This is a genomic window from Actinocrispum wychmicini (assembly GCF_004345645.1).
Lineage (GTDB): Bacteria > Actinomycetota > Actinomycetes > Mycobacteriales > Pseudonocardiaceae > Kibdelosporangium > Kibdelosporangium wychmicini.
In genome coordinates, this window is sequence record NZ_SLWS01000006.1 from 229,613 (window position 1) to 685,978 (window position 456,366).

Sequence of the window (456,366 nt, forward strand, 5' to 3'; positions counted from 1 at the left end):
GTTCCATGGCGATATACGTACTGTCCTCGAGTCCGTATTTCCGCCACCAGCCGCGCTCTTTCGCGCGTTCCCACAGCCGCGCGTACGCCGCGCAGTCGTAGGACGACGCGCCGTACAGCGCCAGGATCGCCATCAGCTCGTGGTACCCAGGCAGTTGGCCGTTCTCGATCCGGCTGAGTTTCTGCAGCCTGAGGTGGAGTTTCTCGCCCGCCTCCTCCTGGGTGAGGCCGGCTCGCTCCCGCTCGTTACGCAGCCTGCGGACCAACTGCCGGCCGTAGTAGTTCGGTTTTCCAGGTATTCCCATTGGCAACGCTCCACAGTAGTGACCTGGAACCCCATGATAAGCATGGAATTAGTCGCTGGGACTCCGAAAAATCAGGCCGCTTCCATTTTCACTTTCGCGTCCCAACGATGTGCACGAATGCGCACCGGAACAGTTTCACCGCGCGCCTCCGCGGCGAACACCTCAGCGCGGGCACGGCGCCACCACACGGCTGTCCGCCAGATCCCCAAAGCCATCAGGGCGGCCGGCACGACGAGCGCGAGCCGGAACGAAGCACCCCAGCCCAGCGCCAAGCCGATACCGAGGGCCGCGACCGTGGTGGCGAAGAAGCCGCCGACGTTGACCACACCGCTGGCGGTGCCGACCCGGTGCAGCGGGTTGAAGTCCCGGGCGATGCTGAAACCGATGGCGGACAACGGCAGGCCGAGCGACATCAGTCCGAACACGACAGTCAGCAGCGCGGTAGGCATTCGGCCGGGCCACAGCAACAGCAGTGCCCACAGGCCGACCGCGAACATCAGGAACGCGGCGACCAGGATCATCCTGATCGCCGGCCGGGCCCCGATCACGCCGCCGATCAACGGACCGCTGACGATCATCACGATCACCATGACACCGAGGACCGAACTGGCCGTCTCGGCCGACAACCCCTGTGCCTGAACGAGATACGGAAAGCCCCACAGCAGGCTCAGCACCGTCGGCGCGGCCATGGTGGCGAAATGCACCCAGAAACCCAGGCGGGACGCGGGAATCCGCAATGTGGCGCGCACGTTCCTCGCCACGTCGGTGAGTCGCACGGGTGCGGACCGTGGCGCCGGCCCGGCAGGGGTGTCCCGCAGGCGCAACGTGAGGAGCGTGTACGCGGCCGTCGCCAGGCCGGTGACCAGGAAAGTCGCCGTCCAGCCGGCTTCGTGCAGCAGCAGGGTCAACGGGACCGTGGCCACGAGGTTGCCCAGGCCGCCCAGCGCGGCGGTGAGCGAGACGACGAGCGAGTAGCGACGAGCGGAGAAGTACGCGGATGCCAGGCGCAGCAAGCTGATGAACGTCATCGCGTCCCCGAACCCAAGCACCGCACGCGCCAACAAACCCAACGGGTACGAGGAAGCGATCGCGAACAGCACCTGGCCGACGCCCATGGTGAACGCCGCGGCGGTGAGAATCTTGCGCGGGCCGAAGCGGTCGACCAACAGACCGGTGGGCACCTGCATCGCCGAGTAGACAAGGAGTTGCAGAACTGTGAACGTACCTAACGCGGCCGGCCCGACGCCGAAGCGACGAGTCGCCTCGAGGCTCGCGACCCCGAGTGAACCGCGGTGGAAGACCGCCGCCATGTAGACGACCACTGCCGTACCCCACATCAACCACGCCTGTCTACCGGCGCGCACACGCACCCCTCTCCAAGATCAATTACTGAGCAACGCTAACGAAAAGCCATGCTAACGAACCGCCCCCACCACTGCCCACCTGCCGGAACGCGTCCGACTGACGACTGCGACCAGTCTCACAACCAGGAACGCGCTCAGCCCGGCCCAGATCCCGACCAGCCCCCACCCGAACAGGTACGCCGCCCAGATCAGCGGAAGGAAACCGGCAAAAGCCGCCAACAGCGTGGAGTTGCGCATGAACGCCGCGTCCCCGGCGCCGACCAGCACGCCGTCCAGCGCGAACACCACACCGCAGATCGGTTGCAGCGCAACGAAGAACCACCACGCGTGCGGCACCTCGGCCAACACCGCCGGATCGGTCGTGAACGCGTGCGGCAGCACACCGGCCAGCAGGGCGAACACCACGCCGAGCGCGGATCCGAAGATCAGCCCGTACCCGGCGACCTGCCACGCCACCGAACGCGCGTGCCTTTCATCCGACGCCCCGAGCGACTCCCCCACGAGCGACTGCGCGGCGATCGCGAGCGAGTCAAGCACCAGCCCGAGGAAATTCCACAGCTGCAACACGATCTGGTGCGCGCCAACGGTCGCTGTCGACATGTGCGCGGCGACGGTCGTCGCGGAGATGTGGCTCGCCTGGAACGCGATACCCCGCAGCAACAGGTCGCGTCCCATGCTGAGTTGCGCGCGCATCTTCGACGGCGACGGCCGCAGCGACACCTGCTCGGCCATCAGGGCCCGGATGAACATCGCCGCCGAGATCACCTGCGCCACCACGTTCGCGATCGCGGAACCAGTCAGCCCCCAGCCGACCACGTGCACCAGGATCGGGCACAGCAGCGCGGAGATCCCGTTGCCCGCCAGCACATAGCGCAACGGCCGCGCGGTGTCCTGCACGCCCCGCATCCACCCGTTGCCGGCCATCGTGATCAACACCAGCGGCCAGCCGAACAACCCGATCCGCAACCAGCCGACAGTGGCGTCCGCCACTTCGCTCGACCCCGCGAGCAGATCCGCCACCGGCCGCGCCGCGACCTGCCCGACGACGACCAGCGCCATCCCCACGACGACCGCCAGCCACGTCGCCTGCACTCCCTCGGCCACCGCCTCCGTCCGGCGTCCCGCGCCGTAGAGCCGGGCGGCGGTCGCGGTCGTGCCGTACGACAGGAACGTCAGCAGGTTGCTGACCTGGGACATCAGCACCACGGCGACCGACAGCCCGGCCAGCGGCACCGCGCCGAGATGCCCGACGACAGCCGTGTCGACCAGCAGGTACAGCGGCTCGGCGGCCAACACGACCAGCGCCGGCACGGCCAACGACAGCAAGCGGCGCAGCGGCGTCACCGGCGTCCCCCTAGGTAAGGTACGAACAGTGGTTTAACCCCTGACACGATAGATGTAAGGACCGCAGATGGACAATGCCGATTACCTCGACGTGGCGGTTCGGCTGGCCAACGCCGACCTGACCGACGTCTCCACGCTGCAAGAGGCCCTTTACGCGGAGCCGTGGTGGGCCGGCCGGGTCACCGCCCACGACCTCGTCTGCCTCCGGACGGTCGCGACCAGCCTGCGAGCGGTCCTGGCTGCCGCCGTCGCACGGGACGTCGCGGCCGTCGAGAACGCCGTGAACACGCTGCTCGAAAACCACCCGCTGCGGCCGCGGTTGTCCTCCGGCCATGATGACGAGCCGAACTGGCACATCCACGTGGCCGACACCGCCCAGCCGCCCGCCACCGAGGTCGCGGCCGCCGCGGCCTGGGGCATCGCGCAGGGCATCGTCCGCCTCGGCCTGGACCGGTGGGGCCAGTGCGCGGACCCGACATGCGGCACGTACTTCGTGGACACGTCGACCAACAAGGCCAAACGCTTCTGCTCGGCCCGCTGCGCCAACCGCGTGCACGTCGCCGCCCACAGGTCACGGCAGCGAGGCGCCTGAGCGACACTAGAGGGGTGAGTGACCTTGATGGTGCCGTCGAACTGCTGCGCGCGGCGACCGACGTGACCCTGCTGGCCCATGTCCACCCCGACGCCGACGCCCTCGGCAGCGCGCTCGCGCTCGGCCTGGCGTTGCATCGCCGGGGCGCGACCGTGCGGGTGTCGTTCGGAGAACCGGACGAGGTGCCGGAGACGTTGCGCCCCTTGGATTTCGCCGGTCTGCTGGTGCCCGCGGCCGAGGTCCCGGAGCACGCGCCGCTGCTGGTCGCGTTGGACACCGGCAGCGTGCAGCGGCTGGGGCGGCTCGGCACCCGTGTCGCGAGCACGATCGACGCCGGCGGGCAGGTCCTGGTGGTCGACCACCACGCCTCGAACACGCGTTACGGCACGCATCACGTTGTCGACGAGCATGCCGTTGCCACGGCCGCGCTCGTGGCGGAGTTGCTCGACCAACTGGGTGTGGAACTGGACGCGCAGATCGCGCAGTGCCTGTACGCCGGCATCGTCACCGACACCGGCGGATTCCGTCGAGCCACACCGGAAACCCACCAACTCGCCGCACGACTGCTTGCGGCCGGCGTGGACCCGGACAAGACCACGCGACGGCTCATGGACGAGCACCCGTTCGCGTTCCTGCCGATGCTCTCGACGGTGTTGGGGCGGGCCGTTCTGGACGGGGACGCCGTCGGCGGACGCGGGCTCGTGTACACGTACGTGACGCAGGAGGACGCCAAGGACGTGCGTCCCGAGGAAGTCGAGGCGGTCGTGGACTTCGTGCGGACCACGCACGAAGCCGAAGTCGCGGCCGTGGTCAAGGAGATCGGGCCGCAGCGGTGGTCCGTGTCGCTCCGCTCGGTGTCCGATGTGGACGTTCAGGCGGTGGCGGTCGCCCTGGGCGGCGGCGGGCACCGGCGCGCCGCCGGGTACACGGCCGAGGGACCGGTCGAGCCTATCCTCGCGGCGTTGCGTAAAGCGTTGTCCCGCTAGGCGATGCGTTCGCCGACGAACGCGAGCATCTCGGGCAGGATCCGTCGCCAGTAGGCGTCCTCGTGGGCGCCGGAGGTGATGGCCGTGCGCGCCGGGTGGGTCTGGGCGATCAGGCTGTGGGCGGCTTCGAGGGTGGGATCCTCGGTGCCGCACCACACCCCCAACGGTGTTTCCGTGATGAGATCGGTGTGCCGCAACGGCTCCTCGTCCTCCCACCGCTGCTCGGACGCGAAGCGGGTCCCCCGCTTCTGCACGTCCGCCCAGTTCGGGAACAACGAAGGGCTGGCGACGGCCACGGCCTTCAGCGACGGACGGCGCCGCGCGAAGCACAACGCCCCGAAGGCACCCATGGAGATACCCATCGCCGCGTCCAACTGCCCGAGCTCCTCGGTAAGCATCCGCTGGGGGTCGTCGCCGTTGTACTCCACCCAGTAGTTGTTCCCGCCGTCCACCGAGACGACCGCGAACGGCTGCACGCCCGCGCGCACCGCGGCCGTGAGGAACTGGGGCATGCCGAGGCTCACCATCCAGTTGGCATCGCCGCCATAGCCGTGCAACGCCACGCATTTCGGCAACTTCTCCGCAGTGAAGCCGTCCGGCGCCATGGTGACGACGTTGACCAACGCGCCACGCGCCTTCGAGGCGAGCCGTGTGGTGGCCGTCGGACCGGCGGGCACATCCGGGATCTTGCCGACCGGCCCGGTCAGGCCGAGAAACCGCCGGGCCCGCGGCCCGCCAGGCAGGACATCGGTGAGCACACCCACGCCGGCCAAGCCGAGCACACCCACCCCGACCCCGCCGAACAAAACCGTCCGTCGCGTAACCCCCATGGCGCGAGCGTACCGATCACGACACAGGCGGAGGCAGCGGGCGCGTGGGTACGGGTGTGGACACCACGATCGAACTGGTTGTCTGCCCATAGAGGAGGAACCGGTCCAGGATGCCCTCCAGGTCGCCGATGGTCGGACTGTGCACCTTCAGCACGAAACAGTCCTCGCCGGTGATCCGGTAGCACTCGACCACCTGCGGTGTCTCCCGCGCGGTCCTGGCGATCTTGTGCAGCTGACCGGGACCGGGCCGGACGCGGACCAACGCGGTCACCGGCATGCCCAGCGCCGCCGGGTCGACGTCCATCCGGAACCCGGTGATCACCCCGGCGGCCTCCATGCGCTGCACCCGTTCGGTCACCGCGGGCGCCGACATCCCGACCCGGCGGGCCAGTTCGGACATGGACATCCGGGCGTCCTCGTGCAGTTCGGCCAGCAGCCGCAGGTTCACGGAATCCAGGACATTCCGGTCCGTTGACCTTGAATCTGTAGGCATCCAGCGTCTCCTGCCTGCGAAAGGCCATTCCCTCTTCGCCTGTGACCGTGAAACATACAGGCATGCGATACATCCGGCTGGGTTCGACCGGTCTGCACGTCTCCCGCGTCTGCCTCGGCATGATGAGCTACGGCTCCACCGTGTCCCGCGAATGGACCCTGGACGAGGACGCCGCCTTCCCGATCGTGCGCCGGGCCGTGGACGCCGGCATCACGTACTTCGACACGTCGACATCAACAGTTTAACTCCATGCGGATCTTGCCGTTCGCACCGGTTTTGACCAGGGAAGACTCGACCACAACGCTGCTTCCCCGCCGACACCGAGGGGGCCGCGTGGCCGTCAGGGCTCGCTGGCCAATGTCGTACTGACGGATGCTGACTCGATGACCCCGAACACCGCGCGCTGTTCCACGGTGACGTGATGCATTCCGGCGGTTGATGGCCAGCTGATCAGAAGTGACATGGCTTCTGTCCCTGTACGGCGGTCCGTGCCACGACGTCGCAGGCTCGCAGCGGGTAGCGTCTTGCGCGTGAGCGCTGAGCAGACTGGCACGGAACTGACCCGTTGGACCATCCACAACGAGCGCCTGGTCGACGACACGCGCAAGATGCGCGTGAGCATCGCTCAAGTTGAACTTCCTGACGGTGTCACCTTCGAGCAATGGGTACTACGCACACCTAAGGCTGCAATGATGGCCATTGTCGACGATCAGAACCGCGTCCTTATGATGTGGCGCCATAGGTTCATCATTGACAAGTGGGCCTGGGAATTGCCAGGCGGTTGGGTAGATCCAAACGACCCCGACCCTGAAGCTACAGCCGTGCGCGAAGTTGAGGAAGAAACCGGTTGGCGCCCAAAGTCAGTGCAGAGGATTGGCTCGTTCCAGCCGATGGTCGGGACCGCCGATGCTGAGAATGTTATCTTTCTCGGGATGGGAGCGGAATACGTTGGAACACCTCAAGATATCAACGAAGCAGAGCGTATAGCCTGGATTGAGCTGGGCACTGTTCGCAACAGAATAGCAAAGGGTGAAATCGTGGGAGCGGCGTCTCAGATCGCTCTCCTTCATCTTCTCGCCTTCGACGTGCGCTAGACGTTACGACGTGGGAGTTGGAATTCCACGGTCCGACATCTTGCGGAACAGGGTTTGAACGATGTCACTGTTCCGGTGCTCTGCAAGGCGCTGTCCCAAGTCAGCTAGATTATAGATTACCCGAACAGATCGAACCGATTCGGCCATCTGAACAGCTTGTTCCCCTATGAAGCACGCCTCTTCAACACGGCCTTGTTCGGCCACGATCGATGCGAGCAAAATAGTGTTGAACAGTCGGCCCCGTTCATAGCCGTCGTTCATCTCCAGGGACCGCCGAGCAAATCCTTCCGCATCGCGGGTCAATCCCAGATCCCGGAGAGTATGAGCAAATTTTGCCGATAGGTATGCGGCATCGAAGTAGCCCAACCATGCCGGGGATTCCTGGCCAGCGATACGGCTGAAGTGGTTCTCAGCATCCCTCAGTGCGCTTATACTGCCTTTTCTGTCTTTCTGTAGAGCCAGACCATGAGCTTCCATTGCTGCCGTTTCTGACTGGAGTGCCCACAGACCCGACCGCTTCGCACTTTGACGGGCAGCCATTGCGAGATCCACAGCCGAGCCCGCCCCGTGGACACGGTCCTGGGCCTTGATGTTCGGACTTAGAAACTCGTTGGTCTGGCTAAAGAAGGCCGCGTGATGACTCATCGCCGCCTGCATTTCGGCAGTCAGTGCATCGTCCTGGGCATCGTTGCACAACCGAAGGGCCTTTCTGAGATAGGATGCGCCGTCTGCCAGGTGCCCTGTGTCATAGGACATCCAGCCTGCCAATTGGTACAGCTCAGCCGACGCGCACAGCAACTGGGCTTCTGTTTTAGATCGACCCCGGCCGTTACGAAGTAGAGGCTCCGCCGTCGATTCTAGATATGACCGTGCCGCGGCCCTGACATGGCCATGTCCACCGCCGTGACGGTTGTCGATAGTCCGAAAAGCCTTTGTCATCTCCCGAACGATCTCGACGTCCGCGTTACCGACAGTGTTTGGCGACGCCGTAGCCTGACGTCGACTTTCGCTACCAGTCAAAAGCGATCCACCAACGACACCCACACCTGTCGTAGTCACTACCTTGAGGAATCCCCTACGCCGCACTTCATCTCCTTCTTCGCGATGGGATGACGGCAGAATAGGGTCATCGTCAACAGACTGATATGCATCGTGAGATTCGATGGTAAGAGTGAACCACAGGCAGCGCTGTGGTATATGCAGGGCCTTGGCCCATCCGTCGACCTTTACAAGGTCATCCGCGAGTGAGTGGCGGCGCTCGATCCGGCTGACTTGCCCCTGGGTGATGCCCAACCAACGAGCTACGTCAGACTGCCTCACGTCTGGCCCGCAGGCCCTCCTATAGGCACGCAGCACGCGGCCGAAGTCGCGCGTAGCGAACGCCGCGTACAGCTCCTCCACATCCCAGAAGGAGTCCGGAAGGACTGGCGCGGTTGCCATGTGCCGGCGTCGGACGCATCGGACACACAGCGCAGACCGGTTGTCAGCCGCCAACCTTGAGCTGCATCCCCGGCACTGCCGCCTCGCCGTCTTCGTCGTCATCAAAGTCGCCCTCTGTAGCTCGCCGACGTACAGAGTGTACTCAGACAGCTGCGGTGCTCGAAGCCACAATATGTATGCATGCATATGTACGCGCAAGGTATGCATCCGTGCCGTATGCCGAGTGGCGAACCTCCGAGAAACTTGCGTACCTAGCCAAAGATCAACCGAGCGACGGTTGAGCGACACCGCAACAGCGAAGTGGGTTCGAGAATAGTCATGACCACCAGCATCGGAATTCAGCTACTCCTAGACATGCTCGCCGAACGAGGCTGGAACTTCTGGTCGTCGGCACCAAATTCCGCCCGTCAGATCTGGGCAGCGACGAAACGGTGGGAAGCAATGTCGGACGTCGTCGCAATATTTTCCGACACTGAAAAGCGTGAGGCCATTGCGTATCGTGCGCCGACACTCTACGACGACGACCCATTTATGCCCGCCTTTGTGGCGTGGTCCTATTTGGGAGATCCAGACTGGACGGTTCGAGCAGTTCTGGGACTGCCGCCGCCGGGTAGAGATACTCGGCATGTTGAGATCCTGCCGAGTCCGCCAGCGTGCAGCGATCTAAACGAACTGAGTCCTACGCAACGGTCACACCTGCACCCAAAATAGATGGATCGACGGAGTTGACCCGGTATCTACCTATCGTCGCTGGCGATCTATTTTACGACGACCAAGGCCGTCCAACGTTCGTTCTAATGCATCGCCTCCGAGACGGCATCCAGCGATTGTAGAGAGGTTCGACGACGGCCGTAAACGGCTTCGCAATAGTCGGGATGGTGGCGCCATGGATTCGAGCGGGGTGGAGTTCAAGACGAATATCGCTTTCGCCGGCCTGACGGCTGCGGGAAAGACGACACACTCCCGCCTGTTGGCGGAAGATCTGGGGTACGACTACGTCTCAGCGACCGATATCCTCTTGGAGATCTTGGGTATCGCCGACTCTGGAGACCAGATTTGGTTTACCCATTTGGATGAGATTCATTCTGCCCGAGATGACGAGGCTGTAGACACGGAACTGGAGAACAGACTCCTCGAAATGGTTCGCACACGGCAGCGAACTGTCTTTGATACGTGGGCACTCGCGTGGATCGGCCCTGCCCCATTGGTGCGAATATGGATTGAGTCCGATATCGCCTCGCGGGCGCGAAAGTGTGTGGTTTCCGAAAGGGCGAACCGGTTCAACGAAGAACAGTGTAGGCAGTTGATCCACAACAAGGACATCTATAACCGCGAGATCTTTCAACGGCGGCACGGCTTCGACTTGTTTCGCGACCGTAGTCGATACGACGCGATCCTGTGTAACAGCCATCTAATTCCGGAGGCCACGGAAGAAGCCGCGGCTACCGGAATTGAATCGTTTGCCCCTGTGGTCCTTTCCGTCGCGACGTCTTTGTTGGGCCGTGACAGGGTCGGCCTGCAAGCAACCTGCCGGCGATACCCGGGAGAGGTTTTAGGCGTTGCCGCCTGACGTGCGACGACCGTAATACGTGTCACGCTCTGCACCAGGAGGTCACCATTTACAGCCTGCTTCACTGCCACTTCGAGTCTGCTCTTCGAGCGTTGGCCTATTTTAAGCCGTACCAGCTACATCACATCCACAGCATTTACGCTACGTCCACGTATCGAACCGCGACACCTCCCGCGCGTCTCAACTTGCTGTGGCGCCAGGTGTTGAGGTTCACAGACAACGAACGCATCTTCAGTGAGGCGACTTTCCGCGGAGTCGTCCAGCGCATGTTGGACGACTTGGCAGCCTCTCGCGTTGAACACGTGGACCTTCGCATAGGGCCGTCTGTCGGACGGTGGAGATGGATGCGATCAGTGCGGGACGGTCTTGACGTGTTCAAAGATGAACTGAGCGGCAGGAAGGATCTGTCCGTCGCGTTTCTCGCGGGAATCAACTTCACGAAATCGCCGGACCAGTTGGAAACTATCTTTGCCACCCTGCGCAATGACGGCGAGCTGGTGGACCGTCTCGCGGGCCTCGATCTGAACTTCCTCCCCGAGGACCTTCCGAAGTTCGAGCACCACCTGAGCGAACTGTTGGACCTTCAAGCCAACGGCCTCAAGATCAATGTGCACCTGGGCGAGCTGTTCCACAACGATGTATCGCGCTATGTCGTGTCACGTCTTACCCCTAACCGGGTCGGACACGGTGTGCTCCTGCTCGACGACCAGTGGCTAGTGGACTTTGTCAAGGCCAATGACATCTGCTTGGACATGTGCCCAACCAGCAACACCAAACTCGGAGTCGCCGACTGGGATCTGGAAAGCCCGGCTAGCCGCGCCTTACAGCTCGGAATCCCTGTCTCGATTAACACCGACGATCCGCTGCTTTTCGGCACGGATATCGAGACGGAACTAAGAAAGGCGCAGCTCAAGGACGAACAGCTCGAAGCCGTGATCGCCGACAGCAGAAAGTATCGCTATGGAGCTTCATAAAGTCAATCTGGAGGTTCTGTACGGAATTCCGTGTGTTGGCAAGTCGACTATGGCCATCAACCTGGCGCACCAGCGAGGAATCAGGACGGTGATCACCACGGACTACGTTCGTGAAGTGCAACGAATGTACGTGCCGCGCAATGAGGCTCCGGCCCTGGCAATGGTGACACACGATGCGTGGCAGCTGTTTGGGCCACCAACGCGAAGCAATGTAGAACGCGGTTTCCTCGATCATGTACAGCACGTCTTGCCCGGAGTTAAGGCCGTCGCGGCAAAGGTCGTGAAAGACGGTCTCGACGCGGTCATGGAAGGCGCGCACTTCCACAGCGCTGTCATCAACGAGTTACGAGACGGCTGCCCAAACGCACAGGTGTCCCCCAGGCTACTGGCGGTCGACTCCGCGGCGGAGCTTTTACGGCGAATCGCAAGCAAGGAATCGCGCCGCGTCTCGAACGCGCCAAAGAAGCAGTGGTCTGACCATGTCGACGTGATGATGCTCATTCAGGACTTCCTGATCGACGACGCGGAAAGCCAACACATACCAGTCATCACCGAACAAGAGTGGAGTCGGCAATGGGTCCCGGTGTGACCGCGTTCCACGACCTGGATCATGTCGTTCTCAAGGACGGCCGCATCTGTCGAGTGGTAGGAAATCTGAACGAGCCAGGCATGCTCCTCGGTTACAACGTGTACTCGCCGAGCGACGATGGCGATAGGTCATACAAAGGTGTGCGATACAGAAAGAACTTCATCGAAGACGAGCGTCTACCGGAAGACGCCATGGACGTATACGAGCTTCTGCCGACGGCCGACGTCCTCGAACACCACGAGCCCATCGAGTCCGCTCACCTGAAGAGCAGCACATTCGGAGGCACGATCTGGTTCGATCTGTACGGCAAGCTGGTCGACATATTCGGGATCAACAGTGTTGGCATTTTCGGATCGGCAATGTTTGGGCTGCACCTGACGCCCTCAGGGAAAGTTCGAAAAGATGTTGACTTCGTAATCCAGGGTCAAGACGAGGTAGGCGTTCTTCGGAAGCGGCTACCCCAGATTCGGGACGACTTGGGTTTCGCGCCAGTCTCTGTGGAGCGGCAGCGTCGACAGAGCGTGCGATACGAGAAGGTTTTTCGAAACTCGGAGAACTCGCTTGAGGCGATTATCTCGCGCCGCTGGTCTGGTTTGCAACTAACTGAAGATGTTGTAACGACAATCCGATTCCGCGATCCGAAGATCTTGATTCCGATTGGATTGGTCGGCCGATCGAGTGAAAGTTGCAGGGACGTTGTGATGTCCGGCCGTGTCACGCATGCTGACGACAGTAATATGTTCCCTCGGCGATTCACGCTTCACACGGACCATGGAATGCGGGACATCTACACATTCTGGTGGAAGTTCAGTACCCCGGTACGGGACGGCGACCAGGTGACCGTACGTGGTAGCCTTCTGACGCTCGAAGGCCGACCCGTTATCCGCTTGAGCAACTTTGTAAATCATTGGCTCAAGATCCTCTGAGAATATCTGCACGAAAGGTTGATTTGGTGATTGACAGCATTGCGCTCATCACGGGCAACGAGGGTAAGGCCAGAGAGTACGCAAGCCTACTGGGCATAGACGTGACCCCCATCAAGGCGGACCTCATCGAGATCCAGCAACTGGACGTCGTCGAGGTCGTGCGGCGGAAGGCCGCCGACGCCTACTCGAAGATCCAGCGGCCTGTGCTGGTCGACGACACCGGACTCACGCTGAAGGCGTGGAACGGTCTTCCCGGCGCACTGGTCGCCTGGTTCCTCGAAGCCATCGGACCCGAGGGCATCTTGGCAATGGCTACAACCGTCACCGATCGCCGTGCGAGCGTCACCACAGCACTCGGCTACGCCGACGCCGACGGGGTCCAGGTGTTCACTGGGCACCTGGACGGCGAGCTGACCACGGAGCGACTGGGCGAAGGTGGTTTCGGCTATGACTCGATCTTCCGCCCGGACGGGCTCGATCTGACGTTCGCCGAGATGTCGAGCGAGCAGAAGAACGATGTCTCACATCGTCGTCTGGCTGTCGACAACATGAAGAGCGCTCTCGGCATCGGGACGTCCTGACTCTTCAGCGCACCCTCGACAAACGGCTGAGGGCGCGCACCCGCCAAGTGAGCGCAACATGACGAAGGCCCCGCCAGCTCGACTGAGCCGGCGGGGCCTTCGTTGTTCAGGACGCTACTCGTCGATGTCGAACAGCAACAGAATCACGATCACCGCGAGGACGATGATCCCCGGAGGCGCTCAGAGTGGGGCCAGTACGCCCCACCAGGACCAGTCAAGTTGGCCCAAGAGCTTCAAGACGACGGGCACAGCGGTGAAAAACGAGATCACCGCTACCGGACGCTTGTGGTTCATCGTCTCCTTCGTCAGTAGTCGGCTCCGTACAGCGATCCCCAACTGCGCAGGCCGATCTCGTGGTCGGTGTCGATGTGGACCGCCCCCATGCGCTCTGCCATCAGGCGGGCGATGTCGCGAGCGCCCCTCTCCGCGTGCCGCTCGGGGAGCGACGCGATCACTTCGTCGTGGATGGGTAGCCGAAGGTAGGGCGTGTATCCGGCTTTGTGGAGGCGGAGCAGTCCGCGGCAGGTGACGTCGCGGCTGGTGGATTGGATTTCGTAGTTGAGTGCCGAGTAGGCGCGGGCCGGGTCGACCGGTAGCCGTCTGCCGGTCGGTGTGGTGATGTACCCGTGCCGAGCGGCGGTGTGCTGGAGCTTGCGGGAGCGGGCACCGACACCTGGGTAGCGCTTGTCGAACGCCTCCACCACGGCCTTAGCGGTAGCTAAGGGAATCCCGGCTTGTTCGCTGACGGTCTTCGCGCCGCCGCCGAACACGCGGGCGAAGTTGGTCATCTTGCCGGCCTTGTACTCCTTAGTGTCCTTAAGCACCTCGGGGCCGAACGCGGCCCTCGCGGTGAGCAGGTGAAGGTTGGCGTCCTCGGCGAACGCCTTGATCATCGTCCGATCCCCGGACAATGCCGCTAAGACCCTGAGCTCCTGGCCTTTGTAGTCCACCGAGGCGACGCGATGGCCGTCCTCGGCCACGAAGCACCTGCGGATCAGGTAGTCCCCGGCGGGCAGGGTCTGCGCTGGGATGCCGGTGATGCTCATCCGGGCAGTGCGTGCTCGGAGGCTGTTGATCGAGGCGTGGCACCGTCCGGCCGGGTCCATGCCGGCCAGGAATCCGTCCACCCAGGTGGTGCGCCATTTGCGGGCCTTCTTGGCGTCCTGGACTGCCAGGGCGAACTCATCGCCCTGTGCGGCCAGGGTGGCCAACAGTGTCTTGTCGACCTGTCGCCTGCCGGTCGGTGTCCGGCCGGTGATCTCGACTCCGCGGTGTTCCAGGATGTCCGCGACTTGTTCGGTGGAGTTGACGTTGTCGCAGCCGAACCGCTTCGCGATCTCGGTCGCGGCCATCTCCTCCCCGGCCAGCCGGGCGGACAACTCCATCGTGTAGTCGACGTCCAGCAGAAACCCCGTCCGCTCCATGTAAGAGCAGACCTCCGCGATCCGGTGCTCGAAGTCGATGAGCGGCCGGGCCGAGTGCGGCACGAGCGGTGCGAGGAGTTGAGCCAGCCGGGCGGTCAGGATGGTGTCCATCCCGGCGTACAGGGTGTACTCAAGGTCCTTGATGTCCACCTTGGACCAGATCCGGGCCTTAGTGGTCTTGTATTCCTTAGCCAGCCTGGCCATCAGACCCTTAACCCCGTCGGCCACTTCGGGATCGATGTGGTGGCGAGTGAGGGCTTCCAGGCCGTGACCAATGCCGCCTTCGTCCTGGCCCCGAGGGTCAACCAGATGCGCCAGGATCTTGGTGTCCCGGACCTTGGGCCACAGCTCTTCCATAGGGATGCCCAGATGGCGCTCAATGACTTGCAGGTCATACGGGGCGTTGTGGATGACGAGCCGCCCGAGGCCGCGAAGCGCGCGGCGAGCGTCTTCCTGGATCTGCCCGCCACGCTCGACGGGCAGCACCCACGCTTCGCGGGGCGTACCGAACTGTACGAGCCTGAGCTTGTGCGTGGCGCTGTAGATGTCCAGGCCGGTGGTCTCGGTGTCGACCGCGAGTGCCCTAAGGTGCCGGCGGACGAAGTCCCGGAACCCGCTGAGGTCGTCGTCACCTTGGACGACGTTGATCGTGACCTGGTCTCCGGCCACGGTGTGGTGGTGTTGTTGCATCCACCTCTCTCCCTGCCTTGTCGGCAGCGGCCGGCGAGTCGGTTAGGGGTGGTAGATGTGGCGGACGATCCGGGACACCGTGGCGGCGTTGATGCCGAACTCGGCGCCGATGTCGGCCTGGGTCTCGCCGCGCTCGGCCAGTTCTCGAATCTGAGCCACCTGGTCCGCCGTAAGCTTCCGGCCGTTGTTCCCGGCCTGGGTCGACTGGTGGGCCCGTACGGCCGCGTACTTGGCGCGTAGGTCTTCGAGTTGGCGGCGCAGGTCGGCGATGATCTCGCTGGGGTGGGATTCCGCGACCAGGGCCATGTCAGTCCACCTCGGTGACGGAGTAGTAGGAGATCGAGTTCAGTGGGATGACAACCTTGGTGGCGGTGTCGAGCCGGACGACGAGCACATCGGCGAACTCTTCGATCTGGGCGTTGATGTGATGCATCTTCTCGCCCCGGTGAAAGAACACTTCGACTTCGTACATGCGTGTGCTGGTCCCCCTTGGTGGGGCGGGGGTTACCCGCCCCGAAGCGTCTAATCTCGACATTCGTGTCTACTTCCGGTTGTTGGCCCACTCGCGGTCGCATACCTTCTCCGGGCAGTCGAACGCACCCCAGTTCTTGCCGGTCTTCTCGGAGAACCCGGACGTGTAGCGCCGTTGTCCGTGTTCGCAGTACCGCTTTTCCCCGTTCGGGGCCTCGTTAGCCCCGACAGGCTTACCGGCCTGTCGCTGGCCGGAACTGGAGCTGGAACCGCCCGAGCTGCGCTGTTGGGCCGGGCCATAGCTGCGATGTAAGAACTTCGCGGCGCTGACGGTCAGCTCGACGAGCTGCTTCACGGCGTCGGTGTCGCCGAGCTGGTCTGCGGCGTCGTGTACGTCGGTGCCGTCGATGGTGATCCACGGCGCGTCGTACCCGGCCCCGGCCTTGAGCGTGACCCGGACCTTGTGCTCACCGGCCGCCGTGACCGCCGTCGTGGTGACCGTGGTGGTGTCGTCCTGCGGACGGTCGTGGGGTTGATCGGGTGCGTCGTGTTCGGCGAATGGATCAAAGGTCATTCAGGGATCTCCTTCACAGGACGTCGATGGACGGAAGGGCACGGAGACGTTGTTGGGCATCACGGCGGGTGACCCACGCGGCACGGCCGTTGGACATCGCCTGCCGGGCACCAGGCCCGTCATGGCCGGGTGCGGCCTGGGAACGCACGTTGCGGTTCATCAACTCGGTGAGCGTGTCGATGGCGCGGGTGATCCGCATACGTTCGGCGCCGTCGCCGGGCTCCTGGCCGTTCAGAAACCGGGCGGTGAGCGCGGCCTGGTAGCGCTTGTTGAGTGCTGGCCACGCGGCGCGGAGGTCGGCCGTACCCGCGTCGAAGCTGTCGCGGGGATCGTCGTGCAGTGCCCCGCGATGCAGCAGGCCGCGGACCTCACCCGGGCCGTAGCGGTAGTGACCGCTGAACAGCTCATACTCGGTGCGGTAGTGCGCGGCGATGTGCTGGCCGATCTTGCGGAGCACCGTGCGCCGGGCGGCCGGGTCCATCGCGATGACGTTCTCGACGTAGTTGTCAGCCAGTAGGGCCAAGCTGATTTCCTGGATCGCGTCGTCGATGTCGATGGTGCCTTGCCAGGCGGACGCGGTGATGCGTGCCGCTTTCTCAATGTCTGGGTAGATCTCGGTCAGGTCAGGCTGCGTCACGTCTGTGTGTTCCCCCTGGTTTGATCCGAAGTGGATAAACACGGCCGTCCACTACAAACCGGTTGCTGATCGCGATGGCATTGACTTGTACGTGCTTGTCGGTGGCGTGCACGATGCCGAAACCCATCTGCCAGTTGGCGGTAGCGCCGTTGAGGTAACCGGCTTTCCGGGTATCCATCAGGTGCCCAACCTCGAACCCGGTCAGCGTCCGGCTGACTCGGCCGTCGTATCCCGTGGCGTGGTGCCCGATCCCTAACCGGTGGGTGTGGCCCATGACCACGCTGCGCCCGAACCGTTTCGCCGCCCCCAGTGCGGTGTTGCCGGCGACCTGGCTTAGCGCGATCTTGCCGAGGTGGCCATGGGTCATCACCCAGCCCGGAGCCACGTCATAGAAGTCCGGCAACAGCCGGATGCCGAACCCGTCGAAGTCCAACAGCGATGGCAGGGTGAACGCGCCGGAATCGGCTAGCGCGGGCGCGTACTTAGCCAGGTAGGTCCGCGGCCTAAGGTCGTGGTTACCCTCGATCACCCCGACCGGGCCGCTGTAGGCGTCCCTCAATGGATGTAAGAAGTTCTTCTTGGCGTAGTCCGAGTCCGCGAAGACCGACCCTTCGTACTCGGCCGCCGAGCCCTTGGACCAGCGCGAGGGTTGTGGGTAGTCCATGAGGTCGCCGATGTGCACGACCTCGTCAGGTTGGTAGTCCCCGATGAACCGAATCAGGCCCGCGACTGCGGGCCGGTGTTCGTAGGGGATCTGGGTGTCGGAGATGACCACGATGCGCCTGGTCTGGGCGGGTAAGTCCCCCGGTGTCACGTCATCCTTTCTCGTAAAGCTGCCCGCCCGTGGCTGACCACGAGCGAGTTCACGTCCTGCCCGTCCGGCATGCCCACAGCGGTAGCGTTGGGCAACTCGGCGAGCAGCTTGTGGGCGAACATCCGCCCGGCCTTGTCCCCGTCGTGCCAGACCCACACTCGGGCGTAGCCCAGTAGTGGTTCCCGGAAGTGCGGGCGCCAGGCGTCCGCGCCGGGGATGCCGATGGTGGGGATGCCGCACAGGGTGGCGGTGATGGCGTCGATCTCGCCCTCGGCGATGCCGATCTCGTCGTCGTTGCCGACGATGGCGAGCGTGTTGAACAAGCGTGGTGGATCGCCGGGCAGGCTCATGTACTTGCCGTGATCGGTGTGCTCGCATCCCACGCGCAGGCAACGAAAACGCATGGTGGCTACCGACCACTGTCCATCCAGTGTGGACCTTAGGTACGGGATGGCAAGCATCCCCCGGTAGGGCTCATGCCCGGGTAGTGGGTCAGCGACGTATCCAAGGCGGAACTTCGCGGTCAGCTCCGCGACGCTCGGACCGAGGAGTCCGCGGTTCGCCAAATGCTCGTCGGCCGGGCTTCCGGCCAGAGCCGCGTGATACCGGCTCGTAGCTTCGGCCAAGGATTTCCTTCGCGCGGGCGACAGCCGCGCCATAAGCTAACCCCTCCTCTGTCCTGATAAGACTGATCACGTCCCCCTTGCGTCCGCAGCCGTGACAAGCGATGGCGCCCTTGGTGTAGCTGACCGACGCGGACGGCCTGCTCTCCGCGTGAAACGGGCACAGGCACTTGATCCACGCCTGCCCTCGGTCTTCGGGCGGTTCCCAGTCGGGGTAGTAGTGCCGCACCACGCGCACGATCGGCGCGGCCAAGGACGATGGCTCAGTCATGACCATCGCTTCCGCTCAGCATCCGCCGGGCTGGCGGATCGGTCAGATATACGATGGCCCGCTCGAACGCGCTGACGTCGTCGCGCAGATGCCCGAGGACGTCACGGTTACACGGCTTGCACAGCAGGCCACGGACTTCCCCGGTGGCGTGGTTGTGATCCACGGCCAGGCGTTTGCCTCGGCCGGTTGCTCGCTGGCAGATGGCACACCTACCGCCCTGCAAGGTGTACAGCGCCGCGTACTGCTCGGCGGTAATGCCGTAGGTGGCCTGGATGTGCCGTCCGTGCGCGGCCTGTCGGCGGGCCGCCAGTACCTGGCGGTGGTGTGTGGCGCACCGCGGCCCCGGGTGCGGTGCCGGACGGCGAGAACCCGCAGGGCAGTCTTTACATTGTCGTCTTATTCCTTCCCTCCCTTCGGTTAGCTCCGATCGCGGATCAGCATCCGGTCGGTGTCGAAATCCAGCTCTACAAAAGACAATCCGGACGCGTCCATCCGACCGCCCCGGTTCTTCACCGTGCTGACGGCAAGGGTGTCCGGGCCGTAGTCGTCCATCCGGCGGTGCAAGGTCAGCACCAGCTCGGGAACACGTGCGATCTGGCCCTTCACCCCGCTGAGCGGGATGGGCTTGTCCGAGTCGTTGTACGGGCCGGTGACGTGGTGCAGGCCGATCACACAGGCTTCGGTGTTGCGGGCCATGGTGTGCAGGTAGTCCATCAGGCCCTCCAGGCCGGCGAACGGGTCCCCGTCGTCCTCGCCCATCCCGGACCGCACGTTGGTCACGTTGTCCACGATGATCAGGTCCGGGTAGTCGCCGTAGACCTCTTCATAGGCTTCGATCGATGTCTCGATCCGATCTAAGGTCGGGCTGGCTTCGTAGTTCAGCCGGATCGGCAGGCCGGTCAACGCTGCCGTGACCTCGCCCAACCGGTCGCCGAGCACCAGCTCGGCCGCACTCGACAGCGGCATGCCCGTAAGGATCGAGACTGACCGGGTGAGCTGAACGAACGCGTCACTGTCGGCCGAGAAGTACAGGCAGGTCGCCCGCGACCGCAACGCCAGAGTGAGCGTGAACGCCGACTTGCCGGTCCCCGGTCCGGCCGCCACGAGCACGAGCTGCCCCCGCAAGAACCGGGTCCCCGCGTCGTTCAGAGTCTGGAACACCACGGGAAGCGGCTCACCGGCCGCGCCCCGCATCCGCCGAGACTGCAACAAACTATGCATCCGGATGCCCTTAGCTGGCGACTGCGGCCAGGTGGTTGATGATCCGCTCACGCAGCCACGGCAGGCTGGCCACCCGCACCCGAGTGCGGTAGTCCACATGCTTGCGACCCCGGCCGTCGACGAACGCCGTGTTCGGTGGCACCTCGAAGTGGTTCGCGCACCACTGATACGGCCGGTACCCGGTCTGCCCGTGCCGCTCGTCGGTCTTCAGGTCGATCAACAGGGCCATGTCCACCAGCAGCTGGAGAAGGTGGTTGCGGCCCAAGCCGCCCGTCACCGGCCGCAGTACCTTCGCGGCCTCCTCCATGCTGTAAGAGTTGGCCGCCTCGCACACCTGCTGACCGAACTCCACCAACGGCCGGTCCGCCTCCCGCGCCGCCTCCAACTCCGTGTTGACTACCTGGAGCGCCAGCCGCTGTTCCCGCTCGGACTTCGCGATCTGCGCGACCTCGATCAACTTATCCAGCACAGTGTCCGGGTCGCTCAAATCCAGCACAGCCGCCGAACCCGGCGCGATGTAGGCGCCCCCGGTCTTACGGATCGTCGGCAACACCTCGGCGGTCACCCAGTCCTGGAACCGCGCCGCGCCCTCGACCTTGCTCCGCATGATCAACCGGTACAGCCCTGGCTCGTTGATCACGGTCATCGTCTGCGTCCCGGAGGGTGTCGCGAATCGCGACACCCCCTTCTGACCTGGGAGAACGTGCTTAACTAACGCGTCGCGACCGTTCTTGTACCCCAACACACGACACGCCTCGGCCGCGACGAACCACGGCTGATTGTCCTGGAGCACCACGCGGATCTCGGTGTTATCGAAGTTGAAGATCTCGATCTCACTCACGTTTCATCCTCCGTTGAAATTCTCGGTGTCAGGACGCGTCCGGGCACAGCTCGGCTCGACGCGTCACGATGGAATCTGCCCGTGGCAGAAGAAACCCCGCTACCGGCGCTGTCCGGCGCCGGAATCTGCAAGGGGCGACGGTGATAGGACGCGGCTCCCCGGAGCCGCCGTCACCTGGTGATCAAGAAGTCCGCGGAGTCCTGCTGCGGATTGTCATATCGCGGCGAAGGTGCAGGCGAACGCGACCGGGCACATCTGGCACGCCTCGCCAGGGTCCGGGTCAAACCGCTGCGCGCGGACCGCTTCGTCCATGGCGCCGTAGGTGTCCACAAGCCGTTGCCGCGACCACGGTTTCAGCGGATACGGCACGGTCGGCTTTCCCTGGCGGCCCATCCAGTAGTCCCCGGAGTCCACCCGCACGCCGTAGGTGGCGCGCAGCGCCTCGGCGTAGGTCCCGAGCTGGAACCCATCACCGGGCAACCTGCCGGACTTGATGTCCCGTACCACGATGCCGCGCGTCGGATGCTTGACTACGCCGTCGATGAAGCCTTTGACCCGGACGCCGTCCAGGTCGATCTCGAAAGCGATCTCCACAGCCGGCCGACCCTCCGGCGTGCGCCATATCCGTTCGTCGGCGTGCTCGCGGTAGTACTCGACATACCGGCGTACCTGCTCTGCCCCGAGCCCGAACCGGCGTTCAATGTCCTCGCTACCGGCATACCGACCGCTGGGAAACCAGTAACCGAAGTTGGGCGTTTCCTCGGACAACCGGTTCACGTGCTTCTCGTAGCTCTGCCGGTAAGCAGTCGCCACGTCATCCTCGGGGGCCTGTCGATTGGACAGCTCCCAGAATTCTGCCGCTTCGTGCACCGCCAGCCCCTGCGCCAACCAGGCCGCCGGCCGCTGCCACACTCGCGCGACACGATGCAGGTAGTACCGGTACGGACAGTCCGCGTACTCCTTGACCTGACTTACCGACCGGTGTTGGACAGCCATCGTGCGCTCTCTCCAGGCCGACGTTGCCTCGGAATGCGTGGCTGTGCACAGTCGTGCGGCAGATCCGGGCATTGCTCATACACTCTCACCAGTGACAGTTCTGCCTGTCTAAACAGCATGCTGGGGTCACGCACAACATGACTAGATAATTCGATCGTGCAATAGGATTCCAGTAGTCTCCGAATTGGCGAAAACGTCCCCCCGTCCGCTGCCACCTGGACGCTCCGACGGATCTCAACCGAGCCGTCATGATCTGACATATCCAGGATCACGGTAAAGTACGGTCTACATAGAACTGCAACACGATGTCTGGACAAGTGTATTCCTTCTGACACATGTCATGCGTCAATAATCGGATCTACTGCGGGCATACGCCAAATCTCCCGCCCTTCATCTGTCATCACCGTGTACCGGTTAACTCTCAGAATCAGATCGGCGTCGCCCTCTTCCCGCGGTAGGTATCCCCACCCCCCTGCTTTGTTACTTGATGGTGGTATCTCCGGATCGAAAACTATCACTACATTGTCATCTCGAAGTCGCTTGTAGAACGACACAACGCGAGCGAGTTTGTCTCGGGACATTCCTTCGCCGCCGGTCGCGATGTACTCGCCGTGAAGAACTACCTGTCGATAATGAGAAGTCTCCTTGAACTGAGACGCCATGTCCGGCCACGGGAAGTTTTCTTGCACGGCCTGACGTGGCGTTTTGACCCGGTTCGGCGCATCCTTCGCGAGGGCGCTTACGGTTTGCTTTGATATGTTGTGTTCGATCGCTATCTGGGTTTGAGTCAAGCCTTCCGCAAGCAGTTTGCCGACGATTTCCGACGTGAGATCAGTTTTCCGTGGGCGTCCTCGGCCCCGTTTCTTCTCTGCCTGGATTTCCGAGTCAACGCTTTCGTTTGTCACGTGCATCACCTCACGGGGGAGGATAACACTGGGCACGTGCACAACAGGATGGATTGACAAGGCTAAGCTCCGTGTGATTAAGCGGGCCGCAAGGCTCAATCCCGTGTACTGCGGGGACTGTCTGCGGTCAGGGACTACTTCGCCCTGGCGGAGAAGGACGGTGCCTTCTTGGCTACTGCTCGCCGAGCGGGTGCGGCCGGCGTCTTGCTGCTGGCTGGCTTCGCCGCGGCGCTGGAGCTGGTGGCTTGAGCGGTCGCCGGGCGGATCGAGGCCGCGGCGGTCTTCCTGGCCGTGGTCGCCGTGACCGCGCTGGCGTCCGGTTTTGGGGTATCAACGGCCTTGGCGGCCGGTGAGGTGGGCAGCCGGCTCTGTTCCCACGCGGTGATCGCCAGGCCGGAGACGCGGCCTCGGTCGGAGACCTCCATGCCGTTGGCCTTCGCCCACTCCCGGATCTGCTTGAGCGTCTCCTTGCCGTACCCGCTGGCGGTGCCGGGCTTGTCTGCCGGGCGCTTGGCACCGACCTTGACCGCGCCGTTTGTCCCGGCGCGGCGGGCGGCGGCCACGAAGTCTCCTAGGAAGGCCCGCAGCTGGGCGGCGTTGCCGGCGGTCAGGTCGATCTCGAAGTTCTGCCCGTCCAGGGCGAAGGACAGGGTCTCGTCGGCCTCGCTGTTGCCGTCCAGGTCGTCCACGAGCACAATCCGGGTAGCCATTCTTCCTCAAACCTTCCTGTGAATGATTTTCCTAATGCCGGTAAGTTGGCACGGCGAACACACGTCCGCGGACGTGCGTCACCGAATCAACACACAATCTTCACAGCCGTGAAAATCTGCTAGTGCGGCACCTGTGACGCCCCTCAAAAGAGCCGATGATCCCTCCCGGCCATCCTGTCTACTCCCCGGTATACCCCGGTGCCACATTTTTCGGTCACATCACTCCAAATGGAGTAATCAGCAAATTTTCACCGCTGTGAAGATCTGCGCTGTCGCCGGACCAAACCTTTCCGCCATCTGGAGCACAATCGAGCCATCGGCACAGCGTGGCGCCACGATCAGATTCCCAAGGTACGGCCTGAAAAACCACCACCCACGCGGATCGGGGAGCGCCGAACAACTGTTCAACCGAACACGTGACGTACATCACGTACAGCTTGTGTCTTTTTTGGACGGTTGAACGGAGCCCGCTAGAACACGCCGTTCTCCGCAGCAGCTCGACGCTCGGTCCCCGTCGACACCAGCGGCGCGAACGCCACGATCGCTTTCTCGACAGTGGCGGCACGTTCCTCGGCAAGAACGTCGACTATCTGTTGGTCCCCCCAACACTCGACCACCACATCCCACCCGCCGACGGTGTAGCGCTCCTTCGCGTGCGCCCCGACCGCGGTGACCAACAGCATCAGGTTCGTGGTCATGCCCGCGTGGTCTTCGCGCCGCTCGCCGGCCTCGGCTAGCAGCCGAACATGGACACCGCGTTCCTCCTGGATCACGACCCGGTAGTAGCCCGGCCCACGATCGTCGGCCATCCACTCGTCGTGCAGCAGGCCGGCCGCGTCCCGTCCCCACGACGGCCCAAACCTCTCCACGTCCGCACTGGTCAGTTCCCGCGTCCGGCGGACCTTCCGAAGGCCGTCCTCCGGCACGTACTCGAAGACCACCACTGTCACCATGTCTTTCCTCTCTGTGATTGTTCCGCGAGCGGACACCGAACGGCACGAAACCTTTCGTGCCCAACGGAATCAGCTACGCCCCGCGCTGTGGCGAGTCGTTCGGCTAGGTCAACGGGGTATCGAGGCCAACGATCTCGACATCGGAGATTTCGTTCTCCAAGATTTCGACCGTTTCCCAGCGAAGCGCGTCGTTCCAGAGACTCCCATCGTTGTCCAGGTAGCGGCACAACTCGTCCGGGTCTGACTCGCACAGCTGTACGGACTCGTCATCGATCTCCACATCAATCACGAACTCATGCTGAATCTCTTCGGTTACCCTCATTCGGACTCTGCGAGTGGGCATCGTTCACCTCGATCAAAGGTCGGTTGTGTGTTCAGGTTTGCGCTGTGCGCTCACCGCGCTTGCCCATGCCTTTCATGGGCAAGACGGAGAACCCGCAGGGCGGTTAGAACGGAGGGGTGAAGGGGCTGAACAGGTCGGCTGGAAGCCAGATGGCACCGGCCAGGTTGCCCGGATCGGGGGTGATCTCCTCGACATCCCGACGGCCGGGCAGGGTCCTGCCGACGTACCGCAGGTACAGCAGGGAGCGACCGTGGTGGTTGGTTCTGTGTCCCTCGACCGCATAGACCGAGTAGGTGCCGTCGGAACCTTGAACCTGTGCGATGACGAGTCCGTACCGGGTCACCGAACCGACTCCGGTTCGGCGGTGTCGCTGGTGCCCGTGGTGGGTTCCCACGGGTCCAGCTCCAGCCAGCAGGCGGTCAGGTCGGCTGAGCAGTACCGTTCCCAATGTCCTCGCTGGGCCGGTACCCCGGCGGCGGGCACGCAAGCCGCCAGGGCAGTCACCAGGGCCAGGGCGGATGTTCGTAGGACGGTGCTTCGTGTGCGCGCCTTCATCAGTCTTGCCTTTCTGTTGTTGACGTGACACGGCGCGGCACAGCTGATGCTCACCGAATCAAGCCAACACGAAAGGATGTCTCTGACACTTGCCGAATGGATTCCGCCGGACGCAACACTCGGTTGCGTGCGACGGGAACCATTCAGTTCAACCGGTCGACAGTGATAGCGCCGGGGCTTAGATCAGCCCGAGGTCCTTAAGGTGGCTAACCACGAACGCTTCAACGTCCGAGACGTTACGATCATCGGATCGCATCACGGTCTTGAGGATGATGCACTCATTCGGAAATACCTCATTTGAGAGGCGGTCAATAGGGTAGCCGTAGGTGTTCCCAATTTTCAAGGGCTTATGAAACCGGCGGGGATGCTCATGCTTCGAGGCCATAACCAGCCCTCGGTAAAAAGCGGGGTGCGCGAGGGTGAACATAATCATCGCCGGGTCTAACGCGTCGGCAGCATCCTTGACCTTAACCACCTGACGGATTGTTTCCGATGTCCCCTTGGAGCCCTTACTTTGAGAATCCGTGAACACCTCTGTTCTAATGCCGATGCGTTCGAGCGCGTACACTAGCGCAACAATAGACTTGCCGCGCTCGATCATGTCCATTGCGGAAATGTCGTAAGAGGCTCCGATGTTGACCGCGAGGGAGATAACTCTCCCCATTCTAGGAGTCGGTACTAGGTGATGCGACACCATATTCTCAGGTTCTCCCGACAGGAACCGGGCAACGTCTACGTCAGACCCTTGAACGTCGTAGTGAGACTGCCAATCAGGCACGTCATACGATCGCTGTACTGTTGCCAACGCGTCTGCGGCGACGTTGAGCGTGGCGTCTAGTTGCTCCTCCCAACCAAGACGCGCGAGTTCAAATAGGTGCTCAATAGAACGAACGTCACCGCCGAAGAATTCGGGCATGCTTTCGATAAGCCCCAGATTGGTGGCATATCGGTGAGCCTGAACCGTAGTAAGCAAGTCCGCGACCGAATCGAATTCAAGGCGCGAATGATCACCTTCAACGATATTTCGCATGTCAACTCTCTTTCAGATTCACGTCTTCAAAGCCAGGCAAGGGGCCGAAGTCCTTGCCTGACGTTGACGACGTCATCCGTTGATCTTGTTCCACTCGGTATCGCCCATGCCGCGCCGGACGCGCGCTTGCACGGTCGACTCCCAGGACCGGCCAGCGGCCAGCAATCGGCACATGCCGACCGACGCACGCGGCGAGATCACCACGGGCATGCTGTGCGCCTCTGCGTTCGCACGTAGCCTTCGCACGAAGGTCAACACTCGCTCAACCTGGTCGGTTTCAAGGCCGGTCGAGTGGCACAGCTCGTTCTCTAGCGTCTCGTCTACCTCGATCGTTTCGACTGAGAACCGGTCCAGGGTCGCCGCGTCGATAGCTTGCCGGCCGACGTATGACCGCGTGGCGCCGCGCCCGTAGGTGTTGGCGCTCGCAATGGCCCGGAAGTCCTTGTGCCGCTTGACCATTTGGTCCGGGAACGCCATGTGCCCGTTGGCCAGAGCAGCGTTGACGACGGCCAGCACGGACGGGTGTGCGTTGTCCATTTCGTCGAAGTGGAACAGCCCGCCGTGCTCGTAAGCCTCACGGAACAGGCTAGGGACGTAGTCGCCCGTTGCTTGCATGTATCCGAGGAGCTGAGACGCGGGAGTCTGGGGGCTCAGGCTGATCGAGTACGACTTAAGCCCTAAGCCCTCCGCTGCCTGTTCAGCAATGGTCGACTTACCCGTTCCTGCCGGGCCGACCATCAGCACGTGCTCACCCGCCATCAGCGACGTGATCACGTCGCTGAGCTTGTGATGCGTGGCACCCGTGAACTCTTTGCGTTCGCTGTTGACGCGCTCTACCACGGTGCGCGTCGGGAACACGACATTGGCAACGGCTTCTTTCACCATTGCTTCGATCTCTGCCCGGTCGACCTGGGGCGTCAACGCTCCCACCAACATGCCCAATGCTGCTTGGACATCCTGAGATACTGGAGCATTCACGGGAGTAGCCTCTTTCTCGTCTTCGTCGGTCGGGCCGTCAAGGTACACATCTCCCATCGAATCACCGGAGCCATCCGTGTTCCGGCAATTGTGACGGCTGCCGTCTTTCTCAATGAGGACAAAGCCGCCGGTTGTGTCGCAACGGTCGCAATGCTTGTGGTACGCCCGTTCGGTGTCGTGTGCCCAATACAGATCCGACCGGCCGCACCAACGGCACGGCTTACGCACCGTCCGTGTCGAATGCTTGACCAGGGTCATAGGTCTTCTCCTAGAGGTTAAGCGGGTAGCTGAGTAGCCATGGCGACCGTGCGGGCAGATACCCGCACGGCACCAAAGCGGCTAAGCTTGAATCGGGGGCTAGTGCGCGTGGTCTGCCCAGTTGCGGCAATTCCTGCACGTCACCCGTTCATCTGAGTGCATGCCCATTTCCTCCGCCGCGTCATCGGCAGTCAGAGCAGTAAATAGGTATTCGCGGTTCGCGACATCCTGGTGTTGAATCTCCGCGCGTCGCACCGCCTCAAGAAACCAGTCCCGCTCACGACCCTCGCAGCCTGCCATCCACCTAAACGACGGGGCCTCGCTCAGCAATTGATTGAGTGCCACAAAATGTCCCATCGTGTGATATATGATGATGTGCTGAACAAGCTCTAACAAAGTTCCTCTTTCGTTGTTTGGTCTCTCAGAACCGCACACAGGGTCTCCTGTGTGCGGGTACTCAAAGTCCAAACTCGCGTTACCGCTGTTAAGCAAGTTTCTTGCTGGTCTATCCGCGAATACCGTCCGCTCACCCCTAACGGGGGTCATTGCACCTCGTTCATGTCGCTCACCTGGCTCACCGGAATCGTCGCGTGACTCGTATTCGCCATCTGTTTTTGGCGTAGGTAATCCACTGTTTAGTTCTCAAGGATCGAATTGGGTGGCCGAAGTCCGCGAGTTCGGGAACGAACCGTTCGGGGTATCGCCTGTCCCTGTCAGCCGCCCTGTGAACCCGGCTGGCCTGACACGAATAAAGTTACAGCCGCGTGGCGCAGTTGTCCAGAAAAACTTCATACGCTGTGACTGGCGCCACACTGTCGATGTGAAGGCGCTGGTCGCGGTGTTCCCGCGCCTGTCAGGGTGGTCCGAGCTACGGCCGCAGATGTGACCGTGGTCACTCACGTGTGACGGGGTTGCTGGCGCAACTCCCCGTTCTTTAGGGGGAGGGACTGAAAGTCCCTCCCTACTAAGGACGGCCGGTAGGCCGTCCCAAGGGCCGTTCAACGGCCCCAGGAACTAGAGGCCGCTACGGCGGCCAGAGAGCGAACCGTGAGGTTCGCCTGCCACTGGCGTGGCAGTTGACCCCCAAGGGGAGACAGCAAGCCGAGTGGCAGAGCGCGCTTAAGGCGCGCCTCGAACTACTACCTAGCTAGGACGGCCTACAGCCGTCCCTAGTAGGGCAGTACCCCTCAAAGGGGTACTGCAAATAGGGGGACCCAAGTTTTGAGCTGGACAAGCTCAAGCCGAAAGGGCCGTCTCCCTACCGGGTGGACGGCCCTACGGCTAGCAGTCCTCAAGCGGGACAGGTTCACCTGTCAGATACAGGGACCAGGCTGCACTACCCACGCCACAGAGGTAGACCACCTACAGCCGGGGGATAACCACTGGTTAGAGAACCTACGGGCGGTGTGCGGTACCTGTCACGGCGAGAAGAGCGCTAGCGAGGGTAACCGCGCTAAGGCGCGGTTACGGGCACTACGGCGTAGGCCGGCAGACAGACACCCTGGGAATACCGGCACAGGGAAAGACACACCCCCGGGCAGGCAACACAGGGGGTAGGGGTGCAGGAGTAGGCGCGTGCTTAGGCACGCGCACTTCCGGATTAGGCGTGAGAGCGCAGAGCTAGGAATGCGCTTAGCCGCATTCTGACCTTAGGCAATGGGAATTCGAATAGCGCTACCCCAGGGGGATAACCCCCACTCGGGGTCTCGTAGATCGCGGCGTATAGCGGTCCTGCGGGAATGTACGGGTTTTCAGGCCGTTGAGCCGTTGTCGGAGGTCGCGCACTGGCCCGTGGTGATCTTCGATCGGCCGGCGGTATGATGCTGTACGTGTCTGACACGGATGCTCCGCTGCCTCAGTCGATGTTCCGACGCTACCTTGATCCGCTCGCGGCGACGATCACTGAGTCGTACGCGCTGAACCATGCGTTGAGCGCGAATAGCGCTGTCCTCGACGCTGTCGTGGATAACGCTCGGCGGGCCGGAGTCCCCGTTCCTACGCTGATAATGATTCTCAAGACATACGGAAGCGAGTACCTCTTGGAGGCACCCGCAGCGACGGCGATGGTTCTCTCGGCGCGGCCGTTAGCTCCATCTCGCCTTGTCAGCCACACTGCGACGTTGGTCAAGGTACTCGACGAACAAACGAAGATCATGGCGCGAATGAGCTACTTGAACCATGTTGCTCACGCCATGCTGAACAACGCACGTAGCGCCGGTATTGCAGACTATCTGCTGTACGATTTCATTGAAGAGTTGCACCAGTTCGTCGGTCCGAACCCAGACTGGGACAGTCTCCATCCGGTCAATTTCCAGGGGCTTGAAGCAGAACATCGCAGACGCGTTCGGTTTCGCGCGAAGGAGATCCGTCCGGCATAGTGCGTACCTTGCTGCGGATTTCTTGGCCGGACTCCAGGATGGCCATTATTTGTCCTCGTCCTCGTCGTAATCCTCCTCAGTACCTGAGCCGATCTCGATCCGTATTTCCGTGACCAATCCGCGGTTGAGGACGTGCGACGGGCAGGGCACCTTCACGGCCGGCGAGTCCGTTGTGAGGCCGAATGAAGATCAGACCTAGCACGAAGCACTTCCGCGACCTTGCCGGCCGCGGTCCTGTCGAGTGCACGCATGTGCTCCTTGTGCCGAAGGAACTGCACCCAGGCGTAGATCAGTAGTCCCAGGACCCCGAGCACCAACACGACGGGCCACGGAGCGCCGAACGGCGCCGAGATCAATGCTGGTGCTCCGGCGAAGCCGAGTTCAGGCCAACGCATGCCGCAAGTGCAGCACGTCGACTTAACCGATCGTGACCTACGCGCCAGTAATTAAGGTGCAACCACCCGAATGTCGCCTGAGCCGCGACGTAAAGTTCGTTCACAGAAGTTCTTGCGATGCGGACCCGATCAAGCGCCGAGCGTCGCTCACCTGCGTGTATGCCTCGTGGTGCGTCTCCTCACGGCTCTACAACGCAATGGGCATGCCGCCGCACAGCGACGCGAGTTGCTGGCATCCTCTACGCGGAGGGCTGGCGTTCCACAGTTCGCGTCACTGATCAGCTTGTCCCTGCTTGGGCAGTCTGGCCTCGTCAAGGCCCCTGTGCCGCGATGGGCAGAGTGGAAGGATGGGCGCCCCTGGATGAGGGGCGCCCACGAGATCATGTCGTACTCTTCCTGTGCTGCGGCGAGTTGCTACGTCGCTCTCGCATCAGTGACAAGGTCTGACGGACCATGTAGTGCGGCATCAGTGCGATGGCCAACGCCAGCAGCATTGCGGCTGCTCCTGCGACGAACAGAAGCAGCGCGCACGCGCAGGCAGTCTGGGTAGGGCTTCGAACTACTGCCCGGACTGTCTGCCACAACTCGCTTCGTCGTTCAAGCATCAATCACCTCCCAAGATCGAAAAAGCCGGGCCTCGATCCACAGATGGACGAGGCCCGGCTGGCGGACTTCGGCCAGAAAGTACCGGGGTTGTCAAGTCGCCTGCTTGTGGTCACGGTGGTCGACTCGATCGGCCGATGGGACCAGCCTGCTGGTTGCACTGTCGTGAAGCCCAGAGGGAGACCGTCTGCAAGCGTCTGCAATCCAGCCTCGGGCTGGCGATCAACGAGCCTGACCGCGACAGCAACGACATCGATCACGACAGGGGCTCCTCGGCATTAGGGTATGTCCCCGGTTCGAGTGGTCTACTCTGTATACGGCCTTCCAATCGGGCTGGCACGCGATAGTGAAATAGGCTTCCGTATCGGTTCAGAAGTGCGTTTAGGCAGGCCACGGCACTTGTGCGGTCGCCCAACACCAGCACGGCTGCCTCGGACCTGTAGACGATGCTGGCCAACCGCGCACGCGCGAGCTGGGTGCAGGTGATCAGCACGTTTGCCTGAGACCACCGCCAGCTCGGTGGACAATTGGAGCGCCTTCGGCGAAGCCACGCTGCGGAAATGGCCGGCCTGATCTTGGGGGGTGGACTGCACCTGCTCGACAGGGCGCCACCCGCGGCACCGGCTGAGCGGAACGTACTCCCGGCACGCAAGTGCGGTTCCACATCCGTTCTGGCAAGACGTTGATGACGCAGACACTGGAGGTGATCACGACGGGTACCAGAGGCCCCGTACCTAAGCGAAGTGATCAACGAGTCCGCCGTAACAAGGATGAAGGCGGCACTGTGGAGAAGCTCCCGGCCGTCGGGTCGGTGGAGATCCCGGATCTGGACATCGAGGACCCGCACCCGCTGATCGTCGACTTCTACGCGTCGTTGAGGGACTCGGCGCAGTCGCAGTTCTACGAGCCGTCGGACTGGCAGTTCGCCCGGTTCACGCTGCACTTCGCGAACAAGCTGATCCAGTCGGCCCGGCCGTCGAGTCAGATGCTGGCCGCGGTCAACGCGGCGCTCACCGAACTGCTTGTCAGCGAGGGCGCACGGCGTCGAGTCCGGCTGGAGATCGAGCGGGAGCAGACCACGGCCACCGTGATCGATGTGGCCGAGATGTTCCGCCAGCAGATGGCGCAGTAGCTCATGGGGTGTGAGGCGTTGCCCAGCGCTGGTTTATCGCAGGAAGTCGGGCAGCCATTTCCTGTGAGGGCGTGTGTACAGCGGGTTGCCGCCGGCTGAAATGACACTGCCGCCATGGTCGCGTACGTAGCGAACTCCTTCCCATGTGTCAAACTGGAAGCAGATTCCCGGCCTTCTAAGGTCGCCAATGAATGACAGTTCCTCTGCGAAATACTCCGTTGCTTGCTTTATCGTCGTTGGCTGAGTGGTGGGCTCCAAGACGGGTATCTTCATATACTTATCAGAGATGTCGGTAATCTCCAGAGCGATGTTATACACCGGATGCCCGCTCGTGTTTACGTAACGAATGTCAGCTCCTTCGTCTTCCTCGTGCGGTGCGAGCCAGATGGAGATCCCGTTCATCTTCTCCTCTGCCAGTTGCTCTCGCGCAGCCGATACTTGATCTTGCATACTTTGCGTTTGACTCTCCATCTCCACAAGCTGCTGTGTTTGAGTCCGGTATGCCGCCATTGCCGCGCGCGCCGCTCGCCACGCGGCAAGAAACGCAAACGTAGCTATTAGAAGACCGAGGATACCGGTTGCGGCGGACCACCATTCCGGCCTCGTTGCGGCATGTTTGATGGCGTCCCAGATTTTGTCCCAGTTCATGCGACTGACGTCCTCCCCTTGTCCTCGCTATCGATGTGCAGGAGTGGCACCCGCTGTTCAAACGCCTGGAGCGGTGGTCATGGCACCAAGGTAACCGAGTGTCTGTAGCCGGAAGCGCAGCATCCAGTCGTAGTCCATTCTGAAAATTGATCTAGGAGTCGCATGCGGGACAATCTCCTGCTGCCCGCTCCCAGTCACGTCATTGGCCCGACCTGGCGGCGGCTGCGCGCGGGCGGCTGGTTCGAGCCTGAGCGCACCCTGGGGTGGGGCGTCATCAATTGGCTTGCCGAGAACGTCCTTCAGCCGGGCGGTCCTCGCGCGGGCAAGCCGTTTCTGCCGACGTTCGAGCAAGCTAGGTTTCTGATCTGGTGGTACGCGGTGGACGACCGCGGCCGGTTCGTCTACCGGTCCGGTCTGCTTCGCCGGCTCAAAGGCTGGGGCAAGGACCCGCTGGCCGCGGCGATGAGCTTGGCGGAGTTGTGCGGCCCGGTCGCGTTCTCCCACTGGGACAACGGAAACCCGGTCGGCAAGCTAAGGGATTCCGCGTGGGTTCAGGTCGCCGCCGTCAGCCAGGACCAGACAAGGAACACGTTCAGCCTGTTTCCGGCGATGGCGTCGAAGAAGCTCCGCGAGGACTGCGGGCTGGAGATCAACCGCACGATCATCTACGCGAAGTCGGGCGGGATGATCGAGGGCGTCACGTCTTCGCCGTTGTCCTTAGAAGGCAAGCGGCCGACGTTCGTGGTCCTCAACGAGATCCAGTGGTGGGTGGAGGCGAACAACGGTCACGCGATGTACAGCGTGATCGAGGGCAACGTGACCAAGTCCGCCGACGGCATCGCCCGGTACCTGGGGATCTGCAACGCACACGTGCCCGGTCAGGAATCGGTCGGCGAACGCCTCTGGGACTCCTACCAAGCCGTCCAAGCCGGTCAGGCGATCGACACCGGCATCCTCTACGACGCCGTCGAAGCACCCGCCGGCACACCCGTCTCCGAGATCCCCAACCCGGACATCGACCCGGAAGGGTTCGAGGCCGGGATCGAGGCGCTACGCCGTGGGCTTGAGGTCGCTCGGGGTGATGCGGTGTGGCTGAACATCGACACCATCGTGGCGTCCATTCTGGACATCAACAACCCGGTGTCGGAATCCCGCCGCAAGTTCCTCAACCAGATCAACGCCTCCGAGGATGCCTGGATCGCCCCGCACGAGTGGGACCGCAACCAGGCGGATGTCCAACTGGAGGCCGGGCAGCGGATCACGCTCGGGTTCGACGGGTCCAAGTCCCACGACTGGACCGCATTGGTGGCCTGCCGGATCGAGGACGCCGCGCTGTTCCCGCTGAAGGTCTGGGACCCCGAGTCCTACGGCGGGGAGATCCCGCGCGAGGACGTCAACGCGATGGTCGAGTGGGCGTTCTCCCGGTTCGACGTCGTTGGGTTCCGCGCGGATGTGCGGGAGTTCGAGGCGTACGTGGACCAGTGGTCCCGCACCTTCGGCCGCAAGCTCAAGGTCAAGGCGGCGCCGAACAGCCCGGTCGCGTTCGACATGCGCGGCCAGCAGAAACGGTTCGCCTTGGACTGCGAGCGGTTCCTGGACGCGGTCCTGGAAGGCGGCCTGTGCCACAACGGCGCCGTCGTGCTGCGTCAGCACGTGCTCAACGCCCACCGCCACCCGACCAACTTCGATGCGATCTCCATCCGCAAAGCGTCCAAGGACTCCTCTCGCAAGATCGACGCCGCGGTGTGCTCGGTGCTCGCGTTCGGTGCTCGTTACGACTTCCTGATGTCCAACAAGAACCGTTCAGGGCGCGCAGTCATCTTCAAATAACACAGGAAGGCAGTGGTATTCCGGTGACGACCCCGATCCTGTTGGACCACATCCAGCAACTCGTGGCCGACTTCGGGTCATCCCAAACCGGCCTCGCGGACAACGTCCTCTACTACGAGTCCCAGAAGCGACCGATCTCAGTCGGCGTGTCGACCCCGCCGGAGATGCGGGACCTGTTGGCCCAGATCGGCTGGTGCCGCGTCTACGTCGACTCGGTGGAGGAACGCTTGGACATTGAGGGCTTCCGGATGGCCGGCGAGCCTAAGGCCGATACCCGGTTGTGGGAGTGGTGGCAGTCCAACCGCTTGGACGAGGTGTCCAGCTACGCCCACACCGAAGCCCTGATCCACGGCCGCGCCTACATCGTCGTCTCGGCACCCGACCCGAGCGACCCGTTAGCCGACGCTACCGTCCCAGTGATCCAGGTCGAGTCACCCAGCACGATGTGGGCCGACATCGACTACCGCACCCACCGGGTCAAGCGCGCGGTCCGCGTGATCAAGGGCGACAGCCCCTTTGGGCCGCCGGTCCCGGACTACGTGACGATCTACCTACCGGACTCCACCACCGGCCTGCTGCAAGGCGGCGCGGACGGGTGGACGGTCGACTTCCACGCCAGCCACAACCTCGGCGTGGTTCCCGTGGTGCCGTTGTTGAACCGGTCGCGGTTGACCGAGCGCTACGGTCGCTCGGAGATCACGCCCGAGCTGCGGTCGGTGACCGACGCGGCGGCCCGGACGATGATGAACATGCAGGCCACCGCCGAGCTGATGGCGGTCCCGCAACGGCTGCTGTTCGGGATCAAGCCCGAGGAAATCGCCGACGACCCCACGAACAAGCGGAAGGTGTTCGAGGCGTACATCGCGCGGATTCTGGCGTTCGAGGACCCGGAGGGCAAAGCCCAACAGTTCACCGCGGCCGAGCTACGGAACTTCACCGAAGTCATGCAGGAACTGGCCAAACAGGCCGCCACCTACACCGGTTTGCCGCCGCAGTATCTGGCGTTCGCCAGCGACAACCCCGCCTCCGCCGAGGCCATCCGGTCGGCGGAAAGCCGCCTGGTCAAGAAGGCCGAGCGTAAGCAACGGATCTTCGGCGGCCCCTGGGAACAGGCCATGCGGATCGCCCTGCTGGTCATGGACGGGAATATTCCCCGCGACGCCCGCCGGATGGAAGTGCTCTGGCGCGACCCCGCCACCCCGACGTTCGCCGCTAAGGCGGACGCGGTGGTCAAGCTGGCCACCGCCAGCACCCCGGACGGGCGGCCGATCATCCCGGTCGAACGCGCCCGGATCGATCTCGGCTACAGCGCCGAGGAACGCCGCCAGATGGAAACCTGGGACAAAGACAACCCCGTCACCCAGCTCGCCGCGCTGACCCGCCCAGCCGCGCCCCGCTTCAGTGACACCCCCGACGATGAGCCGGCGGCGGAGGCCGCGTGACCGCCGAGGACTACGCCCTGGCGCAGGCGGTGATCACCGCGGCCCTGGTGGCGACGGTGTTGCGCCTGCTCAAGTTCTTCCGGCTACCGGGTCTGTCGCTGCGGGATTGGTTCACGCTGCTGGACCTGCTGTTCCCCTATGTGGAGGAGGCCCGGACCCGGTCGGCGGAGTTGGCCCGCCGGTTCTACGACCAGCAACGCCAGCTCCACCGTCCGGACCAGCCGCGTCATGACCTGTTCCTCGCGGGGTACCGGCCGGACTGGTTCCGCGAAGCCATGGAACCGGCCCGGCAGGCGATGACCCGGGCCGGCGCGTCGGAGTCCGCGGTGGCCGAGGTGGCGTTGCGGGCCGCGACCCAGGTGGAGAACGGTGGCCGCCGCACCCAGCTGCGGGCCGTGGACTCCGACCCCGTCGTGGTCGGCTGGGCGCGGGTCGCGACCGGCCGGGAAACCTGTGCGTTCTGCCTGATGCTGGTCTCCCGTGGCCCGGTCTACGTCTCGGCCGAGGGCGCCGGACTGGACACCGACGACACCACCGCCCACGACCTGATCGCCACAGGCGACAAGGCCGCGCTGGACGAGTTGATGACCCGATGGCACCCCGGATGCGACTGCAAAGTCGTGCCGGTGTTCAACCGCGCCGACTGGCCCGGCCGGGACGCCTTCTTGCGTGCCCGCCGGATCTGGGCCGAGCACACCCAAGGCCACACCGGGACAGCGAAGCTCAACGCCTTCCGCCGCGCCCTCGACAGCGGCACGGTCGACATCCCCGCGATGTCCTTAGCCGCTTAACACTGAGCGGCTAAGCCCTTTCCATCCCCTTAAGTGTCCCAGGTGGACGCTCTCACCCGACCTGCCCAGGAGGTAAGGCACATGACTGACACCCCTACTCCCGCCGCCCCGGCCACCGTTGTTCCCGCCACCGTGGCCGTTCCGGCACCGGTAAGCGAGCCACAGGCGGTTGACCAGCTCCCGGAATGGGCGCGCACCGCGCTGACGAAAGCCAACAGCGAGGCGGCGAAGTACCGCACCGAACGCAACGACGCGGTCAACACCGTCAAGACCGACCTGACGGCCGCGTTCGAAACCCAGCTGGCGCAGGTCACCGCCGCCCACGAGGCGACCAAGGCCGACCTCGCGAAGGCAGCTGTGGACATGCTCAAGGTGCAGGCCGCGCTCACCGCCGACGTCCCGGCGGCGTCCGCGCTGGAGTTCGCGTCCCTGCTTCAGGGCAACACGCCGGAAGAGATCACAGCGCACGCCGCGAAGGTCAAAGCCCTGTTCGGCGGCGTGAGCGCCGCCCCGGCCCGCACGCCCGCGGTGGACCTGTCCCCGTCCGGCGACAACAACCCGTTGGCGCTCAACGGTGACCCGCTCCTGGAGAGCCTGAAGAACAAGCTCGGCATCTAACACACGACCGAAAGGCGCCCGTCACACGTGGCTATCACCGCCCCCACCAAAACCACCGATACCCAGTTCGCTGGGTTCCTGCGCCCGGAGCTGTCCGCGCCGATCTTCGAAGAGGCGTACAAGGTCTCCGTCGTGCAGCAGCTCGTGCAACAGGTCCCGCTCGGCATCAATGGCCAGGCCATCCCGGTCGTGACCGGCAAGATGAGCGCCGGATGGGTCACCGAAGGCGGCCAGAAGCCCGCCAGCAACGCCGCCGTCGGCCTGAAGACCATCGAACCGAAGAAGATCGCCGCCATCGCGGTCGTGTCCGCCGAAGTCGTGCGGGCCAACCCCGCGAACTACATGAACCTGCTCCGCCCGCAGATCGGCGAGGCGTTCGCGCTCGCGTTCGACGCGGCTGCACTCTACGACCGTGGCCCGGACGGCACTGCCGGTGGCGGCCCGTTCAGCACGTGGCTGTCCCAGACCACCAAGGCCGTGGACCTCGACAAGGAAGACCTCGCTGCGGCCAAGCCCCGCACCGTGCACTCCAACGTGGTCGCCGGCCTGCGGGTCCTGGTCGACCGTGGCAAGAAGCTCACCGGGTTCGCCCTGGACGACAGCACGGAGCCGCTGTTCCTGGACGCGACCGACCGCAACGGCAGGCCGATCTACATCGAAACACCGCTGACCGAGACCACCCAGGCCGCCGCCCGCCCAGGCCGGCTGATCAACCGCCCGTCCTACATGAACGAGCTGGTGGCCGAGCCGGTCCCCGCCACCGTCAACACCAAGTACACCGTGGCGTTCGGCGGCAACTGGCGACAGGCCGCCTGGGGTGTGGTCGGCGGGATCTCCTACGACGTGTCCACCGAGGCCACCGTCACGATCAACGGCCAGCTCACCTCGCTGTGGGAGAAGAACCTGGTCGCGATCCGCGCCGAGGCCGAATACGGGTTCCTGGTCAACGACCCGGAGGCGTTCGTGCGCTACCAGTACACCACCCCGGCGGCCTGATGGCCGCCCGCGATCATTACCAGCCGCCGGAGACGGTCCGTGCCCTGCTGCCCAACGGCATCGAGGTCACCGTCTCCGCCGAGCAGGCCCGCCTCTGTCACTACCCGCTCGTCACCGAGCCAGCCGACACCGCAGACGAGCGGTCGGAGACCGATCCGCCGACTCCGGCTGACGTTCGTGCCTGGGCACAAGCCACCGGCGTGGACTGCCCGGACAAGGGCCGCATCCCCGACCGTGTGATGCAGGCATACCGCGACGCGCACCAGCATTAACAGGGCAGGGGGCGCCGGCACGAGTGCACCGGGACTGTGGCATCAGCACGAACACCCGCGCTCCCCACCCGGCGCCCAACGCAACAGGCTGCTCCCCAGGCGACACCCAACCAACCGCCGACCGGGTGACGCAGTTCTTGCAAAACCGTTACGCACCAACCACTTCAGGCCATTCGGCCGCATTGCAAGTTGCAGACCACATGTTGCGTTTCGGCGGCAGGCGCGCCACCGCCCATTGTCAGACCAGGCTCGCAACAGCCCAGATCAGTCCACCCACCAGCACTCACCGGGGAGGTGACCGAGGTTGGCTTACGCCGTCGCGGCCGATGTTGAATTCCGGCTGGGCCGGGACCTGGATGAGAGCGAACATCGGGTAGTGACCGCCCGGCTGGCGGACGCCGAGCTGCTGATCGCCGACCGCGTCCCGGACCTCGCCGAGCGCGTCACCACGGGGGTGTTGCCGAAGGCGATCGTGGTCATGGTCGAGTCCGACATGGTGCTCCGCCTGATCCGCAACCCCGAGGGCTACACCCAAGAGTCGGACGGCAACTACTCCTACATGATCTCCAGCCAGGTCGCCTCCGGGCGACTGGAGGTCACCGACACCGAATGGCGCCTACTCGGCGTGCGGCGCGGCGCGTTCACCCTCACGCCCTACCTCCAACACCCCACCCGGGAAACGGACTCCTGGACATGAGCCTGCTCGACCGCGCCCACGAACACATCCTCGTGTTCCTCGAAGAGACCACTGTGGACTCTGATGGGAACATCATGACCCGCCCAGCTAAGACCGGTATCCCGGCGAGGGCGATGATCCAGTTACTCGCGCAGTCGGGGACCTCCGCGCGGCGTTCGGAACAAGACAACGAAGGTTTCGAGTCCGAAGAGGTCTACCGACTGCGCTTCCCCCGGTCGTTTCCTTATGTCCTGTCCGCGCAGGCGCGGATCGAGTGGCGCGGGCAGTACTGGGCGATCGTCGGCGAGGCCCGCCGCTACAACGGCTCCGCACGCACCCGGCATCTCGACTACACCATCCGCAGGACCTAACCATGGCTGAGCGGCGCTACAGCAACCGCACGATCAACAGCATCGTCGCCCACCTCGATGGCGTGACTGACGCGGTACACCACCGCGGCACGATCATCGCCGCCCGCGCGGAAACGTTCCTGGACATGCATCGCGACAGCGGGCACGCCGAGATCGACCTCACCCGCCATCAGGTCGACACGCTGGTGTCCCTGGTGGACGAAGCCGCACTCAGTATCGAGTTCGGGCACATCCACAACAAAACCGGCCGTTACGTCCACGGCCTGTACATCGTCACCCGGGCCGCCCACTAACCCCGCGTGGAAGGAGACCGGCGAGTGGTGCAGCGCACCATGCCCCGCATCCAAGAAGTCCTCCTGCCCGTCCTGCGGGCCGCCCTGCCCGGGGTGATGGTCATGTCCTGGATGCCGGATGTCGACCATCGGACCTTCCCGAGCCTGAACATCCGCCGCCTGGGCGGCCTACCTCGGGACGTGCGCCGGCTGGATCTACCGGTCATCGAGATGACCGCCTACACCCGAGACGGTCTGATCGCCTGCGAGAACCTGTATCTCGACGCCAGGACCGTACTCTGGGACATGGTCCGCAATCAAACCCTGACACCGCAAGGTTATTTGCACTCGTACTACGAAACGATGGGGCCAACCCAGTTCGATTCCCCGTGGGATGACACGTGGCGGGTGCAGGGCCTCATCCAACTCGGCCTCCGACCACCCCGCTAAGGGAGACAACAGCAGCTTATGACGATCAACGACAACGCCGTGCTCACCGCTAGTAGGGGTTTCATCTTCACCGCTCCCGCTGGCACGGCCGCGCCGACTGCGGCGGTGATCGATGCGTTCACGCCCACCACCACCCTGTCCGGCTGGATCAGCGTCGGGCACACCAGCGAGAAAGACCTGCCGGAGTTCGGGTTTGACGGTGGCGGCAGCGAAGTCCGTGGCACCTGGGCCAACAAAGCCCTGCGATCGGTGGAAACCGAAACCCCTGTGGACTTCGTGAACTTCACCTTGCAACAGTTCGACGGCCACGCGTTGGAGCTGTACTACGGTGTCCAGAACGCGTCCACCGAACCGGGGGTGTTCGCGGTCCGCCGCACCGCCACCAAACTGCCCAACCAGGCCCTGCTGATCGTGGTTGTCGACGGCCCCACGTCGATCGCGTTCTATGCCGGGAAGACCACCATCCGCCGCCAAGACGCGGTCGCGTTGGCGACCGATGAGTTCGGCAACCTGCCGGTGCGGGCCACGATCCTGGACGACGGCACCGCGGACCTGCTGCGCTGGATCAGCCTGGACACCGGGATCAACCCGCCCCCAGCGGGCTTCACCACGACTGATGAGAGGGCTTCTGTCTAGTGTCCAACCTGTACACGCTCGCTGACATGCGGGCGGATCTCGACCGTGAGTTCGCCCCGCTGGAGCTGGACCTGGGGTCTGGTCGGGTGGTGTTGCGGAACTTGATGCGGATCAACGACAACGACCGCATCTGTGTTCTTCAGGCGTTGCAGCAGCTTGAAGACATCGACACCGACGAGAACGAGACCAACCTCAACGACGTCACCCTGCTGAGCGAGTCGGTCGAGTTCATCCTGCGGACGGTGACCGCTGATGGTCGTGGTGACGCTCTCATCACCGCGTTGGGTGGGGACATGCTGCTCGGGATGAAGATCATCCAGATGTGGTCGGAGGCGACTCAGGCCCCGGAAGCGCCGGGCTCGCCTGCCTGATCGACCAGGCGGGCGAGGAAATCCTCGCTGACCTCCAGCACTACTACCACGTCGACCTGCGGGACGTATTCGTCGAGGGCTCCGGGCTAACCGCGCGGCGAGCCTTAGCGTTGGTGCGGCAGTTACCGCCGGAGTCCGCGACCGCCGGCATGTTGCGGGGCGGCCCGGAGTTCCGGGGCTGGGGGCCGGATCGGTATCTGACCGCGTTGCTGATCGACGCGGTGCAGGCCAACACGTACGCGTTCATCGCCGCGAACTCGAAACGCAAACCCCCACCACCCCACCCGATCGAACGCCCCGATAGCCGGCCGCCACGGCGTGGGGGTGGGTTCGCCGCGATGGCCGCCGATCGGATCGCCGCTGTGCGCCGCGCCAAACAGAAGGGCAGCAACCCGACATGACTGGTCCTCGGGCGCGGGTAGTCGACCGTGTCTCGGTGCGGGTACTGCCCGACACCAGCAAGTTCGCCAGCGAGCTGCGGGCACAGTTGGCGCGGATCACCCGGGGGATGGACGTCCGGATTCCGGTCAAGGTCGACACGAAAGGCGTGGCCGCCGCCGCGGCCCGAATTAAGGCCGAGTTGCCGCGTGACCCGTGGGACATCACGCCGAACTTCACCCTGGACCTCGGGCCGACCGAGCGGCTGATCGCCCGCATCATCACCGGCCTGCACGGGGCGACTGAGCAGGCTAAGCGGTTCGCCCAAGGCGGTAAGGAAGCCGCCGGACATCTGCTCACGGTAGCTAAGCGGTCGGTCAACGTCCGTCAGCATTGGCGCGGTATCGGCGCCGGCATCACCAGCGCGGCCGGTCGGCTACGCGACATCAAAGCCGACGGGTTCTACCGCAACTTCCTGCGCGTCGGGGACGCCATCGCGGGCGCCACCTCGAAACTGTTCCGGTTCGGTGTTGCCGCTGGCCACGCCCTCGGCCGGTTGGGCAGCGGCGCGGCGACCGGCGCGAAGAACGCGCTCGCCGGGATCGCCGCCGCCATCGGCAAGGTGACCTCCGCGCTGGGCAACCTCGGCCGGACCGGGCTGATCGCCCTCGCAGTGTTCGGCTTAGCCGCACCAGCCATCGGCGCGATCGCCACCCTCCTGGCTGGGTTGCCGTCGCTGGGGGCGGCGGCCGGCGCCGGGTTCGCCGCGGTCGCGTTAGGCATGGACGGCATCAAGAAAGCCGCCTCCCAACTGCGCCCCCAGGTCGACAGCCTCAAAGCCTCACTGTCGAAGACCTTCGAGAAGGGCCTCACGCCCGTCTTCAAGGAACTCGGCGCGGTATTTCCCGTGCTGGACAAAGGCTTAAACCAGGTCGCGGGCGGCCTGATCGTGATGGCCAAGAGCTTCACCGACGTGGTGACCTCCAAACAGGGCCTCACCCAGATCCAGTCCATCCTGAACAACACCGGCAAGTTCTTCCAGAATCTGGCGCCGATGGTCCGCGACGGCACCAGCGCGTTCCTCACCCTCGCCGACGCAGGCGCGAAACAGTTCGGGCTGCTCGCGGGGGTACTCAACACCTTCGCCGCGGACTTCCGCGCCGCCGTTGAGCGGGTCACCTCGGATGGCAGCTTCGCGTCCGGCATGCAGGGCCTGGCCGCTGTCGTGGGCTCGGTCCTGACCCTGTTCGTCCGACTGTTCGAAGCCGGCGTGCGGGTGATGGGCCAGGTCGGCGGCCCGATCGCCACCCTGATCACCTCACTCGGTGACGCGCTGATCGCCCTCATGCCCACGCTGGCGTCGATCACCACCCTGTTCGCGACCGTACTGACAGTGGCGCTAGACGCACTCACCCCAATGATCGAAGCACTCACCCCCTCCTTCCAACAGCTCGCCGACGCGGTGGGCACCATGCTGGTCGGGGCCATCCAAGCGGTCCGCCCGGTGCTGGTGCCGCTCGCCCACACCCTCGGCCCGCTCCTGGTAGCCGCGGTCCAAGCGGTGACACCGGTACTCCTCGCCTTAGCGCGGATTCTCACCGACCTCCTGGTGATGGCGCTGAAAGCAGTCCAGCCGATCCTGCCACCCCTGATCGAGTTCCTGACCCAGCTGGGTCAGCTCATCGGCAAGTTCCTCCTGGACGCGTTCACCACACTCCAGCCGTTGCTCCAACTGTTCTTTGACTTCCTGGCCCAGTTGTTCACCGCCCTGCAACCCCTGCTGCCCGCGTTGACCCAACTCGCGACACAAGTGCTCCAGGGCCTACTGGACATCCTCACCCCGCTACTGCCGCCCTTGATGCAACTGGCCCAGCTGGTGTTCCCCGCGATCATCAGCATCGTCCAGGCCGTGATACCGGTGATCACCCAGGTCCTGTCCGTGCTGGGCGAACTGATCCCCGCGGTGGTCAAGATCGCCGAAGTACTCGTCCCGATCTTCCAAGGCATCTTCGACATCGTCCAACGCGTCTGGCCGGGCATCCAGGACATCATCGAAGGCGCGATGCGCGCGATCAAGGGCGTGATCGACCTGGTGATGGGCATCATCACCGGAGACTGGTCCCGCGCCTGGGACGGCATCAAATCGATCCTGTCCGGCGCCTGGGAGTTGCTTAAGGGTGGGGTGAAGCTGGGGATTGACGCGGTTGTGGCGTTGTTTGTTGATCTGCCGGGCGCGATCCTGCGCGCCCTGGGCAACCTCGGGGGCCTGCTGCTGGAAGCCGGCAAGGCGATCCTGCAAGGACTCTGGGACGGCATCAAATGGGTCTGGAACAAGGTCATGGACTTCTTCAGCAGCATCGGCAGCTGGATCGCTGACCACAAAGGACCCCTGTCCTACGACAAGCGACTGTTGATCCCTGCCGGTAAGGCCATCATGCAGGGCCTCGCTGCCGGGCTGTCGGACGGGTTCGACGACGTGCAGCGGCTGGTATCCGGGATGAGCGAACGGCTCACCGGCTCGTTCGCCGGAAGCCAGTGGGGTGCTGACTGGGCACACGGCATCGAGGACGGCATGCCTAAGGCGCTGCGTGCGCTGGACAAGGCCGCGTCCGCCGGGTCGATCTCAGCTCAATGGCAGGCCCAGATCAACAACGACCCCCAGTTCGGCGACATCGGCGACCGGGTGGCCGCCGCCTTAGCCGGCTGGAGCGTCCAACTCGACGGCACCGGCCTGGCCCGCCTGGTGAACAAGTCCAACCTGAGGAAAGCGAGACGAGGCTAAGTGAGTACGTGGTACCTCGGCCCAGACGGCGACCTACGCGCCCTGCCCGTCCCGGAACGCGACCCCAGCATGGACGTGGTCCGCTACGGCGGTATCCATCAGGCCCTGTCCGGCGCGCGCACGATGGACGTCACCGGCCACCGCACCGAATACGGCTTCGCCTACCGACTGTTGGAGGCCGAGGAGTACGCCTGGCTGGAGGCCCTGGCCTCCAGCCACATCCCCGGCCCCCTTAGGTTGCTCACCCCGTTCAAACGCAACCGGCTCACTGCCCAAGCCGCCTCACTCATCCCGGCTAGTGGGGTGTCGGTCGGGGCCAGCCTGCCGGGCTTGTGGAACTGGGAACCCGACTGGCCAGCTGCCGCGCCCGGCTCGCGGTCCCTGCGCTGGACCTCCTACCCGGCCGGCGCCGTGCTCCGGCTGGATGCCGACCGGCGATGCCCGGTCCTGCCAGACGAATCGATCACCGCATCGCTGTACGCCCGCACCGATACCGGCACGGTGGCCGTGGAGGTCACCACGACCGCCTACGACCGGACAGGCACCGTCCTGGGGGACAACAGCCACGACGACACCGTCCCCACCGACTGGTATCGGATGGCGTTCTCCTGGACGCCCCCACCCGGCACGGCCACCGTCGACGTCACGCTCACCATCCCCGCCGGGCCGGTACCGATCCGGCTGGCCGCCGCCCAACTCGAACCCGGTGACGCGGCCACCGACTGGCAACACGGCGGCGGAGCACCGCTCGTCCTGGTCGACCAACTCACCACCACCTCCCCGCGGTTTCCCCTCGTGGACTGCACCTTGACCTTATTGGAGGCTTAGCACTCGTGTTCCTCGACGGTGGCGACGCGGCCGAGGCCGCGATCACCAGCCGGGAACGGCACTTCCACATCCGCATCGAGGTCGACTGGGACAAAGACGGCCGCTACACCCACCCCCTGTCCGACCTCTCCGGCTATGTCTCGACGGTGACCACGGATCGCAGCCTGCGCGGATCAGCCCCCGAAGAGCTGATGCTGATCGAAGGTGCCAGCGCCGCCGAACTGTCCCTCACCGTCTCCGGGGAGTATCAAGGATTGTCGTTCACCGGGGTGTTCTCCCCGTACAACGGGCTCTCCCCGTTCTACCTCAAAGACCCCATCGGCGCCGAGATCCGCTATTCGATCGGCATCGAGACCACCACAGGAACCGTGTGGTACCAGCAGTTCGTCGGCAACATCCGCACCATCACCCCCGACCGCGCCGACGCCACCGTGGAGATCACCGCCCTCGATCGGGTGGAGAAGCTCCGCCGCCCGATCCAGTTACCGCCGTGGGCGATGAGCGAAGAACACCTCTCCTACGGCGAGATCGACTCCCAACTCATCCGATCCCACTGGGTGATCGATCACTGCCTGCGGCTGTGCGACACGTCAGTCTCCCCGTATCGGCCCACCTACCGGGAAGAAACCGGCCTACCGCCGGACTGGGTGGAAGGACCCCAGTTCTTCCTCACCGGCAACGGCTCCTACCTGCCCACAGTGGGCTGGTTGGACAACCTCAACGCCGACAGCTTCCCCGCCGGCACCGACACCATGTACAGCCCGACCGGGCTGATCAACGGCAACGCCCCACCCGACACCGCCCGGCCGCTCGCGTTCGCCGGCCTCGGGATGCCGATCGGGCAACTCTACGGCGACGGCAGCCAGCAAGGCATCATCCGCTACTGGTGCGCCGACCGCGACGGCATCCAGTCCTACGCCACCCACTACGCCGGATTCGTGCTCAACACCAACGGCCCCAACGCGCGAGCCTACCGGTCGATCGCCGAACACAACGTGATGGAGATCGTAGTCGGCGACCGCATGTGGCTGGTCATCACCATCAACACCGGCAGTGTCCGCGCCCGGGTCATCAGCAACGGCGCCACCGCCCTGGTCACCCCCTGGATTCCCATCCCGGTCGACAACCGGCCCGGCCACCTGATCTTCGTCCAATGGGACAACTCCGGCACCACCGGCGGCCGGATCTACCTCTCCGCCAGTGAGAACAGCAACGGCGGACTGGTCTCCTACGGCGGCCCGGTCAGCAACCCGGCCCGCGACGACATCAAGGGCCGGATCACCATCGGCCAGGCCCTCAGCCTCAGTGACGTGTTTTACGCCAGCCGCAACTACTACGGCGCCGGGATCAATCCGGCCGAAGCCGTCCGCGGCGCCGCCTACGTCGCCGTGCTGGACCAAGGGCTCAATCGGTTCTCCCACGTGCCCAACCACCAGTTCCGGGACGCCTGGGACATCATCACCGACATCGCCGCCGCCGAGTACGGCAGCGTGTTCTGGGACGAACACGGCGCGTTTCGGTTCCTGAACTACCGCACCATCCTGGCTAAGCAGACCAGCGTCGTCCGGACTCTGACCTTGGACGATGTGGAGGGCCTTCAGGTCACCAACAGCTTGGACTCGGTCCGCAACATCTACACCGTCCAAGCCCGACGCAAACGCGCCATCCTCACCCGGGTGTTCGAGGCGACCGACCCGAACGAGTTCTACGTCCCGGGCCGGACCTCGAAGGTGTTCCGGATCTGGAGTGAGGACGTCCTCTCACCCATCACGTTCCTTGTACCGCGGTACACCACGATCCCGGACACTGTCGTTCCGCAATGGACGGATGGTGTGGACCTCGGGTTCGTCGCCCAATGGTTCAAACAAGGGGCCTGGAAAGAAGACAACACCATGGCCGGCGGCGGCCTGGACATCTCCGTCTACTTCAACGCCCTGGGCTACCTCACTGTGCGAATCTTCAACGGGTGGGACGAGCCCGCACGGCTGGCCACCAACGCCGGACAGGCCGCGTTCCGGTTCAACGGCACCCTCATTCACGACTTCGACACCGTCCCAATGCAGACCCGAGACCAGGCCTCGATCAACGCTTACGGCGCCCGCAACCTGGAACTCACGGGGGACTGGTACCAGGACTCGTCAGCCACGAGTCAGATGCTGGCGATGATGCTGCGCCGCACCAGCAAACCCATCCCCGCCACCGACGCCATCACCATCGCCGGAGACCCCAGACTCCAGCTGGCCGACTGCGTCCAGGTCCGCGACCCGGACGGGCTCGGCGAGAGCGTCAACCTCCAGATCTACGGCATCCGCCGCGAATTCGACCACGACAAGGGCCTGACCGACACCCTCACCGTCGAAATGCTCAAACCACCCGGCGTCGGGCAATGGGACAGCAGACAGTACGGACGGTGGGACACCACCTTCACCTGGAGCTAAGACAGCTTATGGCCAACGTGCCCATGACCGACGCCGTGTTCAGCCAACCCGCCTCCTCAGCGGAATACAACAAGGTCACCGCCAACGTCCGCGACCTGGACACCCGGGCCAAGAACCTGGAAGCCGTCACCACCAACAGCACCACGGGTAATACCGCGCTCGGCAACCGGATCTCCACCGTGGAGACCAAAGCGAACACAGTGGACACTCGAACTACGGACACCACGTCCGGCAACGCCGCCCTCAACACCCGGCTCGGCACAGTCGAAACCAACATCGGCACCAGGGGCAGCAACGGCACCGTGTACGCCGAAATCACCGCGGTGAAGAGCCAGGTCTTAGCGTTCGCTAAGCCCACCACGGCATCGGACACCGCCCTCTACGGCGACGTCATCAGCTCTCACACCCGCGCGGAATGCTGGTGGGGCGAAGCCATCGGCAACGGCTTCCTCACCGTCCAAGCCACCCGCTCACCCAAAACCTTCACCGCCACCGACCTCAGGTTCTGCGTCCCCACCGCAGCAGGCGGGACCGGAACCTTCGACCTCAAGCTCTACACCGGCACCGCCCTCACCAACCTCACCGAGCGGGCCGCTATCAGCGGCCCCGGGCTCGTCACCACAGCCGGCGTGAAACACCAGGCGATCAACCTCGCCATCAGCGAAGGCGACTACATCGCCATCGCCATTCTGTGCACCGGGTTCAACCCGAGCCCGAAGTTCTCGTCCACCGCAACCAGCAGCGGCGCACAACTGCTCATCGCAGACGGCAGCGCCTACTCGGTGTTCAAAAGCGGCCAAGCCGCACCGATCCCCAGCACGATCAACACCCTTGATGCGGGCTGGACCCGTGCGAACCAACAGTTCTGGTTCGCCCTCGCGTAGCTCACATCACCAAGCACGGCCCCGAGCACACCGGCTCGGGGCCTTTCTTATGTCCACACAAGGAGAGAAATCCTTTGGCTACAAGCCAAAACGGATGGCCTGCATCCCCCAACCCTAGCGCCATCGGCATCGCTGCGTTCAGCGTTGCTGGCATCCCGTTCCCCGGAGGCGTCAAGTCCGGAGACGTGGCCACGGTCCTCGGCTATGTCGCCGAGCAGTTCCACAACCGGGTCGAACCGCTCATCACGCCGGGCTGCTGGGGCTACAACTACCGACCCATCTCCGGCGGCAACTCCCTGTCCAACCACAGTTCCGGCACGGCGATCGATCTATCCGCCCCCCGGCATCCCCTCGGACAGCGCGGTACGTTCTCCGGCGCCCAGGTCGCCGAGATCCACCGCATCCTCGCCGAAGTCGACAACACGGTCCGCTGGGGCGGCGACTACACCGGCCGGGTCGACGAGATGCACATGGAGATCAACGCCGACGCCGGGCACGTCGCCACGGTCGCGACCCGCATCCGGGGAGGCGGTGACGGCCCCACCCCTCAGCCCCCCGGCCCCGGACACCACCAGACCCTCTCCCGAGGCTCCACCGGGGCCGACGTCGCACTCGTCCAGCGCTACCTCGGCATCACCGCCGACGGCATCTTCGGACCCGCCACTGACACCGCCGTCCGCACCTACCAACACAACCAGGGACTCACCGCGGACGGAATCGTCGGCCCTGCTACTTGGGCTCGCATCGACTCCGGCCTTGGCCATCCCAGTACTGATCCTGGCAGCGATCCTGCGCCTACGCGCCCGACACTCCGCACGGGCAGCACCGGACCGGCTGTCCGCGACCTGCAAACCCGGCTCAACACCAGCTACCCGGCCTACTCCCACCTCCTCGTGGACGGGGACTTCGGCCCCGCCACCGAACAAGTTGTCCGGGAGTTCCAACGCCGAGCCGGACTCACCGTCGACGGCATCGTCGGCCCCCACACCTGGGCGGGTCTCGGCTTCTGACCGAGCACCCCAATCCACCACCACGGAAGGAAGAACCGGCTTGTTCTCTACTGCCTACCTCAAGGACCTCGCCGAACGCGCCCTCAGCTCGTTCGCCGGAGGCATCCTGACCATCCTCGGCGGCGACGCCGTCAACGCCTGGAACATCGACTACAAGGCCGCGCTCGGCGTCGGCCTCGGCGCCGCCATCGTCTCCACCCTCAAGGGCCTGACCGCCAAGGGCGTCGGCGACTCCGACACCGCCGCGTTCCTCCCCGCGCACCGCGACTGACCAGTGCACTGATGCGGTAGCCTTCCTCTCCCGGCGGCAGGACCACGGGCAGTCAACGTTATCTCCACGGGTACCGCGGTCAGCCCGAACGCCAAAGCCACCAGGAACGTTCCCCCGTGCGTACGGGGAGACCCAGCCCCTCACCGGCTCTCTTGAGTTCTAGGGGTCGTCGCAACACCCCAGCTCAAGGGGTGCGATGGGCTACGAGATTCGGGCCGACCGTAAGCCGCAGGGACGGAAGAAGTTGACCCGGGAACGGGCCGCATACTTCCAGCTCATGCAGCAGGGCTACAGCAACAGAGAGGCATGCCGGATCGTGGGCGTCAACCCGCGCACCGGCAAGGTATGGCGCAACGGCCGCCACGCCCATAAGGGCCTGCCGAAGGCGAGTCCCCCGATCCATCGGGAGCCGTCTTCGCCAGGCCCTGGCCGCTATTTGTGCGAGTCCGAGCGCATCCACATCGCCGACCGGCGGCGGGAGAAGGCCACGATCCGGCAGATCGCGACGGAGCTGGGCCGCAGCCCGTCGACGATCAGCCGGGAACTGCGCCGCAACGCCCACCCCGACAGCGGCGACTATCGTCCGCACGCCGCCCAGGCCCGCGCCGACGCGCGGCGCCCGCGCCCCAAGAACAGCAAGATCGCCACCCAGCCCGAGCTGCACCGGGCCATCCAGGACGGCCTGGACCGCAAGTGGAGCCCAGAGCAAATCGTGCGACGCTTGCACCGGGACTTTCCCGACCGCCCGGAGCTGCACGTGGTTCACGAGACGATCTACCAGGCGCTCTACGTCCAAGGCCGCGGCGAGTTGCGCCGCGAGCTGACCCGGGCCTTGCGTACCGGTCGCGCCATGCGCAGACCGCGCCGCCAAGCCCAGCAGCGCACGCCCCGGATGGCCGCCCCGATGGTCATGATCAGCGAACGTCCCGCCGAGGCTGCAGATCGGGCGGTGCCCGGCCACTGGGAAGGCGACCTGATCATTGGCAAGGACAACCGCTCCGCCATCGGCACTCTGGTCGAGCGCGCCACCCGCTATGTGATGCTGGTGCACCTGCCGCTCGGTCGCACACCCGATCTGGTCCGGGACGCCCTCATCGACACCATCGGCCGCCTGCCCCTACATCTACGCCGGTCGCTGACCTGGGACCAGGGCAGCGAGATGCACCTCCACCACGAGTTCACCCTGGCCGCCGACATCCAGGTCTACTTCTGCGACCCGCACTCACCCTGGCAACGCGGCAGCAACGAAAACACCAACGGCCTGCTCCGCCAGTACTTCCCCAAGAGCACCGACCTCTCCGTCCACAGCCGCGACCACCTCGACACCGTCGCCGCCGAACTCAACGGCCGCCCACGCAAAACGCTCGGCTGGGATACCCCAGCCGAGCGCTTCGCTAGGCTCCTGACCGAAGCCAGTTGACCAGTTGTGTTGCCACGACCCCTGGAATCCGCCTCTCTCGGTGGGGGGCTTTTCGTATTTCGTAGAACTACCACGTTGATGTGGTCCGGTGAAGCGTAGTATGGCAAGCGGTGCGAGGCAAAGATCATCAAACTGTGGAGACACTTGGTGGCTGAAGACGTATACAGTGCCCAAGAAATCTATGCGAAATATTTTGCAGATTGGGCTAACGGCGAGACTTTTGGAGGGCCATCGGCCTCGGCGCCGGCTGACTCTGATCACATGGACGCAGCTAAATTGAGCTACTTCGCTCATGCGCACCCATTGACCGATGCGGAAAGGAGGCGACCGCACCCTCTGATCCTTAGAAGAGGCAAAGAATTTCGCCCGATGCTTCTAGCGTCCGGCAAGAAGTCTGCGCGTCGATCGTTTAAGTCTAGACTGCTCCGTCGCTTACTGCCGGGAAATAAGGCACGGCACACTACCTCCATTGTAACGTCAAAATATGCGCCGTTAGTTGATCGCGTCACCTCTGATGTTAACACAATCCTCAACTATCTAGGCCCCCCGCCAGAGCCTCACGGTAGTCTACAGGTGGACAACCCGAATCCTGTTCCGGCAGGTGTGTCATGACAGCGCCTCAACGCCGCAAGAGTACCTCATGGGAGGATCTAACGCCTTGGGATAAGGCTGCCGAATGGTATTCAAAGGCGCCGCAGATCGCCGAGGAAATCATGACGCTTGCAAAGCAGCAGGCAGAACACCGCTGGAAAATGGACCTGGCTCGCGCCGAACACGAGCGGAAGATGGACGTCCGCGTTTGGATCACCCAAATTGTTGCATTGGCCGTCGGGCTGGTTAATGTCATCCTGCTCGCACTCGTTGCATGGCACTACGCAGACACCGGAAATGTTGTCCCGGGATTAACAGTATTCGGAGCTGGCGCAGGATTGACCGCTGGAGCGTACGGAGTCGGCAAGATGCTCGGTAACCGGGCCGCCAGGAACAAAACCACCACTCGGGCATAGTCGGTCTGTGATGGTGACTGGCTCCAGACATAACGAAGCCCCTCACCAGCCACCCAGTGAGGGGCTTTCGTGCTGTGCAGGACTATCCGACTGATTCCCGGTTCTGCCGCGCGTGCTCGTCCTGCGCTCGCATGTACTCGCCTACATCAATCCCCGGATCGATGGACCCGAGAATGTCATGCAGGTCCGACAGCTCGTAGCTCCATTCCGGAGCCTGCGACCCACCCTTGACGGTGACCAACACGCCATGGTCGAGCAGGTAGATGTTCTGCTCCTCCGTGTTCAGGCTGTCCCAGTAATCGCGGAACGTCTGCCCAGTGCCCACCAGCCGGTAGGTAGACGGGCGTACCGGCTTTGCCTCCAGCACCGCTTCCCGCTCGGCGAGCCGCTCAATCTGGTGCTCCAGCCGCTCACGCTGCGTCGTCCCCTGCTTGTATGCGGGCTTGGTCAACAAGCCGGTCAGATCGTCCAACGTGACCTGGACCTGTTCCAACTCATCGGAGTGGTCCTCACCCGGTTCGTACACGCGCTCGCAGCGCTCAATGTCTCCGAACTCGCCCAGCAGAAGGTCGAGCAGGAACGCTTCCGCCAACTCGCGTCGAATGTTCGGGTTCCCGCACGACGCGCCCGACGAGTACGACTTGCACCGGTAGTAGGGGTATGTCCGGCCCATGTTGATGTACATGTTCAGGCCACACACCCCGCACTTGAGCACACCCAACAGCAGAGCGTTCGACTTCTTGCTTGGGCCGCGCTTCTTGTTCATCTCCTCCAGCTTCGTCTGAAGCCGCTGGAACGTCACCGGATCAATGATCGGCTGAGCACGCAGCACCGGGCGATCCTGCGCGTCCCGCACAATCTCCGGCTTGTCATAGACCTTCTTGCCGTCCTGATCCACCCCCAGCACATCCCGCCGCATCTGATACCCCATCAGTGCGGGACTCTTGAGCATCAACACCAGATTGCCTACCTGCCACGCGATGCCCTTCGGCTTACGCGGCTTACCCTGCTTGTCCTTCAACGTGATCCGATGATGATCATCAGGAGTCATGATCTTCCGTGCGGTCAAATCCTTCACGATCGCCATCGGCCGAACACTGTCCTCCACAATCCGCCGCACCACCTCCTGAGCGAGCGGAGCCATCACCGGATCATGCTCAAGCCGCTTCTGCCCCACATGCCGACAAGCCACACCCGCATCGGCACACACCCAACACGTGTCCGTGATCAGCACCGGCCGATACCCAAACGACGGCGTCCCACCCCGATACCGGCCGTCATCAATGAAGTCCGCGTGCATCGACGTCGTCCGCTCGCTGGTCGCCTGCGACTCCATCTCCGCCACCCACGCAATCAAGATCGCGATGATGTACCCGATCGCAGTGGACGTATCGAAATGCTCCTCCGTCGCGGACGCCAGGTGCTTACCGTCCTTCTTCGCCCAGTTCAACAAGTCATTCAGGTCCGACACCGAGCGGACGATCCGGTCCAATCGCCAGAACACGATCACGTCGAACTCGTCCGCCCGATGCTTCAGCCAGGACCCCAACTCCGCCCGGTCGAACGGCGCGGTAGTCCGCGCCGAGACGTCCAAGTCCTCGGCCACCCCGACCTCGATCCAGCCCTTCGCCGCCACATACTGACGGCACTCCTTGAGCTGCCGCTCCGGCGAAGTCGTGTCATCCGTCAACCGCGACAACCGCACCGCGATCAACACCCGCAGCGGCCTACCCGTGTCCGTGACCGCCTTCACCAACCTGCGTGTACGTGGTCTCCCCATGATGTTGCTATCCTCCCTGGTCAGAGCCTACGCCGACGCGGCGCGGAGATCACTCCGCCGGTGGAGTGAATCCGTAGATACCGACACCGCCGACATGTACTCGGTCGGCGCCAGCGAGTCGGTCACCGGGCGGCTGCTGGCCAAGCTGTTCCCCCGCCGGGACGACTACGTGCTCGCCACCAAGGTCTACTTCCCGATGGGCCCGGGACCGAACGACAAAGGCTTGTCCCGCAAGCACATCATGGCCGCCATCGACGCCTCGCTGACCCGCCTCGGCACCGACCACGTCGACCTCTACCAGATCCACCGGTTCGACCCCGACACCCCGTGGGAAGAGACGATGGGCGCGTTGCACGACATCGTGCGCGCGGGCAAAGCCAGGTACATCGGGGCGTCCAGCATGTACGCCTGGCAGTTCGCCCAGGCGCAGCACATCGCCGACACCCACGGCTGGACCAGGTTCGTGGCCATGCAGAACCACTACAACCTGATCTACCGCGAGGAAGAACGCGAAATGATCCCGCTGTGCCTGGACCAAGGCGTGGGCCTGGTGCCGTGGAGTCCGTTGGCACGCGGGCAACTCGCCCGAACCGGCGACACCTTGAGGGCCGGCACCGACCCCATCGCGTCGATGATGTACGACCCGCACGCCGCACAGGACGCACCAGTCATCGAAGCCCTGCGGGCCGTCGCGGCCGGACGCGGCGTGCCACCGGCCCAGATCGCCCTGGCCTGGCTACTGGGCAAACCCGGCGTCACAGCACCGATCATCGGCGCCACCAAACCGAACCACATCGACGACGCCATCGCCGCCGAGGACCTCACCCTGACCGAAGCCGAGATCACCACGCTGGAAGCCCAGTACCGGCCCCACCCGGTACTGGGCCACCAGTGACCTAGTCCTCCAGCTCAGGCTCGCGGGGCGCGCGGTAGGGGTCCGCTTCGCCCGCGGGCTTGGCGCCGTTGGCGATCCGGGCCACTTCCTCGTCCGCCTCCTTGGCTTTCGCCAGCAGGTCGTCGATGTGCTTGGCCGTCTCGGGCACGGTGTCCGCGACGAACGTCAACGTGGGGGTGAAGCGGACACCGGTGCCCTGGCCCACCAGTGACCGCAACACACCTTTGGCGCTCTCCAGGGCGGCGGCCGCGCCCTTGACATCCGGCGGGACGTTCAGCGCCTCACCGAAGACCGTGTAGAACAACGTCGCGTCCTGCAGGTCCCCCGTGAGCTTCACGTCGGTGATCGTCACCAGCGTCAGCCGGGGGTCCTTGACCTCGTGTTCCAGTGCGGACGCCACGATCTGCTTGATCCGCTTCGCAAGCTTGCGGGCGCGGGCCGGATCGGCCACGGCGCTCCCTCCTTCAATGTGATTCAGTCGTCCTCGGGACCGACCAGGCGGTGCCGCGCGGACAACAGTTGCAGCTCAGGGCGACCGGCGACGAGCCGTTCGCAGCTGTCGAGCAGGTCGCGGACGTGCTCGGCGTCCTGGGCGACCACGGCGACCCCGATCAGGGCACGCCGGTGCAGGTCCATGTGCCCCGCCTCGGCCACGCTCACCTCGAACTTGCGGCGCAGCTCGGCGATCACCGGCCGGACCGCGGACCGCTTCTCCTTCAACGAATGGACGTCACCGAGCAGGACGTCCAGCTCCAGCGCACCGACATACAACGGGCATCACCGGGGTGGGTAGTAGTTCGAGATCTCCCCGGCCGGGGTTGGCGGGTCCTGAAGACCGGCCAACCCCGGCTGGGAGGTGGGTCAGGCGCGCGGCTTCTCGCGCATCTCGTACGTCTCGACCAGGTCGTCGACTCGGATGTCGCCGTACGAGCCAAGGGTCAGACCACACTCGTAGCCCTCGCGGACCTCGGTGGCGTCGTCCTTGAACCGGCGCAGCGAGCTGATCGGCAGGTTCTCCGCGATCACCTTGCTGTCCCGCAGCAACCGGGCCTTGGCGTTGCGCCGGATCTCGCCGGACATCACCAGGCAACCCGCGATCGTGCCGAACTTGGAGGACTTGAAGACCTCGCGGACCTCCGCGCGACCCAGCTCGACCTCTTCGTACTCCGGCTTGAGCATGCCCTTCAGCGCCTGCTCGATCTCGTCGATCGCCTGGTAGATCACCGAGTAGTAGCGGATGTCGATACCCTCGCGGTTGGCCTGCTCGGCCACCTTCGCCTCGGCCCGCACGTTGAAGCCGAGGATGATCGCGCTGGACGCGATCGCCAGGTCGACGTTCGCCTTGGTGATGCCACCGACACCGCGGTCGATCACCCGCAGCTGGACCTCGTCACCGACCACGATCTTCAGCAGCGCGTCCTCGAGGGCCTCGACGGTACCCGAGTTGTCGCCCTTGATGATCAGGGTCAGCTCGCCGGTCTCCTTCAGCGCGGAGTCCAGGTCCTCCAAGGAGTACCGCTTGAACTTCGCGGCGTTCTGCGCGTTGCGGGTCCGGGCCTGGCGGCGTTCGGCGATCTGCCGGGCCACCCGGTCCTCGTCCACCACCAGGAACGTGTCACCGGCACCGGGCACCGACGTGAAGCCGATGACCTGCACCGGACGCGACGGCAGCGCCACCGTGACGTCGTCGTTGTACTCGTCCACCATGCGGCGCACGCGGCCGTACGCGTCGCCGGCGACGATCGAGTCACCGACGCGCAGCGAACCGCGCTGCACCAGCACTGTGGCGACCGGACCACGGCCGCGGTCCAGGTGCGCCTCGATCGCGACGCCCTGGGCCTCCATCTTCGGGTTGGCCCGCAGGTCCAGCGCCGCGTCCGCGGTCAGCAGGATCGCCTCGAGCAGACCGTCGATGTTGATGTTCTGCTTGGCCGAGATGTCCACGAACATGGTGTCGCCGCCGTACTCCTCGGCGACCAGGCCGTACTCGGTGAGCTGCTGGCGGATCTTGGCGGGGTTGGCCCCCTCCTTGTCGATCTTGTTCACCGCGACCACGATCGGCACGTTCGCCGCCTGGGCGTGGTTGATCGCCTCCACCGTCTGCGGCATCACACCGTCGTCCGCCGCCACCACGATCACCGCGATGTCGGTGGCCTGCGCACCACGGGCCCGCATGGCGGTGAACGCCTCGTGACCCGGGGTGTCGATGAAGGTGATCAGCCGCTCGTTGCCCTCCAGCTCGGTCTTCACCTGGTAGGCGCCGATGTGCTGGGTGATGCCGCCGGCCTCGCCCTCGGCCACGTTCGCCTTGCGGATGGTGTCCAACAGGCGGGTCTTACCGTGGTCGACGTGACCCATGACGGTCACGACCGGGGGCCGTGCCTCCAGCGCCTCCTCGCCACCGGTGGACTCGCCGTAGGTGATGTCGAAGGACTCGAGCAGCTCGCGGTCCTCCTCCTCCGGGCTGACCACCTGCACCTTGTAGTTCATCTCGGTGCCGAGCAGCTCCAGCACGTCCTCGGAGACGGACTGGGTGGCCGTGACCATCTCACCGAGGTGGAACAGCACCTGCACCAGCGAGGCCGGGTTGGCGTTGATCTTCTCGGCGAAGTCGGTCAGCGAGGCACCGCGCGGCAGCCGGATGGTCTCCCCGCTGCCCTTCGGCAACCGGACACCGCCGACGCTCGGCGCCTGCATGTTGTCCATGTACTCCTGGCGCTTCTGGCGCTTGGACTTGCGGCCACGCCGCGACGGGCCACCGGGACGGCCGAACGCGCCCGCGGCACCGCCGCGGCCACCGGCACCCGGACGGCCACCGCCACCACCACCGCCACCACGGAAGCCGCCACCGCCGGCCGGGGCACCGCCACCGCCACCGCCGGGACCGCCGCCACCGGGACGGAAGCCGCCGCCACCGCCACCACCGCCACCGCCCGAGCGGAAGCCGCCACCGCCGCCCCCACCGGGACGACCGCCACCACCGCCGCCACCGGGACGGCCACCGCCGCCACCGCCACCGGGACCACCACGACCGCCACCAGGGCCGCCGCCGGGACCACCACGGCCGCCGCCACCGCCACCGGGACCGCCACCACCCGGCCGCTGCGGCCGGGGCGGCATCATGCCGGGGTTCGGGCGCGGCGGCATGTTGCCGGGGCTCGGCCGCGTACCGGAGGGACGGTCACGGCCCTCGCCGCGTGGCGCGCGCTCGGGACGGTCACCGCCGGGACGGGAGCCGCGCTCGCCGCGGTCCGGCCGGTCCCCACCGCCGGGGCGAGGACCCTGCGGACGCGACGGCGTTCCGCCGCCGACACCGAACGGGTTGTTGCCGGGCCGCGGCGCGCGCGGGCCGGGCTTGGGCGCCTGCGGGCGCGGCGGGACCACGGCGCCGCCACCCTGCTGGCCGCCGCCCTGGGCGGGCGGCTTCGAGCCGCCGGGCCGCGGGCCCTGCTTGGTCGACGGACTGTCCGTCCTGGCCGCGGCCGGCTTCTGCGCCTGGGGGTTCGACCGGTCGGAGCCCTGTCCGGGGGCCTGGGCCGCCGGCTGCTGCTGCCGGTCCGGCTGCTGACGTTGCTGTTGCTGTTGCGGCTGCGGATTGGGCCGCGGGCCGGGGCGCGGGCCACTACCGGCTGGCTTCGGCGCCGAGAACGGCGTCGAAGGCGCGCCGGCCGGCGCGGTCGGGGCCGTCGCGGCGGCCGCCGGAACCTGCGGCTGTGACTGGGCCGGCTTGCTGGACTCGGCCGGCCTGGGCACCTCTACCGGCGCGGGGGTCTGCGGCTTCTGCTGCTGGACGGGGGCCGGCTTCGCCGGCGGGCCGGGACGCGGACCCGGTCGGGCACCACCGGGCTTGCCGCCCCGGGCGTCGCCCTGCTTGGGGTACGAGTCCCGCAAGCGGCGCGCCACTGGCGCCTCCACGGTGGAGGACGCCGACTTCACGTACTCGCCGAGATCGGCGAGCTTCGTGAGAACTTCCTTGCTCGTGACACCGAGCTCTTTCGCGAGCTCGTGCACGCGGGCCTTGCCTGCCACTGCTCTCCTCACTGGGGGAGGCCGGGCGGCATGGTGTCCCGCTCGACCTCGGCTTACCGTCGCACGTTCATGGCTTCAGCTTCACGGCTGACTCATGACGGGTCGACCTGCTTCCTGTGTCCCGGCGAGACCAGGATCGAAGTCCTGGCCTTGTCTCGGCTGGGCGTCTGCACGCCCGATCACGGACCGCACCTCGTCGACGTCGAGCGGTCCCGGCACCCGAAGGGCCCGGGGGAACGCCCGCCGCTTCTCGGCGGAGTCCAGGCACGTGGGAGTGGGGTGCAACCAGGCGCCCCGTCCAACGTGCCGCCGTCGCGGATCGGGAACGAGCTTCCCGCTGGCGACGACCACGCGCAGCAATTCCTCGGCCGAGCATCGAGTACGACAGCCCACGCACGTCCTGACCGGGCCTTGCCCTTCCGGGGGGCCCTCTCGACGTGCGGGAACCGGTCCTCGACGACGACCTGCCAAGATTCTACCTGTACCGCCTGCTCGGCCGAACCCTATGCCGGGGTCGGAGCGCTCGTTGTGCTCTCGTTGTCACTTCGGATGTCGATCCGCCACCCGGTCAGGCGCGCGGCCAGCCGCGCGTTCTGACCTTCCTTGCCGATCGCCAGCGAGAGCTGAAAGTCCGGCACGACAACGCGTGCGGTCTTCGCGCGCTCGTCGACCACACGCACCGAAACGACCTTGGCCGGCGACAGCGCGTTGCCCACGAACGTTGCTGGATCCTCGGAGAAATCGATGATATCGATCTTCTCGCCGGCAAGCTCGCTCATTACGTTTCGGACACGGGCGCCCATCGGGCCGATGCACGCGCCCTTGGCGTTCACCCCGGCGACCGTGGACCGCACCGCGATCTTCGACCGGTGCCCGGCCTCCCGCGCGACCGCCGGGATCTCCACCGTGCCGTCGGCGATCTCCGGGACCTCCAGCGCGAACAGCCGGCGCACCAGGTTCGGGTGCGTCCGCGACAACGTGATCTGCGGGCCCCGCGCGCCGCGCGTGACGCCCAGGACGTAGCACTTGATCCGCACGCCGTGCTCGTACCGCTCGCCCGGCACCTGCTCGACCGACGGCAGCACGCCCTCGGTGTCACCCACTTGGACCACGACCATGCCCCGCGAGTTCGCCCGCGCGTCCCGCTGCACCACACCGGCGACGATCTCGCCCTCCTTGGCGGAGAACTCGCCGAACGTCTTCTCGTGCTCCGCGTCGCGCAGCCGCTGCAGGATCACCTGCCTGGCGGTGGTCGCCGCGATCCGGCCGAAGCCCTCGGGGGTGTCGTCCCACTCCTCGACCACCTCGCCGGCCGGCCCGAGCTGCTGCGCCAGCACCCGGACCAGCCCGCTCCGGCGGTCGATGTCGATCTTGGCGTGCGGCACGTGCCCGTCGGTGTGCTTGTAGGCGGTGAGCAGCGCGGTCTCGATCGCCTCGATCACCGTCTCGAAGGGAATGTCCTTGTCGCGCTCGATCGCCCGGAGCGCGGCGATGTCGACGTTCATCGGGTCCCCTCCTGGCCGCCGCCCAGCCGGGCCAGCTCCTCCGGCGGTGGTTGCTTGAACTCGATCTCGACCACGGCGTGCGCCACCTCCGCGAACGGCACCTGCCGCAGCTGGTCGCCGACCAGCAGCTGGACACCCTGCTCGTCGGCCGCACCGACCCGGCCGGTGAACGTCTCCTCGGCGGTGCGCACCTTCACCAGCCGCAGCCGGTTGCGGCGCCAGTGCCGCGGCTTGGTCAACGGCCGGTCCGTCCCCGGCGAGGTGACCTCCAGGGTGTACGGGCCGCCCAGCACGTGGTCGTGCTCGTCGAGCACGCCGGCGATCGCCCGGCTCACGTCGGCCACCTCGTCCAGCCCGATACTGGCGCCTGCGCCCGCCGCGTCCGCTGTGTCGACTGCGACCTTGACCAGGTTGCGCCGGCCGGCCCGCTGGACGTCGAGCTGCTCGAGCTCGAAGCCGGCGGCGGCCACGGCGTCCCGCACGACTGGCTCCAGCGCCGCGGAGAGATCACCCTGCTGGTTCGCCACGGGCATGGGCTCCTGTTCTCGATCTTGGCCGACTGTGTACCGCCCAGCGTATCTCGTCGACCGGATCGCGCCTGCCACGCCGACCCGGTCCTGGCAGGATGGCCCGCTGTGAGTCCTGTGTCCCGCCGCCGCCTGCTCGCCGCGCTGCCGGTCGCGGCTGTCGCCGTGCCGTTGGCTACCGCGTGTACGGCCGAGCCCAAGCCGCCGCCCCCGCCCGACCCGTTGGCGGCATTGGCCGAGCAGGCACGCAAGGACGCCGCCGCGGCGACCGCGCTGGCCCAGTCGTCGCCGGACGTGGCCGCGCCCGTGGGCGAGGTCGCCAAGGCCCGCGCCGCGCACGCACAGGCCCTCCAGGCCGAAGTGGACCGGGAGAACCCACCGAAGCCCAGTTCGGGCGCTCCCCCGCCGACCTCCGGCACGCCCACGCCGCCACCCGCCGCCACCAAGGCGACCCTCGTCGAGGCGCTCAAGGCCGCCGAGCAGAAGACCGCCGAGCTCGTGCCAACCGTGCCGCGTTACCGCGCCGGTCTGCTCGGTTCGGTCGCCGCGTCGTGCGCGACCCTGCGGGAGGTGCTGGCCTGATGCCCCAGCCGTCCTCGCCACCGGCGACCCCCACACCCAAGGCCGTCCCGGGCGACTCCGTGGACGCCCTGCAGAAAGCGCTCGGCGCCGAGCACACGGCCGTGTGGGTGTACGAACTGGTGAGCGCGTTCCTGCCGGCCTCGTTCAACAACGCGTTGGCACAGGGCGCGACCACGCATCGCGCGCAGCGCGACACGACCGAGCGGGCGCTCACCGCGAGCAACGCGACGCCGCAGGCAGCGGAACCCGCGTACCTGACGCCGAAACCCGTTACGGATCAGGCGTCGAGCCTCGCGTTGCTCGTGTCCGTCGAGTCGGACGCAGCCGTGGCGTGGCGGTCGGTGCTGGAGAACACCGACGACGCCGACCTACGCAGGACCGCGCTCGGCGTACTGAGCGGCTCAGCTGTACGGGCGACGCGTTGGCGCAAGTCCGCTGGGGCGAGCCCGTTGGCGCCGCCCATGCCCGGTCAGCCCGGCTGACGCAGCTCGTCGCCCAGCCGCAGCGCGTCGTTGGCGACGTCGTCGAGCGCCTGCTTGTCCGCGTCCTTGCTGCCGGACTCGTAGTTCGCCTCGACGATGACCACCGTCGCGTCCTGCACCCTGGCCGCGAACCCGTTGGACAGGTTCGACAGGGTGCCGACCTTGACCTTCTTGTCCCGCACCAGATCGGCGACGTTGCCGGTGTCGTCCTGCTCGGTCAGCGACTTGAGGTCCTGCGCGTCCTGCGCGGTCGGCATCACCACCACCGCCACCGACGCGAACGCCGTCTTGCCGTTCACCGGCGCCGAGTACAGCTGGCGGACAAGCGAGGTGCAGTTCTTGGTCTTGAAGAACGTCTGCACCTTCCGGTACGAGTGCTCGACGCAGTTGCTGTCGCGCACCGGGCCGGACAGCTCGGTGGACTTGGTGAAGACGTACTTGCCGGCCGGTGGCTTGTTCTTGCCGGACGCGCCCGCGCCGGCCGAGTCGGGCGAGCCGCCGCCCTGCTGGATCAGCCACCACAACATGCCCGACACGACCGCCACCAGCAGCAGGCCGAGCCCCTTGAGGAGGTACTCGCGCCGCTTGTCCCGCTGGCCGTCGGGCCGCGGCCGAGGACCACGCTGGGGCATCGGCCGGCCGGGCACCGGCGGGATGCGCGTGGTCTGGTCCGGCCCTGGCGGGGGGTACTGGCCGGGACGGTAGGGATCCGACACGGGATGCAAGGTACCCACTCGGTCAGCCCCGTAGTGCCGCCAGTACCAGTTCGATATCCTCGGCGGTGTTGTAGAGATGCCCCGAAATCCGCACCCGACCTGCGCGAACACTGCTGCGGACGCCGGCCGCGGCGAGTTTTTCCGCGGCGTTCGGGACATCCAGCGTGGCGATGGCCGACCCGCGCGGCGCCTGGCCGAGCGCCACCAGCAGCCCGTCAACCAGCCCGACGCAGTGGTCCCGAACCGCGAGCATGTCCAGGGACGCCAGCCACGGCAGGACGATCCCAGCGACGTAGTGCGAGAACCACGCCGGCGACAGGTCCAACCGGCGCGCGTCCCCGGCCAGCCGCAACGGAAGCCCGTAGATCGACGTCCAGATGTCCTCGCCCGCGTACCAGTTCGCCGCCTGCGGAACTGTGCGCTCCAACGCCTCCGGGCTGAGCGCGAGCCACGCGGCGCCGCGCGGCGACATCAGCCATTTGTAGCAAGCACCGACCACCCAGTCGGCCCAACCGAGTTCGAGCGGCATCCAGCCGGCGGCCTGGGTGACGTCCAGCAGCACCCGCTTCCCGCTCGCCCGCAGCGCTTCGAGATCGACGACGCCGCCGTCGGACGACTGCACCACGCTGACCGCCACCAGGTCATAATCGTCCACTTTAGACAGAAGATCGGCTTCCTCGGTCACGGTCACGCCGCGGTTACCCTGAGCCGCGAACGGGAAAGTCAGACTTGTGAACTCGCCCGGCACGGTCACCACCCGCGTACCGTCCGGCACGCTCGCCGCGACCAGGCCCACCAGTTGCGAAACGCTGCCGCCCGCGGCGACATGCCCTTCGCCGACGCCGACAAGCGCACCCCACGCCTTGCGCGCGAGCCGGACATCGCCGTCGAAGTCCGTCGCCGAGGCCCCACCGGTCCGCCATCGGTTGACCACTTCGACCAGACTGTCCGCGACAGTAGCCGGCGGGACACCGACAGTGGCCGTGTTCAGATATCCGGGCGACAGGTCGAAGGAATGTCCGAAAGCGGTGCGCACGACACCGACGTTACCTAGGAGCGGCATGCACAGCGCGGAGATTGTGATCAGGACCGGCGCGCGGGCCGTGGTGCACGACCTGACCGACGAGTGCCGGCGGTTCCTCGCCGACGCGAAGGCCGCCGACGGACTGCTGCACGTATGGGTTCCACACGCGACCGCCGGGCTGGCGGTGATCGAAACCGGCGCGGGCAGCGACGACGACCTGCTGACCGCGTTGGGCGACCTGCTGCCCGCCGACGACCGCTGGCACCACCGGCACGGCTCCGCCGGACACGGCCGCGACCACGTACTGCCCGCGTTCCTGCCGCCGTACGCGAGTATTCCCGTGCTGCGCGGGCGGATGACGCTCGGCACGTGGCAGTCCGTCTGCCTGGTCGACACCAATGTGGACAATCCACAACGGACTGTTCGGTTCAGCTACCTGGCCGGCTGAATCACCCGGGCCGCGCCGCACTGAGATGTGCGAACGTTGTGCGCGAACCGTCACCATGAGCTACCGTGGTGGTGTGGTTCTGCGACGGTCGAAGAGACTGCTGATCACGATCGGCGCCGTCGCGGCGTTGCTCGCGGCCGGCGGGATCTCGGCTGCCTCGCTGGTCAACCGGCACGCGCCGGCCGAACCGGAGCCCCGGATCGTCGAGGCCGCGCCGCCGATGGCCCCGGACACGCACACCGTCACCAACCCCGCCGCGAAGCTCTCGTTCGACGTGACCGCCGACTGGGAGCCCGCCGACGACGATGAGACGCTCACCACATCCAACGGCGTCGAACTCGACCATCTCGTCGACTGGGGCCCGTACACCTGCCAGGGCGCGGAATACGGCCGCGCGTTCGCCGGCACCGGCGTCGCGCCGAACGACCACAAGGCCGCCCCCGGGCGGATAGCGGCGGACCTCGCCGCGGCCGTCGCGGCGGACCAGTACAGCGACGGGCACCAGACAGCGGCCGTGAACGTGGCCAAACCGCAACCGTTGACCGTCGACGGCGCACAGGGCGCGACCGTGCACGCGGAGGCGACCCTGATCCGCTCCGGCGACCCGTGCGCGGGCGTCAAGGGCACGATCACGGTCATCGCGTTGCCCACGTCGGCCGGCGTCTCGGTGTTCGTGATCGGCGCGGACCTGACCCCCGGGCCACAGCAACCCACGCCGCTCCTCCAGGCCGACCGGGTATCCACGATCGCGGACTCGTTGCACGTCACGCACTGATCGTCAGGCGCGGAACCCGGTCGGGGCGCATCCGCACCAGCACCCCTAACCTCCGCAGGCATGGTGAACTTGCTGTCCGTCGGCCGCTCGACAGCAGATCCGGCCCTGGACGACTGGTACGTCGACGGCTCCTCCCTGGCCCGATGGATGTCCCGGTTCGAGTGCGAGGGTCCGATTCCCCGCGGCGACGGCGTCCTCGCCACGCGCCATCCCGACGACCTGCGCGCCCTGCTCGGCCGGCCCGTACCAAGCCATCTCCCGAGCCGCCTGGAGGACTGCGGCCTGCCCTCCGGAAGGGTGCCGCTGTACAGCTGCTCGCGATGCGGCGCCCCCGAGTGCGGCGTCTTCGCCGTCCGGGTGACATATGACAGGGCAACCGCCCCGGCCACGGTCCACTGGACCGACTTCGCCTGGGAGTCCGACAGCGACCCGGCGCCCGGACCGTCACCGGACTACGCCACACTCCCGACGATCAAGTTCGACCTCGTGCGGTACGAGACCGTGCTCCGTCAGTTGCTGCACTGACACCGGACCGACCTTGGGTGTGGAGTCAGCATGACCGGTCAGGTGAACGAAGATCAGCGCGTTCGTCGCCCGGAAGGTTGAATCCATGACCGACGGTTAGTGCCCATACCGGATGTCAGGTTCCTCTAACGTTCGTGTCAGCTCATTCACAGGTTTGTCTCACCTGTTCGGGATCTTGCGGCTACATGTATTCCACTGCCATCCTCGTATTAGCAACATTCGCCAACAAATTCGCCGTCGACTCCGTATCGAATCGAGCTCGCAGATCGGCGCAAAATTCTGTTCACGGTATAGGTCCGCCTGTATTCCGATGATGTCTATAGGAGTTCCCATATGCGAAAGATTGCAGCATTTGCCGCCATTGTCGCGACATCGACGGTTCTGCCGCTCGCCGCGCAGCCGGCTGTCGCCGCATCGGAGACGACGACCAGAGTCGGGACCAGCGCACCCGCATGCGTCAAGATCCGAGCCTGGGACGACGGCGCTTACAGCTACCAGAGGGCGACCAACACCTGCGGTCGACAAATGACAGTTCGACTGGTGTGGACAGTGGCGACGACCCATTGTGAGACCCTCGAAAACGGAGAGTCCATGACCTGGCAGGTGTTGCGGCCCGCGTGGGGACACGGAGCCGAAATGTGCTCCGAAAATTGACAGAAGATGCCGCGTGCGGAGAGCAGCTGACCTACGTCTGTCGGGCCTGCCTCTCCGCACGCGGTTTCTTCGGCCGAGACGTCGATATCCGTAATGGCGGGCGGCGATGTTTGGCCAGGACTCTGCGCACCCTGATCTTGGCGGCGGGGTGAAGGCGCCTTGTTGGCTGGACTGGTTCGGGCCGCTGCTTGAACCGGAAGCGGCCAGCGGGCCGTTCGCCAGTCCACCCGGTGCCCTGGAGCGGGAACGTCACGATACCGTCCCCCCGTGGTGTACCCAGGAAACGGCCAGCAGCCCCCGCAGGACTGGGGGCAGCAACCCGGCTACCAAGGTCTCGGGCTCTACCAGCAGGGCGGCCCGCCACCGCGCAAACCCAGGAACTGGGTGATGATCTTCTCGATCATCGCGATCGTGCTGATCGTCGGCGCGGTCGTGACGATCGTGTTGCTCAACCGGGACAACGGCACACCGGCCGCGGACAACCCGCCGCCCAGCACACCGAGGAGCAGCGGCAGCGCGCCGAAGCCGCCCACGTCCTCGTCGATCCCCAAGACCAGCGGCCAGCCCGGGGACGCCCTGCAGCCCCGCAACACCGGCTGGACCGTGATCAAGAACGACAAGGCGAAGTTCATCTACGAGGTGCCGCCGTCGTGGAAGCCGGTGCCCGGCGCCACCTTGTCCAGCAAGGCCATGCCGGACGCCACGCTGTACTTCCCGGCCAGTGTCGGCGACTACCAGTGCCAGGGCGCCAACTACAGCCGTGGCGGCCTCGGCGGCGGAACCGTCGCCAGGGCCGACCCGACGGATGTGGCCATCAGCATCGCCAAGGCGTACGGCGCCGAGTTCTACACGAGCGGCAACGGGGTCGTCACCACCGGCACACCCAGGACCGTCAAGTCCGTCCTGGGCACGGACGGCAAGCCGCAGCTCGGCGTCCAGGTGGACGCGACCATCGCCGCCACCGGCAACGAGTGCTTCGCGAGCAAGGGCAAGGTCTCCGTGCTGGTGATCGACAACGGCGGGAGCACGCTCCAGTTCCTGGTGGTGAACGGCGACGTGGAAGGCGGCCCGGCCACCCCGCCGCCACCGGCCGACGCGGACCTGCAGAAGATCGTCGACAGCGCCCGCGAGTACTAACGCCGCGCACGGACAAATGCGACGACGCCGCCGACGACCAGGACGGCGGCGGGCAGGATCAGGTTCGCCACCGCGGTCAGTCGCTCGTCGGGCCGGGGAGTGGTGAACGGGAAGAAGTGCGCCAGCCCTTGAAGGTTGGCGTGCACGGCGGCGATCAGGAACACCGCGCCCACCACACCGAGCCACCGGCTGCGCTCCGCCAGGGCGAGCACCAGCAGCGCGACCGCGATGATCACCAGCGCGACGAGTCCGTTGGCCATGTGCACTCCGAGGGTCGCGAAGGCGATCATCGCCAGCAGAGTGCCGACGAACACGCTCGCCGTGCGCAGTCCCCGCCACCGAAAGCCGGCGAACACCACGACGGCGCCCGTCGCGACCGAGCCGGCGAGGATCCACAGGGTGACGCCGGGCGTCTCGTACAGCCTGCCGGCCGCGTGCGACGTCTTCCACATGATCTGGCTGCCGACCACGAACGCGGCCACCGCAGCACCACCGGCGGCCAGGTGGTCGCTCACGCTGCCCGCCTGCCTGCGGTACCACCACGCGGTCGCCGCGAAGCCGAGCAGCAGCGCGATCACCCAGTACCACTCGACCATCACCGGGTAGCGCAGCCGGTACACCCACGGCAGGGCGAACGCCGGGAAGGGCCCGATGTCCTGGTACGCCGTCATGTGCGGGTCGCCGGCGGCGGACACGTAGAACACCGGTGCGACGAGCACGAGGAGGCCAAGGACCAGCAGCGGAAACGCGTATCCGCGGCGCAGCGCGGTCTTCTCGCCGAGGAGCTCGGCCGGGCGGTCTGGCATGTCTTCCCCCGAGGAGTGATCGCGTCCCGGACAGATTTTCATTGCCAAGGAACATGTCAAGCGTCACGCGACACGCCGAAGAGGTCGCCCGATCGTGTCACTATGAGCGAATGGGTAACAGAACGCTCATACTGTGGGACATCGACCTGACCCTGGTCGACCTCGCCGGCATCGGCCGCGAGTGGTACACCACCGCGTTGGCCAACGCCATGGGCCTGTCCCTGTCGCACCTGCCGGCATTCCCCGGACGCACCGAACGGGCGATCACCTCCGAGTTGCTGACCGCCCACGGCGCCGCCGCCACCGAGGAGGAGATCCAGCTGATCTTCACCGAGCTGATCGCGATCGCCCAGGCCGAACGCGACCTGCTGGGCGGCCGCGGGCGCGTGCTGCCCGGCGTCGCCGAGGTCGTCGCCGCACTGGGCGAACGCGACGACGTGGTGCAGAGCCTGGTCACCGGCAACCTGGCTGAGGTCGCGGACGTGAAACTGGCCCCGTTCGGCCTGCTCGACCACATCGACCTGGAGATCGGCGGCTACGGCTCGCTGTCCACCGACCGCCACGACCTCGTCTCCGCCGCCATGCGCCTGGCCGCGGCGAAACACGGCCACACCTTCGATCCCTCCTCGGTGGTGGTCATCGGGGACACGCCACACGACGTCAGCGCGGCGTTGCACCACGGCGCCGTCGCCATCGGCGTCGCGACCGGACGGCACAGCTTCACCCACCTCAAAGAGGCCGGTGCGCACGCGGTGTTCCGTGACCTGTCGGACACCGAGCAGGTCCTTTCCACCGTTCTCAACCGCCGACCGCAGGACGGCCACTAGTCTGTTTGCCGTGAGCACACCGTCTGGGGGCTACCAGGGACTCGGTTTCTACAGCGACGACAAGCCGCCGAAGAAGAACACCGGTCTGCTGATGGCGATCGCCGTCGCGGCAGTCGTCCTCCTCGCCATGGTCGCGACCGTACTGATCGTGGGCGTGCAGAACAGCACGCCCGGCCAGGCGGTGGCCGACCCCGGCGCGAAGCCGAGGGCGAACAGCGGCAGCTCCAGCCCGTCCTCCCGGGACCCGTTGCAGCCCAAGGCCAGCGGCGCGCCGATGGTGCCGGGCTGGACACCGATCCCGATCAACGACGGCAAGGACATCAACACCACCAAGGCGTATGACGTGCCGCCGAAGTGGGAGCCGCTGAACTTCCCGGCGATCTTCGGCAACGGGACGGAGAAGACCACCGTCTACATCCCCGCCCTCTACATGAAGGGCTACTGCGAGGGCAAGTCCACCACGTTCCGGTCGATGGCCGGCCTGATGCTGGTGCCCAACAAGGGCGACGCGAAGGACCAGGCCACCGGCGCGGCCACGAAACTGGCCAACGCCGTCTACACCACCGACGCCGGCGCCAAGCCCACAGTGGACACCACCGCCCCGACCCCGGTGAAGATCGACAACGGCAAGGACGGCCTGGCGGTCACCGCGCACGTGTCCGGCATCGCCCCCGGCCCCAACGACAAGTGCAACGCGTCGACGTCGGTGATCATGCTGGTGATCCTGCCCGGCAAGGCGCCGGACGACCCCAGCCTGGTGATGACCGCCTGGGCGGACCAGGGCTTCCCGGAGGCGACGCCAGAGGGTGACCTGCAGAAGATCGTGACGAGCATCCACCCGGCGAACTGAACCTTTCCTGCTGTGGCAGGAGGGCCGGGTGGTCCTCCGGATTGATGTCGTGGCGGCGGGCGTGTGCCTACGGTCGGGTGCATGTCGGGTCATGTAATGGTTTCGTTCAAGCGTCGGGTGTGGGTGCCGATTGCCACGGCTGTGGCGGTCGTCGCCGCGACGGCAGCACCGGCCACCGCGGCACAAGGTGGCCTCCTGGATCGGGCGTTGGCGGCGGTGCACGCGGCCGGGATGCCCGGCGTCTACGCCGAGGTTCGAGACGGCAGGCGGACGTGGCAGGGCGCGTCGGGAGTGGCCGACACGGCCACGGGAAGGCCGGTGCGGCCGGATTTCGAGCACCGGGCGGGCAGCACCACCAAGACGTTCGTCGCCACGGGTGTGTTGCAACAGGTCGCAGCGGGCCGGATCGATCTGGACGCGCCGATCGCGCGTTATCTGCCCGGCCTGGTGAAGGACGAACGGGGCCGGAAGGTCACCGTGCGGATGCTGCTCAACCACACCAGCCGGATCGCCGACTACGTCAGCATCGGCGGGCTGTGGGCCACCACGGACGACATCTACCGGACCCGGCTGACCAGCTACGCGCCGGAACGGCTCGCTGAGATCGGGCTGAACCTGCCGCCGCTGCCGGGCGAGCCCGGCAGCGAGCATTCCTACTCCAACACGAACTACGCCATCCTCGGCCTGCTGCTGGCGAAGGTCACCGGGCAACCGGTCCGGGACTACCTGACGCGGAACGTGATCCGCGCGGCCGGAATCGGCCGCACCACGTACTTTCCCGGCAACGACCCGGTGATCCGTGGCCCGCACTCCCGCGCCTACGACAGCATGTACGGCACCTGGAACCCGCCCAAGGACTTCTCCGTCACCAACATGTCCTGGGCCGGCACGGCCGGGGAGATCGTGTCCACCGTCGACGACCTGAACCGGTTCTACCGGGCCCTGTTGCAGGGCCGGCTGCTGCCGCCCGCGCTGCTGGCCGAGATGAAGAAGCCCGGTACCGCCGACACGACGTACGGGCTGGGTATCTTCTCGCTGCCGATCCCCGGCTGCGGCACGTTCTGGGGACACGACGGGGGCGCGTTCGGCATGGGCACCTACGCGTTCAGCACCGAGGACGGCACCCGCCAGATCGCGATCGGCATCAACATGCACAAGTACCAGCAGATCGGCCCCGACGGGCAGATCCAGCAACACGCGATCGACCGCGCGATCGGCGGCCTGATCCGAGCAGGGCTATGTCCCAGCTCGCCAGCCACCGAGCTCCCCCTGGATGGTGTGCGGGGCTGACCCCGCACACCATCCGTGGGTCAGCCCTGGACGAGCGTCTTGATGTGGGCGACGGCCGAGTCGACCTCGATGTCCGTCCGGTCGCCGGTCCGCCGGTCCTTCACCTCGACGACGCCGTTGGCCAGGCCACGGCCGACCACCACGATCGTCGGCACGCCGACCAGTTCCGCGTCCGCGAACTTCACGCCCGGCGAGGACGTCCGGTCGTCCAACAGCACCGACACGCCGGCACTGTCCAGCTCCGCCGCCAGCTTCTCAGCGCCCTGCCGGATGCTGTCGTCCTTGCCCGCCATCACGATGTGCACGTCGAACGGGCTGACCGCGCGCGGCCACACCAGACCCTTGTCGTCGTGGTACTGCTCGGCGATCACGGCGACCGCGCGGGACACACCCACGCCGTACGAGCCCATGGTGATCCGGATCGGCTTCGAGTCCGGGCCGAGCGCGTCCAGGCCGAAGGCGTCCGCGTACTTGCGGCCCAGCTGGAAGATGTGGCCGATCTCGATGCCGCGCGCCGCGACCAGGGTGCCGGTGCCGTCCGGGGCCGGGTCGCCCTCCCGGACCTCGGCCGCCTCGATCGTGCCGTCCGGCGTGAAGTCCCGGCCGCACACCAGGTCCACCACGTGATGGTCGGCCTTGTCCGCGCCGGTCACCCATGCCGTGCCCCGGACCACGCGGGGGTCGACCAGGTAGCGCACGCCGTTGGCGGCCAGCGCGCCCGGCCCGATGTATCCCTTGACCAGGAACGGGTTCGCGGCGAAGTCACTGTCCTCCAGCAACGCCACCTCGGCCGGTTCGAGCGACGCCTCAAGGCGTTTCATGTCGACCTCGCGGTCGCCCGGCAGGCCCACCCCCAGCAGCGTCCACTCCTTGGCGCCGGGCTGGCGGGTCTTGAGCAGGACGTTCTTCAACGTGTCCGCGGCCGTGAACTTCCGGCCGAGGTCCGCGGCGTTGAGGAAGTCCACAAGGGACTCGATGGTCGGCGTGTTGGGCGTGTGGTGGATCTGCGCGTCGGCCTTGTCCGCAATGGACTGCTCCGGGGGCGCCGGGGTGACGACCGCTTCCACGTTGGCCGCGTAGTCCGAGCCGGTGCTACGGACGTACGTGTCCTCACCCGACTCCGCGACGGCCAGGAACTCCTCCGAGGCCGACCCGCCCATCGCCCCGGACGTCGCCTTGACGATCACGTACTCCATGCCGAGCCGGTCGAACAGCTTGATGTACGCGTCCCGGTGCAGCTGGTACGACCGGGCCAGACCCGCATCGTCCAGGTCGAACGTGTACGAGTCCTTCATCACGAACTCGCGGCCGCGCAGGATCCCGGCCCGCGGCCGCGCCTCGTCCCGGTACTTCGTCTGGATCTGGTAGAGGATGACCGGATAGTCCTTGTACGAGCTGAACTCGCCCTTCACGGTCAGCGCGAAGAGCTCCTCATGGGTGGGGCCGAGCAGGTAGTCGGCCCCTTTCCGGTCCTTGAGCCGGAACAGGTTCGGGCCGTACTCGGTCCACCGGTTGGTGGTCTCGTAGGGCTCACGCGGCAGCAGCGCGGGGAACTGGATCTCCTGCGCGCCGATCGCGTCCATCTCCTCGCGCACGATGTTCTCGACCTTGCGCAGCACCCGCATGCCCAACGGCAGCCACGAGTAACCGCCCGGGGCCACCCGGCGGACGTAGCCGGCGCGTACCAGCAGCTTGTGGCTGGGTACCTCGGCGTCCGCCGGATCCTCACGCAAGGTGCGCAGGAACAACGACGACATCCTGGTGATCACGGCGTTCACATCCTCATGGCTGGTGTGCCCCAAGAGGGTAATGAACGCCGCCGTCGCTCTTCCAACCGGTTAAACGACCCGCTCGTTGCCGCCGTCGATCGGCACCTGCGCGCCGGTGGTGCACGCGAACGTGTCCGAGCACAGCTCGGCGACCAGCCGGGCCACCGCCGAACTGGTCACCTCCACGCCCAACAGGTTGCGGCGCTTGTACTCCTCGATCAGCACGCCGTAGTGCGACGCCCGCTGCTCGATCAGCTCCCGCGTCCAGATCCCGGTGTCGAAGACGGCGTCCGGATGGACCATGTTCACCCGGATGCGGTCCTTGGCCCACTCCAGCGCCGCCACCCTGGCCAGCTGGGTCACCGCCGCCTTGGACGCCGAGTACGCGACCGCCCCCGGGCCGGGCGCCGGCACGTTCTTGGAGGAGATGACGACCACCCGGCCGCCTTTCGGCGAGTGCTTCAACAGCGGGTGGACCTGGGTGAACAGCTCGGCGACCGCGTCGGAGTTCACCGCCATGGTCTTGCGCCAGGCCGCCGCGGACAGCTCGGCCACCGGCATGCTGCCCGGGAACACCCCGGCCGACGGGACGACGATGTCGACCCCGCCGAACCGTTCCACCCCCTGCCGGATCGCCGCCGCCATCGCCTTCGGGTCGGTGACGTCCGCCTGCAGCCCCAGGTAGTCCGTGGTGGACTCGGACGCGGTCAGGTCGATGCCGACCACGCTCGCGCCCCTGGCCCGCAGCACGTCCGCGCACGCCTTGCCGATGCCGGACGCGGCGCCGGTGACCAGCGCGACCTCGCCGGCGAACTCGGGCGGCTCGCCGGCCAGCTTGAGCTTCGCCTGCTCCAGGTCCCAGTACTCGACCGCGAAGATGTCCTCCGGCGGCAGCGCCCGGTACGTCCCGACCGCCTCGGCCCGCTCGATGATCTTGATGGTGTGCAGGTAGATGTCCCGCGCGATGTCCGCGTCCCGGGCCCGCCGGCCGACCGTGAGCATGCCCAGTTCGGTGTCCAGCATCACCCGTGGCGCCGGGTCGAGCATGGTCAGCCCGGGAGTGGCGTTCGCCCGGAAGTACTGCTTGTAGTCGGCCATGTAACCGGTGGCGCCCCGGCCGATCAGCGGAATCCGCTTGGTCCGGATCACGTGGTCCGGGGTGGCCGGGCCGCGGCCGGCCACGTCGGCCAGGTCCGCCCGGCCGACGAACGACATCACCGCCGGGGTGGTGTGCCGGCTGACGATCATCGGCGCGCCCGCGGCCTCGGAGATCCGGGAGCGGATCTTGGCAAGCACGATCGCGGGCACCTCGGGCACCCTCGCCTCACCCGGCGTGTACTCGCCCAGATACTCCTCCGCCAGGGTGACCAGCTCGATGTGCCGGTCGTACGCCTGCTTGGCGTCGGTGCCGAACGTGACCAGGCCATGGTTCATCAGCACCATGCCCACCGTGTTCTCGGTGACGTGCCGCGGGTACAGGTCCACGACCTTGCGCGCCAGCTGGAACCCGGGCATGACGTACGGGATCACCACGACCTTGTCGCCGAAGACCTCTTGGACCAGCGGCTTCTCCAGGTTGGACAACGCGATCACGGCGTCCGCGTGGCTGTGCAGGATCGCCGCGTGCGGCAACGCGGCGTGCAGCAACGTCTCCACGCTCGGGTCCGGCGCCTTCGCGTCCAGCAACGCACACCGCAGCTCGTTCATCATGGCGCTGTCCGGCAGCTCCTCCACGTCCAGCAGCGCACGCAGCCGGGCCAACCGCAGCGGCGCGAACCCCGGGCGCTCGATGTCCGCGAGATCCCAGCCGCTTCCCTTGACGTACAACACTTCCACCGGGTCGCCGGTGACGTCGTCGACGACCACCTTCACCGAGGTGTTGCCGCCGCCGTGCAGCACCAGGTCCGGTTCGCCGCCCAGCAGCCGGGATCCGTGGACGCACTGGTCGAGTGGGTCGGTCGTGGTTTCAGCCCAACGGTTTTCCATGGATGATCCGTTCGTCGGTGACGATGGCGGTGACCAGGTCCGCCGGTGTCACGTCGAATGCGAGGTTCAGGGCCGGGGTGCCGGCCGGCGGGTCGATCTCGGCGGCGTCCCGGATCTCGATGTGCACGCTGTCGCCGTCCGGGGTGGCCATGTCGATCGTGGACTCCGGCGCGGCCACCACGAACGGAATCCCCTTGCGGGCCGCGGCGAGCGCCAGCGGGTACGTGCCGATCTTGTTGACCACGTCCCCGTTCGCGGTGATCCGGTCCGCGCCGACGACCACCGCGTCGACCATCCCGCGCGCCACCACCGTCGGCCCCGCGGAGTCGACCACCACGGTGTGCTCAACGCCCATCTGCTTGAGTTCCCAGGCCGTCAGGCGAGAGCCCTGAAGGAGAGGACGTGTCTCGTCCAGGAACACCCGGCCCAGGGCGTTGCGTTCCTGCAGGGCGCGCACGACCCCGAGAGCGGTGCCCCACTCGACGCACGCGAGCGCGCCCGCGTTGCAGTGCGTGTGCACGTTGACCCGTGGCCCGATCCGCTCGACGAGCCACTCCGCGCCGCGCTTGCCCAACGCGCTGTTGCGGCGAACGTCGTCCTCCAGGACGAACACCGCCTCCGCCACCACCGCTTCGACGCCGTGCTCCAGCTTGGCCAGCACCCGGTCGACACCCCAGGCCAAATTCACCGCGGTTGGACGCGCCGTCCGCAGCAAGGCGGCCTCCGCCCGGACGTCACCGCCGTTCACAGCCGACAACGCGACCCCCAGCGCACCGGCGACGCCGAGCGCCGGAGCACCCCGGATGGCGAGCCGTCTGATGGCGTCCACCAGGTCTTTCACCGTGTTGATGGACAGCGTGACCACGTCGCCGGGCAGCCGGGTCTGGTCGATCGCCACGACCCGCGCGTCGACCCAGTCGATGGTCCGCATGCCCCATGTGTAGCCGACTCGGCCGGTTTTGTCGGTGTGTGTCGTTAACGTTCGCGCCATGACACTCTCACTGGCGATGGTCACCATCGACTGCGCGGAACCGCGGGAGCTGGCGAAGTTCTGGACCGCCGCGCTGAACGCCCAGGTCGAGCAGGACTACGACGGCTTCTTCATGATCCTCACCCGGGCCGACGGCCCGGCCCTCGGCCTGCAGAAGGTGGCCGAGGACCTCACCGGAAAGAACAGAGTGCACATGGACCTGCACACCGCGGACCGGCACGCCGAGGTCGCCCGGCTGACCGAACTGGGGGCGACGGTCGTGGACGAGCAGAAGGTGCCCGGCATGGCCTGGACCGTCCTGAGCGACCCGGCCGGCAACGTCTTCTGTGTGGGCCAGCCCGGCGGCTGAGACACGGATCACGGCTGGTTCCAGGCTTGACTACAATCACTGTCCGTGCTCGTGCTGCTTCCGCCGTCGGAGACCAAGGCCGAGGGCGGCAGCGGACCGGCCCTTGACCTCGCCGCCCTGTCGTTCCCGGATCTCGACCCGGTCCGGGAGAAGCTCGTCTCGGCCCTGGTCGACCTGGCCGCCGACGTGCCCGCTTCACTGGCCGCGCTCGGCCTGTCCGAGCGTCAGTCCGACGAGGTGCGGCGCAACACGGAACTTCGTCAGTCGCCGACCGTGCCGGCGCTATCGCGGTACACAGGTGTGCTGTACGACGCTCTGGACGTGGCGGGGATGAAGCGGGCGGAGCGTGGTCGTGCCGGTGGGCGGCTGGCGGTCGCGTCCGCGCTGTTCGGGCTGGTGCGTCCGGACGACCTGGTGCCGTCGTACCGGCTGTCGGCGTCGAGCGCGGTGCCCGGCGTGGGGCCGTTGGGGGCGTTGTGGCGGCCCGCACTCGGGCCTGTCCTGGCTGGTCTGGACGGGTTGGTCGTGGACCTGCGGTCGGGTCCGTACGCGGCGCTGGCGAAGATCCCGGACGCGGTGACCGTCCAGGTGGTGTCCGAGCAGGTCGGCGGGCGCCGGCAGGCGGTGACCCACTTCAACAAGGCCCACAAGGGGAAACTCGCGCGAGCGCTGGCCACCGCGCCCCGCGAACCCGGCAATCTTGCCGGAATAGTCCGAATCGCCACGAAAGCCGGTCTTCGGCTGGAGCGGACGTCGGACCGCGGGTTCGAACTGGTGGTGTGACGTTCGCCAAGTCACGACGCGGCCCCGCAGGTCAAAACCAATATGCGAGATGCGGTAAACTGATCCAGTACCGCGAGATTCACTCGTGTGTGCTCCCCATCCAGCGGCGTACTTGGTCCCCGGACCGGAGCGCCGGGCTCGTCCGGCCGGAACCACCTGCTCGGGACGTGCCATTTTCCGAGAGGTTTTCGTGCTACCCACGTTCGACCAGCTGGGCCTGCCCCAGCCGCTACTCAACGCCCTGTCCCAGGCCGGCATCGCCGAACCGTTCCCCATCCAGGCAGCCACCCTGCCCGACGCGCTCGCCGGCAAGGACGTCCTCGGCCGCGCGCAGACCGGCTCCGGCAAGACGCTCGCGTTCGGACTCGCGCTGCTGTCCCGGCTCGACGGTGGCCGCGCCAAGCCGAAGCGCCCGCGCGCGCTGATCCTCGTGCCAACGCGTGAACTGGCCATGCAGGTGAGCGACGTGCTGTCGCCGCTGGCCCGCTCGCTCGGCTTGTGGTGCCGGGCCGCCGTCGGCGGGATGTCGTTCGTCAAGCAGGCCGAGGCGCTGCGCCGAGGCGTCGACCTGCTGATCGCGACGCCCGGCCGGTTGTCCGACCACGTCCGGCAAGGCACGTGCGTGCTCGACGACGTGCTGTACTCCGCGATCGACGAAGCCGACCAGATGGCGGACATGGGGTTCCTGCCGCAGGTCCGCGAGATCATGGACCTGACCGACCCGAACGGCCAGCGGCTGCTCTTCTCGGCCACTCTGGACGGCGACGTCGACCAGCTGATCAAGCAGTACATGACGAGCCCGGTCACCCACTCGGTCGCGCCCGCAACCGCCAGCGTGACCACAATGGACCACCACGTCCTGCTGGTGTCCCGTGAGGACAAACCAGCGGTGGTGGCCGAGGTCGCGGCCCGCGAAGGCCGCACGATCATGTTCGTCCGCACCAAGCACCACGTGGACCGCCTGGCCACCCGCCTGCGCTCGATCGGCATCAACGCCGGCGCGCTGCACGGCGGCAAGGCGCAGGGTGCCCGCACCCGCGTCCTCGGCGAGTTCAAGGACGGCCACACCCCGGTGCTGGTCGCGACCGACGTCGCCGCCCGCGGCATCCACGTCGACGACGTGAGCCTCGTCGTCCACGTCGACCCCCCGGCCGACCCCAAGGACTACCTGCACCGCGCCGGCCGCACCGCCCGCGCCGGCCAGTCCGGCACAGTGATCACCCTGATCACCCACGACCAGCGGCACAGCGTCCGCCGCCTGACCGACCGCGCCGGCGTCCGCGCCCACAACGTCCGGGTCCGCCCAGGCGACGCGGAACTGATCCGCATCACCGGCGCCCGAACCCCCAGCGGCGAACCAGTCCCCGAGCGCCCAGTACCCGCCGCCCGCCCCAAAGCCCGCACCGGCGGCTACAAAGGCCGAAAGTTCGGCAACACCAACGCAAAGCGCGACGGCGGCAAATTCGGCGGCCCCAAGCGCGACGGCGGCAACCGTTCCTTCCGCGGCAAGCGCGAAGGCGGCCGCTCAGAACACGCCACCCACCGCTGAGTCCGTTGGCTGGCCTCGGCACACCACCGAGGCCAGCCAGCGCGACCAACCCGATCTGTGCTAACCTTTAAGTGCGCTGGCCACTAGGCCATCGAAGTGGACCCGGCAGCCCCTCGGACGGTGGGCGGGCCGGGTTCTGCGCTATCCGGGGTCAGAGAGTTCGCACACCGACGACCATTTCCCTAACTCGTTGACGCCAGGGATCGCCACGCTGCCAGCACCACGCGATCGCATCAGGGATGGCAAGCAGCGGTTCTTCGTGCGTGCGAAGGTGCTCATACCGCAGTTTCACGCAGTTCACCTCATGAATCCGCGCGTACAGAACTCGATTGTCCATGTCGACAATCGAGTCGTCACGTTCCAGAACCAACATTCGGGCGTCCTGAATCACCAAATCCGTGACAAGCTCGCGTAGACACGCTTCTCGTTGCCGTCGTCGAGGTAGCGCCGATCCATCGTAGATCGTCGCCAACGGCGAGAACTCGGCGATGCGGTCAAGGATCATCTTTCGTCGCCCGTCGTTCTCCTGGATGAAGTGGATCCGACGCTGTCCTGGCATCACCAGCCCACGAATGGCGCGCCGAGCCGCGGCGAGATCGGCAGGGTGCACAGCAGCCGCGGTGAGCAGTACGCCTCTCGCCTTTGTCTCGTCCACGAACACGTGTGCGGACATCCGCCCATTATGTCGATCACCACCGACAGTCCCGATTGGACTACTCCTTGATAACCGGTGGCGATCAAGTCGGTCGCGAGGTTCACTCTGCGGTGTGGGCAAGGGAGGTCTGGAATTCTCGTGGCCGGCCGAGGTGGCTGGGCACGTTGGTGGAGTGTGGCGGTGCAGTGGGGTGGTGCCGTTGGCTTTGCCTGGGCCTGGGGTTGACGTGCTGCGGTTCCCTGATCGGTCTTGGTGGTTGTCCGGGCCGGAAACCGTTGCCAGGCAAGGCTTTGTGGTAGGTACGTTGGTTGGGGTTCGGTTGCTTCCTGGGGCTTGTCCCGTGGTGTTCGGGGTCGCCGCAGATGAGGTGCCGTTGGCGGGCATGCCGCTCGCTCAGGAGGATTTGCGGGAGGCGGTCAAGGGTTGCGGGAACCCGGACGACCGGGTTCTGCGGGTGGTACGGGCGATGCGCACGAAGCCGAATGAGTCGGTGCGGTGGCACGCGGGTGAGGTGGGGTTGTCGGAGCGGCAGTTGCGGCGGCGGTTCGCGGTCGCGGTGGGGTTGGGGCCCAAGGTGTACCTGCGGATGGTCAGGTTGCACGCCGCGATGGCGATTGCCCGTCGGCAGTCACGGCCTGAGTGGGCGGACATCGCGGTCCGGTGCGGTTTCTACGACCAGCCGCACATGCTCGCCGAGTTCAACCGGGCGGTGGGGATGTCCTGTGGCCGTTTCCTCCAATCCGAGCGGGCGGCGGCGTAGCAAGGTCTCCAGGTGTGTACTTCTCAGAAGCCTTGGGCGCGTGGATCGCGACCCGGTACGCGGATGTCGACCGGGTACTGACCGACCACGTCACGTTCTCCTCCGACGAACTCCGTTACAGCGCACAGGAAATCCCGCACCGAGACAACCCCGTGCTCAGCAGCCTCGTGGCGACGGACCCACCCAGGCATCACGAGTTGCGCCGGATCGTGAGTCAGGTGTTCACACCGAGGGCGGTGGCGAATGTTGACATTGAGACCACTGTGCGCGGCCTGCTGGACCGGGTCGGGGACGAGGCCGACGTTGTCGACGGGATCGCGTATCCGATGTCCGTGACCACCATCGCCGGGCTGCTCGGGGTGCCCGCGGACCCGGACTTCATCCGCTGGACCGAGGCGATCACGTCGTTCGCCGGGGTGTTCACCGAGGACGACACCAGGAAAGCCGAGTTCCACCGGGCACGCGCCGAGATGACCGACTACTTCCGCGCCGAACTCGCCCGGCCGCGGGGCAGCGACATCATCGGCACCCTCGCCAGATCCGGACTGGGCGGGGACGAGCTGGTCGACTTCTGCTCATTGCTGCTCATCAACGGCCACGAGACCACCAAGACCCTGCTCGTCAACGCCGTCATGAGCCTGTACGGGGGCGACCGGCGAACTGCGGGCCGATCCGGACCTCCTGCCGGGCGCGATCGAAGAGGTCCTCCGGTGCCACCCGCCGGCCGGCGGCACCGACCGGTTCACCACCGCGTCAACCACGTTCGGCGAGCATGAGATCCCGGCCGGACAACGAGTGGTCGCCCTGATCACCAAGGCCAACCGGGATCCGTCCGTGTTCACCGACCCCGATCGGTTCGACATCCGCCGGAACCCGAACCCGCACCTGTCCTTCGGCCACGGCGTCCATTTCTGCCTCGGCGCGCACCTGGCCCGCAGGGAGGTACGGATCGCCTTGCGAGCCATGCTCGACCGGCTGCCCGGACCGTGGCGCATCGCCGACGTCCGAACCGAGGAGACACCGGTCGGCACCGACGTCCACCAGCTGAAGATCACCTGGGGTTAGGGCGTGAGCCCGGCGACCGGGCCGATCACGATCACAGCGGGCGGCCGGATCCCGGCCGACGCCACATCGTCGGCCACATTGTCCAAAGTGGACCGCACGATCCGCTGGGTGCGGGTGGTGCCCTCCTGGACCACGGCGACCGGAGTGCCCGCCGGGCGGCCGCCGGCCAGCAGGGCGTCGGCGAACGCGGCGATCCGCTCGACCCCCATCATCAGCACGATCGTGCCGGTCAACCGGGCCAGTGCCGACCAGTCCACAAGGGACGCTTCGGAGTCGGGTGCCACGTGGCCGGAGACCACGACCACCTCGTGCGCTACCCCGCGGTGCGTCACTGGAACCCCGGCGACGGCGGGAGCGCCGAACGCGGAGGTCACGCCGGGCACCACGGTCACCGGGACGCCGGCCTGGGCGCACGCGATCAGCTCCTCGAAGCCGCGACCGAACACGTACGGGTCGCCGCCCTTCAGCCGGACCACGAACTTGCCCGCCAACGCGTCGGACACCAACCGGTTGTTGATGAACTCCTGGCTGGCCGCGCGGCCGTACGGGATCTTGGCGGCGTCCACCACTTCCACCTGTGGCGCCAGGGACTCCAGCAGCTCGCGGGGGGCGAGACGGTCGGCCACCACCACGTCCGCCCGTGCCAGCAGGCGGCGACCACGGACTGTGATCAGCTCGGGGTCGCCGGGGCCACCCCCGACCAGGGCCACCCCAGGCAACGGCGACGGTTCCCGCTGGTCAGAGACACGCCCCTCGCGCAGCGCGTCCAGGATCGCGTCCCGGACCGCGCCCGACCGCCGGTACTCCCCGCCCGCGAGCACTCCCACGAGCAGCCCGTCATGGTCGCCGACAGCTGGGGTCACGGCCGTGCCCTCGGTGCCCGCGTCGGCACGGACACAGAACACCCGGGTCCGCTCGGCCTCGCCGGACACCTCGGCGTTGACCGCCGGGTCGGACGCGCAACTCACCACGTACCAGGCGTCGGCGAGGTCACCGTCCTGGTAGGGACGTTGGTGCCACACGATCTCGCCGTTGTCGGCCATGGCCTGGACGGCCGGAGTGGCCTCCGGAGCGACAACCTCGACCAGGGCTCCGGCGGACACCAGGCGCGGCAGGCGCCGCTGCGCCACCGTGCCCGCGCCCACGACGACGACCCGACGCCCTGCCAGCGAGAGACCTGCGAGGTAGTGGAGCTCGCCAGAAGAATTGGACACCGTCACCCGGACAGCATGCCCTCTCCCGCACCGGCCGGTCTCTTCGACTTGGTCACACCCACGGGTTAATGTGCGTCCGTGACGGAGTACGAGGTGCGCACGCTGGACCTTGCCGACGCCAAGGTCGCCACGCTGGTCCGGCTGCCCGCCGACCAGGCGACCAAAGGCGCGATCCTGTACGTGCACGGGTTCGCGGACTACTTCTTCCAGCGACACGTCGCCGAGCACTTCACCGCGCGCGGCTACGACTTCTACGCCGTCGACCTGCGGCACTACGGCCGTTCCCTGCGCGACGGCGACACGCCGAACTTCGTCACGGACATCGGGGAGCACTTCGAGGAGCTCGACGCGGCGGTCGACAAGATCCACGAGGACGGGCACACCAAGCTCGTGGTGATGGCGCACTCCACCGGCGGGCTGATCACGCCGCTGTGGCTGGACGCCCGCAAGGATCTCCAGGTCGACGCGCTCGTGCTCAACAGCCCGTGGTTCGAGCTCGCCGAACCGGCCGCGGCCCGCACGGTCGGCACCGCCTTGATCAAAGCCGTGGGCAAGTTCGCGCCGAAGCTGAAGCTCCGCGACGGTCTCGGGTCGGTGTACGGGCAGACCATCCACCGGGACCACCACGGCGAATGGGACTTCGATCTGCGGATGAAGCCGCTGGCGGCGTTCCCGGTGCTGGCCGGCTGGCTGCGGGCGATCCGAATTGGACACGCGAAGCTCCAACGCGGACTGAATGTCACCGTCCCGGTGCTCGTCCTGCACTCCAACCGGAGCCTGCTGCACGCCAAGGCGTGGTCGCGGGAGGCGATGGCCGCGGACACCGTGCTGGACGTCGCTGACATGGTCAAGTACGCGCCGCGGCTCGGCCCGGACGTCACAGTCGTGGAGATCCAGGACGGGCTGCACGACTTGTTCCTGTCCGCCGAACCCGTCAGGGCCAAGGCGTTGGCCGAGGTGGACACCTGGCTTGAGGCGCACGAGACCCACTGAACCCGCGCAAGCGCTTGCGCACACGCGCGCGTTTCCCGACAGTGTTTTCGTTGACCACGCCAGGCAAGCCCTATGCGAATCGGCCGGGCGATGCGACGATCGGTGCCAGGGACAAGAAAGTACTGCTGACGCGTACTTGTTTGGCCTACTGGAGGGTCCATTGCTGGAAGCCGCTCGCGTCACCAAGCGCTTCGCCGGCGTAACCGCCTTGCGTGGCGTGGATTTCCTGTTGGAGCGCGGCCAGGTGCACGCGCTCGTGGGCGAGCACGGCGCGGGAAAGTCCACTCTGGTCAAGGTGCTCACCGGGGTGTACAAACCGGACGAAGGCCTGGTTTTCCACAAGGGCAAGCCGGTTCACTTCACCGGGCCGGCGGACGCGTTGGCACACGGCATCAGCACGCTGTACCAGGAGCCCGCCCTGGTCGACTCGATGTCGGTGGCCGCCAACCTCTATCTCGGCCGGGAGCCGCGAAACCGGTTGAGGTTGGTCAGTTTCCGGCAGATGTACGCGAACGCCACGCGACTGCTCGACTCCTTGGGCATCGAAGTCGACCCACGCGCCAAACTCCGTTCCCTCACACCGAGTACGCGGAAGATGGTCGCTGTCGCCCGGACCGTCGACACCGAGGACGGCCTGGTGATCCTCGACGAGCCAACGTCCTCATTGGAATCCTGTTGGGTCGAGCGGGTGCACGGCGTCATTCGGCGGCTGCACGAGCGCGACGTGTCGATCCTGTACGTCACCCACCAGACGGCCGAGGCATACGAGGTCTGCGACACGGTTACACTGATGCGTGCCGGCCAGATTGTCCACACTGGACCGATCTCGGGCGGCCGCCCCGAGCCCACGGGTTAGTTGGTCAGACCAGACCAACCGTGATAAGCTGACGGCATGAGCGTGCAGGTGAACATCTACGAGGCGAAGACACGCCTGTCCCAGCTGGTCGACCAGGCGGTCGACGGCGAGGACGTGATCATCGCACGCAACGGTACCCCCGTAGCCAGGCTGGTCCCGTTCCAGCGTCCAGCCGCCCGCCGCCAGCCCGGCGCCTTACGGGGCAAGATCTGGATGGCTCCCGACTTCGACGAGACACCAGAAGACCTGATAGACCTGTTCTACGACGGAGACCCGGCCAATCCAGCATGAAGCTCCTACTCGACACCCATGCGCTGTTGTGGTGGTTCGACGGTGGCGACGACCTGTCACCCGAGGCCAAGGACGCCATCGGTGAACCGACCAACAGCACTGTCGTATCCACAGCGACCCTCTGGGAGATCTCGATCAAGCAGTCGCTGGGCAAACTGCGCATCGACGGCGACCTTCGACAACACATGCGGGACCAGTACTTCGAAGAGCTGCCGGTCGTCGGCGATCACGCGGTGGCTGTGCGGGATCTGCCCTTGCACCACAAGGACCCCTTCGACCGCTTGCTGATCGCACAGGCCCGAGTCGAAGGACTGATACTCGTCACCGCGGATCAGGCGATCGCCGCTTACGACGTGCCTGTGCTCGCGGCTCGTTGACTCAGCGTTTGCGCAGGCGCAGTGAGGTCCAACTGCCGTCCGCGGTCCAGCCGCCGTCGACGGGCAGGGCCACACCGTTGACGAAACCGGACAACGCCGGGTCGGCCAGGAACGCGACGGCCGAAGCGATGTCGTCGGGCGCGGCGAAGCGGCCCATCGGGTTCTGGCCGGTGATGTCGTCGTCGGTGTAGCCGCCGGAGGCCTGGTCGGCTTCGTCCATCTCGGTCTTCACCCAGCCTGGGCAGACCGCGTTCACCCGCACACCCCGCCCGCCCCACTCCGCGGCGAGGGTTCGGGTCAGGCCGATCAGGCCGTGTTTGCTGGTGTTGTAGGCGGCGCGGTCGGCGATTCCCTGTAGGCCCGCGATGGACGCGATGTTCACGATCGCGCCTGTGCCCGCCGTGAGCATGTCCCGGCCGAACTCCTGGCTGAGCAGGAACGGTCCGGTGAGGTTCACCTCCAGGACCCGCCGCCACTGGTCCACCGACGTGGACTCGGCCGGCCGCAGCAGCGACACACCCGCGTTGTTGACCAGCACGTCGACCCGGCCGAACCGGTCCCGCACCTGCTGGGCCAGCGCGGTGACGTCGGCCGGCGAACTCACGTCGGCCACCACGGACAGCGCGACTGGATCCGTGACCTCCTGGAGATCGACGGCCACGACGGCGTACCCACGGGACGTGAGCATGGCCGCCACGGACCGGCCGATCCCTTGGGCGGCACCGGTGATCACGGCGACGGGGGTCACGTGAACGGGATCAACTCGAAGGTGACGGCCGGCTGGCCGCCGAACCGTTCGCCGTTCTTGACGGCGTTGTCGCGGATGATCGCGTCCGCGTCGGTCATCGGGCCTCCGCCGAGGCCGTCGAGATACGCGCGATGGGCCTGCAACGACTTGACTCCACGGTCCAAACTGGACGGTGAGACGCCGGCGGCGTGGGTCGGGCCCGACGCTCCGCAGACCGCCACCCAGCGGACCCCGTTCCACGGCTCCAGTCCCAGGTCGCGGAAGATCCACCGGTTCCCGGCGTCGCCGACCGCGTCCACCAGTGCCAGCCCCAGGTTGCGGTGGTCCGGGCTGTTGCGGTAGCCGCCGCCCCAGGTGTCCTCGAAGTTCAGCGTGACGATCAGCTCGGGCCGGTGCCGGCGGATCGCGCCGGCCAGGTCGCGGCGCAGCCGCGGGCTGTGCTCGATCACGCCGTCCATGTGGTCCAGGAACTCCACCGCGGACACGCCGACGATCGAGGCCGCCTCGATCTGTTCCCGTTCCCGCAGCGGCCCGCACTTCTCCGGCGGGACGCTGTCGATGCCGGCCTCGCCGCGGGTGGCCAGCACGTACGCCACGGACTTCCCGGCGGAGGTCCACTCCGCGACCGCCGCGGACGCACCGTATTCCAGGTCGTCCGGGTGTGCGACGACGCCGAGCGCGCGCTCCCAGTCGGACGGTAGAGGCTCCAGGTCAGCCATGATCACACTCTACGCCCGCGCTGCGGCTGGGCCCGCGTCGTTTTCTTCGCCGCGGTCCTGGCCGGCTGTTTCCCACCGGTCTTCGCGGGTGTCGGCTTCTTCGCCTGTGCTGTCACGGTTTTCTTCGGCATCGAACTCGCGGCGGCCGCCTTCTTCGCCGGATCCGCGACTACCGTGACCTTCTTCGGTTTAGGCTCGGGCTGGGTGGGGACAGGCGTCTCGACCGGCTTCTCGACGGCACGCTTGGTCCACGTGGACCGGTTGCGGGACCAGCGAACCACGCTGCCCTCCGACACGGTTTTACGCGTCGCCGCGGTCTGCGTCCGACCTGCTGGACGCAGGACGCCGCCAACAATGAACAACGTGTGCCGCCACAACCGGTGCTGCTTCACGGTGGCGACCAGGTCGCCCACCGTGGTCCGCACCACGGTCTCGTCCGGCCAGGTCACCTTGTACGCCGCGACAACCGGGGTCTCGTCGTCGTAACCGCCGCCGCGCAAGGCTTCCACCAGTTCACCCGCGCGGGCCGCCGGGACGAGCACGGCCATGGTCGTACCGAACTGCGCGTACTGTTTGATCTGGTCCAGATCCGGCATCCCGGTGGTCTCCTGGCCCGCGCTGATCACCGAGTCGGCGACGTCGGGCTCGGTGAGTGCCGCACCGACCGACACGGCCGCCGCGGAAACCGGTGACACGCCCGCGATCACCTCGGCCGTCAGACCGATCCGCGCGCACACGTCCAACTGGGCGCGCAGCCCGCCCCACGTCGCCAGATCGCCGCCGTGCAGCCGGACCACGCGCAGCTTGTCCCGGACCGCGCGCCGGTAGATCTCGACGAGATCGTCCTCGGCGTGCCGGGCCGTGTCGACGAGTTCCGCGCCGGCTTTGGTGTTCTCGCGCACCCAGACGCCGTCGACGACGCTCGGCGTCCACAGCACCACGTCGGCGTCACCGATGCGGCGAGCGCCTCGTACCGTGATCAGGTCCGGCGCACCCGGACCTGCTCCGACAAAGCTGATTCCCGCACTCACTCATCGACCGTACTGTGTCGACCACCGACCCCCTACGGGGGCCCACCCCCACCGGGAGGTGTAGCACCTCCCTTGCGCGCCCCACGGGTTCGCGATGCGACACTCCAGGGCGTGACTTCCACTGGCGACCGGGTCTTCGACTGGATCGACGCGCGGGCTGACGAACGCCGCCGCGCGGGCTTGACCAGGCAGTTACGGCCACGACCGGCGGACAGCACGCTGCTCGACCTGGCCGGCAACGACTACCTCGGGCTGTCCAAGGACAAGCGGGTGAGCGGTGCGGCGGCCGCCGCGGCACTGCGGTGGGGCGCCGGGTCGACCGGGTCACGGTTGGTCACCGGCACCACCGAGCTGCACACCGAACTGGAGCACGCGCTGGCCACTTTCTGTGGCGCGCAAGCGGCTCTGGTGTTCTCGTCCGGGTTCGCGGCGAACCTCGGGGTGATCACGGCACTGTCCGGAAAAGGTTCGGCAATCGTTACCGACGCCTACATCCACGCGTCCCTGATCGACGGTTGCCGGCTGTCCCGCGCGGACATCGCGGTGGTCGGGCATTCGGACCCGGCGGCGGCCAAGCGCGCGCTGGAGACGCGCCGGACCGAGCACGCCCTGCTGGTCACCGACTCGGTGTTCTCAGTGGACGGAGACCTGGCCCCGCTGCGGGAGTTCGCGCAGGCGTGCCAGGAGCACAACGCGGGCCTTGTGGTGGACGACGCGCACGGCTTCGGCGTGCTCGGCGAGGGCGGCCGGGGCGCGGTCGCCGACGCCGGACTGATCAAGGAGCCGAACGTCGTCACCACGATGACGTTGTCGAAAGCCCTTGGTGCGCAAGGAGGTGCCGTTCTCGGACCACGCCGGGTGATCAAGCACCTGGTGGAGACCGCGCGGAGTTTCATCTTCGACACCGGACTGGCGCCCGCCAGCGCCGCGGCCGCGCTGACCGCGTTGAACGTCCTCAAGGAGGAGCCGGAACGGGCCGAGCGGGTCCGTGCGGTGGCGATGACGTTCGCGACCCAGCTGAAGGCCGCCGGCTGTCAGGTGTCCAAGCCGGACGCGGCCGTGATCGCGGTCCGGGCGCCCTCCCCCGAGGCGGCGGTGACCTGGGCGGACGAGTGCCGGACGGCCGGTGTCTGGGTCGGCTGCTTCCGGCCGCCGTCGGTGCCCGACAAGGTCTCCCGACTGCGGATCACGGTCCGGGCCGACCTCACCGACGCCGAGGTCGACCGCGCCCTCGACGTGATCACGCGGTGCGCGCCGCCCGGCGCATCGTGATGTGCGGGATGTCGTCCTCGTCCCGGTACTCCTCGCCTTCGGCGACGTATCCGAACCGCTCGTAGAACGCGCGGGCGTACGTCTGGGCGTCCAGGACGCTGGGGGCGTCGCCGAGGTCGGCGACAGCAGCGGCCATCACCTCCTGCCCCAGACCGGACCCACGGGCCGTCAGCGCGGTGCACACTCGGCCGATCCGCAGCTCGCCGTCGGGTTCCGTCAGCACGCGCAGGTAGGCGAGCACACGGTCATCCTTGGCGAGCCAGTAGTGGATCGTGCCGGGCTCCAGGTCGCGGCCGTCCACGTCCAGGTAGGCCGCTTTCTGTTCGACGACGAAAACCTCGGCCCGCAGCTGGAGCACGGACTGCAACTCGCCCGCGGTCAGCTGCGGGCCGCGTACCTTTCCGGATCTCACCCGGCCAAAACTAGGGGACGGGCGTGGGTTTGATCTGCTGGGCCAGCTCCTTGGCGTAGGCGACCACCCTGGTGTACACGCCTGGCTTGTTCGGCAGGCCGCAGCCCTCGCCCCACGAGGAGACGCCGATCAGCTTGCCGCCGGCCACCATCGGGCCGCCGGAGTCGCCCTGGCAGCCGTCGATCCCCCCTTGGGGGTATCCCGCGCAGACCATCGCCGCCGGGTTGTACTTGGCGAACGACTGCTTGCAGTCCTGGTCGCTGACCACCGGCACCGTGGCCTTGAGCAGGTACTGGGAGGTCACCCCGCCCGACGCCGTCCGGCCCCAGCCGAGGATCGTCGCCGGGGTCTCCGGTTCGTAGAGGACCTCGTCCTGCTCCGTGGCCAGCGGGATGGTGCGGTAGCCGACGCGCTTGGCGAGCGTCAGGACGGCCACGTCCTCGCCGACCAACGCGTCCGTGTAGCGCGGGTGCACCCAGATGTTCTTCACCGGCACGGAGACGCCCGTGGTGGTCGCCTGCTTGTCATCCCGGCCAGCGACGACGAAAACGCCTTCGGGCTGCTGGCCTTTGGCGCAGTGCGCGGCCGTGACGACCTTGTCGGGGGCGACCAGGGTGCCGCCGCAGAACTGGAAGTTGTCCGGCGTGGTCAGGAACACCGCGAACGGATAGTCCGTCGTGCTGGCCTTGGTGCCGCCGACGATGGCCACTGACGAGGATGCCGGCACCGCCGCCGCGGTCAACGCGATCGCCACCCCGACCACGCTGACCAGCAGTTTTCTTATTCGCATGCCGACTCCCTCCCGGCTGGACACTGACGTCGCCTACGTTAGGTCATGAGCGCTCTACGCGGTGTCACTGAACCGGGTGGTCTTGGGCCGTGATTAGCTGTCATCGTGCGGCGGTGGCTGATGGTCTTGCTTGTGCTCGCGGGCTGCAGCGCGCCCGTGTCCACATCCGACCCGACCGCGCCGGCGATGCCGCCCTCACCTGCGACACCTGGGACGACGCCGGTGGCGTCCACCGCGCAGGCCCCGCCGGCGAAGAACGTCTGGCAGGTCGGCCGGACCCCGCTACCCCGGCGGCCGGACGGGTTCGGGAAGGTCCTGCCCACCCCACCCGAACTGGTGAATCGGTCATTGCCGACAAAGGACACTCTTCCGCCCCCACCGGACGACCGGTACGCCGCGACGGTCACCCCGGTCCCCGCGGACGTTCTCGCACGCAGTACATGGCAGCCGAACTGTCCGGTCGGCAAGGACGACCTGCGCTACCTGACGATGTCGTTCTGGGGCTTCGACGGCCACGCGCACACCGGCGAGATGATCGTGAACACCAAGGTGGCCAAGCCGGTCACGGACGTGTTCGGCAAGCTCTTCCAGGCGAAGTTCCCGCTTGAGGAGATGCGCGTGACCACAAAGGACGACCTGGACGCGCCACCGACAGGCGACGGCAACGCCACGAGCGCGTTCTCCTGCCGGCCGGCGCGCGGCGAGACGACCTGGTCGGCGCACGCCTCCGGCCTGGCGGTCGACATCAACCCGTTCTGCAACCCGTACACCAAGGGCGACCTGGTCCTGCCCGAGCTGGCGTCGGCCTACCTGGACCGCGGCAACGCCCGGCCCGGCATGATCCGGCCCGGTGACGTCGTCGACCGGGCCTTCACCGCCATCGGCTGGTCCTGGGGAGGTCGCTGGACCTCCCCCAAGGACCTGATGCACTTCTCCCAGACAGGGACTTGAAAACCCTGGCTACTTCGATGAACCGTTGTCGCCGTTGCTGTCCTCGTCCGACGGCGGCTGGTCGCCGCCACCGCTGCCCCCACGGCCGCGGAAGCCGCTGAACACGCGGTCGGCCGCGCCGGACAACGCGCTGCCCACGTCGCTGAGCACCTTCACCAGCGGGTCGGTCGAGTTGGTGAACGACTCCTTGTAGGACTTGCCGGCCGCGGCCATGTCCTCCTTGATCGGGTTCTCGTCGTCCTGCGCGTCCCGGCGCTTGTAGTCGCCGGCGAGGATCGCCCGGTACTCCTCGGACGCCGCCCACTTCTGCAGCTGCGAGGCACGCACGACCGCGAACGGGTGCGACTTCTGCTCCACGGCGAGCAGCTTGATGATGCTGTCGCGGATGTCTTCGACTTCCTCGTACTCCTTGGCCTGCTCCAGGAAGGACGGGATGTCGATCTGCGAGAGGTCCGTCGCGCCGGCGAGGTACATGTGGGCGCGCAGCGCGGCCGCCGGGTCCTGACTGACGAGCAGGCCGGCCCGGTCGCAGCTCAGCTCGGACTTGCGCTGCCATTCGTAGAGCGCCGCGATCACGGCGCGCAGCCCGATCACGCCCATCGGCACCCACGCCACCGAACGCTGCAACTGCAGCAGCCGGCTGAGCAGGGTGAGCAGCACGGCGTGGCCGGACAGCACGTGGCCCTGCTCGTGGCCGATGATGAACCGGAGCGCCTCGGTGTCCAGCGCTTCGACCAGGCCGGACGTGAGCACGATGAAGGGTTCGTCGATCCCGATGGTGTGCGCGTTCGGGAACGGGTCGCGGGCCACGTACAGCTTGGGCAGCTTCGGCAGGTCCAGGATCTCCGCGGATTCCTTGTGCAGCCGGTTGATCACCGGGAACTGGGTCTCGCTGACCCGGACGTAGGACGCGACCGCGACCAGCCGCTCGGCGCGTTCGTTGAACAACGAGTTCAATGTCTTGAGAACGTCACCCACACCGGGTACGGCACGCAGCGTGGCCATCGCGCCCTTGTCCGCTGGGTGTTCGTAGGCGCGCGGGCTGATGCCCGGGAACCGGACACGTGGCGCCGACTGTTGGACGTCTGATTCAGTCACGGCTGGAAACCCTCTCCCTGTGGTTAAGGCCAACCTACGCCGAAACGGACGGCCGAGGGGCGGCTTGGCCGGCACACCCGGTAAAGACCAGGGTTGTCCCTGACCGCAGACTAGGGAAACTCTCGAACCCCGGAGGTTGATCATGAGTTTGGAACGTCCCGTGGCGCCCGATCCCTACGAGCTGCTGCCCGCGGTCGGATCGTTCACGGTGACATCGACCGACGTGACCGCGGCGGAACTCCTGCCCGACGCACAGCTGTACGAGGGCGGCAACACCTCGCCGCGGCTGAGCTGGTCCGGATTCCCCGCGGCGACCAAGAGCTTCGTGGTCACGTGCTTCGACCCGGACGCGCCCACCCCGTCCGGTTTCTGGCACTGGCTGGCGGTGGACATCCCCGCGTCCGTCACGGAACTGGCGACGGACGCCGGATCGGGTGACGCCACGTTGCCCGAAGGGGCCTTCCACACCCGCAACGACTTCGGCCAGGCCAAGTTCGACGGGGCCGCGCCGCCGCAGGGCGACCACCCGCACCGGTACTACTTCGTGGTGCACGCGGTGGACCAGGAGAAACTCGGCGTTGACGAGACCGCGTCGGCCGCGTTCGTCAGCTTCAACCTGGTGTTCCACACCCTGGCCCGAGCCATCCTCACCCCCATCTACCAGCACTGAGCGGAACATTCCCGGAGCCGGTGCGGTTGATCCATGTCGTGCGGAACTTCGACCTGGTCATCATCGGCACCGGCTCCGGCAACTCCATCCTCGACCCGCGGTTCGCCGGCTGGGACGTGGCGGTCGTGGAGAAGGGCACGTTCGGCGGCACCTGCCTGAACGTGGGCTGCATCCCGACGAAGATGTTCGTGCACACCGCGGACGTGGCCGCCACCCCGGCGGGCAGCTCACGGCTGGGTGTGGACGAGCACGTGGACCGGGTGCGGTGGCCGGACATCCGGGACCGGATCTTCGGCCGGATCGACCCGATCGCCGCAGGCGGCCGGGAGTACCGGGTCAACAACGCCGACAACAAGAACGTGACCGTGTACGAGGGCGAAGGCCGGTTCACCGCGCCGAAGACCCTCCTGGTCACGCTGCCGGACGGCACCCAGGAGACGGTCACCGCCGACAAGTTCGTGCTCGCCGCGGGCGGGCGCCCGGTCATCCCGGACGTGCCCGGCCTGGCCGACGTCGGCTTCCACACCAGCGACACGATCATGCGGCTGGCCGAACTGCCGCGCCGGCTCACCATCATGGGCAGCGGATTCATCGCCGCCGAGTTCGCCCACGTCTTCTCCTCGTTCGGCGTCGAGGTGACCGTCGTCGCCCGCTCCGGAGCGCTGCTCCGCTCTGAGGACGACGCAGTGAGCGCGCGGTTCACCGAGTTGGCGTCGGCCAAGTGGGACGTGCGGCTGGATCGCAAGACCGTTCGGGCGGACCGGGACGGGGACGTCATCCGGGTGCATCTGGAGGGTCCGGGCGGCGCCGAGACGGTCGAGTCGGACGTGCTGCTCGTGGCGGTCGGCCGGACCCCGAACTCGGACCTGCTCGACGTGACCGCCGGCGGGATCACCACGGCGCCGAGCGGGCACGTGCTCGTCGACGACTACCAGCAGACCGTGGTCGACGGCGTGTACGCGTTGGGAGACATCAGTTCCCCGTACGAGTTGAAGCACGTGGCCAACCACGAGGCCCGGATCGTGCAGCACAACCTGCTGAACCCGAACGCCCGGCGGGCGGCCGACCACAGGTTCGTGCCGCACGCGGTGTTCACGTCCCCGCAGATCGCGGCGGTCGGGCTGACCGAGCGCGAACTGAAGGCCGCCGGAACGCGCTATGTGTCGGCCGTCCAGGACTACGCGGGCATCGCGTACGGCTGGGCGATGGAGGACACCACCGGGTTCGTCAAGCTGCTCGCCGATCCCGGCACCGGCCTGCTGCTCGGCGCGCACGTCATCGGCCCGCAGGCGTCGACCGTGATCCAGCCGTTGATCCAGGCGATGAGCTTCGGCCTGGACGCCCACCGGATGGCCGGCGGCCAGTACTGGATCCACCCCGGCATGCCGGAGGTCGTGGAGAACGCGCTGCTCAACCTGACACTCGACTGACAAGCTCAACCTCGCGTCGCGCTCGGGCGTATACGCCGCGTGACTGTCGAGGAGAGCACTCCGGAGCAGAGCGAAGTCGAGCAGCCCGACAAGAAGGAGGTCCCGCGGCGCAAGCGCATCTGGCGCCGCGTTCGCAGAACCTGCTATGTCCTGGTGTTCCTGGCCGTCGCGGTCCCGGTGACCGCGTTCGTGATCTGCTACTCGATGTGGGACGTGCCCGACCCGGCCGACGTCGCGGCCGGCCAGAACCAGACCATCACGCTGTACTACTCGGACGGCACGACCGAGCTCGGCCGCATCATCCCGGCCAGCGGCAACCGGACTTCCGTGCGGTTCCAGGACATCCCGGAGCACGTGCAGCACGCGGTGCTGGCCGCGGAGGACAAGTCGTTCTGGGACAACGACGGCTTCAACCTGGCCGGGATCGTGCGCTCGGCGTGGAACAACCTGACCGGGTTCACCGGCGGCGGGTCCACGATCACCCAGCAGTACATCAAGAAGGCGACCGGCGACGACAAGCACTCGCTCGGCCGCAAATGGCGTGAGCTGGTGTTGGCCAAGAAGATGTCGGACACGTACACCAAGCAGGACCTGCTGACCGCGTACCTGAACACCGTCTACTTCGGACGCGGCGCGAACGGGATCCAGGCCGCCGCCCGCGCGTACTTCGGCAAGGACGTGCAGCAGGTCAACGTCGCCGAAGCGGCTTTGCTGGCGGGCGTGATCCAGCGGCCCACGTACTGGGACCCGGATGTGGACCGGGACAACGCCGAACGCAGGTGGAACTTCGTGCTCGACCAGATGGTCGACGACGGCTGGCTGACCAGGGCGGACCGGGCGGCCACCAAGTTCCCGGCGACCCTGCCGCGCGACGCCGGCCAGAGCAGCGCGGAGTTGCAGATCCAGAACCAGGTGCTGGCCGAGTTGGAGGAACGTGCCGACCTGCCGCGCGACGAAGGCCACCAGATCGGGTACAAGGTGGTCACGACGATCGACCGCGCCACGCAACAGAGCACGGAACGGGCCACGGACGCGGTGATGGCCGGTCAGCCCGACTACCTGCGGACCGCGGTGGTGTCCGTCGACCCGAACACGGGTGGGGTGGTCGCGTACAGCGGCGGCGGAAACGGCCGTGGCCTGGACTACGCGCAGACCTTGCAGGAACCGGGGACGACGTTCGGGCCGTTCGTCGGGGTGGCGGCGATGCTCGACGGGATGCGGCCCGATCAACCGGTGAACGGCTGGTCACCGCAGACGATCGGCGGGATCCCGATGCAGAACCCGGCAGGCGTCACGTGTTCGCCGTGCTCGTTACGTAAAGCCATGGCCAAGCCGGTGAACACGGCCATCGCGTCGGTCGCGCTGCGGACCGGCACCCAGAAGGTCGTCGACGCCGCCGTGCAGCTCGGCATCCCGCAGGAGTTGCACGGAAAGCCCACCATGACGGCGAAACCCGGCGACGAGCCGGACACCAGGATCGCGCTCGGCATGGGCAGCACGTTCGTCCGCCCGATCGACCTGGCGACCGCGTACGCGACACTCGCCGCGGACGGGGTGAGGACGTCGACGCATTTCGTGAAACGCGTCGAGGACGGCGCGGGCAATGTCCGTTACCGGGAACAGCTTTCGTCGCAACAGGCGATCCCGCCGAAGGTCGCGTGGTCGGTCACGGACGCGTTGTCCGAGGCCGGCGACGAGGCTCACGTGAAGGCGGCGATCCGGCCGGGCACACGCCCGTACGGCGACGCGGGGGCGAACGCGAAAGCCTGGCTGGCCGGCTACACCCGAAACCTGGCGACGGTCGTCTGGATGGGGTCCGACCAGCTGAAGCCGATCAGGAACAAGGACGGCAAGGACATCACACCGCTGGCCGAGCCGGCCGCCATCTGGCGCGCGACCATGGCTGGCTATGCGGAGGTCAGCGGGCGGTGACCTGGTCGATGGCCCGGTAGATCCGTTTGTCCGAGACGGGATACGCCGTCTTGATGGACTGCGCGAAGTAGCTGAGCCGCAGCTCTTCGATCATCCAGCGGATCTTCCGGGTCTCCGGCCCCGGCGGCAGCTCCCGGTACGCGGCCCAGACCTCCTGTACGTCCTGGGTCCACTCGAAGTCCCGGTCGGGTCGTTCCGGCAGCTTGTCCAGCCGCAGTTCGATCCCCTGCAGGTAACGCACCACCTGCGGCAACTGGTCGAACCCGGTTGCCGTGACGAACCCCCGGTACACCAACCGACCCAGCTGGGTCCGTACGTCCCGCAACGACGGCTCCAGCCGCGGACCGCCCATTGTGGACAGCCGGGTGCGGACCGCGTTGGCCGCGCTGAGAGCTCGCTGCACGTGGTTGACCACGTCCAACGTGGTCGGGTTCAGCTCGGCCCTGACCTTGTCCCGCAGTGTCCCGAACGCGGCCGCGTCCCAGGCCGGCCCGCCGCAGTCGATGATGATCTTGTCGATCGCGGCCGCTATGCAGTCGTCGAACAGGTCCTGCATGTCCTTGTGCGGATTCGTCGACAGCGCCAGCTTCGCACTGTTGGTCATCCGCCCGAGTACGTACTTCAACGGCGACGGCATCCCGATCAGCAGCAGTCTCCGGGTGCCCTTCCACATCGACACGCGCTGCTCGGCGGCGGTCTCGAACATCCGGACGTCGACAGTGTCGCCGGCATCCACCAGCGCCGGGTACGCGGTCACCGTGAACCCGTGCTGTTCCTGCCGGAGTGTCTTCGGCAACGTCCCGATGTCCCAGGTGCGCAGGCCCTGCCGTTCGATCTGGCCGGCCGCCTCGGACAACGTCTCCCGCATCTTCGGCTGCAACTGCCGTTTCAGGTCGGCCAGGTCCTTGCCCTCGGCCAACGGTTTGCGGCCCTCGTCGACCACCCGGTAGGTCATCCGCAGGTGGTCCGGGATCTTGGTGGGATCCCAGTCGTCGCGGGCGATCACCACCCCGGACAGGGCTCTGATCTCCTGTTCCACGACGTCCAGCAGAGACCGCTCGCCGAGGTCCGCGATCCGGTGCAGGATCGCCTTCGCCCAGTCCGGCGCCGGCACGAAGTTCCGCCGAATCTGCTTCGGCAGGGACTTCAGCAACGCGGTGACGATCTCCTCGCGCAGTCCGGGGACCTGCCAGGCGAAATTGTCCGCGGTGACCTGGTTCAGCACGGGCAACGGGATGTGCGCGGTGACGCCGTCGTCCTTCGTCCCTGGCTCGAACTGGTAGGACAGCCGCATGGTGAGGTCCTCGCGCTGCCAGTTGTCCGGGTAGGCCGCCTCGGTGACGTTCTGCGCGTTCGCGTTGACCAGCAGCTCGGTGGGGAACGTCAGCAGGTCCGGCTGGGTGTGCCGGGCTTTCTTCCACCACGTGTCGAAGTGCCGGGCCGAGACCGCTTCGGCCGGGACGCGCTTGTCGTAGAAGTCGAACAGGGTCCCCTCGTCGACGAGCAGGTCCCGCCGCCGGGCCCGGTTCTCCAGCTCGGCCACCTCGGTGAGGAGTTGCCGGTTGCTGTGGAAGAACTTGTGCCGGGTGTCCCAGTCGCCTTCCACCAGCGCGTGCCGGATGAACAGGTCCCGGGACAGCTCCGGGTCGACCCGGCTGAAGTTGACCTTCCGTTGGGTGACAACGGGAATCCCGTAGAGCGTGACCCGTTCGGTCGCCATGGCCGCGCCCTGCTTGCGCTCCCAGTGCGGCTCGCTGTAGATCCGTTTGACCAGGTGCGACGCCAGCGGTTCGACCCAGTCCGGCTCGATCCGGGCCGCCATCCGGCCCCACAGCCGGGACGTCTCCACCAGCTCCGCCGCCATCACCCACTGCGGCGGCTTCTTGAACAGCGCCGAGCCGGGGAAGATCGAGAACCGGGCACCGCGGGCGCCGGCGTAGTCCTGCTTCTGCGGATCACGCAGCCCGATGTGGGACAGCAGGCCGGCCAGCAGCGACTGGTGGATCCGGACCGCGTCGATGTCGCCGGGCTCGTTCAGCGGGACACCCAGGTTCTTGGCGATCTGGCGCAGCTGCGAGTAGATGTCCTGCCACTCACGGACCCGCAGGTAGTTCAGGAACTCCGCCTTGCACAGCCGGCGGAACCGGTTGCCGGACAGCTCCTTCTGCTGCTGGCGCAGGTACTCCCACAGGTTCAGGAACGACACGAAGTCCGATGTCTTGTCGGCGAAGCGGGCGTGCGCCTGCTGGGCCTGCTCCTGCTTGTCCGCCGGGCGTTCCCGTGGGTCCTGAATGGACAGTGCGGCGGCGATCACCATCACCTCGTGCACACAGCCGTTGCCGTCGGCCGCCAGCACCATCCGCGCCAGCCGTGGGTCGACCGGCAGCTGGGCCAGTTTGCGACCGAGCGCGGTCAGGCCGTTCTCGCCGAGCGCGCCGAGTTCGTGCAGCAGGTTCACGCCGTCGGCGATGTTCCGCTTGTCCGGCGGGTCGATGAACGGGAACGCGGCGATGTCGCCGAGACCGGCCGCGGTCATCTGCAGGATCACCGACGCGAGGTTGGTCCGCAGGATCTCCGGGTCGGTGAACTCGGGTCTGGCGTCGAAGTCGTCCTCGGTGTAGAGCCGGACGCAGGTGCCTTCGGAGACACGCCCACAGCGGCCCTTGCGCTGGTTCGCCGACGCCTGCGACACGGCCTCGATGGGCAGCCGCTGCACTTTCAGCCGGTGGGAGTACCGGGAGATCCGGGCCGTCCCCGGGTCGATCACGTACTTGATGCCGGGCACGGTCAACGACGTCTCGGCCACGTTGGTGGCCAGCACGATCCGCCGGCCGCGATGCGACTGGAACACCCGGTGCTGCTCGGCGAACGACAGCCGCGCGTACAACGGCATGATCTCGGTGTTCTTCAGCTCCGCCTTCGCCAGGGCGTCGGCGGTGTCCCGGATCTCCCGTTCGCCGCTGAGGAACACCAGGATGTCGCCGGGCCCTTCGGCGGACAGCTCGGCCACCGCGTCGATGATCGCCTGCGTCTGGTCGCGGTCCTCGTCGCCGTCCGGGTCGTCCGGGTCCACCACCGGCCGGTACCGGACCTCGACCGGGTACGTGCGGCCGGACACCTCCACCACCGGGGCGTCGTCGAAGTGCCGGGAGAACCGTTCCGGGTCGATGGTGGCCGAGGTGATGATCACCTTCAGGTCCGGCCGGCGCGGCAGCAGCTGCTTGAGGTACCCGAGGATGAAGTCGATGTTGAGGCTGCGTTCGTGCGCCTCGTCGATGATCAACGTGTCGTACTGCGACAGGGACCGGTCCGACTGGATCTCGGCCAGCAGGATGCCGTCGGTCATCAGTTTGACCAGGGTCCGGTCGCTCGCCTGGTCGGTGAACCGGACCTTGTAGCCGATCGCCTCGCCCAACGGGGTGTCGAGCTCCTCGGCGACCCGTTCGGCGACCGTCCGGGCCGCCAGCCGGCGCGGCTGGGTGTGCCCGATCGTGCCGCGGATCCCCCGGCCCAGCTCCAGGCAGATCTTGGGCAGCTGGGTGGTCTTGCCGGAGCCGGTCTCGCCGGCGACGATCACCACCTGGTGGTCCCGGATCGCCGCGAGGATGTCGTCCTTGCGCTGGCTCACCGGCAGCTCGGCCGGATAGCTGATCCTGGGTACGGCCGCCCGCCGCGCGACAACCCGCAGTTCGGCGGCTGTGATGTCGGCGGCGATCCGGTCGGCGACCGCCTGCTGCTCCGCTGGTTTCCGGACTTTTCGGGCACCGTCGAGGCGGCGCCGCAACCGTCGTTCGTCCCGCAGGGTCAGCGCGGGCAGCCGGTCAGCCAGGTCTTTTAGTGGGGTTCCCATCTCGACTACCAGGATAATGAACCCCCGTGATTACTACCCACGTATTAAAGCCGGAGGGCGGTACGCGAAACCCGCATCGGGATGGCACTCTGTTCAGTCGATGAATTCATCGCCATGACGAGACGACAGACGTAGGGTGTTCGGTGGTCTGAACATCCACGTGGGGAGAGGATGACACCGTGCCGTTGGCCACGACCCGGCGTGCCGGCCTTGTCGACCAGGTGATCGACCAGATGCGATCCGCGATCACCACGGGCGAGTGGCGGGTCGGCGAGCGGATCCCCACCGAACCCGAACTGGTCACCGCCCTCGGCGTCGGCCGCAACACCGTCCGCGAGGCCGTCCGCGCCCTCGCGCACGCGGGCCTCCTGGAGGTCCGCCAAGGCGACGGCACATTCGTGCGCGCCACCAGCGAGCTCTCCGGGGCGGTGAAACGGCTCGTCGGCTCCGAGCTCCGGGATGTCCTGGAGGTCCGCCGGACCCTCGAAGTGGAGGGCGCCCGCCTGGCCGCCTCGGCCCGCACCGAGTTCGAGCTGGACGAGCTGAACCGGCTGATCGAAGCACGCGACGAGGCACGGGCCGCCAAGCAGTGGGATCGGTTCGTCCAGATCGACGCCGACTTCCATCACCTGATCGTGGTCGCCTCCCGCAACAAGCTGCTCGCCGAGCTGCACGCCGGCCTGACCGAGGCGATCAAGGCCAGCATCGAGATCCTGGACAACACCCCGGCGCACGCCGGCAAGATCAACCACCGCGGCCTGCTCTCGGCGATCCAGGACAAGGACGCGGACCGGGCGGTCAAAGAAGCCGGCGGCTTCCTCGCGGAGGCCCTGAGCTACCTGGACGACCACCCCGAGTGAACGACCATGCGCGTGAGTACTTTTGTGAGTGCTAGCTCGCAAAAGTACTCACGACGTCCTGGTGTCAGGGAAGGGTGAGGATCTCCGCGCCGGACTCGGTCACCACGATCGTGTGCTCGAACTGGGCGGTCCACTTCTTGTCCTTCGTGGTGACCGTCCAGCCGTCGGACCACATGTCGTAGTCGATGCCGCCGAGGGTGATCATCGGCTCGATCGTGAACGTCATGCCGGTCTCGATCTCGGTGGTCACGGTCGGCTCGTCGTAGTGCAGGATCACCAGGCCGCTGTGGAACGAGCGGCCGATTCCGTGGCCGGTGAAGTCGCGGACCACGCCATAGTCGAAGCGCTTGGCGTACGCCTCGATGACCCGGCCGATCACGTTCAACGCGCGGCCGGGGCGCACCGCCTTGATCGCGCGCATCGTGGCCTCGTGGGTGCGGTCGACGAGTTGACGGGCTTCGTCGGAGACTTCACCGGCGAGGAAGGTCGCGTTGCAGTCGCCGTGGACGCCGCCGATGAACGCCGTCACGTCGATGTTCACGATGTCGCCGTCCTCGATCACGGTCGAGTCGGGGATGCCGTGGCAGATCACCTCGTTCAGCGAGGTGCAGCAGGACTTGGGGAAGCCGCGGTAGCCGAGGGTGGACGGGTAGGCGCCGTTGTCGAGCAGGAACTCGTGCACGACCGCGTCCACGTCGTCGGTGGTGGCGCCCGGTTTCACGGCCTTGCCGCCCTCCTGGAGGGCTCGGGCAGCGATCCGGCTGGCCACCCGCATGGTCTCGATCGTCTCAGCGGTCTGCACGTATGTGGGCTCGGTGTTGCGCGCCGGGGCCGGCTTGCCAACGTACTCAGGACGGGCGATCGTGACAGGGACCTGGCGACGCGGCGATTGTTCACCGGGAGTCAGTGGGGCACGCATACCCATCACATTACGACGTGCCCTGCAGGAACCTGGTGGAAGCGTCCACCGCGACGCCCGAGTTGCCCGCGTCGACGACGAGCACCGCGAACGCCAGATCACCCATATATCCGGCAAACCACCCATGTGAGTGTGTCCCGTCACCGAACTGGGCGGTGCCTGTCTTGCCGCGCACGTCAGGAAGTTTGCCCAGGGTCTGTGCGGAGTTGGTGGTCACGACCTCGCGCATCATCTGGCGCAGCGCGTCGACCACGGCCGGCGGGACGGCGGACGGGGCGGCGTCGACCTTGGTCTCCTCGCCGCGGACCAGGGTCGGCTTCGGCAGTGTGCCGCTTGCCACAGTCGACGCCATCATCGCCAGACCGAACGGCGACGCCAGGACTTTGCCCTGGCCGAAGCCGTCCTCGGCGCGCTCGGTGGTGTCGGTCGCGGGCGGCACGGAGCCGGTGACCGTGGTGATGCCCGGGATCGTGTAGTCCAGGCCGATCCCGAACTGCTTGGCCGCGTTGGCCAGCGCGTCCGGCGGCAACTCGGAGGCCAGTTTGGCGAAGCTCGTGTTGCAGGAGAAGGCGTACGCCGAGTGCAACGGGATGACACCTTTGTCGAACTCGTTGAAGTTGGGGACCACCCGTGAGCCGATGGTGATCGTTCCCGGGCACGGCACCGGGGTGTCCGCGGTGACGTTCCCGCCTTGCAGGCCGGCGGCCGCGGTGACGGTCTTGAACGTCGACCCGGGTGGGAACCGGCCGGTCAACGCGATCGCGCCCTGCGCGTCGGCCGGCTTGTTCTGGGCGACCGCGAGGATCTCGCCGGTGGACGGCTGGATCGCGACCAGGGCGGCGGCCTGCGGCAGCGAGTCGATCGCCGCCTCCGCGGACGACTGGACCTTGGTGCTCAGTGTCACGTGCGCGGCTGTGCCCGCCACCATGTCCTTGGTGAACAGGTCCGCGACCTCGCCACCGGCCGCGTTCAGCGACACCACCCGGAACCCGGGCTTGCCGGAGATCTGGCCCTCCACCTGTTTGCGGACAGTCGGCAGCACCTGTTCGGCCATGTTCTTGGTCACCGGCAGCAGCCGCGTCGCGGCCAGGAACCGAACCCCGGGCAGCTGGTAGATCGCGGCCTTGACCACCTGGTAGTCCGCGTCCCGCAACGAGACCACGGTGTACGGCTGGTTGCGGGCCTTCGCGACCCCGTCCGTGATCGACTGCGCGGTGATGGACGGGTCGAACTGGTTCACCGCGCCGGCGATGGCCGCCGCGACCGCGGCCACGTCCCCGGCCTTCGCCGGGTCCAGGATCACCGACACGACCTTGGTCGACGCCACCAGCGGACTGCCGTCGCGGTCCAGGATCGGCGCCATCGACGCCTCCACGTCCCGCACCCCGACCGTCTGCTGCGCACCGAGCTTGGGATGGACGACCGCGGGCGTCCAGTGCACCTTCCAGGTGTCAGCCCCGTTGTTGCTGTCGCGGCGCATCTCCAGCTCGCCCTGGTACGTCCAGTGCCGGTCCTGGCCGAGGTCCCAGTCCGCGCTGAACCGCACCTTGGTGGCGTCACCGGCCGGGTCCGAACCGTCCACCCGCATGGTCACCGCGGCCGGCTTCAACGAGCCACGGACGTTGTCGAGTAACGGTTTCGCCGAGTCGCCCGCGTCGGTCCTGCCAGCCGCGCCCGCGGTGTCGCCGCCGGCGAACGCGGACAGGAACTGCCCCGCGAAGTCCGCCGCGTCCGGCCCCGAGCAGGCGGCCAGTGGCAACACCAGCAAGATCACCGCGATGATCCCTTTTCGGTTCACCCGGCGCAGTCTGTCAGAACAAAACCGTGGCGTATCGGCCGACTTGGGTGAAGCCGATCCGGCTGTAGGCGGCCCTGGCCGGGGAGTTGTACGAGTTGACGTACAGGCTCGCGGTCCGGCCCATCGCGTTGACCAGCCGGTCCACCACGGCCGCGGTGCCGGCCGTGCCCAGACCGCGGCCACGCCGGTCCGGATGCACCCACACGCCCTGGATCTGCCCGACGGACCGCGACAGGGCGCCGATCTCGGCCTTGAACACCACGTCGCCGCCGTCGAACCGGGCGAACGCCCGGCCGCCGGCGATCAGCTCGGCCACCCGCGCCCGGTAGCCGGCGCCGCCGTCGCCGAGCCGCGGGTCCACGCCGACCTCCTCGATGAACATGGCGATCGCGGCCGGCAGGTACCGGTCCAGCTCGTCCGGCCGCACCGGCCGCACCAGCGGGTCCGCCCTGACCTTCGCCGGCCCGGCGATGGACATCAGCGGCTGGTCCGCGCGCACCTCCCGGGGCGGGCCCCACTCGGCCGCCAGCTCGGCCCACATGCCCAGCACCTGGTCGGCCGGCCCGACCAGGGACGAGCACGTCCGGCGCCGGCGAAGGGCCCGGTCGGCGAAGCACCGGAGGGCGGCCTTGTTGCCGCGCAACGGAATCAGGTTCGGCCCGACATAGCACAGCCCGTCCAGCCGGCCGTTGCGCATCGGGCGGACGTCCGCGCCCCACAGCTCGCCGCCCAGCCGCCACGCGTCCAGTCCAGCGGCCTCGACGCGGGCCGCGACCATGCAGCAGGCGACCGGGTCCGCGGCCAGCACAGCACGGACCGCCATCCCGTCTCGTTCGTCGAGTAACCGCGCGGAGGCCAACCGAAGCACCTACTAAGCGTGCCAGATGAAACACGAAATCGAGGAATGCTACCCAGGGGTCGATGTCCTTTGAGTACCGCTCGGCCGGGGCGGCGGTGACCTCAGCGGCGAATCCTCACGAAACCGACACGACCGGGGCGCCGTCGCCGTCCATGGTCTCGGCGATCCGCATGGCCTCCTCGATCAGGGTCTCCACGATCTGGTGCTCCGGCACGGTCTTGATCACCTTGCCGTGCACGAAGATCTGGCCCTTGCCGTTGCCGGACGCCACCCCGAGGTCCGCCTCACGCGCCTCGCCCGGCCCGTTCACCACACAGCCCATCACCGCGACCCGCAGCGGCACCTCCATGCCCTCCAGGCCCGCGGTCACCTCGTCGGCCAGCTTGTACACGTCCACCTGGGCGCGCCCGCACGACGGGCACGACACGATCTCCAGCTTGCGCGGCCGCAGGTTCAACGACTGCAGGATCTGCGCGCCGACCTTGACCTCCTCCACCGGCGGCGCGGACAGCGACACCCGGATCGTGTCCCCGATGCCCTGCCGCAGCAGCGCGCCGAACGCCACCGCCGACTTCACCGTGCCCTGGAACGCCGGGCCGGCCTCGGTCACCCCGAGGTGCAGCGGGTAGTCGCACGACTCCGCGAGCAGCTCGTACGCCCGGATCATCACCACCGGGTCGTTGTGCTTCACCGAGATCTTGATGTCGTGGAAGTCATGCTCGGCGAACAGTGACGCTTCCCACAGCGCCGACTCGACCAGCGCCTCGGGGGTCGCCTTGCCGTACTTGGCCAGCAGCCGCGGGTCCAGCGACCCGGCGTTCACGCCGATCCGGATCGGGGTGCCGTGGTCCTTGGCCGCGGCCGCGATCTCGCGAACCTTGTCGTCGAACTTCTTGATGTTGCCCGGGTTCACCCGGACCGCCGCGCAGCCGGCCTCGATCGCGGCGAACACGTACTTCGGCTGGAAGTGGATGTCGGCGATCACCGGGATCTGCGACTTGCGCGCGATCGCCGGCAGCGCCTCGGCGTCGTCCTGGGACGGGCAGGCCACCCGCACGATGTCACAGCCGGCCGCGGTCAGCTCCGCGATCTGCTGCAGGGTGGCGTTCACGTCCGCGGTGACCGTCGTGGTCATCGACTGCACCGAGATCGGGAACTCGCTGCCCACACCGACCGCGCCCACCATGAGCTGGCGGGTCTTGCGCCGCTCCGACAGCGTGGGCGGCGGCAGCGACGGCATGCCGAGCAGCACTTCGCCGCTGGTCATCTCGAACTCCTCCGGTTCTAGTTCAGCCTGATCGGGTTGACGATGTCCGCGGTGATCGTGAGCAGCATCACCGCGCCGCCGAGGACCACCACCACCATGGTGACGGCCATCAGCTTCGAGTAGTCCACAGGGCCACCCGCGGGCTTGCCGCGCATCCGACGCAGCGCGTTGCGGATCTTCTCGTAGACGATCACCGCGATGTGACCGCCGTCGAGGGGCAGCAACGGCAGCAGGTTGAACACACCGATGAAGAAGTTCAGGCTCGCCAACAGCAGCAGAACCAGGTTCCACAGGCCACGTTCGACCGCTTCGCCGCCGAGTCTACTCGCGCCGACGACGCTGACCGGCGTGTCCAGGTCCCGCTGGCCGCCGCCGATGGCCTTGATCAACGCGGGGATGCGCTGCGGGAACCGCAGCAGGCCGTCCCAGGTCTTGGCGAACATCTCCCCGGTGAACGACACCGCGCCACCGATCCCGGTCCAGGCGTTGTACTCGAAGTTCGCCTGCCGGAGCACGCCGATCGCGCCCTGCGCCTTGAGCGTCTTGGAGCCGTCCGGGTTGGTGACGTACCGCTGCACGGTGGGGATGTTGACGGTGACTGTCCGTTCCTGGCCGGCCGCGGTGAGCACCGTGAGCTGCTGCGGGCCGGACAGCTTCTGCACGGACGCGACGAGTTCGTCCCAGGTCGGTGTCGGGGTGCTGTTGACCGCCGTGATCTGGTCACCCGGCTGCAGGCCGGCGGCCTTCGCCGGGGACGCCGGGTCGTTCGGGCCGCACGGCGGACGGGCCGAGTCGATGTTCGGGCCGTCGCTGATCACACACGGCTGGACGTCGCTCAGCACCGGCTTGTTCAGCAGGTTCGGCAGGCCCATGGTGACCGCCATCAGGTAGAGCACCAGGAAGCCGAGCAGGAAGTGGGTGATCGACCCGGCGGCCATCACGATCACCCGCTTCCACGCCGGGTACTTCCACATCGAGCGGGGCTCCTCGTCCGGCGTGACCTCGTCCAACGCGGTCATGCCGGCGATGTCGCAGAACCCGCCCGCCGGGATCGCCTTGAGGCCGTACTCGGTCTCGCCACGGCGGAACGAGAAGATCTTCGGGCCGAAACCGATGTAGTACCGGCGCACCTTCATGCCGAACCACTTGGCGGTGAACATGTGCCCGGCCTCGTGCAGCGCGACCGACAGGCCGATGCCGAGCGCGAACAGCACGACCCCGATGATGAAGACCACGCTCAGTTCCTTCCCAGACGTTCGCGGGCTCGCGCCCGTGCCCAGTCCTCAGCGGCGAGGACCTCGGCGACACCACCCGGCGCGGCCCGCCACTCGTCCGCTTCGGCCAGTACCCGTTCCACAGTGTCCACGATCGACGTGAACTTCACCCCTCCGTCGACGAACGCGGCCACCGCCTCCTCGTTCGCGGCGTTGTAGATCGCCGGGTGGCAGCCACCGGTCTCGCCCACCGCCTTGGCCAGCCGGACCGCGGGGAACGTGTCCTGGTCGAGCGGCTCGAACGTCCATGCGGCCGGCTCATCGAACCGGACCGGCCGCGCGCTGTCGGCCAACCGGTCCGGCCAGCCGAGGGCCAGCGAGATGGGCAGCCGCATGTCCGGCGGGCTGGCCTGGGCCAACGTCGACCCGTCGGTGAACGTCACCATCGAGTGGATCACCGACTGCGGGTGCACGACCACGTCGATCCGGTCATACGGGACGTCGAACAGCAGGTGCGCCTCGATCACCTCAAGGCCCTTGTTGACCAGGGTGGCCGAGTTGATCGTGATGACCGGGCCCATCTGCCAGGTCGGGTGCGCCATCGCGGCGGCCGGGGTGACGTCTTCGAGGTCCGCGGCCCGCCGGCCGCGGAACGGGCCCCCGGACGCGGTGATGACCAGCCGGTCGACCTCCTCGGCCCGACCACCCAGCAGGCACTGCGCGATCGCCGAGTGCTCGGAGTCGACGGGCACGATCTGCCCCGGCTTGGCCGCCTCGAGCACCAGCGACCCGCCGGCGATCAGGGACTCCTTGTTGGCCAGCGCCAGCCGTGCCCCGGTGGAGAGGGCACGCAGCGTCGGCTCCAGGCCCCGCGAGCCGGTGATCCCGTTGAGGATCACGTCCGCGGGGACCGCGTCGATGAGTTCGAGGACCGCGTCCGGTCCGGTGAACGTGGCCGCGCCGCGCGGGGCGGCGGTGTTGGCGACGGTGAACCGCTGCGCCTGGCGGGCGAGCAGTTCCGGGTCCGACCCGCCCGCCGCGAGGCCCACGACCTGGAACTTGTCCGGGTTGGCCGCGATCACGTCGAGCGCCTGGGTCCCGATCGACCCGGTCGAACCGAGCAGCAGCACAGTGCGAATGTTGTCCGACATCACGAACCATTCTCTTCCGACCGCGCCCGGCCACTCCGCCCGGGTGCTGGACTGTGTGGGACCATGGGTCTCGTTGATCCATGAGCGAGGAGGGACCGTGGCGAAGACGGACAAGCCCCCGGCACAAACCGTCGACCCGCAGGACGAGCCGTCGGCCGAGTGGGGCTGGCACGGCAGCTTCCCCAAAGGCACCCGGATCGCCGGCTGGTTCGTGGCCGCCGCCATGTTCCTCATGCTGATCGGGAACCACAAGAGCCGCACCGAGGACGTCTGGCTGATCGGCATCGGCGCCGGCCTGATCCTGCTGCTGGTGATCGACCAGATCCGCAGCCGCACCAACTGGCGCCGCTGAGTCAGCGTTTGGGGACGAACTCGTAGAGGATCCTCGTCCCGAAGGGCGCCAGCAGAAGGTCCTGGCCGACCATGCCCATCGCGGACACCGGGAACCCGGTCGAGAAGAGGCCGGTCGCGTTCGCCGCGGTGCCGTACCCCTTGGCGAACCGCGTGTTCTCCACATCGCTCTGCAGGTCACGGGGGCCTGGGTAGCCGCTGACCTGCAGTGTCCTGGTGCCGCCGGTGTGGCTGTCCACGCGGACCACGACGGGTGCGGAAACCCCGCTTGACATCGCGTGCACCAGGACGTCGTCGCCGGCGGCGGCCAACTGGCGGCGACCCAGTTCGACCGGGCCCCGGCCGACCAGGTCGATGTCCGCGGTGACAGTGGGGATGGTCAGGGGCACCTTGCCGTGTCCGTCGAGGATCACCAGGCCGCCTTGGGACGAACTGGCCGCGAAACGCCCGCCGGTCAGTCCGGCCACGCCGGCGCCGGGAGCGAGTGGAGTGCCGATCGGGAACACTGTTGTGTCAAGGATTTTGCCGTCGGCCAACCCGTTGATCCGCCAGACCTGGCCGTGCGCGCTGTCGAGCAGCACAGGGGTGGGGCCCTCGAAGCTGACCGCGTCGAACCTGGCCGCGTTCCAGACACCCATGGGGTTGGCGAAGAAGTTGCCGTTGCGGTCCCTGACCTTGGTGCTGTCGACGTCGAGGGGCGCCTTGATGGCCCGCAGGTCGACCGCGCGGCCGGTGCTCAACTGCACGATCCGGACCGGGCGGGCCAGCGTTCCGCCCTTTGTGGACGACGAGTTGGCCGGGACGAGCCACGCCTGGTCGCCGTTCACCACGATCGCGCTGACCGCGCCGAGCGTGTCCCTGCCCTGCAGGCGGAGTTTCTGGGAGAGGTCACCAGCGACCGGGTCGTCGTTCGTGGAGAACGGGGCCAGCGTGGGATCCCACACCACCTCCACGACCCCGTCGGTGCGGATCCGGACGATCCGCAGCGTCCTCCCCCACGGCGCGGTGCTGTCGTCGGCGTCGCGCGGGTTGACGTCCGCGGGGTACTTGCGGGACACCAGGTAGACCGTGCCGTCGTTGAGGGTGGTGAGCGCCTCCACGTGGCCGATGCTGGTCTCCGGGCCGGGCGCGGGTGACGTCGGCAGGCCAGCGCCGCCGGTGCCGGCCACCATGCGGACCGTGCCGCGTTGCTCCTCGGCGAGCGGCGCCGCCACAGTTGGCCTGCAGCGGGCTTTTTCGCCGTACTTCGTGGCGATCACGCCGGCCAGCGCCGCGAGGTCCTCGTCCCGGGACTGCCGGCGCTGGTCGTACCCGGTGATGTCGAGTCCGATTTGGACAGGACGGTTCCCACACGTGATGGCGAGCGAGACCGACGGCGCCGTGTCCGTTCCGGTCCGCAACGGGTTCGGCAGCGCGGACCGCGCGGACCGGTCCTTGGCCACCTGGATCGCCGCGTTGACCCGGGCCGCCACACCCGGCTGGTCCACGTCGACCCGCAGCGACGCCACCGTCTGCCGGCCGGCATCCTCGCTGGCCATGACCTCACACTGACCGCGGTCGAAACCCAACTCGCCGAGCGAACTCAGCCGGTCCTCGGCCCGCGCGGTGACGTGCGCCAACGACTGGGCCGGCAGCAGGGAACAGATCTCCGGCCCCTGCCCGGTCACAGGATCGTCGTTCACCGGCTGGTGGCCGCTCCGCTCGGGTCCCGTGCACGAGACCAGGCCGATCAGCGCCAGTCCGCAGACACCCACCCGTTTGCGCACGTCACCCATGGTCGTGCAGGAGTCCTCGGTGGACCGTCGATTATGCCTCGCCCGCAAGTCCCATCATCCGGACACCGTTGCGTGGATGCGCATCCACGCATGGACTTGACGGGTCCTGTTTCGCAGTCCAAGACGGGAATCCCACCATGTCCGTGACCGACGAACTGCTTGCCAACAACGCGAACTACGCGCAGAGCTTCACCGGGCCCCTTCCTCTTCCGCCGGCGAAACACGTCGCCGTGGTCGCCTGCATGGACGCCCGAATCAACGTCTACGGCGTCCTCGGCCTGGGCGAAGGCGAGGCCCACGTGATCCGCAACGCCGGTGGCGTGGTCACCGAGGACGAGATCCGGTCCCTGGCGATCAGCCAGCGCCTGCTCGGCACCAAGGAGATCATCCTGATCCACCACACCGACTGCGGAATGCTCACCTTCACCGACGACGACTTCAAGCACTCGATCCAGCGGGACACCGGCGTCAAACCGGCCTGGGCCGCCGAGGCGTTCAGCGACCTGGACGAGGACGTCCGCCAGTCCATCGCCCGAATCCGAAACAGCCCCTTCGTTCCGGTGAAGGACTCCATCCGCGGCTTCGTCTTCGACGTGGCGACCGGAAAGCTCAACGAAGTCGTCTGACCCACCCGAGCCGGCCGTCCCACCCAGGCGGCCGGCTCACCACTCCCGACCGTCCTACGACTCGGACCTGTCTGCCCACGGATCGCGCAAAGCGATACCAGCGTCGACGAAGTCGTTGGTGTTCCGCGTCGCCAGGCAGGCGGCGAAGCGTCGGCAGATCGCGGCGATCTGCGCGTCGGCCATGCTGATCGGGCGGCCCTGCTGCGCACGCGCCGCAGCGATCTCGCCGTAGTAGCCGGCCGCTGCACCGTCGAACGGCAAGATTTGATCTTGGAAGTCCTCGGTCAGCAGTTCCGAGACCTTGACCGCGAGCGTGGTTTTGCGTTGGCTGTCCGGAAGTCGAGCGACGTCATACGCGAGTTCCGCGGCCGTGACGGACGTTATGAAGACCTCGTCCGCAGGGTACCGATCGACCCAGCGGACCACGTTGTCGTCCGGGTCCCGCCGCATCAGTTCGGAGATGACGTCGGTGTCGAGAACGATCACTCGGGAAACTCCACCGCTCGGGCCTGCTCCACTCGCCGGGGCGGCTCAAAGTCCGGGTGGTCGGCGTCAGCGAACCGCTGCCGAATCCTCGACCCCATCCCTAGACCGGACGTCGGTTTGGTCAGCACCAAGGCAAGGATCGCGCGTACCTCAGCCTCCATCGAGCGGCCGTGCTCGGCGGCGCGGACCCTGAGCTTGGCCTTCAACCCCTCATCGAAGTCGCGGATGGTCAGGACCGCCACATTCCACCTCCGATGCTGTCATTGCAGTCAATGCTAGCAGATGGAGTGCGCGTCGCCGCCGTCAGAGTCCGAGCACTCGACGCAGTCCCGCGTCCACGTCACGCATCAACACCATCGGGACGTCACTCACGCGCTCCGACAGTTCGTCCTTGTTCAGCGTGACCAGCGCGGTCACGTTGACGACCGAGTCGCGAGGCAGTCCTGTCGCGGACGCGGGCAAGAAGACGTTTCCAGGCGCGGTGGCCAGCTTCGTGTTGGACGTGACAACGGCAACCAGCACCGTCGTCAACCGGCTGGCGTTGTAGGGATCGGCCTGCACGACGATCACCGGGCGACGCTTGGCCGGCCGCGACCCTTCAGACTCGCCGAGATCCGCCCAGTGGATGCTGCCGCGTTTGATCACCACTCGTCGTCCGTCGACTCCAGCTTCCGCCGGCCCGCTACGACCGCGGCCGTCGCCGAGTCGTCATCGTCGCCGATGATGTCGAGCGCGGCGTTGATCTCATCGGTCAGCGACTCTTGTTCCAAATGCTCCAAGTAGAAACGCGCCGCACGAGCGTAAAACTCCGAACGCGTGACACCCAAACATTTCGCACTACGCTCTACCTGGGCAAACGTCTCGTCAGGCACAGATATAGCTGTCTTCACACCACGAGTATAACCCGGTATTACCCGGGACTCCAGTCTGTCAGCCCTCAGCGGCGAGCTGGCCGCAGGCCGCGGCGATCTCCCGACCACGGGTGTCACGCACCGTGCACGCCACCCCAGCCGCGTTCACCCGACGCACGAACTCATCCTCAACCGGCTTCGGCGACGCGTCCCACTCCGACCCCGGCGTCGGATTCAACGGAATCACGTTGACGTGCGCGAACTGCCCCAAATGCCGACGCAACAACTTGCCCAGCAGATCCGCCCGCCACGGCTGGTCATTCACATCCCGGATCAACGCGTACTCGATCGACACCCGCCGACCCGTCCTGTTGGCGTACCCCCGCGCCGCCTCCAACACCTCGACGACCTTCCACCGGGTGTTCACCGGCACCAACGTGTCCCGCAACTCATCATCCGGCGTGTGCAACGACACCGCCAATCGCACCTGCAAACCCTCCTCGGTCAACTTGCGGATCGCCGGCACCAGACCCACCGTCGACACCGTGACCGAACGCTGCGAAATACCCAAACCATCCGGCGCGGGATCACAGATCCGATGAACCGCCGCCAACACCCGGTTGTAGTTCGCGAGCGGTTCACCCCCGGCAACAGACTTACAACACGTCGCTTACCAACGTTCCCGCAGGTCAGAGGTCATCGGTGCTATCCCTCCGCCGCGAGTTGCCCACACGCCGCCGCGATCTCCTGTCCACGGGTGTCCCGGACCGTGCACGCCACCCCAGCGGCGTTCACCCGACGCACGAACTCGTCCTCGACTGGCTTCGGCGACGCGTCCCACTTTGACCCCGGAGTCGGGTTCAGCGGGATCACGTTCACGTGCGCCAGCGGTCCCAGGTGGCGGCGCAGCAGTCTCCCGAGCAGGTCCGCGCGCCACGGCTGGTCGTTGATATCGCGGATCAGCGCGTACTCGATCGACACCCGCCGACCCGTCTTGTCCGCGTAACCACGCGCCGCATCCAGTACCTCGGCGACCTTCCACCGGGTGTTCACCGGCACCAACGTGTCCCGCAACTCGTCATCCGGGGTGTGCAACGACACCGCCAACCGAACCTGCAAACCCTCCTCAGTCAACTTGCGGATAGCCGGCACCAGCCCCACTGTCGACACCGTTATCGACCGCTGGGAGATCCCCAAACCATCCGGCGCCGGGTCGCAAATGCGGTGAATTGCTTTCACCACTCTGACGTAGTTGGCAAGTGGTTCCCCCATGCCCATCAGGACGATGTTTGATAGTCGGCTAGGTCCGCCCGCCAGCTCGCCATCTCTAACGGCAACTGCTCCCAGTCGAACCTGCTCAACGATCTCTGCGGTCGACAGGTTCCTGGTAAGGCCACCTTGGCCGGTCGCGCAAAATGGGCAGGCCATGCCGCAACCAGCTTGGCTTGAGATACACAGCGTCGACCGGTCTGGGTAGCGCATCAACACACTTTCGATCAACGTGTGATCGTGTGCGCGCAGCAGCGTCTTCTGTGTCGCGCCGTTGTCACAACTAACCTTGCGCACCACCGTAAACAATGGGGGCATGAGGTCCGCAACGAGACGATCACGTTGCACTGCGGGAATATCGGTCATCGCGGCGGGGTCCGCGGTGAGCCTGGTGAAGTAGTGGTTGGACAGCTGGTTGGCGCGGAACGGCTTCTCACCGAGTTCCGCGACAGCCGCCCGGCGCTCGGCGACGGACAGGTCAGCGAGGTGGCGCGGCGGCAGGCCGCGCTTGGGTGCGTCGAACACGAGCGGAAGCGAAGTCATAACCCGCCTAGTGTCCCACGTCCGGAGTGCCACGGCGGGGTCCCACCTGTTCCCGCTCGTATGCTGGAGCCGTGCTGGCTCCTTGCAGGCTCAGGCTGAGCCTCCTCAGGTCTCACGTTCCGCTGAGACGGCACGTTCCAGGTGGGTTTATGCGAGAGCGTGACTAGCGCTGTCACTGGCCGTGTCGTCTGTGGTACGACAGGTCATATGAGAGCCCGCAAGGTTTCAGGTTGCGACAAGGACAACTGCCCGGCGGTGTACATCACCGATCAGGGCACAGTGCTTGCCCAGGGCATGCCGGTGACTCAGGTCGAAGGCGTGGCGACAGGTCCAGGCGAACTCGTCGTCGAGCTGCCGATAGACGTGCTCCGTGATGCAGTTCGGCGGCTTGATGCCGAAGGAGCCTCGGCGTGACCGTGATCAGCGGGGCAGAAATGGCGGCTCTGTTCGACGGATACCAGCGCACAGCTTGGCGGTTCGAGGCTCAACCGGTGTACACAATGCCCGATGAGCGGGCAAGCTTTACGCGGTTTCTGGCCGGCGAGCCGAAGCCAAGCGGTCACAACGAGGACTGGCACCTGACCGTGCGGTCCTACGTGACTTTAGGAAAGAAGATCGGTCGTGTACGGATCGTTCGCCAGCCGCTGACCGACTATCAGCGTTACCAGCTCGCTTGGGGAATTCCAGGCAATATCGACGCCGGGGAGGACATCCGGATCCTCGATGTTACGGGCGGCGATCTAGGCTTGCCTACGCAAGACTTCTGGATGTTCGATGAGTCGATAGTGGTTCACCTGAACTTTAATACTGACGGCACGTTTCGCGAGCGAGATCGAGTAGACAGCTCAAACTTGAGCACATATCTCGCTTGGCGGGACGTGGCAATGAAAAACTCAGTGTCATTCGCCGAATATGCTCGACCCTGACCGGCAGGACCAAGAGCGCAAAGACCTCGGTCTGGCTCTTCGAAAGCTTCGCAAGGCGGCCGGCCTCGGGGGCGAGAGGCTGGCCGCTCGCTGTGGCCTGTCGCAGTCGAAGATTAGTCGCATTGAACGAGGGAGAACACTGCCATCAGTCCTCGATGTTCAGCGCATATTGAATGCTCTCGACGTACCGGAGGACGTTGCCAAGTCGCTGCTGGATCTGACGCGAGTCGCGAACGTGCACTACAAGTCATACCGCGCCTACGCTCAGGTCGGACTCTGGCAGACGCAGCGGCAGATCAAGGCGCTTACCGAGTCATCCACTGTAGTGCGTCAGTTTCTTCCTGCCATCCCATGCGGTCTCATTCAAACTGAGGACTATGCGCGACAGGTCCTCACGCCAGCAATCCCGGGCGACATCAGTTGGGACGTTGAGCTAGCTGTCAGGGCGCGCATGGAAAGCCAGTCCACTTTGCTGGAAAAGTCGCGAAGGTTTACGTTTCTGCTGACCGAGCAGGCCGTCCGATGGCCGCGAGCGGATAGGGACGTAATGGCCCGTCAGTGCACACACATGGCCGAAATATCCGGTCGCCCCAACACTGATGTGGCGGTCATTCCCAACCGAGGTAGAATTTCAGCCTCGCCTCTTCATTTCTTCGTGATCTACGACGAGCGACTAGTAACTGTGGAGCTATTCTCCGGCAGCATTGTCCTTCGAGATCCCAAGGACATTTCTTACCATCTGAGCCTGTTTGACTATTTTCTCGATCACTCTCTGACCGGTGACGACGCTACCAGGTTTCTAGAGTCGATGGCGGATGAATTTATGCACGGGCAAGACTAGAACGGGTTTATGCGAAAGCGTGACTAAAGCTCGCGCTTATCCTCCCTCGTTCCCTACGTTGGATGTACGGCCGCACTGGGCGACATTCCCCCCGGCCTGTCCGGTGCGGCTATCCAATGCTGATGGGGAAGAGGGTTTTCGATGCGGAGATCGCTCGCTTTGCTGTTTGTCGCTGCCCTGACTTTGCTGTCGGGATGCGGCCTACTCGGCGGAGCGTCGCCTGACGCGGCCCCGAACGACAAGGTGGAGAGGTCCATCATCCGGGTTGGGCAGTTGAAACTCACCGATGCCTTGCCGCTCAACATCGCGATCGACAAGGGCTACTTCAAGGCCGAGGGCTTGGATGTGGTTCTGTCGGTGGTGGGCAGGGGCTCGGAGAGCTTCGACAAGCTCCAGGCGGGTGATCTGGACTTCGGCCTGATGTCGTACCCGAACGCCCTGATCCCGCAGGCCAAGCACGTCGCAGAGTTGACGGTCGTCGCGGACGCGGCCGAGACCACCGAGGGATACGTCCTGTGTGTGGTGAGGAAAGACAGCCCGATCAGGGACCCTCGCCAGTTGGTGGGCAAGAAGATCGCTATCTCGTCGCCGAAGGGGATCAGCGAGTTGGCGATGACCGATCAGCTGGCCGGCCTGGGCATCACCGCGGACCAGGTGAAGTTCCCAAGCATCCCGATCACCGACATGCCCGGCGTGCTCGCCAGTGGGGCCGTCGACGCGGCGGTCATCAGCGAGCCCGTGCTGACCCAGGCCGTGAAGCGGGACGGCTTGAGCACCGTGCTCGCGCCGTTCTCCGGACCAACAGCCAACTTCCCATGGTCGGGATGGGTGGCGATGAAGAAGTTCACCGACGCCAACCCGAAGACGACCGACGCCTTCCGACGCGCGTTACTGCGTGGGGTCGCGGATGCCAACTCCGACCGGGGCCTGGTAGAGAAGGCCGCGGTGAAGAACCTCGGCGTCGATGATCAGACCGCCGCGCTGATGATCCTGCCGGTCTATCCCCGCAACACCGCCCCGGACCCGTTGCAACGGGTGGCTGACCTGTTGGCCAAGTACGGGCAGATCCCGAGGCGCGCGAACAGCACCTCGTTGGCGGCCGAGCTGGACATGCACGCGATGCTCCCGCCACCGCTTACCCCGACCTCCTGGGCAACGACCAACAGCAGGTAGACGGCTCATCGTCCGCATCGCCCATCCCCTGCCAGGAAACGCGAATGAACACTCATGAAGACCGCGTCATGTCGGCACGGCTGGGCGGGCTGCACTCCGACGTTCATCGGTTCGTGCTGAGCACCGTTGAGGCAGATCACCACGGCATGCGGTGGCCTCATGGCCGCAACGAACAGCAACTCCTCGCCACGCGCCTGATCGAAGTCGGACTGATGCTCCTGGGCCACGCGACGAGGCTGCCTGACGTCGAACGCGCGTCAGTCTGTCTGCCGGACGTCATTCCAGGGCCAGTCCACGAAGCCCCTAAGACCACGGCGCTCCCATGATCTTCCAGTGGCTGCCGATCGTCGGCCTCGGTGGGTTGGTGTTGTTCGTGGCTGTCCAGTGCGTCGTGGCCTGGCGTCAGGCCGTTCACACGGCACGTAGGGCCGCGAGCGTTGCGGCGCTGCACATTGCGGCCCGCCAGTACGTAGCTAGTGCTCACGAGGGAGGTGATCGAAATGGCTGATACGCCTGTGGTGGTTGAACGAGTCCCCGCTGTGCAGAACCGGACGGAGTTCAACTTGTCCGACGGAGCAGATGGTGACTCCGGCGAGACGAACGATGGCGGCCGGGGATACGACGACTGATCGCTACGGTGCCCCGGGGTACTGCTCTCGGGGCACCTTCCCGTTTTCAGGAAGGGTCTGATGGATCACAGGCTTATCCACCAACTGTGTCGAGCGTTCGACTGGAGCGGGTCGGACGAGGTGGGCAAGGAATTCGTTCGTGGCGAGTTGGACGACCCCAGTCTGCCTGCCCGGATTCTCACGCCGCAGCGCATGCTGGATCTGATCATGAGGCGCAGCCTCGCGCCGCATCGGTTCCGGTGCGTGATCGACGGCGAGGACATCCACCCGCAACGCTACATCCGGATGAACAGCACTCGGCGCGGCCACAGTGTTCCGGTCGCCGACATGGACCGCATCGGGCGTCTGGTGGAGTCCGGATGCACGCTCATCCTTGATCAGGCCAACTTCTATGACCCCACGCTGGAGGTTGTCTGTCGCGCCCTTCAGTGGTGGTCAGGCCAATCGCTCCAGGTCAATCTCTATCTCACGACCGGGACGGCCGAGGGATTCGAGTTGCATTGGGACGATCACGACGTGATCGTGGTGCAGTTGGCCGGCGAGAAGACGTGGGAAGTCCGCGGCCAGTCGCGGCAGGCACCACTGTTTCGGGACGCGGAGCCGAACTTCGAGCCGAGCGACGAGATCGTCTGGACCGGTGTGCTGCGCGAAGGCGAAGCGATGTGTATCCCCCGCGGCTACTGGCACCGGGCAACACGCAACGACCTCGGCCAAGGATTCAGCCTGCACGCCAGCTTCGGCCTGCACAAGCGATCCGGAGCGGACTGGCTGGCCTGGATCGCTGACGAATCCCGGAGCGACGAGCTGTTCCGCATCGATCTCACACGGTCGCTTCACCCGCTCGTCCGCGAGAGGCAAGAAGACCGCCTCAACGCCGCGGCATGCCAGCTCATCGGTAACAGGCCGGTCACCGACTTTCTGTCGTCCCGGGCGCGATTGTGTGCACCCAGCCGGCACGTCAACACACTCGGCACTTTCGGGCGACCTACGGCGGTGGTGTGCATCACCGAGTATCCGCCCGAAATGGACAGTGACGAGAAAACTATCACCGTGGCGGCTGCCGCTCGACGCGTCACGATCGACAAGAACCTGTTGCCCGCGGTGGAGATGCTGCTGTCCGGCCACCCGGTGCGGCTGGAGGATATCGAGCTGAAGACCGGGATCGATCCTCGGTCACTCGCGTCCACGTTCCTGGATGAGGACATCTGCGCCGAGGCCACCCCGGAGCTGTTGGCCGGCTATGAGGGGCTAGTGAGCTGATCGATGATGCGCTGTGCGTGGATCTTCGACGGTTCCACAAAGTCGTCGGCATAGCCGGCCGGGGCCGTCAAGATCTCCGCACAGCGCATCAGTTGGCACAGCAGACCAGAGCGAGAGTCCAGGTCGGCACCGCGCTCGCGGTAGATGCGATCCGCCAGCGCGGGCACGAGCAGCGAGTTGTGCCACAACGAGGCCGCGTCCCAACCGCGCGGCGCAACACCCCAGTCCTCCCAGTCGAGGATGCAGAATTCCGGAGCGGTGAGGTTTTGCCAATAAAAGTCGCCGTGCGCCGTGGCCCACTCATCGACCGTCGTATCCAGCCCGCGGAACATTGCCGTGATGCCGTCATCGATACGTTGCTGCCGAACCGCCACACGCGTCGTTTCCTGCGTACTCAACGCGTCGAGCGACTCGTCAAGTCGCTGCCACCATACTGCCGACAGGTCCGGCGCCTCGCGCAGGACGCCCCACGGGATCACACTCTTGGCGGGGATGAACTCGGTCTCGTCGGCACGCCACACTCGGTCGTTGGCGCGATCAACCCACGACACAGCCTGATGCCACTCCGGTCTGGCAACACCGCGAAGGATCACGGACCTTTCCACACCATCGTTGCCGCGTCGCACGAATCGCGACATGGGTTGCTGTTCGACGCGAACCCACGTGTCCCGATGTGTACGGAATCCAACCGACCGGCGCTTACGGACTTCCGTCTGCCGATCGAAACGCACCTCAAGAGCGCGGCCGACTCGTTCGATCTCCGAGGACGCGTCGTACTTCCTCAAGTCCAAGGACATACGAAAAGGCTACATGCTGAGGGCCACAACAAAAAGGCCCCCGCAGCTCACTGAGCTGCGAGGGCCTTGTTACTCTGGATTCTGTCAGGCTGGCTAACGATCAGTCTTTGAATGAGCCATCAGTGCGGTATCGGTGCTTGCCGAGCACATGCTTGCACTGTGGGCAGGTACGCCTGACGAACTTGAACATCCATAGCCACCAGGTGACCAATAACCCTCGGCCGAGCCTGACCATCAGTGATCTGGTGCAGGCCACGCAATCGCGGCACCCCGCCACACCTACCCCCTCCAGACATGAGCAATGTTCACAATGTGGATCTTTGTCACCGTACCGGACGTTCGTTGACGTGCCTGTCCCACTTCATTGCCTAGAACTCCGCACCATAGAGCGATCCCCAACTACGAAGGCCGACCTCGTGGTCGGTGTCGATGTGCACGGGTCCTATGTGTTCGGCCATGAGCCGGGCGATCTCGCCAGCTCCCCACTCCGCCCGCGCCGCCGGGAGCGACGCGATCACTTCGTCGTGGATGGGCAGCCGGAGGTAGGGCGTGTAGCCGGCCTTGTGCAGCCGGAGCAGTCCACGGCAGGTGACGTCCCGGCTGGTGGACTGGATCTCGTAGTTAAGCGCGGAGTACGCGCGGGCCGGGTCGACTGGCAGCCGCCTGCCGGCCGGCGTGGTGATGTACCCCCGCCTGGCGGCAGAGTGCTGAAGCTTGCGCGACCGGGCCGCCACGCCCGGGTAGCGCTTGTCGAACGCCTCCACCACTGCCTTGGCGATAGCTAAGGGAATCCCGGCTTGTTCGCTGACCGTCTTCGCGCCGCCGCCGAACACGCGGGCGAAGTTGGTCATCTTGCCCGCCTTGTACTCCTTGGTGTCCTTAAGCACCTCGGGGCCGAACGCGGCCCTGGCGGTCATCAGGTGCAGGTTGGCGTCTTCGGCGAACGCCTTGATCATCGTCCGGTCCCCGGACAACGCCGCTAAGACCCTGAGCTCCTGGCCTTTGTAGTCCACCGAGGCGACGCGGTGGCCGTGCTCGGCCAGGAAGCACCTGCGGATCAGGTAGTCCCCGGCGGGCAGGGTCTGTGCGGGGATGCCGGTGATGCTCATCCGCGCGGTGCGGGCACGCAACGAGTTGATGGAGGCGTGGCACCGCCCAGCCGGGTCCATGCCGGCGAGGAACCCGTCCACCCATGTGGTGCGCCATTTGCGGGCCTTCTTGGCGTCCTGGACCGCGAGGGCGAACTCGTCGCCCTGAGCGGCCAGGGTGGCGAGCAACCTCTTGTCCACCTGCCGCCGCCCGGTCGGGGTCCGGCCGGTGATCTCGACTCCCCGGTGCTCCAGGACATCAGCGACCTGTTCGGTGGAGTTGACGTTGTCGCACCCCAGCCGTTTCGCGATCTCGACCGCGGCCATCTCCTCGCCGGCCAGCCGGGCGGACAGATCGAGGGTGTAGTCGACGTCCAGGAGGAACCCGGTGCGTTCCATGTAGGAGCAGACTTCGGCGATCTGGTGCTCGAAGGCGATGAGCGGCCGGGCCGAGTGCGGCACGAGCGAGGTAAGGATCTGAGTTAGGCGGGCGGTGAGGATGGTGTCCATCCCCGCGTACAGGGTGTACTCGGGATCGGCGATGTCCACCGCGGACCAGATCTTCGCCTTGGTGGTCTTGTACTTCTTGGCCAGCCGGCTCATCAGGCCCTTGACCTCGTCGGCCACCACAGGGTCGACGTGGTGGCGGGTCAGGGCCTCCAGACCGTGGCCGATGCCCCCTTCGTCTTGGCCCCTCGGGTCGACCAGGTGGGCCAGGATCTTCGTGTCCCGGACCTTGGGCCACAGCTCTTCCATGCGGATGCCAAGGTGCCGTTGGGCGACTTGTAGGTCGTACGGGGCGTTGTGGATGACGAGCTGCCCGAGGCCGCGCAGGGCGCGGCGCGTGTCTTCCTGGATCTGCCCGCCGTGTTCGACGGGCAGCACCCACGCTTCGCGGGTCGTGCCGAACTGGATGAGCCTGAGCTTGTGAGTGGCGCTGTAGATGTCTAAGCCGGTGGTTTCGGTGTCGACCGCGAGTGCCCTGAGGTGCTGGCGGACGAAGTCCCGGAACCCGGTGAGGTCTGCGTCACTCTGGACGACGTTGATCGTGACCTGGTTTCCGGCCACGGTGTGGTGGTGTTGCTGCATCCACCTCTCTCCCTGCCTTGTCGGCAGCGGCCGGCGAGTCGGTTAGGGGTGGTAGATGTGCCGGACGATCCGGGATACCGTCGCGGCGTTGATGCCGAACTCGGCGCCGATGTCGGCCTGGGTCTCGCCGCGCTCGGCCAGGTCCCGGATCTCGGCCACCTGCTCTGGGGTGAGTTTCCGGCCGTTGCTCCCAGCCTGGGTCGACTGGTGAGCCCGTACGGCCGCGTACTTGGCGCGTAGGTCTTCGAGTTGGCGGCGCAGGTCGGCGATGATCTCGCTGGGGTGGGATTCCGCGACCAGGGCCATGGTTACTGAACCTCCGTGGTCACGTAGTAGGAAATCGAGGTCAGCGGGATCACGACCCGGGTAGCCGTGTCGGGCCGGATGACGACAACATCCGCGAACTCGTCGACCTGAGCGTTGATGTGGTGCATCTTCTCGCCACGGTGAAAGATGACTTCGACTTCGTACATAGGTCTGTTGGTCCCCCTTGGTGGGGCGGGGGCTACCCGCCCCGAAGCGTCTGATCTGGACATTCGTGTCTACTTCCGGTTGTTGGCCCACTCGCGGTCGCAGACCTTCTCGGGGCAGTCGAACGCGCCCCAGTTCTTGCCGGTCTTCTCGGAGAATCCGGACTTGTAGAGCCGTTGGCCGTGTTCGCAGTACCGCTTTTCCCCGTTCGGGGCCTCGTTAGCCCCGGCAGGCTTACCGGCCTGTCGCTGGCCGGAACCGGAGCTGGAACCGGCCGAGCTGCGCTGTTGGGCCGGGCCGTAGCTGCGGTGTAAGAACTTCGCGGCGCTGACGGTCAGCTCGACGAGCTGCTTCACGCCGTCGGTATCGCCGAGCTGGTCGGCGGCGTCGTGTACGTCGGTGCCGTCGATGGTGATCCACGGTGCGTCGTAGCCGGCCCCGGCCTTGAGCGTGACCCGGACCTTGTGCTCGCCGGCCGCCGTGACCGCCGTCGTGGTGACCGTGGTGGTGTCGTCCTGTGGGCGGTCGTGGGGTTGGTCGGGTGCGTCGTGTTCGGCGAATGGATCAAAGGTCATTCAGGGATCTCCTTCACAGGACGTCGATGGACGGAAGGGCGCGCGGACGGTGGTGTGCGCCACGGTGGGTGACCCGTGCGGCACGGCTGTTGGACATCGCCTGCCGGGCGCCAGGCCCGTCATGGCCGCGTGCGGCGTGGGAACGCACGTTGCGGTTCATCAACTCGGTGAGGGTGTCGATGGCGCGGGTGATTCGCATCCGTTCGGCGCTGTCGCCGGGGTCCTGGCCGTTGAGGAACCGGGCGGTGAGCGCGGCCTGGTAGCGGTTGTTGAGTGCGGGCCACGCGGAGCGGAGGTCGGCCGTGCCCGCGTCGAAGCTGTCCTGGTCGTCGTGTAGCGCCCCGTGATGCAGCAGGCCGCGGACCTCACCGGGGCCGTAGCGGTAGTTGCCGCTGTGAACCTCATACTCGGTGCGGTAGCGGGTGGCGATGTGCTGGCCGATCTTGCGGAGCACCGTGTGCCGGGCGGCCGGGTCCATCGCGATGACGTTCTCGACGTAGTTGTCAGCCAGCAGAGCCAGGCTGATTTCCTGGATGGCGTCGTCGATGTCGATGGTTCCTTGCCAGCCGGACGCGGTGATGCGTGCGGCTTTCTCGATGTCTGGATAGATGGTGGTCAGGTCAGGCTGCGTCACGTCTGTGTGTTCCCCCTGGTTTGGTCCGAAGTGGATAGATCTGACCGTCCACGGCAAACCGGTTGCTGATCGCGATGGCGTCGACTTGGACGTGGTTGCTGGTGGCGTGCACGATGCCGAAACCCATCTGCCAGTTGGCGGTGGCGCCGTTGAGGTATCCGGCTTTCCGGGTGTCCATCAGGTGCCCGACCTCGAACCCGGTCAGGGTCCGGCTGACCTTGCCGTCGTAGCCGGTGGTGTGGTGCCCGATTCCTAGCCGGTGGGTGTGGCCCATGATCACGCTGCGCCCGAACTTCTTCGCCGCCCCCAGGGCGGTGTTGCCGGCGACTTGGCTTAACGCGATCTTGCCGAGGTGGCCGTGGGTCATCACCCATCCCGAGGCCACGTCGTAGAAGTCCGGCAACAGCCGGATGCCGAACCCGTCGAAGTCCAACAGCGACGGCAGGGTGAACGCCCCAGACTCGGCTAAGGCGGGCGCGTATTTGGCCAGGTAGGTCCTCGGCCTGAGGTCGTGGTTGCCCTCGATCACCCCGACCGAGCCGCTGTAGGCGTCCCTCAGCGGTTGTAAGAAGTTCTTCTTGGCGTAGTCAGAGTCCGCGAAGACCGAGCCTTCGTATTCGGCCGCGGAGCCTTTGGACCAGCGTGAGGGTTGTGGGTAGTCCATGAGATCGCCGATGTGCACGACCTCGTCAGGTTGGTAGTCCCCAATAAACCGGATCAATGCGGTAACCGCTGGCCGGTGTTCGTAGGGGATCTGGGTATCGGAGATGACCACGATGCGCCTGGTCTGGGCGGGTAAGTCCCCCGGTGTCACGTCATCCTTTCTCGTAAAGCTGCCCGCCCGTGGCTGACCACGAGCGAGTTCACGTCCTGTCCATCGGGCATGCCGACGCCTACGGCGTTGGGCAGCTCGGCCAGGAGCTTGTGGGCGAACATCCGCCCGGCCTTGTCCCCGTCGTGCATGACCCACACTCGGGCGTAGCCCAACAGCGGTTCCCGGAAATGCCTGCGCCAGGCGTCCGCTCCGGGGACCCCGACGGTGGGGATGCCGCATAGGGTGGCGGTGATGGCGTCGATCTCGCCTTCGGCGATGCCGATCTCGTCGTCGTTTCCGACGAGGGCGAGCGTGTTGAACAGCCTTGGTGGGTCGCCGGGCAAGCTCATGTACTTGCCGTGATCGGTGTGCTCGCATCCCTCGCGCAGGCACCGGAACCGCATGGTGGCTACCGACCACTGTCCATCTAGTGTGGACCTGAGGTACGGGATGGCGAGCATCCCTCGGTAGGGCTCATGCCCGGGTAGTGGGTCAGCGACGTAGCCAAGGCGGAACTTCGCGGTCTCGTCCTTGACGCTCGGCCCGAGGAGTCCTCGGTTCGCCAAATGCTCGTCTGCCGGGCTTCCGGCTAGTGCCGCGTGGTACCGGCTGGTAGCTTCGGCCAAGGATTTCCTTCGCGCGGGCGACAGCCGCGCCATAAGCTAACCTCTCCTCTGTCCTGATAAGACTGATCACGTCCCCTTTCCGTCCGCAGCCGTGACAGGCGATGGCGCCCTTGGTGTAGCTGACCGACGCCGACGGCCTGCTCTCCGCGTGGAACGGGCACAGGCACTTGATCCACGCCTGCCCTCGGTCTTCAGGCGGTTCCCAGTCGGGGTAGTAGTGCCGCACCACGCGCACGATCGGCGCGGCCAAGGACGATGGTTCAGTCATGACCATCGCTTCCGTTCAGCATCCGCAGGGCTGGCGGATCGGTCAGATACGCGATGGCCCGCTCGAACGCGCTGACGTCGTCGCGCAAGTGCCCGAGGACGTCACGGTTACACGGCTTGCACAGCAGGCCACGGACTTCCCCGGTAGCATGGTTGTGGTCCACGGCCAGGCGTTTGCCTCGGCCGGTCGCTCGCCGGCAGATGGCACACCTACCGCCTTGCAGGGTGTACAGGGCCGCGTACTGCTCGGCGGTGATGCCATAGGTGGCCTGGATGTGCCGTCCGTGCGCGGCCTGTCGGCGGGCCGCCAGGATCTGGCGGTGGTGTGTGGCGCACCGCGGCCCCGGGTGCGGTGCCGGACGGCGAGAACCCCCAGGGCAGTCCTTACATCGTCGTCTTATCCCTTCCCTCCCTTCATCAGGCGGCTCGGTCGCGGATCAGCATCCGATCGGTGTCGAAGTCAAGTTCCACAAAGGACATGCCGGACGCGTCCATCCGGCCGCCCCGGTTCTTGACGGTGCTCACCGCGAGGGTGTCCGGGCCGTAGTCGTCCGCCCGGCGATGCATGGTCAACACCAGCTCAGGGACACGTGCGATCTGGCCTTTCACCCCCGACAGCGGGATGGGCTTGTCCGAGTCGTTGTACGGGCCGGTGACGTGGTGCAGGCCGATCACACAGGCTTCGGTGTTGCGGGCCATGGTGTGCAGGTAGTCCATCAGGCCCTCCAGGCCGGCGAACGGGTCGCCGTCGTCCTCGCTCATCCCGGATCGCACGTTGGTGACGTTGTCCACGATGATCAGATCCGGGTAGTCGCCGTAGACCTCTTCATAGGCTTCGATCGAGGTCTCGATCCGATCTAGCGTCGGGCTGGCTTCGTAGTTCAGCCGGATCGGCAGGCCGGTCAACGCTGTCGTGACCTCGCTCAACCGGTCGCTCAGCACCAGCTCGGCCGCGCTCGCCAGCGGCATGCCCGTGAGGATCGACACTGACCGGGTGAGTTGGACGAACGCGTCACTGTCGGCCGAGAAGTACAGGCAGGTCGCCCGCGACCTGAGCGCCAAGGTCAGCGTGAACGCCGACTTGCCGGTCCCCGGCCCGGCCGCCACAAGCACGAGCTGACCCCGCAGGAACCGGGTCCCCGCGTCGTTCAGAGTCTGGAACACCACCGGGAGCGGCTCACCGGCCGCGCCCCGCATCCGCCGCGACTGCAACAAACTATGCACCTAAGCGCCCTTAGCTGGCCACGGCGGCCAAGTGGTGGATGATCCGCTCACGCAGCCACGGCAGGCTGGCCACCCGCACCCGAGTGCGATAGTCCACATGCTTGCGGCCCCGGCCATCGACGAACGCCGTGTTGGGCGGCACCTCGAAATGTTTCGCACACCACTGGTAGGGCCGATACCCACTCTGGCCGTGCCGCTCATCGGTCTTCAGGTCGATCAACAGCGCCATGTCGACCAGCAGCTGGAGAAGGTGGTTGCGGCCCAGGCCGCCGGTCACCGGCCGCAGTACCTTCGCGGCCTCCTCCATGCTGTAGCTGTTGGCCGCCTCGCACACCTGCTGACCGAACGCCACCAGCGGCCGGTCTGCCTCCCGCGCCGCCTCCAACTCGGCGTTCGTCGCCGCGAGCGCGAGGCGCTGTTCCCGCTCGGCCTTCGCGATCTGCGCGACCTCGATCAACTTGTCCAAGACGGTGTCCGGGTCGCTCAGGTCCAGCTCGGCCGGCGAACCGGGGGCGATGTAGGCGCCGCCGGTCTTGCGGATCGTCGGCAACACCTCGTGCGTCACCCACCGCTTGAAGACCTTCGCCTCCGGGCGCTGGCTGTGCAGGACCAGTGAGTACAGCCCCGCCTCGCTGACCAGAGTGGCGGACTGGCGAAGGTTCCCCGCCCGGGGTGCGAAGATCACGCCCTCGGGCTGACCTGCGGAAACAGAGTCACTTGTGATGACGACTCGCTCGTCCTCGTCGAGGTACCTCGTCGTGTCTGCCGCCTTGCGGTAGCCGAGGACCGTGGACACGTCAGCCGCGACGAACCACGGTTCTCCCTCCCTCAGCACCACCCGGACGTCGTTGCCGTTGAAGTTGAAGATCTCAATCTTGCTCATGTTTCATCCTCCGTTGAATTTGCATCGGATCAGGACGCGGCCGGGCACAGCTCGGCTCGGCGCGTCACGATGGGATCTGCCCCGTGGGCAGAGGAAACCCCGCGACCAACGCTCTGCGGCGTCGGATCAGCGAGGAGGTGACGGGACGCGGCTCCACGAAGCCGCCATCCACCTGATGAACAAAGGGGGTCCGCGGACGTCCGCCGCGAACGGCTATACGGCGGCGAAGGTGCAGGCGAACGCGACCGGGCACATCTGACACGCCTGGCCAGGGTCTGGGTCAAACCGCTGCGCGCGGACTGCCTCGTCCATGACGCCGTAGGTGTCCACGAGCCGTTCCCGCGACCAGAACGTCAGCGGATAGGGGACGGTGGGTTTGCCTTGGCGGCCCATCCAGTAGTCCCCGGACTCCACCCGCACGCCGTAGGTCGCGCGCAGCGCCTCGGCGTAGGTCCCAAGCTGAAACCCGTCACCCGGCAGTCGACCGGACTTGATGTCCCGCACCACGACCCCGCGCGTGGGGTGCTCCAGCACCCCGTCGATGAAGCCCTTAACCCGGACCCCGTCCAGGTCTATCTCGAACGCCAACTCCACCGCCGGCCGACCCTCCGGCGTGGTCCAGATCCGCTCCTGCGCGTGCTCGCGGTAGTACTCGACATACCGCCGCACCTGCTCGGCCCCGAGCCCGAACCGACGTTCGATGTCCTCGCCCCCGGCATACCGGCCACTGGCGAACCAGTAGCGGTGATTCGGGGTGTCCTCCGACAGCCGGTTCACGTGCGTCTCGTAGCTCAGCCGGTACGTGGCCAGCACCTCATCCTCAGGTGTCTGCCGGTCGGACAGCTCCCAAAACTCCGCCGCTTCGTGCACAGCTAACCCTTGCGCCAACCACGCCGCCGGCCGCTGCCACACCCGCGCAACCCGATGCAGGTAGTACCGGTACGGACAGTCCGCATACTCCTTGACCTGGCTTACCGACCGGTGTTGGACAACCATGAGGTTCCCACCTCCTCCGGCAGTCGCTGCCGGGGAACGGGACTGTAGTGACAGACATGCGGAAACGACGGACAGTGCTCGTAGAGCCACACTACGGAACGCTCAACCGCTCCTCTGAACATCTTCAGGTCTTCTTGCTTGTACGAGGCGATCGACTGGTAGCACGTGGTCGACAAAATGTGTTGAACTGGCCGGTAAATCCCCCAATCCATTCTGACGTGGACGCTACGGCAGATCTCTAAAATACGAGGTCCGTTGTCATCTAAGCTTGTAATCGATGCACTCAAAAAGGGAATTCTGTCAACAACGGCAACGCAAGTTACGGACAAATCCAGTTCCTTTGCAAGTGCGCCCCCAGCACGCAGTTATGGTCTATCGTCTGGCATGCTCCAGATAACCTCTGCCTCATCTGGAATCGCCAGGTGCGTGTACTCGTTCAGCCTGATGAGAAGTTCGCCATCACTAGGCAGTCGCGGCACGGTCGCCCAGCCGCCGTACTTGTTGTGGGCGTCTGGCGGTATCTCCGGGTCGAACACGACAACCAGGTTCCGCTCGTGCAGCTTGTCCAGGAAGGACCTGAGGCGCTCACGCTGGTTTTCAGTCAGCCGATCAGATCCCAACTCAACCCATTTGAGATACTCGGCGATTCTTCGATAGATGGCGGCTTCCTTGAATTTCGAATCCATGTTAGGCCATGGAAAGTTGTCCTCGACGGCCTCCCTTGGTGTTCTGACTCGATGCGCGGCGGACCGTGCAAGGTTGCTGATGGTCCCCTTGGAAACTCCATATCTTTCGGCTATGGCGGTTTGAGTTTCACCTCCAGCAATCAGCTCGTTCACTATCTCGGGAGTGAGGTCCGTTTTTCGTGGCCGTCCACGGCCTCGTTTCGTTTCGGTCTGGATTCCCGAGTCAATGTTTTCGCTTGTCACGTGCATCACCTCACGGGTGAGGATATCACTGGGCACGTGTACAAAAGGATGGATTGACAGGGCCAAGCTCCGTGTGGTTATCAGGTCCGCAGGGCCGAATCCCGCACGATACGGGGGCCGTTCGCGGTCGGGGGGCTACTTCGCCTTGGCGGAGAAGGACGGCGCGGCCTTCTTGGCTGCCGTACGCCGAGCCGGGGCGGCTGGCGTCTTGCTGCTGGCCGGCTTCGCCGTGGCGGCCTTCTTGGCGGCCTGGGCGGTCGCCGGGCGGATCGAGGCGGCGGCGGTCTTCTTGGCCACGGTCGCCGTGACCGGCCTCGTAGCCGGTTTGGGGTAGCAGGGGCCTTCGCGGCGGGCGAGGTTGTCACGTTGCGCTGCTCCCACGCGGTGATCACCAGGCCGGAGAGGCGCCCCCGGGCGGAGACCGTCATGCCTTCGGTCTTCGCCCACTCGCGGATCTGCTGGAGCGTGTCCTTGTCGTACCCGCTGGCGGTGCTGCCCTGGCCCACCGGGCGCTTGGTGCCCACCTTGACAGCGCTGTTCGGGCCGACCCGGCGGCCGGCGTTCACGAAGTCGCCCAGGACGGTTCGCAGCCGGGCGGCGCTGCCAGTGGTGAGGTCGATCTCGAAGCTCTGCCCGTCCAGGGCGAAGTACAGGGTCTCAGCGGCCTCGCTGACCCCGTCCAGGTCATCAATCAGAACGATCCGTGTAGCCATTGTGGTCCATACCTTTCCGTGCATACCTATTTGGGCTCGTGAATGGACACGGCGAGCACACGCCTCCGGGCGTGCGCCACCGAAACAATTCACCGAGTCCCACCCGTGAAACGGCTGGCGTCGTGCCCCGACGCCTCCCCTGAAAAGAGCCGATCATCCCTCCCGGCCGTCCTGTCTACTCCCCGATAGCGGCCAGTGCCACCTTTTTCGATCACATCACTCCATACGGAGTAGTAAAATGTCCTTTACAGTTGGACAGGTCGACACTGAGTTCACTCAAGCCTCTCCACCGTTCGGACGAACATACTCCCGTCCACGTAGCGGAGTCGCCGGTAGTGGCACGCCTGAAGATCTAGCGTTGCACCTGCACAACCATCCTCTGTGCGAGCGCCTACCACACTCCGCCGCTGGTTCACCCGCCGAACACGATCTGACCATCTCGTACAGTTGAACGCCGCCGAAACCTGGCCGGCAATAGACGTTTCCTGTTTTCCTTTCACCGGCCGCGAAACAATGCCACCACCTACGACAGGTGGCCAGTCACCCGCGTTCCGTACACGATTGTGGATTTTCTGTGTGCAGCCCCGACCTCAAGCCTTTCGGTAGTCACGCAGACACCGAACGACACGAACCCTTTCGTGCCGACCGGGCACCGCTAGAACGCACTGTTCTCCGCGCCGGCCTGGCGCCCCGCCCACACCGACACCAGCGACGCGAACACCGCGATCGCTTCCTCCACAGTGGTGACACGTTCCTCGGCAAGAACGTCTACTATCTGCCGGTCTTCCCAACACTCGACCACCACGTCCCACCCACCGACGACGGTGTAGTGCTGCTTCGCGTGCGCCCTGACCGCGGTGACCAACAGCGTCAGGCTCGTGGTCATGCCTCCGGGGTCTTCGCGTCGTTCGCCGGCCTCGGCCAGCAGCCGGACGTGCACGCCGCGTTCCTCCTGCATCCTCACTCGGTAGTAGCCCGGTCCACGGTCCTCGACCATCCACTGGTCGTGCAGCAGGCCGGCTGCGTCCCGCCCCCAGGACGGCCCAAACCTTCCCATGTCCGCACTGGTGAGATCCCGCGTCCGGCGGACATCCCGTAGGCCGTCCTCCGACAGGTACTCGAAGATCACAACTGTGATCATGTCTTTCCTCTCTGTGGTTTGTTCCGGCGAGCGGACACCGAAGCGGCACGAAACCCTTTCGTGCCAAACGGAATCAGCTACGCCCCGCTGTGGCGAGTCGTTCGGCTAGGTCAGCGGGGTTTGCGCTGTGTGCTCACCGCGCTTGCCCATGCCTTTCATGGGCAAGACGGAGAACCCGCAGGGCGGTTAGAACGGAGGGGTGAAGGGGCTGAACAGTTCGGCTGGAAGCCAGATGGCACCGGCCAGGTTGCCCGGATCGGGGGTGATCTCCTCGACATCCCGACGGCCGGGCAGGGTCCTGCCGACGTACCGCAGGTACAGCAGGGAGCGACCGTGGTCGTTGGTTCTGTGTCCCTCGACCGCATAGACCGAGTAGGTGCCGTCGGACCCTCGAACCTGCGCGATGACGAGTCCGTACCGTGTCACCGGACCGACTCCGGTTCGGCGGTGTCGCTGGTGCCCGTGGTGGGTTCCCACGGGTCCAGCTCCAGCCAGCAGGCGGTCAGGTCTGCTGAGCAGTACCGTTCCCAATGTCCTCGTTGGACCGGTGTCCCGGCGGCGGGCACGCAAGCCGCCAGGGCAGTCGCCAGGGCCAGGGCGGATGTTCGCAGGACAGTGCTTCGTGTGCGCGCCTTCATCAGTCTTACCTTTCTGTTGTTGACGTGACACGGCGCGGCACAGCTGATGCTCACCGAATCAAGCCAACACGAAAGGATGTCTCTCACGCCCGCCGAACAGGTTCCGCCGGACGCAACACGCGGCTGCGTGCGACGGAAACCATTCAGGCCAACCTGTCAACGGCGATTGCGGAACGGCTTAGATCAGTCCGAGGTCCTTAAGATGCTTAACCACGAAGGCTTCCACGTTGGACACGCTGTGATCACCAGAACGCATCACTGTCGAGAGGATGATGCACCCTTCAGGGAACACGTCGTTCGCTAAGCTCTTCAGTGGGATGCCGTAGGCGCTGCCGACTTTCAGCGAATCCTGAATCCGGGCGGGGTGTTCATGCATTGCGGTCAAAAGCATTCCCCGGAGGAACGCCGGATGAGCGTAGGCGAACATGACCATGGCCGGATCAAGCGCGTCGGCAGCGTCCTTGATCTTAACCATTTCACGGGCCGTTTCACGTCCGCTTCCCATACTCTTGGCCTGAGCGTCCGTATACAACTCGGTCCTTAGCCCGATTCTTTCGAGCGCATACACTAGCGAGACAACAGACTTGCCACGCTTAATCATGTCTTCTGTGGAAACGTCGTACGTCGCTCCAATATTCATCGCGAGGGAAACAACCCGTCCTGTCCTCGGAGTCTCGACAAGATGGTACGAGATCATATTTTCGGGTTCCCCGGACAGGTACCGGGAGACATCAACATCAGCCCCGCCAATATCGTAGCGCGACTGCCACAGTGGGACGTCATACGATCGCTCCACGGTCGCTACTGTCTCTTCTGCGACTCTCAGCGTGTCGTCTAACTGTACCTCCCAGCCGATACAAGCAAGCTCAAACAGGTGATCAACAGATCTGATATCTCCGAAGTATTCCGGTCGGCTATCGATCTCACGATCGTAAAGCACTTCTCGGTGACGTCGGACTACGGCAAGTAGGTCCGCGATCGAATCGAATTCAAGCCGGGAGTGATTACCATTAACGATGTGGCGCATGTCCAGTCTTTCTTTCGAGTGGCGTCGTCAAAGCCGAGCAAGGGCTTAGGGTTAAGGGTCATGTCCTTGCCTGACTTTGACGACGTCATCCGTTGATCTTGTTCCATTCGGTATCGCCCATGCCGCGCCGGACGCGCGCTTGCACGGCCGACTCCCAAGACCGGCCAGCGGCCAACAACCGGCACATACCGACCGACGCGCGGGGGGAAATCACCACGGGCATGCTGTGCGCCTCAGCGTTCGCGCGAAGCCCCCGAACGAACGTCAGCACCTGCTCAACCTGGTCGATCTCCAGCCCGGTCGAGTGGCACAGCTCGTTCTCCAGCGTCTCGTCGACCTCGATCGTTTCGACCGAGAACCGATCCAACGTCGCCGCGTCGATAGCCTGCCGACCCACGTAGGACCGCGTGGCGCCACGCCCGTAGGTGTTGGCGCTGGCAACGGCCCGGAAGTCCGGGTGACGCTTGACCATCTGGTCCGGGAACGCCATGTGCCCGTTGGCCAAAGCGGCGTTCATGACTGCCAGCACGGACGGGTGTGCGTTGTCCATCTCATCGAAGTGGAACAGCCCGCCGTGCTCGTACGCCTCACGGAACAAGCTGGGCACGTAGTCACCCGTTGCCTGCATGTACCCGAGCAACTGAGATGCGGGGGTCTGGGGGCTCAGGCTGATCGAATAGGACTTCAGCCCTAAGCCTTCCGCCGCCTGCTCAGCAATGGTCGACTTACCCGTTCCGGCCGGGCCGACCATCAGCACGTGCTCACCCGCCATCAGCGAGATGATCACGTCGCCGAGCTTGTGATGCGTGGCACCCGTGAACTCTTTGCGTTCACCGTTGGCACGCTCTACCACGGTGCGGGTCGGGAAAACGACGTTGGCGACGGCTTCCTTCACCATCGCTTCGATCTCGGCCCGGTCGACCTGTGGGGTGAGTGCTCCCACGAGCATGCCCAATGCTGTCTGAACGTCCGGCGACACGGGAGCGGGCACGGAAGGGGCCTCTCTGTCTTCATCTTCGGTCGGGCCGTCAAGTTCCATGTCCGGTGCCGGGTCCCCGGTGCCGTCAGTGGTGTTGCGGCAATTGTGGCGGCTACCGTCGCGCTCGATGAGCACGAACGATCCGGTGACTTCGCACCGGGGACAAGCCTTGTGATAGATCCGGTCGGTGTCGTGTGCCCAATACAGGTCGGACCGGCCGCACGAACGGCAGGGCTTACGCACAGTCCGTTCCGAGTGCTTGACCAGAACCATTGTCTCTATTCTCCTAGCGCGGTGGTGGCAGGTGTGGTTTCTCAGAGCCGTACACAAGACGAGTTGTGTACGGGTACTCAAAAACCAAACTGATTAGTGGGTGTGGTCTGCCCAGTTGCGGCAATTCCTGCATGTCACCCGTTCATCTGAGTGCATGCCCATTTCCTCCGCTGCGTCATCGGCGGTCAGAGCGGTAAACAGGTATTCGCGGTTCGCGACATCCTGGTGTTGAATCTCCGCGCGTCGCACTGCCTCAAGAAACCAGTCCCGCTCACGACCCTCGCAGCCTGCCATCCACCTAAACGACGGCGCCTCACTCAGTAGTTGATTGAGTGCCACAAAGTGGCCCATCGTGTGATATATGATGATGTGCTGAACAAGCTCTAACAAGGTTCCTCTTTCGTTGTTTGGTCTCTCAGAACCGCACACAGGAATCCTGTGTGCGGGTACTCAAAGTCCAAACTCGCGTTACCGCTGTTAAGCAAGGTTTTCTTGCTGGTCTATCCGCGAATACCGTCCGCTCACCCCCTCGCGGGGGTCATCGCACCTCGTTCATGTCGCTCACCCGGAAACCCGGAATCCTCGCGTGACACGTATTCGCCATCTCGTTTTTGGCGTAGGCAAATCCACTATGGAATTCTCAAAGAACGAATGTGGGTGGCCGGGTCCGCGCGACTCACGTGCTGAGCACTGACTGCGCCTTCGGGTTGCCGCCTGTTCCCTGTCCGCCGGTTCGCGATGACCCGCTCGGCCTGACACGAGAAACTTAACATCCGTCGTCGACGGGTGTCTAGAAAAACATTCAGCCATGTGACGGGGGTCACGTGATGCAGCTGGACCTGCTGGTCACGGCGTTGCCGCACTCGCTAGGGCGGTTCGAGCTACGGCCGCAAATGTGACCGTGGTCACTCACGTGTGACGGGGTTGCTGGCGCAACTCCCCGTTCTTTAGGGGAGGGACTGAAAGTCCCTCCCTACTAAGGACGGCCGGTAGGCCGTCCCTCAAAGGGCCGTTCAACGGCCCCATGAACTAGGGCCGCTACGGCGGCCACAGAGCGAACCGTGAGGTTCGCCTGCCACTGGCGTGGCAGTCGACCCCCAAGGGGAGACGGACAAGCCGAGTGGCGGAGCGCGCTTAGGGCGCGCCTCGAACTACCTACCTAGCTAGACGGCCTACTGCCGTCCCTACTAGGGCAGTGCCTCAAGGGCACTGCCAATAAGGGGACCCAAGTTTTGAGCTGGACAAGCTCAAGCCGGAAAAGCCGTCTCCCTGCCGGGTGGACGGCCCTACGGCTAGCAGTCCTCAAGCGGGACAGGTTCACCTGTCAGATACAGGGACCCGACTGCACTACCCACGCCACCGAGGTAGACCACCTAGTGGCCGGTGAGGATCACCGGCTAGAGAACCTACGGGCAGTGTGCAGTGTGTGTCACGGCGAGAAGAGCGCACAGGAGGGTAACCGCGCTAAGGCGCGGCTTAGGGCATTACGGCGCAGACCGGCAGACAGACACCCGGGAATACGAGCACAGGGAAAAGACACTCCCCCGGGTAGGCAACACAGGGGGTAGGGGTGCAGGAGTAGGCGCGTGCTTAGGGCACGCGCTTCCGGCATTACACGCTTGCGCGCACAGCTAGGAATGCACTAGATTCACGGGTGTTGGTTGACAAACTAAATAGAATTTCTCGCCCCTAGGGGGATAACCCCCACCCGGGGTTTACAGATCGCGGCGTATAGCGGCCCTGCGGCTATGTACGGGTTTCCAAGCCGTTGGTCCTGTCATCGGCCGCTCTGGCGACGGCCTTCACGTCGTGTGATTTCCCGCATGACTTCGGGGACGCGTTGACGTACAACTTGTTCAAGCGCCGTTTGGTTCTCCAGATGTGTCAAGTACCCAAGCCAGCCGCAGACGATAAGAACCAGGACGCCAAGCACGAACACCGCCGGCCAGGGTGCTCCAGCGAGGGCGCCGATCGCCGGAGTTCCGGAAAAGATCACCCTTGTCGCTCGCATACGCCTAGTAAATCTGATCGACTCCGTGTCGGCCTCCGTGCCACTACGGATGCGCTACGTATGAACTACGTGTGCCGATAGCGTGATCTATCAGGTCAATTCATCGACGGCCGGCGAGTCCGTCGTGTGGCTGAATGAGGCTCTGACCTCGCGCGGAGCACCTTGGCCGCGTCGCCGTCCGTGATCGTTTCCAAGGCCCGCATGTGCTCCACGTGCCGGAGGTATTGCACCCAGCCGTAGACGAGTAGTCCCGTGAGCCCCAGGACCATCACCGCGGGCCATGGAGCGCCGAAGGGCGCCGCGACCGCTGCTGGTGCCCCGGTGGCACCGAGTTCAGGCCAACGCATGCGGCCAGTATGGCCGCCCAACCGAGTCCGGACGATCAATCGGGTAGGTACATATTTGGGTAACCATTTCGGGTAAGCCATTTGGACTACATCGCGTCTCAGGTCGGCTCGTCAGCGTATGTCTGCTGGCTCATGTCGTACATCTACTTGGTTCGCCTTCGTCAGTTCGCGTTCGGCCGGTGGCGTCGATCATGAACTACTTGTCGGTCACGACGAACCGCTTCACCCACCACTAGCCGTGGTGGGGTCGGCGGTCAGATGTGGACTGGACAGCGGTAGAAGCGGACGAGTCGTCGATGGATCTCGCGCGGAGCACCTCCGCGACCATGCTGTCCGCGGTCTTCTTCAGCGCCTCTAAGTGCTCCACGTGCCGGAGGTACTGCACCCAGCCGTAGACGATCAATCCCAAGATCCCAAGAACCACCACTGCGGGCCACGGAGCGCCGAACGGCGCTGCGATCGCCGCTGGTGCTCCTGTGGCACCGAGTTCAGGCCAACGCATGTGAGGGAGTAGAGCAGACCGGCTGCCTCTTACGCGGCTAGACATCGCCCCGCATAATCTGCGAATAGCCTATGCGGGCGTATGTGCAGGTAGGCGCAACGTATGCGCATAAATTCGCATAGATATGCGCATAGCGCAGTTCGTCACGATGCGTTTCGCAACATCAGAAGTCAGTCATAGGGGGCATAGATGGGCTCGCGCGGCCCCGTACCGAAGCGAAGTGATCAACGCGTCCGCCGTAACAAGGATGAGACCGGCACGGTGGAGAAGCTTCCGGTCGTGGGCCAGGTGGCGGTCCCGGCTCTGGACATCGAGGACCCGCACCCGCTGATTGTGGACTTCTACAGCTCGCTGAAGGACTCGGCGCAAGCCCAGTTCTACGAGCCCAGCGATTGGCAGTTCGCGCGGTTCACGCTGCACTTCGCGAACAAGCTGATCCAGTCGGCCCGGCCGTCGAGTCAGATGCTGGCCGCGGTGAACGCGGCACTGACCGAGCTGCTTGTCAGCGAGGGTGCTCGGCGGCGGGTGCGTCTGGAGATCGAGCGCGAGCAGACCACGGCCACCGTGATCGACGTGGCCGAGATGTTCCGCCAGCAGTTGGCTGAGTAACCACTAGGGCCACAGGTCTGGCCGGGTTCCGAGCCGCGCCGCATAGGCGTGTCGTCTCCCCGGCTGGGCCTGTTCTCACGTAGCTCCTGTCGCCCGAGGATCGTCCGGATCGATCATGTCAGACTCCACAACTGGACTGATCTCCGTGAGCGCCTCTTGCGCCTCCCGATGCAGGTCAGTATCCGCTCGTTGAGCAGGTGAATATGCTTGAAGAAGTCGGGCAGCATCTTCACCATCGATAGGACGTACGCCTTCGCGTCGCTCCTTCAGATCCTGGCGAAATGTTTGCCACTCCATAACCATTCGCATCAGTTTGTGCAGACCGATCAACGCGCCAAGGCCGACAGTTATTGGCTGGGAGTTCGCGGCGAGTTGAACCAGCACTGTTTCCCAGGGGCTAGCCATTGAAGTGCGGACAATTGCGATGCGCTCCTGAAGGGTTGGGCGGAGTAAGTAGTCCCATCGTTCGCGCCCTTCAAGGCCCCCTGTGTCTAGGAGTGCTTCCGGCGGCTTTATTGCGACGCAATATCGCTGCAACGCACCTAGAGCGTCAACCTGCCTCTGAAAGTATGCATATTCGGGCACCTGACCTAGGTCAATAGCTACATACAGGAGTTGTGCGGCTGTTTGAACCCCTGGCGCAGTCGTCATGGCGGTCAAGATAGCCGATTTCGTGCACGGGATGTGCGACGTTCGGGTGGTGGTAGTCCATTGCCACAATTGATCAAGGAGCAACATGCAGGACGATCTCCTGCTGCGCGCTCCCAGTCACGTCATCGGCCCGACCTGGCGTCGGCTGCGCGCGGGTGGCTGGCACCTGCCCGAGCGGTCTCTTGGGTGGGGTGTCATCAACTGGCTTGCCGCGAACGTGCTGCAACCGGGCGGCCCGCGGGCGGGTAAACCGTTTCTGCCGACGTTGGAGCAGGCCCGGTTTCTGGTCTGGTGGTACGCGGTCGACGAGCGCGGCCGGTTCGTCTACCGCTCGGGTTTGTTACGCCGGCTGAAGGGCTGGGGTAAGGACCCGCTCGCTGCGGCGATGAGCTTGGTCGAGTTATGCGGCCCGGTCGCGTTCTCCCACTGGGACAACGGCACGCCGGTCGGGAAGCTGCGTGATTCGGCGTGGATTCAGATTGCCGCGGTCTCCCAGGACCAGACCCGCAACACCTTCAGCCTGTTCCCCGCGATGGCGTCCAAGCGCCTGCGGGAAGCGTACGGGCTGGAGATCAACCGCACGATCATCTACTCGAAGTCCGGCGGGATGATCGAGGGTGTTACGTCCTCGCCGTTGGCGTTGGAGGGTAAGCGGCCGACGTTCGTGGTGAAGAACGAGACGCAGTGGTGGATCGAGGCTAACGCCGGGCACACGATGTCCGAGGTCATCGCGGGCAATGTGGACAAGGCCGCCTACGGCGGATGCCGATCCCTCTCCATCTGCAACGCGCACGTTCCCGGGCAGGACTCCGACGCCGAACGCGACTACGACGTCTACCAAGCGGTGCAGGCCGGGCAGGCGCTCGACACCGGGTTCTTGTACGACTCGATCGAGGCCCCGGCCGACACTCCCGTGTCGGAGATCCTCTCACCGGCCGAGGACCCGGAAGGCCACGAGGCCGGGATCGCCGCGCTACGGGCGGGGCTGGAGGTCGCGCGTGGTGACGCGGTCTGGCTGGACCTGGACACGATCGTCGCCTCGATCTTGGACATCAAGCGTCCGCTGACCGAGTCGCGCCGGAAGTTCCTGAACCAGGTCAATGCGGCCGAGGACGCGTGGATTGCTCCGTATGAGTGGGACCGCATCCAGTCGGATGTTCAGCTCGCGGCCGGCGAGCGGGTCACGCTTGGGTTCGACGGGTCGAAGTCCCGCGACCACACGGCGCTGGTGGCCTGCCGCGTCTCGGATGGGGCGTTGTTCTCGCTGAAGGTGTGGAACCCCGAGCTGTACGGCGGTGAGGTCCCGCGCGACGACGTGGACGCCACGGTCCGCTGGGCGTTCAGTCGGTTCGAGGTGGTGGCGTTCCGCGCGGATGTCAAGGAGTTCGAGTCCTACGTGGACTCATGGACTCGGTTGTATCACCGCACGCTCAAGGTGAAGGCGACGCCGGGGCATCCGATCGCGTTCGATATGCGCGGCAACATCAAACGCTTCGCGCTGGACTGTGAACGGTTCCTGGACGCGGTCCTGGAAGGCGAACTGGCCCATGACGGCGCGGCGGTGCTGCGCCAGCACGTGCTCAACGCGCACCGGCACCCGACCACGTATGACGCGATCTCGATTCGCAAAGCCAGCAAGGACAGCTCGCGGAAGATCGACGCCGCGGTCTGTGCGGTGCTGGCCTTCGGTGCCCGACAGGACTTCCTGATCTCCAAGAAGAATCGCAGTGGAAAGGCAGTGGTATTCCGGTGACGACCCCGACTCGTCTGCTGGATCACGTCCAGCAACTTGTGGCCGACTTCGGGTCGGCGCAGACCGGCCTGGCCGACAACGTCCTGTACTACGAGGCGCAGAAGCGCCCGACCTCCATCGGGGTGTCCACTCCGCCGGAGATGCGCGACCTGTTGGCCCAGATCGGCTGGTGCCGGGTCTACCTGGACTCGCTCGAAGAGCGGCTGGATATCGAGGGGTTCCGGATGGCCGGCCAGCCGAAGGCCGATACCCGGTTGTGGGAGTGGTGGCAGTCCAACCGCCTGGACGAGGTCTCCAGCTACGCGCACACCGAAGCCCTGATCCATGGCCGCGCCTACATCGTCGTCTCGGCACCCGACCCGGACGACCCGTTAGCTGACGCTAGCGTTCCGGTGATCCAGGTCGAGTCGCCCAGCACGATGTGGGCGGACATCGACTACCGGACCCACCGGGTAAAGCGCGCGGTCCGGGTCATCAAGGGAGACAGCCCCTTTGGGCCGCCGGTTCCGGACTACGTCACGATCTACCTGCCGGACTCCACCACCGGCCTGCTCCAGGGCGGGGCCTATGGGTGGACGGTGGACTTCCACGTCGACCACAACCTCGGCGTGGTCCCGGTGGTGCCGTTGTTGAACCGGTCGCGGTTGACCGAACGCTACGGCCGCTCGGAGATCACGCCCGAGCTGCGGTCGGTGACCGACGCTGCGGCCCGGACGATGATGAACATGCAGGCGACCGCGGAGTTGATGGCGGTCCCGCAGAGGCTTCTGTTCGGGATCAAGCCGGACGAGATCGCCGATGACCCCAAGGACAAGCGGAAGGTGTTCGAGGCGTACATCGCCCGGATTCTGGCGTTCGAGGACCCGGAGGGCAAAGCCCAACAGTTCACCGCCGCCGAGCTAAGGAACTTCACCGAAGTCATGCAGGAGCTCGCCAAGCAGGCCGCCACGTACACGGGCCTGCCGCCGCAGTATCTGGCGTTCGCCAGCGACAACCCCGCCTCGGCGGAAGCCATCCGGTCGTCGGAAAGCCGCCTGGTGAAGAAGGCCGAACGCAAACAGCGGATCTTCGGCGGCCCGTGGGAGCAGGCGATGCGGATCGCCCTGCTGGTGATGGACGGGACTATTCCCCGCGACGCGCGGCGGATGGAAGTGCTCTGGCGCGACCCGGCTACCCCGACGTTCGCGGCGAAGGCGGACGCGGTGGTCAAGCTGGCTACCGCCAGCACGCCGGACGGGCGGCCGATCATCCCGGTCGAACGCGCCCGGATCGATCTCGGCTACAGCGCCGAGGAACGCCGCCAGATGGAGACCTGGGACAAAGACAACCCCGTCACCCAGCTCGCCGCACTGACCCGCCCGGCCGCGCCCCGCTTCAGCGACACCCCCAACGACGATCAGCCGGTGCCGGAGGCCGCGTGACCGCCGAGGACTACGCCCTGGCCCAGGCAGTGATCACCGCCGCCCTAGTGGCGACGGTGCAGCGCCTGCTCACGTTCTTCCGGATACCGGGCCTCTCGCTGCGGGACTGGTTCACACTGCTGGACCTGCTGTACCCGTACGTGGAGGAGGCCCGGACCCGGTCCGCAGAGCTTGCCCGCCGGTTCTACGACCAGCAACGCAACCAGCACCACCCTGACGAGCCGCGTCACGATCTGTTCCTCGCGGAGTACCGGCCGGACTGGTTCCGCGAAGCGATGGAGCCGGTTCGGACGGCGTTGAGCAGGCCCGGCGCGTCGCAGTCCGCGGTCGCCGAGGTGGCGTTGCGGGCCGCGACCCAGGTGGAGAACGGCGGACGCCGCACCCAGCTGCGTGCCGTGGACTCCGACCCCGCAGTGGTCGGGTGGGCGCGGGTGGCGACCGGTCGGGAAACGTGTGCGTTTTGCCTGATGCTGGTGTCCCGTGGCCCGGTGTATGTCTCGGCCGAGGGCGCCGGGCTGGACACCGATGACACCAGCGCCCACGACCTGATCGCCGCAGGCGACAAGGCCGCGTTGGACGAGGTGATGACCCGATGGCACCCCGGCTGTGACTGCAAAGTGGTCCCGGTGTTCAACCGCGCCGACTGGCCGGGCCGGGACGCCTTCGTGCATGCCCGCCGGATCTGGGCCGAGCACACCCAAGGCCACACCGGGACAGCGAAGCTCAACGCGTTCCGCCGCGCACTCGACAGCGGCATCGTCGACATCCCGGCGATGTCCTTAGCCGCTTAGCGGCTTAGCCCTCTTCTCCATCCCCCTTAAGTGTCCCAGGTGGACGCTTAACCTCGACCTGCCCAGAAGGCAAGGCACATGACCGACACCCCCACCCCCGCCGTCACCGCTCCGGCCGCCGCTGTTCCCGCCACCGTGGCCGGTCCGGCTCCGGTAAGCGAGCCGCAGGCGGTGGACCAGCTCCCGGAATGGGCGCGTACCGCGCTGACGAAGGCCAACAGCGAGGCCGCGCGGTACCGCACCGAACGCAACGACGCGGTCAACGCCACGAAGGCCGACCTGACGGCCGCGTTCGAGACCCAGCTGGCGCAGGTGACCGCCGCACACGAGGCGACCAGGGCCGACCTGGCGAAGGCCGCGGTGGACATGCTCAAGGTGCAGGCCGCGCTCGCCGCCGACGTCCCAGCGGCGTCCGCGTTGGAGTTCGCGTCCCTGCTCCAGGGCAACACGCCGGAAGAGATCACCGCGCATGCCGCGAAGGTCAAGGCCCTGTTCGGTGGCGTGACCGCCGCCGCGGCCCGTACGCCTGCGGTGGATCTGTCCCCGTCTGGCGACAACAACCCGTTGGCGCTCAACGGGGATCCGCTCCTGGAGAGCCTGAAGAACAAGCTCGGCATCTAACCCACCACCGAAAGGCGCCCGTCACACGTGGCTATCACCAACCCCACCAAAACCACCGATACCCAGTTCGCTGGGTTCCTGCGCCCGGAGCTGTCCGCGCCGATCTTCGAAGAGGCGTACAAGGTCTCCGTCGTGCAGCAGCTTGTCCAGCAGGTGCCCCTGGGTATCAACGGCCAGGCCATCCCGGTCGTGACCGGCAAGATGAGCGCCGGCTGGGTCACCGAAGGCGGGCAGAAGCCCGCCAGCAACGCCGCCGTCGGGTTGAAGACCATCGAGCCCAAGAAGATCGCAGCCATCGCTGTGGTCTCCGCCGAGGTTGTCCGCGCCAACCCCGCGAACTACATGAACCTCTTGCGCCCGCAGATCGGGGAGGCGTTTGCGCTCGCGTTCGACGCGGCTGCACTGTATGACCGTGGCCCGGACGGCACTGCGGGTGGCGGCCCGTTCAGCACGTGGCTGTCCCAGACCACCAAGGCCGTGGACCTGGACAAGGAAGACCTCGCGGCGGCGAAGCCCCGCACCGTGCATTCCAACGTGGTCGCCGGCCTGCGGGTCCTGGTCGACCGTGGCAAGAAGCTCACCGGGTTCGCGTTGGACGACAGCACCGAGCCGCTGTTCTTGGACGCCACGGACAAGAACGGGCGTCCGATCTACATCGAGACCCCGTTGACCGAGACCACCCAGGCCGCCGCCCGGCCCGGCCGGTTGATCAACCGCCCCAGCTTCATGAACGAGCTGGTGGCCGAGCCGGTCCCCGCTACCGTTAACACCAAGTACACGGTGGCGTTCGGCGGCAACTGGCGTCAGGCCGCCTGGGGTGTGGTCGGCGGCATCTCCTACGACGTGTCCACCGAAGCCACCGTCACGATCAACGGCCAGCTCACCTCGCTGTGGGAGAAGAACCTGGTCGCGATCCGCGCCGAGGCCGAATACGGGTTCCTCGTCAACGACCCCGAGGCGTTCGTGAAGTACCAGTACACCACCCCGGCGGCCTGATGGCCGCCCGCGACCACTACCAGCCGCCGGAAACGGTCCGCGCCCTGCTGCCCAACGGCATCGAGGTCACCGTCTCCGCCGAGCAGGCCCGCCTCTGTCACTACCCGATCGTGTCCGAAACGGCCGACACCGAAGGCGAGCAGCCGGAGACCGATCCGCCGACTCCGGCTGACGTTCGTGCCTGGGCACAAGCCACCGGGATGGACTGCCCGGACAAGGGCCGGATTCCCGAACGCGTGACACAGGCGTACCGCGACGCCCACAGCAACTAACCAGGAAGGAACAGGGTGGCCTTCGCAGTCGCGAAAGACGTCCAGGACCGCCTGACCCGTGACCTGGACGAGAACGAGGCCCGGATCGTCACCACTCGCCTGGCCGACGCCGAGCTACTGATCACCGACAAGATCCCCGACCTCACCGATCGCGTCGCCACCGGGGTGCTCTCGAAAAAGACCGTGGTCATGGTCGAGTCCGACATGGTGCTGCGGCTGATCCGCAACCCCGAGGGCTACACCCAAGAGTCGGACGGGAACTACTCCTACATGATCTCCAGCCAGGTCGCCTCCGGGCGACTGGAGGTCACCGACACCGAATGGCACCTACTGGGCGTGCGGCGCGGCGCGTTCACCCTCACGCCCTACCAGCAACACCCTGTGCGGGAAACGGACACGTGGACATGAGCCTGCTCGACCGCGCCCACGAAGACATCCTCGTATTCCCCGAAGAGACCACAGTGGACTCCGACGGGAACATCATGACCCGCCCCTCACAGACCGGTATCCCCGCGCGGGCGGTGATTCAGATGCTGGCGCAGTCAGGGACTTCGGCGCGACGTTCGGAACAAGACAACGAAGGTTTCGAGTCCGAAGAGGTCTACCGACTGCGCTTCCCCCGATCCTTCCCCTATGTGTTGTCCGCGCAGGCGCGGATCGAGTGGCGCGGCCAGTACTGGGCCATCGTCGGCGAGGCCCGCCGCTACAACGGCTCCGCCCGCACCCGGCACATGGACTACACCATCCGCAGGACCTAACCATGGCTGAGCGGCGCTACAGCAACCGCACCATCAACAGCATCATCGCCCACCTCGATGGCGTGACTGACGCGGTACACCACCGAGGCACGATCATTCGTGTTCGGGCCGAGGCGTTGTTGGAGACACACCGCGACAGCGGGCACGCCGAGATCGACATCACCCGCCACCAGGTCGACACCTTGGTGTCGTTGGTGGACGAAGCCGCCCTCAGTATCGAGTTCGGGCACATCCACAACAAGACCGGCCGCTACGTCCACGGCCTGTACATCATCACCCGGGCCGCCCACTAGCCCAGGGAGGGAGGTATCAGGCTCATGGTGCAGCGCACCATGCCCCGCATCCAAGAAGTCCTTCTACCCGTCCTGAGGGCCGCCCTGCCCGGGGTGATGGTCATGTCCTGGATGCCAGACGTCGACCACCGCACCTTCCCCAGCCTGAACATCCGCCGTCTGGGCGGTCTGCCCCGGGACGTGCGCCGGCTGGACCTGCCGGTCATCGAGATGACCGCCTACACCCGAGACGGCCTGATCGCCTGCGAGAACCTGTATCTCGACGCCCGCACCGTCATCTGGGACATGGTCCACCAGCAAACCGTGACACCCCAAGGGTATCTGCACAGCTTCTACGAAACGATGGGACCAACCCAGTTCGATTCCCCGTGGGATGACACGTGGCGGGTGCAGGGCCTCATCCAACTCGGCCTCCGACCACCCCGAGGAGACACCAGCAGCTCATGACGATCAACGACAACGCTGTGTTGACCGCCAGTAGGGGCTTCATCTTCACCGCCCCCGCCGGCACCGCTGCCCCGACCGCGGCGGTGATCGACGCGTTCACGCCCACCACCACCCTGTCCGGCTGGATCAGCGTCGGGCACACCAGCGAGAAAGACCTACCGGAGTTCGGGTTCGACGGTGGCGGCAGCGAAGTCCGCGGCACCTGGGCCAACAAAGCCCTGCGATCGGTCGAGACCGAGACCCCCGTGGACTTCGTCAACTTCACCCTGCAACAGTTCGACAGCCACGCGTTGGAGCTGTACTACGGCGTACAGAACGCGTCCACCGAACCCGGTGTGTTCGCGGTCCGCCGCACCGCCACCAAAATGCCCAACCAGGCCCTATTGATCGTGGTCGTCGACGGACCCACGTCGATCGCGTTCTACGCCGGCAAAACCACCATCCGCCGCCAAGACGCCGTCGCGTTAGCCACCGACGAGTTCGGCAACCTGCCGGTTCGGGCCACGATCCTGGACGACGGCACCGCGGACCTGATCCGGTGGATCAGCTTGGACACCGGCATCAATCCAGTGCCACCAACTCAGGCGTGATAGCTGCTCCAAGACACTACAACGCCTCGTCTTCAGCAGAGCTATCGTCACCGATGTCCTCAACACTAGGCAGATCCTGGACCTGGCTATCCTCGATGCCGACCTGCGAAGATTCATCGACGGTGTCCGCAGGCGGGAGGTTGGCTCCCCGTTCCTTGAACGGAGCGGTCAGGATCGTGACGATTGCTGAGGCCAAGCCCTGGATCACGCTTACGACAAACTCAGCTAGGGCCTGGATGATGAGTTCACGGGGCGTGGAGGGATCTGCGCCCCGAAGTGCAACGTAAAGAAGTGCCACTAGCGTGGTGCAGACAATCAGAAGCGCCAACCAGTCCATGCATGGACAGTACTGGGCAGACTTCGACCTATAAGTCGACGCTACGCAGTTCGACAGGTCTTGTCAACCGCTTATCGTCCCAGCCGGGCACTCCAGCGAATACCGGATTTCGGCGGGGTGTCTTTTTGTCCTAATTGCACCTTCTTAGCTACACAAAACCGCAGGTCGCAACCGTTTGTGAAATGAATCACTATTCGACTTGGGTTTGATGATTTGATCAAGGAAAACTATTCACAGCGGAGATCACCAACGAAAGGTCCGCGTTGAAGTCGAACTTGTACAGCCTTGCCGATCTGCGAACAGACCTTGATCGCGAGTTCGCCCCGCTGGAACTGGACCTGGGGTCCGGTCGGGTGGTGTTGCGGAACTTGATGCGGATCAACGACAACGACCGCACCTGTGTGCTTCAGGCGTTGCAGCAGCTTGAAGACATCGACACCGACGAGAACGAGACCAACCTCAACGACGTCACCCTGCTGGCCGAGTCGGTCGAGTTCATCCTGCGGACCGTGACCGCTGATGGTCGCGGTGACGCCCTGATCACCGCGTTGGGTGGGGACATGCTGCTCGGGATGAAGATCATCGAGAAGTGGTCGGAGGCGACCCAGGCCCCGGAAGCGCCAGTCTCGCCGGCCTGATCGACAAGGCGGGCGAGGAAATCCTCGCTGATCTCCAGCACTACTACCAGGTCGACCTGCGGGACGTGCTCGTCGAGGGCTCCGGGCTGACTGCGCGGCGGGCCTTAGCGTTGGTGCGGCAGTTGCCGCCGGAGTCCGCGACCGCCGCCATGTTGCGCGGCGGCCCGGAGTTCCGGGGCTGGGGGCCGGACCGGTACCTGACCGCGCTGCTGATCGACGCGGTGCAAGCCAACACGTACGCGTTCATCGCCGCGAACTCGAAACGCAAACCCCCACCACCCCACCCGATCGAACGCCCCGATAACCGGCCGCAACGGCGTGGGGGTGGGTTCGCCGCGATGGCCGCCGATCGGATCGCCGCTGTAAGGCGCGCTAAGCAACAGGAAGGGCAGTAACCCGACATGACCGGTCCTCGGGCGCGGGTGGTCGACCGCGTCTCTGTGCGGGTATTGCCCGACACCAGCAAGTTCGCCGCCGAGCTGCGGGCGCAGTTGACCAGGATCACCCGGGGGATGGACGTCCGGATTCCGGTCAAGGTCGACACCAAGGGTGTGGCCGCTGCCGCGGCGAAGATCAAGGCCGAGTTGCCGCGCGATCCGTGGGACATCACGCCGAACTTCACCCTGGACCTCGGGCCGACCGAGCGCCTGATCGCCCGCATCATCACCGGCCTGCACGGGGCGACTGAGCAGGCTAAGCGGTTCGCTCAAGGCGGTAAGGAAGCCGCCGGACATCTGCTGACGGTGGCTAAGCGGTCGGTCAACATCCGTCAGCACTGGCGCGGTATCGGCGCCGGGATCACCAGCGCGGCCGGTCGGCTACGGGACGTCAAGGCCGACGGGTTTTACCGCAACTTCCTGCGGGTCGGGGACGCCATTGCGGGCGCCACCTCGAAACTGTTCCGGTTCGCCGCTGCCGCTGGCCACGCCCTCGGCCGGTTGGGCAGCGGCGCGGCGACCGGCGCCAAGAACGCGCTCGCCGGGATCGCCGCCGCCATCGGCAAGGTGACCTCCGCGCTGGGCAACCTCGGCCGGACCGGGCTCATCGCCCTCGCGGTGTTCGGCTTAGCCGCGCCAGCCGTCGGTGCGATCGCCACCCTCCTGGCTGGGTTGCCGTCGCTGGGGGCGGCGGCCGGCGCCGGGTTCGCCGCGGTCGCGTTGGGGATGGACGGCATCAAGAAAGCCGCCTCCCAGCTCCGCCCGCAAGTCGACAGCCTCAAAGCCTCACTATCCGCAACCTTCCAAAAGGGCTTGACCCCGGTCTTCAAGGAACTCGGCGCGGTGTTTCCCGTGCTGGACAAAGGCTTAACCACCGTCGCGGGCGGCCTGATCGTGATGGCCAAAAGCTTCACCGACGTGGTGACCTCCACACAGGGCCTCACCCAAATCCAGTCCATCCTGAACAACACCGGCAAGTTCTTCCGCGACCTCGCCCCGATGGTCCGCGATGGCACCAGCGCGTTCCTCACCCTCGCCGACGCCGGTGCGAAACAGTTCGGGCTGCTCGCGGGGGTACTCAACACCTTCGCCGCGGACTTCCGCGCTGCGGTCGAACGGGTTACGTCGGATGGCAGCTTCGCGTCCGGCATGCAGGGCCTGGCCGCTGTCGTGGGCTCGGTCCTGGCCCTGTTCGTCCGACTGTTCGAGGCCGGCGTGCGGGTGATGGGCCAGGTCGGCGGCCCGATCGCCACCCTGATCACCTCACTCGGTGACGCGCTGATCGCCCTCATGCCCGCCTTGGTGTCGATCACCACCCTGTTCGCGACCGTGCTGACAGTGGCGCTGGACGCGCTCACCCCGATGATCGAAGCACTCACCCCGTCCTTCCAACAGCTCGCCGACGCGGTGGGCACCCTGCTGGTCGGGGCGATCGAGGCGGTCCGGCCGGTGCTGGTGCCGCTCGCCCACACCCTCGGCCCGCTCCTGGTGGCCGCGGTCCAAGCGGTGACACCGGTACTGGTCGCCTTGGCGCGGATTCTCACCGACCTCCTGGTGATGGCGCTGAAAGCAGTCCAGCCGATCCTGCCACCCCTGATCGAGTTCCTGACCCAGCTGGGTCAGCTTATCGGCAAGTTCCTCCTGGACGCGTTCACCAAACTCCAGCCGTTGCTCCAACTGTTCTTTGACTTCCTGGCCCAGTTGTTCACCGCCCTGCAACCCCTGCTGCCCGCGTTGACCCAACTCGCCACGCAAGTGCTGCAGGGGCTACTGGACATCCTCACCCCGCTGCTGCCGCCCTTGATGCAACTGGCCCAGCTGGTGTTCCCCGCGATCATCAGCATCGTCCAGGCCGTGATACCGGTGATCACCCAGGTCCTGTCCGTGCTGGGCGAACTGATCCCCGCGGTGGTCAAGATCGCCGAAGTACTCGTCCCGATCTTCCAAGGGATCTTCGACATCGTCCAACGCGTCTGGCCGGGCATCAAGGACATCATCGAGGGCGCGATGCACGCGATCAAAGGCGTGATCGACCTGGTGATGGGCATCATCACCGGGGACTGGTCGCGCGCCTGGGACGGCATCAAATCGATTCTGTCCGGCGCCTGGGAGTTGCTTAAGGGTGGGGTGAAGCTAGGGATTGACGCGGTTGTGGCGTTGTTTGTTGATCTGCCGGGCGCGATCCTGCGCGCCTTGGGCGACCTCGGGGGCCTGCTGCTGGAAGCCGGCAAGGCGATCCTGCAAGGACTCTGGGACGGCATCAAATGGGTCTGGAACAAGGTCATGGACTTCTTCAGCAGCATCGGCAGCTGGATCGCTGACCACAAAGGACCCCTGTCCTACGACAAGCGGCTGTTGATCCCTGCCGGTAAGGCCATCATGCAGGGCCTCGCTGACGGGCTGTCGGACGGGTTCGACGACGTGCAACGCCTCGTGTCCGGCATGAGCGGACAGCTGGCCGGGTCGTTCACCACAAGCAGCCGGTGGGGCGCTGACTGGGCACACGGCATCGAAGACAGCATGCCCCCGGCGCTCCGTGCGCTGGACAAGGTCGCGTCCACCGGGTCGATCTCAGCCCAATGGCAGGCCCAGATCAACAACGACCCCCAATTCGGCGACATCGGCGACCGCGTGGCCGCCGCCTTAGCCGGCTGGAGCGTCCAGCTCGACGGCACCGGCCTGGCCCGCCTGGTGAACAAGTCCAACCTGAGGAAAGCGAGACGAGGCTAGGTGAGTACGTGGTATCTCGGCCCAGACGGCGACCTGCGCGCCCTGCCGGTGCCGGAACGCGACCCCAGCATGGACGTGGTCCGCTACGGCGGCATCCACCAGGCCCTGTCCGGCGCGCGAACCATGGACGTCACCGGCCACCGCACCGAATACAGCTTCGCCTACCGGCTGCTGGACGCCGAGGAGTACGCCTGGCTGGAAGCCCTGGCATCCAGCCACATCCCCGGCCCCCTGAGGTTGCTCACCCCGTTCAAACGCAACCGGCTCACTGCCCAAGCCGCCTCACTAATCCCGGCTAGTGGTGGGTCGGTGGGGGCCAGTCTGCCGGGCTTGTGGAACTGGGAACCCGACTGGCCGGCTACCGCGCCCGGCGCGCGGTCCCTGCGCTGGACCTCCTACCCAGCCGGCGCCGTGCTCCGGCTGGATGCCGACCGGCGATGCCCCGTCCTGCCAGACGAATCGATCACCGCGTCCCTCTACGCCCGCACCGATACCGGCACGGTGGCCGTGGAACTCACCACGACCGCCTACGACCGGACAGGCACCATCCTGGGGGACAACAGCCACGACGACACCGTGCCCACCGACTGGTACCGCATGGCGTTCTCCTGGACGCCCCCACCCGGCACAGCCACCGTCGACGTCACGCTCACCATCCCTACCGGGCCGGTGCCGATCCGGCTGGCCGCCGCCCAACTCGAACCCGGTGACGTGGCCACCGACTGGCAGCACGGCGGAGGGGCACCACGCGTACTGATCGACCAACTCACCACCACCTCCCCGCGATTTCCGCTAGTGGACTGCACCTTGACCTTATTGGAGGCTTAGCACCCGTGTTCCTCGACGGTGGCGACCCGGCCGAGGCCGCGATCACCAGCCGGGAACGGCACTTCCACATCCGCATCGAAGTCGACTGGGACAAAGACGGCCGCTACACCCACCCCCTGTCCAACCTCTCCGCCTACGTCTCAACCGTGACCACGGATCGCAGCCTGCGCGGATCAGCCCCCGAAGAACTGATGCTGATCGAAGGCGCCAGCGCCGCCGAACTCACGCTCACCCTGGCCGGCGAGTATCAAGGATTGTCGTTCACCGGGGTGTTCTCCCCGTACAACGGCTTGTCCCCGTTCTACCTGAAAGACCCCATCGGGGCCGAGATCCGCTATTCGATCGGCATCGAGACCGCCACAGGAACCGTGTGGTACCAGCAGTTCATCGGCAACATCCGCACCATCACCCCCGACCGCGCCGACGCCACCGTGGAGATCACCGCCCTCGATCGGGTGGAGAAGCTCCGCCGGCCGATCCAGCTGCCGCCGTGGGCGATGAGCGAAGAACACCTGTCCTACGGCGAGATCGACTCCCAGCTGATCCGATCGCACTGGGTGATCGATCACTGTCTGCGGCTGTGCGACACGTCGGTCTCCCCGTACCGGCCCACCTACCGGGAAGAAACCGGGCTCCCGCCGGACTGGGTGGAAGGACCCCAGTTCTTCCTCACCGGCAACGGCTCCTACCTGCCCACAGTGGGTTGGCTGGACAACCTCAACGCCGACAGCTTCCCCGCCGGGACCGACACCATGTACAGCCCGACCGGGCTGATCAACGGCAACGCCCCACCCGACACGGCCCGGCCGCTCGCGTTCGCCGGGCTCGGGATGCCGATCGGGCAACTCTACGGCGACGGTAGCCAGCAGGGCATCATCCGCTACTGGTGCGCCGACCGCGACGGCATCCAGTCCTACGCCACGCACTACGCCGGATTCGTGCTGAACACCAACGGCCCCAACGCGCGAGCCTACCGGTCGATCGCCGAACACAACGCCCTGGAGATCGTGGTCGGCGACCGCATCTGGCTGGTCATCACCATCAACACCGGCAGCGTGCGCGCCCGGGTCATCAGCAACGGCGCCACCGCCCTGGTCACCCCCTGGATCCCCATCCCGGTCGACAACCGGCCCGGTCACCTGATCTTCGTCCAGTGGGACAACTCCGGCACCACCGGTGGCCGGATCTACATCTCTGCCAGTGAGAACAGCAACGGCGGACTCGTCTCCTACGGCGGCCCGGTCAGCAACCCGGCCCGCGACGACATCAAAGGCCGGATCACCATCGGCCAAGCGCTGAGCCTGTCCGACGTGTTCTACGCCAGCCGCAACTACTACGGCGCCGGGATCAACCGGGCCGAAGCCGTCCGCGGCGCCGCCTACGTCGCCGTGCTGGACCAGGGTGTGAACCGGTTCTCCCACGTGCCCAACCACCAGTTCCGGGACGCCTGGGACATCATCACCGACATCGCCGCCGCCGAGTACGGCAGCGTGTTCTGGGACGAACAAGGCGTCTTCCGGTTCTACAACTACCGCACCATCCAGGCTAAGCAAGCCAGCATCGTACGGACGCTGACCTTGGACGATGTGGAGGGCCTTCAGGTCACCAACAGCTTGGACTCAGTCCGCAACATCTACACCGTCCAAGCCCGACGCAAACGCGCCATCCTGACCAGGGTGTTCGAGGCGACCGACCCGAACGAGTTCTACGTTCCGGGCCGGACCTCGAAGGTGTTCCGGATCTGGAGCGAAGACGTCCTGTCCCCGATCACGTTCCTCGTGCCCAGGTACACCACCATCCCGGACACTGTTGTTCCGCAATGGACAGACGGTGTGGACCTCGGGTTCGTCGCCCAATGGTTCAAACAAGGAGCCTGGAAGGAAGACAACACCATGGCCGGCGGCGGCCTGGACATCTCTGTCTACTTCAACGCCCTGGGCTACCTCACCGTGCGGATCGGAAACGGGTGGGACGAGCCCGCCCGGCTGGCCACCAACGGCGGACAGGCCGCGTTCCGGTTCAACGGCACGAGGATTCACGACTTCGACACCGTCCCGATGCAGACCCGCGACCAGGCATCGATCAACGCCTACGGCGCCCGCAACCTCGAACTCACGGGGGACTGGTACCAGGACTCCACGACCGCCAGTCAGATGCTGGCGATGATGCTGCGCCGCACCAGCAAACCCATCCCCGCCACCGACGCCATCACCATCGCCGGAGACCCGCGCTTACAGCTAGCCGACTGCGTCCAGGTCCGCGACCCGGACGGGCTCGGCGAGACCATCAACCTCCAGATCTACGGCATCCGCCGCGAGTTCAACAACGACCGCGGCCTGACCGACACCCTCACCGTCGAAATGCTCAAACCACCCGGCGTCGGGCAATGGGACAGCAGACAGTACGGACGGTGGGACACCACCTTCACCTGGAGCTAACAGCTTATGGTCAACGTGCCCATGACCGACGCGGTGTTCAGCCAACCCGCCTCCTCGCTGGAATACAACAAGGTCACCGCCAACGTCCGCGACCTCGACACCCGTACCAGAACCGTGGAAGCCGCCACCACCAACAGCACCACCGGCAACGCCGCCTTGAGCAACCGACTGGCCACAGTGGAAACCAAAGCCACCACCCTGGACATCCGGACCACGGACACCACCTCCGGCAACGCCGCCCTCAACACCCGACTCGGCACGGTAGAGACCAACCTCGGCAGCCGCGGCAGCAGCAACCCCGCCTACGCCGAGATCACCGCCCTGAAGACCCAGGTCGCAGCATTCGCTAAGCCCACCACGGCATCCGACACCGCCCTCTACGGCGACGTCATCAACTCCCGCCCTCGCGGCGACTGCTGGTGGGCCGAACCCATCAGCAACGGCACCCTCACCGTCCAAGCCACCCGCTCACCCAAAACCTTCACCGCCACCGACCTCAGGTTCTGCGTCCCCACAGCAGCAGGCGGGACCGGAACCTTCGACCTCAAGCTCTACACCGGCACCACGCTCACCGGCCTCACCGAACGCGCCGCCATCAACGGCGCCGGGTTTGTCACTGCGGCTGGCATGAAGCACCAGGCGATCAACCTCGCGATCAGCGAAGGCGACTACATCGCCATCGCGATCCTGTGCACCGGGTTCAGCCCCAGCCCGAAGTTCTCATCCACCGCCACCAGCAGCGGCGCACAACTGCTGATCAGTGAGACCAACGCCTACTCGGTGTTCAAAAGCGGCCAAGCCGCACCGATCCCCAACACGATCAACACCTCGGACGCGTCCTGGAGCCGCGCGAACCAACAGTTCTGGTTCGCCGTCGCCTAGGTGAATAACACACCAGGCGATGATAACGGTACAACCGTCATCGTGCTACGTGAGCGCTATGGTCTCAGCAATCCGCTCCTAGGAGCGGCCTTACGTATGCTTCTTGAACCCAGTGTCCTTCGCTCAACCTGCGGTAACCGTTTACCACGTCCTTCTCCGCAGGAATCTCAGCGTCACGCCGGAGCGAGCCGATTCTCTCCGATTGAGCGCTCGGCTCCGTTCTGACCACCAGGACGTCGGCCGCAACTATCACACGACAGGTCCGATCGGGCGGCGGCGTCGATGTGGATAGCTCAGGAGGTGCGGGGCCAGCCGGTGGTGTATCGCCAGGTCCGAGCTTGCGCCATTCCGTGTGAATATCCGAGTAGTCCCCGAAGTCGAACGTTAGTATGCCGTCGGACGGAAGGCGCAGCATCAAAGCGTAAGTATACGTGTTGCAGTTTGCATCGAAACGGAATGCCTTGCTTTCAGCAGGATGGACTTGGCCGGCACACTTCTTCCACTTTCCGTCCTGGTATATATTTGTTTCTGTCGTACCATTCGGATATACCTTTAGATCTCCCCAATGACCGCTTCCGAGATCTGTCCGTTCCCAGTTGCCGATCAGCGGAGAGAGCGGATTTGACGTCCACGCGACTATGGCGACTCCTAGCCCTATAACGAGAGCCGCCACTGCGCTGATGATTAGCAGCTTTCTGCGAAATGGCCACGGCTTGGAGACTCGCCGACCATGGTAGTTCACGCCACCGTAGATAGTTCCGGCTTGAATAACCTGTTCGACCCGGCCGCTGGCAATGCGATTGTGGATCTCTGGAGCTGCCCCATCGTTGCTATCGCCGTTCGAAGCATTGCTCATGACGTCCCCGTCGCATACATGTGTGGTCAAGAGGATATTATAGGCGACGATGCAAGTGTGGCCGCTACCCCTTCCGGGTAACGACTGTGCTGAGCAGATGAGATGCGGTCTTATCAGCTCTTGCGCTGATCTGGCGAGGCTGGCGGCCATAAACCTAGCCAGCGATTCCGTCTCCTTTTGTGGCCTGATAGATCGTCGCTCCGGATCTCAGTCCACATGTTCCACATCTCTCCATTTGCCACCGCTCTAGTCGTCCAACTGGTGACAAAACGAGACCACGCAGCTTTGTGCTGCTCTAATAATCTGGAGAAACCCTTGGCCACAAGCCAAAACGGATGGCCCGCATCACCCAACCCCAGCTCCATCGACATCGCCGCGTTCAGCGTCGCCGGTATCCCGTTCCCTGGAGGCGTCAAGTCCGGAGACGTGGCAACGGTGCTCGGCTACGTCGCCGAGCAGTTCCACAACCGGGTCGAACAGCTGATCACGCCGGGCTGCTGGGGCTACAACTACCGGCCCATCTCCGGCGGCAACTCCCTGTCCAACCACAGTTCCGGCACGGCGATCGATTTATCCGCGCCCCGGCATCCCCTGGGCCAGCGCGGTACGTTCTCCGGCGCCCAGGTCGCCGAGATCCACCGCATCCTCGCCGAAGTCGACAACACGGTCCGCTGGGGCGGCGACTACACCGGCCGGGTCGACGAGATGCACATGGAGATCAACACCGACCCTGGTCGAGTCGCCACGGTCGCGGCCCGTATCCGGGGAGGCGGTGATGGCCCCACCCCTCAGCCCCCCGGCCCCGGACACCACCGGACCCTCTCCCGAGGCTCCACCGGGGCCGACGTCGCACTCGTCCAGCGCTACCTCGGCATCGCCGCCGACGGCATCTTCGGACCAGCCACTGACGCCGCCGTCCGCACCTACCAACACAACCAGGGACTCACCGCGGACGGAATCGTCGGCCCTGCTACTTGGGCTCGTATCGACTCCGGCCTTGGCCATCCCGGTACTGATCCTGGCAGCGATCCTGCGCCTACGCGCCCGACGCTCCGCAAGGGCAGCACCGGACCAGCTGTCCGCGAACTGCAAACCCGGCTTAACACCAGCTACCCGGCCTACTCCCACCTCGTCGCGGACGGAGACTTCGGACCCGCCACCGAGCAGGTTGTCCGGGAGTTCCAACGCCGCGCCGGCCTCACTGTCGACGGCATCGTCGGCCCCCACACCTGGGCCCGCGTCGGGTTCTGACCGAGGCGGCCACAACCCCATCTTATCGAAAGGAATACCCAGCTTGTTCTCTGCTGCCTACCTCAAGGACCTCGCCGAACGCGCGCTTAGCTCGTTCGCCGGAGGCGTCCTGACCGTCCTCGGAGGCGACGCCGTCAACGTCTGGAACGTCGACTACAAGATGGCGCTCGGCGTCGGCATCGGCGCCGCTCTGGTGTCCGCGCTTAAGGGCCTGGCCGCTAAGGGTGTCGGTGACTCCGACACCGCCGCGTTCCTCAGCGCCCGGCGCGACTGACCCTGAACACCACCAAGCCCCTCACCGGATCGCCTCCGGTGAGGGCATTTCGTATTTTCAAGAACTAGACCGAAAGCAACCCGCCTCAGGTGTACTATGCGCAGAAGTGAAAAGCGATCATGAGTGTCGCGGAGATGCATAGTGGCAGACGATCAAGATGAGAGCGATCGCGGTCAGGCGAGGAACGATACCGGACCTTATGTTCCGCGCGCCCACGATGAGCGGTTGGCGGCGCTACTGAGTCAGGTCCTGGCGAATATGTCTGACGCCGAGCATTATCGAATCGTACGAAAAATGCTAGAGAGCGTAACTCGCCCCGGCGCTGAGCAGCTACACGTTGACTTTCAAGGCAATAATTACGACTTCTTTATTGGAAGTCGAGGGGACGATTCAGCGACCGTTTGGTTTCGCGACAAGAGCGCACTGATGGCCTTTGCTTTGTCTGTTGCGAGGCAAACTCCCTCGCATGCAGCAACACCCCCTCCAGATAAAGTAGCTCACCGTGTTGTGAAACTTAAATGGCTTCGCCGCTTACTGCTCGGTGAACGTGCCCAGTATTCGCGGGCCATTGTTGAATCACATCCGGGGGAGTCGATTGACAATGCAACCACAGACGTCAACACAATCCTCAACTACCTAGGCCCGCCGCCCGAACCGATAGGCCGCAGGTCGGGCGAGTCTAACCCCCTTCCGGCAGGTGTGTCATGACAGCGCCCAAACAACGCAAGAACACCTCCTGGGAGGACCTCACTCCATGGGATAAGGCTGCGGAGTGGTACTCGGTTGCTCCAGAGATTGCGGAACAAGTAATGGCGCTCGCGAAGCGTCATGCTGAGCATCAATGGGCGATGGACCAAAAGCGCGCTGAGCATGAACAGCGGATGGACGTTCGAGTCTGGGTGACTCAGCTTGCCGCGCTCGCCATTGGCCTAATCAACGTCCTGGTTCTGGCTATTGTCGCATGGCATTACGCCGACACGGGGAACGTTGTTCCCGGGCTGACCGTGTTCGGAGCAGGCGCAGGTCTGACCGCAGGTGCATACGGCGTCGGTAAGATGCTAGGAAATCGGGCCGCCAGTAAGAAGGGCAGCGCTCAAACGTAGTCTGTGATATTGACTGCCCGAACACCACGAGCCCCTCATCGAACCCTCCAGTGAGGTGCTTTTGTACGTTCGGGCCGTTGGCATGCAACGCCTCAATGGCACCGAAACTATTGCGCCGCCTTGGCCAGTCGTTCTTTGACATCTTCGGGAACTTGAACTTCCCAAACATCTTTGTCGTGGATGACGAACCGGACTCCAGCATCGACGAGGAGTTTCCGCCGGGCCACAATATCCTCACTCGTCTCGCGCCAGGCTTGGGCGTACGTTTCCCCGGTCAGACAGTACTCCCATCCCGCCGCTCGTTGTGGCAATGCTCCAAGGGAAGCCTTCGAGTTTACAAGCGACTGCATTCGCTCAAAGTAACGCTTCTCGTCCTCCTCGGTTCTAATGAATCCCAGGTCACTCTCGCGCTCAAGTCGAGCAATACTAGCCTTAACTTTGTTCAACTCCTCAGTGTGATCCTCGCCCGGCACAAATGTTCTTTGCAGAACTGGAAGATCGCCACAGAGGGTCAGGAACTCTTGTTCCAAGATCGATTCAACGTCCTCCGACTTCATTCCGACCAACGGACATGGGCGTGGGCGGCGCGCGCACCGATAGTAACGATACACATTCTCCACACCGTCCCGCTTCCGCGTCCTCGTAGTGACAAAATGCGTTGCACTAGAACCACACTTCCCGCAGTAGCTAACACCTAGAAGAGGATTCGCGCCATGTATACGGTTCGGTTCCCCTCGGCGCCTTTCCGCGACCGCCTCCTGAATCCTTACCCAAGTGTGATCGTCGAAAGTTGGTTCAGCAATCTGCAACGGCATACCGTTAGACCCAATGACCGGCTGCTCGCCACTCATCTTAATGCCCTGAGTTGCCGGGGACGTAAGAAATTTGATAGTATCACTTACATTCCACTCTGTCCCCCTCCGGTCGTCAGGGTTCCTGTGCCGATCCACATTGGTGACATACCGCTGACCAGTCAACCAGACGGTAATACCGTTGAAGCTATCTTTCTTAGCCTCATTACTCGGCCCGATTGTCCATGCTGTCAGGTCGACATCATCAGCCCCCAACAGCCGGCAAGCCGCAAGAAAAATCATCCGCTTCCGGTCCACATCGGTCGTGATCGCCTTGCCTTTACCCGACGGATGAGCGACTATTTTGAAGCCTTCAGGCGCTGGGCCACCTGGCCAACGATCCATTTCCCGCAGGATTGAATGCGCATTCAAAGCACGTGTCTTGTGTTGGGTTAGCTCCCATTTCGCGAACATGCTCCCGATCAGCAAGAACATCTCGGCGAGCATGCGCGCCATAGGATCAGCGTCGGGCCGATAGTCCAGAACGATCCCCTGCTCCGCCAAAACCATTATCTTCTGGTTCTTCGCGCACCAATCGGCAAGGGCAATGGCGTCACGGGGGTCGCGAAACCCCCTATCCAGGTTCGACCAGACAATCATGTCCCATTCGTGGCCGCGCTCCTCCATGTTCAGCCAGTCTTTGAGGTCCGGCCTGTCGAACGGGCTGACCTGCGCCGAGACATCCAGGTCTTCAAACGTGTCGACGACCGTCGCACCCAGGGATGTGGCCTTCTGGTAACCGATTTCCTTCTGCGCCAAGTGCGACACCTTGGCAGAGGACTTGTGGCGTCGGTTCTCCCGCTTGACTGACACACGCGACCCGACGATCGCACGTAACCCCAGTTCGCTCATAGTTGTAAGTCTACCGGAAGTGGTTCGCCCATACCCATGAACACGATGTTCGACAGCCGCCCGGGGCCGCCGGACAGTTCGCCGTCCCGCATCGCCGCAGCGGCGAGCCGGACCTGGTCCACGATCTCCGCCGTGGACATGTTCCGCCGCAGCCCGCCCTGGCCGGTCGCACAGAACGGGCAGGCCATGCCGCAGCCCGCCTGGCTGGACACGCACAGCGTGGTCCGGTCCGGGTAGCGCATCAGGACACTTTCGACCAGGGTCCCGTCGTGGGCACGCCAGAGGGTCTTGCGGGTCGTTCCGTCGTCACACTGGACGTGCCGGACGACCTGCAGCAGGGGCGGCAGCAGCGAGGCCGCGAGGCGGTCGCGAGTCTCCGCCGGGATGTCCGTCATCGCGGCCGGGTCGGCCGTGAGCCTGGTGAAGTAGTGGTTGGACAGCTGGTTGGCGCGGAACGGTTTCTCACCGAGTTCCGCGACAGCCGCCCGGCGCTCGGCGACGGACAGGTCAGCGAGGTGGCGCGGCGGCAGGCCGCGCTTGGGTGCGTCGAACACGAGCGGAAGCGAAGTCATAACCTGCCTAGTGTCCCACGTCTGGAAAGTTCACCCGTCGGAGAACGCGCCGCCCGAACGACGGTAAGGACATGACGGAACCACGGGCCCGCTCGGACCCCGCCTTCGACCTCCTCGGCCTGTACGAGGAGGCGTTGCCCGAGGTCTACGGGTACCTGGTGGCCCGGTGCGGGAGCCGTGAGCTCGCCGAGGAGCTGACCTCGGAAACGTTCCTCGGCGCGGTCAGCGCGTGCCGCCGCCCGGACGGCGCGAACGTGAGCGTGCCCTGGCTGATCGGTGTCGCGCGGCACAAGCTCGCCGACCACTGGCGCCGCCTGGAACGCGAAGAGCGTGGGCTGCGGCTGATCCACGAGCCGGAGTCGAGCGACCCGTGGAACGAGGAGGTCGACGCGTTGGTCGCCCGGCAGGTGCTGGACAAGCTGGGCGCCCACCATCGGGCGGCGTTGACCTTGCGCTACGTCGACGGACTGAGGGTGTCCGACGTCGCGCGACACCTGGGCCGGACCGTGCACGCCACCGAGGCGTTGCTGGTCCGCGCCCGAACGGCGTTCCGCAAGGCGTACCCCGCGAAGGAGGGCAGTGATGACTGATCCACTCGACGCCCTCCGCCGGCCGGTAGAGCCGGTCACACCGGACCCGCGGTTCGCGGCCGAACTGCGCGACAAGCTGCGTCGCGCGATCCTGACGGGAGAGGACATGACCACCATCACTGCCGCCGAACTGCGGTTGCACACGATGACGCCGTACCTGGCGGTGACCGACGCACGCGCCGCCCTCGACTTCTACGTCGACGTGTTCGGCGCCGTCCGACGGTCGGACCCGATCGTGATGGCCGACGGCCGCATCGGGCACGCCGAGCTGGCCATCGGCGACTCGGTCCTGATGCTCGCCGACGAGTACCCCGAGATCAGGCACGTCCCGGGCGGCTCGATCCGGATCGAGGTCCAGGACGCCCAGGCGGTCGTGGACCGGGCCGTGGCGCGGGGCGCCGACCTGATCAGCCCGGTCGCCCGCACGCAGTACAACCACGGCGGCACGATCCGCGACCCGTACGGCAACCGCTGGCTCGTCGCGCAGGCTCCGCCCCGGGCGGAGCCGCCGGCCAAGCACGGCGAGGTCGGGTACTACACGTTCAACGTGCCGGACCCGGACGCCGCCAAGGAGTTCTACGGCGCCGTGCTGGGCTGGGAGTTCACGCCCGGCCGGCTCGAGGGCAACTGGCACGTCCAGGGCAGCGGCCTGATGGGTGGCGTGTCCGGCACGGGCGGTCAGCAGGGCTGGAAGGTGATGTTCGCCGTCGACGACCTGCCCGAGGCGATGGCGTCGGTGCGCACCCACGGCGGCCAGGTCGGCGCGCCCGAGGACCACCCGTACGGTAGGACCGTGGACTGCGTCGACAACCAGGGCTTCGAGTTCTGGCTGTGGCAACAGACCTGAGTAGGTTGCGGCCGGCTCGCCCACGGTGTTGTGTGAGCCGGTCATTCACCTACCAGGAGGGCAAGACGTGCTGAGACTGGTTCGGTTGGCCGTGGTGACGGGTGTGGCGGCGGGGACGGTGCTGGTCGGTGGCACCGCCATGGCCGACACACCGCCGAAGACCACCCACGGCCCCTGCAAGTACACCGCGACACCGGATGACCCCGCGGTACGTCCCGTGCCGCTGCCGCCGGACCCACGCCACACCCCGGACCGGGGCACGGTGCGCGTGGACGTCCGCACCAACCAGGGCCGGATCCCGCTGACCCTCGACCGGGCCAAGGCGCCCTGCACTGTGCAGAGCTTCATCCACCTGGCCGAGCACGGGTTCTACAACAAGACCATCTGCCACCGCCTGACCACCTACCCCACGCTCAAGGTCCTGCAGTGCGGCGACCCGAGCGGCACGGGTGAAGGCGGACCGGGCTACAAGTACAAGGACGAGCTGCCCGTCGGCCTGCCCCCGGCGCCGACCGACCCGACCGGCGAGCGGAAGGTGTACGCGCGCGGCGTGCTGGCGATGGCCAACGCCGGCCCGGCCACCAACGGAAGCCAGTTCTTCCTGGTGTACTCGAACTCCGCACTGCGTCCCAACTACACGATCTTCGGCACGGTCGGCGACACCGGACTGTCCACACTGGACAAGGTGGCGGCCGGCGGCGTGGCCCCACCGGACACCACCGACGGAAAGCCCGCACTCCCCGTCGACATCCGCCGGGTCACCGCTTTCTGCTGGTAACGGGTTCACAAGGTCCGCCCAACGAGTGAATCCCGTGCGAAGGGCCCACTCGCACGGGATTCACCCCCACAGATCCCAGTCCCCACCCACATCACCGATAGACTGGCCTGGGGCCGTCCCCCCGGTGAGGGTGGGGGCGAGCCGTTTACAAAGGACGGCGGACGGTGGGTTCCTGGTCGAGTGGGCTGACCGAGAACGTCTGGGCCGGGGCGGTCACGTTCGCCCAGCGTTGCACGGCCTTCGTCGCCGCGTCACGTTCCGCCGGGACCAGGGCGGCGATGTTCGCGCCGTGGTTGGCTCCTGGGGCGATGTACTTGTAGGAGTCGTGGTGGCTGGGGAAGAACGGTTCGGCGCCCCACGGGTCGTCGGAGCCGTAGACGAACAGCATCTGGCTGGACTGGGTGCGGACCCAGAAGTCCACGTCCAGCATGGGGAACGGGTTGTGCCGGGAGCGTAGGTCGGGCGGCAGGTTGGAGTTGGCCGCGTAGAACTGCCGTGGCGGGTAGTGGGTGAGGCCGCGCAAGTAGTCGAAGCGGGGGGACGGCCAGCCCAGTTGGGTGGCGGCCTGGTAGTAGTACGGCTCGAACGGCAGGACGCCCTGGTCGGTGTAAAAGGACCAGTCGTCGATCTGGTTGATGAAGTCGTAGATCGCCTGGGTGGACGCGGTCTTCGCGGGCACGGTCGGGCAGTCGGACTGGTGGGAGTACTGCCAGAACGCCCATTCGGTGTCCAGGACGGTCATTTCGAAGGCCTTGTCGACGTTGCCGAGGACCTGGGTGAACGTCCGTCCGTTGGCCGCGGCCCATGCGGCGTACATCGGTACCAGTTCCGACCGCCGACGCAACGCCTCGGCCTGCACGTCTTCCAGCGCCTGTCGGCAGGAGGCGTCGCCGACCGATGCGAAGAACCGGTCGTACGCGCTGTCTTCGTTGTTGATCACATCGTTGGGGGCGACGTACGCGACCGAGCCGTCGATGTCACGCGGGTAGAACCGGCGGTGGTAGACCGTGGCCATGCCGCCCTTGCTGGCGCCGGTGGAGATCCACTTGCCGTGGTAGATCTTCCGCATCGCCTGGATCAGCGTGTGGTGGTCGGTGGCGGCCTGCCAGATGTCCAGGTCGTGCCAGTTCGCCGGGTCCGGCCGGGACGGCAGGAAGAACCGCTGTTCGGTGGAGATCTGGTTGCCGTCGATCAACCGCGTGGGCTCGGACCGGAACGGCGCCGTCGACACGTTGTACCCGCTGGTGTGCAGGACCATCGGCCGGTCGACCGACTTGTGCAGCAGTTGGAACCGCTGCTGGAAGGTGGGGCCGTTCGGGTGTCTGTGGTCGACGGGCTGGGTGAAGCTGAGGACGAAGAACCGGTAGCCGGCGGGCGGTGTCGGCGACTCGGAGATCACGGTCAGGCCGGGCACCTGCTTGAGTTGGGCGAGAATGTCGCCCTCCGCCTGGGCGGGCACCGCGCCCAGCCCGACCGTCAACACCAACGCCAAGCCCGCGACCAGGGCTTGCCTGATTCGATGGAACACGCCGACTCTCCTCCCGCTGCGAGACATGCGAGTCTGGCGCACTCCCGTGCCGCCCGGTAGCTACGGAAGTTTCATGGCGTTGCGAGCGCTTCCGTGGGCGCGAGCCGACTGGCCCGGATCGCCGGGTACAGGCCGGCGATCACACCGATCACCGAAGTCGCCAGCACGCCGCCACCGGACGCCCAGGCGGGCACGACCGAGGGCCAGTCCTGGTACGCCGCATAGGACATCGTCACCACGACCCCGAGCAGCACCCCGCCGAGCCCGCCCAACGCGGACAGCAGCAGCGACTCGGCCAGGAACTGCGCGCGGACCTGGCCGCGGGTGGCGCCGAGGGATCGCCGCAGGCCGATCTCGGCCCGTCGTTCGAGCACCGAGATGACCATGGTGTTGGCCACGCCGACGCCGCCGACGAGCAACGCCACCGCGCCCAGTCCCAGCAGCAGGCCGTTGAGGGTCTGGTCGGTCGCCTGCTTGGCCGCGAGGGCGTCCGACGGCCGCGACACCGAGACCTCGTTGGGGTTCTCCGGGTTCGCGGTCGCCGCGAGCACGGACTGCACGGCCGACACGGAGTCCTCGCGGGCGCGCGTGTAAACCGTTGTGGCGTACCCGTCGAAGCCGAGCTGCTGTTCGGCCAACGGCCAGCCGACCAGGGCGGCCGTGTCCAGCTCGGGCGCGAGCGGCACGGGGTTCAGCACGCCGACGACCGTGAACCACTGGCCGCCGAGGTAGATCCGCTGCTCAGGGCCGGCGGCCCCGACGCCGAGCCGGTCCGCGGTCGTGCGGCCCAGTACGACGGCTGGATAGCGGTCATTGGCCGCGTTCAGGAACGCGCCGCTGGCGACGGTCGCGCCGACCGTGCCCGGCAGGTCCGTGCGGGACGCGAGGACGGCGATCCCGCCGGACTGGCCGGTCGGGACGCGATCGTTGCGGTACACCTTGGCGTTCATCACCTTCCCGGTCGCCGTGGTGGACGTGACCGGGCCGATCCGGCCGATCATGCCGATGGCCTCGTCCGGCAGGTGGGTGGGCTGGCCGAACAGGCTCTGTCCTGGGCCGACGGTCAGCAGGTTCGTGCCCAGCGCGGCCAGTTGGCGGTCCAGGTCGGCCCGGCTGGACGTGGAGATCCCGACCACAGCGATCATCGCGGCGATCCCGATGGCGATGCCCAGTGCCGACAGGAACACGCGCAACGGCCGGGCCCGCAGGCCCGCCACGCCGACACGCAGGACGTCCCGGGCGCTCAGCCGGGACGGACGCAGCCGCTCAGCCATGGGTGATCCGCCCGTCCCGCATGTGCACCTGCCGTGGCAGGTCCGCAGCGATGTCCCTGTCGTGCGTGATGATCACGACCGTCGTCCCGGCCGCGTGCAGTTCACGCAGCAACGCGATCACCCCGGTGCCCGACCGGGTGTCGAGGTTGCCGGTCGGCTCGTCGGCCAGCAGCAACGGCGGCTCCCCCACCACGGCCCGTGCGATGGCGACCCGCTGCCGTTCACCGCCGGACATCTCGTGCGGCCGGTGCTCCAGCCGGTGCTCCAGGCCGACCCGGGCCAACGCCGCCTTCGCCCGCCGACGCCGTTCCCGCAGGGCGACTCCGGCGTACAGCAGCCCGTCGGCCACATTGTCCACTGCGGACACACCGGCGGCGAGGTGGAACTGTTGGAACACGAACCCGAGCGCACGGGCCCGCAACGCGGACAGTTCCTTGTCGGACAACGAATGCACGTCGTATCCGTCGACGTGGACCGACCCGGTGGTCGGCCGGTCCAGGGTGCCGATCATGTTCAGCATGGTCGACTTCCCCGACCCGGACGGCCCGACGATCCCGACCAATTCGCCGCGCCCGATGCCCAGCGTCACACCTTGCAGTGCAGATACCCCACCAGAGTATTCACGGCTCACGCCACGCAGCTCCACGACTGGGTTCACCGCGGCACCCCCACGACGATCCCCACGCTGACGCCCGTCCCGCTGATCTCGACCTGGCCGTTCGCGAACATCCCGGTCTTGACCTGGACGTAATGTGTGCCCGACCCGTCGACAACCTGCACTCCGTACCCGCCCTCGGCGAGCGCGACCAGGGCACCGACGGGCACCGCGAACACGTTCTCCCGCTTGTCGGACACCAAAGTTATGTCCACGGGCGCCGCGTCCAGCTTGCCCGCGGCGGCCTGGTCGGCGAGCGCGACGACGACCTGGATGGTCGACGTCGGCGACTGCCCCTGTTGCGCGGGCTTCGCTGTGGCGACACTGCCGACCGACGTCACCGTGCCAGCCACGTTCTTGCCGTCCGGAAGGGTGACGGTCGCCGTGACACCCTGGCTGACCAGGTGCTGCTTCGCCACGTCCAGGTCCACGGTGACCGTCCGGGTGGTGCCCGTGTACGTGAGCACCTGCCCGTTCGCCGGGCCGCCGACCTGCGCCTTCAGCTCCACGACACGCGCGTCACCCGGCACGACGGCGACGTCGGCCGGCTGGACGACACCGGTCTCGTCCCGGCCGAGGTCCTTCTGCCACTTCCGCACTGCGGTCGCCGTCGACGAGGTGAAGTCGTCGTCGACGGTGAAACCGGTGTAGCCCAACGCCTTCAGGTTCTCCTCGAGTTCCCGGACGTCGTTGCCCGTGGTGCCCGACTTCAACGCGCGGTACGGCGGAACCGACCCGTACAGCGTCGGCACCGGGTGATCGTCCACCGAGTACATGGTCTTGCCGCGGGTCACTATGTCACCGGCCGCAGGCAGCCACGTCACCGTGCCCGAACCGGACCGCAGTACCGGGGTGGATGTGCCGTACCCCAAGGTCCCGGACACTTTCTCGGTGCTGGTGAGCGTGGTCTGCGTGACTTTCGCGGTGCCCGGCGGCAGACCGGCGGCCGGTGGCGGCGCCGGCTCGCTCCCGCCGAGACCGAACGCCGCCACACCCCCGGCGCCCACCACGACGACCGCCGCGGCGACTCCGATCGCCAACCGTGCTTGTCGTGAGGTCGCTCGTTTGGATGTCACTGTCCGGGCCGTCCCGGGATCTTGTCCTTGCACGCCTTGAACGCCTTCTGGACCGCCGGGTTGTCGCGGTCGATGTTCTTCATCTGGTCAAGGCCGAGCGACGGGCTGTTCGGGTCCGGGTCCGGCACGTCCATACCGTGGTCGCGCAGGCACTGGGTGAACCCGCGCAACTGGTCCAGCATCTTCGAGTCTATTTTGGACAAGTCGCCGCCGTACGGCAGGAACTTCTGGCACGCCTCGGCGGCCGTCTTGAACGCCTGGCTGTCCCGGTCGATCTTGGCGAGGTCGCCCATCTGGCCGTTCGGGTCGGGGTCGGGGATGTCCACGCCGTGGTCACGCATGCACTGCGCATACTGCCTGCCGTCGCCGGACTGGGACGCGCTTGCCGACGTGCTCGCCACCGACGCGCCGCCGGCCGACGCGACACCGTCCGCCGGTTTGTCCGAGCCGCACGCGGTGACCAACACGAGGACTGCGCCTAGAGCTAGGAGGATTCGCATGGCGGCAGTCGACCAGCCGGCCGATAACCCGGGCATAACCTCAGGCGTTTACGCGCGGGTTATGGCCAGGTCGTCGATGATGGACACCGTGCGTGTACTTGTGGTCGAAGACGAGCCGATCATGGCGGACGCGATCGCCGAATGGCTCCGCCGGGAGACGTTCGCGGTCGATGTCGTACTGGACGGTGACGCCGCGTTGGAACGCTTGGCCGTCAACGACTATGACGTGTTGGTGCTCGACAGGGACATCCCTGTGGTGCACGGCGACGATGTGTGCCGTGCGGTCGTCGAGTCCGGCGCGGCCACGCGTGTGCTGATGTTGACGGCCGCGTCCGCGGTACGGGATCGCGTGCAGGGGCTGAGCCTCGGCGCGGACGACTACCTGTCCAAGCCCTTCGCGTTCGCCGAACTGTCCGCGCGCGTGCACGCCCTGGTGCGCAGGGCCCGTCCCGCGGCACCGCCCGTGCTGGAGCGTGCCGGGCTGCGGATCGATCCGGCGCGCCGGGAGGTCAGCCGGGACGGGCACTGGATCCTGTTGGCCAACAAGGAGTTCGCGCTGTTGACCGAGCTGGTGCTGGCCGGGGGCGCGGTAGTGTCGGCCGAGCAGCTGCTGGAGAAGGTCTGGGACGAGCACATCGACCCGTTCACCAACGTCCTGCGGGTGACCATGATGAAGCTGCGCCGCAAGCTCGGCGACCCCCCGATCGTGGAGACGGTCGCCGGCGTCGGATACCGCATCCGATGAGGGGCCGGACCATCCGGGCCCGGCTCACCGCGATCTACGGCGGCCTGTTCTTCCTGGCCGGCGCGGTGCTGATGGCCCTGACGTACCTGCTGGTCTGGCAGATCCTGAACCGCAGCATGCCGAAGATGCCGGACCCCCAGGCACTGCAGACCATGCTGGCCAGGCTGAAGATCACGTTCGGCGGCAACCAGGAGCAGGTCGACACCCTGTACAACGTCATCCGTGACGCCCAGGAGCAGCAACGTTCCGACGTGCTGAACGGGCTGTTGGTACAGGGTGCGGTCGCGTTGGTGGGGGTCGGCGCCGTCGCCGTGGCGCTCGGATGGCTGCTGGCCGGACGCGCGCTGCGGCCCGTCCACCAGGTCACCGAGACCGCGAAACGGATCGCGGGTTCCGGGCGTGGCCTGCACGAACGCATCGATCTCGGTGGCCAACGCAACGAGATGACCGAGTTGGCCACCACGTTCAACGCCATGCTCGAACGGCTCGACAACTCGTTCGACGGCCAGACCCGGTTCATCGCCAACGCGTCCCACGAGATGCGCACGCCGCTCGCGGTCAAACGGGCCCTGATCGAGGTCACCATCAGCCGCCCGGACACGTCCACCGACGCCAAACGGCTCGGCGAGTCGCTGCTGGAGGTCAACGCGCGGCACGAGCGGCTGATCGACGGCCTGCTCACGCTGGCCGACAGCGAGAACGAGCTGACCGAGCACAGCGAGGTCGACCTCGCCGACATCGCCGAGAACGTGCTCGACCAGCTGGCCGGGCCCGCGCGGGACGCCGGTGTGGAGGTCCGCGCCGCCACCCTCGGGCCGTCGCCCGTGGTCGGTGACCCGGTCCTGCTGGAACGGCTGACCCAGAACCTGGTGGAGAACGCGATCCGGCACAACCGTCCGTCCGGCTGGCTCTCGGTGCGCACCGGCCTGGGCACGTTGACCGTCAGCAACACCGGCCCGGTCGTGCGGGTCTACGAGGTCGAAACCCTGTTCCAGCCGTTCCGCCGGCTGGACCGGGAGCGGGTGGCCGGCGAACGCGGGTTCGGCCTCGGCCTGTCCATCGCCCGCGCGGTGAGCCGGGCCCACGGTGGCGACATCACCGCCGTTCCTCGTCCCGACGGGGGTCTGGAGGTGACCGTCACACTGCCTTCGGGATAGATCTCGATACATGAAGGTTGCATCGCGATGCTTTCCGATATATCGTCGACACATCGGGTCGACGGTCGACCTGATCTACTCGAAGGAGCAACACCATGAGTTACGGAATCTTTGAACAGCGACGCTTCGGCCCCGAGCAGCGCCGAGGGCGCCGCGGACCCTTCCCCGGCGGCTTCGAGGACGCCTGGCCCCGTGGCCGCGGCATGGGCCGCGGGCGCGGCGGACCTGGCCATCGCGGGCGACGCGGCGACGTACGGGCGGCGATCCTCGCCCTGCTGGTCGAGCGCCCGATGCACGGCTACGAGATCATCCAGGAGATCGGCGAACGCAGCGGCGGCCTCTGGCGGCCCAGCCCCGGCTCGGTGTACCCGAACCTGCAGCTGCTCAGCGACGAAGGCCTGGTCACGTCGACCGGCGAGGGCACGGGCAGCCGGCGCGCGTTCGAGCTGACCGAGGCGGGCCGGACCGAGGCGGCCAAGCAGGAGACCCCACCGTGGGAGCAGGTCGCCGGTCAGTTCGACCCGCAGGACGTCGAACTGCGCACCGCGATCACCCAACTGGCCTCCGCGGTCCAGCAGGTCGCCCAGGCGGCCACCGCCGGCCAGAAGGCCCGCACGATCGAAACCCTCAACGAAACCCGCCGGGTGATCTACTCGATCCTCGGCTCCACGGAGTGACCAGGCGAACGGGCCGGCCCGGGGACACTCCCTGTCGCCGGCCTCGACCCCGGGGCCAGCGAACCAGACCAGCCCGCTGATGCGGCAGGTCGGTTCCTGGTCGCTGGGTCCCCGGTCACTGGGTTCCTGGTCGCTCGGTCGACGCTGCTCGGTCAACGCTGTTGGCGGCTGCGGCGGAATTGTCGGTCCCCTGCCGTAACGTTGATTTCAGGGGACCCCCAGGCGGGGACCCTCGTCGCGGCGTGGCAGCGGACTGGTTTGGAAGCGAGTGGCCTGGAAGCGGAGTTGCCCCGCGCCGGAACGCCAGAGGTCCGGGCCCCGCCTAGGACTCGTTCATCACCTCGATGAACCGCATCGCCAGCGGCTCGGCGGGCACCGTCTCCCCGGCCTCGAACCGCGCGACGGCGAGCGGCGGCAGCCCGGCCGCGGCCGCGAGCCGGTCCTGGGTCCATCCCCGTTCCTGGCGGGTGATCCGCACCAGCCGCACCAGATCCTCGGTGTCATGCGGGTGCTCCGCCTGGGCCGACTTGTACCAGTCGCCACGTCCGGTCACGATCAACACCCCTTGCCGTCCACACTGCCGCCGACGGCTCCACACTATCCTCAACCGGCCGCGAGCATCAGTTCGCCCACGTGGTCCCGGATCTCCGCGTCCTCGATGTCGTCGAACTGCTCGCTCACCGACACCTCGAAGCTGCAGCTCAACGGGTGCGCCGCGGGCGCGACCCGGCCGAACAGCCGGATCCCGGTCTTCTCGGCGAGCAGGGTCGCGTGGTCGAGCACCCGGTCCGGGTCAGCCGCCATGTGCACGTGGAACAGCGGTGTCTGCGGCGGTTCGGGCACGACCCGCACCCCGGGGATGCCGCCGAGCACAGCCGCCAGTGACCTGGCCCGTTGGTAGAACTCCGGCATCCGCGGCAACACCTCGTCCAGCCCACGTTCGCCGGCCAGCGCCATCGGCCAGGCGGACGACGTGTTGCCGCCGAGCCGGTCCCGCCAGATCCGGGCGTGCTCGACGAACTCGGTGTCGCCGGCCAGCAACGCGCCGGAGATCCCGAGTAGTCCTTTGTAGAGGGACACGTACACGCTGTCGAACAGGGCCGCGATCTCCGCGTGCGATCGCCGGTAGTACGGCTGTGCCTCCCACAGCCTGGCACCGTCCAGATGGGACGCGACGCGGTGCTCGCGGGTCCAGTCGACCTGCGCGACCAGGTCCTCCCATTCGGGCAGCCGGCCGCCGATGTCCCGCTGCGGTAACTCCAGCAGCAGCGCGGCGACCGGCTCCGCGACCGCTTCCAGATCGGTCAACTGAATGAGCGAGTAGCGGTCGCACACTGGCAGGCCGGTGAGGCCGTGCACGATCGCGTATCCCTTTCGCTCGTGTTGTTCCAGGTGGCACAGCGGGTGGAACGCGATCGTGCGGATGCCGCGCCGGTCGGCGTGGATGCGCATGGCGACCTGCTGGGCCATGGCCCCGGACGGGAACATCGCGGCGGCGGGTTTGCCCAGCAGGTCAGCGATCCGTCGCTCCAGCCGGGGCACCGCGCAGGCCCGTGACTCGTCCTCGCGCACCCGTTCCCGTAGCTGGTCGAGTACTACGGCCGGCCGGTGCCGTCGCGTCAACGCGAGGGACGTGGAACGGGGTGCGTCATCGATGGCCATGCTCCGACCCTACCCACCGCTTTGGACTAGACCACTTGGTTTACGACGGGTGCGCACCCGGTACCCGACGGCGAAGCTCACCCCCTGGACCTGGCTGATCGCCCTGCGCGCGACCGGCGCGGAGAACTCGATGCGCAGCACGGCTTCCAGGTTCGCGCGGGAGTCGAACCGCCACGTCGTGGTCACCGGGCGGGACTCGAAACCCTGCTCGGCGAAGAACGTTTCGATCTTCGCCGGTTCGTACTGCGGCAGATCAGCGCGCAGCCACGGACCGTACGGCTCGCTCGTCCCGTCCAGGTCGACGATCGCGAGCACACCACCGGGCCGCAGCACCCGGTCAGCCTCGTGCAGCCCCGGTTCGCAGCCAGGGCCGAAGAAGTACGCGGTCCGCGCGTGAACCACGTCCACACTCGCGTCCGGCAACGGCAACCGCTGAGCGGAACCGGACAGCACATCAACCGACGACGTCTCACCGATCCGCTGCCGCGCCCGCCGCACCAGTGGCTGATGTGGCTCAACCCCAACGACAGCGCGCGCGGACTCGGCGAACCGGGCCAAATGGAACCCATCTCCGCAGCCCACGTCGACCACGTCCAAACCCGACCAGTCACAGCGTTCCCGCAGGACACGCCATATCTCCCCGTCGACGTCCTGCGCCTGGTTCTCCACCTCGTACAGGTCAGGCCAGTGCCAGATGTTCGGGCTCGGCACCACGTCGTCCGGACGTATCGGCGCACGCAGAGCGGCCCGCGCACGGGACACGAGGCCGGGCAACCAGGTCAGCGACACGCAAACAGCAAACCACAAGGCGCAGTTCAGGCGTATCGTCCGCCCGTGGGCTTCGTCAAAGCCCGTCCCCACCGGAGGTCGCCATGCAGTTCGGCACACCCTGTTGGATCGATCTCGCCACTACTGACCCGAAAGCCAGCAGGGATTTCTACGGCGGCCTGTTCGGCTGGCAGTACCGGGCGAACACCTCAGGCGGCTACGTCACGGCCCTCGCCGACGACGTCCCAGCCGCTGGCTTCTACCGCGCACCCGACACCGAGACCAACAACGCGTGGACGCTTTACCTGGCCGTCCGGGACGGCAGGCGAACCGCCGAGCGCGTGGTCCAGCTCGGCGGCCGGATCGTCATGCCACCACAGCGGTTCGACAGCCAGGGCAGCCTGCTCGTGGCCGCCGACCCGGCCGGCGCCACGGTCGGCTTCTGGCAGCCCGACGGCGGCTGGCCCTTCGCCACCGGCACCAGGGGCGAGTTCCGCTGGGCCGAACTGAACACGTGGGACGGCGACGCCGCCGACAAGTTCTACGTCGACCTGTTCGGTTACCAGCTGGAGCAGATCGGTGACGGCATCGAGTTCGACTACACCACGTGGACGCTGCCGGGCGCCCGCACCCCGGTGCTCGGCCGGATGACGTTCGGGTCGGACTTCCCGCCGGGGAGCGTCCCGCACTGGATGGTCCACTTCGAAGTCGGCGAAGCCCTCGGCACGGACGAGGCCGCCGTGCTCGCCGTGCGGCTCGGCGGGCGGCTGCTGTCCGAACCGGCGAACTCGCCGTTCGGCCGGTTCTCGGTCGTGGAGGACCCGTCCGGCACGGCGTTCACCCTGATCGACACGTCCAACCGGTACACGCCGCACGCGCCGACCGAGGACGAACTGGGCAGCGCCAACGACGACCCGTATGACGACTAGACGGGTACGAAAAGACGCAGCAGCAACCAGGACACGACGGCGGACGGCAGCAACGAGTCCATCCTGTCCATGACGCCGCCGTGTCCCGGCAGCAGGGTGCCCATGTCCTTGATGCCGAGGTCGCGCTTGATCAACGACTCGACGAGATCGCCGAGCGTGGACACCAGCACGATCGCGGCGCCGAACAACGCGCCCTGCCACCACTGGGCGTGCAGCATCAACGTCAACGACAGCCAGCCGCCGACGACACCGGCGACCATCGACCCGGAGAAGCCCTCCCAGGACTTCTTCGGGCTGATCGTCGGCGCCATCGGGTGCTTTCCGAACAGCACACCGGCGGCGTACCCACCAGTGTCCGAAGCGACCACCGCGATCAGGAAGCACAGCACCCGCGCGACACCGTCGTGCGGGACCACGAGCATCGCCGCGAACGACGCGAACATCGGCACGTACGCGGCGGTGAACACGGACGCCGAGATGTCCCGCAGATAGCCTTCCGTGCCGCCACGGAACCGCCACAACAAGCACGCCAGAATCGTGACGACAAAAGCCGACAGCACGCCGTTGCGTTCGAACGGCCACGCCAGCCACACCATCGCCTGGCCGCCCAGGAGCACCGGCCAGAACGCGACCCGGATGTTCGCACTGCGGCGCAGCGTGGTCGTCAGCTCGTAGGTGGCACCGCCGGCCGCGAGCGCCACGATGCCGATGAAGATCTCCCTGACCGTCACCAGCGACACGATCACCGCGGCACCCAGCGCCAGCCCCACCGCGATGGCGGCGGGCAGGTTCCGGCCGGCCCGGGACTTCTTGTCCCCGGCCGGCTCGCCCATATCGGTGCTGTGGGGATCTTCGCCGGAACTCACGTTCCGCTTCGTCGGCCCGGACCTAGACCTCAAGAAGCTCGGCTTCCTTGTGCTTCACCAGTTCGTCCACCTGAGCCACATAACGGTCGGTCACGTGCTGGAGTTCCTTCTCCGCGCGGGCCACGTCGTCCTCGCCCGCCTCGCCGTCCTTGGCGATCCGGTGCAGCTCCTCGTTGGCCTTGCGGCGGATGTTGCGGATCGAGATCTTGGCGTCCTCGCCCTTGTGCTTGGCGGTCTTCACCATCTCCTTGCGGCGTTCCTCGGACAGCTGCGGGATCACGATCCGGATGATCGACCCGTCGTTGCTCGGGTTCACGCCAAGGTCCGAGTCCCTGATCGCCTTCTCGATCGCGTTGAGCTGGGTGGCGTCGTACGGCTTGACGATCGCCATCCGCGCCTCCGGGATGTTGATGCCGGCCAGCTGGTTCAACGGCGTAGGCGAACCGTAGTAGTCGACGACGATGCGGGAGAACATGGTCGGAGTGGCCCGTCCGGTGCGCACCGCGGCGAGGTCCTCCTTGGCGACATGCACCGCCTTTTCCATCTTCTCCTCGGCGTCGAGGAGTGTCTCGTCGATCACGGCTTCTCCTTGGTTCTCGGCTCTGCTCAGACCGTACTCGCGGGGGTGCTCACCAGGGTGCCGATCCTCTCACCACGGACCGCGCGGGCGATGTTGCCCTCGGTCAGCAGGTTGAACACGACGATCGGCATGTTGTTGTCCATGCAGAGGCTGAACGCGGTCGTGTCGGCCACCCGCAGGTCCTTCTCCAGCGCCTCACGATGCGTGATGTGCTCGAACATGGTCGCTTCCGGGTGCGTCTTCGGGTCGGCGGTGTAGACCCCGTCGACGGCCTTGGCCATCAGCACGACCTCACAGCCGATCTCCAGCGCGCGCTGCGCGGCGGTGGTGTCGGTGGAGAAGTACGGCATGCCCGTGCCGCCGCCGAAGATCACCACGCGGCCCTTCTCCAGGTGCCGCATCGCGCGCCGCGGGATGTACGCCTCGGCGACCTGGCTCATCGTGATCGCGGTCTGCACCCTGGTCTCGATGCCCTGCGTCTTCTCCAGGAAGTCCTGCAGCGCCAGGCAGTTCATCACGGTGCCCAACATCGCCATGTAGTCGGCCCTGGCCCGGTCCATGCCGCGCTGCTGCAACTCGGCGCCCCGGAAGAAGTTGCCGCCCCCGATCACCACGGCCACCTGGGTCCCCGCGCGGACCACCTCGGCGATCTGCCGGGCGACCGTCTGCACGACGTTGGGGTCGACGCCAACGCCGCCCCCACCGAACATCTCGCCGCCGAGCTTGAGCAGCACTCTCCGGAACGGCTTCGGGAAGTTGCCTTCGGTCACATCTCCTCCTGGCGGCCTGGGGACTTGCGGATACGCGAAGGCGGGGTCACGGGCGTCGTACCGACGTCCGTGACCCCGCCCGTCAAGCTGTCATCGCTGCGTTGTGGTGGCTGAGGCCTGGATCAGGCCTGGCCGACCTCGAAGCGGGCGAACCGGGTGACCGTGACACCTGCCTCGTCCAGCTGGGCCTTGACGGTCTTCTTCGAGTCCGTGACCGACGGCTGGTCCAGCAGCACGACGTCCTTGAAGAAGCCGTTCACCCGACCCTCGACGATCTTGGGCAGCGCGGCGTCCGGCTTGCCTTCCTCACGCGCGGTCTCCTCGGCGATCCGGCGCTCGTTGGCCACCAGGTCCTCGGGCACGTCGTCGCGGGTCAGGTACCGGGCCTTCAGCGCGGCGACCTGCATCGCGGCGCCACGGGCGGCCTCGGCGTTCTCGCCGTTGTACTCGACCAGCACGCCCACGGCCGGCGGCAGGTCGACGGACCGGCGGTGCAGGTAGGTCGCGACCGGGCCGTCCAGCACGACCACCTTGGCCAGCTCGAGCTTCTCACCGATCTTGGCCGACAGCGCCTGCACGGCCGCCTCGACCGTCTGGCCGTCCAAGTCGGCGGCCTTGAGGACCTCCACGTCGGCCGGCTTGACGGCCTGGGCGACCCGCAGGATCCGGTTGGCCAGCTCCTGGAAGTCCAGGTTCTTGGCGACGAAGTCGGTCTCACAGCGCAGTTCGACCATCACGCCGCCGTCCGCGGCAACCAGGCCGTTGGCGGTGGCCCGCTCAGCCCGCTTGCCCACGTCCTTGGCGCCCTTGATGCGCAGGAACTCGACGGCCTTGTCGAAGTCGCCATCGGACTCTTCCAGGGCCTTCTTGCAGTCCATCATGCCGGAGCCGGTGAGCTTACGCAGCCGCGCGACGTCCGCGGCGGTGTAGTTCGCCATCGTGCGTTATTCCGTCCTTGTCAAGTGTGCGGCCGGTACCCGCCCCTGATGGTCGGCGGGTACCGGAATCTTGGCGTCGGGTCAGGACTCGGGCTGCGCCGGGGTGTCCCCGGCGTCCGCGGACGCGCTGACCAGCAGGTCGCGCTCCCACTCCGGCAGCGGCTCCTCGGCGGCACCCGGCTCGGGCTTGTCGTCACCCTCGACCGCGGCGCCGTTGCGACCGGACCGGGCGATCAGGCCGGCGGCGGCGGCCTCCGCGACGACCTTGGTCAGCAGCGCCGCCGACCGGATGGCGTCGTCGTTGCCCGGGATCGGGTAGTCCACCTCGTCCGGGTCGCAGTTCGTGTCCAGGATCGCCACCACCGGGATGTTCAGCTTGCGCGCCTCACCGACCGCGATGTGCTCCTTCTTGGTGTCCACGATCCAGATGGCGCTCGGCACCTTGGACATGTCGCGGATACCGCCGAGGGTGCGCTCCAGCTTGTCCTTCTCCCGGGTCAGCATCAGGATCTCCTTCTTGGTGAGACCCTGGAAGCCGCCGGTCTGCTCCATCGACTCGAGTTCCTTGAGCCGCTGGAGGCGCTTGTGGACGGTGGAGAAGTTGGTCAGCATGCCGCCGAGCCACCGTTGGTTGACGAAGGGCATGCCAACCCGCAGCGCCTCGTTGGCGATGGCCTCCTGCGCCTGCTTCTTGGTGCCCACGAACAGGATCGACCCACCGTGCGCGACCGTCTCCTTGACGAACTCGAAGGCCCGGTCGATGTAGGTCAGCGTCTGCTGCAGGTCGATGATGTAGATGCCGTTGCGCTCGGTGAGGATGAATCGCTTCATCTTCGGGTTCCAGCGGCGGGTCTGGTGCCCGAAGTGCACGCCGGAGTTGAGCAACTGCCTCATGGTGACGACGGCCATGGCCGGATTCGCACCTCTTCTGTCCTGGCATGCCGGCCGGTGTGGTCAGGCACGCGAATCGGTTTGCCGCGGTGAGCCGGGTGGTCCACCGCCCTGGTGCCGTACCGGCGCCCGAACCCACAACAGAAACTCGTCGTGAGACCGGCGGGCGTCGTCACCGGTCCGTGAGGCCGGTTCGTACTGGCACGCGAAGTCGTCCCGTGAATCCACGGGCCGCGTGAGCAGTGTACGCCGACCCACCGACAATCCCCGCATCGCGGGACCGGGTCAACCCCCACTTATCCACATCCCCCACAGTTGTCCACAGCAAGCCAGAAGGGACTTCCGGATCATCGAACGCCTGGGCAAGCTGAAATCATGACCCCATTCCCCCAGCTCATCGCCCTGGCCCTCCTCCTTACAGCCCCCACCGCCCCCCAACCGAACACAACGCCGCCGGCCAGCACCCCATGGTCCCCGCCCACAGCGCACCTCGCCAGTTCACCGCGATCCACCTGGCCCCACCCACCCGCAGCCCACAGCCCACCCGCATCCCCGCCCACGAACACCACTCGCCTAACGCCAATCACCCCCACCCCGCCGCCAATCACCCACATCCCGCCGAACCCACCCACCGTCATCGCCGAGCCCAAATCGCCGTCCTTCTCCCCACCGTCCTTCTCCCCACCGTCAATCGAGCCACGCGTCCTCACATCACCCAATCCCGCCAAACCGCCCACCAACACGTCCCCACCACCCCACCTCGCCAGATCACCCAACGACCCATTCCCACCACCAGCCCAGCCACACCGCCTCGCGCTACACGGGCTCGCCAAACCGCCCGCCGACACATCCCCACCACCCCAGCCACATCCCGCCACGCCACGCCATCTCACCCAACCACCTGCCAACAGCACCCAACCCCCAACCCAGCCACCCTCACTCCCACCACCCCACCTCGCCGAATCACCCACCAACCCATCCCCACCACCAGCCCAATCACACTCCGCCTCACCACCCCATCTCCCCAGACCACCCACCGCTGGCTTCCCTCGTGCGCCGTCGGTCCGGTCGCGTTTCTCCTGGCCGCTGTCTCCTCCGCACCCCGTTGTCCGTCCGTTCATCCCGCCCCTTGGTCCCTATGGGCCTGGACATCGTGGGGTCGATCTCGGCGGCGTGGCCGATCAGGTGGTACTCGCCGCCGGAGATGGGATCGTGGTGTTCGCCGGCATGGTGGTGGACAGGCCGTTGGTGTCCGTAGAGCACTCGGGCGGGCTGCGAACCGTCTACGAGCCTGTGTCACCGGTGGTGGTGAGAGGACAGACCGTCCGGCAGGGTGACGTGATCGGCCATCTCGTGCCAGGCCATGGGCAATGCCGAACCGCCTGCCTGCACTGGGGCGCGCGGCGAGGCGGCGAGTATGTGGATCCGTTGCGGTTGTTGGCCCTTGGGCATGTACGGCTGTTGCCGTCAGGCGTCGGACTGCTCCACCAGTTTGGCTCGCAGGCGCAGCACCGCGCGGGTGTGCAGCTGGCAGACGCGCGATTCCGTCACGCCGAGGACCTTGCCGATCTCGGCGAGCGTCAGGTTCTCGAAGTAGTACAGCGTCACGACGATCCGGTCCCGCTCGTTGAGCTGCTCGATCGCGCCGGCCAGCTGGCGCCGGTTGTCGAGGTCGACCAGGGTGGCGACGGGATCCTCAGCACCTTCGTCCGGCAGGGTTTCGGCGAGCGATGCCGTGCCCCGACCGGCCGCGACCAGCTCGTCCAGGGCGACCACGCTGGTGAGCTGCAGCTGGGCGTAGAGGTCGTGCAGGTCGTCGAGGGTCATGTCGAGCTCGGCGGCCAGTTCACGGTCGCTGGGCTGGCGCTGCAGGCGGGCGCCGAGGCGTTCGAGGGCACGCTCGACCTCGCGGGCCCGGCCACGGACCGATCGCGGCACCCAGTCCTGGGACCGCAGGTCGTCCAGGATGGCGCCACGGATGCGCTGCATGGCGTACGTCTCGAACTTCAGGCCACGCTCGGGCTCGAACTTCTCGATCGCGTCGACCAGGCCGAAGATGCCGGACTGCACCAGGTCACCGACGTCGACGTGGGCGGGCAGGCCGGTGCCGACGCGGCCGGCGACGTACTTGACCAGCGGCGCGTAGTGCAGCACGAGCCGGTCCCGCAGGCGCTGTTCGCGCTCCTTGCCGTACTCGCGCCACAAGGCGACGATGCCGGCTTCGACATCGTCCGCGGTCCGGTGGTCGCCCGGCAGCACTCCGTCGGGCTGGCCAGCCCCGTAAGGCGCAGCCCACCCGTTCGTGGGCCGCGCTTCGGGCTCGGGTACGGCCACAGTGCGAGAACCTCTCCCTGCGTTGTCCGATCTCGTTGGATCGGGGGTCACCTGATCCAGCCTGGAGCCGCGCGACATGCCGTCCAGCTTAGGAGCTTTCCGTGTTCATCTCGCCCCCTAGTGTTGGCAAATTGTCACGGCGCGTCGCGTCGTACCGATGGCCGGTACACGTTTACCACTACGACCTGGGATGAGCCTGGTCGTGCACACTCCGTAGCCGCTCAACGGTCACGTGTGTATACAGCTGTGTCGTGGCCAGAGTGGCGTGACCGAGCAACTCCTGGACGCTGCGTAGGTCCGCGCCTCCCTCAAGCAGATGCGTCGCCGCGGTGTGCCGCAAGCCGTGCGGACTCAGGTCGGGCGCCCCGGGCACCGCCATGAGCGCCTGGTGCACGATCCGCCGGACGCTGCCGGGCTGCAGGCGGCCGCCACGCACCCCGAGCAACAGCGCCGGTGGCGACTTGTCGTTCACCAACTCCGGGCGTCCCTCGGCGAGCCAGTCGAGCACGGCTCGTTGGGCGGGCGCGCCGAAAGGCACTGTCCTTTCCTTGTCACCCTTACCGACCACGCGCAGAACTCGCCGGTCGGTGTCCACGTCGTCGACGTCCAGGCCACACAGTTCGGAGACTCGGATCCCAGTCGCGTACAACAGCTCCACGACCGCCCGATCCCGCATTGCTACGGGATTACGTTCGGTGGCCCCGGATTCCGCGGCCCGCATCAGGTCGTCGGCCTGGTCACGCCGCAGCACCGAAGGCAGCTTCCGGTGCGGTCGGGGGGCGACAAGCCGCGCGCCCGGGTCGGTCGCGATGTGCCCACGTCGGTAGGCCCACGCGGTGAACGTCCGCGCCGCGGCCGACCGACGCGCCAAAGTCGTCCGCCCGGTTCCGGCCGACCGCTGGCCAGCCAGCCAGGCCCGCAGCCCCGGCAGGTCAAGCTCGTGCCTTTCCTGCTCGCCAGTCCCCAGTACGTCCAGACCACGCACGTAACCGAGGAGGGAGACCGCGTCACCCACATAGGCACGCACTGTGTGCGGGGACAACCCACGCTCAGACCGCAGATGCCGCTCATAGGCATCCACGATGTCCCCGTCGGGTGGCGGCAGGGCGGCCCTCACCTTGAGAAGGTCAACCCGGTGGCGGCGGGAACTCGGTGACACAAAGGACAACGCTGCGCGGTCGGGTGAACGGGGTCAAGCACCGCCACACCCCAACTTCGCCGGCCGACGACCGAGCAGCCAGTCAGCCTGCCTCGATCCGTCTCGTTAGCGCCCGAAAGGAGGAAAAATAAGTCCAAAACAACCCATCACCAGATGTCCAACTGGACACCCAGCCGGCAACCGAGCTCCCATCGCGGCCCGAGCGCGACGCTTGGGCGGACAGGGGGCGGCCCACCAAAGCTGTCCCACGGTCCCGCGCACAGGTTGGACAACACCCAACGATTGATTCCCTCACGGCGACCTACCATTGCAGTTTACCACACTACAAAAACAGGTGGATGCGAGGGCCAAACCCTTATACGACGCCCCCGGCGCATTGCCGATGTAGCTTTCATGGCGTCACATGCCTCAAAAAGGGAAGAGAATGAAACGTCTTCTAGCGATGGCGTTGATCGCAGTCGCGGCTCCTTTCGTCGTTCCGGTGACCGCCTCGGCCACCACCGGAAGTCCGGAGGCCGCGCTCGCGGCACAGGGCGGCGGAATCCGGGAGAGCGCCGGCGGCTTCCTTGACGACTGGGGTGGATGTCGCTGCGACGGTGACCAGATCCGGGTTTACAACAGTGCCCACCCAACAACAACGAGAAGTGGTGGTTGGAGACGGTCGGCAAGGCCGCGGACCACAACTACTACATTCACCTGGCCGGCACAAGCAAATGCCTGGACATTCCCGGCGGAACACTGAAAGTCGGGCAACCACTACAGCTGTGGGAGTGCAACGGCTGGAACAAGGCTCAACTGTTCCACATCTTTCCGCGCGGAAGCTCCAGTGACCTGACGTATCGGATCATGGGCAACTGGGGCGGGACCGACGGCCCAGACCTGTGTGTGGACGTCTGGCATCCCGCCAACAACGGTGACCAGGTCAGGTTGTGGAGCTGCGGCCACAGCGACGAGTACTACCACCAGTACTGGGTCTTTTAGAACTGGCACCGCGGGGCTCGGTGCCCTGCACCCATTCAGAAGCGAACGTCCGTACTCACGCGCCCAACCGCACCGGCTGCGCCGGAACACCGAAGGCGACCAGCACGCCCAGCAGGTTGAGCAGGTCGCGAGGTGAGAACAGGTCAGGACCGCCATAACCGGCGATGTCCCGCAATGACCACCAGCGCCACCCGGTGATCCATCCTTGGGCCAGTTCCACATCCGTCATCAACCCGCGGGGCGTGAACGACGAGGTCCGTACCAGGAAGTAGTCGTTCACGACCCCGTCATAGCCGGCGACATACTTCGACCCAGTGGCCTCCTGGCTCCACACGTGCGGCCCCAGGTCACTGATCGTCAACCCGATCTCGTCCCGCAACTCGCGTGACAACGCATCCATCGGTGTCTCACCCGACTCGACACCACCCCCAGGAGTCGCCCACACCACAGCCGTCTTCAACCGGTGCCGCCCCAGCAAGACGCGATCAGCCTCATCAAGAACAACGGCACGCACCGAGTGACGAATATTCGACCCAACCACCCGATCACCATAGCCAAAGCCCTGTCCAAGCTCGCGGAACCCGACACAAGGCCACGACAGCAATACCTCATCGGGTGGATCACCACGCCAATGCTGACGGTCGCAAGCCCCTTTTCCCGGCGGCCACCCACAGCGGTTCACCCCATCGAGTGAGAGCCGGATCCCCCAAGCACTTACAGGTGTAGCCGTAGGCCTCGCGGACTACTCACAGTCGACCCGCCTCCTCAACGAGAGACCTGTGCCGTCGGCGATGTCGACAGATCGACGCCCAACCCGCCCCGGGCAGCATCAAAACAGTGGCATCAAACAGACGGACACGTCACGCCACCCCGACCCAGCCAGCGGACCAACGCCCATGTCCCCAGCCAAGTCCAGCGGACCAACGCTCAACACCCTGACACAGCCAGCAGACCGACGCCTCACGCCCCAGCAAACCCGGCGCACCAACGCCTCACGTCCTGGCAAGTCCGGCCCACCAACGCCCACACCGCCGTCAAGCAAATGGATGCCGTGTGCGCCGATAGGTTGGAGGGTGGCCGCGGCAGACCGTGTCGTCTCCGCTGATGCCGGTGCCCTGTGACAGGGTCTACCGGGCCGCTCTTGGCCCGAACCCAGCGGAGTCAACGACCGTACGTCGCCGTGTCCGGCGCCAGCCAGAGCTCACGTGATTCGAGCCAGTGCCCAACGCGCTCGACAGTGCCGCCCGAACTATGGCGCCGATCGAGTCACTGGGGCGGCCGAACGGCCATGCCAACCAAACGGCCACGCCAGCCAAACGGCCATGGCAGCCAAACAGCCATGGCAGCCGAGCCGCCGTCTTGATCGGACCACCATGCCAGCCCACCCACCACGCCGGCAGTTGCCCGATGCCGGCTGTAGCACGGTGCCAGCCGGACAACGGTGCCAGCCGGGCCACGGTGCCGATCGAGCCGCCGTGCCAGTCCGACCATCGCCCCGGTCGAACCGTCGTGCCAACCCAAGCACCGTCCCAATCGGGCCACCATGCCCGGTCCACCATCGACCCGGCCCGGCCACGGTGCTGTCGAATCGCTATCCATGACGCGACTGTCATGCCATTCGAACCGCTGTGCGGGTCGAACGATCGTCCCAATCGAACCGGCATGCCCAGCCCAACCGCCACGCAAGCCGAGCCACCATGCCAGTCCAACCGCCACGCCAGCCCAATCGCGACGCCAACCCAACCACCATGCCAACCCAGCCGCTACGCCAGCCCAACCGCCACGCCAACCGAGCCGCTAGGTCAGCCGGACTGCCATGCTCGGCCCGGCTGCTACGTCAGGCGAACTGCCCGACGCCCAGCAGCCCTGCCGCTATGCCCGCCGGACGGCCTCCACGCCCAGCCTCCACGCCCAGCCTGGCCGTTGTGCCGGTCGAGCCGTCGGGCTGTGTCGGCTGCTCGTTGGGCTATGGAGCTGGAGTCTCGGGGAGTTGAGCAGTTGATCTGGGCCAGTCATCCCGTCCTGGGGCGGTGGCCTTGGCGTTGCTCTGGTTCCTTGGGCGATGGTCGCGTTGGGGTTGTGGTGGTGAGGACGTTCAGGTTGGGGCCGGTTGTTGGTTGTTTGTCTGCTGTGTTTGGGGTGTGGGTGGTGCTTTTGTTGGGTTGTGGTTGGCTTTGGTTCGTCGCCAGCCGGTTTCGGGTCTGTCTGCCAGGCCGAGGAGTTCCAGGGCTGGGAGGACTGCTCGGACTCTGGTCAGGGCCACGCCGGACAGTTCGGCGATCCGTTCGGCGGACTGCTCGATGCGTGGTTCGAGGGCCTCGTGGACTCGGAGGGCGTCGCCTTCCAGGCTGTCTGTGGGGCGGGATTCCGTTGTCGGCTTTGGTGCGAGGTCGTCGCCGAACTGGCCGACTGCCTCGATGACGTGGGCGGCTGTGCAGACTGTTGTCGCCAGGCCGTCGCGGAGGAGTTCGTGGCACCCGGCGGACATCGCGGACGTCACCGGGCCGGGGACGGCCATCAGCACGCTCCCCAGGGCAGCGGCGGACGACGCTGTGTTACGTGCGCCGCTGCGTACTCCTGCCTCGACGACGACCGTGCCCGCGCTCAGAGCTGCGATCAGCCGATTCCGCACAAGGAACCGGTGCCTGGCAGGCTGGGTTCCCGGCGGGTACTCGCTGACGACCAGGCCTCGGCCGGTGATCCGGTCGAGCAACTGGGTGTGGCCCGCCGGATAGCTCTGGTCAATTCCGCACGCCAAGACCGCGAGTGTTCTCCCCTCGGCGTTCAAGGCACCTCGATGGGCGCAGCCGTCGATTCCATACGCCGCACCAGACACAACGGTCATCCCGTTGCGTGCCAACTCATAGGCCAAGTCCGTGGCGACATGCTCCCCGTACCCGGTGGCCGCCCGTGCGCCCACAACCGACACAGCCCGCTCCAACAGCTCGCTCAGCAACGCCTTCCCGCGAACCCACAGTCCCAATGGCGGACACGCCCACCGAAGCCCACGCCCGGCCGCGTTCGCCAACGGCAGCAAAGCCCACGCCGGCCATTCCGCGTCTCCAGGAACTACCAACCGCCCGCCGACTCGTCGGGCCGCCGCCAGATCTTCAGCAGCCTTGTCAACAAGACGTCGGGAAGAGGTCGCTTCAAGAACGGCGTCCGGCACGTCGCCAGACCGAATCATCCGAGCGGCCTCAACGGCCCCTACATGGCCAACGAGATCCACAACAGCGGGAGCAGGTGGCTCGGCCACCCTGACCAAGTACGCCCACGCGAGGCGCTCCTCCTCACACCCGGACATCACGCCACCCTGAACCTGTCGTACCGAGCACGCAAAACTGTCCATGTTGGACAATGGAACGATTCGAAGACGCAGCTGTGGGTGGCGCCGCAGAAGCGGTTTCGGCAGACCCGGACGCAGCGCGAGTGGCTGGGCTTGAGGCTTGACAGTCACGTCGATCGGCAGGGTTGTGGCGACCGGGATACGCGCCTGACCCAGCGAGCCGCCGCAAAGCGTGCAGGTGAGCGAGGAACTTGCTGGCGCCCTGGAAGCGCACTTCCGCCCGCAGAGGCTCTGCGCGTGTTCCCGAGCGGTGTGCGGCGAACCCAGCCAGGGCCGTAGGCATCCCGTAGATCAAGGCCATCACAGGACCCGCCAGGTCGGTGATCGCGAACAGGACCGCCGGCAGGCAGAACATCAGCCATCGTGTCGGTAGCGGCATGTCCTGAACCAGTCGCCACCAGGCGAAGCCACAGTTCGGCATGTGCCGACGTTGGCCAACGGCGCGACCAGCCCGCGTACGAAGTTCAGCAGCAACTCTGCCACTACGGTGGGCAGTGCGTGCGCGAACATCAGCCTGCGATCGCTGAGGCTCACCACCAGGCTGGCCTCCAACTACGGCGGAGTACGCAGGGCCGGGACCATCGATCGCAGTCCGCCGGGCGCGGACAGCAGGATCAACACACCGACCGCGCCCTCTCACTCGGTGCCGCACGGGCCTACCAACCGCCGGGTAAGTCAGCCCTTGGCGACCCTGCGCCGGGCTGTACCGGGTGGCCACCGGTGGCGGTCCTAGCGGTAGCGGACGGTGCAGGTAGGTGATGGGGACAAAACTGTCGGGCAGGTGTTCGTCGATCGTGGCCCGGTCGGAGAACTGGGACATGTCACGAATTTCAGCCAGGTCGCTCGCTGGATGGATGTAGGTGGTTCGGGCGAGGTCGCGGTGGCGTTCCACATCGATCACGTCGCACACGCGGTCTAGGCAGGATCGCACTACTCTCCGAGCGAACTCCATGATCGTGCGCCAGGCCGCGCGGATGCGCGAACAGCTCGGCAACGCATGCCGGCCTCGACTTCGCGGACCACGCCTCAGTGAACTGCTCTTTCGAGGAACTGCGGCTTTCTGTCCACTTTGGAAGGTCGCGTTGGGGAGGCGAGGGCCAATGTCGAAGATCTCGAACACAGCGAGGGAGGCGATTGCTCCGGCCCTCGGATGGAACGCGATGGCAAATGTGATGACGCGTGGCACTCGGGAGATGTGGTACGGGTCATTGAAGCGACTGTGGCTGAACATTGGGAGTTGTCCGTTCGTGGGTACAGGCAGATGGAATTGCTGGGCTTGACGCCGGCGTGCATGGCGCGACGAGGTCATTGGTCGGTCGGCGCACCAATGTGTTGGAGGCTGTCTGCTTGGATGGGCCTGTCAAACAGTGAAGGTCGTGGCGGGTGTGAACCTCAGCCGTGTCATGTCGCCCGTTCCGGGCGCATGGACCGCAAGTGTGGCAACTACACTGTTGGCTGGCTCACGCTCGCCGAGCGGCAGCGAGGCGCCGAACGCTGAGTCCGCGCACCGTCTCGTGGACAGGCAGCGGTTCCAGTGGGTGATCGAGCAGGACGACTTCCCTCGGCAGAGGTGGAGGTCAGACCTTGCATCGGCCGTCCAAACACCTGGGCTGCAACGTGCTGACGCGTTCCTGACCGGCGGTGCTTGGTCGGGCGGCTCCAGGGCGCCACAGTGCTGGCCTGCAGGTCAGTCACCATGGTGCCGCCGTCCGTAGCGCTGGTCCAGCCGCATGCACTCGTCGCCCGGCATGCGCCCGGCCGCACGCTGAGCGTCTATTCCACAAAGCTCACAGTGGAGTTGGCCGGTGACACGCCGCCCGTTCGACTTTCGAGGGCACAAGCGGTTGCCACACCGGTGAAAGGACCAGTCTTGACAAGGGGGCCACGACACCTCGGCCTCCTCCTCCCCGATGCGGCAGATGGTGCGGGTCAACGGGCACTGGGCCGGTCTCGATCCGGAGCGCTGCGGGGACTGCAGGCAGCAGGCTGCGGTGGTCGCCGGGTTCACTGGCTGGTTGGGTTTGCGGCGTCGTTGTGCTTTGGTCATGGGATTCCGGCTTCCGGGTGGATGGTTCGCGAGGTCCTGGCGTTCTGGGCTACCAGTCACGCGGTGGACGGCGACAGGTCTGTTACCTGAGGTGGATGGGCCGCAGGGGCCCGTTGGTCGCGAGGGAGGCAGTTGTAGGTCGTCAAGCTGCTCGCCGGTCACGGAAGTCGAGGGCCGCTGCGACGTGGTCGGCGTCGGGTTTTTCCAGACCTGCCAAATCCGCGAGTGTCCAAGCAACTCGGAGACAGCGATCCGCCCCCCGTGCCGTGACGGCTCCGGTGCTCAGACCTCGGTCCAGGAGCGCCGTTGCTTGACGGGGCAGGGCGAGTTCTCGGCGTAGGTAGGGGCCGGGCACTTCCGCGTTGGTCGTCCAGCCCTGGGTGGACCACCGGTCGCGGGCACGCTGCCTTGCTTGACGCACTCGGGTACGGACCGTGCTTGTCGGTTCCGGCCTTGAGTCGTCCGTTATGGACATTCGGGTGATGGGCCGCATCCGCACCCTCAGGTCGACCCGGTCCATCAACGGACCGGACAGACGCGTGATGTAACGGCGACGGGCCGCTGGGGTACACGTGCAGTCAGTGTCCCGGGGTGGCGCGCAGGGGCAGGGGTTGGTCGCGAGGATGAGTTGGAACCTGGCGGGGTAGGTGACGACGCCGTCTCTTCGGCCGAGGCGGATCTCGCCGTCTTCCAAGGCTTCCCGCAGGGCGTCCAGCCGGTCCGGGGCGAACTCGCAGGCCTCGTCCAGCAGGAGGACGCCGCGGTGGGCTTTGCTGATCACACCGGGTTTGGCGATGCCCGTTCCGCCTCCGACGAGGGCCGCTCTGGACGCGGTGTGGTGGGGTGCGATGAAGGGTGGGATGGTCACGAGCGGAGACTCGGTGCGGAGCATGCCGGCGACGGAGTGGATCGCCGTCACTTCGAGGGCCTGGTCCTGGGTCAGCGGTGGGAGCAGGCCGGGCAGGCGGCGGGCGAGCATGGTCTTTCCCGTTCCTGGTGGGCCGATCAGCAACAGGTTGTGGCCGCCCGCGGCGGCGACCTCCAGTGCCCACCGCGCGTCCGGTTGGCCGAGCACGTCGGCAAGGTCCGGCGCGACCGGTTCGGGCGGGGGCACGGCGGGGTCCGGTGCGGTCAGGCCGTTGTCTTCGCCGCGCAGCCATCGGGTGACTTCGGCGAGGGTGTCCGCGCCGAGCACCTCGATTCCGCTGACCAGCGCGGCCTCCGGCAGGGTCGCCTTCGGCACGACGGCACGGCTCAGGCCGATCCGGCGGGCGGCGAGCAACGCCGGGAGCACACCCCGGACCTCCCGGATCCGGCCGTCCAACGCCAGTTCACCGACCAGCACGGTGTTGCCCAACAGGTCGTCGGGGACGATCTCGGCAGCGGCGAGGACGGCGCACGCGAGCGCCAAGTCGTAGCCGGAGCCCCCTTTCGGCAGGGTGGCGGGTGACAGCGCAAGCGTGACGGCCTGGTCCGGCCATTCCTCGTCACTGTTCCGCACCGCCGCGCGCACTCTTTCTTTGGCCTCGTTGAGCGCCGTGTCCGGCAGGCCGACGATCTGGGTTCGTGGCCGTCCGCCGCCGATGTCCGCCTCGATCTCGACCGGCACACCGTCCACTCCGAACAGTGCGACCGACCAGGTGTGTGCCAGCCGCATCAGAAAGCCCCTTTCCAGTGCCGGATCCGGGGTGTGGTGTTCGGCGGCCAGACGATCGACATGATGTCGCCCCTGATCGGCACCCAGGGAACTTTGAAGTGCGCCAGCCAGTGCGTGGCGACGAGCCGGACACGTCTGGCCTTCTCGTCGTCCACGGCTTCGGCCGGGGTGCCGAAGCCGCCGCCGCTTCGGGTCTTCACCTCGCAGGCGACCAGGACTCGGGCGCTGTCGTCGGTCAGCAGGATGTCCACTTCGCCTTCTCGGCAACGCCAGTTGCGGATCAGGAACTTCAGTCCGTGTCGGGTCAGGTAGTCGACTGCCAGGTCTTCGCCTCGCTTGCCCAGTTCGTGTCGCGGGTTCGCTGGTCGGGTCGTCATCGTGCGCCTCCTCGGTCGCGTCGTTGGGGTTGCTGGTTCGAGCTTGTGGGGTGGGGGGCGAGTGGGCCAGCGGGTGGGTTTTGGTTGTGGACAGGTCGGGGGGATGTGGACAACTCGGCCGTTGTCGATCTTGAAATGGCGGGAATGTCGGTGGGGTGTGTTAACGGGCCGCGCACGATGGGTGTGCCTGAACGCCGGAACCCACTAGGGTGCTTCCGGACCCCCAGACTGGCCCACCGGCGCTGAAGGGAACGAAGTGAAGCCCGTCGAGGTGCACTACACGATCGAGGGCCCGCACGACGCCCCAGTCGTCCTCCTCTCCGGCTCGATCGGCAGTTCGACCGACATGTGGCTGCCGCAGCGCGAGGCGCTGGCCGACGAGTACCGAGTGATCAGCTGCGACCACCGCGGGCACGGCAAGTCACCCGTTCCGCCCGGGCCGTACAGCGTGGCGGAGATGGCGACCGACGTGTTGGCGCTGCTGGACCGGCTGGACGTCGAGAAGGCGCACTTCTGTGGGCTGTCGCTGGGCGGCGCGATCGGCATGTGGCTCGGCCGCTACCACCCGCACCGGATCGACCAGCTCGTGCTCGCGTGCACCTCGGCGAACTTCGGACCGAAGGAGATGTGGGCGGACCGGATCGACCTGGCGCGCAAGGAAGGCATGGAGTGGATCGCGGGCCTCAGCATGCCTCGCTGGCTCACCCAGGGCTTCATCGACCAGGAGCCGCAGACCGCCGAGCGGGTCCGGACGATGCTCGCGAGCACCCCGCTCGACGGGTACACCGGCGCGTGCGAGGCCATCGGTGACTGGGATTTCGCCGACAAGCTCCCCGACCTGCCCACGCCGACCCTGGTGATCGCCGGGTCCGAGGATCCGTCGACCCCACCGGAACACGCGCGCGAGATCGCGGCGCTGGTGCCGAGGTCCCGGATGGTGGTGCTCGACGGCGCCGCGCACCTGGCGAACGTGCAACGGGCGCCGGAGTTCACCGACCTGCTACGGGCCCACCTGCTTGGTTGAGGCCGCCGGGGTGGCTCAGAGGCCGTCCTCGGGCAGGCGTAGCTCGGGTTTGTCCAGTTCCTCCACGTTGACGTCCTTGAAGGTGATCACGCGGACGTTCTTGACGAACCGGGCGGGGCGGTACATGTCCCACACCCATGCGTCCGACATGCGCACTTCGAAGTACACCTCGCCGTCCGCGTCCCTGATCTGCACGTCGACCGAGTTGGCGAGATAGAAACGCCGTTCCGTCTCCACCACGTAGGAGAACTGGCCGACGATGTCGCGGTACTCCCGGTAGAGCTGCAGCTCCATCTCGGTCTCGTACTTCTCGAGATCCTCCGCACTCATCCGACCCGAGCTCCTCCTCGTCCCGATTCCGCCCCTTGCCGAGGGGAGCCCCCATTGTGAACCACGTCGACAGCCGCCACACTCAGCGCCACCCGGCGCGGCGGGCGCAGGCCGTGCTTGATGCCCGCGGACGCCACGTTCGAGTACGACCAACGGTGGACCGCACTGGGGCCGTGCTCACCCAGCGCCTCATGGTGCCTGCCGGTGATGTAGCCCTTGTGCTCGTCGAAACCGTAGATCGGTAGCTCGTCGTGCAACTCACCCATTATCCGGTCCCTGGTCACCTTGGCCAGCACGGACGCCGCTGCGATACACGCCACATGTAGGTCGCCCTTGATCACCGCGACGGTGGGCGCGGTCATGCCGGGGATCCGGAAACCGTCCGTGAGCACGTATCCGGGCTGGATCCGCATGCGGGCGACGGCTCGGCGCATGCCCTCCAGGTTGGCGTACCCCACCCCTCGAGAATCCACCTCATCGGGTGGAATCACGACTACTGAGTGATCCAGGGCACGGGCGAGCACGATGTCGTACATCCGGTCCCGCGCCGTCGGCGTCATCAGTTTCGAGTCGGTGAGGTCCTCGAACCTGGCCGCGTCACCGGGTTTCAGTACGCAGGACGCGACCACCAGGGGGCCCGCGCACGCGCCTCGGCCGGCTTCGTCGACTCCGGCGACCGGGCCGAGGCCACGTCGTTCGAGTGCGCCCTGCATCGCCCAGGTCCCGCCGTCACGCCGGACGGGAACGCGCGGCGGGCGCAGGCTCGTGGAGACCGGCACGGCTACTTCCGATCGGATCCCTTGAGACGTACGGTCACTGCCCTGCCGGCGCGGCGACCGACCCAGAACACCGGATACGCCAGCAGCACGCCACCGCCGACCGGGATACCTTCCTGCCACGCGGGCGCGGCGGCCAGCGTCTGCGGGTTCGGGTCGGTGATGCCGCCCCAGCGACCAGGCGGGAGCACGATGATCTGCGCCTTGCCGATCACGTTGTCGATCGGTACGACCCCGCTGTAGTTCGGCACGTCGCTCAGGCCACCGCCGCCCTGGAAGCGGGAGTCCGACGAGTTGTTGCGGTTGTCCCCCATCACCCAGAGGTTGCCCGGCGGCACCGTGACCTCGGCGAACGCCTGGCGCTCGTTGGGCCCGCCGCCCTCCCAGTAGACGTACGGCTCCTTGAGCGGCTTGTCGTTGACGTAGACCGTGCCGTTCGCGTCGCCCCGGACCTTCTGCCCGGGAGTGGCGATGACGCGCTTGACGAAGTCCTTCTCGTCCGGCGGGGCGAGGCCGATGACCGAACCCAGCTGCTCGAAAAACCGGACAAAGGCGTTGGTCGAACGATCGGTGCTGAATTCGTTCTGTACCCACGGTTCCGGCCCCTTGAACACGACGACGTCGCCAGGCTCCGGGTCGGTGAAGTAATAGGTGACTTTTTCCACCAGGATGCGGTCGCCATTACACCCGGGGCAGCCGTGCAACGTCTGCTCCATCGAGCCGGACGGGATCACGTACACCCGGGCGAGGAACTGCTGGATCAGGAAGACCAGGACCAACGCGACCCCGATCAGGATCGGCAGTTCCTTCCAGAAGGACATCTTCTTCTTTTTGGGCTTACCCGTTTCCGTTTCGTCCGAAGAGTCCGGAGCGGGCTTGCCACGCCGGGACTCATAAATCCCCGGCTCGCGTTGCTCTTCGGACTTTCCGGATTCAACCGGACCAGTCACTTCTTCCGGACGCTCCGGATCATCCCCGGGTGCGTTCGAGTGCACGGGATTAACCACGTGGTCAGGTTACCGGCAGCCGCTGATGATCGTCTCAGGCGCCCGACGGCGTTTCGCGCTTCTCCTTGATCTTGGCCGCCTTGCCGCGCAGTTCGCGCAGGTAGTACAGCTTGGCCCGGCGGACGTCACCGCGCTTGGCCACCTCGATCTTGGCGATGTTCGGGGAGTGCACCGGGAAGGTGCGCTCGACGCCCACGTTGTACGAGATCTTGCGGACCGTGAAGGTCTCCCGGATGCCACCGCCCTGCCGGCGGATGACCACACCCAGGAACTCCTGGACCCGGGAGCGCGAGCCCTCGATGACGCGGACGTGGACATTCACGGTGTCGCCCGGCCGGAAGTCCGGGATGTCGGAACGCAGCGACTGGGCGTCCAGTGCATCCAGGGTGTTCATCGGTGTCCGTCCTCGTCATCGGGAGTGCTGTACGTGGTCCCGGCAGGCACGACCGCAACCGGGTGCCGACCTGGGAGGGGGCTTTGTGCGCGCCAGGGCATCACGCCCGTGACGGCAACAACTGGGTAAGTATGACAGGTCGTCAGGGCGGAGGCGAAATCGGCCCTGCCCGCAGCTGGTCGAGCAGCTTGCGGTCGTGTTTGTCGAGCGCGCCTTCGGGCAGCTGTTCCAGCAGGTCAGGGCGCCGGAAGAAGGTGCGTTCCAGTGCCCGGTCGCGGCGCCAGCGGTCGATCGCGGCGTGGTTGCCGGACCGGAGGACGTCGGGCACCGGGAAGTCGCGCCACACCTCGGGACGCGTGTAGCTCGGGCCTTCGAGCAGGCCGTCGGAGAACGAGTCCTGTTGCGCCGACGCCGGATTGCCCAGCACACCGGGCAACAGTCGGGCGATGGCCTCGACCATGACGAGCACGGCGACCTCGCCGCCGACGAGCACGTAGTCCCCGATGGACACCTCGTCGACGGGCATCCGCTGGGCGGCGTCGTCGATCACGCGCTGGTCGATGCCCTCGTACCGGCCGCACGCGAACACGAGCCACGGCTCGGTGGCGTACTGCCTGGCCGTCTCCTGGGTGAACGGCCGACCCGCGGGACTCGGCACGACCAGGCGCGGCGTTCCCGAGCCGCACACGGTGTCCAGGGCGTCGCCCCACACCTGAGGTTTCATGACCATGCCCGGACCGCCGCCGTACGGGCTGTCGTCGACGGCCTTGTGCACGTCATGCGTCCAGTCACGCAGGTCGTGGACGTCGACGCCGATCAGGCCGCGGTCGATGGCCTTGCCGAGCAGCGCTGCCCGCAGCGGCGCGAGGTACTCGGGGAAGATCGTGACGACGTCGATCCGCATGGTCAGTCCAGCAGTCCCTCGGGCGGATCCACGACCACGCGCCGGCCCGGGATGTCCACCTCGGGCACGATCTCGCGGACGAACGGCACCAGGACCTCCCCGCCGCCGGCCCGGTCGACGGCCAGCAGCTCGCCGCCGGGGCTGTGCAGGACCTCGCGGACCACGCCGATCTCGGTGCCGTCGACGAGGAACGCGGTCAGTCCTTCGAGTTCGTGGTCGTAGAACTCGTCCGGATCGTCGGACGGCGGCAGGGAATCGGTGTCCGCTAGCAACAGCGCACCCCGCAGAGCCTCTGCTTCGGTACGGCCAGGGATCTCGTCGAAACGGACGAGCAGGCGCTCGCCGTGCGCGCGTACGGCGGTGAGCGTCAACGGTCGAGAGCTGCCGTCGCGCAGCCGTGCGGCCACGACAGCACCGAGAGCGAAACGCTCCTCAGGTGAGTCCGTGCGCACATCCACGGCGAGTTCGCCGCGAATGCCATGCGCCTTGGCCACACGGCCGACGACGACGTCCATCTCAGTGGTCGGTGTCCACCACGTCCACGCGAACGCCACGGCCGCCGATGCCTGCCATGACTGTGCGCAGGGCGGTGGCCGTACGCCCGCCCCGACCGATCACCTTGCCGAGATCGTCGGGGTGGACGTGGACCTCCAGGGTGCGGCCCCGGCGCGTGGTCACCAGCTCCACCCGGACCTCGTCCGGGTGGTCGACGATGCCTCGCACCAGGTGCTCCAGCGAGTCCGCGAGGAAGCTCACGCGTCTTCCTTGGCGCCCTCGTCCGGCTTGGCCGCGGCCTCGTCGGCCTTGGCGTCACCCTTCTTGCCGCTCCTGCGCTTCGGCGTGGTGGCCTCGGTGACGGGCTCCTCACCGGCGGCGGCCAGCGCGGCCGCGAACAGCTCCGCCTTGTCCGCCTTGGGCTCCTTGGTCTTCAGGGTGCCCTCGGCGCCCGGCAGGCCCTTGAACTTCTGCCAGTCACCGGTGATCTCGAACAGGTGCTGGACCGGCTCGGTCGGCTGCGCGCCCACGCCCAGCCAGTACTGGGCCCGCTCGGAGTCGACCTCGATCAGGCTCGGCTCCTGCTTCGGGTGGTACCGGCCGATGGTCTCGATGGCCTTGCCACTGCGGCGGGTGCGTGAGTCGGCGACGACGATGCGGTAGAACGGCGCACGGATCTTTCCGAGACGCTGCAGCTTGATCTTGACTGCCACGGGTTGTGGACTCCTTGACGTACTGGTTCTCCAGGGTGGATCTCGCGCGACCCGAGTGGGGGCACCGGGAGCGAGGCCCGAATGGCAGCCATGGCGTGGTGAGAGGGTCCAGCCACAGCGGACAGCCAAGTATTCTGCCAGACGGGACGACCGGGGTCGAAATCGCCCCTGCCGCGCGGTCAGGAAAACGCTGTGACTGTGATTCCGGCCTCATCGAGCGCGTTACGTACCGCCTGTGCGTGCTGTACCGCGCCGGGGGTGTCGCCGTGCAGGCACAGCGAGCCCACTTCGACCTTCAGCACGGTGCCGTCCACGGCCACGATCTCCCCGTCCGACGCCAGCCGTATGGCCCGTTCGACCACGGCGTCCGTGTCGGTGAGCAAGGCGTTGGGCTCGCGGCGGGACACCAGGGTGCCTTGAGGCGTGTAGCCACGGTCAGCGAAGGCCTCCCCGACGGTGCGCAGGCCTTCCGCCGCGGCTGCCTTGACGAACTCCGAGCCGGGCAGTCCGAGTACGGGCAGGTCGCCGAACGCCGTCACACCGGCGACCACGGCGGCGGCCTGCTCGCGGTGGTGGACGATCGCGTTGTACAGGGCGCCATGCGGCTTCACGTACGCCACGCGCGTGCCCGCGGCGACGGCGAACGCCTGCAGGGCGCCGATCTGGTAGAGCACGTCGTCGGCCAGTTCGACCGGGTCCACGTCGATGAAGCGGCGGCCGAAGCCGGCCAGGTCGCGGTACGAGACCTGGGCGCCGACGGCGACCCCTTCGGCGGCGGCCAGCTCACACACCCGGCGCATGGTGCGGGGGTCGCCGGCGTGGAAGCCGCACGCCACGTTCGCGGACGTCACCACGCCCAGCAACGCCGCGTCGTCGCCGAGTTTCCAGACGCCGAAGCCTTCGCCGAGGTCGCTGTTGAGGTCCATCAGGCCGACATCACTCCCAGGGAGATCAGCAACACCGTCAACGCGGGCAGGAAGTTGTTCACCTGGTGCGCCACCACGCTCGCGCCGAGGCGGCCGGTGAACAGCCGGGCCAGGCCGATCGGGATGCCGATCACGATCAGCAGGGACGTCCGCAGCGGTTCGAGGTGGCTGACCGCGAACACCGCCGTGCTCAGGCCGAACACCGCCCACCGGCCCCACTGGAGGCGTTCCAGCGCGCCCCAGAGCAGGCCCCGGAAGATGATCTCCTCGCAGACCGGGCCGACCAGCCAGGCGTACACGAACATGATGATCGCCGCGGACGCGGGCAGGGAATGGCTGTCGACCAGGGCGCTGAACGCCGAGGTGGCGTTGTCCTTCCCGACGATCTTGGTCCAGACCACGGCGGCGAGCGTGGTGGACACCAGGCCGATCAGGCCGAACTTCAGCCCGACCTTGAAGTCCGCACGGTTGTAGGACCAGCGCAGGTCGATCTTGGGTCCGTTGCCGCGCAGCCGGGTGATCAGCAGGGCCGCACCGGCCGCGATCATCACCGGCAGGATCGAGCCGATGACGATGGTCAACGCCGTCGGCGGCCGGTCGGACGAACTGGGCTGGACAAGCGCGCCGATGAACGCCGCCGAAAGCAGCAACACCGCTTCTACCAGCAGAAAAGCGCCAATTCCCCATCGGTGGGTTCCAGGAGGAGGCGGCGCTTCGGCATGGTCGGTGGGCTCCGCTGGCATGGTCTCGGGCTCCCGTGGCGGTGGTTTCCTCACGGGCGTCCTCCGGCGGTGACTGGCCGCGCCGGAGTGCGCGACCTCGTTTGGAGACTACGGTGTGTATGGGCGTGTCACAGCTCGGTTCGGCGTGTCAGCCCACAATTCGCCCCCGCAGCATGATCAGCGAAGGTCTGCGCAGGACACCGAGGTCATGCCGCGGGTCCGTGGGGTAGGCGACGATGTCGGCCGCGGAGCCGTCCTCGATGCCGGAGTAGCCGAGCCAGCCGCGGGCTGCCCAGGATCCGGCGGCCAACGCCTGTTCCGGGGTCATGCCGACGCGGTGCAGCGCCTCGATCTCGTCGACCAGCCGGCCGTGCTCGATGCCGCCGCCGGCGTCAGTGCCCGCGTAGACCGTCACCCCCGCTTCGATCGCCATACGGACGGTATCGGCCACGTTCGCGTGCAACTGGAGCATGTGCGCGGCGTAGACCGGGTATTTCTCGGCTCCCGCGGCCAACTGCGGGAAGGTCTCGATGTTGATGAGCGTGGGGACGAGCGCGGTCCCGGCCGCGGCCATTGTGGACGCCGTGTCGGCGGTCAGCCCGGTGCCGTGCTCGATGCAGTCGATACCGGCGGCGACCAGGCCTGGGATGGCGTCCTCGCCGAAGACGTGCGCGGTGACCCTGGCGCCCGCGTCGTGCGCGACCTTCACGGCTTGGGCCAGCGCGTCGTCCGGCCAGATCGGGGCCAGGTCGCCGACCGACCGGTCGATCCAGTCGCCGACGAGCTTCACCCAGCCGTCGCCGGCCTCCGCCTGCTCGGCCACCGCGGCCGGCAGGTCGGCGGGGTCCTCGATCTCGACGCCGAGATACCGGATGTACCGCTTCGGCCGGGTGATGTGCCGGCCGGCCCGGACGATCCTGGGCAGGTCCAGGCGTTCCTGCAGGGGTGTGGTGTCGATCGGCACGCCACAGTCGCGGACCAGCAACGCGCCCGTGTCGCGGTCCACCAACGCCTGCTCGGCGGCTTCGGCGAGGGTGGGGTCGCCGGACGGTGAGATGCCGATGTGGCAGTGCGCGTCCACCAGCCCCGGCACCAGGAACCCGCCGTCCACCACGGTCTCCGCGTTCGGCACCGGGGTGACCCGGATCCGGCCGTTGACCACCCACAGGTCGCGGGCCTCGTCGCCGGGGAGCACCACACCCCGCAGGTGCAGTGCGGTCACTTGCCCTTCTTGGGGAACTTCAGCTTGGCCGGGTCGAACCCGGGCGGCAGCTGGTCGAGGCCGGCCAGGCCGGGCGGCAGCTCGTTCAGGCCGGGCGGCATCTTGGACAGGTCCGGGGCGGCGCCGGCGGGGAAGCCGGGCAGCGCGGGCAACGTGTTGCGGCCCTTGACCTTCTGGCCCTTCTTGCGGGCGGCCTTCTTGGCCTTGCGGCTCATCCCGCCGCCACCGCCGCCGAAGCCGAACCGGCCAGCCATCTGCTGCATCATCTTGCGCGCGTCGAAGAACCGGTTCACCAGGTCGTTGACCTCGGCGACCCGGACACCGGAGCCGGTGGCGATCCGGGCCCGGCGGGACGCGTTGATGATCTTGGGGTCGGCCCGTTCGGCCGGGGTCATGCCGCGGATGATCGCCTGCAGCCGGTCCAGGTGCTTGTCGTCGATGTTGGCGGCGGCCTCCTTCATCTGCGCGCCGCCGGGCAGCATGCCGAGCAGGTTCCCGATCGGGCCCATCTTGCGGACCGCGAGCATCTGCTCGAGGAAGTCCTCCAGGGTCAGCTGGCCCGCGGTGAGCTTCTCCGCGGCCTGCTGCGCCTGCTGCTGGTCGAAGACCTGCTCGGCCTGCTCGATCAGGGTGAGCACGTCGCCCATGCCGAGGATCCGGCTGGCCATCCGGTCCGGGTGGAAGGCGTCGAAGTCCTCGAGCTTCTCGCCGTTGGACGCGAACAGGATCGGCTGGCCGGTGACCTCACGGACCGACAGCGCGGCGCCACCGCGCGCGTCGCCGTCGAGCTTGGTGAGCACGACGCCGGAGAAGCCGACGCCGTCGCGGAACGCCTCGGCCGTGGTGACCGCGTCCTGGCCGATCATGGCGTCGACCACGAACAGCACTTCGTCCGGCTGCACGGCGTCACGGATGTCCGCGGCCTGCCGCATCAGCTCCTGGTCGACACCCAGCCGGCCGGCGGTGTCGACGATCACGATGTCGTGCTGGGCGTGCTTGGCCTCTTCGATCGCGCGGCGGGCCACGTCGACCGGGTCACCGACGCCGTTGCCCGGTTCGGGCGCGAACACCTGGACACCGGCGCGTTCCCCGACGACCTGCAACTGGGTGACGGCGTTCGGTCGCTGCAGGTCACAGGCCACCAGCAGCGGGGCGTGGCTCTGCTTGCGCAGCCACAGCGCCAGCTTGCCGGCGAGCGTCGTCTTGCCGGAACCCTGCAGGCCGGCGAGCATGATCACGGTCGGTGGCTGTTTGGCGAACCGCAGCCTGCGGGTCTCGCCGCCGAGGATGGCGACGAGCTCCTCGTTGACGATCTTGACGACCTGCTGCGCCGGGTTGAGCGCGCCGGACACCTCGGCGCCCTTGGCCCGCTCCTTGACCTGCGCGATGAAGGCGCGCACCACGGGCAGCGCGACGTCGGCCTCGAGCAGCGCGATCCGGATCTCCCGCGCGGTCGCGTCGATGTCCGCGTCGGTCAGGCGACCCTTGCCACGCAGGTTCTGCAGGACCGATGTGAGCCGGTCGGAAAGCGTGTCGAACACGGGTACAGCACTCCAGGCTTGTCGTCGGACTTGACCCTCAGACCTCCAGAGTAGTCGGGGTCCGCCTGTGGTGTATGGACGCCTAAGAGACGCCCGGATTGGCCCTACCCCTCGATGGGCCGTTCCGGGCGGCTCCTGGTCCGAGCAGGCACCACAGCGGCAACCGCCCGACCCCCCGATCCGGACGGTCTCCCTCCTTGCCGCGTTCCCTCTCGTACGCCTCACAGCCTGCCGGTGACCTGGGGTGTTCCGGCAGCGTGAAGGCCCCTGAATGCGGGTGAGTGGATCTACTCAGACCAGGGCGGCGGCAAGTACGGCGTCCGCGACCGCCGTGCGGTCCGCAGTGGAGAGGGGGCCGCCGTCGGCCGCGCGCACGCAGAACGAGTCCACCGCCGTCGCGCCCAAGGTGGCCGCGCGCAGCCACTGGACGTCCGCACCGGACCGTTCCAACGCATCAGCGACGCGGTACAGCAGGCCGATGCGGTCCGCGGCTCTCAGTTCCATGACGACGGCGCCGGGGTAGTCCTTGCCTGCCTCGTCGTCGAACCACAGCACGCGTGGCTCAGGCGCGTCTTCGGGACGGTTGCCGTAGTCGCGCTCCTTCGCGGCCAGACGGTCCGACAACGGCAACGCGTCCGACAACGCCAGCCCGAGTTGCTCACGCAGCAACGCGGCGTCAGGCAACGACCCGAAGCGGGGTGACGCCGTGAACACTTCGACCGCGACGCCCGCGTGCGAGTCGCCTGTGGCGGCGTGCACCTCCAGGGAGTGCAGGGCGAGTACGCCGGCGGCGCGGGACAGCAGTCCTGGACGGTCGCGCGCGAACACCGAGATCGTCACGACCCGGCCGGACGACTCCACGATGACGTCGTGTTTCCCGGACACGGCAACGGCTTCCGCCCGCAGCCGGTACGGGGAGTCCAGGGGGTCGGGGCGGGCGATGGGTTCGCCGGCCATGGCTTGGCGGCTGTAGCGGACCAGGTCGGCGATGAGCGCGGCCTTCCATTCGGTCCACACGCCCGGCCCGGTGGCCAGGGAGTCGGCTTCGGCCAACGCGTGCAGCAGCTCCAGCAGGACCGGGTCGCCGCCGAGGGTGTCGGCGACGCGGACGACCGTGGCCTCGTCCGTCACGTCCCGGCGGGTCGCGGTGTCGGGCAGCAGCAGGTGGTGGCGGACCATCGCGGACAGCGTGTCGACGTCCGGTTTGGACAGTCCGAGCCGGTCGCCGACCTGGGTGGCCAGCGCGGCGCCGACCTCGGAGTGGTCCGCGCGCCTGCCTTTGCCGATGTCGTGCAGCAACGCCCCGAGCAGCAACAGGTCCGGCCGGGCCACCCGGGTGGTCAGCCGGCCGGCGAGTGCCGTGGTCTGCACCAGGTGCCGGTCCACGGTCCACTTGTGCGCGGCGTCCCGGGGCGGCAGGTCGCGGACCGCGCCCCATTCCGGGAACAGCCGCGCCCACAGGCCGCTGCGGTCCAGGGCTTCGATCACGTCCACGATGCCCTCGCCTGCGCCCAGCAGGGCGATCAGCTCGTCACGGGCATGCGCGGGCCACGGCGCGCGCGGTTCGGGCGCGGTCTCCGCGAGCCTGATGAGCGTCGCGGGTGCGATGGAGTGCCCTGTGCGGGCGGCGGCTGCCGCGACCCGCAGCAACAACGCGGGGTCGCGGTGGGGCTCGGCATCGCGCGCCAACGTCACCTCGTTGCCGTGCAGGACAACGCCTTCGTCGAGCGGACGTCGTTCCGGGCCGCGCCGCAGTCGGCTGAGCACCCCGCGCGGCGCGTCGGACACAACGGTTCGTATGGCGACATCAAGGGCGTACGCGATGGCACGGCCGGCGCCTGACAACGCACGGGCGAGGTCGAACCGATCGCCCCGGTCGAGCGCGGCGGCGACCTCGTCGGCGTCTTGGGCGCGCAGGATGTCGTTGGACCGACGGACCAGCCGCCGCAGCTCGGTCCGCACGTCCAGCAACAACCGGTGGGCGTTGCGCAACTCCTCCCCCGGCCGGTCGACGAGCTGGGCCACAGCCATCGCCCGCAACAAACCCATGTCCCGCAGGCCACCGCGGCCGTGCTTGAGGTCCGGCTCGACCCAGTGCGCGACTTCACCGCTGCGCTGCCAGCGAATCCGCGCGTCCTCCGCCAACGCGGGCAGACGTTTGCGCGCGCCGACGCGCCAGCGTTCCCGCGCCAGGGCACCGAGCCGGTCGGACACCGACGGGTCGCCCGCGATGTGCCGCAGGTCAAGCAGGCCGACCGCGGTACGGAGATCGTGGGACGCCACGTCCAGGGCCTCGCCGACGGTCCGCACCGAGTGGTCGAGGCCGATCCCGGAGTTCCACAGTGGATACCAGAGCTGGTCGGCCAGCCCGGCCACGCCGGCCCGGCCCTCGTGCACGAGCAGCAGGTCGAGGTCGGCGTACGGCACTAGCTCGCGCCTGCCGAGGCCGCCGACCGCGACCAGCGCGACGCCCTGGTCGGTGCCTGTTCCGGCCTGTGTCGCGTGCGCGGCCAGCCAGAACTCGTGCAGGTCGGCCAACGCGTCGCGGAGCGCGTCGGGCGCGAGCCGGCGCTGGCCCGTGACCGGTCCGAGCAACCGGTCACGGGCCTGCACCAGATCCGCCGCGGACGACGGTCCTCCTGGTGTCGTCACAGTAGAGTCGTCACAGTGCGTCGGTGCCGCGTTCCCCGGTGCGCACCCGGACAATGGTCTCGACCGGCGTGACCCACACCTTGCCGTCACCGATCTTGCCGGTGCGCGCCGCCTCCACGACCGCGTCGACCACCTTGTCCACCGCCGCGTCGTCGGTGAGCACCTCGATCCGGACCTTCTGCACGAAGTCCACGGCGTACTCGGCACCCCGGTAGACCTCGGTGTGCCCCTTCTGCCGGCCGTAGCCGCGGACCTCGGTGACCGTCATGCCGAGCACACCGAGCTGCTCCAGGGACGCCTTCACGTCGTCGAGCGTGAACGGCTTGATGATCGCGGTGACGAGTTTCATGCCTTGGTCCCCTCAAGAGCGGAGTGTGCGCCGGTCGGCCGGCTGGCGTTCCCGGTCAGGCCGCCGCTGGTGCCCAGCCCGCCGAAGTCGTACGCGCTCTCGGCGTGCAGCGCCTCGTCGACGCCGGCGACCTCGTCCTCCTTGGCCACCCGGAACCCGATGGTGATCTTGATCAGGAACCCGAGGACGAGCGTGATCACGAACGAGTAGCCCAGCACGGCGAACGCGGCCACGGCCTGTTTGCCCAGCTGGTCGAAGCCGCCGCCGTAGAACAGGCCGTTGGCGCCGGCGGAGTTGACCTCGGTGGTGGCGAAGAAGCCGATCAGCAGGGTGCCGGTGAGGCCGCCGACCAGGTGCACGCCGACGACGTCGAGCGAGTCGTCCAGGCCGAGCTTGAACTTCAGGCTGACCGCGAGGGCGCACAGGACGCCGGCGATGAGACCGATCGCGACCGCGCCGATCGGGTTGACGAAACCGGCGGCGGGGGTGATCGCGACCAGGCCGGCGACCGCGCCGGACGCGGCGCCCAGCGTGGTCGGCTTGCCGAACTTGAGCTGTTCGACCAGCAGCCAGCCGAGTACGGCGGCGGCCGTCGCGACCGTGGTCGTGGTGAACGCGACCGACGCGAGCGAGCCGGCGGTCAGCGCGGAGCCGGCGTTGAAGCCGTACCAGCCGAACCACAGCAGACTGGCGCCCAACAGCACGAAGGGGACGTTGTGCGGGCGGCCGGTGTCCTTGGGCCAGCCGACGCGTTTGCCGAGCACGATCGCCAGCGCGAGACCCGCGGCACCGGCGTTGATGTGCACCGCGGTGCCGCCGGCGAAGTCAAGTGCCTTGAGGTTGTTGGCGATCCAACCACCGACAGTGGTGTCACTGGAGAACGCGAACACCCAGTGGGCGACAGGGAAGTACACGATGGTGGCCCAGAGCGCCACGAACAGCATCCATGCCCAGAACCGCGTGCGGTCGGCGATCGCACCCGAGATCAGGGCCACCGTGATGATGGCGAACATCAGCTGGAACATCACGAACGCGAGCTCGGGATACTGGTGGCCGACCGGGTCGGCCTGGGTGGGCCCGGTGCCGAGCGCCGAGGTCACCGTGCCGGACAGCCCGGCCTTCGAGGTGTTGCCCACCAGGCCGCCGAAGGCGTCGTCGCCGAACGACAGGGAATAGCCGTAGAGCACCCACAGGACCCCCACCACGCCGAGCGCGACGAAGTTCATCATGAGCATGTTCAAGACGCTCTTCGAGCGGACCATGCCGCCGTAGAAGAACGCGAGCCCTGGTGTCATCAGCATCACCAGGGCGGCACTAACCAGGATCCAGGCTGTGTCTCCTGCGTTCACATCGTCCTCCCGTGAGTGTCGAGCGCAGGCAGCATCGGGAAGAGGTGTTTCCTGGGATCGCGCGCCAGGTTTCACGGCCGTGAACTGTGCGGCACGGTAAGTAACGGCCGTGTTACCCCGCTGGTCAGCGCGAGACGGGTGACATGCCGGACATATTGCTTTATCGAACTGCCGCCGACCTGGGGTGACCGGGTAGTTTCGGTGTGCGATGAGCACCGCCGAAGGCAACCGGGAAGCCGCCGGCCCCGTGACATTCCCACGGGTGCCGTTGGTCGCTCTGCGCTGCCCACTGTGCACCACAGAGTTCACATTGGATGATCGCGCGCTGTGTTGCTCGACCGGACACAGCTTCGACATCGCCAAGCAGGGGTACGTGAACCTGCTCGGCTCGGGCACGGGTGACAGCAAGGAGATGGTGGCCGCCCGCGCGGAGTTCCTCGCGGCCGGGCACTACGCGCCGTTGGCGTCCCTGGTCGCCAGCGAGGCAGCGCGGGACCTGCGCCGTGACGCGTTGGTCGTGGACGCTGGCTGCGGCACCGGGTACTACCTCGGATCGGTGCTTTCGCGAGCTCCGGCCGTCTCCGGGCTCGGGTTGGACTCGTCGGTCTACGCCGTGCGGCGGGCGGCGCGGACCGGGGTCGGCGCGGTGGTGTGGGACCTGTGGAAGCCGTGGCCGCTGGCGTCCGGCTCGACGGACGTGATCCTGACTGTCTTCGCGCCCCGCAACCCGGCCGAGTACCACCGGGTGCTGCGCCACGGGGGGACGTTGCTCGTGGTCACCCCGTCCTCGTCGCACCTGGCGGAACTGCGGCGGTACGTGGACATCCTGGGCATCGAGGAGGACAAGCTAGGCCGGCTGGACGCGTCGCTGACCGACTTCGTCCTGGCGCGCCGGCACGACTGCGAGATCGAGCTGACCTTGTCGCCCAGGGACGTGCACCGGATCGTCCACATGGGACCCAGCGCGCACCACGTCCGGCCGATCGACGTCCAGGAGCCGGTGACGGTCACGGCGGCGTTCGTCGTGTCGGTGTATCGCCATGTCTGAGGTCCCGGCGCGGCTGATCGAGGACCGGGCGTGGCTGGACGCACAGTTGGCGTCGACCGCGAAGCTGTATCCGTTGGCCACCCGGGCGACGCTGGGCGTGCTGTGGTGGTACTCGGCCAGCATGGTGTTGTTGGGGCCCGCAGTGTCCGGCCAGGATCCGGCGCTGTCGGCGGTCACGATGGTGACGCGCCCGGACGGCCTGCTCGCCGACGCCAGGTCTACACCGTACACAGGGCTGGTCGGGCCACGGCTGCGGGCGATGTTGACGTCGTGCGTGGCCGCGGTGTCAGCCGTGAGCGGCGCACGGGAGCGGACGTTGTGGGCGATCGCGACGGATTCGCTGGCGAACCGGATGCTGTGGGCAGGGCGCTCCGCGGAGGCCGCGGAGTTCGCCGCCGCGGTGCCTGAGCTGCCGGCGCCCAGGTATGTGGCGGTGCGCGGGCGGCAGTTCGTGCGGCGGGTGTCGTGTTGCCTGATCTACCAGGGGACCAACGCGGACAAATGCGTGAGCTGCCCCCGGCAGACCCCCGCCGACCGGATGGCGCGGTTGGTCCAGCAACTGGGATGAACTCCCGGTCACGGCTACGGTGGGCAAGTGACTGAGCGGAGTTGGGGATTTCGCACGCGGGCGTTGCACGCCGGCGGGGCGCCGGACCCGGCGACCGGAGCGCGGGCCGTGCCGATCTACCAGTCCACGAGCTTCGTGTTCGAGGACACGGCCGACGCCGCGAACCTGTTCGCGCTGCAGAAGTACGGCAACGTCTACAGCCGGATCGGCAACCCGACGGTGGCCGCGTTCGAGGAACGGCTGGCCAGCCTCGAAGGCGGTATCGGTGGGGTCGCGACCGCGAGTGGGCAGGCCGCGGAGTTCCTGACGTTCACCGCGTTGGCCGAGGCCGGCGACCACATTGTGTCCGCGAGCGGGTTGTACGGCGGGACCGTGACCCAGCTCGACGGGACACTGCGCAGGCTCGGCGTTTCGACGACGTTCGTCGACGGCGACGACGTGGACGCGTACGCCGCCGCGATCACCGACCGGACGAAGTTGATCTACACCGAGGTGGTCGGCAACCCGTCGGGGAGCATCGCGGACCTGGCCGGGCTCGCGGATCTCGCCAGAGCGCACGGGATTCCCCTGGTGGTGGACGGCACGTTGGCCACGCCGTACCTGTGCCGGCCGTTGGAGCACGGCGCGGACATCGTGGTGCATTCGGCGACGAAGTTCCTTGGCGGGCACGGCACGACGCTCGGCGGTGTGGTGGTCGAGTCCGGGCGGTTCGACTGGGGGAACGGGAATTTCCCGCGGATGACTGAGGAGGTCCCCAGCTACGGCGGCCTGCGGTACTGGGAGAACTTCGGCGAGTACGCGTTCTGCACGCGGCTGCGGGCCGAACAGCTCAGGGACATCGGCGCGGTCCTGTCCCCGCACTCGGCTTTCCTTCTGCTGCAAGGCGTCGAGACGCTGCCGCAGCGGATGGACGAGCACGTCGCGAACGCGCGGACCGTAGCCGAGTGGCTGGCGGCGGACGACCGCGTCGCGTGGGTCGGCTACGCGGGCCTGCCCGACCATCCCCACCATCAACGCGCCCAGCGCTATCTCCCACAGGGGCCCGGCGCGGTGTTCTCGTTCGGCGTCAAGGGCGGCCGCGCGGCCGGGCAGCGGTTCGTCGAGTCGGTGAACCTGTTGAGCCACTTGGCGAACGTGGGCGACGCGCGCAGCCTCGTGATCCATCCCGCGTCCACCACCCACCAGCAGCTGTCCGAGACGCAGCTGGCGGCCGCCGGGGTCGGCCCGGACCTGATCCGCCTGTCGATCGGCCTTGAGGACGTCGACGACATCCTCTGGGACATCGACCAGGCGCTCGCCGAGGCGGTGAAGCAATGACCTGGACCGGTCCGTCCGCGGCGCGCCGCCGCGAGATCCTGCTGGACACCAAGAACGTGGCGGTGGTCGGCGCCTCCGCCAACACCGCCCGGCCGAGCTACTTCGTGGCCACGTACCTGTTGTCGTCCACGCGGTACCAGATCTACTTCGTCAACCCCAGGCTGGACTCGTTGCTGGGCGAACCGGTCTACCCGTCGTTGCGGGACCTGCCGAAGCCACCGGACCTGGTGTCGGTGTTCCGCAAGCACGACGACCTGCCCGCGGTGGCGGAGGAGGTCATCGACGCGGGCGCCCGAACCCTGTGGCTGCAACTGGGTCTGTGGCACGAGCCGGTCGCGGAACGAGGCGAGGCGGCCGGTCTGAACGTGGTGATGAACCGGTGCGTGAAGATCGAGCACGCCCGGTTCGCCGGCGGCCTGCACCTCGCCGGCTTCGACACCGGCGTGGTCTCGTCGCGCAGGAACACGTTCCGTTAGGTCGTGGTGTCCGTCCAGCGGTCGGCCAGCTGTCGCCGGCCGCGGTCGGTCAGCGTGCCCCACAGACGCAGCCGAGCCATGCCACCGTCCGGGTACACGTCCAGCCGGGCCGCCGAGGCCGGGATGTCCGATGACACCAGGAAAAGGTGCCGGGTGTCCGGCTGGAGGCGTTCGCGGGACAGCAGTTCGCCGCCGAGGACGGACACGCTCGCCCAGCCGGGCGCGTTTCCCTTGAAGTGACTGGTGTCCAGTTCGATCAGGCGCACCACACCCTCGGCCGCCAAGCGGACGGACACCCAGTCGTTGCCGTCGTCCCTGCGGCGCGCGGTCTCCCAGCCCTCGCCCATCACCGCGGCCGGGCCGGGCGCGATCAGGTTGTTCGGCGACGAGTAGAACCTGTTGCTGCAGTCGGCGATCGACGCGCCGTTCGCCAGGGCGGCCAGGTCGATCCGGCCGAAGTCCAGGAACGTGGGGTCGGGCACGGGCGAGCCGTGCACCCGCAGCCGGGCGACGCCGCCGTCCGGGTAGATCGTCAGGCGGACGTGCGTGAACCGCCGGGAACCGGTGACGGCGAACGCGTTCCGGGTGTCACCGGCCAACGGCGACTTCGCCAGGACGGTCTCCCAGCCGGTCAGTTCCTCGGGCGCCGGATAACCGACCGCAGCACAGGCCTCGACCGACGCGAAAGGCGGGTAGTTGCCTTTGAAGAACGCGGTATCGACGACGATCCCGGTGATGACGCCGGGCATGCCGAGCCTGATGATCGCCTGGTCCACGCCCGCAGTGCGGCGCCGCCGGGTCTCCCAGCCGTCGTACACCTGGCCCTTGTGGCCGAAGGTGTACGGCTGGAACGCCGGGTCCTCGGGTTTGACCAGGTTCTCCCGTTCGGCGAAGAGTTCGTCGTTCGCCCAGACCACGGCCCCGCCGAAGCGTCTGGACGCCAGGTCGGGATCCTGCTCCCAGCTCATGCGTCCTCCCGGCCGAGCAGGTCGCCGTGCAGTTCGTCGCCGGTCACCCGGATGCCGCGCAGCCAGGTGGTGATCACCCGGCCGGCGAGCGGGACACCGTGATAGGCGCTCACCGGGTTGCGGTGGTGCAACTGGTCCGCCTGCACCACGAACGCCTCGTCCGGCGCGAACACGCAGAAGTCGGCGTCGTAGCCGGGTTCGATCCGGCCCTTGTGCCGCATGCCGGCGACCTGGGCGGGCCGGTGGGCCATCCAGTTGACGACGTCGACCACGGTGTGCCCGCGGCGGCGCGCCTGCGTCCACACCGCGGGCAGGCCGACCTGCAGGCCGGAGATGCCGCCCCAGGCCTCGCCGAAGTCACCGGTGTCGAAGCGCTTCAGCTCGCGGGTGGACGGTGAGTGGTCACTCACCACGTAGTCGATCACGCCGTCCGCGAGGGCCCGCCACAACGCCTCGCGGTTGGTGGCCTCCCGGATCGGCGGGCAGCACTTGAACTGGGTGGCGCCGTCCGGGATCTCCTCGGCGACGAACGTGAGGTAGTGCGGGCACGTCTCCGCGGTGATCCGGACGCCGTCCGCCTTGGCCTGCGCGATCATCGGGATGGCGTCCGCGGAGGACAGGTGCAGGATGTGCGCGCGGGCTCCGGTGCGTTTGGCCAGGTCGATCACCCGGGTGATCGCCGCGTTCTCCGCGGCCCGTGGCCGGGAGGCCAGGAAGTCCGCGTACTTGCGACCGCGGGCGTTCTTCACCGCGTGCCCGTCTTCGGCGTGCACGATCATCAGGCCGTCGAACTTGCGGATCTCCCGCAGCGCGGCCTCGAACTCGCTGAACGACAGGTGGCCGAACTCGTCCACACCCGAGTGCAGCAGGAAGCTCTTGAAGCCGAACACCCCGGCCTCGTGCAGGTCGCGCAGGTCGGCCAGGTTGCCGGGGACGGCGCCGCCCCAGAACCCGACATCCACGTGTAAGCGGCCCTCCGCGGCCTTGCGCTTCACTTCGAGGGCGTCGGCGTCCACGGTCGGCGGCAGGCTGTTGAGCGGCATGTCGACCAAGGTGGTGACGCCGCCCGCCGCGGCCGCTCGGGTGGCCGTGCGGAACGTCTCCCATTCGGTCCGGCCGGGGTCGTTCACGTGCACATGGGTGTCCACCAGGCCGGGCAGCAGCACTTGGTGCAGGCCGAGTTCGATCACCCGCTCCGCGTCGAGATCACTGTTCAGGGGCTCGACGGCGACGATGCGCCCCTCCCGCACGCCTACGGTCCCCTCGACCTCACCGGCCGGAGTGATCATCCTGCGGGCCCGGAACACCAGGTCCAGCACTTGCCACCCTCTTTCCGCTATACGAAATACAATTTCCGCAAAGGCAAGCTAATGTTGGGCGGTGCACGCCGTCAACCTGAACCGGTTCAACTCGGCTCCCGCGGACGACCTACGACCACTGCTCGCAGATTGTCTCTCGGTGCCACGCTGGGTCGACACGGTGCTCACCGAGCGACCGTATGCCTCCAGGGAAGCGTTTATCGAATCGGCCGGCGCGCTCGCCGCCGACCTGACCGCCGACGAGATCCACGCGGCCATGGCCGGCCACCCCCGGATCGGCGAACGCCGGACCGGAGACCGGTTCTCCAGCGCCGAACAGTCCGGCGTCGACGCCTCGCTGGCCGACCGGCTGCGCACCGCGAACGAGCGGTACGAGCAGCGGTTCGGGCACATCTACCTGGTGTTCGCGTCCGGTCGGAGTGGCGAGGAACTCCTGGCGATCCTCCAGTCCCGGCTGGACAACGACCCATCGGCCGAGCTGCGCGTGGTGAACGCCGAGTTGGCCAAGATCACAATCCTGCGACTGCGGAAGCTGGTTACCGATGAGTAGTTGCGTGACGACGCACGTGCTGGACGCGGCGGCCGGCAAACCGGCGGCGGACGTGCCCGTGCGTCTGGAGGCTGCGGACGGCACCGTGCTGGCCACCGGGGCGACCGACGCGGACGGTCGGGCGAAGGACCTGGGGCCGGCCGAGTTGCCGGCCGGGGTGTACCGGCTCATCTTCGACACGGGCGCGTACCACGGGCCCGAGGCGTTCTACCCAGAGATCGTGGTGTGCTTCCAGATCGCCGCGCCCGGGGTACATCATCACGTGCCGGTGCTGCTCAGCCCGTTCGCCTACTCGACGTACCGAGGGAGTTGACACGTGTCGTCGTTCCACCTGGGTCCCAACCAGTACGGCAAAGCCGAGGTGCGGCTGGTGACGGTCACCCGGGAGGGGGACACCCATCACCTGAAGGACCTAACGGTCAGCACCGCGCTGCGCGGGGCGCTCGAAGACACGCACCTGACCGGTGACAACAGCGCGGTCGTGGCCACCGACACCCAGAAGAACACTGTTTTCGCGTTCGCCAAAGAAGCCCCGGTCGGCGAGATCGAGGACTTCGCGCTGCGCCTCGGCCGGCACTTCGTCGACGGGTTCGACCAGATCACCGGCGCGCGGATCCTGATCGACGAACACGGCTGGGAGCGGATCCACGTCAACCGGCACCCCCACCACCACGCCTTCGCCCGCGGCTCGGGCGAACGGCGGACCACGGCCGTCACCGTCGACGGCGACCGGCACTGGGTGGTGTCCGGGCTGACCGACCTGGTGGTGCTGAAGACCACCGGGTCGGAGTTCCACGGCTACCCGAACGACAAGTACACGACCCTGCCGGAGACCACGGACCGGATCCTGGCCACCGCCGTGACCGCCCGCTGGCGGTACCAGGGCACGGACATCGAGTGGACGAAGAGCTTCCTGGAGATCCGCCGGCTGATGTTGGAGACGTTCGCCGAGACGCACAGCCTGTCGTTGCAGCAGACTCTGTACGCCATGGGCGCGGCGGTGCTGGCGGAACGCCATGAGGTCGCGGAGATCCGGCTGTCCATGCCGAACAAACACCATTTCCTGGTGGACCTGTCCCCGTTCGGCCTGGCGAACGACAACGAGGTCTTCCACGCCGCCGACCGTCCGTACGGCCTGCTCGAGGGCAGCGTGGTCCGCGACGACGCTCCGGATCCAGGTCTCGCGTGGTAGCTCTTTCCGGGGGCGTTGATTCATCCTTCGGAGTGATTTGCGCGTAGCCCCTCGGGCGACAGGGTGAGGTCGCCATTCGAGGAGGAATACGTTGTCACGATTGAAAACACTGTTCATGGCGGGCGTGGTCGGGGCCTCTCTCGTTGTCGCGGCACCGACCGCGAACGCGGCCGCTGTGTCGTTCACCCTGCCGAGTCCCACCGGCCAGTTCCCGGTGGGCACGACGTCACTGCACCTGGTCGACTCCGGCCGCGCCGACCCGTGGAAACCGGACCGCAGGCGGGAACTCATGGTCAGCCTGTGGTACCCGGCGCGGGACACCGCTCGCTTTCCGTTGGCACACTGGACGACCCCGGGAGTGGTGCCTTACCTGGAGAACCTGGGTCTCGGGATTCCCAAGGGCACTGTGGACTGGACCAGCCCGCTGACCGCCGCGCACGTCGACGCGCCCGCCGACGGCCGGCGACCGGTGGTGCTGTACTCGCCGGGATACGGCGGGCCTCGGTTCACCGCGACGGCACAGGCTCAGGACCTGGCTTCGCACGGGTACGTCGTGGTCACCATCGACCCCACGTTCGAGACCGCGGTGGAGTTCCCGGGCGGGCGGGTGGAGCAGCCGGAGCCACAGGACGGGTCGCCGGAGACCACGAAGAAGGCACTCGACGCCCGCGTCGCCGACGCCCGGTTCGTGCTGGACGCCCTCTGCCGCCGGACCCCGGACGCCGACGGACGCCCGCTGCCTCGCGGGCTCAACCTGGACCTGGGCCGGGTCGGCATGTTCGGGCACTCGTTCGGCGGCTTCACCACCGGCGAGACCATGTACCGCGACCGGCGGATCGCCGCGGGCATGAACCTCGACGGGGGCATGCAGACCAGCACGGACCCGTACATCCCGGGCGAGGTCACCAAGCACGGCCTGAACCGGCCGTTCCTGCTGATGGGCAACTCCACCAACAACCACAGCCACACCAACCCGGCGTTCGACCGGTCCTGGGCGGACTTCTGGGCCGTCCAGCGCGGCTGGAAACGGGACGTCCAACTGCCCGGCTCGGCCCACTACAGCTTCACGGACGTGCAGGTGATCCTGCCGCAACTGGCCGCCCAGTTGGGAATCCCGGTGAGCACGTGGGCCCAGGTGATCGGCACCGGTGACCCGGCCACCGCACTGCGCACCCAGAACGCCACGATCCGCGCCTTCTTCGACCGGTTCATCCTCGCCGCCGCACCGACCTTCCAAGCGAACGACGGAAGTCCCCATCCAGTTCCCTAGCCGCACAAACCCAGTTCGCCAGCAGCGAACAACGCTACCGTGGCCCAGGTTCGCCGCCGGGCCCAGGTTCTGGACTACCTGGGCCCGGGGGTCGCCGGGACCCAAGTCCGGGTCCCGGTTCCCGCTCCGGAGGCCTCGGATCCGGTGCCGGGTGCGTCGGTTACCTTGACAAAGCCCAGGTTTCCTGCATCGGGCTCAGGTCGGGCCCGGCGGCACCTGGGCCCGTCGGGTTTCTGCCGCCAACCACTCTGCCGCCGTCCATTATGGCGCCAGGGCTGCTACGCCGCTGGCGCCGGGACTGCTACGCCGCTGGGGGCTCGGCGACGTGTTCCGGCCGGACCGGGATCCGGTTCAGCGCGAGGCCGGTGGCCGCTCGGATCGCCGCGACGATCGCAGGTGTCGCGGAGAGCGTCGCCGACTCACCGGCCCCGCGTAGGCCGTAAGGGGCGTGCGGGTCTGGGTTCTCCACGATGTCGATCACCATCGGCGGCATGTCCAGCAGGGTCGGGATCAGGTAGTCGGTGAAGGACGGGTTGCGGATCTTCCCGTCCGCCACCAGGATCTCCTCCATCACCGCCAGGCCGAGGCTCTGGGCCGTGGCGCCGTGGATCTGCCCTTCGACGCCCTGCGGGTTGATGGCCTTGCCGACATCCTGGGCGCACGCCAGCTCGACCACTTTCACCAGGCCCAGCTCGACGTCCACGTCCACGACCGCGCGGTGGGCGGAGAACGCGTACTGCACGTGCGCCTGGCCCTGGCCGGTCTCGGGATCCAGCGGGTACGTCGGCCGGTGCCGCCATTCCACGGTGTGCTCGATCGGATCTCCGAGGTTCTCGACAAAGCCGCCGAGCTTCTGCATGATCAGCCGGCACGCGGCCTGCACAGCACCGCCGGTGACGTAGGTCTGGCGGGACGCGGACGTGGAACCGCCGTCGCCGACCGCGGTGTCCATCGGCAGGACCGTCACGTTGTCCACGCCAAGTTCGGTCCGGGCGATCTGCTGCAACACCGTGACAAGGCCTTGGCCGACCTCGGCCGCGGCGGTGTGCACCAGGGCGACTGGTTCGCCGTTCAACCGCTCCAGCCGAACCCGCGCGGTCGAGTAGTCGTCGAATCCCGCGGAGAAACCCACGTTCTTGATGGCGACGCCGTACCCGACGCCACGAAACACACCCTCGCCGTGGGTTGTGTTCGAGACACCGCCGGGCATGTCGGTCAGGTCGTCCGACGGGGGCGCGGGCAACGGTTTCGACCGCACCAGTTCGAGCAGGTCGGCCACCGGCGCCGGCGCGTCGACCACCTGGCCGGTGGGCATCACACTGCCCATGGTCATCGCGTTGCGCTGCCGAAAGTCCACCGGGTCCATGCCGAGAGCCGCGGCCACCTTGTCCATTTGGGACTCGTACGCGAAAGCCGCCTGCACAGCACCGAAACCGCGCATCGCGCCACACGGCGGGTTGTTGGTGTAGACACCCCAACAATCCACGGCAACGTTCGGCACGTTGTACGGTCCGACACCCAACGTCGACGCGTTGATCACGACCGCGCCGGTGCTCGACGCATACGCGCCACCGTCCAGGTAGATCCGCGCCTTCACGGACACGAGCCGACCATCGCGAGTGGCGCGGTGCTCGTAGTACATCCGCGCCGGATGGCGGTGCACATGCCCGTAGAAGGACTCCTCCCGGTTGTAGACCATCTTCACCGGCCTGCCCGTGCGCAACGCCAACATGCAGGCATGGATCTGCATGGACAGGTCCTCACGACCCCCGAACGCACCGCCCACACCGGACAACGTCAGCCGCACCCGGTCCACCGGCAGCCCCAACGCGACCGCGACCTGGCGTTGATCCACATGCAACCACTGGGTCGCGACATAGAGATCGATCGAGCCGTCCTCGGCCGGCACAGCCAACCCCGACTCCGGCCCAAGAAACGCCTGATCCTGCATGCCAACCTCGTAGAAACCGGACACCACGACGTCGGCCCGGGCAGCGTCGGCCCCGGCGGCGCCCGTGCCGACCTGGGCTGAGTCCGTGCCGGCTGCGCCGACCTGCACCGGGTCCGTGCCGGCTGGGGCGGCCTGGGCCGGGGCGGTGTTGGCGTCGGCGTCCTCGTGCTGTGGGCCGCGCCTGATCCGCACGTGCCGGACCACGTTCCCGCCGGGATGCAGTGGCTCGGCCTGGCCGTGGGCGGCTTTCTCGGTGTCCACGACCGGCGTCAACACGGTGTAGTCGACTTTGATCCGCTTGGCGGCCCGTCGGGCCGTCTCGGGGTGGTCCGCGGCGACCAGGGCGAGCGGTTCGCCCTGGTACCGCACGACTTCTGAGGCCAACACCGGCTGGTCGGGGTGTTCGAGGCCGTAGGCGTTCGTGCCTGGCACGTCCTCGTGGGTGAGGACGGCGTACACCCCGGGCACGGTTAGGGCGTCGCTGATGTCGATGGAGGTGATCCGGGCGTACGGGTGTGGGCTGCGTAAGGTCGCGCCCCACAGCATGTCCTCGTGCCACAGGTCTGACGAGTACGCGAACTCGCCCCGAACCTTCAACGCGCCGTCCGGGCGTTGCGCGCTGGTACCGATCCCGGCGCGCGTGCCGACCGCCTCGCGCGTACCGACGCCTGTACTGGTGCCGATGGCCACGCTGGCGCCGACGCCCGCGCTGGCCGCTGGTTGGGGCGTCATCGGCTGTACTCCGTCCAGGCCCAGGCCAGCGTGCGTTGGGCCAGGACGGCCAGTGCGTGCTGTCGGTAGGCGGCGGTGCCTCGGACGTCGTCGATGGGAGAGGCAGCCGCCGCGACGAGGTCACCGAATCGCCGCTGCACCGACTTTTCAAGCGAACGACGGGAATCCCAATCCAGTTCCCTAGCCGCGAATTCCTCGGCCAATTTTGCTCGACGGGGGGTGGGTGCGGCCGATCCGATGGCGGCGCCCACGCGGCGTTCGGCGGGGTGCAGCGCGAGGCTGACCGAGCAAACCGCTATCACCATTGCGTTTCGCGTCCCGACTTTGGAGAACTGCTGTGGACCGGTCGCCTTGGGCACGGTCACCGACACGATCAGCTCGTCGGCGGCGAGTGCGTTTCGCTTGACTCCAAGGTAGAACTCGTGTATCGGGATGGTTCGCGGCCCTCGAACCGACGCCACGTTGACCGCGGCGTCACAGGCCAGCAGCACTGGATGTGTGTCGCCGGCGGGGGAAGCGGCGCCGAGGTTGCCGCCGACTGTTCCCCGGTTGCGGATCTGCGGCGAGCCCACGGTCCGGGATGCCATGGCCAGTCCGGGCAGCATCGACCCCAGCTCGGCGATCACCCGGGTGTACGGCAGGCCCGCGCCGAACGTGACTGTGGTGTCGGACGTGGACCATTCCGTCAGCGCGGGGATCCGGGTGAGGTCGAGCAGGGCTTCGGGGCGGCTGTGGTCGAAGTTCAGCTCGACCATCACGTCCGTGCCGCCGGCGATCGGCACGGCGGCCGGGTTCGCCGCTTTCATGTCCAGTGCCTCGGCCAGGTCAGCCGGTCGCAGAAAGTCCACAGGCCACCTCCAAATCTTCAGCATGCCCTAACGCAGGTGATATGCGCGCAGGTCGTCCAAATGCAGTCCGGTCGCTTGGGTGACCTCTTCGGCGGTCGCCGCGCCACAGTCGACTGCTCGCAACAGTGACGCCGAAAGCGCTTGCGCGGTCGCCGGTTCGTCGAGAATCCCGCCGTCGGCGCGCGCCGCGTAGGTGGCCAGTCGCCGCGCGTCACCCGCGAGGCTTTCCCGGTAGTACCCGTACACAGCGGCATATCGGGTGACCAGTTGGGCGGGATGCAAGTCCCACCCCTGAAAGAAACCGTGCTCCAACGACCGGCGCACCAGTCCGTAGTGGACCTGCCACGCCCTGAGCACGGCCGCGGTGTCCCCGACTGGCAGCACGTTGCTTGACCCGTCCGACAGGCGGACTCCTGTGCCGGCGGCGGACACCTGCATCACGTGTCGCGCGAAGTCGCAGGCGTGGTGAGCGAGGTGTTGCTGGCCGGCACCGAGACCGCAGGCAGCTGTGTAGTCGTACGTACCGAAATGCAGCCCGACCACGCGTGGTCCTCCGGCCGCGATGAGCCGCGGGATCGCGAGCATCCCGTCCGCGTCCACAATGGCCTGCGTGGTCTCGACCTGGATCTCGAAGGTCAACGGCCAGCCGGCCCGCTGCTCGACGACTTCCAGGAGGTCGGCGAACACCGAAACTTGCTCCGCCGAGGTGACCTTGGGGAACGTGATCACGAACCCGGGCGGCGGCTCGCCCAGCGCGCTCAGGAAGATGTCCAGGGTCCGGATTCCGCGCCGGGTCAGTGCCGGGGTGTCGAAGGACTTGATCCGCAGGCCGGACGCGAACGGCGCGATCCCGTCGGCGTGCCAGCGCGTCAGGTGCCCGGCGGCGCGTTCGGCGTCCTCGTCCTCGGTGTCCGGGGCGCCGTAACCGTCCTCGAAGTCGATGCGGAGGTCCTCGACCGGCTCGGTCCGCAACTTCGCCCGGACTCGTTCGGCCAGGTCGGGCCCTAGATCGAAGCCGTGTTCGTCGAACGCCCGCAGGGCTTGCTCACCCCACTGGACCGGGGTCCGCGGGCCGACCTGGTTCGCGGGCACGTAACACGTGTGCACCGGCTGGCGGCCGCCGCGACCGCCCGGGTAGCGGGCCGCCCGCCGGCGGTCCACTTCGGACAGTCGGGCGGTCAGCGTGGCGACCGTCGGCCCGTCGAGGATCACGTGATCTTCTCGTACGCCGGCACAGTGAGGAAGTCCACGAAGTTCTCGTCCAGGGCGACCTGGTCGAACAGCTCCGCGGCCTGGTCGAGACGCGCCAGGCCGGTCAGGTCCCGCTTGGTCTCGCCGAGGACCTCGCGGACCAGTTCGGCCGTGACGGTCTTGCCGTCGTCGAGTACGACCGAGTTACGCACCCACTGCCAGACCTGGGCGCGGGAGATCTCGGCGGTGGCGGCGTCCTCCATCAGGTTGTGGATGGCCGCGGCGCCGTTCCCACTCAGCCAGGACGCGATGTACCGGACACCCACGTCCACCGCGGCCCGCAGCCCGGCGGCTGTCGCGCTGCCTGGCGTCGCGGCGACGTCCAGCAGGTCGTCCGCGCTGACCTTTACGTCGTCACGGGTGCGTTCCAGCTGGTTGGGCCGGTCGCCGAGGACGCCGTCGAAGACCTCCCTGCAGACTGGCACGAGGTCGGGATGCGCCACCCAGGACCCGTCGAACCCGTCGCTGGCCTCGCGGCTCTTGTCGGCCCGGACCTTGTCCAACGCCTGCGCGGTGACCTCAGGGTCGCGGCGGTTGGGGATGAACGCGGCCATCCCGCCCATGGCGAACGCGCCGCGCTTGTGGCACGTGTGCACGAGCAGTTCGGTGTACGCGCGCATGAAGGGCGCGGTCATGGTCACCGCGTTGCGGTCCGGCAGAACGAACCGGGCGCCCGCGTCCCGGAAGTACTTGATCAGGCTGAACAGGTAGTCCCAGCGGCCCGCGTTCAGGCCGGACGCGTGGTCGCGCAGCTCGTAGAGGATCTCCTCCATCTCGAACGCGGCCGGGATCGTCTCGATCAGCACGGTCGCGCGGACCGTGCCGTACGGGATGCCCAGTTCCGCCTGCGCGTGCGTGAACACGTCGTTCCAGAGCCGGGCCTCCAGGTGGCTTTCCATCTTCGGCAGGTAGAAGTACGGCCCGCTGCCCTTGTCCAGCAACGCCCGCGCGTTGTGGAAGAAGTACAGGCCGAAGTCGACCAGCGCGCCCACCGCGGGCCGGCCTTCGAACTCCAGGTGCCGTTCGTCCAGGTGCCAGCCGCGGGGACGCATCACGATCACCGCCGGCTCGCCCTTGAGCGAGTACTCCTTGTCCGGCGTGCTGAGCGAGATCGTGCCGCGGACGGCGTCGTACAGGTTGGCCTGGCCGCCGATCACGTTGTCCCAGTGCGGGGTGTTGGCGTCCTCCAGGTCGGCCAGCCACACCTTGGCGCCCGAGTTGAGGGCGTTGATCGCCATCTTGCGTTCGGTCGGGCCGGTGATCTCCACGCGGCGGTCCGCCAGGTCCGCGGGTGCTTCGGCGACCCGCCAGTCGCCCGCGCGGACCGCTTCGGTGTCGGGCAGGAAGTCCAGCCAGCCGGTTCGGGCCGCTTCCGCGCGTCTGGTCGCCCGCGCCGCGAGCAGCTCGTCCCGTCGGGTTCCGAACGCGCGATGCAGGCCGGCGACGAACGCCACGGCCTCGGGCGTCAGGATCCGATCCTTCTCGGACAAGAGTGGCTCCTCTCTTCTCGCTTTACGGACTATAATTTTTGGATAGCGGAACTTCAATGTGGAAAGGGGCACAGGTGGCCCAGTCGACGAGTGGCGGCGTGCAGTCCCTGCAGCGCGCGTTCGACCTGTTGGAAGGCCTGGCGGACGCGGGCGGCGAAGCGAGCCTCTCCGAGCTGGCCAGCTCGTCCGGCCTGCCGATGCCCACGATCCACCGGCTGATCCGCACCCTGGTCAGCCTCGGTTACGTCCGCCAGCACACCAACCGCCGCTACGCGCTGGGCTCCCGGCTGATCCGGCTGGGCGAGAACGCCGGCCGCCAGTTCGGCACCTGGACCCGGCCGCTCTTGGCCGAGCTGGTCGAAGAGGTCGGCGAGACGGCGAACCTGGCGGTGCTGGAGAACGACGAGGTGGTGTACGTCGCCCAGGTCCCGTCCCGGCACTCGATGCGCATGTTCACCGAGGTCGGCCGCAGGCTGCTGCCGCACGGCACGGGTGTGGGCAAAGCGATGCTCGCCACCCTGCCCGCCCAGGAGGTGCGGGAGTTACTGCGCCGGACCGGGATGCCCGCGTACACCCCGAACACCTATGGGGACCCGGAGAAACTGCTGCCGCACCTCGCGGAGATCGCGCGACGCGGGTACGCGCTGGACGAGAGCGAGCAGGAGATCGGCGTCCGGTGCATCGCGGTCCCGATCTTCGGCACGGCCACCCCGGCGGCGATCTCCGTGTCCGGCCCGGAAACCCGGCTGACCGACGAGGTGGTCGAGCGAGTGGCGCCAATCGTCCGTCGAGTGGCCGAGGCGGTCAGCGAGACCCTGCGGTCCGGGTAGCGCTCACGTCAAGAAAAGCTATTCAATGACCGACGGCGGAACAATTTGGTCGTCCTCGAACACATTGCTTTCTCCGGCCGAGGGACTCGCCTTGTTCGCGCGACCGGCCGAGCCGCCGAGTATCGCGGGCGCGGTCGTCTGGTCGTCGAGAAAAACGTCCTGGTCGCCGACCAGGAAAGCAGCCGACTGGTGCACATAGTCCGCCATGTACATGTTGTGCAACGTCGCCATGGCCTTGAGGCACATGGAAATCTCGTCGCCACCTGACATCCCGGAGGCATGCGCGGCCCAGGTGCCCAAATCGTGCGAGGTGCCGGCCAGCTCCGCGTAATGGGGATCCACGGACATTCACATCCTTCGACAGGCTCGAACCCGAGGTCCATGTATGCCTCGATCAACGGGCCCGCAAAGAGCATTGTTCCCGCCCGGCACATGCCGGCCACCGATCACCCGAACGGACCAACCACAGATAGGTATCCCTTGCTAAAGATTCGTCGGTGTACGTACATTTCGGTAGCGTCGAAAACGATCAAGGAGGCGCATTGATGGACGCTGTTTCCACTGTGGTGACCGGAAGCCTGGTGCTGGCCGAGGCAGGGCACAACGACATGGTGTGGGGCCACCTCGCGGTCCGTGACCCGGACGGGCGCGGCGTGTGGATGAAGGCTCCCGGGTGGGGCCTGGACGAGGTCGAGCCGGACCGGGTGGTCCTGGTGCACTGGGACGGCACGTCGCCGCACGGCAAGGTCCACATCGAGTACCCGATCCACACCGAGATCATGAAAGCCCGCCCGGAGGTGACGGTCACCATCCACACCCACGCGTCCTCTGTGAACGCCTTCAGCGCGCTCGGAGTCCCTTTGCGCCCGCTGAGTCACGACGCGACGGTCTTCGCCGAACACGGCCTCCCGCGCTACACAGCTACCGCCAACCTCGTACGCACAGCGGAACTCGGCCGCGCGTTAGCCGACGACCTGGGCCAAGCGCGCGCCTGCCTGATGCCGCAACACGGTCTGGTGGCCGTCGGCACGGATGTGGCGCACGCGGTGATGACCACGATCCTTCTCAGCCGCGCGTGCGAGATCCAGCTGACCGCCCAAGCCGCCGGCGAGCTCCAGCACTGGACCGACGACGAGGAAGCCGTGGAGAAAGGCCGATTCGTCTGGGCGGACAGCCAACTCCAGGCCGGCTGGCGTTACTGGACCCGCCGGATTCCCGGAACCGCCGCTGTCACTGGTTGACGCCGAGGAGCGCGTCGACGAAGGCGCCGGGTTCGAAGGGGGCGAGGTCGTCGGCGCCTTCGCCGAGGCCGACCAGTTTCACCGGCACGCCGAGCTCACGCTGCACCTGGAACACGATGCCGCCCTTGGCCGTGCCGTCCAGTTTGGTCAGCACGACGCCGGTGACGTCGACGACGTCGCTGAACACGCGGGCCTGGGTGAGGCCGTTCTGTCCGGTGGTGGCGTCCAGGACCAGGAGGACCTCGTCGACCTTGGTCTGCTTCTCCACCACTCGTTTCACCTTGCCGAGTTCGTCCATCAGGCCGGCCTTGGTGTGCAGACGACCGGCCGTGTCCACCAGGACCGCGTCGACTTTGGCTTCGATGCCACGCTTCACTGCGTCGAAGGCGACGGCCGCCGGGTCGGCGCCTTCCTTGCCGCGGACGACTTCGGCGCCGACTCGGCCGGCCCAGGTGGCGAGTTGTTCGGCGGCCGCCGCACGGAAGGTGTCGGCCGCGCCCAGCAGGACGGTTCGGCCGTCGGCGACGAGCACTCGGGCGAGTTTGCCTGTGGTGGTGGTCTTGCCGGTCCCGTTCACGCCGGCGATCAGCACGACGGCCGGCACCCTGGCGTCGCCTTCGCCGTGCGGGAGGGCGCGGACCGCGCGGTCCATCGACGGGTGAAGCGCGTCGACCAACACCGCGCGCAGCACCGCGCGCGCGTCGTCCGCGCTTCGCACACCGCGGGACGAGATCTGGTCACGCAGCTTCTCGATGATCTCCAACGTGGTGGCGGTCCCGAGGTCCGCCATGAGCAGGGTGTCCTCCACCTCGGTCCAGGAGTCCTCGTCCAGGTCGCCGCCGCCCAGCAGGCCCAGCAGGCTCTGGCCGAACGCCGACCGGGACCGCGCCAACCGGCCACGCAACCGCTCCAGACGCCCCGAGGTCGGGTCGATCGGCTCGGGCTCCGGCTCGGGCTGAATCGACTCCGGGAGCGGAATGTCGACGATGTCCCGCTTCTCCGAGTCGCGGGGCACCGCCGCGTCGTCGCCGACGCCGGGCTGGCCGTCGACCTCGGTACGTTCCCCCGCCGGATGCTCAGGGGCCCCGCCCGGGGCCAGGCTGATGCCGCCACCCGCCTGGTAGCCGCCGCCCTTGGGCAGCTCCTCGCCCGTCTTCGAGTCGGTGAGGCGCACGCGACGGCGGCGCGCCAGCACGACGCCGGTGGTCAGCGCGACGGCCAACACGACCAGAACGGCCACGAGGATCACGATCAGAGTGGTGGACACCGCCACATCCTCCCACCCGCGGAACGGACAAGCTTCAACCGTATTCGAATCGGTTAGGTCAAGAATTCACCTCAGGTGTTGCGTAACGCCGCTGTGTGGAATAGACCACACCTTTATGAGTTCGACTCGGGTCATTGGCCTCATTTCGGGCACGTCGGTGGACGCCATCGACGTGGCCGTCGCCGACCTGTGGCTCGACCGTGACACAGTCCACCTGGTCCCCTTGGGACACACCGAGGTCGCTTACCCCACGGACGTCCGGCAGGAAGTCCTCGCCGCGCTCCCGCCACGGCCGGCCACGGCCGAGCAGATGTGCAAGCTCGACACCTGGATCGGCCAGGCGTTCGCGACCGCCGCCGGCACTGCGCTCACCGAGATCGCCCCGGACGCGGACCTGGTCGCGTCTCTCGGCCAGACCGTCTACCACTGGGTGGACGGCACGACCTGCTTGGGCACGCTGCAACTGGGACAGCCGGCGTGGATCGCGGAACGGACCGGCCTACCCGTGGTCTCCGACCTGCGCGCCCGGGACGTCGCCGCGGGCGGCCACGGCGCTCCCCTCGCCGGCCTGTTCGACCAGCTCTGGCTGGGCGACGGCATCGCGCTCAACATCGGTGGGATCGCGAACATCACCTCGGTCGTCGACAGCCAGGCGTACGACACCGGCCCCGGCAACGCCTTGCTGGACCTCGCCGCGGACATGGTCACGGGCAAGCCGTACGACGAGGACGGCGCGTTGGCGAAGGCCGGGACCGTCCGCCAGGACCTGCTCGACGTGCTGCTGGCCGACCCGTACTACGCCCAGCTCCCGCCGAAGTCCACCGGCAAGGAGCACTTCAACGCCGAATACCTGGGCGAGGCCCTCGGCCGGGTGCCCCCCGTGGACGGTCCGGACCTGTTGGCGACCCTGGTCGAACTGACCGCGTGCACCATCGCGAACGCGTGCGTGCGGCACGATGCGGCGCGGGTCGTCGCGTCCGGCGGCGGGGTCCGCAACCCGGCGCTGATGGCCGCGCTCGCCACCCGGCTCGACGTCGACCTGGTCACCAGTGACAGCCTCGGCATCCCCAGTGACGCCAAGGAGGCGTACCTGACCGCGCTGCTCGGTTTCCTGACGTGGCACGGGATTCCGGCCGACCCGCCGACCGGCGCCCGCGGGCCCCGCCTGCTCGGCAGCATCACGCCCGGGCATGGTCCGCTGCGGCTGCCCGAACCGGCGACGACGAACGTGACCAAGATGGAAGTGGCAACTGGAGGGGCCCGTGCGGACACTTGATATAGCGATCATCATCATCTACTTAGCGGCGATGCCGTTGATCGGTGTGCTCGTCGGCCGCAAGCAGAAGTCCGCTTCGGACTACTTCGTCGGCGAACGAAGCCTGCCGTGGTTCGCTGTGACGCTGTCCGTGGTGGCCACGGAGACGTCCACGCTGACCGTGATCAGCACGCCAGGTCTGGTGTTCGGCAACGCCTTCACGTTCCTGTCGCTCGCGCTCGGCTACATCGTCGGCCGCACCATCGCCGCGTTCGTGCTGCTGCCGCAGTACTTCAAGGGCAACATGGTCAGCGCGTACGGGTTCCTCGGCAAACGGTTCGGCAAGGGCCTGCAGGGCACGGCATCGCTCACGTTCATCGTCACCAGGCTGCTCGCCGAAGGTGTCCGCCTGTTCGCCGGCGCCATCCCGATCAAGATCATTCTCGATCATTTCGGGGTGAGCATGAGCTACCCGGCGATCGTGGTCATCCTGACCGCGCTCACCCTGCTGTACGCGTACGTCGGCGGGATCAAGGCGGTGGTCTGGGTGGACGTCATCCAGCTGTCGCTGTACCTCGGCGGGGCGATCGCCGCGATCATCGTGCTGGCCAACAAGCTGCCGGACGGCTGGCTGTCGATGGCGCGCGCGGACGGCAAGCTCGACCTCTGGAATCTCAGCCTGCACATCTGGACGTCGCCGTACATGTTGATCACCGGCATCGTCGGCGGCGCGGTGTTCTCGATGGCGTCGCACGGCTCCGACCAGCTGATCGCGCAGCGCCTGCTGGCCACCAAGAGCCTGCGCGACGGGCAGAAGGCCCTGATCGGCAGCGGGATCATCGTGTTCGTCCAGTTCACGCTGTTCCTGGTGGTCGGCGCGATGCTGTGGGTCTTCGACGGCCGCAAGACCGTGACCCAGTTGGGGATGCAGAGCGCGGACGACGTGTTCTCCAGGTTCATCATCGACGACCTGCCGGTGGGCATCTCCGGCCTGCTCATCGCCGGGGTGCTCGCGTCCACGATGGGCGCGTTGGCGTCGGCGCTCAACGCGCTGTCCACGTCCACGGTCGCCGACCTGTACCAGAAGTTCACGAAACGGAACGCCAGCGACTCCAAGCTGCTCCGGCACGGTCGCGTGTGGACACTCGTGTGGGCGGTGGTGTTCGCGGTCTTCGCGTCGATGTTCTCCAGCACCAAGAACTCGGTGATCGAACTCGGCCTGGCGATCGTCGGCTACACCTACGGCGCGCTGCTTGGCGCGTTCGTGCTCGGCCTGGTCGTCCGCAGGGCACGTCAGGCCGACGCGATCGTCGCGTTCGTCGCCACGGTCGCGGTCATGGCGTTCGTCATCCTCGGCCTGAAGTTCTCCAAGACCACCGGCGCGTTCATCGGCGTGGACTTCTCCAAGGCGGCCGGGGACAACGTGGCACTGGCCTTCCCGTGGTACCCGCTGCTCGGGGTGCTGATCACGTTGGTGGTGGGCGGCCTGATGTCGTTGCGGCACCCGAGCCCGCCGCCGCCCGAGGAGGCGGCCGAGGAGGAAGCCGTCGCCAAGGTCGCGTAGGTCCCCCGCCGGGTGGGGGTCCCCGGATCCCCACCCACTTGTCAGGTGAGGCGCCTATTGTGGGGCGATGACGAGCACGCGGGCACCGCGTCGGCACTACGGCGGCAGGTCGGACGCGCAGCGCAGGGCCGAACGGCACGAGCGGCTGATGGAGGCCGGTCTGGAGCTGTTCGGTTCGGAGGGCTACGCGGCCACGTCCATCGAGCGGCTGTGCGCGACCGCGAGCGTCTCGACGCGGAACTTCTACGAGGAGTTCCCGGGCCGGGAGGCGTTGCTCATCGCGTTGCACGAACGGATCACCCAGTTGGCCCTGCAGAGCGCCTTCGCCGCACTCGTCGGCTACGAGGAGAAGCCGCTGGCCGAACGGATCGGCCGGATGGTCCGCGCGTACATCACCACCACGTCGGGTGATCCGAAGTGGACACGGCTGGCGTACGTGGAAGTGGTCGGGGTCAGCGCGGCCGTGGAGCAACACCGGCTGATGTGGCGGGAGCGGATCGTCGAGTTCCTGGTCCAGGAGGCCAACCGCGCGGTCGACCGCGGCGAGGCCGGCGCCCGGGACTTCCACCTCACCGCGGTCGCGTTCATCGGCGCGGTGAACGAACTCGTCTACTACTGGTCCATGCACGACCGCAACACGCCGCTGGACGACCTGTGCGAGGAGCTGACCCGGCTGGCGGTCGCCGCGATCACTGGCCCTTCCTGAGCGTCAGCAGCACCTCGACGTCGCCGTGGTCCTCGGTGGTGATGCCGGGGATGTTCGGCTTCGAGATCCCGTAGTCCGCGAACGCCACCGGGATCTTGGTCTGTGCCTGCAAGGTGTCGTTGCCGCGCTGCACGGTCAGGTCCACGGTCACCGAATTGGTCTTGCCGTGCAGGGTGAACTGGCCGGGCACCTTGACGGTCACGGTCTGCCCGGTCGACGGCACGGTGCCGAAGTCGACCGGCGCGGTCAGCGCGAATGTCGCCGTGGGGAACTGGGCCACCGACAGCAGCTCGTCTCGAAACGTTTCATCCCGGCCGCTCTTGTCGGACTTGACGGACGCCATGTCCACCGTGACCGTGCCGCCGGTGATCTTCGTGCCGGCGATCGCGACCGTGCCGGTGACCTTGCCGGTCCGGCCGACCGCGGTGGTGTCCTGGCCGAACAGGATCTCCTTGACCCGGTATCCGGCCTGCGACCCGTCGGCGACCGCCCATGTCCCGTCGAGGAGGACCGCCTCCCCGGAGCCCTGAGCGGTGTTGTTCAACGCCAGTTCCTGGGCGGGCGCGGCGCTCAGGACGTGGATGTAGAACCATGGCACGCCGAAGAACCCGCCGGCCACCAGTACGATCCCGCCGACCAGCCAGAGCTTCCAGTGTCGCTTGAAACGGCCCATGCCCCTTCGTACGCCACTGGTCACGCTGAGGTTCATCACCCGCGGCGGATCGACAGGGTGTCGACAGGAATTAGGGTTTTCGCCGGTAGCTCACGAGCTGGGGCCCGACCTGGAAGCCGAGCCGGCCGAACATCCCCGCTGACGCGAGATTGTCGTCGTCCACCACGGCGACGGCCTGGCGTTTGGCCCCGTTGCGTGCGTCCAGCTCGCGTAACAGGCCGCGGACGACCATTCCACCGACGCCGACACATCGCATGTCCGGTTCGACGGCCACATAGTCGACCAGATACTCGTTGTGCCGCGCGTATCCCGCGGCGAACCCGGCGAGCCTGCCTTCGCCCTGCCGGAGTACCACCACGGTGTGGTCGCCGTCGAGCAGCTGCCTGGTGGATCTGGTCCGGTCGGCGAAGGCTTGTTCGTACAGGGCGCCGACCTGCGCGTGCAGGCCGGGGTCGAGCAGTTCCACCTTGTCCACGTCCTGGGTGAGCAGTGATCTCAGCTCGGCTCCGGCCAGAACGAACAGCTTGGTCGGCCGGGTGGCGGCGAACCCGTGCCGCCGGGCGAAGTCCGCGAGCTGCCGGTGCTGGACGTGCCCGAACAGGTCGAGATCCTCGACGCCGGCGAGCTTGGGCAGCTCCCGGACGCAGTCGAAAAGGTTGTCCGCGTTGGTGTCCCATGCCTGTGGAGCCGCCGGATGGCCACTGGGTACGTCCACGAACGGCCCGTACAGCCAGCCGCGCCCCAACTCCGCGTTCACGTCGGCACTCAGCACACCCCGCAACGCGCCGCTCGACCCGACCGCGACCGCGGCCCCGGAATGCCAGTCGGGCCGGAACCCGGATATCTCGTCGGTGATCTCGGCGACAGTCATGCCGTGGAAGCCGATGTGATGAGCTGGGTCTGCCTGCAAACGCGCGACCAGCTCTGCGACGGCCGGAATGTCGGCGCGCGTAGCCGGACGGATCTTTGTCATGACCGAATCCTGAACTTCTGTTCGCCCGCGCGCGACTGGTTTACCTATTAATGAATGAAGATTCATGTATTATCGTGGTCATGTACGAGACCCACCATGACCTGGAGGAACTCCAGCGGCTCCTCGATGAGAGCTACGCGGGAGCGGGTACCCACCTACGATCGATCACCACCCCGGAGCGGCGGCTGGACGCGGCCGGCGTGGTCTCCCACACAAAGGGCGTCCGGGTGCTGCACCTGGCGACCGTGACCGCGCGGGCCGAACCCAGGGTGAGCCCGGTCGACAGCTTGTTCTACCGCGGCCACTTCTACTTCGGCTCGTCCCCGGAGTCGATGAAGTTCCGGCACATCCGCCAGCGGCCACAGGTGAGCGGCACGGTGACCGCCGGCGAGGAGCTGGCGATCACCGTGCACGGAGTCGCGGTACAGATCGACACGGCCGCCCCCGACCAACGAGGCCTACGGGACTACATCGTGGAAACCTACGGAGCGGCTTGGTGGGACGAATGGGGAGCGGGCGCGCCCTACGCCCGGATCGACCCCACCAAGATGTTCACGTACTTCGTGCCGCCCCGGAATAATGCGTAGGACGGTGCCAACGCGCAAGGGAGAAACCCACTGTGACCTGGGAACAGCGACTGGCGGACGCATGGGCGTCGATCGACGACCACGCCGAGGCGGAGTTCGTCGCGTTGATCGAGCGGGTCACGGCCGAACTGCCCGACGGCGATCCGATCAGGACATTCGAACGCGCCGCGTCACTCGACTCGACGGGCCATTCGGACCTCGCGGTGCCGATGTACCGGCAAGCGCTCGACCAAGGTCTGACCGGGGAACGGCGGCGGCGGGCGGTGATCCAGATGGCCAGCTCACTCAGGAACCTCGGCCGTTCCGCGGAAAGCGTCGAGTTGTTGGAACACGAGGTGACCGTGGCCAACGACCACCTCGACGACGCCGTGAAAGTGGTGCTCGCCTTGGCGTTGACGGATGTCGGGCGGGAACGCGAAGCCGTGTCGATCGCAGTTGGCGCACTGGCCAAGCACCTTCCGCGCTATCAGCGCTCGATGGCGAACTACGCGCGACTGTTGCTGGAAGAGGACCGTTAGACCTCTTTGCTCAGGCGCTGCGAAATCACCTGGGTGACGCCGTCGCCGCGCATGCTCACGCCGTAGAGGGCGTCCGCGATCTCCATGGTCGGCTTCTGGTGCGTGATGATGATCAGCTGGGAGGTCGCGCGCAGCTCTTGGAGCAGGCCGATCAGGCGGCGCATGTTGGTGTCGTCCAGTGCCGCCTCGACCTCGTCCATCACGTAGAAGGGCGAGGGGCGGGCCCGGAAGATCGCCACCAGCATGGCCACCGCCACCAGGGACTTCTCGCCGCCGGACAGCAGGGACAGGCGCTTGATCTTCTTGCCTGGCGGGCGGGCTTCCACGTCGACGCCGGTGACGAGCATGTCGTTCGGCTCGGTCAGGATCATCCGGCCCTCGCCGCCCGGGAACAGGGTGTTGAAGACGATCTCGAACTCGCGGGCCACGTCCTCGTAGGCGGACGTGAAGACCTCCAGGATCTTGTCGTCCACCTCCTTCACGACCGTGAGCAGGTCGCGGCGGGTGGCTTTGAGGTCCTCCAGTTGGGTGGACAGGAACTTGTAGCGTTCCTCCAGCGCGGCGAACTCCTCCAGGGCCAACGGGTTCACCTTGCCCAGCAGGGACAGGTCCCGCTCGGCTTTCTTGGCGCGGCGCTGCTGGGTGTCGCGGTCGTACGGTGACGACGGCGGCCGGATCACGTCCTCGCCGCGTTCCTTCGCCGCCTCGTACTCGGCGATCTCGTTGGGGGGCGCGGGAACCAGGCGGTCCGGGCCGTACTCGGCCACCAGATCGTCCAGGCCCATCCCGAAGTCCTCGGCGATCTTGGTCTCCAGCTGCTCGATCCGCAGCCGCTGTTCGGCCCGCAGCACCTCGTCGCGGTGCACGGCGTCGGTGAGCTTCTCCAGTTCGTTGGACAGTTCCCGGACACGTCCGCGAACCTCCAGCAACGCCGACTCCCGGTGCGACCGTCGGGACGCCACCTCGTCACGGACCGTGGCGGCCCGGCTCAGCGACACGTCGATGCGTTCGATGGCGTACTCGCCGCCACGAACCACCGCGTCGGCCACGAGCTTGCCGCGCTGACGGGCTTCCCGCGCCCGCTCGAACCGTTCGCGCGCTTCACGTTCCTGACGCGCCGCGCGCCGCAGCCCCTCCGCCTTACCCGCGACGGCCCGTGCGCGCTCCTCAGCGGTACGCAACGCGAGACGTGTGTCCATTTCCTGCTGGCGCGCGGTGTTCAGGGACGCCACGGCTTCGTCGCGCACGCGCGAGTCGGGTTCGTCGTCCAGCGGCTGTTCCTGGGCGCCGACCAGGCGTTCTTCCAGTTCGGCGAGCTTGGTGAGCTGCTCCTCACGGGCCTGCTCGATCTTGGCCCGCTGGATCCGGACGCGTTCCACTTCGGCTTCGGCGGTCTTGGCGGCCTGACGCATCCGCGCGATCCGCTCACCGGAGCGGGCCTTGCGGACCTTGGCCTCGCTCAACGCCTCCTTGGCGGCGTTGACCTCCTCCCGCCGCGCCTCCTGCTCGGCGCGCGCACCCGCAAGCGCCCCAACGGATTCCGCCAGTCCTCGCTCGACCATCACGAGCTGGTCGTTGGCCTCGTCGACCGCGGCCTGCACCTCGATCACGCTCTCGCTGCGGCCCGAACCGCCCACGGCCCAGTCCGCGCCGAGTAGGTCGCCGTCGGTCGTGACGGCCCGCAGCGACGGGTCCATCGCCACGATTTGCCTTGCCGCGGCCAGGTTTTCGACCACCACGACCCGGTCGAGGGCTCGGTCGAGGGCGGGCCGCAGCGCGTCCGGGCAGCGAACCCGGTCGGCCGCCCACGACGCCCCGGGCGGCAACCCCGGCCAGCCCGATCGGTCCACAGTGGACCCGAGGGAGCCGATCAGCAGACCGGCCCGGCCGGCGTCGTTGTCCCGCAACAAAGACAGCGCGGTCACCGCGTCGTCGCCGCCGGCGACCGCCACCGCGTCCGCGATCGGCCCGAGCGCGGCGGCCATCGCCACCTCGGCACCGGGCGAAACGGTGAGCAGCGCGGCGACCGACCCGAGCAGTCCAGGCAGCCGATGGCCGGCCGCGAGCAGCGCGCCGGCGCCGTCCTTTCGGTTGAGCCCCAACGAAAGCGCGTCGACTCGGGCCCGCCACGAGGCGATCTCCCGTTCCGCCTTGCGCTCGGCCGTGACCAGCTCGTTCACCCGGGCCTTGGCCTGTTCCTCGGCCGCGACCGCGTGTCGGTGCCGGTCGTGCAACGCCTCGTCGTCGGAGTCCTCGACCCCGGTCTCGACCTCGGTGTCGACCAGCTCGCCCGCGGCGACCGCCAGCCGGTCCTCGGCCTCGGCCAACGTGGTGGACAGCCGTTCGATCTCCTCGGCGGTCGCGCTGTTCTTGCTGCGCAACGCCTCCACCTGGCCGGCGAGCCTGGCCAGGCCCTCCCGGCGGTCGGCGATCGCCCGGACCGCCGCGAGGTGCGCCTTCTCCGCCGCGGCGACCGCGTTCTCCAGCTCGGACCGGCGCGCCAACGCCTCGGACAGCGCCTCGCGGGCGATCTCCACACCTTCGGCCAGCTCGACCTCAAGCTCGGCGGCCTCCTCCGCCTCGGCGTCCAGCGCTTCGGGGTCACGCCCCTGAGACGGCCGTTCGCCCTGGTCGGACAAGTGCCGGGCGCGTTCGGCGGCCAACCGGACCGTGCCGCGCAGCCGTTCCGCCAACGCGGACAGCCGGTACCAGGCGTCCTGCGCGGCGGTCAGCGCGGGCGCGTCCTCGGCCAGCGACGCTTCGAGTTCGTTCTGCTCGGCCTGCGCGAACTGCAACGCCCGCTCGGTCTCGCCGCGCTTGGCCCGCGCGGTCGCCTCGTCCTGTTCTTCCTTGGCCAGTTCGTAACGCTGGGTCACCAAATCGTCGGCGATCAGCCGCAGCCGCGCGTCCCGCAGCTCCATCTGCACGACCTGGGCGCGCCGGGCGATCTCCGCCTGCTTGCCCAGCGGCTTGAGCTGGCGGCGCAACTCGGCGGTCAGGTCGGTCAGCCGGGTCAGGTTGGCCTGCATCGCGTCCAGCTTCCGCAGCGCCTTCTCCTTGCGCTTACGGTGCTTGAGAACGCCCGCGGCCTCCTCGATGAACGCCCGGCGGCCCTCCGGCTTGGACTCCAGGATGGCGCCCAGCTGGCCCTGGCCGACGATGACGTGCATCTCCCGGCCGATACCGGAGTCCGACAGCAGTTCCTGCACGTCCATCAGCCGGCAGCTGGACCCGTTGATCTCGTACTCGCTGGCGCCGTCCCGGAAGATCCGGCGGGTGATCGACACCTCGGTGTAGTCGATCGGCAGGGCGCCGTCGGTGTTGTCGATGGTCAGCGTCACCTCGGCGCGGCCGAGCGGCTGGCGCTGGCCGGCGCCCGCGAAGATGACGTCCTCCATCTTGCCGCCGCGCAGCGACTTCGCGCCCTGCTCACCCATCACCCAGCTCAGCGCGTCCAGCACGTTCGACTTGCCGGACCCGTTCGGCCCGACGACACAGGTGATCCCTGGTTCGAAGCGAAGTGTGGTCGCCGAGGCGAAGGACTTGAAGCCCTTCAGCGTCAGGCTCTTGAGGTGCACGAACGCCAGACCTCTCGGGTATGTCACGACTCGGTATCTCGCCGAGGGTACCCGGCCGGCATGAGGAACCCACGGAGCCCGAGGGGTGAGTCACTCAGGAGGCGTGGATCCCCACAAGCAGCGCGCCACCCGCGACGACCTCGACCCGTTCGATGTCACTCAGCTGGATGGACGTGCTGCCTGGCGCGGACCTGATGGCCGTGTAGTTGCCCGCCGCCCACTGGCCGGCGATCTCGCTGCTGCCGTCCCGGCCGTAGACGATCATGTGGCAGAGCTTGCGGCCCTCCGGCACGGCCTCCATGGAAAGGCGCAGCTCAGTGCCCCAGCCGCGCTTGGTCAGCTCGACCCGGCCGAACACCCCGGTGGTGGGGTCGACCGCGGTCCACGCCACGGGCGACGCCTGGATCGCCGGCGCGGGCGTGTCGTCGTGCATGACCACGAAGCCACCGCCGGCCAGCAACACGACGGCCGCGGCGGCGACGATGGCCGCCCGGGACCGGCGCAGCCAGCCCGGCCGGGCAGGCGGCGGTTCGGACAGGTTGGACAAGTTAGACGGATCAGGCAGCTCGGACATGTCGGGCATCGGCCCGGCCAGCGCGATCTCGGCCGGCAGCTCGATCGGCCAGTCCGGCAGGTCACCCTCGGTCTCGATGGCCTGGTAGTCGGCCGGCGACAGGCGTTGCAGCAGCCCCGGCAGGGGCGCCAGCCGGACGAGTTCCGACTTGCAGTGCGCGCAGCTCGCGATGTGGTCCTCGAACTGCGACCGTTCGGTCGGGTCAAGCGCGCCAAGCAAGTAGGCACCGAGCGAGACGGTTCGGCGGCACATCAAGGCTCGGTCACCCCCCGTTCCTCCAGAGCGTCGCGCAACGCGCGCAGCGCGTAGAACGACCGTGACTTCACCGTGCCCGGCGGGATGCCGAGCACGGTCGCGGCCTCGGCAACGGTCCGCCTGCGGAAGAACAGCTCCCCGATCACCGTGCGGTGCTCCTTGCTCAGCGCGCGCATGGCCTCGGCGATCTGCCAGCTCTGCAGGACCCTGTCGAAGTCGTCGTCGACGCGGGGGATGTCCTGGCTGGGCATCGGCACCTCCGTGACTCGCGCGCCCTGCCGGCGGTAGCCGGAGACGATCAGGTTCCGGGTGACCGTGTACAGCCACGGCCCGGCCTGATCCACACTCAACGTGTGAGCGTTGCGCCACGCGCGCAACAGCGTCTCCTGCACCACGTCTTCCGCCCGCTGGTAGTCACCACCAACTGACCGCAGGGCATATGCCATGAGCGGTCGCCGGTATTTGTCGTAGAGCTCGCGAACCAACGCTTCACGTTGCTCGGGGGTGCTCCCCACGCGGTCTATTACGCCCCTCCACCCGGCCCGGTTCAATCCGCCCGGACTACTTCTCCAAAAATCCGGTCATCCCACCACGCGCCTCGGACCAGCGCTCCACCACGGTCTCGACCTGGCCAGGGCCCTCGCCGCCGCGCAACGCCGCCAACAGCCGCTCGCACGCCGCCCGCGGCCCCTCGGCGACCACCTCCACCCGGCCGTCGGGCATGTTGCGGGCACTGCCGACCAGCTTCAACGCGAGCGCCCGGCCGCGGGTCCACCAGCGGAAACCGACGCCCTGGACGTCGCCGCGCACCCATGCCGTAAGACGGGCCGAAGGCTCATGCATACCCTGATCATCGCAGTGCGGGATCGGCCGAACGGAAGTGCCGCCGGAGAGTGGTGGTACGTTTCCTGGCCGTGACCGCCCGCCCGGCCGGTCGGGGCCGGGTGGCAGCCGACGACGAGGAGCCCCTCGATGGCCGAAGACATGGCCGGGGACTATGACCGCATCGACATCTCCGAACTCGGTTCCGGTGAGCCGGACGAGCGCTCCGGTGCCCGGCGGGCGCCGTACGCGTTGCTCGCCGCCGCCGGGGTCGGTGTGGCCACGGCGTGTGCCGCGCTCGCCAGCTTCGCCGTGACCGCCAACGGCGCGTCCACCCCGAGCCCCGCCCCGCCGTTGGTCACCCAAGTGAACAACTCCCACCAGAGTTCTTCGTCGGGCACGGGAACGAGCGATTCGGCCGCCCCGCAGCAGACCGGGGACAGCAGCGCGCCTCCGGACGCGTCGAAGAGCAGCAACCCACCCGTCTCGGGGCGCGACTCGCAGCACCCGGGCACGCCCACCCCCGGCGGCCCGCAGCAGCCGGGCAATCCCGGTGGCGGCAACACACCGCCGCCCGGCGGTGGGGGTGGCGGCAACCCGCCGGCGTCCAGCAGCAACTCTTCCTCGCCATCGAGTTCGTCGTCGAGTTCCTCCTCGAACCCGACGACGAGCAGCAGCGTGTCCACTCCGCCCACGTCGACCACCAAATAGCGGTCCGTGAGTGGCGCCGAATGCCGGCACGCATGCTGAGCTGTGAAGACGAAAATAAGTACCCCGTTAGGGGTTTGAAGATCACCCGTTGGTGGTACGTTGCCCCACCGTGAGTGACACGCGCCCCCGACGCGCCACGATCAAGGCCAGCCTGGTCGCGCTGACCGCCGGAGCCATCATCGCCGGTGTGGCCACCATGCTGAACCAGGCCACCACCGAGCGCCGCGGCCTCGAAGTGCCCACGGTGGAGGGTTACAACGCCGCCAACAACCAGGCGAGACAGGCCGGTTCGGGCACTGCCACAGCGGACGCGACGGCCCTCTCCGGGGCTGGCGGGGCCAGTTCGTCCACCAGCGCCACATCGTCGAGCAGCGCCTCGTCGTCCTCGTCGGCCAGCTCGACACCCGCGTCCACGTCCTCGCAGACGTCCGAGCAGCCGGCTCCGCCGCCCCCACCACCGCCACCGCCGGCCACCACGCCGCAGGCGCCGCCGAGCTCGCCGAACGCCGGCGAGGCCGCGAAGGTCGTGCAGCTGGTCAACCAGGAGCGCCAGGACGCCGGATGCGACGCCCTGAAAGTGGACAGCCGGCTGACCAACGCGGCCCAGGCGCACAGCACCGATATGGCCCAGCGGAACTATTTCGACCACACCACACCCGAAGGCGTGACATTCGACCAGCGAATCCGCGCGGCCGGTTACCAACAGCCCGCGGCGGAGAACATCGCCAAAGGCCAGCGGTCCGCCGACGCGGTCATGAACTCGTGGATGAACTCGTCCGGACACCGGCGCAACATCCTGAACTGCGCCTACAGCACGATTGGCGTCGGTCTGGACACCAACGGCTGGCTGTGGACCCAGGATTTCGGTTTCTGATCACTCGGTGAAACCCCAGGCCTCCAGGGCCCGACCGACGAAATCACCGCCCAGGTCATTGACCTCGTCCGCGCGACCCCGCCGTCGGGCGGGCAGCTCCTCGTCCTCGTCCGCGGCTATGACCTGGCCGTTCTCGGCCGACGGGTACCGCCATTCGGCGCCGCACCCGTTGGGGCAGGGGTGCTCCAGGTCGCGGAGCACCCCGTCCGGGCAGGGTTGCCGCCACCGCAGCACACCCTCGCCCTGGCACATCGGGCACTCACTTGGGGACCTGGCCGACACCGCCACAGGCTCGACAATAGTCCTTGCGATTGGGTGCCATTCCTGACCCGAGGCAGACTGGACACTCATTCACTTCGCACACCCTCTTCGTCGCCGCTGGCGAACGACCACTCCGACACCTGAAAGAGTCTCGGGATGGTCTGGTCCACCGCAACAAAGACCGCCCGATTGAGTGAACCCCCGCAACCGATCCGTTACGAACTCCACCCACTGTGGTTGCTGGACCGGAAGTAGTCCACCACCGGGCGGCCGACTGGCCGGCCCTCGTACTGTGTGGACAGAACAACCGATGATCGCATTTCGCCGTGCTGGTTGATCCGTTCGAGGAACCCCTCGAAGTGTTCGAGGGACGCGGTCCGCACCTTGAGCATCGAGCAGTGGTCGCCGCTGAGCTTGTGGATCTCGACCACCTCCGGGTAGTCCTCGGCGGTGCTCGTCTTGAGCAGGCACTTGTTCAGCTGGCAGCGCAACTCGACGAACGCGGTGATCGGGTGGCCGGCCCGGCGCGGGTCGACCGCGGCCCGGTACCCGGTGATCACGCCGCTCTCCTCCATCCGGCGCACCCGCTCGGCCACGGCCGGCGCGGACAAGTTCACCCGCCGGCCCAACTCCTTGAACGACAGCCGGCCGTCGTCCTGCAACAGGTCGAGGATGCGCCAGTCCAGGTCGTCGAGCGGCCTTTCCGAATGCAAGGTCATCGCCCTGATTCTCCGTTCGTTGTGCCGGTCACCGGCGTCGAATTGCGTTCATCGACCCTTCGCCGCAGCTTACGACCTGCATACCATCGATGACCATGACACTGGGGACAGCCACACCGCGGACAGCGGGCCGCCGACGCGCCATGGGCGCGTTGTTCACGACCGTCGCCCTGATGAACACGTCGACCACGCTGGCCACCACGGCCGGCACGCTGATCGCGGCCCAGATCGGCCCGGCGGCGTGGAGCGGGCTGCCCAGTGCGGCCAGCGTGTTCGGCACCGCGGTCGGCGCCCTGCTCGCCGGCCGCCTCACCGCCCGTCGCGGCCGTCGGCACGCGTTGCTGACCGGATACAGCCTCGGCGCGGTCGGCGCGCTCATCGCGTTCGCCGGCGCAGCGACCAGCTCGCTGGCACTGCTGCTGCTCGGACAGGCCATGCTCGGTGTGGGCAACGGCGCCGCGCAACTGTCCCGCTATCTCGCCGCGGACCTGTACCCGTTGGAACGCAAGGGGTTCGCGTTGTCGGCCGTGATCTGGGCGGGCACTGTCGGCGCGTTGACCGGGCCGCTGCTGATCGCACCGGCCGCTTCGGTCGCGCAGTCGTTGGGGCTGGTGGATCTCAGCGGGCCCACCCTGTTCGCCGCGATCGCGGTCGCGGCAGCCGCGCTCGCCGCGTTCCTGCTGCCGCCGGACGAGGCCCCCGAACAGCGCCCGACCGAAGGCTGGGCGGTGTTCCGCAAGCCCCAGTTGCGGCTGCCGCTGGCGGCCATGATCGTCGGGCAGGTCGTCATGGTCGGCGTCATGACGATGACGCCGCCCCAACTGCACCACCTCGGCCACAGTCTCGACACGGTCGGCTGGATCCTCAGCGCGCACATCTTCGGCATGTTCGCGCTGTCCCCCTTGACCGGACGGTTCGCCGACCGGTTCGGCGGGCGCGTCACGATCGCCTGCGGCATCGTCGTCCTGGCCATCGCGACCGGGCTGGCGTTCGCGTATCCCGAGTCGCACACGTCCGGCCTGCCGATCTCGCTGTTCCTGCTGGGCTACGGCTGGAACCTGATGTTCGTCGGCGGCAGCAGCCTGCTCAGCCGCATCCTGCCGACCGGCTCACAGGGCGCAGTGGACGCCGTGGTGTGGGGCTCGTCCGTGTTCGGCAGCGTCGGCGCCGGCCAACTGTTCGGTTACGGCGGCTACTCACTGGTGGCCGCCGTCGCCGGGGTGCTGGCCGTCCTGCCGGTGTTCGCGTTCGCGAGCAGGCGTCCTAAATCCGGTACCAGTTGACGAACCACGACGCGACGCTCGACTGGTTGGTGGCCCAGATGTCGCCGCCTGACTCGACCGCGACGATCATCGTGCCGTTGGCGGCGAGCCACAGCGCGGGCTCGCCGGACGCGGCCGGTCCGCCGTCGGTGGCGATCACGTCACCGGTGGAGAACCCCGAAGTGGGCGTGGACTGGCCGAAGATCCCGATCTGACCGCCGGTGGTCCGGGCGACGATCTGCACGGTGCCGTTGTTCGCCGGCGACTTCACCACCGCCGGCCGGCCGGTCAGCCCGCCGTAGAGGCTGACCTGGTACCAGGTCCGGAACCACTGGGCGACGGCCGGCTGGTTGGTCGCCTGGACGTTCCCGCCGGTGTCCACCGCGGCGACCACCATGGTCCCGTTGGCGGCCAGCCCGACCGCGGGATCACCGGCGAACGTGGGGCCGTCGCCGAAGACCACCGCGCCCGCCGAGAACCCGGAGTCCGGTGTGGACTGTCCGAACACCTGGATGTGGCCGTCCGTCGTCCGCGCGAACACGTTGAGCGTGCCGCCGACCCCGGGGGACAGCACAGCGGCCGGCGTGCCGGTGAACCCACCGGCGGCACTGAGTTTCGTCCACGGTTCGAACCACGTGCCGGGCGCGGTCTGCCTGGCCGCCCAGACGTTCCCGGTGGTGTCCACCGCGGTGACGAGCATGCCGCCGTTGGCCGCCAGCGTGACCGCCGGGTCGCCGGCGAAGGTCGGTCCACCGCCGATCACGACCCCGGGCGAGAACGCGGACGTCGGGCTGGACTGGCCGAACACCTTGATATTCCCGTCGGTCGTCCGCGCGAACGCCTGGACTGTCCTGCCGTTCGCGGGCGACAAGGCCGAAGCTGGCACACCGGTCACCCCGGCGTCGCCGTCCAGCCGGTACCACGGGACGAAACCGCCGTCGGTCTGCTGCTGGTTGGTGCCCATCAGCTTCCCGTCCCGGACCGTGAACATCACCAGGGTTTCGTTGGCCGCGCGGACCGTGGTCGACCCGGTGACGGGCAACGTGCTGGTGAAGTCGAAGCCACCCGAGCCGACCTGGTACACCGCGAAGCCGTTCTGGACGCTCTGGTAGCCGGCGGTGGCGACCGGGTTGGCCGGGTCGACCGGGACCTGGACGGTGGCCGTGCTCCCGACAGGAACCTGGACGTGCAACGAGAACGACGTGCCCGAGCGGTTCCAGTCGCTGACGGCCGGTCCGTGCGGCGTATGGAACGTGCTCGTGGCGTGCGGCAGGCCGCCGACCACGGCCGGCTTGATCACCAGCTTGTCACCCGCGACCGCGTCCGGCGCCGTCCGGACGCCGCCGAGCCCCGAACTGAACCAGCCCTCGATCGCCCCGAGCATCAAGTGGTCCTGGGAGTCCGGAGTGTCCGGGCCGGTCCAGCGTTCGGTCAACGACGTCGCGCCATGCGTCACCTGGTAGCCGTAACTGGGGCTGGCTGTCTGGATCAGGAGGTCGTACAGGACGTCGTCCCGGCCGCCGTCGCTCAGCACCCGGATCAGCGCGGTCAGCGCGATCTCGCCGACCGTCAAGTGGTTGCGTGCCTGGGCGATCCCGTTGACCAAGTGGGTGAACACGGCCTGCCGGGACGCGTCCGGCACGATCCCCATGTCGAGCGCCAAGGCGTCGGCCGCCTGGCTGCCCCTGTCGTATGTGTCGCCGTGCGCGAAGGTCCGGTTGATGGCGTCGCCGATCGACCCTGCCAGGGCGTTGTACGAGTTCGCGGACTGGTTGTCGCCCAGGACCGCGCTGATCTTCGCGAGCGTCCGGGCAACCTCGTGGTACGCGTAGTTGATGGTCAGCTGGCCGGAAGTGGCGCCGGAGTTGACCTCGAACCAGTCACCGAGCGAGTCACCATCGGTCAGCAGCGAACCGCCACCGGCGCGATTCTGCAAGTACGACAAGTACTTCCGCATCTGCGGATACAACGCGGCGAGCGTGTCGCGGTCACCGTACGTCTGATACAGCTGCCACGCGGTCAGTACGAGGGTGCTGCCCCAGTTCGGGTCGTCGCGGAACGCACCGGAGAACACCGTGTACTCGGGCGTGATGTCCGGGACGAGCCCGGAGTCGAGCTGGCTGTCGGCGACCGTCCGGAGGAACTGCCGGAAGTAGGCGGCCACGTCGTAGTCGCGACTGATCGCGTCGAAGACCAGGTGGTCCTGTTCCACCCAGCCGAGCTTCTCCCGGGCCGGGGTGTCCGTCGGGACACCGAACAGGTTGTTCTGGTACGCCTGATGGACGATCCGGTGGACCGAGTTGACGAGCTGGTTGGCGGAGTCGAACGTGCCTGCCTGCGGGTTGGCCGTGCTCAACTCGATGCCGGTGACATCCGGCGGCGCAGCCAGACCGGTCACCTCCAGGTAGCGGAACCCGTGATACGTGAACCTCGGGTGCCACACCTCGGTTCCGTTGCCCGCCAAGGTGTACGTGTCCCACACGTGCCACTGGTAGGCGAACGTCCGCTGGTCGACCGAGCCGTCGGCGGCCAACAGCTCGCCCGGCCGCATGGTGACCCGCGTCCCCGCTGGGCCGCTCACCGAGAGCTGCTCCCAGCCGGCGAAGTTCGTGCCCAAGTCGACTACGTAGTCCCCGTCGCGCCGCTTGGTGACGCTCACCGGGCGCAGCGTGCCGACCGGCTGCACCGGCGGCGCCATCTGGGCGCTCAACACGGTCTGCGGGCTCGGCGCGGCGGACGCGACCGCCGTCGGCCACCCGTTGCTGGGGCCGTTCGGCTTGTCCCAGCCGGATTGGGCCATCCGGGCGTCGTACTCCTCGCCGCCGTACCAGTTGGCGAAGACAGTCGGTCCGGGCGCGGTCCGCCACGAGGTGTCCGAGTTGACCCGGGCCGTGCCGCCGTCGGCGTACGTGATCTCCAGCTGGGCCAGCAGCCGCGGGGTGGCCATGGTGTCGTCGAACTTCTTCCAGCGGTCACCGGTGTTGCCCGCCATGTCGGCGATTCCGTTGGCCAGCGTGACACCTATTGTGTGGTCGCCTTGGCCGAGCTGAGCCGTCACGTCGTAGGTCGTGTAAATGACGCGTTTGCGGAAGTCCGTGTTCGGCGGTTGAAGCACCGCGGAAGTGACGCCCTGACCGTCGATGCTCACGTCGTACACGCCGACGCCGGTCATGTACAGCCGTGCGCTGCGCACCGGTCGGCCGACGTTGAACTGTTTGGCGAACTGGGGCGCTGAGGCGAGGGACGACGGCGTCGTCTGGTCGGTCACGGTCCAGGCAGTCGAGAACGGGCCGCCGTTGGCGTACTGGATCTGGTAGTCCACCGGGAAGTTCGGAATGTAGCCGTCGGCCGTGGTGATGCCGGTCCGCGGATACAGCAGCACCTCGTCGAACCGTTGCTGCTGGCCGAGATCGAGCTCGACCCAGGCCGAGTGGTTCGGGTCGGTGTACTCCCTGCTGGTGTATCCGTACGGCGGCTGGTCGGCCGTGAGCCGGCCGTCGGTCACGTACTCCGGCGCCCACTGCCCTGGCGCCACATAGCTTTCCGACACCTTCACCGACTTGCCCAGCGCCAGGTCCGTCCGGCCGCTGGCGCTGTCGCCCACCGCCATCTCCGCCAACTGCAGCCGGGACACCGGGTTGGCGAAGGCGTCCTCCTTGAGAGGCAGACCAAGCCGCGTCACGTTCAACCGGACCCAGCGAGCGTTCTGCGCGGGGAACCGGACCACCACCGGTGACGCGGGCGACGCGATCCACTGCGCGGACCAGTCCGCCTGGCCCAGCAGCCCCATCTCCCAGTGCGCCACCGGGCTCCACCCGGTCACCTGGCCGTTCGCGTCCCACACCCGGACGTGCCAGAACACCTGCTGGCGGGACGTCAGCGCGGGCCCGCCGTACGGCACACCCACCGACACCGACGAGGCCACCCGGCCGCTGTCCCACAGGTCCGGCGAACCCAGACCGTCCGCCGTGGTCGCCGCCTGGACCTGGTAGCCGGTCTGCGTCTGGTTCCGGCCGGCCGCCGACATTTCCCAGCTCAGCTTCGGGTGCTGGTCATCGATCCCGGTCGGGTCGGTGAGGTAGTCCACCCGCGGCGCCGCCACGCCGATATCCGACGCGGCCGACGCGCTCGGACCGGTGACCAAACCTGCGAAAACGACAGCACAAAGCCAAATTCGTCGCATGCGAGGCCCCCTCAGGATCTCACCACCGAGAGTAGCGCGCCGACAGCCGACCGTCGACCGATGAGTTTTCCGGCCGGCGGCTGTCCAACCTGACATGACGACGACAACCGTGACCTCGGCCGACGGAACCAAGATCGCCTACGACCGGGCAGGCACCGGGCCGGCGCTGGTGTTGATAGACGGCGCCTGCTGCTACCGGCACTTCGGTCCGCAGGTACCCCTCGCGGCCGTGCTCGCGACGGACTTCACTGTGTACACGTACGACCGCCGAGGCCGCGGCGAAAGCACCGACACCTTGCCGTACTCGGTGCAACGCGAGGTCGAGGACATCGAAGCGGTCATCCAGGAAGCCGGCGGCTCGGCCTTCCTCTACGGCCATTCCTCCGGTGCCTTGCTCGCCGCGCAGTCGCATCGGCTGTCCGTGCCGAAGATGGTGTTGTTCGAGCCGCCGGTAGGGGACGGCGGATTCGCCTCGTTCCCACCGGAGTTCGTCACCCAGTTGGGTGCCCTCGTCGACGAAGGCAAACGCGGCGACGCGGTGGAGATGTTCAACCGTGCCATCGGCGTGCCGGACGAGGTGATGGACGGCATGATGCGGCCGGTGTGGCCGGCCCTGGAAGCGCTCGCCCACACCCTGCTGTACGACTGCGCGATCGTGGCAGCGACCGACTTCGACGTGGTGCGGTCCGTCCAGGCCGAGACCCTGGTGCTCAGCAGCCACACCACCGGTGCGGACATGGCCGCCCGGTCCGCCGCGGTCGCCGAGAACCTGCCGAACGGCACGCACCGGGCGCTGGCCGGCGAGTGGCACGGCGTGGCCCCGGAGGACCTCGCCAAGGTGCTGATCGAGTTCTACCAGGGGTAACTGCTATGCCGTTTCGAAGCGGTAGCCCATGCCGGGCTCGGTCAGCAGGTGCCGTGGGTGCGACGGCTGGGGTTCGAGTTTCCGGCGCAGCTGCGCCAGGTACACCCTGAGGTAGTGGGTCTCGGCCGCGTAGGCCGGGCCCCACACCTCCTGCAGCAGCTGCTTCTGCGCCACCAGCCGGCCCTTGTTGCGGACCAGCACCTCCAGGACACCCCACTCGGTCGGGGTCAGGTGCACCTCGGCGCCTTCCTTCAGCACCTTCTTGGCCGCCAGGTCCACGGTGAACGAGCCGGTCTCGACGACCGCCTCCTCCTCGCCCGGGCCGGCCACGGTCGACCGGCGCACCGCCGCCCGCAGCCGGGCCAGCAGCTCGTCCATGCCGAACGGCTTGGTGACGTAGTCGTCCGCGCCCACGTCCAACGCCTCCACCTTGTCGCCGGAGTCGGTGCGGGCGGACAGCACGATGATCGGGACCGTGGTCCAGCCGCGCAGGCCGGCGATCACGTCCGTGCCGTCGATGTCCGGCAGGCCCAGGTCGAGCACGACCACGTCCGGCTTGCCCTCGGCGGCCGCGCGCAGGGCCGCCGCGCCGTCGTGCGCGGTGATCACCTGATAGCCACGCGCGGACAGGTTGATTCGCAGCGCGCGGACGATCTGCGGCTCGTCGTCCACCACCAGGACCTTGGTCATACCTTCGCCTCCGGAAGTGAGATCACGACTGTCAGGCCGCCGCCGGGAGTGTCCTCGGCGCGGATCGTGCCGCCCATGGCCTCGGTGAAGCCCTTCGCCACCGACAGGCCGAGGCCGACACCGGGCGTGTTGTCCCGGTCGCCGAGGCGCTGGAACGGCGCGAACACCGCGGTCGACGTGCCCTTCGGCAGGCCGCGGCCGTGGTCCACCACCCACAGCTCGACCCGGTCGCCGTACGCGCTCGCCCGCAGGGCCACCGCCGGCTCGTCCACGCTCACCCGCCCATCACCGTCCACATCGACCTTCCGGCTCGGTACGACCACGCCGTGCCGCAACGCGTTGTCCACCACATTAGCCACTACCCGCTCCAACAGGCCGACATCGGCACGCACCAACGGCAGTCCTTCGTCCACGTCGACCGCGACCCCGGCGTCGTTGTCCACACCGGACAGGGCGCGCGCCACCACCTCGTAGTAGCCCACCGGCTTCAGGTTCGGCTCGACCGCGCCGGTGGCCAGCCGGGACGAGTCCAGCAGGTTGTCCACCAGGCCGGCCAGCCGGTCGGCCGACTCCTCCACGGTCGCCAGCAGCTCGGCGGTGTCCTCTTCGGACAGCTTCAGGTCGGGTGCGCGCAGGCTGCCGACCGCGGCTTTGATCGAGGTCAACGGCGTCCGCAGGTCATGTCCGACGGCCGACAGCAGGGCCGTCCGCAGCTCGGTCGTCTCGGCCCGGCGCTGCGCCTTCATCGTCTGCGCGGCCATCCGCTGCTGCCGCAACGCGAGCAGCGCCTGGCCGGCGGCGGCTTCGAGGACACGCCGGTCGTGTGCGGGCAAAGCCTTGCCACGCAACGCCAAGTGCACGTCCGTGGTCACCGGCACGTCGACGTCGGCCTCGTCCGGCTCGTCGCACGGGGAGTCGCCGACGCACGCGACCCGGTGCCACGTGCCGTCCTCCTTTTCCAGCAACGCCACGGACGTCAGCCCGAAGTTCTCCTTGACCTTGGCCAGCAGCCGGTCCAACGGTTCGATGTGGGTCAGCACGGTCCGCGAGTACGACGCCAGCAGCGCGGCCTCGGTCCGGGCCCGCGCGGCCAGTTCCGCCCGGCGGGCGGCCCGGTCGACCACCACCGCGACCATGACCGCCACGACGACCATCGCGACCAACGTGACGACGTTCTGCTGCGCGTCGACCGTGAGCGTGAAGAACGGCTCGGTGAAGAAGAAGTTCAGCAGCAGCGCGCACAGCACGGACGCGAACACCGCCGGGCCGAGCCCGCCGACCAGGGCGACCACGATGATGGCCAGGAAGTAGTCGATGACGTTGGTCGACAGGATCAGGCTCTGCCGCAGCAACGCGCCGACCGCGGTCGCCACCGCCGGCAGCATGATCGCGAGGGACCAGCCGACGATCCGGCGCTGCCGGGACAGCGGGCTGCGCGCGAACTTCGCCCGCAGCCGGCCACCGGACTCCTCGTGGGTGACCATGTGCACGTCGATCGGCCCGGACTGCTGCACCACGGACGCGCCGATGCCCTCGTCGAACACCCGCGCCAGCCGCGACCGGCGGGACGTGCCGAGCACGAGCTGGGTGGCGTTGGCGCCGCGGGCGAAGTCGAGCATCGCGGTCGGGACGTCGTCACCGACCACGGTGTGCCAGGTCGCGCCCACGTCGTCGGTGAGCTTGCGGAGCTTGCTGAACGCGTCCGGCCCGACCCCCGCGAGCCCGTCGCCGCGCAGCACGTGCAGCACCATCAGCTCGGCGCCGGAGCGGGTCGCGATCCGGCTGGCGCGGCGGAGCAGTGTCTCGCTCTCCTTGCCGCCGGTGATCGCCACGACGACCCGTTCGCGGGCCTCCCACGTGTCGGTGATCTCCTTCTCCGCGCGGTAGCGCTGCAGGGCGACGTCCACCTGGTCGGCCACCCACAGCAGGGCCAGCTCGCGCAGCGCGGTGAGGTTGCCCGGCCGGAAGTAGTTGCCCAGTGCGGCGTCGATCCGGTGGGCCGGGTAGACGTTGCCGTGCGCGAGGCGGCGGCGCAGCGCCTCCGGGGTGATGTCGATCAGCTCGATCTGCTCGGCCCGGCGGACCACCTCGTCCGGGACGGTCTCCAGCTGCCGGGCGCCGGTGATCCGCTCCACCACGTCGTTGAGCGACTCCAGGTGCTGCACGTTGACCGTGGACAGCACGTCGATCCCGGCGGACAGCAGCTCCTCCACGTCCTGCCAGCGCTTGGCGTTGCGGGAGCCGGGGACGTTCGTGTGGGCCAGCTCGTCGACCACGGCCAGTTCGGGCTTGCGGGCCAGGACCGCGTCCACGTCGAGCTCCTCGAACTCCTGGCCCCGGTACTCCATGCGCGTGCGCGGGACCGCCTCCAGGCCGGTGATCAACGCGGCGGTCTTGGCCCGGCCGTGCGTCTCGACCAGCCCGACCACCACGTCGGTGCCCCGCTCCAGGCGGCGGTGGGCCTCGCCGAGCATGGCGAAGGTCTTGCCGACACCCGGGGCCGCACCGAGGTAGATCCGCAGCTCGCCGCGGCGGCGCTTGTAGTCCACGTCCCTAGTGTGCGCCAGCGGGGCACTCACGCCCGCTCGGCGCGGTTGACGTTGCGCACACTCGTGTCCTGTCCCTCGACCGGGTAATCCGGATCACACCGGCTACCACGGATGTCCCCGCCGCGACAGAGCTGTTCCACCCTCACTGCCGAGGCCCGCAGGTGAGGGTGCATCGCCCCACCGCCGATCGGGGCGGCCCTGACGTGCTCTTGATGCCGGGAAACGCCGCTTTGACGGGTTCTTGATCCACCGCTCGACCAGAGATCCCTTGCCGAAATTAGATGCATTAGCTATTAATATTGTTACACGGAGGGTACTTGGGAGGTAACACATGTGCGGGATCACTGGATGGGTGTCGTACGACCGGGACCTGACCCGCGAGCAACCGACCATCGACGCGATGACCGAGACCATGTCCTGCCGCGGCCCGGACGCCGCCGGCACATGGGTCGCCCGGGATGCCGCGCTGGGACACCGGCGACTCGCCGTCATCGACATCCCGGGCGGAACGCAGCCCATGTCCGTGTCCACGCCACAGGGCGACGTGGCCATGGTCTACAGCGGCGAGGCGTACAACTTCACCGAGCTACGCGCGGAACTGGAGGCGCGCGGCGAAAGGTTCACCACCAGCAGCGACACCGAAGTGGTGCTCCGCGGCTACCTGCAGTGGGGCGAGGCGGTGGCGGACCGGCTCAACGGCATGTACGCGTTCGCCATCTGGGACGCGCGCACCCACAAGCTCGTGATGATCCGGGACCGGATGGGCATCAAGCCCTTCTACTTCCACCCCACCGCCGACGGCGTGCTGTTCGGCTCCGAACCCAAGGCCATCCTGGCCAATCCCCTGGTCAAGGCCATCGTGGACATCGACGGGTTCCGCGAGATGGCCGGGTTCATCAAGACCCCCGGCCACGCGTTCTACAAGGGCATGAAGGAGGTCGTGCCCGGCACGATCGTGACGGTCACCAAGGAGGGCATCCGCGAGCGCACCTACTGGCGGCTGGAGACCAAACAGCACACCGACGACCTGGAGACCACGGTCAGCCGGGTCCGGGAACTGCTCGACGACATCGTCCGGCGGCAGCTCGTGTCGGACGTGCCCGAGTGCGTGCTGCTGTCCGGCGGCCTGGACTCCAGCGCGATCACCGCCCTGTCCGCCGCCCAGCTGGACATCCCGGTGCGCAGCTTCGCCGTGGACTTCGTCGGCCAGACCGAGAACTTCCAGCCCGACGACGTGCGCGCCACCCCGGACACGCCGTACGTGCACGACGTGGCCGAGCACGTCAAGACCGACCACAGCGACATCGTGCTCGACCACAGGGAACTGGCCGACCCGGACGTCCGCCGCAAGGTCATCACCGCCCGGGACATGCCGACCGGCATGGGCGACATGGACGCGTCGCTCTACCTGCTGTTCAAGGCGATCCGCGCGGAGTCGACCGTGGCGCTGTCCGGGGAGTCGGCGGACGAGATCTTCGGCGGCTACAAGCAGTTCCACGACCCGGAGGTCCAGCTCGCGGACAACTGGCCGTGGATCGAGATGTTCCGCAAGACCGACATGACCGGCCTGGACAGCCCGGACAGCGGCTGGAACCGGCTGGACCTGCCCGGGTACTGGCGGGAGAAGTACACCGCGGCGGTGGCCGAGGTCGACCGGCTGGACACCGAGGACGACTTCACCCACCGGATGCGGGTCAACTCGTACCTGCACCTGACCCGGTTCGTGCGGATGCTGCTGGACCGCAAGGACAGGATGTCGATGGCGGTCGGGCTGGAGGTCCGGGTGCCGTTCTGCGACCACCGGCTCGTGGAGTACGTGTACAACACGCCGTGGTCGATGAAGACGTACGACGGCAGGGAGAAGAGCCTGCTGCGCGGCGCGGCCAAGGACGTACTGCCGGAGTCGGTGGTGCGCCGGGTGAAGAGCCCGTATCCGTCCACACAGGACCCCGCGTACGGCAAGGAGATCCAACGGCAGGTCCGGGATCTGCTCGCCGAGGGGAACCACCGGGTGTTCGACCTGACCGACCGAAAGTGGGCCCAGTCGCTGGCCACCGTCGACGAGGTGACAGGGCGTGACCGTGGCGCCCTGGAGCGGATCCTCAACATGGCGGTGTGGCTGGACATCTACCGGCCCGAAATGGTGTCCTAGCGTCAAACCGGACGTGGAGGGCAAAATGACATCCGAGCAGCAGGCGTTCGACATCGTGATCGCGCTGCACCGGTTGCTCAGGACCCTCCGGCACGCGGTCCGCAACACCAGCCTGCAACCCACGCAGGTCCTGGTGCTGTCCCAACTGGTGGGGTACGGCCCGATGCGTGTCGGCGAACTGGCCGCGCGGGTGCCGTGCTCCCAGCCGACCGCCACGGTGGCCGTGACCAGCCTGGAGTCGACCGGTTACGTCCGCAGGGAACCTGACCCCGCGGACGGCCGGGCGATCCGGGTGGTCGCCACCGACGAGGGCCGCGAGGTGCTGATCTCCCTCGCCCAGGGTGAGGCGCGCGAACTCGTGGCCCGGCTGGACCTGCTGGACCCGGCTGACCTGGCCGATCTCGACCGGCTGGCGCCGCTCCTCACCAAACTAGCGACGCCGATGGAGTCACTGACTCGGGACGCGCGGGCGAGGCTGACAACGGGGACATGAGAACGACGAGCGGTTCATGAACGCCTCGCGGCGGATGATGCCGCCGCACCGGTTACAGGGATTGCCTTCCTGGCCGTACGCGTTCAGGGACCGGTCGAAGTAGCCGGACTGGCCGTTCACGTTCACGTACAGCTCGTCGAAGGACGTCCCGCCGAGTTCGAGGGCCTCGTTCATCACGTCGGTGGCGTGCTGCAGCACCTCGGCGGCCTTCGCCGGGCTGAGCTTGTCGGTCGGCCGGGCCCAGTGCAGCTTGGCCCGCCAGAGTGCCTCGTCGGCGTAGATGTTGCCGATCCCGGACACCAGGGTCTGGTCCAGCAGGGCCCGTTTCACGTCGGTGTGCTTGCGGCGTAACGCTTTCACCACCGCGACCGGGTCGAAGGCCGGGTCCATCGGGTCGCGGGCGATGTGCGCGACCGGGACCGGCAGCAGCACCGTGTCCACCGTGACCATTTCGGACAGTGCCAGGCCGCCGAACGTGCGCTGGTCCACGAACCGCAACTCCGGGCCCTTGTCCTTGAACCGGAACCGGATCCGCAGGTGCTTCTCGTCCTCGTACCCCTTCGGGCGGACGAGCATCTGGCCGCTCATGCCGAGGTGCGCGAGCATGGCCTCGCCGTTGTCCAGCTCCACCCACAGGTACTTGCCGCGCCGGCTGACCGCGTCGATCCGCGCACCCTTGAGCCGGGCCGCGAAGTCCAACCCGCCCAGCTCATGCCGACGGACCGCGCGCGGATGCAGGACTTCGACGTCGGTGATGGTCCGACCGGACGCGTGCGCCGCCAGCCCCCGGCGGACGACCTCGACCTCAGGTAGTTCCGGCATCGTCCTGCTCGGACAGCTCACGGTAGGCCGCCTCGGCGGCCTTCTGCTCGGCTTCCTTCTTGGTACGCCCGTCCCCGCTGCCGTAGCTGCGGCCGGCGACCACCACGGTCGCGCTGAACTCCTTGCGGTGGTCCGGGCCCTCCTCCTCGACCCGGTACTCCGGCACACCCAGCCCGGCCGACGCGCACAGCTCCTGCAGGCTCGTCTTCCAGTCCAGGCCGGCACCCCGCCGCGGCGCCTCGTCCAGCAGCTGGTCGAACAGCTTGTGCACGACCAACCGGGCGACGTCGATGCCTTCCTGCAGGTACACGGCACCGATCACGGCTTCGAGCGTGTCCGCGAGGATGCTCGCCTTGTCCCGGCCACCGGTCAGCTCCTCGCCCTTGCCCAGCAGCAGGTGCGAGCCGAGGCCACCCGCGCCGAGGTTGCGCGCGACCCGGGCCAGGGCGTGCATGTTCACCACGCTGGCCCGCAGCCGCGCGAGCTGGCCTTCCGGCAGATCGCTGTGTGTCCGGTACAGGTGGTCGGTGATCACCATGCCGAGAACCGAGTCGCCCAGGAACTCCAGCCGCTCGTTCGGCGGCAGGCCACCGTTCTCGTACGCGTACGACCGGTGGGTGAGCGCCAGATGAAGCAACTCAGGGTCCAGGTGGACATCGAGCGCCGCAAGCAGCGAACTGGGATCTCCCGCGCCGTTCCGGCCGCTCCTACCCGCCATCGCCCTCTGAGCCTCCGCGTTTTCGATCAAGCAGGCTGGGTGACCTGACGGCCGTTGTACTGGCCGCACGCCGGGCACGCGACATGCTGGGGCTTGGGCTGGCGGCACGCGCGGTTGGAGCACGGCTCCAGCGGAACCGCGGTGGTCTTCCACTGGGCGCGGCGCGAGCGCGTGTTCGAGCGCGACATCTTCCGCTTGGGGACGGCCACGGCTAGTTCTCCTCAGGTCGGTCACTGGATTCGCCGAACCGCTCACGCAACGCGGCCCAGCGGGCATCGATTTTCTCATGCCCGTGGTCCGAGCCAATCTCGGCCCACTTGGCACCACACTCGGGGCACAGCCCGGGGCAGTCCGGACGGCACAGCGGAACCTGCGGCAGCGTGAGCACAACGGCGTCACGCACCACCGGCTCCAGGTCGATCCGGTCGTCGACCAGCCGAGGCACCTCGTCCTCGTCCGTCGTCTCCTCGGTGGCGCTGTTCGGATAGGCGAACAACTCCGTCAGCTCCACCTCGACCCGCCCGTCCAGCGGGTCCAGGCACCGTGCGCACTCCCCCCTGGTGGGCGCGCTCGCGGTCCCGGACACCAACACGCCCTCGACCACCGACTCGAGCAGGACGTCCACGTCCACCTCAGCGCCGACCGGCACCTCGACGACATCGGCGATCCCCAGCGGGACATCCACCGGGACCGTCCGTCGGACCGCACGGCTGCTGCCGGGACGACGACCGAGCTCACGGGTGTCGATCACCCACGGGCTGGTGGCGTTCCGGGTGGCGGCCTGCCGGTTTTCGGACATGTCTGAACCTGACAAGTAGGTCGGGCGGGAAAGGTCAACCCGACAAGAGTACGTGACAAGCACCTGCTGACAAAAATCGGGCCGGCTCGGGGCCGGAAAGTCAACGCTGGTGCTGTTCCTCGTAGTCGAACGGGGTCTGGCCGTTGACCGGCATGTGCGGGATGTGCGGGTTGGCTGCCTGCATACCGGTGGCCTGGGCCGCCCGCAGGTGCGAACGGCCCTTGCCCACGGTCCGCAGGGTGTGCGCGAGGAGTTCCTCGAACTCGGCCAGTTTCCCGTCCACGTACGCGTCGCACTCGGTGCGCTGGCGGTCGGCCTCGGCGCGCGCGGCCTCCACGATCCTGTTGGACTCCACGTGCGCCGCGTGCACGACCTCGGTCTGCGACACCATGCGGGCCTGCTCGATCCGGCCGTCCTCCACCGCGTGCTCGTACGACTCACGGCCCGCCTGCAGCATCCGGTCGGCTTCGTCGCGGGCCCGGCCCACGAGGTCCTCGTACTCGGCGCGGCCCTTGGCCACCTCACGGTCGGCGGTCTGCTCGGCCTCCGAGACCAACCGGTGGGCCCGGGCCTGCGCGTCGGCCAGGATCCGCTCGGCCTCCGTCTCGGCCTGCGCCAGGGTGTTCTCCGCGTCCGAGTTGGCCTTGCTGACCGTGGTGCTCGCCTCGTGCTCGGCCTTGCCGATCAGCTCGTCCTTCTGGTCCAACACGTCCTGGGCGTCGTCCAGTTCGGCCGGCAGCGCGTCCCGCACCTCGTCGAGCAGCTCGAGGGCGTCGCCGCGCGGCACGATGCAGTTGGAGGTCATCGGGACCCCCCGCGCCTCCTCCAGGATCGTGACCAGCTCGTCGAGAGCCTCGAACACCCGATACACCTTGACTCTCCCTCGCGCCGACACCTCTCCAGTGCCCATTTTGCCGGTTCGGGCCCGACCGGCGCGGGACGTGGCACGGGCGTGTCCCAGGTCAGGCGTTGACGTTGACCAGCCGGAAGCTCGCGTAGTGGTCCGCGGTGTAGAAGAACTCGCCCCGGCTGCCAGTGATGACCCGGCGGGCCCCCCGGGTCGAGCTGCCCGGCGTGATCACGGTGTACTCGTGGTAGTAGCCGGTGGAGCAGGTCGGCAGGATCCGCTCCCGGTTCTGGAACACCTGGCCGTCCTGCGGGAACGGGAACGGCCCGCCCGCCTCGATCAGGTCCACGGTGTCGGTGGCCTGCGCGGGCAGGGCGGACAGGTTGACCCGGGAGAACCCGGAAGTGTTGCCGCACGCGGCATGGATGGCCGCGACGCCGGCGGACGCCGGGACGGACACCCCGACCAGGCCGATCACCACGGCGAACAGGATCTTCACTGCACGTAATGTGATGTTGGTCATTGACTGACGGTAGCTCGAAAGTGTGACCGACGGGTGAATCCGACGTGGCAGGGTGACAGCGTGACGATTGAGATCCGCCGTGCTCGAGCCGACGACGTATCCACCATCGTGGAACTGATCGCCAACGACCAACTCGGCGCCCGGCGCGAACAGCCGGGCGACCCCCGGTACCTGGCGGCGTTCGAGGAGATCGACACCGACCCGAACCAGTTCCTCGCCGTGGTCGACCGCGACGGCGAAGTCGTCGGCACGCTCCAGCTCACCGTCACCCCGGGACTGTCCCGCAAAGGCATGAGGCGGGCCACCATCGAAGCCGTCCGGATCCGGGCCGACCAACGCGGCGAAGGCCTCGGCCAGCGCCTGATCGAGTGGGCCGTCGACCAGGCCCGCGAGCGAGGCTGCGGGCTCGTACAGCTGACCACCGACGCCAGCCGCGACGACGCCCACCGGTTCTACCAACGACTCGGCTTCACCCCCAGCCACGTGGGCATGAAACGCCGGCTCTAGGCAGTCTCGGCCAACCGTTGCAGCAGTCGCTGGTGGATCTGCGGTGGGAGCAGGTGGGACACGTCGCCGCCGTACTTGGCGACCTCCTTGACCAGTGAGCTGGACAGGAAGCTGTACGCCGGGCTGGTCGGCATGAACAGCGTGTCGATCCCGGACAGCTGCTGGTTCATCTGGGCCATCTGCAGCTCGTAGTCGAAGTCGCTGATCGCGCGCATGCCCTTCACGATCGCGCGGATGCCGTTCTTCTCGCAGTACTGGACCAGTAAGCCGTACCAGGAGTCCACCCGGACGTTCGGCCGGTGCGCGGTGACGTCCCGCAGCATCTCGACCCGTTCCTCCACAGTGAACAGGGTGGACTTGTTCTTGTTGATCATGACCGCGATGACGACCTCGTCGAAGACCTCGGCCGCGCGTTCGATGATGTCGAGGTGCCCGTTGGTGACCGGGTCGTAGGAGCCTGGGTAGACCGCCCGCCGCATGGCCGAAACCTAGCAGGCCCAGCGCCTCCGACCACGAAACTCGTGGCTTGGGTCACTCTTCGGGATGACGGGCCCAGTGCAGGGCCGTGTCGCCGTATTTCTTGACCCGCAACGGTTGCAGGGGCCCCGGCCAGACCGGGTCGGCCGACCGGACCGACCGTTCCACAACGACCATCGCCCCGGGTCGCGTCCACGCCGTCAACGCTTCGAGCACCGCGTCGACGTCCTCGTCCGCGTACGGCGGATCGGCCAGGACCACGTCATACCGGGACGATGTGCCGGCCTCCAGGACGGTCCGGACCCGGCCGGGCACGACCTCGGCGCCGGGGATGCCGATGGCGGCGACGTTCTTGCGGAGCACGGTCAGCGCGGTGCGGTCGGACTCCACGAAGGTGACCTTCGTGGCGCCGCGGGACAGGGCTTCGAGGCCCAGCGCACCGGACCCGGCGTAGAGGTCGAGGACGTCGGCGCCGTCGAGGTCCATCGCGGACTCAAGGGCGTTGAACAGGGCCTCGCGGACCCGTTCGGATGTCGGTCGGGTGCCCTTGGGTGGCACGACCAGCCGGCGGCCGCCGGCCGTGCCCGCCACGATCCTCGTCACCCGGTCATCGTTTCACCAGCACCGTCCCACGGCCGCGGCGACCGCGCGCCCGATTCCGGTACCGCCACCTGTGACCACAGCAGTCAATGTCATAGGGGCATAATTTTGGGCAACCGGAACATTCGGTCAAGCTTTCACACAGGGGAACGTGATCTCGGCCAACATCCACCGCCCAACCGGTTTGTCAACCGCTGAGAGAGCGTAACGTGGCTCTTCCGTCGTATTTCGAACTCCGGGAGAATGGGTGTCGCAAGCCTCCGTCCGACAGGCCGAGATCGCGATCGAGCAGAAGCACGTGGACGTCGTCTACGCGCGCCTGGCCGACATGCGGGTCGAGGCCGAACAGATGCGCGACCGCGGTGACCAGCTCGCGCACGGCGCTCGGACCGAGGCCGTGTTCGAGCAGGCGTCCATGCTCTACGAGCGGGACGTGATGGTCCGGTACGCCAACCGGATCCTGCAGACGCTGGACTCCGAGCACGAGGGCCTGGTGTTCGGCCGGCTCGACGACACCACGGGCGAGGTCCTGTACGTGGGCCGGCTCGGCATCCGGGACGCGGACTTCGAGAACCTGGTCACCGACTGGCGCGCGCCCGCCGCGGCCGCGTTCTACCAGGCCACCGCCGAGCAGCCGATGGACGTGGTGCGCCGGCGGGTGATCCGGTCGTCCGGGCAGCAGGTCATCGAGATCGACGACGACCTGCTGATGCCCGGGTCGCAGCCGGCGAGCATGCCCGTCGTCGGCGAGGGCGCCCTGATGGCGACGCTGAACCGGGCCCGTGGCGACGCCATGCGCGACATCGTGTCGACCATCCAGAAGGAGCAGGACGAGGCCATCCGGGCGCCGTGGCGGGGTGTCACGGAGATCACCGGCGGCCCCGGCACCGGCAAGACGGCCGTGGCCCTGCACCGGGTCGCGTACCTGCTCTACCGGGACCGCAAACGTTTGGGCAGCGCGGGTGTCCTGGTGCTGGGGCCGTCGACCGCATTCACGTCGTACATCTCCCGGGTACTTCCTTCGATGGGTGAGGACAGCGTCGAACTGCGGTCGCTCGGCGGCTTATTGGACGGCATCGAGGCGGCCAGGATCGACCCGGCGCCGATCGCGGCCGTCAAGGGCTCGCTGCGGATGCGCCGGGTGCTGAAGAAGGCCCTGCGGGACAGCCCGCCGGGCGCGCCGACCGAGATGCGGATCATGTACCGCGGCGAGGTGCTGAAGCTGGACGCGCAGGACCTGGCCAAGGTCCGCCGCCAGGTGCACGGTCTCGGCCGGCTGCCCAACCGGTCCCGGGTGGACGCGGCGGAGGCGTTGCTGGAGGCGTTGTGGCGCAAGGCCGAGTCCTACGAGGGCTTCCACGTCAAACGCCAGGACCTGCTCGTGGACCTGGGCGAACGGATCGACTTCCACCGGTTCGTGGTGGTCTGGTGGCCGGTGCTGACCGCGACCGACGTGCTGCGCTGGCTCGGTGAACGGTCCCGCCTGGCGCACGCGGCCGGGCAGACGCTGTCCGCGCGCGAGATCGACCAGCTGTCGGCCTCGTGGCGCGCGGACGGCTGGTCGGTGGCGGACGTGGCCTTGCTGGACGAGTTGCGGACGTTGATCGGGCCGCCGCCGAAGCGCCGCCACCGCCGGGCCGTCGAGGACTCGTACGAGCCGGGCCGGCGCCGGCCGGAGAACTACGAGGACTATTCCCACATCGTGGTCGACGAGTCGCAGGACCTGTCGCCGATGCAGTGGCGGATGGTGGCGCGCCGCGGCCAGTACGCGAGCTGGACCCTGGTCGGCGACCCGGTGCAGAGCACCTGGCCGGACCCGGCCGAGGCGGCCCAGGCCCGGGATTCCGCGCTGGGCAAGCGAACCACGCGCCGCCGGTTCGCGCTGCGGACCAACTACCGCAACTCGGCGGAGATCTTCGAGCTGGCCGCCCGGGTCGTCCGTGACGTCGCCTCGGACTCCGAGCTGCCGCGCGCGGTGCGGGAGACCGGGATCAAGCCGCAGATCTCCGTGGTGGCCGACGCCTCGATGCCCGGCGCGATCCGGGACGCCGCCCGGGAACTGCTCGGCCAGGTGGACGGGACGGTCGGCGTGATCGGGTCGATGACGAGCATCGCGAAGATCACCGAGTGGGTCACGGACGTGGATCCCGAGCGGCTACGTGTGGTCGACGCGATCGAGGCGAAGGGCCTTGAGTACGACGCCGTGGTGTTGGTCGAACCGGGCGAGATCGTGGCTGAGTCGTTGACCGGGCCGCGCGCGTTGTACGTCGCGCTGACCCGGGCAACTCAGCGGCTCACGGTGTTGACTACCGACCCCGCGTGGCCAGAAGGGTGACGGCCTCCTGTTCGAGGGCAAGGCATTCGTCCACGACGTCCGCCATGCCCGCGAACAGGTCCGGGTCGGCGGGGTGCGGTGACTCCGCCGCCAACGCGTCGAGCCGTTGGGTCAGCTCACGGATCTCCGGCTCGGCTTCGCGGCCACGGCTGAACATCAACGCGAGCCGCTCCTCGGCGAGGTCGGCGTACGGCAGTTCGGAAACGGAGTTCAGCGCGAGCGCCGCCAACGCCGACCACCGCGCGCCTGACTCACGGAACAACGCAGCGGCGTCCGTGAGGTGATCGCCCAGTAGCGGCGCCGCCTCAGCGAGGAAGTCCGCGTAGACCGGGCGGGTCGCGCCGGGCGCGGTGTACTCCAGTTCGAGGCATTCGTAGATCCGCCGCATGCCGTGCGCGAACGGGACCGGTGCGCCGAACCTTTTGGCCCAGCCGTCCTTCTTCCTGGTGTCCCGCAGCTGAGCGGCGAACTTCGCCATCCCGGAGAAGCCGAAGTTCACGTCGAAACTGTTGCCCAGCACCGGACCTGTCAGGTGGTCCACGGTCATCTCGATCGCCGACCGGATCGCCCGGGGAAGATCGACCTGGCCGGCCTCGCCGATCACCAGGGCGTGATGCCTGCCTTTGCGGTACGCCGACCAGGCACCGTTGAAGTCCTCGACGGACAGTGCGTACAACCCGGAATCGTCGACGTACACGGTGTCGCCGTCGATCCCAGCCACCGCGACGACGTACGGGTCCATGCCGAATCCCGGTTCCAAGCCGTGCCACGGCAGCCTGCTGCGGTCCACAGTGGCCAGAACCGGGCGGTCCGCGGGCAACGGCCGGGGCTTCCCGCTGTGCTTCTCCACAACGGACACATTGAGCCTGGTCAACGCCTCCATCGCCCACGGCGCCGGGTGGTGCTGGGCGACAACGGTGAGCAGCGGCGGCATGTCCTTGTACTCGAAGACCGCGTACATGAACCCGATCCCACCGGCGAGCCCGGCGATCATCGCCTCGCTGTAAGCCACCCCCTGCGCCGCCAGCGCGTGCGCCACCAAGGACGACTCACGGTGTTTCCGCGCGCCGAACGTCCGGTAGCCAGGCACCAGTCCCGCCGGCAGTGTCGTGGGGCGGCCGGCCAGGACGTGCATCCGGGCGGTCGTGTAGCTCTCGCCGGTCACGGCCATCCGGTCACGGACGAGTTTCTTGAGCTTCTTCCGGTCGGTCATCGCTCTCCCAGGACGGCCACCCGCCGCCGTAGCCCACGCCGGCACCGGTCCGTCCACGAGGTCGTGCCGAACAAAGATCACCCGCGATGACAACGGCCACCTTCGCCTCCGCGTCGCCGGGCGGCGTGGGCGCCCAGTCAGAAGGTCAGGCCCGCGAGCGAGCCGTCCCGACTGTGTCATACCGCCCCCTACGGGGCCACCCACCCCCGCCAAATCGCGTCGCGCGGAACCGACCGGTTTGTTAACAATGGGGCATGCTCCCTGAGTACGACAAAGTGGTCCGGACGTTCATCCAGGACGGTCACCTGGTGCGTTTCCCGGCCAGACGCGGGCGCAGAAGGCTCCTCCTCGAACTCATCGCCTCGTCCTTCGAACCCGGCCGCCGCTTCCCGGAACGCGAAGTGAACGTCGTCCTGCGCGCCTGGTGCGCCGGCGGCCAAGCGGACTACGTGACCCTCCGCCGCTACCTGGTCGACGAGGGCCTGCTCAGCCGGGAACACGGCGAGTACTGGCGAACCGGCGGCTGGGTCCCTGTCACCCCGTGAGCCTGGTGATCACGGCCTCCAGGATGGGAGTGAGCAGACGGAGCCTGTGTGGGTCTGTGGTGGCGCATTCGGTGATTCCCGCGCCCACCACCGGGACCGGGATCGCCTGGATCGCGGCGGCGACCTCGGCGACGCTCAGGCCGTCGGGCTCCGGGTAGCAGGCGCCGTCGAACTCGGTCGGCTCAAGGACATCCAGGTCGACGTGCACGTACGCGCACTCCCCCGTCGTCCCCACCAGGGCGAGCGCGGCCCGTTCACCGTCGTCGATCGACCGGGCGCCAACCAGAACGGCGTGCCGCAAGGCGGGTTTGGCCGCGAACGACGGGTCGCCCTCACCGAACAGCGCCCGCAGGGCCATGCCGTGGAACGCCCCGGAGGGTGACGTCGATGGAGTGTTGAGGTCCGGGTGGGCGTCGAACCAGTGGACGCCAAGGCCCTCGCCGTGCCGGAACCGGGCCACCCCGATCGGGGCGACCTCCACCGCGCAGTCGCCGCCGATGGTCAGCACGGACCCCTCCGGGGCTTCCAGCGCCTCAAGTTGGGCGGATCGGTTCGCGATCAGCTCGACGCGGTTGGCGATCCCGTCCACCACTGGGGAAGTCGTCGACGCCACCGACACCACATACGGCTTGACGTAGGCGATGTCCCCGGCGAGTTGCGCCAAGGCCAAGCAGGCGTCGGGAAGAAGCCTGGAACGTTCCACAACGGCGCCCTGGCGTTGTGGAACCGCGTGGATCTGCATGGTCACACGGTCGCATTCTTCCGGCGGATCAGCGAGAGCACCAACCAGACAAGCCCACCGACGAACACCACGCCGCCGGCCAGGACCAGCTTGTCGAACGACGCCTCCTGGTACGGCGCGCCGGCAAGGCCCGCGTCGGTGAACGCGGTCGTCGGGGCGAGCACGGTGTTGTTCACCGCCACCACAATCCCCCGGATGTCCGTCAGGGGAACGCCGCCGTTGCCCGGCGAGTCGGTGTACAGCCGGGAGTCACGGGAGTTGCCCCGCCAGTCGCCGGCCACGAAGACCTTGCCGGTGTCCACCTTGGTGGTGAACACCATGGCGGCCGTGCGGCCAGCATCCACTGTCTCACTCAACCCCCCGAATTCGAGTGGAGGTTACCCGAGCACCAGCAGCAGGTCACCGCCTTCGACCTGCTGGACCGAGCCGATCGCGAGCCGATGCACCCGGCCGCCCTTCGGCGCGGTGATCGCCGCTTCCATCTTCATGGCCTCGATGGTCGCCACGGTCGCGCCGGCTTCGACTTCGTCCCCTTCGGACACGGCCAGGGTGACCACGCCGGCGAACGGCGCCGGGATCTGGTTGGGGTTGCCGCGTTCGGCTTTCTCCGCGACCGGGAGGTTGGAGGCGATGGAGCGGTCGCGGACGGGGATGGGCCGCAGTTGGCCGTTGAGGGTGGCCATCACGGTCCGCATGCCGCGTTCGTCCGCGTCGCCGACGGCTTCCAGCTCGATCAGCAGCCGGACGCCTTTCTCCAGGTCGACCGGGTACTCGAAGCCGGGCCGCAGGCCGTAGAAGAAGTCCTTGCTGGCCAGGACGGACGTGTCGCCGTACTGGGCGCGGTGGGCTTCGTACTCCTTGGTGGGGCCGGGGAACAGCAGCCGGTTGAGGGTCGGCCGTGGGTCGGCCGCGAGGGCCGCTTTGTCCTCGTCGCTCAGTTCCGCCACGCCTTTGGGGGCCGCGCGGCCGCGCAGGGCCTTGGTGCGGAACGGTTCCGGCCAGCCGCCGGGCGGGTCGCCGAGTTCGCCGTACAGGAAGCCGATCACCGAGTCGGGCACGTCGAACCGGCCCGGGTCGGACTCGAACTCCTTGGGGTCGACACCCGCGCCCACCAGGTGCAGGGCCAGGTCGCCGACGACCTTGGACGACGGCGTCACCTTCACCAGGCGGCCCAGCATCCGGTCGGCGGCCGCGTACATCGTCTCGATGTCCTCGAACCGGTCGCCCAGGCCCAACGCCTTGGCCTGGGTGCGCAGGTTCGACAGCTGGCCGCCGGGGATCTCGTGGGTGTACACGCGGCCGGTCGGCGCGGGCAGGCCGGCTTCGAACGGGTAGTACACGCGCCGCACGGTCTCCCAGTACGGCTCCAGGTCGGCCACGGCCTGCAGGTTCAACCCGGTGTCACGCTCGGAGTGGTCCGTCGCCGCCACGATCGCGGACAGCGACGGCTGGGACGTCGTGCCGGACAACGAAGCCGCTGCGCCGTCCACGGCGTCCACACCGGACTGGATCGCGGCCAGGTACGTCGCCAGCTGCCCGCCGGCCGTGTCGTGGGTGTGCAGGTGGACGGGCAGGTCGAACTCCTTGCGCAGCGCGGTGATCAGCCGGCGCGCGGCCGGCGGGCGCAACAACCCCGCCATGTCCTTGACCGCGAGCACGTGCGCGCCCGCGCCGACGATCTGCTCGGCCAGCTTCAGGTAGTAGTCCAATGTGTACAGCTGCTCGGCCGGGTTGGCGAGGTCGGCGGTGTAACACAGCGCGACTTCCGCCACGGCCGTACCAGTTTCCCGGACCGCCTCGATCGCCGGGCGCATCTGCTCCACGTCGTTCAACGCGTCGAAGATCCGGAAGATGTCAATGCCGGTCTTCGTGGCCTCCTGCACGAACGCGTGCGTCACGGACTCCGGATACGGCGTGTAGCCAACGGTGTTACGGCCGCGCAGCAGCATCTGCAGGCAGATGTTCGGGATGCTCTCCCGGAGTTTGGCCAGCCGCACCCACGGGTCCTCGGCCAGGAACCGCAGGGCGACGTCGTAGGTCGCGCCGCCCCAGCACTCCACGGACAGCAGCTCCGGCGTGGTGTGGGCGACGTACGGCGCCACCGACAGCAGGTCCTTGGTCCGTACCCGGGTCGCCAGCAGGGACTGGTGGGCGTCGCGGAACGTGGTGTCGGTGACGCCGACCTGCTTGGACTCCCGCATCCACCGCGCGAACCCGTCCGGTCCCAACTCGGTCAGCCGCTGCTTGGAGCCAGCCGGTGGCTCGCCGTTCAACTCGACGGCCGGCAGCTTCTCCACCGGATCCACGAACTTCGGCCGTTCGCCGTTCGGCTTGTTCACCGTCACGTCCGCCAGGTACGTCAGCAGGCGGGTGCCGCGGTCGGCGGAGTGCCGGGCGGTCAACAGGTGCGGCCGCTGCTCGATGAAGCCGGTGGTGATCCGGCCGGCCCGAAAGTCCGGGTCGTCCAGCACGGCCTGCAGGAACGGGATGTTCGTGGCCACCCCGCGGATCCGGAACTCGGCCACCGCCCGGCGGGCCCGCGCGACCGCGGTCGCCAGGTCACGGCCGCGGCACGTGAGCTTGACGAGCATGGAGTCGAAGTGGGCGCTGATCTCGGTGCCGGCGAAGGCCGTGCCGCCGTCCAACCGGATGCCCGCGCCGCCCGGGGACCGGTACGCGCTGATCATGCCCGTGTCCGGGCGGAACCCGTTGGCGGGATCCTCGGTGGTGATCCGGCACTGCATGGCGAACCCGCGCAGCCGCACGGTCTCCTGGCTCAGCCCGAGGTCCGCGAGGGTCTCGCCGGCCGCGATCCGCAGCTGCGACTGGACCAGGTCCACATCGGTCACCTCCTCGGTGACGGTGTGCTCGACCTGGATCCGCGGGTTCATCTCGATGAAGACGTGCTTGCCGGCCGGGTCCAGGAGGAACTCGACGGTGCCGGCGTTGCGGTACCCGATGTGCCTGGCGAACCTGACGGCGTCGTCGCAGATGCGCTGGCGCAACTCCGGCGGCAGGTTCGGGGCGGGCGCCAGCTCGATCACCTTCTGGTGCCGGCGCTGCATCGAACAGTCGCGCTCGAACAGGTGGATGACCTCGCCGGTGCCGTCCGCGAGGATCTGCACCTCGATGTGCCGCGGGTCGACCACGGCCTGTTCCAGGAACACCGTCGAGTCACCGAAGGCCGACTCGGCCTCGCGCATCGCCGCCTCGATCGACTCACGCAACGCGGACGGCTGCTGCACGCGCCGCATACCGCGTCCGCCACCGCCGGCGACGGCCTTGACGAACACCGGGAACCCGACCTGCTCGGCCGCGGCCACCAGTTCGTCCACATCGGACGAAGGGGCGGACGAGCCGAGCACCGGCAGCCCGGCCTCGCGGGCCGCGGCCACCGCCCGAGCCTTGTTCCCGGTCAGCTCAAGGACCCCGGTGGTCGGGCCGACGAACGTGATCCCGGCCGCGGCGCACGCCCTGGACAGCTCCGGGTTCTCCGACAGGAAGCCGTACCCGGGGTAGACCGCGTCCGCGCCGCTGCGCTTGGCGGCCTTGACGATCTCCTCGACCGACAGGTACGCCCGGACCGGGTGGCCGGGCGCACCGATCTGGTAGGACTCGTCCGCCTTGAGCCGGTGCAGCGAGTTGCGGTCCTCGTACGGGAAGACAGCCACGGTCCCGGCGCCGAGCTCGTAGCCGGCCCGAAACGCCCTGATCGCGATCTCACCGCGGTTGGCGACGAGTACCTTGCGGAACATGGCCCGGATCCCTCCTGGTCAGTCACACCGTCCGGGGAACGCTACCGGCCCGTGGCCACGGGGGCACGGTCGCAGGTGACGGACATCATCCGGCGTGTTCAGGCTTCAGGCGGAGTCCAGCAGCCCCAGTCCGCGGGCGTTGGTCAGGGCTTGTGGCCGGTTGCGGGCGCCGAGCTTGGAGAACAGCTGGCGTTGTTCGCTCTGCACTGTCTTCACGGCGATGCCGAGGGCCTGCGCGGTCTGCCGAACGGACTCGCCGCGCGCGATCGAATCCAGGATGTCACGCTCCCGCCTGGTGAGATTCTGTGGAGTGTCACCGTTGCGGCCGGTCGGTTGCCCGGGCAGGCGCATGCCCAGCCGGCCGACCTCGGCCGTGGCCTGTGTCCGGCTCTGCACCTCCAGCTTGGCGAAGATCCGGCGCTTGTGGTTGGTGACGGTGTGCGGGCTGATGCCCAGTTCCTGGGCGATCTCCGCGGCCGAGCAGCCGGCGCAGATCAGCGCGAGGATCTCCATCTCCCGCACGCTCAGCCCGTGTCCGGACGTGGCAGGGCGCCAGCAGTCCTCGCCGTCCTTCAGCGCGTCACGCAGGCCCGCGACGCCGTAGCGGGTGCTGACCAGCCTGTGCACGCCGGCCCGATGGAGATACGTCAGGCTCCGGGCGTCCAACGCCCGGTGGAGACCGACCAGGTGAGGTTGCGGACGAACCGCCCGTAATTCCCCCACGAGTTCGAGCTCCTCGGATCCGGCGGAGGCCAGCTCCACCACTGCCATGTCCGGTGCGCGCAGTACGCACAGCCGCAGCAGGCCGTCATTCGTCGCCGCCGCGCCCGCGATCTCGTAGCCCGGCAGTGACGCTATCCAGTTAGCCAGTGCATCCCTAAGCAGGCCGTCCGCACAGCAGAGGACGACCTTGTAACTCCGGTTCGGATCCGACCAACGTGAATCCGACATATGGCAGCCCACTTCCTGCCACGCCGCGCAGGGGGTGAACCCAGCGTAAGGGACCAACTCCACACAGGTCTGAACCCATTAGGGCTAATTCACATGTACCAGACGATTGGGCGGTATGTGGTGTACCGGTCAACCAGTATGTAGTCAAGCTACCTACCAGACAGTGGAACACCTGCGCGGACGCTACTCCAGGCGCCGTTGGGCCATCTGGCCCAAGATCGTCCGCGGCCGGACGGCCTACCTCACAGTTCGCACGAACGAGGGATTCACTATGGTGGGAGGATGGCTGTCGCCGACGAGTCGCAGAAACCTCAGTCCGCACACTTCGACATCGTCCTGCGCGGGTACAACCAGCGGCAGGTCAACGAACGGGTCACCCGTCTCGGCTACGACCTCAAGAACGCGGCGAAGAGCCGCGACGAGGCGATGGCCCGGGTCGCCGAGCTGACCAAGGCGTTGAACTACGCCCAGCAGGAGCTGACCGACACCAAGGCCCGCCTGGAACGGATGGCGACCAACCCGAACAGCGCGACGGCCATGACCGAACGCGTCCGGGAGATGATGCGCCTCGCCGACGAAGAAGCGACCGAACTGCGCCGCGACGGCGAAACCCACGTCGCCGGCATCAAGGCCGACGCGGACAAATACGCCACCAGCACCCGCTTCGACGCGGAGAAGTACGCGGTCAGCATCCGGGAGGAAGCGGACAAATACGGCGCAAAGGTCCGAACTGAGGCGGACACCTACCTCGCCGACCAGAAAGCCCAAGCCGACTCGCTCGAGACAGAGCTGAAAGCGGCCCACGACACCCGCACCGCGGACCTGGACAACCGCCGCCAAGAACTCGAAGAGAAATACACCAAACACAACGACGAACTGGACGCCGAATACGACGCCCTGCGGACAAAGCTGACCGCCGAGCACACCCAGCTGATGACGGAAGCCCAAGCCGAAGCGGCAAAACTGCGGCGAACCGCCGAAGAAGCCGCAGCCGCCCTTGAGACAACAGCGGCCGAGGAACGCACAGCCCGCGACACAGCAGCCGCCACCAAACTGGAAACCGCGGCAAAAGAAGCCGCCAAAACCCTGGCCGCCACCCAAACCGAAGCAGAAAAGACAGCGGCCAAAACCAAAGCCGAAGCGGAAGAAATAGCAACGGAAATCCTCGCCACCGCCGAAGCAAAGCAAACAAAAGCGGACAACGAAACAAAGCGCCTCCTCGAACTCCGCGACCAGATAGCCGAACGCCTGGCAGCAACAAACGCAGCGGTCCAGGAAGCGATAAAGCACTTCGAAAGCGACGAAGAAGCCCAAGCCGAGTAACACCCAAGTCAATCACCCAACAACCCGACAAGGGCAGCAGAGATGGGTGAGCGGCTGACGGGCTAGCGGACAGCAGACGGGCGACCAGAGGGCCAGCCGGGCGGGTGAGCCGCTAGTCAGCGGGCGAGCGACCAGCAAGCGATCCGCCGACGGATGAGCCACCCGACGGGCGGGATGCTGGCAGGTTAGCGACCAGCAGGCGGTCGGGCGGCTGGCTCGCGAGCCATCGGCGAGTGATCCGCCGATAGGGCAAGCCACCAGCGAACGCCATCGAGGGGCGGGCCGCCAGGCAGCGGGCAACTGGCGGGGTGAGCCAACAGCGGGCGAGCCACCGATGGGCGAGCGGCTGGCAGGCGAGCGCCCGGGCGGGCGTCAGCCGGGCGGGCGGGCGTCAGGATGGCGAGCCATCGGCGAGTGATCCGCCGACCGGGCAAGCCACCAGCGAACACGCCATCGGCAGGGTAGCCAACAGCGGGCGAACCCACCGGGCAGCGAGCAGCCGGCGGGCTGAGTAGCCGACAGATGAGCAGCCAGCAGGCGAACCACCGACCGGCGCGCGGGCAGACGACCGGCAGCTCGCGGGCGACCGGCCGGCCAGCGGACGAGTGGCTGGCCGGTGGACGAGTGGCTGGCCGGTGGACGGACGGCTGGCCGATGGACGGGCCGCTGGGCAGGCGAGCAGCTGGCCGGTGGGCGGGCGAGCGAGCCATGGGCGGGGCGCGCCCATCGGGCGGGCGAGCAGCTGGCGAGGGTGAGCGCCGGCAGGCGACCGACCAGCGGCGAGCGGTTGGTCGGTGCACGGCTGGTGGCGAGTGGATGTTGCCGAACGCAATTGCCCACCCGGCAACCCACTAATCGCCCGCCAATCGCCCACTGATCCGAGCGTCAGCGACAAATATCCCGGCTTCGTGCCCTCTCTCCCGGCCGACCTGTGCTTTGCAAACCATGGGTGTCAAGGGGTCCGCCTACGGAAACCGACCCCGGTACCAAATGATACGGACCCCTTGACACCCATGGTTCCCCTTGGGCAGGTTGGCCGGGAGAGAGGGCGCGCCCCACCCTCTCCTGGTCGATCAGCCGCGCGGCGAGCGCATTCTTTCCACAGTCAGGCCTTCTGCAAATACTCAGCCCGTTCAGAATCCACCAGATTAGCAGCCATCCCCGCCAACCCAGGATAGTCCGTCAACTCGGAATCCTCCGTGACCAGCTCCTGGGCAATAACCCGAGCAGCCGCGATAACGTCCTCGTCCCGCAACAAAGACAGCATTTTCAACTGTGAGCGCCGGCCTGACTGGGTGGCGCCGAGAATGTCGCCTTCCCGGCGGATCTCCAGGTCGAGCCGGGCCAGTTCGAAGCCGTCCACAGTGGACGCGACAGCATCGAGGCGTTCGCGGGTGCTGGTGCCGTCGAGGGCTTCGCTGACCAGGAGGCAGAGGCCGGGGGCGGTGCCTCGGCCGACTCGGCCGCGCAGTTGGTGGAGTTGGGAGACGCCGAAGCGGTCCGCGTCCATGATCACCATCATGGTGGCGTTGGGGACGTTCACGCCGACTTCGACGACTGTGGTGGCGACGAGTACGTCCACCTCGCCCGCGGCGAAGGCGCGCATGGTGGTGTCCTTCTCGTCGGCCGGTTGTTTGCCGTGCAGGACCGCGAGGCGGAGGCCGGACAGTGGGCCGGCGGCGAGTTGGGGCGCGATCTCCTCGACCGCGAGGGGGGCGCGGCGGCCGTCGTCGTCCGGCGGTGGCTCTTCGTCTGCCTCCTCGGCGCCGGCCTCACCGATCCGTGGGCACACCACGTATGCCTGATGCCCCTTGGCGACCTCTTCGCGCAGACGCTGCCAGGCGCGGTCGAGCCACTGGGGTTTCTCCGCGACAGGCACCACGTTCGTCGCGATCGGGGAACGCCCCTGTGGGAGTTCACGCAGCGACGACGTCTCCAAGTCGCCGTACACCGTCATGGCGACTGTGCGCGGGATCGGTGTCGCCGTCATCACGAGCACATGCGGGCTGGCGCCGTCCGCGGCCCGAGTACGCAGAGCGTCCCGTTGCTCCACACCGAACCGGTGCTGTTCGTCGACGACCACGAAACCCAGGTCCGCGAACTGCACCTTGTCCTGGATCAACGCGTGCGTCCCCACCACGATCCCGGCCGCGCCGCTGGCCGCGTCCAACAGCGCCTGCTTACGCGGCGCCGCGGGCAACGACCCGGTCAGGAGGGTCAGCCGGGTCGCGTGGTCCGCGCCGCCCAGCTCACCGGCTTGGGCCAGGTCGCCGAGCATTTCCCGGAGCGAACGGGCGTGCTGCGCGGCCAGCACCTCGGTGGGCGCGAGCATCGCGGCCTGCCGGCCCGAGTCGACCACCTGGAGCATCGCCCGCAGCGCCACGATCGTCTTGCCGCTGCCCACCTCGCCCTGCAGCAACCGGTTCATCGGATGGCTGCCGGACAGGTCCGCCGCGATCGCCGCGCCCACTTCCTGCTGGCCGGCGGTCAGCTGGAACGGCAGTCGCTGGTCGAAGCCGTCCAGGATCCCGCCCTCTTTCGGCGGGCACGCGGGCGCCGGCCGGACCGACGACGAGTGGCGACGCAACGACAACGCCAACTGCACGGTCAACGCCTCGTCCCACTTCAACCGCTTACGGGCCGCAGTGATCTGGTCCCAGCCGTCCGGCATGTGGATCGCGCGCAGCGCGGGCTCCAGCCCCAGCAGGCCCATCTTCTGCCGCAGCCGCTCGGGCAACGGGTCCTCGGCGCCGTCCCACATCGACAGGACCTGCTTGACGCAGTTGGCGATCTGCCACGTCGGCAGCTTCTGCGCGGCCGGGTAGACCGGGACCATCCTGCGCATCACGTCGTCGACCGAGTCGGTCTCGTCGTCGAACAGCTCGATGTCCGGGTTGGTCAGCTGCAGCTTCCGGTTGAACATGCCGACCTTGCCGGCGAACAGCCCGCGCTTGCCCACCACGAGCTTGTCCTTGTACTTGCCCTGCTGGTTGAACAGGGCCAGGGACAGCACCCGCTGGCCGTCGGTGATCTCCACCTCGGTCCGGGTGCCGCGCCGGGTCTTCATCCGGATCGAGGTGACCTTCCGGATCTCGGCCATCACGGTGACGTGCTCACCGATCTCCAGGCCGGCGATGCTGGTCAGGTCGCCGCGTTCCATGTACCGGCGTGGATAGTGCCGCAGCAGGTCGCCGACCGTGTGCAGGTCAAGGGAGCCGGCCAACGCGTCGGCCGACTTCTTGCCCAGCAACGGCACCAGACCGTCCTCAAACGAAGCCATTGTGGTGCACACTATCGACCAGCACCGACAGGCTTACTCCACCCCGAGCATCAGCACCGAATCGCGCTGGCCACCTCGGTAGGCCACGAACTCGACCGCTGGGTGGGCGGCGCGCAGGTGCTTCTCCAGGGCGTCGGCCAGGTCTTCGGGGGCGTCCGCGCCGAGCAGGGCCGTGACCAGTTCGCCGCCGACCGACAGCATCCGGTCGACGACCGCGTACGCACCCGTGACGACCTTGTCCGGGGTGGTCGGGCCTTGTTCGATGCGCATCACCTCGCCGTCGGCGAAGCCCAACAGGTCACCGGCGCGGCACGGGCCGATCCACGTGATCGCGTCCGCGTCCGCCACGACCAGTTCGCCTCTGCGGGTCGCCGCGGACGCCTCGGCCATCGCCACCACGTCGTCCCCGGCTCGTCGGGCGGGGTCGTGGACGGCGAGGGCGGCGAGCGCCTGGACCGGCGACACGCACGGGACGACCACGACGTCCTGGCCGCCGGCGACCGCCCTGGTGGCGGCCTCGTCGGCGATCCCGACCAGGCTGTCGTCGCCTGGCAGCACCGTGACGTGCGCGGCCCCGGTGGAGGTGATCAGATTCAGCAGGTCCCATACGTCCGGTTCGTCGTCATCGCCGGCCTCCAGAACCAGGGCGCCCTCGGTCCGGAACAGGTGCGCGATGCCGGCACCACGGGCGGGGATCACGACCACGCGGTTGCGCCGGAACCGGGACGGCACACCTTCCGCGTCGGCGAACCTGGCGACCATGATCCGGTGCGGCCGTCCGGTCTCCACACCCGCCTCGATCGCCGCGCCCACGTCGTTGCAGTGCACATGCACGGTCCACAGCCCGTCGCCGTCGCCCACCACGGACACGCAGTCGCCGAGCCGGCTCAGCGTGTCCCGCAGCGCGCCGGTCTTCGAGTCGGTCGTCGAGTCCAGCAGGTACATGACCTCGTAGCCGAACTCCGTGGACCCGGCCTCGCGCGCGGCCACCGGCGACGACACGGTGTTCGAGTACGGCACGACCGGCTCGTCGCGTTCGTTCACGACCGTGACCAGGGACTCCAGCAACACGAGGACGCCACGGCCGCCCGCGTCCACCACGCCTGCTTCGGCCAGCACGTCCAACTGCTGCGGCGTCAACGCCAACGCGTCCGCGGCTGCCCTCGCCGCCGCGGCCGTGACCTCGTGCAGCACGTTGCTCCGCGTCTTACGCGCGGCGGCGGCCGACGCCGTCAGGACTGTCAGCATGGTTCCCGCGCGCGGTTCCGCGACCGCCTCAGCAGCGAGTTCAGCGGCTCTGACCAGGGCTTTTCCCACGTCGACCGGGCCGGCTTCGACGACGTCACGCAACGTCTCGGCCAGGCCCCGGAGCATCTGGGACACGATCACCCCGGAATTGCCCCGAGCGCCCGCAAGCGCTCCCTTTGCCAGAACGGTCAGCGCCGCGCCCGCTTCGGAACGTTCGTCCACCGGGGCGCGCAGCAGCGACTCCAGGGCCGCGCGCATCGTGCCGAGCAGGTTGGATCCCGTGTCGCCGTCGGGCACAGGGAAGACGTTGATGCCGTCGATGGCCTCGCGCTGGGCGTCGAGAGACCGTACGCTCACCGCCGCCCACCGGCGGATCGCGGCGGCGTCCAGGGCCTGCAGCACGGGTCCGCTCCTCTCGTCATGACGGCTCGCGCGAGGGTAACCGGGGCCGGTTTGTCTCCGCCGGACACCACCCGTTACCCTGACATGGTTGCCCGGCCGGCCCGGGTGTGACTGTTGGCTGGGATGTGTCCCGCCGGCAAATCATCATGGAAAGGACACTGACGTGGCTGCTGTCTGCGACGTCTGCGGTAAGGGGCCGGGCTTCGGCAAGTCGGTCTCGTACTCGCACCGGCGTACCAACCGCCGGTGGAACCCGAACATCCAGACCGTGCACGCCAAGGTCGGCGTCTCTCAGCGCAAGCGGCTGAACGTGTGCACCTCCTGCCTGAAGGCGGGCAAGGTCGTTCGCGGCTGACGTGATTTTCGCCGACGGCCCGGGTGACTCAGCTCGCCCGGGCCGTTTGGCGTGCCCTCGTCGCGGCGTGACGGCCGTGGCATAGTGGCGTGGTGGATACGCTGGGGGCGTTGGCGCACCGCGGTGGCCTGCTGGTTCAACGGCCGGAGTTGTCGGTCGGGGTCGTGCAGGCCGTGTCCCGCACGTCCGGCCTGACCATCGAACTGCTCGCGCGACAGCCGTTGGACCGTCGTGACGCCGTCGAACGGCAGCGTGACATCCGCGCGGGCCAGCGATCCCAGCCGGCGCCCCGGCGGCTGCTGCCCGACTTCGACGAAGGCGAAGGACTGCGGGTCGGCTGGCTCGACCGGCCGGACCACGCGCAGTGGGTGTTCTCGACGCGCGGCGAATCCAGCAGCGGCGACCACTACGAGGGCACGGACGGTCCGAGCACACGGGCACAGTTCGAGCTGCCGCCGACGTTCGACGAAGTGGACTTGGTACTCGCCTGGCCCGAGATCGGTTTCGCGGAGACCGTCACCAGGTTGTCGCTGCCGGACCGGGCCACGGTCGCGGGAGCCACGGTCTCTGTCTGGCAGGCGCCGGTGAACACCACGCCGGTGCCACGGTCGGCGAACCAGCGAACCGCCGACATGCGCGACGAACGACCACACATCGAGGCAGGCAGCATTGTCGCGCAACCGCGGGTTCTGCATCGCGGCCGGGACGCGGTCGTCGTACTCACCCGGCTGACCGAGATCGACTCGCTCCTGTCGTTGGAGCTGGTGAGCATCGCCAGGAACAGCCTGGTCAGTTGGCCCGATCCCGGTGCCACACTCGCGGTTCTCGCCGGCGACGACGTCGTGGAGCTGTCCAGCGGCAACGGCGAAAGCACCGGCGGCAACGGAAGGTTCCACGGCCGGTGCGAGTTCGTCGTCGAGCGACCGGCCACGAACGTCCTCGACCTGCTGGTGGCCTGGACGTCCGCGAAACTGTGGGACGTCCAGGCTCAGATCCAGCTCGAGTAACTCAGGGCAGCTTCCACTCCACCGGCTCCGCGCCCTGCTTGACCAGCAGTTCGTTGGCACGGCTGAACGGGCGCGAGCCGAAGAAGCCGCCGGCCGCGGACATCGGGCTGGGGTGCGCGGACTCGATGCACGGCAACGGGTCGAGCAGCGGCCGGAGGTTACGGGCGTTGCGGCCCCACAGGATCGACACCAGCGGTTTGTCCCGCGCGGCCAACGCCCGGATCGCCTGCTCGGTCACGTCCTCCCAGCCTTTGCCCTGGTGCGAGTTGGGCTTGCCGGGCTGCACGGTGAGCGCCCTGTTGAGCAGCAGCACGCCGTTCTCGGTCCACGGGGTCAGGTCGCCGTTGCCCGGCTTGGGGTGGCCGAGGTCGTCCATGTACTCCTTGTAGATGTTGATCAGGCTCTTCGGGATCGGCCGGACGTCCGGCGCCACCGAGAAGGACAGCCCGACCGCGTGCCCCGGGGTCGGGTACGGGTCCTGGCCGACGATCAACACACGCACGTCGTCGAACGGCTGCTTGAACGCGCGCAACACGTTCTCGCCGGCGGGCAGGTATGTCCGATCGGCGGCGACCTCCGCGCGGAGGAACTCGCCCATCGCCGCGATCTTGTCCGCGACCGGTTCGAGGGCCGTGGCCCAACCGGGATCCATCACTTCGTTGAGGGGACGTGCCATGTCGCCGGAGGATAAACCGCCCGGAAGTACGGCCCGACGTCGGGTTCCTCAGTCGAGCCTGCGCAGGCCGGCCTTGTACGCCTTGATGTTCTCCACGTACTTGTCCACGATCTCCGCCCAGGAGTCCGGCGGCACCTCGTAGCCCTCACGGATCCGCGCGGGCACACCGAGTGCCATCCGGCGCGTGGGGATGTGTCCGTTGAACGACATGACCGCGCCCGCGCCGAGGATCGCGCCCTCCTCCACCACGGAACCGTTGAGCAGCACGGAACCTGACGCGATCAGGCACCCGTCGCCGACGGTCGCGCCTTCGATGTGCACGTTGTGTCCGATGACACAGTTCGCGCCGATCAGCGTCGGGTGGAACTCGGTGCAGTGGACGACCGTGCCGTCCTGGACGCTTGTCCGCGCGCCGACCTGGATGCCGCCGTAGTCCCCTCGCAGCACCGCCTGCGGCCATACGGACGCGTGCGCGTGCAGTGTCACGTCCCCGATGACCGTCGCGTCAGGATGGACGTAACTGTCGGGGTGGATGATCGGCTCGCGGTCTCCGAGGGCGTAGATCGGCACGCTGTTCCTCCACTGTGGACTTCTCTCAACGCCAGTGCTGCCAGCCGCCGGGGCCTTCGTACGGCCGGCCGTCCACGGTGATCCCGTCACCGCGCCAGACCGTGCCGATGGTCACCCAGCCCTCGGGCACCGCGCCCGGCCCCGGGAAGGTCGCCGCCAGCGCGTGGTCCTCGCCGCCGGTGAGCACCCAGTGCCGCGGGTCGGCGCCCAGCGCGGTGCCGACGTCGACCAGTCGCTGGTGCACCTCCAGCAGGTCGGTGCGAACGTCAATGGCCACACCGGAAGCCTCCGCGATGTGGTCCAGATCCGCCAGCAGCCCGTCCGACACGTCGATCATCGCGGTCGCCCCGCTCATCGCCGCCTGCGCACCCGCCGCGTACGGCGGCTCCGGCGCGCGGTGCGCGTTGACCACCGTGACCGGCGACCGGAAACCCCGGCCCAGCACGGCAAGCCCGGCGGCGGACCAGCCCAACCGGCCGCACACCGCGACCACGTCACCGACCAGGGCGCCGGAGCGCAGCACCGGGGCGCGGCCCTGCAAGTCCCCCAACGCCGTGACGGAGATCACCAGCGTCTGCGAGCTGACGATGTCGCCGCCGACCAGGCCGACCCGGGCCCGGCCCGCCTCCTTCCACATGCCGGTGGTGATCTCGTCCACCAGCTCCACTGTGGTCTCCGGCGGGCACGCCAACCCGACCAGCACAGCGGTCGGTGTCGCGCCCATCGCGGTCACGTCGGCCAGGTTCACCGCCACGGCCTTGTGCCCGACCTGCTCCGGAGTGGACCAGTCCAGCCGGAAATGCACGCCCTCCACGAGAACGTCCGTGCTGGCCACCACCCGGCCGTCGGAGGCGACCACGACCGCGGCGTCGTCCCCCGGTCCGAGCAGGGTGCTCGGCGGTTGGGCACGGCCAACCGTCAACCGCTGAATGAGGGAGAACTCACCCAGATCAGCGACAGTGCCCGCCCCCTCTGGCGTGTCCGATCGCACAAATGCCTCCGATACCGAATGTTCGGACCCCCGAACATTCCCCGCGTGGGGTACCTTGCTGACCACGTTCCTACCTTGACCATTCTTGTCCAGACGAAGGGGCACGCCGGTGGTCCACGCATACATCCTGATTCAGACCGAGGTCGGCAAGGCGGCCGCGGTGGCCGCGGAGATCGCCGACATCCAGGGAGTGACCACGGCGGAGGACGTCACCGGCCCGTACGACGTGATCGTGAGGGCCCAGGCGGACAACGTGGACCTGCTCGGCCAACTGGTGGTCGCGCGGATCCAGAACGTGGACGGGATCACCCGAACGCTCACCTGCCCGGTGGTCCATCTCTGACACATGCTGTAGTGGACGGGTGGACAGGCCAAGGGTGCTCGTCGCGGCCGTCGCGGCCGTGCTGCTCATCGTCGGGGTGATCATCGTCAGCCTCGTGTTCGGCTCGCGCGGACGCGACCGGGCCTCGCCGACCCCGCCCGACCCGACCCGGACCGGCCCGGTAGCCCTCGGTCCGGTGATCGCGCCCGCAGCCGGCTCTCCTGAGTGTGGAACGCTGCTGACGAAACTCCCGGCGACCCTGCAGTCCGGCTCAACCGTACTGGCCAAGGTCCCGCTGCGGGAACCGGCCCCACCGGCGACCGCGGCGTGGGCCGACCAACGCGCCGATCCGGTGGTGCTGCGCTGCGGTCTGGACCGCCCGGCCGAGCTGACCCCGACCACGACCCTGCGGGCGGTGTCCGGAGTGTCGTGGCTCCCGGTGGACGGCACGGACTCGACGACCTGGTACCTGGCGGACCGAACCGTCTACGTCGCCGTCACCATCCCGGCCACCGCAGGCACCGGCCCCCTGCAGGACCTGTCGGACCTGATCGGCAAGACCCTGCCGAAGAAGTAGCCCTACCGGAGACCTGTCCCGCGGGCGACGGCGGTCTCCAGCAGGATCGTCACGAGGGACTGGTAGTCCACCCCGGTCACTGCCCACATTTTGGGAAAGGCCGAGCTGGGCGTGAAGCCGGGCATGGTGTTCAGCTCGTTGATCACCAGCTCGCCGTCCGGCCGGACGAAGAAGTCCACCCTGGCCAGCCCCTGGCCGTCCATGGCCTGGAAGGCACGCACCGACAGGGCCCGGACCGACTCGATCGCGGCGTCCCCGATCTTCGCGGGAATGTCCAGTTCAAGGGCGTCGTCCAGGTACTTCGCCTCGAAGTCGTAGTACTCGAAGTCGGCGCTGATCCGTACCTCGGACGGCAGCGACGCCTCGGTCCGGCCGTCCGGGAACTCGAGCACACCGCACTCGATCTCCCGGCCGACGACCATCGCCTCGATGATCACCTTCGGGTCCACAGCCCGCGCGAAGGCGATCGCGCCGTCCAGCTCGTCCCACGATGTGACTTTGCTGATCCCATATGATGAACCGGCGCGGGCGGGCTTCACGAACACCGGAAGGCCCAGCCGGTCCTTCTGCCCCCCGGACAACGTCCGGACGTTCGGCCGCAGCACCTCGTACGCGCCGATCGGCAGCCCTTCGGCGGCCAGCAGCTTCTTGGTGTACTCCTTGTCCATCACCACCGCGCTGGACAGCACGCCCGCGCCGACGTACGGCACGCCGGCCAGTTCCAGCAGGCCCTGGATGGTGCCGTCCTCGCCGAACGCGCCGTGCAGCAACGGGAACACCACGTCCACTTCGGCCAACGTGTCGACCTGGTTCACCGCCACCAGGTCGGTCGACAGGGACGGCAGCTCACGGCCGGTGAGCGCGAGCGTCGCGGGGTCGCCGGGGCCCAGCACCCACCGGCCCTGTGGCGTGATGCCCACCGGCACCACTTCGAACCGGTCGGGGTCGACGTTGGCGAGCACACTCGCGGCCGAGACACAGCTGACCGAGTGCTCGGTGCTCCGGCCGCCGAAGATGACGGCGACTCGGGTTTTGCGCGTCTGCTCGTTCATGCCGCCCGACCTTACCTGTCCCGGTTCGCCTCCTTGAGCAGGTCCACGAGCTGCGGCAACGCGATGAGCAGCTCTTCGCGGGAGCACGCCGAGTAGCCCAACAGGATCCCGTGCCACCGGGCGCGGCCGGCGTGATGCCTGGCCAGGCCGTCGATCCGCATCCCCAGTTCCTCGCCCCGGGTCAGCACGTCCCGCTCGGCCCGCCCGGATGGCAACGGCACCACGACGTGCGCACCGGCGTCGTCACCGAGCACAGCCAGTTCGGCCGCCTGCAACGCGTCCACCACGATGGACCGTCGTTCGGACAGTTCCCTACGCAGCCGCCGCAGGTGTCGACCGAGGTCGCCATGCCGGGCCATCTCGATGAGCACCCGTTGTCCCGCCACCGAAGGACCGATCCCGGTCAGTTCCCGTTGCGCGAGGACGGCGGCCACCACGGCCGGCGGGGCCACCATCCACCCGGTGCCGAGGGTCGGGGTGAGGATCTTGCTCGTGGTGCCGAGATGCACCACTACGTCCGGCGCGAGCGCGGCGAGCAACGGCAGCGGCGCCACGTCATAACGGAGTTCGCCGTCGTAGTCGTCCTCGATCACCAGCCAGCCGTCGCGCCGGGCGCGTTCCACCAGCTTGACCCGCCGTTCGGCCGGCATCCGTCCGCCCAACGGATATTGGTGTGCGGGCGAGCAGTACACCGCACGGACCGAAGCGGGAACCGAGTCGATCCAGAACCCTGCCACGTCCACCTGTGCCGGAACGACTGTCAGGCCGGCGGCGGTCATCGCCTGGACAGCGCGCTGATAACCGGGTTCTTCCACCGCGACTGTGGCGCCGCGGCCGAGCACGGCCGACGCGAGTTCGAACACCGCGGCTGTCGTGCCGCCGGTCGCGAGCACGGTCTCGTCCTCGGCGCCGACCCGCAGCCCGCGGTGACGCAACAGGTGCTCGGCGATGACTTCACGGTATTCCGGCAGGCCGCCGCGTTCCGGCCGAAGCAACGGATCGGCGTCCGCCGCCGCGCGCCAGGAACGACGCCACGCGGCCCGGTCGATCCCGCCCGCCCACGGCGAACCCGGCGTGAGGTCGATCATCGGCCGCCGGTCGACGCTGGATTTCGGGCGGGGTGGCTTCTCCGGCAGGCTCCCCGGCGGCGCGGTGGTGATGAACGTGCCCGAACCGTGCCTGCCCGCGATCCAGCCTTCCGCGTGCAGCTGCTCGTATGCTGCTGCTGTGACCGTCCGGCTGACTTGCAGGCGGGTGGCGAGCGCGCGGGTCGACGGCAGCCGGTCGCCGGTGCGCAGCCTGCCGTCCGCGGCAGCCGACCGCAGGGCGTCGGCCAGCTGCACCGCGAGCGGCGTGTCCAGCTGACGGTCCAGGGTGACCGGCGGTGCCGGCGGGTCGGTCGACACAAGTGGCCTTTCGATTTTCTCTGTTCGTGGCCCTGTCAGAATGCCACTTCAGTGCCGATCCTGGAAACGTGAACCTCTCGCCGACACCTCGAAGCACGATCAAGCGTCTCAAGGACCGCGCCGCGACCGACCGAGCCGCCCTGCACGCCATCCTGGACTCCGCCCTGATCTGTCACATCTCCGTGGTGGTCGACGGGTCCCCGCTCGTGCTGCCGACCGGCTTCGGCCGCGACGGCGACACGCTTTATCTGCACGGCTCGACCGGATCGTTGAGCCTGCGAACCGCCGCCGCCAACGAGATCTGCGTGGCCGTGACACACGTGGACGGCGTCGTCTACGCGCGTTCGGTCTTCCACTTCTCGATGAACTACCGGTCCGCGGTGATCCACGGCCAGGCCCGGCAGCCGGAGGGCGAGGAGAAACTGCACGCCCTGCGGGCGATCACCGAACACCTGGCCCCGGGATCGTGGGACCACGCGCGGCAGCCGTCACGCAAGGAGTTGGCACAGACGTCCGTGCTGGCCCTGGACCTGTCGGAGGCAGCGGTGAAGATCCGCGCGGGCGGGCCGGGCGACGAGGAAGAGGACAAGGTGGCCGACACGGCGTGGGCCGGGGTCCTGCCGGTCGTGCAGGGCTGGGGCGCGCCGGTGCCCAGCGCCGACCTCACCGCCGGCTGGGACGTGCCCGCGCACGTCTCGACCAGGGACTGAACCGTCTACTGTGGATTAACCGGGTGCATCTCCCGCGCACCCTCGTACACGTGGATGCTGACCGCCGGGTCGATGCCGTTGTTCAGCACCTGGTGAACGTAGTCAGGGGCGAACACCCGGGACTGGCCCGGGGTCAGCGTCAGCTCGGTGCCGGCGCGCACGACCCGTTCGGTCAGGGTCCCGGACACCACGGTGAACGCGCCGGTGGTGCGGCCGTGGTCGTGCAGGTCCGTCGACTGGCCCGGCAGCCAGCTCATCAGCCACACCTCATAAACACCCACCCGGTCGACCAGGGTGGCGAAGCGCTCGGCCGGGTCGTACCGCAGCAGGTGCTTCCAGCGGTCGCGGTCCACTGCGAACTCGCGGGCGATCCTGGACGGGTGCGCCGCGGCGAGCGGGGCGGACAGCGCGACAGTGTTCTCGGGAACAGCGAACATCAGGAGTTTTCCTCGGGATACAGGCGGGACGGGACGCGGGCCGATCACCGAGTCAGACACAGCGCGCTCGCGACGAAGGCGAGGTCGATGTGACCCCGTCCGTCAGCCATAGCGCGCATCATGGCGAATAGGAAAGCAGGCCGGTTCCGTCCTCGCAACTCGTATCACTCTTTAGGAAGTGCGGCCAGCACGTCGGCGACCAGATCCGCGGTGTCCTCGCAGCCCGCGGAGAAGCGGACCAGTCCATCCGGCACAGGGTCGCCCCACTGGGCGCGCCGGTCCGCGGTGCTGTGCAGGCCGCCGAAGCTCGTCGCCGCGGTCACCAGTTGGCTCGCGGCCAGGAAGTCGGACACCGCCGCCACCGAAGGCAGTTGAAACGTGAGCACACCGTTGAACCTGCGCATCTGGCGGGACGCCAAGGGATATGCCGGATCCGACGGGGACCCCGGCCAGCGCAGTCCGGTGATCATGGGATGTTCCCGCAGGGCCGCGTACAGCGCGGCCGCGTTCTCGGCCTGCCGGGTCAGCCGAAGATCCAGGGTGCCCAGGCCGCGGTGGGCGAGCCACGTCTCGAACGGACCCGGGACGCTGCCGCCGAGCGTCCGGGACTGTCGCAGCCGTTCGGCCAAAGCCGCGTCCCGGCAGGTGATGTGTCCCAGCACGACATCACTGTGCCCAGCCAACGCTTTGGTATCACTGGCCACAACAACATCAGCGCCCAGCTCCAACGGGCGCTGTCCGAGCGGGGTCGCGGTCGTGTTGTCCACGGCCACAAGCGCGCCCGCCGCGTGCGCCTCGGCCGCCAACGCGGTGATATCGCACACATCCAGGCCCGGGTTCGACGGCGTCTCCACCAGAACCAGTGAGACACCGTCGAATGCGGGCCACGGTCCGGATGTCGGCGCGGTCACCACCTTCAACGGCAGCTCGGCCTGCACGTACTGGCGGGTCAGGAAGTAGCCATCGGACGGCAGCACGATCGTCCCGGCGCACGTTCGCAGCAACGCGGAGATCGCGGCCATCCCGGACGCGAACACCACACATTCGCCGCCGTCCAACGCCCCGATCGCGGACTCCAGCGCCCGCCAGGTCGGGTTGTCCGAACGGCCGTACGTGACCGAACCGCCCAGGTGGAACGCCGACCCGAACACCGGCGACGCCAGAAACGGCGAGTCCGGCCGGGGTTGCGCGGTACCGCCGTGGACACACCGTGTGCCGTCGCCGAAACCGGTCATCGTTCCGGCCGGACCTTGCGGCCGATCAGCTCGGCGCCCGCCTTCTGCGGATCCAGGCCGTCGTGGCAGACCCGATGCACCACATCGGTGATCGGCATGTCCACGCCGTGCCGGATGGCCAGTTCCCGGATCGACGAGCAGGACTTCACGCCTTCGGCCACCTGGCCGGCGGCCGCGGCCAGCGCCTCGTCCAGGGTCTGCCCACGGCCCAGCCGTTCGCCGAAGGTCCGGTTGCGGGACAACGGGGACGAGCAGGTCGCGACCAGATCCCCCAGCCCGGCAAGGCCGGAGAAGGTCAGCGGGTTCGCGCCGAGCTTCTTCCCCAACCGGGACGTCTCGGCCAAGCCACGGGTGATCAGGGTGGCCAACGTGTTGGTGCCGAAGCCGAGTCCGGACGCCATCCCGCAGGAGAGCGCGATCACGTTCTTGCAGGCACCGCCCAGTTCGCAGCCCACCATGTCGGTGTTGGTGTACGGCCGGAAGTACCCGGTCGTGCTCGCGTGCTGCAGCGCCACCGCACGATCGTGGTCGGCGCACGCGATGACGGTCGCGGTCGGTTGCTCGCAGGCGATCTCCATGGCCAGGTTCGGCCCGGACACCACCGCGACCTGATCCGCCGGCACCCGCGCGACCTCCGCGACCACCTCGCTCATCCGCTTGAGGGTTCCCAGTTCCACCCCCTTGGCCAGGCTGACCAGCGTCCGCCCGGCCGGCAGCAGCGGCCGCCAACCCGTCAAATTCGCCCGCAGGCTCTGGCTCGGCACGGCCAGCACGACCGCGTCGGCGTCCGCCAGTGCCTCCGCCGGGTCCGATGTGGACGTCAGGTTTCCGGGCAGCCGCACGCCGGGCAGGTAGTCCGGGTTCTCGTGGCGCTGCCGCACGGCCGCCGAAACTTCCGGCCGGCGCGCCCACAGCACGACCTCAACACCCGCGTCCGCCATAACTTTGGCGTATGTCGTTCCCCATGAACCCGCGCCGAGCACAGCGATCCGCGACAGCTCCATTTCAGCCCTCGGCTTTCTTCGGATTGAAGAAACCCTTCGGGGCCGGCTCGTCACGGATCTCCGCGAGCAGCTTCTTCACCTCGGTCATCACCAGTTCGGTGACCCGCATGAGCGTGACGTTGCTCGTCGCGCCCTCGGCACGATACTGGGACAGATCGACCGGTTCGCCCACATAGACCGTGATGGTCTTGCGGGGGAACGGCCTGAACTTCTTGGTGTAGCCGTTGAGGATCGCCTGGGTGCCCCAGCGGGCGATGGGCAGGACCGGAACGTCGTGGGTGAGCGCGAGCCGGGCCACGCCGGGGAAGGACCGCATCGGCCAGTACTGCGGGTCCTTGGTGATGGTGCCTTCCGGATAGATACACACGATCTTGCCCGCACGCAGGGCTTCGTCCGCGGCCCGCAGGCTGTCGCCGGCGTTGGCCGTGCCGCGGTAGACCGGGATCGTGCCCGCGCCGGCCACGATCCGGCCGGCCACCGGGATCTTGAACAGGCTGTCCTTGGCGAGAAACCGCGGCACCCGCTTGAGCCGGTGCACGAACACCGCGTCGATCACCGGGTCCAGGTGCGAGATGTGGTTGAACACCAGGATCGCGCCGCCCTGCCGGGGAACCCGCTCGGTGCCGCGCGTCACCCGCCGTCCCAGCCAGGTGATCGGGTAGAACACCGCCGCCGCGGTCTTCACCCAGAACCCGTCCTTCTCACGCCTCGCCAAGGTTCCTCCTCCGGTCCAGAGATCCGCCTGAGTCTAAGGCCGCGTCTCGGAGTCCCCGTCCGCGACAGCCGGGCCGGATGCGGTCCCTGGCGCCACCGCCGAAACGCCCGAATACAACCCGGTATTAGGACGCTCCGGCGGCGACGCCAGGAACCGCCCCGATCCCGGCTCTCATCGAACGGGGACTCCGAGACGCGACCTTGCGGCGGCAAGGCCTGCGGGTTTCAGGCAGGATGGGCAGGTGCAGACAGATCTCGTCGTCCCGGTCAAGGCACTGGGTGACGCCAAGTCGCGGCTGCGTGGCGCGGTCGCGCCGGACGAGCACACCCGGCTGGTTCTCGCCATATTGCTGGACACGGTCACAGCGGCGGCACAAGCCGATGGGGTGCGCAGGGTCCTGGTGGTCAGTTCGGACCCGACGGTCGCGAGCACGCTGGCCAAAGCGGGATTCGAATGTGTGCCGGAGGGAGCGTCGCCCGGACTGAACGCGGCGTACCGACATGGCGCGCACCTGCTGCGCGAAGCGGATCCGGCCGGCCGGGTCGGCGCGCTGCAGGCGGACATGCCCGCACTTCGGCCGCACGAACTGGCAGCCGCGATCAAGACGTCCGACGGCGGTCGCGCGTTCGTCGCCGACCGCCAGACAACAGGGACGACACTGCTGCTGTCCGCGCCGGGCGAGCCGCTCAACCCCCGCTTCGGGGTGGGATCGGCGCGGGCGCACGCGGCCTCGGGAGCGTTGCCGCTCACGGACAGTTGGCCTTCGTTGCGATGCGACGTCGACACCGCCGAAGATCTCCGCGCCGCCTGTGATCTTGGCCTCGGCCAGCACACTTCCGCGCTACTCGGCGCAGTCGCGTGTGGGCCGATCGAGTGTTAACCAGCCTGTCCGGAGACAGACGCGCATGCCGGCGATATGTGCTGGACAATGGCTTGCTGTGAGCACGGACAGCACGGACCAGCCAGCACCTCATCCGCCCCCGCCCGCGACCCGGACCGAGCGAACCGTTCCCTCGGCGCCTCCGGCGGTGACCGCCGAGGAGGACGGGGCGAACGGCCTGCCCGACGACCGGTACATCAACCGGGAACTGTCCTGGTTGGACTTCAACGCCCGGGTCCTCGCCCTGGCCGAGGACGAGTCCCAGCCCCTGCTCGAACGTGCCAAGTTCCTGGCCATCTTCGCCTCGAACCTGGACGAGTTCTACATGGTCCGGGTGGCCGGGCTGAAACGCCGCCGGGAGACCGGCCTGTCGGTCCGTTCGGCCGACGGGCTCACCCCGCGCGAGCAACTGGCCTACATCGCCAAACGCAACCAGGAACTCGTCGAGCAGCACTCGGCTGCCTTCGAGCAGCGCGTCCGGCCCCAGCTGGCCGACCGCGGCATCCGGATCGTGCGGTGGGGCGAGCTCGCCGAAGAGGACAAGCAGCGGCTGCACAACTACTTCACCGAGCAGATCTTCCCGGTCCTCACCCCGCTCGCGGTCGACCCGGCGCACCCGTTCCCCTACATCTCCGGGCTGTCGATGAACCTGGCGGTCACGGTTCGCGACCCGGAGGCGGGCACCGAGCGGTTCGCCCGGGTCAAGGTGCCCGACAACGTGTCGCGGCTGCTGAACGTGGCGTCCAATGGGGACGAATGGAGCGCCACGTTCCTGCCGCTCGAGGACCTGATCGCGGCCCATCTCGGTGAGTTGTTCACCGGAATGGAAGTCACCGAGGTGCACGAGTTCCGGGTCACCCGCAACGCCGACCTCGAGGTCGAGGAGGACCGCGACGAGGACCTGTTGCTGGCCCTGGAACGCGAACTGGCGCAGCGCCGGTTCGGCCCGCCGGTGCGCCTGGAGATCGCCAGCGACATGAGCGAGCACATGCAGGAGCTGCTGCTGCGCGAGCTGGAGGTGGCTCCGAACGACGTAGTCGTCATCGCGGGCCTGTTGGACCTGTCGTGCCTGTGGCAGCTGCACGCGGTGGACCGCAAGGACCTCAAGGACGCGCCGTTCGTCCCGGCGACGCACCCGGCGTTCGCCGAGCACGAAACGCCCAAGAGTGTTTTCGCCACGCTCCGGGAAGGGGACGTCCTCGTCCACCACCCGTACGACTCGTTCTCCACGAGTGTGCAACGTTTCATCGAGCAGGCCGCCAGCGACCCGCACGTGCTCGCGATCAAACAGACGCTTTACCGGACATCGGGTGATTCGCCCATTGTGGACGCGTTGATCGACGCGGCCGAGGCCGGCAAGCAGGTGGTGGCCCTGGTCGAGTTGAAGGCCCGGTTCGACGAGCAGGCGAACATCAAGTGGGCACGGGCACTGGAGAAGGCCGGCGTGCACGTGGTCTACGGCCTGGTCGGGCTGAAGACGCACTGCAAGACGTCGCTCGTGGTGCGCCAGGAGGGCTCCACGATCCGCCGCTACTGCCACATCGGAACCGGCAACTACAACCCGAAGACGGCCCGGCTGTACGAGGACATCGGGCTGCTCACCGCCGAACCGTCGATCGGCGCGGACCTCACCGAACTGTTCAACGTGCTGACCGGGTACGCCCGCCAGGACACGTACCGCAGCCTGCTGGTGGCGCCGCAGGGAATCCGGCGCGGCATCGTGGAACGGATCGAGCGTGAGGTCGAGCACGTCGAGGCCGGCCGGCCAGCCGGCATCCGGTTCAAGGTGAACTCGCTGGTGGACGAGCAGGTCATCGACGCGCTGTACCGGGCGTCGCAGGCGGGTGTGCCGGTCGACATCGTGGTCCGGGGCATCTGCGCGCTGAAGCCCGGCATTCCGGGGCTCAGCGACAACATCCGGGTCCGGTCCATCCTCGGCCGGTTCCTCGAACACTCCCGGGTGTTCCACTTCGCCGGCTCCGGCGAGCACTGGATCGGCAGCGCGGACATGATGCACCGCAACCTCGACCGCCGGGTCGAGGTGACCGTCCCGGTCCGCAACCCGCGGCTGGTCAAGCAGATGGACGCGATGCTGGACTCGGCGCTCGACCCGGCCACCCGCTGCTGGGTGCTGCAGTCCGACGGGGAGTGGGAGCCGGCACCGACCGACCTGGAGAGGGTCCGGGACCACCAACGGGAAATGATCCAAATGCACGGAGCACAGGGCTGAGTTGTTACGTGGCACATGGCGTTACGGCGGCGGCGGGAGCGGTCGTCTGGCGGGCCGGGGCACTCGCGGTGGTGCACCGGCCCCGTTACGACGACTGGACGCTGCCGAAGGGAAAACTGGACCCGGGCGAAACCATTGCCCAGGCGGCGGTGCGTGAAGTCGACGAGGAGACCGGCCACCAAGTGGTTCTCGGCCGACATCTGAACACTGTTCGCTATCCGGTCCGGGGCAGTCAGAAACGGGTCGACTACTTCGCCGCGACCGTCACCGGCGGGGCATTTCACCCGAACGAGGAAGTCGACGAACTGCGCTGGCTGACCGTGGCGCAAGCCAGGGAAATCCTGAGTTATCCACAGGACCGGACGGTACTGGACGAGTTCTCCAGACTGCCAACGGAAACCACGTCGCTGCTGCTGGTGCGGCACGCGAAGGCCGGAAAGCGGGAGGACTGGATGGGCCCGGACGACGAACGTCCGCTCGCCCCCGCCGGCCACCGACAGGCCGGCGCGTTGCGGCGCATGCTGCCGTTGTTCGGCGTCGACCGGGTGTATTCGGCGCCACTGGTCCGGTGCGAGGCGACCGTGGCCGGGGTGGCGGCGGATCTCGACAGGACGGTCGTCCCCGAGCCCCAGCTGACCGAGAAAGCGTTTGCGGCGGATCCGGCGGGTGCCCGGCACCGGCTCGTGGAAATCGTGGCGCAGGGCGGCGTTCCGGCGGTCTGCAGCCAGGGCGGGGTGATCCCCGAGGTGATCGCCGCGCTGGCCCGGGACTCCGGCCTGGAGCTGCCAAAAGTGCAGGCCAAGAAGGGCAGCCTGTGGGTGCTGACGTTCGTCCATGACGGACCACGTCTGGTGGCGGCGGACTACGTACCCACGCCGCTGCCTAAGCCATAGGGCTCAGCTGTTGCAGGTTCCGGCAATGTCGCCGGTGGCCTTGTGCTCGGCTGCTGCCGCCGTTCCGGTTCCGGCGCCTTGTGCTCGGTCGCTGCGGCTGTTCCTGCACCGGCTCCTTGTGCCCACTTCCGGTTCGGTTTGACATGGGGACCCCCGCGGCGGGTGCAAGCCGACTACGCCGGCAGGCCATGGGTTCTCTGGTTCATTTCCCCAGGTTCTTGGCTGGGAGGTCTTTTGGCCTGCCGCCGCAGCCAGCTTAAACCCGCCGCGCCCCATGTAAAACCGAACCTCTGCTGCGCTGCCTCCGCACTGCCGCTGGCGCTGGCGCTGGGTCGGTGCTGTGGGCTGGGTCGGGCCGGTGCTGTGGGCTGGGCTTGGTCTGGGCGGTGCTGCGGATTGGGCATGGACTGGGACTTTGGCCGCTTGGTCGCCTGCCCGCTCCTGGCTTTGTATGCACGAGGTGCCTACCTGGGGGTGGGCTGTGAAGTTTGGTTGGGCAACGGTAAAGGCCACCTGGGCGTCCCCAGATGGCCTTCACGGCTTTATATGTCCTGCTTGGAGTAGGTATACAGCTACCCCGCCGCAGTTTGTGACTACTTGGCCGCCTTGCGGGCGGCCGGCTTCTTCGCTGCGGCGGCCGACGTCTTCTTGGCCGGGGCCTTGGCGGCGGCCGGCTTCGCGGCAGCCCGACGGGTTGTCGTCGTCTTGGCCGCGGCCGACTTCGCCGTCGTCGCCTTGGCAGCCGGCTTCGCAGCGGCCGTCTTGCGTGCAGTCGTCGTCGCGGTCGAACGGGTGCGGGTCGACGCCGTGGTGCGGGTGCTTGCGGCGGCGGCACGCGTGCTGGTGCCGGTGCTGCGCGTGCTGGCGGCGGGCTTGGCCGCGGCCACCTTCGGCAGCTTCTTCGCGCCGCTCACGACGTCTTTGAAGCCGGTGCCGGGCCGGAAGGCTGGCACGTTGGTCTTCTTCACCTTCACGGTCTCACCGGTGCGCGGGTTGCGAGCGGTGCGGGCCGCGCGGGCCCGCTTCTCGAACACGCCGAAGCCGGTGATGTTGACCTTCTCGCCCTTGTTGACCGTCCGAACGATCACGTCGACGAGACCGTCGACCGCAGCGCCTGCGGTCTTCTTGTCGCCCAGGCGTTCCGTGAGCGCCTCGATGAGCTGGGCTTTGTTCACCCTTCTGTCCTCCACTATGACCACATGACGGTTACGGCCTTTCGCGGCCGACTTCTCGCCACCATATGCCGAAAAGCGCGCGACCACCACGCGCCACGCCATATTTTTCCTTAAGAGGTTTGCGATCCGCCCATCGGGGTGACATTTGGCCCTGGAATCACCCGTCAGGCAACCGTTGTGCGGGGCTTGTGGACCGGTCGGGAAGCCTCGAACGAATCGATGTCCCCGGCGTGTCGGAGGGTCAGCGCGATGTCGTCCAAGCCTTCCAAGAGGCGCCAACGGGTGTAGTCGTCGATGCTGAACCGGGCGGTGAACTCCTTCGCTGTCACAACCCTTTCCCGCAGGTCGACGGTCACTTCCGTACCCGGCTCGGCCTCCAGCAGCTTCCACAGTTGCTCGACGTCGTGCTGCTCGCACTGCGCGGCAAGCAGTCCCTGCTTGCCCGCGTTGCCCCGGAAGATGTCGGCGAACCGGGCGGAGATCACGGCCCGGAAGCCGTAGTTGGACAGCGCCCAGACGGCGTGCTCCCTGGACGACCCGGTGCCGAAGTCCGGACCGGCCACCAGCACGCTGCCGGCCCGGTACGGCTCCTGGTTGAGGACGAAGTGCTCGTCGGCCCGCCACGCGGCGAACAGGCCGTCCTCGAACCCGGTCTTCGAGACCCGCTTGAGGTAGACGGCCGGGATGATCTGGTCCGTGTCCACGTTGGACCGGCGCAGCGGCACACCCACCCCGGTGTGCGTGGTGAACGCCTCCATGGCTGGTTTACCCTTTCGATCGAGGTCAGACGAGGTCTTCGGGTGATGACAGGGTTCCGCGGACGGCCGTCGCGGCGGCCACCAGCGGTGAGACGAGGTGGGTCCGGCCGCCCTTGCCCTGCCGGCCCTCGAAGTTGCGGTTCGAGGTCGACGCGCTGCGCTCGCCCGGCTTGAGCTGGTCCGGGTTCATGCCAAGACACATCGAGCAGCCCGCGGCCCGCCACTCGGCGCCGGCGTCCAGGAAGACCTGGTGCAGCCCTTCCGACTCGGCCGCCTCGCGCACCCGCATCGACCCGGGCACCACGAGCATCCGCACCCCACTGGCAACTTTGTGCCCACGAAGCACGTCCGCGGCGGCCCGCAGGTCCTCGATCCGCCCGTTCGTGCACGACCCGAGGAACACGGTGTCGACCGAGATGTCCCGCAGCGGGGTGCCCGGCTTGAGGTCCATGTAGGACAGGGCCTTCTCGGCGGCGGTCCGCTCGTTCTCGTCCGCGATCAGCTCCGGGTCCGGCACGCTCGCCGACAGCGGAAGGCCCTGGCCGGGGTTGGTGCCCCAGGTCACGAACGGTGTCAACGTGTCCGCGTCCAGGTCCACCTCGTGGTCGAACACGGCGTCCGCGTCGGTCCGCAACTGTCGCCACGCGGCAACGGCTTCGTCCCACTCGGCACCCTGTGGGGCGTGCGGGCGGCCTTTCAGGTACGCGAACGTCGTCTCGTCCGGCGCGATCAGCCCGGCGCGGGCGCCGGCTTCGATGGACATGTTGCAGACCGTCATCCGGGCCTCCATCGACAGCTCTTCGATGGCGCTGCCCCGGTACTCGAGTACGTATCCCTGCCCGCCGCCGGTGCCGATCTTGGCGATCACGGCCAGGATGATGTCCTTGGCCGTGACACCGGGCCGCAGCCGGCCCGAGACGTTGACGGCCATGGTCCTGAACGGCCGCAACGGCAGCGTCTGGGTCGCCAGCACGTGCTCGACCTCGGACGTGCCGATGCCGAACGCCATCGCGCCGAACGCGCCGTGGGTGGATGTGTGGCTGTCGCCGCACACCACGGTCGTGCCGGGCTGGGTCAGGCCGAGCTGCGGGCCGATCACGTGCACGATGCCCTGTTCGTCGTGGCCCATCTGGTAGAGCGGCACCCCGAACTCGGCACAGTTCTTCCTGAGCGTCTCGACCTGGGTGCGGGACACCGGATCGGCGATCGGCAGCAGGATGTCGGTCGTGGGGACGTTGTGGTCCTCGGTGGCCACGGTCAGGTCCGGCCGCCGGACCGGCCGCCCGGCCTGCCGCAGACCGTCGAACGCCTGCGGGCTGGTGACTTCGTGCACCAGGTGCAGGTCGATGTAGAGGAGGTCCGGCTCATCCCCGTTGCCCGGACGCACCACATGTGCGTTCCACACTTTCTCGGCGAGCGTGTGGCCCATCGCTCCTCCAACTTTCCGTTTGTGTGTGGTGGTTCCCAGATACTGGACATCTCAGATATCGGGAAGTTAGTATCGTTGTGTGGGACAGCATAGCGGAATCGGTGTACTCGACAAGGCAATGGCCGTGCTGCAGGCAGTGGCCAAGGAACCATGCGGTCTGGCGGAGCTCTGTACGAAAACGGGCCTCCCCCGCGCGACCGCCCACCGCCTCGCCGTGGGACTTGAGGTACATCGGTTGCTGCGCAGGGGTTCGGACGGCCGCTGGCGCCCCGGAGCGGCCCTGGCGGAACTGGCGGGCGGCGCGACCGACCCACTGTTGGACGCGGCGAACGCGGTCCTGCCCCGCCTCCGTGACATCACCGGCGAAAGCGTCCAGCTCTACCGCAGGGACGGAATGCACAGAATCTGTGTCTCGGCGGCAGAGCCCCCAAGCGGCCTGCGGGACACAGTCCCGGTAGGCGCCCGCCTACCGATGACGGCCGGCTCAGGCGCCAAGGTCCTTGCGGCATGGGCGGATCCCGGAACCCAACGAGCCCTCCTGAACGACGCGGTCTTCGGCGAGCGCGCCCTCCTCGAAGTCCGCCGCCGAGGCTGGGCACAGAGCGTGGCAGAGCGAGAACCAGGTGTGGCCTCGGTATCCGCGCCAGTGCGCGACGGCGCAGGCAACGTAGTGGCCGCGGTCTCAGTCTCCGGCCCAATCGACCGAATGGGCCGCCGCCCAGGCTCCCGCTGGGCCGCAGACCTGCTAGCCGCGGCCGACGCCCTCCACAACCGCCTCTGATCCATAGTGGACCCGTCGGCACGGCCCGACCCGCCGCTGAGGTGCCGACGGAGCGCGGCCACGGCTCGCCGGCCAGATGGACCGTGCTTCTCGTCCGGATGCTTAGTGGGTCGTGCGCGAGGGCGGCATCAGGATCGGCGGGCTGAAACTCGGGCAGTTGCCCAAGTGTTGGGGTGCCAATGAACCGGAGCACCAGTCACAGCGCCCCGGCGACCAAGTCGAGAGCGGCACACCGCGGCCGGAAGAGGACGCGGTGTGCCGGTCGCCGGGTCCAACGGAGACCGGTTCAGCGCAGACCGGTTCGACGGAGAAGGGTTCAGCGGAGACCGGTTCGGCGGAGGTGCGGGTCGGCTCCAGCGGAGGTGGTCAACTCCAGCGGAGGTGCGGGTCGGCTCCGGCGGAAGTTGATCAACTCCGGCGGGGGTTGGCGAACTCCACTGGCGAAGGTCGGTGTCAGCGAAGGTGGTCCCGTCTCACCAGAAGGACCGTCACAGCGACGGCGGCAACGGACCGGTTCCGCAGAGATGGATCAGTTCCCAGTGGCGGTGGGTTCCCACGGGCGGGTTCCAGCGGAGGTGAAGCCGACTCCCGGTGAGAAGGCCGTTCCAGCGAGGCTCCCGGCTGATGGAGGGTCAGGTTCCAGCAAGGTGGAGGGACGGTTCAGCGAGAAGATGCCGTTCCAGCGAGGATAGGCCGTTCCAGGGAGGTCGGCCGGTTCCACCCACGAAGGGCGGGTTCTAGCCGCGAGTCGAGTTCCAGCGAACGGGTCCGGTTCCAGCGAGGACATTCCCAGCGGAGGGTCAGGTTCCAGCGAACGAGTCGGATCCCAGCGGAGGTGTCGCTTCCAGCGAAGGGTCGCTTCCAGCGAACGGGTCCGGTTCCAGCGCAGGTGTCGCTTCCAGCGAAGGGCTCGCTTCCAGCGAGCGGATCCGGTTCCAGCGAAGGGTGGCTTCCAGCGAACAGGTCCGGTTCCAGCGAGAACACTCCCAGCGGCGAGTTCAGTTCCTGCGGAGGCGTCGGTTCCTGCGGAGGACTCGCTTTCAGCGGAGGTTCGGTTCCAGCGGGGGCGTCGCTTCCAGCGGAGGGGCCGGTTTTAGCGGGCTGCTTAGGTCCAATGTGGATTTGATGTTGGACTGGCTGGAAAAGAAGCCCTCGCCGGGCGGCAGATCGATCAGGAGGGGAGGGCGCGCCCTCTCTCCCGACCGACCTGCCAAAGGCAACCACACGTGTCAAGAGGTCCGTATCGCCTGGTCTCGGGGTTGGGTCGCGCAGGCGGACCTCTTGACACGCGTGGTTGGGCTGCGCCCAGGTCGGTCGGGAGAGAGGGCACGAGGACCCACTTGTGGAGAAATACCCCCAATCAGCTAACCAGCCAACCACCCAGTCAACCAACCACCCACCGACCACCCACCAGCCGCCCACCACAAACCCAACCACTCACCACACCCCAGCCCACCCGACCAACCACCAGCCAGCCGCCCACCACACACCCGTCCACCTGGGCCACCAACCATTCACCAGCCGACAAACCCCACCACCCAAGAAACAAGCTCTGAAGAAATGAATACCGACCCTTTCAAACCGCCCATCTCATAACTGTCGCTTTTTTGGCGCTTTGCGCCAAAAGCAAGAACAGCGGTGGGTGAGGCGAGCCGAAGGCGAGCACCTGGGGGGTTTGGGGGGCTGGGCCCCCCAAAATAATGCGAAGCGGGCCTACGGGAAGGTGCGCCAGCACCGACCATAGACCCGCCATCCCGCGTAGCCCCGACGGGATTTGAACCCGCGCTACCGCCTTGAGAGGGCGGCGTCCTAGGCCGCTAGACGACGGGGCCAGGACCTTTTCTTTTCTGTTGTTGCGAGGAGATCTTAGCAGAGGTTGCTAAGGGCTTCTCGGCTGGGGTACCAGGACTCGAACCTAGACTAACTGAACCAGAATCAGTCGTGCTGCCAATTACACCATACCCCATCGGCGGTACTGAGCTGGTCTGTACCGCCGGGGAAGATAGTAGACCAGGGGTGGGGCTGGGTGAAAATCGGGGGGTCAGCGGCGGGGGGTTGGGACCGTTGCGTAGTGCCAGACGAGCAGTTCAGGCAGGTCTTCAAGGTCGGCGATCTGGTGGATGTCGGGGGGTGGGGTCGGGTGTTGGTCGGTTGTGTCCCGGTTGAGCCAGACGCCGTGCAGGCCCGCGTCGCGGGCGCCGACCGCGTCGAGGTCGAGGCGGTCGCCGATGTGCACTGTCTGGTGGGGTTGGACGTGAAGGCGCTGGCAGGCGGCGTGGAAGATGCGGGGGTCGGGTTTGGCGGCGCCGAGTTCGCCGGCGATCAGGACGGCGTCGAAGTAGCGGGTGATGCCCATGTCGGCGAGCTTGGCGTGTTGTTGGGGGCCGCCCGAGGCGTTGGTCACAGCGGCGATCCGCAGGCCGGCCGCGCGTAGCCAGTCCAGGCACGGCACGACGTCCGGGAACAGGCGCCAGGCGGCGCACATCCGGGTCAGGCGGCGGGCTTCGAGCGCGGTGACGGTGTGGTCGTCCAACTGGATACCGAGCTGTTCCGCGAAAAATGCCTTGGTGCGCAACTCACGCATGGTGGTGGAGTCGAGTTCGCCGGAGACGCAGCGGGCCACGAACTCGTCGGTGGCCCGCTGCCATGCCGGCCACATGTCGTCCCTGCCGATCAGCGCGAACAATGCGGATCTCGCAGCCCGGGTGAAATCGACGAGCGTATCGTCGACGTCCAGGCAGACTGCCTTGATTTCCGCACGATTCGTTGCGGTTCGGGCATGGCCGGACCGCATGGTGAGCGCTGATGCCATCCAAAGACGATAGGACCCTGCCCCTCGTTCGCGATTCGGCTAACGAGGTGATTGTCAGGTCACTGACACGGTTAAGCTTTGATCACCGGCTGGTGCTCAAACAGGCTTGTATCGCGCCAGTGCCCCTCAAACGTTACGGGCATGCCTCATGCGGGTGAGGGTGCGCTCGCGACCCAGGAGCTCCAGGGACTCGTACAGCGGCGGCGACACGGTCCGGCCGGTGACCGCGACGCGCACGGGCGCGAACGCCTTGCGGGGTTTCAGGCCCATCCCGTCGATCAGCGCGGTCTTCAGTGCCTCCTCGATGTTCGCCGTGGTCCAGTCGGCCACCGCGGCCAGTGCCGCGATCGAGGCGTCCAGAACGGGTGCGGCGTCCGCGCCGAGGGCTTTGGCCGCGGACTCGGGCTCCGGCGCGAAGTCCTCTTCGGATTCGAACAGGAACCGGGTCATCCCGACCGCGTCGGACAGCACCACCAGCCGTTCCTGGATCAGTGGGGCGGCTTTGGCGAACAGTTCCCGCTGCTCGTCCGTTGGCTTTTCGCCGACCAGTCCGGCGGCGGCGAGATAAGGCAACGTGCGCTCGACGAAATCCTCCTGGGACAACGCCCGCAGGTGGGTCGCGTTGATCGCCTCGGCCTTCTTCATGTCGAACCGGGCCGGGTTGGAACTCACCTTGCCGATGTCGAACGCCTGGACCATCTCGGACATGCTGAACACGTCCCGGTCGTCGGCGATGGCCCAGCCCAGCAGCGCGATGTAGTTGAGCAGGCCCTCGGGCAGGAAACCGCGTTCCCGGTAGAGGAACAGGTTCGACTCCGGGTCGCGTTTGGACAGCTTTTTGTTGCCCTCACCGCGGACGAGCGGCATGTGCGCGTACACCGGGACGGTCTCGGCGACACCGATCCGCTTGAGCGCGTGGAACAAGGCGATCTGCCGTGGCGTGGACGGCAGCAGGTCCTCGCCGCGCAGGACGTGGGTGATCCGCATCATGGCGTCGTCGACCGGGTTGGTCAGGGTGTACAGGGGGGCGCCGTTGACACGCAGCAGAACCGGGTCGACCACGGTGCCGGCCTTGAACGTGACGTCGCCGCGGATCAGGTCGGTGAACGAGATGTCCTCGTCCGGCATCCGCAGCCGCAGCACGGCTTCCCGGCCCTCGGCCCGGAACTCGGCCTTCCGCTCGTCGGTGAGGTCGCGGTCGAGGTTGTCGTAGCCCAGTTTCGGGTCCTGACCGGCTGCCTTGCGGCGGCCCTCGACCTCTTCCGGGGTCGAGAACGACTCGTACAGTTCGCCCGCCGCGAGCAGGCGCTGGGCGACGTCGGTGTAGATGTCGCCGCGCTGGCTCTGCCGGTACGGGCCGTGGTCGCCACCGACCTCGGGCCCTTCGTCCCAGTCGATCCCCAGCCAGTTCAAGGCGTCGAGGAGCGCGGCGTAGCTCTCCTCGGAGTCGCGCGCGGCGTCGGTGTCCTCGATCCGGAACACCATCTCGCCACCGTGGTGACGGGCGAAGGCCCAGTTGAAAAGGGCGGTGCGGGCCAGCCCCACATGCGGGGTGCCGGTCGGCGACGGGCAGAAGCGGACTCGGACGCCCGCGAGTGTGTTCGTGTTCATAACAGCAATGAGCCTAACTGGGTCATGCACCCGTCGCTGCAGGGACAGCGCGTTGCCTGTCCCCGCGTTTCGGGCCTACCGATAGGTTTGCTGCTGCCGTCCCCCAACTGGCTGCCAGGGTAGGCGCTGCGTGTGGACGCATGACTTCGCCCCAGCACGCTCCACCGCGAGTCGCGATGTTACGTGCCGCGTTGTGGTCGGCGTGCCCAACGAAGCCACACCGGCCACACACAAACGACGCCTGGGAGCGCCGGTTGTTCTTGTCGACATAATTGCACTCGGACTGGGAACAGGTTTGCGAAGTGTAGGCGGGATCGACCTGCACGAACGCGATACCTGCCCGCTCGGCCTTGTCCGCCAGATACTGACCAAGCTGGGCGAACGACCAGGTGTGTAGCGTGGCCCGTTGGGGCTTGCGAAGCCGTACCCGTGCACGGATGCCGGTCAGTTCCTCGACGGCGATGCCGCGTCCGGTGCGTTGTGCCTCGGCCACGATGTTCTTGCTGATCTGATGGTTCAGGTCGGCCGCGAACCGAGCCTCTTTGCGGCGCCGCTTCTTGAGCAACCTGCGAGCGGACGAGGTTTTCTTGCTTTGTAGCCGCTTCCGGATACGTTGCTGGCGTTTCCGATAGCGGTTGAGGCGCGAGCCTGAAGCACGGTGGCCGTCACTGGTAGTGGCGATGTTGACAATCCCGAGGTCGATGCCAAGAAACCCGGCGGGTTCCTGCAACGGAGCTTGCGGCACGTCGATGGTCGCGTGCAGCAGCCATTGGCCGTCGCGGTAGACCAAGTCGGTCTCGCCGATCGTGCTGGTTCGCAGCAGGGTCAGGTACGCAGGGCTGCCAAGTACGCGCAGGCTCCTCAGGCGTCCAGTGGCGGTCCAGATCGACACCGTGCCTTCTCGGCCGAGTTCGGGTAGTTGCCAGGACAGACAGCGCGCGTCGAACGGTTGCGCGGCATCCAACCGGAACACGATCGGCTTGGCCTCGACCATCCGTCGACGCTCCGACCCTTTGGGTCCGTAGTTCCGGGCACGAAGATTCGCGCGCAATGTGGCATAGGCGTCGGCGACCTTGCCGATGACCCGAATCGTGGGCTGCGCCGATATTCCGAACCGGTCCCGCAGCGTCCGATACCAGTGCTTCTGCGCGTCACGCTTATGCCATACCTGGTCGCGATGCATCTGCTTGGACAACCAGATCGCGGCCTGGTTGCAGATGTGCAAAGTCACCAAGAGCGCCGACGCCTGTGCCGGCGTTGGCAGCAACCTGACCTTCACAACCTGCTTCATCACGATCATTTTGCCACTGTCTACGTCACACGACGGAGCCTGGTGTCGGACGTACGCAGGCGAGGGGGCTTCCACCGATGGGCGATCGGGTGACAGGACCTTGACGTGACCACCCCGCAAGAGGAACCTACCCTTATTCAACTAGCGTTGAAATAGAGGAGGGGTTCGAGATGGAGCGCACGACCTGCGCGATCGTCGGAGGCGGACCGGCCGGGATGGTGCTGGGACTGCTGTTGGCCAGGGCCGGTGTCGACGTGACCGTGTTGGAGAAGCACGGCGACTTCCTGCGTGACTTCCGCGGCGACACCGTGCACGCGTCCACCATCCGCCTGCTGGACGAACTGGGCCTGGGCCGGGAGTTCCGCAAGCTGCCGCACAGCGAACTGCGGACCGTGGGCATCCCTGGTCCGGACGGCACACAGGTATTGGGCGACCTGAACCGGTTGCGGGCGCCGTACAACTACATCGCGATGGTCCCGCAATGGGACTTCCTTGACTTGCTGGCCGACGCGAGCAAACAGGAGCCCACGTACACGCTGCGGATAAACACCGAGGTCGTCGGCGTGCTGCGGGAAGGAAAGAAGGTCGTCGGTGTCCGGTATCGGACATCTGACGGCGTTGACGGCGAGCTGCGCGCGGACCTGACGGTCGCGTGTGACGGACGGCATTCGCTGCTGCGCGCGGAATCCGGACTGCGCCCGGAGACGTTCCCGGTGCCGATGGACGTGTGGTGGTTCCGCTTGCCCAAGGACCAGGGGACCGCCACCGGCCTGCAGTTCGCCATGCGGGCGCACGAGTTCCTGCTGCAGATCGACCGCGGCGACTACTGGCAGATGGCGTACATCGCCAAGAAGGGTATGGACGCTCAGCTCAGGGCCGAAGGTGTGGCCAAGTTCCGGGACCGGGTCGTCGGCATCATGCCGGTTCTGGCGGACAGGATCGACGCGTTGACGAGCATGGCCGACGTCAAGGTGCTCGACGTGCAGCTGGACCGGCTGCACAAATGGCACATCGACGGGCTGCTGTGCATCGGGGACGCGGCGCACGCGATGTCACCGATCGGCGGTGTCGGCATCAACCTGGCCGTCCAGGACGCGGTCGCCGCAGCGGTGTTGCTGGCCCAGCCGTTGAAGGAGGGTCGGGTACGCGAAGCGGACCTGGCGAAGGTCCGCCGGCGCCGCTGGATGCCGATGGTGGTCATCCAGGGGCTGCAACGGTTCCTGCACAGCAAGCTGATGACGCCGGTGCTGACCGGCCAACGGGCCGACTACCCGGCCGCGCCCCTGGTGCTCACCAAGCTGTTCCCGCCGATCAGGGCGATCCCGGCGTACATCGTGGCGATCGGTCCGCGGCCGGAGCACGCGCCTGAGTTCGCTCGGCGGTAGCTACTTGGCGACGACCGGGTTGGTGAGGGTGCCGATGCCCTCGACCGTCACGGACACCGACTGTCCCGCGGTCATCGGCCCCACACCGGCCGGGGTGCCGGTGAGGATCACGTCACCGGGCAGCATGGTCATCACCCGGGTGACCCACTCGACCAGCAGCGGCACGTCGTGCAGCAGCAGGGACGTCCGGGCGTCCTGCTTGACGTCGCCGTCCAGCTCGGTCCGGATCGCGACGTCGTCCGGGTCCAGTGCGGTCTCCACCCAGGGACCCAGCGGGCAGAACGTGTCGTGGCTCTTGCCTCGGGTCCACTGGCCGTCGGCGCGCTGCTGGTCGCGCGCGGTCACGTCGTTGCCGATGGTGTAGCCGAAGATCACCGAGGCCGCGTTCTCCGCCAGGACGTCCTTGCACTGCTGGCCGATGACCACCGCCAGCTCGCCCTCGAAGTCCACTCGGGACGAGTCGGCCGGCAGCCTGATCGGCGAGTTCGGGCCGATCACCGAGGTGGACGGCTTGATGAACATCACCGGGTCGGCCGGTGGCTCACCACCCATCTCCTTGGCGTGGTCGGCGTAGTTCTTGCCGATGCACACCACCTTGGTCGGCAGCACGGGCGCGAGCAGCCGAACGTCCGCCAGCGGCCAGTGCCGGCCGGTGGGGGTGGGCTTCACGAACGGCTGCTCGGCGATCTCCAGCGCGACTTCCTGGCCGTCGGCGTCGCCCAGCGCGGCGAACGCGAACCCTTCGGAATGAGCAATACGAGCGATGCGCACGGCCCAACCCTAACCGAGCTGGGGTGACCGGCGAGGATTGCGGCCGGATGCCCGAAAGTGTGCCCGCGACGATCGCCGGCGCACGCCCGTCCGGGGTGAGGATTGTCCCGGTGGGAGGCGTGATCCGAGTTCGTGGCGTCGCGGCCGGGCTGGCCGCGGCGGTCGTGGTCGGCGTGCTCGTGGTTGCCGGCACCAGTGCCCCGACGCGGCAGGTGCGGCTGCTGTCCGGCGCGGCGTGGCTGGCGTCGGCCAAGGTCGGCCAACTGACGTTGCTGGACGGCGCGACGGCCGAGGTGTCCGCCCAGTTGCAGGTCGCCTCGGCCGACGACCAGCTTGCCGTCGCACAGCTGGGATCCACCGCTTACGCCGTGGACCAGACCACCGGGACGGTCCGTCGGGTGGACGGCGCGACCTTCGCGGCCACCCCGCCGCGGGCGCCGGTCCCGGACGCGCACGCCGGCCTGACCGCGGTCCCCGGCGCCACCGACCTGTACATATTGGACACTCAGCGGGGGGTGCTGGCCAACGCGGACCCGCACACCCTCGACCGCCGTGGCGACCTGTTGTCGGTCGCCGGCCGGCTCGGGCCCGGGACGGTCACCGTGGACGACAGCGGGACACTCTGGGCGATCGACACGGCCACCGGCGACCTCAACCGGATCGCCGGCGGCACCAGGACCGTCCAGCACGGGATGACCAAGCCCGGCACCAGTTTCGTGACGATCGCGAACGGCCATCCGGTCGTCGTCGACACGACCGGCCGCAAGGCCATCGTCGTGGACAAGGACAGCGGACGCGCCGGCCGGACGCTCGATCTGGACCTGCGTCCCGACGACACCGTGCGGATCAGCGGCTCACCGCACAGCGAACGGATCTACGTCGTCGCCGAACGTGGCGTGCTCGACATCTGCGACCTCGGCGGCGGCCGCTGCGACAGTGTGGTCCCGTTGGCCAAGGGCCACGAGTTCGGGGCGCCGGTGGACAGCGGCGACCGGGTGTTCGTGCCGGACTACTCCACCGGCGAGGTGTGGATCGTCGACCTCGGCGACCACCGGCTGGTGGCCCGGCCGATGGTGCTGCCCCCGATCGGCCCGTTCCAGCTACTCGTCCGGGACGGCGTGGTGTTCTACAACGACCCCGGCTCGGAGAAGGCCGGCGTCATCCGGCTCGACGGGGCCGTCACGCCGACCGCGAAGTACGACCCGGGCAATCCCCGCAAGGGCCTGACCGCGCCTGGCGGCACGATCACCATCGACACGCAGCCCGCGCCGCCGTCCACCGGCAAGCCGGCGCCCGACAACCCACGGTCCCAGCAACCGTCTTCCCAGCAACCGTCTTCGCAGCAACAGGTTCCCAGCACGAGCCAGCCGGACCAGCCGCCGGTGGAGCCGCCGCCGTCCGTACCCGACCCGACGTCGGATCCCAGACCGCCGCCCTCGTCGGATCCCGGCAAGCCGCCGCTGGAGTTGAAGATCACGATGAGCGACACGACACCGACAGCGCACCAACAGGTCGCCTTGACGGTGTCCGGCGCCGCGATCGACCAGGCCACATGGTCCTTCGGCGACGGCGGAACCGCGACCGGCATCTCCGTGAACCACACCTGGACCGCCGCGCGGAACACGCCGTATCTGGTGGCCGTCAACGTGACCACCACAGACGGCCGGCAGGGCACTGTGTCCGTTCAGGTGCCCGTGTCCGACGTCCCGAAGGCCAAGCTCACCGTCCGCGTGACCGGCGACGGTGTCGTCGCGGGCAGCGGAATCAGTTGTCCCGGCGGACAATGCACCATCACTGTCGACCAGGGCACGACCGTCACGCTCAAGGCGACCTCGGGACAGACGGCCACGTTCAGCGGTTGGGGCGACGCCTGTGCCGGCCGCCCTGGCGACACGTGCCAGCTGTCGCTGACCAACGACACCTCGGTCTCGGCCGCGTTCCAGGAGAAGCCGACAGTCACGCTGACGCTGCAGTCAGCCAAAGCCAACCCCAGCGGCGGTCCCATCAGCGGTCGGATCCACGGCACGAGCCCCGGTGACTTCTCCTGTCAACTGCCGTGCGCCGGCGCGTTCCCGTTGCACCTGGGCGACCAGGTCACCTTGGTCGCCGAAGGCGCGTTCAAGAACGTGGGCGGGATTCCCACCCAAACCAAGTTCGTCCGCTGGGAGGGCGGACCGTGCGACCAGAGCACGGCCCTGTCGTGTTCCTTCCAGCTCAGCGGGAACGTCACGATCACCGGCTTCTTCATCCAGGTCGGCAACGCCTAGGACACTGGCTGTTCGACGCGCAGCGCCTTGTGCACCAAGGCGTCGCACAACGCCAGCCAGGACGCCTCGACGATGTTGCCGTGCACACCCACGGTCGTCCACTCCCGGCGACCGTCCGTGGACTCGACGAGCACCCGGGTCACCGCGTCCGTTCCCGGGTGGTCGGTGAGGATCCGGACCTTGTAGTCGGCCAACTCGACCTGGTCCAGCCACGACAGGTGCGGCAGCAGCGCCTTGCGCAGGGCGGCGTCCAGCGCGTGCACCGGGCCGTTGCCTTCGGCGGTCGCGATCATCCGCTCCCCCGCCACGTGCACCTTCACCGTCGCCTCGGACACCACCGTGCCGTCGACGTGGTGGTCCAGGATGACCCGGTAGGACTCAAGGACGAACGGCGGAGCGTCCACAGCGGAGTGTTCGGCCTCGGCGACCTCCCCGCGCAGCAGCAGTTCCAGCGACGCGTCCGCGGCCTCGAAGGACCAGCCACGGGCCTCAAGGTGCTTCACCTTCCGCACCGCGCTGGTCAACGCCTCCGGCCGGCCGGCCAGGTCCACCCCGAGTTCACGTCCCTTGAGCTCAAGGCTCGCCCGACCGGCCATCTCGGTGACCAGTACCCGCATGCTGTTGCCGACGACGCCCGGATCGATGTGGTTGTACAGCTCCGGGTCGACCTTGATCGCGCTCGCGTGCAGCCCCGCCTTGTGGGCGAAGGCCGAGGACCCGACGTAGGCCTGGTGGGTGTCGGGTGCGATGTTCGCGATCTCGGCAAGGGCATGGGAGACCCGGGTGAGCTCGGCGACACTTCCGGTGGGTAGCACCGACATCCCGAGCTTGGTCACCAGGTTCCCGACGACGGCGAACAGGTCGGCGTTGCCGGCCCGTTCCCCGTAACCGTTGGCGGTGCACTGCACATGGCTCGCGCCCGCCTGTACCGCCGCGACGGAGTTCGCGACGGCGCATGAGGTGTCGTCCTGGCAGTGGATCCCGACCCGCAGGCCGGTTCGCGCCACCACCTCGCCGACAGTCTCGGCCAGCCGCAACGGCAACTGGCCTCCGTTGGTGTCACACAGGACGACGACGTCCGCGCCGCCCTCCCCGGCCGCCGTGAGCACCCTGAGCGCACAGTCCGGGTCGAACGCGTATCCGTCGAAGAAGTGTTCCGCGTCAAGGAACACCCGCCGCCCTTCCTGCACGAGGAACGCGACCGTGTCCCTGACCATGGCGCACGCCTCGTCCACATCGGTCCGCAGGGCGCGTTCGATGTGCCGCCGGTCGGACTTCGCGACCAACGTGACAGCCGGCGCCAACGAGTCCAGCAGGGCACGAACCTGCGGGTCCTCTTCGGCTTTGGTGCCGGCCTTGCGCGTGGATCCGAACGCCACGAGCACCGCGTGCTTGAGCGGCAACTCCCCCTGCGCCGCCTTGGCGAAGAACTCGGTGTCCTTCGGCAACGCCCCCGGCCAGCCCCCCTCGATGAACCCGACCCCCAGATCGTCCAGCAGGCGAGCCACCGCGAGCTTGTCGGCCACCGAGTACGAGATGCCCTCCCGCTGGGCCCCGTCGCGCAACGTCGTGTCGTACACGTGGAACTCGTCGCCGAGCGGGGTGCCGGCCGGGGTCGTGCGGCTCACGGTGTCTCCTGGGATGTCTTTGCCGGACAAACAAAAAACCTCCCGCAGGATGCAGGAGGTCGGCGCGCCGGGTTCGAGAGTTCGAACTACCCGACGCGCTGGTCGATAATGATCACGGCGAACGCGGTCATGCGAGGCATCCTGCCACACCCACGTCCGCAGTACCAAACCTCGGGCACCCTTCCCACCAACTGAGAGCCCAACGTCATTGCCGGAGGTGCTTCCGCACGGCCGCAAGATGAGCGTCCCCGTGCGCGCAGTCGACGACGGGGAGAACGGGCAACCCGATGATCGGGCCTACCAAGGTGTTGGCCTGATGGCAAAGGGATTCAGCGGCCCGTCGACGTCAAGGAACAGGACCGGCCGCACACGACCATGATGCCAGGACGGCCGACCGCGCCGGTCGCCGTCACCTACCGTGACGGCGACCTACGTGGGTACTACGCTGTTGTCCGGGATGTGTTCGAGGAGACCAGGGCGGCCAGGCGGTCGCCGATCGCGTACGTGCCTCCTGGTGCGGCGTGGTCACGGGTGGCCAGGTCGAAGGCCACCGCCCCGAGCGGAATCGCGTCGTGTTCCCGGAGCTCACCGAGGACCGGTTCCGGCAGCTATTGTGTTCGCATGGCCACTCCCGCCGCGCCGATGCCAGATCCTGAACCGATTCCAGCTCTACTCTCACCGAACGCTCCGCGTGCGATCAGCGATGCGCTCATCGATGAGGAGCGAACTGAGTTCAAGCGCCGGTACGCCGAGGAGATGGCCACCGCGGCCCGCACGCTCGACCTCACCGGCGTCCTCAAAGTGCTCGACGCCTACCGCCAGATTGCTGTCGTCACCCAACAGCAGGGCGTCGAGGTCCACCGACGCATGCTGGCCAAAGCCGCCGAGATCGCACGCACCGGTCACAATCCCGACGCTGTGCCGCTTGAGGACATGAAGGCACTGATCCGCGAGCGGCTGGGCCGGTAGTTTGTATCGCGTTGTCCCAGACCAGACAACGATGGAGCAGGTGGCCGCACTTCCGGCCGAGGCACTGCGCTATTACGGGGGCGTTCTGACGTCATTGAGTTGGCTCCGTGGGACGGCCTGCCCTACAACCAGGACAATCCAGACGGCAACACGCGGATCTGGGTGTTCGGTCCAGGCGGTGAGGGCAAGGTCATCTACCTCATCTTGGATGACCAGCGTCGGGTCGACCTGCTGAACGTCATGTGGGTCGGATGATCCGAGTCCACTGAGGACACGCGCGGGCCAAACAGGTCGCCGTCACCTACCGTGACGGCGACCTCGTGGGTACTACGCCGTTGTCCGGGATGTGTTCGAGGAGACCAGGGCGGCCAGGCGGTCGCCGATCGCGTACGTGCCTCCTGGTGCGGCGTGGTCACGGGTGGCCAGGTCGAAGGCCACCGACGCCTCGATCCGGCGGGCCGCCTCCCGCTCACCCAGGTGGTCCAGCAGCAGAGCCACCGACAGCACCGCGGCGGTCGGGTCTGCCACGCCCTGGCCGGCGATGTCCGGGGCGCTGCCGTGCACCGGCTCGAACATGCTCGGGTTGCGGCGGGTGATGTCCAGGTTGCCGCTGGCCGCCAGGCCGATCCCGCCGGTCACGGCCGCGGCCAGGTCCGTGAGGATGTCGCCGAACAGGTTGTCGGTGACGATCACGTCGAACCGGCCGGGGTCGGTGACCATGTGGATCGTGGTCGCGTCCACGTGCTGGTAGGCCACGGTCACGTCCGGGTGCTGCAGCGACACCTCCTCCACCACCCGGGACCACAACGACCCGGCGTGGGTGAGCACGTTCGTCTTGTGCACCAAGGTCAAGTGCTTGCGGGGACGGGCCGCGGAACGAGCGAAGGCGTCCCGCACCACCCGCTCCACCCCGAACGAGGTGTTCACGCTGACCTCGGTCGCGATCTCGTGCGGCGTGTCCTTGCGCAGCAGGCCACCGTTGCCGGCGTACAGGCCCTCAGTGCCTTCCCGGACAACGATCATGTCGATGTCGCCGGGGTCGTTGAGTGGGCTGCGCACGCCCGGGTACAGCCGGGCCGGCCGCAGGTTGACGTGGTGGTCCAGCTCGAACCGCAGCCTCAGCAGCAGCCCGCGCTCCAGAATCCCGCTCGGCACCGACGGGTCACCCACCGCCCCGAGCAGAATCGCGTCGTGTTCCCGGAGCTCACCGAGGACCGACTCCGGCAGCAGCTCACCTGTCGCGTGCCACCGAGCGGCGCCGAGGTCGTAGCGCGTGATCTCAGCGGCCGGTACGACCTCGCCGAGCACCTTGAGGGCCTCGGCGATCACTTCGGGCCCGATCCCGTCACCGGGGATCACCGCGAGCCGCATGCACACACCTCCGTGGATACAGGCCCTGACATCGGGCCACACAGTTCAGGGAAGGCTACCCGCACCGGACGGATCATCCGAACCTCGACCACTCTTATGAGGTCCCTCTTTCGGTGCAGCCATTCTCAACCGATGGGAATGCGCACCACCGTAGCCCTGTTTCCGGTGCCGTTGTGATGGTTGAGTACCAACAGACCTTCCGCGTCGTCCCGGGACAGGGCGGCCTTGTCCCGGAATACGGACAGCGCGGTGCCCGGCTTGGCGGTGTAGACGAGCGCGTCGTCACCCTGTCCGGTGACTCGCAGGCCGGGTTTCAGCGGGTCGAACGTGACCGGCTGGATCCGGTCGACCAGGCCGGTGTCGTCGCCGGGGGCGGTGTAGAAGCCGGCCACGCCCACGGTGTACGTGATCCGCGCGGACGCCTTGGTCGGGTCGATGCCGATGGCCTTGAGCGGGACGGGCAGCACCGCGACGTTCGTGTCGAACACGTCGGTGTCCACGTCGCCGAGTAGGCCGTTGAGCGGGACACGCGCCACGGACGGGTGGCCCGGCTTGGTCAGGTCCACTGTGTTCACCACCCAGACGTCGGTCCCGGTGAGCTTCGTCACGATCGCCTCGAAGTCGGCTTTGCCGTCCCCGTCGGTGTCCATGTCCACGTACGGGACCGTGTTGCTGCCCAGGTTGTACCAGTTGCCCCAGGTGGCGATCCCGAACGCGACGAGCGCCTTGTTCGGGGTGCCGTGCTCGACCGCGTACCGCGCTGTGGACGCGACACCCACGTACCTGAGGTCGCCCCCTTTGGCCGTGTTGTTGACGACGCAACCCTTTGTGACGTTCCGCCGGCACATCGGCAGCTGCGGCGAGGTCGCCTGCAGTTCGAGGACGCTGATCAGCGACTGGTACGCCGACGGGCCGTCGCCCTGGTCGACGCCTTTCCCCCGCAACGGCAGCAGCGCCTGCTCGCGGCTGTCGAACGCGACGACGGCGTCAGTGGTGATCCGGCCGATCGGACGCGGCGCCGAGTACACGGGCACACGCAGGGTCGCGCCCTGCCGTGGCGTGAGGACGAGCAGGCCCGACGCGTCGGCGATGAACTGCCGCGGCAGCCCGTTCTGGGTACGCGCCACCGTCGGGTCAAGGGTCTTACGAAGTGCCGTCGGGTCGTCGACGCGCAGGGTCACCGCGACCGGCACGGCACTGTGCGGGTTCACCCAGATCGGGCCGTGGGTGAGCTCGTAGCGGACCCCCGGGGTCTTGGTGATCTCGTGGTAGGCCACGGCGAACTCGGCCGGCACGGCCCCCTTGTTCACCACCCGGACGGTCCGGGTCATCGACATCCGCCCGGCGACTTCGACCGTGCCGAACGACACGCTCACCGCGCCAGGGGTGTCCGTCACCATCGCGAGCACCTGGTTGTCCACAGCGGACTGGGCGTCCACCCGGCCGGCGCCGACCCGTTCCGGCGCGAGCGGCAGGCCGTCCGGTCCGGTGTGGACGTCCCCGTCGGCGGTGTTCATCACCGCGGCCTTGAGCTCCTCCGGGGTCCAGTCCGGGTGGGCCTGGTGGACCAGCGCGGCCACCCCGGTGACGTGCGGCGCGGCCATCGACGTCCCGCTGATCACCAGGAGCTGGTTGCCGCTGCCGCGCAGGGCGGACGCGATCGTGTCGCCCGGCGCGGCCACGTCCGGCTTCACGACCGGACCGCGCACGCCCCGCGAGGTGAACGTGCTCGGCGTGTCGTTGATCTCCGGGGACATGGTCTTCAGGCTGGCCCGTTTCGCGCCGGCGAGCCGGACCTGCAACGTCCCCGCGCGCAGCGCCGGCAGCAACACCCGGGTGGCTGTGCCGGTGAACTGGAACATCGGCAGGTTGTCGGTGCCGGCGATGCCCGCGGCGAACTGGTCGGTCCCGGACGGCAGCACCGCGCCGGCCGCCCCGGCGAGCTTGGCGTTGCCGCCGCGGACGGTCGAACCGCACTTGCGCTTCGCGTCGTTGTCCTCCCAGTCGAGCCAGACGACCTTGCCCGCGACGACGGCCTTGTCGGCGTCGGTGAACGGCCGGCAGCCGTCCAGATTGGACTGGTCGGTCAGCCGGACGACCGGTTTGGTCAGGTCGAGGCTGTCCATGCCGGTGTACGCCACGCTGTACTGGCCGCCCTCGCCGCCGACGACGTCCGCGGGGGCCGTCACGTCGACCGCGTCCCTCAGCACGTACGGATCGCGTGTGCTGGCGACTGTGAGGGCCTCAGGGGTGTTGCCCGGGGCGCCGCCGATGTCGTACACGTCGCCGCCGTTGCCGCCGGAGATGACCGCGAGGACGTTGTTGCGGGCGAGCTTGCGGACGAACATGTTGTCCGGGTCGTCCGGCGCGCCGAAGTCGCTGCCCAGGGACATGTTCACGACGTCCAGGTGGTCGGCGAAGTCGCCGTCGCCGTCCGGGTCGAGCGCCCAGTCCATCGCCGCCGCGGTCAACGCCGTGGCACCGTGGCAGCCGAAGATCTTGATGGCGTACAGCAGGGCCTTCGGCGCGGTGCCGGGGCCGATCCGCATGTCGGACAGTGCCTCCGGGGTCAGCTTCGGGTAGTCGCCGCGGAACGTGCTGCCGTCCGCGTTCACGCCGAAGCCCGCCGCGGTCCCAGCCACGTGCGTGCCGTGCTCGCCACACGCCAACGGGTTCGGGTCCGGTGCGGGCGTGGCCGAACCGGAGGCACCCGACGAGTCGTATCCGTCGCCGGCGAGGTCCGTGCCGCCGACCACCTTGGCGGTCGGGAAGTACGCCGGGTCGACCTTGGTGCGGTCGATGGCCTGGTACGCCTGGGCGGTGCCGGGTCCACCGAAGTCGGCGTGGGTGTAGTCGACGCCGTCGTCGATGACGCCGATCCGGACCTGGTCGCCGAGCTTGCCGTACCGCTGCCAGGTGGCGAGCGTCTTGGTCACCTGGACCGCGCTGGCGTTGGTCCGCTCCTTGGGGACGACCGCGCTCACCGACAGCACCTCAGGCCGCGCGGCCAGGTCACGGATCGCGGCGGCGTCGCCGGTGACGACCATGCCGGCGACCGCGTTCTTGGTGCTGTACAACAGTTTCGCCCCGGCATCGCGGGCTTCGAGCGTGCCGGCGAGGGTAGTGGCCACGGTGGTGCTGTCCTGGGCGGCGCTCCGGGCCGCGAGCGTGGCCTTGTCCCGTCCCTGGGCGACGGTCTGGTTGTAGACGTCGACCGCGGCCGGCTTGTCGAACTCGACGAACGCGGTGGTCCGGCCCTGCGCGGGCATCCGCTCCGAAACCTTGTCGTCCACAGACAGCGGTTCCGCCATCGGCACGCCGCGGGCAAGCGGATATCGCGTGTCGCTGGCCGCGGTTCCCGCTGTGGTCACGCTGGCGACCAGCACGATCCCCAGCACCGTCACGATCGATCGCCGGACAACCGGACGCCTGCTCGCCCCCACGCCACCGCCTCACTCTCCGCACCTGACAGACCTCGGAGAGCAACTTAGCGGGGGAAGGGACCTGGCGCCCGCTGTGTGCCCCCAACGAGGCAACACAGCGGGCGAACGTACTCAGGCGTCGAAGGTGACCGCGCGGACTGTGCCGGCGCCGACGCTCAGGCCGATCGAGTCGAGCACCGTGCTGTCCACCGGACGGTCCACACGCAGCAGCATGAACGCGGCCTCGCCGTCGATGTGCTGGCTGATCTGGGCCGCCTCGATGTTGATGCCGGCCTCGCCGAGCAGGGTGCCGACCGTGCCCATCACGCCCGGCCGCTCCGGGTACTCCAGCAGCAGCAGGATGCCTTCGGCGCGGATGTCGAAGCTGCGGCCGTTCAACCCGACCAGCTTCTCCACCTGGGCGATGCCGGACACAGTGCCCGACACGGTCAGCGCCGCGCCGTCCGCGTAGACCGCGCGGACCGTGACCAGGCTGCGATACGCCGCGCTCTCAGGCTCCTTGACGATGTCGACCGCGACACCGAGCTCCTCGGCCAGCCGCGGCGCGTTCACGAACGTGACCTGCGACTCGACCACGCCGTGGAACGCGCCCCGCAGGGCGGCCAGCGCCAGGATCGAAACGTCCTCATTGGACAGCTCGCCGCGGACCTCCACGGTGATCGACGCGGGTGTCCCCGACCCGAGCGCGGCCAGCACCAGGCCCAGCTTCTGGGTCAACGGCAGGTACGGCCGGACCTCTTCGCCGACCGCGCCACCGGCGACGTTCACCCCGTCGGGCACGAAGTCGCCCCGCAGCGCCAGCAGCACCGACCTGGCCACGTCCGTGCCGGCGCGGTCCTGGGCCTCCGCGGTGGACGCGCCCAAGTGCGGCGTGACGACCACGTTGGGCAGGCCGAACAGGGGGCTCTCGGTGGTCGGCTCGGTCGCGAACACGTCGATGCCCGCGCCGCCGACCTGACCGGTGCGCAGGGCCTCGGCCAGGGCGTCCTCGTCGATCAGGCCGCCGCGGGCGGCGTTGACGATGATCACACCCTTCTTGGTCTTGGCCAGCCGCTCGGCGTTGATCAGGCCCTTGGTCTCCGGGGTCTTGGGCAGGTGCACCGAGATGATGTCGGCCCGCGCCAGCAGCTCGTCCAGCTCGACCAGCTCGATCCCCAACTGCGCGGCACGGGCCTGCGAGACGTACGGGTCGTACGCGATGATCGTGGTGCCGAACGCGGCCAGGCGGGCGGCGAACAGCTGCCCGATCTTGCCGAGGCCGACCACACCCACGGTCTTGCCGTTGACCTCGACACCCGCGAACGAACTGCGCTTCCACGCCCCGCCCTGCAGGCTCTGGTCGGCGGCCGGCACGCGGCGGGCGACCGCCAGCAACAGCGCGACGGCGTGCTCGGCGGCCGAGACGATGTTGGAGGTCGGCGCGTTCACCACGAGCACACCGCGCTCGGTCGCGGCCGGGACCTCCACATTGTCCAGACCCACCCCGGCGCGGGCCACGACCTTCAGCTTCTCGGTCGCCTTGAGGACCTCCGCGTCCACCATGGTAGCGGAGCGGACCAGCAACGCGTCGGCGTTCGCCACCTCGGCCAGCAGTGCGGACCGGTCGGTTCCGTCCACATGCCGGACTTCGACCTCCTCGCCGAAAACGTCCAAAACGGACGGCGCCAACTTTTCGGCGATCAGCACGACAGGTCGACCGGTTGTTGCAGTCACGGCAACGACTCCAAGCTCGCTCTACGGGGACTCGCGTGAGTCTAGGGCCTGGTGTCGGCGGTACGGGAGCGATTCAGTTAGACGTCACGTCCAGGGCTCGTCGAACTCTCCCGCGCGCACACCCTGCAGAAACGCGTCCCATTCCGTGGGAGTGAACACCAGGACGTCGCCGTCGGGATACTTCGAGTTGCGCATCGCCGTGTACGTCACGCCGTCAGTGTGGGTGACCGTCGTGGTTTCGACGTACTCGTCGTCAGGATCCGCGTCCGGGTCGGCGTACCGCGTCCACTCCGCGTCGGTGAGGTCGAGGTTGCCCCGAACATGCGCCTTGTCGTCATAGATGGGCGCGCTGTCACTGGCCATGAACGCCAGGTTATCCCCCGCCCGCCGACGGCCGGGCGGGGGAACACCTTGGGTTACGCCGTTTCAGTGATCGGGCGGTCGACCCAGGACATCAGGCCGCGCAGCCTGCGGCCGACCTCCTCGATCGGGTGCTGGTCGCCCTCGGCCTGCAGCTTGGTGAAGTTCGGCCGGCCGGCGGCGTCCTCGCCGACCCACTCAGCAGCGAACGAGCCGTCCTGGATCTCCCCGAGGATCTTCTTCATCTCCGCCTTGACCTGCGGGTTGATCACGCGCGGGCCGCGGGTGACGTCGCCGTACTCGGCGGTGTCGGACACCGAGTAACGCATCCGGGCGATGCCGCCCTCGTACATCAGGTCCACGATCAGCTTCAGCTCGTGCAGGACCTCGAAGTACGCGATCTCCGGGGCGTAGCCGGCCTCGGTGAGGACCTCGAAACCGGTCTGTACCAACGCGGACGTGCCACCGCAGAGCACGGCCTGCTCGCCGAAGAGGTCCGTCTCGGTCTCTTCCTTGAACGTCGTCTTGATGACACCCGCGCGGCTGCCGCCGATGCCCTTGGCGTACGCCAGCGCAAGCGCCTGCGCGTTGCCGCTCGCGTCCTGCTCGATCGCGATCAGGCAGGGCACGCCCTTGCCGTCCACGAACTGGCGGCGGACCAGGTGGCCGGGGCCCTTCGGGGCGATCATGAACACGTCGATGTCGGCCGCCGGCTGGATCAGGCCGTAACGGATGTTGAAGCCGTGCCCGAAGGCGACCGCGTTGCCCGGCTTCAGGTTGGGCGCGATGTCCTCGTCGAAGATCTTCTTCTGCTTGGTGTCCGGGGCGAGGATCATCACGATGTCCGCCTCGGCCGCGGCCTGCGCCGGGGTCAGCACGCGCAGGCCCTGCTCCTCGGCCTTGGGCCGGGACTTCGAGCCCTCCGGGAGTCCGATTCGGACGTCCACACCGGAGTCGCGCAGGGACAGCGCGTGCGCGTGGCCCTGGCTGCCGTACCCGATCACCGCGACCTTCTTGTCGTGCAGCACACCAAGGTCGGCGTCGTCGTCGTAAAAGATCTCGACACTCATCAGCTGTCTCGTTTTTCCTTCGGTAGTTTCGGTTATCGCACCGCGGTGGCGGTGATCGAACGGGGGCCGCGGCCGATGGCCACCATGCCGGACTGCACCATCTCACGGACCCCGTACGGCTCCAGCATCCGGCGCAGCGCCTCGATCTTGTCGGACGTCCCGGTCGCCTCGATGGTCAGCGCCTCCGGCGAGACGTCGACGACCTTGGCCCGGAACAGCTGCACGGTCTCCAGGACCTGGCTGCGCACGGTCGCGTCGGCCCGGACCTTGACCAGCAGGAGCTCCCGCTGGACGGCCACGTTCGGCTCCAGCTCGACGATCTTGATCACGTTCACCAGCTTGTTGAGCTGCTTGGTGACCTGTTCGAGGGGCAGCTCGTCGACCGCGACCACGATCGTCATCCTGGACACGTCCGGATGCTCGGTCGGGCCGACCGCGAGCGACTCGATGTTGAAGCCGCGCCGGGAGAACAGCCCCGCCACCCGGGCGAGGACACCCGGCTTGTTCTCCACCAGCACGCTCAGGGTGTGTTTGGACATGTCAGATCTCATCCTCGTCGAACAACGGCCGGATGCCTCGGGCGGCCATGATCTCGTCGTTGCCCTTGCCGGCCGCCACCATCGGCCACACCTGGGCGTCCTTGCCGACCACGAAGTCGATCACCACCGGCCGGTCGTTGATCGCCATGGCCCGCTTGATGGTCGCGTCGACCCCCTCGCGCGAGTCACACCGCAGCCCGGCGCAGCCCAGCGCCTCGGCCAGCAGCGTGAAGTCGGGGATGCGGTGCTTGTGCGTGCCCAGGTCGGTCTGGGAGTACCGCTCGGCGTAGAACAGGTTCTGCCACTGCCGGACCATGCCAAGGTTGCCGTTGTTGATCACCGCGACCTTGATCGGCGCGCCCTCGATCGCGCACGTCGCCAGCTCCTGGTTGGTCATCTGGAAGCAGCCGTCGCCGTCGATCGCCCACACCTCGGTGTCCGGCTTGCCGAACTTGGCGCCCATGGCCGCCGGCACGGCGAAGCCCATGGTGCCGAGGCCGCCGGAGTTGATCCAGGTGGCCGGGTTCTCGTACTTGATGAACTGGGCGGCCCACATCTGGTGCTGGCCGACACCCGCGGTGTAGATCGCGTCCGGGCCGACCAGCTGGCCGATCCGTTCGATCACGTACTGCGGCGACAGCGTGCCGTCGGACGGCCACTCGTATCCGGCCGGGAACGTCTCGCGCCACCCGTCGATCTGGGCCCACCAGGCGGTCAGGTCCGCGTGGCCGCGCTCCTGCTCGGCCTTCACCGCGGTGACCAGCTCGGCGATGATCTCCTTGCAGTCGCCGACGATCGGCACGTCGGCCTTGCGGTTCTTGGAGATCTCGGCCGGGTCGATGTCGGCGTGCACGACCTGCGCGTCCGGCGCGAACGACGCGAGCTGGCCGGTGACGCGGTCGTCGAACCGGGCGCCCAGGGTGATCAGCAGGTCGGACCGCTGCAACGCGCCGACCGCGGCCACCGAACCGTGCATACCCGGCATGCCGAGGTGCTGCCGGTGCGAGTCCGGGAACGCGCCACGGGCCATCAGCGTGGTCACCACCGGGATGCCGGTCAGCTCGGCCAGCTCCTTGAGCTGCGCGGACGCCTGTGCCTTGATCACGCCGCCGCCGACGTACAGCACCGGCCTGCGGGCGTGCGCGATGAGCTTCGCGGCTTCCCGCACCTGCTTGCCGTGTGGCCGGGTCGTCGGCCGGTAGCCGGGCAGGTGCATCTCGGGCGGCCAGGCGAACGAGGTGGTCTCCTGGAGCACGTCCTTGGGGATGTCCACCAGCACCGGGCCGGGTCGGCCGGTGGCGGCGAGGTGGAACGCCTCGGCGATCGTCCGCGGGATCTCCGCCGGATCGGTGACGAGGAAGTTGTGTTTGGTGATGGGCAGCGTGATGCCGCAGATGTCGGCTTCCTGGAACGCGTCGGTGCCGATCAGCTGCCGGCTCTGCTGGCCGGTGATGGCCACCACCGGCACCGAGTCCATGTTGGCGTCGGCGAGCGGCGTGACCAGGTTCGTCGCGCCCGGACCCGAGGTCGCCATGCAGACCCCGACCTTGCCCGTGGCCTGCGCGTACCCGGTCGCGGCGTGGCCGGCGCCCTGCTCGTGGCGGACCAGTACGTGGCGCACCTTGGTGGAGTCGAGCAGGGGGTCGTAGGCCGGCAGGATGGTGCCGCCGGGAATGCCGAAGACCACCTCGCAGCCGACCGCCTCAAGCGACCGGACCAGTGCCTGGGCGCCGGTGACACGCACCGGCGCACCGGACGGCGGTGCTGGTTTGGGCCGGTTCGCCGAGGATGGCGCTCCGGGTTTGGCGGCGGGTCGCGATGTTGCGCTCGTCATCGGTTCTGCCTCGTGGGTCGGTGAGTTTTGTGGGGTCCGGACACGAAAAAACCCCCGCCGACCGGATGGGTCGCACGAGGGTCGCGCGTCGACGGGTCAGGTGTGTCCTAAGCGTCGACGCGCTTGGGAAGTACGAGACCGATCGGGTTGAACATACCGCCACCGTAATGGCGCTCGCGCGCGTGCGTCAAATCTGCGGGACAGTCTTCCCGAATAGTGGACCCGTTCGAGGGACCCGGACGCATGCTCCGATCACGCGGGGTGCACCATTTCGGAGTGGCTGAAACAGTGCGCAAAGTGGTGTTCCGGCTCCCGCCGACCGCGAACCTCGCGCCGCTCCTGCTCATCGTGGCGGCGACACCGTTCGCGTTCGCCGCGCCGTACCTGTGGCTGATCTACATCGTGCCGCTGGCGGTCATCGTGTGGATCGTGCGCAACCGTACGACCGTGGACGTCGAAGGCCTGTACGCCCGCAGCACGTTCTCGCACCGCGCGCTCACCTGGGACCAGTTGGTCTCGTTGAAGGTGGAGAAGCGCGGCAAGGTGTCCGCTGTGGGCACCGACTCGGTGGTAACGCCGTTGCCCGGCGTGCGACTGCGACACTTGTCACTGCTTTCGCGAGTCAGTGACGGGCGAGTGCCCGACCTGTCCCGGTCGGCGGAGTAGCCTCGTAGCCACCGCGCTGTTGATCGTGCCCACCAGGCATGCACTGTTCGTTCTTTGGGAAAGACTCTGGAGGGGCTGTGCCGCAGCTGCGCTCCCGCACCACCACCCACGGCCGTAACGCCGCCGGAGCCCGCGCGCTCTGGCGCGCGACCGGGATGACCGACTCCGACTTCGGCAAGCCGATCGTGGCCATCGCCAACTCGTACACCCAGTTCGTGCCCGGCCACGTGCACTTGCGTGACCTGGGCGACATCGTCGCCGAAGCGGTCGCGGAGGCCGGCGGCGTCGCGCGTGAGTTCCACACCATCGCGGTCGACGACGGCATCGCCATGGGCCACAGCGGAATGCTCTACTCGCTGCCGTCCCGCGAGATCATCGCGGACTCGGTGGAGTACATGGTGAACGCGCACCAGGCGGACGCGCTGGTGTGCATCTCGAACTGCGACAAGATCACGCCGGGCATGCTGAACGCGGCCATGCGGCTGAACATCCCGACGGTGTTCGTGTCGGGCGGGCCGATGGAGGCGGGCAAGGCGGTCGTCGTCGACGGCGTCGCGCAGGCGCCGACCGACCTGATCACGGCCATCGCGGCCTCGGCGAACAGTTCCGTGTCCGCCGAAGGCCTGTCGCTTGTGGAGCAGTCGGCCTGCCCGACCTGCGGCTCCTGTTCGGGGATGTTCACCGCGAACTCGATGAACTGCCTGACCGAGGCGCTCGGCCTGGCGTTGCCGGGCAACGGTTCCACATTGGCCACCCACGCGGCGCGCCGCGCGCTGTTCGCGCGGGCGGGCACGACCGTCGTCGAGCTGGCCAGCCGCTGGTATGGCTCTGATGACGCCTCGGTGTTGCCACGCTCGGTGGCGTCCCGTAAGGCGTTCGAGAACGCGATGGCGTTGGACATGGCCATGGGCGGCTCGACCAACACCGTCCTGCACGTCCTCGCCGCCGCCCAGGAGGGCGAAGTCGACTTCACCCTGGCGGACATCGACGCCATCAGCCGCAGGGTGCCGTGCCTGTCGAAGGTGTCGCCGAACTCGGACTACCACATGGAGGACGTCCACCGGGCCGGCGGAATCCCGGCGATCCTCGGCGAACTCGACCGCGCGGGCCTCCTCAACCGCGATGTGTACACCGTACACAGCCCGTCGTTGCCGACCTGGCTGTCCGAGTGGGACATCCGCTCAGGCAACACCTCCGCTGAGGCCGTGGAACTGTTCCACGCGGCACCAGGCGGAGTGCGGACAACCCAGGCGTTCTCCACCGCGAACCGCTGGTCCTCTTTGGACACCGACGCCGCCTCCGGCTGCATCCGGGACGTCTCCCACGCCTACACCGCCGACGGCGGCCTGGCCGTGCTTCGCGGAAACCTCGCGGTCGACGGAGCCGTCATCAAGTCCGCGGGCATCTCCGAAGACCTGTTCCACTTCCAAGGACCCGCGCGGGTGGTGGAAAGCCAGGAACAGGCGGTCTCGGTCATCCTGGGCAAGCAGATCCAACCCGGCGAAGTCCTCGTGGTGCGCTACGAAGGCCCCGCGGGCGGCCCGGGAATGCAGGAGATGCTGCACCCCACGGCCTTCCTCAAAGGCGCCGGCCTCGGCAGCAAATGCGCCCTGATCACCGACGGCCGGTTCTCCGGCGGCTCGTCCGGCCTGTCCGTCGGGCACATCTCCCCGGAAGCGGCCGGCGGCGGAACCATCGGCCTGGTCCAGGACGGCGACCAGATCCTGATCGACGTGCGCGAGCGCAAACTGGAACTCCTGGTGCCCAAGGAAGTCCTCGCCGAGCGCCGCGCGAAAATGGAGTCAAGCGAACGCCCTTGGCACCCGGCGGACCGCGACCGTCCAGTGACAATGGCCCTCCGCGCGTACGCCCACATGACCACGGACGCCTCCACCGGCGCCGTCCGGCGGGTCCCTTCCTGACAAAGGTGCGGCGTCTCCGGGCCACCGGAGGCGCCCCACTTTGGCGTTGGGTCAGCCGAGCCAGATCACCTGCAGCAGATCCACTCTGCGCTGATCCTCAAGAATGAGGTAAGTGGCCAGGCCCAAGCCCTGGCCGAAGGCAAACGTCCGGACCGGGCCGTCCGGATTGTTCCCGTTCAGGGCGTCGCCACTCCAGGGCTTCAGCTCGAGCAACATCCGCAGCTCCGCGAAGGGCGCCAGCGCCTCGGTCGGTAGCCGGTCGATCTGCCGCTGGACCGACTCGTCCGTGGTGATCTGGTACACCTACATGCCAGCCTTGGCCCGGCTCACCGACAGGGGTTCGTCGGCGGGGACCGGCTCGCCGGTCAGCAACTCGGCCGCCCGGCGCACCACTCGCCGGAAATCCTGAGGGTCCTGCTGGATCAGGGCGGCCCGCCGCCATCGCTCAAGGGTCTTGAACAACTCCGTGAGGTCAAGGCTTTCCCGGGCGTCGCCGAGTGCCCGCTCGTACTCAGTGTCGAACTTCGCCCGGTCCTCGGACAGGAGGGCCGCCCGGATGTCATGCGGCGACGCACCCGGTCGCAACGGATGCCCACTGCTCGGTTGCTCGTCGTAGGCGTAGGTCGCGGTCATGCCCGACACGATAGCCGCACCGACCGACAACGACGATTCATCACCGGTAGGACACCACGGGGTTCAGCGGGTCGCGGTAGTCCAGCACCCGGTCGCCGATGTCGATCAGGCCGTCGTGGTTCCCGCTGGTCATGGTCGTGCCGGCGACCAGTGGTGCGGTGCCGAAGTCGCCCAGGTAACGGCCGTCCGACCAGGTGACCAGACGCTCGTAGTTGCCGCCGCTGGGGGTTGTCAGGCGGAACGTCACGGTGTGGCCGTCGGCCAATGTGACCCCGTACTCCTGTTGGGGGTTGAGGCGTTCCGGCAGGTTTGGGTTGGCGGCCAACGTTCGGTTCACGAAGTCCCAGAAGCCGATGTTCGACGCTTCCACGGCGTGGACGAAGCCGGCGGTGCCGTACTGCGGGGCGCCGTCAACGGGCGAGCCGTGGATCACCACGGAGAACCCGAGGTTCCCGCAGGCGGGGACATTCAGGTTCAGGAAACGCCACGGGCCGGACGTGTACTGCTGGGCGCAGTTCGACCACATCTGTGGCACCTGCAGGTTCAGGCCGCACGCGAAGCCGCCCTCGACACACGTGTTCACGTTGCCGCGGCCCGTCGGTGAACTGTTGCTGTAGCCGTCGAAGCGGATGAAGTTGTCGCGGTTGGTGTTGGCGCGTGTGGGCATGAGCGTTGTCGACTGCACGGAGCCGTAGTTCTCGTTGGTGCCGAGACGGTCGTACCACTCGTCACGCCCGTATCCGCTAGGTAGCCATACGCCGCCCGCAGAGATCAGGTACGACGGTGACGACGAGTAGATCTCGACACCCGGTGCCGCGTCGTCCGGCGAGTAGCTCAGGCGGGGGCGGTTGCCGTGGTAGAAGGTCTCCTGTGTGGTGCCTTTCACCATCGCGTTACGGATCGCGCTGGCCGGTGGCAGGTAGCTGGACAGGCCCACCATCACCGACTCGCCCGCCCACCAGTCCGGGATGGTGCCGCCGAGGTTGCCGCTCAGGCCCGTCCAGAACAGGAAGAACGCGGTCTGTGGGTCGGACGGGTTGCCGTAGTACCACTGGTTCGCCGCGTCCGTACGGGACGTCAGGCGGCGGAACGGCCCGGCTCGGCGGAGCTGGTTGCTGGACAGGGCGAACTTCGACGTCGTGTAGTCCAGCACGACCTGGGCCGCGGTCCGGATCGCCGGGTCACGCGCGTAGTCGTACAGGTTGAACAACGCGTCCATCGAGTACCGCTGATACGGCCGCGCGTTGTACTCCATGAAGTCGAACTTCGCGAAGTTCTGCAGGTTGCGCAGCAGGTACTCGCGCATCCCGTTGGCCACGTTGTCGAACGCCGGGTTGCCGGTGGCGTCCCGCAGCTTCTGGTTGGCCAGGTACCTCGCGCTTTCGATGAGCAGCCGGTGGTTCTCCGACTCCGGCAGGTCGATCAGGCCGCACACCGGGGTCTTCTCGTCGTCCGTCGAGTGCGCGCCGTTCTCGGTCATCAAGTCGTGCAGCACGTGCGTCCGTGTATCCGGGTACAGCAGGTCCCAGTACCGGTACGCGACGACCATCAGTCCTTTGAGGAACGTGTCGTAGTCGCCGTTGCGCGAGCAGATCGGGGTGTCGAACGACGACCCGGTCGGATGCGGCCACGTGTTGCGCAGCGCCTGGTTGACCAGGTCGATGCTCGGTATCTGACCACGGCAACGGTAGCCGGTGCCGAACCGTCGCACCAGCTCCAGGTGCGCCGACATCAGCAGGCCCTCGTTCTCGCCGGCGTTCGAGCCGCCCGGGTTGAGCACGCGCGTACAGGCAAGTTGTTGCACCGCGGCGAGACGGCGTTGGTCGAGTCCGTCGTAGGCGTGCGCCGGGTCGGTCGCGGACCAGGCCGCGATGTTGATCGGACCGGGCGGGCCGACGTTCGCGCCGACCGGGATCGTCCACTGCTGCCGGCACGTCGACGAGCCGATCACGTGCGTGTCACAGCCTTCGACGATGGTCGACGACCAGCCCGAGCCGGTGTCGAACTCGAAGTGCCCGCCGGTGCCGCCGTTCAGGTCCCGCTGCCCCTGGTTCTGCCCGTTCAGGTCCCAGCGGACGACGAACTTGTCGTAGCTGAACGGGTTCGTCGGCCCCCAGTCCACGACCACGTGGTTGGCGATGTAGTACATCGACACGACCATCGCGTCGCCCTGGCTGGGCGTCCACGCGATCTGGCCCCACTGGAACGTCTGCAGACGGCCGGATCGGCCGGGCACATCGTGTTCCACCTCGGTGGCGCAACCGAACGCGCTGCCCTCGGCGCCCAACTGCGTCCACCGGGCGCCGATCAGGCCGTACGGGGTGATGCCGCACGGAGAGGCGGCGGTGGCGACGGTCGTGGCCGACACCATGCCGAGCAACACCAAGGGAATGGTCAGCAGAACGCGCAGATGTCCCATCTGGCAGTCTCCCGGTCGCAGGATTTCCGGCTGTCGGGTCATCGTTCAGTGACGGTCAGCCCACCGCGAAGGGACCACGTACCCAGATCCGCCGGGAATCTCTCCCGGCGGCTATCGTCGCCTGGTGTTCGACGTCTTGGTGACCCGGGTGATGGTCGACGAAGCCATGCGTGCCCTCGACGGCCGGTGCGAGGTGGACGTGTACACCGGGCCGCCCGAAGCGATTCCGTACGACGAGTTCCGCGCGCGGGCGCAAGGAAAACACGGGTTGTTGACGATGGTGTCCGACCGGGTCGACGCGGGCCTGCTGGACGCGGCCGGGCCACAGTTGCGGATCGTCGCGAACCACGCTGTCGGCTACGACAACATCGACGTCGACGAGTGCACCCGGCGTGGCGTCATGGTCGCCAACACGCCGGACGTGTTGACCGAGGCCACCGCGGACCTGGCGTGGGCGTTGATCCTCGCCGCGGTGCGCCGGATCGGCGAGGGCGACCGGTTCCTCCGGGCGAAGACACCGTGGATCTGGGGGCCGCGGATGATGCTCGGCTACGACCTGTACGGCAAGACCTTGGGCATCGTGGGGTACGGCCGGATCGGTCAGGCGACCGCGCGGCGGGCCGCCGGGTTCGGCATGCGGGTGATCCACCATTCCCGGTCCGGCGGGCACTCGTTCGACGACCTGGTCGCCCAGGCCGACGTGATCTCGGTGCACGCGCCGCTGACCCCGGAGACGCGCCATCTGTTCAGCACCAAGGTGTTCCAACGGATGAAGCCGACGGCTGTGCTGGTGAACACCGCGCGCGGTCCGCTGGTGGACGAGGTCGCGCTGGCCGAAGCGCTGCGCGGCGGCGAGATCTTCGCGGCCGGGCTCGATGTCTTCGAGCGTGAACCGCTGGTGGAGGCGGCACTGTTGGCGTTGGAGAACGTCACCATCGTGCCGCACCTGGGCAGCGCGACCGTGGAAACCCGGACCGCGATGGGTCTTTTCGCCGTGGAGAACCTGCTCAGCGGCCTCCACGGCGAACGTCCCCGTGGACTGGTCAACGACGTCAACGAAGCACGATGAGCGTCAGTACGCACAGGCCGGCCGCGACGAGCAGCATGAACAGCCCGAGCGGCACCGGACGGCGGCCCCACGGCGTCGGCCGGTCCAGCGACACGCGTCCCGGACCGGTGAACAGGAGGATGAACGCGCCCGAAGCCAGCAGTGCCTCGCGTTCGAAGCCGACCGGCGGGTCGAAGAAGCCGCCGCTCCACTTCAGGTAGATCACGTTCGCGGCCACCGCCAGCACCGCGGCCGCGCCGACCGGCGTGAACAGGCCGAGCACCAGCAGGGCGCCGCCGACCAGCTCGCCGATCCCGGTGATCCAGGACAGCAGGGTGGTCTGGCTGAACCCGAACGTGCCGAGATACCGGGCGAACCCGTCGATGCCCAGCCCGCCCCACAGCCCGAACAGTTTCTGCAGGCTGTGCGCGACGAACGTGCCACCGATCGCGAGCCGCAGCACCAGCAGGCCGACGTCCATGCCGCCGTGCCACGTGTAGCCGCGCCGGGCCGGCTCGTCGTCGGCCGCGGGCTCGGTCGGTCTGGACAGGACCGTGGTGGTGGAGCTGTCGTAGCCGCCGGTGTCGAGGTTGCCATAACCGCTGTCCTCGGGCTCGCCGAGCCGGTGGGCACCGGAATAGCCGGCGCCGCCACCCGAGGAGTACACACCTGGGTAGCCGCCCGGGTCAGTGGGGTGGTCGTCGGTACTCACGGCGGGCAGCGTATTGGATGCCGCTCCTGAACGCTCGCGAAAGTTTCGCTCAGTACTCTCCGCGCACGAGGTTGTCCGGCTCTTTCCCGGCCGCGAACTGCGCGATCTGCTTGGCCGCGACGGCGTAGGCGCGGTCGAGCTGGCCGGTGACCGTACCGGCGACATGCGGGGTCAGCAGCAGGCCAGGGGCCGTCCACAGTGGATGATCGGCGGGCAGCGGCTCGGGTTCGGTGACGTCGAGCGCGGCCCGGAGCCGGCCGGCGGACAACTCGGCCAGCAGCGCGTCGGTGTCCACGACGACACCGCGGGCGGCGTTCACCAGGATCGCGCCGTCCGGCATGAGGGCGAGGAACTTCGCGTCGACCATGCCCGTGGTCCGGTCCGTGAGCGGCACCATCAAGACGACGGCGTCGTGGGTGCCGAGCAGCGACGGCAGTTCGTGCACCGACCGCACTCCGTCGCGCGCGGTCGTGCCCACCAGCGTGACCTGCGCGTCGAACGGTTCGAGCCGTCGACGCAACTGCCGGCCGAGGTCCCCCGCGCCGATGACGAGCACCTTCTTGCCCTGCAGCGTGTCGGCCCGGTGGAATGCCCATGTGCGTGCGGCCTGGGCGTGGTCGAAGTCACGCATGTCCCGGTAGATCGACAACAACGCCGCCACGACCCACTCGGCTGTGCTGCCGCCGTGGGCGCCACGACAGTTCGCGAGCTGTACGCCTTCAGGCAGGGCGCCGATCCACGCTTCGGCGCCGGCGGACAGCAACTGCACCAGCCGCAGCTTCGGCAGCAGCGGGACGATCGCCTTGGCGTGCGCGCCGCCCGGCATGCCGGGAATCAGTACCTCGGCCTCGTCGCCGCCCGGCGGCAGCGGTTCACCACGGTCGAACCGGAGCAGGTGTACGCCTTCGACGCCCCCCAGAGCGGCCATTCCGTGATCGTCAGGTACCAGAACGGTGATCGCCATGAAAACAACAGTAGGATCTGTCGATTTCCGGATGCCGACTCGGGCAGACTCTGCGCTGATGCACGAACACGACGTGACCTCGTCGGACGGCACGAGGATCCGCGGCTGGCGCACGGACCACCCGGGCCCGCCCGTGCTGCTGTGCCCCGGCCTGGGCACCATGCCCGAAGTGTGGCCCGCGTTGCTGCTGCCTTCCGCGGGTGTCCGCGTGCTGTCCTGGTATCACCGCGGCACCATGGGTTCGGAGCGGCCGAAGGACCCGAGCCGGATCGAACTGGCCGACCACGTGGCCGACGCGCTGGCGGTGATGGACGCCGCCGGGATCCGCCGCTGCGTGGTGATGGGCTGGTCAGTGGGGGTGATGGTGGCCGCGGAGCTCGCCCGCCGCCATCCGGAACGGGTGTCCGGCCTGTTGTTCACCGCGGGCGTCCCCGGTGACCTGTTCGGCGCGATGCTCAGCTCGTTCGGCATCCCGTCGGTCGTCCGACGCGCGATCACGCTCGGCGGCACGCACGCGCTGCGCGCACTGTCGCCGCTCGTGGACGCGATCCTGCATCGCGTGCCTGTGAACACCCTCACAGCGACCATCGCGCAGCACAGCGGACTGATGCTGCCGGGCGCGGACACCCAGGTCATCGCGTCCGTCCTGGAACGCTTCCTCCAGCACGACTGGCGTTGGTACTTCACACTGGCGTTGGCGGTCGGGTCGGTGCCCGCGCGGGAACTGCACGGCATCACGTGCCCGGTGACGGTTCTCGCCGGCAAGTACGACGTCCTGGCGTCACCGGACAAAGCGACGAAGCCGGTGGCGATGCTCCCCCAAGCTCGGGTCCGGATCGTCCCGACCAGCCACTTCCTGCCGTTGGAGGCACCGGATGCGGTCATCGAGGAGCTGCTGCTGCTGCTGCGCCGGGTGCGGGCCGTGGAGCGGGCGCGCGAGCTGGCCAGGCCGCCCGCCCGGGACCCGATCGACGCGTTGATCCCACCTCCGCTTACCTACGGTTCACGGCTGCGTTCCTAACCTCGGACATGTGTCACGATCCAGAAGGCGGCTGGCCGCGTACTGCGCGGTCGCGAGCGTCGCGCTCAGCGGCTGCGTCTCGTTCGCCGAGCAGCCACCGCCACAGAGCTGGACGACACAGCCCCCGCTGACCCCGGAGACCGCGCCCAACGACAACGGCGGCGGCAACGGACCGAGTGGCGGAGGCGGCCGGGGAGGCGGTGGTGGCGGTGGCCGTCCACAGCAGTCCACGGTGCCGCCCCCGCAGGGCTGCAAGGACTTCCACGACTCGGTCATCGGCACGTGCATGGACACCATCGACGCGGTGGCACCGTTCCCCAACAGCGACCCGCCGGCCGGGCTGGTCGCCGAACGTCGGTCCGGGCGCGTCATGCAGGTCCGCGCCGGCCAGGACCCGACGCCGGTCACGCGGCTCACCGTGGACGCGGCCACCGACGGCGGCCTGACCGGGCTCACCCTGTCGCCCACGTACGGCGAGGACCAACTGGTCTACGCCTACATCACCACCGCGACGGACAACCGCCTGGTCCGGTTCGCGGCCGGCGACTCGCCCAAACCGATCCTGACCGGCATCCCCCGCGGCCAGACCGGCAACCGCGGCGCACTGACGTTGGATCGGACCGGCGCGCTCCTGCTGGCCACGGGCGACGCGGGCAACCCGGCGCTCGCCGCCGACCCCAAGTCGCTCGCGGGCAAGCTGCTGCGGATCACCGTCCAGGGCAAGGCCGCGCCGGACAACCCGGACCCGTCGTCCTCGGTGATCGCCGCCGGCCTGCACACGCCAGGCGGGCTCTGCGTGGGCACGGACGGCCGCCCCTGGGTGACCGACCGCACGCCGGACAAGGACGCGATCTTCCGCGTCGACCCCGGCAAGCCCCTCGGCAACCCGGCGTGGAGCTGGCCGGACAAACCCGGTGTCGCGGGCTGCGTGGTCGCGCCCACCCTGCTGATGGTGGCCACGTCGACCGCCGGGAACATGCAGAACCTGCCGCTGAACCCGGACGGCGTGGTCACCGGCAAGCCCACCGTCAGCCTGGACGCTCCACCGGACAACTACGGGCGCCTCGGCGGGATGGGCGTGCTCAACGCCGGCATCGCCCTGGCCGGCACGGTCAACAAGAACGGCGGCCAACCCGTCTCCAGCGACGACCGAGCCGTTCTGATCGCCATCAACCCGGCGCTGGGCGGCGCCCAGAAGGACTAAGCGACGGTGTCCCGTTCCGAGGCGTCGATCAAGTCCATGGCGACCTGGAGCGCGGCTTCGAGGCGTTCGTCCAGAGTTGAGTCGGTGTCCTTCAGGGCGAACATGCCGAAGTGCATGATCCCGAGGGACAGCCTGGCGCGCAGTTGGGCGGCCAGGGGGGCGGCCGGGTCGGTGAGGAAGGCGGCCAGGGACTCCATCCGTTCCTGACCGCGCATACCGGCGGCGAGTTCACGCAGTGAGTGCTGGTTCTCGTGGATCAGGCGCATCAGGCGGAACGCGCGGCCGTCGCCCATCGCACGCGCGTACAGACGGACCAGTTCGCGCCGGCTCTCCGGGGTCGGTTCGCGTTCCTTGGTCCACGCGATCAGCTCCTGGATGCCTTCGTCGGCGGCCTGGAAGAGGCTGCTGACGATCTCTTCCTTGGTCTTGAAGTGGTAGTAGAGCGCCGCCTTGGTGACGCCAAGGCGTTCGGCGATCTCTCGCAGCGACGTCTTGTCGTAACCCTGTTCCCCGAACAGCTCCAGGGCCACGTCCTGGATCTTCGAGCGGGTGTCCGACCGTGTGTTCATCGTCACTTCTCCCACTTACTTGACGACCGGCTAGTGGCTAGCTTACCGTACGGCTAGCAAGTTTACTAGCCGGACGGCAAGTAAGGACCGCCTCCTACTGGGGAGAGTACCCGTGACCACCATCGCACCGATCACCGAACGAACCGGAAAAGGCAAGCAGTACACGGTTTTCATAGGGCTGATGATCGGCATCCTGCTGGCGATGCTCGACAACATGATCGTCGGCACCGCGATGCCCACGATCGTCGGCGACCTCGGCGGCCTGAACCACTTCGCGTGGGTGGTCACCGCCTACACCCTGGCCAGCGCCGTCTCCACCCCGATCTGGGGCAAGCTCTCCGACCTGTACGGCCGCAAGGGCATGTTCATGGCGGCCATCGTGGTGTTCCTGATCGGCTCGGCCCTGGCCGGGACGTCGCACTCGATGACCGAACTGATCGCGTGGCGGGGCGTGCAGGGCCTCGGCGCGGGCGGCCTGATGGTCGGCGCCATGGCGATCATGGCCGAGATGGTCTCACCACGGGAACGCGGCAAGGTCCAGGGCCTGTTCGCGGCGGTCATGCCGGTCGCCATGGTCGGCGGCCCGCTGCTCGGCGGCTTCATCACCGACAACCTGGACTGGCGCTGGGCGTTCTACGTGAACCTGCCGCTCGGCGTGATCGCCCTGGCCGTGGTCGGCCTCACCCTCAAGCTGCCCAAGCGCACGAACAAGGCCAAGATCGACTACTGGGGCGCGGGCCTGCTGACCCTGGGCATCGCCAGCCTGGTCCTGCTCGCCACCTGGGGCGGCACCCAGTACGCGTGGGGCTCGTGGCAGATCATCGGCCTGGGTGTGACCACGGTCGCCGCGCTGGCCGCGTTCGCCTGGGTCGAACAGCGCGTCGCCGAGCCGCTGCTGCCGCTGCGCCTGTTCAAGATCCGCAACTTCACACTCGCGTCGGTCCTGGCGTTCATGTCCGGTTTCGCGATGTTCGGCGCGGTCGGGTTCCTGCCGCAGTACCAGCAGATCGTGCAGGGCGCGTCGGCCACCAACAGCGGCCTGCTGTTGCTGCCGATGATGCTCGGCATGCTGGTCGTCTCGAACGTCGTCGGCCAGATCACCAGCCGGACCGGCTACTACCGCACGTTCCCGATGATGGGCATGGCCGCGATGGGCGTCGGCGCGGTCCTGCTGAGCACGCTCGCCATCGACACCAGCTCGTTCACGTCCAGCGTCTACATTCTGATCATCGGCGCCGGCCTCGGTTTCCTGATGGGCACGACGAACCTGATCGCGCAGAACAGCGTGGACATGCGTGACCTCGGGGTAGCCACGAGCACGGCGACGTTCGCCCGGAGCATCGGCGGGTCGCTGGGTGTCGCGGTCCTCGGCTCGATCTTCACCAGCCGCATCCAGGACAGCCTGACCAGCGCCCTGGGCCCGGCCGGATCGCAGCTCACCAGCACCGGCGGTCAGCTGTCGCCGAAGATGATCAGCTCCCTGCCGACCACGGCGCACAACGCCTACCTGAACGGCATCGTCGACGGGATCCAGGGCGTGTTCCTGTGGGGCGCGATCTTCATCGCCCTCGGCTTCGTGGTCTCGTGGTTCGTCAAGTCCGAACCGCTGCGCGACTTCACGGTCGCGTCCTCCTCGGAAGCCAAGCCGGTCCCGGCGATGGCCATGGACTGACGGAGAAGGAACCTGTGGGGCCGCTTTCGGGCGGCCCCACAGGTGTGTTCGCTCACATACTGCGCACGAGCGTGGCGATGACCTCGTCCATCACGACGTCCGCCAGTCCGGTTCCGGCGACGGACGGCACCAGCACGGTCTTGTCCCAGGTGTCGGCGATCTCGTCCCACGGTCCGATTTCCGGGGTGAACAGCACGAGACGCTTGGCGCCCACGCCCATCGGGGAGTCGTCGCCCTGCCACAAGTCCTGGAGGCCGTCCAGCGACCGTGGCACGGACTCGGGATAGCCGCGCGCGCGAACCGACTTCCTGTGACCCAACGGATGCGCCGACGCGTCGGTGAACATGACGATGATCTTGCGCAGGTCCCCGTCGCCGGTGCTCCACGGGGACCGGATGGCCAGCGCCAGCGCCTCCAGGCCGGACTCCGGGACGTCCCCACCGCCGGTCGCCTTCAGCCGTGCCATGAAGGCAGCCAGTCTGTTCTTGTCGCCGGGCAACTGGAGGAAGTCCGTCTGCTCGATGACGTCGCGATCGACGCTGAAGTCGCGGAAGGCCAGGACTTTCACCCGAAGACGGCTGATGTCCATGTCCCGCTCGGCCATCGCCTCGGCCAGCTGTTCGTGGAAGCCCAGCGCGCCTTTCTTCACGGTCTCGATGATCGAGGTCATGCTCGCCGTGACGTCGACGCACAACACGATGTCCACTGCCGTCATGAGCCGAACGTACTGAGGAAGAGCGGTCGCGTGAATCAGCTTTGACACACAGCAGGCACGGCTCCCGTGCTAGAAGCCGTGCCTGCGCTGGGTTCTAGGCGCCGGAACGTTCCAGGACCAGCTCGCGGACCCGCTTGGCGTCCGCCTGGCCTTTGGTGGCCTTCATGACCGCGCCGACGATCGCGCCCGCCGCCTGGACCTTGCCGCTGCGGATCTTCTCCGCGACGTCCGGTTGGGCCGCGAGGGCTTCGTCGACCGCGGCCGTCAGCGCCGAGTCGTCCGACACGACCTTCAGGCCGCGCTTCTCGACGACCTCGCCCGGCTCACCCTCACCGGCGAGCACGCCTTCGACGACCTCACGGGCCAGCTTGTTGGTGAGCGTGCCGTCGCCGACGAGCTTGATCACCTCGGCCACCTGGGCCGGCGTGATCGGCAGGTCGCCCAGGTCCACGCCGCGGGAGTTGGCTTCCTGGGCCAGGTGGCTGACCCACCAGGCGCGGGCCTCCGCCGGGGCCGCGCCCGCTTCCACGGTCGCCGCGATGACGTCCACCGCGCCGACGTTCAGCAGGTCACGCAGCTCCAGGTCGGTGAGGTTCCACTCGGCCTGGATGCGCTTGCGCCGCTCCTCCGGACGCTCCGGCAGCGTGGTCCGCAGCTGCGCCACCCATTCCCGGGACGGCGCGATCGGGACCAGGTCGGGCTCGGGGAAGTACCGGTAGTCCTCGCTGGTCTCCTTGGCACGCCCGGCGGCCGTCGATCCGGTGGACTCGTCGAAGTGCCGGGTCTCCTGGCGGATCGTGCCACCGGCCGCCAGGATCGCACCCTGCCGGCCCATCTCGTGCCGCACGGCCCGTTCGACCGAGCGCAACGAGTTGACGTTCTTGGTCTCCGTCCGGGTGCCGAACTCGGTCGCGTCCTTGGCCATCAGCGACACGTTGGCGTCACAGCGCAACGAGCCCTGATCCATCCGCACGTCGGAGACATCCAAGGCACGCAACAGATCCCGCAACGCGGAGACGTACGAGCGGGCGACCTCGGGCGCACGGGCGCCGGTGCCCACGATCGGCTTGGTGACGATCTCGATCAGCGGCACACCGGCCCGGTTGTAGTCCAGCAGCGAGTGCTCGGCGCCGTGGATCCGGCCGGTGGAACCGCCCACGTGCAAGGACTTCCCGGTGTCCTCCTCCATGTGCGCGCGCTCGATGTCCACGCGCACAACGGTTCCGTCCTCCAGCGTGACGTCCAGCCAGCCGTTGAAGCAGATCGGCTCGTCGTACTGCGAGGTCTGGAAGTTCTTCGGCATGTCCGGGTAGAAGTAGTTCTTCCGGGCGAACCGGCACCACTCGGCGACCTCGCAGTTGAGCGCCAGGCCGATCCGCATCGCGGAGGCCACCGCGACCTCGTTCACCACCGGCAGCGCGCCGGGCAGCCCCAGGCAGGTCGGGCAGACCAGGGTGTTCGGCTCCGCGCCGAACGCCACCGGGCAGCCGCAGAACATCTTGGTGTTGGTGGACAGCTCGACGTGCACCTCAAGCCCCAGCACGGGATCGAAGCGTTCGAGGACCTCGTCGTAGTCCATCAACTCGGCGGTCACAGTCACTTCTCGCCGTCCTTGTCCGCGCGCACCGAGCGGATCGTCAGCAGCACGCCGGTGATCGCGGTGAGGATGCTCGCGGCCGCGTTGACCAGCAGCAGCTTGTCCTTGTCCTGCCGGGCGGTCTGCAACGACTTCACCGCGCTCACCGCGCCGAACACGGACCCGGCCACGCCGAGGATCCCACGCAGCTTCTTCATCAGGACACCTCCAGTTCGGGCACCCGGTTGATCAGCGGGCCGCCGTCGGCAACGTTCCGGGCGACCTCGTAGGCCGCCGCCACCCGGTACATCCGGGCCTCCTGCAGTGCCGGGGCCATGATCTGCAGGCCGACCGGCAGTCCGTCGGTGCCCGACAGCCGGCTGGGCACGCTCATCGCGGGCGTACCGGCCAGGCTCGCCGGGATGGTGCACAGGTCGGCGAGGTACATGGCCATCGGGTCGTCGGTGCGTTCCCCGATCGCGAACGCGGTGGTCGGGGTAGTGGGCGAGACCAGCACGTCCACTTGCTCGAACGCGGCGGCGAAGTCGCGCTTGATCAGCGTGCGGACTTTCTGCGCCGAGCCGTAGTACGCGTCGTAGTAGCCCGACGAGAGCGCGTACGTGCCGATGATGATGCGTCGCTTGACCTCGTCACCGAAGCCCGCTTCACGGGTCATCGACATGACCTCTTCGGCGCTGTGGGCGCCGTCGTCGCCGACGCGCAGGCCGTAGCGCATCGCGTCGAAACGGGCCAGGTTCGACGAGCACTCGCTCGGCGCGATCAGGTAGTACGCCGACAGGCCGTACCCGAAGTGCGGGCACGACACCTCCACGACCTCCGCGCCGAGCGCGCGCAGTTGGTCGACGGCCTCGTCGAAGGACGCCGTCACGCCGGGTTCGTAGCCGTCGCCGGACAGCTCCCTGACCACACCGATCTTCACGCCTTTGAGTGAGCCCAACGCGCCCTCGCGGGCTGCGGCGACCACGCTGGGCACGGGCTCGTTGATGGACGTCGCGTCCAACGGGTCGTGGCCGCCGATGACCTCGTGCAGCAGCGCGGCGTCCAGAACCGTACGGGCGCACGGCCCCGCCTGGTCGAGCGACGAGGAGAACGCGACGAGCCCGTACCGCGACACACCGCCGTACGTGGGCTTCACGCCGACGGTTCCGGTCACCGCAGCGGGCTGGCGGATCGAGCCGCCGGTGTCCGTGCCGATCGCCAGCGCCGACTCGAACGCGGCCAGCGAGGCCGACGAACCGCCGCCGGAGCCGCCCGGCACGCGGGTGAGGTCCCACGGGTTGTGGGTCGGGCCGTACGCCGAGTTCTCCGTGGACGAGCCCATCGCGAACTCGTCCAGGTTGGTCTTGCCGATGATCACGATGCCCGCTTCGAGCATCTTCCGGGTGATCGTGGCGTCGTACGGCGGCTCCCAGTTGGCCAGCATCTTCGAGCCGACGGTGGTGGGCGCGCCCCGCATGGTCACGAGGTCCTTCAGCGCCAGCGGCACGCCGGCGAGCGGCGAGGCGGGCTGCCGGCCGGCGGCCACGTCGTCGTCGACGGCCTGCGCGGCGGCGATCGCGCTCTCCGCGTTGACGTGCAGGAACGCGTGCACGGCCGGTTCGACGTCGGCGATCCGCTCCAGGTGCGCCCGCGCGACCTCGACCGCGGACACCTCCTTGGCCTGGATCTTCGCGGCCAGCTCGGCGGCGGTCAGCCGAAAAAGCTCCGTCACTGTTCTTCTCCCAGGATGCGGGGCACGCGGAAGCGGCCGTCCTCGGCCGCGGGGGCACCGGCGAGCGCCTGCTGCTGGGTCAGCCCAGGACGGACCACGTCCTGGCGGAACACGTTGGTCAACGGCACGGCGTGCGAGGTCGGCGGGACGTCGTCGGCGGCGACCTCGGTGACCTTGGCCACGGCTTCGAGGATCACGTCCAGCTGGCCGGCGAACTTGTCCAGCTCCTGGTCGGTGACCGCGAGCCGGGCGAGCCGGGCCAGGTGTTCGACCTCGGCGCGGGAGATGGTTGGCACTCCACGAACCCCCGGGGGTTTACATTTCGTCTGGGACCTGGTGAGTCTATGGCGAAGCCCGCCGGAGTCCCGACTGGGTTATCCGCGGGTGCGTTGTTCTTAACGCCACGGACTCGGACGCCTACTCCTTGGGGTACGTGCCCATCTGCGAGAATCGGCGCCCGGCACAGGGTGCGGACGGCAGGGTTCCGCGCACGACGCAGGAGGCGTTCGCCTTGTCCTTCCTGATCCGGGTGCAACTCCCGGACAGCCCGGGAACACTGGGCGCGGTGGCGACCGCGCTCGGCAGGATCGGCGCCGACATCCTCAGCGTGGACGTGGTCGAGCGGGGCGGTGGCGTCGCCGTGGACGACCTGGTCGTCGAACTGCCGTCCGGGCGGCTGCCGGACATGCTGATCACCGCCGCCGAGTCGATCGACGGTGTGGAGGTCGACGCCGTCCGCCCGTACGCGGGCGTCCTGGACACCCACCGCGAGCTCGAACTGGTGGAGGAGGTCGCGGCCGAGCCACGGGACGGCATCCAGACGTTCACCGACGGTGTGCCGAAGATCATCCGAGCGGGGTGGGCGGTGGTGGTGGCGAGCGACCCGAGCGGCTCGCAGACGTTGGCCGCGTCCCCGGCGGCCCCCCAGATCGCCAGCATCGACCTGCCGTTCATGCCGTTGGCCAAGGCGACCGTGCTGGACGGCGAGGAGTCCTGGGTGCCGGCGACCTGGCAGGAACTGGGCACCGAGCTCGCCGCGACCCCGTTGGGCAAGCCGGACCGGGTGCTACTGGTGGGCCGTCCGGGCGGACCCATGTTCCGCGCCGCCGAGGTCGCCCGGCTCGCGCACCTCGCCGGGATCATCGCGGTCGTGCTGGACGGTTAGCACGACCCACCAGCTCACCAGCACGAAGCAGTACAGCGACTGCCCGATGCGGTCGACCAGGCTGTCGCCCTTCCACAGGTGCATGCCCCACTCGACGCCGATCAGCGGCAGTGTGAGCAGAAACGCAGCGGTGGCGAACCGGCGGCGCATTAACACGGCGAACACGCCTGGGAAGCAAAGCACCAGGTAGTTGTGCCAAGCGATCGGCGACAGCAGCAGGGTCGCGGCCGTGAGCGCCCAGAGGTTCGTGGTGCGGCGGAGCGTGTAGCCGACGGCAGCCGCGCCCAGCAGGAAGCCGAGCCAGGCGGGGCCGCCGAGCCTCGCGACGAGACTTGGCAGCGAGGCGTTGTCGCCGAACGTGCTCAGCCCCTCCGTCCGCACGACGCTCAGCCAGCGCACGGTGGTCGCGGGCCCGGCGACGACCATTCCGACGACGGTCGCCGCCAGAACGCCGACAATCGCTGCTTTGACTGTCCGCCATTGGCGCTGTACCAGGGGCAACAGCAGCAATGGCGCCAGCGTCGGTTTGAGGGCGACGACCAAGCCCAGGTAGACACCGGCTTGGGCGAGGTGGCCGCGTCGGGTCGCCAGCCACGACAGGGTCAGCCCGGCCAGCAGCACGCCGTACACCTGACCGACCGCGACCGTGCCCATGAACGGTGACGACAGGGCCATCGCGGCCACCGCGAGCCACTTCGCCCGAGGTGACACGTCGAGTTCCCGGGCCACCAGCAACGCCGAGCCGAGGACGAGGACAGCCGTCACGGCGCTGAAGACCCAGTACGCCGCCAACGGCTTCAGCAGGCCCAACGGGGCGAACAGGACCGTCCACACTGGCGGGTTGAGGTTGACCAGTTTGGCGCCGGTGTCGTAGATGGATCCGCCGTGCAGCAAGGCGACCGCGGACCGGTGGAACGTGTCCAGGTCCGCGTGCCACAGGACATCCGTGGACACGATCCGGGCGACGTTCGCGCTGCCGTAGGCGACCAGGAACCAGATCGTCACCATGGCCGCTGTCGCCGCGCCCACCCAGAGCAGCACCCGCACGCCACCGGACACTACTGGTGGCGTGCGGGCGGCACTGATCAGGTGGTGATGAACTCGCCAGGTTTCGTGACGACCGGGGACTCCAGGTAGAGGCCCTTGTACTCGTCGTTGATGCCCTTGTTGTGGATCTGGATGGCGAGTGGGCCGACCCGGCCGGCCGTTTTGTCGGTGAACCTGAGGACTTCGGTCGCCTTGCACGTGGTGGCCTTGTCCGGCAACGGGCAGCACGCCATCCGGGCCACCCCGGTGGTCTGGTCGGCGATCAGCTCGCACTGCGCCCATTTCTTCACGTCGAACTTGGTGTGCGGGAACTGTTTGAACAGGCTGCCGCCGCCGTTGTTGTGGCCCGGCCGGTAGTCCCAGTGGCCGCCGTTCGGCGGCTGGAACTGGATGGCGCTCAACGCGTCGCGGATCGGCGCGGTGGTGCCCCAGATCAGCACGGTCGGCGCGTGGTTGCCTTTGACCTGCCGGACGTTGAAGATCCACCGGAAGGTCCCGGCCTGCTGCTTGGTGTAGTAGACCCAGCCGCGCGCGGTGCCGTTGGCGTGGATCGCGCCGTTCTGCACCTTGAACTGGCCGTCCGCGGCCTGGGTCCAGCCGTCCAGGGTTTTGCCGTCGAACATCGACACCAGGTTGGGGTCCCCGTACGGGTTCGGGTCGGCGCTGGCCGGCAGGGCAGTGGTGGCCAGCAGGGCGATCCCGGCCGCGATTGTCCAGAGTGGACGCATTACTCCTCCGTCCTTGAGTCGAAATGAAAACGTTTACAAGGGCGGCGGTATTGAAGCTACGGTGACTTCAGGTCACCGTCAAGAGGCGGATACCCGGACCAGGCCGGAAACCGTGAGGAAAGCGGCGATCGCCACGTAAGCGGTCAGCGCCACCGGAACCGTGGCGTCACCGGCGGACACCGTCGGGATCAGGCCGATCAGGCACACCATGCCGGCGAGGAACGCCCCCGAACGAGCCGCCTTCGCGCGCGGCACCGCGATGTTCACGTCGACGTACCCGTTCACGACCAGCCTGCGCACCCACAACAACAGACCGGCCAGCGCGAGCAGCGCGGCGGCACAGACGACCAACTGCACCAGCCGCCAGCCATGCGTCGCGGTGGCGGGAACCGCCACCGCGACGATGAGCACAGCGGACACCCCGAACAGCACCGGCATGGCCGTGCAGAACGCGCGCAGCCTCGGCTGCGCCGGCCGCCAGTCCGGGTTCACTCCTTCGGCTTCCAGCCGCCGTTGTCGCCGGTGGTGGCGGGCGGCCACTGGCCGTTGGCGAACGCGCTGTCGGTGGTGGCGACCTGCTCCAGCTTGGCCCGCTGGGTCTGCAACGCGTTCACGAACGTGGTGGTCAGGTTCACCGTCTGGGCGATCACCGCGATCGAGGCGGTGACCGCGGCGATGATCGACGGGATGGCGGCCACGACGGTCGCGGCGCCGATCGCGCACAGCACCATCGCGCCCACGTAGATCAGGACCGCGGCGAGCAGGCCGTTCCAGAACGAGTCGAGCGCGTTGGCGATCTCGTTCAGGACGTTCTGTACGCTCTCCGCCTGCGTCTTCACCGACGCGAGCGCCTTGCCCTGGCCGGTGATCGAGTCCTTGTAGGAGTCGGCCGCCTTGCCCTGCCACTCGTTGTCGGTCTTGAGCTGCTCCGGCGCCAGCAGCCCGGCCTGGGTGCTGGCCCGGCCGCCGATGTCGGTGTTCCACGACTGGCCGGCGATCCGCAGCGCGTCCGCGGATCCCCGCTGGGTGAACGGTTTGGCCACCGCCTCGAAGAACTCGCCCACCTTGTTCGCGAGCTTGTTGAACCATTCCTTCAACTTGTCGCAGAGGAATCCCGGCAACCAGTCCAGCACGGAGTTCACGCCGCTCTGAATGTCGTTCCAGGTGTTCCTGATCCGGTTGACGGCGTCCGCCGTCTGCTGCGCCGCTTCCGCTGACATCAGGTCACCGTCCCGTCTGGTTCATCACGTTCGAGGTGTGCTGTTCGTTCTGCTCGTACCAGTCCGCGGCGGTCCGCAGCGAAGTGGCGACCTTGTCGAACTCCGTCTGCGCGCCGGTCAGCAGATGCGCCATCCGCTGCTGGACCTGCTGGTACGCGCCAACAACGCCCTGCTGTTCGGCGGCCCAGCCGAACTGGTCGGCGGTCAGCACGACGTTCTGCGCGGCAGTGGCCGACGCCTGCATCTCGTCCGACGCGTGGGTCCACACACCCGCGTCGGATCGCATCGCCTCAAGGGCGACCTTGAGCTCGTCCTGTGTCGGTGCCATCGTTTCCTCCCCCTAGGCCAGACCGAGTTGACGTACGAAGGCCTGCGGATCGCTCACCAGTTCCTGCAGCCGCGCGATCGACGGCGGCACAGGCACCTGCTGGGAACGTGCCCGGTCACCCTCGCGCTGCGCCTGCTGCAACGCGCTCAGGATCTCCGAGGACACCTCGGTGTAGCGCGCGGACCTCGCCCAGTCGGCGTCGATGGTGATCCCGGTGATCCGGCCGGCGGACATGTGGACCACCACCGTCTTGTTCGGCCCGGTGCCGTCCGTCGGGGTGTTCAGCGCGCGTTTGGTCGCGGCGGCGTACACGTCCAGCTCGCGGTAGAAGTTCGCCGCCAACTCCTGGATCTCCGCGACGGTCTGCCGGGCCACCGGACTGGACGGGCTGCCGCCCGCGTCCTGCGCGTCCGCCCGGTGGGTCACGACGGGCTGCTCGTCGAACTGGATCCGGTCGGCCTCGGCGCTGACGTACCGCATGGTCGCGTCGTCGAACGCCTCGGTGACCCGTCTGCCCAGCTCGTCCGGGGTCATCGACTCGTCCCAGTCCGCCGGGATCACGACCGAACCGGCGATCCCCGCGGAGTCCAGGACAACCCGGACGGTCTCCGCTGTGTCCGCGCCCGCGAACTGCTCGTCGGAACCGTCGTTCGTCGAGGTCGCGGCTTCCTCGGCGTACTCCTCGTTGAAGCGGCGCAGCCACTCGTCACTGGACATTCACGTACTTCCTCCCGGCCAACTGGCACCGACCGTAGCGTGGATCAAGAACCAGCGCAGGGATACGCGAACATCCGAATGTGAATCGTCCGATTCAGAGGTATTTGGCCAGCTCGCGGCGGGCCAACGATCGCTTGTGGACCTCGTCCGGGCCGTCGGCCAGCCGCAGCGTGCGGGCGTGCGCCCACAGCCCGGCCAGTGGGAAGTCCTGGCTGACGCCGCCGGCGCCGTGCGCCTGGATCGCCTTGTCCAGGATCCCCTCGACCGCCTTCGGGGTGGCGATCTTGATGGCCTGGATCTCGGTGTGCGCGCCCTGGTTGCCGACGGTGTCCATCAGCCACGCGGTCTTCAGCACCAGCAGCCGCAACTGTTCGATCTGGACCCGGGCCTCGGCGATCCAGTCCTGCACGACGCCCTGCTGGGCGATGGCCTTGCCGAACGCCGTCCGGGACGTGGTCCGCCGGCACATCAGCTCGATGGCACGCTCCGCCATGCCGATCAGGCGCATGCAGTGGTGGATCCGGCCAGGGCCGAGCCGGGCCTGGGCGATCGCGAAGCCGCCGCCCTGGGTGCCGACCAGGTTCTCGACCGGGACGCGGACGTCGGTGAACTCGACCTCCGCGTGTCCGCCGTGGTCGCCGTCGGTGTAGCCGAACACGTGCATGCCGCGCTTGATGTCCATGCCGGGCGTGCCGCGCGGGACGAGCACCATGCTCTGCTGGCGGCGCGGCTCGCCGTCCGGGTCGGTCTTGCCCATCACGATGAAGATCTGACAGCGCGGGTTCATCGCGCCGGAGATGAACCACTTGCGGCCGTTGATCACGTAGTCGCCGCCGTCGCGGTCGATCCGGGTGGCGATGTTACGGGCGTCCGACGAGGCCACGTCCGGTTCGGTCATCGCGAACGCGGACCGGATCTCGCCGTCCAGCAACGGGCGCAGCCACTGCTTCCGCTGCTGCTCGGTGCCGAACATGGCAAGGACCTCCATGTTGCCGGTGTCCGGCGCGGCACAGTTCAACGCCGTCGGCGCGAGGTGCGGGCTGCGGCCGGTGATCTCGGCGAGCGGCGCGTACTGCAGGTTGGTCAGGCCGCCGCCGTGCTCGCCGGGCAGGAAGAAGTTCCACAGGCCGCGCTTGCGGGCCTCGGCCTTCAGGTCCTCCAGCACCGGGACGGTCGACCACTCGTCGTCCCGTTCGGCGAGCTGCCGCTCGAACACGGGCTCGGCCGGGTAGACGTGCTCCGCCATGAAACTGTTGAGCTGCCCGCGCAGATCCTCGGTGCGCGCGTCGTAGCCGAAGTCCATCAGTTCTCCTTGAGCGTGGCGTTGCCTTGCGCGACAACGGGTTCGGTGAGCGAGCCGACCATCTCGAAGCCCTTGCCCACGGTCTTGCCCTGGCTGAACCGGAAGTAGATGCCCTCGGTGATCACCGCGAGCTTGAAGAACGAGAACGCGATGTACCAGTCCAACGCGGACACGTCCCGGCCGGACCGCTCGGCGTACCGGGCGATCACCTCGTCCACCCCCGGATACCCGGGTGCGCTGCTGACGTTGGCGATCACCGAGTCGTCCGGGGCGTCGCGGGTGGCGTACGCGACCATCAGGCCGACGTCGGCCAGCGGGTCGCCGAGGGTGGACATCTCCCAGTCCAGCACCGCGTTGATCTTGTCGTTCAGCACCAGCGTGTTGTCCAGGCGGTAGTCGCCGTGCACGATCGTCGCGTCGGCCGACGTCGGAATCCGGGCGGCGAGCCGGTCGTGCAGCCGGTCGATGCCTTCGAGGTCACGGCTGCGGGAGGCGTCGAGCTGCTTGCCCCACCGACGCAGCTGGCGTTCCAGGTAGCCGGCCGGGCGGCCGAAGTCCGCCAGCCCGACCGTTTCGTAGTCGACCGCGTGCAGGTCGGCCAACGTGTCCACAAGGGACATGGCGATGCCGCGGGTCCGTTCCGGGCCGAGCCCGGCCACCTCGGTCCGGCTGCGGTACGGAACGCCAGCCATGAACTCCATCACGTAGAAGGGCGCGCCCAGAACCTCGGTGTCCTCGCACAGGAACACCGTGCCGGGGACGGGGACAGCCGTGTCCTTCAACGCGGTGATGACCCGGTACTCGCGGACCATGTCGTGCGCGGTCGGCAACACGTGCCCGAGCGGCGGCCTGCGGACGACCCATTTGTCGGTGCCGTCGGTCACCACGTACGTCAGGTTGGACCGGCCGCCTTCGACGAGTTCGGCCCGCAGCGGACCGTCGCCGAGCCGGCCACGGAGTTTGTCCAGATCCAGGCCCGGCAGGCTCATGGGATGATCCGGCTGACGGTCTCGGCGACACACCCGGGCTTGTCGCTGCCTTCGATCTCCACCGTGAACTTCGTGATGGCCTGCTTGCCACCGGGCACGTCGGTGATGTCGAGCAGCTCGGCCGAGCCACGGACCCGGGCGCCGACCTTGACCGGGGCCGGGAACCGGACCTTGTTCAGGCCGTAGTTGACCACCATGGTCACGTTCTCGACCCGGTAGATGTCCTTGGCCAGCACCGGAATCAGCGACAGCGACATGTAGCCGTGCGCGATCGTGGAGCCGAACGGGCCCGCCTTGGCGCGTTCGGAGTCCAGGTGGATCCACTGGTGGTCGCCGGTGGCGTCGGCGAACAGCTGCACGGCGTCCTGCGTCACCTCACGCCACTCGCCGACACCCAGGTGTTCGCCCTTGGCCGCGGCCAGTTCGTCGACGTCCTTGAAGACTCGCATGGTGTCCCTTTCAGTCCGTCGGCCCACCGGCCGCGTACACGACCTGGCCGGAGATGAACGACGCGCCCTCGCTGACGAAGAACGACACCAGGTGCGCGATGTCCTCCGGCTGCCCGACCCGGCCGACCGGGATCGCCGCGGCCGCGCCGGCCTTGAAGTCCTCGAACGAGACCCCGATCCGTTCGGCGGTCGCCGCGGTCATCTCGGTGGCGATGAAGCCGGGCGCGATCGCGTTCACCGTCACGCCGAACTTGCCCAGCTCGATCGCGAGGGTCTTGGTGAAGCCCTGCAGGCCGGCCTTTGCCGCGGAGTAGTTGGCCTGGCCGCGGTTGCCGAGCGCGGACGTGCTCGACAGGTTGACGATCCGGCCCCACTTCTGCTCGGTCATGTGCTTCTGCACCGCCCGGCTCATCACGAACGAGCCGCGCAGGTGCACGCCGATGACCGAGTCCCAGTCGCCGTCGGTCATCTTGAACAGCAGGTTGTCCCGGGTGATGCCGGCGTTGTTGACCAGCACGGTCGGCGCGCCGAGTTCCTCCGCGACCTGGGCCACGGCCGTCTCCACCCGGTCGGTGTCGCTGACGTCCACGCTCAGCCCGATGGCCTTGCCGCTGTCGGCCGTGATCGCCGCCGCGCCCTCCTTGACGCCGGCCTCGTCCAGGTCGAACAGGGCGACCGCGAACCCGTCGCCGGCCAGCCCGCGCGCGACGGCAGCCCCGATACCGCGCGCGGCGCCGGTGACGATCGCGACCTTCGAGTGGGTCATCGGGTCTCCTCTTTCACTGAGCTGAGCAGCAGGTTGGCGTAGTGGGTGGCGATGTCCCTCGCCGACAGCGGGCCGCCCCGGCGGTACCAGATGCCGAGGTGGTGCACGGCCCCGAAGAAGTAGTCGACGACCAGGTCGGCGGGCACGTCCGCACGGAACAGGCCGTCCCGCTGGCCTTCCTCGACGATGCCGCGGAACCGTTCGTGGTAGCGGCGGCGCTCGGCCCGCACCGCCCGTTGTTTGGCTGGGCTGAGGTGGTGCATGGACTGGTAGAAGATGCGCACGTCATCGAGGTTCTCGATGGTCGTGACGACCACGTCCGCGGCGGCGTCGGCGAGCCTCGCGGGCGCCGGTGCCTCGCCGGCGGCGAACTTCTCCAGCCGGTCGATCTGCTCCCGCAGCACCCGGGCGTAGATCTCGTGCAGCAGGTCGTCCTTCGACCCGAAGTAGTGGTACATCGCGCCCTTGGTGACCCCGGCGGCCTCCACGATCTCCTGCACGGACGTGCGGTCGAAGCCCTGCTTGGCGAACAGCCGGGTGGCCTCGGCGAGCAGCCGCTCGTCCACACCGGACGCGGCAGCCGTCGGCCTGCGAACCATGATCGAGCCCCTCCCGTTCCTTCAGGCGCCGCAAGCATACCGCGCGGTATGTCACCGGCAAGTCTCGACGTGGGCTAAGCAACCGCTTAGCATGTCGAAGCATGGCCGAAGGTGTGCGTTCCACCATCGACGGCACGGTCGCGACCGTGACCTTCGACAACCCCGAGCGGCACAACGCGATGAACATGGACATGGAGATCGCGTACGGCACGCTCCTGCGCGACCTCGAACAGGACCCAGCGGTCCGCGCCATCGTGGTCACCGGCGCCGGGAACCACTTCTGCCCAGGAGCCGACCTGGGCCTGCTCGCCGGGATTCCCGGCGCCCAGGACGTCGGCCCGCACCTCGACATGGTCGGCCACGTCCAGGCGGCGGCGTTCATCGGGAAGCCCGTGGTCGCGGCCGTCAACGGCGGCTGCGCCGGCCTCGGCTTCGTGATCGCCTGCACCGCGGACGTCCGGTTCGCGGCGGCCGGCGCCAAGTTCGCCACCTCCTTCGCCCGCCGCGGCCTGATCGCCGAATACGGCCTGGCCCGGCTCCTGCCCGATCTGATCGGCCGCGGTCGGGCCACGGATCTTCTGCTGACCGGCCGTACCTTCACCGCGGAGGACGCGCTGGCCTACGGTCTGGTCCAGGAAGTCCTGCCCTTCGACGACCTGTTGTCCCGGGCCAATGCCTACGCCCGGGAACTGGCGACCTACAGCGCCCCCAGGTCGATGGCGGTGATGAAACGCCAACTCCGCGACGAAGCCACCCTGCCGCTGGCGGAATCCGGCAAGCGGGCGACCGAGCTCATGCTCGAGTCGTTCACCCACCCGGAACTGGCCGAAGGCCTGGCGAGCTGGTCCGAGCGCCGCCCACCCGGCTTTCCGCCCTACCCTCAGTAATCGTCAGGCCGGGTTCTCGTCGCCCCAACGCAGCATCGCGTACAGCACGTCCTGCAAACTACGGCCTTTCCCCGTCAGCTCGTACACCACGCGTGGCGGGATCTCGGCGTAAACCGTCCTGGTGAGCACGCCCTGATGCTCCAGCGCGCGCAGTCGATCGGTCAGCGTCTTCGCACTCGGGTCGCCCAGCGCGGCCCGTAGTTCACCGAAGCGCTTCGGGCCCATCAGCAGTTCACGCACGACCAGGGTCGTCCACTTGCCGTCCAGCACCTGCAAGGTGCGCGCGACACCGCAGTCACGGCGCGCCGCCTGCAGGAGCTCCGGACGAACGCCCTGATCAATGCCGGTTTCCATGCTGAAACTATGCCACATTCTGGGTACTACTTCACAGGGGAAACTAATTTGAGTTCATGAAGCCCCAAACCGTTGCGGTCCATGGTGCGACCGGTGCCCAAGGCCGTCCTGTCGTTCGTCAGCTCGTGGCGAACGGGCATCAAGTGCGGGCCATCACCCGTCGTATCGCCGACCTGGCCGACGTCGACGCGCTGACCGAGGCGTACCGCGATGTCGACACCGTCGTCCTCCAAATGCCCCTCGCCTTCGACGACACCCCACTGCGTCAGGCCGAATCCGTTCTCGCCGCGCTCGGCAAGGCAGGCGTGCCATGCGTCGTGTTCAACACCAGCGGAGTCCTCCCCGAGGCCCAAGTGGGCGTGCCCTTCGTCGACGCCCGCGTGCGGCTGCGCACCGAACTGCCGACGGTCGTCGACACAGTCGCAGTGCTGGCACCTGCGGCCTTCTACCTGGAGAACCTCTGCGGCGCCTGGTCCGCGTCCCTGGTGGCGGCGGGCGAAGTCCGCTACCCGATGCCCGCCGAAGCGCCGATCCCATGGGTCGCGGCCGACGACGTCGCCGCGGTGATCACCGAACTCGTGGGCGCCACAGACCCCACGCCGGCCCAGGTGGTGGCAGGACCGGAGGACTTGGCCGGCACGGACGTAGCCGCCCGCCTGTCCACGGTCCTCAAGCGAACCGTTCAGTGGCGGACCATCACCCCGGCCGAATACAAGGACATGATCAGCCCGCACGTCGGACCTGTCACAGCCGCGGGCATCGCCGCCGGCTACGAGACACCCGCGTCGGAGCCGGATCCCACGCTGGTCCGTCGAGGCACGACCACAGTGGACACCTGGGCCGCCCGGCAGAACTGGTCGGCATAACCAGCCAGACCACCAGATCAGCCGCGTCACCGGCCGTCGAGCTCTTCGACCTTCCGCTGGAGTTTGTTCATTCCGGCCAGCCACCGGTCGTTCTCGGCCGCGCGATGGACGTAGTAGTGGGCGACCTCCGGGTGCGGCAGGATCAGGAACTCGTCATCCGCGATCTTCGCCGCCACCAGGTCCGCGACCTGGGCGGGTTCGATCAGGCTGTCACCCATCAGCAGTTTGCCGCCGGCCCCGGTCTGCTCGTACATCCGCGTCCGGACACCCTGTGGGCACAACGCCTGCACGCTGATCCCCCGATGCCGGTACGTCGCCGACAACCATTCCGCGAACGCGAGCGCGGCGTGTTTGGTCACCGAATACGGCGCCGAGCCGAGGCTGGTCAGCAGGCCGGCGGCGGAGACCGTTGCCAGGAAATGCCCCCGTCCGCGCTCCAACCACTTGGGCAGCAGTGCGTTGGCGGCGCGGACGTGGGCCATCACGTTCACATTCCAGGTGTTCGCCCACACGTTCTCCGGCGCGTCCTCGCCGCCCATTGGCGCGACTCCGGCGTTGGCGCAGAACAAGTCGATCTCACCCAACACCGACCGGGCCTGGCCGACCAGATCCTCAGGGGCGGTCACGTCACCCACGACCGCCGTGGCACCCAGAGACTCGGCCACCTCAGTGACCCCGGTGTCCATGTCGGCCAGCACCAGCCGGGCGCCGTCGGCGGCGAACCGGCGCGCGAGCGCTTCACCGATGCCCCGCGCCGCGCCCGTGATGACGACACCGGCGTCCGTCAAGGCCACACTCACAGGCCACCTCCCAGCGACACACCGCCGTCGAGGACCAGGGTCTGACCGGTCACCCAGGACGCCTCGTCGGACAGCAGGAACGCCACGGCGCCGGCGATGTCCGCGGGCAACCCCAGGCGCTTCATCGGGTACGCCGCGGCGACCTCGTCCTCCCGTCCCTCGAACAACGCGGTGGCGAACTTCGTCTTCACCACGGCCGGCGCGACCGCGTTCACCCGGATCTTCGGGCCGAGCTCGACGGCCAGTTCCATGGTCAGCCTGATCAGCGCCGCCTTGCTCACGCCGTACATGCCAATACCGGGCGAAGCGCGCAGGCCACCCAGCGAGGCGACGTTGACGATCGAGCCGCCGTGCTCACCCATCCACGCGTCACGCGCCTTGCGCGTCCAGGCCAGCGGTGCCAGCACGTTCACCGCGAGGATCTTCGCCGCCGCCACCGGGTCGACGTCCACCACGGGACCGTAGACCGGGTTGATGCCGGTGTTGTTCACGAGCATGTCGACGCGGCCGAACGCCTCCAGGGTGCGGGCGATGGCCTCGTCCTGGTGGGCGTCGTCGTCGGCCTTGCCCGGGACGAAGATCGCGTGGTCGGGGCCGCCCAGTTCCTTGACCGCCTCCTCAAGGGCCTCCGGCTTGCGCGCGGTGACGCACACCTTGGCGCCGCGCGCGGTCAACTCCTTGGCGACGCCGAGACCGATACCGCGGCTCGCGCCGGTGACGATCGCCACCCGGTCCTTGAACATGCTGTTTCCTTTCCTCGGCGCCTTTTCCTAAGCGCCCGCTCAGCGTGCCGCTACTGTTCCGTCATGACGATGTCGCTGTGGCCGGACGTGCAGCCCGAGGCCGCCCGCCGGCTGATGCTCGCCGCCGTCCAGTCGTTCGCGACCGTCGGCTTCCACGCCACCACGACCAGGGACATCGCGACCGCCGCGGGCATGAGTCCGGCCGCGTTGTACGTGCATTTCCCGTCCAAAGCCGCTTTGCTGTTCGAGATCAGCCGAACCGGCCACGAACAGGCCCTCGCCGAGATCGTGGCGGTCACCGCCGGTGCCGGCGACCCGGTCACCAAGATGCGCGCCCTGGTGGAGAACTTCGTCGCGTGGCACGCGCGCGAGCGAACTGTGGCCCGTGTGGTCCAGTATGAGATCCGCGCCCTGCCGGACCGTGAGTACCAGGTCGTCGCCGGCCTGCGCAGGCGGATCGAACAAGCCGTTCGGTCCGTGATCGGCGACGGCGTCCATGCCGGCGTGTTCGAGGTGCCCGACGAGAAGACGGCGGCCCGTGCGGTGCTGTCCCTCGGGGTCGACGTGGCCCGGTGGTACAGCGAACGCGCCCGGAAGACACCACGGGCCCTCGGCCGCGAGTACGCCACACTCGTGCTGCGCATGCTTGGCTGCACCGACTCTCCTTAGCCGACCGCCATACCTACCGGTCGGTACCTATCGAAACATACTAAGCGGTCGGTCACCAACGGCGGTGACGATTGCGATGTCCGGAACCCGCCAGCGCGGGCCCGCCGCCAGCAGCACTCTTGTCCCATGGAGATTCGATACACCGCGATCCCCGCCGACCGCCTCACCGCCATGCGCGCCGCCGGCCAGGACGAACACGGCAACAAATGGCAGCCGCGGGTCGCCGAAGGCTGGGAACCACTGCGCTGCTGTCTCCAACGAGCCGAGCGGGACGAGGACATCGCCCTCATCTGCTACACCCCGTGGACCGAGGCCAGCCCCTGGATGGAGGCCGGACCGATCTTCGTGCACCACGAAGAATGCGACGGCTACGCCGAAACCGACCAGTACCCGGAACTGTTCCGCACCAACAAGGTGATCCTGAACCCGTTCGACCACACCGGCGCCCGCGCGTACGACCACATCACGTTCCTGGACCCGGAAGACGACCACGTCGCCGCGGTGGAACACATCCTCAGCCAACCCGACGTGGCCTACCTGCACGCCCGAAGCCGCGAAGCCGGCTGCTTCCACTTCCTGGTGACACCCACCGGACACTGACCCACGAGCGCGCGCTCACCCGAGACACGCGCTGTTGCCACCGACCGAGGCGCCACGGGCGTTCCGGGCGTTCCGGGCGTTCCGGGCGTTCCCCATCCTCCTGCGCTACTCGGCCTCCTCCTCGTCCCCGCCGATGGTCGCGACCTCGGTCGCGGCCTCCGGACCTTGCGCGAGCAGCACCCGGAAGCCGTCCTCGTCCAGCACCGGCACCTTCAGCTGCAACGCCTTGTCGTACTTGGACCCGGGTGCGTCGCCGACCACCACGAACGACGTCTTCTTGGACACCGACCCGACGGCTTTCCCGCCGCGCGCGATGATCGACTCCTTGGCCTCGTCGCGCGACAGGGTCGGCAGGGTCCCGGTGACCACGATCGACAGTCCCTGCAGGTTGCGCGGGATGGACTCGTCCCGCTCGTCCTCCATCCGCACCCCCGCCGCCCGCCAGTGGTCGACGATCTCGCGGTGCCAGTCCACCTCCCACCACTCCGTCAGCGCGGTGACGATGGTGGGCCCGACCCCCTCGGCCGCGGCCAGTTCCTCGTCGGTGGCCTCGAAGATCCGGTCCAGGGTGTCGAACTCCATGGCCAGCGCGCGGGCCGCGGTCGGGCCGACGTGCCGGATGGACAGGGCCACCAGCACCCTCCAGAGTGGACGGTCCTGGGCCGCCGCCAGGTTGTCCAGCAGTTTCGCGCCGTTCGCGGTCAGCTCGCCCGCGATGGTCCGGAACAGCTCGACCCGCAGCAACTTCTCGGCGTCCAGGTCGAACAGGTCGGCCTCGAAGTCGTACACGTCCGAGTTGACCAGCGCGGCGGCGCTCTCGTAGCCGAGGACCTCGATGTCCAGCGCGGACCGGCCGCCGATGTAGTCCAGGCGTTCCCGCAGCTGGCCGGGGCAGTGCCGGGAGTTCGGGCAGCGGATGTCCACGTCGGCCTCCTTGGCGGGCCGCAACACCGTGCCGCACTCCGGGCAGACCGTGGGCATCACGAACTCGGTCTCCGCGCCCGTGCGGGCCTCCAGGACCGGGCCGAGCACCTCGGGGATCACGTCACCGGCCTTGCGCAGCACGATCCGGTCGCCGATCAGGACGCCCTTGCGCTTCACTTCACTGGCGTTGTGGAGGGTGGCGCGCGTGACCGTCGAGCCCGCGACCGTGACCGGCTCGGTCACCGCGTACGGCGTGACGCGGCCGGTGCGGCCCACGTTCACCCGGATCTCCAGGAGTTTGGTGGTGACCTCCTCCGGGGGGTACTTGAACGCGATCGCCCAGCGGGGCGCCCGTGACGTGGTGCCGAGCCGGCGCTGCAACGGGACCTCGTCGACCTTGACCACGATGCCGTCGATCTCGTGCTCGGCGTCGTGCCGGTGGTCCCGCCAGAACTCGATGAACTCGTTCACCTCGTCGTGCGTGGACAGCACCTTGGTGTGCGTCGACACCGGCAGTCCCCACGCCCGCAGCGCCTCGTACGACTCGGACTGGCGGCCGGGCTCGAAGCCGTCGCGTTTGCCCAGGCCATGGCAGATCAACCGGAGCTTGCGGCTCGCGGTGACGCTCGGGTCCTTCTGCCGCAGTGAGCCGGCCGCCGTGTTCCGCGGGTTGGCGTAGATCTGCTTGCCCGCCTCCGCCTGGCGAGCGTTGAGCTCCTCGAAGTCCTCGACCCGGAAGAACACCTCGCCCCGGACCTCGACCAGCTTGGGCACCGGGTACTCGGCGGTGCCGGTGAGCACCTCGGGCACACCCTGCAAGGTGCGCACGTTGAGGGTCACGTCCTCGCCGGTCCGGCCGTCACCGCGGGTCAGCCCCCTGGCCAGCCGGCCGTTCTCGTACAGCAGGTTGATCGCCAGGCCGTCGATCTTCAGCTCGCACAGGTAGTGCGCGGCGTCGCCGACCTCCTTGGCGACCCGCTCGTACCAGCTGGTCATCTCGTCGGCGCTGAACGCGTTGTCCAGGCTGAGCATCCGCTCCAGGTGGTCGACCGCGGTGAACTCGGTCGAGAACGTCCCGCCGACCTGCTGGGTCGGCGAATCCGGCGTGGCCAGGCCGGGGTACTGCTCCTCCAGGGCCTGCAGCCGGCCGAGCAGCTTGTCGAACTCGCCGTCGCTGACCGTGGGCGCGTCCAACACGTAGTAACGGAACTGGTGGCCGCGGACCTCTTCGGCCAAGTCGGCGTGTTCGGTCCGCACCTGGGCCGGGATCTCGGCGGGGACGGACTCGACGGCGATCTCGGCAGGTTCGTTCGTGCTGGTCACGCCGTGGAGACTAGCCGAGGCCACCGACAATTTCGCGGAGCTCCAGCAGCCCGATGGCGTCCCGCGGTTCGGCCTCGGCGGTCTCCACCCGGCGGAGTCGCTCGCCCGCGACCCGCTCGCCCAGCGTGACGTCCAGCGGCAGGTATGTGAGCGCCTCCCTGGCCGCGGCCTCGAGCCCGGCGAACTCCGGGTGGTACACGGCGACGTCCACCACACCGTTGTCCACATGGACGGCCACCCGGACATCGGCGAGCGCGATCCGGTGTGCCCCGAGGTTCACCGTGACCTGCGTCGGATCAGGCACCGGCGGCACCGAGTCGTGGTACCACCCGTATCGCTCTGACCTGCCCAAGCAGCCGTGATCATGCGGCAGATATGGGGCACACCGTGAACATCTGGATCGACCCGCCGCCGGACGCCCGCGCACCTTTGCCTGTGTGGCTGCATTGGGCGGCCTTCGTCGGCATCGTCCTCGCCGGACTCCTGTTGGCGGCCGCGACACTCGTCGGTATCAGCCAAGACCAACAACAGCCTTACCGGCGAGCCGAACCGACGGTCGTGACCGTAGCGGGCGCCGAGTCGTAGAAGGCTGGCCCCAGTGCTTCACAAGCACCCGCGGCCGGCAGTTACCCTGGAAGCACCTCTTCACGGAGGGATGCCCCCGGCCGACGGGTCGGGGGCGCGTGAAGAGGGCAACTCCGTGAAGATGGGCGGGTCCAGTTATGGACATCGACAATGCGCTGATCGGCCGACGAGTCCGCGAACTCCGATCCTGGCGAACGATGAATCTCTCGGCGCTCGCCGGGCTGGCCGGGATGTCCGTCTCCTACCTCAGCATGATCGAACGAGGCGAACGACCAGTGACCAAGCGGGCTACCCTCGAGGCGCTCGCACGTGCTCTGCAAGTGTCACCGACCGACCTCACCGGCAAACCCTGGGAACAATCCACCGACCAGGCTGAAGGCCAGGCGCACGCCAGCCTCGTCGCAATCGCAGCCGCAATGGACGCCTACGAACTCGGCGATGACTCCGGCGAGCAGGCGCGAGAATGGCCGCAGGTCGCAGCCGACGTGCGACGGCTTGTCGAAGCGCAACAAATACGGGCAGATTATGCGGAAATGGGCGGCCTTATCCCGCAACTGCTGAGCGAATTGCATACCCTTTATGTCCGCGACCCCGTACATCGCAGAGAGATTCTGCTAGCCCTTGTCCGCTGCTATTCCTCGGCCGTCTGGATGGCGAAGCTGGGGCGCCAGGACGGCCTCACACTGATGGCAGCCATGGCAGCTCAGCGGTGCTCGGAGGAGCTGGGATCTCCGCAATGGCGCGGGTACACCACCTGGCTGCGAGGCGTCACTACAGGCTCCCTGAATCGCGCCAAGCAGTATCAGCGAGCTACGGCCATGGCCGACGAATTGGCCCCCGGCCTGAACAATCCTGAAATAACTCAAGCCTATGGGCAGCTGCATCTGTCTGCGGCGCTAGCCGCAGCGGCACAGGCCGACCGAGATACTGCCGCCACCCATCTCGACGAAGCGGCGGCCGTGGCTGATCGACTCGATCATGAAGTGGGCACCTTCGCCCAAGTGTGGTTCGGAAGGACCAACGTGCGGATCTGGCGTGTGACGATCGGGGTCGAACTCGGTGACGGCCCAGCGCTCGCTGAGATCGCCCGCGACGTTCACGTTGACGCCATCCCCAGCCCGGCCCGGCAGGCGGTGTTCCACGCCACCTACGGCCGGGCGCTACTGGCCGAGAGCCGCACCCGAGACGAGGGATTGGCCGAGATACTGCGCGCAGAGCACTTGGCACCTCAGCACATCCGAGGAGACGTGTTTGTCCGGGAGTCGGTCGCTGACGAGTTGCGACGTGCCCGGCGGGACGCCGGCGGCCGGGAGTTGCGCGGCCTCGCGTGGCGAATGGGCGTTGCCCCAACAGGGTGACAATCGACGTCATTTCACAACCAGTGAAATAACCCCTCAAGATCACACTTAGCGTCACGTCCCACACACGTGGGAGGTGCGAACAGCATGGCCGACTTGCTGACCGGGTGGTATCTACCGGTGATCCTTGAGGTCCTGGCGCCCGTCGGGATTGTGTCCCTGTGTGTCTTTCTCGCGCTGGTGATCAAGCGGCTGAAGGCCAGGCGCGCCCGATTGGCCCCATCGAACGTCCACGCTTTCCCCACGAGCGCGATGCCCAGCCGCAAGATCCGGCAGCTGCGCCATGGCCGGTAACCGCACCCACAATCTCCAGGCGACCACAACCGCCTGGAGCGGGGCCCCGCTGAAGAGACGCAGCGTCGAGCCCCAGCCCGCAGGCGGCCAGACCGGAAGTCCACACCGCCTGCGGGCCCAAGACCTGGGCCGCCACCGCACGGAACCTGTCCACCACGGGCTCCCGTCGGTTGCCCAACCACGCGGTGGCGACCCAGCCCACCCCGACGCGACCGCCCGCACTGGGGGTGCGGTCGCGGACCCCGAACGTGACGCGCCTGGCGTGTCACGAGGGCCCTCGGCTGTCGAGAAGCCACGGAGTCTGCCGACTCGGTACTCCGGCCGAGGGCCCGCACAAAACCCGGACCGCGGTGACCTTGGCGATGGCAGCACCTTCGCCAACGACCGCGGTCCGGGCCACCAGCCGCCGGGCCATGACCGCATGGTGCAGCCGGTCGACGGCCCGGCCGGGCGGCCGCAGGGGCCGCCCACCGCTCGTGCCCAGCCTGTTCCCCATGACGGGCTGGGCACGAGCACCCCGACGGACACCACCCCCGGCTACGTCGAAGGCCAGCACGTCCAGCTCACCACCCCGGTCAGTGACATCCCCGCCGGCTGCGAAGGACGGATCGCCAAGGTCGCGGTCTGGCCCCGTGGGCCGGTCTACGAAGTGTGCTTCTCGTTCTCGGCAGGTCGACAGTGGATCTGGTGCGCCGAGCACCAGATCACGCCGGTCGCCGACCCCTGAGCAGGTGGCCTGGCCACGAGTCCCCCAGCTGAGTGGTCAGGCCACCGTCCAAGCTCCCCGTCCCGATGGCGGGGAGGGCCAAACAAAGCAGGCACACCGGCGCGGCCGCACGGTACGGGCGCGGCCGCGCCGGCGCCCGCCCAACCAACGGTGAAGGCCGCACATGACCCTGCCCATGCCCATGTGGCGCTACTGCAGCTGCGGCTGCGACTACTGGCACAGCGTCAGCGGGCACAGCGTGGCCTGCCCGGCCGCGATCGTGCAGCTCACCGGCGCGACGGTGCCGGCGCCCTACATCCCACCCGGCGGCCGCGCGTGCCCCAACTGCCTGGACATCGTCGAACACGAGGACGAACAAGCACTCCGCAACGTGCGTCGCCGATTCGCCGACGCGCACCCCGACCTCATCGCCGGCCTGGACGCCATCCTCGCCGAGGAACAACGGGCCATCACAGAACAGGGCGGCACAGACTCCGGTGAGGGCCCGGACGAGACAAGACCGCCATGACCTGGATCGCCGGCGGCGTCTTCACCACCAAGCTCCACCTCGTCGCGGACAACGCCCCCAGCATGCGCGTGAACCAACGCCGCTACTGGTGGTCCGTGTGCAACCACGCCTGCGTCCCCATCCCACCCGAGCACGACCTCGAGGCCGCCGGCTGGCCGTGGTGCCGGACCTGCTTCCCCGACATGGCCGCCATCGAGGCCGCCCTGCGCACAAGACCCACCGCCCCACAAAGGACCACGCCATGGCCCACACCGCCGGCCCCCGCGGCCACGACGACTGCATCTGCTCCAACAACGTCAGCTACGCGCCCGGGACCACCCTGGAGCGGTTCAACCTATGAACCTAGCTGAACTACGTGCCGCCGTGATCCAGATCGGCGTCACCCTCACCGACACGGTCGACACAGAGGCCGCCACCATGGCCTACGCGCAGGCGGTCGCGTCGTTCTGCGCGCTGATGGCCGGCTCGAACAACCCGGCGGTCGCGCCCATGGTCGCCTACCTCCACGATCTGCACCAACTGGCCCTCGTCATGGAAGGCAAGCCGGACGAAGCAACGCTGCGGCTGTACGACTTCGCGGCGACCATCCTATGAGGACACACGAGCCCATGGCGGATGAACCGACACCCTCCACACTCGGCCTACGCGGGCAGCAAGTCCTCGTCGGCATGTCCTACGGCCTGACCAACGCCGAGATCGCCGGCCTTCTCGGGTTGAGCCCGCACACCGTCCACACACACATCAGCCGGCTGATGCGCACACTCCAGTGCCACGAGCGTGCACACGCGGTCAGGCTCGGATTCGAGCGCGGGTTCCTCACCATGGGCGATCCACTGCCGAGAGCACGCCGCCAGACCTGACCGGCGCCGCGTAACGCCCAGAAGATCCACGAAGACAAGCTCCGGGAAACCCGCCCAACGGGGAGAAGATCCACAATGTCTGACCGAAAACGAGCCGCCCTGTTCGTCTCAATCGTCGCAACCTGCCTGCTGCTGATCGGCGGCATCGGCGTGGCTTCGGCTGTCACCGTGACCGGGGTGACCGGCTCGATCTCCTGCGGATCCGTATGGTCGCGCAACGACAGCCAGGCACGTCGTGACGGCGACACGCACGACCTCACCAACATCAGACTGGGCGTTCCGCTCAGCGCCCTCAGTGATTCGTCGCTGGCCAACGCACAAGCGTGTGCTGACGGCATATCGGGCCGACGTTCGTGGTCATTGACGCTTGTCGGCCTCGGCCTCGTCGGCCTGCTGGGTGCAGCCATCTTCCGGCGTCCACCACAGGACGGATCAGCCGATGAGCGTGCGGCTCCTGCCTAACCCCGGACATGCCAAAACGGCCCTGCCGCTCCCGAAGGAGCAGCAGGGCCGTAGATGGTTCCCCTGGCGTCCGCCCGACGCCGTCTTCCCTGTGTAGCGGGAGTCTACCCGACCGATCCCCAGTTGATCAGTTGCCAGTAGAACGGGTAGTTCGTGCTCGAGTAGACCACGCCGGTGCCGTTGCTCTTACACACCAACGCGATCCGCAAATTCCCGCTGTCCAGATCGTTCGAGGTGACGATGAACGAGTGCGGTCCGGCGTGTCCGATAAAGGTGTTCTGCGTGTACCAGTCCGGCTCTCCCTCGATGGCCGGTGTGGCGGAACCTGTGGCCAGGTAACGCTGAATGGCCGGAGTCGGTCCGGTGATCACGCCGACATCCAGAAACGCGCTCGTGTTCTGGCTTCGCATCGCCGACATGCTGACCTCGACCGTGTCGCCCGCGACTGCCGGAATGTCCAGCTCGAACCCGGACACGGCCGCCCAACTGGCGCCGGTACTCGGCAGGGTGGTGTCGCCGCTGGTGATGTACGCCCGTCTAAACGTCGGCTTGGTGGCCTTGGTCGCGACGTTCGCGCTGAGCGTCGCGAGATCCCCGACCAGGTTGGTGACCTTTGACTCCGGAATCGAGTTCACCGCGACCGTAGGGTCGGCGCCGGTGCCGCCGATCGTGATGGTCGAGTCTCCGGCCGTCACCGACAGGACACCGGAGCCGGAGGGCAGGTACTGGGCCGGGATGTGCGCGGTGCCGTCGAGCGGGACCACGCCGCCGGCGACGCCGAGCTGGGAAGCCAGGATGAACACCGGTGTCGCACCGGCCGAGCTGCGGGGCGCGGTGGACAGGTCGAGTGTGGACCCGGTCGGGGTGATTGTGTACGTCACCAGCGCGGTGTTGGTGATCCGTTCGGTTACCTGGTACTGCAGCGCGGTGGCCTGGGTGTTGTTGACCAGCACCGTACTGATCGATCCGTTCACCAGCGGGATGTGCACCGGGGACCCGGCCACGATGGTCCCGCTGGCGGTGGCTTCCTGGATCGGCTGGAGGCTGATGATCCCGGACGCTGGGGTGTTGTCCGGGTTGACCCAGCTGCCGGTGATGGTGATCGTGGACAGCGGCATCGTTCACCACTCCGTTCCCGGGCTCGGCACGTCGGTGGCGGGTCGTACGCTGCGCGGTCAGGGATTTCCTGCGTTGCGGGTCTCGATGGCGCGTTGCACCCAGGAAAGCGTGGTGACGACCGCGGTCTTGATCACGCTGCCGATCACCAAACTCCAGTCCACCGTGGTCGCTTGAACGAGGGGCAACACGACAACGATCACGGCCAGCAGGACGTCGAACAGCAGGTTCTGTAGCAACGTCCGCAACGCTCGGGAGTTCGCGTCGGCCGACGTCGACGGGATTGGATCCGGCCCTGGCGGTGGGGTGGGTGTAGTCATGTGTGCCTCCATGAGCTGGACGCAGTCCGATCTGAACTGCGCCGGTGATGTGTCCGTGCACGGCCGCGCGTCGTCAACCGCCGTCGGTCCACTGGTCCAGTTGCGCCTGTGCCTTGGCCAGGTCCCTTGTGAGGTCTGCGATCCTGCGGTCAGCGTCGGCCAGTTGGTCGGTCAGTGTGACAATCTTGGTTTCCGCGGCCGCGAGGTCTGCACGTAACGACCGCACCTGCGCGGCGGCCGGCTCCAGGAGCGACACCGCAGTGGCCGACAGGACCTGTACTGCGTCCGCTTCCGTCTTCTCCGCGTCTGCGCTGATCTTGCGTTTCGTCGACCGGACCGTGACGAGCGACCCGAGCCCGGCCAGCCCCCCAGCCGCGGCGACCAGCGTCCCGACAGCAACGAGGATGTCCACAAGGGAACCCTTTCACTCCAGTTGATCAGTGGAGTCGGTGACCATCGCCGCCGCGCGGATGGCCCGCAGATCACGGCGGATCTGAAGCACGCGCACCACATTCGCGACACTGAACGCGATGAGCGTGAACCCGAACCCGACGCCGCGGACGCCACCCACGGTGAAAATCGCCAGCGCGAAGAACAGATACAGCCCAGTGTTGATCAGCAGCCCGGCGCGCTCCACCAACGGGCCCACGATTCCACGCCAGCAGATCCCGGCCAGCGCGATCGCCGCGGACGCCGCGAGCCCGAGGTAGAACGCTTGGCCATAGGCGCGCGGCAGGAGCAGCAAGATCGCGTTGGACGCAGCTTGGCTGTAGCCGAAGAATCCGGTGAGGCCAGACAGCAGCGTGAACGCGAGCAGCACGATCTCGTGCGGATGCCTGCCACTGCGAATGGTCAGCACAGCGCCCCCTTGGTGGCGGCCGGGGCCGGCATATCAGGACGCGGCCTTGGCGAGGATGGCCTTCAGGCTGGCGTCGACCGCGGCGCGGACGTCGTCAGCCGTGGCACCGGCCTTGATCAACGGCCCCAGGATCGGCGCCAACACCGGTGCCATGGTGGCGGCGAGCGCGTTGAGGTCGATCTGGCCGCCGTTCTGCTGGGCTCGGACCGCCGCGATGATGTTGGCCTCGTCGTCCGACAGGACCCCGGCCAACGCGTCCACCTTGGCGCCGAGCTGAGCGATCGCGCCGAGCAGGAACGCGCCGTCGCCGGTGTCGAGCGCCCGATACGGCCCCTGCTTGTTGTCCTCGTCGGTATACCGCTGCACCAGCATGCCCATGACTCGGTCACGAGTATCGTGCAGCCAGCCGTCCTGCGTAGTAGTCAGCGTCACGTCGTCCTCCGCGTTGTGTTGCCCCCAATCCGGGGCCAGAACGTCATTGGCGTCCGCTTCGACCCCGCCCGGGTAGACGTAGCCAGCGTGTTGGTACAGGTGTGCTCCCGGATAGCGCAGGCCGTGGGACCAGGCCACGGTCTGCCACCCGAACGCAACATGGCCTTCCTCGAGCGCCCGTTGCACCACGCTGATTTGGCCGTACACACCCGCGAGGGCCACCCCACCGAGTTCGGCCGCGGCACCGTCCAGGTAGGCCATCACGGTGTCGTGCCGCGCGTGGCCGATGATCTCGGTATCGATGGCCATGTAGATCGGCCGGTGCTCCGGGAACCCGATCCGGGTGGTGGCGTCGGCGCGGGCGCGTGCCCCGGCCACGTGCCCCGCTGGCTCCCCGCCGGCCCAGTCGGTCGTGCCGCCCTCGTACACCAGGGCCATACCCAGGGCGTGGTGGCTGAAGTCTTCGTACTCGCCGCGGTCGGTGCACTTCGGATTCTTAGGGAACCCGCAGTACCTCACGGCGCCGACATATCCGGCCCCGACGATCGCGAGCGCACCGGGTCGGCCGACGTAGTCCAGTACCTGGCTCACCGTGCTGTCCTTCCTGTCACGTGGAGTTGGTGACGAAGAACGCGCCGAACGTCGAGCCGCCCACGAAGGTATCGAGCGTGACCGCGCCGCCCGAGTTCTGGTAACCGTCCAGAAAGAGCGTGGCGCCCACGGCGAGGTTGGCCATCCACGCCACGTGGTGGCCGCCGGCGCTGCCGTTGACCGCCGGCAGGGTGGAGGTCACGGCGATGTTCGCCGGGATCGATGTGCCGTTGACGAGGATGTCGGATTGGATGAGGTTGGCCGCGCTGACCGGCCACCGGATCTGCCCGAAACACCAGTAGATCCCGGCGTGTTGGATGGTGACTTGGTTGGGGACCGCCACCGTCCACATGTTGTCGGTGTTGATGATCGCCGCTTGGAAGTTCAGGATCGTGTGCGTCACGTTGGGGACCGATTGGCCGCTCGTGGTGTTGATCAACACCGAGGGTCGTTGGGTGTAGAAGCCGGCCTGGTTGTAGGCGTACAGGTTCGTCAGGTTGGACGCGAGGGCGTTGAGGTCGCCCTGATGCACCACCGTCCCGTCGACGAAGCTCGGGATGGCGGGAGACGGAACACCCATCTACGGCTCCACACGGGTCGGGGTTGGCTCGGGCATGGGGCGCAGGGTCGCGACCTGCCAGTCGCGGCCGCCGTCGACCGTGCCGTGCTCGGGGTGCCTGCTTGGGTGGTCGACGGCGGACACGACGTACGGGGCGCCGGCGACCCATACCTGCTGGCCCTGCTGCAGGAACGCGTCAAACCCGCCCTCGGTCAGGGTCTCGTCGGTGTCGCCGTGCACCGCTCGGATCCATGCCTTCGGAGTGGTCGAGATCAGGGACAGATGCCGGGCGAGATCCATCTGCAGTGGCCGTGCGGTGTCCACGGTGAGCGTCACCGTGTTGCGATCAGAGCTGATGGTCACGTCGCGGACAGTGTGCGCGTAGGCCGGATCCAGTCCCGGGACCATCACGGTGCTGCCGGGCAGGTCCACCCATGCTTCAGCGTTGAACCCAATGTGCGCACACACCGGGATTCCCTCGCGTTGGCAGTCTTTGCAGGACGGTGGCCCCTCGTAGGCGAGGGTCACTGTGGTGGTCATCGGCATCGAGCTTCTCCCGAGGGCGTCAGTAGACGGGGACGGTGCTTGTTCCAAGGACGCCGTAGGTCGAGTCGCCCAGGATCCACGCTGTGGGGACGAAAACGGGGCTGCATTGCAGTTCCACCGTGTAGCTGCCGTCGGCCGGGCTGCCTTGCTCGGCGATGGCCTCGACGTAGTAGTCCCCGGTGATCAGCGTGCCGGCCGAGGTGCGCATCGCTACCGTGATGCGTTGGGACAGCTCGAGGCCGAGCACGAAGTTCCACATCGTGGGGTCCGACGCGGGGCTCAGCACCAGCCGGCGGACACGTGGTGGTGCGTTCAGCCCCGGTGCACCGCCGGGTTTCGAGTACCGGTTGAGGTAGAAGATCGCGGCCTGGGACAGGTCGAAGTCGGAGTTGACCTGGAGGGTGGCGGACAGGATCCGCTGCCCGTAGGCGGTTTGCGATGTCGCGTTGATCTGTGGCGCGAAGTTGGAGTTCGCGGGCCTGGACAGGTTCGCCTGTGAGTACACGTAGGTCGGGTCGTAGTCGTACTCGATGCCCTCCGGGTGTAGTTGCCCGGCGGAGTTGCCGATCGTCGCGGCCGAGGTCTGTTGGGTGTAGCGGCTGGCCCGGTCTTCCCACACGACCCGGCCGTCCGCGCTCGCGTAGAGAAACGAGTTCTCGGTGGCGGTGATCTCCTGCAGCACGTCGAGCATGGTGCGGGCCGACTGTGGCGAGTTGGCGTCGTCGTAGCCGAAGTCCGGCGCGAGCTTGGCGTAGCCGGCCGCCGCGGTGTATGCGGTGGCCGACCAGTAGGTGTTGAGCAGCCGCGCCACACGAGCACCGGCCAGTTCGTTGATGTAGCCGATGCCGCGCTTGTAATGCGCCAACAGTTGGCTGCTGCTCAACGCCGCCGGATACGCGGCGAGCTGCGCCACGGACACGCTGGTGGTCGGGGTCCCATATCCTGTGGTCGCTTCCACGAACAGGTTCATGATCGGGAACTGCGCGGCGGTGGGGGCCGGGCTCCACACCCAACTGTTGAACGCGCCGTCGACGGCCGTGTCGAACCCGCCGCCGGAGGCTCGCAGGCAGATCGCCAGGTAGTGCCATTGACCGTCCGGGAACCCGGTCCAAGTGGCGGGATTGGGCACGAACGGTCCGAACCCCAACGAGGCGGTGTTGGTGAAGAACACCATGAGTTGGCCGCCGGTCGTGTACCAGCCGAGGTAGTCCCTCGGCCCGTCAGGCAGCGGGATCGGCTGGTTGTACACGTTCTCCCCGACACCGATCGTGGCCGCGCCGAGGAAGGCCGTGCCGGAGGTCAGCTTCACCCAGGCTTCGATCGTGAAGGCGTTCGGGATCATGGTCTGCATGCCCTGCGTCCCTAGATACGTGTTGTGGGCCGACGGGCTGGCGGTCGGTGGCGTGTCGTTCTGCTGTGAGACATTCGCCGCGGCCGACCCGTCGAGGAAGGTGTCGCCACCAAGGTTCACCTGGCCGCTGGGCGCCACGCTCGTGTACGCCAAATAGGGCTGGCCACCTTTCGGCAACTGGACCGTCAGCGGCAACGCCTGGTCGGTGTACGGGATGTAGATGTACGGGTTGTCCGCAGCGATCGTGGACTGATACGTCTGGTTGATCACGGTGCGGGACAACACACTCAGCGCGTCGACCGCTTCCAGCGGCTTCACCCCGCGGAATCCCGCGTCCGTCCACGTCTGCGGATACCTCTCGATATACCCGGTGTACCGGGGGGAGCGTTTCGGGCCCGTGGTGGTGAACGCGGACGCGGACGACGCCAGCTCCAGCTGGCAGGCGTCGAGGTACACGGTGAACGGGAACCCGGGCGCGGTGCCGGATTTGACGTGGAGGTAGCTCACGGCGTTCGTCGCGGTCGCGGTGACCGACAACCTTTGCCACGCGGCGGTGGTCGACGAGGTGGCCGACCCGTAGGTCGTGACGGTCGGCGAGTACTGCCCGAACACAAGCGTCACCGTGTAGGTCGCGGGCACGTACACGTACACCGACAGCGTGTACGTCTGCCCCGGCACCGTCCACATCAGACCGCCAACGCGGTCCGACGAGGCGGTCAGCGTCGCCGCGCACGAATGCGTCCCCGCGAACGCCTGGGTCGTGGACACGACCCGGGTCGCGGCGGTACCGAACACGCTCGTCCACGCCACCGTGGTCTCGAACGACGGGTCGTACGCGGTCGACGAGCCGGGCGGTGTGTTGGTCGAGTTGAGGACGTTGCCGGCCAGGTTGCTGCTGGCCGCGTTCCACAGCCCGGCGCGTTGGATACACCGGTAGGGCAGCAGAGTGTTCGCACCGCTGTTCCAGGCCGAGGAGGTGTTGGCCGGGTTGAGGGTCTCGGCGCGGTCGAAGACGCTCACCGTCATCGTGCCGGCCTCGGCGTTGCCCAACTCGTACTGGCGGCCCCGGCGGGTCTGCCAGGCCTGGGTGCGGGTGCCCGCGACGCTGTTCAGACTGACCGCGGCCGCGCCGGGCACCGCCGGTGGCCCGGCGGTGAAGTCGGCGACGAAGTCGAACAGCGGACGCACCACACCCACCACCTCCTCCGCAGGCTCCCCGATGGACTACAGCTGGACGTCAGGTCGCCGCGAACGTGAGTCCGTTCTGGACGTTGCGCATGCCGTTCTGCAGGAACGCCTCCTGCACCGCCGACTTGATCTCCGCCTTGGTCGACAGCAACGCGTTCGTGTACACGTTCACCGTCACACCACCCCCACCGACCGGCACCGCAACCGCCTGGGCACCCGCCCCGATCCGGTCGCCCAGCATCCGATACGCGCCGCGCAGGTCACTGCGGTTCATCGCGTCCATCACCTGGACACCCGCCGCCCTGACCGCCGACGCCTGCTGGACATACTCGGTGTTGGACAGCATCGCTGGAATGTCGTCGGACGTGTCCGACCCTCGCCCGGAGACCGGGCCGCCAGGCCCGAAGTGGGCGAGGCCGCCGTGGGCGTAGGTGACGAGACCACCGTGAGCGCGAAGCTTGTTGGTCTTCGCGCCGATCCGGTCCATCATTGGGTTGAGCGCCCCGAGGTCGTGGTACAACCGGCCGAGCGCGTTCTCAGCTTGGGACGTATCCGCGGTGACGTTGGTGGAGATGTCCTTGGGCACCTGCATGTACTTGTTGGTGAGCTCCTGGATCTGGTCCTTGGTTAAGCCAGCTTTGGCCAACACGGCCTGCAATGCGGCGACGTCATCGGCGAAGGCCTTGTTCCCTGCCTCCACCGAGTGGGTTTGCTGTGCGACGGCTTTAGCGTGGTCCTGTGCCGCCGTCACGGCGTCAAGGATCGCGGAGATGTTCTTGCGGCCCTTGTCGTTGTTCATGTCCAGCGAGCGGCCGTTATCCTTCAACGCCAGAGCCGCCGCGTCCACACTGTCCTTGTACCTCACTGTTGCTTTGGTGGCGTCTATGTTGCCGCCGTTCAGCAGGTCCAGCTGATCAGTGAGAAGCTTCGCCTCGTTCTTCTCCGCGTCCATCGCGTCGGCCGCCTTCTTCGACGTGGACACCAAATCGCCGGTGCTGCCGTCCGCCTTGATAGCACCTAGCGCGACCGCGTCGAGATGGTCAGCTGACTGGTGCAGGGCACTGGACTGCCGGTCCGCCGCGTCCTTCGACGCGTTCAGCTGCCCAGTGAGGCCCTCGAGTTCTTTCAGCAGCAACTGTGCGGCGGTGCCGGTGGAGTCCATCTCGCGGACATCCCGCCCGCTGAAGCTGCTGCCCTGATTGTTCTTCTGGTCAAGATCGATCCGTGCCTGGATGATGCCCTGCAGTTTCGTTTTGAGGTCGTCCAGTGCGCTGCCTTGGGACATGAGCGCGTTCGTCAGTTCGCCTTCGGAGATGCCAAGCTGCTTCGCCTTGCCGAATGCGTCGTCTTTCTCGAGCTTGTTCACCGTCCAGGCTCGGGTGTTCTGCCCGAGTGCGTCTCCGTCGTCCTTGATGGCCCTAGTGAGGTCGTCGACCGCTTTGTTCGCGTCCTTGTTGCCGCTGCTGAACAGGGCGACCGCGCCGATGGCCAGACCAAGGGCGATGCCCCATGGTCCGCTGAGGAAGTCAAGAACGCCTTTACCGGCGGTCTTGATCTTCCCCATCGCGCCTTCAGCAGCACCCATGTCGGACACGAAGTTCCCGAACGCGCCCTTCTGGTTCGCAAACCAGCTCCCCAATGACCCGAGCGGACCCGACAAGCCGTTCACGGCGGTCCCAATCCCGCTGAGCGCCGTCACGACGAGCACGGCCTTGCCCTGCCACGTGTCCATGTGCGAGATGCCGTAGTCGAAACCGGCCGCCAGCAACCCGAGCTTCACCGTGGCTCCAGCAACGCCTTTCGCTGTGGAGTCGAGGTTAGACACCCAGGAGATCATCTTGCCGACGCCGGCGGCGAGGGCGCCGACGAGCACACCACCGATGGTGATTGCGAGTGTCTTCGCGGCCCATTCGTTGTTGCTGAGCCACTTCGTCACGTCGGCGATGACGCCGGCGATGTGACTGGCCACCGGCAGGAGCACAGACCCGATCTTGATCGCGAGAGACTGGGTGCCTTTCTCGGCGTCGGCGAGCTTCTGATTGAGCGTGTTCTGGACCTCCGACCAGCCTTTGACGTTGCCGTCTGCGTCGGCCGCGCTACCGCCGATGGCCTTGATCGCGTCGGCGGTGTAGTCCGCGTTCTCACCAGTAGTCATCAGCGCCACTTTGAGGCCGGTGGCGTCACCCATCAACTTCTGCATCATGCCGCCGTAGGTGTTCATCACCTGGCCGCCGGACAGCTGCTCAGTACCGAGCTGGTGAGTCGACTTCACCATGGTCGCAAACGAAGCCGCCTGCCCAGCCGACACGGCGTCCAAGCCCTTGGTGGCCTTCTGGTAGTCCCCCATCGTGATGGCGCCGCTCATCAGTTCCTGGCCCAGCGCCTTGACCTTGGGGGTGCTCTTCGAGAGAGCGTCACCGAGGTCGATGATCACCTTGTCGGAGCCGGGCGGCATCGCTTTCTTGACCGCCTGGGACAGCAGGTTCATGGTCCCAGACAGGCCCCGTTCGCCAAGCTTCGCCTTGACGTCGTCAGAGTCGATTCCCAAGCTGGCCATGGCTTTCGACATGACCTGCGTCGGCGCTTGCAGATGCCTAATCGCATCAGCCATGTTCTGCGTGGCCTGCTGGGCGCTGATGCCGTGCACGGTCATGGACGCGAGGACACCGAGCACATCGGACATCGAGATCTTCGCCGCCGACGCGACCGGCAGGATGCTGTTCAATGAGCCGGCCAACTCGTCGAACGTCATCTTTCCGCTCGACGTGGCGCCAATGAACTTCGACATGGTGTCGCTGGCGGCTTTGGTGACGTCGGCCGCGGACTGGGCGTGCGGGTAATAGTCCCGCAGGGCACTGGACAGTGCGTCAGCGACTTCCACGCCCTCGGCGCCTTCCGCCTTGGCGCCCTGCTCGGCAGCTTTCAACACCCCCAGGCCGGCCTCGGCGTGATACCCGGCGGACTCCACCTTGTACATGGCGGCGGACATCTCGGTCGCGGAAACACCGACGTCGCCCGCCAGATTGAGAATCCCGGTCCGGACCGTCTTCAGGCCGTCTTCCGACTCGCCGGCCGAGGTGACGAGTTTGTTGGTGCTTTGTTCGAAGGCGCCGGCCATCTTCAGGCTGACGCCGGCGATGATCCCGGCCGCGAGCCCGACGCCCTTGACGACCTTGCCAACCGCGGCGTCCTGCTTGGCGGCCGCGGCCTCGGCGGAGGTGCCCATCTTGACCGACATTTCCTCGGTCGCCGCAGCTGCTTTCGCTTCTGCCGCTTCGAGATCCGCGAGCAACCCGACGGTCTTGGACCGCATGGCCTGCATCGAGACGTAGATCTCTTCGTTCGACCGCGCCGCGGCCTCCGCGGTCTTCTGGAACGACGCCGCGACCTTGTTGTTCTCCGCCGCGACCGTCTTGGCCTCGGCGCCGACCCGTTCGCCCATCTGCCCGACGGCGGCGGACATCTCGGTCGCGGTGGCCTTCACCGCGGCGCCGGCGTCCGTGAAGGACTTCGCGAACAGCCTTACTTCGCCGACGGCCTCGGTGGTCGTGGCGACGAATCTCAGGACTACCGGGGGGATCGCGTCGGCCACGGGTCACACCCCCAGAGCTCGGCGCCACGCGGCGACCATGATCGCGAGGGCGTCCTTCTTGACCGCCAGCAACGTCGGATGCATGTACGGGCGGGCCGGGAGCCTCGACCGGTGGCCGCGGCCCGCGGTGCCGCCCAGTTCTTGGATGCGGGCGTAGGCCGTCGTCGGGCCGACCGATGCCTCGTACGTGCCGGCCCCTCCGGTCGGGCCTTGGACCTGCACCGAGCGCAGCAGCGTGCCGGACACCCGGGCTGGTGGCTCACCCGGCGCTGAAGGCGTGGGTGTGCCGCGCTGGTGGCCACGCCTGCTCAGTTCGCGTTTCGCCACGGCCTCGGCCTGGTGGGCGATCAAGCCCACGCCAACCTTCGTCGCCGCTTCCAGGGCGATGGCTTTCGCGATCAGATTGGCCGCCGTACCGTCCCATTCGGCCATTTCGATGGTGAGCTGCACGGCTCACCCCCTGGCGCGGTGTTCGTCCTTCAGCGCGACGATCTGAGGTATCCGCACCTTCAGCCCTGCGGGCAACTCGTCGACTTGGTCCGGGGTGAGGCCGCGCCGTTCCAGCCACCAGTCGGCATCGAAGGCTTCCTCCCACAGGGCCTGTTCACCCGGGCGGGCGTCGGTGGCCGGGGTGTGTCCCGCGATCAGCGCCCTGATCCGCTCGCGGGCTCGGTAGGGCTGTCCGGGTCCTCATAGTCACTCGGATCGGCGGCCTTGGGGAACAGGACCTTGCGGGCAGGTTCGAGCGCATCGAGCAGGGCCCTGTAGTCGCCGGGGGTCAGCTCATCCAGGATGGACATGTCCTGCGACGGCAGCACCCAGTCGCGGGCGGTGCCGTCGTCGGCCGGGTCTGCACGGTACGGCAGGTTCCACTCCGTCACGAGGTACTTCATGAGGGTCTCAGTGGTGGCCCACCCGTACTCGAGGTCGCCCTTGTCGTTCCTGGCCGCGTTGCCGGCGCGCATGATCGCCTTCTGGTGCTTGGTGCGTAGAGTGCGCGGATCGGCCAAACGAGCCCAGCCGCCGGACGGCAGGGTGACCTTGTCGACATCGACCGTGTCGACCGCGGGTGCGTCGAGTGCGGGTGGGTCGTGGAACGCGTGTTCGTCGGACATCACGATGCTCCTGGTTGGTTACTGGTAGGTGTTGCCGGCGACCGCGGACCCGATCGTGACCTTGATCGGCGAGTACCCGCCGGAACCGCCGGCGTTGGCCGTGGTGAAGACCCCGTCCCATTCCACGCCGTAGCGGATGGCTTTCTTCCCGGTCTCGATCTTCGCGATCCGGTACGCGGCCGCGGCCACGTCGAACTGGACGCTGATGAGGCTGGCTCCAGCCAGTCCGTTGGTGAGGGTGAACTGCAGGGTCGGCTGGGTGTTGCCGATCATCGCCAGGTACGGGGACTCGTCCGCCGCCACGAACTCGAGCTTCCCGGCGGCCGCGGCCTCGCCACGCTGGATGATGTACGGGGTCTGGGCCAGCTGTTCGGTGAAGATCGGCTCCAACGCGCGGGTGATGTCCACCGAACCGGTCTCGACGGTCAGCACCTGCGTGCCGCCGGACGCCGGGCCGCCGATCCCGACCTTGCCCCGCCAGGACGCGACCGGGTTCACCGAGGTCGCCGCCGGTGTCCGCACTTGAGAGTCCAACGCGGACGGCCACGAGGTCGCCGCGGCATCGAACATCAACAGCTGAGACTCCGCCGCCCAGTTGAAGCTGAGTTTGGACAGGCACGCGCCGGCGAACACCCGCGGGACGCCACTGGCCGCCGGTCCCTGGTAGTGGGTGATGGTGTGCGTCGGCGGCTGCCCCTGCGCGTAGTTCGTGGTCGCCAAGGTGTTCAACACCGACCAGGCGTTGGTGAACGGCGCCACCTGCACCACGACCGCCTGCGCGGACGCGTGGGCGTACTGCAGCGGCAACTGGCCCGCGGCGAACGGGATCGTGTACGGGCCAGCACCGCTTGGGGTGCCGGTCGTGCGGATCTCCGCTGTGCTGCCAGTCCCGATCAGGACGACCGACGCCGCCGGGATACTCGCGGCGGTCGACAGACTCGACGCGCCCGCGGCCGCCGTCGACGACAGCGTGGTCGACGGCGTCGACGCGGTGCCCGTCGGCACCAAGTCTCCCAGGATGTTCGCGAGCAGGAACCCGATCCCGTCACCGAACACGGGCCCTTTCAGCGTGAAGTCGTTGATGATCGGGCCCTGCTGGCGGCCGTAGAACATGCCCATCGCGCCGCGCCAGGCGTGGTCGTCCAACCACTTGGGTTTGTCCTCGGGCTGCAGGTCTTCCAGCGGGAGGGTGTAGGTCATGGGCACGCTGGTGCCCTGGGCCGCCTCGAGCGCGACCCCGGCGAACTGCCGTACTGAGGGGAACGTGGCGACCACGGGTCACTCCTTGTTGCTGGACTTCGGCGAGGCCTTCGCCGACGTCGACCTGGGCGCGGGAACTGGCGCGTCTGGCGGGTCCGCCGGCGGCGTCTCCGGCGAGGGCTCCGCGGAGCCGCTGGTGTCGTCGTCGGCCGGTGGGTCGACTTCCGTCCACCAGCACGCTGGCTGGGGTTCCTGCTGCTCCCAGTCGATGTCCTCGCCCGGCTCGACCATCCGCGACCCGGTCGGGGTGTCGTACTGGGCCGGATACGGCCCTGTGAAGCGGTGCAGGCTCACTCGTCACTCCCAGCGGTGTAGTGGTCGACGATCGCTTTGCGCGTCGCGGTGTCGGGGTCGCCGGGGAAGGTGCCCTCGGTCTTGGCGTAGGCCACCCAGTCGGCTGCGGACGCCGCCTTGCCTGGGCGCTTGAGCTCGTCGGTCGCTTCGCCGCCGCCTTCGTTGGCCGCCGGGTTGCCACTGCCTTCATCGGCTGGCGCCGGGCCCTCGGACTCGGGTGCGGGTGCGGGTGCGGCGGTGATCGGCGACCAGTCACCGTCCGGTGCGCGACCGCTGAAGTAGGCGACCTCTCCGGGATGCACCACGCCCCACGGATAGTCACGGTCGGCGTCGCCGACGAACTCGTATGCGACAGCAGTCGTCATGCCGATCCCCTTGTCAGGTCTGGAATTCGTAGATGGACACGTCGAAATCGACCGTGGACCAGGCGTAGAGTGTGTCGCCCCCGCCTTGCCGCTCCAGCGGGCCTGGGACGATGTTCAGCAGTGGTGCCGCGGCCACCAGCAGTCCGGTGCTGGCCGGCTGGCCCAGCGACGGATCGGACCGCATGCGGTCGGCGACCGCGTCCAAGATGGCCTCTTGGGTCGTGAGCGCGGTCAACGGATCGCCGCCGACGTCCTCGAAGTACACCGACACCACCACCGGGTACGGGACCACTCGACGGCCCCCCGCACCGTCCAGGACGAAGATGTGGTCGCCGAAGTCACGGGACTCACCGATCTCGATCACCAGGAAACAGCGATGGGTCTGTCCGGCCGGCACCAGCTGGTCCCACGGCACCCCGGCTTGGTCGAACGGGATGCCCGGGAATACGTAGTCCACATTGGTGATCGCGGGCGTGGACAGGTACCCGTACGCCGCTTGACGCACGAACGAGCGGCTCACGGGGATCGCCGCTCGTAGCGCAAGGCGATCTCCTCGGCCTGGATCAGTTCGAGACCGATCTCCTTCTGGTCCGCCTTCGTGCTCGAGTTGCTGCCCTTGCTGGAGATGGTGAACCCGGAGCCTTTGCGTTCCTTGATGTAGTGCGTCGTGGCCAGGACGGTCGCTTCTTTGCCGTCGTCGGGGACCTCGCCGAACCACGTGCCAGCACCCCAGGACGCGGTCAGCGGCGCGGTCAACGGGACGGTGGTGGAGCCGGGGGTGTAGCTGGCAGCGACCTGGACATCGGCCTGGACACTGCCGGAAACCAGCCGTGCCACCAGGCCCGGGTGGATCCCGGTCGCGGCCTCGACCTGGACACTCGACGCGCCCAGCGACGCGGCTGCGGCCAGCCGGTTCGTCACCCAGCCCGCGGTGTAGGACCACTGGACCGTGACGTCACCACACCGAGGCGCGGCCAGGAAACTCAGCGACCCGACCCACTGCACACCGCTACCGGCCAGCGAGAACAGGACCCTGTTCTCCTCGATGAAATACTGACCGGTGGGGATCGGCGGCGCGACGGTCGCCAGGGACAGGAAGTTCGGGCCCCACGCGAACGCGTCAATGCTCTTGACCCGGTCCTGCCGGGCTTTCAACACCACGAACCCATCACCACGGACGCGTGCCTGCTCCTGCTGGTTCACAGTCTGCGTCGCGTACAGCGGTTGCCTCGCCGTGTTGTCGACCCACCGGGACGCGCGGGCGATGATGCCGGCGAGTTCGGCGTCTTGGTCCGCCTGGGTGGCCGTGCCCGTGGTCACCAAGTTGTTGGTGTTCAGGGCGGTGGGCGCGGCGCGGTACTCCTCGCACGTGATGTACGACCCGGCCAGGAACGGTGTGGCCACGGCAACCTCCTGCTCCGCGTCGCTGTGTCAGCCCCGGACGGTGTTCGAGCCGATCGCTGTGATCAGCGCGCTGGCCAGGGTGGCTTCGGTGCCGGGCGCCGCGTAGCAGCTGATGAGGCCGGCGGACACGGTGCAAGTGAAGTCCGGCATGGCCGCCTTCTGCGCGGCGGACAACGTGCTGCCGTAGTAGGTGTTCAGTGCGGCCACCACCGCGCGCAGCCCGGCCGGGGAGAGTTTCTGGTTGCTGCGGGCGTGGACGGACAGCTGTTGCTGGTTGGTTTCGGTTTCCACCTGGAAGCCGCTCACGCCACCGTGGACAGTCACAGCCATGCTCAGGTCTCCTTGGGGCAGTGGCCGCCGCAGCGGCCGCAGGTGACGAAGTACGCGGCGAACCCGCAGTCCGTGCAGCGGCGGCCGCGGCTGGTGGCCCAGGTGCCGAGGCCGGCTGGTGTGGCGCCGTACTCACGCAGGGCGCGTTCGTCGTGGGCGTCGGCCGGGGTGACGATGCTGCCGGTGTAGCGGCGTGTGGTGCCGTCGGGGCGGCGAATGTCCGCCTGGCGGACAGCGTCGTTGGGCATCAGGAGCTTGTTGGTCATGCGGGAACCCACCGCCCTTCCCTGATGAATCCGTGGTCGCCGCACGTGCGGCAGAACAACGACGGGGAGAGCGTGAGCGGCTCCCACGACTCGACCTGCCACGTGGGCCCGTTACCGGTAAGTACCGCTGGTGCGGTCGCAAGGGTTGCGGCGCTGGCGCACATGCCAGGCTGGCCGTCAGCACGCGGGTGGGCGACGTGGACCATGGCCTTGTCACAGTCGGGGATGTTCTTGTACTGCGGGTTGAGTTCGCGGTCAGGGGCGAAGCTCAGGAACCGAATCGCGTGGCCATGGCCGATGTCCTCGGCGGCCGGGGCCTCATCTGCCATCACGGGCAACTCCCGGAAGGCCAGTGCCAGGCGCCTTTCTCGTCGCCTTCGGGGAGGCGCACGTGCGGCACGGCGCCGGTCGGTCCGAAGCACACCAGGTCGACGCTGCCGTCGGTGTTGACGCGGGTGACGATCGCGGCCTGGCAGCCTGCGGTGGTGGTGCGGTGCACGATGGCGGCGACGTGGGCCTGTTGTTCGGACACAGCGGTGCTCCTGGGTTGGGCACGACACCGTCCCCGGCCAGGAGCACTTGTCCGGGGACGGTGTGTGCGATCGTGGATCAGCCGGGCTGGATGTTGTAGAGCGCGCCCTGCCACGGCTGGGCGTGGCAGAAAAACGTTCCGTACCAGTAGGTCGAGAAGTCGTAGCTGAACTGCAGCTGCGGCCACGAGATGCCCATGTAGTCCTGCACGTTGCGGTATTCCCAGCAGTTGGTGATGTTGCTGTTGGGGAACGGCAGCTGGTGCGTCAGGATCGGCATCACGCCCTGAGGCATGTACGGGTGGGTGTCCAGATCCACCATGTCCCCGACAGCCTCATTCTGAATACCCGTGACAATCTGGCCGAGCTGGTGACCCGCGGTCCCGTCCGCCTCGATCATGATCCGGAACCCGGTCGCGGAGGACCCCTTCAGCAAGTCGGACAGCTGCTTGCGGTCCTGCACGTTCGCCAACACTTGCTTGGGGCGCGCCAGGTTGACGTTGTACATCGTGACGAACGCCGTCTGCAGCTCCGTGCCCGGGTTCACGGTGCTGAACTTGCCGTTGACGTTGCCCTGGTAGCCGCTGGACGTGGACAGGCAGATCGGGAGGATGCCGTCGTAGCCGCTGGCCTGGGTCGAGGTGTCCGCTGTCGGGGCGGTCGCGCCGGTGGACGGGACCGGGCCGGTCAGCGTGATCGCGGCGGTGGTCGAGTTGCCCGCCCACCCGATCGCGGACACGAAGTAGCCGTTGGCCGCACCGGCGGTGGCCCCGAAGAACACTTGGTAGCCGACCGCGCCGGCGACCGGCGTCCAGTAGACGCTGATGCTGCTGGTCGACCCGGTGGTGGTGACCGCGCCCGAGTCCGTCGCGGCCGAAGTGCCGAACCCGCTGACCGCGGCGACCCACACGTGGTAGGTGGTGCCTGCGGCGAGGGTGCCGCCGGTGGTGGACGGCGTGGCGGTGACGGTGGCCGGGGCCGCGACGACGCCGGAGTAGCCGTTGGCGCTGGTGCCGCGCCCGTAGAGCGTCATCCTCTCTTCGGCGAGGAACGACGCGTACATCGTGGACGTTTGCGAAAGTTCGCGGACGTCCTGGAATCCCTGGCCCGAGTAGAAAGCGCTCCACGTGACCTCGTCGCTCAGCCCGAACTGGAAGTACGTCGCCGACTTGTTCTGCCCGGTGTAGCTGATCTTCGGGCCGCGGTTGTAGTACAGGGCGTTGCTGCTGCCGGACACCGCGAAGTTCGTCTGCGTCGTGTCCAAGATCCCGGGGTGCAGCAGCGGCAGGCCGGTGCCGGTCTGCGCGTTGGAGAACCCGGTGATCTGCTTGTACTGGAACGCGGTCCCGACGCCCGCGGTGCGCGGGAACGTGTTGCGCAGCGGGGTGTCGACCGGGACGAGCTCCTCGGCCGGGCCGTGGAGGTCGACCAGCGTCAGACCCGTCGAGGTGCCGGTGCCACCACCGATCGGCGAGGTCAGCGAGATGTCCTTCTGGAGGTTCAGCGCCTCCTCAATGGACGCCAGGTTGGACGCGCCGATGGCCTTGTTGATGGTGTCGTCACGCAGCAGCGACCGGACCCGCTCGGTCGCCTGGTCGACCGACTCCATCTTCTGGACCTGGATGAGCTGCCCGGTGTCGGACTTCTCCGAGTTGACGACACGCATGTTGCCGCGGATGGTGCGGCCCATGTTGTCGACCTCGCACCACGGCTCGTCGGCGATGGCCTTGCGGTACCGGTCGCGTCGGCGGGTCATGGTGACCGGGTCTTCAGCCGCGCCGCCGAACAGGTGGTCGGTGGCGGCAGTTTCCTTTGTCAGTACAGGCATGGTGGGTGTGACTCCCTTCAGGCAGCCGCGCCGTCGAGCTTCAACAGCTCGTCCTCGGCCTGCTCCATGCGCTCCCGATAGCCCTTCTGCAGATCGCCGGAGGTGACCTGGGTTTGCTGCTTGCAGTAGGCGATCTCTTTGCGCAAGGTGTCGGCTTTGGTGGCGACGGCGGTGTGGGTGGAGGTGCGCGTGCGCGCGGGTCCATCCGGCCTCGGGGTCTCCAGCACCTTCGCCAGCTGGCCCTTGACGGCATCAAGCTCGTCCTTGTAGGGCTGCACGGCCTTCGTGATGGCGGCGTCGAGCATTTCGGACAGATCAGTCTTGGTCAGCTCACCCTGCGGGGCGGCTTCGGTCTTACTCGTCACGGTCTCGGTTTCGGTGGTGGACGTGTCCGGCTCAGTGGGCGCGTCGGTCTTGTCGGTCTTCATGGCGGATGCCTCCGTGGGTGCGGAGTGGGAGGCGATCTCGTCCGCCTCGCTGTCGATGAAGCACCTCAGGGCGCAGGCCGCCCCGATGAGCATCTGGATGTCCTGGATCTCGCCCAGGTGGCCCTCGGCCAGTTCCTCGGCTTCGGCGATGATCAGGCGGGCGATGGCCGCGATCGCGGCCTTGCTGTCGGAGACGTCCCCGGCTTCCTGCTCGGCCGCCGCGGCGTCGACCTTGGACACGTTGATGCCGGCGTCGTCGAGCTGCTTGCGCAGGGCGTCGATTGTGTCGAACGCCTTCGACACACCCCACTCGGCGGGGAGCAGGTTGGTGAGCTTGAGCGCACGGGCACGCTTGATGATGTGCGCCTTCGCCTTGGCTTTGTCGCCGTCGTAGTTGCCCAGGTGGCCGATCGCGGACTTGAGGTGGCCCTCGTCCGGGATCGGGAAGTCGCCGTTGGGCAGCGCGACGCCTTTGTCGGCGTACTCCTTGCGCTTGTCGGCGCCGACGAACTTGGTCAGGTCCTCGCCGTACATCGCGACCAGGTCGTCGGCTTTCGATGGGGCACCGGTGTCCTTGCCACCGGCGAGTTTCTGGCCGCAGTTCGCGCAGTACTTGTCGGCGGCCGCCACGTCAGCTCCACATTTCGGGCACCCGTCATCCTCGGACTTGGTCAGCTCCCCAGCGGGCGAGATGACGACCGGGACCTCGTCTGGGTGCGAGACCGGCGCCGTGACCGTGCCACCCATTCCCTTGCCGAGCGACTTGAGCAGGTCCGCGAACTGGTTCGGGGTGAACCGCGGCTCGTTGACGAGGCCGCCTACGTTCACCACCTTGTCGACCACTTCCACGACCTGTGGGGAATCCACCAGCTGCAAGTCACCGTTGCTGTCGGCCTTGGCGATGGAGATCAGGCAGCCCGGGTTCGCCGGCCGGTCCACCACGGACAGCTCGTAAATGTCGCCCTTGACGATCCGACCGCCCGGCGCGGCCTTGTCCGTGGTGATCGCGGCGTTGCGGGCCGACCAGGAGAACCCCTTGAGCACCTTGCGTTCGATCTTCGCGATCGCGACCGGGTCCACGATCTCCGCGGTGATGAAGTGGCCGCCGTCGCGTTTCTCGTAGTGGACGGCGTTGCCGATGGCGCGCTGCGGGTTGTGCTGCTCGCGGATGTTCCCGCCGTCCGGCGCGGTGAACCACTTCGACATCGCCCCGTCAAGCCACGCCTCGTCCGCGATCTGGTAGTCACGGTCGACAGTAGAGTCCGCTGCCTTGCCGGTAATGACGAGGGTGCCGTCCTCACGCTTCTCCGCCTTGACGATCGGCGCCCAGCCGACAGCAATGCTCATCTCAGCCCTCCGGCCTTCACAGGATGTCGGTGATCGAGTCGATGTGTGGTGCTGTCGCGCAGCGACAGTGCGGGTGACCAGGCGGACCGATCGCGCCGCTGGGGAAGGACTGGCCGAGACGGACAGGTCCCACGTCGACGTTGCGTTGGCACAGCGGGCACGCCCCGGACGCGGCGATCCACTCGGTCCGCGTGATGCCGTTCGCGGCGTAGGTCTGCTGGCTGGCGTACGTGACCGCCCGGTTGGTCTCAGTGACCGCCACCCCGTACGCCCAGCCGGGATCCGTCAGCACGTCACGCAGCGACCGGGCGATCTCCTCTGGCCCGTGACCCTGGTCGAGACCCTCGGCCAGGGCGTCACCCAGCTCCCGCATCCGGTGCGCGGCCACCGACCGGATGGTGATGTCGGCCTGCTGCAGCAGCCGCTCCAGGCCCGGCCCGGCGATGGCCTTGGCGGCTTCCCGGTCACCGGGCGACCAGCCGCCCCAATCCTCGGTCCACCGCACAGCGGGGTCACGGGCGTGGTCGACGGCGTACCGGCTGGAGTGGAGGCCGATCACGTACCCGTCGCCGTACACGCCCTGCAGGACCTGCCGCAGCGCCCCGGTCAGCGAGACGCCTTGGCCGTCGAGCCAGGACTCTGAGTCGACCGACTTGCGGGCCTCAGTCCACCGCCGCGCCAGCCGGTCGGTGTCGATCCCAGCGAAAGCCCGGGAGATCTCCCTGGCCCAGTAGCGTGCTGTGTCCTGGTCGATCTCCCACGCCGGCCAGGTCTGGCCGCCCTGGGCTTTTGGGCCGGCATCACCCGCCGCCTTGAACGTGACGTGGGTGAGGTCGAGCTCGTTGAGCATGGCGTCGGTCTTGGTCAGGTGCGCGAACTCGAACGGCCGCGCCCGGTCGCGGGCTTTGCGGGACCATCGCCAGTAGGCCGCCAGCTCGGCTTTCTTCACGTCCTCCGTGGACGGGGTCGCGGCAGCGGACTGCTCCTCCGACCCTGGCTCAGTGGGCGGTGGGGCAGTCCGCTGCCGCTGATTGCGGGCCGGCGCCGGTGCGCCCGGGTCGGTGTTGCCGTCCTCCGGTGGAGGCTGCGTGGGCGCGGCCTGCATCGGGGTGATCAGCTCGCCCGGTGGCGCCGTCTGGCTGGAGTTCTCCAGTACCACCAGGCCGCGTTCGGTGACGAGCATCGGCATGTCCGCCTCGGCGAAGTCGTAGCGAGACAGGCCATGCTCATCCCTGCACTCGTTCAACGTTCGCCGACCGGACCGGTACTGCTTCTCCAGCACCTGATCCGCCTGCAGTTCGTCCTCGGCCTCCAGGCCAAGGAACTGGAACGTCAGATCGCGAGACATGCCAAGGAAGCTGTAGCTGACCTGGTTCATCAGCGAGGCCAGCCACTGCGCGGTCGGCCGCAGCGCCTTGCGGTAAGTGATCGCTTCCTGCGACTCGCCATGCCCGGCGCCGCCGAGCCCTTGGCGCGGGGTAAACCCAATCTCCTGCGGCTGCACGTCCATGTGGGCGCAGATCAATTTGACCAAGAATTCGTCGTAGTCAGGCTTGTACCGCTCGGCGGCGTCCTCGGCGATGGAAGGGTCGAAGCCCTCGGGCAGCAGCTTCAGGCGGTGCCGGTTGCCCGTGGATCCGCTGTAGAAGTCGTTCAGGCTGTCTTCCCAGGCGCGGATCTGTTCCGGCGTGAGCGCGGCGAGAGTGGACTTCAGGAACGTCCTAGGGGTGGTGCCTTCCTTGTACTCGGCCACCATCCACTGCTGCCTACGCAGCCACAACTCAGCACTGACGAGGGCCTGTTCGACCGGGCTGTACCCGTACGGCGAATGGACCTGAGTGAACCGCGGCTTGTAGATCAGCGCGCCGGCGGTGCCCTCCCAGTCCGGGTTCTCCCCGTCCGTGGCGGTGTACTCGCCGCGGGGGAACCCGTACAGCCACTGCTGATACGCGGCCGCCGGTGGCCGGGGGCGGTTGCCGCGCTCGTCCAGCAGCGGTTTCACGGTCGCGCCGTCGATCAGCTCCAGCGACGCCAGGTCGCCGCCGTAGGTGAACCTGGGGTAGATCGCCACGGCGTCGGTGACCAACTGCTCCTGCATGAGCATTTCCAGCCACTCGGGCCAGGAGAAGTCGTTGGTCTTGTCCGGGGTGGACCAGAACGAGATCAGCCGCGAGATCTCCTCGGCGTGCTCCTTGAGCAGGGCGTCTTTCTCCTCGGTGGACTTGAGGCCGTGCGCCTCCACGGTCCGCCGGGACAGGGTGATATCCCATTCCAGGCTGGATTGCTCGGTACGCCGGACCCGGATGCACTGGGCGATCAGGTCCACGTCGCGGGCCGCGGCGCGCAGGGTCGACCAGTCGACCAGCCGGCCCATGTCCTGGCTGATGTTCCACGAGACCGGGTATTGCCACCTGCGCGGGTCCGCCTGCCCGGTCGCGGGGTTGGGCACGTTCAGCGGCGCCGGGAACAGCGGCGCGCCGGGGCCCATCAACGCCCAGAACTGCTGATCCCTCGGCAGCGGCACCGACCCGTTCACGCCCATCGCGGTGCGGGCCTGCAGGGCGCCCAGCATCGAGGTCGCGTCGGTGACCTGTGACCCAGCTGGGATGGTCGCGCCGCCCGGTAGTGCTGTTGGCCCGGACGTACGGCCGGCGGCTTTCTCCAGCAGCCCGGCAGGCAGGTGCAGCCCGGCCACACGGGGACGGCGCAGTCCGAGCCGGCGGGAAGACAAGACGGCTCACCCCCGGCGGTGTTGTTGGATGCGGTGCGCGACCCGCGCATGCGGGTGCGCGGGCCGGTGAGGGTGCTTTCTGCCCTTGAGCGCGGCGGAGATCTTCGCTCGGGTGGCCGCGGTGACAGGGTGTCCCTTGTGGTGGACGCCCTTGCGGCCGGGGTGATGCTTGCCTTTGAGCTTCGCGCTGATCTTCGCCTTCGTGGCCGCGGACAGCGGGTGGCCTGGGTGGTGCTTGCCCTTCAGCTTCGCCGAGATCTTGGCGCGGGCGGAGGCTGACAGTGGGTGCCCGGGGTGTTGTTTCCCCTTCAGCTTGGCGGAGATCTTCGCGCGTGCCGCGGCCGAGAGTGGCCGGCCGGGGTGCGGGTTCGGTTTCCCTTTGAGTGCCGCGGCGATCTTCGCCTTGGTCGCGGCGGACATGGTCCGGTGCCCGGCCACCACCCGCACCACGCCGTGCGGGTGCACGCCCGGGAGCCACTCCGGATGCCGGACCCGGTGGAACTTCACGCCGCGTACGCGCAGATGGCCGCGTAGTTTGCGGGTGATGTTGCCGTGACGCCGGTGGATCGTGGTCTTGGTCTTGGTGGCCTTTTGGGCTTTGTGGACGGCGAGGTGGTGTGCCCTGGCCATGGCTCACCGCCCCCTCAGGTCTAAGACCGGGCCAGGCCGGGCCGCGTCATCGTCGGCCGGCCAGCGCTTCCAGGAATGCCTGCGCGCTGCCGCCGGTCGAAAGGTAGAGCAGGCTGTAGACCAGCGCGTCCATGCGGTCCGGAGACTCCACCTGCTCCGGGACCCACGTGCAGAGCTGGTCCTCCACCTGCGGCAGCGAGCCGACGTGGCTGACCTTGCCCTGTTCGTACAGTGCGGACACGGGTTCGGCCCGAACCCGTTTGCCCTTCTTCGCGTGCACCTGCCGGATGGGCAGGTTCGGCCGGATCTGCCGCAGCAGCGTTGCCAGCGCGTCCCCGCCCTGGTTCGTCTCGATCACGACCTCGTTGGCCTCGAAGTCATCGAACGCGGCCACCACACGCCCGGCCCAGTCAAGCGGCGTAGTCCGGACACTGCGGTCGGCCAGCACGTAGTACCGGCCATCCACACCCTGGCCGGCCACGACGATGCCGGTTTCGTCGGCGTCCTCGCCGGAGGTGACGGCGGGGTCGACGGCGACCACGGTGCGGGTCAGCTCCGGACAGCGTTGGACACGGTGGTCGTCGAGCCAGGACCGCATCCAGAGGGCGCCCGGAACGTCGTCGAGTAGTTCGGCGTACAGCTCCTGGCGGCCCAGGCGGGTGCCTTCGTAGCGTTCCCGGAACTGCTCCAGCGCGGGCCCGGCGAGGTTGACGGCGTTGTCGTAGGTCGACCCACGGGTGAGCACGACGTCCCGGTCTTGCCGCTGGACCAGCTCCTTGATCACCGACACCGGCAGCGGCGTGGTCGTGGCGACGACCCGCGGGTGCTGGCCCAGACGGAGACCGAACAGCAGCATGTCCCACGCGTCCGGGGCGTCCTTGACGACCTGCGCCAGCTCGTCCACCCACGCCCGATGGTGCTGCGGGCCTCGCAACCGGGCGGGTTTCTCGGCGGAGAACAGCTTGGCTTGAGAGCCGTTGTCGAGCTTGAGTAGGCCCTCGGATCGGTTCCACCGCAGCCCTTTGTCCTGCTCGAGGCCATATCGTTCAAGGACGGCGAGCAGACCGGACTCGCCTTCGACGCACGTGTCGCGGGCGTCTGCGAATGTTGGCGCAACAATCGCGCACCGGGATCCCGGCTCGGCGGTCATGTGGTCGGCCAGGTCCTCGGCGCCGGTGCGGGTCTTGCCGAAGCCGCGGCCGGCGAGGATCAGCCAGACGTTCCAGGCACCGCTCGGGGTGTGTTGCTCGGGTCGGCCGTGTTCGCGCCAGAACGCGCGCGCGTTCTCGACGGGGTCGCCGCGGTGGGCTTGGTCTTCGAGCATCTGGGCGGCGAGTGTGAGCGCATCCATGCTCACCTCGTCCGCAGCCGAACTCGCTCGGGGCTTACGCCGGTCACACCGCCTTGAGGTGTCGTGCCGCCGCCAACTTCGCCGGCCCCCGGTCCACGACCGGAACTCCAGCAGCTTCAAGCGCGGCTTCCACCGCCGCGATGACGATCTCGGCCTGACGTTCGGCGAGCCGGACCTGACGTTCGGCGAGGCCGGCGGTGATCGCCTTGGCGGCCATGGTCGCGCACCGGTCCCGCTCCTGCGCCTCCAACTGGGCGAGGCCCCGGATCGCTTCACCCGTCGCATAGATCTGGCCGAGCTTCGTGTCCGCGTAGGTCGCGCCGACCAGGGCCGCGACCCCGCCGGTGGTGAAGATCCGGTCGAGGTCGGCACGGGCGCGCTGGATCGCGGCCGGTTCCACCAGGCCGTCCTCGTCACAGCCCGGGTCGTCGGCGACGAGCAGTTCCTGGGCGGCGTGCGCTTCCTTCAGGCGCTCGGCCGCGTCATACGCCTGCTCCAGCAGCCGCGCATACCGTGCGGTGCGAGCCGCGGACTGCGACACCAGCCGCAGCAGGACCTCGCCCGGGTCCACGGTCGTGTCGCCCAGGCCCCACCGCAGGACTTCGGCGACCACTGCGGCCTTCGCGCGTACCTGCGGGGCGCTGCCGCCGTGCATCCGGCACACGGTCGACCCGCTGATCGGCCTGCCCTTGCACGGCTTGCCTGCAGCGGTGTGGGCGGTGCACGTGCGCTTCCCGACACCGGTCATCGCTCCAACTCCTGGACGAGGTGTGGCGACGACGGACCGTACGCGGCTGCCAGGGCTTCCCAGATCACCGTAGTGACGTGAACGGGCACACCCTCACCGGACGGGTCTGGCTCGACACAGATCGCCACGGCCTTGACGCCAGGGATCAGGCCAAGTGCGCCGACCGAGATGAGCTTGTACCGCTCAGGCACCGCACATGGAGCGGCCATGAGCTGATCGAACGAGTACCTCAGGTCAGCCATCGACGTCACCTCGATCGAGCTGCTCGTACAGCGCGTCGTGCTTGGTGTGCAGCTCGGCCAACTGAGCGACGACGAACTCGCGGTGAGCCTTCGTGCGCCGCAAGTGCGGCCGGATCTTCCAGACGTACACGACCACGCCGATCAACACCGATGCGGCGATGTTCGGCCACAGCGCGTCGAACCCGCTCCACCAGGTGCCACCGGGCCACAGGTGGGCCAGCAGTTCACCCATCGAAACCCCTCACCTCTGAACAGACTGGAAGCGAGGGGACCCGCCGCCCAGGGCACTAAATGGGGGTAGCCGGGCGGCGGGAACCAGAGACGGGCGCGCCCCGCGCGGGCACAGCTCCGCAAAACGAAGCGTCTCACCCGGCCTGAGCTGCGTCAACGATCACCCGAAGATCGGCGCGTCCGCGGACGTAAGCACGGATCTCGGCGAGGTCATACCCGTCGTCGGTCCTCGTGATGTGGCCGCGGAGCTTCCAGTTGCGGATCTGGCGCGCGGTGACCCGCAGGCCGGACTGGGCGAGCGTCAGGATCACCAGGTCGACCGGGACACGCTTCATCACAAACCGCGCCACAGCCGATGCCACGGGCGAACGCCGCGGCGCCAGTCCCACCGAGCCCACGCCAGGAACAACTCGGCCATCACGACCATGAAGACGGTGGGCATTCCACGTTCCCCCTTTGGCCAGGCGGGTTCGGCGGGTATCCCGCGATGTCAGTCGTCGACCTGTTTCGGGTGGGCCCGTTCGACGGTCACGAGCGTCGCGTCGAGCGCGGCCTCGATCAGCACGCGAGGGACCTCGAGAATGGCGGTGGCCACGTTCGACACGCTGCATGTCCACGTGACTCGAGTGCACGGGATCGTCACCCCGTCAACCGTGACCTTGGTGTTCGTCGGGTGGCCGTTCGGGGACTCGATGCGGATAACGGGCATGGCGGGACGAGCGTCCCCGATCTCGGCCCTGGTCTGGGCGGCCTGTGGTCCGTCATTGGTCATGTCTCGCCTCAGCACGACCGGTCAGGACGGTGTGGCGCACGAACGCGTCCTTGGCCTCCAACAGCTTCCGCAGACCGACGGTCAGCTCGATGCCGTCCGGCAGCACGCTGAGCATGTGCTCGGCCAGCGCGCCACACGGACCGGACACGGCCTGCAGTTCGGCCGGTAGGTTGTCGTAGTCGAACAGCGGCTGAAAGTGCGCGATCGACGGGTGCCGGCCGGCCCACGGGTCCGGTTCGGCGGGTCCGGCGGCGCGTGCGGCCGCGGCTTGCTTGTCGGCCTCGCGCTCGGTGGTGGTGAGTCCCTCGGTCACTGCTGGGCCGCCGGGGTGAAGTCGAGGTAGTAGTCCTGGCCCGGCGTGAACTCCACGCGCGGGTTGTCCACCTGAATCTCAACGTGCCCGGAGGGCGTGTACTTGGCCAAGCGCTCGTCTTCCGGGAGGCCCGCGTCGTACATCGCCTGGAATCGGTAGGTGACTGGGAGATCTTGGTCTGGAGTGTGGCGAGTGCGGGTCTCGGAGATACACCGGAACTTCGCGCGAACGCGCGTGCTGACAATAGGTTGTTCGGTCACAGGTTGTCCTTTGGGTATGAAAAAGCCCCACCGTCATGAAGGGACAGTGGGGCCTTGATCGAGGTACCGCGCAGAGCCGGCCTGGAAGCATAGCTCCGCAAACGGAAGCGTCTCACCCAGTTTGACCTGCGTCAACGACTGCGTTCACGTCGGCGCGCTTTGGACCGTTGAACAGTCGGAACGTCGGCGCGCCGTCGGAGGCAGTCGTCGTCGCCGCTGGTCTCGTGTTCGTCGCCGGTGTCGTGGGTGCGCACTGCGCGTGTGCGGGTATAGCCCTCGTCGAAGTCGGTGACCGCGAACCGGTGCTGACGCAGCACTTCGGCGACCTCCTCGATGGCGGGCAGCAGGTCGCCGGGGGCCCGCACGACCACACCGGCCTCGTCGTACCAGCGGACCTGGGTGTGGTCGATCAGCCGGGCGGAGATCAACTGTGCTTTGCGGCCGGTCCAGGCGGCGCCGGGCGGGGTCCGGGCCGACAGGGCCGCGAAAACGTCGCCGGGTTCGTGGTGCGGGCCGGTGGGGTCGTAGCCTTCGCGCAGGCCGAGGCCGACGAGCACGCCAACGTCGGGTGCGCGGTCCGGGTTGAGTGTCCACCCGGTCGCGGCGGCGAGGGCGTCTGCAGTGCGTTCGCAGGTGCGGATGTCGGGTGTGCCGCGGCGGCGACTGGGGTGGCGGTACAGCAGCAGCTCAGTGACCGGGTCGTGGTAAACGATCGCGGCGACCGGGTAGCTGGTGGCTCGCACGACGCGGGTCACGGTGGCTCGCACCTGCTCGAACGGGGTGGGCGGCAGGGTGAGCGGGCAGCACCAGGCGCCGGCCGCGGTCGCCGCCGTGGCGTAGGTGGTGGCCATCGGTCGGCTCTCCCTTACGCCGCAGCGTGTTGGGGGTTGATCCGATAGAGACGCTGCCGGAACCGCTGATGCTCGTCAGAGTTGCGCTGAATCGGCACGTGGCACCCGGTATCCAGGTCCAGGTGCCCCCACTTGCCGCGCCCCTGCGCGTCGAGGACCCGGGGGCCGCAGATGACCAACGACAGGGTGCGGCCGGGCTCGACGACCTCAATCACCTCGTGGTAGTCGAGATCGAAGATCCTGTTCACGTCGCCGGCGAGGTTGATCGTGCTGCCCTGATGCACCACGACTCCTGTAGCTGTGCGGTACCAGTGGTCATCGACGTAGCCGTGGAGCAGCGGATGGGCTTCCATGACCCGCCACGCGTGTGTGTGCGGCTGTGAGGTCTCGCCCTTGCGGAGGTCGGGCCCGAGCCAGCGCATGATCTTGATGGTCAGATCGTCAGACCGGAACACCACGAACTCGTCCTTGCACGCGAGCGGCACACCGGCGTCATCGTCGTCCGGGCCGGGCACGCGCCACCACCGGAGCGGATCGAGCAGCTGATCCCGTGTGAGCGCGGGAACCTCGGGGGCGTGCTCGGCGAGTCCCGCGGTAGCCGCGTCGAGCATCTCGTCATCGAGTACGAGGCCGGGCACGATCTCGATCGTGTTCAAGGGCGGTCCCTTTCGTTGTGCCGCTTGGGTTTCCTCACGCTATCCGGGTATCTTGAGTGCGGGCGGTTTGACTAGGGACTGTCCAATGGTTGGCACGTCACCGTGTGAGCCGGCTGCTGCCACGGATCCGCGGAAAACCGCCACCAGCCAGCCGTCAGCGGTACTCGAGTGCCGTCGCGGCGCCACTCGATACTCGCGCACCCGTCGGCGTGGCCGTCGTCCGCCTCATAGCGGACCCACGTGCGCGGTGAGACGACCGACTGGGTCCAGGTCCGTGGGGCAATCATCTGAACTACGCCGGTCACGCCCGCATCATCCATCGTTCGTCGCCTCTCTCCAGTCGCTCGACACGGGAACCGTGAACACGACGCCGTTGTGTTCGCGCGCAAGGGTGATCGCCGCCGGCTCGTCGCCCACGAACGACCGCATCCGTCCACCCGTGCCGTCTACGGCGATGTGGGCGAGCACGGGCGGCGAGCCGGCCGGAGTGAGCGGTGTGCCAGGCCCCTGCGGTGGCGGGAGCAGCATCTGCAACTCGCACGCCAGGCACCCTTCGAGCGCCGGGTTGTCCCGCCCTGGGTGCAGCAGTGAGGTGTGGCCACACATCTCGCACGCGACAGCAGTGGGCCCCATGCTGGTGTAGGACCGCTCGGGGAATTCGCGGTTGCTGCAGGGCTTCATGGCGTCCACTCCAGCCGGTAGTCGGGATGTGTGGACCACTCCGTCGCGAGGTCCTTGAACACCCTGGCGGCGAACCGGTCGGGCGTGAAGAAGAGGCACGTCTCCACGACCGCCCGCTTAGCCTCGACGGCGCGGAGTACACGATCCGGCCCGAACGTCACGATCAGGTCCAAGCCAGCGCGATGTCCCGGCTTAGGGTATGACCGCACGATCGACTCGACGCGGCCAGTCGGCCAGTAAGCGGCGCCCGCGCGGTCGTGGTCGTCGGGGAACACGTGCGCCTCCTTGACGAGTTGCGCGAGCGCGCTCTCCTCGTCGAGCCGGGCGCGGATGAACTCCACGATGTCGTTGTCGCTCACGTTGTCCAGTCCTTGAGGAAGGTCGGCCCGATGTTTCCCGAGGCGCTCTTGCCGTAGCCGAGACCGTGGAACTCCCGGTTGATACAAGGCTTCACGGTCACTCCAGGGTTCTCTCGGTGCCGATCTCGGGGTAGTCGTTGCTCGTGTCCCGCCAGCCTTGGGCGGTGAGCCATGTGCGGTCCTCGGGAAGAAGGGCCTCGATCGCCTCCCGGTCGTCTGGCGTGGTCATGGTCTGTCGGCTTCCTCGTCGACTTCCTGGACCTGGTCGCGCACGAACCATGATTCGTGGCCGGTTCCTCGGGTGTGGGCAGCGGCCCATTTGCCGCGCTCCCCGGCTGACCCGAACGGCATGATCAGGTCACCGGTGCCGCACGCCCGACATACGAGCAGGTAGACGGGGTCAGTCATCGATCTCCTTCGATGCCGTGGGCGCGCAGGATCCGCCTGATGTGTTCGCGGGTGTAGCCAGTGGAGCGGGTGATGTCTGCGAGGTGCATGCCTTCTCGGGCGGCTTGGGCGATGCGTTCACGACTCCAATCTGACCGGAGGAACGGACATCGGGGATTATTCACAGCCCATTCGATGTCCTCCTCGCTAAGCCCGGCTGCCCTCGCACTTTGGATGGTCGTTTGCATGAGTTGACTAGTCCGCGGTTGGTGAGACCGATCCCTAATAATCGTGAACCAGTACTTCGGTATTTCATCAAGACGCTTAAGTCGCTTGAGCGACTCCGTCTGATGTCGACGACGACGCTGGACGTTGTACAGCGGCTGCTCGTTAACTATTGCCGCCGCTTCAGCAGCCTCAACATCCTGTCGAGTCCCGTGGCGCTCCAGTGTGATCGTTGAAGCCTCCGTCCACCACGATTTGCCCGCTCTGTGCTCCTTGAACCGCTGGCTGACGTCGAGCGTGATACCCACATACAGTAAGCGGCCGTCTCGATCGAACATCCGGTAAAGCGCCTGCGTAGTCACGACTCCCTCTCTGGTCGGGGGGGCAATTCGGCGCCGGGTTCCCGCAGCCACCAAGCCAGGAGCTGCTTGGTGATCTTCGAGGGGTCGGTGCCGGCGTTGTGGGTGGTGGCTTGGAGCCGTGCCTTGAACTCCAAGGGCATGCGGACCTCTAGGGGGCGGTTGCCTCTGCGTTCGTTGCGGGGGTCACTGGCCATGCCTAACCCTATCATCGTGTCCGGACACCGACAACTGGACGTTACCTCTAAAGAATCTTTTCTCACCTATTGTTGGTGTCCGGACACCATGCTACAGTTATTACATCAGCAAGAGAGAGGAACCGGAAATGGCCACCCAGCAGAACACCACCAAGACCCCCACCACCTACAACAAGGTCAAGGTCGGCGACATGATCGACGGAGAGGTCATCATCAGCAAGCGCCGGCACGACGGCCACGTGACCCTCTGCTTCTCCAGCGAGCTGGCCTGGGGACCTTGGACCCCCGCCAACACCCCCGTCAGCGTCTGGCGATAGCCGACCGGCCCCCGGGAAACCGGGGGCCACCACTCCAACTCCTCTCGCTTGCTGACCCTAACTAAGTAATGGGGTTCCCATGGCCACATCCATCGCCACCGCCAAGTGCACCCGCTGCGGCCGTGCCCTCCGCTCCGCCACCTCCATCGCCGCCGGCATGGGCCGCACCTGCAAAGCCAAGGTCGCCGCGGCCGCCGCCAAATGTGCCGCCGCCACCGTCTACAAGCCGGCCCAGATCGCCAAAGCGGCCGAGCTGGTCGAGTTGGCCGCGATCGTGCGCGTCCGCTTCGCCGTCTTCACCCCCGTGTCCAGCCGCGGCGACGACCTGTACATGGTCAACGCCGCCACCCGAACCTGCAGCTGCCCGGCCGGGGAGAAGGGCCTGGCCTGCTACCACCTCGCAGCTGCGGAGATCTTGACCGCCGCCTGATCCCTGTCGTACGCGCCAACGGATCCGCACCCCACCGAACGGAGCAACTTGAGATGACCACCGCCCGCTACACCGTGCACACCTTCCAGGCCGACACCGCCGAAGGCGGCGGCACCAAGTACGCCGTCATCGACACCACCCGCACGCCCGAGCAGGGCCGCGTGGTCTACGACCGCGAGATCGGCGGCCATCTGTTCACCCGGGACCACGCGCAGGCCACCCAGTGGGCCGACGACCTGAACACACAGAACGAGAAACTACGCGCTGCCGGCGCGGAGTTCGTGGCGAACGCGCGCACCGTCGTGCTCGGCGAGGTTCTGTCCGCCGACTCCGGTCGCGAGTGGCCGGAGCTGGGCTACACCCGGCGGGACATCCTTGACCAGCTGCACGACCGGGCGTTGGCCGAGTACACCGAACCCGACCCGTTCGGCCAATCCGAGAAATCCCATCGGGACGCGATGCGCAAGACCGCCGCGTGGCTGTTCACGTACCAGATCCACATGGAGTTGGTGCACGCGACGGGTTACTACCGGACCGCGCTCGTTGACGAGCTGCACGCTCGCGCTCAGCGCCTCTGAATCACCCCGAAGGGTGTCCTATGTAGAGTTACGTCATGGTTGCTGTCCGGATGACGCTCCAGACCCGGCTCGTACTACGCGTCCTGCTCGACGCCCCGGAAGACCAACGTCTCTACGGACTGGAGATCAGCAGAACCACCGGACTGCTGACGGCCACGATCTACCCGATCTTGACCCGGCTGGAGGTCGCGGGCTGGGTCGAGAGCTGTTGGGAGGACATCAATCCGGCCGCGGAGGGCCGACCACGGCGGCGCTACTACCAGATGCCCATCGCGGGCAGGCTCCACGCGGCGACAGAGTTACAGCGGGCGGACGAGGCCGAAGCAACACGCCGCCGCCAGTAGACGACCTCACCCAGGTCCCGCCGAGTCAGGACGCCTCGACCGCCAACTCCACCAACTCGAGGCCCACGTACCCGCGGCGGCATTGACCACACCGCACACCTTCACAGGACGAGCCGTCCTCCGCGTCACGCACGGTGGCCCGGTACACGCGCCCGCCGCACCCTGGAGTGCGGCACTCTCCGACCTGCGGCGGCGGCTGGTCATGGGCCCGCGCGCGGGCCTGCCGCCACAGGCCGTCGATGATGCCCGCGAGGTCGGTGATCCACTCGTCGCCGGCGCACCGGTCCAGCGACGTCAGCACGTAGGCCCAGTCGGTCGCGGCCCGCTGGGTGCGCGGGCTGGTGTCGTCGAACTCCGCGCGCAGCCAGGCGGCGACGTGGTGCAGTTGGTGGCGGATGGACCACGGCGGTTGCGGTTCGCAGTCGGGTCCGAGCATCACTGGCCGGGACCGCCGGTCGAGCATGACGACGACGTCGACGTTGATCGGCGGCTGGCTGGCGTGGCCGGGGGCGCCGCGGTCGGTGATCCCGGTGGCTGCTGGGGCGGTGCTGGCGGTGAGGATGTCTTCGTAGTCGAGCAGTTCGCGGAGTTTGCGGCGTAGGTCGGCGATGCAGGCGTGGCAGGCGTACCGGTGGTGTGCGTCGCGGTGGTCGCAGATCAGGCAGGTGCTCACGTGGGCCGCCTTTCGCCGGGTGACTCGGTTACTGGACAGTATGCGGACGGGTCCGATCAACGGATGGGTCGTGGGTGTCGCTGTTTGATCACGGCGCTCACGGGCCAGACGCGGGGTGTCAGGACTGCTCCCAGTCGAACGGTGAGATCCGCGTGATCGGTACCTCGTGGCCGGTCAGTGGATTGATCATCGCGGTCACGTGCGGGAACACGCTGTGCGGCAGGACCATTGTCGGGTCTTGTATGGGTTTGGCCTCCCCGGCGTCGGTGCAGGCGATCTCGAAGGTGCGCTGGAACTCCGCCCAGGTGTAGTCCAATGGTGTGTCCCATGTGTGTGTCCAGTCGTTCGCTGGCACGTGTTACAAACCTTTGGCGGCGAGCCATGCCTGGGCGGCTTGTTGGACGCGGTGGTTGGCGCCGACGTGGTGCTCGGTCACCCACGGGCGAAGAGCCGCCGCCAGAACCTGGTCAGCAGGATCCACAGGCGACGGAGCAGGCTGGGGCGGAACGTGCCCGGGAAACGGACGGCCGGTGAGGGCGAGGTAGTCACTGGCGAGCGCCGCCACATCCACTCCGGCCTGGAATGCCGCCGTGCCAAGGTGTTCCGGCCAGATCACGACCCAGGCTTCCTCGACCTGGCGCTCCCAGAACGCGTCGGTCGTGCCGATGATCTCGGCCCAGGTGATGACGTCGATGTCGTCGCCACGGGTGGCCGAGGAGTACCGGCCGGCGAGGACGGCGTGGCCGCCCCACACATTGGATGGCGTGCAGTCCCAGAGGCCGGTGGTCGTTTGGGTCTGTTGTGCGACTTCGAGGTTCACGCCGAGCAGTAGGCTGCCGAAGATGCTGATCGACGCACGGACCTCGTCCAGGTTGGCCACGTCGACCTTGGCGAATCCCAGGCATGTGGTGCCACCGATGCCGCCGGCGTGGACTGCTTCCAGCATGGTTTGCAGGTCGACCCCGTTGTCGTCGGCGCCGGTGGCTGGGTCGAAGTCGGGGTTGCCGCTGCGGCGGTAGAGGTCAAACACGTCTGCGAGCGTGGGGCTGGTTTCGTGGTCCGTCAGGTATTTGGTGACCTGCTTGCGGAGGTTCGCGGTGGCGGCCGGGCCGCACACGCCGAACCGGTCGTTCGCGTACAGGGCCCAGTCACGGATGTTCGAGAGGTGGTCGACCGTGGTCGGGTGTGCTGGCGCAGTGTCCAGGCGGAGGAAGCGGCCGGCGTGGAGCGCGGGGGCGTCCTTTGGCGGCCTGCGGCCGAGGGCGTAGGTCATGGGCACTCTCCTGGGTTGAGGTCGGGCTGTGCGGTTGCGTCGGCGGTTTCGGGGTCGACGTTGGCGGTCATGTCGTCAACACCTCCCGGTCAACGTTGTCGAACGTGTGTTCGCTATTTCAAAGATAGAACTACTGGACTCGGATAGTTGCGGATAGTTGCGGCGTGGCCTGCGGTTTCGGGGGTGAGTCCGTAGGGCAACAGCCCGCTGTCACTGGAACGTGATGGGCCCGGTGATGTGGTCCGCCTGGATGACGGAGCCGGTCACGGTGCCTGTGATGACGTTGCGTGGGCTGTCGCGGGGCGGTTCGTCGTCGATGGGGAGCTGGTCAACGCCGGGGCACCGCCCGATGGTGTAGCCCTGGCGTGTGAGCTGGTTGTGCGCGCCGAGTGTGCCGGTCGCCCTGAGCGCGTGTCCGGTTCGGCATTCCGGGCAGATACCGCGTGGTGGCTTGGTCACCGGATCTCCTTCAGTGCGGTCAGGGTCGGTCGGTGTGGTTGTTGGCGTGTCGGATCGGGAGGTCGCCCGGGAGGTGGTTGGTCGGGTTGGGTTCGGTCAAGATCAGGCCGGTCACCTGCGGTTGGCGGGTTGGCCAGGCGTTCGAGGCGGCTGATCCACGCGACCACGGCAAGTTGGAACTCCGGGTCGGCCTTGCGTTTGCGAAGGAACACGGCGATCGCGACGCGGACGACCTCGGAGATGGGCTGGCCGTCGACAGCGGCGACGGTGTGGAGGTCGTCGGCGAGTTCGGCTGGCAGCCGGAGGGTCATCGCCTTGGTGTCAGGCACGGTGTTTGTCCTTGAGTGATCCTGGTTCGGTTATCCGGCTTGCGGATCAGACGGTGGCGCCGATGGCGCGGCATGCGTCGTGCCAGCCCGAATACGTGCCCAGGTCGGCTCCGTTCGCGAGGGTGGGTGTCCAGGTCAGACTCACGGCGCCGTCCTCGGCGTCCGTTGTGAACGTGACGCGGACTGTCCCGACCACTGCTCCGGTCCGCGGGTGGTTGTGCGGACTCTGGTGGCAGATCTTTACCCTGCGGGAGTCGTGGTCGGGGTAGGCCACGAGGGTCACTCCGGACTGTGCGCGGAATCCTGGGCCCCCGCCGCCCAGGGCGTCCACGAGGCTCGGTGAGCCGTCGGCGGACCGGTGCTCGGGCTCGGGCGTGAGGATCCATGCCTCTGCCAGCAGGCGGGCATGGTCCAGCCTGCCGCCCAACGCCGGGCCGATCGGGTTGCGTTCATCGGGGTCGATGTCGTGGGCGTCGGGGTGCACGGTGAAGTGCCAGCCAAGTGAGCAGCCGCGGCCGTATGCCTGTGCGCGTTCGCGGCCGACTTTGGTGATCTCGTGTTCGCGGCCCAGGTAGTTGGTCGCGTGGCCGTGTGGGTTCGGTGACCAGCGCAGTATGCGTCCGAACCACGGTGGTCGTTTGAGGGGTGTCATGCGGGTCCTCTCAGAGGTAGGCGGGGTCGGGTCGGGCGGTGACGATTCGCGGGATGAAGGCCCTGCCTGTGCACCAGGCGCAGGTACAGCCGGCTGGGCAAGGTTGCTCGTCCTCGTTCTCGGTCGGGTTGCACCGGGGGCAGTCGGGGTCGTCGCGGCAGCCGCACCAAGGGTCCTCGCGGTCGCCGTCGTTGTCGGCGCAGCCGCATGGGCAGTCGTCGGGGTGGTCGCAGATGCACGGGCCGTCGCATCCGTTGGAGCACCGTGGGGTGTCGCGGTCGGAGAAGAGCGGGAGTTGGTTCTGGTCGACGGGGTGGACCGGGTCGGGGGTGCCGGATCGCAGGCAGCGTCGGCAGCTGACGGGGTCGTCGACGGGTCGAAACGACGCCGGATCGAACGAGCCGTTCGGCGTGTGGCAGGCAGGGCCAGGTACTTCGAGGCCTTCGATCCAGGGTTGGAGGGCGACGTCGTGGACGCGGCCGCCGCCGGCGAACCGGCCGTGGCGGTCGTCGAACTCGGCCATGGTCCGGGGTGGGGCGGCGCGTGTCATGGTTCCCGCCACTCTCCGGTCTGCCCGTTCTTGTTCCAATCCAAGGGTTCGCCGTCCAGGGCGCCGTCCCAGGCGTGTGCCGCGAGGAAGGTCCGCAGCAGGGTCTGTAGGTCGTGGCCGGCGTAGCACCAGAAGCGGTCGATGAGCAGCGGTGCGGCGATGGGGGTGAGGACGATCCGGTAGTTGTAGATCATCGCGAGGATGTCGACGTAGTGGGTTCCGGCGTCGTTGGTTTTGATGCGCCAGCCGCCGTCGGTGGGCGTGCCGATGGTCATGGTGCCGTCGGTGGTGGTCACTGAAACACCCCCGAACACGAGGTCCGCAGGAACTCCCAACGAGTCCGGCAGTGCCGCGCGTCGGTGAGCGCGTTGTGCAGGCCCTCGTCCTGCTGCGGCAGATCGGCGACGCCCAGCCGGTGCGCTTCCTGCTGGATGTCGTTGGTGTACATCGGCAGGCCGACAGGAAGACACACCATTGATCCCCACAGCTGACAGAGGACGACATGGTCGTACGCGCCATAGTCAGCCCACAATTCTGGCGTGTCCGAGGTCAAGAGGAAGTCGCGGATCTCATCAGCGACGACCGCCCGTGGCTTCACGAGTGGACTGTCATAGTCGAACAACCAACGGCCGTTGGCGGCGGTGTCGTCACGCCGCTGCGGCAACGAAGAGACGACGTTGGCCATGAGCCAGGTGTTGGCCTTGATCCTGCGCTGCAGGCCGCCGTCGTACACGATGCCTTCGTTGACTGCGTAGTATTCGCGGCCGTCCTCGGCGACAATGCCGATCGAGATCAGCTCGATGGTCCGGCCGTCTTCGAGGAACTCCGTGTCGTACCAGTACCGCGTCCTGTGCGCCTCTGTGCCGTCTGTTTCGGTCGGGTTCATGGGGTTCGTGTCTCCTGGTGGGCGACGGCGCGGCGGCGTGCGTCCCAGCCGGCGCACAGCTCGGCTGGTGTCCCGTCCGCGCGGAACGGGACACCGAGCCGCGTGTCCATCGGCGGCTGGTAGGACCCGGCGTGGCCGGGGACCTCAGCGCCAGTCGGGTGTACCCACTTGACCGGGATCCGCATGCCTTGGTGGCACCAGAACCGCCACGCGTCGCGAGCGAGTTGTTCGAGGTGGTCGGCGTCGCCGGCGTAGGTGGGGTCGCCGGACATCTCCGGTGAGTGCGGCCGGTAGGCGCAGTCACCGCACATCTGTGTGCGGGTGTTGGGTTGGATGCCGTCGGCGAGGAGTTGGCGGGCGTGTTCGTCGATGGGTTGTTGTTCGAGGTCGTAGACGGGGCGCCAGCAGGTGCACGAGGCGGGACCGTCTTCGACGCGGCCGAGGCAGCAGCCGTCGGAGACGTCGGGGAATCCGTCGGCGAGGTCAGCGCCGGGGCCGCATGCGAAGGCGGCCATGTGGACGAGCGCGGGAAGCTTGTCAGTGTCCATGGTTTGTCCTGTTGTTGTCCGGCGTGAACGGTTTGCGGTCGGCGGGTAACACGAGCGTCAGCCGGTACTCGTCGACCAGCTCCGGATCGGCGTGCGGGGTGTAGCGCACGTAGCGCTGCATGTCGATGCTGTAGCCGCGCAGGTGCGGGTCGCTGGTGAGGTCGCCGGCCTCGATGTAGTCGGCGAACTCGCGCAGTTCGGCGACGATCTTGGCATCGGGCGAGGGCATGGGTTACCTCTTGGGTCGGTTGGGGCAGTTCTGGGCGGTCTGGTCACAGCCGCAGCTGCAGGTGGTGGTCATGTGGCTGGGCTTCCGTTCTCGCCGGTTCCGAGGTGGCGTGACACGATTGTCTTTGCAGCGCAACAACATCCATCGCCCGTGAAACAGGCCGCGAGGTGAGGTACCGTCGCGATCGGGTAGTGCGGATCGACGGTGCTCGCTGGCCGCTGGGGTGTCGGGTCGGGGATGAGGTAGCCGCGTTCCAGGCCGATCCGGACGGCGTGCGCGCGGTCGCTGATACCCAGTTTCCGGTAGAGCCGGCGGGCGTGGCTTTTGATGGTGGCCTCGGTGAGGTGCAGTTGGTGGCCGATCGACGCGTTGTCCATGCCGTAGGACATGGCTGTGAGGATCTGGACTTCGCGGCCGGTGAGGTCGTCGCCGGAGCTCACGGCCATCGCGCACCGTCCTCAACGACCCTCACTGCGCGCACTGCGCTCTTGGGTAGGCCACCGATGTCGATCATGTGTGCCGCGAGCCACCGGGCGTGGTCGATGTCTTCGCATGCGATTCGCCAGAGATTGCCAGCGACGGAAGGAGTAAGCACCGTCGCGCGTGGCGTGTCCGCGAACCGGCGCATGAACGTGTTCCACCAGCCCTCGCCGAGTTTGGTTGCCCAGACGCGGCATTCGTTGACTTCAACGGCCGCAGCTGTGTTGACGATTGGCGGTGTGTCGAAGAGAGGGATCGTCACGGCGCATCGTCCTTAGCGGGTGTGTCATATCCGCAGTACGCGATGTTCTGGTGGTCCGGCGAGTAAGGAGGTTCGCCGGCGCGCTCGGTGGCGATGCCGTGGTGGCCTGAGCCGACGCACCAATACAAGCCGGCGAAGGCCACACCGCCCGGCTGGTAGGCCAGGAGCGCGAGGCCCCGCGCGAGTGAGTTGAACGCGAGCGCAGCGTTCTTGCCGCGGAACTGGAGAGCGTCTCCATAGATCCCGATCGTTGTTGCGGCCTCGCGGGTGTGACCTTGCCGGACGCGCTCGTCCCATCTGGACACATACTCGATGTGGATCGGCACCGCGAAGCGCAAGCTCTCGACGAGGGGAACGTCGTTGGCGAGCGTCTCTTCGAGCCGGGCGCGTTCACTGCGCAAGGTCTCGACGAACTGGTAGTAGTCGTTCACACTCGGTCCCCGGCCTGGTCTTCAGCCACCTCGGTCGTGTCCGGTGTGGCTGGGGTGTCGGCGTCCAAGAACGTTGGCTTGCGCGGGACTGTCACGTCGTTGTCACTGGCGTGCAGGTGTACGGCGCCAGCCCAGTTCGCGGCTTCCGCTCGCTGGTCGATGGTCCATTCGGCCATGAGTTCCGGTGAGACTATGACGCCGACGAGCGCGAGTAGGTCGGTGAGTACCTCGTCGCTGATTCCTTCTGTGTCCCGCGGCTCGGTCGGTGTGGGCGGGCCGTCGACGATGCCCACCAATGTATTCGCCAACGCCTGACCACCTGGAGACATCCGGGCGATGGCCTGGTCGGACAAGTTGTCGGACCAGTGGTACCAGTCCCGGCTGCGGTGGATGCCTTCACTGTGGCCCGGCTCGAGGACGCAGATCTCGACACCATTGCGAGCAGTGGCCGGACAGTGCGGCGCCGGGGAGTGGTTCCCGACGCGATACGGGCCGTCGGCCACGGGGACGTCACTCGCCATCGGCGTTCTCCAGGGATTCGGTGTCACAGTCCAGGGGGACGACAGTCACATCCGCCTGGCGGTCGTAGAAGGCGGCTTTGTAGAACACGTGCAGGCGTGTGCGGCCGTGTTCGTCGTTGACGTAGATCAGCCGCGGGTCCTCGCCGGGTTGTTTGCTCCAGCCGGCGGGGAGGACGGCTTCGCGGAACAGCGGGTCGCGTTCGTCGATCGGCCCGAGGTGGATGCCGAGGGCGGCCAGTTCGTCCTCGTGGCCGTGCGCTTCGGTGGGGAGCAGGTTGGCGTGTACGAGCTGGTTCGATCCGGCGGCTTCCATTTCCTCGATGTATCGTCCGGGGTTGTCCCATGAGCCGGCGAGGTGTAGCAGCGGGTCTCGATGGGTGGCGTCTTCAATGGACACGTCGGGTGTGCCTTTCGGTCTGGTTGGGTCGTTGGTGGCGCGTTCGGCGAGTGCCGAGGAGGGCAAACAGCGCGGTCACGGCGAGGGCGGCGATCGCGGCTTTCGCGCGACAGCCACGCCGGCGGCGGCGCCATTGCTGGTAGTCGTGTGCCCGCCACTCGTCGTCGGTCACGACGGCTCCCGGATGTGCGCGAGCCACTGGTCGTGCATGCGGCGGATGACGGCCTCACCGACGCGTCGGTCGCCGGGGCGTTTCCGGTCGCGGTCGATGCACTGCTCGACCGCGACGTGTGTGAAGTCCTGCACGGCGAACCCGACGTCGTAGGCCGCCGCGAGGTGCTTCAGGGCGTGGAGGTGGTCCGGGTCGAGGTTGGTGTCGTCGATGATCACCGAGTAGCCGCGGAACAGCAGCTCGGCGAGCATCGCCCGTTGGGCGATGGTGACGACGGCTTCGGACACTGGGTCGTAGCGGGGCCGGCCGTGGAGCATCCGTCGGAGGTCGTCGCGGTTGCAGCGGACCAGGTGGCCGTCGGTGTCGGCGTCGAGTTGTTCGCGGGCCCAGGTGGATTTGCCTGAGGCGGGTAGGCCTCGGGTGGCGATGAGTTGGCGGCGTTTCGGGGCGAGCGGCTGGGCGCCGCTGTGAGCGTCTGTGGGGTTCGGGGGTGTGGTGATCACTGCCGGGGGTCCTTTGTGGCGTCCTGGGGGCTGCTGGCCGGGTGTCCGGGTGGGTTCTGATCGACTGGGCTGGGTGGGTTGCGGCCGGGGTCGTGGTAGCGGCTGATCGGGATCCGGCCGCGGCGGCTGGGGCGGGTGCAGCGCTCGCCGGGCAGCGCGCCGCAGGCCTTGCAGCCGCGGGCGAGCGGGTTGTCGTAGCCGGGGTCGGGCTGGATGTCCTGTGTGGCGTGTGGGCCCCAGCCGAAGAGGGCGGCGGGTGCGGGGCCGCGGGCTGTGCGTTTTCTGCGTGGGCTCATGTCACCCGCTCTCCACTGGGGCCGGATGGATTGTTTGTGGTCGGCGACGCGGGGCTGTCTCACGTTGCGTTCGACGGTTGCGACGCGGTTTCCCGCGCGCGGTCGTAACTCTAGTTTCTTTGGGTGAGTTGTGTAAGTGATTTGGCTGTAAAGGTGACGGTTTTGTGCGGTCCACAGACCCCTGAGGAACGAAGGGGTCTGTGGTTCGAGGGGTCTGGGGCGGCGCGCCCCGGTTGGTTAACTGGATTACTGGTTTACTGGATGGCCCGGGACTCCCCGGTGGACTCCCCCGGGGAGTCCCCACGGGAGTCCACCGGTGTGTCCCCTGGGGACAAAACGGGCGTTGACCTGGTGTGATCAGTTTTTCGCGGTTGTCTCGCGTGGTGTTCGGGTAGGTCCTCGGAAGTTGTCCACAGGTTTCTGAACGGCCGTTCATCGTAAGTTACCGGCGAGTTGTGACCATTTCGTTTCTGAATCATCTGTATCGATTGGCCAGCGGAAACACGGCCTACCGTGTGACGGTCCCGGACGACAGTGTTTCTCGTGTTACAGGCACGCCAAACACTCCCACCGGGTGATGGGAGTGTGGTGAAACTGGTGCGGCTAGTTTTTGTCTGAGCGCTGTCGCCGCTTTTTTGCGCGTTCCTTTGCTCGCTTCGCTTCCACATAGGCGCGAGAGCACTCGCGTGGCCAGCTGACGTATTGATACCCGCCGCCGCGAGCCCGCTTCCAGATCCTGCGTTCCACCAGCTCTTCAGCCGCCGTCACTACGTGAGGTGGAAAGAGCGCGAAGGCCGAGGTCGGTATGAGTCCGTCGGTAAGACGGTCACAGGACCACGACCCAGCGATCGTCCACAGCGCATAGGCTTCGGCTGTCCATCCGAGGTACTGGGGATCGGAATAAAACTCGTCGGGGACGGGGAAAAAGGTCATGCTGCGCGCCTGATGGCCGCTCTGCGAGGTGTGTACAACGGACCCCTCCCAACTGCGGTGAACCTGCGTATGACGAGACCGCCACCGCCCTTTCGGGACCGTGGCGGCACTCGACGTCCTGTTGTACGGCTAGGAATCCAGCGTCGAGACAGTCACCTCCGGGCGATGTCGATCGGGATCCGGGAGAACCCGGACACGCGGAGCGGGGTACGGCAGCGTGCCGCGCGAGCGCGCCCAGGCGTAACAGGCGCGGCACATGCCGTACCCGCCGTACACCACGCAGTGGACGTACCGGGCCTGGTTCTGACGGCGGCGGTACCACGTGACCATCGGTCGGCTGCAGTCGAGACACGCGGTCGGCGAGGAGGCCGGGGCAGGCGCGGGATCGGGCAGCATGCCGTGCCGCCACGCCCGGACGTAACAGGTCTTGCACAGGTCATGGCCGCCGTGGCGGACGCACGTCGCACGCAGTTGCGGGGACTCCCGGTATGCGGCGGTCTTGACCAGGTCGCGACCACAGCCACGGCACTGCCAGCCGCCGCCGGTGTTGCCGAGTGTGGGGTTCCCGGCCGGCTCGGGGGGCGTGGCTCGGCCGGGAACGATCATGGGTGTGGCGCGGGTGGTCATCGACGCCGCCGCCGCGACAAGACAACACCGGTAACCCACCCGCCGGCCAGGGCGACGGCGCCCACGGGCAGCCAGAGCACGAGGTGTCCGGGCCAGTTGACGTCGTCGAACACGAGCCAGCTCACGGCCGTCGCGGCGAGGTTGGCCAGCACGCCGGTCGCGAGTCCGCCGACGGCCATCGTGACGGGCTCGGGGGTGTGCCGGGTCATCGCCGTGGCCCGCCGTGCAGCAGTTGCAGCAGCCACGCCAAGCTTCGGCCGGCCGTCAGGCCAGCCGCGATCATCAGCACGGCGATGACGCCTACCGTGATCCAGTGGTCCCACGCCGCCACATCCCCGTACATCAGCAGGCTGGACACCATGCCGGCACCGACCGCGATCAGCCCGAGCGCGACGCACCAGGCGATCAGCATCCACCCCAGCGAGGTGTTCTTCTGGGTCATCGCATACCCCTGACACCCCAGAGGCCCGCGTGGCTGCAGGTCCACACGTGCCGGGTGTGCAGCTGCTGGCCCTGGGCGCGGACGGCGGCGGCCTGGCTGGGCAGCAGCACCGTGTAGGCGCCGTCGGTGATCAGGATGGTGCCGTCGGCCGCCGGCGTGGCGTCGATCGGCATCGGCCGGTTGATCCCGGTGGGCGAGACCCAGAAGATCGGTACGCCGCAGTGGGTGCAGGGTGTGGCGACCGGCGGCACGCAGTCAAGCGGCAGCGCGGACTCGGCCGGCCGGTCCAGTTCGACGAGGTGTGCGGTCACGTTGTGGGTGGCCAGGCCGGCCCGGTGGACGGCTTCCAGCCACGCCGCGGCTTCGGTGGTGGCCTGGGCGCGTTCGTCGTCGGTGAGGTCGTCCCACGCGGGGTGGTCGTCGGTTTCGTGGGCGATGGTTTGGCGGGCGGCGGCCACGGCGAGGGCTTGGCGGCGCAAGGTGGGCGTGGTGGTCATCAGGATGCGGCCTCCTCACTGGTTACGTCCCCGGTCGTCAGGAGCGGCTTGATCGCTGCCAGGACCGTGTTGAGCACCGCACGCCCGGCGGCCGTGGCCTCGGGCCAGGTGTCGTCGCGCAGGGCGCGGTATCCCGCGTAGACCATCGCTTCGAGGTTGCCGGCGTCGGCCCGGGTCAGGTACAGCGTGACCGGATCAGGCTGCGGCGTACCGGCGGCCGTGTCCGCGTCGGACTGTGTGGTCGCGCCGAGGCACTCGGCGTGCGCCGGCAGTGCCAGCGCGGAGTGCCACCGGGCCGCCCGGCACTTCTCACGGGACTCGTCGTCATCCGGACCAACGGCCAACAGTTGGACCGGGCGGCCGTCGGCGAGGGGCTGGCCGCAGCACAGACACGGGTACTGGGCGGCCGGGTGCTCGGCCGGCAGGGGACCGAGCGGCTTGCTCTCGCGGGGTTCGCCGGGCTTCCACCGGACGTAGAGGGCGCTCATCGTTGTCCTGTCTTGAGGGTGGCGAGGTGGTCGAGGAGCTTTCTGGCCTGGCTGGTCGGAATGCCGAGCTGGCTGGCCAGGGAAGGGCGGCCGATGTCCGGGTGGTCGGCCACGATCCGGGTGGCCGCGTCGAGGTGGTCGCGCCACTGGCCGCCCGTTCTGGCCGGGGGGCGTTGTTGGCTGACCGGCTCGATGCTGGTCGGTGGGTCTGGCGGTGGGGTGGGTGACTGGCTGGCTGTGGCGGGATGGCCGGTGGCCGCTGGCAGGCCGGGTGGTTGGACCGGGTGGCCGTTGGCCGGCCGCTGGCCGGTGTGGTTGGTCGTGGTCGGCGTGGCCGAGTTCACGGGGATGGCCGATCCCGCTTCGGCCAGCCCGAGCCAGGGCTGGCCGGCTGGCTGGCGCGGGGACGTGGCCAGCGGGTGGCTGGTGACGGCGGGGATCACGATGACGCGTCCGGTCCAGGTCGGGCCAGTGGCTGGCCACCTGGCCGGGTCCTGTCCGCGCTGGTCAACGGGTGGCCGGGCAGAGACCGGCTGGCTCGCTGGTGGCTGGATGACGGCGGCTGGCCGGCGCTGGGCCAGGTGCAACACGTGCAGCATCAGGAACAGGACAGCGGGCGGGACAGCGGCGATGGCCATCTGGACGACCACGTACGGGCGCTGGCCGGCGTCCAGCAGCCAGTGCCGCAGGCTGTTGCCCGCGATCGACAGGGCGATCGCGGCCAAGGCCAGCCGGCTGGCCGCGCGACGGGCGTCGCCCGGCATGGTGATGTCCAGCCAGATCAGGCTGGCCACCACACCGGTCGCGTCCAGGGTGCCTGGCCACAGGTAGGCCAGCCAGCCATCAAACCTGGCCGACCGGGCGAGGTCGGCCAGGTTCGAGAAGCTGAGCACGAGCGCGCCGGCCACCGGGATGACGGCGACCAGCCGGACCGGCCAGCTGAGTCTGGCTGGCTGGCTACGGCGCTTGGCCACCGCCCACTCCCTCCTTGGCCGGTGGCTGGCTGGCTGGTGGTGCGGCGGTGGCGAACCGGTCGGCGTAGTCGGCCGCGGCGTGGAGTTGATCAGCCAGCGTCCGCGCGGTGACCGGGTCGACCCGCCGGGCACCGGCGGCGTGGGACAGGTCGACGTTGCCGTCCGGGCCCGCGCTGATGAAGTCCTGGCGTCGCCACGAACCCCAGTACGCGACCTTGTCCTCGTCAACCTCGTCCGCCGCAGGCTGGGCGGTGAAGTCGGGGCCGCCGTGGTCGGCCAGCAGTCGCAGCGCGGCACGACCAAAGCTGTGCATCCTGACCTGCTTGCGCAGGCGCTTGCCGACCTGGAGCTGCTCGACGGTCACCGGGGCACCCGCGAACAGGTGGACCAACCGTGACACGTCGTGGGTGCCTTTGACGACCAGGACCACGACCGGGGTGTTGGATCCGTCGCTGTGGCGCTCGTCGTACGCCCTGCTCTCGTAGGCCATCAGCCGGCTACCTCGACCTCGCCGTGGGTACGGTCGGCGGCCAGGTGGTCGTTGTCGACCTGCACCGTGCCTCGGTCGGTGTCCGCGTTGTCGCTGGCCGCCGGACTGGTCGCGGTCACCACCTCGACCAGCGGGATGCCGTCAGCGGGGTTGATCCAGTCGACGTCGTCGTACACCACGATGCCGCTGTTGTTGCCGTACGCCACGGCCCCGGCCGGGACGGTCTCCCCGGGCTGCCAGTACCTCTCGGGCTTCGCCCGCTGCCACCCAGCCGGAGGTTGGCCGCACGGACAGTCCGTGTCGCCCTCGCGGGCGCAGCACATCGGGATCGGGTCGCCGTCGTCCTCGATGTCGTGCACCGAGCCGGGGTGGCCACAGCCTGGAGTGTTGGGACAGCCGCCCTTGAGCGGCGAGACGAGCCGGGCCATCGCGACGATGTCTTCCGGGGTGATCGGGCCGACCACGACCACTTCCCGCTGGTCGAGCGTGGCGGGCTCGCGGGTGTCCGGGCCCACCGACAACTCGGTCGGCGGGATGACGAGTTCGGCCCACGGCGTGTCGGCGCTCAGCGCGGGGTCCCGCACCTCGACGGCCGACGACTGGCGGGCCGCGTGTGCCTTGTCGAGCTCGCGGTCCAGCTGCTCCAGCCGCTGCTGCTGTTCGCCGATCACGGAGTCCTTGGCCGCGAGCATGGGCCCGACCGCCGCGACCGCCGCCTGGGCGAGGTGATCCGCGAGGTCACTGGACACGTCGGCGCCGGCCGCGCTCCACAGCGCGTCGGAGAATCGCTTGTGCAGTTCCGGGTCCGGTGGTGTGGCGCGGATCCGGTCGAGCCTGGCCTGCCACTGGGTGGTGGCCCCGGTGGCTGACTGCACCAGTTCGCGGAGCTGGTTGTTGGTGCGGTCCACCTCGCCGATCAGCCCGCGGATGATCGGGCCGAACACGTCGACCGCCTGTTGGCCGATCAGGGCGGTGTTCACGGAGTACGTCGGCGCTTCGTCGTCCGTCACCTCGTTGTAGTGGAACGTGACCAGGTCATAGGCCAGGCGGTCGAGCCTGAGTGCGAGGGCCGCGCTGAGATGCTCGGGCGCGGGGACGGGCAGGGGACGCGCGGGGACGGGCAGGGGGATGCTGTGGCGGTGTTCCGCGGCCGCCGCCAGCTCGAGCAGCCGCACGATGGCCCGGCCGAGGGCGTCGGTGTCGGTCTCGGCTGTCTGCGCGGCTTCCAACGGTGTGCCGGTGGCCTGACAGATCGCGTCGAGGTCGGGGACGACGCTCAGGCCCAGCACGCCGGCGGCGTACGCGCCGATGTCCAGGACGTGGTCCCACTGTGGCATGGTCATCGTCTGGTGGCGTTCGAAGTCCTGCAGGTAGTGCAGGTACATCCGGCGCAGCAGGTGCTCGTCTGCGTGGGGCGTGGTGGTGACCAGCACCGCACCGTGCAGGGCTTCGGCCAGTCGGATCGCTTCGCGGCCGTCGGTGTCCTGGCGGGCGTTGACCAACCGTGGGAAATAGCCGATCACCTCGACGGTCTCCAGGTCACAGGAGGCCAGGGCCAGGCGTGGGTCGTGTGGAGGCACGAACTGGCCACGGTCGCCGGTGGCGAGGTTCCACCAGGCGACCTCCACCGGCACGTGCGACAGAGCGTCCGGGCCGGTCGCTTTGACGGTGACAGCCACCTTTTCGTACGTCATCGGGGAACGTCCTTTCCGGACTGTCGTTGAGGAGGGGAACTGGCGAGTTGGGCGGCGAGCCGCCCGCGCTGGACGTCGATGAGGCGCCGGCGGTCGTCCGCGGATCGGGGCAGCAGGCCGGTCTGGAAGGCCTTGGCGACGGCGTTGGTGGCGTTCGCGGCGTCGAGCTTGTGGAAGATCCTGCGTGTCGCGGTCTTGACGTAGTCGTCCGACCGGTTGAGGTGGCGGGCGGTCGCGGGCCGGGTCATCCCGGCCGCCACGCACTCGAGCACCGCGAGTTCGTGGTCGGCGAGGATCGAGTCCCGATCATTGGGTGAGGTCATTCGCGTTCGTCCTTTTCGGACATGAGGTGCGGGTTGGGCAGCAGCCCGTGCGTGTGGGCGACCGTGACGAGGTGGGTGCGGTTGCGCGCGGAGAGCCGCTCGCACAGGTGAGCGACGTGCGTCCGCACCGTGTCTCGGCTGAGATGCAGCGCGGTTGCTATCTCGCGGTTGCTGTCGCCCTCGGCGAGATGGTCCAGTACCGCTCGGTGTTGGACCGTCAGGCCGGGATGCGTCAGAGGCTCGAGCGGGTTCGGTGTGGGCGGGATCCCCGCGTGACGGGTGATCGCTGACACCACCGTGGTCTCGTGCGCCGGGATGATCAACACCTGCCGGGCGGATGAGCCGCCGCGGGCGACGCTGACCACGCGCCACCGGGCGAGGTCGTCCAGCAGCCACAGCGCGGTGTACGGGTCGACCAGGAGGTGCGCGGACAGCTGCTGGGGACTGACGGTGACGCGGGACAGCGCGAACCTGGCGGCGTCGACCAACAACGGGACATCGAGCGTCTCGACGGGAAGGCCGGCGGTCGTCTTCGTCACGGGGCATCACCGGTGTCCGGTTTGGCGGTGAGCTTGAGTTCCACGCTGGTGCTCTCCTTGATCGGGGGCCTCGCGCCGGTCGCGGCGTACTCGGCGCGGACCTGGCCGCTATCGAGGCCCCGCTGGGTCTTCACCGTCCACACGAGACACTTGTCGTAGCCGACGTCCACCGGGTCCGAGCGGCCGGTCACGTTCGGGCGCAGGGCGTCCAGCGCGCCTTTGGCTTCCTTCTCGCGGGCCTCGGCGTCCTTCTTGTCCGCGCGGGCCTGGTCCAGCTTCGCGGCCCACGTCGCGGCGTCCGGGTCTTCGACGTACAGCACGCTGCGCGGGTCGCGGTCCGGGACGCCCCCGGCCCAGCAGACGGTGAGGAAGGGGCAGTGCTGGCAGAACGGGGACTCGGGGGCGTAGTCGCGGGCCAGGAACTCCAGGTCGGTCTCGCGGACGGCCTGCAGCCAGGCGAGCGCGTCCCGGACGTGCCGGATGTCGAACTGCATGGTGACCTGGTGGTCGTTGCCGGTGTCCCGGGCGAGGTAGTCGATCACGATCTCCCGCACCGGGTAGCCCAGTTGGATGAGCGCCGCGCCGTAGAGGTGGGTCTGCCACATGTGCGGCAGGTCCGGGCCGTGGATGATGATGTGGTCCAACCACCGCTGTGACGTGGTCTTGGTGTCCCGCACGCGTTCCCGCAGCGCCTCGTACCGGTCGAGGTGGCCGAGGATGCCGGCGAACCGCACCTCGTACTCGACCAGGTCCTCGTGCGGGATGAGCCCGTTCGCCTGTAGATCGCGGAACACGTCCTCGACCGCGTCGTGCACGGCGGTGCCCATCACGGCCTGCACCGACCCGCCTGGGTTGGTCGGGGCGACGCCGGCGATGCGATAGCCTGCGCGGCGCCGGCACCCGCCGACTTCCGACATGCCCAGTTCCGTTTGCAGTGAGCGGGGACGGCGCCTGTCCCACTCCAACAGCAGTTGGGCGGTCGAGTAGTCGACGGTGGCCGGTGCGGGGGTGACGGCGGCCGGCTGGTGGGCCGGCCGCCGCTCGATCGTCGTCACAACCGCCCCAGACTCTCGCCGCGCGGTGGCTCCAGCACATGATCGCGACCCCAGGTGTCGTTGACCATGGCGGCGGCGTGCACGTGGGCGGCAGCGATGAACAGCGGGATCTCGTCCTGTGTGACGCGCTTGCCGTCGTAGGTCGTGTCGCGAGCCGCGGCCAGCATCCGTTCGGCTTCGCGGTAGTGCTCGCCACCGGTCACCGACCTACCTCCTCGGCCGGGTGCGCCAGGTCCGGACACTCGTCCTGGTAGTGCGCGCCGGTCGCGCCGCACACGTCGCACACGTAGTCCGGCGGCGGTGGTGGCTCGTCCGCCTTCGCGACGGTGTCCGACGCGCCGTTGCTGTGTTCGTCCGCGAGCTGCGCCAGCTCGGCTTGCAGCGCCGTCTGCTGGTCCTCCTTGGACTGCTCCGGCGTAGATGCCTCGTTCGCCCGTTGCTGGTCCATGCGCTCGGCGGCGACCTGCGCCAGTGTTGGCTTCGGAGGTTCGTCGTAGTCGTCGTCGACGCCCTGCAGCCCAAAGCCCATCTTCACCTCGGGACACGCGAGGTCGATACCGCCGGCGACCGCGCGCCAGAACAGCATCTTCTTCGGGTACTTCTTGTAGTTGTCCTTACCGGTGAGCTGGGCGATCTTGGCGTCGTCCCAGGTGAACTCTTCGGTGAAGACCTCCCCGGTGTCGCCTCTGGTGATCTCGACAACGCATCGGGTGGTAGTGGATTCGACGCGCTTGTACGAATGGCCGGCCTCGCGGAGTTTGGACAGCAGCAGTTTGCCCTCGATCATCGGGCGTCCGTTGACTACGCTGATCGTGTTCACCGCGACGACCGGGGGAACGTTCAGCTGCTGGCCGTACAGGATGATCGCGAGCGTGTTGGATGACTTGCCGCGCAGCCGATCGGGCAGGATGTCCGCCTGCGCGAGAACGTGGGCATAACGCATGGCCTGGTCGAGCGTGGCGAGCGTGCCCTCCAAAGGCACGTTGACGCTCTGCCATGACGGGGTCGGTTGGCCGTTCCCGACCGCGACGTCGGTTCCGGGTTCGGACACGATAGTTCCTCTTCTCGGCTGGTTCACAAGGTCACCTCGACCCTGATCGGGCGACGCGAACGACTGTCCTGTTCGGACACAGCGCGGCCGGCGACCTCGAGCGCGCAGAACTCCCAGCAGCACTCCACCCCGCCGGCGTCGACCGGGTCGAGGACGGGGAGGTCCGAGGCCGGGTCGCCGTACACCCGGACGGTGGTCACCGCCCCGATCTCGCCGCAGGGGCACGGTTCGGGCTCAATGACGCCGGCCGTGACCACGACACCCAGCGCGCGCAGGTCGCCCAGGCACGGCATCGTGGCGGTCATCGCACGGCCCGCCGGGGCCGCACCGACCGGACCGACTGCACGCCCCACTCGATCACCAAGTCGGCCAGGACAGCGAACGCCAACACCACGAGGATCACCGCGGTGTCGCGCTGCCCGCTCTCCGCCAGCCGGACCGCGACAAAGGAGATCATGGCCGCGAGGCCACCGGTCACCGCGATAGCGGCGGCCGCGCGGGCGAGTTCGGCGAGGTTGCCCGTCACGGCCTCGCGGAGCCGGCTGGTCTTCCCGGGGCGACTGCTCATCGCGGATCCTCGTTCCCCAGGTGCACCGCGTGGCTACGCGCGAGGTTCAAGTCGGACGCCAACTCACTGACGTGCCGCATGGCCGACCTCAGGGAGTAGGCGGCTGCGCTGGCCGTGTCGTCGGCCGGCATCGCGTTCGGGCCACCACGACGGTCGTCGTACAGGGTGGGGTCGGCGGCTTGGCGTTCCAGGAACTCGGCCAACTGCGGCAGCAGTTGCCGCAGGCCGTGGACGGCGTTGGTGAGGTTGCTGATCACTCGGTACCCGATGGCCGCGTACGGCAGCGCGCTGTCGCTGTGACCGGGGCCGGTGGCGTTGTTGAGATACCGGACCAGACGGCTGATCGCTGCCGCGGCCTGGGTGGTCTGGTCGTCGTTGTGCGGGCCGTCGTAGGGCCAGTGGTGGTCGACCACGTCGTCGCCGTAGATCATGACGGGGTTCCTTCCCGCTCGGCGCGGGCCAACAGCCACCCGGCGATCGCGTCCGCCACGGCCGGGTCGAGGCCCTTCGGGCCGCCGAACCGCAGGGCCGTTGCGGCGGATTCCAGCGCGGCCCGCCGGGCGGCGGCCTGGTGGTCGCCGCCGGCCGGGTACAGCGCACGTCCGGCGCGGTAGTGCTGCGCCTGCCGGGTCACCAACTGCCGGAGTCGAGCCGGGTCGAACACCTGTGTCGGGTCCTGCCGCAACGGCTCCAGTGTCTTGCTCCACCGTGACCGCCCGGACATGCGCCGATACAGCCGCCACACCGACGTCGTCAGCTGGTATGCCTTGTCGTGCATGTAGTTCGGGCTGCCGTCGTCGGCCGCGCCGAGCATGCGGGACAAGTAGTCCAGGATGCTGGTGATGTCCTCGGCCAGCCTCTGCGTGATGTCCTCGCGTTCGCGCTTTGTCATCGGACACCCGCCGCCTGCAGTCGCTGCAAGTCGTGCACGGTCAACTCGCCGCAAGCGTCACGGACCAGGTCCGCGGCCTCGTTCTCGCCGAACGACGCGGTCACCGTGAACGGCTCGTCGGCGTACGTGCCGTGGACGTGCACGAACGTGAACATCGGGTCGCGGCGGATGCCGGTGACCGTGGGGTTGCCCAGCAGGGCCGCCCAGGCCAACAGCACGGTGGCGGGGTTGCGGGTGTCCTCGCTGCTGATCTGCACGCGCACCCCGATGTGGGTGGTGATGGTGACCGCGGACGCGACGCCGAGCTGCGGGCGGGTGGCCAGCAACTGTCCGACGAGGGCGTGGGCGCCGAGCAGGTGCGCGTTCTGGGCGGTGGTGGGGTGGAAGGTGGCGGTCATCGGGTCACCGCCGGGATGTCGTCGGAGTAGAAGCCGTCGGGGTTGCGGTCGAGGCGGTGCCAGTCCCGGCCGTCGACGTACTCCTCGCGGTCCTGGTCCCAGTGCCCCACCCACGGGCGACCGCAGAAGCTGCACGTCCCGTTCCGCAGCCGCTCGGGCGGGTCGCCGAGGAACCGCGGGTCGCGGGTGGGGTCGTTGGCGCCGTGGATCTCGACCAGCATCCGGCGGGGGTATTCGCCGCCGATGCGGTGCTGCCCGGTCTTGCCGACGCGGTCGAACCCGACGATGACGGCCTGGACGGCGGCCGCCGCGCGGTTCGGCTCGGGCGGGAGTCCGGCCCGGGGCCGGGTGTCCGTACTCTGGTTGTCAGCCATGGAGCTCTACCTCCTGGTTAGGCGGGGGCTGCCGCTTTGCATTCCGGGCAGGCGGTGGCCAACGCCGCTTTCGTTGGGGTTAGTTGCTTCCTGTACGTTCGGCGGTGGTTCCTCGGCCGCACTTGCCGTTGCATTTCTCGGGGATTGGCTGCTGGCACTGGGAGCAGCACCACGTCGCGGCGTCGGTCATCTGTTGGCCCTGCGCCGGGTTCCGGTCGCCGGCGGCAGGCCGTGCAGCCAGCGGTCGACGTCGTCGCGGTAGATATGCCACGATGCGTTGACTCTGGGTTGATGCGCCTTGAGGCCGCGGGGGCTCTTGGTGTTCTTCGTGCGGTCGTATTCGTGCACGAGGTTGTAGACGTAGTTCGGATGGCGGCCGATGTAGGCCGCTGCCTGTTTGATGGTCATCACCGCTTTGATGACCTTGCCGACGTCGGCAACCGGCACTGCGATGTCGGCGGTCATCGGCTGTCGAGCTGCGGGTCGAGGAGTTCGTCGAGCTCGACACCGAGCGCGTCGGCCAACGCGGTGAGCGTCGGCGGGGGCGGGTTACTGGCGCCGGTCTCGAATCGGCTGATCTGCGACCGATCCATCTGGCGGCCGGCGTTGACGCAGGCCTTGGCGAGGTCGCTCTGGTGCCACCCTCGCCGCTCGCGGTGTTGCCGCAGCTTCACCCCGCTGAAGGGGAGTGCCGGAGGTGTTTTTGCCATGCGTGGACTTTAGGACACATAACGACACATGACAACACGTGAGCGATCTTGCGGGATCACGACTCAGCATCGTCACACAGTGTTGTTATGTGTGCACATGTGCGTTAATGTGAGCCCTCTTGATGAGGGGGAGCAGATGGATGGAAGAACAGCGGAAGCGCCTGGAAGAACATCAAGCTGAGCGGCTGAACCACTACCGTCGCAAGCGACGTCTAAAGTGGACTGAAGTTGCGCGCCGAGCGGACATGTCCCCGCAGAACCTGCTCCGAATCCGCAATGGCGAGATCAGCATCACCGAAGTTGCCGCCGAAGGGCTGGACGCCGCATTCGGCTGGACCTCCGGCGAGGGTATTGAGAACCTGCTCCAAGACCGGGAGCCTGTCGATCAGCCAGCTCGCATCGAGATAGACCCTCTCAGGGACGAGAGCGAGCGGACGATCTGGGACACCGGCAAAGAGGGCGGCCTGCCGGAGCACCGAATCTGGTTTCGGATAGATCAACTGCGAGCCGTGCGGGCCAACAGGGCCGCTGGGGCCGCCCAGGCAGAGCGACAGAGCCGGGACTTGGCATAGCCGAGGGGACACTGGGGACACGGGGTAACTAGGGACGTACCGGGGGTAGCGGACAAACACACGAATGGGTTAAACCATTCGATTGAAGATGCCACCATGCGTGGCTCTGTTCACCCTGGAGCAATGCTCATGATCTTCATTCTGTCAATTGTGGTTGTGGTCGGGGTGGCGGTTGTCGCCTTGCAAGTCCGTCAGATCCGGCGCTACATCGACGCGGACATGAAGCTGATCGACCTCGTTCTCACCGAAGCGGAGACGATCGCTGAGCCCGAGCCGGTGAGACCGTCCAAATTGGCCACAGTGACACAGCTCGGCCGTCGGTTGCGTCGCCCATCCAAGCCCATGGCGGTCATCGCGGCCGTGGTGGCGTGCGTCGCGCTCGCCGGCGTTGGGATAGTCGGCCTCGCATACCACCCAGCCGCACCGATCATCGCCGCGCCAATCCCTCCAAGCGACGACTCGAGTCCTTCGTCGACGCCGCCTGCCGCGACTGACACGGATGGCCGCGGCACCGTGACGATGGTCGTGGTGACCGCGCAGCAGCCAGCACCGCCCACCGTGAACTCGGCGTCGGCTTCAGTGCCAGCGGCGCCGATGGCGGTCACCACGACGATCACAGCGTCCCTGAGGGCCGGTACGCCGCGGGCGAACAGGCCGAACCGCCCGAGGACCACCGCGGCTGGTTCCGGTACGCCAACGGGCACGGTGATTGCCGGCGGCCAGCCCAGTTCGTCTCCCACGGCAACGACGCTGCCCCTCGAACTGCCGCCCCCGCCGGTCCCCTTGCCGGTGAGTTGACGTCGCCACTCGTACGGCAACGACACACGAAAGAGGAGTGAACGCCTATGGCCTGGGCGGAGAAGATGTCCAGTGGGCGGTTCCGTGGGGGGTACCGGAACCCCGACGGCCGCAAGCTCTACGTCACTGACGGCGGCCGCGGATACGAACGGAAAAAGGACGCCAAAGACGTCGCGCAGGAATGCGAGGTCCAGGCTCGCCGCCGGGCCGCGGTGGACGAGGACCGGCTCCTGGCGAGCGTCACCTGGGGCGAGTGGTGGGACGCGATCGGCGACGCCAAGACGACCGACGGTGACACCGACACCGCGCGCGTTGTACGGAACATCGTGAGCGCTCAACTGCGCCCCAAGTGGGGCAACGTCCCGTTGAACAAGATCAGACACAAGCTGGTGAAAAAGTGGGTCGAGGAGGAGGAGTTGAAGGTCCGGCCACGCATGTCGCCGGAGTACGTGCACCGGGTCTTCGGGCTGTTCAAGTGGTCGATCAAGAGGGCGGTGGACGAGGAGGTCCTGGACGCGTCGCCGTGCGTGGGCATCAAGCTGCCCAAACGACCGGACAAACCCCGCGCGTACATCTCGGTGTCCCGCGCGGCGAAAATGGGCGCGTTCCTGCGCGAGGACTACCGGGACGCGGTCGCCTTCATGCTGGAAACCGGGTTGCGGCCCGGTGAACTGTGCGGCCTGCACGCCGACCGGATCGACTTCGACACCGGGTGGCTGGAGGTAGTCGAGGTGTTCGTGACCCGCCGGCGGCTGATCAAGCCGTGCCCGAAAGACTACGACGTCCGCAAAGTCGCCCTGTCCAGCAAGGCCATGGAGATCGTCCGCCGGCGACTGGGTGACCGCGACCCTACGGCCGGCTGCGGCCAGACACACTCCGATGGCACCGCCTGCCACAGCCCGCTGGTGTTCCTCACCATCCGCGGCCGGGTGATGAGCCCCAAGACCCTCAGCGATCACATCACGAACGCCTCCACCAAGGCCAAGGTGACCCGGCAGACCGCCTACGCTGGCCGCCGCGGCTGGTTCACCCGGCTCGCCGAGGGTGGCCTGGACCCGTTCGCCATGGCGGCGCAGGGCGGCCACAGCGACGTCAAGCAGACGACCAAGTATGTGCAGGTCACCGCCGCGGCACGGGCCCGGACCTTGGCCGCACTCGGCGAGGCCACACCGCTGACAGTCATCGAGGGGCACCGTGGGGCAGCACGTGGGGCAGACCCCGAAGTACAGCCAGTGAAAGACAGTGAAATCCCAGACGGGGAAGATGTCGGCTGACCAGCCACAACAGTGACAAAACGTGGATCATCGTGAAAACCAGTGAAATCTGAGAAACCTCAGGTCAGAGCACCAGAAGTACCGAGTCGTGGTACTCCCAGATCGCGTTCTCCGGCGGAGCCGCCTCGATCCACGCGTCGGTGAACGGCCGCAGCTCAGGGTCCTCCTGACCCGAGACGACCAGCGCGTAGATCGCCCGCTGGCCCCGTTCCAGCGCGAAGTGCAGGTCCGGATGCAGCCGCGCGACCAGGTCACACAGGTCGTTCTCGACCCGGTTCGGCTCGGCGTCGCCCAACGCCGCGCTCACCGACGGCAGCAGGTCCGTCCAGCCCTGCCAGAACTCGACCGCCAACGCGGCCGGGTCCGGCCCGGCCACCGGCTCGGATCGACGCCTCAACCACCTCATTCCCCACAACCTATCCGGACGGTGACGCGTCCAGGAGGAAAACGCGTTGATCCGCGGGGGTGGGCATGCGAGCAGTGTGGCTGGTGGTCCTCTTGGTACTGGCGGGGTGCGCCACCACCCGGCCCCAGCCGACCAAGCCGACCTCCGCCCCGCGCTCCCCCGACGCCTGGGCCGGGTTCCCGGTCGGCCGCAAACCACGCCCGATCGTCCTGCTCCACACCATGCCCCGGGCCCACCGCGTCGACGGACGGTCCGCCGACGCCGGCAGGTCGTCGACCTTCGAGACCGACCCGCCTTCGATCGCGCCCACCGCGAACGTGCGACTCTGGGACGGAATGGCGGTCCTGCCCACGATCGACGCGAGCACCGCACTACGCGCGATGCTCGCCCAAACGAAATCCCCTCCGTTGCGAGTCACCCGAGTCGACTTCGGCGCGGCCCAGTTCGACACCGACCGCGGCCCGCTCACCCTCCCGGCCTGGCTGTTCCACACCCAGGACAGCGCCGAGCCGCTTGTCTGGCCGGCGTTGGATCCCAGCGTCTTCTGGCGTTTCGACAAGGTCCCGTCGCCCGAGTCGCGACCGTCAGGTATCCGGGTCACCAAGGTGGACGGTCTGAAGATCACCGTGACGCTGCCCCACCCGCACGAACCCTGCCGAGGCAAACCGCCGCCCGCCTACCACGGCGAAGCCCGCGAGTCCGACACCTCGGTCATGGTCACCGCCGTCCCGGAACACGCAACGGGTTGCGCCCCAGCGACTTCGACCCTCGCACCCTTCGACATCACCCTCGCCCGACCACTGGGCGACCGCGTGCTGGTCGACGGCGCCAATCGACCGATACCCGTCAACTGACCTCGCCAGCGGTGTGCAGGATGAGAGCCCGCCCAATTGCGCGGTCACGCCAGTCTCGGCCGGACAGGCGTCGTCGGGATCCCCTGTCAGGTGCCGCGGCCGCCGCGTAGGGCGATGGCCAGCAATTCGGCGGCCGTGCCGATCAGCCGCCGCCCACCCGGCCACACAGCGCGCAACTGGCGACGCAGATCCAGATCGTCGACCGCGACCTCCACCAGCCGCCCCTCGGCCAGGTCCGAGTCGACCGCGAGCACGCTCAGGACAGCCGGGCCGGCACCCTCGACAACCGCGCTGCGCACCGCCGTGGTCGAACCGAACTCGGCCAACGGCCGCAGCTGGCCCACTTTCGCCTGACGCAGTGCCCGTTCCAGGGTTTCCCGCGTGCCGGAACCGTGTTCCCGGACGACAAGCGGGGCCGCCGCGAGGTCCGCCGCGGCCAACGGGCGCCGCCTGCGCACCCATGGGTGACCCGGCGGGACCACCACGGCGAGCCGGTCCGACGCCACCCGGCGGGCGGACAGTTCGGTCGGGACCGTCGGCGACTCGACGAAGCCCAGATCCACGTCACCGCCGCGGACCAGGTCACAGACGATGCTGGAGTTCGTCACCATCAGGCCGACGTACACATCCGGCCGGGCCCGGCGCAGTTCGCCGATCCACCCGGGCACGAGGTGTTCGGCGACTGTCAGACTCGCCGCCACCCGCAGCTCCGCCTGGCGGCGGGTCCGCAGCGCCTCGGCACCGGTGACCAGGACGTTGAGTTCGTCCAGGACCCGCCTGGCCCAGTCGGTCACCACCCGACCGTCCGGCGTCAGCGCCGAACCACGTCTCGTCCGGTCCACCAGCGCCAGGCCGAAGCGGCGTTCCAGGGCCGCGAGCCGTTTGCTCGCCGACGGCTGGGCGATTCCCAGAGTGGCCGCCGCCCTGCCGATGCTGCCCAGTTCCCCGACCAGCACCAGCAGGCGCAACGACGCCAGGTCCGGAGTCATAGCCGAAGGGTATGACCAACCGGTTCACGTCACCGGTTGAGGTACTCCTCCGGTGACAGGATAGGTGGCCCCATCACTTCGCGGACGTAACGCTGAGCCCAGCCACGCGGCTGGCGTTTCGCCGCCGGCCACCGGCGCCAAGCCCGACGCCGGACACACCGGGGTTCCTCGACCAGAACCCTGGAGTACGGACAGTCGCAATCGCACCGACAACACTCGCGTTGCAGCCGACAGTGCCGGGTTTCCCAGGTGTCGATTCCCACTTCGTGTTCGCCGGACACGCACTTGCCGCAGTAGCGCATGCGCTGGCCGGGTAACGCGGTCATCGAGCACCCCATCCACGGAGAAACGCGAACTCCTACGGTCGCGTAGCGCAGGGCGAAAAACTACCGCCCTTAGCGTGATTCGGCCGCCGCGGTCTGGCCACGCCCGTTGACGAACCCGACCAGTAAGTGGCCACTGGGCAACCGGGTCACTCCAGGTAAGACCTGCAGCACCGACCGGTGTCCGTCCGCGTACACGTACGCCGTACCCGCTTCACTCGTGTGGAGGAATCCATGCCAGACCGCGATCGGCCGCGCGGCTGCCGCGGCCCCAGGCGCGAGACCCAGCCGCACGGACTGCGCGATGGACTGTGGCGAATCGACGGACGCCAAGGCGTCCAACGGCAACACCGGCGCGGGCGGGTCGACCGAACGTCCCGCCGGCGGCGTGTAGCCGGCCACTGTGGCCCGGCCCCAGCGGTACGGATCGCCTTGCACACCGTTCCAGGTGGACCAGCCGATCCGGGTCTGCCCGGTCTTGTCCTGCGTGTCCGAGTCGTACACCAGGATGTTGAGTCCCAGGTCGGCCGGGTCGACCGCGCCGGGCAGTTCGGCCATCGGGATGGCGACCTCCACCACGTACCCCGATCCGGTGATCTTGGACGCCACGCGCACCCCGGGCGCGTCGCCCTGGTGGTTGTCGGCGTCCCGCTCCACACATGGCGGGCCTTCCGCGGTCACCGGGAGCACGCCGAGTTTGTATGTTGTCGACGTGTTCTCCGAGTGGCCGCGCGGGTCGAGGGTCAGTTCGACCGAGTCAGTCCGCCAGTGCCGCTTGCAGTCCGTCCGGTCCAGCCGGGTGCCAAGCACGTCATCTGTCACGGTGACCAACGCGAACAGGGTGTCGTCGCGCCAGGACACCTTCGCGGTCGCCGAGCAGTCAGCGGGCGACGAACAGAGGTCGCCTTCCCACTGTGGCGAAACGTCCAGGTCAGGCCCTGGGTACTCGCCGGGACCCGCCGCCGCGTCCACGGCCGGCGCGACCGTCGCTTGCGGAATCGTCGTGGTGGGCACGAGTTCCAGTGCGGCGTACGACGTGTTGCCGGGAACGTTGATGGCATACCGGTAGTCACCGCCACGTTTCCCAGTCGCCAACGCGGAGTCCGTGTTCCGTACGGAGAACCGGACCGTCGCGCTCGCGCCCGGAGCGATCTGCGGGAACGACTTGCCTGGTCCCGCGTCGAACCCCGGCGGCATGGTCAACGAAACCGTGCCGTCCTTGGCCGCGGCGCTCTGGTTGGTGACCGTGATGTCCACGTCCCGGCTACCACCGGATGGCAGCGTCAGCACCGGCGCCACCTTGCCCGCGATCTCCGGATGGCCGATGCCCCGCGCCCAGTTCTGGTACTGCGCGACTTGTGGCAACGGCTGCTGCCGCCCGGACAGCGCCGGCACGACCTCCACGAGCGCCTCGGTCGCGGGGCGGCCGTTGACGGCCACACCGATCCGGACCTTGCCGGGCGCCGCGTCGGCCGGCGCCTGGACGACGTCGCCGTTGACCACCCAGCCGGCCGGTGCGTTCAGGCTCACCCGGCCGTGGGCCGACGACGACACCTTGATCCGCACCTGGTCGCCCGCTGCCACCGCGTACCGCGACGGCTCGGCGGACACCTTGGTCCCCAACGGGAAATCACCGGGAACGACGGCGCCCTCAAGCATCCCGCGCGGCCCTCGATGGTCCGCGCGGTACGGCACCCGGCTGGCCACCTGGGTGAAGTAGTCGCAACGGAGCTTAGCCGGATCCGTTGGCGCGTCACGGAAGTTGGCCCAGCCCTGACTAGCGTACTCGCGCTGCGCGACGATCTCGACCTGGGCCCACGTCATACCGTCGTACGCCGGCTCACCCGACCACACGCCCCACACCCGGGCGGTCGGTTCGTTCTGGGTGAACTGGGACACGCAGCCGGGGCCCGCCTGCGACGTGCCGTCCAGTCCACTGGTGAACAGCCGCGACACCGCCCACGGGCGCAGTCGCTGCTCAGGGAAGGCGTTCGGGTCCGCCGCCGCCTGGTACGCCTCGATCGCGAGGCGCGCGGCGTACTGGTGGTTGCCATGGTTGCCCGGGGTCGGCGCGGGATCCATGGTGACCACGATCTTCGGCCGGGTCTGCCGGATCACGCGGACCACCTTGCCCAACGTCTCCCGCGCGCCCCACGCCTGCTCGGTCAGCGGGGAACTCACGGTGTAGTAGAAGTCCGCCTTGTCCAGGTTGAACACGTCGGTGATGCCGGCCTTGCCGACCGCTCGGCGTTCCTCCGCCTCCCGGATCCGGCCGAGGTCCGGGCCTTCCTCGGGACCGACCGCGTTGCCACCGCCTTCGCCACGGGTGACCGTGACGACCCCGGTTCGGACATGGAACTGCCCGAACGTGGACAACGCGGACGACTCATCGTCCGGATGCGCGCCCACGAACAGCACATCCAGATCAGCACGACCACGTTCCTCCGCTTGCGCGGGAACCCCCAAACCAGCAATAGCCACAATGAGGGACAACAGGCCCACCCAGCGCACTGCTACCTCCTAGCCCTTGACGGAACCGTCCACCATTCCTCGGATGAAATGCCTTTGCAGAAACAGGTAAAGCGCCACCACGGGTAACGCGACCAGGACGGACGCGGCCGCGAGCAACGGGACACTCGTGGTGGACCGTCCGGAGAAGAACTGCAGGCCCAACGGCGCCGTCCGCAGCGCCTCGCTGGTGATCATCACCCTGGCCAGCAGGAACTCGTTCCACGTCCACATGAACACCAGCACGATCAGGGTGACGAGCGCCGGCCGGCCCATCGGCACCAGGATCCGCCACAAGGTCTGCCAGTGCCCGGCGCCGTCCAGCCGGGCCGCTTCGACGACCCCTCTCGACGTCGACCGGAAGTACGTGCGCATCCAGAACGCGCCGAACGCCACCGACTGCGCGACCTGCGGGAAGATCAGCGACGCGTACGTGTCGGTCAGCCCGAGGTCGCGCAGGTCGAAGTACAACGGCACCACGACCGCCTCACCAGGCACGGTCAATCCCAACAGCATCAGGTAGAACAGGGCGTCCCGGCCACGGAACCGCATGGTGCCGAACGCGTACGCGGCCATCACCGACAGCAGGACCGTCAACACGACCACGCTGACGCTGACGACCGCGCTGGACAGCAGGTAGCTGCCGAACCGTGCCTCAGTCCACGCTTTGCCGAAGTTCTCCCAGTGGATCCCACCTTGCCCGGCGACCTCCGACCGCAGGGCGGCGCCGAGGATGGACAGCATCGGATACAGCGCGAAGACCGTGAACACACCGAGCACGAGATACGTGCCGGCCCGCTCGAACCTGCTGGTCATGTCGCCTCCCTGCCGGCGACGCGGGTGATCACGTACGTGACGGCGAACGCCAGCACGGTGATCACCACCCCGATCGCCGCTGCCGAGCCGACCTGTCCACTGTGGAACGCCCGCTGGTAGATCTCGTACGCGGGCACGGTCGTCGAGCCGCCGGGGCCGCCCAGCGGGGTCATCATGTACACCAGGTCGAACGTGCGCAGCGCGGCGATCACGGTCAGCGTCAGCGCCACGCCGATCTCCCCGCGCAGCGCCGGCAGGATCACCCCGCGGAACTCCCCCGCCGGCCCGGCCCCGTCGAGCCGGGCGGCGTCGAACAGGTCCGCGGAGATCTTGCCGATCCCGCCGAGGAACAACACCATGGCCAGCCCGGTCTGCACCCACGTGCCCACGATCCCGACGGCGAGCAGGGCCGTGCCGGAATCGCCCAGCCACGGCTTGCCCGGCGTGCCGAGGATCTGGTTCAGCACGCCGTCCGGCGCGAAGATCCGTTGCCATGCCACGGCGACCACCACCATGGCCACCACCTGGGGCAGGAACAAGGCCGTCCGGAAGAACGGGAGGCCACGCACCTTCACCCGATGCAGGGCGGTGGCGAGGACGAGCCCGATGAGCACCGGCAGCACCGCGAAGAAGATCAGCAGCACCGCCACGTGCCCGAAGGCCGCACCCGCGCCCTCCTCGGCGAACAGCTTGCCGTAGTTGTCCAGCCCGGCGAACGCGCCCACGGACAGCCCGTCCCAGTCGAACAGCGACAGCCATCCGCTGTGCAGCAACGGAAAGAGCAGGAACGCTCCGTAAACCAGCAGGGCCGGCAGGACGTACAGGTAGCCGACCCGGCGCGGCTCACCCACTCCCCGTCCGGGTCGCCGACTGGCGACGGCGACTGCCGCCGCCCTCGGTCGCACGTCAGTGGCCGCCACGGCTGGCTTCCAGGTCTGCCTGCAGCTTGCCGAGGAAGGCATCCACGTCAAGCTGTTTGGCCATCAGCTGCTCCGTCGCCCCGGAGATCACCTCGTACGCGTTCGAGGTGGCGTAGTCGAGGTACGGCACGAGAGCGGGCGAGGTCGACGCGCGCTGCCAGCTGTCGAACGCGTCCTTCTGCAGCCCGTTGGCGGACTGGGTGCCGGCCTCCAGGACGGGCAGATTTCCGTTGTCCGCCAGCACCTTCATCGCCTCCGAGCTGGTGATGAAGTTGATGTACGCGGCTGCCGCGTCCGGGTTCTTCGACTTGGCGCTGATCGCCCAGGGCAGGCCCGTGCCGCCGGTGACCGTCGCGTGGCCGTCCTTCTCCGGCGGCAGCATGAAGCCGACATTGTCGCCCATCGCCTGCTTGAGATCGGCGACGATCCACGTGCCGTCCAGGTGGAACACGCCTTCGCCGGCGCCGAACTTGGCCCACGAGTCGTCGCCTTTCAGACCGGCGAACCCGGTGGTCAGGTAGCCCTTGTCGACCCAGTCGACGACCTGGCGGGCGGCGGCCTTGTTGGCGTCCACCGGCCAGGTCGCGTCCGCCCGGCCGGTGGCCAGCTTGGTCTCGGCGGCCGGGTCGCCGAACCTGTGCATGGCCAGCGCGAACAGGTACGGTCCCGCGCTCTTCTCCAGGTTGCCGAACTGGATCGGCACCTGGCCGGCGTTCCTGGCCGCGGCCAGTGCCGCGTCGAAGTCCGCCCACGTCTTCGGCGGCTGCAGCCCGAGCTGCGTGAGTTTGGCCTTGTTGTAGTAGATCCCGACCAGCTCACCGGTCTGCGGCACGCCGTACAGCTTGCCCTCGCCGAGCGAGTCACCGGTGTCCGGATAGCTCGCGAGCTTGCGAACCGAGTCCGGGAACCGTTGCGTCCACTGGTAAGCGGCCGCGTAGCCGTCCAACGGCCGGATCAGGTTGGCCTTGACGAACGCGCCCATGTCCTGCTTGCCGTTGTTGACCTCGGCGACGTCCGGCGCGTCGGTGCCGGTCAGGCCGAGCTTGATGGTGCTGCGCAGGTCGTCGAACGACCGCGCCACGCGGTTGATCTTCACGTTCGGATACTTGGCCTGGAACCGCTTGTTCAGCTCGGTGATCTGGGCCTCCTGACCGCCGCGGGTCTCCTGGTCCCACACGGTCAACGTGACCTGACCCATCGCGGCGACGTCGGTCTTCACGTCGCCGGCCGGCTGCTGCGGCGCGGGCTTGTTGGCGGAGCCCGGCGCGCAGGCGGCGAGCACCAGCACGACAAGCACAGCGATGAGTTTCACGAGATTCCTCGCAATCCGATGGTCGCACTCGCTCGGCGGACCTGGGTGTCGGTGTGGCTGGGCAGCAGGTCGTTGAGGAAGGTGTAGCCCCGCAGTTCGCGCTCGTCCCGGCGGCCGACCAGCCGCCACCACGCCGCGATGTCCCCCCACCCCGGCGCCGACTGGGAACCGCCGAAATGCTGCACGGACAGCGCCGCGCAAAGGTTTGCGAAATGCACCCGGTCGGTCAGCGGCCAGCCGGCCAGTGTCCCCAGCACGAACCCGGCCCCGAACACGTCGCCGGCTCCGGTCGGGTCGAGCGACGCCACGTTCAGGCCGCGCACCTCCGCTTCCTCACCCGTGTTCGCGTCGATCGCGTACGCGCCGTTGCCGCCTCTGGTCACCACCACGACCGGGACGATCTCGGCGAGCGCGGCCGCGGCTTTCCGCGGGTCCTCGTTGCGGGTGTAGCCGGTCGCCTCGACGCTGTTGGGCAGGAACACGTCGTACCCGTCGAGCAGCTCGCGCAGCATCGACGGCTCCCAGCGCTCGGTCGGATCCCAGCCCACGTCCGCGAACAGCAGCGCACCCTGCTGCTTCGCGGCCCGCACCCACTTGTCCGCGTGCATGTCGACGTGTACGAAACATGCTCTGGTCCGCGGCGGCGGATCGAGCAGTTCGTCCGCGCAGACCGGGGACGCGTGGCCGTGCGTGACCATGCTTCGGTCCTTGTTGATCGCCATGGACACGGTCAACGGCGAATGCCAGCCGTAGAACCGTCTGGAGTGGCTGAGATCCACGCCTTCCTGGTTGGCGAGCACATCCCAGCAGAAGTCGCCGTACGCGTCCTCCCCGAACGCGGCGGCCAGGCCGGTTCTCAGCTGCAGCCGGGACAGCGCCACCGCCAGGTTCGCGATCCCACCGGGACTGGAACCGAGGCCGGTGGCCCATACCTCCGTCCCTGGCTCTGGCAGGTGCGCCAGGCCGGTGAAGATGATGTCCAGGAACACCGTGCCGGACAACAGTATGTCCAGGTCAGGCCCTGGTTGTGGCTCCGTTGACACGAGCTCGACCCCCAATCGTCGCTGGACCCGAGTCTGCACCCTTGTGAAGACTTTTGGCAAGTTGCGTGAACGAAAATGAATGATATTGTCGAGACGTGCTTCCGCAACGACGCCACGCAGAGATCCTGCAGAGCCTGGCCAAGGATGGCTCGGCCTCGGTCACCGCGCTGTGCCACCAACTCGGCACCAGCCCGGCGACCATTCGCCGTGACCTGATCTGGCTGGAAGGCGAAGGCGTGCTCACGCGCGTACACGGAGGGGCGATCCTGATCGAAGGTGAGGAGCGCGCCTTCGACCATGTGTCGAAAGAGGACACGGGAGCGAAGGACACAGTGGCCGCGACGGCCGCCGCGATGATCCGGGACGGCGAGTCGGTACTGCTCGACATAGGCACGACCACACACAAGCTGGCGACGCATCTGCACGGCCGGGCGATCACCGTGATCACCAGCAACCTGGCGGTGTACGACGAGCTCGCCAGGGACGAGGCGGTCGAGCTGATCCTGCTCGGTGGGATGGTCCGGCGTAACTACCGGTCCATGGTGGGGTTCCTGACCGAGGACGCGTTACGCCAGGTAAGGGCGGACCGGCTGTTCCTCGGCGCGTGCGGCGTCCGGGCCGACGGCTCGATCATCGACGACACGGTGGTGGAAGTGCCGTTGAAACGGGCCATGTTGGCGGCGGCCGACGAAGTGGTACTGGTCGCGGACGAGGGCAAGTTCCCGGGCGGCGGGCTGGCCCGGATCTGCGGTCCGGAGGAGATCGACAAAGTGGTGACCAACGTGGGCGCGGACAAGGAGACGCTCACGGCCATGAAGGAGGCGGGGGTAGAGGTGATCCAGGCATGAACCTGGTGGCCATTCGGAGTGCCGGGGTGATCCCGTGAAGCTCGTGGTCCTCGGCGGGGGCGGGTTCCGCGTGCCGCTCGTGTACGAGAGCCTGCTGGCCGATCCGGACCGGCTGGTGGACGAACTCGTCCTGCACGACGTCGACATCCAGCGGCTGCGGGCCATCGAGGCCGTCCTCGACCAACTGGCGCACGGGGCGACGTGGGCGCCGCGGGTTCGGACGGTGACGAGCCTGGCGGAGGCATTGCCAGGGGCGGACATGGTGTTCTCCGCGATTCGGGTCGGCGGGTTGCACGGACGCAGTGTCGATGAGCGGATTCCGTTGCGGCACGGGCTCATCGGGCAGGAGACGGTGGGACCGGGCGGGATCTGCTACGGGCTGCGGACGGTGCCGGTCGCGCTGGACATCGCCGCGCAGGTGGCGAAGGCGGCGCCGGACGCGTGGGTCATCAACTTCACCAACCCGGCGGGCATGGTGACCGAGGCGATGTCCGCGGTGCTGGGCGACCGGGTGATCGGGATCTGCGACTCCCCGGTGGGGCTGTGCCGACGGGTCGCGGCGGCGCTGGGCGTGCCCGCGGAGCGGGCGTCGTTCGACTACGTCGGGTTGAACCACTTGGGCTGGCTGCGGTCTGTCATGGTGGACGGCCGGGACCGGTTGCCAGCGTTGTTCGAGAACGAGGACGCGCTGACTTCGTTCGAAGAGGGGAAACTGTTCGGCGCGCAGTGGCTGCGGACATTGCGCACGGTGCCGAACGAATACCTGCACTACTACTACTTCGCCCGCGAGACGCTGGAGCAGATGCGGTCGCAGGAGACCACCCGCGGCGAGTTCCTGCGCAGCCAGCAGCGGACGTTCTACGAGCGAATCGACGAGGATCCGTCGGCCGCGTTGCACCTGTGGCGCGAGACGCGGTCGGAACGTGAGCAGACGTACCAGCGTGAGGCGCGGGCCATCGCCGGGACAGGTGCGCGGTCAGCATGCGACATGGACGGTGGCGGCTACGAGCAGGTCGCGTTGGGCCTGATGAACTCCATCGCGGGCAACAGTTCGGCAACGTTGATCCTCAACGTGCGCAACCGAGGTGTGGTGTCCGGGCTCGCGGACGACGCCGTGGTGGAAGTGCCGTGTTTCGTGGACGCGAACGGCCCGCGACCACTGGGCACCCGGCCGCTGGATCCGCACAGCCTCGGCCTGATGCTCCAGGTGAAGGCCACCGAGCAGGCGACGATCCGGGCGGCCACCCGACGCAGCCGTTCCGACGCCCTGTTCGCGATCGCCAGCCACCCCTTAGCGGACTCGGTCGCGGCCGCCGCCCAAACCCTGGACGGCTACGTCTCCGAGTTCCCCGAACTCGCGGAATTCGCCTGAGACGCACCCCAGCCCACCAAGGTACGGACCAGGTCGGCGTGCAAGTCATGGTGCTCGGGCGCGGAGTGCCAGGTGAACGCGAGATCGAGCGCGACCACGTTGCCGGTCGCGATGATTCGACGGATCGCGTCGAGAACGGAGGATGTAGAAGGACCATTGGACACGGGGAAGAGCAAGCCGGGCACGTCACCCGCGTCGATGACGTCGATGTCCACGTGCAGCACCAGTGGGCCGTCAGGAATCCTGACGTCATCGACCGGACACCGGGTGATCTCGGCCGCCGCCAGGTAGTCGGCTTCTGCCGGGTCGAGGTCACGGGCGTCAACCAGCACCGCCCGACTTTCGGCCAGCGGACGAAGACCGATCCGTTCCCCGACAAGTGAATAGTCGCCGCCAAGAACCATGCGCAAAGCCATGCCACCGATATAGCCGGACGTGGAAGAAGCCATGGTGTGCACATCACCGTGCGCGTCGAACCAGATGATCGACGGGTCGGTCCCCGCACGCTGAACGCCGGCCACAACACCAAGCGCCACCATGCAGTCCCCCGAAACGACAGTGGCGGTGGCACTGGCCTCGATCTCCGTGCTGACCGCCGACGCCACCGCGGAGTACAGCGTCGCCAGACGATCCCACAACGACGTGCCGGGCAGTTCCGGCGTGATCAACGTGGCCTCACTGGACAACGGAATGGTGCCCTCACGCAGCTGTTCATCCTGGTGGAAGGGCACAGAGATGATCGCCATGCACGGATGCTAGGCGCCAACCCCTCGAAATCGCGACGGAATACAGTCCTCGATCACCGTTCGGTTCAGCATCACTCGGTTCGGCATCACAGCGAAACACCTCAGCCAGGGCAACCCAGCTGGCATTCCGCAGTCGCCGCTGGAACTTTCGCTGGGCGCTGGCGCGGTTGTCCGAGTTTCGCCGTGAGTTCTACCGATGCCTGACTCGGCGGGCGGGCCGTTCGAGTTGGCCGACGCGGTGCTGTGCACGGACAGCCCTGTGCGCACGCTGGTGGGGATTTGCCGCTGGTGCCGTAGCACCGGCGGGGTCATAGCTACTTGTACGACGCGGTGACCAACGGGCGGATCGACAATCGACCAGGTGCGGACGACCTCCTGGACGGGCCCTGCTCGACGTGGGTCGAACGGCTGATCGCGCTGACCGGTGCCGCAAGGGCGACGCCGAGATCCTGCTGGTGCTGGACGCGGGCCACGGCGCGCGGCGCATCGCCCACCTCCTCGCCGACCTGCCGGCACAGATCCTCGTGCGCACGCGCTCGGACCGAGTGCTGCGCCGCCAGACTCCGCCACGGATCTACAACCCGATCTGTGGACGCCCACCCAAACATGGCGGCGAGTTCGTCCTCGGCGACCCGGCGACTTGGGGCGCCGAGCACATGGTGACCACAGACCCGGCTCTACGGCACCGCAACAGCGCAGGCGTGGAACCCTGCACCCACGGGCGGACCTCACTGATTCACGCTCAACTCCACCTGACGCTGATCGCAGACGACCCCGCGCACCACCATCGAAAGTTGGCGACCTACGCTGGGAATGGCCGGCTTGCCGGGACTCCAGCCACGTGGATCGCTGTTAACGGTGTCATAGGGGGCGGAGCCAGCGGCAGGGCACTGTGAGGGTGTGGTCTGTGGGGCGGCTCACTATCTTTCCGGTTACCGCGTCTTTCAGGACTCCTTCCACTATGTAGTTCACGGTTTGGGGGAGGCCCAGGCGTTCTGCGGCTTCGGGTGGGAGGGGGGTGGTCACTCTTGAGGTTTCCGAGACCCAGATTCCGGTGACCGCCGGTTCGTATCCGAGGGTTTGGCCGGTCGCGGTGATGGTGAGGTCGAATTCGTTCTCCGCGTCGTTCAGCCAGGTGAAGACGACCAGGTCCAGTTCGGTTCGTTGGGGGTCACCGGTGAGTAGTTGGGCCGGGTTGTCCTGTGGGGTCACCCGGACCCGGTAGGTTTGGCCGACTTCGACGTCGTGCGGACGCATGAGCCCAGGATGCCCCACCGGTGGCGGTCCGTGGGACTAGAGAACTCTCACAGGGAGGCTTTCAACACGTCCCGGTTCAGTTGGGCGATCGCCGCCAGGGGAATCCCTTTTGGACATACGGCGGTGCATTCCCCCGAGTTGGTGCAGCCGCCGAAGCCCAGGGCGTCGTGGGTTTCGACCATGGCGAGGGCGCGGGCCGGGCGTTCGGGTTGGCCTTGCGGTAGCAGGCCGAGGTGGGTGGTCTTGGCGGCGGTGAACAGCATGGCGGAGCCGTTGGGGCATGCGGCGACGCAGGCGCCGCAGCCGATGCAGGCGGCTGCCTCGAATGCGAGGTCCGCGTCGGGTTTCGGCACGGGTACCGCGTTGGCGTCCGGGGCGCTGCCGGTGGGGGCCGTGATGTAGCCGCCGGACTCGATGATCCGGTCGAAGGCCGACCGGTCCACGACCAGGTCCTTGACCACGGGGAACGGGCGGGCCCGCCATGGTTCGATGACGATCGGCTCGTTCTCCGAGAAGTCACGCATGTGCAGCTGGCATGTGGTGGTCGCCTTGGCCGGGCCGTGTGCGACACCGTTGATCATCATGCCGCACATGCCGCAGATTCCTTCGCGGCAGTCGTGGTCGAACGCGATGGGTTCCTCTCCGGAGGCGATCAGGCGTTCGTTGAGGACGTCCAGCATCTCCAGGAACGACATGTCCGGTGTGATGTCGTCCACCACGTACATCACCAGGCGGCCCCGGTCGAACTGGTTGTCCTGGCGCCAGACGCGCAGGGTGAACTTCACTTGTAGCTCCGTTGGCTCGGGGTGACGTGATCGAAACGCAGGTCCTCGCGGTGCAGCACGGGCGGTGACGCGTACTCCCAGGCCGCCACATAGCTGAACCGGGCGTCGTCGCGGCGGGCTTCCCCTTCGGGGGTCTGGGACTCGGCACGGAAGTGGCCGCCGCAGGATTCGGTGCGATGCAGGGCGTCGACGCACACAAGTGCGGCCAGTTCGAGGAAGTCCGCGACCCGGCCGGCTTTCTCCAGCGACTGGTTCAGCGTTTCGCTGTCGCCTAGCACACGGACCCGGCGCCAGAATTCCTCGCGCAACGCGGCGATCCGTTCCAGCGCCTTGAGCAGACCTGTTTCCGTGCGCTCCATCCCGCAGTGGTCCCACATCAGCTGGCCCAGCTCACGGTGGAAGTCGTCCGGTGACCGGTCCCCGTTGACGGCCAGTAGCCGGGCCACTCGGTCCTTCACCTCCTGCTCCACCTCGGCCGCGCCGGTGACCGGGCCGAACGGGCCGTCGGCCAGGTAGTCGCCGATGGTGGCGGGCAGCACGAAGTAGCCGTCGGCCAGTCCCTGCATGAGCGCGGACGCGCCAAGGCGGTTGGCGCCATGGTCGGAGAAGTTGGCCTCACCGATGACGAACAGGCCGGGGATCGTGCTCTGCAGGTCGTAGTCCACCCACAGGCCACCCATGGTGTAGTGCACGGCCGGGTAGATCCGCATCGGCACCTGGTACGGGTCCTCGCCGGTGATCTTCTGGTACATCTCGAACAAGTTCCCGTACTTCGCCGACACCGCGTCCTTGCCTACGCGCGCGATCGCGTCCGCGAAGTCGAGATACACACCGAGGCCGCCGGGGCCGACGCCGTAGCCCGCGTCGCAGATGTTCTTGGCCGCACGGGACGCGATGTCCCTGGGCACGAGGTTGCCGAAACTCGGGTACATGCGTTCGAGGTAGTAGTCGCGGTCCCCCTCAGGGATCAGGTTCGGCGATCGGGTGTCGTGCTTCGCCTTGGGCACCCAGACGCGGCCGTCGTTGCGCAGTGACTCGCTCATCAGGGTCAGCTTCGACTGGTGCCGGCCGCTGACCGGGATGCACGTCGGGTGGATCTGGGTGAAGCACGGGTTGGCGAACAACGCGCCGCGGCGGTGCGCCCGCCAGATCGCGGTCGTGTTGCAGCCCTTGGCGTTCGTCGACAGGTGGAAGACGTTCCCGTAGCCGCCGGTCGCCAGGACGACCGCGTCCGCCAGGTACGTGGCGACTTCGCCGGTGACCAGGTCACGGGCCACGATCCCGCGGGCACGACCGTCCGAGACCACCAAGTCCAGCATCTCCGTCCGCGGGTGCATCCGGACCGTGCCGGCGTGGATCTGGCGGGCCATCGCCTGATACGCGCCCAGCAACAATTGCTGCCCAGTCTGGCCGCGGGCGTAAAAAGTGCGGGAAACCTGCGCTCCGCCGAAAGAACGTGTGTCGAGCAGGCCGCCGTATTCGCGCGCGAACGGCACGCCCTGGGCCACGCACTGGTCGATGATCTGCAGGCTGACCTCAGCCAATCGGTGCACATTGGACTCACGGGACCGGAAGTCGCCGCCTTTGACCGTGTCGTAGAACAGGCGGTGCACGCTGTCACCGTCGTTGCGGTAGTTCTTCGCCGCGTTGATCCCGCCCTGCGCGGCGATGCTGTGCGCGCGGCGCGGACTGTCCTGATAGCAGAACGACAGGACGTTGTAGCCCAACTCGCCCAGGGTCGCCGCGGCCGCGCCGCCCGCGAGACCGGTGCCGACCACGATCACGGTCAGCTTCCGCCGGTTCGCCGGATTCACCAGCCGGGCGGTGAACTTCCGTTGTGCCCAGCGGTTCTCGATCGGCCCGGCCGGGGTCTTGGGATCGGAGATCGGGGTACCGGTCGTGTACAGCATGTCTACGCCACCAATCCGGTCAGCACGGCGAACGGCACGGACAGGAATCCCACTGTGATGAGGAACGCGACCCCGAACGACAACGTCTGCAACGCGCGTTGCCGGGCGGCACTGGACGCCCCCAGGCTCTGCAGCGCGCTCCAGAATCCGTGCCGGATATGGAATCCCAGCGAAACAACGGCCGCGGTGTAGAACAACGTCACGTACCAGCGCCGAAAGTCGGCGGCGATGTTGTCGTACACCGCGCCTTCGACGCCGTTCGGGTTCAGCACACCGACGGTCAGGTCAAGGATGTGGTAGATCACGAACAGGGCCAGGATCACGCCGCCCCAACGCATTGTGCGGGCCGCGTAGCTGCCCTGGACCTTGCGGCGGTGCTGGTAGCCGGCCGGGCGGGCGCGGTGCGCCCGCCGAGCCAACTGGATGGCGGCCGCCATGTGCAGGGCCACGCACAGCACCAGGCCGAGTCGCATCACCCAGATGAAGCCGGCGTGCCCCAACGCGCCTTCGAAGATCGTGCGCAACCACTGGGCGTAACCGTCGATACTGGACCGCCCGAAGAAGATCTTCAGGTTCCCCAGCATGTGCGCCACCACGTACAGGAACATGGCCAGCCCGGTGACGCCCATCACGGCCTTCTTGCCGATGGTCGACGACCAGATCCGCCCTGGTGCGCTGCGGCGAGCCGCCTCAAGCACTGTCACGTTGCCCAGTAAGACACCCGATTCACGAGTCGTCCAATATATCGAAACACTCGATCAGATAGCCTGGAGCTATGGAACGGGTCGATCGGCTCACCTTGCAGCAGCTCAGGTACTTCTTGGCGGTCGCCGAAGCGAGGCACTTCACCAGGGCCGCGGAGCTGACACGTGTGGCACAGCCCTCACTGTCCAAGCAGATCCACAGCCTGGAGAGCGAACTGGGCGCGCCGCTGTTCAGCCGGGCGCGCGGCAACATCACGCTCACCCCGGCCGGCGAGGCGCTGGTGCCGATCGCCCGCCGGATTCTGGCCGATGTGGACACCGCGCGGCTCGAAGTCGGGGAACTGGTCGGCCTCAAGCGCGGCCGGGTCCGGGTCGGCGCCACGCCCAGCCTGTGTGTCAGCGTGTTCGCCGACGTGCTGCGCCGGTTCCACGACGCGTACCCCGGAATCCGACTGGTGGTGGAGGAAGGCGGCTCCCGGGACCTCGCCAAGGCCCTGTTGCGTGGATCGCTGGAGCTGGCGTTGATCATCGTCCCGCCCGAGGGCACGGACCCGGCGCTGACCGCGAAGGTCGTGCTGGAAGAGGACTTGGTGGTGGCGTCCGCCGCGGACCGGCCGGCGCCGGTGAACCGGCCGTCGACCCGGCTGATCGACCTGCGCGACCGGCCGATGGTGATGTTCCGGCAGGGCTACGACCTGCGGGAAACCACCCTGCAAGCGTGCCGGGCCGTCGGATACGAGCCGAAGCTCGCGGTGGAAGGCGGTGAGATGGACGCCGTGCTGCGGTTCGTCGAAGTCGGGCTGGGCGTCGCGATCGTGCCGAGCATGGTGCTCGCCGGCCGCCCCGGTCTGCGCGGCACGCCCATCGCGCCACCCGGCCTGCGCCGAACCGTCGCCCTGGCACACCGCACGGACGTCCCGCCCACGAACGCCGCCCAGGCGTTCAGCGACATTCTCGTGGAATACTTGAGGAGTATTGCCTAAGTCCGCCAGTCGATGTTCTCCGCGCTGACGATCCACGGGTCGTTCATCAGCTTGTCCGCGTTGCTGACGTCGACGAGCGACATCTTCACCCCCGGCCAGCTGCGCCAGCAGTTGAACATCGTCAGGAACGGGTACCTGGTCCGGATCGTCTCAATGATCCCGGCCGTGTCCCAACTGCCGTCGTACGGCTCGATCGACCCCAGTTCGAGCAGCGCCATCGGCCGCGCGGCCGCGAGCATGTCGCTGATGTCGTCGGTCTGGTCCCGCAGGCCGAACCGGATCGTGTTCTCGTAGATCGTCGGACCCATGATGTCGATCATGTCGTCACCCGGGTAGTACTTCATCCGCGGCGCGTTCCACGGCTTCGCCGGCGCGAACCCCCACAGGATGTTGTGCAGCTTGCGGGTCTTCGTCATGTGGTCGTGGATGTCCCGGTACAGCTCCTTGGACGCGCTGTTCTGGGTCTTCATGTCGTGACCCCACCAGAACCACAGGCCGTTCGCCTCGTGCAACGGCCGGAAGATCACTGTGACCCCGGCGTCCGACAGCTCCTCGAACACGTCCGCGAGCTTGTCCAGGTTCGTGCGCCAGCGGGTACGGGCGTCGCTCGGCTTCGCGTCCGCGAGCAACGCGGTCAGATCCGGCTTCGAGACCGCCGAATCGATCCGGTACGCCTCCGGGTCCACTTTGGCCAGGAACGGGTTCGGCAGGTGCAGGTCCATCGCGACCACCCCACCGGACCGCCAGTGGTCGATCAGGACCGGGACGATGCCGTCCTTCCAGTAGCCGTCGTAGCTGACGCCGATCAGCGCGGGCCGGTGCCCGGTCCGGCGGGCCAGCCCCACGAACATCCGGTCGTAGTCGGCTCGCGCCTCCGGCCCGATCTGCTGGCCGGACACGACCCGCTTGGCGTCCCGCTGCGGCAACCCGGTCAGCCACGCCAACAACTTGCGCGCGTCCTGGCTGGCCTGCGGGTCGCTGGGGCCGCTGGGCTGGCGCGCCGACGTCCTCGGCACCGACGGCTCCAACGTCGGGATCCCGGTGGGCCCGAAAGGTGCCTGTGTGCCGGTGCTGCATCCCGCGGTGAGTGCTGCACCCGCCACCGCGCGCAGCACTGTCCGGCGATCGACCCTGGGCATGCCGACCATGAAACCACCTACCAGCTCTCCGGTGGTTCGACAAATGCCTTTCCGACATCACGAATGAGTCCGAGCGCACGGCGGGCCCACGTGCCGGTCGCGCCCGCCAGCCCGCACGCCGGTGTTGGGATCGCCCGCTCGGCCAGCAGCGATCGCGGGAACCCGAGCCGGTCCACGAGCCGCAACGCCGGCGCGGCCGCCTCAGCGAGAGTCGGCGGGCGAGCCGGTTCCGTTCCGGTGACCAGGCCCAACAGCATGGTCACCCCCGCGTCCCACGCCTCGCCGAGCTGGTCGGACAACGTGGCCGGGATGCCTTCAAGCAGCGTGGCGTCGATCGCCAGCGCGTCGGCCCCTGCCTCGCGCAGCAGACCGATCGGCGGGCGGGGCGCACAGCAGTGCACGATCACCGGCTGGCCGGTCGCGGCACGGGCCGCCTCGACGACCCGGCCGAGGGTGTCCCGCGCGTCCGGCTCGGCGACGGCGGGGACCATGCCGTAGCCGGAGGCGGTCTTCAGCGCCCCGGCGAGGACCGTCGGCAGGCTCGGCTCGTCGAGCTGGACGACCACGGGCACCCCGATCCGGCGGGCGACTTCGGCCGCGTGCAGGGTGATCCCCTCGCCCAGCGAGTCGGTGAACTCCCGCAGGGCGCCGAAGTCGGTCAGCACCCGGTGGCCACGCGCCAACTCGATCCCGGCGGTCAACGTCCACGGACCAGCCGCCTGGATCTTCACCGCGGGCGGGGCCACGCCGGCGCGTTCGATCGCCTCCTCCAGGGCGTCGATGTCCCGGCGGATCAGGTCGACCGCGGTCCGGTACTCGTGGCCCGGCCGGCTCGCCGTCCGATAACCGGACGGTACGACCTCGACCGGAAGGTCCACCAGCAACGCGGCGGTCCGGCCGATGATGTCCGCGCCCAAGCCGCGCGCGGGAAGCTCGGGCAGGTGCGGCAGATCAGGCAGCTCACCGACGACCACGGTCGCGGCCTCCACCGGATCACCGCCCGGCATCGAACCGATACCAGTGGCTGTTCCAGGTGACCAGGGCGTATTCGACACCCGCACAGTGTGGTGGATCGGACCCACCGGCCGCCGGCCGACTCCCGGCACACCGCTATGCAACAGGGAGGTCTAGACCCATTGACTCTATGGTCTAGGCCACATACCTTCAACTTCACCAGTCGCGACTACGCGCACTTGGTCGGCTGCGAAACGTGATTTCGCGCCCCGAAGACGTGGTGTGGGGGACGTGTCGCGCCCGCGCCCCCCACACCACACCTGATCTTTTGCCCTCGCTTCGCTCGGGCGGGCTTGGCCGCCTTCAGCCGGCCATTTCCACCCCAGCCCACGCTACCGACATCTTCGCTCGGGGCTGGTCACCGCTGGGGCTGGGGCGATGTCGGGCGTGTTCTGGGGCGTAAATGACCGGCGCGGCCAAGCCGGACTGGTGTTGGCGGCCAAGCCACGGCTGGTTGCTGGCACAGATGGCCTGGCCCGGCGCGGGCGAGCTGCGGCTGGTTGCCTGCTACAAAGGACCCGTCGGGCGGACTTGGGGGTGGGGGTCAAGTAAGGTCGAGGGGGTGGAATCGGTTGAGCTGGCCGCTGTTCGGATCGCTTCTTATGCTCGCCGGACGCCCGTACTGCGGGTTTTGGTGGATGGGAAGCCGCTGGTGTTGAAGCTGGAGTTGCTCCAGCGGACAGGTTCGTTCAAGTTCAGGGGCGCTTTGAACTGCCTGTTGGCCGGTGGGAAGCCCGAGTGGGTGGTCACCGCGTCCGGCGGCAACCATGGGATGGCTGTTGCCGCGGCCGCGTCGGTGCTCGGCGTCCCGGCCACTGTGTACGCACCCGAGTCCATTCCGGACAGCAAGGCGCGGCGGATCACCGAGTACGGTGCCACTCTGGTGCGCGCCGGCAGTACGTACGCCGAGGCCGCGAAACTCGCACAGGAGCAGCCGGGCACGTACGTGCCCGCCTATGACCACCCTGAGGTCATCGCCGGGCAGGGGACGGCGGCGGCTGAGATCGTGACGGACGTCCCCGATGTGGACACCCTGGTCGTCGCGGTCGGCGGCGGTGGGTTGGCCGCCGGGACGGTCCTGGGCGGTGGTGGCCGGCCGGTGGTGGCTGTGGAGCCGCGGAACTGCCGGTCGCTGCACGATGCCCTGGCCGCGGGCACGCCGGTGGACTCCGCTGTGGACTCGGTCGCGTCGGACGCGTTGGGGGCGACCCGGGTCGGGGCGTACCCGTTCCGGATCCTGCAGGCCGCCGGGGCGATGTCGGTGCTGGTGTCCGACGAGGAGATCCTGGCCGCCCGGGACCGGCTGTGGGAGGAGTTCCGGCTGGCGGTCGAACCGGCCGCGGCCACACCGTTCGCGGCCTGGCTGGCCGGGTCGGTGCCGGGTGACCTGCCGTGCCTGGTGATCTGCGGGGCGAACACGGACTGGACGCCCGCCTAGTGGTCGCTACGCGTCTCGACGTACAGCCAGTGCCGCCTGTGAGCGGACGCCGCTAGCGGCCCGACGACCGACCATGGGGGCATGCGCACCATCGATCGGGTCGGATACGCCGTCGCGGCCGTGCTTTTCACCAGCGGGCTGGTGCACCTCGGGGTTCTGGTGTTCTCCGGGGGCACGTGGGTTGGGCCGGTCTCGTTCCGCAAGCCGACCACGTTCGGGGTGTCATTCGGGCTAACCGTCGGCGCGGCCGTGTGGGCGTCGGCGTTTCTGCGGACTTCCGAACGGACGCGGGCGATTCTGCTGGGTGTGTTGATGGCGGCCAGCGTCGTCGAGGTTTCCCTGATCACCATGCAGGCGTGGCGTCGGGTGCCGTCGCATTTCAACTTCGAGACGCCGTTCGACTCGACCGTTTCGATGACGCTCGCCGGCGGCGGATTCGTGCTCATCGCGGTGATCGTGGGATTCACGCTGGCCGCGTTCCGTACCGTGTACACGCCGAGCATGCAGCTCGCGCTGCGGTTCGGGTTCTCCGCCCTGGTGGTCGCGCTGGGTGTCGGGGCGGTGATGATCGCGACCGGCGTGATCCAGGTACGCACTGGTCATCCGGATCTCGCGTACGCCACAGCGGGCGCGCTGAAACCCGCGCACGCCGTCCCGATGCACGCGATCCTGATCATGCCTGGACTGTCGTGGCTGCTTGGCCGAACGTCCTGGCCCGAACGCGCCCAGCTGACGATCATGCGATCCGCGGCGGTCGCCTATGGGCTGCTGATCGTCGGCACGATCATTGTCTACGCGTGACCCGGCACCAATGTCGTGTACCAAGGATGGGCTGACGCGACGACGTTTCCGAGCGCGAAAACCGTGGGATCGTCGTAGGGGCGCCCCACGATCTGCAGTCCGGTCGGCACGCCGTTCGACGCGATTCCGGACGGCACACTCAACACCGGGCACCGGCTGGCGATGTTGAACGGCACGCACAGCGGCGCCTCCAGATTGTGGTCCAGCCGGACACCGTTCACGATCAGCGGTGTCTCCACGTAGTCCTCGCCGGCGAGGAACGCGGGGATGCCCGAGGTCGGGCAGATCAACGCGTCCGCCCGGGTGAACACGTCGGCGAGGTCGGCCTGGATCCTGGCCTCGGTCTGGATCGCCGAGTAGACCGTGCCGGTGCACCGGTCCAGGAAGTCCTTGGTGTACCGGAGAAGCCCGGCGCCGCCGGCGGTCGCCACCATCAACGGCCCGACGATCGACCCGTAGTGCGCCCAGGCCGCGGCCATGATCTCGGCCCGGGTCCACGGCAGTTCGATCTCGTCGACCTTCACCCCGGCCTCGCGGAGCGCGCCGGCCGCCGCGTGGGTGGCTTCGACGACGTCCGGCTCGACCGGATAGTCGCCCAAGGTCATGCACAGAGCGACCTGCAGGCCCGCCGCGCCCTTGATCGCGAGCGGCGGCGGGGCGGGCAGCGACACGTGATCCATCGGGTGCTTGCCCGCGATGACGTTCTGCAGCAGCGCGCAGTCCGGCACGGTTCGCGCCAACGGCCCGTCGTGGCAGTAGTGGTCCAGGTGGCACGGCGGCATGCTCGGCACCCGGCCGTACGGCGGCTTGTAGCCGACGACTCCGTTGAACGAGGCCGGAATCCGGATCGATCCACCCATGTCCGAGCCGGTCGCCAGGGTCGTCGACCCGACCGCGAGCGCCGCGCCCGAACCGCCCGACGACCCGCCCGCCGAGTAGTCCAGATTCCACGGTGTGCGCGTCACGCCCCACAGGTCGCTGTGGGTGAAACCGGCGCACGAGAACTCGGGGGTCGTCGTGCGGGCGTGCACGATCCCGCCCGCGGCCATGATTCGTTCCACGATCGGATGGGTCTCGGTGGCGATGTTGTCCCGCAACGCGGTCGAACCCTCGCGCCACGGCAGCCCGGCGATCGGCTGCTCCTCCTTGATCGCGACCGGCACACCCTCCAGCGGCCGGGCGTCACCGCGCGCATATCGCTCGCCGGCCGCGCGGGCCTGGTTCAGCGCGTCCTCGAAGTACAGGTCCGTGAAGGCGTTGACCACCGGTTCGCTCGCCTGGGCACGCTGCACCACGGCCTGCATCAGGTCGATCGGGGCCAGCTCACCGCTGCGGAACATGCCAATCGCCTCGGTCGCCGGCAGGTAGGCGAGATCGGTCATCCAGGCCCCCCTTGTGAGTCCTTAGCCCAAGGTACTCACAAGGGGTACCCCGGGTCATGGCCAGGTGATCTGAGTGGACCGGTAGAAGTTCACACCCATGGCCTGCCAGCGCGGACCCTGCGCGGCGAGGCGCTGCTTGTAGGCGGTCCAGTTGTGCTTCGACCACGGCGACCAGCCCAGTTCGGCCAGGCCGGGCAGCCGGGGGAACGCCATGAACTCGATGTCCTGCCTGGTCCGGATCGTCTCCGTCCACAACGGACCTTCGACACCCATGGCGGCATTTTCGCCGACACCACTCAGGTAGTTTCCGGGGTTCCAGTCGTACCCGGTCCGCACCTCGATCTTGCCGGCCCAGTCCTGGCCGAGCGGGGTGCCGGACGTGTACTTCATGTCCAGGTACGCCTTGTTGGCCGGCGACTGGAGCACCTTGTTGCCCCGGCCGGCCGCGGCCGAGACGGCCGAGTCCGACGTGGTCGTGCCCCAGAACTGCGGGATCACCGAGGTCGGCGGGGTGGCCTTGGCCACGTCGTGCCAGCCGACCGCCCGCTTGCCGTACTTCGTGACGATCGGGAACACCTTGGCCATGAAGGCCTTGTAGTCCGCGGCCGAAGTGGACGATGCCTCGTCGCCGCCGATGTGAAGGTACGGGCCGGGGGTCATCGCCGCCAGCTCACGGATCACATCGTCGATGAACTGGTACGTGACGTCCTTGGAAACGCACAGCGAGCTGAAGCCGACGTTGGTGCCGGTGTACAGCTTCGGCGCGACCCCGTTGCAGTTGAGCTGCGCGTACGACGCCAGGGCGGCGTTGGTGTGGCCGGGCATGTCGACCTCGGGGACGACCGTGACGTTCCGCGCCGCCGCGTACGCCACGATGTCGCTGTACTGGGCTTTCGTGTAGTAGCCGCCCGGTCCGCCGCCGACCTGGGTGCTGCCGCCGTACGTGGCCAGGTTGGGCCAGCTGTCGATGGCGATCCGCCAGCCCTGGTCGTCGGTCAGGTGCAGGTGCAGGTAGTTGACCTTGTACAGGGCGATCTCGTCGACGTACCGCTTGACCACGTCCGGCGGGAAGAAATGCCGTGCCACGTCAAGCATGGCGCCGCGGTACGCGAACCGCGGGTAGTCGAGGATCTTCGCGCCCGGCACGGTGAACGGTCCGCTTTGGACAGTCGATGCCTCGATCTTCGCGGGCAGCAGTTCGCGGAGCGTCTGGGTGCCGTTGAACAGGCCGGCTGTGGTCGTCGCCTTGATGGTGACGCCGGTCGCGGTGACCTCCAGCTGGTAGCCCTCGGCGCCCACCTGCGGGTCCGCGCCGGAGAGCTGCAACGAGACGCCGTCGCCCGTGCTGTCGGACACCGGCAGGGCGAACCCGGTCGACCGCCGCAGGACGTCCGCGAGCAGGGTCGCGACGCCGGTCCCGCCGGCCTGCGCGCGGATCTGGGTACTCGCGGTGATCGAGTACGAAACGTTCGGGACGGCCTGCACCGACACCGGCGCGGGGATCACGCTGTCGATCTGCGCGGCCGCCGCCTGCGCCTGGGTGGCCGCCGACGTGAGCCCGGTGAGCAGCAGGCCGGCGACAAGAACCCGGCTGAGCCATGGGGATGTGCGCACGATGGAATCCCTTCGGACAGGACTCGGCGGCGATCCCCTCAAGCGTGCGTGCGCACGCCTCAGCGTGTCAAGGTCTGGACCACTACCGGACCTTTCGTCGGGTCCAGCTCGGTGGCCTGGTCCACACCGGGCGGGGTGAGCACGTCGAACGCCTTCGGCACCGCGTCCGGCGCGACCCCACAGATCGGGCTCACACCGCCGGCCGCGCAGACGCCGAACGTGTACTGGCCGGGGGTCGGCGTGAACCGCCTGGCGCGGTCCGGGCTGTCACCTTCCTGGCCGGTCAGCACGACGGCGAACTGGGTCGGGTTGCCGATCGCGGTCTTCGGCACGCTGACCGTGATGTACCTGGACGTCTCACTCGCCTGGACCGCGGCGCTGGCCAACGGCGTGCCGTCGGCGTCGACGAACACCGGTTCGGCGAACCCCTGCACCTCGATCATCCGGTTCCATGGGCCAACCGTGTAGTTCCTGGAGGCGAAGGGTGCGTTGGTCGCGGTGTTGGCGACCGCCGTGTCACGGGCGTAGATGTCCAGCAGCTGGGCACCAAGTGGCGACCCGAACGTGGGCGACAGGTTGCGCAGCCGGGTCCGCAGCACGTAGTTGGCGCCGTTGTCGATGACCTGGAACCGTTCGATGTCGAACGCGCCCGCGTGGAAGTCGGCCGCGGTCGGGTACGCGAAGGTGCCCGGCCCGTTGTCGTCGCCGTCTGGGTCGGTGACGTCCATCAGCACGGTTCCGGCGACGAAGTCCGACGCGACCGTTCGCTGGGCGTACCCGGTGGCGTTGCCGTTCGTCGCGGCCGCGGTGATGACGTTGCTGCCCAACTGAGTCGGCAGTTCAGCCGTGAACGTGCCGTCGGAGGTGGTTGTCACAACCGCGGTGGCTCCGCCTGCGTCCGTTGCCGTGCTCTGGACGTCGATCCGGGTGCCGGCCGGCGCCGTCCCGGTGACCTGGACGGTCGGGGTGTCCACTTGGGCCGGCGCGGTGAGCGTGATCGCCACGACCCCCGGCGGGCCATTGTCGACATATCGCTTCCGGACGTCGGCCGGCTGTTCGACCGGACGCCCGGCGATCAGGCTCTGAGTCAACCGCACGGTCTGCGCCTGTGCCCAGGTCAACGGGGACGCGGAGCCCACAGCCTGGCCCGGCTGGAACCCGATCGAGCCGGTCGCCTGATCGGCCGGCAACGCTGGGTTCTCCCAGATCTGTTCCGGCACAAGGCCGACACCGGATGCCTGCTTGTGCATGGCCGCCAGCAGCTCGGCCGCCTGCCTTCGGTCGCCGGTCTGCAGGAGTTGCTCGGCGCGTTCGCCGGACAACACCGGCCAGAGGTGGCCGCTGCCGACATTCCCGACGGGCCAAGGCTTTCCGCTCGGCGCGCAGTTCGTGGGATCGGGTTCGTAGCAGTCGCCGTAGCCGTCCTCGCTGCCGGGCAAGGATGTTCCGTAGCGGTACCAGGCGGGGCCGTTCGGGGTGTCCCGTTTGATCACCTGGTCGACGCGCTGAAGTGACCGCAGCACGTCGGGATCGGTGGCCGGCAGTGCGCCGAGCCTGGTCAGCTCCAGGAATCCGGCGTCCACAACGGACTTCTGGTCGGTGTCGACGGACCCGTTGCCGAGGTTGTACGTGATGGCGGCGTTCGGGTCACCGGTCTTCGACAGACGGAGGAAGTAACCGTCGCTGGTGACCGTCCACCCCTTGATGCTTCGCTGGAAATGGTCCGCGGTCGCCTGGTAGACGCGAGCTTTGCCGCCAGGAACGATCTTGCTGGCGGCGGTGAGACCGGCGATCTCGGCGGCGATGGTCGAGGGCGAGTAGCCGCCCTGCTCCTCCCAACGCTCGGACCCGAAACTCGGGCCGTGCGCGACGACGAAGTCCGCGGCTTTCTCGATCTGCGGCACGAACTCCTGCGCCACACCGGCTTGCAGGGCCATCAGGATCGGGTACGACGACTCGTCGAGCTGGTCGCCACCGGTGTCCGGCGCCTTCTTGCCGTTGACCATGGAGTTGCGCGGGAACCGGCCGTCCGGCTGCTGCTGCCTGGTGAACAGCCAGCGGACCGTGGCCTTCGCGGTGTCCCGGTCGCCCGCGGCCATCAGGCCCGTGAAGCTCTCGTACAGGTCGCGGGCGAAGATCTCGCGATAGGAGCCGAAGTACACGGGCTTGCCGTCGGGCAGGTCACCGGCGCTCACCGCCTGTCCCCACGGGCTCGCCAAGGAGGCGACGACGGCGCCCGGGAATGTCTTGTCCTCGCTGGCTTTCAGCACGTTCGGCGACAGCCAGTCGTCGGTGGGCCTGAGCTTCAGGTCGTAGTGCCACCAGCCGGCCAGGTATTTCGCCTCGGTGTACACGAACGGGGTCCGCAGGCTGGCGCCAGCGGTCTGCAGGGCCTGCCGCGGGGTTTGGCCGAAGCCGAGGGCGAGGGTGGTGTCGCGGTCGATCCGGGCGGTCTGGACGACGTTCCCCTTGTCGGCCGTGGGGTTGCCGGCGAGCTTGTGGGTCCTGTCCAGCTGGGTCAGGCCGTCGGAGTCCGTCCCCACGTATCCGCTGCCGGCTTCCTTGAACGGCCGGGACGCCCGGAGTGCACCGGCGAGTGGGACGCCGTAGTCGCGGTTGACCGCGTTGGTGACAGTGTCAGGGTCACTGCTGACCAAGGCGTCGCGGTCGGCTGTGGCGCTGTCCGCCCCGCCGTTCTGGGGGCCGCCACCACCGTTTCCGTTGATGTTCGCGTCGTACCGGACGTACAGCCTGAGGTCGTCCGGGCCGTCCAGCCGGGTCCGGATCATGACACTGTCACGGTCGGGGTCGGTGATGTACTGCGTGGTGAGCCGGTAGTTCCGGTTGTGGGACGTGACCGTGCAGGCCATGCCGGTCCGGTCGGCCTTGACCGTGTACGTCATGTCCCGGGTCTGCAGGTCGGTGAAGCTGTGCCCGTCGGTCACGATGAACTGCAGTGTCTCCACGTTGGTGTTGTCGATGGTCGGCGCGTACACGTCCGACAGCACGCCACCGGCGACGGTGAACCACACCTTGCTTGTCGTGTTGCGAGCGGTCCCCACGCAGTCCTTGCGGGCCAACCCGAAGTGGGACAACGCCCCCGGCCCGGTCTGCGCCTCCGCCACCGGGCTCGCCATCATCGTTCCGAGAACCGTCACGAGTGCCACGCCGCGCCAACGCATCCGGGCATCACACCATCCGCCGGTGTCCGCTCACAACGCCAGATCGGGTGACACGATCCACACGCCAGCATTGTCGCCCAGATGAGACAAAGTGTTATTCTGTCTCACAGATGACTTCGAGGAGGCGTTGACAAGTGCGGGCTGTGCAGATCACCGAGTTCGGCGGTCCAGAGGTGCTGTCGGTCACCGATGTGGCGGACCCGGCAGCCGGTGCGGGCCAGGTGCTGGTGGAGGTGTCCCGGGCCGGCGTCAACTACGCGGACACCCACCAGGTCGAGGACTCGTACCTGACGAGCGCGTCGCTGCCGTTGATCCCCGGCGGCGAGGTCGTCGGGACCACCGCGGACGGGCGACGGATCGCCGCGATGATCGGCCACGGCGGGTACGCCGAGAAGGCCCTCGTCTACGAGGCGATGGCGTTCGACGTGCCAGACGGTGTCGACGACGTGGCCGCGGTCGCACTGCTCGTCCAGGGCATCACCGCGTGGTTCCTGCTGAAGAAGGTCACGCACTTCCAGCCCGGCGAGTCGGTCGTCGTGCACGCCGGTGCCGGTGGCGTCGGATCGCTGGCCGTCCAACTGGCCAAGACCATGGGCGCGGGCCGGATCATCGCCACAGCGAGCACAAAGGAGAAGCGTGACCTGACGCTGGAGCTGGGCGCGGACGTCGCCATCGACCCGGCAGCCGAGGACCTGACCGCCGCCATCATCGAGGCGAACGGCGGCAAGCGGGTCGACGTCGTGCTGGAGATGACTGGCGGGCGCGTCACCGACCAGAGCCTCGTCGCGTTGGCGCCGTTCGGGCGGCTCGCGTTCTACGGCATGGCTGGCCGCGAGGAGCCGAAGGACGTGTCCCCGGTCGCGTTGATGAAGCACTCCAGCACGGTCAGCGGATTCTGGCTGGCACACGGGTTCAACAACCCGGAACTGCTGCGCCAGGCGTACGCCGAGATGGCCGCGGAGGTCGCGGCCGGGCGGCTGCGGGTGGTCGGCGGCGGGGACTACGCCATGTCGGACGTGCGGACCGCGCACGAGGACATGCGGGCGCGGCGCACGACCGGAAAGCTCGTCATCGATCCACGGAAGTGAATCCCGGGCTGTGGGAGTCGTTGACACCGGTGGCGGCCACTGGGTCCGATAGGGCATGCCCACGGCCCAGCTGACAGTCATCCTGCAGCTCACTGTCGAGAAGGACCAGGCGCAGACCGTGGCGGACCGGCTGGCGGACGCTTTGCGCGATGTGCCGACGGTCCCTGCCCAGCGGGCTGTCTCGCCGGTGAAGCTGCTGATCCTGCCCGACTCCAGGCGCGTCCTGTCGGACGGCTCCCCGGTCGACCTGACGCGGCTGGAGTTCGACCTGTTGCTGTACCTGTGCCGCCATCCCGGCCGGGTGCACCGGCGGTCGACGCTGCTGGCCGAGGTGTGGGGCATCGCCGGCGAGTTGGGCAGCCGGACCGTGGACGTGCACGTCCGCCGGTTGCGCGGCAAGCTCGGGTTCGACCCGATCACGACCGTGCGCGGCGTGGGCTACCTCGTGGACCCGGCGGCCGGGTTCACGGTCGAGTCGACGTGATCGTGGCGCTGCCCAGCACCAGGTCGTCCCGGTAGAGCACAGCGGCCTGACCAGGGGCGACGCCACGCAACGGCTCGGCCAGCCGGATCACCAGCTCGCCGTCGACCACTTCGGCCTGCGCCGCCGCGGTGCCGCCGTGGGCACGTACCTGGACGACGCATTCCGTGACGCCGTCGAGCGGCATCGCCGACGGCCACACCGGACGTTCACCGGAAATTTCCCTTACCGCAAGGCGTTCGGCCGTACCCACGCGGACGTTGCCCGACACCGGCTCCAGCGAGAGCACGTAGCGGGGGCGGCCGCCGGGGGCGGGCGCGTCGATGCCGAGGCCCTTGCGTTGGCCGACGGTGAAGCCGTGCACACCTGTGTGCATGCCCAGGACAGCACCGGTTTCGTCGTCAACGAGCACACCTGGGCGTTCACCGAGCTTCTTGGTCAGGAACGCCTGGGTGTCGCCGTCCGGGATGAAGCAGATGTCGTGGCTGTCCGGCTTCTCGGCCACGGCCAGGCCACGCTCGGCCGCCTCAGCGCGGACTTCCGGCTTGATGGACGCGCCGAGCGGGAACATGGCGTGCTTCAGTTGGTCCGCTCGCAACGAGGCGAGCACATAGGACTGGTCCTTGTCGCCGTCCACACTGCGCCGCAGTTCGGGCCGTCCATCCACAATGGACAGTCGAGCGTAGTGGCCGGTGCACACCGCGTCGAACCCCAGGGCGATCGCCTTGTCCAGCAACGCCTCGAACTTGATCCGCTCGTTGCAGCGCAGGCACGGGTTGGGTGTGCGGCCGGCGGCGTACTCGTCGACGAAGTCCTCGATCACTTCCTCGGTGAACCGCTCGGCGAAGTCCCACACGTAGAACGGGATCCCCAGCACATCAGCGGCCCGACGGGCGTCGTGCGAGTCCTCGATCGTGCAGCAGCCGCGAGCGCCCGTGCGCAACGTGCCCGGCTTCGCCGACAACGCGAGATGCACCCCGGTCACGTCATGCCCGGCAGCGACCGCCCTGGCCGCGGCCACGGCCGAGTCGACACCACCACTCATCGCGGCGAGCACACGCATGCTCACACCTCCTTCACTGCACTTCGTCGCATGCCGGACAGGCCGGCGTTGCGCGCGCGTTCCACTGCCGGCCCGATGGCCGCCCCCAACGCCTCAACATCGGCCATCGTGGATGTATGCCCCAGGGAGAACCGCAACGACCCGCGCGCGGCCGCCGCGTCCATGCCCATGGCGAGCAGGACGTGACTCGGCTGCGCCACCCCGGCCGTGCACGCGGACCCGGTGGAGCACTCGATTCCCTTGGCGTCCAACAACATCAGCAGACTGTCGCCGGCACATCCGGGGAACGTGAAGTGCGCGTGTCCGGGCAGCCCGGGGGCACCGTTGAGGATCGCGTCCGGAACGGCTGCACGCACCGCCTTCACCAGTTCCGTGCGTAGCCCGGACAGCTTGGCCACGTGCTTGTCGCGGTCCCTGGTGGCACTCCGCACCGCCGTCGCCAGTGCGTGGATCGCTGGCACGTCAATGGTTCCCGAACGCACGTCCCGCTCCTGGCCGCCGCCGTGCAGCAAAGGCGCGCATGGCACGTCCCGTCCCAGCAACAGAACACCGATCCCGATCGGCCCACCGATCTTGTGGCCGCTCACGGTCAACGCACTCGCCCCGGACTCACCAAAATGGACACCCACAGCCCCGACCGCCTGCACAGCGTCGGTGTGGAACGGAATTCCCCGCTCAGCGCACGCCGCCGCCAACTCCCGCACCGGATTGACGGTGCCCACCTCGTTGTTCGCCCACATAGTGGTGACCAGCGCCACATCGTCACCCAACGCGGCCTTCAGCGCATCGGGCTCGACCCGCCCGTCCCGATCCACCGGCAACCACGTGACCTCGGCGTCCTCATGATCCGCGAGCCACTGCGCGGCGTCCAGCACAGCATGGTGCTCCACCGAAGAGACAACGAGCCGGCGCCGCCCCGGCCGCTGCCGGGCCCAGTAAATGCCCTTGACCGCGAGATTGTCACTCTCCGTGCCCCCCGCGGTGAAGATGACCTCGGACGGCCTAGCGCCGAGGGCGTCCGCGATCGACTCGCGCGCCTCCTCAGCCACCCGCCTCGCCCGCCGCCCCGACGAATGCAGCGACGAGGCGTTGCCCGGCACGGACAGCGCCTCCATCATCGCCGCCACCGCTTCCGGCAGCATCGGCGTGGTCGCCGCATGGTCGAGATAAGTCATCGCCCAGAGAGTGTATGCGGCCACGCGCATCACACCGTACTCACCAGCACCGCCCCCACCCCGAACCGTCACGCTCGCGGCGGAACCGAGCACAGTCCGTAGCCGTCATACTGACCATTCCATGACGAGCCTAGACGGGGAGCTTTGCTCAACATGCCCACACCGATGGACACCTTCGAAGTCGATTTGTCGGCACTGGACAAGATCGCGGCCCAGGATCTGCCAGCCATAGCGACCGCATTGCGCGGCATCGCGAACGTGGTCACGACCCACGAGGGACTCGAAGGTCCCGGCCACCTCGACGCGGTATACGCAATGGAAGGCGCATACGCGCACTTCACCGATAGCGTCGGAAACAGACAACGTATCGCATGTGATCGAATTGACGCCACGGCGAATGCTTTGCGGGACGTGGTCAATCTCTACCGCCGCGCCGATGGGCAGGCATGACCGTGGCCGAATGGAAAACCGACACCGAACTGTACGACATCGCAGACCGGTTGGCTCACAAGATCATCGACATGTACACCAAGGCTGACGTCTTCATCAGCGTCGGGACCAACCGCAACACCGTGATCGACGGTCTCCGCCTGGACGCGGACATGTTCACGAGTCTGGATCCCCAGAAAATCGCCGACGAGTTCCAGCGGATGCAACGCGCGGCGACGGACACCGGCCAGGACGCGGTGGCGAGAAGCCTGCTTGACGCGGCGAACAACAAACTGACGACCATCTGGCGCGGCGACGCCGCGGAAGCCTTCGGACACCAGATGTCGTACATCGAGACGTTCACGCAGCAACAGGATGCGGAGTTGACATTCGCGGCGCACAGTATGGGCACCGCCTACGCCCTCGCCGTCCAGGTCCGGCGGAGTTACCACGAGCTGGCTGACGCCACCATCGCGGCCTGCGCCAAAGAGATGAGTGAGCAGACCGAACGAGACACCCAGGCGGCGATAGGTCTCTTCGCCGAGATCGCCAAGGCGTGCGTGACCGGATGGGTGAAGCCGGAAAGTGGCGCCGAGGTGGTTCGATGGGGTTTGGAAAGCTTCATCGACATCGGCTCCAAGACCCAGGAGGTGCTCGTCGAAGGCAGTAAGGCCGAAGAAGTGGTCGGGAACTACGTTCGGACACGGGACACTCTGAAAGGCTCATTCGAGGAAGGTCTGAACATACTCACCAAGTGGATCACCACCGAGGACACGTCGCTGGCCGCGGACAAGATCCCGCTGCTTGAGCCAATGCCTCCGGGCACCAACGTGAACGGCCCCGACTTCAGCTACGACAAGTTCTTCGATCCGGCCCGCGACCCGTCGTCGTTCGGCGGACGAGTCGAACAAGAACGCAAGAAGGCACGGGACCAACAGAATCGACCGGCCGGACTGATCGCCCGCAGGCTGGACGGAGGTCGGTCGTGATTCGAATATTCGTCGTCGTCGCGGTGTTGCTGGTCGCGGGGTGCAGCCGCCCTGCCGATTCGACGCCTTCGCCGTCCTCGGTGACACCCACTACGACGACCACGTCGGCGCCTTCATCGGGTACATCGCAACGACCGACGACGGCGCCGACCGCCCCGCGCAGGCTGGACCTGGGCAAGTACACCGCGAAGGCATGCGATTCACTGACGAGGCAACAGCTGGCGGCCATCGACCTGGCCGAGTTCCAAGCCCAGCAGCTCACCTCGGCGTGCCGGTGGTCACGAGGTCCGGAGACGACGTTCGACGTTCGGTTCTATCCGGACACCGATCCGGTGGCACTGGACTACAAGGACGCCAACAACGGATCGTCTCCGGTGTTCGAGCCCACCGACTTCGACGGATTCCCTGCAGTCAGGCGGCAGACGGCTTCCTCCCCGCCTGTGTACAACTGCAATGTCGCGGTCGCGACCGGGCCGGGGCAGGGGTTCGAGATCATCGCACTGAACACGGGGTCCGCTGTTGACTGGTGTACCAAGGTCGTGTCCGCTGGCCGGTACATCGTCCAGAACCTCGGTGGGTGAGGGTGCCGGACACTGGACGAAACTGAGCGAAAACGTTTACATTGATCGCGCCTTTCCGCCGCAGGCATCCTGTCCGTATCGATCATCGGAGGACCCTGTGGTACCCCTGTCTCGATGGCGGGTGGTCGCGTCGGGCGTTGTCGCTGTGGCGTTGGCCTTCGTTGTCGCCCCTGCCGTCAGTGCGGCGCCTGTCCTTCTCTCGCAGAACAAGCCCGTGCAGGTGTCCAGCACGGGTGGTGACGGTTTCGCCGGGCCGAACGCGGTCGACGGCAAGACGTCGACCCGGTGGGCCAGCCAGAAGAACATCGACCCCGCGTGGATCTACGTGGACCTCGGCGGGGTGTCGGCGGTCAGCGAGGTCAAGCTGACCTGGGACCTGTCGTGCGCCAAGGCGTACCGGGTCGAGCTGTCCACGGACGCGACCAACTGGAGCAGCGTCTACGAGACCACGAACGGCCCCGGCGGGGTGGAAGACCTCGCCATCGGCGGCAACGGCCGTTACGTCCGGGTCTTCGGGACGCAACGGTGCCGGACGGGTGCGTCGTTCGGCTACTCGCTCCAGGAGTTCCAGGTGTTCGGCACGGCCAGCGGGGACACACAGGCGCCGACACCGCCCGGTGACCCGCAGCCGAGCGGCCTGACGTCGACCAGTGTGACCCTCACCTGGACCGCGTCGACCGACAACGTCGGCGTGACCGCGTACGACATCTACAACAACGGCCAGTTGATGAAGACGGTCAGCACGTTGTCGACGACGCTGACCGGGCTCAAGCCGGACACCACGTACGGCTTCTACGTCAACGCCCGTGACGGGGCCGGGAACGTCTCGCAGGCCAGCGGCACGGTCACGGTCAAGACGCCGCCCACTGTCGTCGACCCGCAGCCGCCGACGAAGCCCGGAAGTCTCCATGTCACCGGGACGACGGCGAACACCGTCTCGCTCGCGTGGAACGCGTCCACGGACAACGTGGGTGTCACCGGTTACTTCGTCTACCTCGGGGACACCCAGGTCGGTTCGGCGACCGGCACGTCGACCACGATCGACGGGCTGAAGGCGAACTCGCCGTACACGTTCACCGTCAAGGCGACCGACGCGGCCGGGAACCTTTCGCCGGCCAGCGACCCGGTCACCACGAACACCAAGCCGGGCGGGGACGCGATCGGTGAGGTCAAGCAGATCACGACGAGCACGGACGTCCCGTGGGGCCTCGCGTTCCTGCCGGACGGATCCGCGCTGTACACCGAGCGCGACACGCACAACATTACGCACGTGACCGCGGCCGGAGTGAAGAACACCGCCGGGACAGTCCCGAACGTGTCCGGCACCGACGGCGAAGGTGGCCTGCTGGGCCTGGAGATCTCGCCGACCTTCGGCACCGACCACTGGCTGTACGTCTACCACACCAGCCCGTCGGACAACCGGATCGTGCGGATCAAGTACGAGAACGGCAAGCTCGGCACCGAACAGGTCCTGCTGACCGGGATCGCGCGCAACAAGTTCCACAACGGCGGCCGGATCCGGTTCGGTCCGGACGACAAGCTGTACGCCGGCGTCGGCGACGGCCAGAACGGCGACAACGCCCAGAACCTCAACTCGCTCAACGGGAAGATCCTGCGGCTCAACCCGGACGGCTCGGTGCCGTCGGACAACCCGTTCCCGGGCAAGTACGTCTGGAGTTACGGGCACCGAAACGTGGAGGGGTTGGCGTTCGACTCGCAGGGCCGGCTGTGGGAGGCCGAACTGGGCAACTCGGTGATGGACGAGCTGAACCTGGTCAGGAAGGGCGGCAACTACGGCTGGCCGAGCTGTGAGGGCACGTCCGGCTCGTGCGGCGACTCGTCGTTCGTCAAGCCGATCCGCACGTGGCCGGTCGCGCAGGCGTCGCCGAGCGGTCTCGCGATCGTCAACGACACGCTGTTCATGGCGGCGTTGCGGGGCGAACGGCTGTGGCGCATGAAGATCACCGGCAGCACGACCGACACCCCGAAGGCGTTCTTCCAGGGCACGTACGGCCGGCTGCGCACGGTCGAGGCAAGCCCCGACGGCGGCTTGTGGCTGACCACGACCAACGGCGACAAGGACAGCACACCGAACAACAGCAGTACGAAGATCCTGCACGTCGCGTTGAACTAACGGGAAGACGCCCCTCGTGAGCGAAGCTCACGAGGGGCGTTTCGTCAGTGGAAGGCCCAGGACTGGTTCTGTTCGCCGGTGATCTCGGCCGAACGGACCCGTCCGGTGGCCGTGTCCGCTTCGAGCAGCCGGGAGTCGGGGTCGTTGGTGACGAACACGTTCCCCGGGGTGTCGATGTCCATGGCCTGCATCCGGCCGCCGCACGTCTGCAGGAACGCGTAGCCGCCACCGCTGGGCACTTCGAGGCACAGCCCGTTGGCCGCGTTGCGCAGTGCGCCGTCGATGCCGACGGGCTGCCACAGCGATTCGGTGACGCCGCACGTGCCGACGAGCACGGGGGAACCGACGGTGGAGTTCGCCGTCACCCGCATGCAGCTTTGGGTGCCACGGTTGAAGAAGGTCATTCCGTCGGTGGCGGAGGCCGTCCCGGCCAGGCCGGCGACCAGCGTCACCGCGGTGGCGGTGACCGTGAACGCCTTGCGTGTGAGTGTGATCATGCCTCGATCCTCACAGCGGGACTTCCCGGCCAGCCAGGGTGCAGACCCCTGGACCGACCGGGAATCGCGGGAAGGTCACCCCTCGTGGGCGAGTGTCGGAGCGGAGAACCCGCTCACGAGGGGTGAGTCATCGGGGCGGCCATCCGGGTCGGCCGGACCAGGACGACGCCGAGCAACGCGACTCCGGCCATCGCGATGTCCAGTACGACCATCGCGGCGGTCGGATGCTGAGCGGACCCGAGCAGCGCGAGCAGAACACCGCCGACACCGACGAACAACGCGCTGAAGACACGTTCGGACACCTGCAACGAGGCCGCGTTCGCGCCCTGCTCGTGCGTTTCGGAGAGCCGCATGGTGATCACGCTGAGGCTCGAGTACCCCAGGCCCATCCCGATGCTCGCGACCGTCCACGCCACGAAGGCGAACCAGCCCCACCCCCACGTGGACGCCACGACGACCATGCCGGCGGCCCCGGCGGCGACGAAGCCGAGCCCCCACCGCACGAAGACGATCCGGGGGACGTCCACCTTGCGGGCGGGCACGACGGCGCCCGCGGACCACGCCAGCGCCCCGAACGTCAACGGAATCCCCGCTGCCAAAGGCGTGTAGCCGTGCACGGCGGTCAGCATCAACGTCACGTACACCTCGATCGCGGTGTACGCGCCCATCAGCAGGCCGCGGGTCAGCACCGTCACCGGCAGACCGGGCCGGGCGGACAGGGTTCCGTTGGGCAGCAACCGGATCAACGAGGGAAGCAGCAGCACCACACCCGCCACGCCGATCACCAGCGAACCGAGCGACGGGTGTTCAGCCGCCCAGGTTAACGCGGAGATCCCAGCGGCGGACGTCACCGCGGCGATGACGAGGCCGCGTTTCCCCGGCCCCGCCGGCACTTGCTCGGGCAGTCGCCGGACGGCGGGCAGCAACAGCGCCGCGCCCAGTGCCGCGAGCGGAACCAGCCCCAGGAAGACCCACCGCCAACTGGCCTGTTCGGTCACCAAGCCGGCCGCGAACGGCCCGACCAGTGACGGGACGACCCAAGCCGCGCTGAGCAACCCGAACGCGGCCGGTTGGGACCGCTCCGGGTAGACGTAGGCGATCATGACGTAGACCGCGATCGACTGCGTCCCCCCGCCCAACCCCTGGAGCGCCCGCCCGGCCAGCAACATCCACATGGACCCGGCGGTGCCGGCGACGACCAGCCCGACCAGGAACAGCCCGACCCCGGTGTACAGCCCGAAGGCGGGTCCGCGGGTGTCGCACAGCCGGCCGGCGAGTACGTTCGCGATCAGGCTCGTCACCAGGAACACCGTGAACGGCCACGAGTACAGGTTCTCGCCGTGCAACTCGACCACGAGCCGGGGCATGGCGGTGTTGACGCCGAGATTCTCGAACGCGACCAGGGTGACCAGCAACGCCATACCGACCGAGACGGCACGGTACTGCGGCGTCCACAAAGAACTCCGCGCGCGTTCCCCAGTCACAGCCACACGACGCAGTGTGCAACCTCAAGTGCGTTGTAGGTCAATCACGGCTGCCCCTTCGGACCGACATTCGTTAGATCGTTTGATTATCAACTCAGTGCACTATACCGTGCGGTCATGATCCTTCAGCAACAGACGTCGCGGCCCCAGCGAGTGGCCGCGATGCTGGCGGCCGGGTACGTGGTGTTCTGGATCGGCGCGGCGTTGTGGAGCCTGGACTTCCAGCAGGACAGCCTGGCCGAGACCCTGCGTTCGGTCGCGGACCAGAAGTTCCGGTGGGCGTGGACGAACGTGTTCATGGGCGCGGGCCCGCTGATCACCGCGGTCGGGTACCGGTGGTGGAGCGACTATCAGGCTCAACAGGGCGGCACGACGGCGACGAGTTCCATCGGCGCCATGCTCTACACGACTGGCGCCGTGCTCTGGATGGCGGAGATGGCACTGCGGCTGAGCGTGACGGTCACCGCGGCGAACGGCGCGTCGGCCGGATACGCGGCGTTCGACCAGCTCGCCAACGGACTGGGGGCGGCGTACCTGTTCCTCTCGCACGCCGCCACCGTGATCATCGCGTTCGGGCTGCTTCGTTCGCCGTCCGGATCACGCGTGGTGGGCGTGATCGGCCTCGGCCTGGGGGCGTTCCTCGGCATCGGGCTGGCCATCGGACCCGGCTACAAGCAGGTGTTCATGGCGCCCTTCCTCGGCGGCCTGTTCAGCGCGCTGCTGGCCGGATACCTGTTCGTCCAGCACCGCCGGTCGCTCAAGGCCGCGGCGTGACCTCAGCCCACCGGCAGTGTCGGGTGCTCGAACTCGGGCAGCGTCTGCGTCCGGCTCAGGACTTCGCGGACCGCGTTCTGGGTGATCTCCGTCAGTTCCCGGCGGTCCTTGGCGACGCTCGGCTCGATCGGGTCGAGCACGTGCACCTCAAGCACCATGCCGCGGGTCCGGGCCGTGCGCTTCAGCGAGGTGACCAAGTTCTCGTCGCCGATGAACGCGGGCGCGGTGGTGTCGTGGCCGTCCTCCAGGCGGTACCGGATCACGAAGGGGATCACCGGCACGTCCGCGTCGATGGCCGCCTGGAACATCGCCGGCCGGAACCGCCCGCGGGCCAGGCCACACCACGTCGTCCCCTCCGGGGAGACGTTCACCAGCGAGCCGCCGCGCATCGCCCGCATCAGTTCGTCCACCGCGGCCGGCAGCGAACGCAGGTTTTCGCGGTCCAGGTAGACCGAGCGGGCCGCGGTGGCCATCCGCCCGATGATCGGCCAGTCCGCGACCTCCTTCTTGGCCTGCGCGCGCATGGGCTGGACGGCGTTGACCGCGACGATGTCCAGCCACGAGATGTGGTTGGAGACCACCAGGGCACCGCGCCCGGCCTCGGCGAACTCACGCAGCCAGTGGTCGCCGTGCACCTCGACCCGGATCCCGAAGGACCGGGCGATCCGCCGGAAGAACCAGCGAACGATCGCCTCCCGGGTCCTGGTGCTGTAGATCGGCATGCCGATGGCGATGAACGGCCCCGTCAGCAGCGTCGCGACGGCCGTCACCAGGCGCCACGCACGTCGAACGCGTCCGACGGTCGGTATGTGGCCGGACATACAGCTGGTGCCACACGGTGACTCCGGCTGCCAGAGGTGTCCCCTCACCCTTGCTCCCCCAGGAAGAACTTGACATATCGTGGATCGACCTTGGCCAGGTCGAGTAGGACGAACACGTCGGCGACGCCGAAGTCGGCGTCCAGTGCGGGCGGTCCGCAGACCCATGCGCCCAGCCGCAGGTATCCCTTGAGCAGCGGCGGCACCAACGTCCGCGGCGCCGGGCGGATCCCGTCCGGCTGCCACGGGTGCAGCGGCCGGACCCGGTACTCGGGCGGCGACATGTGGTTGTCCCGCACCATGTTCCACACCGCCGCGGCGAGGTTTCCGCCGTCGCCGAGCGGGACGGACGCGCAGCCGGCCAGCATGGTCCGGCCGGTGAGCAGCATGTACCGGGCGATGCCGGCCCACATCAGGCTCACCACCGAACCCGTCCGGTGGTCGGGGTGCACGCAGGAGCGCCCGGTCTCCACGATCGAGGACCGCAGCGGCGCCAGCGCCGTCAGGTCGAACTCGGTCTCGGAGTAGAGCCGGCCGGCCTCGACCGCCCGGTCGGGCGGCAGCATCCGGTAGGTGCTGACGATCTCGCCGGTCCGGTCCTCCCGGACCACGAGGTGGTCGCAGTGCTCGTCGAACTCGTCGATGTCCAGGCCCGGGGTGGGGCTGTGCAGCGTGGCCCCCATCTCACCGGCGAACACCTGGTATCGCAGGCGCTGCGCGGCCACGACCTCCTCGGAGTCTCTCGCCAGCAGCATCGAGTAACGAGGTGCGTCGTCGGGCAGCTCGGTCCCAGCGGTGGCGGTACTGACGAGCACCTGCGCCTGAGTCATGGGGATCGTTCTACCCGCGGATGATGACCTTCGACAAGCCGACTTCATGGCGCATCAGTGGAAAATGGGTGAATACCCTGAGACGTGGTCACCCTGTAGGACGATAGCGCGAGCAAGATCACTTTCCGCATCCCCCGGACTTCCTCGTGAGTGGTTCGGCGTGTTCTCTCCTCCGAACCACCCACGAGGCCGAGATCATCCCTTCCGCTTGGTGATCTCGCCGGTCAGCTGGGGTGCCACCTGGAAAAGATCACCCACGACGCCGAAATCCGCGATTTCGAAGATCGGCGCCTCGGCGTCCTTGTTCACCGCGATGATCGTCTTCGACGTCTGCATTCCGGCGCGGTGCTGGATCGCCCCGGAGATTCCCAACGCGATGTACAGCTGCGGCGAAACCGTCTTGCCGGTCTGCCCCACCTGGAACTGGTGCGGGTAGTAGCCGGAGTCCACCGCGGCCCGCGACGCGCCGACCGCGCCGCCCAGCGAGTCCGCGAGCGCTTCCACGACCCCGAAGCTCTCCGCGCTGCCGACCCCTCGCCCACCGGACACGACCACGGACGCCTCGGTCAGCTCCGGCCGGTCACCGCCGACCACCGCCTCGGCGCCGGTGATCTTGGTGGATTTGGCCGCGTCGACCGCGGGCACCTCAACGGCCTCCTCGGCCGCGGCGCCGTCCGCCTGCTCCGGCTCGACCGAGCCGGCCCGCACCGAGATGACCGGGACACCCTTGGTGGCCTTGGCCTTCGCGGTGTAGGCGCCACCGAAGACGGAGTGCGTGGTGACCCCGTCGCCATCGATGTCGACCGCGTCGTACAGCAGGCCGGAGCCGATCCGGATGGCGAGCCGGCCGGACACCTCCTTGCCTTCGGCGGTCGCGGCGACCAGGACGGCCGCCGGGGACGCCTTGGCCACGAGCGCCGCGAGGACGTCGACCTTCGGGGTCACCAGGTAGCCGGCGGCGTCGTCGGACTCGGCCACGTACACCTTGGCCGCGCCGTGGGACGCCAGCGCGTCCTTGATCTTCGCGGCCGTGCCGGGCGCGCCGACGACGACCGCGGCCGGCTCACCGAGCCGGCGAGCCGCCGTGAGCAGCTCGAACGTGACCTTCTTGACCTCACCGTCGATCTCGTCGACGAGGACCAGAACCTCGGACATGACTGGATTCTCCTCCTCGTGGGGTCAGATGAGCTTCTGCGAGACCAGGTACTCGGCGATCTTCGAGCCGCCGTCGCCCTCGTCGGTGATCCGCTGGCCGGCCGACCGCGGCGGCTTGGGCGCCGACTCGGTCACCGCCGTGAAGGCGTTGCCGAGGCCGACCTCGCCGCCGTCGATGCCGAGGTCCGCCACGGTCAGCGTGCTGACCGGCTTCTTCTTGGCGGCCATGATCCCCTTGAACGACGGGTACCGCGGCTCGTTGATCTTCTCGCCGACGCTGACCACCGCGGGCAGGCTGGCTTCCAGGAACTGCCGTCCGGTGTCGGTCTCGCGCTCCACCTTCACGGTGCCGCCCGCGATCTCCACCTTGCGGGCGTGGGTGAGCTGCGGCAGGCCGAGCAGTTCGGCGAGCATCGCGGGGATCGCGCCGCCGACGCCGTCGGTGGACTCGTTGCCGGCGATGATCAGGTCGTAGCCGTCGACCGTGCCGACGGCCTTGGCCAGGACCTTGGCGGTCTGGATGATGTCGGCGCCGTGCAGCGCCTCGTCGCTCACGTGCACGGCCTTGTCCGCCCCCATGGACAGGGCCTTGCGGATCGCGTCGGTGGCACGGTCCGGGCCGGCGGTCAGCACAGTCACCTCGCCGCCCTGCGCCTCTTTGATCTGCAGTGCCTCCTCGACGGCGCGCTCGTTGATCTCGTCGAGCACGGCGTCCGCCGACGCACGGTCCAGAGTGTGGTCAGCACTGGCGAGCTTGCGCTCGGAGTAGGTGTCGGGCACCTGCTTGACCAGGACAACGATGTTAGGCATGGGTCTTCTTCGACCTCCCGGTTACGCACGTTCGAAGCTGGTAGGAACCATCCCATGTCGGTCGTGGGTCCACAGGGTGGCCTGCGACACGCCCGCCATGCTACCCGCCGGTAACATAGCTCGTGCCGACTGTCGGCGTGACAGTACTCACTGACCGCTCGACGTGCGCCGGAAACGGTTGGGCGATCCGACCGAACCAGCGGGTTGCCTCCATCCGGGTGATACGCATTAGTCTGGTTTCCTATGCACGGCCGTGTAGCTGTAGTGACCGACTCGACCGCCTGCCTTCCTTTGGATTTGGCCAGGCAGTGGGGTGTGTCGATCGTCCAGATGCAGATTCACCTCGGTGGCCACGTCGCCGAGGAGGCTCAGGTGCCCAGCGAGCAACTGATCCAAGCGCTGAGAAATCGCACGCCGGTGACCACCGCCCCACCCGAGCCGGCGACGTTTTACCGGCTGTACCAACAGGTCGCGCTGAACGCGGACGCGATCGTGTCGATTCATGTGTCGTCCCGGCTTTCCGAGACGTGCAAAGCGGCCAGCCGCGCGGCCGCGCAAATGCGGATTCCGGTGCACATCGTGGATTCCGCCACCTGCGGGATGAGCCTGGGCTACGCCGTGCTGGCCGCGGCCAGGGTGGCCGGCGCGGGCGGCAATCCGCGCCGGGTGATCGACGCCGCGGTCCGGCGCTGCCGGGCCAGCTCGGAGCTGATCTACGTGGACACCCTGGAGTACCTGCGCCGCGGCGGGCGGATCGGCGCGGCGGCGGCCCTGGTCGGGAACGCGCTCTCGCTCAAGCCGGTCCTGACCGTGCAGGAAGGCCAGATCGCGCCGCAGGACAAGGGGTTCGGCTCGGACCGCGCGCTGCGCAAGATGGTCGAGACGGCGGTGTCCCGGGCCGGCGCCGGGACCGTGGACATCGCGGTCGAGCACTTCGGCAACATGCCGCGCGCGACCACGATCCTGGACGAGTTGAAGCCGCGGTTGCCGCAGGCGCGGGACGCGGTGATCACCGAGGTCAGTTCCGCCATTGGGGTGCACGTCGGTCCGGGCGCGGTAGGCATCACGATCTCCCGCACGGACTGACCGGCGCGAATTCCCCCGGCGATTTCCTTCGCCGGGGTAGCGATTCCCGCGGCGACGTGACCCATCTCACGGACATGGCCGGCCCGAGAATCCCTTGGGGCGGATAACCGCAGCCCACGGCCCCAGCACGGGATTGTTCCGCCAATTTCCTACACCGTTGGAGAATGACCCGGAAAGCGCACGCATATGATCATGGGATGTCGTCGCGAACCTCGCACGACATCGTTACCAGGACGATTACGGTCACCCGGCTGAGCTGGTGAAGCGCACACCGTAGGTGGACTTTATTCACCCGATCGAGCGAACAGTTTCCCGTGCGACCCGATCAAGCGCGACAGTCGGTACGCTCGTCGCACGGAGTTCCTGCCTCACCAGGCCCCGGCCCCACACTGGGTAGCGCATATGACCTCACCGCTCCACGAAGCCTCGTCGACACCGGCCGCCCCGGCCCGGAATACCCGGCTGCGGGTCCGGCTGGCGCGCAAGTGGGCGTACATCCTCGCGTCGACCGCGTACCTGCCGTACTCGTCGCAGGAGATCGACAACGCGCTCCGCGAGATGGTCGACACGATCTTCGACGCGGCCCTGAGCGAGCCGTTCACCCCCGACCTGGTCGCCGGGGTCGGCGCCCGCCTGGTGGAGATGCGCTGCACCGGGCCGTTGAGCCTGCGCCGGACCGTGGACGTGGTCGGCAAGTCCCTGCTGAACGAGCCGGAACTACACCGGGCGGACGGCAAGCAGGAGGAACGGGCCGTCGGCGTGCTCGGCGTGCTGGCCGCCGACTATCTGGAAGCGGCGCGCCAGTTCGTCTTCACCCAGCAGGAGGACCTCAAGGAAGCGCTGCTGCGCGCCAGCAACGACATCCACCTGCAGCTGCGCACCACCGAGGCCAGGTTCGACGCGGTCTTCTCGTCCTCGCCGAACGGGGTCGCGGTGGTCGACCTGGCCGGGCGCTTCGTGCGGGTGAACGAGTCGATGGAGTTCATGCTCGACCGCACGGCCGCGGACTTCGCCAAGCTCACCCTGTTCGACGTGGTCGACCCGGACGAGACGCCGTTCCTCCGGGCGGCCTGCCGGGACCTTGCCGACGGCTGGATGGAGCGGCTGCACCAGCAGCGCCGGCTGGTCCGGGGCGACGGTGAGGCCGTACGCGCGGCGCTGACCCTGACCCTGTTGCGGGACACCAGGTCCAGACCGCACCAGCTGCTGGTGACCGCGCACGACGAGACCGAGATCTCGCTGCTGCAGGGCCAACTGAGCCACCAGTCGCTGCACGACGTGCTGACCGGCCTGCCGAACCGGCAGTACTTCAGCACCCGGCTGGAGAGTGTGCTGCGCCAGGCCGGCCCGGCCACCGGCGCCACCCTCTACCACCTGGACCTGGACGCCTTCGCGATGATCACCGACGGCCTCGGCCGGCACGTCGGCGACCGGGTGCTGATGAACGTCGCCCAGCGGCTCAAGGCCGTGGTGGCCGGCGAGAACGCGATGGTGGCCCGGTTCGACGGCGACGAGTTCGCGATCATCGTGCAGAACTCGGACACCACCCCGGACGTGGTGTCGACGATCGCCGCGATCAACGAGGAGCTGGCGGAGCCGATCTACGTCGACGGGCACGGCGTGGCCGCGTCCGCCAGCATCGGCGTGATCCACCGGCCGCCCGCCGACACGGACGTGACCGAGCTGCTGCGGACCGCGGACATGACGTTGCGGCGCGCCAAGGTGAACGGCCGCCGCCAGTGGGGCCTGTTCGACAAGGACGCGGACGCGCTCGACCGGTCGCGGTTCAGCCTGACCGCGGCGATGCCCGGCGCGCTGGAGATGGGTGAGATCTCGGTGGTGTGCCGGCCGTTGACGCGGCTGTCCGACGGCGTCCTGTTCGGTTTCGAGGCCATGCTGCAGTGGCTGCACGACGGCAGGCTGATCGAGCACGCGGACGTGCTGGACCTGGCCGAGCACACCGGGCTGGTGCTGCCGCTGCGAGATACGCTGCTCCAGGACGCGGCGAAGCAGGTCAGCTGGTGGAACGAGCGGCACCGGCCGGTCCGCCTGGTGCTGGACATGACGGCGAACCAGTCGTGCGACCCAGACCTGGTCGGCGCGGTCCTGGGCATCCTGGCGAGCACCGGCCTGGACGCCTCCATGCTGCGGATGGCGATGCCCACCTCGGTACTGCTGACCGACCGCGGCGAGTCGGTGGACAACCTGAACCTGCTGGTGGAGAACGGGATCGGGATGGCCGTGCACGACTTCGGCAGCGCGGCGGGCGACATCGAGTGCCTGGAGGACATGCCGGTGACGTGCGTCCGGATCGCCCGGCGACTGGTCGACCGGCAGTGGTCCGGCAAATCCAAGCTGATCGGCCAGACCCTGGCCGACCTGGTCAAAGTCGCGCACATGGCGGGCGCGAGCGTGACCGCGGACGGCGTCGACTCACCCGAACAGGAGTCGTGGTGGCGGAACACCGGCGCGGACTACGCCCTCGGCGCCCACTACGGCCACGCCACCGACCTCCGCGACCAAACCTAGCCGCGCCGGAGCTGGGCTTACTCGTGGGTAGGGTGTGGGGGTGACGGCTGATCCCGCCCCGCTGCCGCTGACCGGGGAACGAACCGTGCCCGGCGTCGCCGAGGAGAACTACTGGTTCCGGCGGCACGAGGCCGCGTACGTCGCGCTGTCGCCGTACTGCCGGGACGCGGTGGTGCTGGAGGCCGGGTGTGGCGAGGGCTACGGCGCCGACCTGCTCGCGGACACCGCCAGGACGGTGATCGGCCTGGATTACGACGTGCTCACCACCAAGCACGTGTCGCGCGCGTATCCCCGGGTACGGATGCTTCGGGGCAATCTCGTCCAGCTGCCGCTGGCCGACCGGTCCGTGGATGTCGTGGCGAACCTGCAGGTCATCGAGCACCTGTGGGACCAGCCGGCGTTTCTGGCCGAGTGCCTGCGGGTGCTGCGCCCGGGTGGCCGGCTGCTGATCACCACGCCGAACCGGATCACGTTCTCGCCGGGCCGGGACACTCCGCTGAACCCGTTCCACACGCGTGAACTGTCCGCGGCCGAGCTGTCGGAACTGCTGCTGGCGGCGGGTTTCCGGATCGAGCTGATGGCCGGGCTGCGGCACGGCGAACACATTCGCGAGCTCGACGCGCGGTTCGGCGGGTCGCTGATCGAGGCGCAGGTGCGGGTCGTGGTCGGCGGCGGGGTCTGGCCGGCCGACCTGCTGGCCGCGGTCAAGGCCGTCACCGTCGACGACTTCGTCCTTGCCGAGTCCGATGTGGACAGCAGCATGGACCTGGTCGGCGTGGCGGTCCGGCCGTGAGCGAACCGATCGGCACGTTCTGCCTTGTGCTGCACAGCCATCTGCCCTGGCTGGCCCACCACGGCTCGTGGCCGGTCGGCGAGGAGTGGCTCTACCAGGCGTGGGCCCACTCGTACCTGCCGGTCGTGGACCTGTTGCGACGCTTCGCCGACGAGGGCAGGCAGGACGTTCTCACCCTCGGCGTAACGCCGGTACTGGCCGCGCAGCTGGATGACCCGTACTGCCTGCGCGGCGTCCACGACTGGCTCGGCAACTGGCAGCTTCGGGCCCAGTACGCGGGGATCCGTTGGCAGCACGGCGATCCGGCGTTGCGCGAGCTCGCCGCCAACGAGCACAGAACAGCCGAGAGCGCGCTGACAACGTTCGAAACCCAGTGGCGACACGGCTTTTCGCCGATGCTGCGGCGGCTGGTGGACGCCGACGTCATCGAGTTGCTCGGCGGTCCGGCGACCCACCCGTTCCAGCCGCTGCTGGACCCTCGGGTCCGCGACTTCGCGCTGCGGACAGGCTTGGCGGACACCGAGCTGCGGCTGGGCCGGCGCCCGGCGGGCATCTGGGCGCCGGAATGCGGGTACGCGCCGGGCATGGAGGCCGGTTACGCGGCCGCCGGAGTGCGCAGGTTCATGGTCGACGGCCCGTCCCTGCGGGGCGACACAGCCGCCGCGCGCACTCTCGGCGACTCGGACGTGGTGTGCTTCGGCCGCGACCTCGAAGTCACCTACCGCGTGTGGTCCCCGAAAGCCGGCTACCCGGGCCACGCCGACTACCGGGACTTCCACACGTACGACCACCCGTCCGGCCTGAAGCCGTCCCGGGTCACCGGCAAGCACATCGAGCCCGACGACAAACTGCCGTACGACCCGGCCCGCGCGGCGGTCGCGGTGCACCACCACGCCAAGGACTTCGTCGACACCGTCGTCCAACGTCTCCAAGGATTGCCGCCGCGGTCACTGGTGGTGGCGGCGTACGACACAGAGCTTTTCGGACACTGGTGGCACGAAGGCCCGCTGTGGCTGGAGGCCGTGCTGCGCGCGCTGCCCGAGGCCGGCGTACGCGTGACGACGTTGCGTGGCGCCCTTGACGCCGGCCATCTCGGCCCGCCGGTGGACCTGCCCGCGTCGTCGTGGGGCTCGGGCAAGGACTGGCGGTCGTGGGACGGCGAACAGGTGGCGGATCTCGTGGCCGCGGGCGCCGACCTCCAGCGCGACCTGTTGTCCATAGTGGACACATTTGGACCGCTGCCGGATCCGGCGGCGGACCAACTCGTCCGCGAGGCCCTGCTGGCGTTGTCCAGTGACTGGGCCTTCATGGTCACCAAGGACTCCGCCGCCGACTACGCCCGCCGCCGGGCCAAGGTGCACGGCGAACGCTTCGGCGAACTGTCCGAACTGCTCCGGCTCGGCCACCATGACCGGGCGGCCCGCAGAGCGAACGAGCTGAGCGCGGAGGATTACCTGTTCGGCCGGCTGGACGCGCGCGGCCTCAGCGCATGACCGTGCCGCCGGCCACGTCCAGCGTCAGGCCCGTCAGCCAGGAACTGTCGTCCGACGCCAGGAAGACCGTGAGCGCGGCGACGTCCGTGGGTTCGCCGATCCGTCCCAGCGGGTAGGACGCGGCCATTTTCACCTGCATGTCGGCCGGGATCATCTGCGCGTTGCGTTCGGTACGGATCGCCGCGGGCGCGACGCAGTTCACCCGAATACCGTTCGGCCCGACTTCCTGCGCGACTTTGCGAGTGAGCAACTCGACGCCCGCCTTGGCCACCGCGTACGGGCCGGGCGAATGGACCGTGGGCTGCCGGGACGCCGTGGACGACATCGTGATGATCGAGCCACGGCCGCGCTCGATCATGCCGGGCAGGAACTCCTTCAGCGTGAGGAACGTCGCCGTGAGGTTGCCGTCGATCGCCGCCTGCCACTCGGCCAGGTCGACGTCCACGATCGGCCGCGGCCGGGTCGGGTTGCCGCCGGCGAACGCGACCACGATGTCCGGCGGTCCCAGTTCGGTCTCGACCCGTTCCCGCAGCGCGGCGACGCCCGCGACGCTGGTGACGTCCGCCCGGACGCCGATGGCGTCGTCCACTGTGGCCACCGTCTGAGCGATGGCCTCTTCGTCCCGCCCGACGACGGCGACCCGCGCGCCGTGCCTGCCCAACGCCGTCGCCGTGGCCGCGCCGATGCCCCGCGAACCGCCGGTGACAACCGCGATCCGGCCGGTCAGATCAACCATGGTCCCCTCCAAGGAAATGCGGTAGGATTCTGTTGGACAGACAGTACATCTAATTAAGCCTCGGAGGCAAGCGGTGAGCCCACGCGGTTACCACTCGGACAAGCGGCAGGCGGCCGCCGAGGAGACCCGTCGCCGGATCCTGGAGACGACCCGGCGGATCATGGCCGGCAAAGGGATCCCGCAGCTCACCATCGACGTGGTCGCGGCACAGGCGGACGTGTCGCGACAGACCGTGTACAACGCCTTCGGCTCGAAATCCGGTCTGCTGGAGGCGTTGTGCGACTACCTCGGCGAGCGCGGCAAGATCGAACGGATCGGCCAGGCGTTCACCGCGCCGGACGGAACCACGGCGATCGCCAGGCTGGTGACCGCGTTCTACGAGTTCTGGGCCACCGACCGGACCGTCACCCGACGGCTGCGCGGCCTCGCGACCGTGGACAAGGACCTGGACGCGGTGATCAAGGCCCGCACCGCCCGGCAGCGACTCGCGGTGGGCGGCCTGCTGAACCGGTTCCCGGACCTGGACGCCTCGGGCCGGGAGCGCGAGCACACTGTGGACCTGTTGTGCGCCGTCGCCAGCTTCGAGATGTTCGACATGCTCGCAGGTCAGACCGAGTTGGCGGTGGCCGCCGCGATGGCGCTGCTGAGCGAACAAGCACTTGTTAGGGGTACCGGCGAGTAGGGGTGCTTCCGGGGGTGCGAGGATCAAGGTCTGATGCGTGTGCTGATGCTGTCCTGGGAGTACCCACCGGTGGTGGTCGGCGGGCTGGGCCGGCACGTGCACGCCCTGGCGACCCACCTGCACGAACTGGGGCACGAAGTCGTCGTCCTGTGCCGCCAGCAGGCTGGCACGGACGCGGCGACACACCCGACCGCGGACGAGGTGGTCGAAGGCGTCCGGGTGATCCGGGTCGCCGAGGACCCGCCGCACCTGGTGTTCGAGCGGGACCTGGTGGCATGGACCCTGGCCATGGGGCACGCCATGGTCCGCGCCGGGCTGGCGCTGGCCTGGCGTCCGGACGTGATCCACGCGCACGACTGGCTGGTGACGCATCCCGCCGTCGCGCTGGCCGAGCACTTCGCGCGCCCGTTGGTCGCGACGATCCACGCGACCGAGGCCGGCCGGCACAGCGGCTGGCTTTCGCAGCCGCTGAACCAGCAGGTGCACTCGGTCGAGTGGTGGCTGGCCAACCGGGCCGACAGCCTCATCACGTGCTCGGCGGCGATGCGGACCGAAGCGGCGTTCCTGTTCGACCTCGATCCCACCGACATCACCGTGATCCACAACGGGATCTCGCAACGCTCGTGGCGGGTCCCGGCCGCGACCGTCCGGGCGACGCACCGGCAGTACAACCCCGGCGGCGGCCCCATGCTGCTGTTCTTCGGCCGTCTCGAATGGGAGAAGGGCGTCCAGGACCTGATCGCCGCGCTCCCCCGGATCCGCCGCTCCCATCCCGGCACCCGGCTCGTGGTCGCCGGCAAGGGCATTCACGCGCCGCGCCTGGTGGCGGACGCCCGCAAAGCCCGGGTCATGCGGTCGGTCGACTTCGTCGGCCACCTGTCGGACAGCCAGCTCGTCGCCGCGTTGGCCGCCGCGGACGTCGTCGTCCTGCCGAGCCGGTACGAGCCGTTCGGGATCGTCGCCCTGGAGGCCGCGGCTGCCGGCGCCCCGCTCGTGGCGTCGACCGCGGGCGGACTGGGCGAGGTCGTCACGCACGGTGAGACCGGGCTGGCCTTCGCGCCGGGCGACGTCGACGGGCTGGCTGCGGCCGTCCGGGCGGTGCTGGACGATCCGGCGGCGGCCCGGCGGCGGGCGAAAACGGCCAAAGCACGCCTTTCGACCGATTTCGACTGGGCCCGAATCGCGGCCGCGACGGTCGATGTCCACGCATCTGCCCGAATTCGCGAACGCGGCCCGCTCGGCCGTCCGAAGATCGCCACCGGAAACGCTTTCAGCTGACGTTCCCCATCCGACGAAGGACGGGAGCGA

The 456,366-nt window shown here is 67.6% G+C and carries 485 protein-coding genes, 2 tRNA genes and 8 pseudogenes (1 of these 495 running past the window's edge); 178 read left to right on the forward strand and 317 right to left on the reverse strand.

Annotated elements, in window-relative coordinates:
- From EV192_RS27165 to EV192_RS27175, 3 genes are all read right to left on the reverse strand, one after another.
- On the reverse strand, nt 1-304 hold the beginning of the coding sequence (locus tag EV192_RS27165; protein WP_132120276.1) for a helix-turn-helix domain-containing protein. The gene continues 491 nt to the left of window position 1, outside the view; 304 of the gene's 795 nt are visible here — the first part of the coding sequence; it begins with the start codon at nt 302-304; its stop codon lies beyond the left edge, outside the window.
- A gap of 71 nt (nt 305-375) precedes the next feature.
- Entirely contained in the window at nt 376-1,674 is a 1,299-nt protein-coding gene (locus tag EV192_RS27170) for an MFS transporter (RefSeq protein ID WP_132120278.1), read from the reverse strand.
- A gap of 45 nt (nt 1,675-1,719) precedes the next feature.
- Nucleotides 1,720-3,012, reverse strand: coding sequence for an MATE family efflux transporter (locus EV192_RS27175; RefSeq protein WP_132120280.1), 1,293 nt, complete (start codon nt 3,010-3,012; stop codon nt 1,720-1,722).
- Between the two features lie 67 nt (nt 3,013-3,079).
- Between EV192_RS27175 and EV192_RS27180 the strand changes: the two genes are divergently transcribed.
- Together EV192_RS27180 and EV192_RS27185 are read left to right on the forward strand one after the other, a co-directional pair.
- Nucleotides 3,080-3,604: a CGNR zinc finger domain-containing protein gene (locus EV192_RS27180; RefSeq protein ID WP_132120282.1), complete on the forward strand. Its 525-nt coding sequence runs from the start codon at nt 3,080-3,082 to the stop codon at nt 3,602-3,604.
- A gap of 14 nt (nt 3,605-3,618) precedes the next feature.
- Nucleotides 3,619-4,590: a DHH family phosphoesterase gene (locus EV192_RS27185; RefSeq protein WP_243727097.1), complete on the forward strand. Its 972-nt coding sequence runs from the start codon at nt 3,619-3,621 to the stop codon at nt 4,588-4,590.
- On the opposite strand, the gene EV192_RS27190 is transcribed toward EV192_RS27185, so the two are convergent.
- Both EV192_RS27190 and EV192_RS27195 read right to left on the reverse strand, forming a co-directional pair.
- Nucleotides 4,587-5,420 carry an alpha/beta hydrolase gene (locus EV192_RS27190; RefSeq protein ID WP_165960626.1) on the reverse strand — a complete coding sequence of 278 codons (834 nt, stop codon included), beginning with the start codon at nt 5,418-5,420 and terminating at the stop codon, nt 4,587-4,589. The two genes, EV192_RS27185 and EV192_RS27190, sit on opposite strands and share 4 nt — an antisense overlap.
- Nucleotides 5,421-5,436: 16 nt before the next feature.
- Nucleotides 5,437-5,913, reverse strand: coding sequence for an Lrp/AsnC family transcriptional regulator (locus tag EV192_RS27195; RefSeq protein ID WP_132120288.1), 477 nt, complete (start codon nt 5,911-5,913; stop codon nt 5,437-5,439).
- 62 nt (nt 5,914-5,975) lie between these two features.
- On the opposite strand from EV192_RS27195, the gene EV192_RS27200 reads away from it, so the two are divergent.
- Nucleotides 5,976-6,158, forward strand: a complete 183-nt coding sequence (locus tag EV192_RS27200) for an aldo/keto reductase (RefSeq protein ID WP_132120290.1) — start codon at nt 5,976-5,978, stop codon at nt 6,156-6,158.
- A gap of 285 nt (nt 6,159-6,443) precedes the next feature.
- Complete coding sequence (locus tag EV192_RS27205; RefSeq protein ID WP_207926253.1) at nt 6,444-7,007, forward strand: NUDIX hydrolase; 564 nt, start codon at nt 6,444-6,446, stop codon at nt 7,005-7,007.
- 3 nt (nt 7,008-7,010) lie between these two features.
- Here EV192_RS27205 and EV192_RS27210 read toward each other — a convergent pair whose 3' ends face one another.
- Entirely contained in the window at nt 7,011-8,654 is a 1,644-nt protein-coding gene (locus EV192_RS27210) for an NsdA family TPR-like regulatory protein (RefSeq protein ID WP_132120294.1), read from the reverse strand.
- Nucleotides 8,655-9,333: 679 nt separating this feature from the next.
- Here EV192_RS27210 and EV192_RS27215 point away from each other — a divergent pair.
- From EV192_RS27215 to EV192_RS27235, 5 genes are all read left to right on the forward strand, one after another.
- Nucleotides 9,334-10,017: a cytidylate kinase-like family protein gene (locus EV192_RS27215; RefSeq protein WP_132120296.1), complete on the forward strand. Its 684-nt coding sequence runs from the start codon at nt 9,334-9,336 to the stop codon at nt 10,015-10,017.
- 200 nt (nt 10,018-10,217) lie between these two features.
- Nucleotides 10,218-10,991: an amidohydrolase family protein gene (locus EV192_RS27220; protein ID WP_279494243.1), complete on the forward strand. Its 774-nt coding sequence runs from the start codon at nt 10,218-10,220 to the stop codon at nt 10,989-10,991.
- Entirely contained in the window at nt 10,978-11,580 is a 603-nt protein-coding gene (locus EV192_RS27225; protein WP_132120300.1) for an AAA family ATPase, read from the forward strand. Before EV192_RS27220 ends, EV192_RS27225 begins: the two co-directional genes overlap by 14 nt.
- Entirely contained in the window at nt 11,577-12,506 is a 930-nt protein-coding gene (locus EV192_RS27230) for a hypothetical protein (protein WP_207926254.1), read from the forward strand. The genes EV192_RS27225 and EV192_RS27230 overlap by 4 nt, the downstream gene beginning before the upstream one ends.
- 26 nt (nt 12,507-12,532) lie before the next feature.
- The gene (locus EV192_RS27235) at nt 12,533-13,087 is read left to right on the forward strand and encodes a non-canonical purine NTP pyrophosphatase (RefSeq protein WP_132120304.1); all 555 of its coding nucleotides are present in this window, start codon (nt 12,533-12,535) and stop codon (nt 13,085-13,087) included.
- Nucleotides 13,088-13,392: 305 nt separating this feature from the next.
- On the opposite strand, the gene EV192_RS27240 is transcribed toward EV192_RS27235, so the two are convergent.
- From EV192_RS27240 to EV192_RS27325, 20 genes are all read right to left on the reverse strand, one after another.
- Nucleotides 13,393-15,201 (reverse strand): DNA polymerase, encoded by a 1,809-nt coding sequence (locus tag EV192_RS27240; RefSeq protein WP_132120306.1) that lies wholly within the window; start codon nt 15,199-15,201, stop codon nt 13,393-13,395.
- Between the two features lie 42 nt (nt 15,202-15,243).
- Nucleotides 15,244-15,507: a helix-turn-helix domain-containing protein gene (locus EV192_RS27245; RefSeq protein WP_132120308.1), complete on the reverse strand. Its 264-nt coding sequence runs from the start codon at nt 15,505-15,507 to the stop codon at nt 15,244-15,246.
- A gap of 1 nt (nt 15,508) precedes the next feature.
- Nucleotides 15,509-15,673 carry a hypothetical protein gene (locus EV192_RS54060; RefSeq protein WP_165960629.1) on the reverse strand — a complete coding sequence of 55 codons (165 nt, stop codon included), beginning with the start codon at nt 15,671-15,673 and terminating at the stop codon, nt 15,509-15,511.
- Nucleotides 15,674-15,742: 69 nt separating this feature from the next.
- Entirely contained in the window at nt 15,743-16,246 is a 504-nt protein-coding gene (locus EV192_RS27250; RefSeq protein WP_132120310.1) for a hypothetical protein, read from the reverse strand.
- 13 nt (nt 16,247-16,259) lie between these two features.
- Nucleotides 16,260-16,883, reverse strand: a complete 624-nt coding sequence (locus EV192_RS27255) for a hypothetical protein (protein WP_132120312.1) — start codon at nt 16,881-16,883, stop codon at nt 16,260-16,262.
- Nucleotides 16,870-17,697 (reverse strand): metallophosphoesterase, encoded by an 828-nt coding sequence (locus EV192_RS27260; RefSeq protein ID WP_132120314.1) that lies wholly within the window; start codon nt 17,695-17,697, stop codon nt 16,870-16,872. The genes EV192_RS27255 and EV192_RS27260 overlap by 14 nt, the downstream gene beginning before the upstream one ends.
- Nucleotides 17,694-18,263, reverse strand: a complete 570-nt coding sequence (locus EV192_RS27265) for a toprim domain-containing protein (RefSeq protein ID WP_424923388.1) — start codon at nt 18,261-18,263, stop codon at nt 17,694-17,696. The genes EV192_RS27260 and EV192_RS27265 overlap by 4 nt, the downstream gene beginning before the upstream one ends.
- On the reverse strand, nt 18,190-18,597 hold the full coding sequence (locus EV192_RS57440) for a CHC2 zinc finger domain-containing protein (RefSeq protein ID WP_424923389.1): 408 nt from the start codon (nt 18,595-18,597) through the stop codon (nt 18,190-18,192). The genes EV192_RS27265 and EV192_RS57440 overlap by 74 nt, the downstream gene beginning before the upstream one ends.
- Nucleotides 18,584-18,814, reverse strand: coding sequence for an endonuclease VII domain-containing protein (locus EV192_RS57445; protein WP_424923390.1), 231 nt, complete (start codon nt 18,812-18,814; stop codon nt 18,584-18,586). Before EV192_RS57445 ends, EV192_RS57440 begins: the two co-directional genes overlap by 14 nt.
- A 194-nt stretch (nt 18,815-19,008) precedes the next feature.
- Nucleotides 19,009-19,785 (reverse strand): DnaB-like helicase C-terminal domain-containing protein, encoded by a 777-nt coding sequence (locus tag EV192_RS27280; RefSeq protein ID WP_207926255.1) that lies wholly within the window; start codon nt 19,783-19,785, stop codon nt 19,009-19,011.
- A gap of 37 nt (nt 19,786-19,822) precedes the next feature.
- On the reverse strand, nt 19,823-20,653 hold the full coding sequence (locus EV192_RS27285; RefSeq protein WP_132120320.1) for a BRO family protein: 831 nt from the start codon (nt 20,651-20,653) through the stop codon (nt 19,823-19,825).
- A gap of 213 nt (nt 20,654-20,866) precedes the next feature.
- Entirely contained in the window at nt 20,867-21,649 is a 783-nt protein-coding gene (locus EV192_RS27290) for a RecB family exonuclease (protein WP_132120322.1), read from the reverse strand.
- A gap of 338 nt (nt 21,650-21,987) precedes the next feature.
- Nucleotides 21,988-22,554, reverse strand: coding sequence for a helix-turn-helix domain-containing protein (locus EV192_RS27295; protein ID WP_165960630.1), 567 nt, complete (start codon nt 22,552-22,554; stop codon nt 21,988-21,990).
- A gap of 134 nt (nt 22,555-22,688) precedes the next feature.
- The gene (locus EV192_RS57165; protein ID WP_132120326.1) at nt 22,689-23,264 is read right to left on the reverse strand and encodes a histone-like nucleoid-structuring protein Lsr2; all 576 of its coding nucleotides are present in this window, start codon (nt 23,262-23,264) and stop codon (nt 22,689-22,691) included.
- Nucleotides 23,265-23,734: 470 nt separating this feature from the next.
- Nucleotides 23,735-24,217 carry a hypothetical protein gene (locus EV192_RS27305; RefSeq protein ID WP_132120328.1) on the reverse strand — a complete coding sequence of 161 codons (483 nt, stop codon included), beginning with the start codon at nt 24,215-24,217 and terminating at the stop codon, nt 23,735-23,737.
- Between the two features lie 103 nt (nt 24,218-24,320).
- On the reverse strand, nt 24,321-24,506 hold the full coding sequence (locus EV192_RS27310; RefSeq protein WP_132120330.1) for a hypothetical protein: 186 nt from the start codon (nt 24,504-24,506) through the stop codon (nt 24,321-24,323).
- A gap of 157 nt (nt 24,507-24,663) precedes the next feature.
- A complete protein-coding gene (locus EV192_RS27315) occupies nt 24,664-24,903 on the reverse strand; it encodes a hypothetical protein (RefSeq protein WP_132120332.1) in 240 nt (79 codons plus the stop codon).
- Complete coding sequence (locus tag EV192_RS54065) at nt 24,900-25,064, reverse strand: hypothetical protein (protein WP_165960631.1); 165 nt, start codon at nt 25,062-25,064, stop codon at nt 24,900-24,902. The genes EV192_RS27315 and EV192_RS54065 overlap by 4 nt, the downstream gene beginning before the upstream one ends.
- Before the next feature lie 229 nt (nt 25,065-25,293).
- Entirely contained in the window at nt 25,294-26,145 is an 852-nt protein-coding gene (locus tag EV192_RS27320; RefSeq protein ID WP_132120334.1) for a DUF7192 family protein, read from the reverse strand.
- Between the two features lie 72 nt (nt 26,146-26,217).
- The gene (locus tag EV192_RS27325) at nt 26,218-27,381 is read right to left on the reverse strand and encodes an AAA family ATPase (RefSeq protein ID WP_132120336.1); all 1,164 of its coding nucleotides are present in this window, start codon (nt 27,379-27,381) and stop codon (nt 26,218-26,220) included.
- A 1,829-nt stretch (nt 27,382-29,210) separates the two neighbouring features.
- Here EV192_RS27325 and EV192_RS27335 point away from each other — a divergent pair.
- Together EV192_RS27335 and EV192_RS27340 are read left to right on the forward strand one after the other, a co-directional pair.
- Nucleotides 29,211-29,759 (forward strand): hypothetical protein, encoded by a 549-nt coding sequence (locus tag EV192_RS27335; RefSeq protein WP_132120340.1) that lies wholly within the window; start codon nt 29,211-29,213, stop codon nt 29,757-29,759.
- Between the two features lie 1,683 nt (nt 29,760-31,442).
- Entirely contained in the window at nt 31,443-31,889 is a 447-nt protein-coding gene (locus tag EV192_RS27340) for a phage terminase small subunit (protein WP_132120342.1), read from the forward strand.
- A gap of 33 nt (nt 31,890-31,922) precedes the next feature.
- Here EV192_RS27340 and EV192_RS27345 read toward each other — a convergent pair whose 3' ends face one another.
- Nucleotides 31,923-32,537: a hypothetical protein gene (locus EV192_RS27345; RefSeq protein ID WP_132120344.1), complete on the reverse strand. Its 615-nt coding sequence runs from the start codon at nt 32,535-32,537 to the stop codon at nt 31,923-31,925.
- A 162-nt stretch (nt 32,538-32,699) separates the two neighbouring features.
- Here EV192_RS27345 and EV192_RS27350 point away from each other — a divergent pair, with 162 nt between their 5' ends.
- The 21 genes from EV192_RS27350 to EV192_RS27450 all read left to right on the forward strand — a co-directional run bounded on the left by EV192_RS27350 (nt 32,700) and on the right by EV192_RS27450 (nt 52,280).
- Complete coding sequence (locus EV192_RS27350; RefSeq protein ID WP_132120346.1) at nt 32,700-34,367, forward strand: hypothetical protein; 1,668 nt, start codon at nt 32,700-32,702, stop codon at nt 34,365-34,367.
- A 23-nt stretch (nt 34,368-34,390) separates the two neighbouring features.
- The gene (locus EV192_RS27355; RefSeq protein WP_165960632.1) at nt 34,391-35,809 is read left to right on the forward strand and encodes a phage portal protein; all 1,419 of its coding nucleotides are present in this window, start codon (nt 34,391-34,393) and stop codon (nt 35,807-35,809) included.
- Complete coding sequence (locus EV192_RS27360; protein WP_132120350.1) at nt 35,806-36,600, forward strand: VG15 protein; 795 nt, start codon at nt 35,806-35,808, stop codon at nt 36,598-36,600. Before EV192_RS27355 ends, EV192_RS27360 begins: the two co-directional genes overlap by 4 nt.
- A gap of 81 nt (nt 36,601-36,681) precedes the next feature.
- Nucleotides 36,682-37,218: a hypothetical protein gene (locus tag EV192_RS27365; protein ID WP_132120352.1), complete on the forward strand. Its 537-nt coding sequence runs from the start codon at nt 36,682-36,684 to the stop codon at nt 37,216-37,218.
- A 27-nt stretch (nt 37,219-37,245) separates the two neighbouring features.
- Nucleotides 37,246-38,214, forward strand: a complete 969-nt coding sequence (locus tag EV192_RS27370; RefSeq protein WP_207926256.1) for a phage major capsid protein — start codon at nt 37,246-37,248, stop codon at nt 38,212-38,214.
- The gene (locus EV192_RS27375) at nt 38,214-38,486 is read left to right on the forward strand and encodes an Lsr2 family DNA-binding protein (protein ID WP_132120353.1); all 273 of its coding nucleotides are present in this window, start codon (nt 38,214-38,216) and stop codon (nt 38,484-38,486) included. The genes EV192_RS27370 and EV192_RS27375 overlap by 1 nt, the downstream gene beginning before the upstream one ends.
- Before the next feature lie 304 nt (nt 38,487-38,790).
- On the forward strand, nt 38,791-39,183 hold the full coding sequence (locus EV192_RS27380; RefSeq protein WP_132120355.1) for a Gp19/Gp15/Gp42 family protein: 393 nt from the start codon (nt 38,791-38,793) through the stop codon (nt 39,181-39,183).
- Nucleotides 39,180-39,533 (forward strand): hypothetical protein, encoded by a 354-nt coding sequence (locus tag EV192_RS27385; protein WP_132120357.1) that lies wholly within the window; start codon nt 39,180-39,182, stop codon nt 39,531-39,533. Before EV192_RS27380 ends, EV192_RS27385 begins: the two co-directional genes overlap by 4 nt.
- A 2-nt stretch (nt 39,534-39,535) precedes the next feature.
- Nucleotides 39,536-39,826, forward strand: coding sequence for a DUF5403 family protein (locus EV192_RS27390; protein WP_132120359.1), 291 nt, complete (start codon nt 39,536-39,538; stop codon nt 39,824-39,826).
- Between the two features lie 24 nt (nt 39,827-39,850).
- Complete coding sequence (locus EV192_RS27395) at nt 39,851-40,255, forward strand: hypothetical protein (RefSeq protein WP_207926257.1); 405 nt, start codon at nt 39,851-39,853, stop codon at nt 40,253-40,255.
- 18 nt (nt 40,256-40,273) lie between these two features.
- Nucleotides 40,274-40,891: a phage tail tube protein gene (locus EV192_RS27400; RefSeq protein ID WP_132120361.1), complete on the forward strand. Its 618-nt coding sequence runs from the start codon at nt 40,274-40,276 to the stop codon at nt 40,889-40,891.
- A 26-nt stretch (nt 40,892-40,917) separates the two neighbouring features.
- Nucleotides 40,918-41,262, forward strand: a complete 345-nt coding sequence (locus EV192_RS27405) for a phage tail assembly protein (protein ID WP_132120363.1) — start codon at nt 40,918-40,920, stop codon at nt 41,260-41,262.
- Nucleotides 41,214-41,663 (forward strand): D site-binding protein, encoded by a 450-nt coding sequence (locus EV192_RS27410; protein ID WP_132120365.1) that lies wholly within the window; start codon nt 41,214-41,216, stop codon nt 41,661-41,663. Before EV192_RS27405 ends, EV192_RS27410 begins: the two co-directional genes overlap by 49 nt.
- 35 nt (nt 41,664-41,698) lie before the next feature.
- On the forward strand, nt 41,699-44,422 hold the full coding sequence (locus EV192_RS27415) for a phage tail protein (protein WP_132120367.1): 2,724 nt from the start codon (nt 41,699-41,701) through the stop codon (nt 44,420-44,422).
- Nucleotides 44,423-45,250 carry a hypothetical protein gene (locus tag EV192_RS27420; protein WP_132120369.1) on the forward strand — a complete coding sequence of 276 codons (828 nt, stop codon included), beginning with the start codon at nt 44,423-44,425 and terminating at the stop codon, nt 45,248-45,250.
- 5 nt (nt 45,251-45,255) lie between these two features.
- Nucleotides 45,256-47,688 carry a hypothetical protein gene (locus EV192_RS27425; RefSeq protein ID WP_132120371.1) on the forward strand — a complete coding sequence of 811 codons (2,433 nt, stop codon included), beginning with the start codon at nt 45,256-45,258 and terminating at the stop codon, nt 47,686-47,688.
- Between the two features lie 23 nt (nt 47,689-47,711).
- Nucleotides 47,712-48,572, forward strand: a complete 861-nt coding sequence (locus EV192_RS27430; protein ID WP_132120373.1) for a hypothetical protein — start codon at nt 47,712-47,714, stop codon at nt 48,570-48,572.
- Nucleotides 48,573-48,757: 185 nt separating this feature from the next.
- Entirely contained in the window at nt 48,758-49,582 is an 825-nt protein-coding gene (locus tag EV192_RS27435) for a peptidoglycan-binding protein (RefSeq protein ID WP_132120375.1), read from the forward strand.
- A 40-nt stretch (nt 49,583-49,622) separates the two neighbouring features.
- Nucleotides 49,623-49,853 (forward strand): holin, encoded by a 231-nt coding sequence (locus EV192_RS27440; protein WP_165960633.1) that lies wholly within the window; start codon nt 49,623-49,625, stop codon nt 49,851-49,853.
- 196 nt (nt 49,854-50,049) lie between these two features.
- On the forward strand, nt 50,050-51,273 hold the full coding sequence (locus EV192_RS27445; RefSeq protein WP_132120379.1) for an IS30 family transposase: 1,224 nt from the start codon (nt 50,050-50,052) through the stop codon (nt 51,271-51,273).
- Between the two features lie 608 nt (nt 51,274-51,881).
- Complete coding sequence (locus tag EV192_RS27450; protein WP_132120380.1) at nt 51,882-52,280, forward strand: hypothetical protein; 399 nt, start codon at nt 51,882-51,884, stop codon at nt 52,278-52,280.
- An 82-nt stretch (nt 52,281-52,362) separates the two neighbouring features.
- Here the strand turns inward: EV192_RS27450 and EV192_RS27455 are convergent, their stop codons facing one another.
- The gene (locus tag EV192_RS27455) at nt 52,363-53,997 is read right to left on the reverse strand and encodes a recombinase family protein (RefSeq protein WP_165960634.1); all 1,635 of its coding nucleotides are present in this window, start codon (nt 53,995-53,997) and stop codon (nt 52,363-52,365) included.
- Nucleotides 53,998-54,154: 157 nt separating this feature from the next.
- On the opposite strand from EV192_RS27455, the gene EV192_RS27460 reads away from it, so the two are divergent.
- The gene (locus tag EV192_RS27460) at nt 54,155-54,955 is read left to right on the forward strand and encodes an aldo/keto reductase (RefSeq protein ID WP_243727102.1); all 801 of its coding nucleotides are present in this window, start codon (nt 54,155-54,157) and stop codon (nt 54,953-54,955) included.
- Nucleotide 54,956: 1 nt separating this feature from the next.
- Here EV192_RS27460 and rbfA read toward each other — a convergent pair whose 3' ends face one another.
- From rbfA to rimP, 6 genes are all read right to left on the reverse strand, one after another.
- A complete protein-coding gene (gene rbfA, locus EV192_RS27465; protein WP_132120382.1) occupies nt 54,957-55,406 on the reverse strand; it encodes a 30S ribosome-binding factor RbfA in 450 nt (149 codons plus the stop codon).
- Between the two features lie 23 nt (nt 55,407-55,429).
- Nucleotides 55,430-55,726 (reverse strand): DUF503 domain-containing protein, encoded by a 297-nt coding sequence (locus tag EV192_RS27470; protein ID WP_132120383.1) that lies wholly within the window; start codon nt 55,724-55,726, stop codon nt 55,430-55,432.
- Between the two features lie 90 nt (nt 55,727-55,816).
- On the reverse strand, nt 55,817-58,984 hold the full coding sequence (gene infB / locus EV192_RS27475) for a translation initiation factor IF-2 (RefSeq protein ID WP_132120384.1): 3,168 nt from the start codon (nt 58,982-58,984) through the stop codon (nt 55,817-55,819).
- Between the two features lie 81 nt (nt 58,985-59,065).
- On the reverse strand, nt 59,066-59,377 hold the full coding sequence (locus EV192_RS27480; protein ID WP_341770905.1) for a YlxR family protein: 312 nt from the start codon (nt 59,375-59,377) through the stop codon (nt 59,066-59,068).
- A gap of 110 nt (nt 59,378-59,487) precedes the next feature.
- Nucleotides 59,488-60,489: a transcription termination factor NusA gene (gene nusA, locus EV192_RS27485; protein WP_132120386.1), complete on the reverse strand. Its 1,002-nt coding sequence runs from the start codon at nt 60,487-60,489 to the stop codon at nt 59,488-59,490.
- The gene (gene rimP, locus EV192_RS27490) at nt 60,486-61,022 is read right to left on the reverse strand and encodes a ribosome maturation factor RimP (protein ID WP_132120387.1); all 537 of its coding nucleotides are present in this window, start codon (nt 61,020-61,022) and stop codon (nt 60,486-60,488) included. Before rimP ends, nusA begins: the two co-directional genes overlap by 4 nt.
- Before the next feature lie 102 nt (nt 61,023-61,124).
- On the opposite strand from rimP, the gene EV192_RS27495 reads away from it, so the two are divergent.
- Nucleotides 61,125-61,598: a hypothetical protein gene (locus EV192_RS27495; protein ID WP_132120388.1), complete on the forward strand. Its 474-nt coding sequence runs from the start codon at nt 61,125-61,127 to the stop codon at nt 61,596-61,598.
- Nucleotides 61,598-62,080, forward strand: a complete 483-nt coding sequence (locus EV192_RS27500) for a ferritin-like domain-containing protein (protein ID WP_132120390.1) — start codon at nt 61,598-61,600, stop codon at nt 62,078-62,080. The genes EV192_RS27495 and EV192_RS27500 overlap by 1 nt, the downstream gene beginning before the upstream one ends.
- Here EV192_RS27500 and EV192_RS27505 read toward each other — a convergent pair.
- Nucleotides 62,068-62,796, reverse strand: coding sequence for a hypothetical protein (locus EV192_RS27505; protein ID WP_132120392.1), 729 nt, complete (start codon nt 62,794-62,796; stop codon nt 62,068-62,070). The genes EV192_RS27500 and EV192_RS27505 overlap by 13 nt on opposite strands.
- Nucleotides 62,797-62,818: 22 nt before the next feature.
- Nucleotides 62,819-63,832 carry an aminotransferase class V-fold PLP-dependent enzyme gene (locus EV192_RS27510; RefSeq protein ID WP_207926259.1) on the reverse strand — a complete coding sequence of 338 codons (1,014 nt, stop codon included), beginning with the start codon at nt 63,830-63,832 and terminating at the stop codon, nt 62,819-62,821.
- Nucleotides 63,833-63,857: 25 nt separating this feature from the next.
- On the opposite strand from EV192_RS27510, the gene EV192_RS27515 reads away from it, so the two are divergent.
- The 4 genes from EV192_RS27515 (at nt 63,858) to EV192_RS27530 (ending at nt 67,359) form a co-directional block, all read left to right on the forward strand.
- Nucleotides 63,858-64,268, forward strand: coding sequence for a secondary thiamine-phosphate synthase enzyme YjbQ (locus EV192_RS27515; RefSeq protein WP_132120396.1), 411 nt, complete (start codon nt 63,858-63,860; stop codon nt 64,266-64,268).
- Nucleotides 64,269-64,341: 73 nt separating this feature from the next.
- Nucleotides 64,342-65,043: a DUF8017 domain-containing protein gene (locus tag EV192_RS27520; protein WP_132120398.1), complete on the forward strand. Its 702-nt coding sequence runs from the start codon at nt 64,342-64,344 to the stop codon at nt 65,041-65,043.
- Nucleotides 65,044-65,103: 60 nt separating this feature from the next.
- On the forward strand, nt 65,104-65,568 hold the full coding sequence (locus EV192_RS27525; protein ID WP_132120400.1) for a hypothetical protein: 465 nt from the start codon (nt 65,104-65,106) through the stop codon (nt 65,566-65,568).
- 921 nt (nt 65,569-66,489) lie between these two features.
- Nucleotides 66,490-67,359, forward strand: a complete 870-nt coding sequence (locus EV192_RS27530) for a DUF8017 domain-containing protein (protein WP_132120402.1) — start codon at nt 66,490-66,492, stop codon at nt 67,357-67,359.
- Here EV192_RS27530 and EV192_RS27535 read toward each other — a convergent pair.
- A complete protein-coding gene (locus EV192_RS27535; protein WP_132120404.1) occupies nt 67,356-68,165 on the reverse strand; it encodes a hypothetical protein in 810 nt (269 codons plus the stop codon). The genes EV192_RS27530 and EV192_RS27535 overlap by 4 nt on opposite strands.
- 110 nt (nt 68,166-68,275) lie before the next feature.
- Here EV192_RS27535 and EV192_RS27540 point away from each other — a divergent pair, with 110 nt between their 5' ends.
- From EV192_RS27540 to EV192_RS27550, 3 genes are all read left to right on the forward strand, one after another.
- The gene (locus tag EV192_RS27540) at nt 68,276-68,992 is read left to right on the forward strand and encodes an HAD family hydrolase (RefSeq protein ID WP_132120406.1); all 717 of its coding nucleotides are present in this window, start codon (nt 68,276-68,278) and stop codon (nt 68,990-68,992) included.
- Between the two features lie 10 nt (nt 68,993-69,002).
- Entirely contained in the window at nt 69,003-69,842 is an 840-nt protein-coding gene (locus tag EV192_RS27545) for a DUF8017 domain-containing protein (protein WP_132120408.1), read from the forward strand.
- Between the two features lie 81 nt (nt 69,843-69,923).
- Entirely contained in the window at nt 69,924-71,132 is a 1,209-nt protein-coding gene (locus EV192_RS27550; RefSeq protein ID WP_207926260.1) for a serine hydrolase domain-containing protein, read from the forward strand.
- Nucleotides 71,133-71,152: 20 nt separating this feature from the next.
- Here the strand turns inward: EV192_RS27550 and EV192_RS27555 are convergent, their stop codons facing one another.
- The 3 genes from EV192_RS27555 to mtnA all read right to left on the reverse strand — a co-directional run bounded on the left by EV192_RS27555 (nt 71,153) and on the right by mtnA (nt 75,818).
- Complete coding sequence (locus tag EV192_RS27555; protein ID WP_132120410.1) at nt 71,153-72,901, reverse strand: proline--tRNA ligase; 1,749 nt, start codon at nt 72,899-72,901, stop codon at nt 71,153-71,155.
- Nucleotides 72,902-72,970: 69 nt separating this feature from the next.
- A complete protein-coding gene (locus EV192_RS27560; protein WP_132120412.1) occupies nt 72,971-74,887 on the reverse strand; it encodes a bifunctional aldolase/short-chain dehydrogenase in 1,917 nt (638 codons plus the stop codon).
- Nucleotides 74,868-75,818, reverse strand: coding sequence for an S-methyl-5-thioribose-1-phosphate isomerase (gene mtnA, locus EV192_RS27565; RefSeq protein ID WP_132121454.1), 951 nt, complete (start codon nt 75,816-75,818; stop codon nt 74,868-74,870). Before mtnA ends, EV192_RS27560 begins: the two co-directional genes overlap by 20 nt.
- Nucleotides 75,819-75,876: 58 nt before the next feature.
- Between mtnA and EV192_RS27570 the strand changes: the two genes are divergently transcribed.
- From EV192_RS27570 to EV192_RS27580, 3 genes are all read left to right on the forward strand, one after another.
- Nucleotides 75,877-76,227: a VOC family protein gene (locus EV192_RS27570; protein ID WP_132120414.1), complete on the forward strand. Its 351-nt coding sequence runs from the start codon at nt 75,877-75,879 to the stop codon at nt 76,225-76,227.
- 45 nt (nt 76,228-76,272) lie between these two features.
- Nucleotides 76,273-77,010 carry a peroxide stress protein YaaA gene (gene yaaA, locus EV192_RS27575; RefSeq protein WP_132120416.1) on the forward strand — a complete coding sequence of 246 codons (738 nt, stop codon included), beginning with the start codon at nt 76,273-76,275 and terminating at the stop codon, nt 77,008-77,010.
- 190 nt (nt 77,011-77,200) lie between these two features.
- Nucleotides 77,201-78,559: a DEAD/DEAH box helicase gene (locus EV192_RS27580; RefSeq protein ID WP_243727104.1), complete on the forward strand. Its 1,359-nt coding sequence runs from the start codon at nt 77,201-77,203 to the stop codon at nt 78,557-78,559.
- 151 nt (nt 78,560-78,710) lie between these two features.
- Here the strand turns inward: EV192_RS27580 and EV192_RS27585 are convergent, their stop codons facing one another.
- Complete coding sequence (locus EV192_RS27585) at nt 78,711-79,220, reverse strand: hypothetical protein (RefSeq protein WP_243727105.1); 510 nt, start codon at nt 79,218-79,220, stop codon at nt 78,711-78,713.
- Nucleotides 79,221-79,554: 334 nt separating this feature from the next.
- Between EV192_RS27585 and EV192_RS54070 the strand changes: the two genes are divergently transcribed.
- Genes EV192_RS54070 through EV192_RS27600 form a run of 3 tightly spaced genes read left to right on the forward strand, consistent with a single transcriptional unit; the run spans nt 79,555 to nt 81,039 of the window.
- On the forward strand, nt 79,555-79,974 hold the full coding sequence (locus EV192_RS54070; RefSeq protein WP_165960635.1) for a helix-turn-helix transcriptional regulator: 420 nt from the start codon (nt 79,555-79,557) through the stop codon (nt 79,972-79,974).
- 14 nt (nt 79,975-79,988) lie between these two features.
- Nucleotides 79,989-80,750, forward strand: coding sequence for a cytochrome P450 family protein (locus EV192_RS27595; RefSeq protein ID WP_132120424.1), 762 nt, complete (start codon nt 79,989-79,991; stop codon nt 80,748-80,750).
- A complete protein-coding gene (locus EV192_RS27600; protein ID WP_243727161.1) occupies nt 80,668-81,039 on the forward strand; it encodes a cytochrome P450 in 372 nt (123 codons plus the stop codon). Before EV192_RS27595 ends, EV192_RS27600 begins: the two co-directional genes overlap by 83 nt.
- Here EV192_RS27600 and cobA read toward each other — a convergent pair.
- Complete coding sequence (cobA, locus tag EV192_RS27605) at nt 81,036-82,259, reverse strand: uroporphyrinogen-III C-methyltransferase (protein WP_243727106.1); 1,224 nt, start codon at nt 82,257-82,259, stop codon at nt 81,036-81,038. The two genes, EV192_RS27600 and cobA, sit on opposite strands and share 4 nt — an antisense overlap.
- 72 nt (nt 82,260-82,331) lie before the next feature.
- Here cobA and EV192_RS27610 point away from each other — a divergent pair, with 72 nt between their 5' ends.
- The 4 genes from EV192_RS27610 to EV192_RS27625 all read left to right on the forward strand — a co-directional run bounded on the left by EV192_RS27610 (nt 82,332) and on the right by EV192_RS27625 (nt 84,770).
- The gene (locus tag EV192_RS27610; RefSeq protein ID WP_132120428.1) at nt 82,332-83,246 is read left to right on the forward strand and encodes an alpha/beta hydrolase; all 915 of its coding nucleotides are present in this window, start codon (nt 82,332-82,334) and stop codon (nt 83,244-83,246) included.
- A 160-nt stretch (nt 83,247-83,406) separates the two neighbouring features.
- Entirely contained in the window at nt 83,407-84,102 is a 696-nt protein-coding gene (locus EV192_RS27615) for an ATP-binding cassette domain-containing protein (protein ID WP_165960636.1), read from the forward strand.
- Between the two features lie 36 nt (nt 84,103-84,138).
- Entirely contained in the window at nt 84,139-84,393 is a 255-nt protein-coding gene (locus EV192_RS27620) for a type II toxin-antitoxin system Phd/YefM family antitoxin (RefSeq protein ID WP_132120432.1), read from the forward strand.
- A complete protein-coding gene (locus tag EV192_RS27625) occupies nt 84,390-84,770 on the forward strand; it encodes a type II toxin-antitoxin system VapC family toxin (protein WP_132120435.1) in 381 nt (126 codons plus the stop codon). The genes EV192_RS27620 and EV192_RS27625 overlap by 4 nt, the downstream gene beginning before the upstream one ends.
- A 1-nt stretch (nt 84,771) precedes the next feature.
- Here the strand turns inward: EV192_RS27625 and EV192_RS27630 are convergent, their stop codons facing one another.
- From EV192_RS27630 to EV192_RS27640, 3 genes are read right to left on the reverse strand one after another with little or no spacing between them, the layout of a single operon-like run.
- A complete protein-coding gene (locus EV192_RS27630) occupies nt 84,772-85,518 on the reverse strand; it encodes an SDR family NAD(P)-dependent oxidoreductase (protein ID WP_132120437.1) in 747 nt (248 codons plus the stop codon).
- On the reverse strand, nt 85,515-86,237 hold the full coding sequence (locus EV192_RS27635) for a PIG-L deacetylase family protein (RefSeq protein ID WP_132120439.1): 723 nt from the start codon (nt 86,235-86,237) through the stop codon (nt 85,515-85,517). The genes EV192_RS27630 and EV192_RS27635 overlap by 4 nt, the downstream gene beginning before the upstream one ends.
- Nucleotides 86,238-86,239: 2 nt before the next feature.
- Complete coding sequence (locus tag EV192_RS27640; protein ID WP_132120441.1) at nt 86,240-87,268, reverse strand: cobalt-precorrin-4/precorrin-4 C(11)-methyltransferase; 1,029 nt, start codon at nt 87,266-87,268, stop codon at nt 86,240-86,242.
- Nucleotides 87,269-87,379: 111 nt separating this feature from the next.
- Between EV192_RS27640 and EV192_RS27645 the strand changes: the two genes are divergently transcribed.
- On the forward strand, nt 87,380-88,540 hold the full coding sequence (locus EV192_RS27645) for an 8-amino-7-oxononanoate synthase (RefSeq protein WP_132120443.1): 1,161 nt from the start codon (nt 87,380-87,382) through the stop codon (nt 88,538-88,540).
- Here the strand turns inward: EV192_RS27645 and EV192_RS27650 are convergent.
- Complete coding sequence (locus EV192_RS27650) at nt 88,509-88,952, reverse strand: GNAT family N-acetyltransferase (protein ID WP_132120445.1); 444 nt, start codon at nt 88,950-88,952, stop codon at nt 88,509-88,511. The genes EV192_RS27645 and EV192_RS27650 overlap by 32 nt on opposite strands.
- Nucleotides 88,953-88,962: 10 nt before the next feature.
- A complete protein-coding gene (locus EV192_RS27655; protein ID WP_132120447.1) occupies nt 88,963-89,742 on the reverse strand; it encodes a S1 family peptidase in 780 nt (259 codons plus the stop codon).
- A gap of 120 nt (nt 89,743-89,862) precedes the next feature.
- On the opposite strand from EV192_RS27655, the gene EV192_RS27660 reads away from it, so the two are divergent.
- On the forward strand, nt 89,863-90,693 hold the full coding sequence (locus EV192_RS27660; RefSeq protein ID WP_424923391.1) for a M15 family metallopeptidase: 831 nt from the start codon (nt 89,863-89,865) through the stop codon (nt 90,691-90,693).
- A gap of 9 nt (nt 90,694-90,702) precedes the next feature.
- Here the strand turns inward: EV192_RS27660 and EV192_RS27665 are convergent, their stop codons facing one another.
- Nucleotides 90,703-91,791, reverse strand: coding sequence for a M48 family metallopeptidase (locus EV192_RS27665; RefSeq protein WP_132120449.1), 1,089 nt, complete (start codon nt 91,789-91,791; stop codon nt 90,703-90,705).
- A gap of 142 nt (nt 91,792-91,933) precedes the next feature.
- On the opposite strand from EV192_RS27665, the gene EV192_RS27670 reads away from it, so the two are divergent.
- Genes EV192_RS27670 through EV192_RS27680 form a run of 3 tightly spaced genes read left to right on the forward strand, consistent with a single transcriptional unit; the run spans nt 91,934 to nt 95,823 of the window.
- Complete coding sequence (locus EV192_RS27670; protein WP_132120451.1) at nt 91,934-92,461, forward strand: YbhB/YbcL family Raf kinase inhibitor-like protein; 528 nt, start codon at nt 91,934-91,936, stop codon at nt 92,459-92,461.
- A gap of 38 nt (nt 92,462-92,499) precedes the next feature.
- Nucleotides 92,500-93,891, forward strand: coding sequence for a mycothione reductase (locus EV192_RS27675; RefSeq protein ID WP_132121460.1), 1,392 nt, complete (start codon nt 92,500-92,502; stop codon nt 93,889-93,891).
- 39 nt (nt 93,892-93,930) lie between these two features.
- On the forward strand, nt 93,931-95,823 hold the full coding sequence (locus EV192_RS27680) for a transglycosylase domain-containing protein (RefSeq protein ID WP_132120453.1): 1,893 nt from the start codon (nt 93,931-93,933) through the stop codon (nt 95,821-95,823).
- Here the strand turns inward: EV192_RS27680 and hrpA are convergent.
- Entirely contained in the window at nt 95,810-99,673 is a 3,864-nt protein-coding gene (gene hrpA / locus EV192_RS27685) for an ATP-dependent RNA helicase HrpA (protein ID WP_132120455.1), read from the reverse strand. The two genes, EV192_RS27680 and hrpA, sit on opposite strands and share 14 nt — an antisense overlap.
- Nucleotides 99,674-99,852: 179 nt before the next feature.
- Here hrpA and EV192_RS27690 point away from each other — a divergent pair, with 179 nt between their 5' ends.
- On the forward strand, nt 99,853-100,533 hold the full coding sequence (locus tag EV192_RS27690; protein WP_207926261.1) for a FadR/GntR family transcriptional regulator: 681 nt from the start codon (nt 99,853-99,855) through the stop codon (nt 100,531-100,533).
- A 64-nt stretch (nt 100,534-100,597) separates the two neighbouring features.
- Here the strand turns inward: EV192_RS27690 and map are convergent, their stop codons facing one another.
- From map to dxr, 6 genes are all read right to left on the reverse strand, one after another.
- Nucleotides 100,598-101,458, reverse strand: coding sequence for a type I methionyl aminopeptidase (gene map, locus EV192_RS27695; protein WP_132120457.1), 861 nt, complete (start codon nt 101,456-101,458; stop codon nt 100,598-100,600).
- Between the two features lie 4 nt (nt 101,459-101,462).
- Nucleotides 101,463-103,250, reverse strand: a complete 1,788-nt coding sequence (locus tag EV192_RS27700; protein WP_243727107.1) for a penicillin-binding transpeptidase domain-containing protein — start codon at nt 103,248-103,250, stop codon at nt 101,463-101,465.
- Nucleotides 103,251-103,263: 13 nt separating this feature from the next.
- Nucleotides 103,264-104,118: a GNAT family N-acetyltransferase gene (locus tag EV192_RS27705; RefSeq protein ID WP_132120459.1), complete on the reverse strand. Its 855-nt coding sequence runs from the start codon at nt 104,116-104,118 to the stop codon at nt 103,264-103,266.
- 106 nt (nt 104,119-104,224) lie between these two features.
- Entirely contained in the window at nt 104,225-105,376 is a 1,152-nt protein-coding gene (ispG, locus tag EV192_RS27710; protein WP_132120461.1) for a flavodoxin-dependent (E)-4-hydroxy-3-methylbut-2-enyl-diphosphate synthase, read from the reverse strand.
- A 17-nt stretch (nt 105,377-105,393) separates the two neighbouring features.
- A complete protein-coding gene (locus tag EV192_RS27715) occupies nt 105,394-106,611 on the reverse strand; it encodes a M50 family metallopeptidase (RefSeq protein ID WP_132120463.1) in 1,218 nt (405 codons plus the stop codon).
- Between the two features lie 2 nt (nt 106,612-106,613).
- Nucleotides 106,614-107,741, reverse strand: coding sequence for a 1-deoxy-D-xylulose-5-phosphate reductoisomerase (gene dxr / locus EV192_RS27720; RefSeq protein ID WP_132120465.1), 1,128 nt, complete (start codon nt 107,739-107,741; stop codon nt 106,614-106,616).
- 97 nt (nt 107,742-107,838) lie between these two features.
- Between dxr and EV192_RS27725 the strand changes: the two genes are divergently transcribed.
- On the forward strand, nt 107,839-108,093 hold the full coding sequence (locus EV192_RS27725; RefSeq protein ID WP_243727108.1) for a DUF2631 domain-containing protein: 255 nt from the start codon (nt 107,839-107,841) through the stop codon (nt 108,091-108,093).
- A 1-nt stretch (nt 108,094) separates the two neighbouring features.
- On the opposite strand, the gene EV192_RS27730 is transcribed toward EV192_RS27725, so the two are convergent.
- Entirely contained in the window at nt 108,095-109,858 is a 1,764-nt protein-coding gene (locus tag EV192_RS27730) for a hypothetical protein (RefSeq protein ID WP_132120467.1), read from the reverse strand.
- A gap of 146 nt (nt 109,859-110,004) precedes the next feature.
- Here EV192_RS27730 and EV192_RS27735 point away from each other — a divergent pair, with 146 nt between their 5' ends.
- Nucleotides 110,005-110,493, forward strand: coding sequence for a beta-class carbonic anhydrase (locus EV192_RS27735; RefSeq protein WP_132120469.1), 489 nt, complete (start codon nt 110,005-110,007; stop codon nt 110,491-110,493).
- A 54-nt stretch (nt 110,494-110,547) separates the two neighbouring features.
- On the opposite strand, the gene EV192_RS27740 is transcribed toward EV192_RS27735, so the two are convergent.
- The 6 genes and pseudogenes from EV192_RS27740 to rlmN form a co-directional block, all read right to left on the reverse strand.
- Nucleotides 110,548-110,979, reverse strand: coding sequence for a type II toxin-antitoxin system VapC family toxin (locus EV192_RS27740; protein WP_132120471.1), 432 nt, complete (start codon nt 110,977-110,979; stop codon nt 110,548-110,550).
- Nucleotides 110,976-111,221 (reverse strand): FitA-like ribbon-helix-helix domain-containing protein, encoded by a 246-nt coding sequence (locus EV192_RS27745; protein WP_132120473.1) that lies wholly within the window; start codon nt 111,219-111,221, stop codon nt 110,976-110,978. The genes EV192_RS27740 and EV192_RS27745 overlap by 4 nt, the downstream gene beginning before the upstream one ends.
- Nucleotides 111,222-111,282: 61 nt before the next feature.
- Nucleotides 111,283-111,627 (reverse strand): type II toxin-antitoxin system PemK/MazF family toxin, encoded by a 345-nt coding sequence (locus EV192_RS27750; RefSeq protein ID WP_132120475.1) that lies wholly within the window; start codon nt 111,625-111,627, stop codon nt 111,283-111,285.
- Nucleotides 111,621-111,869: a ribbon-helix-helix protein, CopG family gene (locus EV192_RS27755; RefSeq protein WP_132120477.1), complete on the reverse strand. Its 249-nt coding sequence runs from the start codon at nt 111,867-111,869 to the stop codon at nt 111,621-111,623. The genes EV192_RS27750 and EV192_RS27755 overlap by 7 nt, the downstream gene beginning before the upstream one ends.
- 40 nt (nt 111,870-111,909) lie before the next feature.
- Nucleotides 111,910-112,473 (reverse strand): annotated as a pseudogene (locus tag EV192_RS27760) (radical SAM protein); the annotation flags it as partial.
- Nucleotides 112,474-112,535: 62 nt separating this feature from the next.
- Nucleotides 112,536-113,642, reverse strand: a complete 1,107-nt coding sequence (gene rlmN, locus EV192_RS27765; protein ID WP_132120479.1) for a dual-specificity RNA methyltransferase RlmN — start codon at nt 113,640-113,642, stop codon at nt 112,536-112,538.
- A 207-nt stretch (nt 113,643-113,849) separates the two neighbouring features.
- Between rlmN and EV192_RS27770 the strand changes: the two genes are divergently transcribed.
- The 5 genes from EV192_RS27770 (at nt 113,850) to EV192_RS27790 (ending at nt 118,471) form a co-directional block, all read left to right on the forward strand.
- Nucleotides 113,850-114,056: a hypothetical protein gene (locus EV192_RS27770; protein WP_132120481.1), complete on the forward strand. Its 207-nt coding sequence runs from the start codon at nt 113,850-113,852 to the stop codon at nt 114,054-114,056.
- A complete protein-coding gene (locus EV192_RS27775) occupies nt 114,053-114,568 on the forward strand; it encodes a DUF6879 family protein (RefSeq protein ID WP_207926262.1) in 516 nt (171 codons plus the stop codon). Before EV192_RS27770 ends, EV192_RS27775 begins: the two co-directional genes overlap by 4 nt.
- Nucleotides 114,555-115,409, forward strand: a complete 855-nt coding sequence (locus EV192_RS27780; RefSeq protein ID WP_132120483.1) for a helix-turn-helix domain-containing protein — start codon at nt 114,555-114,557, stop codon at nt 115,407-115,409. The genes EV192_RS27775 and EV192_RS27780 overlap by 14 nt, the downstream gene beginning before the upstream one ends.
- 141 nt (nt 115,410-115,550) lie before the next feature.
- Complete coding sequence (locus EV192_RS27785) at nt 115,551-116,582, forward strand: ABC transporter substrate-binding protein (protein ID WP_132120485.1); 1,032 nt, start codon at nt 115,551-115,553, stop codon at nt 116,580-116,582.
- 749 nt (nt 116,583-117,331) lie between these two features.
- Complete coding sequence (locus EV192_RS27790) at nt 117,332-118,471, forward strand: cupin domain-containing protein (RefSeq protein ID WP_243727109.1); 1,140 nt, start codon at nt 117,332-117,334, stop codon at nt 118,469-118,471.
- Here EV192_RS27790 and EV192_RS27795 read toward each other — a convergent pair.
- The 22 genes and pseudogenes from EV192_RS27795 to EV192_RS54080 all read right to left on the reverse strand — a co-directional run bounded on the left by EV192_RS27795 (nt 118,450) and on the right by EV192_RS54080 (nt 136,402).
- Nucleotides 118,450-119,268 (reverse strand): hypothetical protein, encoded by an 819-nt coding sequence (locus EV192_RS27795; RefSeq protein WP_132120488.1) that lies wholly within the window; start codon nt 119,266-119,268, stop codon nt 118,450-118,452. The two genes, EV192_RS27790 and EV192_RS27795, sit on opposite strands and share 22 nt — an antisense overlap.
- A gap of 368 nt (nt 119,269-119,636) precedes the next feature.
- Nucleotides 119,637-121,445: a DNA polymerase gene (locus EV192_RS27800; protein WP_132120490.1), complete on the reverse strand. Its 1,809-nt coding sequence runs from the start codon at nt 121,443-121,445 to the stop codon at nt 119,637-119,639.
- Nucleotides 121,446-121,487: 42 nt separating this feature from the next.
- Nucleotides 121,488-121,751, reverse strand: a complete 264-nt coding sequence (locus tag EV192_RS27805) for a helix-turn-helix domain-containing protein (protein ID WP_132120492.1) — start codon at nt 121,749-121,751, stop codon at nt 121,488-121,490.
- Between the two features lie 2 nt (nt 121,752-121,753).
- Nucleotides 121,754-121,918, reverse strand: coding sequence for a hypothetical protein (locus EV192_RS54075; RefSeq protein ID WP_165960637.1), 165 nt, complete (start codon nt 121,916-121,918; stop codon nt 121,754-121,756).
- A gap of 69 nt (nt 121,919-121,987) precedes the next feature.
- Nucleotides 121,988-122,491, reverse strand: a complete 504-nt coding sequence (locus EV192_RS27810) for a hypothetical protein (protein WP_132120494.1) — start codon at nt 122,489-122,491, stop codon at nt 121,988-121,990.
- A 13-nt stretch (nt 122,492-122,504) separates the two neighbouring features.
- Complete coding sequence (locus EV192_RS27815) at nt 122,505-123,125, reverse strand: hypothetical protein (protein WP_132120496.1); 621 nt, start codon at nt 123,123-123,125, stop codon at nt 122,505-122,507.
- Entirely contained in the window at nt 123,112-123,939 is an 828-nt protein-coding gene (locus EV192_RS27820; protein WP_132120498.1) for a metallophosphoesterase, read from the reverse strand. The genes EV192_RS27815 and EV192_RS27820 overlap by 14 nt, the downstream gene beginning before the upstream one ends.
- On the reverse strand, nt 123,936-124,505 hold the full coding sequence (locus EV192_RS27825) for a toprim domain-containing protein (protein ID WP_424923392.1): 570 nt from the start codon (nt 124,503-124,505) through the stop codon (nt 123,936-123,938). The genes EV192_RS27820 and EV192_RS27825 overlap by 4 nt, the downstream gene beginning before the upstream one ends.
- Nucleotides 124,432-124,839 (reverse strand): CHC2 zinc finger domain-containing protein, encoded by a 408-nt coding sequence (locus EV192_RS57450; protein WP_424923393.1) that lies wholly within the window; start codon nt 124,837-124,839, stop codon nt 124,432-124,434. The genes EV192_RS27825 and EV192_RS57450 overlap by 74 nt, the downstream gene beginning before the upstream one ends.
- Complete coding sequence (locus EV192_RS56045) at nt 124,826-125,233, reverse strand: endonuclease domain-containing protein (protein ID WP_132120501.1); 408 nt, start codon at nt 125,231-125,233, stop codon at nt 124,826-124,828. Before EV192_RS56045 ends, EV192_RS57450 begins: the two co-directional genes overlap by 14 nt.
- 16 nt (nt 125,234-125,249) lie before the next feature.
- Complete coding sequence (locus EV192_RS27840; protein WP_243727111.1) at nt 125,250-126,047, reverse strand: DnaB-like helicase C-terminal domain-containing protein; 798 nt, start codon at nt 126,045-126,047, stop codon at nt 125,250-125,252.
- 19 nt (nt 126,048-126,066) lie between these two features.
- Entirely contained in the window at nt 126,067-126,939 is an 873-nt protein-coding gene (locus EV192_RS27845; protein ID WP_132120505.1) for a BRO family protein, read from the reverse strand.
- A 213-nt stretch (nt 126,940-127,152) separates the two neighbouring features.
- On the reverse strand, nt 127,153-127,935 hold the full coding sequence (locus EV192_RS27850; protein WP_132120507.1) for a RecB family exonuclease: 783 nt from the start codon (nt 127,933-127,935) through the stop codon (nt 127,153-127,155).
- Nucleotides 127,936-128,300: 365 nt separating this feature from the next.
- Entirely contained in the window at nt 128,301-128,864 is a 564-nt protein-coding gene (locus EV192_RS27855) for a helix-turn-helix domain-containing protein (RefSeq protein WP_132120509.1), read from the reverse strand.
- A 135-nt stretch (nt 128,865-128,999) separates the two neighbouring features.
- Nucleotides 129,000-129,245 carry a hypothetical protein gene (locus EV192_RS56050; protein ID WP_243727112.1) on the reverse strand — a complete coding sequence of 82 codons (246 nt, stop codon included), beginning with the start codon at nt 129,243-129,245 and terminating at the stop codon, nt 129,000-129,002.
- 41 nt (nt 129,246-129,286) lie between these two features.
- Nucleotides 129,287-129,601, reverse strand: a pseudogene (locus EV192_RS57170) (histone-like nucleoid-structuring protein Lsr2); the annotation flags it as partial.
- A 631-nt stretch (nt 129,602-130,232) separates the two neighbouring features.
- The gene (locus tag EV192_RS27870) at nt 130,233-130,718 is read right to left on the reverse strand and encodes a hypothetical protein (RefSeq protein WP_132120511.1); all 486 of its coding nucleotides are present in this window, start codon (nt 130,716-130,718) and stop codon (nt 130,233-130,235) included.
- Nucleotides 130,719-130,904: 186 nt separating this feature from the next.
- A complete protein-coding gene (locus EV192_RS27875) occupies nt 130,905-131,144 on the reverse strand; it encodes a hypothetical protein (RefSeq protein WP_132120513.1) in 240 nt (79 codons plus the stop codon).
- A complete protein-coding gene (locus EV192_RS27880; RefSeq protein WP_132120515.1) occupies nt 131,141-131,356 on the reverse strand; it encodes a hypothetical protein in 216 nt (71 codons plus the stop codon). The genes EV192_RS27875 and EV192_RS27880 overlap by 4 nt, the downstream gene beginning before the upstream one ends.
- A 178-nt stretch (nt 131,357-131,534) precedes the next feature.
- Nucleotides 131,535-132,383: a DUF7192 family protein gene (locus EV192_RS27885; protein WP_132120517.1), complete on the reverse strand. Its 849-nt coding sequence runs from the start codon at nt 132,381-132,383 to the stop codon at nt 131,535-131,537.
- A gap of 85 nt (nt 132,384-132,468) precedes the next feature.
- Nucleotides 132,469-133,635 (reverse strand): AAA family ATPase, encoded by a 1,167-nt coding sequence (locus tag EV192_RS27890; protein WP_132120519.1) that lies wholly within the window; start codon nt 133,633-133,635, stop codon nt 132,469-132,471.
- A gap of 2,590 nt (nt 133,636-136,225) precedes the next feature.
- Complete coding sequence (locus tag EV192_RS54080) at nt 136,226-136,402, reverse strand: hypothetical protein (protein WP_165960638.1); 177 nt, start codon at nt 136,400-136,402, stop codon at nt 136,226-136,228.
- Nucleotides 136,403-136,684: 282 nt separating this feature from the next.
- Between EV192_RS54080 and EV192_RS27900 the strand changes: the two genes are divergently transcribed.
- Nucleotides 136,685-137,104: a phage terminase small subunit gene (locus tag EV192_RS27900; protein ID WP_132120523.1), complete on the forward strand. Its 420-nt coding sequence runs from the start codon at nt 136,685-136,687 to the stop codon at nt 137,102-137,104.
- Nucleotides 137,105-137,179: 75 nt separating this feature from the next.
- On the opposite strand, the gene EV192_RS27905 is transcribed toward EV192_RS27900, so the two are convergent.
- On the reverse strand, nt 137,180-137,755 hold the full coding sequence (locus EV192_RS27905; RefSeq protein WP_132120525.1) for a hypothetical protein: 576 nt from the start codon (nt 137,753-137,755) through the stop codon (nt 137,180-137,182).
- Between the two features lie 85 nt (nt 137,756-137,840).
- On the opposite strand from EV192_RS27905, the gene EV192_RS27910 reads away from it, so the two are divergent.
- From EV192_RS27910 to EV192_RS27960, 11 genes are all read left to right on the forward strand, one after another.
- Nucleotides 137,841-139,508, forward strand: a complete 1,668-nt coding sequence (locus EV192_RS27910; protein ID WP_132120527.1) for a hypothetical protein — start codon at nt 137,841-137,843, stop codon at nt 139,506-139,508.
- Nucleotides 139,505-140,929, forward strand: coding sequence for a phage portal protein (locus EV192_RS27915; RefSeq protein WP_165960639.1), 1,425 nt, complete (start codon nt 139,505-139,507; stop codon nt 140,927-140,929). The genes EV192_RS27910 and EV192_RS27915 overlap by 4 nt, the downstream gene beginning before the upstream one ends.
- Nucleotides 140,926-141,720 carry a VG15 protein gene (locus EV192_RS27920; protein WP_132120530.1) on the forward strand — a complete coding sequence of 265 codons (795 nt, stop codon included), beginning with the start codon at nt 140,926-140,928 and terminating at the stop codon, nt 141,718-141,720. Before EV192_RS27915 ends, EV192_RS27920 begins: the two co-directional genes overlap by 4 nt.
- Before the next feature lie 78 nt (nt 141,721-141,798).
- Nucleotides 141,799-142,341, forward strand: coding sequence for a hypothetical protein (locus EV192_RS27925; protein WP_132120532.1), 543 nt, complete (start codon nt 141,799-141,801; stop codon nt 142,339-142,341).
- A 27-nt stretch (nt 142,342-142,368) separates the two neighbouring features.
- On the forward strand, nt 142,369-143,337 hold the full coding sequence (locus tag EV192_RS27930) for a phage major capsid protein (RefSeq protein WP_207926264.1): 969 nt from the start codon (nt 142,369-142,371) through the stop codon (nt 143,335-143,337).
- Nucleotides 143,337-143,609 carry an Lsr2 family DNA-binding protein gene (locus EV192_RS27935; protein WP_132120534.1) on the forward strand — a complete coding sequence of 91 codons (273 nt, stop codon included), beginning with the start codon at nt 143,337-143,339 and terminating at the stop codon, nt 143,607-143,609. Before EV192_RS27930 ends, EV192_RS27935 begins: the two co-directional genes overlap by 1 nt.
- Before the next feature lie 15 nt (nt 143,610-143,624).
- The gene (locus EV192_RS27940; RefSeq protein WP_132120536.1) at nt 143,625-144,017 is read left to right on the forward strand and encodes a Gp19/Gp15/Gp42 family protein; all 393 of its coding nucleotides are present in this window, start codon (nt 143,625-143,627) and stop codon (nt 144,015-144,017) included.
- A complete protein-coding gene (locus EV192_RS27945; protein WP_132120538.1) occupies nt 144,014-144,367 on the forward strand; it encodes a hypothetical protein in 354 nt (117 codons plus the stop codon). The genes EV192_RS27940 and EV192_RS27945 overlap by 4 nt, the downstream gene beginning before the upstream one ends.
- Nucleotides 144,368-144,369: 2 nt before the next feature.
- Nucleotides 144,370-144,660: a DUF5403 family protein gene (locus tag EV192_RS27950; protein ID WP_132120540.1), complete on the forward strand. Its 291-nt coding sequence runs from the start codon at nt 144,370-144,372 to the stop codon at nt 144,658-144,660.
- Nucleotides 144,661-144,762: 102 nt separating this feature from the next.
- Complete coding sequence (locus EV192_RS27955) at nt 144,763-145,107, forward strand: hypothetical protein (RefSeq protein WP_207926265.1); 345 nt, start codon at nt 144,763-144,765, stop codon at nt 145,105-145,107.
- The gene (locus EV192_RS27960) at nt 145,104-145,697 is read left to right on the forward strand and encodes a phage tail tube protein (protein WP_132120544.1); all 594 of its coding nucleotides are present in this window, start codon (nt 145,104-145,106) and stop codon (nt 145,695-145,697) included. The genes EV192_RS27955 and EV192_RS27960 overlap by 4 nt, the downstream gene beginning before the upstream one ends.
- 16 nt (nt 145,698-145,713) lie before the next feature.
- On the opposite strand, the gene EV192_RS27965 is transcribed toward EV192_RS27960, so the two are convergent.
- Nucleotides 145,714-146,034, reverse strand: a complete 321-nt coding sequence (locus tag EV192_RS27965; protein ID WP_132120546.1) for a hypothetical protein — start codon at nt 146,032-146,034, stop codon at nt 145,714-145,716.
- A gap of 263 nt (nt 146,035-146,297) precedes the next feature.
- On the opposite strand from EV192_RS27965, the gene EV192_RS27970 reads away from it, so the two are divergent.
- The 9 genes from EV192_RS27970 to EV192_RS28010 all read left to right on the forward strand — a co-directional run bounded on the left by EV192_RS27970 (nt 146,298) and on the right by EV192_RS28010 (nt 157,471).
- Nucleotides 146,298-146,672 (forward strand): phage tail assembly protein, encoded by a 375-nt coding sequence (locus EV192_RS27970; RefSeq protein ID WP_132120548.1) that lies wholly within the window; start codon nt 146,298-146,300, stop codon nt 146,670-146,672.
- Nucleotides 146,624-147,067, forward strand: a complete 444-nt coding sequence (locus EV192_RS27975) for a D site-binding protein (protein ID WP_132120550.1) — start codon at nt 146,624-146,626, stop codon at nt 147,065-147,067. The genes EV192_RS27970 and EV192_RS27975 overlap by 49 nt, the downstream gene beginning before the upstream one ends.
- 6 nt (nt 147,068-147,073) lie before the next feature.
- Nucleotides 147,074-149,839: a phage tail protein gene (locus EV192_RS27980; RefSeq protein ID WP_132120552.1), complete on the forward strand. Its 2,766-nt coding sequence runs from the start codon at nt 147,074-147,076 to the stop codon at nt 149,837-149,839.
- On the forward strand, nt 149,840-150,667 hold the full coding sequence (locus EV192_RS27985) for a hypothetical protein (protein WP_132120554.1): 828 nt from the start codon (nt 149,840-149,842) through the stop codon (nt 150,665-150,667).
- A gap of 5 nt (nt 150,668-150,672) precedes the next feature.
- On the forward strand, nt 150,673-153,105 hold the full coding sequence (locus tag EV192_RS27990; RefSeq protein WP_132120556.1) for a hypothetical protein: 2,433 nt from the start codon (nt 150,673-150,675) through the stop codon (nt 153,103-153,105).
- A 21-nt stretch (nt 153,106-153,126) separates the two neighbouring features.
- Nucleotides 153,127-153,987, forward strand: coding sequence for a hypothetical protein (locus EV192_RS54085; protein ID WP_165960640.1), 861 nt, complete (start codon nt 153,127-153,129; stop codon nt 153,985-153,987).
- 1,171 nt (nt 153,988-155,158) lie between these two features.
- Entirely contained in the window at nt 155,159-156,094 is a 936-nt protein-coding gene (locus EV192_RS28000; protein WP_165960641.1) for a peptidoglycan-binding protein, read from the forward strand.
- Nucleotides 156,095-156,137: 43 nt separating this feature from the next.
- Nucleotides 156,138-156,368 carry a holin gene (locus EV192_RS54090; RefSeq protein ID WP_165960642.1) on the forward strand — a complete coding sequence of 77 codons (231 nt, stop codon included), beginning with the start codon at nt 156,138-156,140 and terminating at the stop codon, nt 156,366-156,368.
- A 704-nt stretch (nt 156,369-157,072) separates the two neighbouring features.
- Nucleotides 157,073-157,471, forward strand: a complete 399-nt coding sequence (locus EV192_RS28010) for a hypothetical protein (RefSeq protein ID WP_132120562.1) — start codon at nt 157,073-157,075, stop codon at nt 157,469-157,471.
- 107 nt (nt 157,472-157,578) lie between these two features.
- On the opposite strand, the gene EV192_RS28015 is transcribed toward EV192_RS28010, so the two are convergent.
- The gene (locus EV192_RS28015; RefSeq protein ID WP_132120564.1) at nt 157,579-159,174 is read right to left on the reverse strand and encodes a recombinase family protein; all 1,596 of its coding nucleotides are present in this window, start codon (nt 159,172-159,174) and stop codon (nt 157,579-157,581) included.
- Between the two features lie 17 nt (nt 159,175-159,191).
- Nucleotides 159,192-159,746: pseudogene (locus tag EV192_RS28020) on the reverse strand (dual-specificity RNA methyltransferase RlmN); the annotation flags it as partial.
- A 71-nt stretch (nt 159,747-159,817) separates the two neighbouring features.
- Here EV192_RS28020 and EV192_RS28025 point away from each other — a divergent pair.
- From EV192_RS28025 to EV192_RS28035, 3 genes are all read left to right on the forward strand, one after another.
- Complete coding sequence (locus tag EV192_RS28025) at nt 159,818-160,336, forward strand: RNA polymerase sigma factor (RefSeq protein WP_132120566.1); 519 nt, start codon at nt 159,818-159,820, stop codon at nt 160,334-160,336.
- Nucleotides 160,329-161,183 carry a VOC family protein gene (locus EV192_RS28030; protein WP_132120568.1) on the forward strand — a complete coding sequence of 285 codons (855 nt, stop codon included), beginning with the start codon at nt 160,329-160,331 and terminating at the stop codon, nt 161,181-161,183. Before EV192_RS28025 ends, EV192_RS28030 begins: the two co-directional genes overlap by 8 nt.
- 70 nt (nt 161,184-161,253) lie before the next feature.
- Entirely contained in the window at nt 161,254-161,961 is a 708-nt protein-coding gene (locus EV192_RS28035) for a peptidylprolyl isomerase (RefSeq protein ID WP_424923398.1), read from the forward strand.
- Nucleotides 161,962-162,106: 145 nt separating this feature from the next.
- Here the strand turns inward: EV192_RS28035 and EV192_RS28040 are convergent, their stop codons facing one another.
- From EV192_RS28040 to EV192_RS28060, 5 genes are all read right to left on the reverse strand, one after another.
- Nucleotides 162,107-163,489, reverse strand: coding sequence for a S28 family serine protease (locus tag EV192_RS28040; RefSeq protein ID WP_132120570.1), 1,383 nt, complete (start codon nt 163,487-163,489; stop codon nt 162,107-162,109).
- A gap of 71 nt (nt 163,490-163,560) precedes the next feature.
- Nucleotides 163,561-164,763 carry an ABC transporter permease gene (locus EV192_RS28045; protein WP_132120572.1) on the reverse strand — a complete coding sequence of 401 codons (1,203 nt, stop codon included), beginning with the start codon at nt 164,761-164,763 and terminating at the stop codon, nt 163,561-163,563.
- Nucleotides 164,756-165,421 (reverse strand): ABC transporter ATP-binding protein, encoded by a 666-nt coding sequence (locus tag EV192_RS28050; RefSeq protein ID WP_132120574.1) that lies wholly within the window; start codon nt 165,419-165,421, stop codon nt 164,756-164,758. The genes EV192_RS28045 and EV192_RS28050 overlap by 8 nt, the downstream gene beginning before the upstream one ends.
- Nucleotides 165,418-166,458, reverse strand: a complete 1,041-nt coding sequence (locus tag EV192_RS28055; RefSeq protein WP_132120576.1) for a peptidoglycan-binding domain-containing protein — start codon at nt 166,456-166,458, stop codon at nt 165,418-165,420. Before EV192_RS28055 ends, EV192_RS28050 begins: the two co-directional genes overlap by 4 nt.
- A 32-nt stretch (nt 166,459-166,490) precedes the next feature.
- A complete protein-coding gene (locus EV192_RS28060) occupies nt 166,491-166,994 on the reverse strand; it encodes a hypothetical protein (protein WP_132120578.1) in 504 nt (167 codons plus the stop codon).
- An 88-nt stretch (nt 166,995-167,082) separates the two neighbouring features.
- On the opposite strand from EV192_RS28060, the gene EV192_RS28065 reads away from it, so the two are divergent.
- The 3 genes from EV192_RS28065 to EV192_RS28075 all read left to right on the forward strand — a co-directional run bounded on the left by EV192_RS28065 (nt 167,083) and on the right by EV192_RS28075 (nt 169,573).
- The gene (locus EV192_RS28065) at nt 167,083-167,739 is read left to right on the forward strand and encodes a response regulator transcription factor (protein WP_207926266.1); all 657 of its coding nucleotides are present in this window, start codon (nt 167,083-167,085) and stop codon (nt 167,737-167,739) included.
- Nucleotides 167,736-168,896, forward strand: coding sequence for a sensor histidine kinase (locus EV192_RS28070; RefSeq protein WP_132120582.1), 1,161 nt, complete (start codon nt 167,736-167,738; stop codon nt 168,894-168,896). The genes EV192_RS28065 and EV192_RS28070 overlap by 4 nt, the downstream gene beginning before the upstream one ends.
- 95 nt (nt 168,897-168,991) lie before the next feature.
- Nucleotides 168,992-169,573 carry a PadR family transcriptional regulator gene (locus EV192_RS28075; RefSeq protein ID WP_132120584.1) on the forward strand — a complete coding sequence of 194 codons (582 nt, stop codon included), beginning with the start codon at nt 168,992-168,994 and terminating at the stop codon, nt 169,571-169,573.
- Nucleotides 169,574-169,895: 322 nt separating this feature from the next.
- Here EV192_RS28075 and EV192_RS28080 read toward each other — a convergent pair whose 3' ends face one another.
- From EV192_RS28080 to EV192_RS28090, 3 genes are read right to left on the reverse strand one after another with little or no spacing between them, the layout of a single operon-like run.
- Nucleotides 169,896-170,126, reverse strand: coding sequence for a helix-turn-helix domain-containing protein (locus EV192_RS28080; RefSeq protein WP_132120586.1), 231 nt, complete (start codon nt 170,124-170,126; stop codon nt 169,896-169,898).
- A gap of 50 nt (nt 170,127-170,176) precedes the next feature.
- Nucleotides 170,177-171,235 (reverse strand): threonine aldolase family protein, encoded by a 1,059-nt coding sequence (locus EV192_RS28085; RefSeq protein WP_132120588.1) that lies wholly within the window; start codon nt 171,233-171,235, stop codon nt 170,177-170,179.
- A gap of 9 nt (nt 171,236-171,244) precedes the next feature.
- Nucleotides 171,245-171,997: a class I SAM-dependent methyltransferase gene (locus EV192_RS28090; protein ID WP_243727164.1), complete on the reverse strand. Its 753-nt coding sequence runs from the start codon at nt 171,995-171,997 to the stop codon at nt 171,245-171,247.
- A gap of 110 nt (nt 171,998-172,107) precedes the next feature.
- On the opposite strand from EV192_RS28090, the gene EV192_RS28095 reads away from it, so the two are divergent.
- Entirely contained in the window at nt 172,108-172,932 is an 825-nt protein-coding gene (locus EV192_RS28095; protein ID WP_132120590.1) for a VOC family protein, read from the forward strand.
- Here EV192_RS28095 and EV192_RS28100 read toward each other — a convergent pair.
- From EV192_RS28100 to rpsB, 5 genes are all read right to left on the reverse strand, one after another.
- Entirely contained in the window at nt 172,929-173,765 is an 837-nt protein-coding gene (locus tag EV192_RS28100; RefSeq protein ID WP_132121476.1) for a phosphatidate cytidylyltransferase, read from the reverse strand. The two genes, EV192_RS28095 and EV192_RS28100, sit on opposite strands and share 4 nt — an antisense overlap.
- A gap of 55 nt (nt 173,766-173,820) precedes the next feature.
- Nucleotides 173,821-174,378: a ribosome recycling factor gene (gene frr, locus EV192_RS28105; RefSeq protein WP_132120592.1), complete on the reverse strand. Its 558-nt coding sequence runs from the start codon at nt 174,376-174,378 to the stop codon at nt 173,821-173,823.
- A gap of 26 nt (nt 174,379-174,404) precedes the next feature.
- Nucleotides 174,405-175,148, reverse strand: coding sequence for a UMP kinase (gene pyrH / locus EV192_RS28110; protein ID WP_279494309.1), 744 nt, complete (start codon nt 175,146-175,148; stop codon nt 174,405-174,407).
- Nucleotides 175,149-175,270: 122 nt separating this feature from the next.
- Nucleotides 175,271-176,086, reverse strand: coding sequence for a translation elongation factor Ts (gene tsf, locus EV192_RS28115; RefSeq protein ID WP_132120594.1), 816 nt, complete (start codon nt 176,084-176,086; stop codon nt 175,271-175,273).
- An 81-nt stretch (nt 176,087-176,167) separates the two neighbouring features.
- Entirely contained in the window at nt 176,168-176,995 is an 828-nt protein-coding gene (gene rpsB / locus EV192_RS28120) for a 30S ribosomal protein S2 (RefSeq protein WP_132120596.1), read from the reverse strand.
- Nucleotides 176,996-177,352: 357 nt separating this feature from the next.
- On the opposite strand from rpsB, the pseudogene EV192_RS28125 reads away from it, so the two are divergent.
- A pseudogene (locus tag EV192_RS28125) lies at nt 177,353-178,393 on the forward strand (M23 family metallopeptidase); the annotation flags it as partial.
- 51 nt (nt 178,394-178,444) lie between these two features.
- Here EV192_RS28125 and EV192_RS28130 read toward each other — a convergent pair.
- Nucleotides 178,445-179,389 carry a FliA/WhiG family RNA polymerase sigma factor gene (locus EV192_RS28130; RefSeq protein WP_132120598.1) on the reverse strand — a complete coding sequence of 315 codons (945 nt, stop codon included), beginning with the start codon at nt 179,387-179,389 and terminating at the stop codon, nt 178,445-178,447.
- 100 nt (nt 179,390-179,489) lie between these two features.
- Nucleotides 179,490-180,428: a tyrosine recombinase XerC gene (locus EV192_RS28135; protein WP_243727116.1), complete on the reverse strand. Its 939-nt coding sequence runs from the start codon at nt 180,426-180,428 to the stop codon at nt 179,490-179,492.
- A gap of 687 nt (nt 180,429-181,115) precedes the next feature.
- On the opposite strand from EV192_RS28135, the pseudogene EV192_RS28140 reads away from it, so the two are divergent.
- A pseudogene (locus EV192_RS28140) lies at nt 181,116-181,451 on the forward strand (RICIN domain-containing protein); the annotation flags it as partial.
- A gap of 55 nt (nt 181,452-181,506) precedes the next feature.
- Here EV192_RS28140 and EV192_RS28145 read toward each other — a convergent pair.
- The 4 genes from EV192_RS28145 to EV192_RS28160 form a co-directional block, all read right to left on the reverse strand.
- On the reverse strand, nt 181,507-182,133 hold the full coding sequence (locus EV192_RS28145; protein ID WP_341770908.1) for an NUDIX domain-containing protein: 627 nt from the start codon (nt 182,131-182,133) through the stop codon (nt 181,507-181,509).
- Nucleotides 182,134-183,546: 1,413 nt separating this feature from the next.
- A complete protein-coding gene (gene dprA / locus EV192_RS28150) occupies nt 183,547-184,800 on the reverse strand; it encodes a DNA-processing protein DprA (RefSeq protein WP_341770909.1) in 1,254 nt (417 codons plus the stop codon).
- A gap of 2,186 nt (nt 184,801-186,986) precedes the next feature.
- Nucleotides 186,987-188,501 (reverse strand): YifB family Mg chelatase-like AAA ATPase, encoded by a 1,515-nt coding sequence (locus EV192_RS28155; RefSeq protein WP_132120608.1) that lies wholly within the window; start codon nt 188,499-188,501, stop codon nt 186,987-186,989.
- Nucleotides 188,501-188,878 (reverse strand): YraN family protein, encoded by a 378-nt coding sequence (locus tag EV192_RS28160; RefSeq protein WP_132120610.1) that lies wholly within the window; start codon nt 188,876-188,878, stop codon nt 188,501-188,503. Before EV192_RS28160 ends, EV192_RS28155 begins: the two co-directional genes overlap by 1 nt.
- 256 nt (nt 188,879-189,134) lie before the next feature.
- On the opposite strand from EV192_RS28160, the gene pcaD reads away from it, so the two are divergent.
- A complete protein-coding gene (gene pcaD, locus EV192_RS28165) occupies nt 189,135-189,902 on the forward strand; it encodes a 3-oxoadipate enol-lactonase (protein WP_132120612.1) in 768 nt (255 codons plus the stop codon).
- A 15-nt stretch (nt 189,903-189,917) separates the two neighbouring features.
- On the opposite strand, the gene EV192_RS28170 is transcribed toward pcaD, so the two are convergent.
- The 15 genes from EV192_RS28170 to EV192_RS28240 all read right to left on the reverse strand — a co-directional run bounded on the left by EV192_RS28170 (nt 189,918) and on the right by EV192_RS28240 (nt 203,282).
- Nucleotides 189,918-190,232 carry a DUF2469 domain-containing protein gene (locus EV192_RS28170; protein WP_132120614.1) on the reverse strand — a complete coding sequence of 105 codons (315 nt, stop codon included), beginning with the start codon at nt 190,230-190,232 and terminating at the stop codon, nt 189,918-189,920.
- Nucleotides 190,229-190,945: a ribonuclease HII gene (locus tag EV192_RS28175; RefSeq protein ID WP_243727165.1), complete on the reverse strand. Its 717-nt coding sequence runs from the start codon at nt 190,943-190,945 to the stop codon at nt 190,229-190,231. Before EV192_RS28175 ends, EV192_RS28170 begins: the two co-directional genes overlap by 4 nt.
- A 68-nt stretch (nt 190,946-191,013) precedes the next feature.
- On the reverse strand, nt 191,014-192,015 hold the full coding sequence (lepB, locus tag EV192_RS28180) for a signal peptidase I (protein WP_424923394.1): 1,002 nt from the start codon (nt 192,013-192,015) through the stop codon (nt 191,014-191,016).
- A gap of 34 nt (nt 192,016-192,049) precedes the next feature.
- A complete protein-coding gene (gene rplS, locus EV192_RS28185; protein ID WP_132120620.1) occupies nt 192,050-192,409 on the reverse strand; it encodes a 50S ribosomal protein L19 in 360 nt (119 codons plus the stop codon).
- 142 nt (nt 192,410-192,551) lie between these two features.
- Nucleotides 192,552-193,313 carry a tRNA (guanosine(37)-N1)-methyltransferase TrmD gene (gene trmD, locus EV192_RS28190; RefSeq protein WP_132120622.1) on the reverse strand — a complete coding sequence of 254 codons (762 nt, stop codon included), beginning with the start codon at nt 193,311-193,313 and terminating at the stop codon, nt 192,552-192,554.
- Between the two features lie 2 nt (nt 193,314-193,315).
- The gene (gene rimM, locus EV192_RS28195) at nt 193,316-193,828 is read right to left on the reverse strand and encodes a ribosome maturation factor RimM (RefSeq protein WP_132120624.1); all 513 of its coding nucleotides are present in this window, start codon (nt 193,826-193,828) and stop codon (nt 193,316-193,318) included.
- 1 nt (nt 193,829) lies between these two features.
- Nucleotides 193,830-194,069: an RNA-binding protein gene (locus EV192_RS28200; RefSeq protein WP_033391510.1), complete on the reverse strand. Its 240-nt coding sequence runs from the start codon at nt 194,067-194,069 to the stop codon at nt 193,830-193,832.
- Nucleotides 194,066-194,521, reverse strand: a complete 456-nt coding sequence (gene rpsP, locus EV192_RS28205; protein ID WP_132120626.1) for a 30S ribosomal protein S16 — start codon at nt 194,519-194,521, stop codon at nt 194,066-194,068. The genes EV192_RS28200 and rpsP overlap by 4 nt, the downstream gene beginning before the upstream one ends.
- 179 nt (nt 194,522-194,700) lie before the next feature.
- Nucleotides 194,701-195,447 carry a LamB/YcsF family protein gene (locus EV192_RS28210; protein WP_132120628.1) on the reverse strand — a complete coding sequence of 249 codons (747 nt, stop codon included), beginning with the start codon at nt 195,445-195,447 and terminating at the stop codon, nt 194,701-194,703.
- Complete coding sequence (locus EV192_RS28215) at nt 195,447-196,190, reverse strand: type II CAAX endopeptidase family protein (RefSeq protein ID WP_132120630.1); 744 nt, start codon at nt 196,188-196,190, stop codon at nt 195,447-195,449. Before EV192_RS28215 ends, EV192_RS28210 begins: the two co-directional genes overlap by 1 nt.
- A gap of 127 nt (nt 196,191-196,317) precedes the next feature.
- Entirely contained in the window at nt 196,318-197,391 is a 1,074-nt protein-coding gene (locus EV192_RS28220; protein ID WP_132120632.1) for an amidohydrolase family protein, read from the reverse strand.
- Complete coding sequence (gene ffh, locus EV192_RS28225; protein WP_132120634.1) at nt 197,388-198,932, reverse strand: signal recognition particle protein; 1,545 nt, start codon at nt 198,930-198,932, stop codon at nt 197,388-197,390. The genes EV192_RS28220 and ffh overlap by 4 nt, the downstream gene beginning before the upstream one ends.
- A gap of 291 nt (nt 198,933-199,223) precedes the next feature.
- The gene (locus EV192_RS28230; protein WP_132120636.1) at nt 199,224-201,584 is read right to left on the reverse strand and encodes a [protein-PII] uridylyltransferase; all 2,361 of its coding nucleotides are present in this window, start codon (nt 201,582-201,584) and stop codon (nt 199,224-199,226) included.
- 10 nt (nt 201,585-201,594) lie between these two features.
- Nucleotides 201,595-201,933 carry a P-II family nitrogen regulator gene (locus tag EV192_RS28235; RefSeq protein ID WP_132120638.1) on the reverse strand — a complete coding sequence of 113 codons (339 nt, stop codon included), beginning with the start codon at nt 201,931-201,933 and terminating at the stop codon, nt 201,595-201,597.
- Nucleotides 201,930-203,282 carry an ammonium transporter gene (locus EV192_RS28240; RefSeq protein WP_207926267.1) on the reverse strand — a complete coding sequence of 451 codons (1,353 nt, stop codon included), beginning with the start codon at nt 203,280-203,282 and terminating at the stop codon, nt 201,930-201,932. The genes EV192_RS28235 and EV192_RS28240 overlap by 4 nt, the downstream gene beginning before the upstream one ends.
- 208 nt (nt 203,283-203,490) lie before the next feature.
- On the opposite strand from EV192_RS28240, the gene EV192_RS28245 reads away from it, so the two are divergent.
- Genes EV192_RS28245 through EV192_RS28260 form a run of 4 tightly spaced genes read left to right on the forward strand, consistent with a single transcriptional unit; the run spans nt 203,491 to nt 206,691 of the window.
- Nucleotides 203,491-204,330 carry a putative RNA methyltransferase gene (locus tag EV192_RS28245; RefSeq protein WP_132120640.1) on the forward strand — a complete coding sequence of 280 codons (840 nt, stop codon included), beginning with the start codon at nt 203,491-203,493 and terminating at the stop codon, nt 204,328-204,330.
- Nucleotides 204,323-204,898, forward strand: a complete 576-nt coding sequence (locus EV192_RS28250; RefSeq protein ID WP_132120642.1) for a (2Fe-2S)-binding protein — start codon at nt 204,323-204,325, stop codon at nt 204,896-204,898. The genes EV192_RS28245 and EV192_RS28250 overlap by 8 nt, the downstream gene beginning before the upstream one ends.
- A 27-nt stretch (nt 204,899-204,925) precedes the next feature.
- A complete protein-coding gene (locus EV192_RS28255) occupies nt 204,926-206,215 on the forward strand; it encodes an O-acetylhomoserine aminocarboxypropyltransferase/cysteine synthase family protein (RefSeq protein WP_132120644.1) in 1,290 nt (429 codons plus the stop codon).
- Nucleotides 206,212-206,691, forward strand: coding sequence for a CoA-binding protein (locus EV192_RS28260; RefSeq protein ID WP_132120646.1), 480 nt, complete (start codon nt 206,212-206,214; stop codon nt 206,689-206,691). The genes EV192_RS28255 and EV192_RS28260 overlap by 4 nt, the downstream gene beginning before the upstream one ends.
- Here EV192_RS28260 and alc read toward each other — a convergent pair.
- Nucleotides 206,688-207,659, reverse strand: a complete 972-nt coding sequence (gene alc, locus EV192_RS28265) for an allantoicase (protein ID WP_132120648.1) — start codon at nt 207,657-207,659, stop codon at nt 206,688-206,690. The two genes, EV192_RS28260 and alc, sit on opposite strands and share 4 nt — an antisense overlap.
- Nucleotides 207,656-208,975: an allantoinase AllB gene (gene allB / locus EV192_RS28270; RefSeq protein ID WP_132121482.1), complete on the reverse strand. Its 1,320-nt coding sequence runs from the start codon at nt 208,973-208,975 to the stop codon at nt 207,656-207,658. Before allB ends, alc begins: the two co-directional genes overlap by 4 nt.
- 64 nt (nt 208,976-209,039) lie before the next feature.
- On the opposite strand from allB, the gene uraD reads away from it, so the two are divergent.
- The 4 genes from uraD to EV192_RS28290 all read left to right on the forward strand — a co-directional run bounded on the left by uraD (nt 209,040) and on the right by EV192_RS28290 (nt 211,990).
- Nucleotides 209,040-209,528 carry a 2-oxo-4-hydroxy-4-carboxy-5-ureidoimidazoline decarboxylase gene (uraD, locus tag EV192_RS28275; RefSeq protein ID WP_132120650.1) on the forward strand — a complete coding sequence of 163 codons (489 nt, stop codon included), beginning with the start codon at nt 209,040-209,042 and terminating at the stop codon, nt 209,526-209,528.
- Entirely contained in the window at nt 209,521-209,841 is a 321-nt protein-coding gene (uraH, locus tag EV192_RS28280; RefSeq protein WP_132120652.1) for a hydroxyisourate hydrolase, read from the forward strand. Before uraD ends, uraH begins: the two co-directional genes overlap by 8 nt.
- Before the next feature lie 3 nt (nt 209,842-209,844).
- On the forward strand, nt 209,845-210,720 hold the full coding sequence (pucL, locus tag EV192_RS28285; RefSeq protein WP_243727118.1) for a factor-independent urate hydroxylase: 876 nt from the start codon (nt 209,845-209,847) through the stop codon (nt 210,718-210,720).
- Nucleotides 210,721-210,820: 100 nt separating this feature from the next.
- On the forward strand, nt 210,821-211,990 hold the full coding sequence (locus EV192_RS28290; RefSeq protein WP_132120654.1) for an alpha/beta hydrolase family protein: 1,170 nt from the start codon (nt 210,821-210,823) through the stop codon (nt 211,988-211,990).
- 301 nt (nt 211,991-212,291) lie between these two features.
- Here EV192_RS28290 and EV192_RS28295 read toward each other — a convergent pair whose 3' ends face one another.
- The 4 genes from EV192_RS28295 to aceB are packed head-to-tail and all read right to left on the reverse strand — an operon-like array spanning nt 212,292 to nt 218,262.
- A complete protein-coding gene (locus EV192_RS28295; RefSeq protein ID WP_132120656.1) occupies nt 212,292-214,673 on the reverse strand; it encodes a xanthine dehydrogenase family protein molybdopterin-binding subunit in 2,382 nt (793 codons plus the stop codon).
- A complete protein-coding gene (locus EV192_RS28300) occupies nt 214,670-215,521 on the reverse strand; it encodes an FAD binding domain-containing protein (RefSeq protein ID WP_132120658.1) in 852 nt (283 codons plus the stop codon). Before EV192_RS28300 ends, EV192_RS28295 begins: the two co-directional genes overlap by 4 nt.
- 27 nt (nt 215,522-215,548) lie before the next feature.
- Nucleotides 215,549-216,733, reverse strand: coding sequence for a DUF6986 family protein (locus EV192_RS28305; RefSeq protein WP_132120660.1), 1,185 nt, complete (start codon nt 216,731-216,733; stop codon nt 215,549-215,551).
- Nucleotides 216,730-218,262: a malate synthase A gene (gene aceB, locus EV192_RS28310; RefSeq protein ID WP_243727119.1), complete on the reverse strand. Its 1,533-nt coding sequence runs from the start codon at nt 218,260-218,262 to the stop codon at nt 216,730-216,732. Before aceB ends, EV192_RS28305 begins: the two co-directional genes overlap by 4 nt.
- Before the next feature lie 74 nt (nt 218,263-218,336).
- On the opposite strand from aceB, the gene EV192_RS28315 reads away from it, so the two are divergent.
- Complete coding sequence (locus EV192_RS28315; RefSeq protein WP_243727120.1) at nt 218,337-219,092, forward strand: IclR family transcriptional regulator; 756 nt, start codon at nt 218,337-218,339, stop codon at nt 219,090-219,092.
- Nucleotides 219,093-219,110: 18 nt separating this feature from the next.
- Here the strand turns inward: EV192_RS28315 and EV192_RS28320 are convergent, their stop codons facing one another.
- Entirely contained in the window at nt 219,111-219,434 is a 324-nt protein-coding gene (locus tag EV192_RS28320) for a hypothetical protein (protein ID WP_132120664.1), read from the reverse strand.
- A gap of 203 nt (nt 219,435-219,637) precedes the next feature.
- On the opposite strand from EV192_RS28320, the gene EV192_RS28325 reads away from it, so the two are divergent.
- Entirely contained in the window at nt 219,638-220,333 is a 696-nt protein-coding gene (locus EV192_RS28325; protein WP_132120666.1) for a class II aldolase/adducin family protein, read from the forward strand.
- On the opposite strand, the gene ftsY is transcribed toward EV192_RS28325, so the two are convergent.
- Nucleotides 220,323-221,600, reverse strand: coding sequence for a signal recognition particle-docking protein FtsY (gene ftsY / locus EV192_RS28330; protein ID WP_132120668.1), 1,278 nt, complete (start codon nt 221,598-221,600; stop codon nt 220,323-220,325). The two genes, EV192_RS28325 and ftsY, sit on opposite strands and share 11 nt — an antisense overlap.
- Nucleotides 221,601-221,715: 115 nt before the next feature.
- Here ftsY and EV192_RS28335 point away from each other — a divergent pair, with 115 nt between their 5' ends.
- The 3 genes from EV192_RS28335 to EV192_RS28345 all read left to right on the forward strand — a co-directional run bounded on the left by EV192_RS28335 (nt 221,716) and on the right by EV192_RS28345 (nt 225,125).
- Entirely contained in the window at nt 221,716-222,876 is a 1,161-nt protein-coding gene (locus tag EV192_RS28335) for an anhydro-N-acetylmuramic acid kinase (RefSeq protein ID WP_132120670.1), read from the forward strand.
- Nucleotides 222,863-224,419: a sodium:solute symporter gene (locus EV192_RS28340; protein ID WP_132120672.1), complete on the forward strand. Its 1,557-nt coding sequence runs from the start codon at nt 222,863-222,865 to the stop codon at nt 224,417-224,419. Before EV192_RS28335 ends, EV192_RS28340 begins: the two co-directional genes overlap by 14 nt.
- A gap of 67 nt (nt 224,420-224,486) precedes the next feature.
- Nucleotides 224,487-225,125 carry a TetR/AcrR family transcriptional regulator gene (locus EV192_RS28345; protein ID WP_132120674.1) on the forward strand — a complete coding sequence of 213 codons (639 nt, stop codon included), beginning with the start codon at nt 224,487-224,489 and terminating at the stop codon, nt 225,123-225,125.
- Here EV192_RS28345 and EV192_RS28350 read toward each other — a convergent pair.
- Nucleotides 225,109-225,798 (reverse strand): YceI family protein, encoded by a 690-nt coding sequence (locus EV192_RS28350; RefSeq protein ID WP_165960646.1) that lies wholly within the window; start codon nt 225,796-225,798, stop codon nt 225,109-225,111. The two genes, EV192_RS28345 and EV192_RS28350, sit on opposite strands and share 17 nt — an antisense overlap.
- Before the next feature lie 70 nt (nt 225,799-225,868).
- The gene (locus tag EV192_RS28355) at nt 225,869-226,771 is read right to left on the reverse strand and encodes a GNAT family N-acetyltransferase (protein WP_132120679.1); all 903 of its coding nucleotides are present in this window, start codon (nt 226,769-226,771) and stop codon (nt 225,869-225,871) included.
- Nucleotides 226,772-226,851: 80 nt separating this feature from the next.
- Here EV192_RS28355 and EV192_RS28360 point away from each other — a divergent pair, with 80 nt between their 5' ends.
- The gene (locus EV192_RS28360) at nt 226,852-227,358 is read left to right on the forward strand and encodes a pyridoxamine 5'-phosphate oxidase family protein (protein ID WP_132120681.1); all 507 of its coding nucleotides are present in this window, start codon (nt 226,852-226,854) and stop codon (nt 227,356-227,358) included.
- Nucleotides 227,359-227,390: 32 nt separating this feature from the next.
- Complete coding sequence (locus tag EV192_RS28365; protein WP_132120683.1) at nt 227,391-227,876, forward strand: tetratricopeptide repeat protein; 486 nt, start codon at nt 227,391-227,393, stop codon at nt 227,874-227,876.
- On the opposite strand, the gene smc is transcribed toward EV192_RS28365, so the two are convergent.
- The 5 genes from smc to EV192_RS28390 all read right to left on the reverse strand — a co-directional run bounded on the left by smc (nt 227,873) and on the right by EV192_RS28390 (nt 233,800).
- Entirely contained in the window at nt 227,873-231,454 is a 3,582-nt protein-coding gene (smc, locus tag EV192_RS28370; protein ID WP_132121488.1) for a chromosome segregation protein SMC, read from the reverse strand. The genes EV192_RS28365 and smc overlap by 4 nt on opposite strands.
- A 94-nt stretch (nt 231,455-231,548) precedes the next feature.
- Entirely contained in the window at nt 231,549-232,280 is a 732-nt protein-coding gene (locus tag EV192_RS28375) for an anti-sigma factor family protein (RefSeq protein ID WP_132120685.1), read from the reverse strand.
- A complete protein-coding gene (locus tag EV192_RS28380) occupies nt 232,280-232,798 on the reverse strand; it encodes a sigma-70 family RNA polymerase sigma factor (RefSeq protein WP_132120687.1) in 519 nt (172 codons plus the stop codon). Before EV192_RS28380 ends, EV192_RS28375 begins: the two co-directional genes overlap by 1 nt.
- Nucleotides 232,799-232,844: 46 nt before the next feature.
- Nucleotides 232,845-233,126, reverse strand: coding sequence for an acylphosphatase (locus EV192_RS28385; protein ID WP_132120689.1), 282 nt, complete (start codon nt 233,124-233,126; stop codon nt 232,845-232,847).
- A gap of 152 nt (nt 233,127-233,278) precedes the next feature.
- The gene (locus tag EV192_RS28390; protein ID WP_132120691.1) at nt 233,279-233,800 is read right to left on the reverse strand and encodes a hypothetical protein; all 522 of its coding nucleotides are present in this window, start codon (nt 233,798-233,800) and stop codon (nt 233,279-233,281) included.
- A 125-nt stretch (nt 233,801-233,925) separates the two neighbouring features.
- Here EV192_RS28390 and EV192_RS28395 point away from each other — a divergent pair, with 125 nt between their 5' ends.
- Nucleotides 233,926-234,690 carry a CAP domain-containing protein gene (locus EV192_RS28395; protein ID WP_243727121.1) on the forward strand — a complete coding sequence of 255 codons (765 nt, stop codon included), beginning with the start codon at nt 233,926-233,928 and terminating at the stop codon, nt 234,688-234,690.
- Here the strand turns inward: EV192_RS28395 and EV192_RS28400 are convergent, their stop codons facing one another.
- Together EV192_RS28400 and EV192_RS28405 are read right to left on the reverse strand one after the other, a co-directional pair.
- Complete coding sequence (locus EV192_RS28400) at nt 234,691-234,942, reverse strand: hypothetical protein (protein WP_132120693.1); 252 nt, start codon at nt 234,940-234,942, stop codon at nt 234,691-234,693.
- A gap of 224 nt (nt 234,943-235,166) precedes the next feature.
- Nucleotides 235,167-235,670 (reverse strand): Lrp/AsnC family transcriptional regulator, encoded by a 504-nt coding sequence (locus tag EV192_RS28405; protein ID WP_132120695.1) that lies wholly within the window; start codon nt 235,668-235,670, stop codon nt 235,167-235,169.
- A 95-nt stretch (nt 235,671-235,765) separates the two neighbouring features.
- Between EV192_RS28405 and EV192_RS28410 the strand changes: the two genes are divergently transcribed.
- On the forward strand, nt 235,766-236,953 hold the full coding sequence (locus EV192_RS28410) for an MFS transporter (RefSeq protein ID WP_207926268.1): 1,188 nt from the start codon (nt 235,766-235,768) through the stop codon (nt 236,951-236,953).
- Here EV192_RS28410 and EV192_RS28415 read toward each other — a convergent pair.
- On the reverse strand, nt 236,934-241,034 hold the full coding sequence (locus EV192_RS28415) for a family 78 glycoside hydrolase catalytic domain (RefSeq protein WP_132120697.1): 4,101 nt from the start codon (nt 241,032-241,034) through the stop codon (nt 236,934-236,936). The two genes, EV192_RS28410 and EV192_RS28415, sit on opposite strands and share 20 nt — an antisense overlap.
- 175 nt (nt 241,035-241,209) lie before the next feature.
- Here EV192_RS28415 and EV192_RS28420 point away from each other — a divergent pair, with 175 nt between their 5' ends.
- Complete coding sequence (locus EV192_RS28420; protein WP_132120699.1) at nt 241,210-241,980, forward strand: alpha/beta fold hydrolase; 771 nt, start codon at nt 241,210-241,212, stop codon at nt 241,978-241,980.
- 3 nt (nt 241,981-241,983) lie between these two features.
- Here EV192_RS28420 and EV192_RS28425 read toward each other — a convergent pair whose 3' ends face one another.
- Nucleotides 241,984-242,670: a response regulator gene (locus EV192_RS28425; RefSeq protein WP_132120701.1), complete on the reverse strand. Its 687-nt coding sequence runs from the start codon at nt 242,668-242,670 to the stop codon at nt 241,984-241,986.
- A complete protein-coding gene (locus tag EV192_RS28430; RefSeq protein ID WP_132120703.1) occupies nt 242,667-245,219 on the reverse strand; it encodes a sensor histidine kinase in 2,553 nt (850 codons plus the stop codon). Before EV192_RS28430 ends, EV192_RS28425 begins: the two co-directional genes overlap by 4 nt.
- Nucleotides 245,220-245,550: 331 nt before the next feature.
- On the opposite strand from EV192_RS28430, the gene asnB reads away from it, so the two are divergent.
- On the forward strand, nt 245,551-247,371 hold the full coding sequence (asnB, locus tag EV192_RS28435; RefSeq protein ID WP_132120705.1) for an asparagine synthase (glutamine-hydrolyzing): 1,821 nt from the start codon (nt 245,551-245,553) through the stop codon (nt 247,369-247,371).
- 25 nt (nt 247,372-247,396) lie between these two features.
- On the forward strand, nt 247,397-247,864 hold the full coding sequence (locus EV192_RS28440; RefSeq protein ID WP_132120707.1) for a MarR family winged helix-turn-helix transcriptional regulator: 468 nt from the start codon (nt 247,397-247,399) through the stop codon (nt 247,862-247,864).
- Here EV192_RS28440 and mutM read toward each other — a convergent pair.
- The 6 genes from mutM to EV192_RS28470 form a co-directional block, all read right to left on the reverse strand.
- Complete coding sequence (gene mutM, locus EV192_RS28445) at nt 247,820-248,686, reverse strand: bifunctional DNA-formamidopyrimidine glycosylase/DNA-(apurinic or apyrimidinic site) lyase (protein ID WP_132120709.1); 867 nt, start codon at nt 248,684-248,686, stop codon at nt 247,820-247,822. The genes EV192_RS28440 and mutM overlap by 45 nt on opposite strands.
- Nucleotides 248,670-249,404, reverse strand: coding sequence for a ribonuclease III (gene rnc / locus EV192_RS28450; protein WP_132120711.1), 735 nt, complete (start codon nt 249,402-249,404; stop codon nt 248,670-248,672). Before rnc ends, mutM begins: the two co-directional genes overlap by 17 nt.
- A 26-nt stretch (nt 249,405-249,430) precedes the next feature.
- On the reverse strand, nt 249,431-249,613 hold the full coding sequence (rpmF, locus tag EV192_RS28455; protein ID WP_132120713.1) for a 50S ribosomal protein L32: 183 nt from the start codon (nt 249,611-249,613) through the stop codon (nt 249,431-249,433).
- A gap of 2 nt (nt 249,614-249,615) precedes the next feature.
- Nucleotides 249,616-250,203, reverse strand: a complete 588-nt coding sequence (locus EV192_RS28460) for a YceD family protein (RefSeq protein WP_132120715.1) — start codon at nt 250,201-250,203, stop codon at nt 249,616-249,618.
- 100 nt (nt 250,204-250,303) lie between these two features.
- Nucleotides 250,304-251,074, reverse strand: a complete 771-nt coding sequence (locus tag EV192_RS28465; protein ID WP_132120717.1) for a DivIVA domain-containing protein — start codon at nt 251,072-251,074, stop codon at nt 250,304-250,306.
- A gap of 91 nt (nt 251,075-251,165) precedes the next feature.
- Nucleotides 251,166-251,573, reverse strand: coding sequence for a guanyl-specific ribonuclease (locus EV192_RS28470; protein ID WP_132120719.1), 408 nt, complete (start codon nt 251,571-251,573; stop codon nt 251,166-251,168).
- Between the two features lie 66 nt (nt 251,574-251,639).
- Between EV192_RS28470 and EV192_RS28475 the strand changes: the two genes are divergently transcribed.
- Entirely contained in the window at nt 251,640-252,080 is a 441-nt protein-coding gene (locus EV192_RS28475; RefSeq protein ID WP_132121494.1) for a GNAT family N-acetyltransferase, read from the forward strand.
- On the opposite strand, the gene coaD is transcribed toward EV192_RS28475, so the two are convergent.
- The gene (gene coaD / locus EV192_RS28480) at nt 252,077-252,559 is read right to left on the reverse strand and encodes a pantetheine-phosphate adenylyltransferase (protein ID WP_132120721.1); all 483 of its coding nucleotides are present in this window, start codon (nt 252,557-252,559) and stop codon (nt 252,077-252,079) included. The genes EV192_RS28475 and coaD overlap by 4 nt on opposite strands.
- 52 nt (nt 252,560-252,611) lie before the next feature.
- Nucleotides 252,612-253,160: a 16S rRNA (guanine(966)-N(2))-methyltransferase RsmD gene (rsmD, locus tag EV192_RS28485; protein WP_132120723.1), complete on the reverse strand. Its 549-nt coding sequence runs from the start codon at nt 253,158-253,160 to the stop codon at nt 252,612-252,614.
- Nucleotides 253,161-253,404: 244 nt separating this feature from the next.
- Here rsmD and EV192_RS28490 point away from each other — a divergent pair, with 244 nt between their 5' ends.
- Nucleotides 253,405-255,492: a HelD family protein gene (locus EV192_RS28490; protein ID WP_132120725.1), complete on the forward strand. Its 2,088-nt coding sequence runs from the start codon at nt 253,405-253,407 to the stop codon at nt 255,490-255,492.
- Here the strand turns inward: EV192_RS28490 and EV192_RS28495 are convergent.
- Nucleotides 255,464-256,705 (reverse strand): BtrH N-terminal domain-containing protein, encoded by a 1,242-nt coding sequence (locus tag EV192_RS28495; protein WP_165960647.1) that lies wholly within the window; start codon nt 256,703-256,705, stop codon nt 255,464-255,466. The two genes, EV192_RS28490 and EV192_RS28495, sit on opposite strands and share 29 nt — an antisense overlap.
- Nucleotides 256,706-256,959: 254 nt before the next feature.
- Between EV192_RS28495 and EV192_RS28500 the strand changes: the two genes are divergently transcribed.
- Nucleotides 256,960-257,250 (forward strand): DUF2087 domain-containing protein, encoded by a 291-nt coding sequence (locus EV192_RS28500; RefSeq protein WP_132120729.1) that lies wholly within the window; start codon nt 256,960-256,962, stop codon nt 257,248-257,250.
- Here the strand turns inward: EV192_RS28500 and EV192_RS28505 are convergent.
- From EV192_RS28505 to EV192_RS28520, 4 genes are all read right to left on the reverse strand, one after another.
- A complete protein-coding gene (locus EV192_RS28505; protein WP_132120731.1) occupies nt 257,240-257,992 on the reverse strand; it encodes an arginase family protein in 753 nt (250 codons plus the stop codon). The genes EV192_RS28500 and EV192_RS28505 overlap by 11 nt on opposite strands.
- Before the next feature lie 2 nt (nt 257,993-257,994).
- Nucleotides 257,995-258,336: a S26 family signal peptidase gene (locus EV192_RS28510; RefSeq protein WP_165960648.1), complete on the reverse strand. Its 342-nt coding sequence runs from the start codon at nt 258,334-258,336 to the stop codon at nt 257,995-257,997.
- A 33-nt stretch (nt 258,337-258,369) separates the two neighbouring features.
- Nucleotides 258,370-261,747 (reverse strand): pyruvate carboxylase, encoded by a 3,378-nt coding sequence (locus EV192_RS28515; RefSeq protein WP_132120735.1) that lies wholly within the window; start codon nt 261,745-261,747, stop codon nt 258,370-258,372.
- 105 nt (nt 261,748-261,852) lie between these two features.
- Entirely contained in the window at nt 261,853-262,698 is an 846-nt protein-coding gene (locus EV192_RS28520) for a response regulator transcription factor (protein ID WP_132120737.1), read from the reverse strand.
- A 282-nt stretch (nt 262,699-262,980) separates the two neighbouring features.
- Between EV192_RS28520 and EV192_RS28525 the strand changes: the two genes are divergently transcribed.
- Nucleotides 262,981-264,021: a coiled-coil domain-containing protein gene (locus EV192_RS28525; RefSeq protein ID WP_132120740.1), complete on the forward strand. Its 1,041-nt coding sequence runs from the start codon at nt 262,981-262,983 to the stop codon at nt 264,019-264,021.
- A gap of 1,105 nt (nt 264,022-265,126) precedes the next feature.
- Here EV192_RS28525 and recG read toward each other — a convergent pair.
- Together recG and EV192_RS28535 are read right to left on the reverse strand one after the other, a co-directional pair.
- On the reverse strand, nt 265,127-267,301 hold the full coding sequence (recG, locus tag EV192_RS28530; RefSeq protein WP_132120742.1) for an ATP-dependent DNA helicase RecG: 2,175 nt from the start codon (nt 267,299-267,301) through the stop codon (nt 265,127-265,129).
- Between the two features lie 33 nt (nt 267,302-267,334).
- A complete protein-coding gene (locus EV192_RS28535) occupies nt 267,335-268,951 on the reverse strand; it encodes a DAK2 domain-containing protein (protein ID WP_243727122.1) in 1,617 nt (538 codons plus the stop codon).
- Between the two features lie 163 nt (nt 268,952-269,114).
- Here EV192_RS28535 and rpmB point away from each other — a divergent pair, with 163 nt between their 5' ends.
- Entirely contained in the window at nt 269,115-269,306 is a 192-nt protein-coding gene (rpmB, locus tag EV192_RS28540) for a 50S ribosomal protein L28 (RefSeq protein ID WP_132120744.1), read from the forward strand.
- Nucleotides 269,307-269,398: 92 nt separating this feature from the next.
- Complete coding sequence (locus EV192_RS28545; protein ID WP_132120746.1) at nt 269,399-270,313, forward strand: hypothetical protein; 915 nt, start codon at nt 269,399-269,401, stop codon at nt 270,311-270,313.
- Between the two features lies 1 nt (nt 270,314).
- Here EV192_RS28545 and EV192_RS28550 read toward each other — a convergent pair whose 3' ends face one another.
- From EV192_RS28550 to EV192_RS28560, 3 genes are read right to left on the reverse strand one after another with little or no spacing between them, the layout of a single operon-like run.
- Nucleotides 270,315-270,989 carry a uracil-DNA glycosylase gene (locus EV192_RS28550; RefSeq protein ID WP_132120748.1) on the reverse strand — a complete coding sequence of 225 codons (675 nt, stop codon included), beginning with the start codon at nt 270,987-270,989 and terminating at the stop codon, nt 270,315-270,317.
- 48 nt (nt 270,990-271,037) lie between these two features.
- Nucleotides 271,038-271,559, reverse strand: coding sequence for a gamma carbonic anhydrase family protein (locus EV192_RS28555; protein WP_132120749.1), 522 nt, complete (start codon nt 271,557-271,559; stop codon nt 271,038-271,040).
- Between the two features lie 25 nt (nt 271,560-271,584).
- Entirely contained in the window at nt 271,585-272,550 is a 966-nt protein-coding gene (locus EV192_RS28560; RefSeq protein ID WP_165960649.1) for a thiamine-phosphate kinase, read from the reverse strand.
- A gap of 109 nt (nt 272,551-272,659) precedes the next feature.
- On the opposite strand from EV192_RS28560, the gene EV192_RS28565 reads away from it, so the two are divergent.
- Nucleotides 272,660-272,893: an Lrp/AsnC ligand binding domain-containing protein gene (locus EV192_RS28565; protein ID WP_132120753.1), complete on the forward strand. Its 234-nt coding sequence runs from the start codon at nt 272,660-272,662 to the stop codon at nt 272,891-272,893.
- Between the two features lie 19 nt (nt 272,894-272,912).
- The gene (locus EV192_RS28570; protein ID WP_243727123.1) at nt 272,913-273,449 is read left to right on the forward strand and encodes a DUF3515 domain-containing protein; all 537 of its coding nucleotides are present in this window, start codon (nt 272,913-272,915) and stop codon (nt 273,447-273,449) included.
- 2 nt (nt 273,450-273,451) lie between these two features.
- Here EV192_RS28570 and EV192_RS28575 read toward each other — a convergent pair whose 3' ends face one another.
- Nucleotides 273,452-274,501: a D-alanine--D-alanine ligase family protein gene (locus EV192_RS28575; protein ID WP_132120757.1), complete on the reverse strand. Its 1,050-nt coding sequence runs from the start codon at nt 274,499-274,501 to the stop codon at nt 273,452-273,454.
- 11 nt (nt 274,502-274,512) lie between these two features.
- Nucleotides 274,513-275,907, reverse strand: a complete 1,395-nt coding sequence (gene pdxR, locus EV192_RS28580; protein WP_132120759.1) for a MocR-like pyridoxine biosynthesis transcription factor PdxR — start codon at nt 275,905-275,907, stop codon at nt 274,513-274,515.
- A 68-nt stretch (nt 275,908-275,975) separates the two neighbouring features.
- Between pdxR and EV192_RS28585 the strand changes: the two genes are divergently transcribed.
- A complete protein-coding gene (locus EV192_RS28585) occupies nt 275,976-276,617 on the forward strand; it encodes a pyridoxamine 5'-phosphate oxidase family protein (RefSeq protein WP_132120761.1) in 642 nt (213 codons plus the stop codon).
- A gap of 5 nt (nt 276,618-276,622) precedes the next feature.
- On the opposite strand, the gene EV192_RS28590 is transcribed toward EV192_RS28585, so the two are convergent.
- The 4 genes from EV192_RS28590 to EV192_RS28605 all read right to left on the reverse strand — a co-directional run bounded on the left by EV192_RS28590 (nt 276,623) and on the right by EV192_RS28605 (nt 280,008).
- Nucleotides 276,623-277,054 carry a cysteine dioxygenase gene (locus tag EV192_RS28590; protein ID WP_132120763.1) on the reverse strand — a complete coding sequence of 144 codons (432 nt, stop codon included), beginning with the start codon at nt 277,052-277,054 and terminating at the stop codon, nt 276,623-276,625.
- A 164-nt stretch (nt 277,055-277,218) separates the two neighbouring features.
- Nucleotides 277,219-278,289, reverse strand: a complete 1,071-nt coding sequence (locus EV192_RS28595; protein ID WP_132120765.1) for a cystathionine gamma-lyase — start codon at nt 278,287-278,289, stop codon at nt 277,219-277,221.
- On the reverse strand, nt 278,286-279,293 hold the full coding sequence (locus tag EV192_RS28600; protein WP_132120767.1) for an NAD(P)H-dependent glycerol-3-phosphate dehydrogenase: 1,008 nt from the start codon (nt 279,291-279,293) through the stop codon (nt 278,286-278,288). The genes EV192_RS28595 and EV192_RS28600 overlap by 4 nt, the downstream gene beginning before the upstream one ends.
- 1 nt (nt 279,294) lies before the next feature.
- The gene (locus EV192_RS28605) at nt 279,295-280,008 is read right to left on the reverse strand and encodes a lysophospholipid acyltransferase family protein (RefSeq protein ID WP_132120769.1); all 714 of its coding nucleotides are present in this window, start codon (nt 280,006-280,008) and stop codon (nt 279,295-279,297) included.
- A gap of 241 nt (nt 280,009-280,249) precedes the next feature.
- On the opposite strand from EV192_RS28605, the gene cofC reads away from it, so the two are divergent.
- Genes cofC through EV192_RS28620 form a run of 3 tightly spaced genes read left to right on the forward strand, consistent with a single transcriptional unit; the run spans nt 280,250 to nt 284,011 of the window.
- The gene (cofC, locus tag EV192_RS28610; RefSeq protein WP_132120771.1) at nt 280,250-280,888 is read left to right on the forward strand and encodes a 2-phospho-L-lactate guanylyltransferase; all 639 of its coding nucleotides are present in this window, start codon (nt 280,250-280,252) and stop codon (nt 280,886-280,888) included.
- A 58-nt stretch (nt 280,889-280,946) separates the two neighbouring features.
- Nucleotides 280,947-283,118 (forward strand): RNA degradosome polyphosphate kinase, encoded by a 2,172-nt coding sequence (locus tag EV192_RS28615; RefSeq protein ID WP_424923395.1) that lies wholly within the window; start codon nt 280,947-280,949, stop codon nt 283,116-283,118.
- An 8-nt stretch (nt 283,119-283,126) separates the two neighbouring features.
- Entirely contained in the window at nt 283,127-284,011 is an 885-nt protein-coding gene (locus EV192_RS28620) for an NUDIX hydrolase (RefSeq protein ID WP_132120775.1), read from the forward strand.
- 593 nt (nt 284,012-284,604) lie between these two features.
- Here EV192_RS28620 and EV192_RS28625 read toward each other — a convergent pair.
- The 3 genes from EV192_RS28625 to leuC all read right to left on the reverse strand — a co-directional run bounded on the left by EV192_RS28625 (nt 284,605) and on the right by leuC (nt 287,373).
- Complete coding sequence (locus EV192_RS28625; protein ID WP_243727168.1) at nt 284,605-285,186, reverse strand: HU family DNA-binding protein; 582 nt, start codon at nt 285,184-285,186, stop codon at nt 284,605-284,607.
- Between the two features lie 164 nt (nt 285,187-285,350).
- Nucleotides 285,351-285,944: a 3-isopropylmalate dehydratase small subunit gene (leuD, locus tag EV192_RS28630; protein ID WP_132120778.1), complete on the reverse strand. Its 594-nt coding sequence runs from the start codon at nt 285,942-285,944 to the stop codon at nt 285,351-285,353.
- A gap of 25 nt (nt 285,945-285,969) precedes the next feature.
- Nucleotides 285,970-287,373, reverse strand: coding sequence for a 3-isopropylmalate dehydratase large subunit (gene leuC / locus EV192_RS28635; RefSeq protein ID WP_132120780.1), 1,404 nt, complete (start codon nt 287,371-287,373; stop codon nt 285,970-285,972).
- A 79-nt stretch (nt 287,374-287,452) separates the two neighbouring features.
- Here leuC and EV192_RS28640 point away from each other — a divergent pair, with 79 nt between their 5' ends.
- Nucleotides 287,453-288,154, forward strand: a complete 702-nt coding sequence (locus tag EV192_RS28640; RefSeq protein WP_207926269.1) for an IclR family transcriptional regulator — start codon at nt 287,453-287,455, stop codon at nt 288,152-288,154.
- A gap of 1,759 nt (nt 288,155-289,913) precedes the next feature.
- Here the strand turns inward: EV192_RS28640 and EV192_RS28645 are convergent.
- The 5 genes from EV192_RS28645 to EV192_RS28665 all read right to left on the reverse strand — a co-directional run bounded on the left by EV192_RS28645 (nt 289,914) and on the right by EV192_RS28665 (nt 293,877).
- Nucleotides 289,914-289,986: transfer RNA gene (locus EV192_RS28645), tRNA-Glu, on the reverse strand.
- Nucleotides 289,987-290,048: 62 nt separating this feature from the next.
- A tRNA-Gln gene (locus tag EV192_RS28650) sits at nt 290,049-290,120 on the reverse strand.
- Between the two features lie 75 nt (nt 290,121-290,195).
- Nucleotides 290,196-290,966 (reverse strand): HAD family hydrolase, encoded by a 771-nt coding sequence (locus EV192_RS28655; RefSeq protein WP_243727124.1) that lies wholly within the window; start codon nt 290,964-290,966, stop codon nt 290,196-290,198.
- A 126-nt stretch (nt 290,967-291,092) separates the two neighbouring features.
- A complete protein-coding gene (gene gltX / locus EV192_RS28660) occupies nt 291,093-292,577 on the reverse strand; it encodes a glutamate--tRNA ligase (RefSeq protein ID WP_132120782.1) in 1,485 nt (494 codons plus the stop codon).
- Between the two features lie 22 nt (nt 292,578-292,599).
- Nucleotides 292,600-293,877, reverse strand: coding sequence for an RNA-guided endonuclease InsQ/TnpB family protein (locus EV192_RS28665; protein ID WP_207926270.1), 1,278 nt, complete (start codon nt 293,875-293,877; stop codon nt 292,600-292,602).
- Nucleotides 293,878-294,038: 161 nt separating this feature from the next.
- Between EV192_RS28665 and EV192_RS28670 the strand changes: the two genes are divergently transcribed.
- Complete coding sequence (locus EV192_RS28670) at nt 294,039-295,253, forward strand: FAD-dependent oxidoreductase (protein ID WP_132120784.1); 1,215 nt, start codon at nt 294,039-294,041, stop codon at nt 295,251-295,253.
- On the opposite strand, the gene EV192_RS28675 is transcribed toward EV192_RS28670, so the two are convergent.
- On the reverse strand, nt 295,254-296,024 hold the full coding sequence (locus EV192_RS28675) for a fumarylacetoacetate hydrolase family protein (protein WP_132120786.1): 771 nt from the start codon (nt 296,022-296,024) through the stop codon (nt 295,254-295,256).
- A gap of 47 nt (nt 296,025-296,071) precedes the next feature.
- On the opposite strand from EV192_RS28675, the gene EV192_RS28680 reads away from it, so the two are divergent.
- On the forward strand, nt 296,072-298,291 hold the full coding sequence (locus tag EV192_RS28680) for a PKD domain-containing protein (RefSeq protein ID WP_132120788.1): 2,220 nt from the start codon (nt 296,072-296,074) through the stop codon (nt 298,289-298,291).
- On the opposite strand, the gene cimA is transcribed toward EV192_RS28680, so the two are convergent.
- Together cimA and EV192_RS57175 are read right to left on the reverse strand one after the other, a co-directional pair.
- Nucleotides 298,288-299,919, reverse strand: a complete 1,632-nt coding sequence (gene cimA / locus EV192_RS28685) for a citramalate synthase (protein ID WP_132120790.1) — start codon at nt 299,917-299,919, stop codon at nt 298,288-298,290. The genes EV192_RS28680 and cimA overlap by 4 nt on opposite strands.
- Nucleotides 299,920-300,359: 440 nt before the next feature.
- Nucleotides 300,360-300,473: pseudogene (locus tag EV192_RS57175) on the reverse strand (3-isopropylmalate dehydrogenase); the annotation flags it as partial.
- A gap of 67 nt (nt 300,474-300,540) precedes the next feature.
- Here EV192_RS57175 and EV192_RS28695 point away from each other — a divergent pair.
- Together EV192_RS28695 and EV192_RS54095 are read left to right on the forward strand one after the other, a co-directional pair.
- A complete protein-coding gene (locus EV192_RS28695; protein ID WP_132120792.1) occupies nt 300,541-300,888 on the forward strand; it encodes a DUF6247 family protein in 348 nt (115 codons plus the stop codon).
- Between the two features lie 99 nt (nt 300,889-300,987).
- Nucleotides 300,988-301,143: a hypothetical protein gene (locus tag EV192_RS54095; RefSeq protein ID WP_165960650.1), complete on the forward strand. Its 156-nt coding sequence runs from the start codon at nt 300,988-300,990 to the stop codon at nt 301,141-301,143.
- Nucleotides 301,144-301,215: 72 nt separating this feature from the next.
- Here EV192_RS54095 and EV192_RS28700 read toward each other — a convergent pair whose 3' ends face one another.
- The 7 genes from EV192_RS28700 to EV192_RS28730 form a co-directional block, all read right to left on the reverse strand.
- Nucleotides 301,216-302,259 carry a 3-isopropylmalate dehydrogenase gene (locus EV192_RS28700; protein WP_132120794.1) on the reverse strand — a complete coding sequence of 348 codons (1,044 nt, stop codon included), beginning with the start codon at nt 302,257-302,259 and terminating at the stop codon, nt 301,216-301,218.
- Between the two features lie 125 nt (nt 302,260-302,384).
- Nucleotides 302,385-305,570: a S8 family peptidase gene (locus EV192_RS28705; RefSeq protein ID WP_132121504.1), complete on the reverse strand. Its 3,186-nt coding sequence runs from the start codon at nt 305,568-305,570 to the stop codon at nt 302,385-302,387.
- A gap of 243 nt (nt 305,571-305,813) precedes the next feature.
- Nucleotides 305,814-307,415: a phosphoglycerate dehydrogenase gene (serA, locus tag EV192_RS28710; protein ID WP_132120796.1), complete on the reverse strand. Its 1,602-nt coding sequence runs from the start codon at nt 307,413-307,415 to the stop codon at nt 305,814-305,816.
- 84 nt (nt 307,416-307,499) lie between these two features.
- Entirely contained in the window at nt 307,500-307,778 is a 279-nt protein-coding gene (locus EV192_RS28715) for a DUF397 domain-containing protein (RefSeq protein ID WP_132120798.1), read from the reverse strand.
- A gap of 53 nt (nt 307,779-307,831) precedes the next feature.
- Nucleotides 307,832-308,845, reverse strand: coding sequence for a ketol-acid reductoisomerase (gene ilvC / locus EV192_RS28720; protein ID WP_132120799.1), 1,014 nt, complete (start codon nt 308,843-308,845; stop codon nt 307,832-307,834).
- A gap of 32 nt (nt 308,846-308,877) precedes the next feature.
- Nucleotides 308,878-309,384: an acetolactate synthase small subunit gene (gene ilvN / locus EV192_RS28725; RefSeq protein ID WP_132120801.1), complete on the reverse strand. Its 507-nt coding sequence runs from the start codon at nt 309,382-309,384 to the stop codon at nt 308,878-308,880.
- Nucleotide 309,385: 1 nt separating this feature from the next.
- Nucleotides 309,386-311,218, reverse strand: coding sequence for an acetolactate synthase large subunit (locus EV192_RS28730; protein WP_132120803.1), 1,833 nt, complete (start codon nt 311,216-311,218; stop codon nt 309,386-309,388).
- 276 nt (nt 311,219-311,494) lie between these two features.
- Here EV192_RS28730 and EV192_RS28735 point away from each other — a divergent pair, with 276 nt between their 5' ends.
- Together EV192_RS28735 and ilvD are read left to right on the forward strand one after the other, a co-directional pair.
- Nucleotides 311,495-311,884, forward strand: coding sequence for a PH domain-containing protein (locus tag EV192_RS28735; RefSeq protein WP_165960651.1), 390 nt, complete (start codon nt 311,495-311,497; stop codon nt 311,882-311,884).
- A gap of 77 nt (nt 311,885-311,961) precedes the next feature.
- Nucleotides 311,962-313,806 carry a dihydroxy-acid dehydratase gene (ilvD, locus tag EV192_RS28740; RefSeq protein WP_132120807.1) on the forward strand — a complete coding sequence of 615 codons (1,845 nt, stop codon included), beginning with the start codon at nt 311,962-311,964 and terminating at the stop codon, nt 313,804-313,806.
- Nucleotides 313,807-313,857: 51 nt separating this feature from the next.
- Here the strand turns inward: ilvD and EV192_RS28745 are convergent, their stop codons facing one another.
- The 3 genes from EV192_RS28745 to EV192_RS28755 are packed head-to-tail and all read right to left on the reverse strand — an operon-like array spanning nt 313,858 to nt 316,858.
- The gene (locus EV192_RS28745; protein WP_132120809.1) at nt 313,858-314,109 is read right to left on the reverse strand and encodes a hypothetical protein; all 252 of its coding nucleotides are present in this window, start codon (nt 314,107-314,109) and stop codon (nt 313,858-313,860) included.
- Nucleotides 314,110-314,439, reverse strand: a complete 330-nt coding sequence (locus EV192_RS28750) for a DUF6247 family protein (protein WP_132120811.1) — start codon at nt 314,437-314,439, stop codon at nt 314,110-314,112.
- Nucleotides 314,440-314,479: 40 nt separating this feature from the next.
- Nucleotides 314,480-316,858, reverse strand: coding sequence for an LGFP repeat-containing protein (locus tag EV192_RS28755; protein ID WP_165960652.1), 2,379 nt, complete (start codon nt 316,856-316,858; stop codon nt 314,480-314,482).
- Between the two features lie 121 nt (nt 316,859-316,979).
- On the opposite strand from EV192_RS28755, the gene EV192_RS28760 reads away from it, so the two are divergent.
- A complete protein-coding gene (locus tag EV192_RS28760) occupies nt 316,980-317,927 on the forward strand; it encodes a 2-hydroxyacid dehydrogenase (protein ID WP_132120815.1) in 948 nt (315 codons plus the stop codon).
- On the opposite strand, the gene EV192_RS28765 is transcribed toward EV192_RS28760, so the two are convergent.
- The gene (locus tag EV192_RS28765; RefSeq protein WP_243727125.1) at nt 317,911-318,618 is read right to left on the reverse strand and encodes a DoxX family protein; all 708 of its coding nucleotides are present in this window, start codon (nt 318,616-318,618) and stop codon (nt 317,911-317,913) included. The two genes, EV192_RS28760 and EV192_RS28765, sit on opposite strands and share 17 nt — an antisense overlap.
- Nucleotides 318,619-318,667: 49 nt before the next feature.
- Complete coding sequence (locus tag EV192_RS28770) at nt 318,668-319,582, reverse strand: 2-hydroxyacid dehydrogenase (protein WP_132120817.1); 915 nt, start codon at nt 319,580-319,582, stop codon at nt 318,668-318,670.
- Between the two features lie 58 nt (nt 319,583-319,640).
- Between EV192_RS28770 and EV192_RS28775 the strand changes: the two genes are divergently transcribed.
- Both EV192_RS28775 and EV192_RS28780 read left to right on the forward strand, forming a co-directional pair.
- A complete protein-coding gene (locus tag EV192_RS28775) occupies nt 319,641-320,603 on the forward strand; it encodes an alpha/beta fold hydrolase (RefSeq protein ID WP_243727126.1) in 963 nt (320 codons plus the stop codon).
- A gap of 10 nt (nt 320,604-320,613) precedes the next feature.
- Complete coding sequence (locus EV192_RS28780; RefSeq protein ID WP_132120821.1) at nt 320,614-321,807, forward strand: PQQ-dependent sugar dehydrogenase; 1,194 nt, start codon at nt 320,614-320,616, stop codon at nt 321,805-321,807.
- Here EV192_RS28780 and EV192_RS28785 read toward each other — a convergent pair.
- Nucleotides 321,804-322,376, reverse strand: a complete 573-nt coding sequence (locus EV192_RS28785) for a TetR/AcrR family transcriptional regulator (RefSeq protein ID WP_132120823.1) — start codon at nt 322,374-322,376, stop codon at nt 321,804-321,806. The genes EV192_RS28780 and EV192_RS28785 overlap by 4 nt on opposite strands.
- A 112-nt stretch (nt 322,377-322,488) precedes the next feature.
- Here EV192_RS28785 and EV192_RS28790 point away from each other — a divergent pair, with 112 nt between their 5' ends.
- Complete coding sequence (locus EV192_RS28790) at nt 322,489-324,048, forward strand: MDR family MFS transporter (RefSeq protein ID WP_243727127.1); 1,560 nt, start codon at nt 322,489-322,491, stop codon at nt 324,046-324,048.
- A 52-nt stretch (nt 324,049-324,100) separates the two neighbouring features.
- On the opposite strand, the gene EV192_RS28795 is transcribed toward EV192_RS28790, so the two are convergent.
- The 5 genes from EV192_RS28795 to gatC all read right to left on the reverse strand — a co-directional run bounded on the left by EV192_RS28795 (nt 324,101) and on the right by gatC (nt 328,367).
- The gene (locus tag EV192_RS28795) at nt 324,101-324,763 is read right to left on the reverse strand and encodes a vWA domain-containing protein (RefSeq protein ID WP_132120825.1); all 663 of its coding nucleotides are present in this window, start codon (nt 324,761-324,763) and stop codon (nt 324,101-324,103) included.
- Between the two features lie 94 nt (nt 324,764-324,857).
- On the reverse strand, nt 324,858-326,363 hold the full coding sequence (gatB, locus tag EV192_RS28800; RefSeq protein WP_132120827.1) for an Asp-tRNA(Asn)/Glu-tRNA(Gln) amidotransferase subunit GatB: 1,506 nt from the start codon (nt 326,361-326,363) through the stop codon (nt 324,858-324,860).
- Entirely contained in the window at nt 326,360-326,557 is a 198-nt protein-coding gene (locus EV192_RS28805) for a hypothetical protein (protein WP_132120829.1), read from the reverse strand. The genes gatB and EV192_RS28805 overlap by 4 nt, the downstream gene beginning before the upstream one ends.
- Nucleotides 326,557-328,071 (reverse strand): Asp-tRNA(Asn)/Glu-tRNA(Gln) amidotransferase subunit GatA, encoded by a 1,515-nt coding sequence (gene gatA / locus EV192_RS28810; protein WP_132120831.1) that lies wholly within the window; start codon nt 328,069-328,071, stop codon nt 326,557-326,559. Before gatA ends, EV192_RS28805 begins: the two co-directional genes overlap by 1 nt.
- Nucleotides 328,068-328,367 carry an Asp-tRNA(Asn)/Glu-tRNA(Gln) amidotransferase subunit GatC gene (gatC, locus tag EV192_RS28815; RefSeq protein WP_132120833.1) on the reverse strand — a complete coding sequence of 100 codons (300 nt, stop codon included), beginning with the start codon at nt 328,365-328,367 and terminating at the stop codon, nt 328,068-328,070. Before gatC ends, gatA begins: the two co-directional genes overlap by 4 nt.
- A gap of 215 nt (nt 328,368-328,582) precedes the next feature.
- On the opposite strand from gatC, the gene EV192_RS28820 reads away from it, so the two are divergent.
- Nucleotides 328,583-329,236, forward strand: a complete 654-nt coding sequence (locus EV192_RS28820) for an ACT domain-containing protein (protein ID WP_132120835.1) — start codon at nt 328,583-328,585, stop codon at nt 329,234-329,236.
- Here EV192_RS28820 and EV192_RS28825 read toward each other — a convergent pair.
- The 11 genes from EV192_RS28825 to EV192_RS28875 all read right to left on the reverse strand — a co-directional run bounded on the left by EV192_RS28825 (nt 329,138) and on the right by EV192_RS28875 (nt 337,382).
- Nucleotides 329,138-330,283 carry a glycosyltransferase family 87 protein gene (locus EV192_RS28825; RefSeq protein ID WP_132120837.1) on the reverse strand — a complete coding sequence of 382 codons (1,146 nt, stop codon included), beginning with the start codon at nt 330,281-330,283 and terminating at the stop codon, nt 329,138-329,140. The genes EV192_RS28820 and EV192_RS28825 overlap by 99 nt on opposite strands.
- A gap of 38 nt (nt 330,284-330,321) precedes the next feature.
- Complete coding sequence (locus EV192_RS28830) at nt 330,322-331,011, reverse strand: 3-keto-alpha-glucoside-1,2-lyase-like domain-containing protein (RefSeq protein WP_132120839.1); 690 nt, start codon at nt 331,009-331,011, stop codon at nt 330,322-330,324.
- A gap of 78 nt (nt 331,012-331,089) precedes the next feature.
- The gene (locus EV192_RS28835; protein ID WP_132120841.1) at nt 331,090-331,503 is read right to left on the reverse strand and encodes a hypothetical protein; all 414 of its coding nucleotides are present in this window, start codon (nt 331,501-331,503) and stop codon (nt 331,090-331,092) included.
- The gene (locus EV192_RS28840) at nt 331,500-332,231 is read right to left on the reverse strand and encodes a hypothetical protein (protein WP_132120843.1); all 732 of its coding nucleotides are present in this window, start codon (nt 332,229-332,231) and stop codon (nt 331,500-331,502) included. Before EV192_RS28840 ends, EV192_RS28835 begins: the two co-directional genes overlap by 4 nt.
- A gap of 4 nt (nt 332,232-332,235) precedes the next feature.
- Nucleotides 332,236-332,559 (reverse strand): type VII secretion target, encoded by a 324-nt coding sequence (locus EV192_RS28845; RefSeq protein WP_132120845.1) that lies wholly within the window; start codon nt 332,557-332,559, stop codon nt 332,236-332,238.
- Nucleotides 332,560-332,571: 12 nt separating this feature from the next.
- Complete coding sequence (locus EV192_RS28850; protein WP_132120847.1) at nt 332,572-333,276, reverse strand: hypothetical protein; 705 nt, start codon at nt 333,274-333,276, stop codon at nt 332,572-332,574.
- Between the two features lie 94 nt (nt 333,277-333,370).
- A complete protein-coding gene (locus EV192_RS28855; protein WP_132120849.1) occupies nt 333,371-334,579 on the reverse strand; it encodes an acyl-CoA dehydrogenase family protein in 1,209 nt (402 codons plus the stop codon).
- Nucleotides 334,579-335,568, reverse strand: coding sequence for a phosphotransferase family protein (locus tag EV192_RS28860; protein ID WP_132120851.1), 990 nt, complete (start codon nt 335,566-335,568; stop codon nt 334,579-334,581). Before EV192_RS28860 ends, EV192_RS28855 begins: the two co-directional genes overlap by 1 nt.
- Nucleotides 335,565-336,017, reverse strand: a complete 453-nt coding sequence (locus EV192_RS28865) for a MaoC family dehydratase (protein WP_132120853.1) — start codon at nt 336,015-336,017, stop codon at nt 335,565-335,567. The genes EV192_RS28860 and EV192_RS28865 overlap by 4 nt, the downstream gene beginning before the upstream one ends.
- A gap of 10 nt (nt 336,018-336,027) precedes the next feature.
- Nucleotides 336,028-336,783 carry a 3-oxoacyl-ACP reductase FabG gene (gene fabG, locus EV192_RS28870; RefSeq protein WP_132120855.1) on the reverse strand — a complete coding sequence of 252 codons (756 nt, stop codon included), beginning with the start codon at nt 336,781-336,783 and terminating at the stop codon, nt 336,028-336,030.
- Nucleotides 336,780-337,382, reverse strand: a complete 603-nt coding sequence (locus tag EV192_RS28875; protein ID WP_132120857.1) for a TetR/AcrR family transcriptional regulator — start codon at nt 337,380-337,382, stop codon at nt 336,780-336,782. Before EV192_RS28875 ends, fabG begins: the two co-directional genes overlap by 4 nt.
- A 101-nt stretch (nt 337,383-337,483) precedes the next feature.
- Between EV192_RS28875 and EV192_RS28880 the strand changes: the two genes are divergently transcribed.
- Nucleotides 337,484-338,269 (forward strand): enoyl-CoA hydratase-related protein, encoded by a 786-nt coding sequence (locus EV192_RS28880; RefSeq protein WP_132120859.1) that lies wholly within the window; start codon nt 337,484-337,486, stop codon nt 338,267-338,269.
- Nucleotides 338,270-338,272: 3 nt separating this feature from the next.
- On the opposite strand, the gene EV192_RS28885 is transcribed toward EV192_RS28880, so the two are convergent.
- A complete protein-coding gene (locus EV192_RS28885) occupies nt 338,273-338,623 on the reverse strand; it encodes a winged helix-turn-helix transcriptional regulator (protein ID WP_132120861.1) in 351 nt (116 codons plus the stop codon).
- 56 nt (nt 338,624-338,679) lie between these two features.
- Here EV192_RS28885 and EV192_RS28890 point away from each other — a divergent pair, with 56 nt between their 5' ends.
- The gene (locus tag EV192_RS28890; RefSeq protein WP_132120863.1) at nt 338,680-339,489 is read left to right on the forward strand and encodes an SDR family oxidoreductase; all 810 of its coding nucleotides are present in this window, start codon (nt 338,680-338,682) and stop codon (nt 339,487-339,489) included.
- Between the two features lie 26 nt (nt 339,490-339,515).
- Here EV192_RS28890 and EV192_RS28895 read toward each other — a convergent pair whose 3' ends face one another.
- Nucleotides 339,516-340,289 (reverse strand): SDR family oxidoreductase, encoded by a 774-nt coding sequence (locus EV192_RS28895; protein WP_132120865.1) that lies wholly within the window; start codon nt 340,287-340,289, stop codon nt 339,516-339,518.
- On the reverse strand, nt 340,286-341,032 hold the full coding sequence (locus EV192_RS28900; protein ID WP_132120867.1) for an SDR family oxidoreductase: 747 nt from the start codon (nt 341,030-341,032) through the stop codon (nt 340,286-340,288). The genes EV192_RS28895 and EV192_RS28900 overlap by 4 nt, the downstream gene beginning before the upstream one ends.
- Nucleotides 341,033-341,095: 63 nt before the next feature.
- Here EV192_RS28900 and EV192_RS28905 point away from each other — a divergent pair, with 63 nt between their 5' ends.
- Nucleotides 341,096-341,701, forward strand: coding sequence for a TetR/AcrR family transcriptional regulator (locus EV192_RS28905; protein ID WP_132120869.1), 606 nt, complete (start codon nt 341,096-341,098; stop codon nt 341,699-341,701).
- A gap of 126 nt (nt 341,702-341,827) precedes the next feature.
- Nucleotides 341,828-342,301 (forward strand): DUF1203 domain-containing protein, encoded by a 474-nt coding sequence (locus tag EV192_RS28910; protein WP_132120871.1) that lies wholly within the window; start codon nt 341,828-341,830, stop codon nt 342,299-342,301.
- Nucleotides 342,302-342,406: 105 nt separating this feature from the next.
- Here EV192_RS28910 and ligA read toward each other — a convergent pair whose 3' ends face one another.
- Both ligA and EV192_RS28920 read right to left on the reverse strand, forming a co-directional pair.
- The gene (gene ligA / locus EV192_RS28915; RefSeq protein WP_132120873.1) at nt 342,407-344,548 is read right to left on the reverse strand and encodes an NAD-dependent DNA ligase LigA; all 2,142 of its coding nucleotides are present in this window, start codon (nt 344,546-344,548) and stop codon (nt 342,407-342,409) included.
- A gap of 10 nt (nt 344,549-344,558) precedes the next feature.
- Nucleotides 344,559-344,873, reverse strand: a pseudogene (locus EV192_RS28920) (hypothetical protein); the annotation flags it as partial.
- Nucleotides 344,874-344,935: 62 nt separating this feature from the next.
- Here EV192_RS28920 and EV192_RS28925 point away from each other — a divergent pair.
- The 8 genes from EV192_RS28925 (at nt 344,936) to EV192_RS28960 (ending at nt 349,342) form a co-directional block, all read left to right on the forward strand.
- Nucleotides 344,936-345,133 (forward strand): hypothetical protein, encoded by a 198-nt coding sequence (locus EV192_RS28925; RefSeq protein WP_132120875.1) that lies wholly within the window; start codon nt 344,936-344,938, stop codon nt 345,131-345,133.
- A gap of 137 nt (nt 345,134-345,270) precedes the next feature.
- Entirely contained in the window at nt 345,271-346,491 is a 1,221-nt protein-coding gene (locus tag EV192_RS28930; protein ID WP_132120877.1) for a helix-turn-helix domain-containing protein, read from the forward strand.
- An 87-nt stretch (nt 346,492-346,578) separates the two neighbouring features.
- Entirely contained in the window at nt 346,579-346,785 is a 207-nt protein-coding gene (locus tag EV192_RS28935) for a hypothetical protein (RefSeq protein WP_132120879.1), read from the forward strand.
- A 421-nt stretch (nt 346,786-347,206) separates the two neighbouring features.
- The gene (locus EV192_RS28940; protein WP_132120881.1) at nt 347,207-347,512 is read left to right on the forward strand and encodes a hypothetical protein; all 306 of its coding nucleotides are present in this window, start codon (nt 347,207-347,209) and stop codon (nt 347,510-347,512) included.
- A 163-nt stretch (nt 347,513-347,675) separates the two neighbouring features.
- On the forward strand, nt 347,676-348,020 hold the full coding sequence (locus EV192_RS28945) for a hypothetical protein (RefSeq protein ID WP_132120883.1): 345 nt from the start codon (nt 347,676-347,678) through the stop codon (nt 348,018-348,020).
- Between the two features lie 336 nt (nt 348,021-348,356).
- Entirely contained in the window at nt 348,357-348,614 is a 258-nt protein-coding gene (locus tag EV192_RS28950) for a hypothetical protein (RefSeq protein ID WP_132120885.1), read from the forward strand.
- A gap of 14 nt (nt 348,615-348,628) precedes the next feature.
- Nucleotides 348,629-348,880, forward strand: coding sequence for a response regulator transcription factor (locus tag EV192_RS28955; RefSeq protein ID WP_165960653.1), 252 nt, complete (start codon nt 348,629-348,631; stop codon nt 348,878-348,880).
- A gap of 75 nt (nt 348,881-348,955) precedes the next feature.
- Complete coding sequence (locus EV192_RS28960) at nt 348,956-349,342, forward strand: hypothetical protein (RefSeq protein ID WP_132120889.1); 387 nt, start codon at nt 348,956-348,958, stop codon at nt 349,340-349,342.
- A gap of 104 nt (nt 349,343-349,446) precedes the next feature.
- Here the strand turns inward: EV192_RS28960 and EV192_RS28965 are convergent, their stop codons facing one another.
- The 39 genes from EV192_RS28965 to EV192_RS29150 all read right to left on the reverse strand — a co-directional run bounded on the left by EV192_RS28965 (nt 349,447) and on the right by EV192_RS29150 (nt 379,862).
- Nucleotides 349,447-350,460, reverse strand: a complete 1,014-nt coding sequence (locus tag EV192_RS28965; RefSeq protein ID WP_132120891.1) for a hypothetical protein — start codon at nt 350,458-350,460, stop codon at nt 349,447-349,449.
- A gap of 57 nt (nt 350,461-350,517) precedes the next feature.
- On the reverse strand, nt 350,518-350,778 hold the full coding sequence (locus EV192_RS28970) for a hypothetical protein (RefSeq protein WP_132120893.1): 261 nt from the start codon (nt 350,776-350,778) through the stop codon (nt 350,518-350,520).
- Between the two features lie 73 nt (nt 350,779-350,851).
- Nucleotides 350,852-351,190 carry a hypothetical protein gene (locus EV192_RS28975; protein ID WP_132120895.1) on the reverse strand — a complete coding sequence of 113 codons (339 nt, stop codon included), beginning with the start codon at nt 351,188-351,190 and terminating at the stop codon, nt 350,852-350,854.
- A 12-nt stretch (nt 351,191-351,202) separates the two neighbouring features.
- Nucleotides 351,203-351,637 carry a hypothetical protein gene (locus EV192_RS28980; protein WP_132120897.1) on the reverse strand — a complete coding sequence of 145 codons (435 nt, stop codon included), beginning with the start codon at nt 351,635-351,637 and terminating at the stop codon, nt 351,203-351,205.
- Between the two features lie 33 nt (nt 351,638-351,670).
- Nucleotides 351,671-352,660 (reverse strand): glycoside hydrolase domain-containing protein, encoded by a 990-nt coding sequence (locus tag EV192_RS28985; protein WP_165960654.1) that lies wholly within the window; start codon nt 352,658-352,660, stop codon nt 351,671-351,673.
- Nucleotides 352,661-352,676: 16 nt separating this feature from the next.
- Nucleotides 352,677-353,240, reverse strand: a complete 564-nt coding sequence (locus EV192_RS28990) for a hypothetical protein (protein ID WP_132120901.1) — start codon at nt 353,238-353,240, stop codon at nt 352,677-352,679.
- Nucleotides 353,241-353,759 carry a hypothetical protein gene (locus EV192_RS28995; protein WP_132120903.1) on the reverse strand — a complete coding sequence of 173 codons (519 nt, stop codon included), beginning with the start codon at nt 353,757-353,759 and terminating at the stop codon, nt 353,241-353,243.
- Nucleotides 353,760-353,784: 25 nt separating this feature from the next.
- Nucleotides 353,785-356,307: a hypothetical protein gene (locus EV192_RS29000; RefSeq protein WP_132120905.1), complete on the reverse strand. Its 2,523-nt coding sequence runs from the start codon at nt 356,305-356,307 to the stop codon at nt 353,785-353,787.
- 46 nt (nt 356,308-356,353) lie between these two features.
- Entirely contained in the window at nt 356,354-359,896 is a 3,543-nt protein-coding gene (locus tag EV192_RS29005) for a phage tail tape measure protein (RefSeq protein ID WP_132120907.1), read from the reverse strand.
- A 3-nt stretch (nt 359,897-359,899) separates the two neighbouring features.
- On the reverse strand, nt 359,900-360,346 hold the full coding sequence (locus EV192_RS29010) for a phage virion morphogenesis protein (protein WP_132120909.1): 447 nt from the start codon (nt 360,344-360,346) through the stop codon (nt 359,900-359,902).
- Between the two features lie 194 nt (nt 360,347-360,540).
- Nucleotides 360,541-361,011, reverse strand: a complete 471-nt coding sequence (locus EV192_RS29015; protein ID WP_132120911.1) for a hypothetical protein — start codon at nt 361,009-361,011, stop codon at nt 360,541-360,543.
- Nucleotides 361,012-361,029: 18 nt separating this feature from the next.
- Nucleotides 361,030-362,286, reverse strand: coding sequence for a phage tail tube protein (locus EV192_RS29020; protein ID WP_132120913.1), 1,257 nt, complete (start codon nt 362,284-362,286; stop codon nt 361,030-361,032).
- 3 nt (nt 362,287-362,289) lie between these two features.
- Entirely contained in the window at nt 362,290-362,565 is a 276-nt protein-coding gene (locus EV192_RS29025; protein ID WP_132120915.1) for a hypothetical protein, read from the reverse strand.
- Nucleotides 362,562-362,930 (reverse strand): hypothetical protein, encoded by a 369-nt coding sequence (locus EV192_RS29030; protein ID WP_132120917.1) that lies wholly within the window; start codon nt 362,928-362,930, stop codon nt 362,562-362,564. The genes EV192_RS29025 and EV192_RS29030 overlap by 4 nt, the downstream gene beginning before the upstream one ends.
- Before the next feature lie 13 nt (nt 362,931-362,943).
- The gene (locus EV192_RS29035) at nt 362,944-363,450 is read right to left on the reverse strand and encodes a hypothetical protein (RefSeq protein WP_132120919.1); all 507 of its coding nucleotides are present in this window, start codon (nt 363,448-363,450) and stop codon (nt 362,944-362,946) included.
- Nucleotides 363,447-364,334 (reverse strand): hypothetical protein, encoded by an 888-nt coding sequence (locus EV192_RS29040; RefSeq protein WP_132120921.1) that lies wholly within the window; start codon nt 364,332-364,334, stop codon nt 363,447-363,449. The genes EV192_RS29035 and EV192_RS29040 overlap by 4 nt, the downstream gene beginning before the upstream one ends.
- Nucleotides 364,335-364,361: 27 nt before the next feature.
- Nucleotides 364,362-364,664, reverse strand: a complete 303-nt coding sequence (locus EV192_RS29045; protein WP_132120923.1) for a hypothetical protein — start codon at nt 364,662-364,664, stop codon at nt 364,362-364,364.
- 2 nt (nt 364,665-364,666) lie between these two features.
- The gene (locus tag EV192_RS29050) at nt 364,667-364,930 is read right to left on the reverse strand and encodes a hypothetical protein (protein ID WP_132120925.1); all 264 of its coding nucleotides are present in this window, start codon (nt 364,928-364,930) and stop codon (nt 364,667-364,669) included.
- Nucleotides 364,927-365,259 (reverse strand): ubiquitination-like system serine protease family protein, encoded by a 333-nt coding sequence (locus EV192_RS29055; protein WP_132120927.1) that lies wholly within the window; start codon nt 365,257-365,259, stop codon nt 364,927-364,929. The genes EV192_RS29050 and EV192_RS29055 overlap by 4 nt, the downstream gene beginning before the upstream one ends.
- On the reverse strand, nt 365,259-365,462 hold the full coding sequence (locus EV192_RS29060; RefSeq protein WP_132120929.1) for a hypothetical protein: 204 nt from the start codon (nt 365,460-365,462) through the stop codon (nt 365,259-365,261). Before EV192_RS29060 ends, EV192_RS29055 begins: the two co-directional genes overlap by 1 nt.
- 77 nt (nt 365,463-365,539) lie before the next feature.
- Nucleotides 365,540-367,288 carry a hypothetical protein gene (locus EV192_RS29065; protein ID WP_132120931.1) on the reverse strand — a complete coding sequence of 583 codons (1,749 nt, stop codon included), beginning with the start codon at nt 367,286-367,288 and terminating at the stop codon, nt 365,540-365,542.
- A gap of 17 nt (nt 367,289-367,305) precedes the next feature.
- Nucleotides 367,306-369,063, reverse strand: a complete 1,758-nt coding sequence (locus EV192_RS29070) for a zinc ribbon domain-containing protein (RefSeq protein ID WP_132120933.1) — start codon at nt 369,061-369,063, stop codon at nt 367,306-367,308.
- Between the two features lie 16 nt (nt 369,064-369,079).
- Nucleotides 369,080-371,794 carry a phage portal protein gene (locus EV192_RS29075; protein ID WP_132120935.1) on the reverse strand — a complete coding sequence of 905 codons (2,715 nt, stop codon included), beginning with the start codon at nt 371,792-371,794 and terminating at the stop codon, nt 369,080-369,082.
- A gap of 6 nt (nt 371,795-371,800) precedes the next feature.
- Nucleotides 371,801-372,424 carry an NUMOD3 domain-containing DNA-binding protein gene (locus EV192_RS29080; protein WP_132120937.1) on the reverse strand — a complete coding sequence of 208 codons (624 nt, stop codon included), beginning with the start codon at nt 372,422-372,424 and terminating at the stop codon, nt 371,801-371,803.
- Between the two features lie 46 nt (nt 372,425-372,470).
- A complete protein-coding gene (locus tag EV192_RS29085; RefSeq protein ID WP_132120939.1) occupies nt 372,471-373,775 on the reverse strand; it encodes a terminase large subunit domain-containing protein in 1,305 nt (434 codons plus the stop codon).
- Nucleotides 373,776-373,818: 43 nt separating this feature from the next.
- The gene (locus tag EV192_RS29090; protein ID WP_132120941.1) at nt 373,819-374,523 is read right to left on the reverse strand and encodes an HGGxSTG domain-containing protein; all 705 of its coding nucleotides are present in this window, start codon (nt 374,521-374,523) and stop codon (nt 373,819-373,821) included.
- Nucleotides 374,520-374,765 (reverse strand): hypothetical protein, encoded by a 246-nt coding sequence (locus tag EV192_RS29095; protein WP_132120943.1) that lies wholly within the window; start codon nt 374,763-374,765, stop codon nt 374,520-374,522. Before EV192_RS29095 ends, EV192_RS29090 begins: the two co-directional genes overlap by 4 nt.
- A complete protein-coding gene (locus tag EV192_RS29100) occupies nt 374,758-374,997 on the reverse strand; it encodes a hypothetical protein (protein ID WP_132120945.1) in 240 nt (79 codons plus the stop codon). Before EV192_RS29100 ends, EV192_RS29095 begins: the two co-directional genes overlap by 8 nt.
- 133 nt (nt 374,998-375,130) lie before the next feature.
- The gene (locus EV192_RS29105; RefSeq protein WP_132120947.1) at nt 375,131-375,331 is read right to left on the reverse strand and encodes a hypothetical protein; all 201 of its coding nucleotides are present in this window, start codon (nt 375,329-375,331) and stop codon (nt 375,131-375,133) included.
- Nucleotides 375,332-375,486: 155 nt separating this feature from the next.
- Entirely contained in the window at nt 375,487-375,768 is a 282-nt protein-coding gene (locus EV192_RS29110) for a hypothetical protein (RefSeq protein ID WP_132120949.1), read from the reverse strand.
- Nucleotides 375,758-376,081 (reverse strand): hypothetical protein, encoded by a 324-nt coding sequence (locus tag EV192_RS29115; RefSeq protein WP_207926271.1) that lies wholly within the window; start codon nt 376,079-376,081, stop codon nt 375,758-375,760. The genes EV192_RS29110 and EV192_RS29115 overlap by 11 nt, the downstream gene beginning before the upstream one ends.
- Nucleotides 376,078-376,341 (reverse strand): hypothetical protein, encoded by a 264-nt coding sequence (locus EV192_RS29120; RefSeq protein WP_132120951.1) that lies wholly within the window; start codon nt 376,339-376,341, stop codon nt 376,078-376,080. Before EV192_RS29120 ends, EV192_RS29115 begins: the two co-directional genes overlap by 4 nt.
- Nucleotides 376,342-376,472: 131 nt before the next feature.
- Nucleotides 376,473-377,192: a hypothetical protein gene (locus EV192_RS29125; RefSeq protein ID WP_132120953.1), complete on the reverse strand. Its 720-nt coding sequence runs from the start codon at nt 377,190-377,192 to the stop codon at nt 376,473-376,475.
- A 14-nt stretch (nt 377,193-377,206) separates the two neighbouring features.
- Nucleotides 377,207-377,848 carry a hypothetical protein gene (locus EV192_RS29130; protein ID WP_132120955.1) on the reverse strand — a complete coding sequence of 214 codons (642 nt, stop codon included), beginning with the start codon at nt 377,846-377,848 and terminating at the stop codon, nt 377,207-377,209.
- Nucleotides 377,849-378,160: 312 nt separating this feature from the next.
- Nucleotides 378,161-378,529 carry a hypothetical protein gene (locus EV192_RS29135; protein ID WP_132120957.1) on the reverse strand — a complete coding sequence of 123 codons (369 nt, stop codon included), beginning with the start codon at nt 378,527-378,529 and terminating at the stop codon, nt 378,161-378,163.
- Complete coding sequence (locus EV192_RS29140) at nt 378,526-378,888, reverse strand: DUF6221 family protein (protein ID WP_132120959.1); 363 nt, start codon at nt 378,886-378,888, stop codon at nt 378,526-378,528. Before EV192_RS29140 ends, EV192_RS29135 begins: the two co-directional genes overlap by 4 nt.
- A 97-nt stretch (nt 378,889-378,985) precedes the next feature.
- Nucleotides 378,986-379,117: a hypothetical protein gene (locus EV192_RS56885; protein ID WP_279494380.1), complete on the reverse strand. Its 132-nt coding sequence runs from the start codon at nt 379,115-379,117 to the stop codon at nt 378,986-378,988.
- On the reverse strand, nt 379,114-379,296 hold the full coding sequence (locus EV192_RS29145; RefSeq protein ID WP_132120961.1) for a hypothetical protein: 183 nt from the start codon (nt 379,294-379,296) through the stop codon (nt 379,114-379,116). The genes EV192_RS56885 and EV192_RS29145 overlap by 4 nt, the downstream gene beginning before the upstream one ends.
- On the reverse strand, nt 379,293-379,862 hold the full coding sequence (locus EV192_RS29150) for a GIY-YIG nuclease family protein (RefSeq protein ID WP_132120963.1): 570 nt from the start codon (nt 379,860-379,862) through the stop codon (nt 379,293-379,295). The genes EV192_RS29145 and EV192_RS29150 overlap by 4 nt, the downstream gene beginning before the upstream one ends.
- Before the next feature lie 322 nt (nt 379,863-380,184).
- Between EV192_RS29150 and EV192_RS29155 the strand changes: the two genes are divergently transcribed.
- The 4 genes from EV192_RS29155 (at nt 380,185) to EV192_RS29170 (ending at nt 381,725) form a co-directional block, all read left to right on the forward strand.
- Nucleotides 380,185-380,373 (forward strand): hypothetical protein, encoded by a 189-nt coding sequence (locus EV192_RS29155; protein ID WP_132120965.1) that lies wholly within the window; start codon nt 380,185-380,187, stop codon nt 380,371-380,373.
- Between the two features lie 79 nt (nt 380,374-380,452).
- Entirely contained in the window at nt 380,453-380,803 is a 351-nt protein-coding gene (locus tag EV192_RS29160) for a DUF6011 domain-containing protein (protein ID WP_132120967.1), read from the forward strand.
- Between the two features lie 53 nt (nt 380,804-380,856).
- The gene (locus tag EV192_RS29165) at nt 380,857-381,381 is read left to right on the forward strand and encodes a hypothetical protein (RefSeq protein ID WP_132120969.1); all 525 of its coding nucleotides are present in this window, start codon (nt 380,857-380,859) and stop codon (nt 381,379-381,381) included.
- Between the two features lie 35 nt (nt 381,382-381,416).
- Nucleotides 381,417-381,725, forward strand: coding sequence for a PadR family transcriptional regulator (locus tag EV192_RS29170; RefSeq protein WP_243727128.1), 309 nt, complete (start codon nt 381,417-381,419; stop codon nt 381,723-381,725).
- A gap of 25 nt (nt 381,726-381,750) precedes the next feature.
- Here the strand turns inward: EV192_RS29170 and EV192_RS29175 are convergent, their stop codons facing one another.
- From EV192_RS29175 to EV192_RS29360, 40 genes are all read right to left on the reverse strand, one after another.
- Nucleotides 381,751-382,398: a hypothetical protein gene (locus EV192_RS29175; RefSeq protein WP_132120971.1), complete on the reverse strand. Its 648-nt coding sequence runs from the start codon at nt 382,396-382,398 to the stop codon at nt 381,751-381,753.
- A gap of 118 nt (nt 382,399-382,516) precedes the next feature.
- A complete protein-coding gene (locus EV192_RS29180) occupies nt 382,517-382,753 on the reverse strand; it encodes a hypothetical protein (protein WP_132120973.1) in 237 nt (78 codons plus the stop codon).
- Nucleotides 382,754-382,756: 3 nt separating this feature from the next.
- Complete coding sequence (locus tag EV192_RS29185) at nt 382,757-383,671, reverse strand: hypothetical protein (RefSeq protein WP_132120975.1); 915 nt, start codon at nt 383,669-383,671, stop codon at nt 382,757-382,759.
- Nucleotides 383,672-383,881: 210 nt separating this feature from the next.
- Nucleotides 383,882-384,130, reverse strand: a complete 249-nt coding sequence (locus EV192_RS29190) for a hypothetical protein (RefSeq protein WP_132120977.1) — start codon at nt 384,128-384,130, stop codon at nt 383,882-383,884.
- Nucleotides 384,127-384,459, reverse strand: a complete 333-nt coding sequence (locus tag EV192_RS29195; protein WP_132120979.1) for a hypothetical protein — start codon at nt 384,457-384,459, stop codon at nt 384,127-384,129. The genes EV192_RS29190 and EV192_RS29195 overlap by 4 nt, the downstream gene beginning before the upstream one ends.
- A 46-nt stretch (nt 384,460-384,505) precedes the next feature.
- On the reverse strand, nt 384,506-385,111 hold the full coding sequence (locus tag EV192_RS29200; protein WP_132120981.1) for a hypothetical protein: 606 nt from the start codon (nt 385,109-385,111) through the stop codon (nt 384,506-384,508).
- Between the two features lie 10 nt (nt 385,112-385,121).
- Nucleotides 385,122-385,661: a hypothetical protein gene (locus tag EV192_RS29205; protein ID WP_132120983.1), complete on the reverse strand. Its 540-nt coding sequence runs from the start codon at nt 385,659-385,661 to the stop codon at nt 385,122-385,124.
- Nucleotides 385,658-385,957 (reverse strand): hypothetical protein, encoded by a 300-nt coding sequence (locus EV192_RS29210; protein WP_132120985.1) that lies wholly within the window; start codon nt 385,955-385,957, stop codon nt 385,658-385,660. Before EV192_RS29210 ends, EV192_RS29205 begins: the two co-directional genes overlap by 4 nt.
- Nucleotides 385,954-386,547 (reverse strand): 3'-5' exoribonuclease domain-containing protein, encoded by a 594-nt coding sequence (locus tag EV192_RS29215; protein WP_132120987.1) that lies wholly within the window; start codon nt 386,545-386,547, stop codon nt 385,954-385,956. The genes EV192_RS29210 and EV192_RS29215 overlap by 4 nt, the downstream gene beginning before the upstream one ends.
- Nucleotides 386,544-387,095, reverse strand: a complete 552-nt coding sequence (locus EV192_RS29220; RefSeq protein WP_132120989.1) for a hypothetical protein — start codon at nt 387,093-387,095, stop codon at nt 386,544-386,546. Before EV192_RS29220 ends, EV192_RS29215 begins: the two co-directional genes overlap by 4 nt.
- Nucleotides 387,085-387,324 (reverse strand): hypothetical protein, encoded by a 240-nt coding sequence (locus EV192_RS29225; RefSeq protein ID WP_132120991.1) that lies wholly within the window; start codon nt 387,322-387,324, stop codon nt 387,085-387,087. Before EV192_RS29225 ends, EV192_RS29220 begins: the two co-directional genes overlap by 11 nt.
- 68 nt (nt 387,325-387,392) lie before the next feature.
- The gene (locus EV192_RS57455; RefSeq protein ID WP_132120993.1) at nt 387,393-387,770 is read right to left on the reverse strand and encodes a response regulator transcription factor; all 378 of its coding nucleotides are present in this window, start codon (nt 387,768-387,770) and stop codon (nt 387,393-387,395) included.
- Entirely contained in the window at nt 387,761-388,066 is a 306-nt protein-coding gene (locus tag EV192_RS29235) for a hypothetical protein (protein ID WP_132120995.1), read from the reverse strand. Before EV192_RS29235 ends, EV192_RS57455 begins: the two co-directional genes overlap by 10 nt.
- Complete coding sequence (locus EV192_RS29240) at nt 388,063-388,497, reverse strand: hypothetical protein (RefSeq protein WP_132120997.1); 435 nt, start codon at nt 388,495-388,497, stop codon at nt 388,063-388,065. Before EV192_RS29240 ends, EV192_RS29235 begins: the two co-directional genes overlap by 4 nt.
- Nucleotides 388,494-389,018, reverse strand: a complete 525-nt coding sequence (locus tag EV192_RS29245; RefSeq protein ID WP_132120999.1) for a hypothetical protein — start codon at nt 389,016-389,018, stop codon at nt 388,494-388,496. The genes EV192_RS29240 and EV192_RS29245 overlap by 4 nt, the downstream gene beginning before the upstream one ends.
- Nucleotides 389,008-389,415 carry a hypothetical protein gene (locus tag EV192_RS29250; RefSeq protein WP_132121001.1) on the reverse strand — a complete coding sequence of 136 codons (408 nt, stop codon included), beginning with the start codon at nt 389,413-389,415 and terminating at the stop codon, nt 389,008-389,010. The genes EV192_RS29245 and EV192_RS29250 overlap by 11 nt, the downstream gene beginning before the upstream one ends.
- The gene (locus tag EV192_RS29255; RefSeq protein WP_132121003.1) at nt 389,405-389,587 is read right to left on the reverse strand and encodes a hypothetical protein; all 183 of its coding nucleotides are present in this window, start codon (nt 389,585-389,587) and stop codon (nt 389,405-389,407) included. The genes EV192_RS29250 and EV192_RS29255 overlap by 11 nt, the downstream gene beginning before the upstream one ends.
- Complete coding sequence (locus EV192_RS54100) at nt 389,584-390,090, reverse strand: AAA family ATPase (RefSeq protein WP_165960655.1); 507 nt, start codon at nt 390,088-390,090, stop codon at nt 389,584-389,586. Before EV192_RS54100 ends, EV192_RS29255 begins: the two co-directional genes overlap by 4 nt.
- Nucleotides 390,087-390,386, reverse strand: coding sequence for a hypothetical protein (locus tag EV192_RS54105; protein ID WP_165960656.1), 300 nt, complete (start codon nt 390,384-390,386; stop codon nt 390,087-390,089). The genes EV192_RS54100 and EV192_RS54105 overlap by 4 nt, the downstream gene beginning before the upstream one ends.
- Before the next feature lie 1,062 nt (nt 390,387-391,448).
- Nucleotides 391,449-391,946, reverse strand: a complete 498-nt coding sequence (locus EV192_RS29265; RefSeq protein ID WP_132121005.1) for a hypothetical protein — start codon at nt 391,944-391,946, stop codon at nt 391,449-391,451.
- Nucleotides 391,943-392,155 carry a hypothetical protein gene (locus EV192_RS29270; protein ID WP_132121007.1) on the reverse strand — a complete coding sequence of 71 codons (213 nt, stop codon included), beginning with the start codon at nt 392,153-392,155 and terminating at the stop codon, nt 391,943-391,945. The genes EV192_RS29265 and EV192_RS29270 overlap by 4 nt, the downstream gene beginning before the upstream one ends.
- Nucleotides 392,152-392,388, reverse strand: coding sequence for a hypothetical protein (locus EV192_RS29275; protein WP_132121009.1), 237 nt, complete (start codon nt 392,386-392,388; stop codon nt 392,152-392,154). The genes EV192_RS29270 and EV192_RS29275 overlap by 4 nt, the downstream gene beginning before the upstream one ends.
- A complete protein-coding gene (locus EV192_RS29280; protein WP_132121011.1) occupies nt 392,385-392,885 on the reverse strand; it encodes a hypothetical protein in 501 nt (166 codons plus the stop codon). The genes EV192_RS29275 and EV192_RS29280 overlap by 4 nt, the downstream gene beginning before the upstream one ends.
- Nucleotides 392,885-393,373: a hypothetical protein gene (locus tag EV192_RS29285; RefSeq protein ID WP_132121012.1), complete on the reverse strand. Its 489-nt coding sequence runs from the start codon at nt 393,371-393,373 to the stop codon at nt 392,885-392,887. Before EV192_RS29285 ends, EV192_RS29280 begins: the two co-directional genes overlap by 1 nt.
- Nucleotides 393,370-394,347, reverse strand: a complete 978-nt coding sequence (locus tag EV192_RS29290) for a DUF2637 domain-containing protein (protein WP_165960657.1) — start codon at nt 394,345-394,347, stop codon at nt 393,370-393,372. The genes EV192_RS29285 and EV192_RS29290 overlap by 4 nt, the downstream gene beginning before the upstream one ends.
- Entirely contained in the window at nt 394,331-394,837 is a 507-nt protein-coding gene (locus tag EV192_RS54110; RefSeq protein ID WP_165960658.1) for a hypothetical protein, read from the reverse strand. The genes EV192_RS29290 and EV192_RS54110 overlap by 17 nt, the downstream gene beginning before the upstream one ends.
- Nucleotides 394,837-396,531 carry a hypothetical protein gene (locus EV192_RS29295; protein ID WP_132121016.1) on the reverse strand — a complete coding sequence of 565 codons (1,695 nt, stop codon included), beginning with the start codon at nt 396,529-396,531 and terminating at the stop codon, nt 394,837-394,839. The genes EV192_RS54110 and EV192_RS29295 overlap by 1 nt, the downstream gene beginning before the upstream one ends.
- Nucleotides 396,528-396,854: a response regulator transcription factor gene (locus EV192_RS29300; RefSeq protein ID WP_132121018.1), complete on the reverse strand. Its 327-nt coding sequence runs from the start codon at nt 396,852-396,854 to the stop codon at nt 396,528-396,530. The genes EV192_RS29295 and EV192_RS29300 overlap by 4 nt, the downstream gene beginning before the upstream one ends.
- Entirely contained in the window at nt 396,851-397,393 is a 543-nt protein-coding gene (locus EV192_RS29305; RefSeq protein ID WP_132121020.1) for a helix-turn-helix transcriptional regulator, read from the reverse strand. The genes EV192_RS29300 and EV192_RS29305 overlap by 4 nt, the downstream gene beginning before the upstream one ends.
- Nucleotides 397,390-398,448, reverse strand: a complete 1,059-nt coding sequence (locus EV192_RS29310) for a PD-(D/E)XK nuclease family protein (RefSeq protein WP_132121022.1) — start codon at nt 398,446-398,448, stop codon at nt 397,390-397,392. The genes EV192_RS29305 and EV192_RS29310 overlap by 4 nt, the downstream gene beginning before the upstream one ends.
- Nucleotides 398,445-398,651 (reverse strand): hypothetical protein, encoded by a 207-nt coding sequence (locus EV192_RS29315; protein ID WP_132121024.1) that lies wholly within the window; start codon nt 398,649-398,651, stop codon nt 398,445-398,447. Before EV192_RS29315 ends, EV192_RS29310 begins: the two co-directional genes overlap by 4 nt.
- Nucleotides 398,648-399,499 carry an RING finger protein gene (locus EV192_RS29320; protein WP_132121026.1) on the reverse strand — a complete coding sequence of 284 codons (852 nt, stop codon included), beginning with the start codon at nt 399,497-399,499 and terminating at the stop codon, nt 398,648-398,650. The genes EV192_RS29315 and EV192_RS29320 overlap by 4 nt, the downstream gene beginning before the upstream one ends.
- Nucleotides 399,500-399,522: 23 nt before the next feature.
- Entirely contained in the window at nt 399,523-399,804 is a 282-nt protein-coding gene (locus EV192_RS29325) for a hypothetical protein (RefSeq protein WP_132121028.1), read from the reverse strand.
- Nucleotides 399,801-400,067, reverse strand: a complete 267-nt coding sequence (locus tag EV192_RS29330) for a hypothetical protein (protein WP_132121030.1) — start codon at nt 400,065-400,067, stop codon at nt 399,801-399,803. Before EV192_RS29330 ends, EV192_RS29325 begins: the two co-directional genes overlap by 4 nt.
- Nucleotides 400,064-400,498, reverse strand: a complete 435-nt coding sequence (locus EV192_RS29335) for a hypothetical protein (RefSeq protein ID WP_132121032.1) — start codon at nt 400,496-400,498, stop codon at nt 400,064-400,066. Before EV192_RS29335 ends, EV192_RS29330 begins: the two co-directional genes overlap by 4 nt.
- Nucleotides 400,495-400,959, reverse strand: coding sequence for a hypothetical protein (locus EV192_RS29340; RefSeq protein WP_132121034.1), 465 nt, complete (start codon nt 400,957-400,959; stop codon nt 400,495-400,497). Before EV192_RS29340 ends, EV192_RS29335 begins: the two co-directional genes overlap by 4 nt.
- A complete protein-coding gene (locus EV192_RS29345; protein WP_132121036.1) occupies nt 400,956-401,357 on the reverse strand; it encodes a hypothetical protein in 402 nt (133 codons plus the stop codon). Before EV192_RS29345 ends, EV192_RS29340 begins: the two co-directional genes overlap by 4 nt.
- Nucleotides 401,354-401,731 (reverse strand): hypothetical protein, encoded by a 378-nt coding sequence (locus EV192_RS29350; RefSeq protein ID WP_132121038.1) that lies wholly within the window; start codon nt 401,729-401,731, stop codon nt 401,354-401,356. The genes EV192_RS29345 and EV192_RS29350 overlap by 4 nt, the downstream gene beginning before the upstream one ends.
- A gap of 186 nt (nt 401,732-401,917) precedes the next feature.
- Nucleotides 401,918-402,196 carry a helix-turn-helix domain-containing protein gene (locus EV192_RS29355; RefSeq protein ID WP_132121040.1) on the reverse strand — a complete coding sequence of 93 codons (279 nt, stop codon included), beginning with the start codon at nt 402,194-402,196 and terminating at the stop codon, nt 401,918-401,920.
- Nucleotides 402,193-402,441 carry a helix-turn-helix domain-containing protein gene (locus tag EV192_RS29360; protein WP_132121042.1) on the reverse strand — a complete coding sequence of 83 codons (249 nt, stop codon included), beginning with the start codon at nt 402,439-402,441 and terminating at the stop codon, nt 402,193-402,195. The genes EV192_RS29355 and EV192_RS29360 overlap by 4 nt, the downstream gene beginning before the upstream one ends.
- Nucleotides 402,442-402,581: 140 nt before the next feature.
- On the opposite strand from EV192_RS29360, the gene EV192_RS29365 reads away from it, so the two are divergent.
- Nucleotides 402,582-403,013, forward strand: coding sequence for a helix-turn-helix domain-containing protein (locus EV192_RS29365; RefSeq protein ID WP_132121044.1), 432 nt, complete (start codon nt 402,582-402,584; stop codon nt 403,011-403,013).
- Nucleotides 403,014-403,216: 203 nt separating this feature from the next.
- Here EV192_RS29365 and EV192_RS29370 read toward each other — a convergent pair whose 3' ends face one another.
- Nucleotides 403,217-403,753: a hypothetical protein gene (locus EV192_RS29370; RefSeq protein WP_132121046.1), complete on the reverse strand. Its 537-nt coding sequence runs from the start codon at nt 403,751-403,753 to the stop codon at nt 403,217-403,219.
- A gap of 105 nt (nt 403,754-403,858) precedes the next feature.
- Between EV192_RS29370 and EV192_RS29375 the strand changes: the two genes are divergently transcribed.
- Nucleotides 403,859-405,085: a tyrosine-type recombinase/integrase gene (locus EV192_RS29375; protein ID WP_132121048.1), complete on the forward strand. Its 1,227-nt coding sequence runs from the start codon at nt 403,859-403,861 to the stop codon at nt 405,083-405,085.
- A 79-nt stretch (nt 405,086-405,164) separates the two neighbouring features.
- Here EV192_RS29375 and EV192_RS29380 read toward each other — a convergent pair.
- Nucleotides 405,165-405,491: pseudogene (locus EV192_RS29380) on the reverse strand (hypothetical protein); the annotation flags it as partial.
- Between the two features lie 65 nt (nt 405,492-405,556).
- On the opposite strand from EV192_RS29380, the gene EV192_RS29385 reads away from it, so the two are divergent.
- A complete protein-coding gene (locus EV192_RS29385; RefSeq protein WP_132121050.1) occupies nt 405,557-406,345 on the forward strand; it encodes a hypothetical protein in 789 nt (262 codons plus the stop codon).
- 86 nt (nt 406,346-406,431) lie between these two features.
- Here EV192_RS29385 and EV192_RS29390 read toward each other — a convergent pair whose 3' ends face one another.
- From EV192_RS29390 to EV192_RS29415, 6 genes are all read right to left on the reverse strand, one after another.
- On the reverse strand, nt 406,432-407,334 hold the full coding sequence (locus EV192_RS29390; protein ID WP_132121052.1) for a LysR family transcriptional regulator: 903 nt from the start codon (nt 407,332-407,334) through the stop codon (nt 406,432-406,434).
- Nucleotides 407,335-407,729: 395 nt separating this feature from the next.
- Nucleotides 407,730-410,168: a sugar-binding protein gene (locus tag EV192_RS29395; protein WP_132121054.1), complete on the reverse strand. Its 2,439-nt coding sequence runs from the start codon at nt 410,166-410,168 to the stop codon at nt 407,730-407,732.
- Nucleotides 410,169-410,177: 9 nt separating this feature from the next.
- Nucleotides 410,178-410,981 carry a carbohydrate ABC transporter permease gene (locus EV192_RS29400; RefSeq protein WP_132121056.1) on the reverse strand — a complete coding sequence of 268 codons (804 nt, stop codon included), beginning with the start codon at nt 410,979-410,981 and terminating at the stop codon, nt 410,178-410,180.
- Nucleotides 410,978-411,832: a carbohydrate ABC transporter permease gene (locus tag EV192_RS29405; RefSeq protein WP_243727129.1), complete on the reverse strand. Its 855-nt coding sequence runs from the start codon at nt 411,830-411,832 to the stop codon at nt 410,978-410,980. The genes EV192_RS29400 and EV192_RS29405 overlap by 4 nt, the downstream gene beginning before the upstream one ends.
- A 55-nt stretch (nt 411,833-411,887) precedes the next feature.
- On the reverse strand, nt 411,888-413,213 hold the full coding sequence (locus tag EV192_RS29410; RefSeq protein ID WP_132121060.1) for an extracellular solute-binding protein: 1,326 nt from the start codon (nt 413,211-413,213) through the stop codon (nt 411,888-411,890).
- Nucleotides 413,210-414,256 carry a carbohydrate kinase family protein gene (locus EV192_RS29415; RefSeq protein ID WP_132121062.1) on the reverse strand — a complete coding sequence of 349 codons (1,047 nt, stop codon included), beginning with the start codon at nt 414,254-414,256 and terminating at the stop codon, nt 413,210-413,212. Before EV192_RS29415 ends, EV192_RS29410 begins: the two co-directional genes overlap by 4 nt.
- A gap of 95 nt (nt 414,257-414,351) precedes the next feature.
- Here EV192_RS29415 and EV192_RS29420 point away from each other — a divergent pair, with 95 nt between their 5' ends.
- Both EV192_RS29420 and EV192_RS29425 read left to right on the forward strand, forming a co-directional pair.
- Nucleotides 414,352-415,104 carry a DeoR/GlpR family DNA-binding transcription regulator gene (locus EV192_RS29420; protein ID WP_132121064.1) on the forward strand — a complete coding sequence of 251 codons (753 nt, stop codon included), beginning with the start codon at nt 414,352-414,354 and terminating at the stop codon, nt 415,102-415,104.
- Between the two features lie 34 nt (nt 415,105-415,138).
- A complete protein-coding gene (locus EV192_RS29425; RefSeq protein WP_132121066.1) occupies nt 415,139-416,476 on the forward strand; it encodes a 6-phospho-beta-glucosidase in 1,338 nt (445 codons plus the stop codon).
- On the opposite strand, the gene EV192_RS29430 is transcribed toward EV192_RS29425, so the two are convergent.
- Nucleotides 416,437-417,222, reverse strand: a complete 786-nt coding sequence (locus EV192_RS29430; protein ID WP_132121068.1) for an arginase family protein — start codon at nt 417,220-417,222, stop codon at nt 416,437-416,439. The genes EV192_RS29425 and EV192_RS29430 overlap by 40 nt on opposite strands.
- A gap of 455 nt (nt 417,223-417,677) precedes the next feature.
- Here EV192_RS29430 and EV192_RS57460 point away from each other — a divergent pair, with 455 nt between their 5' ends.
- Entirely contained in the window at nt 417,678-418,118 is a 441-nt protein-coding gene (locus tag EV192_RS57460) for a transposase (RefSeq protein WP_424923399.1), read from the forward strand.
- Here the strand turns inward: EV192_RS57460 and EV192_RS29440 are convergent.
- The 4 genes from EV192_RS29440 to EV192_RS29455 are packed head-to-tail and all read right to left on the reverse strand — an operon-like array spanning nt 418,084 to nt 421,878.
- Nucleotides 418,084-418,479 carry a hypothetical protein gene (locus tag EV192_RS29440; RefSeq protein ID WP_132121070.1) on the reverse strand — a complete coding sequence of 132 codons (396 nt, stop codon included), beginning with the start codon at nt 418,477-418,479 and terminating at the stop codon, nt 418,084-418,086. The genes EV192_RS57460 and EV192_RS29440 overlap by 35 nt on opposite strands.
- 47 nt (nt 418,480-418,526) lie before the next feature.
- The gene (locus tag EV192_RS29445) at nt 418,527-419,264 is read right to left on the reverse strand and encodes a succinate dehydrogenase/fumarate reductase iron-sulfur subunit (RefSeq protein WP_132121072.1); all 738 of its coding nucleotides are present in this window, start codon (nt 419,262-419,264) and stop codon (nt 418,527-418,529) included.
- Nucleotides 419,261-421,174: a fumarate reductase/succinate dehydrogenase flavoprotein subunit gene (locus EV192_RS29450; RefSeq protein ID WP_132121074.1), complete on the reverse strand. Its 1,914-nt coding sequence runs from the start codon at nt 421,172-421,174 to the stop codon at nt 419,261-419,263. Before EV192_RS29450 ends, EV192_RS29445 begins: the two co-directional genes overlap by 4 nt.
- Before the next feature lie 2 nt (nt 421,175-421,176).
- The gene (locus EV192_RS29455; protein WP_132121076.1) at nt 421,177-421,878 is read right to left on the reverse strand and encodes a succinate dehydrogenase cytochrome b subunit; all 702 of its coding nucleotides are present in this window, start codon (nt 421,876-421,878) and stop codon (nt 421,177-421,179) included.
- Between the two features lie 71 nt (nt 421,879-421,949).
- On the opposite strand from EV192_RS29455, the gene EV192_RS29460 reads away from it, so the two are divergent.
- Nucleotides 421,950-422,861 carry a LysR family transcriptional regulator gene (locus EV192_RS29460; RefSeq protein WP_132121078.1) on the forward strand — a complete coding sequence of 304 codons (912 nt, stop codon included), beginning with the start codon at nt 421,950-421,952 and terminating at the stop codon, nt 422,859-422,861.
- Here EV192_RS29460 and EV192_RS29465 read toward each other — a convergent pair.
- Entirely contained in the window at nt 422,858-424,000 is a 1,143-nt protein-coding gene (locus EV192_RS29465; RefSeq protein ID WP_165960660.1) for a glycosyl hydrolase, read from the reverse strand. The two genes, EV192_RS29460 and EV192_RS29465, sit on opposite strands and share 4 nt — an antisense overlap.
- 17 nt (nt 424,001-424,017) lie before the next feature.
- Nucleotides 424,018-425,055 carry a methionine synthase gene (locus EV192_RS29470; protein WP_132121082.1) on the reverse strand — a complete coding sequence of 346 codons (1,038 nt, stop codon included), beginning with the start codon at nt 425,053-425,055 and terminating at the stop codon, nt 424,018-424,020.
- A 521-nt stretch (nt 425,056-425,576) separates the two neighbouring features.
- Between EV192_RS29470 and EV192_RS29475 the strand changes: the two genes are divergently transcribed.
- Nucleotides 425,577-426,452 (forward strand): serine/threonine dehydratase, encoded by an 876-nt coding sequence (locus EV192_RS29475; RefSeq protein ID WP_243727131.1) that lies wholly within the window; start codon nt 425,577-425,579, stop codon nt 426,450-426,452.
- A gap of 81 nt (nt 426,453-426,533) precedes the next feature.
- Nucleotides 426,534-427,253, forward strand: coding sequence for a hypothetical protein (locus EV192_RS29480; RefSeq protein ID WP_132121083.1), 720 nt, complete (start codon nt 426,534-426,536; stop codon nt 427,251-427,253).
- On the opposite strand, the gene EV192_RS29485 is transcribed toward EV192_RS29480, so the two are convergent.
- From EV192_RS29485 to EV192_RS29495, 3 genes are read right to left on the reverse strand one after another with little or no spacing between them, the layout of a single operon-like run.
- Nucleotides 427,244-428,635, reverse strand: a complete 1,392-nt coding sequence (locus EV192_RS29485) for an amidase (RefSeq protein WP_132121085.1) — start codon at nt 428,633-428,635, stop codon at nt 427,244-427,246. The genes EV192_RS29480 and EV192_RS29485 overlap by 10 nt on opposite strands.
- A gap of 54 nt (nt 428,636-428,689) precedes the next feature.
- Complete coding sequence (locus EV192_RS29490; protein WP_243727132.1) at nt 428,690-430,249, reverse strand: beta-N-acetylhexosaminidase; 1,560 nt, start codon at nt 430,247-430,249, stop codon at nt 428,690-428,692.
- A gap of 59 nt (nt 430,250-430,308) precedes the next feature.
- Complete coding sequence (locus tag EV192_RS29495) at nt 430,309-433,407, reverse strand: glucodextranase DOMON-like domain-containing protein (protein ID WP_243727133.1); 3,099 nt, start codon at nt 433,405-433,407, stop codon at nt 430,309-430,311.
- A 158-nt stretch (nt 433,408-433,565) separates the two neighbouring features.
- Here EV192_RS29495 and EV192_RS29500 point away from each other — a divergent pair, with 158 nt between their 5' ends.
- Nucleotides 433,566-434,519: a quinone oxidoreductase family protein gene (locus EV192_RS29500; protein WP_132121089.1), complete on the forward strand. Its 954-nt coding sequence runs from the start codon at nt 433,566-433,568 to the stop codon at nt 434,517-434,519.
- 55 nt (nt 434,520-434,574) lie between these two features.
- The gene (locus EV192_RS56890; RefSeq protein ID WP_132121091.1) at nt 434,575-435,003 is read left to right on the forward strand and encodes a winged helix-turn-helix domain-containing protein; all 429 of its coding nucleotides are present in this window, start codon (nt 434,575-434,577) and stop codon (nt 435,001-435,003) included.
- Here EV192_RS56890 and mnmA read toward each other — a convergent pair.
- Together mnmA and EV192_RS29515 are read right to left on the reverse strand one after the other, a co-directional pair.
- Nucleotides 434,984-436,063 carry a tRNA 2-thiouridine(34) synthase MnmA gene (gene mnmA / locus EV192_RS29510; RefSeq protein WP_132121093.1) on the reverse strand — a complete coding sequence of 360 codons (1,080 nt, stop codon included), beginning with the start codon at nt 436,061-436,063 and terminating at the stop codon, nt 434,984-434,986. The genes EV192_RS56890 and mnmA overlap by 20 nt on opposite strands.
- A 2-nt stretch (nt 436,064-436,065) precedes the next feature.
- The gene (locus EV192_RS29515; protein WP_132121096.1) at nt 436,066-437,238 is read right to left on the reverse strand and encodes a cysteine desulfurase family protein; all 1,173 of its coding nucleotides are present in this window, start codon (nt 437,236-437,238) and stop codon (nt 436,066-436,068) included.
- Between the two features lie 165 nt (nt 437,239-437,403).
- Here EV192_RS29515 and EV192_RS29520 point away from each other — a divergent pair, with 165 nt between their 5' ends.
- The 4 genes from EV192_RS29520 to EV192_RS29535 all read left to right on the forward strand — a co-directional run bounded on the left by EV192_RS29520 (nt 437,404) and on the right by EV192_RS29535 (nt 441,371).
- Entirely contained in the window at nt 437,404-437,688 is a 285-nt protein-coding gene (locus tag EV192_RS29520) for a hypothetical protein (RefSeq protein WP_132121098.1), read from the forward strand.
- Nucleotides 437,685-438,656: a hypothetical protein gene (locus EV192_RS29525; protein ID WP_132121100.1), complete on the forward strand. Its 972-nt coding sequence runs from the start codon at nt 437,685-437,687 to the stop codon at nt 438,654-438,656. The genes EV192_RS29520 and EV192_RS29525 overlap by 4 nt, the downstream gene beginning before the upstream one ends.
- Entirely contained in the window at nt 438,653-439,237 is a 585-nt protein-coding gene (locus tag EV192_RS29530; RefSeq protein ID WP_132121102.1) for a DUF3558 family protein, read from the forward strand. The genes EV192_RS29525 and EV192_RS29530 overlap by 4 nt, the downstream gene beginning before the upstream one ends.
- Nucleotides 439,238-439,334: 97 nt before the next feature.
- Nucleotides 439,335-441,371, forward strand: coding sequence for a PQQ-dependent sugar dehydrogenase (locus EV192_RS29535; protein WP_165960661.1), 2,037 nt, complete (start codon nt 439,335-439,337; stop codon nt 441,369-441,371).
- 44 nt (nt 441,372-441,415) lie between these two features.
- Here EV192_RS29535 and EV192_RS29540 read toward each other — a convergent pair whose 3' ends face one another.
- On the reverse strand, nt 441,416-441,868 hold the full coding sequence (locus EV192_RS29540; RefSeq protein ID WP_132121104.1) for an RICIN domain-containing protein: 453 nt from the start codon (nt 441,866-441,868) through the stop codon (nt 441,416-441,418).
- Between the two features lie 113 nt (nt 441,869-441,981).
- Complete coding sequence (locus tag EV192_RS29545) at nt 441,982-443,358, reverse strand: MFS transporter (protein WP_243727134.1); 1,377 nt, start codon at nt 443,356-443,358, stop codon at nt 441,982-441,984.
- A gap of 111 nt (nt 443,359-443,469) precedes the next feature.
- Here EV192_RS29545 and EV192_RS29550 point away from each other — a divergent pair, with 111 nt between their 5' ends.
- Nucleotides 443,470-444,126 (forward strand): hypothetical protein, encoded by a 657-nt coding sequence (locus EV192_RS29550; RefSeq protein WP_132121107.1) that lies wholly within the window; start codon nt 443,470-443,472, stop codon nt 444,124-444,126.
- Nucleotides 444,127-444,128: 2 nt separating this feature from the next.
- Here EV192_RS29550 and EV192_RS29555 read toward each other — a convergent pair whose 3' ends face one another.
- The 4 genes from EV192_RS29555 to EV192_RS29570 form a co-directional block, all read right to left on the reverse strand.
- Nucleotides 444,129-444,896, reverse strand: coding sequence for a lysophospholipid acyltransferase family protein (locus EV192_RS29555; RefSeq protein WP_165960662.1), 768 nt, complete (start codon nt 444,894-444,896; stop codon nt 444,129-444,131).
- A 95-nt stretch (nt 444,897-444,991) separates the two neighbouring features.
- A complete protein-coding gene (locus tag EV192_RS29560) occupies nt 444,992-445,774 on the reverse strand; it encodes a GNAT family N-acetyltransferase (protein ID WP_132121111.1) in 783 nt (260 codons plus the stop codon).
- Between the two features lie 195 nt (nt 445,775-445,969).
- Nucleotides 445,970-446,929, reverse strand: coding sequence for an electron transfer flavoprotein subunit alpha/FixB family protein (locus EV192_RS29565; RefSeq protein WP_132121113.1), 960 nt, complete (start codon nt 446,927-446,929; stop codon nt 445,970-445,972).
- Nucleotides 446,930-446,953: 24 nt separating this feature from the next.
- On the reverse strand, nt 446,954-447,739 hold the full coding sequence (locus tag EV192_RS29570) for an electron transfer flavoprotein subunit beta/FixA family protein (RefSeq protein ID WP_132121115.1): 786 nt from the start codon (nt 447,737-447,739) through the stop codon (nt 446,954-446,956).
- Between the two features lie 243 nt (nt 447,740-447,982).
- Between EV192_RS29570 and EV192_RS29575 the strand changes: the two genes are divergently transcribed.
- From EV192_RS29575 to EV192_RS29590, 4 genes are all read left to right on the forward strand, one after another.
- Nucleotides 447,983-448,825: a DegV family protein gene (locus EV192_RS29575; RefSeq protein ID WP_132121117.1), complete on the forward strand. Its 843-nt coding sequence runs from the start codon at nt 447,983-447,985 to the stop codon at nt 448,823-448,825.
- A 402-nt stretch (nt 448,826-449,227) separates the two neighbouring features.
- Nucleotides 449,228-451,354: a putative bifunctional diguanylate cyclase/phosphodiesterase gene (locus EV192_RS29580; RefSeq protein WP_132121119.1), complete on the forward strand. Its 2,127-nt coding sequence runs from the start codon at nt 449,228-449,230 to the stop codon at nt 451,352-451,354.
- A 34-nt stretch (nt 451,355-451,388) separates the two neighbouring features.
- Nucleotides 451,389-452,147 (forward strand): class I SAM-dependent methyltransferase, encoded by a 759-nt coding sequence (locus EV192_RS29585; protein ID WP_424923396.1) that lies wholly within the window; start codon nt 451,389-451,391, stop codon nt 452,145-452,147.
- Complete coding sequence (locus tag EV192_RS29590) at nt 452,144-453,640, forward strand: 1,4-alpha-glucan branching protein domain-containing protein (RefSeq protein WP_132121121.1); 1,497 nt, start codon at nt 452,144-452,146, stop codon at nt 453,638-453,640. The genes EV192_RS29585 and EV192_RS29590 overlap by 4 nt, the downstream gene beginning before the upstream one ends.
- Here the strand turns inward: EV192_RS29590 and EV192_RS29595 are convergent.
- Entirely contained in the window at nt 453,630-454,376 is a 747-nt protein-coding gene (locus EV192_RS29595) for an SDR family NAD(P)-dependent oxidoreductase (protein ID WP_132121123.1), read from the reverse strand. The genes EV192_RS29590 and EV192_RS29595 overlap by 11 nt on opposite strands.
- Before the next feature lie 73 nt (nt 454,377-454,449).
- Between EV192_RS29595 and EV192_RS29600 the strand changes: the two genes are divergently transcribed.
- Both EV192_RS29600 and EV192_RS29605 read left to right on the forward strand, forming a co-directional pair.
- Nucleotides 454,450-455,058 (forward strand): TetR/AcrR family transcriptional regulator, encoded by a 609-nt coding sequence (locus EV192_RS29600; protein WP_132121125.1) that lies wholly within the window; start codon nt 454,450-454,452, stop codon nt 455,056-455,058.
- Between the two features lie 33 nt (nt 455,059-455,091).
- Nucleotides 455,092-456,336, forward strand: coding sequence for a glycosyltransferase family 4 protein (locus tag EV192_RS29605; protein WP_132121127.1), 1,245 nt, complete (start codon nt 455,092-455,094; stop codon nt 456,334-456,336).
- The last annotated feature ends 30 nt before the right edge of the window (nt 456,337-456,366 follow it).

Bases quoted from the DNA above. Each gene is read 5' to 3' on its own strand.
- EV192_RS28680 (WP_132120788.1), top strand. From the start codon at position 296,072: ATGCCCGAAAGTGTGCCCGCGACGATCGCCGGCGCACGCCCGTCCGGG.
- EV192_RS28875 (WP_132120857.1), bottom strand. From the start codon at position 337,382: ATGGTTCGCAGGCCGACGGCTGCCGCGTCCGGTGTGGACGAGCGGCTG.
- EV192_RS27620 (WP_132120432.1), top strand. From the start codon at position 84,139: ATGAGCGTGCAGGTGAACATCTACGAGGCGAAGACACGCCTGTCCCAG.
- EV192_RS28245 (WP_132120640.1), top strand. From the start codon at position 203,491: ATGAGCACCGCCGAAGGCAACCGGGAAGCCGCCGGCCCCGTGACATTC.
- EV192_RS28295 (WP_132120656.1), bottom strand. From the start codon at position 214,673: ATGACGCCCCAACCAGCGGCCAGCGCGGGCGTCGGCGCCAGCGTGGCC.
- EV192_RS27800 (WP_132120490.1), bottom strand. From the start codon at position 121,445: ATGCAGCAACACCACCACACCGTGGCCGGAAACCAGGTCACGATCAAC.
- EV192_RS29480 (WP_132121083.1), top strand. From the start codon at position 426,534: ATGCGCACCATCGATCGGGTCGGATACGCCGTCGCGGCCGTGCTTTTC.
- EV192_RS29340 (WP_132121034.1), bottom strand. From the start codon at position 400,959: ATGACAAAGCGCGAACGCGAGGACATCACGCAGAGGCTGGCCGAGGAC.
- EV192_RS27560 (WP_132120412.1), bottom strand. From the start codon at position 74,887: ATGGAAAACCGTTGGGCTGAAACCACGACCGACCCACTCGACCAGTGC.
- EV192_RS29580 (WP_132121119.1), top strand. From the start codon at position 449,228: ATGACCTCACCGCTCCACGAAGCCTCGTCGACACCGGCCGCCCCGGCC.
- EV192_RS28865 (WP_132120853.1), bottom strand. From the start codon at position 336,017: ATGCGAGTCTTCAAGGACGTCGACGAACTGGCCGCGGCCAAGGGCGAA.
- EV192_RS56885 (WP_279494380.1), bottom strand. From the start codon at position 379,117: ATGACCACGCCAGACGACCGGGAGGCGATCGAGGCCCTTCTTCCCGAG.
- EV192_RS57440 (WP_424923389.1), bottom strand. From the start codon at position 18,597: ATGGTCATGACTGAGCCATCGTCCTTGGCCGCGCCGATCGTGCGCGTG.
- EV192_RS29205 (WP_132120983.1), bottom strand. From the start codon at position 385,661: ATGACACGCGCCGCCCCACCCCGGACCATGGCCGAGTTCGACGACCGC.
- EV192_RS28970 (WP_132120893.1), bottom strand. From the start codon at position 350,778: ATGACTACACCCACCCCACCGCCAGGGCCGGATCCAATCCCGTCGACG.
- EV192_RS29515 (WP_132121096.1), bottom strand. From the start codon at position 437,238: ATGACTTATCTCGACCATGCGGCGACCACGCCGATGCTGCCGGAAGCG.
- EV192_RS29570 (WP_132121115.1), bottom strand. From the start codon at position 447,739: ATGCCTAACATCGTTGTCCTGGTCAAGCAGGTGCCCGACACCTACTCC.
- EV192_RS29080 (WP_132120937.1), bottom strand. From the start codon at position 372,424: ATGGCCAGGGCACACCACCTCGCCGTCCACAAAGCCCAAAAGGCCACC.
- EV192_RS28755 (WP_165960652.1), bottom strand. From the start codon at position 316,858: ATGGGACATCTGCGCGTTCTGCTGACCATTCCCTTGGTGTTGCTCGGC.
- EV192_RS27660 (WP_424923391.1), top strand. From the start codon at position 89,863: ATGGTCTTGCTTGTGCTCGCGGGCTGCAGCGCGCCCGTGTCCACATCC.
- EV192_RS28960 (WP_132120889.1), top strand. From the start codon at position 348,956: ATGTCTGACCGAAAACGAGCCGCCCTGTTCGTCTCAATCGTCGCAACC.
- EV192_RS27460 (WP_243727102.1), top strand. From the start codon at position 54,155: ATGTACTCGGTCGGCGCCAGCGAGTCGGTCACCGGGCGGCTGCTGGCC.
- EV192_RS29155 (WP_132120965.1), top strand. From the start codon at position 380,185: ATGGCCACCCAGCAGAACACCACCAAGACCCCCACCACCTACAACAAG.
- EV192_RS27910 (WP_132120527.1), top strand. From the start codon at position 137,841: ATGCAGGACGATCTCCTGCTGCGCGCTCCCAGTCACGTCATCGGCCCG.
- EV192_RS28045 (WP_132120572.1), bottom strand. From the start codon at position 164,763: ATGGCTGAGCGGCTGCGTCCGTCCCGGCTGAGCGCCCGGGACGTCCTG.
- EV192_RS29065 (WP_132120931.1), bottom strand. From the start codon at position 367,288: ATGCCTGTACTGACAAAGGAAACTGCCGCCACCGACCACCTGTTCGGC.
- EV192_RS29390 (WP_132121052.1), bottom strand. From the start codon at position 407,334: ATGACTCCGGACCTGGCGTCGTTGCGCCTGCTGGTGCTGGTCGGGGAA.
- EV192_RS27795 (WP_132120488.1), bottom strand. From the start codon at position 119,268: ATGTCCTTGGACTTGAGGAAGTACGACGCGTCCTCGGAGATCGAACGA.
- EV192_RS29460 (WP_132121078.1), top strand. From the start codon at position 421,950: ATGGAACGGGTCGATCGGCTCACCTTGCAGCAGCTCAGGTACTTCTTG.
- EV192_RS28595 (WP_132120765.1), bottom strand. From the start codon at position 278,289: ATGACCGGTTTCGGCGACGGCACACGGTGTGTCCACGGCGGTACCGCG.
- gltX (WP_132120782.1), bottom strand. From the start codon at position 292,577: ATGAACACGAACACACTCGCGGGCGTCCGAGTCCGCTTCTGCCCGTCG.
- asnB (WP_132120705.1), top strand. From the start codon at position 245,551: ATGTGCGGGATCACTGGATGGGTGTCGTACGACCGGGACCTGACCCGC.
- EV192_RS27655 (WP_132120447.1), bottom strand. From the start codon at position 89,742: ATGCGAATAAGAAAACTGCTGGTCAGCGTGGTCGGGGTGGCGATCGCG.
- EV192_RS28730 (WP_132120803.1), bottom strand. From the start codon at position 311,218: ATGACGAGCGCAACATCGCGACCCGCCGCCAAACCCGGAGCGCCATCC.
- EV192_RS28420 (WP_132120699.1), top strand. From the start codon at position 241,210: ATGACGACGACAACCGTGACCTCGGCCGACGGAACCAAGATCGCCTAC.
- EV192_RS28025 (WP_132120566.1), top strand. From the start codon at position 159,818: ATGACGGAACCACGGGCCCGCTCGGACCCCGCCTTCGACCTCCTCGGC.
- EV192_RS27430 (WP_132120373.1), top strand. From the start codon at position 47,712: ATGACCGACGCCGTGTTCAGCCAACCCGCCTCCTCAGCGGAATACAAC.
- EV192_RS27400 (WP_132120361.1), top strand. From the start codon at position 40,274: ATGACGATCAACGACAACGCCGTGCTCACCGCTAGTAGGGGTTTCATC.
- rnc (WP_132120711.1), bottom strand. From the start codon at position 249,404: ATGGCGGGTAGGAGCGGCCGGAACGGCGCGGGAGATCCCAGTTCGCTG.
- EV192_RS28805 (WP_132120829.1), bottom strand. From the start codon at position 326,557: ATGAAGAAGCTGCGTGGGATCCTCGGCGTGGCCGGGTCCGTGTTCGGC.
- EV192_RS27305 (WP_132120328.1), bottom strand. From the start codon at position 24,217: ATGGTGACAGTGGTGGTCTTCGAGTACGTGCCGGAGGACGGCCTTCGG.
- EV192_RS28705 (WP_132121504.1), bottom strand. From the start codon at position 305,570: ATGGCGGAACCGCTGTCTGTGGACGACAAGGTTTCGGAGCGGATGCCC.
- EV192_RS27810 (WP_132120494.1), bottom strand. From the start codon at position 122,491: ATGACCTTTGATCCATTCGCCGAACACGACGCACCCGACCAACCCCAC.
- EV192_RS28885 (WP_132120861.1), bottom strand. From the start codon at position 338,623: ATGGAAACCGGCATTGATCAGGGCGTTCGTCCGGAGCTCCTGCAGGCG.
- EV192_RS28085 (WP_132120588.1), bottom strand. From the start codon at position 171,235: ATGGCCATCGATGACGCACCCCGTTCCACGTCCCTCGCGTTGACGCGA.
- EV192_RS29275 (WP_132121009.1), bottom strand. From the start codon at position 392,388: ATGACCCAGAAGAACACCTCGCTGGGGTGGATGCTGATCGCCTGGTGC.
- EV192_RS28575 (WP_132120757.1), bottom strand. From the start codon at position 274,501: ATGAACGAGCAGACGCGCAAAACCCGAGTCGCCGTCATCTTCGGCGGC.
- EV192_RS28930 (WP_132120877.1), top strand. From the start codon at position 345,271: ATGGACATCGACAATGCGCTGATCGGCCGACGAGTCCGCGAACTCCGA.
- EV192_RS27935 (WP_132120534.1), top strand. From the start codon at position 143,337: ATGGCCGCCCGCGACCACTACCAGCCGCCGGAAACGGTCCGCGCCCTG.
- EV192_RS28505 (WP_132120731.1), bottom strand. From the start codon at position 257,992: ATGCAGATCCACGCGGTTCCACAACGCCAGGGCGCCGTTGTGGAACGT.
- EV192_RS28015 (WP_132120564.1), bottom strand. From the start codon at position 159,174: ATGAGCGAACTGGGGTTACGTGCGATCGTCGGGTCGCGTGTGTCAGTC.
- EV192_RS29090 (WP_132120941.1), bottom strand. From the start codon at position 374,523: ATGACCGGTGTCGGGAAGCGCACGTGCACCGCCCACACCGCTGCAGGC.
- EV192_RS29400 (WP_132121056.1), bottom strand. From the start codon at position 410,981: ATGACCAGCAGGTTCGAGCGGGCCGGCACGTATCTCGTGCTCGGTGTG.
- EV192_RS27195 (WP_132120288.1), bottom strand. From the start codon at position 5,913: ATGCCTACAGATTCAAGGTCAACGGACCGGAATGTCCTGGATTCCGTG.
- EV192_RS29450 (WP_132121074.1), bottom strand. From the start codon at position 421,174: ATGCTGTACACGACCGGTACCCCGATCTCCGATCCCAAGACCCCGGCC.
- EV192_RS29465 (WP_165960660.1), bottom strand. From the start codon at position 424,000: ATGCCCAGGGTCGATCGCCGGACAGTGCTGCGCGCGGTGGCGGGTGCA.
- EV192_RS27905 (WP_132120525.1), bottom strand. From the start codon at position 137,755: ATGACGACTGCGCCAGGGGTTCAAACAGCCGCACAACTCCTGTATGTA.
- EV192_RS27670 (WP_132120451.1), top strand. From the start codon at position 91,934: ATGAGTTTGGAACGTCCCGTGGCGCCCGATCCCTACGAGCTGCTGCCC.
- EV192_RS27215 (WP_132120296.1), top strand. From the start codon at position 9,334: ATGGATTCGAGCGGGGTGGAGTTCAAGACGAATATCGCTTTCGCCGGC.
- mnmA (WP_132121093.1), bottom strand. From the start codon at position 436,063: ATGCGTGTGCTCGCCGCGATGAGTGGTGGTGTCGACTCGGCCGTGGCC.
- EV192_RS28850 (WP_132120847.1), bottom strand. From the start codon at position 333,276: ATGTCCAGTGACGAGTGGCTGCGCCGCTTCAACGAGGAGTACGCCGAG.
- EV192_RS28950 (WP_132120885.1), top strand. From the start codon at position 348,357: ATGAACCTAGCTGAACTACGTGCCGCCGTGATCCAGATCGGCGTCACC.
- EV192_RS29135 (WP_132120957.1), bottom strand. From the start codon at position 378,529: ATGAAGCCCTGCAGCAACCGCGAATTCCCCGAGCGGTCCTACACCAGC.
- EV192_RS27190 (WP_165960626.1), bottom strand. From the start codon at position 5,420: ATGGGGGTTACGCGACGGACGGTTTTGTTCGGCGGGGTCGGGGTGGGT.
- EV192_RS28775 (WP_243727126.1), top strand. From the start codon at position 319,641: ATGCACGAACACGACGTGACCTCGTCGGACGGCACGAGGATCCGCGGC.
- EV192_RS27290 (WP_132120322.1), bottom strand. From the start codon at position 21,649: ATGGCTGTCCAACACCGGTCGGTAAGTCAGGTCAAGGAGTACGCGGAC.
- EV192_RS27805 (WP_132120492.1), bottom strand. From the start codon at position 121,751: ATGGCCCTGGTCGCGGAATCCCACCCCAGCGAGATCATCGCCGACCTG.
- EV192_RS27880 (WP_132120515.1), bottom strand. From the start codon at position 131,356: ATGAAGGCGCGCACACGAAGCACTGTCCTGCGAACATCCGCCCTGGCC.
- EV192_RS29330 (WP_132121030.1), bottom strand. From the start codon at position 400,067: ATGAGCAGTCGCCCCGGGAAGACCAGCCGGCTCCGCGAGGCCGTGACG.
- EV192_RS27925 (WP_132120532.1), top strand. From the start codon at position 141,799: ATGACCGACACCCCCACCCCCGCCGTCACCGCTCCGGCCGCCGCTGTT.
- EV192_RS27240 (WP_132120306.1), bottom strand. From the start codon at position 15,201: ATGCAACAACACCACCACACCGTGGCCGGAGACCAGGTCACGATCAAC.
- EV192_RS28060 (WP_132120578.1), bottom strand. From the start codon at position 166,994: ATGCGAATCCTCCTAGCTCTAGGCGCAGTCCTCGTGTTGGTCACCGCG.
- EV192_RS28750 (WP_132120811.1), bottom strand. From the start codon at position 314,439: ATGACCGCGACCTACGCCTACGACGAGCAACCGAGCAGTGGGCATCCG.
- EV192_RS28990 (WP_132120901.1), bottom strand. From the start codon at position 353,240: ATGGGTGTTCCGTCTCCCGCCATCCCGAGCTTCGTCGACGGGACGGTG.
- EV192_RS27525 (WP_132120400.1), top strand. From the start codon at position 65,104: ATGGTGAACTTGCTGTCCGTCGGCCGCTCGACAGCAGATCCGGCCCTG.
- rplS (WP_132120620.1), bottom strand. From the start codon at position 192,409: ATGAACACCCTGGATGCACTGGACGCCCAGTCGCTGCGTTCCGACATC.
- EV192_RS27870 (WP_132120511.1), bottom strand. From the start codon at position 130,718: ATGATCACAGTTGTGATCTTCGAGTACCTGTCGGAGGACGGCCTACGG.
- EV192_RS29355 (WP_132121040.1), bottom strand. From the start codon at position 402,196: ATGACCGCCGACATCGCAGTGCCGGTTGCCGACGTCGGCAAGGTCATC.
- EV192_RS54060 (WP_165960629.1), bottom strand. From the start codon at position 15,673: ATGTACGAAGTCGAAGTGTTCTTTCACCGGGGCGAGAAGATGCATCAC.
- ispG (WP_132120461.1), bottom strand. From the start codon at position 105,376: ATGACCAGCGGCGAAGTGCTGCTCGGCATGCCGTCGCTGCCGCCGCCC.
- EV192_RS28355 (WP_132120679.1), bottom strand. From the start codon at position 226,771: ATGACAAAGATCCGTCCGGCTACGCGCGCCGACATTCCGGCCGTCGCA.
- EV192_RS29200 (WP_132120981.1), bottom strand. From the start codon at position 385,111: ATGACACCCCTCAAACGACCACCGTGGTTCGGACGCATACTGCGCTGG.
- EV192_RS27960 (WP_132120544.1), top strand. From the start codon at position 145,104: ATGACGATCAACGACAACGCTGTGTTGACCGCCAGTAGGGGCTTCATC.
- EV192_RS29520 (WP_132121098.1), top strand. From the start codon at position 437,404: ATGGACACCTTCGAAGTCGATTTGTCGGCACTGGACAAGATCGCGGCC.
- EV192_RS29185 (WP_132120975.1), bottom strand. From the start codon at position 383,671: ATGACCTACGCCCTCGGCCGCAGGCCGCCAAAGGACGCCCCCGCGCTC.
- EV192_RS28905 (WP_132120869.1), top strand. From the start codon at position 341,096: ATGACGATGTCGCTGTGGCCGGACGTGCAGCCCGAGGCCGCCCGCCGG.
- EV192_RS27850 (WP_132120507.1), bottom strand. From the start codon at position 127,935: ATGGTTGTCCAACACCGGTCGGTAAGCCAGGTCAAGGAGTATGCGGAC.
- EV192_RS28860 (WP_132120851.1), bottom strand. From the start codon at position 335,568: ATGAGCCTGCCGGGCCTGGATCTGGACAAACTCCGTGGCCGGCTCGGC.
- trmD (WP_132120622.1), bottom strand. From the start codon at position 193,313: ATGCGGATCGACGTCGTCACGATCTTCCCCGAGTACCTCGCGCCGCTG.
- EV192_RS29055 (WP_132120927.1), bottom strand. From the start codon at position 365,259: ATGGCAGATGAGGCCCCGGCCGCCGAGGACATCGGCCATGGCCACGCG.
- EV192_RS27450 (WP_132120380.1), top strand. From the start codon at position 51,882: ATGACAGCGCCTCAACGCCGCAAGAGTACCTCATGGGAGGATCTAACG.
- EV192_RS29215 (WP_132120987.1), bottom strand. From the start codon at position 386,547: ATGAACCCGACCGAAACAGACGGCACAGAGGCGCACAGGACGCGGTAC.
- EV192_RS28345 (WP_132120674.1), top strand. From the start codon at position 224,487: ATGACGAGCACGCGGGCACCGCGTCGGCACTACGGCGGCAGGTCGGAC.
- EV192_RS28400 (WP_132120693.1), bottom strand. From the start codon at position 234,942: ATGTGCCAGGGCGAGGGTGTGCTGCGGTGGCGGCAACCCTGCCCGGAC.
- EV192_RS28010 (WP_132120562.1), top strand. From the start codon at position 157,073: ATGACAGCGCCCAAACAACGCAAGAACACCTCCTGGGAGGACCTCACT.
- EV192_RS27405 (WP_132120363.1), top strand. From the start codon at position 40,918: ATGCGGGCGGATCTCGACCGTGAGTTCGCCCCGCTGGAGCTGGACCTG.
- EV192_RS29030 (WP_132120917.1), bottom strand. From the start codon at position 362,930: ATGACGACTGCTGTCGCATACGAGTTCGTCGGCGACGCCGACCGTGAC.
- EV192_RS29440 (WP_132121070.1), bottom strand. From the start codon at position 418,479: ATGCGTCCGCACGACGTCGAAGTCGGCCAAACCTACCGGGTCCGGGTG.
- EV192_RS28670 (WP_132120784.1), top strand. From the start codon at position 294,039: ATGGAGCGCACGACCTGCGCGATCGTCGGAGGCGGACCGGCCGGGATG.
- EV192_RS28235 (WP_132120638.1), bottom strand. From the start codon at position 201,933: ATGAAACTCGTCACCGCGATCATCAAGCCGTTCACGCTCGACGACGTG.
- ilvN (WP_132120801.1), bottom strand. From the start codon at position 309,384: ATGTCCAAACACACCCTGAGCGTGCTGGTGGAGAACAAGCCGGGTGTC.
- EV192_RS29165 (WP_132120969.1), top strand. From the start codon at position 380,857: ATGACCACCGCCCGCTACACCGTGCACACCTTCCAGGCCGACACCGCC.
- EV192_RS27350 (WP_132120346.1), top strand. From the start codon at position 32,700: ATGCGGGACAATCTCCTGCTGCCCGCTCCCAGTCACGTCATTGGCCCG.
- EV192_RS27250 (WP_132120310.1), bottom strand. From the start codon at position 16,246: ATGACCTTTGATCCATTCGCCGAACACGACGCACCCGATCAACCCCAC.
- EV192_RS27965 (WP_132120546.1), bottom strand. From the start codon at position 146,034: ATGGACTGGTTGGCGCTTCTGATTGTCTGCACCACGCTAGTGGCACTT.
- EV192_RS27770 (WP_132120481.1), top strand. From the start codon at position 113,850: ATGAGAGCCCGCAAGGTTTCAGGTTGCGACAAGGACAACTGCCCGGCG.
- EV192_RS29335 (WP_132121032.1), bottom strand. From the start codon at position 400,498: ATGATCTACGGCGACGACGTGGTCGACCACCACTGGCCCTACGACGGC.
- EV192_RS57450 (WP_424923393.1), bottom strand. From the start codon at position 124,839: ATGGTCATGACTGAACCATCGTCCTTGGCCGCGCCGATCGTGCGCGTG.
- EV192_RS27780 (WP_132120483.1), top strand. From the start codon at position 114,555: ATGCTCGACCCTGACCGGCAGGACCAAGAGCGCAAAGACCTCGGTCTG.
- EV192_RS28840 (WP_132120843.1), bottom strand. From the start codon at position 332,231: ATGTCAGCGGAAGCGGCGCAGCAGACGGCGGACGCCGTCAACCGGATC.
- EV192_RS28405 (WP_132120695.1), bottom strand. From the start codon at position 235,670: ATGACCTTGCATTCGGAAAGGCCGCTCGACGACCTGGACTGGCGCATC.
- EV192_RS27945 (WP_132120538.1), top strand. From the start codon at position 144,014: ATGAGCCTGCTCGACCGCGCCCACGAAGACATCCTCGTATTCCCCGAA.
- EV192_RS27365 (WP_132120352.1), top strand. From the start codon at position 36,682: ATGACTGACACCCCTACTCCCGCCGCCCCGGCCACCGTTGTTCCCGCC.
- EV192_RS29375 (WP_132121048.1), top strand. From the start codon at position 403,859: ATGGCCTGGGCGGAGAAGATGTCCAGTGGGCGGTTCCGTGGGGGGTAC.
- EV192_RS28075 (WP_132120584.1), top strand. From the start codon at position 168,992: ATGAGTTACGGAATCTTTGAACAGCGACGCTTCGGCCCCGAGCAGCGC.
- EV192_RS29160 (WP_132120967.1), top strand. From the start codon at position 380,453: ATGGCCACATCCATCGCCACCGCCAAGTGCACCCGCTGCGGCCGTGCC.
- EV192_RS28700 (WP_132120794.1), bottom strand. From the start codon at position 302,259: ATGCGGCTCGCGGTGATCCCCGGTGACGGGATCGGGCCCGAAGTGATC.
- EV192_RS29125 (WP_132120953.1), bottom strand. From the start codon at position 377,192: ATGGCCACCACCTACGCCACGGCGGCGACCGCGGCCGGCGCCTGGTGC.
- EV192_RS28215 (WP_132120630.1), bottom strand. From the start codon at position 196,190: ATGCCAGCGGAGCCCACCGACCATGCCGAAGCGCCGCCTCCTCCTGGA.
- EV192_RS27900 (WP_132120523.1), top strand. From the start codon at position 136,685: ATGGGCTCGCGCGGCCCCGTACCGAAGCGAAGTGATCAACGCGTCCGC.
- EV192_RS28600 (WP_132120767.1), bottom strand. From the start codon at position 279,293: ATGGAGCTGTCGCGGATCGCTGTGCTCGGCGCGGGTTCATGGGGAACG.
- EV192_RS27210 (WP_132120294.1), bottom strand. From the start codon at position 8,654: ATGCATACCTTGCGCGTACATATGCATGCATACATATTGTGGCTTCGA.
- EV192_RS27500 (WP_132120390.1), top strand. From the start codon at position 61,598: ATGCCCCAGCCGTCCTCGCCACCGGCGACCCCCACACCCAAGGCCGTC.
- leuD (WP_132120778.1), bottom strand. From the start codon at position 285,944: ATGGAGGCGTTCACCACGCACACCGGGGTGGGTGTGCCGCTGCGCCGG.
- EV192_RS27980 (WP_132120552.1), top strand. From the start codon at position 147,074: ATGACCGGTCCTCGGGCGCGGGTGGTCGACCGCGTCTCTGTGCGGGTA.
- EV192_RS29325 (WP_132121028.1), bottom strand. From the start codon at position 399,804: ATGACCGCCACGATGCCGTGCCTGGGCGACCTGCGCGCGCTGGGTGTC.
- EV192_RS28910 (WP_132120871.1), top strand. From the start codon at position 341,828: ATGGAGATTCGATACACCGCGATCCCCGCCGACCGCCTCACCGCCATG.
- EV192_RS28155 (WP_132120608.1), bottom strand. From the start codon at position 188,501: ATGCGGCTGGCACACACCTGGTCGGTCGCACTGTTCGGAGTGGACGGT.
- EV192_RS28890 (WP_132120863.1), top strand. From the start codon at position 338,680: ATGAAGCCCCAAACCGTTGCGGTCCATGGTGCGACCGGTGCCCAAGGC.
- EV192_RS29300 (WP_132121018.1), bottom strand. From the start codon at position 396,854: ATGACCTCACCCAATGATCGGGACTCGATCCTCGCCGACCACGAACTC.
- EV192_RS28995 (WP_132120903.1), bottom strand. From the start codon at position 353,759: ATGACCACCACAGTGACCCTCGCCTACGAGGGGCCACCGTCCTGCAAA.
- EV192_RS54085 (WP_165960640.1), top strand. From the start codon at position 153,127: ATGACCGACGCGGTGTTCAGCCAACCCGCCTCCTCGCTGGAATACAAC.
- EV192_RS29245 (WP_132120999.1), bottom strand. From the start codon at position 389,018: ATGGCGAGTGACGTCCCCGTGGCCGACGGCCCGTATCGCGTCGGGAAC.
- EV192_RS28350 (WP_165960646.1), bottom strand. From the start codon at position 225,798: ATGGGCCGTTTCAAGCGACACTGGAAGCTCTGGCTGGTCGGCGGGATC.
- EV192_RS28100 (WP_132121476.1), bottom strand. From the start codon at position 173,765: ATGGGCGAGCCGGCCGGGGACAAGAAGTCCCGGGCCGGCCGGAACCTG.
- EV192_RS28325 (WP_132120666.1), top strand. From the start codon at position 219,638: ATGGACGCTGTTTCCACTGTGGTGACCGGAAGCCTGGTGCTGGCCGAG.
- EV192_RS29280 (WP_132121011.1), bottom strand. From the start codon at position 392,885: ATGACCACCACGCCCACCTTGCGCCGCCAAGCCCTCGCCGTGGCCGCC.
- EV192_RS29145 (WP_132120961.1), bottom strand. From the start codon at position 379,296: ATGACTGACCCCGTCTACCTGCTCGTATGTCGGGCGTGCGGCACCGGT.
- EV192_RS27515 (WP_132120396.1), top strand. From the start codon at position 63,858: ATGCACAGCGCGGAGATTGTGATCAGGACCGGCGCGCGGGCCGTGGTG.
- recG (WP_132120742.1), bottom strand. From the start codon at position 267,301: ATGGCTTCGTTTGAGGACGGTCTGGTGCCGTTGCTGGGCAAGAAGTCG.
- EV192_RS27845 (WP_132120505.1), bottom strand. From the start codon at position 126,939: ATGAGCAAGATTGAGATCTTCAACTTCAACGGCAACGACGTCCGGGTG.
- EV192_RS29385 (WP_132121050.1), top strand. From the start codon at position 405,557: ATGCGAGCAGTGTGGCTGGTGGTCCTCTTGGTACTGGCGGGGTGCGCC.
- EV192_RS27245 (WP_132120308.1), bottom strand. From the start codon at position 15,507: ATGGCCCTGGTCGCGGAATCCCACCCCAGCGAGATCATCGCCGACCTG.
- EV192_RS28030 (WP_132120568.1), top strand. From the start codon at position 160,329: ATGACTGATCCACTCGACGCCCTCCGCCGGCCGGTAGAGCCGGTCACA.
- EV192_RS28360 (WP_132120681.1), top strand. From the start codon at position 226,852: ATGTACGAGACCCACCATGACCTGGAGGAACTCCAGCGGCTCCTCGAT.
- EV192_RS54075 (WP_165960637.1), bottom strand. From the start codon at position 121,918: ATGTACGAAGTCGAAGTCATCTTTCACCGTGGCGAGAAGATGCACCAC.
- EV192_RS27625 (WP_132120435.1), top strand. From the start codon at position 84,390: ATGAAGCTCCTACTCGACACCCATGCGCTGTTGTGGTGGTTCGACGGT.
- EV192_RS29265 (WP_132121005.1), bottom strand. From the start codon at position 391,946: ATGACCACCCGCGCCACACCCATGATCGTTCCCGGCCGAGCCACGCCC.
- EV192_RS28945 (WP_132120883.1), top strand. From the start codon at position 347,676: ATGACCCTGCCCATGCCCATGTGGCGCTACTGCAGCTGCGGCTGCGAC.
- EV192_RS27635 (WP_132120439.1), bottom strand. From the start codon at position 86,237: ATGGCTGACCTGGAGCCTCTACCGTCCGACTGGGAGCGCGCGCTCGGC.
- EV192_RS28070 (WP_132120582.1), top strand. From the start codon at position 167,736: ATGAGGGGCCGGACCATCCGGGCCCGGCTCACCGCGATCTACGGCGGC.
- EV192_RS28495 (WP_165960647.1), bottom strand. From the start codon at position 256,705: ATGACCGACCGGAAGAAGCTCAAGAAACTCGTCCGTGACCGGATGGCC.
- EV192_RS54105 (WP_165960656.1), bottom strand. From the start codon at position 390,386: ATGAGCCCACGCAGAAAACGCACAGCCCGCGGCCCCGCACCCGCCGCC.
- EV192_RS28655 (WP_243727124.1), bottom strand. From the start codon at position 290,966: ATGGCATCAGCGCTCACCATGCGGTCCGGCCATGCCCGAACCGCAACG.
- rimP (WP_132120387.1), bottom strand. From the start codon at position 61,022: ATGCCCGTGGCGAACCAGCAGGGTGATCTCTCCGCGGCGCTGGAGCCA.
- EV192_RS29110 (WP_132120949.1), bottom strand. From the start codon at position 375,768: ATGACCAATGACGGACCACAGGCCGCCCAGACCAGGGCCGAGATCGGG.
- EV192_RS27535 (WP_132120404.1), bottom strand. From the start codon at position 68,165: ATGCCAGACCGCCCGGCCGAGCTCCTCGGCGAGAAGACCGCGCTGCGC.
- EV192_RS28375 (WP_132120685.1), bottom strand. From the start codon at position 232,280: ATGTGCCGCCGAACCGTCTCGCTCGGTGCCTACTTGCTTGGCGCGCTT.
- EV192_RS28520 (WP_132120737.1), bottom strand. From the start codon at position 262,698: ATGTCGGATTCACGTTGGTCGGATCCGAACCGGAGTTACAAGGTCGTC.
- EV192_RS28210 (WP_132120628.1), bottom strand. From the start codon at position 195,447: ATGGACCTCAACAGCGACCTCGGCGAAGGCTTCGGCGTCTGGAAACTC.
- EV192_RS28385 (WP_132120689.1), bottom strand. From the start codon at position 233,126: ATGCATGAGCCTTCGGCCCGTCTTACGGCATGGGTGCGCGGCGACGTC.
- EV192_RS29595 (WP_132121123.1), bottom strand. From the start codon at position 454,376: ATGGTTGATCTGACCGGCCGGATCGCGGTTGTCACCGGCGGTTCGCGG.
- EV192_RS29050 (WP_132120925.1), bottom strand. From the start codon at position 364,930: ATGACCAACAAGCTCCTGATGCCCAACGACGCTGTCCGCCAGGCGGAC.
- EV192_RS28335 (WP_132120670.1), top strand. From the start codon at position 221,716: ATGAGTTCGACTCGGGTCATTGGCCTCATTTCGGGCACGTCGGTGGAC.
- EV192_RS29225 (WP_132120991.1), bottom strand. From the start codon at position 387,324: ATGCCCTCGCCCGATGCCAAGATCGTCGCCGAACTGCGCGAGTTCGCC.
- EV192_RS28470 (WP_132120719.1), bottom strand. From the start codon at position 251,573: ATGACCAACATCACATTACGTGCAGTGAAGATCCTGTTCGCCGTGGTG.
- EV192_RS27550 (WP_207926260.1), top strand. From the start codon at position 69,924: ATGTCGGGTCATGTAATGGTTTCGTTCAAGCGTCGGGTGTGGGTGCCG.
- EV192_RS28880 (WP_132120859.1), top strand. From the start codon at position 337,484: ATGGCCGAAGGTGTGCGTTCCACCATCGACGGCACGGTCGCGACCGTG.
- EV192_RS28250 (WP_132120642.1), top strand. From the start codon at position 204,323: ATGTCTGAGGTCCCGGCGCGGCTGATCGAGGACCGGGCGTGGCTGGAC.
- map (WP_132120457.1), bottom strand. From the start codon at position 101,458: ATGGGTATGCGTGCCCCACTGACTCCCGGTGAACAATCGCCGCGTCGC.
- EV192_RS28900 (WP_132120867.1), bottom strand. From the start codon at position 341,032: ATGTTCAAGGACCGGGTGGCGATCGTCACCGGCGCGAGCCGCGGTATC.
- EV192_RS57165 (WP_132120326.1), bottom strand. From the start codon at position 23,264: ATGGCTACCCGGATTGTGCTCGTGGACGACCTGGACGGCAACAGCGAG.
- EV192_RS27200 (WP_132120290.1), top strand. From the start codon at position 5,976: ATGCGATACATCCGGCTGGGTTCGACCGGTCTGCACGTCTCCCGCGTC.
- EV192_RS28440 (WP_132120707.1), top strand. From the start codon at position 247,397: ATGACATCCGAGCAGCAGGCGTTCGACATCGTGATCGCGCTGCACCGG.
- EV192_RS56890 (WP_132121091.1), top strand. From the start codon at position 434,575: ATGCCCACGGCCCAGCTGACAGTCATCCTGCAGCTCACTGTCGAGAAG.
- EV192_RS28515 (WP_132120735.1), bottom strand. From the start codon at position 261,747: ATGTTCCGCAAGGTACTCGTCGCCAACCGCGGTGAGATCGCGATCAGG.
- EV192_RS29365 (WP_132121044.1), top strand. From the start codon at position 402,582: ATGGAAGAACAGCGGAAGCGCCTGGAAGAACATCAAGCTGAGCGGCTG.
- EV192_RS29295 (WP_132121016.1), bottom strand. From the start codon at position 396,531: ATGACGTACGAAAAGGTGGCTGTCACCGTCAAAGCGACCGGCCCGGAC.
- mutM (WP_132120709.1), bottom strand. From the start codon at position 248,686: ATGCCGGAACTACCTGAGGTCGAGGTCGTCCGCCGGGGGCTGGCGGCG.
- nusA (WP_132120386.1), bottom strand. From the start codon at position 60,489: ATGAACGTCGACATCGCCGCGCTCCGGGCGATCGAGCGCGACAAGGAC.
- EV192_RS28715 (WP_132120798.1), bottom strand. From the start codon at position 307,778: ATGGCCAGTGACAGCGCGCCCATCTATGACGACAAGGCGCATGTTCGG.
- EV192_RS29565 (WP_132121113.1), bottom strand. From the start codon at position 446,929: ATGTCCGAGGTTCTGGTCCTCGTCGACGAGATCGACGGTGAGGTCAAG.
- EV192_RS28845 (WP_132120845.1), bottom strand. From the start codon at position 332,559: ATGGCACCGACACAGGACGAGCTCAAGGTCGCCCTTGAGGCGATGCGA.
- EV192_RS29525 (WP_132121100.1), top strand. From the start codon at position 437,685: ATGACCGTGGCCGAATGGAAAACCGACACCGAACTGTACGACATCGCA.
- EV192_RS54110 (WP_165960658.1), bottom strand. From the start codon at position 394,837: ATGGCCTACGAGAGCAGGGCGTACGACGAGCGCCACAGCGACGGATCC.
- EV192_RS27445 (WP_132120379.1), top strand. From the start codon at position 50,050: ATGGGCTACGAGATTCGGGCCGACCGTAAGCCGCAGGGACGGAAGAAG.
- EV192_RS28130 (WP_132120598.1), bottom strand. From the start codon at position 179,389: ATGTCGCGCGGCTCCAGGCTGGATCAGGTGACCCCCGATCCAACGAGA.
- EV192_RS28175 (WP_243727165.1), bottom strand. From the start codon at position 190,945: ATGCAGGGCGCACTCGAACGACGTGGCCTCGGCCCGGTCGCCGGAGTC.
- rpsB (WP_132120596.1), bottom strand. From the start codon at position 176,995: ATGGCCGTCGTCACCATGAGGCAGTTGCTCAACTCCGGCGTGCACTTC.
- EV192_RS29540 (WP_132121104.1), bottom strand. From the start codon at position 441,868: ATGATCACACTCACACGCAAGGCGTTCACGGTCACCGCCACCGCGGTG.
- coaD (WP_132120721.1), bottom strand. From the start codon at position 252,559: ATGCGGCGGGCGGTCTACCCAGGCTCCTACGACCCGGTCACCAACGGG.
- EV192_RS28260 (WP_132120646.1), top strand. From the start codon at position 206,212: ATGACCTGGACCGGTCCGTCCGCGGCGCGCCGCCGCGAGATCCTGCTG.
- EV192_RS28795 (WP_132120825.1), bottom strand. From the start codon at position 324,763: ATGACGGCAGTGGACATCGTGTTGTGCGTCGACGTCACGGCGAGCATG.
- EV192_RS27890 (WP_132120519.1), bottom strand. From the start codon at position 133,635: ATGGTTCTGGTCAAGCACTCGGAACGGACTGTGCGTAAGCCCTGCCGT.
- EV192_RS28525 (WP_132120740.1), top strand. From the start codon at position 262,981: ATGGCTGTCGCCGACGAGTCGCAGAAACCTCAGTCCGCACACTTCGAC.
- EV192_RS28830 (WP_132120839.1), bottom strand. From the start codon at position 331,011: ATGCGTCCACTCTGGACAATCGCGGCCGGGATCGCCCTGCTGGCCACC.
- EV192_RS29550 (WP_132121107.1), top strand. From the start codon at position 443,470: ATGATCCTTCAGCAACAGACGTCGCGGCCCCAGCGAGTGGCCGCGATG.
- EV192_RS29485 (WP_132121085.1), bottom strand. From the start codon at position 428,635: ATGACCGATCTCGCCTACCTGCCGGCGACCGAGGCGATTGGCATGTTC.
- EV192_RS27570 (WP_132120414.1), top strand. From the start codon at position 75,877: ATGACACTCTCACTGGCGATGGTCACCATCGACTGCGCGGAACCGCGG.
- EV192_RS57455 (WP_132120993.1), bottom strand. From the start codon at position 387,770: ATGGCCGTGAGCTCCGGCGACGACCTCACCGGCCGCGAAGTCCAGATC.
- EV192_RS29100 (WP_132120945.1), bottom strand. From the start codon at position 374,997: ATGGGTGAACTGCTGGCCCACCTGTGGCCCGGTGGCACCTGGTGGAGC.
- EV192_RS29270 (WP_132121007.1), bottom strand. From the start codon at position 392,155: ATGACCCGGCACACCCCCGAGCCCGTCACGATGGCCGTCGGCGGACTC.
- EV192_RS27385 (WP_132120357.1), top strand. From the start codon at position 39,180: ATGAGCCTGCTCGACCGCGCCCACGAACACATCCTCGTGTTCCTCGAA.
- tsf (WP_132120594.1), bottom strand. From the start codon at position 176,086: ATGGCGAACTACACCGCCGCGGACGTCGCGCGGCTGCGTAAGCTCACC.
- dprA (WP_341770909.1), bottom strand. From the start codon at position 184,800: ATGGACAGTTTTGCGTGCTCGGTACGACAGGTTCAGGGTGGCGTGATG.
- EV192_RS27390 (WP_132120359.1), top strand. From the start codon at position 39,536: ATGGCTGAGCGGCGCTACAGCAACCGCACGATCAACAGCATCGTCGCC.
- rlmN (WP_132120479.1), bottom strand. From the start codon at position 113,642: ATGACTTCGCTTCCGCTCGTGTTCGACGCACCCAAGCGCGGCCTGCCG.
- ilvC (WP_132120799.1), bottom strand. From the start codon at position 308,845: ATGAGTGTCGAGATCTTTTACGACGACGACGCCGACCTTGGTGTGCTG.
- EV192_RS28855 (WP_132120849.1), bottom strand. From the start codon at position 334,579: ATGGACTTCGGCTACGACGCGCGCACCGAGGATCTGCGCGGGCAGCTC.
- EV192_RS28095 (WP_132120590.1), top strand. From the start codon at position 172,108: ATGCAGTTCGGCACACCCTGTTGGATCGATCTCGCCACTACTGACCCG.
- EV192_RS27735 (WP_132120469.1), top strand. From the start codon at position 110,005: ATGTCCGTGACCGACGAACTGCTTGCCAACAACGCGAACTACGCGCAG.
- EV192_RS27785 (WP_132120485.1), top strand. From the start codon at position 115,551: ATGCGGAGATCGCTCGCTTTGCTGTTTGTCGCTGCCCTGACTTTGCTG.
- EV192_RS27885 (WP_132120517.1), bottom strand. From the start codon at position 132,383: ATGCGCCACATCGTTAATGGTAATCACTCCCGGCTTGAATTCGATTCG.
- EV192_RS27340 (WP_132120342.1), top strand. From the start codon at position 31,443: ATGACGCAGACACTGGAGGTGATCACGACGGGTACCAGAGGCCCCGTA.
- EV192_RS28935 (WP_132120879.1), top strand. From the start codon at position 346,579: ATGGCCGACTTGCTGACCGGGTGGTATCTACCGGTGATCCTTGAGGTC.
- uraH (WP_132120652.1), top strand. From the start codon at position 209,521: ATGAGTAGTTGCGTGACGACGCACGTGCTGGACGCGGCGGCCGGCAAA.
- EV192_RS28425 (WP_132120701.1), bottom strand. From the start codon at position 242,670: ATGACCAAGGTCCTGGTGGTGGACGACGAGCCGCAGATCGTCCGCGCG.
- EV192_RS27375 (WP_132120353.1), top strand. From the start codon at position 38,214: ATGGCCGCCCGCGATCATTACCAGCCGCCGGAGACGGTCCGTGCCCTG.
- leuC (WP_132120780.1), bottom strand. From the start codon at position 287,373: ATGGGCCACACGCTCGCCGAGAAAGTGTGGAACGCACATGTGGTGCGT.
- EV192_RS28965 (WP_132120891.1), bottom strand. From the start codon at position 350,460: ATGCCGCTGTCCACGATCACCATCACCGGCAGCTGGGTCAACCCGGAC.
- EV192_RS29560 (WP_132121111.1), bottom strand. From the start codon at position 445,774: ATGACTCAGGCGCAGGTGCTCGTCAGTACCGCCACCGCTGGGACCGAG.
- EV192_RS29170 (WP_243727128.1), top strand. From the start codon at position 381,417: ATGGTTGCTGTCCGGATGACGCTCCAGACCCGGCTCGTACTACGCGTC.
- EV192_RS29105 (WP_132120947.1), bottom strand. From the start codon at position 375,331: ATGAAGCGTGTCCCGGTCGACCTGGTGATCCTGACGCTCGCCCAGTCC.
- EV192_RS29430 (WP_132121068.1), bottom strand. From the start codon at position 417,222: ATGGCGATCATCTCTGTGCCCTTCCACCAGGATGAACAGCTGCGTGAG.
- EV192_RS28170 (WP_132120614.1), bottom strand. From the start codon at position 190,232: ATGAGTGCGGAGGATCTCGAGAAGTACGAGACCGAGATGGAGCTGCAG.
- EV192_RS28590 (WP_132120763.1), bottom strand. From the start codon at position 277,054: ATGTTCGCTGTTCCCGAGAACACTGTCGCGCTGTCCGCCCCGCTCGCC.
- EV192_RS28500 (WP_132120729.1), top strand. From the start codon at position 256,960: ATGCTCCCTGAGTACGACAAAGTGGTCCGGACGTTCATCCAGGACGGT.
- EV192_RS29220 (WP_132120989.1), bottom strand. From the start codon at position 387,095: ATGGACACTGACAAGCTTCCCGCGCTCGTCCACATGGCCGCCTTCGCA.
- hrpA (WP_132120455.1), bottom strand. From the start codon at position 99,673: ATGGGAACCCCACTAAAAGACCTGGCTGACCGGCTGCCCGCGCTGACC.
- EV192_RS29605 (WP_132121127.1), top strand. From the start codon at position 455,092: ATGCGTGTGCTGATGCTGTCCTGGGAGTACCCACCGGTGGTGGTCGGC.
- EV192_RS29070 (WP_132120933.1), bottom strand. From the start codon at position 369,063: ATGAGCATTGCTGTCGGCTGGGCGCCGATCGTCAAGGCGGAGAAGCGT.
- EV192_RS28770 (WP_132120817.1), bottom strand. From the start codon at position 319,582: ATGGCGATCACCGTTCTGGTACCTGACGATCACGGAATGGCCGCTCTG.
- EV192_RS29285 (WP_132121012.1), bottom strand. From the start codon at position 393,373: ATGAGCGCCCTCTACGTCCGGTGGAAGCCCGGCGAACCCCGCGAGAGC.
- EV192_RS27280 (WP_207926255.1), bottom strand. From the start codon at position 19,785: ATGCGGGGCGCGGCCGGTGAGCCGCTTCCCGTGGTGTTCCAGACTCTG.
- EV192_RS28955 (WP_165960653.1), top strand. From the start codon at position 348,629: ATGGCGGATGAACCGACACCCTCCACACTCGGCCTACGCGGGCAGCAA.
- alc (WP_132120648.1), bottom strand. From the start codon at position 207,659: ATGAGCTGGGAGCAGGATCCCGACCTGGCGTCCAGACGCTTCGGCGGG.
- EV192_RS29345 (WP_132121036.1), bottom strand. From the start codon at position 401,357: ATGACCGCCACCTTCCACCCCACCACCGCCCAGAACGCGCACCTGCTC.
- mtnA (WP_132121454.1), bottom strand. From the start codon at position 75,818: ATGCGGACCATCGACTGGGTCGACGCGCGGGTCGTGGCGATCGACCAG.
- rimM (WP_132120624.1), bottom strand. From the start codon at position 193,828: ATGGACGTCGTCGTCGGCCGTGTGGCCAAGGCGCATGGCATTCGCGGC.
- fabG (WP_132120855.1), bottom strand. From the start codon at position 336,783: ATGACCCACTCGAAGGTCGCGATCGTCACCGGCGCCGCGCGCGGTATC.
- EV192_RS28785 (WP_132120823.1), bottom strand. From the start codon at position 322,376: ATGAACACACGGTCGGACACCCGCTCGAAGATCCAGGACGTGGCCCTG.
- EV192_RS27540 (WP_132120406.1), top strand. From the start codon at position 68,276: ATGGGTAACAGAACGCTCATACTGTGGGACATCGACCTGACCCTGGTC.
- EV192_RS27345 (WP_132120344.1), bottom strand. From the start codon at position 32,537: ATGAACTGGGACAAAATCTGGGACGCCATCAAACATGCCGCAACGAGG.
- EV192_RS29015 (WP_132120911.1), bottom strand. From the start codon at position 361,011: ATGTCCGACGAACACGCGTTCCACGACCCACCCGCACTCGACGCACCC.
- EV192_RS27180 (WP_132120282.1), top strand. From the start codon at position 3,080: ATGGACAATGCCGATTACCTCGACGTGGCGGTTCGGCTGGCCAACGCC.
- EV192_RS27950 (WP_132120540.1), top strand. From the start codon at position 144,370: ATGGCTGAGCGGCGCTACAGCAACCGCACCATCAACAGCATCATCGCC.
- EV192_RS28665 (WP_207926270.1), bottom strand. From the start codon at position 293,877: ATGATCGTGATGAAGCAGGTTGTGAAGGTCAGGTTGCTGCCAACGCCG.
- EV192_RS27225 (WP_132120300.1), top strand. From the start codon at position 10,978: ATGGAGCTTCATAAAGTCAATCTGGAGGTTCTGTACGGAATTCCGTGT.
- EV192_RS29350 (WP_132121038.1), bottom strand. From the start codon at position 401,731: ATGGCTGACAACCAGAGTACGGACACCCGGCCCCGGGCCGGACTCCCG.
- EV192_RS28695 (WP_132120792.1), top strand. From the start codon at position 300,541: ATGGCCACTCCCGCCGCGCCGATGCCAGATCCTGAACCGATTCCAGCT.
- EV192_RS29045 (WP_132120923.1), bottom strand. From the start codon at position 364,664: ATGGCTGTGACTGTCCACGGTGGCGTGAGCGGCTTCCAGGTGGAAACC.
- EV192_RS28460 (WP_132120715.1), bottom strand. From the start codon at position 250,203: ATGTCCGAAAACCGGCAGGCCGCCACCCGGAACGCCACCAGCCCGTGG.
- EV192_RS28410 (WP_207926268.1), top strand. From the start codon at position 235,766: ATGACACTGGGGACAGCCACACCGCGGACAGCGGGCCGCCGACGCGCC.
- EV192_RS29095 (WP_132120943.1), bottom strand. From the start codon at position 374,765: ATGGCTGACCTGAGGTACTCGTTCGATCAGCTCATGGCCGCTCCATGT.
- EV192_RS28550 (WP_132120748.1), bottom strand. From the start codon at position 270,989: ATGGCACGTCCCCTCAACGAAGTGATGGATCCCGGTTGGGCCACGGCC.
- EV192_RS27320 (WP_132120334.1), bottom strand. From the start codon at position 26,145: ATGCGAAATATCGTTGAAGGTGATCATTCGCGCCTTGAATTCGATTCG.
- EV192_RS28940 (WP_132120881.1), top strand. From the start codon at position 347,207: ATGGTGCAGCCGGTCGACGGCCCGGCCGGGCGGCCGCAGGGGCCGCCC.
- EV192_RS29360 (WP_132121042.1), bottom strand. From the start codon at position 402,441: ATGGCAAAAACACCTCCGGCACTCCCCTTCAGCGGGGTGAAGCTGCGG.
- EV192_RS29085 (WP_132120939.1), bottom strand. From the start codon at position 373,775: ATGGATGCGCTCACACTCGCCGCCCAGATGCTCGAAGACCAAGCCCAC.
- EV192_RS27955 (WP_207926265.1), top strand. From the start codon at position 144,763: ATGTCCTGGATGCCAGACGTCGACCACCGCACCTTCCCCAGCCTGAAC.
- dxr (WP_132120465.1), bottom strand. From the start codon at position 107,741: ATGTCGGACAACATTCGCACTGTGCTGCTGCTCGGTTCGACCGGGTCG.
- EV192_RS29575 (WP_132121117.1), top strand. From the start codon at position 447,983: ATGCACGGCCGTGTAGCTGTAGTGACCGACTCGACCGCCTGCCTTCCT.
- EV192_RS27325 (WP_132120336.1), bottom strand. From the start codon at position 27,381: ATGACCCTGGTCAAGCATTCGACACGGACGGTGCGTAAGCCGTGCCGT.
- EV192_RS28160 (WP_132120610.1), bottom strand. From the start codon at position 188,878: ATGACGACCCGACCAGCGAACCCGCGACACGAACTGGGCAAGCGAGGC.